The organism is Corallococcus exercitus, from assembly GCF_042231735.1.
Classification (GTDB): Bacteria; Myxococcota; Myxococcia; order Myxococcales; family Myxococcaceae; genus Corallococcus; species Corallococcus exercitus_B.
On record NZ_CP102577.1, the window covers coordinates 1,926,397 to 2,387,769 of the forward strand.

General features: G+C 70.8%; 321 protein-coding genes and 2 tRNA genes (2 of these 323 cut by a window edge). 179 read left to right on the forward strand and 144 right to left on the reverse strand.

Annotation, left to right across the window (positions count from 1 at the left end; genetic code table 11):
* Both NR792_RS07270 and NR792_RS07275 read right to left on the reverse strand, forming a co-directional pair.
* Window positions 1-1,429, reverse strand: partial view of a DEAD/DEAH box helicase gene (locus NR792_RS07270; protein ID WP_375759338.1) — the 5' portion only. 347 nt of this gene lie to the left of the window's left edge; 1,429 of the gene's 1,776 nt are visible here — the first part of the coding sequence; its start codon is at window positions 1,427-1,429; its stop codon lies beyond the left edge, outside the window.
* A gap of 91 nt (window positions 1,430-1,520) precedes the next feature.
* Window positions 1,521-2,291, reverse strand: a complete 771-nt coding sequence (locus NR792_RS07275) for a sporulation protein (protein ID WP_375759339.1) — start codon at window positions 2,289-2,291, stop codon at window positions 1,521-1,523.
* Window positions 2,292-2,445: 154 nt separating this feature from the next.
* Between NR792_RS07275 and NR792_RS07280 the strand changes: the two genes are divergently transcribed.
* The 3 genes from NR792_RS07280 (at window position 2,446) to NR792_RS07290 (ending at window position 5,432) form a co-directional block, all read left to right on the forward strand.
* Window positions 2,446-3,561 (forward strand): Gfo/Idh/MocA family protein, encoded by a 1,116-nt coding sequence (locus NR792_RS07280; protein ID WP_375759340.1) that lies wholly within the window; start codon window positions 2,446-2,448, stop codon window positions 3,559-3,561.
* A 156-nt stretch (window positions 3,562-3,717) separates the two neighbouring features.
* A complete protein-coding gene (locus tag NR792_RS07285; RefSeq protein WP_375759341.1) occupies window positions 3,718-5,001 on the forward strand; it encodes a hypothetical protein in 1,284 nt (427 codons plus the stop codon).
* Between the two features lie 23 nt (window positions 5,002-5,024).
* The gene (locus NR792_RS07290) at window positions 5,025-5,432 is read left to right on the forward strand and encodes a PaaI family thioesterase (protein WP_375759342.1); all 408 of its coding nucleotides are present in this window, start codon (window positions 5,025-5,027) and stop codon (window positions 5,430-5,432) included.
* A 150-nt stretch (window positions 5,433-5,582) separates the two neighbouring features.
* On the opposite strand, the gene NR792_RS07295 is transcribed toward NR792_RS07290, so the two are convergent.
* Window positions 5,583-6,092 (reverse strand): DUF2267 domain-containing protein, encoded by a 510-nt coding sequence (locus NR792_RS07295; protein WP_375759343.1) that lies wholly within the window; start codon window positions 6,090-6,092, stop codon window positions 5,583-5,585.
* Between the two features lie 567 nt (window positions 6,093-6,659).
* Between NR792_RS07295 and NR792_RS07300 the strand changes: the two genes are divergently transcribed.
* From NR792_RS07300 to NR792_RS07310, 3 genes are all read left to right on the forward strand, one after another.
* Complete coding sequence (locus NR792_RS07300) at window positions 6,660-7,814, forward strand: hypothetical protein (protein ID WP_375759344.1); 1,155 nt, start codon at window positions 6,660-6,662, stop codon at window positions 7,812-7,814.
* A 22-nt stretch (window positions 7,815-7,836) separates the two neighbouring features.
* The gene (locus NR792_RS07305; protein ID WP_375759345.1) at window positions 7,837-8,340 is read left to right on the forward strand and encodes a hypothetical protein; all 504 of its coding nucleotides are present in this window, start codon (window positions 7,837-7,839) and stop codon (window positions 8,338-8,340) included.
* A gap of 427 nt (window positions 8,341-8,767) precedes the next feature.
* A protein-coding gene (locus NR792_RS07310) for an IS3 family transposase (protein ID WP_375756402.1) occupies window positions 8,768-10,359 on the forward strand; the annotation gives its coding sequence in 2 pieces (ribosomal slippage) (window positions 8,768-9,256 and window positions 9,259-10,359; 1,590 coding nt in all).
* Window positions 10,360-10,388: 29 nt separating this feature from the next.
* On the opposite strand, the gene NR792_RS07315 is transcribed toward NR792_RS07310, so the two are convergent.
* From NR792_RS07315 to NR792_RS07350, 8 genes are read right to left on the reverse strand one after another with little or no spacing between them, the layout of a single operon-like run.
* Complete coding sequence (locus NR792_RS07315; RefSeq protein WP_375759346.1) at window positions 10,389-11,510, reverse strand: IS701 family transposase; 1,122 nt, start codon at window positions 11,508-11,510, stop codon at window positions 10,389-10,391.
* A gap of 56 nt (window positions 11,511-11,566) precedes the next feature.
* The gene (locus NR792_RS07320) at window positions 11,567-13,741 is read right to left on the reverse strand and encodes a hypothetical protein (RefSeq protein WP_375759347.1); all 2,175 of its coding nucleotides are present in this window, start codon (window positions 13,739-13,741) and stop codon (window positions 11,567-11,569) included.
* A 33-nt stretch (window positions 13,742-13,774) separates the two neighbouring features.
* The gene (locus NR792_RS07325) at window positions 13,775-14,785 is read right to left on the reverse strand and encodes an MlaD family protein (protein WP_375759348.1); all 1,011 of its coding nucleotides are present in this window, start codon (window positions 14,783-14,785) and stop codon (window positions 13,775-13,777) included.
* Window positions 14,778-15,521: an ATP-binding cassette domain-containing protein gene (locus NR792_RS07330; protein ID WP_375759349.1), complete on the reverse strand. Its 744-nt coding sequence runs from the start codon at window positions 15,519-15,521 to the stop codon at window positions 14,778-14,780. The genes NR792_RS07325 and NR792_RS07330 overlap by 8 nt, the downstream gene beginning before the upstream one ends.
* Window positions 15,518-16,264 (reverse strand): MlaE family ABC transporter permease, encoded by a 747-nt coding sequence (locus NR792_RS07335; RefSeq protein ID WP_375759350.1) that lies wholly within the window; start codon window positions 16,262-16,264, stop codon window positions 15,518-15,520. The genes NR792_RS07330 and NR792_RS07335 overlap by 4 nt, the downstream gene beginning before the upstream one ends.
* A complete protein-coding gene (locus NR792_RS07340) occupies window positions 16,261-17,040 on the reverse strand; it encodes an MlaE family ABC transporter permease (protein WP_375759351.1) in 780 nt (259 codons plus the stop codon). The genes NR792_RS07335 and NR792_RS07340 overlap by 4 nt, the downstream gene beginning before the upstream one ends.
* A 19-nt stretch (window positions 17,041-17,059) precedes the next feature.
* A complete protein-coding gene (locus tag NR792_RS07345) occupies window positions 17,060-17,758 on the reverse strand; it encodes an ABC transporter ATP-binding protein (RefSeq protein ID WP_375759352.1) in 699 nt (232 codons plus the stop codon).
* A 9-nt stretch (window positions 17,759-17,767) separates the two neighbouring features.
* On the reverse strand, window positions 17,768-19,648 hold the full coding sequence (locus NR792_RS07350; protein ID WP_375759353.1) for a putative metal-binding motif-containing protein: 1,881 nt from the start codon (window positions 19,646-19,648) through the stop codon (window positions 17,768-17,770).
* 208 nt (window positions 19,649-19,856) lie between these two features.
* Between NR792_RS07350 and NR792_RS07355 the strand changes: the two genes are divergently transcribed.
* The 6 genes from NR792_RS07355 to NR792_RS07380 all read left to right on the forward strand — a co-directional run bounded on the left by NR792_RS07355 (window position 19,857) and on the right by NR792_RS07380 (window position 27,371).
* On the forward strand, window positions 19,857-21,260 hold the full coding sequence (locus NR792_RS07355) for a TolC family protein (protein ID WP_375759354.1): 1,404 nt from the start codon (window positions 19,857-19,859) through the stop codon (window positions 21,258-21,260).
* A gap of 5 nt (window positions 21,261-21,265) precedes the next feature.
* Window positions 21,266-22,447 (forward strand): efflux RND transporter periplasmic adaptor subunit, encoded by a 1,182-nt coding sequence (locus NR792_RS07360; RefSeq protein ID WP_375759355.1) that lies wholly within the window; start codon window positions 21,266-21,268, stop codon window positions 22,445-22,447.
* Window positions 22,444-25,560, forward strand: coding sequence for an efflux RND transporter permease subunit (locus NR792_RS07365; protein ID WP_375759356.1), 3,117 nt, complete (start codon window positions 22,444-22,446; stop codon window positions 25,558-25,560). Before NR792_RS07360 ends, NR792_RS07365 begins: the two co-directional genes overlap by 4 nt.
* A gap of 143 nt (window positions 25,561-25,703) precedes the next feature.
* Window positions 25,704-26,162 carry a DUF2267 domain-containing protein gene (locus tag NR792_RS07370; protein WP_375759357.1) on the forward strand — a complete coding sequence of 153 codons (459 nt, stop codon included), beginning with the start codon at window positions 25,704-25,706 and terminating at the stop codon, window positions 26,160-26,162.
* A gap of 210 nt (window positions 26,163-26,372) precedes the next feature.
* Window positions 26,373-26,891, forward strand: a complete 519-nt coding sequence (locus NR792_RS07375; protein WP_375759358.1) for a hypothetical protein — start codon at window positions 26,373-26,375, stop codon at window positions 26,889-26,891.
* A 3-nt stretch (window positions 26,892-26,894) separates the two neighbouring features.
* On the forward strand, window positions 26,895-27,371 hold the full coding sequence (locus NR792_RS07380) for an SMI1/KNR4 family protein (RefSeq protein WP_375759359.1): 477 nt from the start codon (window positions 26,895-26,897) through the stop codon (window positions 27,369-27,371).
* Between the two features lie 10 nt (window positions 27,372-27,381).
* Here NR792_RS07380 and NR792_RS07385 read toward each other — a convergent pair whose 3' ends face one another.
* Window positions 27,382-28,203, reverse strand: coding sequence for an SDR family NAD(P)-dependent oxidoreductase (locus tag NR792_RS07385; RefSeq protein WP_375759360.1), 822 nt, complete (start codon window positions 28,201-28,203; stop codon window positions 27,382-27,384).
* Window positions 28,196-29,746 carry a flavin-containing monooxygenase gene (locus NR792_RS07390; protein ID WP_375759361.1) on the reverse strand — a complete coding sequence of 517 codons (1,551 nt, stop codon included), beginning with the start codon at window positions 29,744-29,746 and terminating at the stop codon, window positions 28,196-28,198. The genes NR792_RS07385 and NR792_RS07390 overlap by 8 nt, the downstream gene beginning before the upstream one ends.
* A 142-nt stretch (window positions 29,747-29,888) precedes the next feature.
* Here NR792_RS07390 and NR792_RS07395 point away from each other — a divergent pair, with 142 nt between their 5' ends.
* From NR792_RS07395 to NR792_RS07405, 3 genes are all read left to right on the forward strand, one after another.
* Complete coding sequence (locus tag NR792_RS07395; RefSeq protein WP_375759362.1) at window positions 29,889-30,485, forward strand: TetR/AcrR family transcriptional regulator; 597 nt, start codon at window positions 29,889-29,891, stop codon at window positions 30,483-30,485.
* 153 nt (window positions 30,486-30,638) lie between these two features.
* A complete protein-coding gene (locus NR792_RS07400) occupies window positions 30,639-31,511 on the forward strand; it encodes an alpha/beta fold hydrolase (protein WP_375759363.1) in 873 nt (290 codons plus the stop codon).
* 127 nt (window positions 31,512-31,638) lie between these two features.
* The gene (locus NR792_RS07405; RefSeq protein ID WP_375759364.1) at window positions 31,639-31,941 is read left to right on the forward strand and encodes a hypothetical protein; all 303 of its coding nucleotides are present in this window, start codon (window positions 31,639-31,641) and stop codon (window positions 31,939-31,941) included.
* Window positions 31,942-32,002: 61 nt separating this feature from the next.
* Here the strand turns inward: NR792_RS07405 and NR792_RS07410 are convergent, their stop codons facing one another.
* The 4 genes from NR792_RS07410 to nhaA all read right to left on the reverse strand — a co-directional run bounded on the left by NR792_RS07410 (window position 32,003) and on the right by nhaA (window position 37,172).
* Window positions 32,003-33,505, reverse strand: a complete 1,503-nt coding sequence (locus NR792_RS07410; RefSeq protein WP_375759365.1) for a hypothetical protein — start codon at window positions 33,503-33,505, stop codon at window positions 32,003-32,005.
* The gene (locus tag NR792_RS07415; protein WP_375759366.1) at window positions 33,505-33,987 is read right to left on the reverse strand and encodes a hypothetical protein; all 483 of its coding nucleotides are present in this window, start codon (window positions 33,985-33,987) and stop codon (window positions 33,505-33,507) included. Before NR792_RS07415 ends, NR792_RS07410 begins: the two co-directional genes overlap by 1 nt.
* Before the next feature lie 150 nt (window positions 33,988-34,137).
* Complete coding sequence (locus NR792_RS07420; protein WP_375759367.1) at window positions 34,138-35,823, reverse strand: ABC1 kinase family protein; 1,686 nt, start codon at window positions 35,821-35,823, stop codon at window positions 34,138-34,140.
* Window positions 35,820-37,172 (reverse strand): Na+/H+ antiporter NhaA, encoded by a 1,353-nt coding sequence (gene nhaA / locus NR792_RS07425; protein WP_375759368.1) that lies wholly within the window; start codon window positions 37,170-37,172, stop codon window positions 35,820-35,822. The genes NR792_RS07420 and nhaA overlap by 4 nt, the downstream gene beginning before the upstream one ends.
* 151 nt (window positions 37,173-37,323) lie before the next feature.
* Between nhaA and mutS the strand changes: the two genes are divergently transcribed.
* From mutS to NR792_RS07440, 3 genes are all read left to right on the forward strand, one after another.
* Window positions 37,324-40,098 (forward strand): DNA mismatch repair protein MutS, encoded by a 2,775-nt coding sequence (gene mutS / locus NR792_RS07430; protein WP_375759369.1) that lies wholly within the window; start codon window positions 37,324-37,326, stop codon window positions 40,096-40,098.
* A 120-nt stretch (window positions 40,099-40,218) separates the two neighbouring features.
* Window positions 40,219-42,495 carry a hypothetical protein gene (locus NR792_RS07435; RefSeq protein WP_375759370.1) on the forward strand — a complete coding sequence of 759 codons (2,277 nt, stop codon included), beginning with the start codon at window positions 40,219-40,221 and terminating at the stop codon, window positions 42,493-42,495.
* A 108-nt stretch (window positions 42,496-42,603) separates the two neighbouring features.
* Window positions 42,604-43,524 carry a universal stress protein gene (locus tag NR792_RS07440; protein ID WP_375759371.1) on the forward strand — a complete coding sequence of 307 codons (921 nt, stop codon included), beginning with the start codon at window positions 42,604-42,606 and terminating at the stop codon, window positions 43,522-43,524.
* Between the two features lie 33 nt (window positions 43,525-43,557).
* On the opposite strand, the gene NR792_RS07445 is transcribed toward NR792_RS07440, so the two are convergent.
* Entirely contained in the window at window positions 43,558-43,917 is a 360-nt protein-coding gene (locus NR792_RS07445) for a helix-turn-helix transcriptional regulator (RefSeq protein WP_375759372.1), read from the reverse strand.
* A gap of 191 nt (window positions 43,918-44,108) precedes the next feature.
* Between NR792_RS07445 and NR792_RS07450 the strand changes: the two genes are divergently transcribed.
* Both NR792_RS07450 and NR792_RS07455 read left to right on the forward strand, forming a co-directional pair.
* Entirely contained in the window at window positions 44,109-45,929 is a 1,821-nt protein-coding gene (locus tag NR792_RS07450; protein WP_375759373.1) for a protein kinase, read from the forward strand.
* A 24-nt stretch (window positions 45,930-45,953) separates the two neighbouring features.
* Window positions 45,954-46,871, forward strand: a complete 918-nt coding sequence (locus NR792_RS07455) for a DUF2381 family protein (protein ID WP_375759374.1) — start codon at window positions 45,954-45,956, stop codon at window positions 46,869-46,871.
* Window positions 46,872-46,904: 33 nt separating this feature from the next.
* Here the strand turns inward: NR792_RS07455 and NR792_RS07460 are convergent, their stop codons facing one another.
* From NR792_RS07460 to NR792_RS07470, 3 genes are all read right to left on the reverse strand, one after another.
* The gene (locus NR792_RS07460; RefSeq protein ID WP_375759375.1) at window positions 46,905-47,672 is read right to left on the reverse strand and encodes a hypothetical protein; all 768 of its coding nucleotides are present in this window, start codon (window positions 47,670-47,672) and stop codon (window positions 46,905-46,907) included.
* 88 nt (window positions 47,673-47,760) lie between these two features.
* Window positions 47,761-48,111, reverse strand: coding sequence for a DUF2019 domain-containing protein (locus NR792_RS07465; protein WP_375761582.1), 351 nt, complete (start codon window positions 48,109-48,111; stop codon window positions 47,761-47,763).
* Window positions 48,111-49,463: a hypothetical protein gene (locus tag NR792_RS07470; RefSeq protein ID WP_375759376.1), complete on the reverse strand. Its 1,353-nt coding sequence runs from the start codon at window positions 49,461-49,463 to the stop codon at window positions 48,111-48,113. The genes NR792_RS07465 and NR792_RS07470 overlap by 1 nt, the downstream gene beginning before the upstream one ends.
* Window positions 49,464-49,683: 220 nt before the next feature.
* On the opposite strand from NR792_RS07470, the gene NR792_RS07475 reads away from it, so the two are divergent.
* From NR792_RS07475 to NR792_RS07485, 3 genes are all read left to right on the forward strand, one after another.
* Window positions 49,684-50,451 (forward strand): DUF3592 domain-containing protein, encoded by a 768-nt coding sequence (locus NR792_RS07475; RefSeq protein ID WP_375759377.1) that lies wholly within the window; start codon window positions 49,684-49,686, stop codon window positions 50,449-50,451.
* Window positions 50,452-50,535: 84 nt separating this feature from the next.
* Window positions 50,536-52,278 carry an N-acetylmuramoyl-L-alanine amidase gene (locus NR792_RS07480; protein ID WP_375759378.1) on the forward strand — a complete coding sequence of 581 codons (1,743 nt, stop codon included), beginning with the start codon at window positions 50,536-50,538 and terminating at the stop codon, window positions 52,276-52,278.
* Between the two features lie 20 nt (window positions 52,279-52,298).
* Window positions 52,299-55,871 (forward strand): DEAD/DEAH box helicase, encoded by a 3,573-nt coding sequence (locus NR792_RS07485; RefSeq protein WP_375759379.1) that lies wholly within the window; start codon window positions 52,299-52,301, stop codon window positions 55,869-55,871.
* Window positions 55,872-56,218: 347 nt separating this feature from the next.
* On the opposite strand, the gene thiD is transcribed toward NR792_RS07485, so the two are convergent.
* Together thiD and NR792_RS07495 are read right to left on the reverse strand one after the other, a co-directional pair.
* The gene (thiD, locus tag NR792_RS07490) at window positions 56,219-57,028 is read right to left on the reverse strand and encodes a bifunctional hydroxymethylpyrimidine kinase/phosphomethylpyrimidine kinase (protein WP_375759380.1); all 810 of its coding nucleotides are present in this window, start codon (window positions 57,026-57,028) and stop codon (window positions 56,219-56,221) included.
* A gap of 44 nt (window positions 57,029-57,072) precedes the next feature.
* The gene (locus NR792_RS07495) at window positions 57,073-58,095 is read right to left on the reverse strand and encodes a hypothetical protein (RefSeq protein ID WP_375759381.1); all 1,023 of its coding nucleotides are present in this window, start codon (window positions 58,093-58,095) and stop codon (window positions 57,073-57,075) included.
* Window positions 58,096-58,197: 102 nt separating this feature from the next.
* Here NR792_RS07495 and NR792_RS07500 point away from each other — a divergent pair, with 102 nt between their 5' ends.
* Window positions 58,198-58,596 (forward strand): LysR substrate-binding domain-containing protein, encoded by a 399-nt coding sequence (locus NR792_RS07500; protein ID WP_375759382.1) that lies wholly within the window; start codon window positions 58,198-58,200, stop codon window positions 58,594-58,596.
* Here the strand turns inward: NR792_RS07500 and NR792_RS07505 are convergent.
* A complete protein-coding gene (locus NR792_RS07505) occupies window positions 58,583-59,275 on the reverse strand; it encodes a TVP38/TMEM64 family protein (RefSeq protein ID WP_375759383.1) in 693 nt (230 codons plus the stop codon). The genes NR792_RS07500 and NR792_RS07505 overlap by 14 nt on opposite strands.
* 365 nt (window positions 59,276-59,640) lie before the next feature.
* On the opposite strand from NR792_RS07505, the gene NR792_RS07510 reads away from it, so the two are divergent.
* From NR792_RS07510 to NR792_RS07535, 6 genes are read left to right on the forward strand one after another with little or no spacing between them, the layout of a single operon-like run.
* Window positions 59,641-60,087, forward strand: a complete 447-nt coding sequence (locus NR792_RS07510) for a general stress protein (RefSeq protein WP_375759384.1) — start codon at window positions 59,641-59,643, stop codon at window positions 60,085-60,087.
* A 39-nt stretch (window positions 60,088-60,126) separates the two neighbouring features.
* On the forward strand, window positions 60,127-60,462 hold the full coding sequence (locus NR792_RS07515) for a hypothetical protein (protein WP_375759385.1): 336 nt from the start codon (window positions 60,127-60,129) through the stop codon (window positions 60,460-60,462).
* Between the two features lie 35 nt (window positions 60,463-60,497).
* A complete protein-coding gene (locus tag NR792_RS07520) occupies window positions 60,498-61,736 on the forward strand; it encodes a sodium:proton exchanger (protein ID WP_375759386.1) in 1,239 nt (412 codons plus the stop codon).
* Between the two features lie 29 nt (window positions 61,737-61,765).
* A complete protein-coding gene (locus NR792_RS07525) occupies window positions 61,766-63,031 on the forward strand; it encodes a cation:proton antiporter (RefSeq protein ID WP_375761583.1) in 1,266 nt (421 codons plus the stop codon).
* Between the two features lie 49 nt (window positions 63,032-63,080).
* Complete coding sequence (locus NR792_RS07530; protein ID WP_120524187.1) at window positions 63,081-63,701, forward strand: L-threonylcarbamoyladenylate synthase; 621 nt, start codon at window positions 63,081-63,083, stop codon at window positions 63,699-63,701.
* Between the two features lie 44 nt (window positions 63,702-63,745).
* Window positions 63,746-64,711 carry a hypothetical protein gene (locus NR792_RS07535; protein WP_375759387.1) on the forward strand — a complete coding sequence of 322 codons (966 nt, stop codon included), beginning with the start codon at window positions 63,746-63,748 and terminating at the stop codon, window positions 64,709-64,711.
* Window positions 64,712-64,718: 7 nt separating this feature from the next.
* On the opposite strand, the gene NR792_RS07540 is transcribed toward NR792_RS07535, so the two are convergent.
* Entirely contained in the window at window positions 64,719-65,033 is a 315-nt protein-coding gene (locus NR792_RS07540) for a hypothetical protein (RefSeq protein WP_375759388.1), read from the reverse strand.
* A gap of 128 nt (window positions 65,034-65,161) precedes the next feature.
* Between NR792_RS07540 and xerD the strand changes: the two genes are divergently transcribed.
* The 3 genes from xerD to NR792_RS07555 all read left to right on the forward strand — a co-directional run bounded on the left by xerD (window position 65,162) and on the right by NR792_RS07555 (window position 67,532).
* Window positions 65,162-66,097: a site-specific tyrosine recombinase XerD gene (gene xerD / locus NR792_RS07545; protein ID WP_375759389.1), complete on the forward strand. Its 936-nt coding sequence runs from the start codon at window positions 65,162-65,164 to the stop codon at window positions 66,095-66,097.
* A 106-nt stretch (window positions 66,098-66,203) separates the two neighbouring features.
* On the forward strand, window positions 66,204-66,947 hold the full coding sequence (locus NR792_RS07550; protein WP_375759390.1) for a glutathione S-transferase family protein: 744 nt from the start codon (window positions 66,204-66,206) through the stop codon (window positions 66,945-66,947).
* Window positions 66,948-67,088: 141 nt separating this feature from the next.
* The gene (locus tag NR792_RS07555) at window positions 67,089-67,532 is read left to right on the forward strand and encodes a PAS domain-containing protein (protein ID WP_375759391.1); all 444 of its coding nucleotides are present in this window, start codon (window positions 67,089-67,091) and stop codon (window positions 67,530-67,532) included.
* 7 nt (window positions 67,533-67,539) lie between these two features.
* Here NR792_RS07555 and NR792_RS07560 read toward each other — a convergent pair whose 3' ends face one another.
* Window positions 67,540-67,923, reverse strand: coding sequence for a hypothetical protein (locus tag NR792_RS07560; protein WP_375759392.1), 384 nt, complete (start codon window positions 67,921-67,923; stop codon window positions 67,540-67,542).
* A 349-nt stretch (window positions 67,924-68,272) separates the two neighbouring features.
* Here NR792_RS07560 and NR792_RS07565 point away from each other — a divergent pair, with 349 nt between their 5' ends.
* Together NR792_RS07565 and NR792_RS07570 are read left to right on the forward strand one after the other, a co-directional pair.
* The gene (locus NR792_RS07565; RefSeq protein ID WP_375759393.1) at window positions 68,273-69,295 is read left to right on the forward strand and encodes a hypothetical protein; all 1,023 of its coding nucleotides are present in this window, start codon (window positions 68,273-68,275) and stop codon (window positions 69,293-69,295) included.
* Window positions 69,292-69,654, forward strand: coding sequence for a hypothetical protein (locus NR792_RS07570; protein WP_375759394.1), 363 nt, complete (start codon window positions 69,292-69,294; stop codon window positions 69,652-69,654). The genes NR792_RS07565 and NR792_RS07570 overlap by 4 nt, the downstream gene beginning before the upstream one ends.
* Window positions 69,655-69,669: 15 nt before the next feature.
* Here the strand turns inward: NR792_RS07570 and gcvA are convergent, their stop codons facing one another.
* Complete coding sequence (gcvA, locus tag NR792_RS07575; RefSeq protein ID WP_375759395.1) at window positions 69,670-70,581, reverse strand: transcriptional regulator GcvA; 912 nt, start codon at window positions 70,579-70,581, stop codon at window positions 69,670-69,672.
* Window positions 70,582-70,710: 129 nt separating this feature from the next.
* On the opposite strand from gcvA, the gene NR792_RS07580 reads away from it, so the two are divergent.
* From NR792_RS07580 to NR792_RS07600, 5 genes are all read left to right on the forward strand, one after another.
* Window positions 70,711-70,992, forward strand: coding sequence for a hypothetical protein (locus NR792_RS07580; RefSeq protein ID WP_375759396.1), 282 nt, complete (start codon window positions 70,711-70,713; stop codon window positions 70,990-70,992).
* Between the two features lie 21 nt (window positions 70,993-71,013).
* Window positions 71,014-71,796, forward strand: a complete 783-nt coding sequence (locus NR792_RS07585) for an SDR family NAD(P)-dependent oxidoreductase (RefSeq protein WP_375759397.1) — start codon at window positions 71,014-71,016, stop codon at window positions 71,794-71,796.
* Between the two features lie 62 nt (window positions 71,797-71,858).
* Entirely contained in the window at window positions 71,859-72,815 is a 957-nt protein-coding gene (locus NR792_RS07590; protein WP_375759398.1) for a homocysteine S-methyltransferase family protein, read from the forward strand.
* Window positions 72,816-73,089: 274 nt separating this feature from the next.
* Window positions 73,090-74,115: a hypothetical protein gene (locus tag NR792_RS07595; protein ID WP_375759399.1), complete on the forward strand. Its 1,026-nt coding sequence runs from the start codon at window positions 73,090-73,092 to the stop codon at window positions 74,113-74,115.
* Entirely contained in the window at window positions 74,112-74,474 is a 363-nt protein-coding gene (locus tag NR792_RS07600; RefSeq protein ID WP_375759400.1) for a hypothetical protein, read from the forward strand. The genes NR792_RS07595 and NR792_RS07600 overlap by 4 nt, the downstream gene beginning before the upstream one ends.
* Before the next feature lie 3 nt (window positions 74,475-74,477).
* Here the strand turns inward: NR792_RS07600 and NR792_RS07605 are convergent, their stop codons facing one another.
* Window positions 74,478-75,665, reverse strand: a complete 1,188-nt coding sequence (locus NR792_RS07605; RefSeq protein ID WP_375759401.1) for a DUF4388 domain-containing protein — start codon at window positions 75,663-75,665, stop codon at window positions 74,478-74,480.
* Window positions 75,666-75,908: 243 nt separating this feature from the next.
* Between NR792_RS07605 and trpS the strand changes: the two genes are divergently transcribed.
* From trpS to NR792_RS07720, 23 genes are all read left to right on the forward strand, one after another.
* On the forward strand, window positions 75,909-76,922 hold the full coding sequence (gene trpS / locus NR792_RS07610; RefSeq protein WP_375759402.1) for a tryptophan--tRNA ligase: 1,014 nt from the start codon (window positions 75,909-75,911) through the stop codon (window positions 76,920-76,922).
* A 202-nt stretch (window positions 76,923-77,124) separates the two neighbouring features.
* On the forward strand, window positions 77,125-77,937 hold the full coding sequence (locus NR792_RS07615) for a segregation and condensation protein A (protein WP_375761584.1): 813 nt from the start codon (window positions 77,125-77,127) through the stop codon (window positions 77,935-77,937).
* Entirely contained in the window at window positions 77,924-78,925 is a 1,002-nt protein-coding gene (gene scpB, locus NR792_RS07620; RefSeq protein WP_375759403.1) for an SMC-Scp complex subunit ScpB, read from the forward strand. Before NR792_RS07615 ends, scpB begins: the two co-directional genes overlap by 14 nt.
* A gap of 27 nt (window positions 78,926-78,952) precedes the next feature.
* The gene (locus NR792_RS07625) at window positions 78,953-81,499 is read left to right on the forward strand and encodes a pseudouridine synthase (protein WP_375759404.1); all 2,547 of its coding nucleotides are present in this window, start codon (window positions 78,953-78,955) and stop codon (window positions 81,497-81,499) included.
* Between the two features lie 97 nt (window positions 81,500-81,596).
* Entirely contained in the window at window positions 81,597-83,714 is a 2,118-nt protein-coding gene (locus tag NR792_RS07630) for a HEAT repeat domain-containing protein (RefSeq protein ID WP_375759405.1), read from the forward strand.
* Window positions 83,715-85,652 (forward strand): cyclic nucleotide-binding domain-containing protein, encoded by a 1,938-nt coding sequence (locus NR792_RS07635; protein ID WP_375759406.1) that lies wholly within the window; start codon window positions 83,715-83,717, stop codon window positions 85,650-85,652.
* Window positions 85,653-85,812: 160 nt separating this feature from the next.
* On the forward strand, window positions 85,813-86,748 hold the full coding sequence (locus NR792_RS07640) for a hypothetical protein (RefSeq protein ID WP_375759407.1): 936 nt from the start codon (window positions 85,813-85,815) through the stop codon (window positions 86,746-86,748).
* A 6-nt stretch (window positions 86,749-86,754) separates the two neighbouring features.
* A complete protein-coding gene (locus NR792_RS07645; protein WP_375759408.1) occupies window positions 86,755-88,470 on the forward strand; it encodes a long-chain fatty acid--CoA ligase in 1,716 nt (571 codons plus the stop codon).
* A gap of 14 nt (window positions 88,471-88,484) precedes the next feature.
* Window positions 88,485-88,871 carry a DUF4280 domain-containing protein gene (locus NR792_RS07650; RefSeq protein ID WP_375759409.1) on the forward strand — a complete coding sequence of 129 codons (387 nt, stop codon included), beginning with the start codon at window positions 88,485-88,487 and terminating at the stop codon, window positions 88,869-88,871.
* Window positions 88,864-89,946, forward strand: a complete 1,083-nt coding sequence (locus NR792_RS07655) for a type VI secretion system protein IglI family protein (RefSeq protein ID WP_375759410.1) — start codon at window positions 88,864-88,866, stop codon at window positions 89,944-89,946. The genes NR792_RS07650 and NR792_RS07655 overlap by 8 nt, the downstream gene beginning before the upstream one ends.
* Before the next feature lie 5 nt (window positions 89,947-89,951).
* The gene (locus NR792_RS07660) at window positions 89,952-90,848 is read left to right on the forward strand and encodes a hypothetical protein (RefSeq protein WP_375759411.1); all 897 of its coding nucleotides are present in this window, start codon (window positions 89,952-89,954) and stop codon (window positions 90,846-90,848) included.
* Window positions 90,849-90,984: 136 nt separating this feature from the next.
* The gene (gene tssB, locus NR792_RS07665; protein ID WP_375759412.1) at window positions 90,985-91,632 is read left to right on the forward strand and encodes a type VI secretion system contractile sheath small subunit; all 648 of its coding nucleotides are present in this window, start codon (window positions 90,985-90,987) and stop codon (window positions 91,630-91,632) included.
* 43 nt (window positions 91,633-91,675) lie between these two features.
* Complete coding sequence (tssC, locus tag NR792_RS07670) at window positions 91,676-93,163, forward strand: type VI secretion system contractile sheath large subunit (protein WP_375759413.1); 1,488 nt, start codon at window positions 91,676-91,678, stop codon at window positions 93,161-93,163.
* A gap of 56 nt (window positions 93,164-93,219) precedes the next feature.
* Window positions 93,220-93,804, forward strand: coding sequence for a hypothetical protein (locus tag NR792_RS07675; protein WP_375759414.1), 585 nt, complete (start codon window positions 93,220-93,222; stop codon window positions 93,802-93,804).
* An 85-nt stretch (window positions 93,805-93,889) separates the two neighbouring features.
* On the forward strand, window positions 93,890-95,140 hold the full coding sequence (gene tssK, locus NR792_RS07680; RefSeq protein WP_375759415.1) for a type VI secretion system baseplate subunit TssK: 1,251 nt from the start codon (window positions 93,890-93,892) through the stop codon (window positions 95,138-95,140).
* A gap of 5 nt (window positions 95,141-95,145) precedes the next feature.
* A complete protein-coding gene (locus NR792_RS07685; RefSeq protein ID WP_375759416.1) occupies window positions 95,146-95,535 on the forward strand; it encodes a GPW/gp25 family protein in 390 nt (129 codons plus the stop codon).
* Window positions 95,535-97,208, forward strand: coding sequence for a hypothetical protein (locus tag NR792_RS07690; RefSeq protein WP_375759417.1), 1,674 nt, complete (start codon window positions 95,535-95,537; stop codon window positions 97,206-97,208). Before NR792_RS07685 ends, NR792_RS07690 begins: the two co-directional genes overlap by 1 nt.
* Before the next feature lie 13 nt (window positions 97,209-97,221).
* Window positions 97,222-97,824, forward strand: coding sequence for a hypothetical protein (locus tag NR792_RS07695; RefSeq protein WP_375759418.1), 603 nt, complete (start codon window positions 97,222-97,224; stop codon window positions 97,822-97,824).
* A gap of 52 nt (window positions 97,825-97,876) precedes the next feature.
* On the forward strand, window positions 97,877-99,523 hold the full coding sequence (locus tag NR792_RS07700) for a type VI secretion system baseplate subunit TssF (RefSeq protein WP_375759419.1): 1,647 nt from the start codon (window positions 97,877-97,879) through the stop codon (window positions 99,521-99,523).
* Between the two features lie 12 nt (window positions 99,524-99,535).
* Window positions 99,536-100,177 carry a DotU family type IV/VI secretion system protein gene (locus NR792_RS07705; protein ID WP_375759420.1) on the forward strand — a complete coding sequence of 214 codons (642 nt, stop codon included), beginning with the start codon at window positions 99,536-99,538 and terminating at the stop codon, window positions 100,175-100,177.
* Window positions 100,174-100,491 (forward strand): hypothetical protein, encoded by a 318-nt coding sequence (locus tag NR792_RS07710; RefSeq protein WP_375759421.1) that lies wholly within the window; start codon window positions 100,174-100,176, stop codon window positions 100,489-100,491. Before NR792_RS07705 ends, NR792_RS07710 begins: the two co-directional genes overlap by 4 nt.
* 8 nt (window positions 100,492-100,499) lie before the next feature.
* Entirely contained in the window at window positions 100,500-104,315 is a 3,816-nt protein-coding gene (locus NR792_RS07715; protein ID WP_375759422.1) for a type VI secretion protein IcmF/TssM N-terminal domain-containing protein, read from the forward strand.
* The gene (locus tag NR792_RS07720; protein WP_375759423.1) at window positions 104,312-104,821 is read left to right on the forward strand and encodes a hypothetical protein; all 510 of its coding nucleotides are present in this window, start codon (window positions 104,312-104,314) and stop codon (window positions 104,819-104,821) included. The genes NR792_RS07715 and NR792_RS07720 overlap by 4 nt, the downstream gene beginning before the upstream one ends.
* Before the next feature lie 3 nt (window positions 104,822-104,824).
* On the opposite strand, the gene NR792_RS07725 is transcribed toward NR792_RS07720, so the two are convergent.
* From NR792_RS07725 to NR792_RS07735, 3 genes are read right to left on the reverse strand one after another with little or no spacing between them, the layout of a single operon-like run.
* Window positions 104,825-106,948 carry a hypothetical protein gene (locus NR792_RS07725; RefSeq protein ID WP_375759424.1) on the reverse strand — a complete coding sequence of 708 codons (2,124 nt, stop codon included), beginning with the start codon at window positions 106,946-106,948 and terminating at the stop codon, window positions 104,825-104,827.
* Entirely contained in the window at window positions 106,945-108,870 is a 1,926-nt protein-coding gene (locus NR792_RS07730; RefSeq protein WP_375759425.1) for a hypothetical protein, read from the reverse strand. Before NR792_RS07730 ends, NR792_RS07725 begins: the two co-directional genes overlap by 4 nt.
* A gap of 7 nt (window positions 108,871-108,877) precedes the next feature.
* Window positions 108,878-109,564, reverse strand: a complete 687-nt coding sequence (locus tag NR792_RS07735; RefSeq protein ID WP_375759426.1) for a hypothetical protein — start codon at window positions 109,562-109,564, stop codon at window positions 108,878-108,880.
* A gap of 160 nt (window positions 109,565-109,724) precedes the next feature.
* Here NR792_RS07735 and NR792_RS07740 point away from each other — a divergent pair, with 160 nt between their 5' ends.
* The gene (locus NR792_RS07740) at window positions 109,725-110,564 is read left to right on the forward strand and encodes a hypothetical protein (protein WP_375759427.1); all 840 of its coding nucleotides are present in this window, start codon (window positions 109,725-109,727) and stop codon (window positions 110,562-110,564) included.
* A gap of 37 nt (window positions 110,565-110,601) precedes the next feature.
* Here the strand turns inward: NR792_RS07740 and NR792_RS07745 are convergent, their stop codons facing one another.
* Window positions 110,602-111,849, reverse strand: coding sequence for an SLC13 family permease (locus tag NR792_RS07745; RefSeq protein ID WP_375759428.1), 1,248 nt, complete (start codon window positions 111,847-111,849; stop codon window positions 110,602-110,604).
* 184 nt (window positions 111,850-112,033) lie between these two features.
* Between NR792_RS07745 and NR792_RS07750 the strand changes: the two genes are divergently transcribed.
* Complete coding sequence (locus NR792_RS07750; protein ID WP_375759429.1) at window positions 112,034-114,454, forward strand: DEAD/DEAH box helicase; 2,421 nt, start codon at window positions 112,034-112,036, stop codon at window positions 114,452-114,454.
* 16 nt (window positions 114,455-114,470) lie between these two features.
* Complete coding sequence (locus NR792_RS07755) at window positions 114,471-116,120, forward strand: ribonuclease H-like domain-containing protein (protein WP_375759430.1); 1,650 nt, start codon at window positions 114,471-114,473, stop codon at window positions 116,118-116,120.
* Between the two features lie 13 nt (window positions 116,121-116,133).
* On the opposite strand, the gene NR792_RS07760 is transcribed toward NR792_RS07755, so the two are convergent.
* Window positions 116,134-116,793, reverse strand: coding sequence for a biotin/lipoyl-containing protein (locus NR792_RS07760; protein ID WP_375759431.1), 660 nt, complete (start codon window positions 116,791-116,793; stop codon window positions 116,134-116,136).
* Window positions 116,794-117,065: 272 nt separating this feature from the next.
* Here NR792_RS07760 and NR792_RS07765 point away from each other — a divergent pair, with 272 nt between their 5' ends.
* The 3 genes from NR792_RS07765 (at window position 117,066) to NR792_RS07775 (ending at window position 120,976) form a co-directional block, all read left to right on the forward strand.
* Complete coding sequence (locus NR792_RS07765) at window positions 117,066-118,391, forward strand: OmpA family protein (protein ID WP_375759432.1); 1,326 nt, start codon at window positions 117,066-117,068, stop codon at window positions 118,389-118,391.
* Between the two features lie 74 nt (window positions 118,392-118,465).
* Window positions 118,466-119,821: a WGR domain-containing protein gene (locus tag NR792_RS07770; RefSeq protein ID WP_375759433.1), complete on the forward strand. Its 1,356-nt coding sequence runs from the start codon at window positions 118,466-118,468 to the stop codon at window positions 119,819-119,821.
* Between the two features lie 9 nt (window positions 119,822-119,830).
* Complete coding sequence (locus NR792_RS07775; RefSeq protein ID WP_375759434.1) at window positions 119,831-120,976, forward strand: STM4014 family protein; 1,146 nt, start codon at window positions 119,831-119,833, stop codon at window positions 120,974-120,976.
* Here the strand turns inward: NR792_RS07775 and NR792_RS07780 are convergent.
* From NR792_RS07780 to NR792_RS07790, 3 genes are read right to left on the reverse strand one after another with little or no spacing between them, the layout of a single operon-like run.
* The gene (locus tag NR792_RS07780) at window positions 120,943-121,842 is read right to left on the reverse strand and encodes an STM4011 family radical SAM protein (RefSeq protein WP_375759435.1); all 900 of its coding nucleotides are present in this window, start codon (window positions 121,840-121,842) and stop codon (window positions 120,943-120,945) included. The two genes, NR792_RS07775 and NR792_RS07780, sit on opposite strands and share 34 nt — an antisense overlap.
* Window positions 121,839-123,152 carry an STM4012 family radical SAM protein gene (locus NR792_RS07785; protein WP_375759436.1) on the reverse strand — a complete coding sequence of 438 codons (1,314 nt, stop codon included), beginning with the start codon at window positions 123,150-123,152 and terminating at the stop codon, window positions 121,839-121,841. Before NR792_RS07785 ends, NR792_RS07780 begins: the two co-directional genes overlap by 4 nt.
* Window positions 123,149-123,961, reverse strand: coding sequence for an STM4013/SEN3800 family hydrolase (locus NR792_RS07790; protein ID WP_375759437.1), 813 nt, complete (start codon window positions 123,959-123,961; stop codon window positions 123,149-123,151). The genes NR792_RS07785 and NR792_RS07790 overlap by 4 nt, the downstream gene beginning before the upstream one ends.
* A gap of 257 nt (window positions 123,962-124,218) precedes the next feature.
* Between NR792_RS07790 and NR792_RS07795 the strand changes: the two genes are divergently transcribed.
* The gene (locus NR792_RS07795; RefSeq protein WP_375759438.1) at window positions 124,219-126,519 is read left to right on the forward strand and encodes a S8 family serine peptidase; all 2,301 of its coding nucleotides are present in this window, start codon (window positions 124,219-124,221) and stop codon (window positions 126,517-126,519) included.
* 57 nt (window positions 126,520-126,576) lie between these two features.
* Here NR792_RS07795 and NR792_RS07800 read toward each other — a convergent pair whose 3' ends face one another.
* The 3 genes from NR792_RS07800 to NR792_RS07810 all read right to left on the reverse strand — a co-directional run bounded on the left by NR792_RS07800 (window position 126,577) and on the right by NR792_RS07810 (window position 130,243).
* Window positions 126,577-128,049, reverse strand: a complete 1,473-nt coding sequence (locus NR792_RS07800) for a hypothetical protein (protein WP_375759439.1) — start codon at window positions 128,047-128,049, stop codon at window positions 126,577-126,579.
* A 100-nt stretch (window positions 128,050-128,149) separates the two neighbouring features.
* On the reverse strand, window positions 128,150-129,625 hold the full coding sequence (locus NR792_RS07805; protein ID WP_375759440.1) for a hypothetical protein: 1,476 nt from the start codon (window positions 129,623-129,625) through the stop codon (window positions 128,150-128,152).
* Between the two features lie 123 nt (window positions 129,626-129,748).
* Window positions 129,749-130,243, reverse strand: a complete 495-nt coding sequence (locus NR792_RS07810) for a peroxiredoxin (protein ID WP_375759441.1) — start codon at window positions 130,241-130,243, stop codon at window positions 129,749-129,751.
* Between the two features lie 112 nt (window positions 130,244-130,355).
* Here NR792_RS07810 and NR792_RS07815 point away from each other — a divergent pair, with 112 nt between their 5' ends.
* The 3 genes from NR792_RS07815 to NR792_RS07825 are packed head-to-tail and all read left to right on the forward strand — an operon-like array spanning window position 130,356 to window position 135,828.
* Window positions 130,356-132,158 (forward strand): sigma 54-interacting transcriptional regulator, encoded by a 1,803-nt coding sequence (locus tag NR792_RS07815; protein ID WP_375759442.1) that lies wholly within the window; start codon window positions 130,356-130,358, stop codon window positions 132,156-132,158.
* On the forward strand, window positions 132,155-134,941 hold the full coding sequence (locus tag NR792_RS07820; RefSeq protein ID WP_375759443.1) for an SUMF1/EgtB/PvdO family nonheme iron enzyme: 2,787 nt from the start codon (window positions 132,155-132,157) through the stop codon (window positions 134,939-134,941). Before NR792_RS07815 ends, NR792_RS07820 begins: the two co-directional genes overlap by 4 nt.
* A 50-nt stretch (window positions 134,942-134,991) precedes the next feature.
* Window positions 134,992-135,828, forward strand: coding sequence for a KilA-N domain-containing protein (locus NR792_RS07825; protein ID WP_375759444.1), 837 nt, complete (start codon window positions 134,992-134,994; stop codon window positions 135,826-135,828).
* Window positions 135,829-135,899: 71 nt separating this feature from the next.
* On the opposite strand, the gene NR792_RS07830 is transcribed toward NR792_RS07825, so the two are convergent.
* Entirely contained in the window at window positions 135,900-137,483 is a 1,584-nt protein-coding gene (locus NR792_RS07830) for an ADYC domain-containing protein (protein ID WP_375759445.1), read from the reverse strand.
* Window positions 137,484-137,782: 299 nt separating this feature from the next.
* Here NR792_RS07830 and NR792_RS07835 point away from each other — a divergent pair, with 299 nt between their 5' ends.
* Together NR792_RS07835 and rtcA are read left to right on the forward strand one after the other, a co-directional pair.
* Entirely contained in the window at window positions 137,783-139,726 is a 1,944-nt protein-coding gene (locus tag NR792_RS07835) for a CocE/NonD family hydrolase (RefSeq protein ID WP_375759446.1), read from the forward strand.
* Window positions 139,727-139,829: 103 nt separating this feature from the next.
* Complete coding sequence (rtcA, locus tag NR792_RS07840; protein ID WP_375759447.1) at window positions 139,830-140,906, forward strand: RNA 3'-terminal phosphate cyclase; 1,077 nt, start codon at window positions 139,830-139,832, stop codon at window positions 140,904-140,906.
* A 19-nt stretch (window positions 140,907-140,925) separates the two neighbouring features.
* On the opposite strand, the gene NR792_RS07845 is transcribed toward rtcA, so the two are convergent.
* The gene (locus NR792_RS07845) at window positions 140,926-141,279 is read right to left on the reverse strand and encodes a hypothetical protein (protein WP_375759448.1); all 354 of its coding nucleotides are present in this window, start codon (window positions 141,277-141,279) and stop codon (window positions 140,926-140,928) included.
* 79 nt (window positions 141,280-141,358) lie between these two features.
* Here NR792_RS07845 and sppA point away from each other — a divergent pair, with 79 nt between their 5' ends.
* The 6 genes from sppA to NR792_RS07875 all read left to right on the forward strand — a co-directional run bounded on the left by sppA (window position 141,359) and on the right by NR792_RS07875 (window position 146,721).
* A complete protein-coding gene (sppA, locus tag NR792_RS07850; protein WP_375759449.1) occupies window positions 141,359-143,047 on the forward strand; it encodes a signal peptide peptidase SppA in 1,689 nt (562 codons plus the stop codon).
* A 48-nt stretch (window positions 143,048-143,095) separates the two neighbouring features.
* Window positions 143,096-143,839: a zf-TFIIB domain-containing protein gene (locus tag NR792_RS07855; protein WP_375759450.1), complete on the forward strand. Its 744-nt coding sequence runs from the start codon at window positions 143,096-143,098 to the stop codon at window positions 143,837-143,839.
* An 83-nt stretch (window positions 143,840-143,922) separates the two neighbouring features.
* The gene (locus tag NR792_RS07860; RefSeq protein WP_375759451.1) at window positions 143,923-144,525 is read left to right on the forward strand and encodes a hypothetical protein; all 603 of its coding nucleotides are present in this window, start codon (window positions 143,923-143,925) and stop codon (window positions 144,523-144,525) included.
* A 154-nt stretch (window positions 144,526-144,679) separates the two neighbouring features.
* Entirely contained in the window at window positions 144,680-145,762 is a 1,083-nt protein-coding gene (gene apbC / locus NR792_RS07865; RefSeq protein WP_375759452.1) for an iron-sulfur cluster carrier protein ApbC, read from the forward strand.
* 28 nt (window positions 145,763-145,790) lie between these two features.
* The gene (locus NR792_RS07870; RefSeq protein WP_375759453.1) at window positions 145,791-146,303 is read left to right on the forward strand and encodes a hypothetical protein; all 513 of its coding nucleotides are present in this window, start codon (window positions 145,791-145,793) and stop codon (window positions 146,301-146,303) included.
* Window positions 146,304-146,307: 4 nt separating this feature from the next.
* A complete protein-coding gene (locus tag NR792_RS07875) occupies window positions 146,308-146,721 on the forward strand; it encodes a hypothetical protein (protein WP_375759454.1) in 414 nt (137 codons plus the stop codon).
* A 21-nt stretch (window positions 146,722-146,742) separates the two neighbouring features.
* On the opposite strand, the gene NR792_RS07880 is transcribed toward NR792_RS07875, so the two are convergent.
* Window positions 146,743-147,825: a GTP pyrophosphokinase family protein gene (locus tag NR792_RS07880; RefSeq protein ID WP_375759455.1), complete on the reverse strand. Its 1,083-nt coding sequence runs from the start codon at window positions 147,823-147,825 to the stop codon at window positions 146,743-146,745.
* 95 nt (window positions 147,826-147,920) lie between these two features.
* Here NR792_RS07880 and NR792_RS07885 point away from each other — a divergent pair, with 95 nt between their 5' ends.
* From NR792_RS07885 to NR792_RS07970, 18 genes are all read left to right on the forward strand, one after another.
* On the forward strand, window positions 147,921-148,769 hold the full coding sequence (locus NR792_RS07885; protein WP_375759456.1) for a 3-hydroxyacyl-CoA dehydrogenase family protein: 849 nt from the start codon (window positions 147,921-147,923) through the stop codon (window positions 148,767-148,769).
* Between the two features lie 23 nt (window positions 148,770-148,792).
* A complete protein-coding gene (locus tag NR792_RS07890; protein ID WP_375759457.1) occupies window positions 148,793-149,569 on the forward strand; it encodes an enoyl-CoA hydratase-related protein in 777 nt (258 codons plus the stop codon).
* 1 nt (window position 149,570) lies between these two features.
* Window positions 149,571-150,185, forward strand: a complete 615-nt coding sequence (locus tag NR792_RS07895; protein WP_375759458.1) for a hypothetical protein — start codon at window positions 149,571-149,573, stop codon at window positions 150,183-150,185.
* A 35-nt stretch (window positions 150,186-150,220) separates the two neighbouring features.
* Window positions 150,221-151,363 (forward strand): acyl-CoA dehydrogenase, encoded by a 1,143-nt coding sequence (locus NR792_RS07900; protein WP_375759459.1) that lies wholly within the window; start codon window positions 150,221-150,223, stop codon window positions 151,361-151,363.
* Between the two features lie 10 nt (window positions 151,364-151,373).
* On the forward strand, window positions 151,374-151,835 hold the full coding sequence (locus tag NR792_RS07905) for an AgmX/PglI C-terminal domain-containing protein (protein ID WP_375759460.1): 462 nt from the start codon (window positions 151,374-151,376) through the stop codon (window positions 151,833-151,835).
* A 33-nt stretch (window positions 151,836-151,868) separates the two neighbouring features.
* Window positions 151,869-153,014 (forward strand): acyl-CoA dehydrogenase family protein, encoded by a 1,146-nt coding sequence (locus tag NR792_RS07910; RefSeq protein ID WP_375759461.1) that lies wholly within the window; start codon window positions 151,869-151,871, stop codon window positions 153,012-153,014.
* Window positions 153,015-153,286: 272 nt separating this feature from the next.
* Window positions 153,287-154,993: a 30S ribosomal protein S1 gene (locus tag NR792_RS07915; RefSeq protein WP_014397002.1), complete on the forward strand. Its 1,707-nt coding sequence runs from the start codon at window positions 153,287-153,289 to the stop codon at window positions 154,991-154,993.
* A 146-nt stretch (window positions 154,994-155,139) separates the two neighbouring features.
* Complete coding sequence (locus tag NR792_RS07920; protein ID WP_375759462.1) at window positions 155,140-156,321, forward strand: thiolase family protein; 1,182 nt, start codon at window positions 155,140-155,142, stop codon at window positions 156,319-156,321.
* A 13-nt stretch (window positions 156,322-156,334) separates the two neighbouring features.
* A complete protein-coding gene (locus NR792_RS07925) occupies window positions 156,335-157,036 on the forward strand; it encodes a CoA transferase subunit A (protein ID WP_375759463.1) in 702 nt (233 codons plus the stop codon).
* A 3-nt stretch (window positions 157,037-157,039) separates the two neighbouring features.
* On the forward strand, window positions 157,040-157,702 hold the full coding sequence (locus NR792_RS07930; RefSeq protein ID WP_375759464.1) for a CoA transferase subunit B: 663 nt from the start codon (window positions 157,040-157,042) through the stop codon (window positions 157,700-157,702).
* Between the two features lie 87 nt (window positions 157,703-157,789).
* Window positions 157,790-158,182 (forward strand): TIGR02266 family protein, encoded by a 393-nt coding sequence (locus NR792_RS07935; protein ID WP_375759465.1) that lies wholly within the window; start codon window positions 157,790-157,792, stop codon window positions 158,180-158,182.
* 39 nt (window positions 158,183-158,221) lie between these two features.
* Window positions 158,222-159,517: a class I SAM-dependent RNA methyltransferase gene (locus tag NR792_RS07940; protein WP_375759466.1), complete on the forward strand. Its 1,296-nt coding sequence runs from the start codon at window positions 158,222-158,224 to the stop codon at window positions 159,515-159,517.
* A 4-nt stretch (window positions 159,518-159,521) separates the two neighbouring features.
* Window positions 159,522-160,919, forward strand: coding sequence for a VWA domain-containing protein (locus NR792_RS07945; RefSeq protein ID WP_375759467.1), 1,398 nt, complete (start codon window positions 159,522-159,524; stop codon window positions 160,917-160,919).
* 29 nt (window positions 160,920-160,948) lie between these two features.
* Complete coding sequence (locus NR792_RS07950) at window positions 160,949-161,464, forward strand: hypothetical protein (protein ID WP_375759468.1); 516 nt, start codon at window positions 160,949-160,951, stop codon at window positions 161,462-161,464.
* Between the two features lie 73 nt (window positions 161,465-161,537).
* Window positions 161,538-162,923 (forward strand): tRNA (N6-isopentenyl adenosine(37)-C2)-methylthiotransferase MiaB, encoded by a 1,386-nt coding sequence (gene miaB / locus NR792_RS07955; RefSeq protein WP_375759469.1) that lies wholly within the window; start codon window positions 161,538-161,540, stop codon window positions 162,921-162,923.
* Between the two features lie 37 nt (window positions 162,924-162,960).
* The gene (locus NR792_RS07960; protein WP_375759470.1) at window positions 162,961-163,476 is read left to right on the forward strand and encodes a gamma carbonic anhydrase family protein; all 516 of its coding nucleotides are present in this window, start codon (window positions 162,961-162,963) and stop codon (window positions 163,474-163,476) included.
* A 33-nt stretch (window positions 163,477-163,509) separates the two neighbouring features.
* Window positions 163,510-163,980: a cyclic nucleotide-binding domain-containing protein gene (locus NR792_RS07965; RefSeq protein WP_375759471.1), complete on the forward strand. Its 471-nt coding sequence runs from the start codon at window positions 163,510-163,512 to the stop codon at window positions 163,978-163,980.
* Between the two features lie 306 nt (window positions 163,981-164,286).
* The gene (locus tag NR792_RS07970) at window positions 164,287-165,075 is read left to right on the forward strand and encodes a DedA family protein (RefSeq protein ID WP_375759472.1); all 789 of its coding nucleotides are present in this window, start codon (window positions 164,287-164,289) and stop codon (window positions 165,073-165,075) included.
* Between the two features lie 158 nt (window positions 165,076-165,233).
* On the opposite strand, the gene NR792_RS07975 is transcribed toward NR792_RS07970, so the two are convergent.
* The 3 genes from NR792_RS07975 to NR792_RS07985 form a co-directional block, all read right to left on the reverse strand.
* Window positions 165,234-202,385 (reverse strand): non-ribosomal peptide synthase/polyketide synthase, encoded by a 37,152-nt coding sequence (locus NR792_RS07975; RefSeq protein WP_375759473.1) that lies wholly within the window; start codon window positions 202,383-202,385, stop codon window positions 165,234-165,236.
* Between the two features lie 247 nt (window positions 202,386-202,632).
* The gene (locus tag NR792_RS07980; protein ID WP_375759474.1) at window positions 202,633-233,274 is read right to left on the reverse strand and encodes a non-ribosomal peptide synthase/polyketide synthase; all 30,642 of its coding nucleotides are present in this window, start codon (window positions 233,272-233,274) and stop codon (window positions 202,633-202,635) included.
* 111 nt (window positions 233,275-233,385) lie between these two features.
* Complete coding sequence (locus NR792_RS07985; protein WP_375759475.1) at window positions 233,386-235,620, reverse strand: TIGR02266 family protein; 2,235 nt, start codon at window positions 235,618-235,620, stop codon at window positions 233,386-233,388.
* Window positions 235,621-235,784: 164 nt separating this feature from the next.
* On the opposite strand from NR792_RS07985, the gene guaB reads away from it, so the two are divergent.
* Complete coding sequence (gene guaB, locus NR792_RS07990) at window positions 235,785-237,242, forward strand: IMP dehydrogenase (protein ID WP_375759476.1); 1,458 nt, start codon at window positions 235,785-235,787, stop codon at window positions 237,240-237,242.
* Between the two features lie 49 nt (window positions 237,243-237,291).
* Here the strand turns inward: guaB and NR792_RS07995 are convergent, their stop codons facing one another.
* Window positions 237,292-237,876, reverse strand: coding sequence for a hypothetical protein (locus NR792_RS07995; protein WP_375759477.1), 585 nt, complete (start codon window positions 237,874-237,876; stop codon window positions 237,292-237,294).
* A gap of 124 nt (window positions 237,877-238,000) precedes the next feature.
* Between NR792_RS07995 and guaA the strand changes: the two genes are divergently transcribed.
* Entirely contained in the window at window positions 238,001-239,554 is a 1,554-nt protein-coding gene (guaA, locus tag NR792_RS08000) for a glutamine-hydrolyzing GMP synthase (protein ID WP_375759478.1), read from the forward strand.
* Between the two features lie 21 nt (window positions 239,555-239,575).
* Here guaA and NR792_RS08005 read toward each other — a convergent pair whose 3' ends face one another.
* The 3 genes from NR792_RS08005 to NR792_RS08015 form a co-directional block, all read right to left on the reverse strand.
* Window positions 239,576-240,346, reverse strand: coding sequence for a phytanoyl-CoA dioxygenase family protein (locus NR792_RS08005; protein ID WP_375759479.1), 771 nt, complete (start codon window positions 240,344-240,346; stop codon window positions 239,576-239,578).
* 81 nt (window positions 240,347-240,427) lie between these two features.
* Entirely contained in the window at window positions 240,428-242,521 is a 2,094-nt protein-coding gene (locus NR792_RS08010; RefSeq protein WP_375759480.1) for a S46 family peptidase, read from the reverse strand.
* Between the two features lie 199 nt (window positions 242,522-242,720).
* Window positions 242,721-243,497 (reverse strand): helix-turn-helix domain-containing protein, encoded by a 777-nt coding sequence (locus NR792_RS08015; RefSeq protein WP_375759481.1) that lies wholly within the window; start codon window positions 243,495-243,497, stop codon window positions 242,721-242,723.
* A 105-nt stretch (window positions 243,498-243,602) separates the two neighbouring features.
* Here NR792_RS08015 and NR792_RS08020 point away from each other — a divergent pair, with 105 nt between their 5' ends.
* Window positions 243,603-244,430, forward strand: a complete 828-nt coding sequence (locus NR792_RS08020; protein ID WP_375759482.1) for an MBL fold metallo-hydrolase — start codon at window positions 243,603-243,605, stop codon at window positions 244,428-244,430.
* Window positions 244,431-244,455: 25 nt separating this feature from the next.
* A complete protein-coding gene (locus tag NR792_RS08025; protein ID WP_375759483.1) occupies window positions 244,456-245,775 on the forward strand; it encodes an amidohydrolase family protein in 1,320 nt (439 codons plus the stop codon).
* Between the two features lie 564 nt (window positions 245,776-246,339).
* Here the strand turns inward: NR792_RS08025 and NR792_RS08030 are convergent.
* From NR792_RS08030 to NR792_RS08045, 4 genes are read right to left on the reverse strand one after another with little or no spacing between them, the layout of a single operon-like run.
* Entirely contained in the window at window positions 246,340-248,085 is a 1,746-nt protein-coding gene (locus NR792_RS08030) for an acyl-CoA dehydrogenase family protein (RefSeq protein WP_375759484.1), read from the reverse strand.
* Window positions 248,082-248,837 (reverse strand): thioesterase II family protein, encoded by a 756-nt coding sequence (locus tag NR792_RS08035; protein WP_375759485.1) that lies wholly within the window; start codon window positions 248,835-248,837, stop codon window positions 248,082-248,084. The genes NR792_RS08030 and NR792_RS08035 overlap by 4 nt, the downstream gene beginning before the upstream one ends.
* Entirely contained in the window at window positions 248,834-251,833 is a 3,000-nt protein-coding gene (locus NR792_RS08040; RefSeq protein ID WP_375759486.1) for a type I polyketide synthase, read from the reverse strand. The genes NR792_RS08035 and NR792_RS08040 overlap by 4 nt, the downstream gene beginning before the upstream one ends.
* On the reverse strand, window positions 251,830-256,908 hold the full coding sequence (locus NR792_RS08045) for an amino acid adenylation domain-containing protein (RefSeq protein ID WP_375759487.1): 5,079 nt from the start codon (window positions 256,906-256,908) through the stop codon (window positions 251,830-251,832). Before NR792_RS08045 ends, NR792_RS08040 begins: the two co-directional genes overlap by 4 nt.
* 338 nt (window positions 256,909-257,246) lie before the next feature.
* Between NR792_RS08045 and NR792_RS08050 the strand changes: the two genes are divergently transcribed.
* The gene (locus NR792_RS08050) at window positions 257,247-259,607 is read left to right on the forward strand and encodes an Ig-like domain-containing protein (protein ID WP_375759488.1); all 2,361 of its coding nucleotides are present in this window, start codon (window positions 257,247-257,249) and stop codon (window positions 259,605-259,607) included.
* Between the two features lie 57 nt (window positions 259,608-259,664).
* Here NR792_RS08050 and chrA read toward each other — a convergent pair whose 3' ends face one another.
* The 6 genes from chrA to NR792_RS08080 all read right to left on the reverse strand — a co-directional run bounded on the left by chrA (window position 259,665) and on the right by NR792_RS08080 (window position 266,921).
* A complete protein-coding gene (gene chrA, locus NR792_RS08055) occupies window positions 259,665-260,825 on the reverse strand; it encodes a chromate efflux transporter (protein ID WP_375759489.1) in 1,161 nt (386 codons plus the stop codon).
* A 70-nt stretch (window positions 260,826-260,895) separates the two neighbouring features.
* A complete protein-coding gene (locus tag NR792_RS08060) occupies window positions 260,896-262,275 on the reverse strand; it encodes an ABC transporter permease (RefSeq protein ID WP_375759490.1) in 1,380 nt (459 codons plus the stop codon).
* Window positions 262,272-263,708 (reverse strand): ABC transporter permease, encoded by a 1,437-nt coding sequence (locus tag NR792_RS08065; protein WP_375759491.1) that lies wholly within the window; start codon window positions 263,706-263,708, stop codon window positions 262,272-262,274. The genes NR792_RS08060 and NR792_RS08065 overlap by 4 nt, the downstream gene beginning before the upstream one ends.
* A complete protein-coding gene (locus NR792_RS08070) occupies window positions 263,705-264,445 on the reverse strand; it encodes an ABC transporter ATP-binding protein (RefSeq protein ID WP_375759492.1) in 741 nt (246 codons plus the stop codon). Before NR792_RS08070 ends, NR792_RS08065 begins: the two co-directional genes overlap by 4 nt.
* Before the next feature lie 355 nt (window positions 264,446-264,800).
* Window positions 264,801-265,208 (reverse strand): arsenate reductase ArsC, encoded by a 408-nt coding sequence (locus NR792_RS08075; RefSeq protein WP_375759493.1) that lies wholly within the window; start codon window positions 265,206-265,208, stop codon window positions 264,801-264,803.
* 1,329 nt (window positions 265,209-266,537) lie between these two features.
* Window positions 266,538-266,921, reverse strand: a complete 384-nt coding sequence (locus NR792_RS08080) for a DUSAM domain-containing protein (RefSeq protein ID WP_375759494.1) — start codon at window positions 266,919-266,921, stop codon at window positions 266,538-266,540.
* Window positions 266,922-267,292: 371 nt separating this feature from the next.
* On the opposite strand from NR792_RS08080, the gene NR792_RS08085 reads away from it, so the two are divergent.
* Window positions 267,293-267,850: a hypothetical protein gene (locus NR792_RS08085; protein ID WP_375759495.1), complete on the forward strand. Its 558-nt coding sequence runs from the start codon at window positions 267,293-267,295 to the stop codon at window positions 267,848-267,850.
* A 3-nt stretch (window positions 267,851-267,853) separates the two neighbouring features.
* Here NR792_RS08085 and NR792_RS08090 read toward each other — a convergent pair whose 3' ends face one another.
* The 14 genes from NR792_RS08090 to NR792_RS08155 form a co-directional block, all read right to left on the reverse strand.
* Entirely contained in the window at window positions 267,854-268,735 is an 882-nt protein-coding gene (locus NR792_RS08090; RefSeq protein WP_375759496.1) for a DUF3014 domain-containing protein, read from the reverse strand.
* 69 nt (window positions 268,736-268,804) lie between these two features.
* Entirely contained in the window at window positions 268,805-269,857 is a 1,053-nt protein-coding gene (locus NR792_RS08095; RefSeq protein ID WP_375759497.1) for a hypothetical protein, read from the reverse strand.
* A gap of 11 nt (window positions 269,858-269,868) precedes the next feature.
* Window positions 269,869-270,744 (reverse strand): ribonuclease H-like domain-containing protein, encoded by an 876-nt coding sequence (locus NR792_RS08100; RefSeq protein WP_171437932.1) that lies wholly within the window; start codon window positions 270,742-270,744, stop codon window positions 269,869-269,871.
* The gene (locus NR792_RS08105) at window positions 270,744-271,181 is read right to left on the reverse strand and encodes a (deoxy)nucleoside triphosphate pyrophosphohydrolase (protein ID WP_120525487.1); all 438 of its coding nucleotides are present in this window, start codon (window positions 271,179-271,181) and stop codon (window positions 270,744-270,746) included. Before NR792_RS08105 ends, NR792_RS08100 begins: the two co-directional genes overlap by 1 nt.
* Window positions 271,178-272,317: a PQQ-binding-like beta-propeller repeat protein gene (locus tag NR792_RS08110; protein ID WP_375761585.1), complete on the reverse strand. Its 1,140-nt coding sequence runs from the start codon at window positions 272,315-272,317 to the stop codon at window positions 271,178-271,180. The genes NR792_RS08105 and NR792_RS08110 overlap by 4 nt, the downstream gene beginning before the upstream one ends.
* A 46-nt stretch (window positions 272,318-272,363) precedes the next feature.
* Entirely contained in the window at window positions 272,364-273,176 is an 813-nt protein-coding gene (locus tag NR792_RS08115; protein ID WP_375761586.1) for a tol-pal system YbgF family protein, read from the reverse strand.
* Between the two features lie 98 nt (window positions 273,177-273,274).
* Window positions 273,275-274,684: a ribosome biogenesis GTPase Der gene (der, locus tag NR792_RS08120; protein WP_375759498.1), complete on the reverse strand. Its 1,410-nt coding sequence runs from the start codon at window positions 274,682-274,684 to the stop codon at window positions 273,275-273,277.
* A 70-nt stretch (window positions 274,685-274,754) separates the two neighbouring features.
* A complete protein-coding gene (gene era, locus NR792_RS08125; protein ID WP_120530302.1) occupies window positions 274,755-275,708 on the reverse strand; it encodes a GTPase Era in 954 nt (317 codons plus the stop codon).
* Between the two features lie 79 nt (window positions 275,709-275,787).
* Window positions 275,788-276,345, reverse strand: a complete 558-nt coding sequence (locus tag NR792_RS08130) for a peptidylprolyl isomerase (protein ID WP_375759499.1) — start codon at window positions 276,343-276,345, stop codon at window positions 275,788-275,790.
* A complete protein-coding gene (locus NR792_RS08135) occupies window positions 276,342-277,013 on the reverse strand; it encodes a peptidylprolyl isomerase (protein ID WP_375759500.1) in 672 nt (223 codons plus the stop codon). Before NR792_RS08135 ends, NR792_RS08130 begins: the two co-directional genes overlap by 4 nt.
* A gap of 67 nt (window positions 277,014-277,080) precedes the next feature.
* On the reverse strand, window positions 277,081-277,851 hold the full coding sequence (rnc, locus tag NR792_RS08140; protein ID WP_375761587.1) for a ribonuclease III: 771 nt from the start codon (window positions 277,849-277,851) through the stop codon (window positions 277,081-277,083).
* Window positions 277,852-277,865: 14 nt separating this feature from the next.
* Complete coding sequence (locus tag NR792_RS08145) at window positions 277,866-278,729, reverse strand: hypothetical protein (protein ID WP_375759501.1); 864 nt, start codon at window positions 278,727-278,729, stop codon at window positions 277,866-277,868.
* Window positions 278,729-279,874, reverse strand: coding sequence for an acyl-CoA dehydrogenase family protein (locus NR792_RS08150; protein ID WP_375759502.1), 1,146 nt, complete (start codon window positions 279,872-279,874; stop codon window positions 278,729-278,731). The genes NR792_RS08145 and NR792_RS08150 overlap by 1 nt, the downstream gene beginning before the upstream one ends.
* A 43-nt stretch (window positions 279,875-279,917) precedes the next feature.
* On the reverse strand, window positions 279,918-281,447 hold the full coding sequence (locus NR792_RS08155) for an acyl-CoA carboxylase subunit beta (protein WP_375759503.1): 1,530 nt from the start codon (window positions 281,445-281,447) through the stop codon (window positions 279,918-279,920).
* Between the two features lie 224 nt (window positions 281,448-281,671).
* Here NR792_RS08155 and NR792_RS08160 point away from each other — a divergent pair, with 224 nt between their 5' ends.
* Window positions 281,672-282,052, forward strand: a complete 381-nt coding sequence (locus tag NR792_RS08160) for a YtxH domain-containing protein (RefSeq protein ID WP_120527806.1) — start codon at window positions 281,672-281,674, stop codon at window positions 282,050-282,052.
* Between the two features lie 81 nt (window positions 282,053-282,133).
* On the opposite strand, the gene NR792_RS08165 is transcribed toward NR792_RS08160, so the two are convergent.
* The gene (locus NR792_RS08165) at window positions 282,134-282,910 is read right to left on the reverse strand and encodes an enoyl-CoA hydratase-related protein (RefSeq protein WP_375759504.1); all 777 of its coding nucleotides are present in this window, start codon (window positions 282,908-282,910) and stop codon (window positions 282,134-282,136) included.
* 104 nt (window positions 282,911-283,014) lie between these two features.
* On the opposite strand from NR792_RS08165, the gene NR792_RS08170 reads away from it, so the two are divergent.
* On the forward strand, window positions 283,015-284,997 hold the full coding sequence (locus NR792_RS08170; RefSeq protein ID WP_375759505.1) for a TIM44-like domain-containing protein: 1,983 nt from the start codon (window positions 283,015-283,017) through the stop codon (window positions 284,995-284,997).
* A gap of 29 nt (window positions 284,998-285,026) precedes the next feature.
* On the opposite strand, the gene NR792_RS08175 is transcribed toward NR792_RS08170, so the two are convergent.
* The 5 genes from NR792_RS08175 to NR792_RS08195 form a co-directional block, all read right to left on the reverse strand.
* Window positions 285,027-286,001, reverse strand: a complete 975-nt coding sequence (locus NR792_RS08175; protein WP_375759506.1) for a hydroxymethylglutaryl-CoA lyase — start codon at window positions 285,999-286,001, stop codon at window positions 285,027-285,029.
* A 20-nt stretch (window positions 286,002-286,021) separates the two neighbouring features.
* Window positions 286,022-286,741: a class I SAM-dependent methyltransferase gene (locus NR792_RS08180; protein WP_375759507.1), complete on the reverse strand. Its 720-nt coding sequence runs from the start codon at window positions 286,739-286,741 to the stop codon at window positions 286,022-286,024.
* A gap of 6 nt (window positions 286,742-286,747) precedes the next feature.
* Window positions 286,748-287,947 carry an aminotransferase class I/II-fold pyridoxal phosphate-dependent enzyme gene (locus NR792_RS08185; RefSeq protein ID WP_375759508.1) on the reverse strand — a complete coding sequence of 400 codons (1,200 nt, stop codon included), beginning with the start codon at window positions 287,945-287,947 and terminating at the stop codon, window positions 286,748-286,750.
* A 63-nt stretch (window positions 287,948-288,010) separates the two neighbouring features.
* Window positions 288,011-288,991, reverse strand: a complete 981-nt coding sequence (locus NR792_RS08190) for a phosphatase PAP2 family protein (RefSeq protein ID WP_375759509.1) — start codon at window positions 288,989-288,991, stop codon at window positions 288,011-288,013.
* The gene (locus NR792_RS08195) at window positions 288,988-291,456 is read right to left on the reverse strand and encodes an RND family transporter (RefSeq protein ID WP_375761588.1); all 2,469 of its coding nucleotides are present in this window, start codon (window positions 291,454-291,456) and stop codon (window positions 288,988-288,990) included. Before NR792_RS08195 ends, NR792_RS08190 begins: the two co-directional genes overlap by 4 nt.
* 433 nt (window positions 291,457-291,889) lie before the next feature.
* On the opposite strand from NR792_RS08195, the gene NR792_RS08200 reads away from it, so the two are divergent.
* Both NR792_RS08200 and NR792_RS08205 read left to right on the forward strand, forming a co-directional pair.
* The gene (locus NR792_RS08200; protein WP_375759510.1) at window positions 291,890-293,446 is read left to right on the forward strand and encodes an aminotransferase class I/II-fold pyridoxal phosphate-dependent enzyme; all 1,557 of its coding nucleotides are present in this window, start codon (window positions 291,890-291,892) and stop codon (window positions 293,444-293,446) included.
* 9 nt (window positions 293,447-293,455) lie between these two features.
* Window positions 293,456-294,640 carry an N-acetyltransferase gene (locus NR792_RS08205; protein ID WP_375759511.1) on the forward strand — a complete coding sequence of 395 codons (1,185 nt, stop codon included), beginning with the start codon at window positions 293,456-293,458 and terminating at the stop codon, window positions 294,638-294,640.
* Window positions 294,641-294,725: 85 nt separating this feature from the next.
* Here NR792_RS08205 and NR792_RS08210 read toward each other — a convergent pair whose 3' ends face one another.
* Window positions 294,726-295,361: a phospholipid-binding protein MlaC gene (locus tag NR792_RS08210; protein WP_375759512.1), complete on the reverse strand. Its 636-nt coding sequence runs from the start codon at window positions 295,359-295,361 to the stop codon at window positions 294,726-294,728.
* 66 nt (window positions 295,362-295,427) lie between these two features.
* Window positions 295,428-297,227, reverse strand: a complete 1,800-nt coding sequence (locus NR792_RS08215) for a TolC family protein (RefSeq protein ID WP_375759513.1) — start codon at window positions 297,225-297,227, stop codon at window positions 295,428-295,430.
* A 232-nt stretch (window positions 297,228-297,459) separates the two neighbouring features.
* Between NR792_RS08215 and NR792_RS08220 the strand changes: the two genes are divergently transcribed.
* Window positions 297,460-298,383, forward strand: a complete 924-nt coding sequence (locus NR792_RS08220; RefSeq protein WP_375759514.1) for a class I fructose-bisphosphate aldolase — start codon at window positions 297,460-297,462, stop codon at window positions 298,381-298,383.
* A 179-nt stretch (window positions 298,384-298,562) separates the two neighbouring features.
* Entirely contained in the window at window positions 298,563-302,387 is a 3,825-nt protein-coding gene (locus tag NR792_RS08225; RefSeq protein WP_375759515.1) for an ATP-binding protein, read from the forward strand.
* Between the two features lie 88 nt (window positions 302,388-302,475).
* Here NR792_RS08225 and NR792_RS08230 read toward each other — a convergent pair.
* The 5 genes from NR792_RS08230 to NR792_RS08250 all read right to left on the reverse strand — a co-directional run bounded on the left by NR792_RS08230 (window position 302,476) and on the right by NR792_RS08250 (window position 305,310).
* A tRNA-Ala gene (locus NR792_RS08230) sits at window positions 302,476-302,548 on the reverse strand.
* Between the two features lie 65 nt (window positions 302,549-302,613).
* The gene (locus NR792_RS08235) at window positions 302,614-303,012 is read right to left on the reverse strand and encodes a hypothetical protein (RefSeq protein ID WP_375759516.1); all 399 of its coding nucleotides are present in this window, start codon (window positions 303,010-303,012) and stop codon (window positions 302,614-302,616) included.
* Window positions 303,013-303,072: 60 nt separating this feature from the next.
* Entirely contained in the window at window positions 303,073-304,452 is a 1,380-nt protein-coding gene (locus tag NR792_RS08240) for an RsmB/NOP family class I SAM-dependent RNA methyltransferase (protein WP_375759517.1), read from the reverse strand.
* A 15-nt stretch (window positions 304,453-304,467) separates the two neighbouring features.
* Window positions 304,468-305,133 (reverse strand): response regulator, encoded by a 666-nt coding sequence (locus tag NR792_RS08245; protein WP_375759518.1) that lies wholly within the window; start codon window positions 305,131-305,133, stop codon window positions 304,468-304,470.
* 91 nt (window positions 305,134-305,224) lie between these two features.
* Window positions 305,225-305,310, reverse strand: a tRNA-Leu gene (locus NR792_RS08250).
* A gap of 99 nt (window positions 305,311-305,409) precedes the next feature.
* On the opposite strand from NR792_RS08250, the gene NR792_RS08255 reads away from it, so the two are divergent.
* The 4 genes from NR792_RS08255 (at window position 305,410) to NR792_RS08270 (ending at window position 310,799) form a co-directional block, all read left to right on the forward strand.
* Window positions 305,410-306,153: a tetratricopeptide repeat protein gene (locus NR792_RS08255; RefSeq protein ID WP_375759519.1), complete on the forward strand. Its 744-nt coding sequence runs from the start codon at window positions 305,410-305,412 to the stop codon at window positions 306,151-306,153.
* A gap of 545 nt (window positions 306,154-306,698) precedes the next feature.
* Complete coding sequence (locus NR792_RS08260; protein ID WP_375759520.1) at window positions 306,699-307,655, forward strand: diguanylate cyclase; 957 nt, start codon at window positions 306,699-306,701, stop codon at window positions 307,653-307,655.
* A gap of 26 nt (window positions 307,656-307,681) precedes the next feature.
* Entirely contained in the window at window positions 307,682-309,418 is a 1,737-nt protein-coding gene (locus NR792_RS08265) for a two-component system response regulator (protein WP_375759521.1), read from the forward strand.
* A 109-nt stretch (window positions 309,419-309,527) separates the two neighbouring features.
* Window positions 309,528-310,799: a PQQ-dependent sugar dehydrogenase gene (locus NR792_RS08270; protein WP_375759522.1), complete on the forward strand. Its 1,272-nt coding sequence runs from the start codon at window positions 309,528-309,530 to the stop codon at window positions 310,797-310,799.
* A 62-nt stretch (window positions 310,800-310,861) separates the two neighbouring features.
* On the opposite strand, the gene NR792_RS08275 is transcribed toward NR792_RS08270, so the two are convergent.
* The 17 genes from NR792_RS08275 to NR792_RS08355 form a co-directional block, all read right to left on the reverse strand.
* Complete coding sequence (locus tag NR792_RS08275) at window positions 310,862-311,455, reverse strand: HdeD family acid-resistance protein (RefSeq protein ID WP_375759523.1); 594 nt, start codon at window positions 311,453-311,455, stop codon at window positions 310,862-310,864.
* A 178-nt stretch (window positions 311,456-311,633) separates the two neighbouring features.
* Window positions 311,634-312,536, reverse strand: coding sequence for a tRNA (adenosine(37)-N6)-dimethylallyltransferase MiaA (miaA, locus tag NR792_RS08280; RefSeq protein WP_375759524.1), 903 nt, complete (start codon window positions 312,534-312,536; stop codon window positions 311,634-311,636).
* Between the two features lie 51 nt (window positions 312,537-312,587).
* Complete coding sequence (locus NR792_RS08285) at window positions 312,588-313,439, reverse strand: hypothetical protein (RefSeq protein ID WP_375759525.1); 852 nt, start codon at window positions 313,437-313,439, stop codon at window positions 312,588-312,590.
* Complete coding sequence (locus NR792_RS08290) at window positions 313,436-313,561, reverse strand: hypothetical protein (RefSeq protein WP_375759526.1); 126 nt, start codon at window positions 313,559-313,561, stop codon at window positions 313,436-313,438. The genes NR792_RS08285 and NR792_RS08290 overlap by 4 nt, the downstream gene beginning before the upstream one ends.
* A gap of 51 nt (window positions 313,562-313,612) precedes the next feature.
* A complete protein-coding gene (locus NR792_RS08295; protein WP_375759527.1) occupies window positions 313,613-316,639 on the reverse strand; it encodes a PQQ-binding-like beta-propeller repeat protein in 3,027 nt (1,008 codons plus the stop codon).
* A 13-nt stretch (window positions 316,640-316,652) separates the two neighbouring features.
* Window positions 316,653-317,219, reverse strand: coding sequence for a hypothetical protein (locus tag NR792_RS08300; RefSeq protein ID WP_375759528.1), 567 nt, complete (start codon window positions 317,217-317,219; stop codon window positions 316,653-316,655).
* Window positions 317,216-317,530 carry a PqqD family protein gene (locus tag NR792_RS08305; protein ID WP_375759529.1) on the reverse strand — a complete coding sequence of 105 codons (315 nt, stop codon included), beginning with the start codon at window positions 317,528-317,530 and terminating at the stop codon, window positions 317,216-317,218. The genes NR792_RS08300 and NR792_RS08305 overlap by 4 nt, the downstream gene beginning before the upstream one ends.
* Window positions 317,527-317,937: a S24/S26 family peptidase gene (locus NR792_RS08310; protein ID WP_375759530.1), complete on the reverse strand. Its 411-nt coding sequence runs from the start codon at window positions 317,935-317,937 to the stop codon at window positions 317,527-317,529. The genes NR792_RS08305 and NR792_RS08310 overlap by 4 nt, the downstream gene beginning before the upstream one ends.
* A 171-nt stretch (window positions 317,938-318,108) precedes the next feature.
* Complete coding sequence (hisS, locus tag NR792_RS08315; RefSeq protein WP_375761589.1) at window positions 318,109-319,371, reverse strand: histidine--tRNA ligase; 1,263 nt, start codon at window positions 319,369-319,371, stop codon at window positions 318,109-318,111.
* Between the two features lie 26 nt (window positions 319,372-319,397).
* Complete coding sequence (asd, locus tag NR792_RS08320; protein WP_375759531.1) at window positions 319,398-320,240, reverse strand: archaetidylserine decarboxylase; 843 nt, start codon at window positions 320,238-320,240, stop codon at window positions 319,398-319,400.
* Between the two features lie 34 nt (window positions 320,241-320,274).
* Complete coding sequence (locus NR792_RS08325) at window positions 320,275-320,949, reverse strand: hypothetical protein (RefSeq protein WP_375759532.1); 675 nt, start codon at window positions 320,947-320,949, stop codon at window positions 320,275-320,277.
* Between the two features lie 101 nt (window positions 320,950-321,050).
* A complete protein-coding gene (locus tag NR792_RS08330; RefSeq protein ID WP_120526312.1) occupies window positions 321,051-321,782 on the reverse strand; it encodes a metallophosphoesterase in 732 nt (243 codons plus the stop codon).
* Between the two features lie 7 nt (window positions 321,783-321,789).
* Complete coding sequence (locus NR792_RS08335) at window positions 321,790-322,128, reverse strand: TIGR02266 family protein (protein ID WP_375759533.1); 339 nt, start codon at window positions 322,126-322,128, stop codon at window positions 321,790-321,792.
* Between the two features lie 161 nt (window positions 322,129-322,289).
* Complete coding sequence (locus NR792_RS08340) at window positions 322,290-323,222, reverse strand: PfkB family carbohydrate kinase (RefSeq protein ID WP_375759534.1); 933 nt, start codon at window positions 323,220-323,222, stop codon at window positions 322,290-322,292.
* A 127-nt stretch (window positions 323,223-323,349) separates the two neighbouring features.
* On the reverse strand, window positions 323,350-324,879 hold the full coding sequence (locus NR792_RS08345) for an MlaD family protein (protein WP_375759535.1): 1,530 nt from the start codon (window positions 324,877-324,879) through the stop codon (window positions 323,350-323,352).
* A gap of 121 nt (window positions 324,880-325,000) precedes the next feature.
* On the reverse strand, window positions 325,001-325,738 hold the full coding sequence (locus tag NR792_RS08350) for an ABC transporter ATP-binding protein (protein ID WP_375759536.1): 738 nt from the start codon (window positions 325,736-325,738) through the stop codon (window positions 325,001-325,003).
* 47 nt (window positions 325,739-325,785) lie between these two features.
* Complete coding sequence (locus tag NR792_RS08355) at window positions 325,786-326,601, reverse strand: MlaE family ABC transporter permease (RefSeq protein WP_375759537.1); 816 nt, start codon at window positions 326,599-326,601, stop codon at window positions 325,786-325,788.
* Window positions 326,602-326,838: 237 nt separating this feature from the next.
* Between NR792_RS08355 and NR792_RS08360 the strand changes: the two genes are divergently transcribed.
* The 3 genes from NR792_RS08360 to NR792_RS08370 are packed head-to-tail and all read left to right on the forward strand — an operon-like array spanning window position 326,839 to window position 329,684.
* Window positions 326,839-327,396: a hypothetical protein gene (locus tag NR792_RS08360; RefSeq protein WP_375759538.1), complete on the forward strand. Its 558-nt coding sequence runs from the start codon at window positions 326,839-326,841 to the stop codon at window positions 327,394-327,396.
* Window positions 327,397-327,441: 45 nt separating this feature from the next.
* Complete coding sequence (locus tag NR792_RS08365; protein WP_375759539.1) at window positions 327,442-328,854, forward strand: hypothetical protein; 1,413 nt, start codon at window positions 327,442-327,444, stop codon at window positions 328,852-328,854.
* Window positions 328,851-329,684, forward strand: coding sequence for a hypothetical protein (locus NR792_RS08370; RefSeq protein WP_375759540.1), 834 nt, complete (start codon window positions 328,851-328,853; stop codon window positions 329,682-329,684). The genes NR792_RS08365 and NR792_RS08370 overlap by 4 nt, the downstream gene beginning before the upstream one ends.
* A gap of 9 nt (window positions 329,685-329,693) precedes the next feature.
* Here the strand turns inward: NR792_RS08370 and NR792_RS08375 are convergent, their stop codons facing one another.
* From NR792_RS08375 to NR792_RS08400, 6 genes are read right to left on the reverse strand one after another with little or no spacing between them, the layout of a single operon-like run.
* Entirely contained in the window at window positions 329,694-330,395 is a 702-nt protein-coding gene (locus NR792_RS08375; RefSeq protein WP_375759541.1) for an RluA family pseudouridine synthase, read from the reverse strand.
* Window positions 330,392-331,885, reverse strand: coding sequence for a M16 family metallopeptidase (locus NR792_RS08380; RefSeq protein ID WP_375759542.1), 1,494 nt, complete (start codon window positions 331,883-331,885; stop codon window positions 330,392-330,394). Before NR792_RS08380 ends, NR792_RS08375 begins: the two co-directional genes overlap by 4 nt.
* A gap of 4 nt (window positions 331,886-331,889) precedes the next feature.
* Window positions 331,890-333,230: a M16 family metallopeptidase gene (locus NR792_RS08385; RefSeq protein ID WP_375759543.1), complete on the reverse strand. Its 1,341-nt coding sequence runs from the start codon at window positions 333,228-333,230 to the stop codon at window positions 331,890-331,892.
* 27 nt (window positions 333,231-333,257) lie between these two features.
* Window positions 333,258-333,917: a response regulator gene (locus NR792_RS08390; RefSeq protein ID WP_375759544.1), complete on the reverse strand. Its 660-nt coding sequence runs from the start codon at window positions 333,915-333,917 to the stop codon at window positions 333,258-333,260.
* Between the two features lie 5 nt (window positions 333,918-333,922).
* On the reverse strand, window positions 333,923-336,235 hold the full coding sequence (locus tag NR792_RS08395; RefSeq protein WP_375759545.1) for a protein kinase: 2,313 nt from the start codon (window positions 336,233-336,235) through the stop codon (window positions 333,923-333,925).
* Window positions 336,232-336,552 (reverse strand): hypothetical protein, encoded by a 321-nt coding sequence (locus NR792_RS08400; RefSeq protein WP_375759546.1) that lies wholly within the window; start codon window positions 336,550-336,552, stop codon window positions 336,232-336,234. The genes NR792_RS08395 and NR792_RS08400 overlap by 4 nt, the downstream gene beginning before the upstream one ends.
* Window positions 336,553-336,638: 86 nt before the next feature.
* On the opposite strand from NR792_RS08400, the gene NR792_RS08405 reads away from it, so the two are divergent.
* A complete protein-coding gene (locus NR792_RS08405; protein WP_375759547.1) occupies window positions 336,639-338,336 on the forward strand; it encodes an HAD-IG family 5'-nucleotidase in 1,698 nt (565 codons plus the stop codon).
* Window positions 338,337-338,338: 2 nt separating this feature from the next.
* On the opposite strand, the gene NR792_RS08410 is transcribed toward NR792_RS08405, so the two are convergent.
* The 5 genes from NR792_RS08410 to NR792_RS08430 all read right to left on the reverse strand — a co-directional run bounded on the left by NR792_RS08410 (window position 338,339) and on the right by NR792_RS08430 (window position 342,692).
* Window positions 338,339-339,121: a class I SAM-dependent methyltransferase gene (locus NR792_RS08410; protein ID WP_375759548.1), complete on the reverse strand. Its 783-nt coding sequence runs from the start codon at window positions 339,119-339,121 to the stop codon at window positions 338,339-338,341.
* Between the two features lie 13 nt (window positions 339,122-339,134).
* Window positions 339,135-341,297 carry a diguanylate cyclase gene (locus tag NR792_RS08415; protein WP_375759549.1) on the reverse strand — a complete coding sequence of 721 codons (2,163 nt, stop codon included), beginning with the start codon at window positions 341,295-341,297 and terminating at the stop codon, window positions 339,135-339,137.
* A complete protein-coding gene (locus tag NR792_RS08420; protein WP_139917371.1) occupies window positions 341,294-341,575 on the reverse strand; it encodes a septum formation initiator family protein in 282 nt (93 codons plus the stop codon). Before NR792_RS08420 ends, NR792_RS08415 begins: the two co-directional genes overlap by 4 nt.
* A gap of 83 nt (window positions 341,576-341,658) precedes the next feature.
* Complete coding sequence (locus tag NR792_RS08425) at window positions 341,659-342,207, reverse strand: TlpA family protein disulfide reductase (RefSeq protein ID WP_375761590.1); 549 nt, start codon at window positions 342,205-342,207, stop codon at window positions 341,659-341,661.
* Window positions 342,204-342,692: a Fur family transcriptional regulator gene (locus NR792_RS08430; RefSeq protein ID WP_375759550.1), complete on the reverse strand. Its 489-nt coding sequence runs from the start codon at window positions 342,690-342,692 to the stop codon at window positions 342,204-342,206. The genes NR792_RS08425 and NR792_RS08430 overlap by 4 nt, the downstream gene beginning before the upstream one ends.
* A gap of 238 nt (window positions 342,693-342,930) precedes the next feature.
* On the opposite strand from NR792_RS08430, the gene NR792_RS08435 reads away from it, so the two are divergent.
* The 4 genes from NR792_RS08435 to NR792_RS08450 all read left to right on the forward strand — a co-directional run bounded on the left by NR792_RS08435 (window position 342,931) and on the right by NR792_RS08450 (window position 345,590).
* Complete coding sequence (locus NR792_RS08435) at window positions 342,931-344,166, forward strand: hypothetical protein (protein ID WP_375759551.1); 1,236 nt, start codon at window positions 342,931-342,933, stop codon at window positions 344,164-344,166.
* A gap of 25 nt (window positions 344,167-344,191) precedes the next feature.
* The gene (locus NR792_RS08440; RefSeq protein WP_375759552.1) at window positions 344,192-344,512 is read left to right on the forward strand and encodes an FmdB family zinc ribbon protein; all 321 of its coding nucleotides are present in this window, start codon (window positions 344,192-344,194) and stop codon (window positions 344,510-344,512) included.
* Between the two features lie 67 nt (window positions 344,513-344,579).
* Complete coding sequence (locus NR792_RS08445; RefSeq protein WP_120530714.1) at window positions 344,580-344,783, forward strand: hypothetical protein; 204 nt, start codon at window positions 344,580-344,582, stop codon at window positions 344,781-344,783.
* Window positions 344,784-344,837: 54 nt separating this feature from the next.
* Window positions 344,838-345,590 (forward strand): hypothetical protein, encoded by a 753-nt coding sequence (locus tag NR792_RS08450; RefSeq protein ID WP_375759553.1) that lies wholly within the window; start codon window positions 344,838-344,840, stop codon window positions 345,588-345,590.
* A gap of 3 nt (window positions 345,591-345,593) precedes the next feature.
* Here NR792_RS08450 and NR792_RS08455 read toward each other — a convergent pair whose 3' ends face one another.
* Entirely contained in the window at window positions 345,594-346,328 is a 735-nt protein-coding gene (locus tag NR792_RS08455) for a PHP-associated domain-containing protein (protein WP_375759554.1), read from the reverse strand.
* A gap of 58 nt (window positions 346,329-346,386) precedes the next feature.
* Window positions 346,387-346,662, reverse strand: a complete 276-nt coding sequence (locus NR792_RS08460) for a hypothetical protein (RefSeq protein ID WP_043321624.1) — start codon at window positions 346,660-346,662, stop codon at window positions 346,387-346,389.
* A 253-nt stretch (window positions 346,663-346,915) separates the two neighbouring features.
* On the opposite strand from NR792_RS08460, the gene NR792_RS08465 reads away from it, so the two are divergent.
* The 3 genes from NR792_RS08465 to NR792_RS08475 all read left to right on the forward strand — a co-directional run bounded on the left by NR792_RS08465 (window position 346,916) and on the right by NR792_RS08475 (window position 349,220).
* Window positions 346,916-347,110, forward strand: coding sequence for a hypothetical protein (locus NR792_RS08465; RefSeq protein ID WP_014397120.1), 195 nt, complete (start codon window positions 346,916-346,918; stop codon window positions 347,108-347,110).
* Between the two features lie 100 nt (window positions 347,111-347,210).
* Window positions 347,211-348,599 (forward strand): sigma 54-interacting transcriptional regulator, encoded by a 1,389-nt coding sequence (locus tag NR792_RS08470; RefSeq protein ID WP_375759555.1) that lies wholly within the window; start codon window positions 347,211-347,213, stop codon window positions 348,597-348,599.
* A 138-nt stretch (window positions 348,600-348,737) separates the two neighbouring features.
* Window positions 348,738-349,220, forward strand: coding sequence for a hypothetical protein (locus tag NR792_RS08475; RefSeq protein WP_375759556.1), 483 nt, complete (start codon window positions 348,738-348,740; stop codon window positions 349,218-349,220).
* A 16-nt stretch (window positions 349,221-349,236) separates the two neighbouring features.
* Here the strand turns inward: NR792_RS08475 and NR792_RS08480 are convergent, their stop codons facing one another.
* The 8 genes from NR792_RS08480 to NR792_RS08515 all read right to left on the reverse strand — a co-directional run bounded on the left by NR792_RS08480 (window position 349,237) and on the right by NR792_RS08515 (window position 359,360).
* A complete protein-coding gene (locus tag NR792_RS08480; protein WP_375759557.1) occupies window positions 349,237-350,202 on the reverse strand; it encodes a hypothetical protein in 966 nt (321 codons plus the stop codon).
* A gap of 176 nt (window positions 350,203-350,378) precedes the next feature.
* Window positions 350,379-351,068 (reverse strand): hypothetical protein, encoded by a 690-nt coding sequence (locus NR792_RS08485; protein WP_375759558.1) that lies wholly within the window; start codon window positions 351,066-351,068, stop codon window positions 350,379-350,381.
* Window positions 351,069-351,102: 34 nt separating this feature from the next.
* On the reverse strand, window positions 351,103-352,923 hold the full coding sequence (locus NR792_RS08490) for a hypothetical protein (RefSeq protein WP_375759559.1): 1,821 nt from the start codon (window positions 352,921-352,923) through the stop codon (window positions 351,103-351,105).
* Complete coding sequence (locus NR792_RS08495) at window positions 352,899-354,677, reverse strand: GMC oxidoreductase (RefSeq protein WP_375759560.1); 1,779 nt, start codon at window positions 354,675-354,677, stop codon at window positions 352,899-352,901. Before NR792_RS08495 ends, NR792_RS08490 begins: the two co-directional genes overlap by 25 nt.
* A complete protein-coding gene (locus NR792_RS08500; protein WP_375759561.1) occupies window positions 354,661-356,808 on the reverse strand; it encodes a patatin-like phospholipase family protein in 2,148 nt (715 codons plus the stop codon). The genes NR792_RS08495 and NR792_RS08500 overlap by 17 nt, the downstream gene beginning before the upstream one ends.
* Window positions 356,805-357,347: a hypothetical protein gene (locus NR792_RS08505; protein WP_375759562.1), complete on the reverse strand. Its 543-nt coding sequence runs from the start codon at window positions 357,345-357,347 to the stop codon at window positions 356,805-356,807. Before NR792_RS08505 ends, NR792_RS08500 begins: the two co-directional genes overlap by 4 nt.
* Complete coding sequence (locus NR792_RS08510) at window positions 357,344-358,288, reverse strand: acetoacetate decarboxylase family protein (RefSeq protein WP_375759563.1); 945 nt, start codon at window positions 358,286-358,288, stop codon at window positions 357,344-357,346. Before NR792_RS08510 ends, NR792_RS08505 begins: the two co-directional genes overlap by 4 nt.
* A 13-nt stretch (window positions 358,289-358,301) precedes the next feature.
* A complete protein-coding gene (locus NR792_RS08515) occupies window positions 358,302-359,360 on the reverse strand; it encodes an esterase/lipase family protein (protein ID WP_375759564.1) in 1,059 nt (352 codons plus the stop codon).
* Window positions 359,361-359,530: 170 nt separating this feature from the next.
* Here NR792_RS08515 and NR792_RS08520 point away from each other — a divergent pair, with 170 nt between their 5' ends.
* The 4 genes from NR792_RS08520 to NR792_RS08535 all read left to right on the forward strand — a co-directional run bounded on the left by NR792_RS08520 (window position 359,531) and on the right by NR792_RS08535 (window position 363,264).
* Entirely contained in the window at window positions 359,531-359,878 is a 348-nt protein-coding gene (locus NR792_RS08520; RefSeq protein ID WP_375759565.1) for a hypothetical protein, read from the forward strand.
* Between the two features lie 134 nt (window positions 359,879-360,012).
* Window positions 360,013-361,026, forward strand: a complete 1,014-nt coding sequence (locus NR792_RS08525) for a protocatechuate 3,4-dioxygenase (RefSeq protein WP_375759566.1) — start codon at window positions 360,013-360,015, stop codon at window positions 361,024-361,026.
* Between the two features lie 64 nt (window positions 361,027-361,090).
* Entirely contained in the window at window positions 361,091-361,765 is a 675-nt protein-coding gene (locus NR792_RS08530; protein WP_375759567.1) for a response regulator transcription factor, read from the forward strand.
* A complete protein-coding gene (locus NR792_RS08535) occupies window positions 361,762-363,264 on the forward strand; it encodes a sensor histidine kinase (protein WP_375759568.1) in 1,503 nt (500 codons plus the stop codon). Before NR792_RS08530 ends, NR792_RS08535 begins: the two co-directional genes overlap by 4 nt.
* Window positions 363,265-363,316: 52 nt before the next feature.
* On the opposite strand, the gene NR792_RS08540 is transcribed toward NR792_RS08535, so the two are convergent.
* Window positions 363,317-364,075: a hypothetical protein gene (locus NR792_RS08540; protein ID WP_375759569.1), complete on the reverse strand. Its 759-nt coding sequence runs from the start codon at window positions 364,073-364,075 to the stop codon at window positions 363,317-363,319.
* A 316-nt stretch (window positions 364,076-364,391) separates the two neighbouring features.
* On the opposite strand from NR792_RS08540, the gene NR792_RS08545 reads away from it, so the two are divergent.
* Window positions 364,392-365,630, forward strand: a complete 1,239-nt coding sequence (locus tag NR792_RS08545; RefSeq protein ID WP_375759570.1) for a FadR/GntR family transcriptional regulator — start codon at window positions 364,392-364,394, stop codon at window positions 365,628-365,630.
* A 260-nt stretch (window positions 365,631-365,890) separates the two neighbouring features.
* Here NR792_RS08545 and NR792_RS08550 read toward each other — a convergent pair whose 3' ends face one another.
* Both NR792_RS08550 and NR792_RS08555 read right to left on the reverse strand, forming a co-directional pair.
* The gene (locus NR792_RS08550; RefSeq protein WP_375759571.1) at window positions 365,891-366,448 is read right to left on the reverse strand and encodes a hypothetical protein; all 558 of its coding nucleotides are present in this window, start codon (window positions 366,446-366,448) and stop codon (window positions 365,891-365,893) included.
* A gap of 127 nt (window positions 366,449-366,575) precedes the next feature.
* Window positions 366,576-367,181 (reverse strand): sigma-70 family RNA polymerase sigma factor, encoded by a 606-nt coding sequence (locus tag NR792_RS08555; protein ID WP_375759572.1) that lies wholly within the window; start codon window positions 367,179-367,181, stop codon window positions 366,576-366,578.
* A 211-nt stretch (window positions 367,182-367,392) separates the two neighbouring features.
* Between NR792_RS08555 and NR792_RS08560 the strand changes: the two genes are divergently transcribed.
* From NR792_RS08560 to NR792_RS08580, 5 genes are read left to right on the forward strand one after another with little or no spacing between them, the layout of a single operon-like run.
* The gene (locus tag NR792_RS08560; protein WP_375759573.1) at window positions 367,393-369,387 is read left to right on the forward strand and encodes an alpha-1,4-glucan--maltose-1-phosphate maltosyltransferase; all 1,995 of its coding nucleotides are present in this window, start codon (window positions 367,393-367,395) and stop codon (window positions 369,385-369,387) included.
* A gap of 17 nt (window positions 369,388-369,404) precedes the next feature.
* A complete protein-coding gene (gene treS / locus NR792_RS08565) occupies window positions 369,405-371,054 on the forward strand; it encodes a maltose alpha-D-glucosyltransferase (protein ID WP_375759574.1) in 1,650 nt (549 codons plus the stop codon).
* Between the two features lie 6 nt (window positions 371,055-371,060).
* Window positions 371,061-372,395: a phosphotransferase gene (locus NR792_RS08570; protein ID WP_375759575.1), complete on the forward strand. Its 1,335-nt coding sequence runs from the start codon at window positions 371,061-371,063 to the stop codon at window positions 372,393-372,395.
* A complete protein-coding gene (gene glgB, locus NR792_RS08575; protein WP_375759576.1) occupies window positions 372,392-374,596 on the forward strand; it encodes a 1,4-alpha-glucan branching protein GlgB in 2,205 nt (734 codons plus the stop codon). Before NR792_RS08570 ends, glgB begins: the two co-directional genes overlap by 4 nt.
* A gap of 32 nt (window positions 374,597-374,628) precedes the next feature.
* Complete coding sequence (locus NR792_RS08580; protein ID WP_375759577.1) at window positions 374,629-375,582, forward strand: aldo/keto reductase; 954 nt, start codon at window positions 374,629-374,631, stop codon at window positions 375,580-375,582.
* Between the two features lie 57 nt (window positions 375,583-375,639).
* Here NR792_RS08580 and NR792_RS08585 read toward each other — a convergent pair whose 3' ends face one another.
* The 3 genes from NR792_RS08585 to NR792_RS08595 all read right to left on the reverse strand — a co-directional run bounded on the left by NR792_RS08585 (window position 375,640) and on the right by NR792_RS08595 (window position 377,146).
* Complete coding sequence (locus tag NR792_RS08585; protein ID WP_375759578.1) at window positions 375,640-375,990, reverse strand: PilZ domain-containing protein; 351 nt, start codon at window positions 375,988-375,990, stop codon at window positions 375,640-375,642.
* 104 nt (window positions 375,991-376,094) lie between these two features.
* A complete protein-coding gene (locus NR792_RS08590; RefSeq protein WP_375759579.1) occupies window positions 376,095-376,883 on the reverse strand; it encodes a heme oxygenase (biliverdin-producing) in 789 nt (262 codons plus the stop codon).
* The gene (locus NR792_RS08595; RefSeq protein ID WP_375759580.1) at window positions 376,880-377,146 is read right to left on the reverse strand and encodes a hypothetical protein; all 267 of its coding nucleotides are present in this window, start codon (window positions 377,144-377,146) and stop codon (window positions 376,880-376,882) included. The genes NR792_RS08590 and NR792_RS08595 overlap by 4 nt, the downstream gene beginning before the upstream one ends.
* A 403-nt stretch (window positions 377,147-377,549) precedes the next feature.
* Here NR792_RS08595 and NR792_RS08600 point away from each other — a divergent pair, with 403 nt between their 5' ends.
* Window positions 377,550-378,947 (forward strand): PQQ-dependent sugar dehydrogenase, encoded by a 1,398-nt coding sequence (locus NR792_RS08600; RefSeq protein WP_375759581.1) that lies wholly within the window; start codon window positions 377,550-377,552, stop codon window positions 378,945-378,947.
* A 22-nt stretch (window positions 378,948-378,969) separates the two neighbouring features.
* Here NR792_RS08600 and NR792_RS08605 read toward each other — a convergent pair whose 3' ends face one another.
* Genes NR792_RS08605 through NR792_RS08615 form a run of 3 tightly spaced genes read right to left on the reverse strand, consistent with a single transcriptional unit; the run spans window position 378,970 to window position 381,108 of the window.
* Window positions 378,970-379,497 (reverse strand): gamma-glutamylcyclotransferase, encoded by a 528-nt coding sequence (locus tag NR792_RS08605; RefSeq protein ID WP_120527514.1) that lies wholly within the window; start codon window positions 379,495-379,497, stop codon window positions 378,970-378,972.
* Window positions 379,498-379,516: 19 nt separating this feature from the next.
* Window positions 379,517-380,113, reverse strand: coding sequence for a GbsR/MarR family transcriptional regulator (locus tag NR792_RS08610; RefSeq protein ID WP_375759582.1), 597 nt, complete (start codon window positions 380,111-380,113; stop codon window positions 379,517-379,519).
* Complete coding sequence (locus NR792_RS08615; protein WP_375759583.1) at window positions 380,110-381,108, reverse strand: polyprenyl synthetase family protein; 999 nt, start codon at window positions 381,106-381,108, stop codon at window positions 380,110-380,112. The genes NR792_RS08610 and NR792_RS08615 overlap by 4 nt, the downstream gene beginning before the upstream one ends.
* Before the next feature lie 165 nt (window positions 381,109-381,273).
* Between NR792_RS08615 and NR792_RS08620 the strand changes: the two genes are divergently transcribed.
* Window positions 381,274-382,806, forward strand: a complete 1,533-nt coding sequence (locus NR792_RS08620) for an MFS transporter (protein ID WP_375759584.1) — start codon at window positions 381,274-381,276, stop codon at window positions 382,804-382,806.
* Here the strand turns inward: NR792_RS08620 and NR792_RS08625 are convergent.
* The 3 genes from NR792_RS08625 to NR792_RS08635 form a co-directional block, all read right to left on the reverse strand.
* Entirely contained in the window at window positions 382,754-384,286 is a 1,533-nt protein-coding gene (locus NR792_RS08625; protein WP_375759585.1) for a methyl-accepting chemotaxis protein, read from the reverse strand. The two genes, NR792_RS08620 and NR792_RS08625, sit on opposite strands and share 53 nt — an antisense overlap.
* Before the next feature lie 185 nt (window positions 384,287-384,471).
* Window positions 384,472-385,656, reverse strand: coding sequence for an alpha/beta fold hydrolase (locus NR792_RS08630; RefSeq protein ID WP_375759586.1), 1,185 nt, complete (start codon window positions 385,654-385,656; stop codon window positions 384,472-384,474).
* Window positions 385,657-385,856: 200 nt separating this feature from the next.
* Window positions 385,857-387,119, reverse strand: a complete 1,263-nt coding sequence (locus NR792_RS08635; protein WP_375759587.1) for an ATP-binding protein — start codon at window positions 387,117-387,119, stop codon at window positions 385,857-385,859.
* Window positions 387,120-387,333: 214 nt separating this feature from the next.
* On the opposite strand from NR792_RS08635, the gene NR792_RS08640 reads away from it, so the two are divergent.
* The 18 genes from NR792_RS08640 to NR792_RS08725 all read left to right on the forward strand — a co-directional run bounded on the left by NR792_RS08640 (window position 387,334) and on the right by NR792_RS08725 (window position 407,485).
* On the forward strand, window positions 387,334-388,437 hold the full coding sequence (locus tag NR792_RS08640; RefSeq protein ID WP_375759588.1) for an ornithine cyclodeaminase family protein: 1,104 nt from the start codon (window positions 387,334-387,336) through the stop codon (window positions 388,435-388,437).
* A 94-nt stretch (window positions 388,438-388,531) separates the two neighbouring features.
* Window positions 388,532-389,401: an N-acetylmuramoyl-L-alanine amidase gene (locus NR792_RS08645; protein ID WP_375759589.1), complete on the forward strand. Its 870-nt coding sequence runs from the start codon at window positions 388,532-388,534 to the stop codon at window positions 389,399-389,401.
* Window positions 389,402-389,478: 77 nt separating this feature from the next.
* Window positions 389,479-389,796: a hypothetical protein gene (locus tag NR792_RS08650; protein ID WP_375759590.1), complete on the forward strand. Its 318-nt coding sequence runs from the start codon at window positions 389,479-389,481 to the stop codon at window positions 389,794-389,796.
* 108 nt (window positions 389,797-389,904) lie between these two features.
* Entirely contained in the window at window positions 389,905-391,134 is a 1,230-nt protein-coding gene (locus NR792_RS08655) for a TolC family protein (RefSeq protein ID WP_375759591.1), read from the forward strand.
* The gene (locus NR792_RS08660; protein ID WP_375759592.1) at window positions 391,131-392,321 is read left to right on the forward strand and encodes an efflux RND transporter periplasmic adaptor subunit; all 1,191 of its coding nucleotides are present in this window, start codon (window positions 391,131-391,133) and stop codon (window positions 392,319-392,321) included. The genes NR792_RS08655 and NR792_RS08660 overlap by 4 nt, the downstream gene beginning before the upstream one ends.
* Window positions 392,311-395,439: an efflux RND transporter permease subunit gene (locus tag NR792_RS08665; RefSeq protein ID WP_375759593.1), complete on the forward strand. Its 3,129-nt coding sequence runs from the start codon at window positions 392,311-392,313 to the stop codon at window positions 395,437-395,439. Before NR792_RS08660 ends, NR792_RS08665 begins: the two co-directional genes overlap by 11 nt.
* A complete protein-coding gene (locus NR792_RS08670; RefSeq protein ID WP_375759594.1) occupies window positions 395,436-395,981 on the forward strand; it encodes an RNA polymerase sigma factor in 546 nt (181 codons plus the stop codon). Before NR792_RS08665 ends, NR792_RS08670 begins: the two co-directional genes overlap by 4 nt.
* A gap of 68 nt (window positions 395,982-396,049) precedes the next feature.
* Window positions 396,050-396,703 (forward strand): methyltransferase family protein, encoded by a 654-nt coding sequence (locus tag NR792_RS08675; RefSeq protein WP_375759595.1) that lies wholly within the window; start codon window positions 396,050-396,052, stop codon window positions 396,701-396,703.
* 274 nt (window positions 396,704-396,977) lie between these two features.
* Window positions 396,978-398,294, forward strand: a complete 1,317-nt coding sequence (locus NR792_RS08680; RefSeq protein WP_375759596.1) for a TolC family protein — start codon at window positions 396,978-396,980, stop codon at window positions 398,292-398,294.
* A complete protein-coding gene (locus NR792_RS08685) occupies window positions 398,272-399,696 on the forward strand; it encodes a multicopper oxidase family protein (RefSeq protein ID WP_375759597.1) in 1,425 nt (474 codons plus the stop codon). Before NR792_RS08680 ends, NR792_RS08685 begins: the two co-directional genes overlap by 23 nt.
* 195 nt (window positions 399,697-399,891) lie before the next feature.
* Window positions 399,892-401,583 (forward strand): ATP-binding protein, encoded by a 1,692-nt coding sequence (locus tag NR792_RS08690; RefSeq protein ID WP_375759598.1) that lies wholly within the window; start codon window positions 399,892-399,894, stop codon window positions 401,581-401,583.
* Window positions 401,584-401,616: 33 nt separating this feature from the next.
* A complete protein-coding gene (locus NR792_RS08695; RefSeq protein WP_375759599.1) occupies window positions 401,617-402,423 on the forward strand; it encodes an acyl-CoA desaturase in 807 nt (268 codons plus the stop codon).
* A 21-nt stretch (window positions 402,424-402,444) separates the two neighbouring features.
* Window positions 402,445-402,744 carry a PRC-barrel domain containing protein gene (locus NR792_RS08700; protein WP_375759600.1) on the forward strand — a complete coding sequence of 100 codons (300 nt, stop codon included), beginning with the start codon at window positions 402,445-402,447 and terminating at the stop codon, window positions 402,742-402,744.
* 43 nt (window positions 402,745-402,787) lie between these two features.
* Window positions 402,788-403,480, forward strand: a complete 693-nt coding sequence (locus NR792_RS08705; protein WP_375759601.1) for a VOC family protein — start codon at window positions 402,788-402,790, stop codon at window positions 403,478-403,480.
* An 84-nt stretch (window positions 403,481-403,564) separates the two neighbouring features.
* Window positions 403,565-404,050: a PH domain-containing protein gene (locus NR792_RS08710; RefSeq protein WP_375759602.1), complete on the forward strand. Its 486-nt coding sequence runs from the start codon at window positions 403,565-403,567 to the stop codon at window positions 404,048-404,050.
* On the forward strand, window positions 404,040-405,566 hold the full coding sequence (locus NR792_RS08715; protein WP_375759603.1) for a PH domain-containing protein: 1,527 nt from the start codon (window positions 404,040-404,042) through the stop codon (window positions 405,564-405,566). The genes NR792_RS08710 and NR792_RS08715 overlap by 11 nt, the downstream gene beginning before the upstream one ends.
* Before the next feature lie 267 nt (window positions 405,567-405,833).
* On the forward strand, window positions 405,834-407,018 hold the full coding sequence (locus NR792_RS08720; protein ID WP_375759604.1) for a DUF2380 domain-containing protein: 1,185 nt from the start codon (window positions 405,834-405,836) through the stop codon (window positions 407,016-407,018).
* Window positions 407,015-407,485, forward strand: coding sequence for an NUDIX hydrolase (locus tag NR792_RS08725; RefSeq protein ID WP_375759605.1), 471 nt, complete (start codon window positions 407,015-407,017; stop codon window positions 407,483-407,485). Before NR792_RS08720 ends, NR792_RS08725 begins: the two co-directional genes overlap by 4 nt.
* 5 nt (window positions 407,486-407,490) lie before the next feature.
* Here the strand turns inward: NR792_RS08725 and dhaL are convergent, their stop codons facing one another.
* On the reverse strand, window positions 407,491-409,188 hold the full coding sequence (gene dhaL, locus NR792_RS08730; protein WP_375761591.1) for a dihydroxyacetone kinase subunit DhaL: 1,698 nt from the start codon (window positions 409,186-409,188) through the stop codon (window positions 407,491-407,493).
* A 292-nt stretch (window positions 409,189-409,480) separates the two neighbouring features.
* On the opposite strand from dhaL, the gene mxcK reads away from it, so the two are divergent.
* From mxcK to NR792_RS08780, 10 genes are all read left to right on the forward strand, one after another.
* Window positions 409,481-410,704 carry a myxochelin export MFS transporter MxcK gene (mxcK, locus tag NR792_RS08735; RefSeq protein WP_375759606.1) on the forward strand — a complete coding sequence of 408 codons (1,224 nt, stop codon included), beginning with the start codon at window positions 409,481-409,483 and terminating at the stop codon, window positions 410,702-410,704.
* A 31-nt stretch (window positions 410,705-410,735) separates the two neighbouring features.
* On the forward strand, window positions 410,736-412,019 hold the full coding sequence (gene mxcL / locus NR792_RS08740) for a myxochelin B biosynthesis transaminase MxcL (protein WP_375759607.1): 1,284 nt from the start codon (window positions 410,736-410,738) through the stop codon (window positions 412,017-412,019).
* Window positions 412,020-412,174: 155 nt separating this feature from the next.
* A complete protein-coding gene (locus NR792_RS08745; RefSeq protein WP_375759608.1) occupies window positions 412,175-412,948 on the forward strand; it encodes a 2,3-dihydro-2,3-dihydroxybenzoate dehydrogenase in 774 nt (257 codons plus the stop codon).
* 85 nt (window positions 412,949-413,033) lie between these two features.
* The gene (dhbC, locus tag NR792_RS08750; RefSeq protein ID WP_375759609.1) at window positions 413,034-414,323 is read left to right on the forward strand and encodes an isochorismate synthase DhbC; all 1,290 of its coding nucleotides are present in this window, start codon (window positions 413,034-413,036) and stop codon (window positions 414,321-414,323) included.
* Window positions 414,320-415,954 (forward strand): (2,3-dihydroxybenzoyl)adenylate synthase, encoded by a 1,635-nt coding sequence (locus NR792_RS08755; protein ID WP_375759610.1) that lies wholly within the window; start codon window positions 414,320-414,322, stop codon window positions 415,952-415,954. The genes dhbC and NR792_RS08755 overlap by 4 nt, the downstream gene beginning before the upstream one ends.
* A 14-nt stretch (window positions 415,955-415,968) precedes the next feature.
* Entirely contained in the window at window positions 415,969-416,874 is a 906-nt protein-coding gene (locus NR792_RS08760; RefSeq protein WP_375759611.1) for an isochorismatase family protein, read from the forward strand.
* Window positions 416,875-416,920: 46 nt separating this feature from the next.
* Window positions 416,921-421,237, forward strand: coding sequence for a myxochelin non-ribosomal peptide synthetase MxcG (mxcG, locus tag NR792_RS08765; protein ID WP_375759612.1), 4,317 nt, complete (start codon window positions 416,921-416,923; stop codon window positions 421,235-421,237).
* Entirely contained in the window at window positions 421,234-422,514 is a 1,281-nt protein-coding gene (locus tag NR792_RS08770) for a 3-deoxy-7-phosphoheptulonate synthase class II (protein ID WP_375759613.1), read from the forward strand. Before mxcG ends, NR792_RS08770 begins: the two co-directional genes overlap by 4 nt.
* Before the next feature lie 118 nt (window positions 422,515-422,632).
* Window positions 422,633-425,215 carry a TonB-dependent siderophore myxochelin receptor MxcH gene (gene mxcH / locus NR792_RS08775; protein ID WP_375759614.1) on the forward strand — a complete coding sequence of 861 codons (2,583 nt, stop codon included), beginning with the start codon at window positions 422,633-422,635 and terminating at the stop codon, window positions 425,213-425,215.
* Window positions 425,216-425,274: 59 nt separating this feature from the next.
* Complete coding sequence (locus NR792_RS08780) at window positions 425,275-426,528, forward strand: hypothetical protein (RefSeq protein WP_375759615.1); 1,254 nt, start codon at window positions 425,275-425,277, stop codon at window positions 426,526-426,528.
* Window positions 426,529-426,600: 72 nt separating this feature from the next.
* Here the strand turns inward: NR792_RS08780 and NR792_RS08785 are convergent, their stop codons facing one another.
* Complete coding sequence (locus tag NR792_RS08785) at window positions 426,601-428,634, reverse strand: membrane dipeptidase (RefSeq protein WP_375759616.1); 2,034 nt, start codon at window positions 428,632-428,634, stop codon at window positions 426,601-426,603.
* Between the two features lie 153 nt (window positions 428,635-428,787).
* On the opposite strand from NR792_RS08785, the gene NR792_RS08790 reads away from it, so the two are divergent.
* The gene (locus NR792_RS08790; protein WP_375759617.1) at window positions 428,788-429,990 is read left to right on the forward strand and encodes a hypothetical protein; all 1,203 of its coding nucleotides are present in this window, start codon (window positions 428,788-428,790) and stop codon (window positions 429,988-429,990) included.
* Here the strand turns inward: NR792_RS08790 and NR792_RS08795 are convergent.
* The 4 genes from NR792_RS08795 to NR792_RS08810 all read right to left on the reverse strand — a co-directional run bounded on the left by NR792_RS08795 (window position 429,944) and on the right by NR792_RS08810 (window position 438,755).
* Entirely contained in the window at window positions 429,944-432,730 is a 2,787-nt protein-coding gene (locus tag NR792_RS08795; RefSeq protein ID WP_375759618.1) for a hypothetical protein, read from the reverse strand. The genes NR792_RS08790 and NR792_RS08795 overlap by 47 nt on opposite strands.
* The gene (locus NR792_RS08800; RefSeq protein WP_375759619.1) at window positions 432,727-435,384 is read right to left on the reverse strand and encodes a hypothetical protein; all 2,658 of its coding nucleotides are present in this window, start codon (window positions 435,382-435,384) and stop codon (window positions 432,727-432,729) included. The genes NR792_RS08795 and NR792_RS08800 overlap by 4 nt, the downstream gene beginning before the upstream one ends.
* A 95-nt stretch (window positions 435,385-435,479) precedes the next feature.
* Window positions 435,480-437,996: an AAA family ATPase gene (locus NR792_RS08805; RefSeq protein WP_375759620.1), complete on the reverse strand. Its 2,517-nt coding sequence runs from the start codon at window positions 437,994-437,996 to the stop codon at window positions 435,480-435,482.
* 174 nt (window positions 437,997-438,170) lie between these two features.
* Window positions 438,171-438,755, reverse strand: a complete 585-nt coding sequence (locus NR792_RS08810; protein WP_375759621.1) for an imm11 family protein — start codon at window positions 438,753-438,755, stop codon at window positions 438,171-438,173.
* A gap of 141 nt (window positions 438,756-438,896) precedes the next feature.
* Between NR792_RS08810 and NR792_RS08815 the strand changes: the two genes are divergently transcribed.
* Together NR792_RS08815 and NR792_RS08820 are read left to right on the forward strand one after the other, a co-directional pair.
* Window positions 438,897-439,838, forward strand: coding sequence for a DUF2381 family protein (locus NR792_RS08815; RefSeq protein WP_375759622.1), 942 nt, complete (start codon window positions 438,897-438,899; stop codon window positions 439,836-439,838).
* Window positions 439,839-439,849: 11 nt separating this feature from the next.
* A complete protein-coding gene (locus NR792_RS08820) occupies window positions 439,850-440,344 on the forward strand; it encodes a hypothetical protein (RefSeq protein ID WP_375759623.1) in 495 nt (164 codons plus the stop codon).
* A 19-nt stretch (window positions 440,345-440,363) separates the two neighbouring features.
* Here NR792_RS08820 and NR792_RS08825 read toward each other — a convergent pair whose 3' ends face one another.
* On the reverse strand, window positions 440,364-440,726 hold the full coding sequence (locus NR792_RS08825; protein WP_375759624.1) for a YciI family protein: 363 nt from the start codon (window positions 440,724-440,726) through the stop codon (window positions 440,364-440,366).
* Window positions 440,727-440,852: 126 nt separating this feature from the next.
* Here NR792_RS08825 and NR792_RS08830 point away from each other — a divergent pair, with 126 nt between their 5' ends.
* From NR792_RS08830 to NR792_RS08855, 6 genes are read left to right on the forward strand one after another with little or no spacing between them, the layout of a single operon-like run.
* Window positions 440,853-443,294 carry a penicillin acylase family protein gene (locus NR792_RS08830; RefSeq protein ID WP_375759625.1) on the forward strand — a complete coding sequence of 814 codons (2,442 nt, stop codon included), beginning with the start codon at window positions 440,853-440,855 and terminating at the stop codon, window positions 443,292-443,294.
* 56 nt (window positions 443,295-443,350) lie between these two features.
* Window positions 443,351-444,601: a polysaccharide deacetylase family protein gene (locus NR792_RS08835; protein ID WP_375759626.1), complete on the forward strand. Its 1,251-nt coding sequence runs from the start codon at window positions 443,351-443,353 to the stop codon at window positions 444,599-444,601.
* 33 nt (window positions 444,602-444,634) lie between these two features.
* The gene (locus NR792_RS08840) at window positions 444,635-445,870 is read left to right on the forward strand and encodes an efflux RND transporter periplasmic adaptor subunit (protein WP_375759627.1); all 1,236 of its coding nucleotides are present in this window, start codon (window positions 444,635-444,637) and stop codon (window positions 445,868-445,870) included.
* Window positions 445,867-446,562: an ABC transporter ATP-binding protein gene (locus NR792_RS08845; protein ID WP_375759628.1), complete on the forward strand. Its 696-nt coding sequence runs from the start codon at window positions 445,867-445,869 to the stop codon at window positions 446,560-446,562. The genes NR792_RS08840 and NR792_RS08845 overlap by 4 nt, the downstream gene beginning before the upstream one ends.
* Window positions 446,559-447,725, forward strand: a complete 1,167-nt coding sequence (locus NR792_RS08850) for an ABC transporter permease (protein ID WP_375759629.1) — start codon at window positions 446,559-446,561, stop codon at window positions 447,723-447,725. Before NR792_RS08845 ends, NR792_RS08850 begins: the two co-directional genes overlap by 4 nt.
* Window positions 447,726-447,728: 3 nt before the next feature.
* Window positions 447,729-448,886: an ABC transporter permease gene (locus NR792_RS08855; protein ID WP_375759630.1), complete on the forward strand. Its 1,158-nt coding sequence runs from the start codon at window positions 447,729-447,731 to the stop codon at window positions 448,884-448,886.
* A gap of 4 nt (window positions 448,887-448,890) precedes the next feature.
* Here NR792_RS08855 and NR792_RS08860 read toward each other — a convergent pair whose 3' ends face one another.
* Window positions 448,891-449,988: a hypothetical protein gene (locus tag NR792_RS08860; RefSeq protein ID WP_375759631.1), complete on the reverse strand. Its 1,098-nt coding sequence runs from the start codon at window positions 449,986-449,988 to the stop codon at window positions 448,891-448,893.
* Window positions 449,989-450,259: 271 nt separating this feature from the next.
* On the opposite strand from NR792_RS08860, the gene NR792_RS08865 reads away from it, so the two are divergent.
* From NR792_RS08865 to NR792_RS08880, 4 genes are all read left to right on the forward strand, one after another.
* On the forward strand, window positions 450,260-450,967 hold the full coding sequence (locus tag NR792_RS08865; protein ID WP_375759632.1) for a TVP38/TMEM64 family protein: 708 nt from the start codon (window positions 450,260-450,262) through the stop codon (window positions 450,965-450,967).
* A gap of 197 nt (window positions 450,968-451,164) precedes the next feature.
* A complete protein-coding gene (locus NR792_RS08870) occupies window positions 451,165-452,310 on the forward strand; it encodes a CapA family protein (RefSeq protein ID WP_375759633.1) in 1,146 nt (381 codons plus the stop codon).
* Between the two features lie 173 nt (window positions 452,311-452,483).
* Window positions 452,484-454,073, forward strand: coding sequence for an MBL fold metallo-hydrolase (locus tag NR792_RS08875; protein WP_375759634.1), 1,590 nt, complete (start codon window positions 452,484-452,486; stop codon window positions 454,071-454,073).
* 239 nt (window positions 454,074-454,312) lie between these two features.
* Window positions 454,313-461,373, forward strand: partial view of a non-ribosomal peptide synthase/polyketide synthase gene (locus NR792_RS08880; RefSeq protein ID WP_375759635.1) — the 5' portion only. The gene runs 10,798 nt beyond the window's last position; only the first 7,061 of its 17,859 coding nucleotides appear in the window; the start codon lies at window positions 454,313-454,315; its stop codon lies beyond the right edge, outside the window.

Sequence of the window (461,373 nt, forward strand, 5' to 3'; positions counted from 1 at the left end):
CCCGGCCCGGAGGCCCGGAGCGCTCCGGCCGCGGGAACTTCCGCTCCGTCGGCGCCGACACCTGGGGGATGTCCTGCTCGGCGGAGTCCTTGCCCTCGTCCTCCTTCTCCTGGAGGAGCTTGATGGCGGCGGCGGCCACGTCCATGACACTGAACTCGCTGGACAGGTCCTCCGCGATGCCGCGGAACCCATCCAGCTCCCCGGCCACCAGCGTCTCGCGCAGTGACGAGCGGATCATCTCCAGCCGGCGCGCGCGCAGGTCGGACACGGTGGGGACCGCGGTGACCTCGATGCGCTGGCCGGTGAGCCGCTCGATGTTGCGCAGCAGCCGGTGCTCGCGGGGCTCCAGCAGGGTGATGGCCACGCCCTCACGGCCCGCGCGGCCCGTGCGGCCGATGCGGTGCACGTAGGCCTCCGGCGCGTTGGGCACGTCGAAGTTCACCACGTGCGTCAGCCGGGGGATGTCCAGGCCTCGCGCCGCCACGTCGGTGGCGATGAGCAGGTCCGCCGCCTGCGACTTGAACTGCTTGATGACGCGGTCGCGCTGCTCCTGGCTCATGCCGCCGTGCAGCGCGTGCGCGCGCCAGCCCCGGCCGTTGAGGGACGTGGTGAGCTCATCCACCTCCGTGCGCGTGCGGCAGAACACGATGGCGGCGGTGGGGGACTCCAGGTCCAGCACGCGCCCCAGCGTGGCGATCTTGAAGGCACGCGGCACGATGTAGGCCGTCTGCCGGACGCGGGGCATCTCCCCGGCCTCCAGCTTCTCCTTCGCGATGCGCACGCGCACCGGCTCGTGCAGGTGGCGCTCCGCGATGCTGGCGATGCGCGGGGGCAGGGTGGCGGAGAACAGCGCGGTCTGCCGCTGCTCGGGCGTCTCGGAGAGGATGGCCTCCAGGTCGTCCGCGAAGCCCATGTCGAGCATCTCGTCCGCTTCATCCAGGACCACCGTGCGCACCTGGTCCAGCTTCAGCGTCTTGCGGCGCAGGTGATCCAGCGCGCGGCCCGGCGTGGCGACGATGACGTCCACGCCACGCTTGAGCACGCGCAGCTGCCGGCCGATCTCCTGGCCGCCGTAGAGCGGAAGCACGCTCACGCCCAGCTTCTGGCCGTAGCGGTGGATGGCCTCGGACACCTGCATGGCCAGCTCACGCGTGGGCACCAGCACCAGCGCGGAGGTGCTGTGCGGCGCGGCGGCGCCCGGCTTCAGGTGCTGCAGCAGCGGGAGCGAGAACGCGGCCGTCTTGCCGGTGCCCGTGGCCGCGATGCCCAGCAGGTCCTTCTCGGCGAGCAGCGGCGGGAGCGCGGCGGCCTGGATGGGGGTCGGCTCTTCGTAGCCGAGCGACGTCAGCGCCTCGACGAGTTCGGGCTTGAGTCCGAGGGCGTCGAAGGTGGGGGTTTCAGGGGCAGCAGGAGGCGGGGGAGCTTTCACACGGCGGCTTGTACCACTTCCGCGCCCGGGCGGAGGACTTGGGAAGTCAGGTGCGTCCAGGCCTGTACGAAGACCCGGGCCTTCCGGGCTTTCAGGCCCCGCCGCGCAGGTGCGATTTCAACAGTGCCGCAATGGCAGCAGTCCCCCCAGACAGGTCCGTGGAGGACAGGACGAGCCGCTGGCGTCGGCCACCTTCCAATGCCGTGCCCTCCAGGAGGGACGTGAGGCCCCGGGGGCCGCGGTCCAGGTCGAGGATCAGCTCCAGCGCGTCGTCCTGGGGAAACGGCAGGAGGCAGAGCGTGCGCGGCGGGCCTTCCCAGGCCGGGCCCGCGTGGAACTCCATTTCCTGGACGAAGGGCTCCTCGCGTCCCAGCGCGGGGCCGGCCTCGCAGTACGCGTTGCGCCACTGGAAGCCCAGGTGCAGCACGGCGTCGAGCACGGTCTGGAGGAATGGGTGGGGCAGGACGTGGATGCGGTCGCTGTCCTCGGGGTTGAGGGCGTTGTCGATGTCGAGCGCCGTCTTGATCCACACGGGCGTGCCGCGCTCGGTGATGGGGGTGTGGGCGGGGAGGCGCAGGGAGAAGGGGATCTCGCGCTCCTCGCGGGGCTGGAGGGTGAAGGGGTTGGAGATGCGCCAGGTGCGCACGACGGCGTTGAGCGCGCTGCGGCGGTCGTTGTCGCGCTGGAGGTACTGCGCCATCAGGTGCAGGTCGATGCGGTCGATCCGCTGGGGCGTGTGGCCACCCTGGACGTGGACGAGTCCGCGCAGGTCGCCGCCAGCGCGCGCGGTGTCGTGCTCCAGGCGGGTGTCCACGCGCGCGCTGCCAATCCCGAGGCGGGCGAGCATCTTCATGAAGGGCATGGAGTCACGGCATAGGCCGGATGGCGGCTTCGCGAAAGCCCATGTGCCTGGCTGCCTGCCCTTCATGCGTCCCGTGCACCGGAGGGACGGGCGCGGCTTGCGGGGGAGCCCGGCGCGTCACCAGCGTAAAGCCTCACAACGGGAGAGGTGCGCGATGGCCCAGGGGACTTCCAGGCGGGTGCGGTACGCGGTGGTGGGAGCGGGCAACCTCACGCAGGTGGCCATCCTCCCGGCGTTCCAGCACGCGGAGGAGAACTCCGAGCTGGTGGCCATCATCTCCTCCGACAAGGAGAAGCGGGACGTGCTCCAGAAGAAGTACGGCGTGGAGCACGTGGGGAGCTACGACCAGTTCGAACAGGTGCTGCGCGAGTCGAAGGCGGACGCGGTCTACATCGTGTTGCCCAACACGATGCACCGGGCCTTCACGGAGCGTGCGGCGCGCGTCGGGGTGCACGTCCTCTGCGAGAAGCCGATGGCGACGTCGGTGGAGGACTGCGAGGCGATGATCCGCGTCACGAACGAGAACGACGTGAAGCTGATGGTCGCCTACCGGCTGCACTTCGAAGAGGCGAACCTCCGCGCCATCGAGCTGGTGCGCGAAGGGAAGCTGGGGGATCCGCTGGTGTTCACGGGGACGCTGACGCAGCAGGTGCGCGAAGGGGACATCCGGACGCGCGTGGACGTGGGAGGCGGGGCGCTCCTGGACGAGGGGCCGTATCCCATCAACGCCGCGCGCTACCTGTTCCGCGACGAGCCGCGCGAGGTGTTCGCGTTCACGGCCGGCGGCCGGGACGGGCGGTTCCACGGGGTGGACGCGTCGGCGTTCGCGCTGATGCGCTTCCCGAACGGGCGGGTGGCCCAGTTCGCCATCAGCCACGAGGCCTCCGCGGTGTCGAGCTACCGGCTGGTGGGCACGGAAGGGGACCTGCAGGTGCGGCACGGCTTCGGCTACGGCACGGACATCGAGCACGTGCTCACGGTGGGAGGGGAGACGGAGACGCGGACGTTCAAGAACAGCGACCAGTTCGCGCCGGAGCTCGTCTACTTCTCCCAGTGCATCCTGGAGGACCGGGACCCGGAGCCCAACGGCATCGAAGGCCTGGCGGACGTGCGCGTCATCGTCGCGCTCCAGGAGTCCGCGCGCACGAACAAGCCCGTGAAGCTGGCCCCGTTCGAGAAGCCGAAGCGCCCCACGCTGGATCAACTCATCGTCAAGCCCGCGGTGGAGCCGCCAGAGCCAGTGAACGCGCCGGCTCCAGCGGAGGGGTAGTCCCCGCGGCCCGTCGAGCACCCGACAATCATTGCCATCAATTGCTCCGCACCCTGGTTTTGGCTGGGCCCTGTTCCTACCTGCACTCTCAGTCAACCTGTTCAGGTTGAAGGGGCCAGTGCAATGGGATGGAACGCGAGGCGGTGGGTGGTCGGGGTGGGGCTTCTCCTCGGCGGGTTGGGCACGGGCTGCGGCACTTCGGACGCGCGGGGAGTGGCCGCGCCGGAATCCGTCGCTCCGGAGCCGACGGTGGATGACGGGCCTTCCGAGGGAGGCGCGGTCACGGAGGATCCGCCCGAGCAGGCGGACCCGGTGATACCGCCCGAGCAGCCCGTGGAGACCGAACCTCCGCCCGACCCCGGGCCTTCGGCATGCGAGGCCCTCCCGCAGCCCTCTCCGGCAGTCCTTGCGGCCTGGAGGTACACGACCCGGGCGACTCCAACGGATGGCACCTGTCAGGGGGCGGCGGCGGATGCCCGGGGCAACATCATCGTGACCACCGACAACGCGATCTCCTCGCGGATGTACTTCACCGTGCTGCCCTCCCCGAGCAGCTACGGGTGGGATGGATCCATAGACGGGGCGTATCACATGCGCCTGAACGGCCAGCCCCTGGGATTCCTGGGGCACGCCAGGGATCCGTTTACGGGAGGAGCCACCTGGGTGACGTTCCTCGACGTCTCCCAGCGGCGGATCATCCAGCACCCACGGCAGCCGGACGGCGCTCTGCTGCACAGCGCGGTGAACCCAGTGGGGGGAATGCATGAGGTGCTCGCGGATGGGACGCTCAATGCGTACGGCGCGACGGGCGAGCTTCGCTGGAGCCTGTCGGTGGCCTCGCTGCTCAATGGTCCCGTCAGCGCGCTGGGCGTGAACACGGAGGGCCACGCCCTGCTGCTCTCCGCCGGAGCGCAGGCGGAGGGTGCGGTCTCGGTGGAAGGTGTCTGGGTGGACAGCTCGGGCCAGCCCGGCACCCCGTTCCTGGCGCTGACCCTGGAGCAGGCCCCGAACGCCGGGTCCCGCTACGACCTCGCGCCCTTGCTGCAAGGAGGCCTGGTGCTGGGAGTCGAGAACACCTTCGGCAAGAAGTGGGTGGCCGCTTTCGAGGGCCTGCAGGCCGCTTCCAGCCCGCTGCCCTCATGGCTGGACGGCGGGGACGGCCGCCGGTTCGAGCTGCTTCCCGGTGGCAAGGGCTACCTGCGGTGGAGCCAGGTGACCGCCGAGAATCAGGGCTGCCAGCATGAAGCGCAGTTCATCGCGGCCTCTGGCGAGTCCTGCGGCAAGGTGCGCCTGCCGGCCATGGACCCCAAGGAAGGCTGCGGCGTCATCAGCCTGGGCGGTGACGGGACGGTGGTGAATGAGCTGACCCCTCAGTGGTTCCCCGTGGACAAGCCCTACACCCTGTGCCGCGTCCGGTGGTGGCCCGCCCTGTTCCGCTAATCGAAGTCTAGGATGTGAAGGGAATGGACGATCTCCAGGAGTTCGCGCGTCAGGTCTTCGCAGCCCAGCCATTCAGCCAGTTCCTGGGTGCGCAGCTCGCGAGCTGCGGGCCCGGGACCGCGGAGCTGAGAATCCCCGTCACCGACCAACTGAAGCAGCAGCACGGCTTCGTCCATGGAGGCGTGCTCAGCTACCTCGCGGACAACGCGATCACCTTCGCCGGAGGACTGGCGCTGGGCGGCAACGCGCTGACCTCCGAGTACAAGATCAACTACCTGAAGCCCGCCGTGGGCTCGCTGCTCATCGCGCGGGCCCAGTCGAAGGCCGCCGGCAAGCGGCAGGCCGTGTGTCAGTGCGAGATCTTCGCCGTGAAGGACGGTGTTGAGACGCTGTGCGCCCTGGCGCAGGGCACGGTGGTCTCCGCGGCCTGAATGAGCGGAGCGCTGCAGCGGGGACTGGCCCGCGCCGGGCACGAGGCGCGGGCAGGAGCCGGACGCCCACCCGGCCTTCCAGGCGCGAGACGATCCGGCCTTCATGACCTGCCGTCAACGCCACGCGCCATGCAGGCGAGCGCCCTGGCGTCAGGCGGGGCGAGCCCACAGGTCGCGAATGTCCGTTGGCAGCTCTCCGGCGATGTCATCACTCTCCCCGGTGGAGATCTGCGCCTGGAGGGTGCTGAAGACCGCGCGGACGATGGCTTCGGCGTTCTCGGGCTCCACGCCCAGGTCCGTGGCGACCATCGCCAGCATCTCCGCCCGGCCGAACTTGTGGGGCGGCGGTCCGGCCTCGTGGCGATCGCACCGGGTCAGGAGCTCGCGCAGCTTGTGGGGCAGTTGGGCCTCCATGTCATTGTCCTCCTCGCCGAAGAGGCGCTGCTCCAGCACGCACAGCACGGAGACGGCGGCCTCCTGGGCGGCCTGCTCGCTCGGGAATGGGCCCACGTCGCGCAGGTACTTGAGGAAGGCCTTGTAGGTCTGCGACGTGCGGGACTCGTGGCGCATGCGGCGGCGCTCATCAATGGGGATGTCCGCCTTGCGCGGCGTGGGGCTTCCTGCCTGCTGCTCGGAACCAGGGATGTTGGGGTCTGCCATGTCCGTTTCCTCGTTCTCCGGAGTGGGGTCCAACCCCAAAGCTGGAGCGCTCGAGAATCCGGAGGAAGGCACGCGCCGCCCTGCGAGCCGCCCGCTTCCCGTGGGCAGAGGCTGATGGGAAGCGCCTGCTCCCACTTCCGTCCAGAAAGACCCTTGCCCCGGGCCAGACGCATCCGAACCGTTGAGAGAGGGGCCGCATGGCGCGGTCGCCCTCTCAAGTGAGGTTCCGTCATGCGTGAAAGCCTTCGACCCAGGGGAGAGGCGCTGCGCAGCGCAGCCCGCAGGATCGCGGTGCGGAGGGCCGAGGAGCCGGACACGCCGCTGCTTCAGATCATCACGGAGGCAGCCCGCCACTTCGACCTCTCACCGAGTGAAGAGCAGATGCTTCTGTCGGACCTGCTGTCCGGGAGCGATGAGTCGTCTCACGCCCAGGTATAGTGTCGGGCCATGCCGACCTACACCGCGTGGGGCACCCCCATCACGTTCAGCTGGGAGCTCGAGGGGAACACGACCCCGATCCTCGAATGGTTTGCTCCTCCGGGAGTTCAGCCCGGCGCCTGGAAGCAGATGGAACAACAAGCGCGCGTGGCCTACTTCAATGAGCAGGTGCTTCCGCGGTGGCGCATGCGGAGGTCCGACCCGGGCATCTGCTACGACGACTTCGTGAACGTGTCGCCGGTCAACTGGGTCAAGTTGACGCAGGAGGTCTGGTTCCAGACGTGGGAGATGCAATGCACCGCCCCCTTCCCGGACACCCTGGAGGGCCTCTTCGCCCAGCTGGACTTCGTTCGGCAGGCCTTCCCCAGCAACCGGAACGACTTCCAGGTGCACATCGTCTTCGCACTCCCTGAAAGCCTGGAGGACAAGAAGACGTGCAGCGTCCTGTTGACGGGGTTGTTCACCCAGCTCAATGACTACGCGATGGCCAAGCTGTACCGCAAACATCCGGAGATCATCCAGGATCGGTTCTACGGCGCGTCCACCGTGAACCACATCGCCCTGTTCACGTCGCTCGTCCGGGGGGACAAGCTCGAGGTCAACAAGGCCAGCGGCTACAAGTTCAACTTCGTCGGCATGCGCAAGAGCTATGACACGCCCGACAAGATTGGATTGGAGATCCGCGAGGGCTGGAGCACCAATTACGACAAGTTCAAATCCCTGATGACGAGGGTCGTCGAGATGCTCGGCAACCTGTCGAGAGATACGACCTACACCATCAAGGCCTCGAAGCCGGGCAACGCCAGGCCCTTCACGCTCCTCCAGCATCTGGACTTCATGAGGAGCACCCAGCCGGAGAGCATCAGCCTCCCTGAAGAGGAGGGGTACGGAGCGCGTCAACTGCGCTACGAGGATTGCGATGGGCTCCTGTACAAGGAAGCCTGTCGCCTCGTCGAGGTCGCCTCGAATGAAAACCGGGTCAAGAAGATCCCGTTCCCCCAGACCAAGGTGACCCCTGAGGACAAGCTTCAGTGGGTCAATGATCCGCCTGACGTGTTGTACGCACGCTGGCGCAAGGCCCTGCTTCCCTGGGAGCGGCATCCCGTGTTCGAGGAGAACACGTTTGCCCAGCAGGGCATCCTGGTCGCGCGGTTGAGATTGAAGGGCGCGCTGGCGCACTACCTGATGGGGTTGGAGGCTGAGCGCCTCACGCCCGACGACACCTTCGTGCACGAGCAGGTGAAGACCTTCTTCGAGACCACGCAGCTGTTCAAGTACCTCTGAGGTGCGTGGTAGATCGGCCGACATGAACCTCATTCGACTGTCGGCCGTGGGCCTGGGCGTGGCGTTCCTGGTGGCGGGCTGCGGGGGCCGCCGGAGCAACTCCAAGGTGGACTTCTCCCAGATGGGACCGTCCATCAACTCGAAGCGCTATGCGAACCTGGAAAAGATCGCGGCCAGGGATCTCAAGTGCGACGTGGAGCTGACGCCGCAGTACCTGGGTGAGAACCAGTACCAGATGATCGGCTGCAACACCGAAGGTGTCTACGAGCTGCGCTGCGTGATGGGCCAGTGCGCCTGGATTCCCGACGTGAGGCTCCGCGCGGAGTTCGACCTGGGCTGTGCGAAGCCGGAGCTCCAGACGACCAAGCTGGACCGCGTCACCGCGGGTGTCGCGGGCTGCGGGAAGCGCGCGACGTACCGGCTGCTCAGGGCAGGCTACGGCTATTCGTGGGTCCTGAATTCACCCGTGGCGCAGGACGAGGTTCCTGCTCCGGCGCCGGCGGTGCCGGTCCCGACGACGCTTTGAACAGCGGCCTTAGACTTCCTTTCATAACCCCTCTGCGAAGGCTCGGCCCCGAGGGGCGAACGCCACTGTGCCGGGTTGTGAAAGGAGGTCTTAGTACTACTTGATCAGATGCGTGACGGTCCTCGAGGAGGAGCGCGAGCGCCGAGTCTGCGGAGGCACAGCGGACAATGGCCGAGGCGGCGCAGCAGTAGATGTTGAAGCCGCCGGCGCACTTGGGGCAGCGTCCAGGGAATCCTCCTCTGGGGGAAAAGCGCTCGACGGAGCGCGAGGAAACCATGGGCCACCATGCAGAGCGTGGCGTGGTGGTGAAAGCCTCTCCAGGTACGGCCCTCGAAGTGGTCCAGGCCCCCCCTGTGTCAGGGAAGTTGTCGCCTCGGCTGAATGGCCGGGATGACCGCGCCTTGGGGGCGAGAGCAGGCAGGACGCAGTGCCGTACACGGATGCATTCAAGTCTCAGATGGTGAAGCGGATGGTGGGCCCGGGCGCGGTGAGTGCCGCGGCGCTGGCGCGCCAGGTGGGCGTCTCGCAGCCGACGTTGTCGCAGTGGCTGCGGGAGGCGAATAAGTTGGCGGCGATGACGCCCCCGCCCGAGGAGAAGAAGCCTGCCGGTCCGAAGAAGTGGACGCCCGAGGAGAAACTGCGCGTGCTGGCGGAAGCGCACGGGCTGGAGGGCGAGGCGCTGGGAGCACTTCTGCGCCGGGAAGGGCTGCATGAAGAGCAGCTGGGGGAGTGGCGGGCCGCGGCCGCTGGAGCACTTTCCCAAGGCGCGCAGACGGCCTCCTCCGCAGCTCTAACGGCCAGCCAGCGTCGGCGGCTGGCCTCGTCGGAGAAACGGGTGAAGGAGCTCGAGCGCGAGCTGCGCCGCAAGGAGAAGGCGCTGGCGGAGACGGCGGCGCTGCTGGTGCTCGAAAAAAAACTTCAGGCGCTGGGCTGGGACGAGCGGCCCCTGGAAGACGAGGACGACGCAGCGGACGAGAAGAGCGAGAAATGAGGCTCGCCCTCATCGACGAGGCGCTGGAGAAGGGCGTGCGCCTGGAGGCCGTGTGCGAGCGGCTCGGGGTGGCCCCTCGCACCATCCAGCGCTGGAGGAAGCCGGAAACGGCCCAGGACGGGCGGTGCGGCCCACGCACCCAGCCGGCCAACCGCCTCTCCGAGCTGGAGCGGCGCCGCATCCTGGCGGTGGCCAACAGCGAGGAGTTCCGCGACGCCTCGCCCAAGCAGATTGTCCCCAGGTTGGCCGACCGGGGCGAGTACGTGGCCAGCGAGGCAAGCTTCTACCGGGTGCTGCGCGAAGCAGGGCAGCTGGCCCACCGAGGCCACGCCAAGGCCCCCACGCCCAGGCCCCGGGCCGAGCACACCGCCACCGAGCCGAACGGGGTGTGGAGCTGGGACATCACCTACTTGAAGGGCCCGGTGAAGGGAGCCTTCCTCTACCTGTACCTGGTGGTGGACGTCTTCAGCCGGCGCATCATGGGCTTTGAGGTGCACGAGGAGGAGTCGTCCGAGCATGCAGCGGCCCTCATCCGCCGCTGCTGGCAGCAGGCCGGCTGCCCGGAGGGCCTGGTGCTGCACTCGGACAACGGCGGCCCCATGAAGGGCGCCACGATGCTCGCGACGCTGCAATGGCTGGGCGTCACGCCCTCCTTCAGCCGGCCCCGCGTCTCGGACGACAACGCCTTCTCCGAAGCCCTCTTCCGTACGCTGAAGTACCGCCCCTCTTTCCCGCGGCGCCCCTTCGCGTCCGTCGAGGATGCGCGCTCGTGGGTGACGCGCTTCGTGGCCTGGTACAACACCGAGCACCGCCACTCCGCTATTCGCTTCGTCACGCCCGACGACAGGCACTTCTGCCGCGAGCACGCGCTGCTGGCCCGACGCCGCGAGGTGTACCAACGCGCTCGCGACCGTCACCCCGAGCGCTGGAGCCGAGACACGCGCGACTGGACGCCGATGGGCCCCGTCCGTCTCGGCCCCTCTCCGAACCTCACCCCGGCAGTGCAGGAGATGAAGCGCATCGGCTGAACCCTCTCACGCGACAACTACCTTGACGCTCACCGGGCCGACTTCCCCTTCATCTCCTGGTAGTCACGCTCCACGCGCCAGCGCAGCTTCGCCAGGGTGACGAGGCGCTTGAGGGGCGTGTCCTCCGGCAGAGACGAGAGGTAGTACTTCGTTGGCGCGGCCTCGCCCGGCGGCCACTCGCACAAGAGCCACTCGGGGGCGCCCGGCGCCTTGCGCACGACATGGCCTTCAGCGACCTGGATTCGCACCGCGGCGAAAGTGGAGGACTGCATGCCGCGGCTGCCCTCGCGCCAGCTGATGCGGCGGTACTCCTCCTCAGGTAACTGGCGCGCCAATTCTTCAATCGTCCAGGGCTGCACGCCGCTGTCGTCGACGAAGCGAGTCCGAGGGCGCCCGTACGTGCCCGCCTTCTTCACCGGCAGGTGTGGCGTCGCCCCCGGAGGCCACACCTTGTGCTGCCCCGGCACCGCGACGAGGTAGGGCAGGCCCCGTGCCGTGAGTCCTTCGCGAAACTCCCGGCAGTTGCCATACCCCGCATCCGCTAGGACGACGTGCTTGCGCACGCCCCACTTCAGCGCGTCGTCCAGCTGCGACAGCGCCAATTCCCATTTGCGCGTGGCGCCCACCTCCTCGGGGACTCCGGCCGCCTTGCGCCGCGCCTTGTCCGTCACCCACTCCTCGGGCAGGTACAACCGCATGCCAATGCACCCGCTGCCGCGTGCCCCTGCCAGGTGCAGGCTGACGGCCACCTGGCAGTTGTCCGTGCGCCCCAGCGTCCCCGAGTACTGCCGGGCGACTCCCGCCGAGTGCTTCCCCTTCTTCGGAAACCCCGTGTCGTCCACCACCAGCGCTTCCAACTCCGGTAGCCGCAACTCCAGCTTCCGCGCCAGTCGCTCCCGCAGCGACTCGTCGCTCCACGTCCCTTGCGACACGCACTGCTGCAGCCGCTGACGCATTGCCTCGACTTCGCCTGCGTCCTCCACCAGCCGGGCCGCCATCGGCTCAATGCTCTTGCGCTCCCCATCCAGCAGCAGGCCCGTCACGTAGGCCTCCATGGCGCGCCGTCTCTCCAGTCGCCCCATGCCGGCGACCATCTCTTCAAGATAGGCGCCCAGCGCCTCATCCAGCTTCTTGAGCTGCGCGGGTGTCATCCCGGCCGTAGATCATGGTCGCCAGCCGGATTCAAGTGACCGGGCAGCATTAGCAATCAAATATTAGCGCTTGGCATTGAATCCCCATCCAATCTCGCACCTGTCTCTTTCGAATACCGTACCAAGTTAAGAGCAAAATCGCGCCTAGCAACCTCTATGTCCTGAAAGACAAAGTGCCTATCGAAACTGTCGAAGCTTCGCCAGAACTGGCCATACACCTTCCCTGTGTCAGACAGATAGTCATCAAGCTCCACAGATGAAAAGTGATTGCCGTTCCACATGGAAACATCTTGAGGCTTTCCACTGGGTGCCCACGCAGTGGCCGTGCCTGTTTTTATGAAGTTAATTAGCTCTCGAAAATGGCGAACAGGATAGCCACCCATCGTTGCGCCAGAAAAGAGCCTACTACTAAGGACAATGGCGAACTTGTGCTTTTTGTATTTTCGAAGATCGTGCCCAATCTTGGTCGAAACGTAATCAACAAAACGCGTGTTTGACCAGAGGGTGGAGATCTTGTCGAGCTGGCTAATGCCTTTCTCAATCCGTCCGATCGTGGTTTGTTGCTCGTTGGCACTCGCGGGAAGCAGCGTGTTTTTGCATTCAAAAAAATATACTGTGTCGTCGATGGCCGCCAGCACATCGATGTCGCCCTGGGCCTTTTCAAATGTGAACTCCACTGCGGTCGCCGCGACGGACGTTTTTTCTTTTACGGAATTAAATACGGCGAAAGAGATTGGATCATGGGTCCCATCATCATTAAGCCGCTTGCCCTGTGTGATCAGGACGTTTCTAAAGATGTTTGAATTGCAATGCACCGCAAGTGGAACCACAAGCGCCTGGTTTGACAGGAAAAATGGTCGATACTGAAGATCGGCGAACTGCTCCTTGTTTTCTGGATTCCAGGTGAACACATCCACGTACGATCTGGCTTTCTTTTGACTGAGGCCACATGCTGCAAGCAGGCTAGCAAGTCCGTCTTGGGTGGTGCCAATAAGCGCCGAGTTCCAGTATGCAATGGGGTCGCTGCATTGAAGCGACTTGAGCAAATTGAATCTCGCCGAGAGGATAAACCTGAAGACCCGCGATATGGTAAACACATCGAAAAGAGACAGCTCTGGAGTTACCTGGAGCTTTGAGAAGTCCTCCAGTGTTGCATTTAGTTCGTAGCGCATATCCTGGATGAACCTGATTTCTTCCTGGAATAGCGCTGGATGAAGTAAAAGCTCCTGACCAAGAGTCTTGATGTGTTGCTCAGGGAGCGCCACCCTTATGGATGGTAGGCGGTCATTCGTAAGAAAGACGCATGTGTCTCCAAACTTTTCGAGCCACAGGTCGCACGCCTCCTTGAATGATATAGTGTTTTTTGTGTTTTGGCGGGGCTTTTCTATTGTGGAAATCCAGCTGTTTTTTATTAGCCCGAGCGAGATCGACATCCCCAACTGCTCAGACGGAGGCTCGAGCTGGAATTTATTCTTGCCTGACTTTGAAAAGCCATAATTAAGCCTAAAAACCTGCGGCTCCATTTCCTGGAGTTCGGAGAGCTTGTATGACAGCAATAGCAATGATTCGAAAAAATCATTATTCTGGCTTTTTTCCGTAAAGGGGGCCAGTGACCTTCTGGGTAACGCATTCTCCTTGGTCGCGAGTCTTAGCGCGAATGACGCTGCTGCCGAACTCTCCTCTGCCGAGAGATCGTCAATGGACTGAATGATGTGCTGGTGGAACCATCGGGCGGAAGGACGTAGCCCCAGGAATTGTTGTTCGATAAGCACTAAAAGCGCGTGGGCTGAACTTTGTGATGATCTGAGCGCTAACGACAAGAGCGTTCGATCCGCAGTTGTTCGCGCAATAGCTTCGGAGTAGTTGATTATCGAGGAAAGCTTTCGAGATATCTCCGTGTCTCCAAATTTCCGAGTATACAAATCCAATATCCGAGCGAGGCATTTTGTTGATTTCATCAGATATTGAGTGGGGATGTTTGAAGGTCTGAAAATGTCTATAATTTCTGGCAATCTCAGTATCTCTCCGCCGGAGATTTGGATGGAGAGGGCTGTCCAGTTGTATGCTCGGCCGAGGTGGCCCTTTTGGACATGGGCCTCGATATTTTCCTTTATGGTTTTCAGCGCTGACTTCTCAAGTGCCCCGGACGGAATGCGATCAAGGGCACTGGTCCAGTCGGGCTGGCTGAGGCCTGATGCTATTTTTAGAACGTCTGCTGTATTGTATTTCATATCTATCTCCGTGTCGTTTCTCTTGTGGGCGTATTAGTCTTTCCAGAGCATCTTCCAGGGGTGCTTTCGCAGGTCCGTAACGAGCGTCTTCAGCTCGTCGTAGAGGACCGGGTCCTTCAGCAGTGCGCCGCCCGTTCCTTCTCCCGCGTCCAGCTGTCCCAGGATGCGGTCCGCCTTGGTGGCAATCTGTTCCAGCTGGCCGGCCGCCGCCGTGAAGCGCTGGAGGGCGAGCTTCACCTGCTGGCCGTCCTCGGGTGTCAGTGGCCCCGTCACCGCCGCCAGGCCGTCCAGGGTCGTTCCGGCGGACTTCGTCAGGCCGGGGAGGTCCTTTCGCATCACGGCCGCCACGGCGGAGGCGTCCTCCAGGAGGCGGGCTCCCTTGCCTCCGGGCTGCATGGATTCCTTGGCCAGCTGCGCCAGCTGCCTCAGGTCCTTCGACGCAGCCGCCAGCTCCGAGGCCAGGACCTTCACGTCCCCTTTGTTCTCCGTCAGGACCTCGTCCAACGTTCTCGCCAACCTCGACACGTTGGCGGCCAGGCCCGTCACCGCCTCCGGATCCTTCTCCAGCATGTCCGACAGCAGCGTCACGAACTTGGACAGCTGTTCCGACAGCAGGTCCAGGCGCGGCGCGTCCACGCCTCTCAGTGCCTCGGCCTCCGGCAGCGGTGCTTCCGCGTTGCCTGGGTTCAGCTCCAGATAGGGTTCTCCCAACAGGCCCACCGTGCCCACCGTCACCCTGGCGTCCTTGCGCAGGGCGCCCCGGGCCGCGGGCTCCACGGACAGGTCCATGCGGACGGGGAGGGGGAGGCCCTTCGTGTCCCTTCGGTCCGCGAGGAGGTGGATGGTGTCCACCTTGCCCACCTGGACGCCTCCCAGCTTCACCGGGGCTCCCTGCACCACGTTGCCCGTGTGCGCGAAGTCCACCTCCAGCCTGGCGCCCCGGCCCAGCGTCAGCTCTCCCATCAGCCAGAGCAACACCAGCACGCCCACCAGCGTCGCGAGCACCAGCGCCCCCACCTTCAACTCCAGCCGTTGCTCATCCATCCGTCGCGCCCTCCATGAACGGCGCTGTCAGCGTCCGCAGCTCCGGGGCAGGGGACTCCAGGAAACCCTCCGGGCTCCCCAGGTACGCACAGCGCCCCTTCGCCACCACCAACACCCGGTCCGCAATCCCTCGCAACTGCCGGTAGTCGTGGGACACCACCAGCGCCCCCAGGCCCTGTTCCTTCAACGAACCCAACACCGCCTCCACCTGCATCGCCGCCCTCCGGTCCAGCCCCGTCGTCGGCTCGTCCAAGAGCAGGTAGCGCGGCTTGAGCACCAGCGCCCTCGCGATGGCCGCGCGCTTTTTCGCCCCGGGCCCCAGCTCCGGCGGCAGGCGGTCCGCCCACTCCTTCAGGCCCACCTTCTCCAGCGCCGTCTCCACCGCTTCCTCCGGGGCGCTCGGATCCGCGAGGCGCACGTTCTCCCGCAGCGTCCTCCAGTCCAGCAGCGCGGGGCCCTGCACCAGATACGGTGCCCGGCGTCGGAGCGACACCAGCGCCCGCTCCGGCTGGGTGTCCACCCGCTCTCCGAACAGCGTCACCTTGCCGGCTCCGGGCTTGAGCAGCCCCACCGCCAGGCGGCACAGCACGCTCTTGCCGGAACCGCTCGCTCCCGCGATGAACGTCAGCTCGCGTGTGGAGACCTGCGCGCTCAGGCCGTCCAGGACGCGGCGGCCCGGCTCGAAGGCGATCGCCACATCCTCGAAGAGCAGCGTGTCCGGACCGGTGTCATTCACAGGCGCACGAACTGGAACGCAAGCGACACCGTCAGGTCAATCAGCAGACACCCCAGACTGGCGGCGACCACGCCCTCCGTCGTCGCCTCGCCCACCGCCTCCGCGCCGCCCCTGGCGTTCAAGCCCGCCACTGCCGCCGCGAGCGGGATGTACAGCCCGCAGCCCACGACCTTCAGCCCGCCCACCAGCACGTCCCACCCATCCACGTACCTCGCGTCCATGAACGCCCGGCCGTCGATGTTCAACGCCACGCTCGCCACCAGCACCGCCGACGCCGTCGCCGCCACCGTCCCCAGCACGCTCAACAACGGCACCCCGATCAACCCCGCCACCACCCGGGGCGCCACGAGGTCCGCGTAGGGATCCCCCGCCGACATCTCCAGCGCCTCCACCTGCTCGTTCACGCTCATCGTGGCCAGCTCCGCGGAGTGGCTGGCTCCCGCTCGCGACGCCGTCAGCAGCGCGGACACCGCGGGCCCCAGCTCGCGGATCAGCATCTCGAAGTAGGCCGGGCCCAGCACCGCCACGTTGCCAATCAGCTTCTTCGCCTGCGCGTTGGCGATCATCACCAGCACCGCCCCGAAGAAGGCCATGCCCGACATCACCAGCCACACGCTGCGCCCGCCCAGCTCGTGCACCTGCGCCAGGGTCTCCCGCCAGGGGATTCCCTCCCTCGCGCCCGCGCGGACCGTGCGCGCCAGCATCACGCCCGGCGCTCCGAAGAAGGTCAGCACCCGCCTCATGCGAGCACCCTCGACAGGAGCGTCGTCAGCAGGAAGTCCAACAGGAAGATGGCCGCGCAGCCCAGCACCACCGCGCTCGCCGCGGCCTCTCCCACGGCGCGGGCGCCTCCCTTCGCTCGCAGGCCCACCGCCGTGGACACCAGCGAGATGGCCAGCCCGAACGCTCCCGTCTTCACCACACCACCCAGGATGTCGGACGGGCTCAGCATCTGCGCGAACGTCCCGAAGAACACCCGCACCGGCAGGTCCAACGTGAGCTTCGCCGCCACCGCCTCGCAGAGGATGGACACCAGGAACGTGAACGTGCTCAGCGCCAGCATGCTCACCTCCATCGCCACCACCCGGGGCGCCACCAGCAGCGCGAACGGATCCAGGCCAATGCCTCTCAGGCCTTCAATCTGTCCGCCCACCTTCAGCGTGGCCAGCTCCGCCGCGTTCCTCGCGCCGATGCGCGCGGACATGATCAGCCCCAGCAGCAGCGGACCGAACTCCCACAGCACGCCGTAGCCCGCCGCCCAGCCCAGGAACGCCCGCGCCCCGAAGCGCTGGATGTAGAGCGCCGCCTGCACCACCACGATGACGCCCGCCAGCGCCGCTGTCGCCAACGCCAGGGGCAGTGAGCCGTAGCCGAACTGCACCAGCCCCCGCGCCAATTCGCGCCGCTCCAGCCCGCGCAAGGCCCAGGCCGTGCGGCCCGCGACCAGGGCCAGCGCGCCCACGCCGCCCACCGCTCGCATCGCCGAGCGTCCCAGCCAGGCCAGGGCGGTGGTGCTCACGGGTGCTGGAACCGCGGGGTCATGCGAGGGCCTCGTCCGGCGCGCGCTCCAATTCCGGCGCCGGAGCCCCATCGTGCACCAGTCGGCCGCCTCGGAGGTACAACCAGCGGGGCAGGGGAAGGTCCACCGGCGCTTCCGGCGCCGCCACCAGCAGCGTCCCCTTGCCAGCGACCTCCAGGAGCACCCTCGCCACCTGCCGCGCCGTGCCCGGATCCAGGCCCGCGAAGGGATCATCCGCGAGCAGCACCGCCGGCCTTGCCGCGATGGCCCTCGCAAGCCCCGCGCGCTTCTTCATGCCGCCGGACAGACGTTCCGGCAGCGTATCCGCCGCGTCCGCCAGCCCCACCGAGCGCAGCACCGCGTCTGTGCGCTCACGGGCCTCGGCTTCCGGCACGCGCCGGCGCAACAGCGGCTGCATCACGTTCTGCCGCACCGTCAGCGAGTCGAAGAGCGCGTCCGTCTGGAACACGAAGCCGAACGACGCCTGCTGCCTGCGCCGCTCCGGCGCCGTGAGCCCCGCGACGTCCTGTCCGTCCCACGTCACCCGGCCGGAAGTGGGGCGCAGAAGGCCCGCGAAGGCTTTCAGGAGCGTCGTCTTGCCCGAGCCTGAACGCCCCAGCAGCAGCGCCTGCGTGCCGGGCGGGATGTGGCAGTCCGTGGGCTCCAACACGGTCCGTGCGCCGTAGCGGATGCCCAGGGCTTCAGCGCGCAGGTCCATGGGCAAAGGCTACCGCGGGGTCGCCGTGAAAGCCGCAGCCGCGCCAACGTTACCCGCCGTGACGATGAACGTGGGGCGCTTCGCATCCAGCGACTTCAGGGCCCGGAAGGATTTCGCGTCCGTGTAGACCGGGCTCCAGTCGCTGCCATTGAAGAAGAGAACGGCTGCGGCGCCATTGAGCGCGTCAGTGGTCGTCACGTAGACCGCTGTTCTTCCAAATGCCACGACGTCCAGGAGATTGCGCGTTGCGTAAGCCGAGGGGATTGTCTTCATGGCGTTCCACTTGCCGTTGACGCGTTCCAAGGCCATTCCGTTATCGCCCACCGCGTAGGCGTAGTTCGCGTTCACGACGTGGACACCTCGCAGCTCGCCCGAGAGCGGGGTCGGAAGCGTCTCTTCGGTCCAGGTCGAGCTCGCGACGTTGAATCGGAACGCAGCAGGCGTGGAGAGTGCGTTCTTGCTCCCCACCGCCAGGAGGGTGTCCGGGCTGCCCACGCCGCTGATGGCGCGCAGGGCGACTCCAGAGAGGCTGCCCGGGAGCTGCTCCGGGAGGGCGGGCGGAACCCACCGGAAGGTCTGGCCCCCTCCCGTGACGCCGTAGAGGATGGGCGTTCCTCCCGTCTGGCTCTCGATGCCGACCAACCCGTTCAGGGACTGGCTGGCGGGGGGATCCGCCGTTGTGCAGTTAGTTGCACTCGGAGTTGCCCGCGCGAAACGCCCTGCGGATCCCTTCGCTCCCGCGAGGAACACCTCCCCGGAGGCCGCGACCCACGCAGCCCTCCAGTCGCCGTCGCACGTGATGGGCCGGGCTTCCGACGCGTCCATCACGGCCAGCATGTCACCATCCGCCGCGGCCCAGATGTGCCCAGCTCCATCCGTCGCAATGGCATTCCAGTTGATAGCGCCCTGGTCGCTGTACGGCTGCCACGCCAAATCGCACGACAATCCATCGTCGGCCACGTTGCTGCAATCGTTGTCGATCCGGTCGCAGACTTCAGGAGTTCCCACGCCGCGGAAGGGGGAGCTTTCGTCGCAGTCGTCAACCTGCGGCTTGGACCCGGAGGGCGGAGTGCACGAGGTCCCTCCCAGCGTCCCCACCTTTTCATCCCCGTCCTCGTCGACGAAGAAGTCCTTGGGCGTGACATTGCTGAAACAGAGGGTGCCGCCCATCGTGTCGCAGGCCTTCACTCCCGGGCAGTTCTGAACGGGGGTTTCGCAGGTCAAGCCCACCCCGAAGACCTCGTCCTTCATGTCGTTGCAGTTGTCGTCCTGCCCGTCGCAACGGAACTCCTCCTGACCGGGGCGCACGAGGATGTCGCTGTCGTTGCAGTCGCCCGCGTTGCTGACGCTGTTGAACGACGGCGCCGTGCACGCAGTCACCGGAGGCAGGAGGCTGCTGCCGTACTTGTCGCCGTCCGCATCCGTGTACCAGGGCGTGGGGCCCTTCTGGTTCTCATCCCGGTCGTTGCAGTCCGTGCCCTGGTCCTCCGTGCGCACGAACCCGTCTCCATCGAAGTCCGTGGCCCCCAGGGACAAGTCCACCGGCGTGATGCCGTCCTTCGCGAGGCTCGCGTCGGCCTGCGCCGTGGCCACCTGGGCGCCTTCGCACGACTGCTCCTTCGCTACGGCCAGGAGCTCCACGTCGTTGCTCCAGCCCGCCTGGCGGAACACCGCCACGGACAGTGTGCCCGGAGGTGGACCGGCGGGCACGGTCACGTTCGTCGAGACCTGCCGGGACGCGTCCGCCTGATCCGTGGCCGTCAGCGTCACGCACCCCGGCCGAAATCCTTCGTAATGAACCTGGACCTTCAGAGCGGCGGACTTGAGGTCATCCCCCTTGGAGCATCCCGCGAGGACACCAGAGAGCAGGGCGAGCAGGAATAAACGCATGGGACACGCATTCTGGGGCGCGTCCCACACCCGGAGTGGGGCGGACGGCGCCACCGTCGGCATTTCAACCCGAGAGTTTCTTCCCCGACCCTTAGTCCGCCCCGCGAGGCATCGTCCAGACACGCACCGCTCATCAGCCCCGCGATGACGGCTTCCGTGTATAGGGGCCGCTGACCTTTCAACACTGGCCCGCTCCACCGCACGCCTTATGCCCACCGTCCGCCGTGCCCTCCTCGCCGCGCCCCTGGGTGCCTGCCTCTGCGCGCTGGCCCCGGACGCGCTCGCCCAGACGACGCCTCCGGCCGCGTCCCCGGCGCCCTCCGCCGCGTCCCCCGCCAGCGACTTCCCCAAGCCCCCGAAGCCGGACGCCGGCGCCGCTCCGCTGACGCTGGAACGCGCCGTGGAGCTCGCCTCGCAGAAGAACGAGGCCGTGCTCGCCGCCGGACAGACGGCCGAGGCCGCCCAGGCCCGCGTCGCCCGCGCCCGCGCCTTCTTCCTGCCCACCCTCGCGGCCACCGGCACCTACACGCGCCGCCTGCGCGAGTCCACGCGCGAGGTGGGCGGACAGACCGTCGTGCTCCAGAAGTACAACGCGCTGGGCGCCGTCTTCTCCGGCCGGCTCACCCTCTTCGACGCGCGCGGCTTCCCCCTCTACAAGGCCGCGAAGCTGGAGAGTGAAGCCTCCAAGCTGGACGCCCTGGAGACGCGCCGGCAGGTGGCCTTCAGCGCCGCCAACGCCTTCCTCGTCACCCTGGCCAACCAGCAGGTGTACCAGGCCGCCGAGCAGCGGCTGGCCTTCGCGAAGCAGAGCCTGGCGGACGCCCAGGCCCGCGCCAACGCGGGGCTCGCCAGCACCAACGACGTCACCCGCGCGGAGCTGGAGCTGGCCACCGCCGAGTCCAACCTCGCCGCAGCCCTGGGCACCGCGGAGACGAGCCGCCTGGAGCTGGGCTACCTCCTCGTGGAGCCGGTGCAAGGAGAGCTCACTCCGCCGGAGCCGCTGCTCGCGGACGCCGTGCGCCCCGCGCCGTCCCTGGAGCTGCTCACGCAGGGGGCCACGGACCGCCGCCCGGACATCCTCTCCGCGCGCCTGCGCGTGCGCTCGCTGCGGGAGAACGCGAAGGAGCCCCTGGCGCGCCTGCTGCCATCCCTGGGAGCGAGCGCCCAGTACCGCCTCACCAACGAGGCGGGCCTCAACGGCAACGTCGGCGACGGTTTCCTCGCGGTGGACCTCACCTGGACCCTCTTCGACGGTGGCGCGCGCTACGCGGATCGCGATGAGCGCGTGGCCATCGCCAACGCCGCCGAGCTGAACACCCAGGCCGCCACCCGCCGCGTGCCGGTGGACATCGAGCAGGCGCGGGTGAACCTGGAGACGGCCCGGGCCGCGCTCGCGCAGAGCGAGCAGGCGGCGAAGGCGGCGCGCAAGAACGCCGCGGAGACGGGCATCCTCTACCGCCAGGGCCTGTCCACCGCGCTCACCCTGGCGGACGCGTCCTTGCGCCTCTTCGAGGCGGAGGTCGCGCTGGCGCAGAACCGGTATGGACTGGGCGTGGCCCTGCTGGGCCTGCGGGCCGCGGTCGGACTGAATCCACTCGGGAAGGAACCGTGAAGGCAATGCAACGCACTGGAGTGCTGGCCCTGTCGCTGGCCATGCTGGCCCTGGCCCCTGGCTGCAAGAAGGACGCGCCCGCGCAGGGCGGCAAGGGCGCGGGCCGGGGTCCCACCCAGTTCCCCGTGGAGGTCGCGCCCGTGGCGGCGCGCGACGTGGAGTACGCGGTCAGCGCCGTGGGCGCGGTGGAGGCCTTCGAGAGCGTGCAGATCACCGCGCGCGTGCCGGGCGCCCTGGAGCGCGTGAACTTCTCCGAGGGCCAGGTGGTGAAGAAGGGCGACACGCTCGCGGAGATCGAACCCGCGCGCTACGCCATCGCCGTGCGCGCCGCGGAGGCCGCGCTGCAGAAGGCCCAGGCCGCGCTGGTGGAGGCCAAGGCCGGCGCCCAGCGCCGCGCGGAGGTCAACGCGCAGAGCCCGGGCCTCCTGCCCGCCGAACAGCTGGAGACGTACCAGGCCCGCGCCGCCACCGCCCAGGCGGACGTGGCGGCCGCGAAGGCGGCGTTGGACCAGGCGCAGCTCAACCAGCGCGACGCCTTCGTGCGCGCCCCCATGGACGGCGTCCTCCAGACGCGCACCGTGCAGACGGGCCAGTACGTGCAGCCGGGCGTGGTGCTGGCCACGCTCCTGCGCCGCGAGCCGCTGCTGCTGCGCTTCAACGTGCCCGCGGCGGACGTGGCGCGCATCACCCCGGGCATGTCCGCGCGCTTCACGGTGCGCTCGGACGGGGGCACGTACGCGGCGAAGATCACCTACGTGTCCGCGAGCGCGGACGCCCAGAGCCGCATGGTGGCGGTGACCGCGGAGGTGACGGGCGAGGACGCGCGCAAGCTACGGCCCGGCGCGTTCGCCACGGTGAGCGTGCCGGTGGAGTCGCGCGGGGGCAGCCCGGTGATTCCGCAGACGGCCATCCGCCCCAGCGAGCGCGGCTTCCTGGCGTTCGTGGTGACGGACAACAAGGCGCGCGAGCGCATCCTGGAGCTGGGGCTGCGCACGCCGGACGGACAGGTGGAGGTGAAGGAAGGCCTCAAGCCCGGCGAGACGCTGGTGGTGCGCGGCGCGGAGGCCCTGCGCGACGGCGTGGCGGTGCGCGTGGAGCAGGAGCGCCCGAAGCCGAAGGTGGTGGGTGAGCAGCCCGCGCCCGAGGCCCGCGGCGGCACGAACACGGCCACGGAGGCCCGGCCATGAGCATCACCGACGTCTGCATCAAGAAGCCGGTGTTCGCCTGGATGATCATGGCGGCGACCATCATCTTCGGACTGGTGGCGGCCCAGCGCATCGGCATCAGCCAGTTCCCGGACGTGGACTTCCCCACCATCAACATCTCCGTGTCGTGGGAAGGCGCCAACCCGGAGGCGGTGGAGTCGGACGTCGTCGAGTTCATCGAGGAGGCCGTGACGCAGGTGGAGGGCGTCAAGAGCATCACGTCCTCCGCGCGCCAGGGCAGCGCCAACATCACGGTGGAGCTGGACCTGTCGCGCAACGTGGACCTGGCGCTGCAGGACGTGCAGACCAAGGTGAGCCAGGCCCAGCGCCGGCTGCCGCTGGACATCGACCCGCCCGTCGTCTCCAAGTCCAACCCGGAGGACCAGCCCATCATGTGGCTGGGCGTGTCCGGGCCCTTCTCCCAGCAGGTGGTGAGCGACTTCGCCCGCTACCGCGTGAAGGAGCGCCTGCAGACGGTGCCCGGCGTGGGCGAGGTCATCCTGGGCGGCCTGCTGGAGCGCAACGTGCGCATCTGGGTGGACGCGCAGAAGCTGGACGCGCACGCCCTCACCGTCACGGACCTCACCGCCGCGCTCCAGCGCGAGCACGTGGAGTTGCCCGCCGGCCGCATCGAGACGCAGGGGCGCGAGGTGAACGTGCGCTTCATGGGCGAGGCGCTGGACCTGGCGACGCTGGCGAACGTGGTGGTGCGCGAGGAGGGCGGCCGCCCCGTGTACCTGCGCGACGTGGCCATCGTGGAGGACGGCTTCGAGGACGAGCGGCGCCTGGCCCGCGTGAACGGCGAGCCCGCGCAGGCCATGGGCATCAAGAAGCAGCGCGGCGCGAACGCGGTGGCGGTGGCCCAGGCGGTGCGACTCCAGCTCGCGGAGCTCCAGAAGGAGCTGCCGGAGGGCATGAGCGCGACCATCAACTTCGACTCGACGCAGTTCATTGAAGAGAGCGTGCACGAGATCGAGTTCGAGCTGCTGCTCGCGTGCATCCTCACCGCGTTCGTGTGCTGGGTGTTCCTGGGGTCGCTCTCCAGCACGCTCAACGTCGTGCTCGCCATCCCCATGTCGCTGTTGGGAACGGTGGCGGTCATCTACTTCCTGGGCTTCACGCTCAACACGTTCACGTTGTTGGGATTGGCCCTGGCGGTGGGCATCGTGGTGGACGACGCCATCATGGTGCTGGAGAACATCTTCCGGCACGCGGAGGAGGGGAAGGACCGGGTGAGCGCCGCGCGCGAGGGCACCGCCGAAATCACCTTCGCGGCCCTGGCGGCGACGCTGGCGGTGGTGGCCATCTTCCTGCCCGTCGTCTTCATGAAGGGCATCATCGGCCGGTTCTTCCTCCAGTTCGGCGTCACGCTGTGCGTGGCGGTGCTCCTGTCCTACGTGGAGGCCATCACCCTGGCGCCCGCGAGATGCGCGCAGCTGCTCAAGACGTCTCGTGAGCACCGCAGCCGGGTGGGCGTGGTGGTGGACAAGGCCTTCTCCAAGCTGGAGGCGCTGTACGCGCGGGCGCTGGGCTGGGGGCTGGTGCGTCCCTGGCGCGTGCTGCTGCTCGCGGTGGCCATGCTGGTGCTGAGCGCGTTCGCGTTCAAGGCGCTGCCGGGCGAGTTCGTCCCGTCGCAGGACCAGGGCCGCATGTCCGTGCGCCTGCAGACGGCGGTGGGCAGCAGCCTGGAGGAGACCAACCGCCTCTTCAAGCGCGCGGAGGAGTTCGCCGCCAGCCGTCCGGAGGTCACTCGCGTGTTCGTGGTGGTGGGCGGTGGCGGCAGCGGTTCCTCCGTCAACGCAGGCAACATGAACCTGACGCTGGTGCCGCCGGATCAGCGCATGACGCAGGCGGAGTTCGCGCAGGTGCTGCGCAAGGAGCTCAACAGCTACCCGGGCCTGCGCGCGGTGGTGCAGGACCTGTCGCAGGCGGGCTTCACCGCGCAGCGCGGCTTCCCGGTGGAGTTCAGCGTGCGCGGGTCGGACTGGGACAAGCTGGTGGAGGCGAGCCAGTCCTTGCGCGATCAGCTCCAGGCGTCCGGCAAGGTGGTGGACCTGGACACGGACTACCAGCTGGGCCAGCCGGAGCTGCGGATTACGCCAGACCGCGCTCGCGCGGCGGACGTGGGCGTGCCCATCCAGGCGGTGGCGTCCACGGTGAACGCGCTGGTGGGCGGCGTGCGCGTGGGCAAGTACAGCAGCGGCGGGCGCCGCATCGACGTGCGCATGCGGCTGCTCGCGAGTCAGCGCTCGCGGCCGGAGGACCTGTCGCTGCTCAAGGTCCGCACGGCGAACAACACGCTGGTGCCGCTGTCGTCGCTGGTGACGCAGGAGGAGCTGCCCGCGCTCCAGGCCATCACCCGGCGCGACCGTGAGCGCGCCATCAGCCTCTACGCCAACGTGGCGCCGGGGTCCAACCAGGAGGAGGCGCTGGCCACGGTGGAGTCCCTGGGCAAGGACCTGCCCGGCGGCATCCGCGTGGTGGCGGGCGGCGCGAGCGTGGCGTTCCGCGACTCGATGAGCAGCCTCATCTTCGCGCTCTTCCTGGGCATCGCCGTCGCGTACATGGTGCTGGGCGCGCAGTTCAATTCGTTCCTGCACCCGGTGACGGTGCTGACGATTCTGCCCCTGTCGGTGGCGGGCGCGTCGTTCGCGCTGCTCGTCACGGGGAACACGCTGAACATCTTCAGCATGATTGGCCTCCTGCTGCTCATGGGCATCGTGAAGAAGAACTCCATCATCCTGGTGGACTACGCGCTCCAGCAGCGCGAGCAGGGCGCGGACGCGATGCAGGCCATGCTGCGCGCGGGCCCGGTGCGCCTGCGGCCCATCCTGATGACGTCCACCGCGACGATGATGGCCGCGGTGCCGGCGGCGCTGGCGCTGGGCGCGGGCAGCGAGACGCGCGCCCCCATGTCCATCGCGGTGCTGGGCGGCCTGTCCGTGTCCACCGTGCTCAGCCTGCTCGTGGTGCCCGCGTTCTACGTCGTCGCGGACCGCATCAAGACGCGGCTGGGCAACCGGCTGCGCAAGGGGAAGGGCGGGGACGACTCGGACGTCGTCCACGATGAGCCCCGGCCCGTGCCGCACGGGTAGGGCGCAGCGCCGGGGAATCGCAGCGGTGGCCTGATTGGCCGTGCGCCCCCGGCGCCGCTGGACGATGCAGGCGCAGGGGCACATGCGCAGCGTCTTCGGGACCACGGCCCTGTCCAGGGCCCTGAACCTTCGGAGACGCTGCCATGGCCTCGCCTGTTCCTCCCGACACCCACGCCGTGCCCGTCAAGGAGCGCGACGAGTCGCTCGAGCTGCAGCCGTTCCTGGATGAAATCCAGGGCGACGCGGTCATGCACACCCAGGGCCTGGATGCCCGGGAGGCCGCGGGTGCGGTGTTCTGTTCGCTCGCCCGGCGGCTGTCGGATGGCGAGGACGTGAAGCTCTTCCGTGCGCTGAAGGGCGGCATCGGCGACATCCTGGGCGCCTGCTCGGTGCACCGGGGGCCCTCGAGGGCCAAGCGCATCGGCCGCGATGAGTTCATCACCGACGTGGCCGACCACCTGAACATCAAGCCGGACCAGGCCTTCCGCGTCGTCACCGCGGTGTTCACCGCCGTGCGCGACCGCATCCCCGAGGACGAGGTCGCCGCCGTGGCGTCACAGCTGCCCGCCGACCTGGGCGACCTGTTCCGCAGACCTGTCTGACAGTCGGACAGGTTTCACGCGCGCAGCCAGGCATCACTCCTTCGCGGAGGTTAACTTTCACCGCCCGCCGTGCTGACATGTCGCGCGATGCCAGCTTCGCAATCCTTCTCGTGCACCGCATGCGCGGTCGCGGCCCTCGCACTTGCTGGGTGCGGCTCCGCTACCGTCGGCGGTGTGAGCCGGCCCGCTTCGGCGAAGTGGGTCGGCTCGGTGGTCAACACGCCAGACGGCGGGCAACTTCAGACGACCATCTACTACGGCCCCTGGCAGTGCACGGATGCGTTCCTTTCCGAGTGCGGAAGGAAGTGCGCGGCTCAAGGGCGGATGCTCAAGGGCTGCATGTGGCTGGCCGACATCAAGGGCGATTGGAAGGGGCGCTTCCTGCTGCTTCCCGCGGAAGCCGGCGGCCGGCTTGCCATCACCCACTGCTGCTGCGACTACCCGACCATTTCCAATGTGAGTCAGCAACGGCGCATCTGGAATCGAGCGCGTGACCGGTTCCGGGAAACATGGGCGGAGGAGTTCGGAGCGTGGCCCCAGAGCGGCGGTACTCTCTGGGAGGGGCACCACATCTTCGACCTCTGGCACGGTGGACCGCCCATCGCTCCTTCCAACGTGCTGCCTGTCCCACCAGACGTTCATCAGGTGCTCAATCAGCAGTACCCGGCCTGCTACGCCGGGGGCGGCCAATGGAGCATGCCCGGGCCCCTACGGCCCTATATGGATTAGCCCATGCCGCCCCTCATGGAACGCCTGCTGGCCGAGGTCTCACGGCTCCACTTCCCGGAGCCGCCGGCGACGCCAGCGCAGATTGCCGCCTTCGAGGCCCGCATGGGGTGGCGGTTGGATCCGGACCTGCGCGCCTTCTATCTGCACTGCAATGGCGCGTCGCTCTTCCGTCCCCGGCTGACCGCGAACTACCGGTTCCTCTCGCTCGATGAAATCAGGCGCGCGAGGGCAGCCATTCGAGGCAGCGAGCGGGAGGAGGACGGACCCCCCAGCTGGTACACCGTCCTCTATCTCCAGGACGGCGACTACATCATCGTCGACGTCTCGCGCACGCAGGATGGACGCTTCCCGCTCCTCGACGCGTTCCACGAAACGTTTCCCGACCCGGCCGAAACACGCCAGGTGGCTGCGTCCTTCGGGGAGTTCCTGGCGAAGGCGCTCGCCAGTGACGATGACTTCTTCTGGCTGGACGCGGGCTGAGGGACAGGTTTCACGCGCGCAGCCGCGAGGCGAGCAGCTTCCAGTACGACACGGGGAAGAGGCGGGCGAGCAGTCCCAGCGCCACGGCGTCCATGCCGACGAGGATCCGCTGCTCGCGGTTCTCGACGCCCTTCACGATGGTCTCGCCCGCGACCTCGGCCGGCAGGCGCAGCATCTTCTGGAAGGACTTGCGGCGGCGCGTGACCTCCTCGGCCGTCGCGCCAGAGGGGACCCGGGCGCTCGCGGCGATGGACGTCGCGACGCCGCCCGGGTGCACCACGGTGACGCCCACGGGGGTGCCCTCCAGCTCGTGCCGCAGCCCCTCGGAGAAGCCGCGGACGGCGAACTTGCTCGCCGCGTAGGCCACCTGTCCCGGCGGCGCCACCAGGCCGAAGACGCTGGAGAGGTTCACCAGCCGCGCGTCGTCGCTCTTGCGCAAGAGGGGGAGGAAGGCGCGGCTCAGGCGCACCACGCCCCAGAAGTTGATGCCGAACAGCCACTCGAAGTCCTCGGCGCTCACCTGTTCGAAGCTGCCGCCGAGCGCGACGCCCGCGTTGTTGAAGAGCAGGTCGACCCCGGGATGCTCCGCCGTCACCCGCGCCGGGAAGGCCTCCACCGCCTCCTTGTCGGACACGTCCAGCCGGTGCCGGCTGATGAGCACCTCCGGCGCGCGCGCGAGCTCCGCCGTCTCACCAAGCCCGGCCTCGTTCACGTCCGCCAGCGCCAGATGACAGCCCCTGCGGGCCAGGGAGACCGCGATGGCGCGGCCGATGCCGCTCGCCGCGCCGGTGACGACCGCCGTCCTGCCCTGAAGCCGCATGCGCTCAGCCACGCGCCACCTCCGCGCCAGCACCGGTGCTCCCGTCCGGAAGCTGGGCCTGCCGAGGGGTGGCGCTCGCGGACCGCCGGAACTCCATGGCGTCGTCATCCACGCGGCCGTAGCGCATCAGCAGCAGGTCCCGCATGTAGTTCTGGTACAGGCGCCACGGGGCGCGCGTGCCCTGGCGCGGCAGCGAGTCCAGGGCGCGCTGCACGTACCCGGAGCTGAAGTCGAGCACCGGCTCCGGCGTCATGCCCGGGCCGCGCACGCGGGGCACGCATTGCGCGTGGCCGTGCTGCCGCATGTGGTTGAGCAACCGGCAGACGTACTCCGCCACCAGGTCGCACTTCAGCGTCCACGACGCGTTGGTGTACCCGAAGGCCGCGACGAGGTTGGGGACGTCGCTGAACATCATCCCCTTGTACGCCAGGGTCCGAGACAGCTGGACGGGCTCGCCGTCCACGGCCAGCGCGAGGCCGCTCATGATCTTCACGTTCAGCCCCGTGGCGGTGACCACCAGGTCCGCGTCCAGGTGCTTCCCCGAGCGCAGCTGGAGGCCCGTCTCGGTGAAGGACTCGATGTGGTCCGTCACCACGGAGGCGTGTCCCTCGCGGATGGCGCGGAAGAGGTCGCCATCCGGGGCGACGCACAGCCGCTCGTCCCATGGGTTGTAGCGGGGGGCGAAGTGCGTATCGACGTCGAACGTCTTGCCGAGCGCGCGCCGCACGCCCAGGCGCAAGAGCCACTTCATGAGGCCCGGCCGGCTGCGCGCGAGGTTGTAGAAGAACATGCCGCGCAGCACGTTCTTCCAGCGCGCGACCGCGTACGCCGCGCCCCGGGGGAGGACGTGCCCCAGCGCCCGGGCGACGCTGTCCTGGGCCGGCTGGTCCGCGATGTACGTGGGCGAGCGCTGCAGCATGGTGACGTGCGCGGCGCGGCCGGCCATCGCGGGGACCAGCGTCACCGCCGTCGCGCCACTGCCGATGACGACCACGCGCTTGCCGCTGTAGTCCAGGTCCTCCGGCCAGTGCTGCGGGTGCACGATGCGGCCCCCGAAGCGCTCCGTGCCGGGCCACGTGGGCGTGTAGCCGCTCGCGTAGTCGTAGTAGCCGGTGCAGGTGTAGAGGAAGCCGCACGTCAGGCGGACCGGCACGCGCTCCGGCCCCACCTCGGCGTCCACCGTCCAGCGCGCGTGCTCGGAGGACCACTCGGCCCGCGTCACCCGGTGGTGGTAGCGGATCCGCCGGTCGATGCCGTACTCCGCCGCGGTCTCCTCGATGTACTTCTTGATGGACGGCCCATCCGCGATGGCCTTCCCGCCATGCCACGGCCGGAACCGGTACCCGAGCGTGTACATGTCCGAGTCCGAGCGGATGCCCGGGTAGCGGAACAGGTCCCACGTGCCCCCCATGGCCCCGCGCCCCTCCAGGATGGCGTAGCTCAGGGTGGGGCAGCGCGTCTGCAGGTGGTACGCGGCTCCGATGCCCGACAGCCCCGCGCCGATGATCAACACATCCACGTGCGAGGGTGGCTCGGTGGGGGATGGGATCGACATGGGACTCCTCGCGGAAGGTCGTCCGGATACCAGCGGAACCCGGGCGCGTGGTACAGGAAGGTACCCAGCTTATGAGTCGGTTGAAAAGAGGTAGCAGTGACGTCTGGTACCGTCAAGTACCAGTGCCAGGACCAGGAGCCGCATGACCTCCCCATCCGACCAGGCGGGCAAGGCGCCCCGGGAACGGCTCGTCGCGGGTCTGGCGAAGGCCATCATCGAGGTGGGCTACGCCCGGCTGACCATCGCGGACATCGTGCGGCACGCCCGCGTGTCGAAGCGCACGTTCTACGAGCACTTCGAGGACAAGGACGCCTGCCTGCTGGCGCTCTACGCGACGCAGAGCGCGCGGCTGCTGGCGGAGGTCCAGGCCGCCATCCAGCACGCGCCTCCTGGAGAGATGCGGGCCAGCATCGGCGCGGCGGTCTACCTCGCAAGCCTCCAGAGCCGGCCGGGGCTCGTGCGGACGCTGCTCGTGGAGATCCTGCACATCGGCCAGAAGGGCATCGCGCTGCGCCGCCAGGTCATGCGCAGCTTCGCGGAGCTGATGCGGCGGGAGTTCGAGGTGGCGGGCACCGGGACCGCGCTGTCGCCCGCGCTGGCCATGGCGCTCGTCGGCGGCATCAACGAGCTCATCCTAGAGGCCGTGGAGGAGGACCGCGCGGACCGGCTCTCGGAGCTGGCCGGCCCGGTGGCGGCGTTCGTGCGGGGCCTGCTGGAGGCGCGGGGCCCGGCGAAGTGAACGCGGCTCAATCCATGTGGGGAAGGCAGCGCGCGCGCATCCACTACTGAGCGCGTCCAGCCCTCCGTCCAGCGCTTCGCCCCGCGCGGTCTTGCCCGGCCCGGACCCACATGCTAGCCGCTGGGTTTTCATGCGAAGCAACTCCTGAGGGCCATGGCACGCACGACTCCGCACCGCATCCCCTGCGCGGATGGCTTCGAGTTGCATTCCACGCTGCACAGCCCGGAGGGCCCCGTCCGGGGCGTGGTGCTGATGCATCCCGCCACCGCCATGTCCTCGAGCATGTACTTCGCGTTCGCCGCGCGACTGACGGACGACGGCTTCGCCGTGGTGACGTACAACTACCGGGGCGTGCACCCATCGGGCGTGGCGAAGCGGACGCGTGCCGGCTTCCTCACCTGGGCCGACCAGGACGTGGACGCGGTGACCCGCTGGGCGGCGGAGCGCTACCCGGGGCTGCCGCTGCTGGCCGTGGGACACAGCTTCGGGGGCCACGCCATCGGGTTGAGCGCGAGCAGCCAGCGCCTCACCGCGGCGGTGATGGTCGCGTCCCAGGCCGGAAGCCTGCGGTTCATCCGGTCCTGGCGGGAGCGGATGCTGGTCGCGCTGTACCTGAAGTTCATCGGGCCGCTGTGCGCGCGGTTCCTGGGCTACATGCCCTATGCGCGGCTGGGGCTGGGTGAGGACGTGCCCGCCCAGGCGTCACTGGAGTGGAGCCGCTGGGCGTCGCTGCCCCGCTTCTACTTCGATGACCCGCACGTGGACGCCGCGGCCCGCTTGCGCCGGCCCCACATGCCGGTGCTGGCCATCGGCCTGGAGGACGACCCGTGGGCGCCGGCCGAAGCCATCGACCTCGTCTGCGAGCACCTCACCGGCTGCACCGTGGAGCGCCGGCAGTTCTCCCCCGCGGACAGCGCCGGCCAGGGCATCTGCCACCTGGGCTTCTTCCGCGAGCACCACGCCGCCACGCTCTGGCCCACGGTGATTGGCTGGCTGCGCCGCCACGCTCCGACGCGAGTGGACTGACGACTGTCATGAGACAGTCATGAATTGGCAGTCATTCACCCTGCCTGGAGCTTCCGGACACACCGTGTGGCAGGCTTCCGCCGGCTCTGATTTCCCAGGAGCGCGGTCCCACACACACGGAGCATCCATGCGCATGCTGATGAAGTCCCTGTTGACTGTCTCGGCTGTTGTTTCACTCGTGCCCGCGGCTGCCTTTGCCTATCCACCGCAGTGCTTCGAAATCTGTGAGTCCGAGTGGTGCGATGCGGAGTGTGCCATTGGCCCCCGGACGTGGACGACGTGCCGGGAATACGCTCCCTCCTGGTGCCTGGGCGTCACGGCCGGGCCCTCCGAGCCCACCGCCTCGGTGACCGAGGCCGAAGCCCGCCAGGCGGATGACGCTTCGCGGGTGTGCAGCGAGGAGAACCCGGACGCCAGCGCGGAGCGCTGATCCGCCAGCGCCCGGCCACCGGTCCGTGTGTCGCGCACGGACCGGTGGTGCTTCGCGACCGCTAGTAGCGGAAGCCCAGCTGGAGCGACAGGCCGGGGTACTGGTCCACCGCGCCACCGGCGACGTAGGGGTCGCCCGGCTCCGGGTTGAACTTGAAGAAGTAGCGGCGCAGGTCCGCCTTCAGCCGCACGTCCAGGATGCTGTTGAGCCGGTACGCCAGCGTGGCGCTGCCCGTGACGGCGCCCGCGGACATGCGCGGGAACCACGTGTCCGAGGACAGCTCTCCGGAGTCCAGCGGGTGCTGGTAGCCGAGCCGGAAGTTGAAGTCGAACTTCTCCGACAGCGCCGCCCGCAGGCCCAGCCCCAGGCCCGCCGTCTTGTACTCCACGTTGGGCAGATCCAACGGCCGCTCGCCGTCCACCGCGTCGATGCGGAACGTGCTCATCCCGTACGTGCCCGTCACCTCGAAGCCGTAGCGGTCCGCCTGACCGAAGGGCATCACGTAGCGCAGGCCCGCCTGCCACTCGCGCGCCGTGGTGGGATAGGAGACCGCTCCCGTGGAGCCCGTGGACTTCAGGCCGAAGGACTGATCAATCGAGCCCGTGAGGCCCAGCCGCGCCAGCGCTCCCTTCTGGAAGGGCGCGAGCGGATACACCGTCACGTCGCCCGCGAGCTGGGGCGCGCCCGGCAGCGCGAGGCCGCCCACGTCCGTGCCCAGCGTGTACGGCCGCAGCACCCCGAACACGTCGTCCTTGTAGCGCAGCGACCGGCCGAAGAGCTTCAGACCCAGCGCGCCCTCCACGAGCGGCGCGGAAGCGGCACCCGGCTGCGTGACGGAGGGCTCCTCCCCCTTCTCCGGGGCCTTGTCCTCCCTGGGCTTGGGCGCCGCGGCCACCGGCTTGCGGATGGGCTCCGGGTCCGGCGTCTTCGCCGGGGCCGGCGGCGTCTCCGCGATGGGCGTCGCGGGCTTCACCTGCTCCGGCTCCACCGGCGTGGCGGGCTGCGCGGGGGCCACCGGGGCGGCCTCCGGCGCGCGGGACTTCTGCAGGCCGCGCTCCAGCGCCGTCCACTGGCGCTTCACCGCGACGGGCACCAGCTTCGCCGTGGCGGGCTTCGCGGCGGCGGGGGAGGCCAGCGCCTTGCCGTCCCGGCCGTTGCGCACGGTGATGCGCACCTGCTGCTTCCTGCCCACGGTGGCGGTGTCCGCCACCAGCACCGCGCTCAGGCCCAGCTCGCTCGCCACGGCGGCGGCGCCGGCGGACGTCGTGGGATCCACGCCCAGGCGCGAGGCGGCGGAGCGCACCGCGGACTCGGGCACCAATTCGTAGCGGGCCGGACGGCGGGCCAGCTCCGCCTCCAGCACGTCGCGCGCGGCGTCCGCGTGCGGACCGGAGGCGAGCACCGCCACGCGGCGCGCCTCCGTCACCTTCGCGGCCCTGGCCTTCTTCGCCGCGGACTGCGCCGTCTTCGCGGACGCCTTCCTCGGCGCGGCGTCCGCGGCGGGGGCGAGCAGGAGCGCCGCGCCGAGGAAGGCGGCGGCGGTGACATGACGGGTGCGGGTCATCACGGGCTCGGCTTTCCGGCGACGAGCCACTCGGTGAGGCACGCGGTGTCCGCGGCGTTCAGCGACCCGCCCAGCGGCATCTGCCCGCCGCAGCCCGGCGACGGGGTGAGCTTCTTCAGGAAGAAGGACTGGGACGGGTTGGCGCTGTCCGCCAGCGGCTGGCTGTTGCACGCCGCGTTGGTGGTGTAGAGCCGCCCGGGGAGGCCGGCCGCCTGCAGGTCAAAGCCCCCGCCCGCGGCCTTGGACTCCGTGGAGTGGCACGAGAAGCACTGCGCCTGGAGGATGCTCGAGGCGGTGGTGCCGGGAGCGCAGGAGCTGCCCCCGGTGAAGCGCTCGGGTTCATCGAGCCCGCCAGCACAGCCGGCGGTGGTGGCGAGGAGCGCGGCCGCGAACAGCGTGGCCAGCGGGGCGCGGTACGGACGACGGGCGGCGGATGGGTTCGCGAACAAGTCGAGCACGGGGGCAAGAGGGGAGAGCGACAAGCCCCGCAGACTACCCGGCCCGCGCATGACTGTGCACCCCTCAACGGATCCGTTCGCCCCGCGTGACACCCGCTCCCTCCGCCCGCCTGCCCCTCGCCGGGTGTGCCGGTGTCGCACCTGCCTCGCCACAGGGCCGGCGGGGACCGGAGGCTACCTGCGCTTCTTGAGGAAGCGGGTGACGCTGACCTTCCCGAACCGGCCGCCGAACAGGTACCAGGTGAGCACCGCGCCGAAGAGGGCCGCCGCCAGCGCGATGCCCACGATGCCCAGCACCGGCGTGTTCCCGTACATGGGCGGCCGGGGAGCGAAGGCGATGAAGGCGCCCACGATGAAGCCGCACGCGCACAGGCCCAGGAAGGCGATGACGGCCACGCTGCGCAGGTTCTCGTTGAGCTTGTCGAACTGCTCCGCGCGCACCGTGACGCTGAACTTGCCCGTCTCCAGGTCCAGCAGGATCTGGGACAGCTGGGTGGGCAGGTCCTGCGCCATGGACTGGAAGCGCAGGAGCGTGCGCATCAGGCCGCCCTGGAGCTGGGTGGGATCATACCGGCCCGCCATCAGCTCCTTCGCGTACGGCAGCGCGACCTCCAGGATGTTCAGCTCCGGGTAGAGCCCGCGCAGCATGCCCTCCGTGGAGATGGAGGCGCGCGACAGGAGCGCGTACTCCTTGGGGATGCGGATGCGGTACTTCACCGCCAGGTCCAGCAGGTCGCGCAGGAGCGTGCGCGCGTCCACCTGGCCCAGCGTGGTGGGCAGGTGCTGGCCGAGGATGGACTCGATGTCGTTGCGAAAGCCCATCAGGTTGGCTCTCGCGTCCGGCACGCCCACCCGGTAGAGGATGCGCGCCACGGAGTCGCTGTCCTTGAGCGCCACCGCCAGGCACAGCATCACCAGCGTCTCCTGCATGGGGCGGGTGAGCCGGCCCACCACGCCGAAGTCCAGGAGCGCCAGCCGGTTGCCCTCCATGAGGAGCACGTTGCCGGGGTGCGGGTCGCCGTGGAAGAGGCCGTCGTCGAAGAGCTGGCGGAAGCTGGCCTCCAGGATGTGCTGGGCAATCTGCTTGCGGTCCGCTTCCGCCAGCGCGGCGGGGTTGATCTTCTCCCCGCGGATGAACTCCATGGTGAGCACGGTGCGGCTGGAGAGCGCCGCGTGCACGCGCGGAATCTTGAGGTACGGGCGGTCCTTGTGGTTCTCCAGGAACGCGCGGATGTTGGTGGCCTCGTTGATGAAGTCCAGCTCCTCGTGGATGGCCCGGTCGAACTCGTCCACGATGCCGGAGGGCGTGTAGATGCCCGTCTCCTCCACCACGGCCTCCAGGAGGCGCGCCAGCGAGCGCAGCACGCCCAGGTCCGCGTCGATGCGCTGGGCGATGCCGGGGCGCTGCACCTTGATGACGACCTCCTCGCCGTCCAGCGTCACCGCGCGGTGCACCTGGGCGATGGACGCGGCGGCGAGCGGCTCCGGATCCACCTGGGCGAACAGCTCCTGGACCTCCTTGCCCAGCGCTTCGCGGATCTGCGCGTGGACGGCCTCCAGCGGGATGGCCTCCACGTTGTCCTGGAGCGTGGCCAGCTCGTCCACGAACTCCGCGGGCAGGAGGTCCGCGCGCGTGGAGAGCACCTGGCCCAGCTTGATGAACGTGGGGCCCAGCTCCGCCAGGAAGCGGCGGAAGCGGCGCGCGGTGGACTCGCGGCGGGCCTCGTCGGAGACCTCCACCTTCTCCTTGCGCCCTCCGAGCAGGCGCCAGACACCCGCGCGCTCGGTCACCTCACCGAAGCCGTGGCGCGCGGCGATGAGGGCGATCTGCCGGATGCGGTTGAGGTCCTGGAGGTTCATGGCGGTGCTTGGAGGGCAGCCTGGGCCGGGCGGGCCACGTAGCGCAAGAGGACGTAGCCCACGACGGCGGAGAGCAGGGAGCCCGTCAGGATGCCCAGCTTGGCCTCCGCCAGCAGGGCCGGCTGTCCGGCGAAGGCCAGCCCGCCCACGAAGAGGGCCACCGTGAAGCCGATGCCGGCCACCACCGCCACGCCGTGCAGCTGGCCGAAGCTTCCGCCCGCGGGCAGCGGGGACACGCCCGCCTTCACCGCGGCCCAGGTGAACAGGAAGATGCCCAGCTGCTTGCCCACGAAGAGGCCCACGATGATGCCCAGGGGCAGGGGCTTGAGCAGGTCCGAAGGGGACATGCTGGACACGTCCACGCCGGAGTTGGCCAGCGCGAACAGGGGCACGATGCCGTAGGCCACGTACCCGTGCCACAGGTGCACGAAGCGGTTGAGCGGAGGCTCGATGTCCTCCAGCGCCTCCTCGATGTGCAACAGCTGCGCGCCCCGCGCGCTCTCGTCGTCCGGCCGGGAGACGAGGCCGTTGACGTACGCCGCCAGCTCCTCCAGCACCTCGCGCCCCGGACGGCTGGGCAGCGCGGGGATGCAGAGCCCCAGCACCACGCCGGACAGCGTCGCGTGGATGCCGCCGTGGTGCATGGCGTACCAGAGCGCCACGCCGGCCAGCGCGTAGGCCAGGCCGTTGCGCACGTAGAAGCGGTTGAGGCCCCAGAGCACCGCGACCACGCCCGCGGCCACCGCGAGCCACTCGACGTGCAGGCCCGTGCCGTAGAAGAGCGCGATGACGAGGATGCCGCCGATGTCGTCGAAGATGGCGAGCGCGGTGAGGAACACCACCAGCCCGTGGCCCACGCGCGCCTTCACCAGCGTGAGGCAGCCGATGGCGAACGCGATGTCCGTGGCCATGGGGATGGCCCAGCCGCCCTGCGCGGGCGTGCCGTGGGTGAAGGCCAGGTAGAGCCCCGCGGGCACCACCATGCCGCCCAGCGCGGCGATGAGCGGGAGCAGGGCGCGGGAGAAGGTGCGCAGCTCGCCCGAGGACAGCTCGCGCTTGATCTCCATCCCCACGAGGAAGAAGAAGAGCGTCATCAGCCCGTCGTTGATGAGCTCGCGGAAGGTGAAGTGGCCGCCGTGGCCCACCACCTCCAGGCGCAGGGGCGCGTCGAACACGGCGACATAGGAGGCGCCCCAGGGGGAGTTGGCCCACGCGAGCGCGGCCACCGCGCACAGCGCCAGGAGGATGCCGCTGCTGGCCTCCAGGCGGAAGAAGGCCTGCACGGGGGCGAGCGCCACCTGGAACAGGGCGGGGACGGGAGGACGGTTCGTCTTGGGAGAGGTCGCCATGTCGGCGGGCAGCCTGCCGGGGGGCGGAGGGCCTGGAAACCGTTTTCGGAAACGGGCCCGCCGAAATGTCGGACAGCGATGGTAGGCATACGCGGCAGGTAGGGCATCCGGTTCGTTGATCCGGAGGTAAGGTCGTGAGAGAAGGTCGGGGATGGCGGTGACGCAGCAGACCAAGACAGGCAAGGCGGCGGCCGGGGTGCTGCCCGACGAGGACACGACTCCGGAAGTCGGAACGGGTGAGGCGCCCGCGGGAGCGCGGGAGATCGCCTCCCTGACGCCGATGATGCGCCAGTACCTGGAGGTGAAGGCGCTCCATCCGGACACGGTGCTCTTCTTCCGGCTGGGTGACTTCTACGAGATGTTCTTCGAGGACGCGGTGAAGGCCTCGGAGCTCCTGCAGATCACCCTCACGGCCCGGGCCAAGGGCGCGGACAAGATCCCCATGTGCGGGGTGCCGTACCACTCCTCGCGCCGGTACATCGCGAAGCTGGTGGAGCACGGCCTCAAGGTGGCCATCTGCGAGCAGGTGACGGAGCCCGGCGCGGGGCCGGGCATCGTGCAGCGCGAAGTAACGCGGGTCATCACCCCCGGCATGGTGCTGGACGACGAGGTGCTGGAGCCGCAGGCCAGCAACTTCCTCGCGGCCGTGTGCTGGGGCGAGGCGGGCTTCGGCGCGGCGCTGCTGGAGGCGTCCACCGGCGAGTTCTACACCTTCGAGGCGCAAGGGCTGTCGGAGCTGGTGGAGGGCCTGTCGCGCGTGGAGCCGCGCGAGTTGCTGGTGCCCACGGGCATGCGCGACGCGCCGGAGGTGGCGCAGGTGTGCCAGCGGCTGTCGCGCGTGCCGGCCGTGGCGGAAGGGGAGGGCGCGGCCTTCGAGCCCACCCGGGCCTCCGCGTTCCTGCGCTCGCACTTCAACGTGCAGTCGCTGTCCGCGTTCGGGCTGGACGGCTCGCCGCTGGCCACCGGGGCGGCCGGGGCGGCGCTGCGCTACCTCAAGGACACGCAGAAGACGCCCGCGGCGCACGTGGACCGGCTGTCGCGCCAGGAGCGCGCCGGCTGCCTGGTGATGGACGAGTCCTCGCGGGGCAACCTGGAGGTGCTCAAGAGCCTGCGCGACGGCGGACGCAAGGGGTCGCTGCTGGGCGTGCTGGACCGCACGGCCACGGGCCTGGGCGCGCGGAAGCTGGCGCGCTGGCTGTCCGCGCCGCTGTGCTCGCTGCCGGAGATCGAAGCGCGGCTGGACGCGGTGGAGGAGCTGTCCGGCAAGAGCGTGTGGCGCGAGGAGCTGGTGGCCACCCTCAAGGAGGTGGGCGACCTGGAGCGGCTGTGCGGCCGGCTGTCGCTGGGCGCGGGCAACGCGCGCGACCTGCGCGCGCTGGGGCTGTCGCTGTCGCAGCTGCCCAGGCTGGGCGCGGCGCTTTCGCGGTGTGACTCGGCGCTCCTGAAGTCGCTCTCCGGGCCGCTGGGCGCGCTGCCGGAGCTGGCGGACCTGCTGCTGCGCGCGGTGCAGGACGAGCCGCCGGTGGTCATCCGCGAGGGCGGGTTCATCCGGCCGGGCTTCCACGCGGAGCTGGACGACCTGGTGGCGCTGTCCACGTCCGGCAAGGACTACCTGCTCAAGCTGGAGCAGCGGGAGAAGGACCGCACGGGCATCTCCTCGCTGAAGATCCGCTACAACAAGGTGTTTGGCTACTACCTGGAGGTGACGAAGGCGAACCTCCACGCGGTGCCCAAGGACTACATCCGCAAGCAGACCACGGTGGGCGCGGAGCGCTTCGTCACCGAGGAGCTGAAGGAGTACGAGGAGAAGGTCCTCACCGCGGAGGAGCGCCGCGTGGTGCTGGAGCTCCAGCTGTTCGAGGAGCTGCGCACGAAGGTCATCGCCGCGGCGCCGGGCATCCGCTCCGCGGCGGAGGCCGTGGCCACGGCGGACGCGCTGGTGTCCTTCGCGCGGTGCGCGGCGGAGTACGGCTACACGCGGCCCCAGGTGGACTCAGGGGAGGGGCTGACGATTACGGGCGGCCGGCACCCGGTGGTGGAGCGGATGCTGGGCGCGGGCGAGTCCTTCGTCCCCAACGACGTGCGGTTGGATCCGGAGGACGCGCAGCTCCTGGTCATCACCGGCCCGAACATGGCGGGCAAGAGCACGGTGATGCGGCAGGTGGCGCTGACGGCGCTGATGGCGCAGGCGGGCTCGTTCGTCCCGGCGAAGGCGGCGCGCATCGGCCTGTGCGACCGCATCTTCACGCGCGTGGGCGCGGCGGACAACCTGGCGCGCGGGCAGTCCACGTTCATGGTGGAGATGACGGAGACCAGCCACATCCTCCACCACGCCACGAACAAGAGCCTGGTCATCCTGGATGAGATTGGCCGAGGCACGTCCACGTTCGACGGCCTCTCCATCGCGTGGGCGGTGGCGGAGCACCTCCACGACAAGGTGGGCGCGCGGGCCCTCTTCGCCACGCACTACCACGAGCTGGTGGACCTGGCGCGCGAGCGGCCCCGGGTGAAGAACCTGTGCATCGCGGTGAAGGAGCAGGGCGGCAAGGTCATCTTCCTGCGCAAGCTGGTGCCCGGCGGGGCCAGCCGCTCCTACGGCATCGAGGTCGCGAAGCTCGCGGGGCTGCCGCCAGAGGTGGTGTCGCGCGCCCGCGAGCTGCTCCAGAACCTGGAGTCCGGTGAGCTGGACGACGCGGGCCGTCCCCGCGTGGCGGTGCGCGCCCCGAAGCGCGCGGCGACGAACGCGGGGCAGCTGGGGTTGTTTGGTGGCCCGCCGCCGGCTCCGGCCGCCGTGGCCGCGCCGCCCGTGCCTCCCGCGCACGCGGAAGTCCTGGAGATGCTCCGCTCCGCAAGCATCGACCGGATGACCCCGCTGGACGCGCTCAACCTGCTGGCGAAGCTGAAGCAGGAGCTGGGCTCGTCCTGAGGGACAGTGCGGCTGCACGCAATTACTTCCGTCCTGGTTCGATAATGGAATCAGGACGGAAGCGAGGGGGCTGTTTCCACAACGGTGCTTCCGTCCGCTTGCCCTGGGGGAGGGCTGCGTATGAGCACCATTTCGAGTGCAGGGTCGTCGTCTGGCGCGTCACAGGTGAACACGACGTGGGAGCCGGAGCCGTATGTTCCGCCGCCGCCTCCTCCGCCTCCGCCTCCCGCGCCGCCGGATGACTTCGAGCGGGCTCCACCGCGCAAGGGACCGGACCTGCTGGGGTACAGTGCGACGGCTTCCGCCACTTCCACGGCGACGGGTGTCTCGTCCACGCAGGCCGTGGGCGACAGCGCGGCCACGGTGAACGTGGCGGAGGCGTGGTCGCTGCTGACGCAGGGCTATTCGCAGGCGCAAAACCTCACGGGCGCGGCGAACGCGGCGCTGCAGAAGGCGGCGGGCAACCCCGCGCTCCAGGCGAAGCTCATTGATTTGTTGCAGGCCACGCCCGCGCGCACGCTGGAGGACGCGCTGACGAAGGACTTCGCCCACGGCGTGAAGGAGGCGGTGCCCAACCCGCCGCCCCGTCCCCCGGGCATCACCTCCGTGGGCACGCTGCGCGTGGCGGACAGCGCGCTGGAGACGGTGGCGCGGCAGGGGAGCGCCGCGACGATGAAGCCCGCGCTGGAGGCGGCGGCGAAGCGCGGCCACCTGCTGCCCGCGGACCGCGACGTGCTGGTGTCCTGCCTGGGCAGCCCGGCCGTGGACGCGAAGCTGGACTCGGCGGTGGCCGAGGTGCACGCCGCGGAGCTGGCGTACACGGCGGCCCTGGCGGAGCGGGACGCGCTGGAGCAGCGGCTGGCGGGGGACATCGCGTCATTCGGGCCGTTCCTCACCGACACGCAGCAGCGCGCGTACATCGAGGAGTTCCGCAAGCTGCACGGCGGCGACTACGCCCGCTTCGACGGGAAGGCGAAGACGCTGGAGGACGCGCTCACGCGCAACGCGCCCCAGCTGGAGCAGGCCCTGCGGGGGCCGGATGGCTCCGTCCACGCCCGGTCCATCCAGGCCGCGTACACCGCGCTGGCCCAGTCGAAGGGCGCCGCGGAGGCGCTCAAGTGGGCCGCGAAGATGGAGGCGCCCGGCTCCGCGTTCGCGCCCTTCATGGCGTCGCTGCCGCTGGACACCGTGCGGGAGAAGGCCGTCTCCGGCGCGCTGGTGAGCTTCTACGAGAAGTTCCCCAACGCCACGCCCACGCAGGCGGTGGACCACCTCCAGACCGTGTTGACCCTGGGCTACCTGGGGCAGCAGGCCGGGAGCTCGCTCACGGACATCAAGGCGAACTCCGGCAAGCTGACGCAGTCGATGCGGACGGGGCTCGAGGGCCTGCGGGACGTGGCGGCGGGAAGGTCCCAGGCGGGCCTGTCGAAGTTGCAGGCGCTGGAGGCCACCGGCTCCAGGTGGGGCGCCCCCCTCGCGGCGGCGGGCCTGGTGATTGGCATCTTCCAGACGAACCAATCCGCGAAGGCGCAGGACACGCTGGGGAAGCTGTGGGCGGGGACGTTCTCCGCGCAGCAGCTGACCAGCCTCACGAGCACCGCGCTGTCCGCGGCGAACAAGTCCGGCGGCGCGCTGGTGGCCGCGAAGTTCGCGGGCGGCCTGGGCGCCCTCGGGGCCGCGCTGGACCTGGTGGTGCAGGGCAAGGAGATCGCGGACGGGAAGGGCAACGTGGGCACCGGCCTGTCCATCGCCGGGGACACGATGGGGCTCGTGGGCGGGGCGCTCATCGCGCTGGGCTCCACGGGCGTGGGGGCCCCGCTGGCGGCGGCGGGCGCGGCGGTCTACGTCCTTGGTGAGCTGGTCAGCATGGGCATCGTGATGCGGCAGGAATACGAGGCCGCGTCGCAGCTGCGCGCGGAACAGCGCACGCTGCTGAGCCGCTCGGGCGCGGACTCGGAGCAGGTCCTCAACCTGGAGAAGTACTCGTCGCCGGAGCAGGTGGAGTCGCTCGTGAAGTCCACCGGGTGGACGCGCGACCAGGTGCTCGGCCTGGGCAAGACGTTCCCGGAGTTCTTCCCCACCGCCGCGACGACGCTGCCCCAGCTGGACAAGGTGGCCAATGATTTCGGGCTCACCCCGGATCAACGCTACCGGATGCTCCACTCGCTGTCCGACACCGCGCTGACGGGGGGCAAGCCCAGCCTCCGGGACTTGAGCACCTTCGCGTCCATGGTGAAGGACTTCGCCAGCATGGCCCCGACCCTGGGCATGCCGCCGGGGCTGTCGAAGCAGGAGCAGTGGATCCGCTACCTGCGCGAGATGGGCAACCGCCTGGGCAACTTCGAGGGCATCGGGCCCCGCAACGCGGCCAGCTTCCTGGAGCGGGTGAAGCGCTGACGCGGGCGCGGCACTCCACGCCGGTGTGCCGGCGAGCGGAGGGGAGGGCGCCCGAAGGCATGAGAGCGCCCTGGCGCGGCTCGGACAGGGGTGGCCCTATCCTACGGAATGAGCCCCACGCAAAGACCGACGCCGCCGTCCCTCCGGTCGGTGCTCGTTGCCACCGACTTCTCACCCGCCGGAGCGCGCGCCGTGGAGCGGACGGCCCGCCTGCCGCTCGACCCGGGGGCGGCCGTCATCCTGGTGCACGCGCTGCCGGGACGGGCGCCCCGGGAGTTCGTGGAGCAGGCCCGGGAGCGGGCCGCCAGGACGCTGGCCGTCGCCGCGCAGGAGCTCCACGCCTCGCTTCACGCCGAGGGCTCCAGCGCCTCCGTCGAGGCGCGGCTCGTGTTCGGGAAGCCGGCCCCCACCCTCGTGCGCCTGGCCCAGTCGGCTGGCGCGGACCTGGTCGTCCTGGGCCGGCATGGCCGCCGGCCCGTCCGGGACCTGTTCCTGGGTTCCACCGCCGAGCACGTCATCCGGTACGGCCAGCCCCCGGTGCTCGTGGTCCACGGGCTCGTGGAGGACCGCTACCGCCGCCCCCTGGTGGCCGTGGACGCCGAGGAGACGTCGCGGCACGCCGCGGGTTTCCTGCCCGCCCTGCTGGAGCCGCGCGCCTCGCTGCGACTCATCCACGCGTACGAGTCGCCATTGGAGTACATGGTCTTCCCCGGACTGACGCGCGAGGAGCGCGCGCGGTACCGGGCACGGTTCAAGGACGCCGCGCTGCGCGAGCTCCGTCCGCTTCACCGGCACCTGGACACCCTGGGCCTGCGCTACCACCAGGCGCTCGAGCACGGCAGCCCGTACTCCATCATCCTCAAGGAAGCGCGCCGGCACAGGGCGGACCTGCTCGCGCTCGGCACCCAGGCGCGCTCCGGCGTGTCGCGCATCCTGCTCGGGAGCGTGGCGACGGATGTGATTCGAGAGGCCGGCTGCGACGTCCTCGTGGTCCGGCCCCCCGCCATGGATCGCGACGGGGCGCCATGAGCCAGACAGGCCGCTGCCCGTTGGCGGTGGCCGTCAGCGGGTCAGGGCCGTGGCGACGTGGAGGAGTGCTTCGAGCTTCTCCGCGTCCAGCTTGCGCGCGAGGTAGAGCAGGCGGCGCAGCGCGGGGGCCTCGTCCTCACGCGCGCGGGGGCGCTGGCCCTTGCGGCCTCGCACCAGGGCGGTGAGGCCCAGCATGTCCTCCGGGGACACCCTCAGCTCCGTGCAGAGCCGGTAGAGCGTCGGGACGCTGGGCAGCATCTTCCCGCGCTCCAGGCGGCTGTAGACGGTGGAGAGGAGGCCGACGCGAGGGCCCACCTCGGCCTGGGTCAGGCCCTGCTCCTCGCGGGCGACACGGGCCGCTCTGCCGATGGTGATGGCCAGTTCTTCGTTCATGCACCCTATGTACTTGGGAGAGCCAGAACAGTGAATCCATTGGGGCAAGCCCCAGAGGGGGGATTGCGCACGTCCCGCGCGGTGGATTCGCGGGGATGGTTTCCCGGGCTTCTCGTGCTTCTGGTAGCGTGCGCGCCCCCGCTGGGAGGACGTCGCATGCGAGTGGCCCGAAGTCCCCGAGCGAGGACACCATGAAGCCGCCGCCCGCCATCCTGCTGCCCGGGGCCGAGGTGCTGGGCTACACGGTGGAGCGCCAGCTGGGGCAGGGGGGCTTCGGCACGGTGTACCTCGCGCGCAACGCGGGGCAGGCCTTCGCCTTGAAGTTGCTGCACCTGCCGCGCGTGGGCGAGCGGGTGGAGCGCGAAGTCTCCATCCTCTTGAAGCTGCGCCACCCCAACGTCGTGGGCCTCCAGGGCTACGGCCTGTGGCCGACAGGGGCGCCGCGGTTCGCCGTCATCGTCATGGAGTACGTGGACGGGCGCCGGCTGGACACGTGGGCGGACGAGGAGAACCCCACGGCGCGGCAGGTGGCTCGCGGGGTGCTGGACGTGGCGCGGGCGCTGGCGGCTTCGCACGCGGCGGGGGTGCTGCACCGGGACGTGAAGGAGGCCAACGTCATGGTGCGGGCCTCGGACGGCCTGGCCAAGCTGGTGGACTTCGGGATCGGCGACTACGAGGGCGCGCGGGACCTGACGGAGGACATCCTTCCGCCCGGGACGCCGGAGTACCGCGCTCCGGAGGCCTGGAGGTTCTTCCGGCAGCATGCGCGCACACCCGGAGCCCGGTACAGCGCTGGCCCTTCGGACGATTTGTGGGCGCTGGGCCTGGTCCTCTACGGACTGCTGACGGCGCGGAAGCCCTTCGATGGGACCGACGACGCCAGCTTCATCGAGGACGTGATGACCCGCGCTCCAACCCCGCCCCACGAGGAGAATGCACGGGTGCCCCGAGCGCTGAGCGACGTGTGCATGCGCCTCCTGGAGAAGACGCCGGAGACGCGCACGGCGAGCGCCCTGGCCGCCGCGACGGAGCTGGAGCGGGTGCTTGCGGGCGCGGACACGGCGTGGGACGTACCGCTCTGCGATGCCTTCGGCGAGGACACCGCGACGACGGAAGGGGGCAGGGACAGCCTGGACCGGTGGCTGCGTGCGCCGCTGCACCGGCCTCGCCGGGGCAAGCGGGCACCGCCGCCCGCTGCCGAAGCGGAGACGACGGAGCCCGGGCCCCCCGTGAAGCCGGCGCCGAAGCCGCGGAGACGCTCGCGGGCCTGGGCGATGGTGGCGCTGGCCCTGGTGCTGATCGCGGCGGGGGCCACGCTGAGGCTTTGGACGTCGCGAGTCGCACCAGTGGACCCCGTCCGTCAGGAAGTAGCGCCCTCCGGGGAGTCCCCTCAAGCTGACCGCGCCGCAGCTCCCACCGGGCCGGAGGCCACCGCCGCGGCCGTCGCGCTCCCCGCGACGCTCCAGGAGGACTCAGCCACCGTGACGACGCCGCCGAACGAGTCGCAGCCCCTTCAGCTCCCCTCGAAGCCCGCGAAGAAGGGCGTGGGCGTCATGGCGCGTGCGGTGAGCACGGCGGCGGCCTGCACCGCGCTCGCGTGCCCGGGTCCGCAGGTGCGTCCGGCTCCGCCGCCAGAGCCGTGTCCCGTTGGGGCAGTGAAGGCCATGGCGAAGCGGGGCGTGGCCATTAGGGACAAGCAGCCGGCGCGCTTCTCGATGGGAGACTCTCGGATCATTTCCATCGGAGAGGGCCCTGTGGAAATCCACCTCATGGGTGGCTGGAAGGGCCTGCCGGGCGGCTCCGTCTTGTCGGGGCGGAGCATCGTACGTGACCGCGTCTATGTTCGCCTCACCTGGGCGACGACGCCAGAGGGCGACAGCTTCCCTGTATGTTTTGATGCCCATGCCGAAGAGGGACCGCGAGGGATGGCGCGTGAAGCAGGCGATGACTCTCCCTCTCACGCGCGAATCTGGACGATTGCGTATGTGAAGGCAGTCACTGAGTTCGAGTAGCGACTTCCACGGAAAGACTGACGAGTGTCTTCTTCATCGCTTTTCGTTCTGCTGGGGCTGCTTCTCGTTGGGAGTTCGGCTGCTGCACAGCTGGAGGTTTCGTCCTCCGTGCCAGGGGCACGGCGCATCGAACTGAGTCCGGAGGAAGCTGGGCGCGTCAATGAAGTGGTGGTCAGCCCGGGCCTTTCCACGATGCTTCTCTTCGACTCAGAACTGCAGCGCGAGAGCATCGAGTTGGAGAGCCGCCAACGCTTTTCCCTGGTGGATGTGGGGCAGGCCACCCTCAGGCTTGTGCCTTCAGTGAGCGCCACCCCAGGCGAGCGATTCAAGCTGGTGGTGCGCTTCCGGGACGGCGCGGCGCCATCGAGCGCGGTGTTCCTGCTGAAGGTTCATCCAGCGAAAGCGGAGGCCACCATCGAAGTCTACCGGGCACAGCGGACGATAGAGACGTATCAGCAAGAAGTCCGGGATGCGCGCGCGGAGACCTTCCGTTGCCAAGAAGAACTGGCGCGCCTGAAATCCGAGCACAAGGCACCCGGTGGCTTGACGGGCATTCTCTTCAATGGCGGATTGGACCCGCTCGGTGTGGCGGGGCAGGTTCTGACCAAGGCTGTCACGATAACGTCGGCCAATGGGCTGAGGTCCCCCATCGTCAACAGCTATCGCTCCAGCACGCTGGTGGCAGTGGATGCCTGGATTGATGTGAAGACTGGAACGCTGCCCTGGACGGCGGAGGGGGCGACACTTAAAGGCAGGTCTGGCGAGGCGTTGAAGATCCTTCGAGTGTGGCAAGTCACGCCAATATTGCCAGGAAGCCCCGGCGGGCGCGTGATTGTCGAGGCCGAGGCGCCGGCGGCTGCTGTCCACGGGCCCTTCTCGCTCAAGCTCTGGGAAGCCGACGGACCACGGAGCATCACGCTTGGCAACGTGACGTTCCCCTGAGCGCTCTCGTCAGCAGGCGTGCGTCCGCGGCCCTCAGTCGTCGCAGGTGTTGGAGTTGTCCACGAGGGTCCGCTCGCGGACCTGGGGCGACAGCGTGTCGCCGTCGCTGGCGTACTTCACCCGCGTCTCGTAGACGTTCGGCCCCCCCGTGCAGCCGCCCCCGTAGGTGAGGTACGTCACCGTCGGCCCCGCTCCGTCCAGGGTGGGGATGAACGTCAGCTTCCCCGTGAAGTCATCCACGACGGGGGTGCCGCTGCGCTCGTCCAGGCCGAGCAGCCGCCCGTCGGAGGCTCGCAGCATCACGCGCAAGGCCTGGCGGGGCGTCTCGTTCGGCTCCTTCGTCTCTGGAGTCTGCAGGAGCACGGCCGTCAGGGTGCCGTCCTTCTTCTTCCACGACTTCGACTGGACGACACGCCACTCGGGGCCGAGCTGGGGGCACGCCAGGGGCTGCGCCCACGTCACGTCGCGCGCGTACACGGCGGGCTCGAAGGCCTTGAGCGTCTCCAGCACCTTCGGCCCCGCGGCCGGCTCACAGGCTCCGAGCACCACCACCACGAAACCCGGCTTGAGCCCCGGCACGGTGTCGCTCTGGACGATGCGCGGGTAGCCCTCGGCCACCTTCAGCGTCCCGCCCCATTCGTTCTTCTTCGCGCGCTCCTGCCACCGGCCCAGGGACGCCTCGGCTTCGGCGGTGTCCTTGCCGCCACCCCAGATGAGGAGCTGGGCCGGCCGGGGCTCCGCCCCCGCCACGCCCGCCCACGCCAGAACGACCGCCACCAACACGAATCCGCTCGCCTTCATGAATCCCCCCTGTGGGTCCGACCCAACGGTGCGGAATCCTACGCTGAGCGGCTGACGCGCGCCGCTCATGACGCCCCCCCGGCGCGAGCTATTCCGGATCGAGCGCCCACGTCCCTTCTTCCCAGCGCTTCAATGCCTGCTGCGCTCCGAACGGGACCAGCCCCTGTCCCTTGGCGGCTTCTTCCAGGACTGCTTTGGCTTCAGCCGTCCGATAGCGGAGCAGATGTGCGGCAGCCATCACACGCACGTCCATTCGCTCATGCTTGAGCAGCACGGTGAGAGCATCACGTCCCGCATCGCCGTGCGCCAGGAGCTTGTCGACGGCGGCGCCGTACTTCCTGGCATGCTTGTTACCGGTCTTGGCGTCTCCCCGGAAGATGGCCTCGTTCTGCGCGGCTACATGCAGCGCGAACTGCTCGACAAGCTCCTGCAACTTTATCACCAGAGCCCCTTTCCGACGTTCTCAATGGCCAGAAGCCCGAAGTCACGCTGGGCCTCGTAGGACTGCGTGCTCAACCATTGCCGCACGGTCAATGGCGAGCCTGTAATATCGCGTCGAATCGACGAAAAGAACGCGCTGACGTCGGTGTGTAGGGCCTTGTCCAGTGGGATGATGTTCTCGGTGTTGTGCAGGGCAGGGGGACCGAAGCGCTTCACATTGCCCGTGGTTTGCTCGACGACGTGGTGCCACTCCTTGTTGGTGCCCGCCGGGCCCATGGCCTTCTTGAAGCCACTGAATGAGCCCCAGGCCCTGTAGCCCGAGGGCCGCGCCTTGGCGGCGGTGCCGCCACCCGTGCCCCTGGCCGCCATGGCGACCGCGCCGGGCGCGAGCGCGATGGTGACGGTCTCGGCGCTCACGGCAACCGTTTTCACATCGGCGACCGCCGCGAGCCTGATGCCCACTTGCGCTTCGGCCTGCGACGCAGCCTGCATGGCGCCGGGGAGCGTTGGCATCTTCGCGCCCAGTCCCGCTGCCGTGTTTCCAATAACGGCAGTAGCCAACATGGCGAACGCGCGTGCCGCGTTACGCCCCATGACCTTGCCGTAGCGCTCTCCCGCCTCGCGGAGCTCATCAAATGTGGTGGCCTGCTCTGCCTCCTCTACCAGCTGCTTGAAGCCCACGATGAGATTCCAGAATGTATCGACCCCCACGTAGGCAATAAGCGAGGCGGTGATCACGGCGGCCAAGCCCTTCGAGAAGGGCTCGGGCACCGCGAGCAAGATCATGTACGTGGTCCACGTCCAAAGAACCGCCGTCATCATGGCCTGGGGATCGGCCATATCCTTGAAGGCGCCCATCATCTCGTCCAACACGGCGCCTTGGGCCATGGCCATGGCGAAGGCGTAGCGTCCATCTCCGGTGACGGTGGGATGCTCCACCAAGAGGCGCAGGCAATCGCCGGGTTTGTGGGTGCGCTCGCACCAGCGCAGGTAGGCGCGTGTCAACTCCACTTCTGGCGCGGGTTGTTCACCCTCCAGGTGTTCGCCGGGCCCCAGCGGGATGACACGGTGGCCGCGTGGCTCGTAGAGGTACGATCCGCTGCGCGACTCCACCTCGAACAACCGCCGGGCCGTTTCCTGCGGGCGGGTGGATGGCCTCGCGCTCCGGGCCAGCGCTTCTACGGCTTCAACGAAGTTGTCTTCGTCGAGTTCCACCGGCGCAACATCGCCGCTGCGCGGGGTGAGGATGATGGGCCCGCCGTGGCCCGTGTGCAGACGCACGGACTTCGTGGTGCCGCTGCATCCGGCCAGCATCACCACCATGAAGAGAATCAACCAGCGAGGCAGCATCCAGAACCCTCCTGACCCAAGCCCCCCTTTTCGTCGGGAGATCAGTGTCGATGCAAGATCGAGCAATACCAGATAGAGCTGTCGGGCAGTCATCCCGCTCGGCAAGGCACTTCACGGTTGGGTGAGCGCGTTCTGCTTGTCCAAACGCCAATTCACCTGCGCTGTCCGGAGGCACGAATGGAGCGCAAGCGGCGGGCGTGAAGTAGGCTTCGCGCCCGCCATGCAGCTCGCCATTCCCCATGCCCCCCGCCGTGTCCGACTCGCCCAGGTGCCCGGGGCGGTGGCGCGGTTGGTGCGCGGGGTCGTGCTGGGCCTGGCGGTCATCGCCGTGCTGGGCTTTGGCGCCGGCTACGCGGGGCGCTACTTCGTGGAGGAGCAGCGCTTCACGTCCCGCGCGGAGTTGGTGGACGCGCTGGTGGGCGCAAGCCACGCGCCGCCCCCGGACCGGCGCGAGGACGCGGAGGGCACGCTGGACGTCCTCTACACGTTCGCGGGCGAGGAGCACTCCGTGTCGGGGGTGCGCACGGACGCGGACCACGCGGCCTCCCTGGGCCACGGCGCCCGGGTGCAGCTGCTGGTGGACCCGTCCGAGCCAGGGCGTCCGCGCGAGGCGACTCACGCGAGGGCCCGGGCGGCCCGGGTGGGCCTCTTGCCCTGGGGCCTGGGGCTGGGCGCGCTGGTGGCGCTGGCCGGCTTCGCCTGGGAGGTGCGGCGGCTGTGGCGCCGGGAGGTGGTGCCCCTGCGCCTGGGCGCGCTGGTGTGGCTCACCCCGGACGACGGCTACCTCCCGGAAGGGAAGGGCGAGGCGGAGTTCCGCGCGCACTTCTTCCGCCAGGACGTGAAACACGCCGTGCGGGCGCGCTGCCGCCCCCAGCGGGCCCCGGTGCGCAACGGCGGCAAGGTGCTGGCGGCCGTGGTGCCCTCCGAGCCGGGCTGGTGCCGGGTCATCGACGAGGAGCTGGCGCGGACGCTGGGCTGGGTGCGCTGACGGACGGTCAGGTGGGGTTGAAAAGTTGCTGGCCCCCGGAGGCCGTGTGACACACGCCTGTAGCTGCAACGTCCGGAGGCTTCCATGCGCGTACGCTTCTCCCACTTCGTGCTGCCCGTGCTGCTCCTCACGGCCCCGAGCGCCGTCGGAGCCAGCAAGCGCAACGAAGCCGAGGAGGCGTACCAGCAGGCCCGCCGCTCCTACTACGCGCTGAAGGACGACGCGTCCCGCCGCAAGCTGCGCCACCACTGGCTCAACGTGGTGCACCGCTTCGAGGCCGTGGCCACGCGCTTCCCCAAGAGCGACCGCGCCCCCGACGCCCTCTTCACCGCGGGCGACCTGCTCCAGGAGCTGAGCCGCATCTCCTTCGTGGAGGAGGACCTGCAGGCGGCCATCGCGGACTACTCGAAGCTGGTGGAGGCGCACCCGAAGCACCGGCTCGCGGACGACGCGGCGCTGGCGCTGGCGCGCATCCACGTCAACCGCCTGGACAAGCCGGAGGCGGCCCGGAAGATCCTCAACGAGTCGCTGGCCACCAACCCCAAGGGCGACCAGGGCAAGGAGATCAAGGCGCTGCTGGCCTCGCTGCCCCCGTCCAACCGGACGCCGCCCGCGAAGCCCACCGTGAAGCCGCTGCCCCCGGTGGTGAAGTCCACGCCGGACACCGCCGTCGCCGCGAACGCCGGCTCGCCGCTGGTGGATGCGATCAGCAAGATCGCGCGCGAGCCGTCCCCTGCGCTGCCCCGCCTGGATCCGAGCGCCCCTGCCTCCGGCACGGACAGCGCGAAGGACGCGGCGGCGAACATCGTGGACGCGCCCACCGTGGCCGACCGGGCCACGGACGTGAAGGCTCCGGAGGCGGTGGCGTCCTCGCACGGGACGTCGCAGCCCGCGAAGCCGGAGGCCCGCGTGGAGGCCCCGGCCGTGGCGTCGAAGGCGCCCGCGCAGCAGGTGGAGACGGCCCCGTCCTCGAAGCCGGCGCAGCCCGAGGCCGTGGCGTCGAAGCCGCCTCGCTCCGTGCCGGAGGCCCCGCGCCCGGTGACGGCGCCGGTGGACGCGCAGGTGGCGCAGGCGCGGCTCAAGGCGGTGGCGAAGCAGTCGCGCCACGCGGAGCTGACGCTGGCGGAGCAACTGGGGCTGAAGGTGCGGCGCGTGGTCATCGACGCGGGCCACGGCGGCCACGACTCCGGCGCCATCGGCAAGGCGGGGACGAAGGAGAAGGACGTGGCGCTGGCCATCTCCAAGAAGGTCGCGGACGGCCTGCGGGAGAAGGGCCTGGAGGTGGTGCTCACCCGCGACGACGACACGTTCATCCGCCTGGAGGACCGCGCGAAGCTGGCCAACGAGGCGCACGGCGACCTGTTCATCTCGGTGCACTGCAACTCGGCGGCGACGCACAAGCTGCGCGGCATCGAGACGTACACGCTCAACACCTCCGCGGACCGCTACTCCATCCGCCTGGCCGCGCGCGAGAACGCGTCCTCCGAGAAGGGCATCAGCGACCTCCAGTTCATCCTGGCGGACCTGGCCACCAAGGCGAACACGGAGGAGTCGAGCCGGCTGGCGAACGCCGTGCAGCACAACCTGGTGACGGGCCTGTCCGCCAAGTACGACGGCATCAAGGACCTGGGCCACAAGGAGGCGCTGTTCTACGTGCTCCTGGGCGCGAAGATGCCCGCCATCCTGGTGGAGACGTCCTTCCTGTCGCACGCGGAGGACGAGAAGCGCCTGGCGTCCGAGCGCTACCAGGACGAGGTGGCGAAGAACATCGTGCTGGGAGTGGAAGAGTTCCTCGGTGATCGCCGCCGCATGGCCAAGGTAGACTGACGCTTTCGTCGTCAGTCCCCATGGCCGAGCAGTCCCCTCCATCCACCCCCAAGCCCGCGCGGGACCCCCACGCGCCCCCGTTCCAGACGGAGGCGGACCTGCGCGCGTGGCTGAGGGCCGAAGGGCTGGAGCACCTGACGCGCCTGAGCCTGGCGCTGCTCACCCCGCGCGTGGAGGCCGCGTACCTGCCGCAGGTGCGCGCCGTGATTTCGCGCCGCCGGCTGGTGGAGCTGCTGGCCCAGGACACGCTCGACCGCTGGACGGCGGAGGTGTTGCCCACGCCGCGCATGCGGGACCTGCTGCCGAAGCTCGCCTGGCGCTACGTGGAGGACGAGCAGCAGGGCGCCATCGAGGCGCGGGCCTCCGTCGCGGAGCGGCTCGCGCCCCCGTCCGACAAGCGCACGCACGTGGTCCACGGGATGCTGCTCGCGTGGCGTGCTCGCGTGCCTCCGGGCATCGCGCCACGTCCGGAGCGGGCGCTGTCGCGGGAGGCGCTGGTGGAGGAGCCGGACCTGCCGGGCTTCCGCCTCAAGGAGACGCGCATCTCCGAGCTGCCGGTGTCCCCGCCGGGCTCGGGCTTCATCCTGCCGGACGCGCGGCTGACGTTCAGTCCGTCGGGCGTGACGGTGGACTGTTCCTGCGGCGCGACGTTCTGCGTGCACCAGCTGGCGGCGGTGGACACCACGCTGCTGTGGCTGCGGCAGCGCTGGACGGAGGCCTTCGGCGAGACGCTGGAGGAGCTGGTGCGGCCCGCGTGGGCGCGGACGCTGCGCGCGCTGGAGCGGGCGGTGGAGGAGAGCCCGGGCGGTGGCGGAGGCGTGGAGATCTCCTGGCGCCTGGATGTCATCGAAGGGTACGGCGTGGAGGTCGCGCCGTACGTGCACCGGCGCACGAAGAAGGGCCAGCGCACCACGGGCGCGAAGGTCGGCCGGCGCAAGCTGCTCCAGGAGTACGGCTCGCAGCTCAGCCCCGCGGACTCGCGCATCGCGGCGCTGCTCACGGACAGCGCCGCGCCCGCGTCGCGCGCGCTGCTGTTCGAGCTGATTGATCATCCGCGCCTGTCGCTGGAGGGCACGCAGGACATCCCCGTGCGCATCGAGCGCGAGAAGGTGGGCCTGGTCGCCGAGGACCGGGGCGGCACCGTGCTGGTGAACGCGGGCGTGGACGGCACCGTGCTGCCCGCGCCGCTGCTGGAGCGCGTGCGCAAGTCGAAGCCCGAGGACGCGGTGTTCCTCTGGGACGAGGGCGCGCACGTGCTCACCGTGCTGGACGTGAGCCCGGAGGTGCGCGCGCTGGCCACGGTGCTCCAGCGGCATGGCAACGCGTTTCCGCCGGAGAGCCACGGCGCGCTGCTGGAGCAGCTGTCGAAGTTCTCCGTGCGCCTGCCGGTGGCCATGCCCCGCAGCGTGATGGGCGAGTCCGTCGTGCCGCGGCAGCTCCCGGTGCTCCGGCTGGAGGGACAGCCCGGGGGCGCGGTGCGGCTGGAGCTGCGGCTGCGCGCGATGCCGGACAGCCCCTCGTTCCTGCCCGGCGAGGGACCTCGCGACGTGTACGTGCGGCGGGAGACGCGCTCCTTCCACGCGGTGCGCGACTTCGGGCGCGAGCTGACCGCGGCCACGGCGCTCCAGGCCCGGCTGCCCTTGCAGACGGCGGAGCCGCAGGAGCTGCCGTTCTGCTTCCTCTTCCACAGCGCGCAGGGCGGGCTGGCGGTGCTGGCCGCGTGCGCGGAGATGGACCCACGGCCGGAGCTGGAGTGGGTGGGCACGTCCATGCGGCTCGTGCCGAAGCGGGGGGCGGGGGACCTGAAGGTCGTCCTGGAGCGCAAGCGCGAGTGGTTCGGCGTGCTGGGCAGCCTGTCCGTGGAGGGCGAGCGGGTGGAGCTGGCGCGGCTGCTGGACGCGGCCCGCCGCAAGGAGCGCTTCGTCCAGGTGGACGCGCGCACCTGGGTGGAGATCGAAGCGGCGCTGCGCGAGCAGCTGGAGAAGCTGGCGGATCACGCCTACCTGTCGCGCCATGGGCTGGAGGTGGGCCCGTCCGCGGCGGAGGCCCTGGCGGGGCTGGGCACCGCGGGCGCCACCATCGACGCGGACGCGTCATGGAAGACGCTGGTCGAGCGCATCTTCGCGGCGAAGGAGCTGAAGCCCCGGGTGCCCGCGACGCTCAAGACGGAGCTGCGCGACTACCAGCTCGAGGGCTTCCGCTGGCTCACGCGGCTGGCGTCGTGGAACGCGGGTGGGGTGCTGGCGGACGACATGGGCCTGGGAAAGACGGTGCAGGCCCTGGCCGTCCTGCTGGAGCGCGCGAAGCAGGGGCCCGCGCTGGTGCTGGCACCTACGTCCGTGGCCTTCAACTGGCGCGACGAGGCGAAGCGCTTCGCGCCTTCGCTCAAGGTCACCCTCTTCTCCGACGCCGAGGACCGGGGCGGCACGCTGGAGCGGCTGGGGCCTCGCGACGTGCTGGTGCTCAGCTATGGCCTGCTGGTGCGCGACATCGAGCGGTTGGCCGCGCTGCGCTTCTCCACCATCGTCTTCGACGAAGCCCAGCAGCTGAAGAACGCGGCCACGCAGCGCTTCCGCGCGGCGAGGGCGCTCCAGGGCGACTTCAAGTTCGCGCTGTCCGGCACGCCGCTGGAGAACCACCTGGGCGAGCTGTGGGCCCTCTTCGCCGTCGTCTTCCCGGGGCTCCTGGGCAGCCTGGAGGCATTCCGCAACCGCTTCGCCGCGCCGATTGAGAAGCAGGTGGACCCCACGGCCGCGCCCGCGCTGGCCCGGGTGCTCCAGCCCTTCCTCCTGCGCCGCACGAAGTCCCAGGTGGAGGCGCAGCTGCCGCCGCGCACGGACGTGCACGTGCCCGTCGTGCTGTCGCCGCCGGAGTGGACGCTCTACGAGGACGCGCGCCTGGCGGCCCTGTCCGACCTGGAGACGCGCAAGTCGAAGATGAAGGACCAGGAGCGCCGCATCGAGGTGCTGGCGGCGCTGACGCGGCTGCGGCTGCTCGCGTCACACCCCCGGCTGTACGACGAGGCGTCCAAGCTGGAGTCCTCCAAGCTGGAGCGCTTCCTGGAGCTCATCCAGGAGCTGCGCGAGGAGGGCCACCGTGCACTGGTGTTCAGCCAGTTCACGTCCCACCTGGCGCTGGTGCGCGAGGTGCTGGACGCGCAGGGCATCGCGTACGAGTACCTGGATGGGCAGACGCCCGCCGCGGCACGTGCCGACCGCGTGCGCGCCTTCCAGGAGGGCGACGCGCCCCTGTTCCTGATTTCACTCAAGGCGGGCGGCTTCGGGCTCAACCTGACGGCCGCCACCAGCGTCATCCACCTGGACCCCTGGTGGAACCCGGCCGTGGAGGATCAGGCCTCCGATCGCGCCCACCGCATCGGCCAGCAGCGCCCGGTCACGGTCTACCGGCTGGTGGCGCGGGGGACGATCGAGGAGCAGATGCTCTCGCTCCATGAGCAGAAGCGCGCCCTGGTGGCCGGCGTGCTGGAGGGCAAGGACGCCGCCGCGCGCCTGTCCACCCAGGAGCTGCTGGGGCTGCTCGCGCAGCGGCTGCCGGACGTCGACGGGCTGGATTCCGACGCTCCGAAGCACTGAACAGTCTTTCCGTGGTTTCTGGCCGGGCCTTCCGTGCGCCTGAACAGGCACTGAACGGACCTTCAGCCATTTCATTCATGACCCATGCTGAACGGTCGAGCAGTCCTGGGTGCCTGATCGACCATGCCTACATGAAATCCTGATCAGGTGGGAGAGGTGCGCCGTTTGTCGTCGAACATCCAGCGCCGACACCTACGATCATCCACCGATCAGAACCTCCATGCCTACATGCTCATGATTTCAGTGGGTCGCCATCCACCCAAATGAAACATGTATCAATCAAATACATGTTTCATTGCTGTATTCGTCCACAACTGACTGCAATTGATTGCAACAATATCTGTGTTTCACTCATGAATCAGCGGGAAGAAGTGCCCGATCGGGCCGTTCCCGTGACCCACGGCGAGCGGGTAGCGCAGGGCGGAGGTGACGTACTCCTTCGCCAGCCGCACGGCCTCCAGCGGTGCGGCCCCCAGCGCGAGCCGCGCGGCGATCGCGGCGGACAGCGTGCAGCCGGTGCCGTGCGTGTTCGGCGTGTCCACGGGCGCGACGGACAGCGTCTCCATCCGCGTGCCGTCGAACCACACGTCCGTGCCGCGCAGCGCACCCGGCATGCCGCCGCCCTTCACGAGCACCACGCGGGAGCCCAGGGCATGGATGCGCCGGGCCGCCTCGCGCATGTCCTCCAGCGTCTGGATGTCCATGCCCGCGAGCAGCTTCGCCTCGTGGCGGTTGGGCGTGAGGATGGCGGCCAGGGGCAGCATGCGCGTGCGCAGCGCCTCCACCGCCGCGTCGTCGATGAGCCGCGAGCCCGCGCGGGACACCATCACGGGGTCCACCACGATGGGGCCCAGCGACACGCGGCCGAGCTGATCCGCCACGGCCTCGATGAGCTCTCGCTGGGCGAGCATGCCCACCTTGACCGCGTCCACGCGCATGTCCGACACGACGGCGTCCACCTGCGCGGTGACGGACTCAGGAGGCAGCAGATCCACACGCGTCACCCCGCGCGTGTTCTGCGCGGTGATGGCCGTCACGGCGCTGGTGCCGTGGACGCGGTGGAAGGAGAAGGTGCGGAGGTCGGCCTGGATGCCGGCGCCACCGCCGCTGTCCGAGCCGGCGATGGTGAGGGCGGTTGCGACAGGGAAGGGCTTCATGGGCGCGGCATCCTAGCCGCGGCCCGGCGCCACGGGCCCTGGAACTAGAATTGGTTCTGCCGGGCCTGGTCGAAGTCCACGCGGTGCTTCAGGTAGAGCGTGTCCAGCATGTGGTTGCTGATGGGGTTCAGGTTGCCGTCGGTGAAGCGGTGCACCACCGCGCCCTTGCCCGCGTCCTTCAGGAAGGCCAGCGGATCCACGTCGCCGCCCAGGCCCGTGAGCGTGGGCACCGGGTCCGCGTTGTTGACGTAGTGCACGTACTGCGGGCCGTCCGGGTACCTGGTGGACGCGGCGCCGAAGGTCTCCACCTGCAGGTGGCCCAGCTTCGCCTCCACCTGCGCGGGGGACAGCCCGTCCTCCACGCGCAGCCGCTTCGCCACGTCGTTCAACGCGCGCGCCGTGATGAGGCCGCCCTGGCTGTAGCCCACGAGGTGCACGTCGCGGCCGGCCTTCAGCTCCGAGTAGAGCGTGTCCGCCAGCGTGTCCACGGCGGGGTTCTTGCCCTTGTCCAGCTTGTCCGTCACGCACTGGGCCAGGTCCTTCACCAGGCCTTCGGTCGCGTTGTGGATGCCCACCACCTTCGCGCCGGAGCTGTCCGCCAGCGCCTGCATCTCTCCCAGCTGGCCCGCCGTCGGCGTCATGATGCCGTTGACGTAGAGGATCGTCTTGTCCGGGTTCGGGTTGTTCTTCGGCGTGACGCCCGGCACGTCGCCCAGGTTCGTCGTCGCCGGGAGCACCTTGCCGCCCGCGCCCACGAACATGCCGTCCTGCGCGCGGTCCGGCTTCGCGCCGCCGAAGAGGCTGGTGATCTCCCTCACCGTGGTGGCGTTGAAGACGTTCGCGCCCATCTCCACGAAGCGGGGGATGTCCTTGATGCCGCCCACCGCCGCGTCGATGAGACCGCCCAGCAGCCCGTTCTTCTGCGCCTTGGCCGACGGCGCCTGCTCGAAGGAGGACTTCTGGAACGCGGGCGAGTGCGGCGCGGGCTTCTTCGCGAGCGGCTCCGCGGCCGTCTTCGGGGTGGAGGACGGCACGGCGAGAGAACGGGTGCGGTCGATCGTGCTCACGAGAACCTCCAACCACCGGGGGAAGTGGGTCTGGGGAGGTTATCCGCATCCGGCCCGGGAAGTTGCGTCCCCCCGCGTCATGGCCTTTCAGCGCTTCACGACGTGGATGTTGAAGTCGCCGGTGCCCGGCACGGGACGCCGGAGCATCCGTCGCGGCTGGAGCGCCACGCGTGCCTGAAGTTCGTGGATCCGCGCGGCCTCACCCGCGAGTGGCACTTCCGCGAGTCACCCGGCGGCAAGCCCGCGGTGGTGCGCACGCGCGCGGCCATCGACGTGGATCACGGCCCGGCGCTGCTGGACCTGGCGGCCGCCGGGGCAGGGCTCTGCCAGGTGCTGGACTTCATGAGCGACGCCCGGCTGCGCGAGGGCGCCCTGGTGGAGGTGCTGGCGGAAGGGCCGCCGGTCCACGCGCTGTGCCTGCCGGGGCGCCAGTCCGTGCCCCGGGTCCGCGCGCTCCTCCAGCACCTGGTGGAGGAGCTGCGCGCCGTCACGGCGTGGTGAGCGCTTCCTTCGCGCCGGACAGGCCGCGTGCTCCTTCCGCTTCGGGAGCGGGGGCCTCCACTGGCGTCTCGTTGACCTCCTTGTAGAACCGGCGGCCGAAGATGACGCCCAGCACCAGCGACACCACCATGCCCACCGCGGACACGGCGGTCATCACCGTGCGGCCCTGCGCAAGGCCACTGCCGAACTGCGCGGTGAGGAAGGTGCCCGGGATGGTGCCCAGCACGACACCCAGCACGGACGGCCAGAAGCGCGCGCCACTCGCCGCGCCGGCGATCAGCATGATGTCCGTGGGACACAGCGGGTTGAGGCACGCCAGGAACGTGAACTGGAAGTCGTGCCGCCGCGCCGCCTTGGCGATGGCCGGGTACTTGCTGCCACACATCCGCTGCATGGGCCGCGTGCCCAGCTTGCGAGCGACGAAGTAGAGCAGGGTGGCGGACAGGAAGCTGCCCGTTAGTGAATAGAGGGTCGCGGCGAGGGTTCCGAACATCATCCCTCCCACCGCGGTGAGGACCTGACCGGGCAGCAGCGTCAGGGGCCGCACGGCCAGGAAGGCCACGTAGGCCAGGGGGGCGTAGTCGCCGAGGGGGAGCAACAGCTCCCGGATGGTGCGCTGGTCGATGAAGTCCGGCCCCAACAGCCGGAGCATCACCAGACCGCCGATGGAAACGACCATGGGCGCGAGGATCCGCAACCAGGTCTTCAGACCGCTGCCGCTCGCCAAGCAAACCTCCCCCATCGCCCGCGAACCCCATGTGTCAGGCGTTGCGCACAAGGTGGGAACCGAGCAGGGAATCGGCAACGTGAGCTGAATTGTTGTGAACAGCGAGAGCGTCCTGCCGGGCAATCACCCGTCCCGTCCGGATGCCCAGCATCCTTGACAAGCGCGCGAAATCCTTGGGGATTATGCATGCAATGTCAGGAGAGAACGGCTGGCGGTGTACGGAGCTTGCTTGCATCGGGGCGCTTCCGTCCCAAGGTTTCAGGCAAGGGACACCAAGGCGCGGACGGGGTTGGGCAGTCACGAGAGGAGACACGGAAATGTCGGACAAGGACAACAAGGGCAGCATGACGGTGGCCGAGGCGGGGCGTAAGGGCGGCGAGACGGTCCGCAACGAGCGGGGTCGCGAGTTCTACGAGACCATCGGCCGCAAGGGCGGGGCCACGGTGAAGGCCGAGCGCGGTCGCTCCTTCTACGAGGAGATCGGCCGCAAGGGCGGCGAGACCGTGAAGGCCGAGCGCGGCGCCAAGTTCTACGAGGAGATCGGCAAGAAGGGTGGCGACCGCGTCAAGGCCACCCGCGGCCCGAACTTCTATGAGGAGATCGGCCGCAAGGGCGGGCAGAAGGTCAAGAAGCTGATCGAGGAGGGCAAGCGCGCCGCTCGCGCCGCCATGGATGCCCAGGCCGGGACTGCTCCCGCGTCCGAGGGGACCTCCGCTCCGGCCGCCACCCCGGAAGAGCCCGCTCAGCCGGGTGGCAACGAGTAACGGGGGACAGGATGCGCGGTCTTCCGGTATGACGGCCGCGTGTACCTGGTCATCACGTTCCTCGAGCAGGTGGAGACGACCGAGCGGGCGATCCGCCGGCTCCGGGAGTTCGGCATCCCGGAACCGCTGGTCATCCGGGCGCGCAGCGCCGCCGCGGCCCTGTCCGCGGAGGTGCCGGTGTTCGCCGGCCTGCGCAGCCTCGCGCTGGGCGCGGACGAAGACCGCGTCGTGCTCGTGAGCGTGCTGCCTGCCCTCCCTCAGGAGGAGCTGGAGCGCATGCTCCAGCGCGTACAGCTGGAGATGGATGCGGACGACCCGCCCATGGGCCGCCTGGTGGCCCTGCCCGTGATGGCGGCGCCCACGCACCGGCGTTGATGACGCGCGGGGGCGCGCGGGTGTAAGCACGTCGTGTGCAAGCGCTGCTCGTCTTCCTCATCGTCGCGGCGTTGTCGCTGCTCGCGTCCAGCCGGTCGCTCCTGGATCCGGGCCGCTTCCCGGCGCTGGCGCAGCTGGCGGCCAGTGGCCTGTTGTTCCTCGTCTTCGGGGCCCTGCTGGGCCCGTCCGTGCTGGGCGTGCTCACCACGGCCAACCTGGAGTCGCTCCGCCCGCTGGTGGCGATGGGGCTGGGGACGGGCGGCGTGCTCCTGGGGCTCAACCTGGAGCCGCGCCTGCTGCGGCTGCTCCCCCGGCCCGTCTACGCGGCGGCGCTCGCGCACGCGGGCACGGCGTTCCTCTTCGTCGCGCTGCCCTTGTCCGTCCCGCTGCTCTTGTCCATGGGCCTCAGGCCCCTGGTGGCGGTGGGCGCGGCGGCGCTCCTGGGCGCGGCGGCGAGCCTGTCCTCCGGCCACTTCGCGGTGCTGGGCTACCGCAACGGGCGGCTGGAGCGCGCGCGCGGCCTGGGCGTGGCGCTGCTCACGATGATGGACGACGCGGTGGGCCTGGGCGTGCTCGCGCTGGGGCTGGTGCTGGGCGCCACCGGCAACGCGGCCGAAGGGCTGGGCCTGCTGGGGCTGGCGCTGCTGCTGGGCGTGGCGTGCGGCGCGCTGCTGGCGTTCCTCACGTATTCGCTGAAGGACCTGGCGGAGCAGACCACGGTGACGCTGGGCATGGTGGCGCTGGTGGGCGGCGCGGCGGCGTACCTGCGGCTGTCGTCGCTGCTGGCCGGCGTGGCGTGCGGCGCGACGCTGGCGCTCATGGGCGGGCGCACGGCGGAGCGGGTGTCGCGGGCGCTTTCGCGAGTCGAGCGGCCCACGTACCTGGTGCTGGTGTTCCTGGTGGGCAGCCACATCCACGCGCGCGACCTGTCCGCGTGGGCGCTGCTGCCCGCGTTCGTGGGCCTGCGCTTTTTGGGCAAGGTGCTGGGCGGCACGTTCGCGCAGCGGCTCACGCAGGGCGTGTTGGACCTGCCGCCGCGCTTCGGCTACGCGCTCATCTCCCAGGGCGGCCTCGCGCTGTGCCTGGTGGCGGAGTACGTGCTGCTGGTGCCGGGCTCGCTGTCGCAGCGGGTGCTGGACGTGGTGGCGGTGGGCGCGGTCGTCAACGAGATGCTCGCGCACGGGGCCTTCCGGCACGTGCTGGCCGCGGAGCCCCGGCCCACGCCCATGCAGGACACGCCTCCTCCCACCGGTGACGCGGGGGTGGCCGCGTGAAGGGCTCCATCTTCCGGTTGCTGCTGCTCATGGCGCTGCTCGCGGCCATCACCCAGGCCCAGTCGGTGCGCGTGGACTCGGGCACGCCGGTGCTGCTGGCGGCGGGCGCGCTGCTGTTGTGCGGCCTGTTCGCGGGCAAGGTGGCCAAGGGCCTGGGCCTGCCGCGCCTCACCGGCTACCTGCTGGTGGGCGTGGCGGTGGGGCCGTACGCGCTGGGCTTCATCCCGAACGCGGGCGTGAAGGGGCTGGAGCTGGTGAAGGGGCTGGCGGTGAGCCTCATCGCGCTCGTCGCGGGCACGGAGCTGCACCTGGGGCTCATCCGCCGGGTGGGCGCGCGCGTGGCGCTGCTCTGCGCGGCGGTGTGCGGGGTGACGTTCGCGGTGTGCTTCGGGGCCACGTTCGCGCTCAAGCCCGTGCTGCCGTTCCTCACCCCCATGACGGTGCCGCAGGCGCTGGCGGTGAGCGCGCTCCTGTCCACGGTGGTGGTGTCGTTCTCCCCCACGGTGACCATCGCCATCGTCCAGGAGACGTCCGCGCGCGGCCCGTTCACGGAGTTCCTGATGGCGCTGGTCATCATCGGGGACCTGTTCGTGATGGTGGCCTTCGGCCTGGCGGCGGGCATCACCCGCGCGACGTTCGGCGACGGCCTGGACGTGCCCGCGCTGGTGGGCGGGGTGGGGTGGGAGCTGTTCGGCTCCGTGGCGGTGGGGTGCCTGCTGGCGCTGGCGATGCTCCTGTACATGCGCGGCGTCAACCGCGAGCTGCCGCTGTTCCTCGTGGGGTTGTCCTTCGCGGCGGCGGAGGGCGGGGCGCGGCTGCACCTGTCGCCGCTGCTGGTGTCGCTGGCGGCCGGGGCGCTCATCGCCAACCTGGACGAGCGCGAGGGCCGGCGCATCCACCACGCCATCAACCAGGCAGGCCTGCCGGTGTTCGCGCTCTTCTTCGCCGCGGCGGGGGCCGGGCTGAAGCTGGACGCGCTGGTGACGGTGGGGCCGGCCGCGCTGCTGCTCGTGGCGCTGCGCGGCCTGGCCATCTGGGGCGCATGCCGCAAGTTTGCGCCCGCGGAGGACCCGCGCCTCAAGCGCTACCTGTGGATGGGCCTCATCTCCCAGGCGGGCGTGACGTTCGGCCTGGCGGCGCTGGTGTCGCGCACCTTCCCGTCCTTCGGGCCGCAGGTGGAGGTGCTCATCGTCGCGATGATCACCGCGCACGAGCTGGTGGGGCCGGTGCTCACGCGGCGCGCCCTGCTGGGCAGTGGCGAAATCCGTGCGGAAGAGGCGGGCGGCGGCGCATAGTGGGGGCAACACCCCTCACGGGGTGGCCTCTCCCCAGGAGCTCCCCGTCATGCCCGCCGCCGCCGCTCCCATCCTCGAGGTGGACGTGGATCATCCCTCGCCCCGCCAGGTCGCACGGGCGGTGGAGGTGCTGGAGAAGGGCGGCGTCATCGCCTATCCCACGGACACGTACTACGGGCTCGGCTGTGATTTGAATTCCAAGAAAGCGATTGAGCGGCTCTACCAGCTCAAGGGCCGCGACAAGAAGAAGCCCCTGTCGCTCTTGTGCCCGGACCTGTCGGACGTGGCCCGCTACGCGCACGTGAGCAACTTCGCCTACCGCGCCATGAAGGGGCTCACCCCCGGCGCCTTCACCTTCATCCTGGAGGCCACGCGCCTGGTGCCGGAGGTGATGATGACGAAGCAGAAGCAGGTGGGCCTGCGCGTGCCGGACGCCGCCCTGCCCAGGGAGCTGGCGAAGGCGCTCGGCCGCCCGCTCATCACCACGTCCGCGACCCACACCGACGGTACGGTCCTCTCGGACGCACGGGATATCAAGACGGCGCTGGGGCATGGCCTGGACCTGATTCTCGACGGCGGCGTGACATTGAACGAGCCGTCCACGGTGGTTTCACTGATAGGCGATACGCTTGAAATCCTGAGGCAGGGCAAGGGTAGTCTGGAGTCCTGAAATCCTTTCCAGAGGGGGAAGTCTTGGCCGAGGGCGACCCATCCGTGAAGCCTGTCGTCGACTCACCGGAGCGGGTGCCGGGCGCGCTGGCGCTGCTCGGCCTCCTGGTGTTCCGTCCCATTGATCTGCACTACCGGCTGCGCGAGGCGGGCATCCGTTCGCCGGCGGGCCGCATCGGGCAGCTGTGGCGGGAGCAGGCTGAAGGGGGCCGCGCCGCGGGGGCCTTCGTGGCGCGGATGCTGCTCCTGCTCGTCGTGCTGTCGCCGAGCCTCACGGTGCTCATGGGGCTGGGGCTGCGGCTCGCGGGCGTGCCGATGCGCGGCGTGTACCTGGTCTCCGCGGCGCTGTGCAGCGCGGTGGGGCTGGTGGTGGCGCTGGTGTCGGGGCTCGCGTCGGGGGTGTTGCTGGGCTCGCTGGCGAGCGTGTCGATGCTGGCGGGGCTGCACGCCACGGCGGGCGGCGCCTTCGGTCCGGAGTCCGGGGGCGCGGCGGCGGTGACGGTGGGGCTGTGCCTGGGCATCGTGTCCGGCCTGTCCGCGGGGAGCATCGGCGGCCTCGCGAGCGGGCGCGGTCCGTCCGTGCGCAACGTGCAGGTGGCGGCCATCGCGACGAGCCTCGTCCCCATGCTGGTGTGGAGCAGCGCCTCGACGGTGTCCTTCGCGGGCGCGGTGGCGGCGAGCGCGCTGGTGGCCTTCCTGATGTGCGCGTTCCGGCTGCCGTTCTACGCGCTGGAGGTGCTGGCGCAGGCGGTGGCGTACGCGGTGGAGCGCTTCACCGGGAAGCCCACGCTGCGCTGGGTGCCGGTGCGGCACCACAACCTGAGCTACCTGCCGCACCCGTTCCTCGGCCGGCACCTGGCGCTGGCGGTGCGCTCGCGGCCGGCGGAGGTGCTGGCGGTGGCGGACGCGTGCCTGCGCTCGCCGGGCAACATCCTGGTGGGCTGGCCCTGGGTGGTGGAGGCGCTGGAGCGCGCGCACGCGCAGGAGGCCTCCGCCGAACCCCACGCGTGACGCGCGGCTAGCGCTTCTCCACGTTCACGACGACCTTCGCGCCCACCTCGTTGGGGGCGTAGGTCAGCTTCACGGAGTCCCCGGCCTTGAGGCCCCGCAGGGCCTGCTGGAGCTGGGGCTTCGACGTGTCCACCACGTAGGTGAGCGGCGGGGCGGACGCGGTGGCGCCCTCCAGCTGGAGGCTGGAAGGGCTGACGCTCTTCACCTTGCCCTCGCGGGTCTTTGGCGCCGTCGCCGTGGGCGCGGGCTGCTGCGCCTGCGCTGTCGCCCCCACGCTGCCCAGCGTGAGGACCGCCATCCACATCCATGCCTGTGCACGCATCTTCACCGCTCCTTGTCCGGGTGACCTGGACAGAGGGTGGCCCTGGTCTCCGGTGGAAGGCAACGCCGTGATGGGTGGGCCCGTCAGGGAGTTGCCCCGGGGGGCGCGTCCGGTACCCTCCGGGGACCATGGAAGGACTGCTCGACGCGTTCATCGCCTTCATCCGCGCGGAGCGGGGCCTGTCCGGCAAGACGGTGGACGCCTACGCGGCGGACCTCACCGTGTACTTCGAGGACCTGCGCTCGCGCGGCAAGGAGGACGTGGCGCGCGTCACCCAGGAGGACGTGCTCGCGCACCTGGTGACGCTGGGCAAGCAGGGCCTGGGGCGCCGCAGCCAGGCGCGGCACCTGGCCGCCATCCGCGTCTTCCACCGCTTCCTCGTCGCGGAGCGGCTGGCGGACAAGGACCCCTCGGAGGACGTGGACACGCCCAGGTCGCCCCGCAAGCTGCCCGTGTTCCTCACGCTGGAGGAGGTGGAGCAGCTGCTCGCCGCGCCCGACGAGCGCACCGTCACGGGCCTGCGCGACAAGGCCATGCTGGAGGTGCTCTATGCCACCGGCCTGCGCGTGACGGAGCTGTGCACGCTGGAGCTCAACAACGTGCAGCTGACGTCCGGCTACCTCGTCACCAAGGGCAAGGGCTCCAAGGAGCGCATCGTCCCGCTGGGGCGCGTGGCGATTGAGAAGGTCCAGGAGTACCTGTCGCGGTCGCGGCCGGAGATGCTGGGCAGGCGCGAGGCGAAGGCGCTGTTCGTCACGCCGCGCGGCGAGGGCTTCACGCGGCAGGGCTTCTGGAAGCTGCTCAAGCGCTACGCGCTGAAGGCCGGCATCCTGAAGCCGCTGTCGCCGCACAAGCTGCGGCACTCGTTCGCCACGCACCTGGTGGAGCGCGGCGCGGACCTGCGCGCGGTGCAGCAGATGCTGGGCCACGCGGACCTGGCGACGACACAGATCTACACGCACGTCAACAGCGCGCGGCTGCGCAAGGTGTACGACGAGTTCCACCCGCGCAGCGACGCCTTCAAGCCGAAGCCCCCCGCGCGCAAGCGCCCGCCCGCGCCGTGACGCCGGGACCAGCAGGCCGCTGGCGCGGGGGGGGGGCGGTGCATCGCCCCCTCGCGCTCCACTATCCTGACAGAAGGCTGTCACAAGCCGGGCGCACCGTGGCGTCATGACCACGAACGCCCTGCCGCCCCTGACCCTGCTGGAGCTCGCCGACCCGGGCCTGCCCGGCCTGGAGAGCTACTCTCCCTTCTGCCTCAAGGCCCACCGCGCCCTGAAGTACGCGGGGCTGCCCTACGCGCGCGGCTGCGCGGACAACCCGGCCACTCACCGTGCGCACAACCCCACCGGACAGGTGCCGGTGCTGCTGGTGGGGGCGGAGGCGGTGCCTGACTCCACGGCCATCCTCGCCCGCCTCCAGCAGCTGGCGCCGGGCCGCATCGACGCCTCGCCGGAGGCGCTGCTCTGGGAGGAGCTGGCGGACACGTCCCTCAACGGCTTCCTCGTCGCGGCCCGGTGGGCGGATGACCGCAACTGGCCCCGGACCCGCGCCGCGTTCTTCCACTTCATGCCGGCGCCGGTGCGCGCGGTGGTGCCGACGCTCATCCGCCGCAAGCAGGTGGAGCGGCTGGTGGCGCGCGACGTCTGGCGCGCGGGCCCGGAGGCGTGCTGGCGCCGGTTCGGGGCGCTGTTGGATCAGCTGGATGCGCGGGCCCCGGAGCACGGCTTCTGGCTGTCCGGTGCGCTCAGCGTGGCGGACCTGGCCCTGTTCGCGCAGCTGCACAGCCTGCGGACGCCGCTCACGCCCTGGCAGGGCGGAGAGGTGGAGAAGCGCAAGCGGCTGAGCGCGTGGCTTGGGCGGGTGGATGGGGCGACCCGCACCGCGGGCGTGCCCCTGCGCGCCGCGAGCTGAGGAGGGCAGGGGGCTGCCGTCCAATGCTTCCGTCCGAAAGCGGAGGGTTGCGTGCGCATGGACGCACACCACCCAACGATCAAACGTTGGACATCTCCATCGCCTGGATGTGCCGGTCGGGACCTCTTCTACCGTGGCCGCATGAACCCGACCCCGCACACGCCCCCCACTGGTGAACCCGTTCCCCTTCAAGCGACCTCGCTGGAGTCGCTCGATGCCCTCATCCAGCGGGTCGACAACATGTCGGAGGTGGAACTGGATCACCTCCCCCTGGGGATGATCCAGCTCGACGGGCAGGGCCGGATCCTCAAGTTCAACCGGACCGAGGCGTCGCTGGCGCGCATCCAGGCGCGCGAGCAGATCGGCAAGAACTTCTTCTACGACGTGGCGCCGTGCACCCGCGTGCGGCAGTTCTTCGGCCTGTTCCAGGAGGGCGTGCGGGCGAAGAAGCTCTACCAGACGTTCGGCTTCGTCTTCCGCTTCGCGCACGGCGCGCGCCACGTGGCCATCACGCTGTTCTACAGCGACAAGACGGACTCGGTCTGGGTGCTGGTGTCCGACAAGAAGATGCCCGGCGAGCGCTGAGCCTCTTTCAGCGCACGAAGCCCGCCACGGGGCTTTCGAAGACCTTGCTCACGACGTTCATCGTCCGGAGCCAGGCCTGCGCCTCCTCGCCCAGCCGCCCGTAGACGCGCACGTCCACGGGCCTCGCGACGCCGAGGAGGGCCTTGAACTCCGGCCAGCCGGAGATCATCCGGATGTGCTCCATCACGCGGCGCGAGTCCGCGAACGTGATGACCGCGCCGACCTCCGTGTCCTCCGGCCGGGCGTGGAACTGGATGCTGAGCAGGCTGCTCACGCCCTCTGTCTCCAGCCGCCGCACCGCCGCCTGGATGGTGGAAGTGAAGACGTCGTAGGGCGCTGTCCGTTCGAGCACCTCCACCAGGGTGATCCGCTCACGGGCTGCCTGTTCCATCCGCGCACTCCTGTCCCGTTCTGGATACCCATGGCCTGCGGTTTGGGAAACCGCCGCCCCGACCAATGGTCCTGTCGCCTGGCTTCCCCTTGCCTCAAGCCGCGCGCTAGGGAGGGGGCTCATGGCCTTTCGGGTTCATTTCGCGGTTCTGCTCCTCGCCTTGCTGAGTGCGTGCGCTGCCCCAAGGGGCAGGGTGCGGCTGGATACCGGCGAAGGGCCTCCCGTCGAGTACCGCCCGCCTTCTCCGCTCCGGGCCGTGGCGGTAGGAGCGGGGGCATTCGAGGAGGCACTGACCGAACTGGTTCTGAGTGCGCCCCTGCGTCTCCGGGCTTCGCGGCCAGGCAGTTGGGTGCGCGCTTCCTATTCCACGAGCGATACGGACCGTGCCTTTGGGGGCTTCTGCGAGCCGGGACTCCGTAGAGGCGACTGCATCTCGCTGCTCGAAGACGTGATGGGGCTGAGTGACTGGGACAAGTTCGGTGTGGCGCTGGCCCTGTCCCTTGACCCTCTCAAGGCGAGCATCGCCAGGGCAGTAGAAGACACGCTGGCGCCACAGCTCTTCTATTCGGTCATCGCCACGGGCCTCGTGACCTGGGCGGCGCTGGCCGCCAACCCCGAGCCCGCCTTCACCAAGGGCGCTGCGCTCGTGTCAGCCCTGCTCCTGGTCTACCTGGGAGCGGAAACGTTCCTGGAGCTGATTGACGCGAGTCAGGACCTGAAGCTCGCCACGGATGGGGCCACCACCTGGAAGGAACTGGATGCGTCCGGTCAGCGCTTCGCGGCCAGGGTAGGTCCATCCATCGCGCGGGTTCTGGTCCTTGCGACCACGGTCGCCGTGAGCCATGGCATGACCGGGGGCGCATCGTTGCTGGCAGCCCGGCTCTCGACACTGCCGAACTTCCCGGGCGGGGCAGCAGGAGCCGCACGCGTCGGCGTCCACGTCACGAGCCTTGAGCAGGTACGGGCGGTATCCATCTCGGGAGGCGTCATCACACTCTCCCTTCCGGCCACGGCCGTTGCCATGGTGGCCAAGGGAAGTGGAGCACCTCCGACCAGCGGCGTCCGTTCCTGGAACTCGTTCAGCGCGCTCAAACGGGCGCGCGGCCCCGCAGGACCAGGCAAGCAGTGGCACCACATCGTCGAGCAGACGGACGGCAACGTTCAGCGGTTCGGTCCCCAGGCCTTGCACAACACCGAGAACGTGATCGCCATCGACGAAGCTATTCATCAACGGATCAGCGGGTACTATTCATCGAAAATCAGCTCCTTCACGGGAGCCCAGACCGTACGGCAATGGTTGAGCAGCCAGTCCTTCCAGGCCCAACGAGACTTCGGCATGAAGACCCTCATTCGCTTTGGAGCCAGTCCTTGAGCACCCGGAAGTTCCAGAAGGCCAGCATCGAAGAGCTCATCCAGTGGTACGCGGAGGGAGCGGTCGCAGCCGGACGAGCGCTGAATGCCGGAGACTCGCGGTCCGCCAATCGCGCAGCCGACAAAATCGCGGGGGCATATCGAGAACTTCGGAGCCGTGGTGCGACGTCTCAGCTCCTCCCCCTGCTCCAGAGCCAGGACGAAACCATACGTTCCCACGTCGCGGCTCACGCGCTGGAATTCGCTCCGGAACTCGGCGAGCCAGTATTGCTCTGGATCGCGAAACGGCCGGGACTCAATGGGCTCGCCGCGGAATACGCGCTCAAGGCCTGGCGCGAGGGCACGCTCAAGTTCCCCTGAGCACCCCTCCATCTCCTAGTGGGATGCCTCGCGAATCAGCCAGTCACGAAACGCCACCACCTTCGGGAGCGTGGCGCACTCGGGCCGGTAGACGACGTAGTAGGCGAGCACGGAAGCGAACTCGACCGCCGGGAACAGACGCACCAGCCGTCCGGCCGCGAGGTCGTCACGCGCCATGATGCTGCGGGCCAGCGCCACGCCCTGTCCGTCGATGGCCGCCTGCAGCACCGCCGCGGAGTTGTTGATGCGCAGGCCTCGCTTCGTCTCGACGTCGCTTGCGCCCGCCTTCTCGAGCCAGACCTCCCACGTGGCGAAGCCCGAGCGGGCATCCACGGACCGGTCGTGGATGAGCCGGAGCCCGTCCAGGTCCGAGGGCCTGCGCATCCGGCGACTCTGACGCAGGAGCGCAGGGGAGCAGACAGGGAAGACCTCCTCGTCCAGGAGCTTCTCGGCGGTCAGCCCGGGCCAGCCCCCTGCGCCATAGCGCACGCCGATATCGATGCCGCGCGCGGCGAAGTCGAGCAACTCGGTGGACGCATCAAGCCGCACGTCCAGCTCCGGCCACGCAGCCTGGAACCGTTCGAGCCGCGGCAGGAGCCACTTGGCCGCGAAGGCGGAGCTGACGGTCACGGTCAGCACGCCCGTCGACGAGGCCTCCTTCAGCCGTGCGACGCCGGCGCTCAGTCGCTCGAACCCCGCGCGGATGTCCGGCAGCGCCCGCTGGGCCGCCTCGGTGAGGACGAGCCGTTTGTGCCCGCTCGCCCCCCGGTGGAACAACGGCGTGCCGAGCGACTCCTCGAGGCTCCGCACGAGCTGTCCGACCGCCGCCGGGGTCACGTGGAGTTCGGCGGCCGCGGCGGAGAAGCTCTCGTGCCTGGCCGCTGCCTCGAAGGCACGCAGGGCGTTGAGGTGTTCGGGTGCGCTCATGGGCGATCAAGATTTCCTTTACCGCAGGCCAAGAAACTCCCGTTTGCGAAGGCGGGCGTTCGGGACGATGAATCTCGCGTGGGATAGCTGAACTTTCACATACCACAGTCCCAATGACGGAGGACCCCCATGGTCTACCTGCAGATCACCCTGAAGATTTCTCCCGCCAACCGCCCTGATGCCGCCGGGGTGTACCAGCGCTACAAGGCGCCCTTCCTCGAGACGATCGCCGGCGCGAAGTCGAAGGAGCTCCTCGTCCGCGACGAGGACGTGCAGGTGCTGCACGGATTCGAGACGGCGCAGCAGGCCAGCGCCTACCTCAAGACCGACCTGTTCAACTCCGACGTCGTGACCGCGCTGAAGCCGCTCCTCGACGCCGCGCCGGACGTCCGCATCTATCAGGCCGCCTGAGGCCTTCCGTTGGGAGCTTCCATGCATCAGCGATTCACGAATCAGAAGGTCATCGTCGTCGGCGGCACGAGCGGCATGGGGAAGGCCGTGGCCCGGATCGTCCTCGAAGAGGGAGGAAGGGCGGTCGTCATCGGACATCGAGACGACAAGCTCCAGGCCGCGGTCGCGGAGCTGGCCGCGGTCGGGCCCGTGGACGGCCTGCGCGCGGACATCACCTCCGGCCCGGAGAGACAGGCCCTGTTGGCCCGCCTTCAGAGGGACCACGCGGACGCGACGCTGCTGGTCAACGCGGCGGGGGTCTTCCTGCCGAAGCCCTTCCTGGAGCACGACGAAGGTGATTACGACCTGTATCTCGACCTCAACAAGGCCGTCTTCTTCATCACGCAGGCCGTCGCCAGGTCCATGGTCGCGCTGCGCAAGGGGGGCGCGATCGTCAACATCGGATCGATGTGGGCCCGGCAGGCCATCGAGGCCACTCCCTCCTCGGCCTATTCGATGGCCAAGGCAGGACTGCACTCGCTGACCCAGCACCTGGCGATGGAGCTGTCCGGCCACGGCATCCGCGTCAACGCGGTTTCGCCAGCGGTCGTCGAGACCCCGATCTACGAAGGCTTCATCCCGAAGGAGCAGGTCCACGGCGCGCTCCAGGGGTTCAACGGCTTCCATCCGATTGGCCGCGTGGGTCGCGCGGAGGATGTCGCACGGACCATCGCCCACCTGCTGTCGAATGACACTTCGTGGGTCACCGGCGCCATCTGGGATGTCGACGGTGGTGTCATGGCGGGACGCAACAAGTACAACTGAGCGGCCACCGGGTTCTGGTCCGAGCCGCGGCCAGACCCGGACCGCATGAGAGGAGCGCACTGATGGGAGTCCTGGCGAGATACGCACCCTTCCTTCGTGTCCTGCACGAGGCGCCGCTGCTGCTCGCGGAAGGTTCCGTGGTCGAGCGCCTGCGCCGCCTCCCCGCGGGACTGCTGGACCCGCACGTGGCCAACGCGGGACTCCTCTTCAGGCCGGAGGGGCGCGAGGCGCTCGCTGGCATCTACCGCGACTACCGCGACATCGGCCTGCGCCACGGCCTGCCCACCGTCCTCCTCACGCCCACCTGGCGTGCGAACGCGGAGCGGCTCGAGCGCGCGGGACTCGCCGGCCGGGACGTCTTCGGCGAGGCGGTGGGGCTGCTGGCGGGCCTGCGCGACGAGGTCGGCGGCCGGGGTTCAGACGTCTTCATCGGCGGGCTCGTCGGGTGTCGCGGGGATGCGTACCAGCCCTCGGAGGCCCTGCCGCGCGAGGACGCGGCGGCGTTCCATGCGCCGCACGTGGAGGCGCTCGCGCGCGCGGGGGTGGACTTCCTCGTGGCCCAGGCGCTGCCGGCGCTCTCGGAGGCAGAGGGCCTGGCGCTCGCGATGGCGCGCACGGGGGCGCCGTTCCTCTTGAGCTTCGTCTTGCGTCCCACCGGGGCGCTGCTCGACGGCACCTCGCTGGGTGAGGCCGTGGCGCGTATCGACGCCCTGCCCGGAGCGCGCCCGACGGCGTACATGGTGAACTGCGTCCATCCCGCCGTCTTTCGCGAGGGGATGGCGCGCCAACTGGGGACCTGGCCCTCGCTCGGAGAGCGCGTGGTGGGCTTGCAGGCCAATACCTCCCGCCTCTCACCCGAGGAGCTCGATGGACGGGCGGAGCTCGACAGCGAGCCTCCGGACGCCTTCGCGCGGGAGATGGCCCGCGTGCACGCGGAGCTCGGCACGCGCCTGCTCGGCGGGTGCTGCGGCACCGATGAGCGGCATATCGCCGCGCTCGCGGGAGTCGTGACGGGTTGATGCCGGTGTGAGGGTGGACCTGGGGCAAAGGCGGGTAAGGAGCCTCATGGCCTTTCGGGTTCATTTCGCGGTCCTGCTCGTCGTCTTGCTAAGTGCGTGCGCTGCCCCAAGGGGCAGGGTGCGGCTGGATACCGGCGAAGGGCCTCCCGTCGAGTACCGCCCGCCTTCTCCCGTCCGGGCCGTGGCGGTAGGGGCGGGGGCATTCGAGAAGGCGTTGGCCGAGCTGGTTCTGAGAGCGCCCCTGCGCCTCCGGGCTTCGCGGCCAGGCAGTTGGGTGCGCGCTTCCTATTCCACGAGCGATACGGACCGTGCCTTTGGGGGCTTCTGCGAGCCGGGACTCCGTAGAGGCGACTGCATCTCGCTGCTCGAAGACGTGATGGGACTGAGTGACTGGGACAGGTTCGGCGTGGCACTGGCCCTGTCCCTCAACCCACTCAAGGCGAGCATCGCCAGGTCCGTGGAGGACACCCTGGCGCCACAGCTTTTCTATTCGGTCATCGCCACGGGCCTCGTGACCTGGGCGGCGCTGGCCGCCAACCCCGAGCCCGCCTTCACCAAGGGCGCTGCGCTCGTGTCAGCCCTGCTCCTGGTCTACCTGGGAGCGGAAACGTTCCTGGAGCTGATTGACGCGAGTCAGGACCTGAAGCTCGCCACGGATGGGGCCACCACCTGGAAGGAACTGGATGCGTCCGGTCAGCGCTTCGCGGCCAGGGTAGGTCCGTCCATCGCGCGAGTTCTGGTCCTCGCGGTCACGGTCGCCGTGAGCCATGGCATGACCGGTGGCGCGTCGCTGCTCGCGGCCCGGCTCTCGACGCTGCCGAACTTCCCGGGCGGGGCAGCAGGGGCCGCACGCGTCGGCGTCCAGGCCACGAGCCTCGATCAAGTGCGGGCCGTTTCCGTTTCGGGAGGCGTCATCACGCTCTCCCTTCCATCCACGGCCGTCGCCATGGCGGCGCAGGGGAGGGGACCACCTCCAGGTAGCGGTGTCCGTTCCTGGAACTCCTTCAGCGCGCTCAAGCGGGCACGGGGCCCGGCCGGGCCAGGAAAGCAGTGGCACCACATCGTCGAGCAGACAGACGGAAACGTTCAGCGGTTCGGTCCCCAGGCCGTGCACAACACCGAGAACGTGATCGCCATCGACGAAGCCATCCATCAGCAAATCAGCAGGTACTATTCGTCGAAGGACCTCGTCACAACGGGAGGACAAATGACCGTGAGGCAATGGATGAGAGGTCAGTCCTTCCAGGCCCAACGTGACTTCGGAATGAGGATCCTCATGCGCTATGGAGTCACTCCATGAGTGCCCGCAAGTTTCAGAAGGCCAGCATTGAAGAGCTCGTCCAGTGGTACGCGGAAGGGTCGGTCGCGTACGGACGGGCACTGGATGCCGCCGACTCACGGTCAGCCAATCGCGCCAACGACAAGATCGTGGGGGCCTACCAGGAGCTTCGGAGCCGGGGGGCAACGTCGCAGCTCATCCCCCTGCTCAAGAGCGAGGACGAAACCCTCCGGCTACACGCTGCCTTCCATGTCCTGGAGTTCGCTCCCGAACTAGGCGAGCCAACGTTGCTTTGGCTCGCGAAGCGTCCTGGATTCGTGGGATTCCGTGCAGAGCACACCCTCAAGATCTGGCGTGAGGGCACGCTCAAGTTCTCCTGAGCGCTAGCTCCCGCCCAGCTCCGCCAGGTTCAACCCGTACGGATCCGTCGTCGTCCGCCTCGGCGCGGGCTCCACCGCCCCCGGTGCCAGTGGCGCCACGCGGATCAACCCCGCGGCCCTCAGCCGTTCCACCGAACGGGACGCGGCCAGCTCTCCCATGGCCGCCGTGCGCAGTGCCTGACGGATGCTCCGGCTGCCTCGCAGCTTCGAATACAGATACAGGTCGTCCGCCGTCAGGTCCGGCGGGGCAGGGCGGGGGATGGGCTCGAACACCAGCCTCCCATCCAACGCGAACAGCGCGTCACTCAACGCCAGCGTCAGCCCCACCTCCGCCTCGCGGTACAGCGCGTGCGCCTCCGGCACCGGCCCCCGCTCCAGCACCTGCGCCGCCAACGCCACCGCCAGGTCGTACTTGCGCGACGACAGGAACGCTCGCACCAGCGCCAACAGCTCCGTGAACTCCGTGGACTCGCCCACGGTCAGCCCCGTCGTCCGGTGCGGCGCCAGCGCTCCGCGCCGGTACAGGTGCAGCACCCAGCGCGCCGCGAACAGCGGGGCCTCGCGCGCGCTCGCCAGCAGTTCTCCCAGCGTCGCGCCTCCGGCCGCCAGGTCCAGGAGCACGTCCTCCTCCTCGGAGAAGGTCTCCACCGCGAACTCGCGGAACACCCGGAACGTCGTGTCCAGGCGCGGGAAGATGTCCCGGAACTGCGCCCACTCCTGCACTCGCGCCACCGCGTCCCGGTGCAGCGTGCTCAACGGCAGCCGCAACCCCACCGCGCGCCCCGACAACAGCAGCCCCGGTGTGAACTCCACCTCGCCCGACTCCCACGCGTAGCAGTCGAACAGCGCCTCGCGCGCCTTGTGCTCCATGGCCTCCGTGAGCTGCGACAGTTCCACGAAGCAGCGCTGCACCAGGAACGTGCCGTAGGGCAGGTTCGCCCCTTCCGCCGCCTCGAACGCCGCCGCCGCCCGGGGCGCGTCCAGGATGCGCAGGTTCACCAACACCTGCGCCAGGTGCTCCCTCGGGTCCGTGGAGGCCACCCCCACCAGGTGCCCGTCCCGCAGGTAGAACTCCCGGCGCACCGCGCCCCGCTCCACCCGCAGCGTCCCCTCCACCCCGGACGTCGTGAACAGCGGAGGCAACACCAGCTGGAGCCGGTAGCTGGCCAGGTTTCCCGTGAACGCTTCCATCCGTTGGCGCCCTCCAAGGCGGGCCACGTGCTGCGCTGGCCGCCAGGGTACCGGGAGACTTGAGACCCCTCAACCCCTCGGAACTCCTGGGCTTTTCCCGCCAGGGCGAAATGTTCCAGGAGGGCAGGGCGCGCGAATGTCAGGCATTGAAAGGGCCCACCTGTCCCAACGGAAGGTTGCAGCATGACGGCGGGTGTGCGAACGAGCCGTGTCCTCCACCCGTCATTCGGAGCGCGAATCGCGATGCGGATTCTCTCAGGCGTCCAGTCGTCCGGAAGGCTGCACATCGGCAACTATTACGGGGCGATGCGGCAGTTCGTGCAGCTCCAGGATCAGGGCGAGGCCTTCTACTTCATCGCCAACTACCACGCGCTCACCACCGTGCGGGACCCCAAGCTCGCCCTGGAGCTGACGCGCGACGCGGCCCTCACGTACCTGTCGCTGGGCCTGGATCCGAAGCGGGCCGTCCTCTTCCGCCAGAGCGACGTGAAGGAAGTCCTGGAGCTCAACTGGATCCTCGGCACCGTGGTGCCCCAGGCGCACCTGGAGCGCGCGCACAGCTACAAGGACAAGATCGCCCGGGGCATCAGCCCGGACTTCGGCCTCTACGCGTACCCCGTGCTGATGTCCGCGGACATCCTGCTCTACAGCGCGGACCAGGTGCCGGTGGGCAAGGACCAGATCCAGCACATCGAGTTCGCGCGCGACTGGGCCGTGAAGTTCAACACCCAGTACGTCCCCGGCTACGACCCGGCGGATCCGGAAGGCAAGGAGCGGGGCCATGCCCCCGGCATCCTCAAGCTGCCTTCCGCCTTCGTGCAGGAGAACGCCGCCACGGTGCCCGGCATCGACGGCCAGAAGATGTCCAAGTCCTACGGCAACACGCTGGAGCTCTTCGGCGAGGAGAAGGACATCAAGAAGCGCATCATGTCCATCAAGACGGACTCCACGCCGGTGGACGCGCCCAAGCCCACCACGGACGCGCCGCTCTACGACCTGCTCAAGCTGATGCTCCCGCCCGGCGAGTTCTCCGACGTGGACGCGTCCTGGAAGGCCGGCGGCAAGGGCTACGGCGACTACAAGAAGAAGCTGCTGGAGGCCTTCCACGTCACCTTCGGCCCCGCCCGCCAGCGCCGGCAGGAGCTGCTCAACGACCCCGGTGAGCTGGAGCGCATCCTCCAGGACGGCGCCCAGCGCGCCCGGGCGGAAGCCACCCGCCTGATGGACCAGGTGAGACGGGCTGTGGGAATCCCCTGAACGCCCGTTCCTGTTCAAATGTTTGACCCACCTGGGAGGCATTGCTAAGGAGGTCTGTCCCCCCGGCGCGCGCTAAAGGCCGGAAATTCGGACCCTTTCGCATGACGAAGTTCCCATCCCCCCAGAAGGACGCCGGCCGGTGAGCGAAGGTCGCAAGCCCCCACCGCCCGACGACCTCCCGCCGGACCCCGACGGGGAGGGATTGCCGCGCACGCCCGGAGACGCGTTCCGGGTGGCGCTGCCCAACTTCGAGGGTCCTCTCGACCTGCTGCTCCATCTCATCAAGGAGCACCGGGTCGACATCTTCGACATTCCGCTGGCACTCATCACCGCCAAGTACCTCGAGTACCTGGAGCGGATGCGGGAGCTGAACCTGGACATCGCCGGCGAGTTCCTGGTGATGGCCTCCACGCTCGCCCACTTGAAGAGCCGCATGCTCCTGCCCCGGCAGGACGCGGCCCAGGTGCCGGAAGGGGCGGACGTCCTCGCGGCGGTGGAGGAGGCGCAGGACCCCCGAGCGGAGCTGGTGCGCAGGCTTCTGGAGTACCAGAAGTACAAGGAGGCCGCGGAGCACCTGGCCATGCAGGACATCCTGGACCGGGACGTGTTCGCTCGGAAGGTGCCCGTGGAGGCGGTCCCCATCCCCGAGGATGAGGTCGGGCTCCAGGAAATCAGCGTGCTGAAGCTGGTCGAGGCGCTCGACCGGGTGCTTGAGCGGCTGACGCCCAAGGTGCAGCACGAGGTGGTGCTGGAGCGCGTGAGCCTCTCCGAGGCCATCCTCCGGCTGGCCGAGCGGGTGAAGAAGGACGGGCAGGTGGTGTTCGAGGCGCTGTTCACGGAGGCGGCCACGCGCCAGGAGGTGGTCATCACCTTCATCGCCATGCTGGAGATGGTGAAGCGCCGCCTCATCAAGGTCTTCCAGGAGGAGCCCCTGGGCCCCATCCAGGTGACGCCCAACGGGGACGCGCTGGAGAAGCTCGTCCCCACGGAGGTCGACGAGAGTGACTACCGGTAACGGTCCCGACGACGGTGACGAGACGCCCGCCCCCGGCACGCCCGGCGGCCCCGGACAGTTCTCCGAGGAGGAGATCGCCTCCGTCACCGGCCCCGGCCCCGACGACGCGGAGCTGGACGGTGTGGAGGCGGCCGCCATCGAGGAGGGCTCGGACGACGACGACAACGTCCCGGACCTCCAGTCCTCCTTCGAGAAGCTGGTCGCCAAGAGCCGCAACCTCTCCCCGGACCGCATCCGCACGGTGCTGGAGAGCGTGCTCTTCGTCGCCGAGCGCCCCCTGTCCGTGGACGAGCTGTACCAGGCCACCGGCATCCCGAGGGACCCCATCCTCCAGGCGCTGGATCAGCTCTCCGGCATCCACCGCGAGGGCATCAGCGGCGTGGTGCTCTACGAGGTGGCGGGCGGGTGGCAGTTCCGCACGGACCCCCACTCGGCGGAGTACGTCCGGCGCTACCTGCGGGTGAAGCCGCAGCGGCTCACCCGGGCGGCGGTGGAGACGCTGGCCATCATCGCGTACCGGCAGCCCGTCACCCGGCCGGAGCTGGAGGACATCCGCGGCGTGGACTGCGGCGCGGTGCTCAAGGCGCTGATGGACCGCAAGCTGGTGAAAATCCTGGGCAAGCGGGAAGAAGTCGGCCGCCCCATTCTTTATGGAACCACGCGCGAGTTCCTGGAGTTCTTCGCGCTGAAGGACCTGTCCGCGCTGCCCACGCTCCGGGAATTCCACGAATTGACCCAGGAGCACCGGGACATCGTGGAGAAGGAGGCGGCGCCTCCGGCTCCGAAGGCGGAGGGGACGGTGGCGGCGCTGTCGGACCCGAACTTCACGAAGCGGATGGAGAGGAACGAGGCGGCCAGCGAGGCCGCTTTGGAGGAGCTGGAGGAGGCCATGGCCGCCGCGGAGCGGAGCCAGAAGGTCAGTGCCAGCATCCTGGAAAGCCCCCCTTCGCCCGAGAAGGGTGATAGCGAGGGGCCCAAGCCCGAGTGACGGGCGGCAACTGGAAGAAGGCAAGGCATGGCGGCGGAACGTTTGCAGAAGTACCTGGCTCGCGCGGGAGTGGCTTCGCGCCGGCACGCGGAAGAACTCATCACCTCCGGTCGCGTCGGAGTGAACAACGAGACGGTGACGGAGCTGGGCAGCCGGGTGGAGCCCGGAGTGGACCTGGTGACCGTGGATGGGAAGCTCGTCACGCCGCCGGAAGAATCGTCGTACTACCTGCTCTACAAGCCCGTGGGCGTCGTGACGACGCTGTCGGATCCGCAGGGCCGGCCCACGGTGGCCAGCTACGTGGAGGAGACGGGCCGCCGCCTGTTCCCCGTGGGCCGTCTGGACTACGACGCCGAAGGGGCGCTGCTCTTCACGGATGACGGCGCGCTGGCGCACAAGCTCACGCACCCCAGCTTCCAGGTGCCGCGCTCGTACCTGGCGAAGGTGAAGGGCGTGCCGGACATGCCCACGCTGGAGAAGCTGCGCGGGGGCGTGCGGCTGGAAGACGGCATGGCCACGCCGGTGTCGGTGGACATCTTCGAGAAGGCCGAGCGCAACACCTGGCTGAAGATCGTCGTCGCGGAAGGCCGTCCGCACCTCATCAAGCGCCTGTGCGCGGCGGTGGGGCACCCGGTGGTGCGCCTGTTCCGTCCGAACTACGCGGGCGTGGGCGTGGAGGGGCTGCGCCCCGGCGAGCTGCGGCCGCTGAAGGTCTCCGAGGTGCACCAGCTCACGGAGGTGGCGGAAGGGCGCGCGCAGCCGAACCCCTCGGAGCTGAAGCTGCCGCCGCGCCGCCACGGCCGTTCCGCGCCGGGCTTCAACGGGCCGGATGACGACGACGTCGAGCTGTCCATGGACGACGACGCCCCGGTCGCGCCGCGCAAGACGGAGCGCGCGGAGAAGAAGGCCCCGACGGGTCCGAAGACCCGCGAGGCGCGTCCGGAGCGCAAGGAGTGGAAGGGCGTGCAGGACGGGGGCACGCGTCCGCCGAAGTTCGCGAAGCGCGGGGCGACGCTGGAGACGGACGGCGACGAGGACGCGGACGTGGACCTGGAGGGCGTGCCGTCGTTCGATGACGACGGTGAGGAAGTGACGGAGTCCGACGCCGCCGAGGGCGCCACCTACGGCAAGGCCGCGCGAGGCGCGGGCCGTACCGGCAAGCCCGAGGGTGAGCGTGCGCCCCGGGGCGCCGCGAAGTTCGGCAAGCCGGCCGGTGCCGGTCGTTCCGAGGGCGGTGGTCGTTTCGGCAAGCCGGCGGGCGGTGGTCGCGGCGGTGAGGATGCGCCGCGCGGGCGTTTCGGTAAGCCGACGGGCCGTGGTGGCGACGAGGGTGGTGCGCCGCGCGCGGGTGGCCGTTTCGGCAAGCCGGCCGGTCGCTTCGGTGATGAGGGTGGCGCGCCTCGCGGCCGCGGCTTCGGCAAGCCGGCCGGTGCGGGGCGTTCCGAAGGCGGAGCTTCGCGGGGTGCTGGCCGCTTCGGCAGCGAAGAGGGGAGTGCCCCTCGTGGCGCTGGCCGCTTCGGCAAGCCGGCCGGTCGCTTCGGTGACGAAGGCGGCGCGCCGCGCGGTGGCGGTCGGTTCGGCAAGCCGGCCGGTGCGGGGCGTGGCGGTGATGAAGCTCCGCGCGGCCGCGGCTTCGGCAAGCCGGCAGGCCGCTTCGGTGACGAGGGTGGTGCTCCTCGCGGCCGCGGCTTCGGCAAGCCGGCAGGCCGCTTCGGTGACGAAGGTGGTGCTCCTCGCGGCCGCGGCTTCGGCAAGCCGGCCGGCCGCTTCGGTGACGAGGGTGGTGCTCCGCGCGGCCGCGGCTTCGGCAAGCCGGCCGGTGCCGGTCGTTCCGAGGGCGGTGCTTCGCGCGGTGGCAGCCGCTTCGGCGGCGAAGAGGGGGGTGCTCCTCGCGGCCGCGGCTTCGGCAAGCCCGCCGGTCGTTTCGGTGATGAGGGTGGCGCTCCTCGCGGCCGCGGCTTCGGCAAGCCGGCTGGTGCGGGCCGTGGCGGTGACGAACGCGCCCCTCGGGGTCGCTCCTTCGGAGACGAAGGTGGTGCTCCTCGCGGCCGCGGCTTCGGCAAGCCTGCCGGTGGCAGCCGTTTCGGTGGCGAAGAGGGCGGCGCGCCTCGTGGTGGCCGCAGCTTCGGTAAGCCCGCCGGTGGTGCGGGTCGTTCCGAGGGTGGCGCCCGCTTCGGCAAGCCCGCCGGCCGCTTCGGTGCGGAGGGCGGTGCCCCTCGCGGTGGCAGCCGCTTCGGCAAGCCCGCCGGTGCCGGTGGTGCCCCTCGCGGCGACCGTCCGGAGCGTCGTGAATGGAAGCCGCGCGGTGAGTCCGCGGGCCGTCCCGAGCGCCGGGACTTCAAGCCCCGCGGCGAGGGCGCAGGCGGCCGGTCGCGCGGCGGTGAGTCCGCGCCCAGCGGCTCCGGCGAGCGCATCGTCCGCGCGGGCGTGAAGAAGGCGCCCCCGGGTGAGCGCGGCGGCGGCTACCAGGACTTCAAGGAGCGCAAGACGCGCGACTCCGAGCCGCGCTGGAGCAGCAAGGCGCCTCGGGGAGGGGCAGGCCGTCCGCCTCCTCGCGGTGGCCGCTCCCGCTAGAACATCCGTCCTCCTGGGTCGCTCCGGCGGTGGGCGGCCCGGGAGGGCGTTGATATAAGCACCGCCTACCTCCACCGTCCGCCGCTCCGGGAGAACGATGCGAATCCGCGTGCGACCCCTCTTCCTCGCCCTGACCCTGCTCGTCGGGTGCAACGGCAACCGGGATCAGCTCCTCGCGGAGATCCAGGACCCCCGTCCTGAAATCCGCGCCGCCGCCGTGAAGAAGCTGGCCTCGCAGAACAACGCGGACGACCTGGTCCTCTTCACCCGCGCCGCCAAGGACCTCTCCGCCATCGTCCGGGGCGAGGCCGCTGGCGCGCTCGGGGAGAGCCAGGATCCTCGCGTCGTGGATCTGCTCGGGGAGCTCCTGGAGGATCCGGACGAGGCCGTACAGGGCCAGGCCGCCCTGGCGCTCGCCAAGGTGAAGAACGACAAGGCCAAGGCGTACCTCACGCTCCAGTACGGACGGCGGGGCCGCGCCACGCGCCGGGTCATCGTCCAGGCCCTCAAGAGCGCCAACGTCCCTGGCGCCATGGCCACCGTCGTCGCCGCCGAATCCAAGGGCCTCTGGGACCGCAACCTCCTGGCCCTCACCGAGGGCGCGCTCCCCGAACGCGTGGGCGCCGCCGAGGAATTGGGCAAGAGCGGCCGCGCGGAGGCCGTGAACCGGCTGCTGCCCATGGTGCGCGACAGCCAGGTCATCCTCGCCGCCGCCGCCGTGCGCGGGCTGGGGGACGCGGGCGACACCCGCGCGGTGGCACCCATCGCGCTGCTCCTCGACGAGAGCTTCCCGGAGCTGCGCGAGTCCGCCATCGGCGCGCTGATGAAGCTGCAGGACCCGACGGCCGCGACGAAGCTCCAGGCGGTGGCGGTGGAGAAGAGCGCGGTGAGCCCGCTGGCCATCGAAGCCATCCTGACCTTCCCGCGCACGCCCACGACGGACGCCGCGCTGTGCGCCATCGCGCTCGACGGCGCCCGCGACGAGGCCCTGGACGCCGGCCGCGCCATGCGTTCGCGAGGCGGCTGCCCGGCGGATCCCATCGCGGAGCGGCTCTCGCGCCCGGCCTCCGCTGCCTCGGGGCTCCAGGCAGTGGCGGGCCTGGGCCCGGCGGCGCAGGCGCTGCTGCCCAAGGTGACGCCGTGGCTCAACCAGCCGGACGTGGGGCTGCGCACGCTCGCGGTGGAGGCGGTGACCCACGTGCGCGACGCCTCCGTGGTGCCCGTCATCCAGAAGCTCTACGAGCAGGAGGTCGCCGGGCTCACGGCGCTGCGCGCGGACTGGGTGACACAGGCGCTGCCCCAGAAGTACAGCGCGGACCTGGATCCGTCCGCGCCGCGCCCGGCGGCGGGGAGGGGGCAGGACGACAACCGCTCCGCCAAGCACACGCAGCTCTTCGAGCGGCTCCAGGCGCTGAACGCGGCCCGCGCGAAGGAGGCCGGGCGCGTGGTGGTCCAGCCGCGAGTCCCCTCGGAGCTGAGCGACGACGTGGAGCCCGCGAAGCTGCGGCCGCTGGCCACGCTGCTGACCGCGCTGGGCACGCTCAAGGCGCCCGGGGCGCTGGAGGTACTCAAGGGCTACGCGGAGGACACAAGCCCGGTGCTGCGCGCGGCGGCGCTGGTGGGGCTCACGTCCGTGGGGCCCGAAGGCATCGAGGTGGTCCGCGCGGCGCTGCTGGAGCCCGACCGCGAGCTGCAGAAGACGCTGGCGCTGGCGCTGGCGGAGCAGGGTGAGGCGGGGCAGCTGGCGCTGGTGGCGTCGCTGCCGAAGATGGGCAGCGAGAAGCTGGTGGTGCTGGACGCGCTGAAGCGCGTGGGCGCGCCGCCCGCGTCCGCGTCGGAGGCGCTGCAGGGCGTGGTGAAGGAGGGCGGGGCGGAGGCGGCGCTCGCGGCACAGCTGTTGGGGCGGATGGGCGCGAAGGACGCGGTGTCCACGCTGCTCAAGGCGCTGGACGACTCCAACAGCGTGGCCCGGCGCGACGTGCTGCTGGCGCTGGGGGCCATTGGCGACACGAAGTCGGCGGAGGTGGTGGGGCGGGACCTGTACCACGACCTGCCGGAGATCCGCGCCGCGGCGGCCACGGCGCTGCGCAAGATGAACACGGGCCCAGAGGCCGAGCCGCTGGACGCGCTGAAGAGCGACTACTTCCGGGAGGTCCGCGTCGCGGCGGGGGCCTCGCCGACGAAGGAAGGCACGGCGGCCGGCGGGGCGCGGTGAATGGAGCTGCGCGCGCTCAAGGACAAGGCGACGGAGGCCTTCAGCAAGGGCCGCTTCGCCAAGGCCGCGGAGCTGTACGCGGACTACTGCCAGGCGGATCCGAAGGACCACCAGAGCCGGCTGCGCATGGGCGACGCGTGGGCCAAGGCCGGGCAGCGTGACCGCGCCGTCTCCGCGTACCAGTCCGCGGCGGAGGGCTTCGCGAAGGAGGGCTTCCTGCCGCGCGCCATCGCCGCGAGCAAGCTGATCCTCGAGCTGGATCCCTCCCACCAGGGCGTGCAGCAGATGCTCGCGGATCTGTACGCGCGAAAGGGCACGCCGGCCACGTCCAGGGCGAAGCCGAAGGACGCCGCGCCCCAGCAGACCTCCGCGCCCCTGATCACCCAGCGCGAAGCCCCACCCGCCGCGACGCCCGCGAGCGCCCCCAGCCCCGCTGCGGACGACACCGAAGTGGTCATCTCCGTCGAGGTGCAGGTCGAGCCCACGCAGGACGAACCCGCCTGGGACCTGACTCCTGAAGCGTCTGATCAACCAGAAGCCGTCACCACAGCGGCGGCGACTTCGCCCCCAGCGCCCGTCGCGAGCAACGCGCTCCCGGCGCCAACCCTTCCTCCTCCGCCTTCCGCCTCACAGGCCGCAGCCGCTCCGCCGGGCCAGTCCGTCCGTGTCGCGCCGCCGCGCCCCCCGCAGTCCCCATCCTCCATGCCCGAGCTTCCCCAGACCCGGACACCCAGCGGACGCTGGCAGGCCCTCGCGCCGCCCATCACGGGTCCCGACCTCGCCCCGGCCCCCACCGAGCCGAAGGCCCCCATCCAGGCCGCGCCCCCGGGCCTGCGCCCCCGCCGCGCCGATGCGCCCTCCAGGCCCACGGTCACACCCGCCGCCGGCGCCTCCGTGGTGTCCACCACCGCCGGAGCCCCGGAGCCCTGGCGCGCGTCCCTGCGCGTCTCCAGCTTCACGGAGTTGGAGATTGAAGCGGACTCACTGCTGCACGCGGTGGAGCTCGCGGCCCAGCGGGGACTGTCCGAGCACGCGGCGGAGGAGGAGCCCGTCTACGAGCTGACCGAGGAGGCCGAGCCCGCCCCCGGCACCTGGGACGCGCTGCCGTCCATCCCGCTCTTCTCCGACCTGCCGCGCGACGCGTTCATCCAGCTCTTCGAGCGCTGCCCGCTGCGCCGCTTCGGCCCCGGTGAGCGCATCCTCGCGCAGGGCACGCACGGCGACGCCTTCTACGTCATCTGCGAGGGCAGCGTGCGCGTCTTCCGCGAGGAGGACGGCCGCCGCCAGGACCTGGCCACGCTGGAGGACGGAGCTTTCTTCGGCGAGATGGCGCTCCTGTCCGGAGCCCCGCGCGCCGCCTCCGTGGAGTCCGTCTCCGACGACACGCAGGTGCTCGAGATCTCCGCCTCCGTGCTCGCCACGCTGTCGCGCAGCCACCCGCCCGTGGCGAAGGCCCTCAAGAAGTTCTGCCGCGAGCGCCTCCTCACGAACGTGATGAACAGCTCCGCGCTGTTCCGCCCGTTCAACCGCCAGGACCGGCGCGGACTCGTGGAGCGCTTCCGGGCCCGCGACGTGGAGCGCGGCGACGTCATCATCCGCGAAGGCGACGCCACCGACGGCCTCTACGTCGTCCTCTCCGGCGAGGTGGAGGTCCACAAGAACGGGCAGCCGCTTTCGCGCCTGAAGGAAGGGGACCTCTTCGGAGAGATCTCCCTCCTGCAGAAGACCCCGGCCACCGCCACCGTGGAGGCCACGCGCCACACCACGCTGCTGCGCCTGCCGCGCGAGGACTTCGACTCGCTCATCTCCAGCCACCCGCAGGTGCTGATGCTCGTCTCGGACCTGAGCGACGAACGCCTGCGCCGCACGCAGCACGTGCTGGGCACCGAAGCGGACGCCGCGCCGGACACCGACGAGGACGACCTCATCCTCGTCTGAGGGCAGCACCCTCACGGGTCCCACGGCCCGCGCCCCACCCGCGAAGTCACCTGACGCATCCGGCCGGCGCGCCGCGCATCCCCGCCGGTCGGCCTCACCCCGGACGACCCATCAAGCCCGTGGGAAAGCAGGGCAGGGCGCCAGGTTGTGACACCTGGAGGTGCCCGCTATCCTCCCCGGCATGGCTGGAGGCCAGCACGCGACAGCGGGATTGGGGCCCGACGACATCGCCGAGCTGGAAGCCCTTGGCTCCGAGCCCGGCTATGACGCGTTCCTTGCCCCCGCGCGTGCCCTCGAAGGCGCCGTGGAGGAGTGCCGCTCCAACATCGCGCTCGCCTTCCACAACACGAAGCGCGGCGTGGACAGCGTGCTGGCCCGCGAGGCGGAGGTCGCCACGCTCCCGGGCGTGAACGTGGCCGAGCTGCGCGACCTGCCGCTCCTCGCCCAGGGCCTGGCCTTCGCCGCGCTGCGCGTCCAGCGCGACATGCGGGCCAGCTCTTTCGGAAGCCTCTTCGACCGTGCCCAGCAGCTGCGCCGCAAGCTGCTGAAGACGGCGGAGGCGCTCGCGGAGGCCTCCTTCCTCACCGCGGGCGACGTGTCGGCCGCCCACGGAGAGGGCCACCGCGACGTGGTGGGGGACTGCCTGGGACTCGTCACGCTGTTCCGCCAGCACGAGGCGAAGCTCGCCGGCCGCTCGCCCGTCACGCCCGAGGACGTGAACGAGGTGGAGCGCGTCGCGGAGCAGCTGCGCGCCCTGCTCGCGGCCCCCGGCGAGGCCCGCGACACCGGGAGCTCGCCGCTGCTCTTCGAGGCCACGGAGACGCGAGACCGCTTCTGGACGCTGCTCACCCGGCGCCACGACGTCCTCTGGCGCTGCGGCGCGTGGCTCTTCGGCCGCGACGTGGACATGCACGTGCCGCCGCTCCAGGCCCGCCATCCCCTGGTGCGCGCCGTCGCCCCCACGTCCATTGAACGCGCGTCGCAGCAGGCGCCGAAGCGCGGCGCGACCCCGATGCCGGCCCACGCCCCGGACAGCAACGTGCGCTCCAAGGTCCGCTTCATGGTGAAGGTCGGCTTCGACTTTCCCTCCCGCTAGACACCCATGCCTTTCGACGTGAAGGACATCCTCCGGCAGCTGGAAGCCGGCTTCGCCCCGGAGTCCGGGGCCCCGAAGTGGTGGCAGGAGAGCTGGGAGGATCCGGACGGGTTCGCCGTCGCGCTCGCGGAGGCCCACGCGGGCCGGGGCGTCCCGCCGCCCAAGAGCCGCCCGGGCCAGCAGTACGACTTCTTCCACGACCTCATCGTGCGCCACGTCGCGCTGGAGCGCCCCGCGTTCCGCACGCACGCGCGCATCCAGGGCTGGCAGGCCCTGGGCTACCGCACGCTGCACGACCTGGCCTCGCGCCGCGCCAGTGAGTGGGCGGATCAGGGCGTCGAGCCGGGCATGAAGGTCTGCCTGGTCCACGGCGTGGGGCAGGAGCTGCTCGTGTCGCTCCTGGCCACGCTGAAGCTGGGGGGCTGCTTCACGCTCCTGCCGCCCATGGGCCCGCGCGCCATGGCCACCCGGCTGGACTCGTTGAAGCCGGACTTCATCGCCGCGGAGCCCCACCAGCTCCCGCTCCTCAAGGGCCACGAACAGCTGCTGCTCAAGAGCCAGGGCAGGGGAGCGCCGGGCTTCACGTCGCACACGTACAAGCCCACGGACGTGGTGGGGCTGCTCTTCTCGCCGCTGGTGGATCCGCCGCACACGCCCGTGCCCCTCACCGCGGAGAACGCGTGGAAGGGCGCCATCGGCGACGGGATGCTCACCTTCGGCCTCGCGCCGGGGGACCTCCTCGCGGCGCCGGACTTCCCGGTGCTCCAGCACCTGCCCGCGCTCCTCTTCGCCACGCTGCTGCGCGGCGCCACCTACCTGCACCTGGAGATGGCGGACCTGGCGCTCAACCCGGCCCCGCTGCTGGAGCACCCGCTGCGCGCCCTGGGCGTCACGCCGAAGCTGCGCGACCTGCTGCTGCGTCACCGCGCCTCCTTGCGCAACGTGCAGCACTGGTTCCGCAACCCGGAGGAGCCCTACGACGCCCAGGCGTGGCGCACGTGGGTGAAGCAGTGCGGCCTCCAGTCCGTGCCGTCCTCCAACATCCTCATCGACGCTTCGGCCGGCGGCGCGGTGCTGATGTCTTCGCGCGGCGTGACGGAGCCGACCACGGACGTGCACACGGACGTCTTTCCCGTGCCGGGCCGCGCGTGGACGCTGAAGGATCCGAACGAGAGCGGGCAGGGCGCTCCCACGGACGTGGGCGTCTTCACGCTCCTGCCGGACAAGGACCGCCCGCCGGGCCACGTCCTGCTCGCGCGGATCCGCCAGCGCTACCACTACGGGGGCACGCAGGGCTTCCGGCACGACGGCCGCACCTACTCCGCGAAGGAGGTCACCGCCGCGCTGGAGGACGTGCCGTTCCTCGTGGGCACCAGCGTGGTGCCGGTGTCCACCGGCGGCCTCGCCAGCCACTCCCGCTTCATCCTCCTGGCCTTCACGGGGGCCACGCCTGCCTCCCCGTCCAGCGAGCAGGAGCTCAACCGGCGCATCGAAATGCTCCTGGGCGGGGATTTCCTGCCCGACCGCATCGAGTTCTTTCCGCTCTTTCCACACCGGGTGAAGGGCGCGGTCGACGACGCGTGGTGCGCCTCGCAGTTCTTCACCGGCGCGCTGCACCGCAAGGCGAAGGACCCGATGTTCCAGGCCCTCACCGCGCTGCGGGGACGGCTGCTGGAAAGCGCTGGGACTTCGGGTGAAGATGGCCCGTCGCCAGCGCGCTGAAAAAGGAGCGGCACATGGGTGTCCAGGTCGTGATGGGAGCGATGCTCCAATGCAGCTTCGGGGCGGCGCCCTCGTCGCTGATGGTCCTGCCCGTGAACCGCGTGATGGCCACGACGCCCGCGGCGAACATCATGGACAACAAGCCGTTCGTGAACATCCTGCCCTTCGCCATGTGCAACTCGCTGGCGAACCCCATGGTGGCGGCGGCCACCGCGGCGGCCTTCGGCGTCCTCACCCCCATGCCCTGCATCCCCGCCACCGCCGCTCCCTGGGTGCCCGGGTGCCCCAAGGTGCTCATCGGCAACATGCCGGCGCTGGAGAGCAACTCCAAGTGCATGTGCAGCTACGGCGGCGTCATCCAGGTCGTCTCCCCCGGACAGATGGTGGCCATCGATGGGTAGCCCGGCGCTGGTGGTGGAAGCCGTCGACTTCACGCTGCTCGACACGCAGTTCACCAGCGCCCCCGTGCCGCTGGATGAATCCGAGGGTCCGGATCCGCGCCTGGAGGCCATCACCGGCCTCGTCGCCAAGAGCGAGTACGCGGACGCCGCCCGCGCCGCCGCGGTGCTCCTGCGCGAGGGCGTGCGCGACGTGCGCCTCGTGGGGCCGTACCTCTTCGGCCACTTCTTCGCGGACGGCATGAAGGCGCTGCCCGTCCTGTTCCGCTCCCTCAAGCGGACGCTGACGGAGAACTGGGACTTCTTCGGCCCGGTGGAGAAGAAGCTCGTCTTCGCGGACACCGGCCTGCGCTGGCTGCTCAAGATGATGGGCAAGCACCTGGAGCACCACTCGCGCCTCAAGGACGCGCAGTGGCAGGCCTGGAACGCGCCCGGCAACCGCGAGCCCATGGAAGAGGCCCTGGCCCTGGGCGATCCGCTCATCGCCGCCCTCGCCATCCTGCAGAAGAGCGCGTGCATGGACGCCATGCGCACGCTGCTCGGCGCGCTGCGCTCCCACGCCCAGGGCGTGCCCTTCCTGCCCCCGCCGGAGGAGCCCAAGCCCGCCGCGCCCGAGCTCGCCGCCGCGGCTCCGGACGAGGACGACGAAGAAGAGGAGGACGACGACGAAGGGGAGGAGGAAGAGGCCCGCCCCGCGCCCAGGAAGAAGGCCGCGCGCGCCGAGTCCCCCGACGCCGGCCCGAGCGTGCCCATGTCGCCCGCGCTCGCGCAGCTGGTGCGCAAGCTGTCTGCCTTTGAAGCGCTGGTGGAGCGCGAGGACTACGCCAAGGCGAGCGTCATCGCCGTGGACGTGCTCGCCACCGTGGAGCGGTTCGACCCGCGCGTGTACCTGCCGCAGCTCTTCTCCGGCTTCTTCAACGGCCTCGCGCAGCACGCGGATGCCATTGAGCCCATGCTGCACAACACGGAGACGCTGTCCTTCCGCGCCATGGATCAGCTCTACCGCGTGGACCTGGACGCGTTCCTCGTCGCCCAGCAGCGCCAGTCCCAGCGCGGCGGCTCCGAGTACGACGAATAGCCCCCATGGCACTGGAGCGCGAACAGCCGGGCCGCAAGCTCACCGTCGAGGAGCGCATCACCGAGCGCATCCGCAGCTTCGACGTGCCGGCCCTCCTGGACCTGCTCGCCAAGGAGGGCTACGGCGAGGCGGAGGTGGAGTTCCGCAGCCACCGCAGCACCGTGCACCAGCCGCACCTGGTGCATGCCATTGAATTCACCCGTCAGCCGCGCAAGCGCGTGGTCATCACCGTCAACCTGGGCCTGCTCAGCGTGCAGACGCCGCTGCCGTCCTTCCTCTTCCAGGCCATGGACCGCCTGGAGCAGGACACGATGGCGGACTTCCTGGGTTACTTCGACCACCTGCTGCTGCGGACGCGCTTCGCGGGGCAGTTCCCGGACCGCGACGAATCCCTGCTCCCCGGCTGGGAGCACAACACCTCGCACCGGCTGCGCCTCTTGCGCCTCGCGTGCCCCAGCAGCCTGCACTGGCTCTTCGCGAAGGTCTTTCCCGAGGCGGAGGTGCTGGTGCGCCGCGAGACGCGCCGCCAGCGCATCGAAGCCAAGGGCATCCGCCTGGGCGCCGCCGCGCTCGGGGATGGCAGCGCGGTGGGCGGCTTCGCCACCGTTCCCACGGGCGGGGTGGAGGTGCGGCTGTTCCTCAACGAGCCGCACTCCGGCACCGGCGTCCCCTGGGCCGTGGAGGCCCGCCGGCGCCTCAACACCCGCATCCTCCCGAGCCTCGCGGAGACGCCGCTCGCGCTCACCGTCGTGCTGTGCCTGCGTGATCAGAGCAGCTACGCGAAGCTCCAGGACGGCAGCCATCTGGGTTACGAGCCTCTGGTAGGAGGCCCGGAACAGACCCAGGAGGTCCTCCTGTTCACGGGGGACACCGCACAATTGCGATCATCAGAACCCCGCTAGACCTGACATGTCGGCTGGTTGACGGGAATTCCTGATCGCGCCTAGGCTGTAAATGTTCACTCGGCAGCGCGTACTCCCGGGGCGGCTCCAGCAGGACGGGGGGAAGAAAACGCACTGCGATTGTCAGGGAGTCACCGTGGCCATTCAGGATCAGTTGCCCAAATCCCGCATCACCCTCACGTACCGCACCACCATCAACGGCGAGCAGGAGACGGTGAACCTGCCGCTGCGTCTGCTGGTGATGGGCGACTATTCGCTGGGCACCTCCGAGGATCGCAAGACGGACCTGGAGACGCGCAAGCTGCGCTCCGTGGACGGCCGCAACCTGGACGAGTTGATGAAGGACATGAAGATGTCCGCCAACTTCCAGGTCGCCAACCGCATCAACCCGGACGTGGAGGAGGAGCTGAACGTCACGCTCCCCATCGACCGGATGAAGTCCTTCCACCCGGATGAGATCGTCAAGCACGTGCCGAAGCTCAAGGCGCTGCTGCTCCTGAAGACGCTCCTCGTGGAGATGCAGTCGAACATCGACAACCGCAAGGACCTGCGCCGCGAGCTCTACGAGCTGTTCTCCAAGCCGGACGCGCTCAAGGAGCTGCTCAACGAGCTGAAGGGCTACGAGACCATGCGCCTGCCCTCCGGTGAGACCGCGAAGACGGACGCTCCCGCCGCCGGCGCCGCCCCCGCCGCTGGCAAGCCCGCCGCCGGTGGTGCCGCCGCCGCCACGGCCGCTGTCGCCGCCACCGTCGCCGCCGGGGCCAAGCCGCCCGCCGCGTCCTGATCCGCCTTCCATCCTCTTTTTCCGAACTTAAAAGGACTCCGCCATGGCTGAGACCACCTACCTGAAGCGCCTGTTCAGCAGCGTCCGGCTCGATCCGCCCCAGGAATCGGCGCCGATGATCACCACCAACTTCGCGCCCGCCGTCGACGAGCAGCAGGTCACCCTGGAGAGCCGCTTCCTCTCCAGCGTCGCCGCGCTGCTGCAGAACGTCGCCCCCGTGGAGGGCCCGGACAACACCGCCCGCTTCGACAAGGGCCAGGTGCTGGACGTCATCAGCCGCATCGATCGCATGATCGACGCGCAGATGAACGAGATCCTCCACAACGAGACCTTCCAGAAGCTGGAGTCCACGTGGCGCGGCCTGGATGACCTGGTCAGCCACACCAACTTCAAGGCCAACATCGCCATCGACATCCTGGACGTCGCCAAGGATGAGCTGGCGGAGGACTTCGAGAACAACTCCAGCAACATCTTCGCCGGAGCGCTGTTCGACAAGGTCTACATCCAGGAGTACGACCAGTACGGCGGCCGCCCCTTCGGCGCCATCGTGGGCCTGTACGACTTCTCCTCCACGCCCGCGGACCTCACCTGGCTGCAGCGCATGGCCAAGGTCTCCAACGCCGCGCACGCGCCGTTCATCTCCGCCGTGAACCACAAGTTCTTCGGCTGCGAGACCATTGAAGAGATGGAGGCCATCAAGAACCTGGAGGGCGTGCTGGCCCACCCGCGGTTCGGCCGCTGGAACGCGTTCCGCGACACGGAGGAGGCCGCGTACGTGGGCCTGACCTTCCCGCGCTACGTGCTGCGCCTGCCCTGGCACCCGGACAAGAACCCCTGCGACGTCCTCAACTTCACCGAGACGGCGCGCGGCGACTCCGACAAGTACCTGTGGGGCAACTCCGCCATCCTGCTCGCGCGCAACATGGTGAAGGCGTTCGAGATCAGCGGCTGGTGCCAGTCCATCCGCGGCCCCAAGGGCGGCGGCCTCATCACCGGCCTGCCCGTGGACACCTTCTCCCTGCGCGGCCAGGAGGAGATCAAGGCCCCGGTGGAGATCGCCATCCCGGACTACCGCGAGTACGAGTTCGCGCGCTCCGGTTTCATCCCGCTCGTGTACCGCAAGGGCTCCAGCGACGCGACGTTCTTCAGCACCCAGTCCGCCAAGGTCGCCAAGACGTTCAAGGACCCCAAGGACTCGGAGAACTCGCAGCTCGTCACGAACCTGGCCTACACGTTCTCCATCACGCGGCTGGCGCACTACGTGAAGTGCATCATGCGCGACAACATCGGCAACACGGCGGACGCGCCCTACATCCAGCGGCAGCTGGACTCGTGGCTGTCCAACTACGTCACGACCGTGGCCAACCCGGACGACCTCACCGTGCGCCGCTTCCCGTTCAAGGCGAGCAGCGTGACCGTCTTCCCGCGCCCCGGTGAGATCGGCTGGTACGACTGCAAGCTGGCCGTGCTCCCGCACATCCAGTTCGAAGGCCTCAACGTGGAGCTGATGCTCGAGTCGCGGCTCGGTTAGGCCGCATCCCCACTCGGGGTAGGTGAGAGCCTGCCCCGCTTACCCTGGAGTGACAGATGCCCCAGTTTTCGCGCAACCTGGACGTGTATCAGGGCTTCAACTTCAAGAAGGACAAGCAGAGCCCCGTGGGCTACATCACCGCCATCACCATCGGCGGAGAGGCGCTGGCGGCGGACCAGGAGACCATCAAGGATCCTGAGAACCCGGACGCGGCCATCGCGGACAAGGTCGTCGCGGTGCTCAACCACTACCTGTGGGAGACGGGCGTGACGGACGCCATGTACTTCTCCGGCCAGGTGTCGGTGGCGAACAAGCAGAAGATCGCGGAGATGCTGCTGGGCAACTTCAGCAACATCGAAGTCAACTTCAAGTACGTCATCTACGAGTACGACCCCATCGGGAAGAAGTACTTCAAGTCCAACTTCCTCGACGCGGAGATGAAGGGCCTGCTCGAGAAGAACGGCGACGACCTGAACATGTCCGTCGCGGACAACGAGTCGCGTGAAGTGCAGTCGCCCAAGAACTTCACGTTCCAGATCGGCATCAAGCCGCAGGCGGCCGAGCAGTCGCTGAACCTGGCCACCTCGTCGACGAAGAAGATCGCGAAGAAGTGGGGCATCACCGAAGCGGCCGCCAAGTAGCGTTGGCCGCGGTCTGCGCCTAAACCGGGCCGGGAGCAGGACTCGCTCCCGGCCTGGAAGGGCGGGTGGAAGGAAAGAACGGCGCATGCAGCGGTACAAGCTCGCACGGGTCCGCTGGCACGTAGGCCAGACGCTTCTTCCGGAGCATTTCGTCGCGCAGGAGGACGCGCTGGACGCGGAGATCCGCCTCCACTCCACGCTGTCCGGCCTGCCGTCCTACGGCGTCGCGAACATGGCCTGGAACGAGTCGCTCCTGCAGAGCGGCAGCCTGTCCATCTCCGCGCTCACCGTCGTCACCAAGTCCGGGGACCTGCTGGACGTCCCGGGCAACGCCGTCATCGCGCCGCTGTCGCTGGAGGCCGTGGGCAAGACGGAGTTCATCGTCTACCTGCACGTGCTCAAGGAGACCGTCAGCGCGGAGGGCATCCGCCTGTACGCGGATGATCCGCCGGTGCTCCAGCGCGTGCTGCACAAGCTGCAGCTGTCCACGGAGCCGGTGCTGGACGGCACCGTCGCGTCCCTGGGGCTGGCCGCCGTGTCCCAGGACGAGGACGGCGCGTGGCACACGTCCCCGGACTGGGTGCCCGCGCTCTTGCTCGTGGGGCCCAACCCCTTCCTGGAGCGGCTGCTCACCACGCTGGACGACCTGATGGACCAGGTGCGCCAGCAGCTGCTCACGAACATCTCAGACACGTACCTGCGCACGGACCGGCTCACCAACGCGCGCCGGGCCCTGTTCGAGGTGCAGCGGCTCATCGCGCTGCGCCGGGACATGTTCCGGCAGGTGTACGTGCACCCGTACCACCTGTTCGACGCCTTGCGCCGGCTGTACTTCGAGGCGTGCTGCTACCTGGAGATGCTCCCGGACGACCAGATGCCGGTGTACCAGCACGAGGGGCTGAACGAGTCCCTGGGCGGGTGGATCCGCCTGCTGCAGCGCAGCTTCCAGCCGGAGGCCACGCGCTCCACGCACAAGGCCTTCCAGGCGAAGGAAGGGCAGTTCCAGCTCACGCCGCTGCCGCCGGAGATCCGCTCCGCCAGCGAAACGTACCTGCTGGTGCAGCGCACCCAGCCCGGGGAGCGCACGCCGCTGGACGGCGTGAAGCTGGCCAGCCCCTCGCGGCTGCCGCTGGTGCGCCGGCAGGCCCTGAAGGGCGTGCCGTTCAAGCACGTGCCGTATCCGTCGTTCCCGCACGCGCTGGGCCCTGAGATTGACTGGTACCTGCTGAGCAACGGCGAGGAGTGGCAGCACGCGCTGCGCGAGGACGGCCTGGCCTTCTACGTGACGCCCGCGCTCCGGGGCGCCCAGACGTCGCTGTTCTGGCGGAGGAGCTAGACGCCATGGCGCGCGCACCGTTCCTGGACAAGTTCGCGGGCCGCGCGGAGCGCTCCAACACGCGCGACAGCCTGGAGCACGTGATGCGCAACATCGAGGCCGTGCTCAACACGAAGAAGGGCTACGGCTTCTTCATGCACGACTTCGGGCTGGGCGGGTACACGGAGAAGCTGGGCACGCGCGAGCTGGTGGAGGCGCTCACCGCCGAAATCCAGCAGGAGGTGACGCAGCACGAGCCCCGGCTGGTGGACCCGGAGGTGAAGCTGCGCGGCCGCGACAGCGCGCTGTGGCTGTACTTCGACTGCAAGGGCACCTTCGACGGGCAGCCGTGCCACCTGCGGCTGATGTTCCACTCCACCACCGGCCGGGTGCGCGTGCAGGCGGAGGACACCTGATGGCCTTCGCCGACCGCCTGGACCTGGGCCTCACGCTCACCATCGGCGGGACGGCGCACGCCATCCCCTCGTCGGACGTGCTCGCCTTCGAGCTGGACCTGCACGGCTGGGGGCACGAGGGGCGGGTGGAGTTCCGCGTCCTCGACGAGACGGCGCACGGCGGCCAGAAGCAGGACAAGCTGCTGGCGGACTTCCTCAAGCCGGACCTGGTGGAGGTGGCGCTGGAGCTGAAGGCCGTGCACTCCGACACGGCGACGAAGCCCACCTTCACGTCGCTGAAGGTGAAGGGGCTGGGGCTGGACAAGTCCCTCACGGAGGAGGGCGTCGCCCAGGTGAAGGGCGCGGGCATCACCTACCGGCACTACACCGTGCGCTTCGTGGACCCGGCGCGGCTGCTCTGGTCGCAGCACCACCCGTGCGTGCTCTACACGCAGAAGACGCTGCAGGACGTGCTGGACGCGCACAAGGGCGACAAGATTGCCCTGGCCAACGACTGGGCCGCGCAGCTGGACGCCACGCTGCCGCTCATCTTCCTGGGCCTGACCCCGGAGTCCGGCGCCAGCTTCTACGACTTCGTCGTCTGGTTCGTGCACACGCGCAACGGCGTGCTGGCGTACGACTACACGGCCCAGGGCTACCAGCTGCGCGCGGCGAAGGACGCCACCGGCACGCCGCTCACGCTGCGCGCGGCGGACGTGGACAGCGTGACGGTGGTGTTCCCGGAGGTGGCGCGCCACGACGTGGCCATCCTCAACGCCGCCGCGGAGAGCCCCAAGAACCAGGCCATCACCAACGCCCAGGCCGTCACCGGCATCCGCCAGGACGTGCTGCTGCGCACGGACATCGCCAACGACGTGCAGGCCCGCGTGACGCTGGAGACCGCGCGCCTCAAGGTGCGCGGCCTGGAGGTGGAGCTGGACTGGAACCGCTTCCCGCCGGTGGCCTTCGCCCCGGGCGCGCTGGTGAAGCTGCCGGACACGGCCGGGTGGAAGGCGGCGGGCGTGCCGTCCACGCAGGACTTCCGGGTGCGCCGGATGAGCCTGCGCGCGGAGCCGCTGCCTCCGGAGGGCGACGAGCCGGGCGCGGACGGGGAAGGGGAGGAGGGCGCACGGCGGCCCAAGCCGGAGAGCCGCTACCTCATCTCCTTCACCACGCGGCTGGAGAAGAAGGACGAGAAGCACGTGGACCTGCCGCCCTTCACGGCGCCCGTGTATCCGCGCTTCGTGGAGGGGCTCATCGTCAGCGAGGTGGGCGAGAAGAAGGACGAGACCTGGCAGGCGTACACGGACGACGCCACCTCGCTGGACAGCTACAAGGTCAAGCTGCCGCTCTTCGCGAACCAGATCATCCAGGTGCCCTTCAACGCGAACCTGCAGCCGGGGCACTTCTACTTCCCGGCCTACAAGGGCGCCCGGGTGCTGGTGGCGCTGGACTTCCTGCGCGCGTGGCTCAAGCGCCACCTGGACTGGCGGGCGGGCGCGCGGCTGCCCTCGGACGGGCAGGGCGTGCACCTGCTCGTCGGCAAGACCACGACGAGCGGCACGTCCATGCGGCACTTCTACGAGGACAACAAGCCGCTGTGGCGCCTCCAGCGCACGAACGAGAGCGACACGGAGAAGATCGAGCTCAAGGAAGGCAACCTGCTCATCCTGGTGAAGGAAGAGTCCGCGTAAGGCGGGAGGGACGATGGGCACGCTGGTTTGCAAGATCGAGCTGGACAAGGTGAAGGGCATCACCGTCCAGGTCGACAACGCGGATGATCAGATCACCCAGACCGTCGTGATGGACGGCACCAGCATCACCATCACGGTGAAGGGCCAGCAGGAGACGAGCACCATCGTGCAGAAGCAGGACAGCATCGTCGTGACGGTGAAGGACCTCACCTTCGACACCCAGACGATCACGATGAAGTCCAAGGGCGTCTCCAAGTGGACCAGCCAGGACACGCTCACGGTGGAGAGCACCAAGGACATGACGCTCACGTCGAGCGCCAAGCTCACCCAGACGGCCACCAGCGACGCGAAGCTGGCCTCCAGCGCCAACGTGAACATCGAGGCCACGTCCAAGCTGGCCATGAAGGGCAACATGGGCGCGGAGATGGTGACGTCCGGCGGCGAGGCCAAGGTGGACGGCGTGACGCTGAAGCTGGCCGGCAAGTCCCAGGCGGAGATGTCCGGCGCGATGACCAAGGTGTCCGGAACCGGGAAGCTCGACCTGGAGAGCTCCGGCATGGCGAACCTGAAGGGCTCCATCACCAGCGTGGGCGGCACGCTGGTGAAGCTCGGCTGAAGACGGCTGACTCACACATGGCAATGACAGACGGACGGCGGGAGAGCGGGCGGTGAAGGACTTCTCCGAGAAGATCTACCTGGACTTCCTGTCGGAGCTGGACGGGCTGGAGCGCTTCCGGCAGCGCTTCCAGGAGCGGCACCCGGCGGCCCCGCTGGACCGCGAGGACCCGGACGTGCGCCGCCTCATCGAGGCGATGGCGTTCTTCTCCGTTCAGACGCGGCACGCCACGCTGCACAACCTGCGCTCCACCTGGCGCCGGCTGTTCGCGGGCTTCTTCGACTTCCTCCTGGAGCCCGTGCCCGCCGCCGCCATGGCGCAGGCCGTGCCCACGGAGAAGATGGTGGAGCCGGTGCTCCTCACCCGGGGCACGGAGCTGCGCCTGACGCCCGCCGAAGGGGTGGCCGGATCCTTCCGCCTCCAGCGCGACCTGCGCGTGCTGCCCATCTTCCTCAAGGGCACGGACGTGGTGCCGCAGGTGCGGAGCGGCCACCGGCTCATCCTGCGCTTCGAGTCCCGCTTCGCGCGCAAGGACGCCATCGACGTGCTCAGCCTGCACGTGCGGCACCTGGACGAGTACCGCTCGTCGCTGGCGGTGTTCCACGCGCTGCGCAAGCACCTGAAGCAGGTGAGCGTCGTCTACGACGAACAGGCGGACGAGCACTCCGTGGGCAGCCCCTGCGAGGTGTCCTTCAACCGGGACCCGCCCGCGCCGGACGACGGCGGCCTCTACGCGCACCCGTTCCAGCGCCTGCGCGCGTTCTTCCAGTTCCCGGAGCAGCAGCTCTTCGTGCACGTGAAGGTGCCGCCGCCGCGCGGCAGCTCCTGGATGCGCTTCTGCCTCTGCCTGGACCTGGACAAGGACTGGACGGTGGGCCGCTCGCTGCACCCGGACTTCTTCCAGCTCTTCACCGTGCCGGTGGTGAACCTGAAGGCGGAGCCCGCGCAGGTGGTGGTGGCGGACGGCACGCGAGCGGAGCACCCCATCCTCAGCATGAGCGCGGGGCGCGAGTTCAGCCTGCACTCGGTGACGGGCGTCTTTGAAATGACCAAGGCGGGCCTGTCCCCGCTGCGGCCCGCGTTCCTGCCCGGCAAGGGCCCCAGCTACGAGGTGGACGAGACCTTCGACGAGAAGCTCACGTCCCGGCAGAGCCTCATCGTGCGCATGCCGGAGGCGTTCACGGCGCCGCGCAAGATTGTCCTGGAGGCGCTGTGGCACCAGCCGCAGTTCTCCGCGCAGGCGGCGGGCAGGGTGGAGGTGTCCGTGCCGGGCCGCCACATCGAGGGCCTGAAGTGGCAGACCGTGGGCAGCCTCCAGCCCCACCGCGACAGCGTGCTACGGGATGATGTCGAGGCGTTGACGCAATTCCTCGCATGGAAGGCGAAGCCCACGCTGGGCCGGGATGAGGTGGTCGCCCTGCTGGGTCACCTGGGGACCCCCGCGGAGAGCCCGTTCCGCCGCGTCCTTCCGTGGCTCAAGGAGTTGAAGTTCAGTGTGGTGCCCGACAGCGCGCTGAAGGGGTCGGGGATCCGCCACGCCTACGAAGCCGTGATGGAGCCCTTCGACCAGAGCTTCGAGCCTGTCGTCATCTGCTTTCTTGAGCAGTTGAGGGACCTGCTTGATGCTTGGAACAACGAGGCGACCGTCGAGCTCAAGGCCTCGGTGGCGGGGCTGGGGCCGCTACAGCTTCCAACATAGTCAGACACATCCATGAAACTGGAGCATTGGAACGCACTCCTGGTCACGCAGCGTCGCGTGCGCCAGCTCCTCGACCGGGCCCTGCCCGCCGAGCCGGCCCCGGGTGCGCGCCGTCCGCAGGGCAGGGTGGGGCAGGAGGCCCTGGGCCACCTGGAGCACGCACTGCTCCAGGAGCTGGAGCGCCTGCGCGCCGCGTTCGGCGAGGACATGACCCCGGACGAGGTGGAGGATCTGATCCGTCCCTTCGTCTTCTTCCTGGATGAGTGGGTGCTGCGGCGGCTGTCGGACGCGGAGCAACATCTCTGGCCGCTCCTGCAGCAGAACCTGTTCCAGGTCGACTCCGGTGGCGACCTCTTCTACGACTTCGTGGAAGAGAAGTTGCGTCGCAATGACACCCCCACCATCGTCTTCGAGATGATCCGCTTCTGCCTGGCCGCGGGCTTCACCGGCCGCCTCGTGGGGCAGCCGGAGCGCATCCGCGATGTGTCGAAACGCCTCTCCGAGCGCATCCCGCAGCCGGCCGCCCTGGCGCCGCCCGCGCCGGTGGTGCCGCCCTCGGTGCCCACCGTCTACGACTTCCCGGTGCACTACTACGCCGTGACGGCCGCCATCGTCCTGGGGCTGCCGGTCTTCCTGTGGTGGGTCTCCAATTGAGGCCCTTCCCGACACGCGACGGCCGTCCTCCCGCGCCGGCGCCCAAGGCTCCGTCCAAGGCGCTCGTGCTGCTGGACGCGCTGGAGCAGCAGGTGGGCGCGGAGCTGGGCTCCCTGCGCGAGGGCGTGCAGCCGCTGCTGGACTCCGTGCGTGAGGGGCTGGTGGCGTTGGATCCGCCCGGGGACGGGATGCTGCCGTCGCCTCCGGAGCAGGAGAAGCTGCGCGCGAAGCTCACCGCCACGCTGGAAGAGGCGGAGGACGTGCTGGAAGCGCTGCAGCTCGCCGTGAAGCCGGCCGGAAGGGGCGGCGGCTGACCGTGGGCGTGATCCAGTCCATCCTGGCCGCGCTGAAGGCCCACTGGGTGCTCGTGCTGGGCATCGTGGTGGTGCTCGCGGCCATTGGCGTGGGCGTGACGCTCTGGTGGCGCAAGCGGCGGCAGGGAGGTCCGGCGCTCGCGGGCGAGCAGAAGCCGCTGGCGTCGGGACAGCTGCTGGCCGTCCGCAAGCAGTTCCTGGCGAAGCTGCCGTGGCGCTTCCGCGCGTCCGTGCGGGACTTCCCCACGCTGGTGGTGCTGGGCCCCGCGGGCAGCGGCAAGTCGGACCTCATCGAAGCGGAGGTGGACTGGGAGCGGCAGAAGCGCCAGTTCATGCCCAGCTTCACGGACGACCCGCTCCTGAAGATCTTCCTGGGGCCGGAGGTCGTGGTGCAGGAGTTGGCCGCGCCCGTGCTGGAGGACGACTCGCACCACGCACGGCGCGCGCTGCGCCGGCTGTGGAAGGCCACCTTCGGGCGCCAGCACGTGGGCCGGGCCGTCATCGTCCTGAAGGTGAACTGGCTGCTGGAGACCTCGCCGGACGAGGTGAAGCGCGTCACCCAGCTCTTGCGCGGCAAGCTCAACCTCCTGTCGGAGGTGTGCCAGGCGCCCGTGGAGACGCGGCTGGTCCTCACGCACATGGACACGCTGGACGGCTACGCGGACTTCGCGCAGCTCTTGCGCGCGAACGGCGTACCGCTCCAACTGGCGGTGCCGCCGGCCGGCAGGGAAGGGGAGCTGGCGAACGCGCTCCAGCCCATGGAGAAGTACCTGGCGCTGGGGCTCACCTCCCTGGCGCCGGACGCGTTCGAGCGGCTGGCGTCCTTCTACTCGCGCGGCGGCGAGGCGTTCGCGGTGCTGGGGCGCTTCGTGTCCACGCTGGTGGAGAGCGGCTCGCTGGCGTACCCGCTGAACCTCCAGAGCATCTACCTGACGTCGAAGGAGAAGGACGCGCAGCCCACCGGGGCGCTGGCGGTGCAGGCGGCTCAACCGGTGGAGCGGCTGGTCCAGGACTACCGCTGGACACACCTGCGCCGGTGCGCGGCCATCGTCGCGGTGGGGTGCCTGCCGGTGCTGCTGGCCTACGCGCACTTCTACCGGCTGCTCCTGCGCGCGCAGGACAAGCTGGACGCGTTCCAGGTGACGGTGCAGCGGCTGGAGGAGCGCAACCAGAGCGTGTCCGGCTCCGTGGTGGAGTCCCAGACGAACGAAGCGGTGCGCGCGATGGAGGACCTCTGGGGCGCCACGCGCTACTGGCCGCCCCTGGCCCACAGCTTCACCGACGAGTGGGAGGAGCTGCGGGCCCGGCTCGCGCGCAGCATCCGGATGTCCTACCTGAAGCCGATGCTGGAGAAGTGCCAGGACCAGTGCCGGCGCTGCCCCGGCCAGATTCCCGGCTGCCAGCCCGCGCCCGCGTTCGCCAGCCGGGGCACGCGCGCCACGCCGCTGACGCAAGCGCCCTCCGCTGATGACGGCTGCCACCTGGAGACGCTGTGCCGGCCGGAGCAGGTGCTCTACACGCTGGGCGTGCTCTACGCCTCGCGCAACGAGGACCTGGGCCAGTTCGTGCTGCGCAGCATCCGCGGGGCGCACAAGAAGCAGCTGGGGTGGACGACGGAGGCCTTCGGGTTGAGCCTGGCGAGCACCGACCAGGAGCACAACTGGCTGGAGGCGATGGGCCTCGCCGAGCCGATGATCGCCAACTACGTCATCGCCAGCGACAAGCCCTTCGAGGAGAACGTGCCCTGGACGCGCTGGCCCTTCGCCTACCTGACGATGGACGGCCTGCTGGGGCCGTGGCGCGAGCACTTCACGCAGCTGCAGGACGTGCTGGCCGCGAAGGAGCTGGACCTGGCCCGGTGGCGCGCGCTGAGCGACGGGCGCGAGCACTTGCGCGCCTCGCTGGCGGAGACGGCGCCGTACAGCTCCGCCCGGAAGGTGATGGACCTCATCAACGCGTCGGACGCGGAGCCGGACGCCAGCCAGCTCAAGGGCGTGGGCAGCCTGCTGGACTCGCTGGACTGGCTGCGCCAGAACCGCCAGACGCTGGAGGCCATCCTGCGCATGGAGGACGAGGCGGACACCGCCCTGCGCGCCGCCGCCCGCATGACGCCCGCGGAGCTGCTCACCCGCGCGGACGGCCTCTTCGCCCCCAGCGACGGCGACGCGCGCTACACCGTGGAGGTGCTCCGGCGCGACTACGAGTTCCGCCCGGTGGACGTGTCGCGGCAGCTCTTGGACAAGGTGCTGCGCGCGCTGAAGGAGACAGGCCGCTCGCCGTTCGACGGCAACGCGTTCAACCCTCGCACGGGTGAGACGCCGTCCGAGGTCGCCAACGAAGGGGCAGGGGACGACGACACGGAGTTCACCAGCGGGCAGGCGCCGGTGATGGGCAGCGTGCTGGGCAAGGCCGCCTTCGACGCGCAGCTGAGCCCGCTGGTGGACGAGTTCTCCGAGCGGCTCGCCAAGTCGCGCCTGTCGCGCGAGGAGGCCGTGGAGCGCGCCACCTTCGTGCAGGGCAAGGTGCAGACGTTCGCGAAGCGCTACGGCCAGGACCTCTACGCGAGCTACCGGGGCTACCGCTTCCGCACCACGCCGCGAGGCTCGCTGTCCAGCGACCTGTCCGTGCTGCTGCAGCCGTCGTCCCCGCTGGAGGCCATGCTGCGCGACGTGGCGACCCGCGCCAGCGTGGGCCCCTTGGAGAGCGAGTACTACGCGCCGATGCGCGAGGCCGTGGCGCCCTTCAAGCCGGTGGTGCAGCTGATGACGCCGGACAAGGCCGGCGCGCTCGCGGAGCTGGCGGCCTACACCACGCTGGTGTCGCAGCTTCAGCAGGAGCTGTCCGGGGTGAAGCCCGCGCCGGTGAAGCCCGCCGCGCCCAAGGACCCCGCGGCGCCCGCTGGCGCGACGGCGTCCTCGGCGGGCTCGCAGCTGGCGGAGATGCTGTCGCCGGTGGGGCGGGTGGCGCTGAGCATGCTGCTGGAGGAGGAGGACTCGTACCTGCGCCGGGTGGACGCGTGGCTGGATCAGCACGGCCTGGTGGGCGAGTTCCGGCTGCCGTTCCGCCAGCCCTTCGTCGTCGTGCGCAACCGGGGCCGCGCGGAGCTGGAGCGCGTCATCGCGGAGCAGTGGACGTACCAGGCCCGCCGCACGCTGGATCCGCTCATCAAGCGCTATCCATTCAACCCCAGCGCGTCGCAGGAAGTGGACCCGGTGGAGCTGGAGGTGCTGCGCCGCAAGGACGGGGCCTTCTGGCAGTTCGTCACCCAGGTGCTGTCGCCGGTGGTGGAGGAGCGCGGGACGGACTGGTCGCTGCGCTACCCGCTGAAGTCGCGCATGCTCCTGCCGCCGCGCATGCTCTCCGCGCTGGGCCAGCTGGGCCGCCTGTCGAAGCTGCTGTGGGATGACGAAGGCAAGCCCCGGCCCATCGCGATGCAGGTGCGTCCGCTGCCGCTGCCGGCGGCGCCCACGCCGGACAGCTTCGTGACGCTGTCGTACCTGAAGTGCGGCGGGGCGGCGTCGTTCGGGTTCAACCAGCGGCCGGCGTGGGGTGAGTTCCCGCTGAGCTGGTGGAGCCCGCAGCCGTCGTCCATTGGCGTGGAGCTGCGCTCGCCGTCGCGGGACGGGAAGCGCTACCGCTCCATGGAGATGTCCGAGTCGTCATGGAACTGCTTCCGCCTGCTGGAGTCCGCGACGCTGACGGACCAGTCGAACGTGGTGTGGGTGCTGCCGGGGCGCGGGCTGGCGGCGAACGAGAAGGTGCTGGAGATCAGCTTCGGGTTGCGCGGCGAGCCTTGGGCGCCATTCCGTGGGGTGGTGCCATGAAGGGCAGGGGCGTGAGGCTGGCGGCGGGACTGGTGACGGCGGTGGTGGCGGGCAGCTGCGCGGCGCCCAGCCTGACGGTGAACGTCAAGGCGCCGGCGGGCACCAACCAGGGACGGCCGCTGTACATGCTGGTCCGCACAGTGTCGAAGACGACGATGACGGAGGGCTACGCGGACGTCGCGGCCAAGGTCATCAGCCCGGACGAGTCCGTGCTCCAGACGGTGGTCATCTACCCGAGCCGCACGAAGCAGGTGAAGATTCCCCTTCCGCCGGAGCAGGCGGTGGCGGTGAGCTTCCTCTTCACCACGCCCAACGGCGCGTGGCAGGCGCTGCTGGACGTGCCGGTGCCCAGGTCGGTGGACATCGAGCTGCAGGAGAGCCGCATCCGCACGGACCTGCCCAAGAGCGTGCCGGCCCAGGAGTCCGCGCCGGCCCCTGCCGGGCCTCCCAAGGCCCCCGAAGCGCCCAAGGCTGAGCCGCCGGTGTCCCTGGCCTCGCCCAAGTAGGCGCTACGACGCGAGCGCGTCCAGCTTGGGGCCCAGCGCGTTCAGCGCGGACGTCACCCGGCCGTTCGCCGCCGTCACCGGCTTCGCGAAGGCGCCGCCCTGGAGCTGGGCGCCAATCGCGTCGAGAGGGGAGAGGAGCTGCGGCTTCTGCGTCGCGGCCTGGGTGGAGACGGAGTCCACCTGCGTCTGGGCGCCCGACTTCAGGCCCTCCGCGCGCTGCTTGAAGGCCGCGAGCGCCTGATCCGCCTGGGAGGTGAGCGACGTCTCCGCACTCCCGCGGGCCTGCTCCAGCGACGTCAGCCCGCCCGTCACGGACGTGTTGGTGGTGCCCAGGTGCGAGTCCAGCCGGCCCTTGGCGGACGTCACCTGGCCCTCCGCCGAGTCCCGCGCCGTCTGCATGGCCTGCACCGCCGCGTCGATGCCGGAGCCCACCTGCGCGTCCAGGGCCTCCAGGCGCTGCGGCACCTGTGTGTCCAGCGGCGTCACCCGCGCGGCCACCTGCTGCTTCATGGCCTGGATCTGCTGCACGCCCTGGTCCTTCACGGTGCCGATCTGCGTGACGGCCGCGGCGATGAGCTGCCCCACCTGCGCGGTGGCCTGCTCGATGCCCTGGAGGATGGAGTCCGTGAGCGTGCCCATCTGCGTCACGGCCTGGGTCGTGGCCGTGTCGATCTGCGTCTGCGCCTGGGTCTGCACCGTCTCCACCTGCGAGACGATGGTCTTCTGCACCGCCTGGAGCTGCGTGCCCACCTGGGAGGAAATGGTTCCCAGTTGCGTGGTGATCTGCGTCACCACCTGCGTGATGCCCTGCACCGCGGGGCTCACCAGCGGCTTGGGCAGGTCCGCGGCCGGGATGGCGTCCAGGAGGCCCATGGCGCGCTCCAGCAGCGCCTCCAGCGAGCCGACGATCTGCTGGAAGAGGGTCTGAAGCTGCTCCAGCTTCTGGGGCAATACTTCAAAGAGCGCCATCACCTGCTGCTTGAGGGCGCTCACCGTCGCGACCAGTGAGTCCAGCGTGGTGAACGCCGCGTCCAGCGTCGCCTTCAGCGGTGCCTTGAGGGTCTCCACCGCCGTGAGCGCTCCCTGCACCAGGCCGTCGATGGTGCCGCTCACCGTGGTGATGGCGGTCTCCACCTGCTTCTGCACCTGGTCGATGAGCTTCTCCACCGCCGTGAGCTGCGCGGTGACGCTGGCCACCTGTCCGGCAATGGTCTTGCCCAGCGTGTCCAGCGCCCCGTCCGCCTGCGTCTTGCCCGCCGTCAGCGACGGGGCCACCTGGGTGTCCAGCGGGTCCACGATGGCGGCGGCCGCGGCGGCGGCGGCCATCAGCTGATCCACCAGCGACTTGCGCTGCGTCTCCAGCGCGGACTGCTGCTGCTGGTGGGCGTCCTTCGTCGTCTTGCCCGCGTTGACGATCTCCTGGTGCAGCGCCGCCAGCGCGCTCACGGGGTCCTTCACCGCGCCGTCCAGGGTGGAGGTGAGCTGCGTGCTCCGGCCCGTCGCCGTGTCGCGGGACGTGGCCAGCCGCACCAGCACCGCCGCCAGCGCCGCCGCGATCGTCGACCCCACGCCCGTGAGGTCCTGCGTGAGCTGCGAGCGTGTCTGCTCAATCAGCGCATGGCCCTGCGCGCGGCGGGCCTCCGTCTCCTCCTTGGAGCCCTTGCGCTTCGCGAGCTTCGCATCGAAGGACTTCTTGTCCGCGTCGCACTTCTGGGCCACCTGCTGCTGGAGCGCGGTGAGCTGGCCCTGTGAGGACTCGGCGGAGGACTTCGCCTGTGCCTCCAGCCCCTGGCTCTTCGCCGTCGCCTCCTGGCCCAGCGACTCCGCCTTCGTGCGCGCCGTCGTGCTGGAGGCGGTCAGCGTCTGCTGGTGCCCCTGCACCTCCGTGGCCAGCGCGTCGAAGCGGGGGGAGGGGTCCGCCAGCGTCACGTTGGCCGCGTTCACCTGCGCGAGCAGCGCCCCCAACGACCCGGAGATGGACGGGCGCAGCGCGGCGACCTGCTCCACGACGCCCTGGGCCAGGGTCTCCACCTCGCCCTTCGCGGTGGCGAGGCGCGGCGTGATGCCGGAGCCGAAGCCCTCCACGGTCGACTTGTGCTTCGCCACCGTCGCGCGCAGCTCGTTCATTTCAGCCCCGCGAGCGCGGCCTTGGCATCCGCGGCGGCGCCGGCGAGGGCGCCCGTCTGTCCGTCCATGCCGTTGAGCGCGCCGGTCAGCTTCGCGCGGGACTCGGCGGCCTTGCCCTTCACCTGGGCCTCCGCGGCGGCGAGGGCCGCGCCCGTCTCCTCCGTCGCCGCGTTCAGCTTCGCGTTCACCGCCGCCGTGGATTCCTTGTAGGCCGCCGTCGCGTTGCTCACCGCGCCGTCCACGCCCGCGGTGAGGTCGCCCTTCGCCGTCTCCACCTGCGGCGTCACGTCATAGGTGGGCGTGGTGGCGGCGGCGCCGGGGTTCTCCTTCGTCTGGATGAGGAGGTGGCCTTCCGACAGGCGGATGACCTCCGTGTCGTTGGAGTTCACCCGCCCCAGGTTCCACACCGGCTTGTTGTCCTGGAAGTCGTGCGTCAGCGCCGTCTGATTCTCGCCGTTCTTGCCGAAGAGGATCTGATCGCCCTGGCTGTCCTGGGGCATGCGCACGCCTTCGCCCCAGTCCAGGAAGCGGTGCAGCTCCGCGTGGTCGAAGTGCAGCGCCACCAGCGCCCGCTCGTTCTTGTACGGGGGGAAGTAGAACGTCCCCGGGAACTGATTGGGCTCCGCCGGCACGCTCACCGTCTTGTTCCACAGCGGGATGGTCACCCGGTAGTTCGTCACGGACGTCTTCGGATCATCCACCTGGAGGTAGATGCGGTCCGTGGCCTCGCCGCCGGGGCTGTGCACCTTGCCCTCGACGTAGATGGGGTAGCGGGGCGGCCGGTACGCGGGGAGCTCCGGCACCGGATCCGACTTCTGCTCCAGCAGCACGGACAGCGTGACCGAGTAGCCCTCCATCGCCTCCTGCTGCCCGTCGTGCGGACCGGCCTGGAGCCCCGCGCCGTCGAAGGCCAGCTCCGCCACGCGCAGGTCCTCCCCCACGCCCACGAGGCCCGGGCTCCACCGCGCGCCATCCAGCTTGATCAACGCACCCGGTTGCAGCGCGATGGGCGGCACGTCGAGGAACGTCAGCCGCAGGCGCCGCTTGCGCACGCGCAGGCGCTCCTTCTCCAGCGACTGGCGCTGCTCCGCCTCCGCCGCGATGGGCGTGCGCACCAGCACGTCGTGCTGGATGCCCGGCACCGCCTGGGACTGCTCCAGCGCCACCGTGGTTGCGCCCGCGCCGAAGCCGTTGAGCACCCGCGCGCTGTGGCGGATGACCGGCGGCATCTCCACGTCCACGAGCGCCACGTGCTTGCGGCTGAGCCCGGTGACGGTGCCCACCGCCGGCTTCTTCGCGGAGAAGGTGTACGTGTCCTTGGGGCTGTCGTACGTGAGCACGCCGCCGCGCGTGTCCACGAACCAGAGGACGAAGTCGTAGAAGCTGGCGGCCGGGTGGTCGTCGCCAATGCCCAGGCACACCATCGCGTGCTTCTCTTCCAGCGCGTCCCAGTCGTAGGTGAGCAGCAGGCCGCCGGGCTTGTGCGCGTCCAGCAGCTCCGACAGCTTCTTCGCCGTGTGCAGCTCCACCGGGCGGTGCTGCGTCCAGAGCACCCGCGCGGGGTCCTCGAAGGTCACCGTGTACTGGCGGAAGGCCACCGCCACGCTGTCCTTGTTGCCGTGCGCGGTGCCGCTGACGCGCTTCTCCGTGACGATGCCCTGCACCACCAGCGGCGTGGGCGGCGGGTCGAGCACGGCGGACAGCGCCAGCCGCACCCGCACCAGGTCCGGCTTGCTGAACGCGGTGAACAGCGCCGCGTCCGCCTTCTCCAGCGCCGTCCAGAACGTCAGCGTGCAGCGGAAGCCCGTGGGCGTCATCCGCAGCGAGAAGTCCTTCACCTGTCCGCCGGGGATGGCGTAGGGCTGCTCGCCTGCGGTGACGGTCAGCTCCAGCTTCAGCTTTTCGGAGAAGGGGAGCGCCATGCCGTGGTCACCGGGCCTTCGCCTGGACCTCCTCGCGGGTCAGCGCGCCCCGGGCCTCCAGCGCGTCCATCATCGCGCGCATCACGCGGGCCTGCTGCGCCACCATGCGCTCCAGGTCCGCCACCTGCTGCGTGAGCGCCTCCACCTTCGACGCCAGCTCCGCGTCGCGCACCACGGGCGGCGGCGTGGGGGCGCGCGGGGGCGGGGCGCTCTCGGACTGCGGCGGGGCCAGCTCGAAGGTGGCCTCGTCCATGCCGAAGCTCAGCGGCGTGGCGGCCGTGGAGGTGATCTCGCCGTGGTAGTGGTGCCGGATGGCGCGCTCGATGGAGGACGCGGTCGCCACCACCACCTGGAGCTTCTGGCCGGAGTGGAAGGCCAGCTCCTGGAGCGACTCCACGTTGGTCGGATCCGACGTGGCCACGGTGAGCGTCTTGGTGCCGGGCTCGTAGGCAACGGGGAAGACGGTGTAGCGCTCGGCGATGTCCACGCGCAGCGCCTGGAGCGCGGACGGGACGGGGACGTGCGTGTCCAGGTCCACCGTGGGGATGGCCAGCTGCCGCGACAGGGCGTGCACCATGGAGCTTTCGTCCACGACGCCCATCTGCACCAGCGTGAGGCCCAGCCGGCCGCCCCACTTGCGCTGCTCGGCGAGCGCGCTGCGGAGCTGGGTTTCGGTGAGCAGGCCGGCGTCCATCAGGATCTCCCCAAGCCGCCGCTTGCGGTTGGGGCCCGGGCCGGGGGGAACAGAAGGGGGAGGATTCACGGCCGGGCAGCATAGCAGCGACGGACGGCCCCCTGGTTTTCGGTGGGTCGCAAACAGGCCAGGGGGGCGGGGATGGGTTAGCCTGGGCCCCATGGTGCGAAGCCGAAGCCTCCTTTTCGCGGCAGTCCTCGTCGCCTTCACCGCCGGGTGCGCCTCCCAACGTCTCTCCGGCGCGGACCTGGACCGGGTCCAGCGGCCCGCCTTCATCTCCCGCATCGAGGACGGCGCGGGGCCCAAGAGCCGGGTGTTCCAGGAGGACAGCGCGTACTCGGACAAGCTCAAGAAGCTGGAGCCCAAGGAGGCGGACCGGCGGCTCACCGTGAAGCTGCAGCAGGCCGTGACGCGCTTCGAGCTCTCCGAACGCCTGCGCGTCACCACCCTGTCGCGCCTGCCGGAAGAGGCCCCGTGGACGGACACGGTGGATCCCGCCCGGGTGGCCTCCGCGCTGGAGAGCTTCCTCGTGGAGGAGGTGCCCGCCAACGCGCCGGACTATGACCTGATGGCCCCGCTGGGCGCGGACACCGTCGTGGAGTTCGTCATCCAGGACTTCGGCATGCGCAGCGAGGACGGCCACGCGGGGGCCTACCTCAAGGGTTACGGGCGCATGTTCCGGCTGGACGGGCGCTCGGAGCTGTGGCGCCGGCCGTTCGACCTGGACGCGGTGGAGCAGAAGGCGCCGCACCTGGATCCGTTCAAGGTCGGCAAGGAGCCGGAGCTGTTCCGCCTGGCCATGACCGCGCTGCTGGACAAGGTCGCGGACATGTTCGTGAAGGACCTGACGCCCACGAACCGCAAGGGCGCGGCCCCCACGGGCAACACCGCGCCGGACACCGTGCCCTCCGCCGTCACCCCGGAACCGGCGCCTGCTCCCGCGCCCACTCCGCCCGAGCGCCAGCTGCCCCCGGGCGAGCTGCCGGATCCGGACCCCTGAGCCGCGAACCTGTCCGACAGTCGGACAGGTCTGGAGTTCAGAAGAGGGCGTGCTCGGCCAGGAGCACGCCCAGCCCCACGGCGAAGCTGATCAACGTCACGGGCACGCCGACGCGCAGGTAGTCCATGAAGCCCATCCGGACCTTGCCGCGCGCGGCCTCGAAGACGATGAGGTTCGCCACGCTGCCCACCAGCGTGAGGTTGCCCGCCAGCGTGGAGCCCAGCGCCAGCACGTGCCACGCCAGCTCCGGCTCCTGCATGGCCGGCACCCACGCGCGCGCGAGCATCACGAAGGGCACGTTGCTGAAGAGGTTGGAGGCCACGAGCGTGAGGCCCGCGAAGCCCAGCGTCTCGCGCCACGGCGGCCCGGCCATCAGCGGGGAGAACAGCTGGCGGATCTCCTCCGCCCAGCCCGCCTTGTGCACCCCGTGCACGACGATGAAGAGGCTGGCGAAGAAGAGCAGCAGCACCCAGTCCACGCGCTCCAGCGCCTCGCGCGATTCGTGCCCGGACAGCGACATCACCAGCACGCCGCCCGCGAGCGCGCTCCAGCTCATGGGCAGGCCCGCGAAGAACGCCACCACCACGCCCAAGAGGCTTCCCAGCCCCAGCGCGAGCAGCCGGCGGTCCACCTCCAGCGGGGGAGGGTGCGTGTCGAAGCGCGCGGCCGGCAGCTCCTTGCGGAAGAGGTAGAGCAGCGCCACGGTGACGATGGCGGTGGACAGCACCGCGGGCAGGGCCATGTACGCGGCGAACCGCGCGTAGCCCAGGCCGGACGCGCCCTGGATCAGCATGTTCTGCGGGTTGCCGGTGAAGGTGGCCACGGAGCCGCTGTTGCTGCCCATGCACACCGCCAGCAGGTACGGCACGGGCGGCAGGCGCGCGTCCTCCACCACCACCAGCACCAGCGGCGTGAGGAACAGGCACACGGTGTCGTTGACGAGGAACGCGGACAGGAACGCGCTCACGAACGTCACGGCCACCAGCAGCAGCCGGGGCGTGTGCGCGACCTTGAGGGCTTTCGCTCCGGCGGCGCGGAAGAAGTTCGCCTGCGCCAGGTACACGGCCAGCAGCATCATCCCGAGGAGCAGGACGATGGTGTCCATGTCGATGGCCTGCTGGCCCCGGTCCGAGCTGTGGCCGAAGACCTCCGCGGGCGTGACGACCCCGGCGACGACCATCAGCGTGGCGCCCAGCAGGGCGCCTCCAGGACGGTCCAGCTTGACGAAGGGCAGCCTCGCCCCGGCGATGAAGATGTACGTGAAGAGGAAGATCGCGAGCGCCACGGGCGCGGGACACTAGGGTCCGCGCCAGACGCCCGTCGAGGTCCCCTGGAGCCGCCTGCCCAGGAGGGAATCGGGCCGGCTACTGCCCGGTCGGAATGTGGGTGATGGGCCCCCAAAAGACCGACGCGAGGGGTCCTGACGCGCGTTGTCCTTCCGGGTACACGTCTGTACAGTGGCCGGCCCTATGAAGCCCGAGAAGGAAACCGAGGCCTTCTCCGGCCCGCGCCGCACGCCGTGGTCGGGCGCTCGCGGGCTGGACGCCGTCCTCCAGGGATGGCGGACGGACCGGCAGGTGTGGCCGAACATCGTCCACGACGCCGTGACGCCAGCCCGCGCCGGGGTGTTCGCGCCGCTGCCGGAGGACCTGTCCCCCCAGGTCCGGGACGCGCTCAAGCGCCGTGGTGTCGAGCAGCTCTTCTCCCACCAGGCGGAGGCCTTCGCACGGGCCCGCGACGGGGAGAGCCTGGTCATCGCCACGCCCACCGCGTCCGGCAAGAGCCTCTGCTACAACCTGCCGCTGCTGGATCGCTTCGCGCGCGAGCCGGAAGCGCGGGCGCTCTACCTGTTCCCCACGAAGGCCCTGTCGCGCGACCAGGAAGAGTCGCTGCGCGCGTTCATGCGCGAGGCGGGCCTGGGCCACGGCGCCATCACCTTCGACGGCGACACGCCGGGGGATGCACGCCGGGCGGCCCGGGAGCGCGCGGGCGTGGTGCTCACCAACCCGGACATGCTGCACACGGGCATCCTGCCGCACCACGCGAACTGGGCGCGGCTGTTCTCGAACCTGCGCTACGTCGTCATCGACGAGCTGCACACGTACCGGGGCGTCTTCGGTTCGCACCTGGCGAACGTGCTGCGCCGGCTGCAGCGGGTGGCGCGGTTCCACGGCGCGTCCCCCACGTTCATCCTGGCGTCGGCGACCATCGGCAACCCGAAGGCGCACGCGGAGCGGATGCTGGGGCGCGAGGTGGCGCTCGTGTCGGAGAGCGGGGCGCCGTCCGGCGAGCGCCGGGTGATGGTCTACAACCCGCCCGTGGTGAACGCGGAGCTGGGCATCCGCGCCAGCTATCTCAAGAGCGCGGTGCGGCTCACCTCGGACCTGGTGCGTGCGGGGGTGTCCACGCTGTTGTTCGGCCAGTCGCGCAACAACGTGGAGGTGATGCTCAAGTACCTCCGCGACCGGTTCGTGGAGGAGAAGCTGGATCCGTCGCTCATCCAGGGCTACCGCGGCGGCTACCTGCCGGGCACCCGGCGCGCGACGGAGGCCGCGATGCGCGCGGGCGAGGTCCGCTGCGTGGTGGCCACCAACGCGCTGGAATTGGGCATCGACATCGGGTCGCTGGATGCCGTCGTGTGCGCGGGCTACCCGGGCTCCGTGGCGGCGCTGGCGCAGCGCTTCGGCCGCGCGGGCCGGCGCGGCATGGGGAGCCTGGCGCTGCTGGTGACGTCGAGCGCGCCGCTGGATCAGTACTTCGCGGCGGATCCGCGCGCGCTCACGGGCGCTCCGGTGGAGCACGCGCGCATTGATCCGGACAACGTGGAGATATTGGTCCAGCACCTGAAGTGCGCCGCGTTCGAGCTGCCCTTCGAGGAAGGGGACTCGTTCGGCGACGTGCCGGTGGAGAACACCACGGAGGCGCTGGACTTCCTCACGCAGCACCAGGTGGTGCACCCGTCCCAGGCGCCCGAGGGCGGGCGGCGGATGTTCCACTGGTCATCGGACGCGTACCCGGCGCACCACGTGTCCTTGCGCAGCGTGGGCTGGGACAACGTGGTGGTCATCGAGCGCGGCACGGACAAGACGCTGGCGGAGATGGACTTCCGCTCCGCGCACACGCAGCTGCACGAGCAGGCCATCTACCAGCACGACTCCGAGCAGTACCAGGTGGAGCAGCTGGACCTGGAGAACCACAAGGCCTTCGTGCGCAAGGTGGCGCCGGACTACTTCACGGACGCGATGACGAACGTGCGCGTGAGCGTCATCCAGGAGGACCAGGGCGCGCCGCTGGGGCCGTCGCTGCACGCGGGGCTGGGCGAGGTGTCCGTCATCGAGAAGGTGGTGGGCTACAAGAAGATCAAGTTCCACACGCACGAGAACGTGGGCTACGGCGACGTGCGGCTGCCGGAGATGCAGATGCACACGTCGGCGCTGTGGCTGACGGTGCCGGAGGCGGTGGTGCGCTCGATGGACGCTCCGAGGCCCGCGGTCATCGACGCGCTGCGGGGCCTGGGCTCCGCGCTGCGCACGGTGGCGTGCGTGGGGTTGATGAGCGACCCGCGCGACCTGGGACGGACGCTGGGCAGCAAGGACGAGCCGGACGGTCCGCCGCGCAAGGAGGGAGGCGTGGGATTCGATCCGACGCTGTTCCTCTACGACAACGTGCCCGGCGGCGTGGGGCTGGCGGCGCGGCTGTACGACCAGCGCGAGGAGCTGCTGCTGCGAGGGCGCAAGCTGCTGGAGTCGTGTCCGTGCGAGGACGGGTGCCCGGCGTGCATCGGGCCGGCGGCGGGTGGCCAGCCGGGAAGCGCGCCGTCGGGATCGCATCCGCGCAAGCGGCTGGCGTTGGACCTGCTGGCGGCGCTCGGCGTCGCCGGGGTGCAGTGAGGAGCGCGGGCGCGGCATGGACCTGAAGCGCAAGCTGTCCCGACTCAGCAGCGCGGGCCCCGGCAGCCAGGCCCGGGCGCCCGTGAACACCGTGGCGGTGGCTCCGGCGGTGGAGCCACCGGCGGTGGAGGCGCGCGCGCTGGATGAGGCGGTGCCTCGGGTTCCGCCCGTGGAAGAGGCGGGGACGACCACCATCGCGGAGGTGCTGGTGCAGGCGCTGCGCAAGCGCCTGGCGATGGACGGGGAGAGTGAGGCCGCGCACGACGTCGGGGGCGGGGCAGGGGCCACGGAGGAGGCGCGGGTAAGCGAGTCCGGGCTCGCGGATGAAGGCGCGCAAGCCCGTGACGCGAGGCTCGTGGATGAAGGCGCAGGGGCCCGCACCGATGGGCTCGTGGATCTGCGCGAGGAAGCGCGGCGGCGGTTCGCGGCGAAGCGGGGCGGCGCAGCGGAGCCCGGTGCGCCGGATCCCCGGGTGGAAGCGCTGCGCCAGATGCTGTCGTTCTGGGCGGAGCGTCAGGGTACGGCGTCGGCTCGCAAGGCGGTGGAGCCGCTCCCTGAACCCAGGGCGTTGCCGGTGGAGGCACGGTCGACGCCGCATGGCACGGTGCACGTGGCCGAGCAGTTGTACCCGCCGGAGCACCGCCACGGTATTGCGCCAGTAGCGGCGGCGCTCGATGTGGAGGCGCGGCTGGTGGCGGGGCTCGCGCTGCATCCAGAGCTGGAGTCGGTGGACTTCACGCGGATGCTGATGCTGGACACGGAGACGACGGGGCTCGCGGGAGGCACGGGCACGGTGCCGTTCCTGGTGGGCCTGGGCTGGTTCGAGGGCCGCTCCCTGCGCGTGCAGCAGCTCTTCCTCAGGCGCATGGGGGAAGAGGCGCCCATGCTGCGCCTGCTGGCCGAGCGCATGGCGTCGTCGTCCTGCCTCGTCACGTACAACGGCAAGAGCTTCGACTGGCCGCTGTTGCGCACGCGCTTCGTGCTCAACCGGGTGCCGGTGCCGAAGGAGCTGCCGCACCTGGACCTGCTGCACTGCGCGCGGCGCGTGTTCAAGCACCGGGGCGAGGGCGCGCGGCTCGTGCACCTGGAGTCGAAGGTGCTGGGGCATCACCGGGTGGGGGACGTGGACGGTTCGTTGATCCCGGAGCTGTACTTCCGCTTCCTGCGAGGCACGGACGGCTCGGAGCTGGTGCCGGTGCTGGAGCACAACCAGAAGGACCTGTTGCTCCTGGCGGCGCTGCTGGGCGACCTGGTGCGCCGCTTCCAGTCGGAAGGCACGGAGCGTCAGGACCCGAGGGATCTGCTCGGCTTCGCGCAGGTGGCGGAGCGGGCAGGGGACGCGGAGCGGGCGCTGACCTTCGCGAAGGCCGCCGCGGAGAGCGGCGGCCCGGTGGGAATCGAAGCGCTGGTGCTGGCCTCGCGCCTCTGCCGCCGCTCGGGAGACTGCGAGACGGCGGTGGCGCACCTTCAGCGAGCGCTCACGTTCGCGAAGCCCGGCCAGGGCGCGGTGCTGCACCTGTCCCTGACGAAGCTCTACGAGCACTCCCTCAAGGACCTGCCCCGTGCCCTGCACCACGCCAGGCTCGCCGCCCCCGTGGAGCTGCCTGCCGACCACCAGCTCCGGTTGGAACGACTGGAGCGGCGGCTGTCGCGTCAGGGCGCCTGAGCGTCAGGCGCGCTCACGGCAGCGCATCACGCAGGCCCGGGAACCACGCGACGATGAGCCGCTGGGTGCCCAGCTTCACCCGGGCCCGGCCCTTCATGCCGTCCTTGTAGATGCGCTGCTTGCCGTCCCGTTCGTAGTTGCGGGACGGCACGTGCGCCTGGACCAGCACCGCCCCCTGCTCGAACGCGTCGCTGCCCGGCAGCTGCGCCTTCGCGTACTGGAGCGAGGCCTCCGGGTTCTCCACCTTCTCGATGACCGCCTCGAAGGGGACCGGCATCCCCGCCAGCTGGTACTCGAGCGTCATCCCCGGGGCCAGCTCCGGCCGGTACTCCCCCGGGAACACCGCGTGGAGCGAGGGCAGCGTGTCCTCATTCACCAGCGCCGCCACCGGCTGCCCCGCCGCCACCCGCGCCCCCTTCGTCACCGGCAGCCGGCCCACCATCGCCGACAGGGGCGCCACCACCTCCGCGCTCCCCGCCGCCGTCTCCAGCCGCACCACCACCTGCCCGGCCTGGACCTTCTGGCTCAGCCCCACGTCCACCGACATCACGCGCCCCGCGGCCGGCGCCGGGACGTCCACCCACTCGCCCAGTTCCAGCATCACCGAGCCTCGCGCCGAGCGGTCCACCCGCACCATCCCCGCCAGCACCCCCAGCGTCACCACCGCTCCCACCGCGCTCCAGGCCCATGCCCGCCGTGAAAAGCGGGGGGGCACCCTGGGAGAGGAGGGGACAGGCGTCAGAGGGGTGTCAGGCCGCGGATCCATGCGCCCGCCAGGATGATCCATCCCCGCCTCCCCATGCCAGGACTGGTTGGAACGGGGGATTCACCGCGAAGCCGTCAACCAGCCCACGCATACAGGCCCGTCGCGCCCGCCTGCTCCCTCTACAGCGCTGTATCCCTGCATCGTCCCGGGGCGCCTTGTGCCATGCTGCGTGGCGCCTCGTGGATTCCTCCTTCCTCAAGATCGGGTCACTGGTCCTCGCCGGACTCCTGGCCCCGGGTGCGCTCGCGGCCGAACCGACGCGCGAGGAACAGGTGCGCGCGGAGCTGGAACGCCAGCTGCGCGACATGGTCCCCGAGTCCCCCTCCGAAGTGCAGGTCCTCTTCGCTGGCTTCAAGCCCGAGGACGGCTACCGGCTCGTGGAGACCGACTTCCTCCTGGATGGCGAACCGCTCGCCGTCCCATCGCTGGAGGAGCTCAACGCGCCCGGCGTGCACCGGCTCGCGAACCTGAAGGTCGAACCCGGCGAGCACACCCTCGTCTCGCGCGTCACGTACACCAACGGCTCCTGGAGCCTGTTCAGCGAGACCAACGGCTTCCTCTGGAAGATCACCGCGTCCGTCGGCTTCCAGACCCAGCGCGGCCTGCGCGTCGTGGTGAAGGCGTCCCCCGCCGTCGTGCCCAACGCGCCGGATCCGCGCCTCAAGCTCAAGCTCACCCACGCCGTCACCGCGGAGATGATCCAGCCGCTGAAGGACGAGCCCACCGTCGCCACCGCGCCTCCGCCCGTGAAGCCGTCCCCGGTGGATGCCGGCGCCCCGGTGAAGGTCGCCCAGCCCACGGCCGCGCCGGACGCGGGCGTGAAGCCCACGACGACCGTCGTCTCCGTGACGCCGCCCGTGGAGCGCACGCCCGTCGCCCCCAGCCGCCTGCGCCTGGAGGTGACGTCCAAGAAGCCCACCAAGGCCACCGCCTTCGTGCGCGGCAACGGCGAGCCCCTGAAGCTCACGGTCGCCGCGGCCAAGGGCCGCAAGCCGCAGGACGTGCCGCTGTCCGCGGGCGCGTACACCGTGGACCTCATCGCCGACGGGTTCCTCGCCCAGACGCGCCAGGTGGAGCTGAGCGCCGGTGCGGAGGCGTCGCTGGCCTTCGCGCTGGTGCCCGCGCCCAAGGCCGCCAAGGCCGCCAAGGTGCAGGAGGGCCGCATCGAGCTGCCCGAGCCCCTGAGCTTCGATGAGAAGAAGCCCGTGCCCACCAAGGCCGCGCTCGCGGGCCTGGACCTGCTGGTGGACCTGCTCGTGCGCGACCCGAAGGCGCGCCTGCGCATCGAGGGCCACACCGACTCGAAGGAAGTCCCCGAGCCCGCGCGTCAGAGCCTCTCCGACGCCCGCGCCCGCGCCGTGGCCGACATGCTGATCCGCGCCGGCGTGGCCCCGTCCCGCGTGGAGGCCGTGGGCCTGGGCGACAACAGCCCCAAGGCGCCGAACCTGATTCCCCGGGGCCGGGAGCTCAACCGCCGCGTGGAGCTGGTGCTGCTGCGCCCCTGAGCCGCCCCGCGCGGCTTGAGGTTGCCGGAGGGCTCCTCTAGCGTCCCGGGCGTTCTTCGCCAAAGGGCCGCGCGATGCCTCGCTACGAGTTCACCGAAGGCAGCTCCAGCAAGTTCTGGGAGATCACCCTGGAGGGCACCACGCTGACCAAGCGCTGGGGCCGCATCGGCACCGACGGCCAGGAGAAGGTCGAGGAGTTCGACTCCAAGGCCGAGGCGAAGAAGGCCTACGAGGCGCAGATCCACGAGAAGGAGCGCAAGGGCTACACGCTCGCCGAAGGTGGAGACGGTGACGGCGGAGAGGCCACGGGCGAGTCCGCCGTCAACCCGGAGCTGGAGGCCGCCATCCTCGCGAAGCCCGACGACGTGAAGGGCTACCTCGCGTACGCCGCATGGCTCGAGGGCGAGGGAGATCCGCGCGCCGAGTTCATCCGGCTCCAGCACTCCGCGCTGGATGCCCCCGCGGCCAAGGCCACGGCCGTGCACAAGCAGGCCGCGAAGTTCGTGGAGGACCACGCGGGCGAGCTGCTGGGCGAGTCGCTGGCGGAGGCCGTCTCCGACGAGTCCCTCAAGCTCGAGTGGCACCTGGGCTTCATCCGCTCGGCCCGCCTGGGACAGGTGGACTACGACTCGGTCGCGGACGTCCCGGAGCTGCTGGGCGAGCTGCTGGCCCACCCGTCCGCGCGCTTCCTGCGGAGCCTGACCATCGGCATGGCCAGCTTCGACGGCGAGAACGAATACGACGACACGCTGGAGGCGCTCGCGAAGGCGAAGCCCGCGCCGCCGCTGCGCTCGCTCTTCATCGGCGACTTCGAGTTCCCGGACGAGACGGAGATCTCCTGGACGCACGTGGGTGACCTCAAGCCGCTCTACAAAATCTACCCCCAGCTCCAGGAGCTGCGCGTGCGGGGCGGCGAGGTGGACTTCGGGAAGATCGACCTGCCGGAGCTGCGCTCGTTCACCGTGGAGACGGGCGGCCTCCACCAGGGCGCGGTGAAGGACATCGTGAAGGCGAAGTGGCCGAAGCTGGAGGCGCTGGAGATCTGGTTCGGCCAGGAGAACTACGGCGCGAGCGGTGGGGTGAAGGACCTGAAGCCCCTGCTGGACGGGGAGGGCGTGCCCGCCCTGCGCAAGCTGGGGCTGCGCAACTCCGAGTTCACGGACGAGCTGTGCGCGGCGCTGCCCAAGGCGAAGATCCTGGCCCAGTTGGAGGCGCTGGACCTGTCCATGGGCACGATGTCCGACGCGGGCGCGCAGACGCTGGCGGAGAACGCCAAGGCCTTCGGGCACCTCAAGTCCCTGGACGTCACCCGGAACTTCCTCACGAAGGCGGGGCAGAAGACCGTGGCGACCGTGGCCAGGAGCGTGGCGAGCGGCAACCAGCGCACGCCCTACGACGAGGAGTCGCGCTACGCCGCCGTGGGCGAGTAGCCCGTCCCCATGCCGTCCGCCGCGCCGCCGTTCCTGATCATCGGCAACCCCGGGAACCGGCGCGTCACGCTCTTCCAGGAGGCCCTGGGCCGCGCCGGGCTTCCTCCCGCGCACGTGGTGGCATGGGAGCAGGTGGCCCGCGCCCCGGATATCCTCCTGGAGCTGCCCGACACGAAGCGACTCGTCCGCATCGACGCGGCGGGGGAGGACGCGGCCGTGGAGCGGGCCTTCCTCCAGCGCGGCTACACGGACGCGCTCGGCACCGGCTGCGACACCGTGACGCCCGAGGCGCTGGACGCGCTGCCGGATGAGCACGGCCGCGTGCTGTGTCCCCGCCAGCACCACCTGGGGTTCCTGCGCGTGCTGGAGGACCTGTCCGCCCGGTTCGCGCTGCGCCCCCGCTGGCGCGTGCTGTCCGCGCCGGGTGCCATCTCGGACCTGTTCGACAAGCGGATCACCTCGCGCCGGTACGCGAGCCTGGGCATCCCCGTGCCGCCGTTCCTGGACCTGCCTCCGGGCGCCACGCCGGAAGCCCTGCGGCAGGCCCTGCGCGAGGCGGGCTTCCGCGAGGCGTTCGTGAAGCTGTCCTGCGGCTCCTCCGCGTCCTGCCTCGCGGTGTACCGGCCGGGCAGGGCGGAGGGCGCTGGAGGCTCGCTGCTCACCAGCCTGCACCGGGGCGCCACCGGCTGGTTCAACTCCCTCAAGGTGCGCCGCGTGACGGACGCGCGGGAGGTGGACGCGGTGCTGGCCTTCCTCCTGCGCGAGGGCTCGCAGGTGGAGGAGTCCCGGCCCAAGGCGCGGCTGGGCGGGGACGTGTTCGACTGCCGCGTCCTCACCGTGCGCGGCGAGCCCGCCTTCACCGTCGTGCGCCAGAGCCGCCTGCCCATCACCAACCTGCACCTGGGCGGCTACCGGGGAGACCTGGACGCATTCCACGCGGCCGTGCCGCCCCGCGAGCTGGAGGCCGCGATGGAGAGCTGCCGCGCCGTGGCCCGCGCGCATGACTGCCTGCACGTGGGCATCGACCTGATGTTCGAGGACTTCTTCCACGGCCACCGCGTGCTGGAGGCGAACGCCTTCGGGGACCTGCTCCCCGGCCTCACGCGCGACGGCCTGTCCGTCTACGACTGGGAGCTCCGCGAAGCGCTGCGCTGAAGCCCGCCCGTCCACAGCCGCGTCGCCGGCACGCGCTCCAGCAGCCCGGAGCCGAACACGCGGTCCAGCTCCAGGTACTCCAGGTGCACGTAGCCGATGTGGCAGCCGCACGTGTCCTTCGAGCACGGGCGCGGCTTGAGCGCCGCGTCGAAGTCCGGCGCGTAGAGGTTGCCCAGCGGCTCCTTGATGAAGTGGCACCGGTACGCGGTGCCGTCACCGTCCACGGACAGCACGGACTCGCCGCCACGGCAGGCCCGGCCCCGGCTGGGGTGGCGCGTGTTGTTCACCGGGAACAGCGGGTCGATGCGCGTGAAGCGCTCCACGTCCTCGGGCGTGTACGCGTCCAGGCCGTCCTTCACGGCGTTGATCCACAGGTACGTGTCCTCGGGGAGCTCGCGGCGCAGGGCCTCCGCCTCGTCCGCGAAGCGCCGGAAGCCCACCATGCCCGCGCTGTGCCGCACGCCGTGCGCCGACAGGTGCTCGCACTGCGCCAGGAAGCGTGAGCGCTTCATCCACTCCGGATGGTACGTGGCCCAGATGCCCAGCTTCTCCGTGCGGCAGTCGGCGAGCCAGTCCAGCCGGCAGGAGAGGTTCGTCTGCACCGCCGCGCGCTCCACGTGGGGCAGGTGCGTCAGCCGCGCCAGGGCCTGCTGGTACCAGGGCCAGATGAGCGCCTCGCCCCACGGCGTGAAGAACACGGACACGGTGTCGTGCGTGCGCGACTCCACCCACTGGAGGAACCGCTCCAGGTCCGCGCGGTCCTTCGTGAGCTCCTCCTCGCTCTGCTTCCACTTGCCGAAGGGGCAGTACTCGCAGCCGTAGTTGCAGCCGGACAGCGGGCCCCGGTAGAGCACGGTGAGCTTCATCGCCAGGCGTACTCCTGCATCCGTGCGCGCACGGCCTCGGAGTCCAGCCACGGGCCGATGAGGTCCGAGCGCTCCACGCCCGCCGGAGTGAGCTGGAACACGCCGTCCACGTCGCGCGCCAGCCCGTGCGCCTCCAGCTCCGCGAGCATCGGGAAGTCCGCCTTCGCCTCCGTGCCGAAGCGCTGGCGGTACACGCCCGGGTCCACGCCCTCCGCGAGCAGCGACAGCACCAGGTGCCGGTGCCGCTGCTCGGCCGCGTCCAGCACGAAGCCGTAGCGCACCTCGCCGAACGAGGCCGCGTCCCGCTCGACGTACGCCTGGATGATGCCGCGCACCTCGCGCGAGGCCACGGCGTACTCCGACGAGTAGTGCACCGCGCCCGCGTAGGAGCGCGCCCCCACGCCCAGGCCCACCATGCCGTCCTCCTGGCAGCGGTACACCGCGCCGCGAGCGGCCGGTGCATGTGCCGAGCGGAACATCCGCATGGACACCTGCGTGTAGCCGCGCGACAGGAGGAAGTCCCGGCCGGCCCGGTAGAGCGACAGCCGCAGGTCGTCCCACGCTCGCGACTTCTTGCCCAGGAAGGTGAGGGGTCGCACGTAGAGCGGGTAGAGGTACAGCTCCTCCGGCGCGTACCGCAGCGCGGACTCCAGCGAGTGCTGGAACGTCTCCACCGTCTGGCCCTCGATGCCGTAGATGAGGTCCAGGTTGAGAGTGGGGAAGCCCGCGCTCCGCAGCAGGTCCAGCGTGGCCTCCACCTGCGCCGTCTTCTGCGGCCGCTTCACCGCGGCGACCTCCGCCTCCAGGAAGCTCTGCACGCCCATGCTCACCCGGTCCACGCCCCGGGCCTTCAAGAGCGCGACCTTGTCCGCGTCCACCGTCTCCGGCGACACCTCCACGGACATGGGCACGTCGCGCGGGTCGACGCCCAGCTCCGTCGCCAGGTCGAACACCGTCTCCAGCCCCGCGACGTCCAGCAGGGTGGGGGTGCCACCGCCGATGGCGGCGCGCGCGAACGTGGACGGCCCCAGCGCATCCTTCACCCGGCGGGCCTCCCGCTTCAGCGCGCCAAGCCACGCGGCGACGACGTCCTCCTTCGGGCCCGCGGCGGTGAAGAGGTTGCAGAACCCGCAGCGCATCTCGCAGAAGGGCACGTGCAGGTAGAGGAACAGCGCGTCCCGCCGCTCCTTCGCCCAGACGTCCTCCAGCGGCAGCGCGGGCGTCAGCGGACGGTAGGCCGTCTTGTGAGGGTAGCCGTAGAGGTACGCCACGTACGGCGTCCCTTCGAGCATCGACTCCAGGCGCGTCATGGCGCGGAGTCTACCGGCAGCACGAACTCGCCATAGGGCACCGTCCACACCACCGGGTGCCCCAGCCGGTGCCCCGTGTAGCCGTCCTCGCCGTACGCCGTGCCGTGGTCCGAGCACACGATGCAGAACGCCGGGCCGCGCCGTCGCAGCGCCTGGAACAGGGGCGGAAGCTGGCCGTCCACGTACGCCAGGGCCGCCGCCTGCGTCGCCTTCGAGTCCTCCGTCGCCCCGGGCACGTAGTGCCGGTTGGGCTGGTGCAGCGCGGAGACGTTGATGAACAGGAACACCCGCTGCTCCCTGGGCAGCGCACCCAGGATTTTCACCGCGAGTGATGCCTGATTTTCCGTGGATCGGGGGTCGGTGACGCCCAGCTCCGGGGCCCAGTGCGCCTCGGAGAAGAGGCCCGGGAGCACGCGGCCCAGGGGGTTCCTCTGGTTGAAGAAGCCCGTCCCGCCAATGCACACCGTGTGATAGCCGCGCCCGGCGAAGCCCGTGACGAGGTCCGGCGCGTCCAGCACGCAGGTGCCGGGGCCCGTCGTCTCGCTGCCCTCGAAGCGCAGGGCGAAGGGGCGCGGGTGGCGGCCCGGGGTGACGGGGGTGGGGAGGAAGCCCGCGAAGAAGGCCTGGTGCGCGGCGTAGGTGAAGCTCGCCGGGCTGTGGCGCTCCTCCCACCGGCCTCCGGGCAGCAGCGCGGCCAGGGTGGGGGTGCGGCCTGCTTCCAACGCCTCACAGGCCACGTCGTAGCGGAGCGTGTCCAGCGTGAGGAGGAGCAGGTCGTGCGTGCCGACCAGCGCGTTCAGGTCATGCATGCGGACCGGCGGGGCGGGGAGGGGACCTCATCGACGGGAGGTCCCCATACCCCGTCCGGGACGGCGGGACCAAGGAGCGCGGGCCGACAGCGCCTGCGTCCGTGACGCACTTCTGCCTCTCCCGAACCACCCGGGCCTACCCGGAGTGGACACCCACGCCGCAAAAAGCACGCCCTGTTGCAACTGAGTGGCAAGGACTTGAAATACGGCAGTAATGCGTATTACAGATTATTCTCACTTTGAAGGGAGTGCCCGAAATGCAGAACATGCGGAAGCGGTTCTCGACGTCTCGTGGTGGCTGGCGGCCGGTGACGGCGCTCGTGCTGGGCTGCACCCTCGCGGTTCCGGCCGGGGCGCTCGCGGTGGAGCGCACCCCTTCAGCGGCCACGCGGGCTCCGGCGGCGCCGGGCGCGGCGGTGGCGACGGCGCTCCAGGCGGGCGGCACGACCCTGGCGACGCCTGCGGGGCTGTTGTTCCACCAGACGGCGCGGCCGGTCAGCGCCCTGCGCACCCTGGACGTGGTGCAGGGCACCGGCGTGCAGCTGCACGTCTGGCGTGAGCGCCAGGCGGACGGCACGGAGCGCGCCTTCTCCGCGTACACGCGCGGCGGCACGGAGCTGCTGGGCCGCGTGCAGCAGGAGGAGTACCTCATCCGGCTGGCGGAGGCGTCGTTCGACCCGCTGGCTCGCACGGCGCCGCTGCTGGGCAACGCGCTGGTGGCGGACCGGGACAACACGCTGTCGCTGGTGCAGTTCCACGCCACGCCGCTGCCGGAGTATCGCGAGACCATCGAGAACGCGGGCGGCAAGGTGCTGCGCTTCCTGTCGGACCACACGTACCTGGTGGAGATGCCGTCGGAGGTCCGCGAGCGCGTGACCCAGCTCCCCGCGGTGCGCTGGGTGGGGGACTACCACCCGGAATGGCGCCTGGAGCCGGTGCTGCGGGACGCGCTGCTCGGACGCGCGGCGGCGCTCGCGCCCCAGCGCTACTCCATCATGCTGGGCGAGCGCGGCGCCGCGCGGCAGGCCCGCGTGACGGCGCTGGTGGAGCGGCTGGGCGGCAAGGTGGACCTGGTGGAGCCGGGCGGCCTGCGCGTGGAGGCCACGCTCAGCCAGGAGCAGCTGGCCTCGCTCGCGCGCGCCAACGAGGTGCAGTTCATCGACCGCTGGGGTGGCCCCGGCGAGGTGGACATGGACATCGTGCGTGAGACGGGCGGCGCCAACTACATCCAGGGGCTCAAGGGCTGGAGCGGGCAGGGCGTGCGCGGTGAGATCTTCGACACCGAGCTGCGCACCACCCACCGCGAGTGGCCCACCGCGCCCATCATCCACAGCGTGGGCACGTCCTCCGGTTCGCTGCACGGGACGAGCTGCTACAGCCACAACTTCGCCCGGGGCGTGGATCCGCTGGCCAAGGGCCTGCTGCCGGCCGGGCAGGGCATCTTCTTCCTCTACTCGGAGTCCACGCAGTTCGGCGGCACCAAGTCCCGCTACACGGCGAACCAGGAGCTGATCAACCCGAGCGGCCCCTACCGCGCGGTGTTCCAGACCTCCAGCGTGGGCAGCGCGCTGACGACGTCGTACACGACCATCTCCGCGGAGGTGGACGACTACCTCTTCAAGGCGCCGCTCCTGAGCACGCAGTCGCAGAGCAACAGCGGCACGCGCAACTCGCGTCCGCAGGCGTGGGCGAAGAACATCGTCTCCGTGGGCGGCATCCGGCACTACAACACGCAGACCCGCACGGATGACCGCTGGTCCTCGGGCGCGAGCATCGGCCCGGCGGCGGACGGCCGCATCAAGCCGGACCTGGCCTTCTACTACGACAGCATCCGGGGCGCGTCCGGCTCCTCCGACAGCAGCTACACGGAGTTCAGCGGCACCAGCTCCGCGACGCCCCAGACGGCCGGCCACTTCGGCCTCCTGCACCAGATGTGGCACGAGGGCGTGTGGGCCGGCCACGGCAAGAAGGCGGACGTCTTCACCAGCCGCCCGCAGATGGCCACCGCCAAGGCGCTGATGATCAACGGCGCGGCCAAGTACAACTGGCTCGCGGGCGGCGCCAACGCGGACATCGACCGCAACAAGCAGGGCTGGGGAACGTCCGACCTGAGGCGCCTGTACGACCGCGCCGCGAAGACGTTCGTCGTCAACGAGACGGACGTCCTCACGCCGCTCGCCGTCAAGACGTACGCCTTCGTCGTGGCCACCGGCGAGCCGGAGCTCAACGTCACGATGGTCTACACGGATCCCATGGGCACGGTGGGCGCGGCCCGGGCGCGCATCAATGACTTGTCCCTGCGTGTGACGGCGCCCAACGGCACCGTGTACTGGGGCAACAACGGCCTGACGGCGGGCAACGTGTCCACGGCCGGCGGCGTGTCCAACAAGGTCGACACCGTGGAGAACGTCTTCCTCGCGAACCCCGCCGCGGGCACGTGGAAGGTGGAGGTCCTGGCCGACGAGCTGGTCCAGGACGCTCGCACGGAGACGACGGCGGTGGACGCCGACTACGGCCTGGTGGTGAGCGGCGTGCAGCTCAACGCGAAGGCGCCGTAGTTCCGTCCGGCGCACCGTGCGCGGGCTCCGGTTCGTCCGGGGCCCGCGCCGTCACCGTCAGGGCGCGGGGGCCGAGGGCTTCGCGGCGCCCGGCTGTTGCTGGGCCACGGGCTTCGCGGTGCGCTGGAGGACGGGCAGGGACGGGCTCAGCGTGCCCAGGTAGAGCCGGCCGTGGAAGCCCGTCTCGCCCGGCGCGTCGAAGAGGGCCACCTTGCGCGGCGTGTCCGGCTCCTGGCGCGCGTCCGCCGCCGGGTTGATGCCGTGCACGTCGCAGTCCACCTGCTGCCAGACGTTGAAGCGGCAGGCGTAGTGGGCCCCGCGCGCGAAGCCCACGTCCAGCGCCTTCACTGGCGAGGAGGGCAGGGCGGCCGCCAGCCGGTGGCCCATGGGTTCGAACTTCGAGTCCCAGCCCACGCCGCCGGTGCGCACGTGCACGTCGCCCGCGAGCACCAGCATCCACGCGTCCGGGTGTTCCTGCCGGAAGGCGAGCAGGTTCGCCGCCATCTCCGCCTCGCGCGCGTTGCCCGCCGCCCCCTTCGAGTCGAACGCCACCACGGACACGGCATGGCCCTGGGCGCGCAGGCGACGCGCGGCCTCCAGCAGGTGGATGGTGCCCGCGCTGCTGCGGCCGTCCTGATCCACGCGGCGGAAGAAGTCGCTCAGCACCAGCAGCCGCTCCAGGTCCGCGTCGGTGCCGGCGCTCGTCACGTACTCATCCAGCGCGGCTTGATCCACGGAGGGCACGGACAGGGCCAGGGCCACCGGCAGCTTCTTCGCCGTGGCGTCGCAGAGCATCCGCGCGGCGGCGTCCGGCAGCTCGCGCGTGCCCATGGGGTCCGCCACCAGCACGGTGCCGCCGGAGGTGAGCAGCGGGTCCACGCCCTCCACGGGGTCCCCGCAGCGGGGCGCCGCGTCGGGCGTCTCGGCGGTCCAGCCCGCGACCTTCACGTCGCGCACGGGGATGGACGCCTTGCCGCCCACGAGCTCCAGCGAGGGCACCATCTCCAGGCGCATCAGCAGCTTGCGCTCCTGGGGCAGGTCGCGGAAGCCGCGGCGCAGCTTGAAGCCCTCCATTTGCGGGACGGCCTCGAAGGTCTCGTGGGCGAACACCTCGCGGAAGTGGTTGTAGTAGTGGTCGTTCCGCTTCTGGCTGCCCGGCTCGGGCACCTGCTCCTCGACGGCGTCATCGGCCTCGCGGTACTGGAGCCGGAAGATGCGCACGATGGACTGTCGCGGGCCCACGGCTTCGGGGCGCACCAGGTAGCGTTCGAAGGTGCGGTTGCCGCGCACGTTCACGCCGATCTCCCAGGATTGGGAGTACAGCTCGTGCGTGGTGTTGTTCTCGAAGATGTCCAGGCGCTGCTCTTCGAGCAGGCGGCGCGCGACGAACATCGCCTCGTCCAGCGGCACCAGGTAGACACGCTCCACGGTAGGGATGGGCTCCGTGTCCAGCGGATCCCCGTCCAGCCCGCGCGAGAGGCTCGCGCACCCTGACAAGCACAGAAGTCCCAGCGTCCAGTGCCACCGCATGGTCCTGCCCCCTTTCGTGGACGGGGACAGCCCAAGGCACGCACCATCCCCGGACGTCTGAGTCTAGCACTCCGGGTGAAAGGATTGCGCCCCCCAGTGCTCAGTTCTCCGCGTCCGCGGGCTTCGCGGCGCCCGGCTGCTGCTGGGCCACGGGCGGGACGGCGCGCTGGATGACCGGCGGTGAGGCGTTGAGCGTCCCCACCCAGAGCCGGCCGTGGAAGCCCTTGTCGCTGGGCGCGTCGAACATCGCCACCTTGCGCGGCGTGCCCGGCTCCTGGCGCAGCTCCGGGGTGGGGCTCAGCGCGAAGACGTTGCAGTCCACCTGCTCCCAGACGTTGAAGCGGCAGGAGAACTGCGAGCCTCGCGCGAAGCCCACCTCCAGCGCCTTCACCGGCGAGGAGGGCAGGGCCTTCGTCAGCCGCGAGCCCAGCGGCTCGAAGTCCTTGTTCCAGCTCACCGGCTTCGTGCGCACGTGCACGTCGCCCGCGAGCGCCAGCAGCCACGTGTCCGGGTGCTCCTGCCGGTAGGCGATGAGGTTCTTCGCCATCTCCTCCTCGCGCGCGTTGCCGGAGGCGCTGTTGGAGTCGAACGCCAGCACCGTGACGCTGTGCCCCTGCGCGCGCAGCCGGCGCGCCTGCTCGATGAGGCGCAGCAGGGCGCCGCTGCTGCGGCCGTCCTGGTACACGCGGCGCCAGAAGGAGCTGACCACCAACAGCCGCTCCAGGTCCGGGCCGTGGCCCTCGCTGGCCAGGTAGTCATCCAGCGCGCCCTGGTCCTCCGACGGCATGGACAGCGCCAACGCCACCGGCAGCTTCTTCTCCACCGCGTCGCAGAGCATCCGCGTGGCCACCTCCGGCACCTCGCGCGTGCCCAGCGGATCGCCCACCAGCACCGTGTGCCCGGTGGCCAGCAGCGGCTCCACGCCCTGCAGCGGCTCCCCGCACTTCACCGGCGGCGGCTGGGCCGTGTCGTCCTCCCAGCCCTCCACCTTCACGGAGCGCACGGGCGCGGTCGTCCTTCCGCCCACCAGCTCCAGTGACGGCACCATCTCCAGCTTCGTCAGCAGCTTGCGCTCCAGCGGCAGGTCGCGCGTGCCGCGCACCATCTTGAAGCCCTCCATGTCCGGCACGCCGTCGAAGGTGAAGCGCTCGAACGTCTTCCGGGCGAGGTACTTCTCCTCGTCCTCGATGCGCTCATTGAGCCACTTGGGCTTCACCTCGATGTTGGTGTCCTGCTCGTGGTAGCGCAGGCGGAAGACGCGGATGACGGACTGGCGCGGGCCCAGCGCCGCGCCCTTCACGAAGTAGCGCTCGAAAGAGCGGTTGCCGGGGCGGTTCACGCCGGGCTCGTGCGCGGACGTGTAGAGCTCGTGGTGGTCCGCGCGCTCGAAGACGTCGTAGCGCTGCTCCTCGAAGACGCGCCGCATGGTGAAGAGGGCTTCGTCCAGCGGGACGAGGTACACCGTCTCCTCCGTGGGCACCTCCTGGTCCCCCAGGCCATCGTCATGGAGGTCCTTCGTCAGGCTCGCGCAGCCACCGACGCACAACGACAGTCCCAGCAACCAGTGAAACCGCATGACATGGCCTCCGGCCCACCCGAGGTGTCCCATTGTTGCTCGTGACGGGGGTGCGACGTCCTGGCTCCCACCGCCGGGACGTCGTGAATCAGTCTACCGGGAAACGCGGGGCAAACGCGTGTGTCAGGCAGGACGGGTGGGTGCGGCTCCCTGGCCCGTAAGCGACCGGACGACATCCAGCGCCAGCTCCGCGTGCTTCTTCACCTGGATCTGCGAGTCGAACGCGTAGCGGATGGTGCCGCCCTTGTCCGCGACGAACGTCACCCGCCCGGGCAGCAGCCCCAGGAAGTTGGTGCCCACGCCAAAGGCCTTGCGCGCCGCGCCATCCGGGTCGCTGAGGAGGCGGAAGGGGAGCCGGTACCGGGCGACGAACTTCTCGTGGGACTCGGCGGAGTCGCTGCTGATGCCCACCACGTCCGCGCCCGCGTCCGTGAAGTCCTGGTACTGGTCCCTCAGGCTGCAGGCCTGGACCGTACATCCCGGGGAGTCATCCCGAGGATAGAAGTAGATGACCATCGCCTTGTCACCCAGGAGGTCGCGCAGGCGCACCGGCACGTCGCCCGGCCCCCGCAGTGTGACGTCCGGAACCGAATCCCCTTCTTTCAGCATCTTGGCCATGAAAGTCCCTCTCCTCCCGGGTGGGAGCATGGACCGCGCATGGCCTGACTCGCAAATCAATCGGGACTGGCGTGTTGCCCGGAATTCAAGGGCCTGGGCATTCTTTCGGGGAATGCCGCCACGCGACCTGATGGACACCGAGGACTCCCGCAGGGGGGCCTCCCGCGCCGCCCCGGCGGACCGGCTGTACCTGCTGCTGTTGCAGGGGAACACCTCCACGCTGGTGCCGCTGCCCCGGGAGGGGTCGGTGGTGATTGGCCGCGCGGCGGGGGCGGACATCCTGGTGGAGGACGCGTCGGTGAGCCGCCAGCACGCGAAGGTGGGCGTGGCGGAGGGCGAGGCGTTCATCGCGGACCTGGGCAGCCACAACGGCGTGCGGGTCAACGGCGAGCGGGTGCAGGGCACGCGGCCGCTGGACGGCGGCGACGTGGTGACGCTGGGCAACGTGACGCTGGTGTTCCACCGGGGCGAGCGGCCCCTGCCGGAGCGGCGGGCGCTGGAAGCGGAAGGGCTGCGGGCGCGGCTCTCCGAGGAGCTGGACCGGGTGCGCAGCTCGGGCCTGGCGGTGAGCGTGCTCGCGCTGGAGGTGGAGTCCGCGCGCGTGCCGCAGGTGGAGCTGGTGCGCGCGCTGCATGGCGCACTGCGGTTGATGGACGGGGTGGGGCAGGTGGGCGGCACGCTGATGGTGCTGCTGCCGGACCTGTCTGGCGAGGAAGCGGAAGCGGCGGCGGCGCACCTGGTGTCGGTGCTCACGCCGCTGGCCGGGCGGGTGCGGGCGGGGCTGGCGGCGGCGCCGGGGGACGGGATGCAGGGGGATGCGCTGCTGGGCGCGGCGAAGGCGGCGGCGCTGGCGGCGGCTCCGGGAGAGACGCGGGTCAGCGGACCGTCCATGTACCGGCTGGCGCTGGGTGAGCGGTCGGTGGTGGTGGCGGACGCGGCGCTGATGCGGCTGTTCGAGTTGCTGCGCCGGCTGGCGGCGAGCCCGCTGCCGGTGCTCATCCACGGCGAGACGGGGGCGGGGAAGGAGAACGCGGCGTGGGCGGTGCATCACTGGTCGCAGCGCTCGGCGCAGCCTTTCGTGCCGCTCAACTGCGCGGCGCTGCCGGAGAGCCTGGTGGAAGGGGAGCTGTTCGGCCACGAGCGGGGCGCGTTCTCCGGCGCGGACCGGGCGCGGGCGGGCCTGCTGGAGCGGGCGAGCGGCGGCACGCTGTTCCTGGATGAAGTGGCGGAGCTGTCGCTGCCCATCCAGGCCAAGCTGTTGCGCGCGTTGGATCAGCAGGTCATCACCCGGCTGGGAGATTCGCGCGAGCGGCCCGTGGACCTGCGCGTGGTGGCGGCCACGCACCGGGTGCTGGCGGACGAGGTGAAGGCGGGGCGCTTCCGGCAGGACCTGTTCTTCCGCCTGTCCGCGGCGGTGGTGGTGTTGCCGCCGTTGCGAGACAGGCCCCGGGAGCTGCCGCTGCTGGCGCGGGCGTTCCTGGAGGACGCGTGCGCGAGGGCAGGGCGTCCGCCGCTGCACCTGTCCGCCGCGACCATGGAGGTGCTGGGAGCGCACGCGTGGCCGGGGAACGTGCGAGAGCTGAAGAACACGGTGGAGTACGCGGTGGCCACGTCGCCGGGACCGGTGGTGGAGCCGTCGCACCTGCCGGAGTCGCTGCGCTCGGGGATGGACGCGCCGCCGGAGCCGGAGGCGGTGCGGACAGAGGGCGGCACGGAGACGCCGAAGGTGTTCCAGAACCTGGCGGAGGAGCTGCGGACGCTGGAGCGGCAGCGGATGCAGGAGGCGCTGGAGGCGACGGGTGGGGTGCAGACGCGGGCGGCGCAGCTCATCGGGATGCCGCTGCGCACGTTCGCGTTCAAGCTGAAGCAACACCGCATCGCGCCCTCGCGAGGCCGGGGCCCGGCGGGTGAATGAGGAGCGAGCCGCTTCCAGCGTGGCAGCCACCCGCGACGTTCGGGGAGTACCGCCTGCTGCAGCCGCTGGGACGCGGCGCGATGGGCGAGGTGTACCTCGCGCACGACACGGTGCTGGACCGGCTGGTGGCGGTGAAGTTCATCGCGGGCGTCGCACCGGATGAGGTGCAGCGCGAGCGCTTCCGCACGGAGGCGCGAGCGATTGCCCGCGTGCAGCATCCGAACGTGGTGGGCATCCACCGCGTCGGTGAGGTGAAGGACCGGCCCTATCTCGTCTCCGAGTTCCTGCGAGGCGACAGCCTGGACCGGTTGGCCCGGCCGGTGCCGTGGACGCGCGTGCTGGAGATTGGCATTGGACTGGCGAAGGGGCTCGCGGCGGCGCACCGGCAGGGTGTGCTGCACCGGGACCTCAAGCCCGCGAACGCGCTGCTGACCGAGGACGGGCAGGTGAAGCTGCTCGACTTCGGGGTGGCGAAGCTGCTCGACGTGGCGATGGCGCCCGTCGGACCCGCGCGCTTGCCGGAGGCGCCCCGAGCCGTGCCCGCGCAAGGGGAGGCGACGGTGGACGTGCCGGGCACGGCGGATCCCCTGCGCACCGCGACGGTGGACGTGCCGAGGCATCCCGCGCGGCCCCGCCGCTCCGACGGTGGCACCTCACCGCACGCCGTGGACCTCGCGACCGTCGACGTGCCGAACGGCGATCGGGCGGAGAGCACTGGCGCGTCACCGGGAGCCGTGCTCACGGGGCGCTCGGATGCGGATCATCCCGCCAGCACGAACCGGACTGGCGCTGGCGCTTCGCCGCACTCCGTGGACCTCGCGAACACGGGCGCGGCGCAGCGGACCGCAACGTCGACACCGCTTCCGCCCGAACGACTCCTGGGCCCCGCGGACCCGCTGTCCACGGGCCGCATCGGGACGCCGCTCTACATGGCGCCCGAGGTCTGGCGGGGGGAACCGGCCACGGTCCGCAGCGATCTCTTCTCGCTGGGCGTGCTCCTCTACGAGCTGTGCGGAGGCCCCACGCCCGGGCCGCTCGCGGAGGCCCCGCTGCGGCCCCGGACCTTCGAACCGCTGGACGTCGCCGTCCCCGGCGTCGATGCCATCTTCGCCGCGATCCTCACGCGTTGCCTCGCGCATGATCCGTTCGCGCGCTTCGAATCCGCGGACGCCCTGCGCGAAGCGCTGGAGTCCATCGCCTCGCGCAACGCGGCCCCGGCCATCGCACCGCGTCCACGCTGGCTCCGCGTCACCCGCGTGCTCGCGCTCCCGGGGCTCGCGGTGGCCATCCTCCTCGGCGGCGGCTGGTGGGGCGAGCGCTCCCGGCGCCTCGACGCGGAGCAGGCGATGGCCTCCGCGGCCTCCCTCGTCGACGAAGGCCGCGCCCTGGGCGCCCGTATCGAAACCCTCCGCACGGAGGCCTTCACCGCGTTCGACACGGACCGCTCCGCCGAAGCGGAGGCCACCTGGGCCCAGGCCCTGGACCTGGGCGCGAAGCAGGCCCGCCGCTACGAGGACGCCAGCGCCCTCCTCGAAGCCGCGCAGACGCGCGTGGGCCGGGGCTCGAACAAGGCCCTGGACGAGCGCGTCAACGAGGTCCTCCTCCAGCGCATCCTCGTCGCGGAGCGGGACCGCGAGCCCGGAGTCCAGACCGCCCTGACCCAGCACCTGGAGGAACTGGACACGAGCGCCGCCACCCGCCGGAAGCTGACCGCCCCCGTCCGGATGGAGCTGGAAAGCGACCCGCCCGGCGCCGTCATCCACGTCGAGACCTTCGAGCCCACCCCCGGCGGCCCGCCGCGCTGGTCCGAGCCCAGGGCCTTCGACAAGACGCCCATGACCGCCGGGCTCACGCTGGATCCCGGCTCGCACCGCCTGACGTTCACGCTCCCGGGCCGTCCGCCCGTCCGCTACCCCGTGCTGCTCACGCGCGGAGAGACCTTTCGGGCGAAGGTCCCCATCCCCGAGCACGTCCCGGACGGCTACGTCCACGTGCCCGCCGGCCGCTTCCTCTACGGCAGCGGTGACGACGAGACCATCCGCCTCACCGTCATCCGCACGCGCCCGATGCACCGGCTCACCACCGGCGCCTTCCTCATCGCGCGCCACGAAGTCACCTACGCGGACTGGCTCACCTGGCTGCGCGAGCTGCCCGCCTCCGAGCGCGCCGCGCGCAGGCCCCGGGGCACCAACTACTTCGGCACCATCGAGCTGCGCCCGGCCAGCGACGGCACCTGGACCTTCCACCTGGAGCGCGAAGGCGTCACGTACCAGGCGAGGGAAGGGGAGCCGCTGCGCTACCAGGACCGCGCCCTGCGCGCCGAACAGGACTGGCGCCGCTTCCCCGTGTCCGGCATCTCCTGGGAGGACGCTCGCGCGTACACCGCCTGGCTGGATGTCACCGGACGGCTGCCCGGCGCGCGCCTGTGCACCGAGCGCGAATGGGAGCGCGCGGCCCGGGGCGCGGACGGCAGGAGCTATCCGCATGGCCCGGTGCTCGCGCCGGATGACGCCAACTTCGACGCCACGTACGGACGCAAGGCGCGCGCCTTCGGGCCGGACGCGGTGGGCTCGCATCCCGCGTCGGACAGTCCCTTCGGCGTGGCGGACCTGTCCGGCAACGTGTGGGAGTGGCTGGTGACGGTCCCTCACGGCAAGCCCGCGTACGGCGGCGGTTCGTTCTACCAGGACGCGCTCACCGCCCTGTCCTACAACCACGGCGACGGCGAACCGCGCACACGCTTCCCCTTCATCGGGATGCGCGTGTGCGCGTCCGTGCCCTGACTCCAACGGTTGCCGACCGCTTCCGAGGTAACCTTGGCCGGGGGAGCGTCATGACGGACAGCAAGAAGAGCCGCAGCATCGTGGTGCAGGGTACGGTCGTCTCCATCACGAGCCGCGGTGAGAAGGACTACATCTCGCTCACCGACATGGTGAAGCGGTTTGGTGACGAGACGGTGCTTTACGCCTGGTTGCGCAACCGCAACACCGTGGAATTCCTGGGGATCTGGGAGCAGATCCACAACCAGGACTTCAACCCCCTCGAATTCGAGAGGTTTAGGTCCGAGGCCGGACTGAACAGCTTCTCGCTGTCGCCGAGCAAGTGGGTGCAGGCCACCGGCGCCATCGGCATCTACTCGAAGGCCGGGCGCGGCGGCGGCACCTACGCCCACCGCGATATCGCCTTCGAGTTCGGCTCGTGGCTCAGCCCCGAGTTCAAGCTGTACCTCATCAAGGAATTCCAGCGCCTCAAGGACGACGAGGCCGAGCAGCTGTCGCGAGAATGGAGCTTCCAGCGGACGCTCGCGAAGGTGAACTACCGCATCCACACCGACGCGATCCAAGAGCACCTCATCCCGCCCACGCTGACGAAGGCGCAGATCCAGTTCGTCTACGCCTCCGAGGCAGACCTCCTGAACGTGGCGCTCTTCGGCAAGACGGCCGCCGAGTGGCGCAAGGAGAACCCGAAGCTCGCGGGCAACATGCGCGACCACGCGCCTCTCGAACAACTCGTGGTGCTCTCGAACCTCGAGAGCCTGAACTCCGTCTTGATCCACCAGGGGTTGCCAGCCTCCGAGCGGCTTCGACAACTCAACGCGATCGCCATCGTGCAGGTGCGCTCACTGCTCTCGTCGACGGCCGTGAAGCGCCTGACGCCGGGAAAGAAGTGATCCACGGCGACGGCGAACCGCGCACACGCTTCCCCTTCATCGGGATGCGCGTGTGCGCGTCCGTGCCCTGATCAGAGATCGCGCCCCGGCAGCTGCCCCACCGCCGGCAGGTAGCCCAGCTCCCGGACGAAGCTGAACCCGGGCGGGGCCTGCGTGGACGTGGCGTACACGCCCGCCGTCGTCAGGGACCGCCACAGCTTCAGCGGCCGGCGCTGGCCCGTGCTGGTGACGTCCACGGAGCTGTACACGAAGCCCTCGATGGCCTGGTCCCCGTTGATCACCTTGAGGAAGAAGCCGGGGAGCCCGTCACACGTCGACTTGTCCGTGAGCAGGTAGCGCCCATTGCCGTCCACGCACCGGTACAGCGGCTTGATGAAGCTGCTCATGCGCGCGCGGATGTTGGCGGGCAGCTTCGGGGAGAGGATGGGCCCCTCCTTGCGCTGCGCGGTGAACGACGTCGCATCCGCCATCCCGTTCGCATCCATGTCCAGGAGGACGCCGGTCACCTTGGAGCCGCCTTCGATGGTCGCCTGATCCACCGTCACCGCGGTGGTCGTCACGTAGGTGTTGTTCGCGTCCTTGAACATCACCAGCGACCGGTCGATGAAGAGCGAATAGGACACCAGCAGCGTCGAGTTGGCATAGGCCGCCAGGTTCATGGAGTCGCAGGGCCGCGTCGCGCGCGGGGCGATCAGGAGCGACTTGTTCACGCACGTGGCCTCCAGGGGCAGCGTGTCCCAGCGCTTCTTGCCCAGGCACAGCGGCCGCACGTCGCCACAGTCATCCACCTTCCACACGGCCTCCAGCGAGTAGCCCTCCACCGTGGGCGGCAGGCCCCCCGCGTTCAGCAGGATGGCGTCCTGCGCCCCCATGAACTTCAGCGGCGTCCCGTCCAGCGTGTTGCTGCGCCCCTCGCCGCAGTAGTCCGCCATGGCCATGCGCGTGCACAGCTGGTGGTACTCCATCGCCACGTTCACCGGGTAGCTCGTCGCCCAGGGCGGATAGCCCCAGTCGATGCACTTGGCGACGACACCGCCGCCCACGAAGAACGGCAGGCTCGCGGTGCCCTCGTTCTTCGCCGCGCAGGCGAAGGTGAAGTACTCGGGGTTCGGGAGCAGCTCACCGCCCGCGGACCAGGCGTGGGGCGCCGCGAGCGCGAAGCCGCTGCCCGTGGGACACAGCGGCTGGGAAACGGTGTCCTCCGTGGCCGCCGTCACCCGGTACTCCCAGAACGCCTTGCCGTCCGCCAGGTTCTGCGTCGTGCACGCGAAGACGGGCCCCGTGATGCTCGCGTGACAGCGCACCTCCTCGATGGTGAGCTTCACGGAGCGCCCCTCGAAGGGCGCGCGGAAGGTCGTGCCCACGAGGCTGGCCCCCTCCAGGATTGAAATCGGCGGGTTGGCGCCCGAGCAGGACTGGAGGCCCACCAGCCGCCCGCCCACCATCAGCGCGGACTTCGTGCACGTGAACCCCGCGGGCGCGGTCGCGGTCTCGAAGGAGTCCAGCGGGATGTTGACGGTCTCGAAGCGCTCCGAGCCGTGCAGCAGGGTTCCCTGCGCGCTGTTCACCGGAGGCGGATCCGCCTCCGCGCCCAGGGCCGTCAGCATCCCCACCGCCAGGCACCATCGCCGCAACATCGTGAAGCTCGCCTTCATGTGTCCGTCTCCCTCGGGCCTTCGAATCCGTGGGACGCACCCTCGCGTCCCTGCTGCCAGAGGAACGAAGGACGCGGCTGTTATTGACAACGCGTGTCTGATTTGTCCCGAGTGTGCAAACCTTGCCGTGGATGCAATGGCTGCATGGCCACGCACGCGGGGAGGCTGTGCAAACCTTGCACGCCTGGCGCGCGGCGCGATGCGGCGGGCGTTCCAGCTTCCTTGCCCCGGCGGCTTCCCCCAAGATGCATTTTCCGCCGGATTTCCCCCGCATTTTCTTCCGCAAAGAGAAGGGGAGCATGACCTTCCACCACCGTGGCCTCGTGGCCGCGCTCGCGCTGTTCTCCCTGGCCGGTCCCGCCTTCGCGCAGGCCCAGGCCACGCCCCCCAAGCCTCCCGCGGAGCCGGACGCCGAGCGCGTCGCGTACCTCCGGTCGCACTACACGAAGTACGAGGTCCGCATCCCCATGCGCGACGGCGTGAAGCTCTTCACGGCCTTCTACGTCCCCAACGACGCGAGCCCCCAGAAGCGCTACCCCGTGCTGCTCACGCGCACGCCGTACTCGGTGGGGCCGTATGGCGCCGGCCGCTACCCGCGCGGCATGGCCACGCAGGCCTTCGAGAAGGACGGCTTCATCTTCGCCTTCCAGGACGTGCGCGGCCGCTACCTGTCCGAGGGCGAGTTCGTCAACGTGCGCCCGCACCGCGACGGCAAGCGCGGCAAGGACGTGGACGAGAGCAGCGACACGTACGACACCATCGACTGGCTGGTGAAGCGCGTGCCGAACAACAACGGCAAGGTGGGCCTCTGGGGCATCTCCTATCCGGGCTTCTACTCGTCCGCGGGCGCCATCGACTCGCACCCCGCGCTCAAGGCGGTGTCGCCGCAGGCGCCCATCGCGGACTGGTTCTGGGACGACATGCACCGGCATGGCGCCCTCAACCTGCAGCTGGCCTTCAGCTTCTTCGCCAGCTTCGGCCGGCCGCGCCCCACGCCCACCGACGACACGGAGTGGAAGCCCTACGACTTCGGCACCCCGGACGCCTACCAGTTCTTCCTGGACCTGGGCCCGGTGGCCAACGTGGAGCCCAAGCACTTCAAGGGCGACGTCGCCTTCTGGAAGGACATCGTCGCGCACCCCAACTACGACGCCTTCTGGCAGGCGCGGAACCTGCTGCCGCACCTGAGGAACATCAAGGCGGCGGTGATGGTGGTGGGCGGCTGGTACGACACGGAGGACCTCTACGGGCCGCTGCGCACGTACGCCGCCATCGAGAAGCAGAACCCCGGCATCTCCAACACGCTGGTGATGGGCCCCTGGCCCCACGGCGGCTGGATGCGCGGGGAGAGCACGTCGCTGGGGGACGCGGAGTTCGGCTTCCCCACCAACACCGCGTACCAGGACCTGGTGCTGGCCTTCTTCAAGCAGCACCTGAAGGGCGGCCCGGACGCGGCCGTGCCGGAGGCGCTCGTCTTCGAGGGCGGCGCCAACCGCTGGCGCCAGCTGGACGCGTGGCCGCCCAAGGGCACGAAGGAGCGGCGCCTGTACTTCCAGCCCCAGGGCGCGCTGACGTTCCAGGCGCCCACGGCGGCGCAGGCGTCGCAGGCTTTCTTCGACGAGTACGTGAGCGACCCGGCCAGGCCCGTGCCGTACACGCAGGACCTGAGCCCCGGCTGGTCCAAGACGTACATGACGGAGGATCAGCGCTTCGCCTCGCGCCGGCCGGACGTGCTCACCTACCAGACGGCGCCGCTGGAGAAGGACCTCACGCTCGCGGGCCCGCTGGAGGCGGAGCTGTGGGTGTCCACCACCGGCAGCGACGCGGACTGGGTGGTGAAGGTGGTGGACGTGAACCCCGGGAAGCTGCCCGGCTGGACGAAGGAGCAGGAGCGGGCCGGCGAGCTCAACCGGGGCGCGCAGCAGACGCTGGTGCGCGGCGAGCCGTTCCGCGGCCGCTTCCGCGACAGCTACTCCCAGCCCAAACCGTTCACGCCCAACGAGGTGACGAAGGTGAAGTTCGTCATCAACGACGTGTTCCACACCTTCCAGCGCGGCCACCGGCTGATGGTGCAGGTGCAGTCGAGCTGGTTCCCGTTCATCGACCGCAACCCGCAGACCTTCGTGCCCAGCATCTACGAGGCGAAGCCCACGGACTTCGTGCGCGCGATGCACCGGCTGCACCACACGGCGGCCTGGCCCAGCGCGCTGAAGGTGAACGTCCTGCCCGCCCTGGACGAGTAGTTCCCCGGTCCCCCCGCGCGCGGTCTGCTAGGCTGCGCGCCCGCCACCACCGCGGGCGGCCCTTGCCAGGCCGCGCGCCACGCCAGCCCATGACGGGAGGGACATGACCGGTCACGACCGGCCCGACGCCGGGCGGGTGCTGCTCGACGGAAGCCTGGGGGAGGGGGGCGGCCACGTCCTCCGCTCGGCGCTGTCCCTGTCGCTCATCACCGGCCGTCCCTTCCAGCTCACCGGACTGCGCGAGCACCGCGAGCCCGCGGGCCTGCGTCCCCAGCACCTGGCCTACGTGCGCGGCGCGGAGGCGCTGTGCGCCGGCACCAGCGAGGGCGCCGTCGTGGGCGCCACCGCGCTGGGCTTCACCCCCGGACCCGTGCGCGCGGGGGACTACCTGCTGGAGGCCGGCGCGTCCGGCAGCACTCCCCGGCTCTTCCAGTGCCTGGTGTATCCGCTGGCGCTCGCGGGCGGCGGACGGCTCACGCTGCGCGGGGGCACGCACCTGCGGGGCGGGCCCAGCTTCCACGCGCTCGTCGGGGCGTGGCTGCCGGTGGCGCGCGCGTACGGGCTGCCCGTGCAGCTGTCGCTCACCCACGCGGGCTTCCACCCGGAGGGCGCGGGCGAGTTCACCGCGGAGGTGGGCGCCCCGGTGGAGCCGCCCGTGCGCGTGGACCTGCCCGCGCGAGGCGTGCTGCGCGAGGTGCGGGTGATGTCCTTCGTGGGCGGGCTGCCCTTCGCGGTGGCGGAGCGTCAGTCCCGCGCCGCGGTGGCCGCGCTGCGCGAGCGGGGCATCCTGGCGGAGGCCGACAACCGGCCGCTGGCGGTGACGCGCTCGCAGGGCTCCGCGACGTTCGTGCTGGCGCAGTTCGAGCACACCGTGGCGGCCTTCACGTCGCTGGGCGAGCGGGGCGTGGACGCCGAAGGGGTGGGGCGCGAGGCGGCGGAGGCGCTGACGCGCTTCATGGAGACGGGCGGCGCGCTCGACGAACACCTGGCGGAGCAGCTGCTGCTGCCGGCGGCGCTCCTGGCGTCAGGAAGGCTGGGGGCGGTGACGCCGGGCACCACGCGCTTCACCGCCGCTCGCATCACCGGCGAGCTGACGGTCCAGGCGGAGGTGCTGCGGCGCTTCCTGCCGGTGCACATCCAGGTGGAGCCGGGCGGAAGCGTGGAGGTCCGTCCGGCGTGAGGCGAAGGGCGGGGCTTGCCTAGGCCTCGTCCTCGGTCGCGCTGCCGCGGGCGCCGAAGGTGTTGCTGTCCGCCATCTCCTTCACGGTGCCGCGGTAGGCGCGGATGGCGAAGGGCGTGGCGACGAGGAAGACGATGCCCACGAGGCCAATGGCCATCCAGGGGATGGGCGTCTCCTTGATCTGCACGTCCTTGCCGTAGCCGTTGAGGTTGTTGCCCATGGCGCGCGCCTTGGCGGCGTCCTTCTCTGCCTGGGTCAACTCCTTGCGTTCCTGGAACTCCTGGGGCTGCCGGCGCTGGGGCTGCGCCAGGACAGCGCCGCCCCAGACGAGGGCGAGGACGAGAACAAGCCGGGGGAGGGAGGGGGAGGGCATGGGCCTTGAGCCTAACAGAGCCTCCCGGGGCGGGTGAACAGGGGTTGCTTCGCCCGGCGCGGGGCGTTAGGCGCGCGGGATGCTCCGGCTCCCCATCCTCCTGCTGGTGAACCTCCTTCTGGGGGTGCGGTTGCTCCTGGGCCTGCCCTTCCGTCTGATGGCGGCGCGCAAGCGGCCCACGTGGATCCGCTTCCGGCTCGCGGGCAACCTGCCGTACCGCCCGCGCCCCGTGCCGCGCTTCCGCCTGGGCGGCCCCCCGGTGGAGCCCGCCACGGTGACCTCACTGGAAGCGCTGGGCCGCGCACTCAAAGTGCTGGCCGCGGATCCGAAGGTGGAGGGCGTCCTCTTGGAGATGGAAGGCCTGGGCGTCCCGGACGCCCGGCGGGAGGCCCTGCGCGGCCTGCTGTCGGACTTCCAGGCCGCCGGCAAGCGGGTGGTGGCCTGGGCGGTGATGGTGGACACGAACGCCTACCCCGTGCTGGGCGCGGCGGACGAGGTGCTGCTCGCCCCCATGGGCCGGGTGGAGCTGGTGGGCTACGCCGCCGAGGCGACGGCGCTGGGCGAGGCCTTCGGCCGGGTGGGCATCCACGCGCACTTCGCCCGGCGCGGCGACTACAAGACGGCGCCGGAGCTCTTCACGGACGGCAGGGTGTCCGACATCCAGCGACAGACGCTGGAGTCGTTCCTGGATGAACGCTACGCCGCCCTGGTGGAGGCCCTCTCCAGCGACCGGGGCAAGACGCTGGAGGAGGCGCGGGCGCTCGTCGACGCGGGGCCCTACAGCGCGAAGCGGGCGCTGGAGGCGGGGCTGGTGGACGGGCTGGTCCACGAGGCGGACCTGGGCGCGCACCTGGGCCTGGAGGCGAAGAAGGACGAGGAGCCACCGGTGCCCACGTATGCCGCGTACCTGGCGACGCTCGCGTTCCCGCCGGTGAAGTGGCGCCGGCTGCGCCGCAAGCCCCGGCTGGCGGTGGTGGACGTGGAGGGCATCATCATCCCGGGCAGCGGCGGCGCGGGCCGGTTCGCGGCGGCGGACACGGTGGTGAAGGCGCTGCGGCGGGCGGGCAGGGACAAGCGCGCGAAGGCGGTGGTGCTGGCGGTGGCGAGCCCCGGCGGATCCGCGCTCGCGTCCGAGCAGATATTGGAGGCGGTGAAGCGCGTGGCGAAGCAGAAGCCCGTCATCGCGTACGTGGATCAGGTCTGCGCGAGCGGCGGCTACATGGCGGCCATCGGCGCGAAGGAGATCTGGTCCGCGCCCCATGCCGTCGTGGGCTCCATCGGCATCTTCGTGGGCAAGTTCGAGTACGGCGAGCTGCTGGAGAAGCTGGGCATCCACCGCACCACGCTGACGCGGGGCGAGAACGCGGCCTTCTTCTCCTCGTCGCGGGGTTTCACGCCGCACGAGCGCGCCGCGCTGGAGCGCGAGGTGGAGGAGGGCTACCAGTCCTTCCTGGAGCTGGTGGCCCAGGCGCGCGGCCGGACGAAGGAGGAGATCCACCAGCGGGCGGAGGGGCGCGTCTATTCAGGGCTGCGCGCGAAGGACGCGGGGCTGGTGGACCGCATCGGCGGCTTCGAGGAGGTCTGCCGCCACGCGCTGGACGAGGCGCGCGTCCCGTCGGACGACTTCGACATCGTCCGCTACGGCGGCCCACGCGCGAAGCTGTCGCTGCTCAAGCTGCTGATGGGCGCGGCGCACCCGGCCACGTATGCCTTCTGCACCGCGGCCTGGAGCCTCCAGCGCTCCGGTTCGTCCACGCGCATCGAGTAGGCGCCGCTCCCTTTTCTCCAGACGGAGCGGCGCCTTAGCATGCGCCGCATGGCCCGCTCCTGTCCCGTCTGCCCCAGTCAGCCCATGAACGTCGTCCAGGCCTCCGACGTGGAGGTGGACGTCTGTCCTCGCTGCAACGGCATGTACTTCGACCGGGGGGAGCTGGAGCGCTTCCCGGACCGGCCTTCGCTCAAGCCGCTGGTGAACGCGGCGAAGCAGGCCGCGTCGCGCTGCCGCAAGGGCGGGCACCTGATTCCGCGCGCCATGGCCCGCTGTGCCACCTGCGACGGCGAGCCCGTGGGCTGTCCCGGCTGCGGCGCGCGGCTGGCGCTGGTCAACGCGCGCGTCTGCAACGTGGACCTGTGCACGCACTGCGGCGGCACCTGGCTGGACGCGGGCAAGTTCGAGGCCCTGGAGAACGCCACCGTGACGCCTCCCAAGGCCGCGCCCGTGTCCAAGGGCTGGGAGGTCGCCCCCGCGACGGATGGGGGCGCGGATCCGTGGAAGGCGCCGGGCGCCACGGCCCCGCTGCCGCCGTCGGACTCACCCACGGGCGGCCTGGGCGTGCGCTCCCCCCTGGCCTGCGTCCAGTGCGGCATCCAGGTCTCCGTGGTCCATGCCCATGCGTTCAACGGCGACCTCTACTGCGGCGAGCACCGTCCGAAGGGCGCCGTGTCGGGTGACAGCCTGCCCAAGAGCCGCGACCCGAGCACCCTGCCCAACTTCGACGCGTCGGACGGCATCGACCTGGCGGACCTGGTGATCGGGCTGTTCCGCCTGCTGCGCCGCTGACACACCGCCCGCTCGCCTGGAGCCCGGCGCACCGCGGGGAGATTGCCCGCCCCGGGGCCGGGGTCTACCCTGCCGCGCCAGTGATGACCCGCCTCGCACCCCTGAGCCTCCTGTTGTTGGGCACCGCCTGCGCCACCGCGTCGCGCGAACCGGCCTCGGTGGCGGAGGCGTACGCCAAGGCGCTGGAGGAGAACCGGCTGTCGGACGCCTACCGCCTGACGACCGGCGGCCCGGAGGGCGAGGGGGCCTTCCTGGAGGACTACTCCGACGAGGCCGCCCGGAAGGAGCGCGCTGCCGCCGTCCGCACGGGCGCGGGCGTGCTGGAGGCCCGGGCCCCGTCCGTCACGCTGGCCCGCCAGGGCGAGGACTGGCGCGTGGTGGAGTCCCGCCCCGCGGACGTGCCCCGGGCCGCGCTGAAGAAGTTCCTGGACGAGGTGGAGTCCCGCGACTGGAAGGGCGCCTGGGGCCTGCTCGCCTCGCCGCTGAGGGCCCGCTACACGCCGGAGCGCCTGCGTGACGACTTCGACCGCGAGCCCCTGGCGAAGGAGCGCCTGCGCCGCGCCCGGCTGGCCCTCAACACCCACGTGCGCGTGGCGGCGGGCGAGGCCCTCTTCCCCCTGGGCGGCGAGCGCGCGGTCCGGCTGGTGCTGGAAGACGGCGAGTACCGCGTGGCGGCCATCGAATGACGGCCAGAAGCCGCGCGCGCTCCGGGCAGGGCGGAAGGCCGGGCGGCCTCTGGAGATGTGCGTTAAACGACGTTGACAGCCCCCGGAGTGCTGGCAATCTCCGCCCCCCTTCAAGCGTGCAAACGCCTGTTTTCAAAAGGTTTCAGGTGTCCCGATGAGCGTGTCCCAGGCCGATGTGATGACGGCCATGTCGAAGGTGATCGACCCCGAGTTGCACGTCGACCTGGTGAAGGCCGGGATGGTGAAGGACGTGCGCGTCACCGGTGACACGGTGAAGCTGAAGATCGAACTGACCACGCCCGCGTGTCCCATGAAGGGGAAGATCCAGGCGGACGCGGAGGCCGCGCTCAAGGCGGTGCCGGGCCTGAAGTCCTTCGACATCGAGTGGGGCGCCCAGGTGCGCGGCGTCGCGGGCGGCTCCGGTGGGGCCCTGCTGCCGGGCGTGAAGAACATCCTGCTCGTGGGCGCCGGCAAGGGCGGCGTGGGCAAGAGCACGGTGGCGGTGAACCTGGCCACGTCGCTCGCGCAGCACGGCGCCAAGGTGGGCCTGCTGGACGCGGACTTCTACGGCCCCTCCGTGCCGCTGATGACGGGCACCGCGGACAAGCGCCCGGTGAGCCCCAACGGCAAGACGCTGGATCCGCTGGTTGCCCACGGCCTGAAGATCATGTCCATCGGCTTCCTGGTGGAGGCGGATCAGGCGCTCATCTGGCGCGGCCCCATGCTCCACGGCGCCCTCATGCAGCTGGTGCGCGACGTGAACTGGGGGGAGCTGGACTACCTCATCCTGGACCTGCCCCCGGGCACGGGCGACGTGGCGCTGACGCTGTCGCAGTCCGTGCGGGCCGCGGGCGCGGTGCTGGTGACGACGCCCCAGGACGTGGCGCTGGCGGACGTGGTGCGCGCCAAGCAGATGTTCGACAAGGTGCACATCCCCGTGCTGGGCATCGTGGAGAACATGAGCCAGTTCATCTGCCCGCACTGCTCCAAGAGCACGCCCATCTTCAACCACGGCGGCGGGCACAAGGCGGCGGAGATGTTCGGCATCCCATTCCTGGGGGAGATCCCGCTCGACCTCAAGGTGCGCGAGGCGGGAGACTCCGGCGTGCCGGTGGTGGTGGGGCACAAGGACAGCCCGGAGGCGAAGGCCTTCCAGGACGTCGCCCGTGCCGTGGCGGGGCGCGTGTCCACGCAGTCCATGAAGAGCGTGCCCCTGCCGGTGATGCAGGCCCGGTAGGGCTCAACTGAAGTGAAGGAGACCCCGCATGGCCCCGGCCGGCAACGACGACCTCCCGCCTGATCCGCTGTTCGACGACGACTCGGAGCAGCAGTCCGGGCGGGAGAGCCGCTCGGGCGGCTTCGTGCCGGACTTCGTGCGGCGCATGGCGGTGGCCGGCATGGGCGCGGTCTTCATGGGCGAGGAGGGCATCCGTGCCCTCGCCGGCCAGCTGAAGCTCCCCAAGGAGGCGCTGGGCTTCATCCTCTCCCAGGCGGAGAAGACGAAGGACGACATCAGCCGCGTCGTCACGGAGGAGCTGCGCCGCTTCATGCAGTCGGAGAAGCTGCGCGACGAGTTCCTCAAGCTGCTCTCCGGCATGACGGTGGAGGTCAAGGCGCAGATCCGCCTGGTGCCGTCGGAGAAGTCGGAAGAAGCGCCCGCGCCGGAGCCGCACAGCACCAAGGCCAGCAAGAAGGCCGCGGAGGCGCCCACCGCGCGCGTGGTCATCACCGACGTGAACGCGCGCCGGCCGGCCTCCAAGCGCTCGAAGCGGGAGTAGGGACGTGGCGGAGGAAGCACCGCGTCGCGGCTGGCGCACCCATCCCCTGATCAAGCGGCTGGCGCTCATCGCCATCGTGGCGGTGGGGCTGTGGCTGTGGAAGGCCACGGACCTGCCGGAGCGGCAGATCATCTTCCAGCTCACCGGAGACGGCTGGAGCAGCGCGCGCGCCCTGGATCTCCAGGTGCTGGACGACGAGGAGCACATCCTCAAGCGCGAGGAGCGCTTCTTCGCGAACGGCCCGCCCCCGGAGGTGACGTTCAAGATGCGCCTGCCGGAGGGCACCTTCCGCGCGCTCCTGTTCGTGAAGGTGGAGGGGCGCGAACCGCGCGTGCGCGTGGAGGAGCGGCTCACGGTGGGCGAAGGTGAGGCCATCGTCCGCCAGTTGCGACTGCCCAAACCTGCGTCCAGGCCTTGACGTTACGCCGATTGCTACGCGCTACGACGCAGGTTTGCTCAATCCAAGAAAACGACTGATTCGCAAAAGATGTGTCTCGCGGGAACGCGCATGGATCTCCATGTCTTCCAGCTTCTTCTTAACTTCATCCATGCTGCCAATCCGGCTAATCCTAAGTAGCGAGACGATCAAGAGCGAAATGCCTTCATGAAAGTGTGTACCTTCGAGCTGTCCAGTCGCAAATTTGATGATGTCATTGCGATTGGAAACGTACTCCTTTTCTAGTTGGTCCATGTTCATGAGGCCTGAGCCCTGAATGTATGTGGCCCAGATACCAAAAACTTCGCCAGCATCGTGCGGCGGAACTGGATACAAGTTCGCGCCCAACTTATTGGCAATTTCCTTTTCCGCATTTCGAAGTTCCAGACTTCTCTCTGCAAATTGCTGCAGTGTGATTGCGTCAATGCCTACCTTCTGCGGGGCAGTCTGAACCTCAATTTTCGATTTTTGCTCATACGCCGACATCTCAGACTTAATTCGCGAGAACTCAGTGTCCGCAGACTCCAGCAGGGCCGCCAATATGAAGAAGCGCCTCTGAATCGGCTCTGGGACACCCCCATGTCGCTTGTATCCCAGGTCGTGTTGTATTTCAGCCCAGGTGTGTTGCAGAATCGATCGAATCTGGATTTCGCACGTAAGCCCTTGGAAAGAAGAATACTCAGGGAAATGCAGCCGAGTATTCGAGAGCCTGCAAACCCGATGAAGAGAGCTGTATCCGAATGAGTTCACGGCCATCGACCTGCGCTTGTCGATGGACTGGGGTTGAACGTCGAACTCTCTGTCAATTAGCTCTGCGATGCGGTCAACATCCTCAGCGAAGTGAGTGATGATTCTTATTCCGACTAGATCAGTAATATCCTCGAGCTTGCTGTAGTCCTTGCCGGGTCTGGCTATTTTCTCTCGAAGGCTTTCTTTGGTTTTAACTCGGAAGCCGATCGAGTGGACACCAATCGGGCTGGCCTCGATTATTTCGGCGATTAGGGAGTTCGTCTTCTTTGCAAACCGCTCGTAAAGACGTTGTCCCAAAACAAAAGCTGCCAACATCTCTTCGTGGGACTGAACCATCGATGGCGACCTTTCTCCATCACGCGTCATCTCATGCTTGACGGGGCAGATGGCCCTGCTTATGCCCGCATTTCGCAGGGAAAGGATAGGCTCAATTGGCCATTGAACACATCGTCGTCGTCGGGGCAGGGCAGATGGGCGCGGGCATCGCGCAGGTGGCGCTCCAGGCGGGCCTCCGCGTGTCGCTGGTGGACGTCAACAAGGACGGACTCGCCAAGGGCGCGGACCGCATCAAGGCCGGCCTGAAGAAGCTGGTGGAGAAGGGCAAGCTGGACGCGGCGAAGCAGCAGGCCGCCGAAGCGAACCTCGCCACCTTCACGAGCGCCCGTGAAGCCAAGGACGTGGACGTCGCCATCGAGGCCGTCACGGAGAACGAGGACCTCAAGCGCCGCATCTTCCTGGAGCTGGACGAAGTGGTGCGCCCCGGCGGCATCCTCGCCACCAACACGTCCTCCATCCCCATCACCCGCATCGCCGCGGCCACGAAGCGCCCCGAAGCCGTCATCGGGATGCACTTCATGAACCCGGTGCCGGTGATGCAGCTCGTGGAGCTGATCCGCGGCGCGGCCACCAGCGATGAGACCTACGCCACCATCCGCGCGATGGCCGAGCGCATGGGCAAGACGACGGTGGTGTCCAAGGACTACCCGGGCTTCATCGTCAACCGCATCCTCATCCCCATGCTCAACGAGGCCTGCTTCGCGCTGATGGAAGGCCTGGGCACCGCGGAGGACATCGACACCGCGATGAAGCTGGGCACCAACCAGCCCATGGGCCCGCTGCAGCTGGCGGACTTCATCGGCCTGGACACGGTGCTCTACATCGCCGAGGTGCTGCACAAGGGCCTGGGTGACTCCAAGTACCGCCCGTGCCCGCTGCTGCGTCAGTACGTGGACGCCGGCTGGTACGGCAAGAAGAGCGGCCGCGGCTTCTACAAGTACTAGCCCCCTCCGGAGACACCACGCACATGGACTACCAGAACATCAAGTTCGAGAAGGACGGCGCCATCGCCATCCTCACCGTGGACAGGCCCAAGGCGCTCAACGCGCTCAACAGCGCCACGTTCCACGAGATGGACCACGCGCTGCGCTCGCTGAAGGACGACACGCGCGCGCTCATCGTCACCGGCGGCGGGGACAAGTCCTTCGTCGCGGGCGCGGACATCGCGGAGATGTCCACCATCAGCGCCTCGCAGGCCCGGGAGTTCTCCGCGCTGGGGCACCACGTCTTCGCGTCCCTGGAGAACCTGCCCATCCCCACCATCGCGGCCGTGAACGGCTTCGCGCTGGGCGGTGGCCTGGAGCTGGCCCTGGGCTGCGACCTCATCTACGCGTCGGAGAAGGCCAAGCTGGGCGTGCCGGAAGTCACCCTGGGCGTCATCCCCGGCTTCGGCGGCACGCAGCGCCTCACGCGCCTCCTGGGCCGCGCCCGCGCCAAGGAGCTGCTCTTCACCGCGGACCGCATCGACGCGGCGAAGGCGAAGGAGATCGGCCTGGTGCTGGAGGTGCTGCCCGCGGACAAGCTGATGGAGCACTGCAAGGCGGTGGCCGCCAAGATTCTGAAGAACGGCCCGCTCGCGGTGGCCCAGGCCAAGCGCGTGGTGGAGTACGGCGCGGATCAGGACCTGCGCGCCGCCAACGAGCTGGAGCGCCAGGGCTTCGCGGTCCTCTTCGGTTCGGAGGACCAGCGCGAGGGCATGGCCGCGTTCCTGGCCAAGCGTCCGGCCAACTTCCAGGGCAAGTGACGTGAAGCACGCGGTCGCGGCCGGGAGCCTGCTGTGCTTCCTGGCCGCGCCGCCGGCCCGGGCCGAGGAGCGTGAGCCCCGCGCCCCGGCCCTGGTGTCCTGGAAGCGCACGCTGTGTCTCTACACGCTGTGCTTCCTGGAGCCCGCCATCCCGGACCTGCGCCGCGAGTGGGGCGACGGCGCCCACTGGGTGCTCTCCTGGCCCATCCACCCGTGGGCCACGCCGCCCCTGGACGTACCCGGCGTATTGGGCCCCACGCTCATCCTGTCGCCCTTCGTGGAGCCCCAGCTGCGGCTGCGGCCGTCCACCTTCCGGCTGCTCGCCGGGGCCCGCGCGTATGCGTTCCCGGATGCGTACCGCTTCGGCGTGCTGGCCGAGGGTGCGGGCGTGTGGGGCGGGGACGGGAAGGGCGGGGTGGCCGGCGTGGGGCTCACCTACGACCTGATTGAACGGCACCGGGACACCCAACCCTGGACGGTGTCGGTGGTGGTGCGCAGGGCGTGGACGGACGCGGGGGCTCGCACGGACGTGTCCTTCGACGTGACGGTGCCGCTCGCGATGTTCTTTGGGACCCGGATTCCTCCTCCCGGGGACGGGGGGACGTCTTCGGAGTAGCCCCGGGGCGGACCCCGTACTATGGGAGGTCCACCATGAACTTCGAGCTGACCGACATCCAGCGCGAGATCCAGCGGCTGTGCCGCGAGTTCGCCGCCAAGGAGCTCATCCCCAACGCCCGCAAGTGGGACGAACAGCACGCGTGGCCCACGGACGCGGTGAAGAAGCTGGCGGAGCTGTCGCTCCTGGGCATCGCGGTGCCGGAGGAGTGGGGCGGCGCGGGCCTGGACAACGTCTGCTACGCCATCGCCATGGAGGAGATTTCGCGCGGCTGCGCCTCCACCGGCGTCATCATGAGCGTGAACAACTCGCTCTACTGCGACCCGGTGTCCAAGTTCGGCACCCCCGAGCAGAAGGAGCAGTTCCTCAAGCCCTTCGCCAGCGGCCAGAAGATCGGCTGCTTCGGCCTGACGGAGCCGGAGGCCGGCAGCGACGCCGCCGCCCAGAAGACCATCGCCGTGAAGCGCGGCGACGAGTACATCATCAACGGCTCCAAGAACTGGATCACCAACGGCCCCAAGGCCGACGCCATCGTCCTCATCACGATGACGAACAAGGAAGCGGGCAACAAGGGCATCACCGCGTTCCTGGTCCCCACCGACACGCCGGGATTCACCCGCGCGGAGCCCGACAAGAAGATGGGCATCAGCGCCGCCTGGTCCTGCTCCATGTTCTTCGAGGACATGCGCGTGCCGGAGAAGTACCGCCTGGGCAAGGAGGGCGAGGGCTTCAAGGTCGCCATGTCCACCCTGGACGGCGGCCGCATCGGCATCGCGTCCCAGGCGCTGGGCATCGCGCGCGCGGCCTTCGAGGAGGCGGTGCGCTACTCCGGTGAGCGCAAGACGTTCGGCAAGCCCATCCGCGACCACCAGGCCATCCAGTTCATGATCGCCGACATGGCCATGGAGATCGACGCGGCCCGCCTGCTCGTGTGGCGCGCGGCGCTGATGAAGGACAAGGGCATGCGCCACAGCCCGGAGAGCGCCATGGCCAAGCTCTACGCCAGCGAGATGGCCAGCCGCGTGGCCAACAAGGCCCTGCAGATCCACGGCGGCATGGGCTACAGCAAGGAGATGGACGCCGAGCGCCACGTGCGCGACGCGCGCATCACCGAAATCTACGAGGGGACGAGCGAGATCCAGCGCATCGTCATCTCCGCCAACCTGCTCAAGGAGTAGTCACCCGGCCATGAAGCGCGCGCTCCTCCCCGTGCTGTTCCTGTCCCTGGGCCTTGGCGCCCCGCTGGCGCTCGCCCAGGGCACGTCGAAGAAGAAGGCCCCGGCCCAGACGGCCCCCGCCACGACGCCCGCGCCCAAGAAGGACGACGGGCTGGACGTGAGCAAGCTGCCCTTCACCCCGGACTCCATCCGCCAGGTGATGGCCCACCACATGCCTCGCATCCAGGAGTGCTACGAGGACACCATGGTGGAGAAGGACAAGAAGGTGGAGGGCAAGCTGCTCACCACCTTCACCATCACCGCCGAGGGCACCGTGCGCAGCGCCAAGGTGGACAAGTACGGCAGCACGCTGAAGGACGCGGGCCTCAACGACTGCGTGGTGGCGGTGCTGTCGTCCATGGACTTCCCCAAGCCCCCGGACGGCCGCGACCACCCCATCGAGTACCCGTTCAACCTCAAGGCCATCGAGTAGGGCTGCCCAGCCCCCAACAGGACGCCCGCGCCCGTGAACTTCGACCTCACCGAGACCCAGACGCTCATCCGCGACACCGCGCGCAAGTTCGCCCGCGAGCGCGTGGCCCCGCACGCCCGCGCCGCGGACCGCGAGGAGCGCTTCGACCCGGAAGTCTTCAAGGCCCTGGCCGAGGTGGGCCTGCTGGGCGTGAACCTGCCGGGGAAGTACGGCGGCGCGGAAGCGGGCGTCGTGTCCTACGCGCTGGCCATGATGGAGATGGCCGCCGCGGACGCCTCCGTGGCCGTGGCCATGGCCGTCACCAACATGTGCGGGGAGCTCATCCACGCGGCCGGCAACGACGCGCAGCGGGAGAAGTACGTCCCGCGCATCACGTCGGGTGAGGCCATCGTCGGCGCGTTCGCGCTGAGCGAGCCGCACGCGGGCTCCGACCCCGGCGCCATGCGCACCACCGCCGTGAAGCGCGGCGACGTGTACGTGCTCAACGGCAGCAAGCAGTGGATCACCTCCGGCGCCTACGCGGGCGTCATCGTCGTCTGGGCCCGCACGGGCCAGGCCGGCAACAAGGGCCTGTCCTGCTTCATCGTGGAGGGCGGCGCCAAGGGCCTCCACGTGGGCAAGCACGAGGACAAGATGGGCCTGCGCGCGTCCAACACCGTGGGGCTCACCTTCGAGGACTGCGAAGTGCCGGCGGCCAACCTCCTGGGCAAGGAGGGCGACGGGTTCCGCCTGGCCATGATGGCGCTGGACGGCGGGCGCATCGGCATCGCGGCGCAGGCGTGCGGCACCGGCCGCGCGGCGCTGGAGGCGGCCGTCGCCTACACCAAGGACCGCAAGGCCTTTGGGCAGGCCGTGGCGGACCTGCAGGCCCCGCGCTTCATGATGGCGGACATGCGCACACAGCTGGACGCGGCGGAGCTGCTCACCCTGCGCGCCGCCGCCCTCAAGGAGGCCGGCCAGCCGTTCACCCGCGAGGCCTCCATGGCGAAGCTGTTCGCCAGCGAGATGAGCAACAAGGTCGCGGACAAGGCCGTGCAGCTGCACGGCGGCTACGGCTACATCGACGAGTTCCCCGTCGAGCGTTACTTCCGGGACGCCCGCGTGCAGACCATCTACGAGGGCACCAGCGAGGTGCAGCGGATGGTCATCGCCCGGGAGACATTCCGGCGCGAAGGGTAGCGCTCCGCCTGTCCCACACGGGGCGAGCGGGCAGGGGGCGGCGGCAGGGTAGGACAGATGCGGACCCGGCTGGCCGTTCATAGAACACGGATCACCACCCTGGTGCCGCGCTGCTCTTGACTCCCGGAAACTCCGGTGTCTAGGGTGCGCGGCTTCCAACCAGCCTTGCGTCCCTGTTCGAGGGACAATCGCGGTTTCCCGTCGCTCCCCGCAGGCGGCCGCGCACCCATCTCAACAGGGGGCAGTTGTACCGTTCCAAGGACTTCCACTTCATGCAGCAGAACGTGAACCAGCAGATCGACGGCGGTGACGAAGACTTCGCGGCGATGTTCGAGGCCTCGCTCAAGGAGCGTGGCGGCGACGGAATCCTGAAGGAAGGCGAGATCGTCAAGGGCACGGTCGTGCAGGTGACGAAGGATTTCGCGATCGTGGACATCGGCTACAAGTCCGAGGGTCAGGTCCCGATCTCCGAGTTCACCAATCCCCGCGGGGAAGTCACCGTCAAGTCCGGTGACCCCGTCGAGGTCCTCCTGGAGAGCCGCGAGAACGACACCGGCATGGTCGTCCTCTCCAAGGAGAAGGCCGACAAGATGCGCATCTGGGACGAGATCTCCGCCGCGTGCGAGCGTGATGAGATCGTCAAGGGCACCATCGTCGGACGCGTGAAGGGCGGCCTCTCCGTCGACATCGGCGTGAAGGCGTTCCTCCCCGGCTCCCAGGTCGACATCCGCCCTGTGCGCAACCTTGACCAGTACATCTCGAAGGAATTCGAGTTCAAGGTCATCAAGTTCAACAAGAAGCGCGGCAACATCGTCCTCTCTCGCCGCGTGCTGCTGGAGAAGCAGCGCGAGGAGATGAAGAAGGAGACCCTCAAGAACCTCAAGGAGGGTGCGGTCCTCAAGGGCGTGGTCAAGAATCTCACGGACTACGGCGCCTTCATCGACCTCGGCGGCATCGACGGCCTGCTCCACATCACCGACATGTCCTGGGGCCGCATCGGTCACCCCAGCGAGATGTTCAACGTCGGTGACGAAGTGCGCGTCGTCGTCCTCAAGTTCGACCCCGCGCAGGAGCGCGTCAGCCTGGGCCTCAAGCAGATCCAGGAGGACCCGTGGCACCGCGCCGACGAGAAGTACCCCGTCGGGACCCGCGTCGCCGGCAAGGTCGTGTCCATCACGGACTACGGCGCGTTCATCGAGATCGAGCAGGGCGTGGAGGGCCTGGTGCACGTGTCCGAGATGTCCTGGACCAAGCGCCTCAAGCACCCGTCCAAGATCCTGGAGGTCGGCCAGACGGTGGAGGCCGTCGTCCTCGACATCGATCCGAAGGCCAAGCGCATCGCGCTGGGCATGAAGCAGATCGAGCAGAACCCCTGGACGCTGCTCGAGGACAAGTACCCGATCGGCTCCGTCATCAAGGGCCAGATCCGCAACGTCACCGACTTCGGCGTGTTCGTCGGCGTCGAGGAGGGCGTGGACGGCCTGGTGCACGTGTCCGACATCTCCTGGACCCAGCGCATCAAGCACCCGGGCGAGATGTTCAAGAAGGGCGACGAGGTCGAGGCGGTGGTCCTCAACATCGACGTCGAGAACGAGCGCTTCAGCCTGGGCATCAAGCAGCTCCAGCCGGACCCCTGGGAGACCCTCTCCGAGCGCCTGCCGGTGGGCAGCCGCGTGAAGGGCAAGGTCACCAAGGTCACCGACTTCGGCGCGTTCGTGGAGATCGAGCCGGGCATCGAGGGCCTCGTCCACGTCTCCGAGCTGAAGGAAGAGCGCGTGGAGAACCCCCGCGACGTGGTGCAGGAGGGCCAGGAGGTCGAGGTCAAGCTCATCGACATCAACACCCCGGACCGCAAGGTCGCCCTGTCCATCAAGGCGCTCATCGGCGAGGGCGAGGACTACCGCGAGTACCTGCGCAAGCAGGCCGAAGGGTCCAAGGCCCGCCTGGGCGACGTCATGGCCTCCAAGCTGAAGAAGTAATCAGCCCAACGTCTTGACGTGAATAGCGGCCGGGTTCCCAAGCGGGAGCCCGGCCGTTTCCATTTGATTCGCCCGAAACCGCCCGTGATAAGTCGCATCCAATCTTTCCCTGCGGTTCCCGGTTCCCCTCTCAAGGAGACAGTTCCATGGCTCGTGAAGTCGTCATCGTGGGCGCGGCCCGTACCCCCATCGGCTCCTTCCAGGGAGCGCTGTCCAAGCTCACCGCCCCCCAGCTGGGCGCCATCGCCATCAAGGCGGCGCTGGAGCGCGCGGGCGTGAAGCCGGAGGCCGTGCAGGAGGTCATCATGGGCAACGTCCTCCAGGCCGGCGTGGGCCAGGCGCCTGCCCGTCAGGCCGCCATCTTCGCGGGCATCCCGGAGTCCGTGCCGGCCGTCACCCTCAACAAGGTCTGTGGCTCCGGCCTCAAGACGGTCATCGCCGCGGCGCAGTCCATCGCCCTGGGTGACGCGGACGTCGTCGTCGCGGGTGGCATGGAGTCCATGTCCAACGCGCCCTACATCAGCCACACCATGCGCGGCGGCTCGCGCATGGGGAACGTGGAGTTCAAGGACGCGATGATCCACGACGGCCTCTGGGACGTGTACGACAACGTCCACATGGGCATCTGCGCGGAGGCCTGTGCCACCACGCAGGACATCAGCCGCGCGCAGCAGGACGAGTTCGCGCTGGAGTCCACGCGCCGCGCCATCCAGGCCCAGAAGGAAGGCCTGTTCGCCGCGGAGATCGTCCCCGTGCAGATCCCGGGCAAGAAGCCGGATGAGTTCACCACCGTCTCCGAGGACGAGGGCCCCAAGAACGCCAAGCCGGACAAGATCCCGGGCCTCAAGCCGGTGTTCAAGAAGGACGGCACGGTGACGGCCGCCAACGCGTCCTCCATCAACGACGGCGCCGCGGCCGTGGTGCTGATGAGCGAGGAGCGGGCGAAGGCGGAAGGCCGCACCATCCTGGGCCGCATCAAGGGCTACGCGCAGGCCGCCCGCAAGCCGGTGGAGTTCACCATCGCGCCGGCGGACGCCATCAACGCGCTGCTCAAGAAGCAGAACATCACCGCCAAGGACGTGGACCTCTGGGAGATCAACGAGGCCTTCTCCGTGGTGTCCATCGCCAACAACCGCATCCTCGGCCTGGAGCCCTCCAAGGTGAACGTGCGCGGCGGCGCGGTGGTGCTGGGCCACCCGATTGGCGCGTCCGGCACGCGCGTGCTCGTCACGCTGCTCCAGACGATGAAGGACCAGGACAAGAAGCGCGGCGTGGCGTCGCTCTGCATTGGCGGCGGCGAAGGCATCGCGCTGATGGTCGAGCGCTAAGGACACCGCCCGCATGAACAAGGTCTACGCGAGCGCGGATGAGGCGGTCGCCGACATCCCGGACAACATCACCCTCATGAGTGGTGGGTTCGGGCTGTGCGGCAACCCCGAGAACCTCATCACGGCCCTGCACAAGAAGAACGTGCGGGGCCTCACCATCATCTCCAACAACTGCGGCACCACGGAGCTGGGGCTGGGCATCCTCCTGCAGAACAAGCAGGTGAAGAAGATGGTCGCCAGCTACGTGGGGGAGAACAAGGAGTTCGAGCGGCAGTTCCTCTCCGGTGAGCTGGAGGTGGAGCTCAACCCGCAGGGCACGCTCGCCGAGCGCATCCGCGCTGGCGGCTGCGGCATCGGCGGGTTCTTCACGCCGACGGGCGCGGGCACCCAGGTGGCGGAGGGCAAGGAGTCGCGCATGATCGACGGGCGGCTCCACGTCCTGGAGACGCCGCTGAAGGCCGACTTCGCCATCGTCCACGCGTGGAAGGCGGACACCTGGGGCAACCTGGTGTTCCACAAGACGGCCCGGAACTTCTCTCCCATGATGTGCATGGCCGCCAAGGTCACCATCGTGGAGGCGGAGCACATCGTGCAGCCGGGAGAGCTGGACCCGGATCAGGTGCACATCCCGAGCATCTTCGTGCACCGCATCGTGCAGGCGCAGAACCTCCAGAAGTGGATCGAGCGGCGGACCGTCCGCAAGAAGGCGTCCTGAGCCATGCCCCTGACTCGTGAACAGATCGCGCAGCGCATCGCCCAGGAGCTCAAGGACGGCTTCTACGTCAACCTGGGCATCGGCATCCCCACGCTCGTCCCCAACTACATCCCGCCCGGGGTGGAGGTGGTGCTCCAGTCGGAGAACGGCCTGCTCGGCATCGGGCCGTATCCGGAGGAGGGGAGCGAGGACCCGGACCTCATCAACGCGGGCAAGGAGACGGTGACGGTGATGAAGGGCTCCGCCTTCTTCGACTCCGCGCTGTCCTTCGGGATGATCCGCGGCGGCCACATCGACCTGGCCGTGCTGGGCGCCATGGAGGTCAGCGAAGAGGGTGACCTGGCCAACTGGATGATCCCCGGCAAGATGGTGAAGGGCATGGGCGGCGCCATGGACCTGGCCGTGGGTGCCAAGCGCATCTACGTGGCCATGGAGCACGCCAACAAGGACGGGCAGCCCAAGATTTTGAAGAAGTGCTCGCTGCCGCTGACCGGCCTCAAGTGCGTGCACCACATCGTCACGGACCACGCGTTCATCGACGTGACGCCGGAGGGCCTGGTCCTCCGGGAGCTGGCGCCCGGACTGACGGTGGAACGGGTGCAGCAGCTCACCGAGCCGAAGCTGAAGATCGCGCCCGACCTGCGCGAGATGAAGTTTCCCGCCTGACGTAGGGTGCTAGGGTGCGCTTCCGTCTCCCCGCCAATTCTTGGAGGCGGACGGAAGCCACCTTCCCCGCGGGGAACGGAGCACCTCATGGCCGACACTTCGGAGAAGCCCGTCCCCGCGCCCCGCGCGCACCGCATCGACCACGAGCTGCCCGTGGCGTACCGCACGGTGGCGGGCTTCGTGACGGACTGGGCGGTGAACCTGTCGCGCGGCGGGCTCTACATCAACACGCAGCAGCCGCTGCCGGTGGGCACGGTGGTGCGCCTGCTGGTGTCGCTGCCGGGGGCCAGCTTCCCGGTGGACCTGTCGGGGAAGGTGACCCGCACCAACGCCCAGGGGACACCGGGCTCCGAGGTGCCGGGGATGGCGGTGGAGTTCCTGGACGTTGACGACGAGAAGCGGTCGCGCATCGAAGCGTTCGTGGAGCGCCTGCGGGAAGCCCTGCCGGCGGACGAGCGTGGCAGTGCGACCCGGAAGTAGGGCGGCCCCACCCAGGCGGCCCCCACGAGTGCGCCTGCGATGACGACGCTGCCCGAAGCCCCCATTGAACTGACGATTGAACGGCTGGGACAGCTCGGGGAGGGCGTGGCCCAGTGGGAGGGGCGCACCGTCTTCGTTCCCGGCGCGTTCCCCGGCGACACCGTGCGCGTCCACCTGGAGGCCCAGGGGAAGGTGCTGCGCGGCCAGCTGCGGCAGGTGCTGACGGACGGGGCGGAGCGCGTGGCGTCGCGCTGCGTGTACTCCGACGCGTGCGGCGGCTGCGACTGGCTGGAGCTGGCGGTGCCGGCGCAGCGGTCGGCGAAGCAGGAGATCGTCCTCTCCACCCTGGAGCACCTGGGCCACCTGAAGCGAACGGCCTTCACCGTGCGGCCGCTGATGGTGGCGCCTCGCGACTGGGGCTACCGCCGCCGCGCGGTGCTGCACGGGGCGGGGAAGGGGGCGCTCGGCTACTTCGGCCGGCGCACCCATGAGCGCATCCCCATCGACGTCTGCCCCGCGCTCACGCCGGTGCTCTCCGCGCTGCCCGGGAAGCTGGCCCCGCTGCTCAAGCCGCTGGCCAAGGACACCGAGGAGGTGCTGCTGCTCGCCGAGGGCGACAAGGCTGCGTTCGCGGTGAACCTGGGCGGCCCGGTGACGGCGCGGCACCTGGAGGCGGCGGAGGCCGCGGTGCGGGCGCTGCGGCTGGAGGGCGCGGTGCTGGTGCCGAAGGAGGGCTCTGCGCGGCTCATTGGCCGGCCGGTGCTACGCTCGCTGTCTCCGCTGCGCCCCGAGGTGCCGGTGTACCTGCGGCCGGATGCGTTCGCCCAGGCGCACGCGGAGGCCAACGTGGGGCTCGTCACCGCGGCCCTGTACGAGCTGGGCGCGAAGGAGACGGACTCCGTGCTGGAGCTGTACTCCGGCAACGGCAACTTCACCTTCCCGCTGGCCGGCACGGCCGGGTCGGTGCTGGGCGTGGAGTCGTCCCCGGTGGGCGTGGAGCTGGCGCAGCGGAGTGCTCGCGAGGGCAGCGTGGCCAACGTGCGCTTCGTCCAGGGCGACGCGCGCAAGGTGTGCGACGGGCTGGTGGCGGAGGGCCGTTCGTTCGACCTGTGCCTCGCGGATCCGCCTCGGGCGGGGGCGCCGGGGCTGGCGAAGTGGATGCGCGCGCTGAACGTGCGCCGGGTCGTGTACGTGGCGTGCGACCCGGCCTCGCTGGCGCGTGACGCGGCGGGGCTGGTGGAGGCCGGTTACAAGCCCGTGGCGCTCCAGGTGGTGGACATGTTCCCGCAGACGCACCACGTGGAAGCGGTGATGTCCTTCGAACGGGAGGCCTGACGCCATGGACGCGCGCATCGTCGAGTTCGCGGAGGTGCTTCGCCAGAACGGCGTCCGCGTCAGCACGTCCGAGGTGCAGGACGCCCTGCGAGCCACCGCCGAGGTGGGCGTCACGGACCGCGCGCTGTTCCGCTCCGTCCTGCGCACCACGCTGGTGAAGCGCGAGCTGGACGTGGAGACCTTCCGCCGCGCGTTCGACTTCTTCTTCTCCGGCGCGGCCCGCACGTTCGAGGCCATCGACAAGTCGCTGGCGAAGCAGCTGGAGGAAGAGGGCTATCTCGAAGGCGACCTCTTGAAGATGGTCATCTACCAGATGAACCTGCTGGCTCCGGAGATGTCCCCGCTGGCCCAGGCCATCCTCGCGGGCGACCGCGCGCGGCTGGCGCAGATCTTCCGCCAGGCGTCGCTCCAGCTGGACCTGGGACAGCTGGAGAGCCCGCTGCAGACGGGGTTCTTCACGCGGCGGATGCTCGCGGGTGCGGGCATGGAGCGCGCGCGCTCTGACTTGAAGTCGCTGGAGGACGAGCTGAAGGCTCGCGGGCTCCATGCGGAAGGGGTGGAGATCGTCTCGCGCCACGTGGCCGCGGCGATGCGCAAGATTGAAGACGCCGCTCGCGCGGAGGTGAAGCGCCAGTCCGAGGCTCGCATCCGCCGCCGCACGGACACCGTCACGGAGAAGCCGCTGCACCTGCTCACGCAGGCGGAGGTGGACCAGATGGAGGCCGCCGTCCGCACGCTGGCGGAGAAGCTCAAGAGCCGGATGATCCGCAAGCAGCGCTCGCACCGGCGCGGGTCGCTCAACGTGCAGCGCACGCTGCGCCGGAACATGCCGTGGGACGGTGTGCCCATGGTGCCCATGTTCCGCACCCGCCGGCCGGAGCGCCCGGAGCTGGTGGTGCTCTGCGACGTGTCCGACTCCGTGCGCAACGCGTCCCGGATGATGCTGCTGTTCATGCACACGCTGCAGTCGCTGTTCGTGCGCGTGCGCTCGTTCGTCTTCGTGTCCGACGTGGGTGAAGTCACCCAGTTCTTCAAGGACCTGGACGTGAGCGAGGCCATTGACGCGGCGACCGCCGGGCGCACCGTGTCCATGAGCGCGAACTCCAACTACGGCCGTGCGCTGGCGGACTTCACGCGCGACCACCTGGGCAGCATCACGCGCCGCACCACCGTGATGATCATTGGCGACGGCCGCAACAACTACAACGCGAGCAACGCCTGGGCCCTGAAGGACCTGAAGCGCAAGGCCAAGCGCGTGCTGTGGATCTGCCCCGAGGACCGGGGCAACTGGGGCATCGGCGACAGCGAGATGCTCACCTACGAGAAGCACTGCACCCAGGCCGTCGTCGTCACCTCCGTGTCGGACCTGGCCCGCATCGCGGAACAGCTCGTCCCCGTCTGAAAACCCTTTCGCACCCGAGGAGCGCCCCCATGGCCCCGTCCTTCTTCGACGACTACCAGGACGTCCCCAACGTGGAGACCGGTCCGGACTTCGACGCCGCCGACGACCGCACGCTGCGCATGGCGTCCCGCCCGGTGGACAAGGCGCTGCTCGACCAGCTGGTCCGCTACCAGGAGACCTTCCTGGCGCACGTGGAGGCGGACGCAAGCCCGGAGGCCATGGCCGGCGCGGCGAAGGCGGCGCTGGAGACGAGCGGCCTGGACGTGAAGGCGGCGGAGTGGGGGAGCGCCGTCCTCCGGGCCTTTGGCGGCCGGCGGTGGACCGTGCAGCGGCTGCGCTCGAAGCTGACGGAGCTGGAGTCCCGCTCCGGGCCGGAGGTGGACGAGGTGAAGAAGCGCGTCCAGGACGAGCTGGTGAAGCAGGAGCGGGAGACGGACGCCCTGGGCCGCCGGTACGGGGTGGAGACGGTGGCCCTGCTCCGGGAGCGCGAGCCGGAGCTGCTGGCCCTGCACACCCGGCTCACGAAGGTGCTCAGCCGGGGATGACCCCGCGTGTCCGCCCGGTTGCATTCCGCGTCCGGGCGTTCCATAACGGCCCGTTTTCCTTCAAGGCCCACCCATGAAGCGCTACTTCATCCACACCTTCGGCTGCCAGATGAACGTCAACGACTCGCTCCGCATGAGCGAGGCGTTGTCGAAGATGTCCTACGTCCCCACGCCCGAGGCGGACAACGCGGACCTCATCATCCTCAACACCTGCTCCATCCGGGAGAAGGCCGAGGACAAGATGCTGTCCGCGCTGGGGCGCTACCGCGCCGTGAAGGCCAGCCGCGGCGCCATCCTGGGCGTGGGCGGCTGCGTGGCCCAGCAGGAGAAGGACAAGCTGCTGAAGAAGGTCCCGTACCTGGACTTCGTCTTCGGCCCGGACAACATCGCGAAGCTGCCGGAGGTCATCGCCCGCGTGCAGGACGCCCGCGAGCGCGTGGTGGAGACGGCCTTCGTGGACTCCGAGGAGTACGTCTTCCCGCGCGCCGACGCGGAGACGTCCCGCGGCAAGGTGTCCGAGTTCGTCACGGTGATGAAGGGCTGCGACAACGTCTGCTCGTTCTGCATCGTCCCGCACACCCGTGGCCGTGAAGTCAGCCGCAACTTCCCGGAGGTCCTCAACGAGGTGGCGGACCTGGCGGGCGTGGGCGTGCGCGAAGTCACGCTCATCGGCCAGAACGTCAACTCGTACCAGGGCGGCATCAGCTTCGCGCAGCTGCTGCTGCGCACCGCGGAGGTGCCGGGCATCGAGCGCGTGCGCTTCACGACGAGCCACCCGCACGACCTGTCGGACGAGCTCATCGAAGCCTTCCGCGTGCAGCCGAAGATCGCCCCGCACTTCCACCTGCCGGTGCAGTGCGGCAGCGACCGCATCCTGAAGATGATGCGCCGCGACTACACCGTCGAGCAGTACATGGAGCGGCTGGAGAAGCTGCGCGCCGCGCGGCCCGGCATCGCCATCACCACGGACATCATCGTGGGCTTCCCCGGTGAGACCGAGGAAGAGTTCGAGATGACGATGCAGCTCACCGAGCGGGTGAAGTACGACAACCAGTTCTCCTTCGTGTACAGCCCGCGCCCCAAGACGGGCGCCGCGCTGCGCGAGAAGGACTGGGGCCCCATCCCGCACGAGGTGAAGGTGGCCCGGCTGGAGCGGCTGCAGAAGCTGCAGCGGCGCATCAGCGGCGAGTACACCCAGGCGCAGGTGGGGCTGGACGTGGAGGTGCTCGTCGAGGGCCGCTCGCGCTACGACGCCACCAAGCGCTTCGGCCGCACGCCGGAGAACCGCACCGTGAACTTCGAGGGCGACGCTCCGGCGGGCTCCATCGTGAAGGTGCACGTGGAGCGCGCCACGCCCAACCAGCTCGCGGGCAAGCAGGTGGCGATGCTCCAGGCGCCCACCGTGACGCCGCCGCCGGTGGAGCTGCCCGTGCCGCTGCATGTGCCGGCGGAGGCCTGACACTTTCCGCCGCTGTCCCGCCGTCGGAGGTACTCCCATGCCGTTGAAGCCGTTTCGCGGGGTGTCTCCCCGCGTCCACCCGAGCTGCTTCATCGAGGACTCCGCCCAGGTGGTGGGCGACGTGGAGCTGGGCGAGGACTCGTCCATCTGGTTCAACTCCGTGCTGCGCGGAGACGTGAACTCCATCCGCATTGGCAAGCGCACCAACATCCAGGACCTCACCATGGTGCACGTCACCAGCCAGGGTGACTCCACGACGGTGGGCGACGACTGCACGGTGGGCCACCGGGTCATCCTCCACGGGTGCGTCGTGGGCCACCGGGTGCTGGTGGGCATGGGCGCCATCCTGATGGACGGCGTGGAGGTGGGGGACGACTGCATCATCGGCGCCGGCACGCTGCTGACGCCCGGGACGAAGATTCCCCCGGGCACGCTGGTGGTGGGCTCGCCCGGCAAGGTGAAGCGCCCCCTCCACGACGGCGAGCGCGAGTTCCTGATCCAGTCCGCCCTCCACTACGTGCACACCGCCGCCGAACACCGCGCCAGCCGCTGACGCGGCCGCGTTGTGCGTGTTAGGAACACCCCCATGGCTCTCGTGCCCGAGACGACCCTGAAGGCCTGTCCGCTCTTCAAGGGCTTCACCGACACCGGCATCTCCATCTTCGCGGGGGCCGCCGTGTCGCGCGCCTTCCCCAAGGGGACGGCGCTGTTCACCGAGGGCAAGCCGGGGGACTCGCTCCTCATCGTCGGCGAGGGCACCGTGCGGCTGAGCGCCCGGAGCCCGTCGGGCGAGGACATCCCGCTGGGGGAGGTCACCGTCGGCGAGCCCCTGGGGGAGCTGGCGCTGGTGCAGAAGGGTGAGCGGCTGTGCTCCGCCACCGCGCAGACGGACGTGCTGGCGCTGGAGATCCGCGCTGCGGACTTCCAGAAGCTGCTCGCGGCGAAGCCGCAGGCCTGCATCAAGCTGCTGATGGGCATTGTCAGCCACTTCGGCGCGAAGGCCCGGGACAACCGGGACATGCTGCGCACGCTCGTGGCGCGGGCCCCGGGAACCTGACCGGCTGTCGGACAGGTGGCTCCGGGCTCCTGCCGGGAGGCCGGAAAGCACCCAAGACCCTGCCACCCGCACCGGAGGTGGTTACTGTGCTTGCCTGGAGCCCCCCCGGGCTCCCAGGCTGTCGCACACTGTGGGTGGGGATAGACATACGCCCCAGGGCTTTCGTGATGGGGCTCGGGCGCTTGAGGTGGGAAGCTGGGCGGCCGGAGTTTTCAACTGCCGCACCCGGTTGATGGCTGGGTGATGGACGGGCTGGCCCGGGTGGTTGCCGAGCGGCCCTTCGGACGTGATTGGACGGAACGACGCGTGGAAGAACTGCTTACCAACCTGCTCGGTGACTCCCAGGGCCTCTTCGCCTACCTGACGGTGTTCTCCATCCTGGTGGCGTGCGGCTTGGGCGTGCCGCTGCCGGAGGATATCTCGCTCATCCTCGGTGGGTTCCTGGCGCACAAGGGCGCGGCGAACCTGCCGGTGATGATGGCGGTGGGGTTCTTCGGCATCCTGGTGGGTGACAGCCTCATCTACCTGGCGGGGCGCCGGCTGGGCACGCGGCTGGGGCGCGACCCGGGGGCGAAGAGCGGAGGGTTCTTCTCCAAGATCGTCACGCCGGAGAAGCGGGCGAAGGTGGAATCACTCTTCATCACGCACGGCCAGAAGATCGTGATGATTGCCCGCTTCATGCCGGGCGTGCGCGCGGTGACGTACTTCACCGCGGGCTCCGTCCACATGTCCTACTGGCGCTTCATCTTCTGGGACGGCCTGGCGGCGCTCCTGTCCGCGCCGGTGTTCGTGTGGCTCGGGTTCCACTTCGGTGGCGAGCTGGACATGGTCATCCGCAAGCTGAAGGACGGCCAGGTCGTGGTGATGGGCTCGCTGGCGGTGCTGGCGGTGGGCTACTTCCTGTACCGCCGCCGCAAGAACGCGAAGCTCGCGGCCGAGGCCGCAGCCAAGGCGCAGGTGACGCAGGTGGCCCTGCCGTCCGTGCCGGAGACGCTGGAGAACAGCGTGTCGCGTCCGGCCAGCCCCAGCGCCTTCTTCGACGTGCCCGCCGACAAGGCGCCCGCGTCCGAGGCGGACCGGAACGCGCACAAGTAGCCGCCGCGCCGCTGACGTGGTTCACGGACCCCGCCCCCTCGAAGGAGGGAGCGGGGTTCTTCGTTGCGGGGCGCTCGCGCGGAAGGCTCCGCCGCCAGGTCCAGCGGCACGCGAGCCTGACGCCCCAGGTGCCTGAGGGCGCCAGACCCGCGCTCACGTCACTCCTGGCCCGGGGCTCGGAGGGCCTTCGCCAGCAGCTCCGCCACGGCCTGCACTCCCGGCTCGCGCAGCAGCGTGTAGTGGGTGCCCGGCAGGCGGTGCGACTCCAGCCGGTCCCCCACGAGCGCCGTCCAGCCGCCGTCTCCCGTGCCCGTGTCGTCCACGAGCTCCTCCGCCTGGATGCGCACCACGCGCTGCTCCATCGCGGGAGGGTGGTAGCGCCGGGCCGCTTCGAGGTTGGCCTCGAAGACCTGGAACAGCCCCGTGGAGCTCCCAGCGTCCACTCCTGGCGGCAGTGCGCCGGTCCGGGCCGCGGCCTCCAGCACCTTCGCGAGCGCCGCTTCGGGCTCCAGCGTCGCCAGCTCCGCCGTGTCCACATCCAGATCCGCCAGCGACACGCCCATCGAGTCCTGCGCGAACAGGCCCACCGCCAGCGTGCGGTCCAGGTCAGGCTCCGAGTCCGGCACCGGCTGTGGCACGTACGAGTCGATCATCGCCACCAGCTCCACGGCTTCACCCGCTTCGCGCAGCTGGTACGCCATCTCGTAGGCGATGACGCCGCCCAGCGACCAGCCGCCCAGGTGGTACGGGCCCGTGGGCTGGACCTCTCGCAGCGCCCGCACGTAGCTGGCGGCCAGGGCCTCCACGGTGTCCAGCGGTTGGCTCGTACCGTCCAGGCCCCGGGCCTGGAGACCGTAGAAGGGCTGATCCGGTCCCAGCCGCCGCGCCAGCTCCGCGTAGGCCAGCACGTTGCCGCCCACCGGGTGCACGCAGAAGAACGGCGGCGCGCTGCCCGTGCCTTCCTTCGTGAAGGGCACCAGCGGCGTGAAGGGCTTCGGCTCCGCCGCCACGCTCTCGCCCAGCAGCACCGCGAACCGCTCCACGCTGGGGGCCTGGAAGAGCGCCGACAGCGGGAGCTTCTGGCCCGTCTCCCGGTTCACCGCCGCCATGAGCCGCACCGCGAGGAGCGAGTGCCCGCCCAGCTCGAAGAAGCTGGTGCGCACGTCCACCGCGGCCACGCCCAGGGCTTCGGCCCAGAGGCTCGCGAGCATGGCTTCCCGCTCGTCCCTGGGGCCCACGCGCGCTTCGGGGTTCGCGGCTTCGTCCACCGGGGCCGGGAGCGCAGCACGGTCCACCTTGCCGTTGGGCGTCAGCGGGAGCACCGGCAGCGCGACGTAGGCGGCCGGCACCATGTAGTCCGGCAGCGAGCGCTGGAGGTGGCTTCGGAGCGGAGCGGTGTCCACCTCCGGCGCCACGTACGCCACCAGCCGCTGCACTCCCGGCACGTCCTCGCGCACCAGCACCATCGCCTCCCGGATGCCCGGGTGCGTGCGCAGCGCGGCCTCGATTTCACCGGGCTCGATGCGGTAGCCGCGCAGCTTCACCTGGAAGTCCACGCGCCCCATGAAGTCGAGCGTGCCGTCCTGCTTCCAGCGAACCCGGTCGCCCGTGCGGTACATGCGGGCCCCGGGCTCCGTGCTGAACGGGTGGGGGATGAAGCGCTCCGCGGTGAGGTCCGCCCGGTTGCGGTAGCCGCGCGCCAGGCCTTCGCCCGCGATGAACAGCTCGCCGGGGACGCCCACGGACACGGGGTTCAGGTTCGCATCCAGGACGTACACGCCCACGTTGAGCATGGGCCGGCCGATGACGGGCGTGGGCTGCCGGGTGCCCTGGATGCGCTCCGTGGTCGACGCCACGGTGCCCTCGGTGGGGCCATAGGCGTTGTAGGCGCGCGTGCGGTCCGTCGCCGCGAGCGCGCGCCACGTCACCTCGTCCATCGCCTCACCGCCGATGAAGCAGATGGACGGCACGTGCGGCCGCTCCAGGAAGCCCGCGTCCAGCAGCAGCTTGAACAGCGACGGCGTGCAGTCCAGCGCGTCGATGCGCTGCTGCTCCAGCCACGCGAGCATCGCCTCCGGATCCTGCCGCGTCGCCTCCGGGACGATGCACAGGCAGTGGCCGTCTCCCATCAACAGCAACTGGGTCACGGACGCGTCGAAGTAGAACGGTCCGTTGAGGCTCACGCGCATCACCGGAGGCGCCTGCGTGTAGCACGCGTCCTTCAGCGAGCGCTGCAGGTGCGCCAGCGAGCGGTGCTGGATCATCACGCCCTTGGGCATGCCCGTGGAGCCCGACGTGTAGATGACGTACGCCAGGTGCTCCGGCCGCACGCCCGAGCGTGGGTTGACCGGCGAGGACGACTCGATGCGCCGCGCGTCCGCGTCCAGCCGCACCACGTGCCGCACCGCCGGCTGCCACGCCTCCACCTGTGCTTGCGTGGTCAGCAGCACGGCCGCGCCGCTGTTCTCCAGGACGAAGGCCTTGCGCGCTTCGGGGGCCGCCGGGTCGAGCGGCACGTACGCGCCGCCCGCCTTCATGATGCCCAGGATGGCGACGATGGCCTCCGGCGAGCGCTCCAGGCAGAACGCCACCGGAACGTCCGGGCCCACGCCCAGCGACCGCAGGTAGTGCGCCAGCTGGTTCGCGCGCACGTTGAGCTGATGGAACGACACGGACGTGTCGCCCATCACCACGGCCGGGGCCTTGGGCGTGCGCGTCACCTGCTGCTCGAAGCGCGTGTGGAAGGGCAGGTCGCCCTCGAAGTCGGCGGTCTCGCCGCTCCACTCCTCCAGCACCCACTGGCGCTCCTCGGCCGTCAGCAGGGGCAGGGTGTCCACCGCGGCGTCCGGCTTCGCGACGGCGCCCTCCAGCAGCTGGACCAGGTGCTCCGACAGCCGGCGCGCGGTGGCGGGCTCGAAGAGGTCCGTGGCGTAGGACAGGACGCCCTCGAAGCCGCGCTCCGTGCGGCCGAGCGTCAGGTCCAGGTCGAACTTCGTCGTGGGCAGGTCCACCTCCACCGGGCGCAGCGTCAGCTCCGGCAGGCGCACCTCGGAGTCCGGCACGTTCTGGAGCGCGAAGAGGGCCTGGATGAGCGGCGTGCGTGACAGGTCGCGCGTGGGCTGTACGGCCTCCACCAGCCGCTCGAAGGGGATGTCCTGGTGCTCGTATGCGCCCAACGTGGTGGTGCGCACCTGCGCGAGCAGCTTGCGGAACGACGGGCGGCCGTCGAACCGCGCGCGCAGCACCAGCGTGTTGACGAAGAAGCCGATGAGGCCCTCCGTCTCCGCATGGCGCCGGCCCGCGATGGACGTGCCGACGAGCAGGTCCTCCTGACCGGAGTACCGGTGCAGCAGCGTCTGGAAGGCCGCGAGCAGCACCATGAAGGGCGTGGCCCCCTCACGCTGCGCCAGCGCCTCCACCGCCTCACTCAACGTCGATGACAGACGCACCGGGAAGGTGGCGCCCCTCGCCGAACGCTGCGGCGGACGCGGCTTGTCCGTGGGCAGCGCCAGCGCCTGCGGGGCTCCGGCCAGTTGCTGCGTCCACCACGCGAGCTGCGCGTCCAGCACCTCGCCCTGGAGCCAGCCGCGCTGCCAGACGGCGAAGTCCGGGTACTGCACCGGCAACGGGGCCAGCGGCGAGGGCTGGCCCTTCCGGAAGGCCTCGTAGAGCGCGGTGACCTCACGCACCAGGATGCTCATGGACCAGCCATCACCGATGGCGTGGTGCAGGCACAGGAGCAGCACGTGCTCCTCTTCGCCCAGCTTCAAGAGCGTGAGGCGCGCCAGCGGACCCACGGCGAGGTCGAAGGGCGTCAGCGCGTCCTCGCTCGCGAGCCGCAGGGCCTCCGCCTCGCGTGCGTCGTCGGAGAGCCCCGTCAGGTCCACCACCGACAGGACTCCGGTGGCGGCGGGGTGCACGTGCTGGCGGGGTTCGCCGTCGTACGCTTCGAACGTGGTGCGCAGCGCTTCGTGGCGCTGCACCAGGGCGTCGAAGGCCTGCTGGAGCGCGGGCACGTCCACCGCGCCGGAGAGGCGCAGCGCCGTGGGCATGTTGTAGAGCGCGCTGCCCGGGTCGAGCTGGTCGATGAACCACAGCCGCTGCTGCGCGAACGACAGCGGATGCGGGCCGGATGTCGCGGCGGGCCGCAGCGGCGGCAGGGCGCTGGCCTCCGGTGCGTCCGGCAGCCGCTGGGCGAGCGCCGCCACGGTGGGCGACTCGAACAGCGCCCGGACGCCCACGTCCACGCCGAAGCGGGCGCGGATGCGGGAGACCAGCTGCGTGGCCAGCAACGAGTGGCCGCCCAGCTCGAAGAAGTGGTCGTTGCGCCCCACGACGGGGACGTTCAACAGCTCCTCCCACAGCGAGGCCAGGGCCACCTCCGCGGGCGTCGCCGGGGCCTCGTACGAGCGCGCGGCGCGCAGCTGCGCCTCCGGCGAGGGCAGGGCCTTGCGGTCCACTTTGCCGTTGGGCGTCAGCGGCAGGGCGGGCAGGGTGACCAGAGCGGACGGCACCATGTACTCCGGCAGGTGCCGGCGCAGGTGCTCGCGCAGCGACTCCGTGTCGGCGTCCGTCACCACGTAGCCCACGAGCCGCGCGTCGCCCGGGACGTCCTCGCGGACCAGCGCCACCGCGTCGCGGACGGCGACGTGCGTGCGCAGCGTGGCTTCGATTTCGCCTGGCTCGATGCGGTAGCCGCGCAGCTTCACCTGGAAGTCCAGGCGGCCCATGAACTCCAGCGTGCCGTCCTGCCGCCAGCGGGCCTTGTCGCCCGTGCGGTAGAGCCGCGCGCCGGGCTCCGCGCTGAACGGATCCGGCAGGAAGCGCTCGGCCGTCAGGTCCGGGCGGCCCAGGTAGCCGCGCGTGATGCCTTCGCCGGAGAAGCAAAGCTCGCCCGGCGTTCCGAAGGGCACCAGCCGCTGCCGCGCGTCGAGCACGTACGCGTTCAGGTTCGCCAGCGGACGGCCGATGACGGGCTCCGTCCTGGGGCTGCCCTGGATGGGCGCGGTCGTCGTGCCGACGGTGCACTCCGTGGGGCCGTACGCGTTGAAGGCGCGCGTGCGGTCCGTCGCGGCCAGCTTGCGCCACGACTCGGAGTCCAGTGCGTCGCCGCCCAGCACGATGTGGGGCGGCACCCAGGCGCGCTCCAGCAGCCCGGCCGCCAGCAGCGGCTTGAGCTGCGCGGGCGTGCAGTCCAGCGAGTCGATGCGGTGCTGCTCCAGCCACGCGAGCATCGCCTCCGGATCCAGGCGCAGCGAGTCCGGGACGACGTACAGGCAGTGGCCGTCGATGAGCCGGATGACCCGCTCCATCACCGCGTCGAAGTACAGCGGCGCGGTGACGGTGACGCGCTGGCCCCGGGGCTGACCCGCGTAGAGCGCGCGGCCCATGGCCCGGTGCAGGTTGAGCACGGAGCGGTGCTGCGCCATCACGCCCTTGGGCGTGCCCGTGGAGCCGGACGTGTAGAGGACGTACGCCAGGTGCTCCGGGCCCGTCAGCGCGGGCAGGGGCTCATGCGAGAGGGCCCCCAGGCCGGCCTGCTCCACGTCCAGCCACAGCTCCTGGGCGCCATAGGGGCTCCAGTCGCCGCACGCGGCCTCCGTCGTGACGAGCACGGCCGCGCCGCTGTCGCGCAGCACGAAGTCCTTGCGCGCGGAGGGAGCTCCCGGATCCAACGGCACGAAGGCGCCGCCGGCCTTGAGCACCGCGAGCAGCGCGATGATGGCCTCCACGGAGCGCTCCAGGCACAGGGCGACCCGCACCTCCGGGCCCACCCCCATGGAGCGCAGCCGCCACGCGAGCTGGTTCGCCCGCGTGTCGAGCTGCCGGTACGTCAGCGCCGTGTCCTCGAACACGACGGCCGGGGCGTCCGGGGTGCGCGCCACCTGCCGCTCGATGAGGCCGTGCAGCGTGGCGTCGCGCTCGAAGTCCACCCACTCACCGCTGCCCGTGCGCACCAGCCGCACCAGCTCCTCCGGCGAGACGAGCGACACGTCCGCCAGCGGCAGGTCCGGGGCATCGCAGACGACCTCCAGCAGCCGGCGCAGGTGGGCGACGAACCGCTCGATGGTGTTCGCGTCGAAGAGGTCCGCGGCGTAGCGGAAGCCGCCCTCGTAGCCGTCGCCGGTCCGGTGCAGGTCCAGCGCCAGCTCGAACTGGGACAGCGACTCGCCCTCGACGAGGGCCGGGGTCACGGAGAGGCCGGGCACCGACAGCTCCGACACGGGCGCGTTCTGGAGCGCGAACATCGCCTGGAACAGCGGCGTGCGGCCCAGGTCGCGCTCGGGCTGGAGCGCTTCCACCAGGTGCTCGAAGGGGATGTCCTGGTGCTCGTACGCGCCCAGCGTGGTGGCGCGCACCTGGGCCAGCAGCTCACGGAACGTCGTCCGTGCGCCGATGCGGCCGCGCAGCACCAGCATGTTCACGAAGAAGCCGATGAGGCCCTCCGTCTCCGCGTGACGGCGGTTCGCGATGGGCGAGCCCACCAGCACGTCGTCCTGCCCGGACATGCGCGACAGCACGGCCTGGAACGCCGCCAGCAGCGCCATGAACGGCGTGGCGCCCTCCGCCTGCGCCAGCGCATCCACGCGCTCGGCGAGGGAGCGCGGCAGCGCCACCCGGATGAGTCCGCCGCGCTGTGAGGCGGTGGCGGTCCTCGGCCGGTCGGTGGGCACGTCCAGCACGAACGACGCGCCGGAGAGCTGGTGCTTCCACCACTCCACCTGCGCCTGGAGCACGCCGCCCTGGAGCCAGCCGCGCTGCCAGATGGCGAAGTCCGCGTACTGCACCGGCAGCTCCGGCAGGGCAGGGGGACGCCCGGCGCGCCGGGCCTCGTAGAGCGAGGTGACCTCCCGCACGAGGATGCCCAGCGACCAGCCGTCGGACACGATGTGGTGCAGGTGCAGCACCAGCAGGTGCTCGCGCGCGTCCAGCTTCAGCAGCAGGGCGCGGATGACTGGTCCGCGCTTCAGGTCGAACGGGCGCAGCGTCTCCGCGTGGCCCAGGCGCTGGGCCTCGGCCTGCTTCGCGGCGCGGCTGCCCAGGCCCGTCAGGTCCACGAGCTCCAGGGGGACGCGGCCCTCCGGATGGATGTCCTGCACCGGCTTTCCGGCCTCCATGCGGAACGTCGTGCGCAGGGACTCATGGCGCGCCATCAGCGCGTCCAGGCTGGCGCGCAGCGCGTCCACGTCCAGGTCGCCGGCGAGGTTCAGCGCCAGGGGCATGTTGTAGAGCGGGCTGCCCGACTCCAGCTGGTCGATGAACCACAGCCGCTGCTGCGCGAACGACAGCGGCGGCGGGGACGTCCTCTCGGCGCGGACCAGCGGCGGGGCCTGGGTGCGGCGCGCGTCCACCAGCCGCTCCGCCAGCGACGCCACCGTGGGAGCGCGGAACAGCTCGCCCAGCGGCAGCTCCACGCCCAGCGACGCGCGGATGCGCGACACCACCTGCGTGGCCAGCAGCGAGTGCCCACCCAGCTCGAAGAAGTCGCCGTGGATATCCACGGTCTCCAGGTGAAGCACCTCCGCCCAGATGTCCGCGAGCGCCTTCTCCAGCGCGCTGCGGGGGGCGGCGGACGCGGCCGGATCCGCGGCGCGGGCCTGCGGCGCGGGCAGGGCCTTGCGGTCCACCTTGCCGTTGGGGCTCAGCGGCAGCTTCGGCAGGACGACGATGGCCGACGGCACCATGTACTCCGGCAGCTGCTTCTGCACGGAGGTCCGCAGCGCGCCCGTGTCGACGCTGTCGTCCTCGCCGGACACGACGTAGGCCACGAGGCGCCGGTCGCCCGGCACGTCCTCGCGCACCACGACCACCGCCTCCTGGACCTCCGGCGCCTGGCGCAGCACGGCTTCAATCTCACCCGGCTCCACGCGGAAGCCGCGCAGCTTCACCTGGAAGTCGGTGCGGCCCAGGAACTCCAGCGTCCCGTCGCGCAGCCAGCGCACGCGGTCGCCAGTGTCGTAGAGGCGCGCTCCGGGCTGCGTGGCGAAGGGGTGGGGGATGAAGCGTTCAGCGGTCAGGTCCGGGCGCTGGAGGTAGCCCCAGGCCAGGCCGTCTCCGCCGACGTACAGCGTGCCCGGCACGCCCGGCGGCACGGGCTGGAGCGCTGCGTCCAGCACCCACACCGTGGAGTTCGTCAGCGGCCGGCCGATGGGCACCGAGCGGCCCACGGCATCCCCTGCGCGCAGCGTGTGCGTGGCGGAGAACGTGGTGTTCTCCGTGGGGCCGTAGCCGTTGACCAGCACCGCATCCGCGGGCAGCCGCTTCAGGTGTTCGCGCACGCGCTCCACGGGCAGCACGTCGCCACCCGCCAGCACCTGCTTCACGCGGGCCAGCGCGTCGCCCTGGTGGAGCACCATCTGCTCGAAGAGGGCGGCGGTGAGCCACAGCGTGGTGATGCCCTCGCGCCGCAGCAGCGCGCCCGTCTCCTCCAGCGACAGCGCCTTGGGCGGCGCCAGCACCAGCGTCGCGCCGTTGAGCAGCGCGCCCCAGAGCTCCAGCGTGGACGCGTCGAACGCGACGGGCGCCAGCTGGAGGAACACTTCTTCGGGTCCGAAGTGGATGAAGTCCGCGCCGCGCACCAGGCGGGTGATGCCCCGGTGCGGCACGCTGACGCCCTTGGGCCGGCCGGTGCTGCCCGACGTGAACATCACGTAGGCCAAGGCCTCCGAGGACACCACCACGTCCAGCGCCGTCTCCGGCTGACGTGCAATCTGCGCGGCGTCTCCGTCCAGCAGGACCTGGAGGTCCGTCACCTGGGGCAGCTCGTCCGCCAGGGCCTCCTGCGTGACGAGCACGCTGACGCTGGCCGCCTGGAGCATCCAGGTGATGCGCTCCGCGGGGGCCTTCACGTCCACCGGCACGTACGCCGCGCCGGCCTTGAGGATGCCCAGCAGAGCGGTGACGAGCTCGAAGGAGCGATCCAGGCACACGCCCACCCGGTGGCCGGGCCGCACGCCCTGGCGCCGCAGGTGGTGCGCGAGCTGGTTCGACGCCCGGTCCAGCGCCGCGTACGTGAGCGTCTCCGCGCCGGCCTTCAGCGCGATGGCGTCCGGCGTGCGCGCGGCCTGCTCGGCGAAGAGGGCGGCCACGGACGCGTCGCGCGGGTAGTCCCGGGCGGTGTCGTTCCACCCGACGAGCAGCCGCTGACGCTCCGCCTCCGTGAGCCACGGCAGCTGCGACAGCCGCGTGTCCGGCGCGCGGACGGCGGCCTCCAGCAGCACGCGCAGGTGCTCCGCCATGCCGGCCGCGGTGGCCGGCTCGAACAGGTCCTGGTTGAAGACGAGCGCGCCGTCGAAGCCGTCCGGCGTGCGCATCAGGATGCACTGGAGGTCGAAGAGGATGGCCTCCGGGTTGGCCTCCCGGGGACGCAGCGTCAGGCCGGGCAGGGACAGCTCCGGCATGGGCGCGTTCTGGAGCGTGAAGGTCACCTGGAACAGCGGCGTGCGGCCCAGGTCGCGCTCCGGGTGGAGCACCTCCACCAGCTTCTCGAACGGCAGGTCCTGGTGCTCGTACGCGCCCAGCGTGGTGGCGCGGACTTCGTCCAGCAGCTCGCGGAAGCGGAGCGTGTCGCGGACCCGCGTGCGCAGCACCACCGTGTTCGCGAAGTAGCCGATGAGATCCTCGGCCTCCGCGTGACGGCGGCCCGCGATGGGCGAGCCCACGAGCACGTCCTCCTGGCCCGCGTACCGGTGCAGCAGCGTTTGGAACGCCGCGAGCAGCACCATGAAGGGGGTGGAGGCCGTCTGCTTCGCCAGGGACTCCAGCGCGTCGCTCAGGTCGCGCGGCAGCGTCAGGGGCTGCACGCCCGCGCGGAAGGACTGGCGCGCCGGACGCGGGTGGTCCGTGGGCAGCTCCAGGTACGGCGCGGCGCCTTCCAGCTGCCCGCGCCAGTACGCCACCTGCGACTCCAGCACGTCACCCTGGAGCCAGCCGCGCTGCCACAGGGCGTGGTCGGCGGCCTGCACCGGCAGCTCCGGCAGCGGCGAGGGCTGCTCCGCCGCGAACGCCGCGTAGAGCGCGCCCATCTCCCGCACCAGCACGCCCGTGGACCAGCCGTCGGAGATGATGTGGTGCGTGTTGAGCAGCAGCAGGTGCTTCGTGGGCTGAAGCTTGATGAGGAGCCCGCGGAACAGCGGGCCCTGCTCCAGGTCGAACGGGGTGCGCGTCTCCTCCAGCGCCAGCCGCGACGCCTCCGCCTCGCGCTCCTCCGCCGTCGGCAGCGCGGACAGGTCCACGTTGCGCAGCGGCATGGGGAAGGGCGGGTGGATGACCTGCGACGGCGTGCCCTCGTGCGAGCGGAACGTGGTGCGCAGCGCTTCGTGGCGGCGCACCAGCTCGTCGAACGCGGCCAGCATCACGATGATGTCCAGCGTGCCGTCCAGCTCCAGCAGGCTCGGGAGGCTGTAGGCATTGCCCGCCGTGCCCAGCTGCTCGATGAACCACAGCCGGTGCTGCGCGAACGACAGGGGCAGCACGTCCGGCCGCTCCGCGCGGACCAGCGCGGGCAGGGCGGACGTGGCGGACGCCGCGGCCTCGGGGGCCTGCGGCTGGGACCGCCGGAGCGCGTCGATGCGCTCGGCCAGCGCCGCGACCGTCGGGCCCTCCAGGAGCGCGCGCAGGGGCAGCTCCACGCCGAAGTGCGTGCGCATGCGCGACACCAGCTGCGTGGCCAGCAGCGAGTGTCCGCCCAACTCGAAGAAGCCGTCGTGGCGACCCACGGCGGGGACGCGCAGCACCTCCGCCCACAGGGGAACGAGCGCCGCTTCCGTCGGCGTCGCGGGCGGTTCGATGACGCGCTCGGTGACCGGCGCGGCGTCCGGGGTGGGCAGCGCCTTGCGGTCCACCTTGCCGTTGGGCGTCAGGGGCAGGGCGTCCAGCGCCACGAACGCGGCGGGCACCATGTACTCCGGCAGGTGGCGGCGCACGTGCTCGCCCAGGTGGGACGTGTCCACCTGGGGCGCGACCCAGGCGACGAGCCGGTCGCCGAGGACCTGCGCCACCGCGTCCCGGATGCCCGGGTGTGCGCGCAGCGTGGCCTCGATTTCGCCCAGCTCGATGCGGTAGCCGCGCAGCTTCACCTGGAAGTCCAGGCGGCCCATGAACTCCAGCGTGCCGTCCTCGCGCCAGCGGGCCTTGTCGCCCGTGCGGTAGAGGCGCGCGCCGGGGGCGTCGCTGAACGGATCCGGCAGGAAGCGCTCCGCCGTGAGCGCGGGCTGGCCCAGGTAGCCGCGCGTGACGCCTTCACCGGAGAAGCACAGCTCGCCCGGCGTGCCGATGGGCGCCAGGTGCAGGTTCGCGTCGAGCACGTAGGCGCGCAGGTTGTCCACCGGCCGCCCGATGACGGGCACCGGCTGCGGCGCGTCCTGGAGTGCCCAGGTCGTCGCGTCCACGGTGACCTCCGTGGGGCCGTAGCCGTTGAAGGTGCGCGTGCGCTTCGTCGCGGCGAGCTGCCGCCACGTCACCTCGTCCAGCGCCTCGCCGCCCACGGAGAGCAGGGCGGGGACGTGGGCGCGCTCCAGCAACCCGGCGGACAGCAGGAGCTTGAGCTGTGACGGCGTGCAGTCCAGCGCGTCGATGCGCTGACGCTCCAACCACGCGAGCATGGCATCCGGATCCACGCGCACGTCCTCCGGGACGATGCACAGGCAGTGGCCGTCCAGCAGCTGGAGCACCTGTTCGATGGACGCGTCGAAGTACAGCGGCGCGTTCACGGTGATGCGCTGGCCGCGCGGCAGCCCCGCGTAGATGCTCCGCGTCAGCGCACCGTGCAGGTTGAGCACGGAGCGGTGCTGCACCATCACGCCCTTGGGCGCGCCGGTGGAGCCGGACGTGTAGATGACGTAGGCGAGGTTCCCCGCCCCGGCCGACGCCGGCGGACTCTCCAACCTGTCCGACAGTCGGACAGGTTCGGCGCCGTCCAGCCGCACCACGTGGGGCACGTCCGGGCGCCACGCCTCTTCCAGGGCCTGCGTCGTCACGAGCACGGACGCGCCAGAGTCCTTGAGCAGGAACGACTTGCGCGCGGAGGGCGCGGAAGGGTCCAGCGGCACGAAGGCGCCACCGGCCTTGAGCACCGCCAGCAGCGCGACGATGGCCTCCGCCGAGCGCTCCAGGCACAGGCCCACCGTGACCTCGGGGCCCACGCCCAGCGAGCGCAGGTGCCACGCGAGCTGGTTGGCCCGCGCGTCGAGCTGCCGGTAGCTGAGGGTCGTCTCCCCGAACACCACGGCATCCGCGTCCGGCGTCGCGGCGGCCTGACGCTCGAAGCGCGCATGCACGGTGGATTCGCGCTCGAAGTCCACGGCGTCACCGGTGCCGGTGCGCAAGAGCCACGCGCGGTCCTCGACCGGCAGGAGGGACACGTCGGACAGCCGGGCCTCGGGCTGGATGAGGGTTTCCAGCGCCTGATTCCACTGGCCCAGCACCCGCTGCACGGACTCCGCGTCGAAGCGGTTCTCGTCGTAGGCCAGGTGCATCTGGAGCTCGCGGCCGGGGAGCACCGTGGCCGCCAGCGGGTAGTTGATGCTCTCGCCCATCTGCAGGTCGCGCAGGTCCAGCGCGGTGGAGCGGCGCAGCAGCGATTCGTCGAAGGGGAAGTTCTCGAAGACGAGCAGCGACTGGAAGAGGGGCACGCCCCGGGGGATGTCGCTCCACCCGTGCGCGGTGACGAGCGGCGTGTGCTGATGCTGCTGGATGCCCAGCAGCTTCGCCTGGATGGCCTGGAGCCAGGGCAGCACGGGCGCGCTGTCGTCCGGCAGCGCGATGCGCACCGGCAGCGTGGTGATGAGCAGGCCCAGCATGGCCTCCGAGCCCGCGAGCTCCGGCGGACGTCCCGCCAGCGTGGTGCCAAAGAGCACGTCGCGCGTGTCCGCGTGGCGCGCCAGCACCAGCGCCCAGGCCGCCTGGGCCAGGGTGTTGAGCGTGAGCTGGTGCCGCCGGGCGAAGGCCTCCAGCGCCGCGCTGCGCGCCTCCGGAATCGTCACCCCGAGGATGGGCTGGTTCACGGTGCCCGTGGCGACCGTGGCCACGGGACGCATGGCGGGCACGGGCGTGGGCACCGTCAGGCCCTGGAGCTGGTTGCGCCAGAAGCGCTCGTCCTCGACGAGGTCGCGCTGTCCCAGCCACGCGATGTAGTCGCGGTACGGCGGCCGGCCGGCGGGAGGCAGCGGCGTCCCGGCGCGCAGGGCGTCGTAGATGGCGAAGACCTCCTGGAAGAACAGCCCCAGGCTCCAGCCGTCGAACAGCAGGTGGTGGTGGCTCCAGATGAAGCGCCACTGCGCGTCCGCCAGCCGCACCGCGGTCATCCGGCTCAGCGGCGCGCGCGACACGTCGAAGCCGCGCGCGCGGTCCACGACGATGAGCCGCTCCAGCCCGGCCTTCCGCGCGTCCTCCGGCAGGTGGCGCCAGTCATGGACCTCGAAGGGCAGCGCCACGTGCGAGTGCACCGCCTGCAGCGGCGACGCCAGGTCCTGGGACACGAAGGCCGTGCGCAGGATGGGGTTGCGGTCCACCGCCGTCTGCCACGTCCGCTGGAACAGCGAGATGTCCACGTCCGAGTGGATGGACCACGCGGTGTGCTCGAAGTAGTAGCCCGCGTGCGGGTCCTGGAGGGCGTGGAAGAGCATGCCCTCCTGCAGCGCGGAGAGCGGGAAGAGGTCCTCCACCGTGGGCCCCTGCGCCGCCAGCACCGCGTCCAGCGCGGCCTGGGAGAGGCGTGCCAGCGGGAAGTCGCTCGGCGTCCGCCGGCGCGAGTCCTCCGAGTGGCGCTGGGAGATGAGCTCGCGCAGCGCGGACAGGAAGCGCTGGGACACCGCCCGCACGGTCTCTTCGTGGTGCAGCAGGGAGCTATAGCCGAAGTTCAGGCGCAGCTGTCCGCCGGACACCGCGCCCTCCACCGTCAGCACATGCGGGTGCACCGCCTGGGGCGCCACGTTGGGCCCCACGGGCTCGTCGCTCAGGGCGAAGAGGGTGCTGGCGCCGGTCGCGCCGTCCAGCTGCCCCAGGTAGTTGAAGGACACCTGCGCCCGAGGCAGCGCGGCCAGCGCGGCCCGTGCCTCCGGCGGCCCCAGGTGGCGCAAGAGCCCGAAGCCGATGCCCTTGCTCGGCCACGCGCTCAGCGTGTCGCGCACGGCGCGCAGCCGGTCCCCCAGCGTGCCCTTCGCCGGCAGCCGCAGCAGGGCCGGGGTGAGGGACGTGAACCAGCCCACGGTGCGGGACACGTCCGCGTCCGCGAACAGCTCCTCGCGGCCGTGGCCCTCCAGGTCGATGAGGACTTCCGGCGTCCCCGTCCACTCGCCAAGCGCCTGCGCGAGCGCCGTCAGCAGCACGTCGTCGATGCGCGCGCGCCACGCGATGGGCGTCTCCTGGAGCAGGAGCCGCGTCTCCTCCGCGTCCAGCTCCGCGACCACCGCGCGGTGCGAGGCGTAGGTGTGCGGGCCCGGACCGTCCGTGGGCAGCGGGGCCACGTCGCCGCGCACCGACTCCCGCCAGAAGGCCAGCTCCGCCCCCAGCACGTCCGTCAGGGCGTGCGTCTCCAGGCGGCGGGCCCAGGACAGGAAGGACGTCGTCTTCGCCGGCAGCGCGGGGACCTGGCCGGACTGGACCTGGCGGTAGACGGCCTCCAGGTCCTCGATGAGGATCCGCCACGACACGGTGTCCACCACCAGGTGGTGGATGACGAGCAGCAGGCGCTGCTCCTGGCCCGGCCCGAAGTGGAAGAGCACGGGACGCACGAGCGGCGGTGAGGCCAGGTCGAAGGTCTCCTGGACGCGCGTGGCCTCCTGCTCCATCGCGGCGAGGCGCGCCTCGGGCGGCAGCACGGAGAGGTCCACCTGGCGCAGCGTGAGCGGGGCCTCGTTGGGGCTCGCGTCGCGCTGGCGCCACGCGCCGTCCGTGCTCCGGACGTACTTCAGGCGCAGGGCGTCGTGGTGGACGGCGAGCGCCTGGAGGGCCTGCTCCAGGTGCGCCGGCACCAGCGGCTGGCGCGCCCGCAGCAGCAGGGCGTGGTTGAAGTGGTGCGCGTGCGTCGGCTCGCGCTCCAGGAAGTCCGCCTGGATGGCGGTGAGCGGCACGTCACCCACCACCGGGCCCTGCTCCGCGAGGCTGGTCGCGCTCTCGCGGGCCACGGCCGCCAGCGCGCCCAGGGTGGGGTGCTGGAAGAGGTCCTTCACCAGCAGCTGCACGCCGGCCTGCCGCGCCTTCGCGACGACCTGGAGGCTGATGATGGAGTCACCGCCCAGCTCGAAGAAGTTGTCGTCCAGGCCCACGCGCTCCACGCGCAGCACCTGGCCCAGCACCTCCGCCAGCGTCCGCTCCAGCCGCGTGCGCGGCGCGGCGTACTCCTTGCGGGACGCGCGCTGGCCTCCGGGGGCGGGCAGGGCCTTGCGGTCCACCTTCGCGTTCGACGTCAGCGGCAGCGCCGCCAGCGCGACGAACGCGGACGGCAGCATGTACTCCGGCAGCCGCTGGCGCAGGAAGTCGCGCAGCGCCCCCGGGCCCGGCTCGGCGCCGTGCGGGACGACGTAGGCGACCAGCCGCTTGTCGCCGGGCGCGTCCTCGCGCACCACGACCACGGCCTCGCGCACGTCCGGGTGGGCGCGCAGCGCGGCCTCCACCTCCGGCAGCTCGATGCGGAAGCCGCGCACCTTCACCTGGTTGTCGGCGCGGCCCAGGAAGTCCATCACGCCATCGCGCCGCCACCGCGCGAGGTCACCCGTGCGGTACAGGCGCTCACCGGGCCGGGAGGAGAAGGGGTGCGGGACGAAGCGCTCCGCGGTGAGGTCCGGCCGGGAGATGTAGCCGCGCGCGAGGCCGTCACCGCCGATGAACAGCTCGCCGGGGACGCCCGCGGGCACCGGCTGCCCATGCCTGTCCAGCACGTAGAGCTGCGTCTGGGCGATGGGCCGGCCAATGGGCATCGTGCCCCCCACCGACTTCGCGTCCGGCACGGGGTACGTGGAGGCGAAGAGGGTGGACTCCGTCGGGCCGTAGCAGGCGACGACGGCGGTGCCCAGGTCCGACTCCAGCACGCGGCGCACGTGCGTGGGCGACACGACGTCGCCGCCCACCAGCACCCGCCGCACGCCGCGCAGGGCCTCCAGCTTCACGTCCACCACCTGCGTGAAGAGGCCCGACGTGAGCAGCAGCGTGGTGACGCCGTGGCGCTGGATGACCTGGGCCAGCAGGTCCACGTCCGACGGCGACGTGGGCGGGAACACGGCCAGCTTGCCGCCGTGCGCCAGCGGGCCCCAGATCTCCAGCGTGGTCGGGTCGAAGGAGATGGGCGCGACGAGCAGGAAGGTCTCCTCCGGCCCCAGGTGCCCGAACCTCGGGTGATGCAGCAGGCGCATCACGGAGCGGTGCTCCACCGCGACGCCCTTGGGGCGACCGGTGCTGCCGGACGTGAAGTCCACGTACGCCAGGTGGCGCGAGTGCGTCCCCGCCACCACGGGCGTCGTGGGCAGGTGGGCGACGGGCGCCTCCTCCACGAAGAGGGACGGCAGCTCCGCCGGCAGGGGCAACGACGCGCGCGTCGCCCGCGTGATGAGCAGCAGCTTCGCGGGTGCGTCCTCCAGCATCGCGGTCAGGCGCGACGCCGGGTACGACGCATCCAGCGGCAGGTAGGCACCGCCCGCCTTGAGGATGCCCAGCAGGGAGACGATGAGCTCCACCGAGCGGTCCATGCAGACCGCCACCAGCACGTCCGGGCCCACGCCGTGCTCGCGCAGCAGGTGCGCCCACTGGTTCGTGCGCGCGTCCAGCTGCGCGTACGTCAGGCGCTCCTCGCCGAACGCCAGCGCCACCGCGTCCGGGCGCAGCGCGACCTGACGGGCGAAGAGGTCCTGGATGCAGGCGTCGTGCGGGTAGTCGCGGAACGTGTCGTTCCAGGCGCCCAACACCTGGTGCCGCTCGGCGTCACCCAGCAGCGGCAGCAGCGCGACGGGCGTCTGGGGGCTGGCGACAATCTCGCGCGCCAGGCCCACCAGGTGCTCCGCCAGACGCTCGATGGTGGCCGCGTCGAAGAGGGCGGTGGAGTACTCCAGGCGGCAGGTGAAGCCGTCGCGGCCCTCCAGCACCTCCAGGCCCAGGTCGAACTTGGACGTGTCGGAGGGCACGTCCACGCCGCTCAGCTCCAGCCCGGCGGGGCGCGCCTTGGCCTCCGGCGTGTTGACCACGTTGATGCTCACCTGGAACAGCGGCGAGCGGCTCAGGTCGCGCGGCAGCTGGAGCACGTCCAGCACGCGCTCGAACGGAGCGTCCTGGCGCGCGTAGGCCTCCAGGGCCTGGGCGCGCACGCGGCCCAGGAGCTCCACGAAGGACGGCAGGCCGGACAGCTTCGAGCGGAAGGGCAGGGTGTTGATGAAGCAGCCCATCAGCCACTCGACCTCCGGACGCGTGCGGCCCGCGATGGGCGTGCCCACCACGAAGTCCTCCTGGCCGGAGTAGCGCGACAGCACCGTCTGGAAGAGCGCCATCATCACCATGAACGTCGTGGCGCCGTTGCGGCGGCCCAGCGCGAGCAGCGGCGTGGCGACCTCCGGCGGCAGCGTGAAGCGGTGCCGCGCGCCCGCGAAGGAGACGACGGCGGGACGCGGCCGGTCCGTGGGCAGCTCCAGGTTGGGCGCCCCGGAGAGCTGCTGCTTCCACCAGGCGAGCTGTGCCTCCAGCTCGCCGCCGTCCAGCCACGCGCGCTGCCACACGGCGTAGTCCGCGTACTGCACCGGCAGCTCCGGCAGGGGCGACGGCTGGCCCGCGAGGAACGCCGCGTAGTTCGCGGTCAGGTCATGCGCGATGACCATGTTGCACCACGCGTCGGACACCGCGTGGTGGAAGACGAGCGCCAGCACGTGCACCTGGGGCTCCAGGCGCAGCAGCGTCGCGCGCAGCACGCCCTGCTCCAGGTCGAAGGGCAGCAGCGCGTACGCCTTGCAGAAGCGCTGCATCTCCGCTTCGCGGGCCTCGGGCGTCTCGCCCGCGACATCCCGGAGCTGGAGCGGCAGGCCGCGCGGCGGGTGGATGACCTGCACCGCGCGGTCACCCTCCAGGGTGTACGTGCTGCGCAGCACCTCATGCCGGGCCAGCAGCGCGTCCATCGCGGCCTGGAGCGCGTCCACGTCCAGCGCTCCGACGAGGCGGAAGAGGGACGGGTTGTTGTACGTGCCGCTGCCGGGCTCCAGCTGCTGGAGGTACCAGAGGCGCTGCTGCGCGAAGGACAGGGGCAGCGGCCGGTCGCGGCCCACGCGCGGGATGGGCGGCGGGCCCTCGTTCACGACCGGGGCGGCGGGACGCGTGGCGACGGGCGCCACCGGGCGCGGCGCCTCCACGACGGCGGGACGCGCCACGGGCGGAGGCGGGAGGCGGGACGGCGTAGCCACGGGCTCCACGCGGCCATCCGCGCGCAGGCGGGCGTGACGGCCGGTGCGGTACAGGCGGGCCGCGGCCTCGCGCGGGTGCGGCACCAGGCGGCGGTGCTCTTCATCCCCCGCGCGCCACAGCGCGGTGGGGAGCCCCGCGCCCGCGAGGGCCAGCTCGCCCACCACGCCCGTGGGGACGGGTTGGCCCGCCGCGTCCAGCACCCACGTCTGGAGGTTCGCGGGGATGCGCTCGCGCGGCGTGCGCGGCAGGAGCGCGCCCTCCTGGGCGTCACCGGACAGCCACACCTCCACGCCCGCGGCCCGGTGCAGCGCCGCGCCCAGCTCCACCGACGCGCCCTCCACCACCAGGGCGCCCACGTGGGCCAGGGACTCCCGGGCACCGGACAGCTCGCTCAGCGTGCGCGCCAGGCGGGCCGACGTGTGCACCAGCACCGCGCCGGACGCACGCGCCAGCTCCAGCAGGCCTTCCACGCCGGCTTCCGCCTCCACCAGCACCTGCTCCTGCCGGACGGCGGCCTCCGCGTCCATCCGCTCGCGCACCACGGCCAGCCGGCGCAGGCCCTCCAGCACCACCGGCGTCTCGAGCCCGAAGTCGATGAGGGCCGCCACCTCGTCCACGTCCGCCGCGCGCACGTCGCGCAGCCGCTTCACGGCGCCTTCCACCGTGCCCACGAGGCCGGTCGTCTTGGCGTGGTTCTCGAAGGTGTGCTCCAGCAGCGCGTCGATGTCCTCCGCGGAAAGCTTCTGGATTTCGCCCTGGTAGCCCTGGGTGAGCAGCAGGGACGTGACGATGTCCACCGAGCTGCGGAAGTACGCGAGCAGCGGCTTGCGCACGAGGCGCAGCACCTCCTGGTCGTCGTCGCCCAGGTACGTGTGCAGCATGCAGGTGATGTGGCCGCGCCCCGGGTGGCCGTTGCGGCGCCACGCCTCGCGGTACAGGGCGATCTTCGGCTTCAGCTCCTCCAGCGAGTGCGACAGCAGGCCCGTGAGCACGCCCGCGCCCAGCTCGCCCGCCATGCGGAAGGTCTCCGGGTTGGACGTGGCGGTGAGCCACACCGGCAGCTCCTTCTGCACGGGCTTGGGCCGCAGCACCGCTTCCATGGTGGTGCCCGCGCCGCCAGGACGCTTGAAGCGCTCGCCGCGCCACAGCGCGCGCAGCGTGGCCAGCTTCTCCAGGAGGATCTCCCGGCGCCGCTCGAAGTTGGCCGGCGCGAAGGTGAAGTCCTGCGTGTGCCAGCCCGTGGCCACCGACAGGCCCACCCGGCCCTGCGACACGTTGTCCACCACGGACCACTGCTCCGCGATGATCAGCGGATCATGCAGCGGCAGCACCACGCTGCCGGAGCGCAGGTGCAGGTGCTTCGTCACGGCCGCGAGCGCGGCGGAGATCACCGCGGGCTGCGGATACAGACCGCCGAACGAGTGGAAGTGCCGCTCCGGCGTCCACACCGCGGAGAAGCCGTGCGCGTCCGCGAACTTCGCGCCCTCCATCAGCAGCTCGTACTTCGGCCCCTGGAGCGTGTCCTCGTCGTTGGCGAAGTAGATGAGGCTCAGGTCCATCGCCTTCGCGCGAGGCCCGCCGCCGTGCAGGTTCACCAGGCGCGCGGTGATGCGCTCCGGCGGGTACACCACGCGCAGCCCGCGCGTGAGCGCCCACAGGGCCTCCAGCTCCGGCCGGTCCGCGGACGCCTCGCTCGCGGACAGCCACGCGCCGCCATCCGGCGGGGACAGCCGCGTGTCCAGGCCGGTGAAGAACTCCGACAGCTCGTGGTGGCCCAGCGCCCACGCTGGCTGGCCGGAGCCCGTGGGCAGCAGCCACGCCAGCGCGTGCGCGTCCCAGGCGTTGGAGGACGACGCACCCGGCGCGTCCACGTCCTCCACGTACACGACGCGCGAAGCCTCCACGCGCACGGAGGCCACCAGCGCGCGCGTGGTGACGAGCACCGGCACGCGGGCGCCTTCCGGCGCGTACACGGGCAGCTGCCCCAGGTCCGCGGGCCCCAGCGCGATGCCCGCGCCCCCGGCGGCCAGCACGCCCCACAGCGCGGCCAGCTTCTCCGGCGACGAGCGCAGGCACACGGCCACCGGCGTCCCGGCCGTCACGCCCAGGGCCTTCAGCCGCGAGGCCAGCGCATCCGCGCGAGCGCCCAGCTCCGCCCAGGTCCAGTGCGTGTCCCCGCGCGAGACGGCGGTCGCGTCCGCGTGCCGCGCGCGCCGCTCCGCGAGGAGGGCGGGCACGGAGGTGAAGCCCGGCGAGGCACGGGGCGAGGGCCAGGCGCGGCGCTCGGCCTCCGTGGCCAGGGGCAGGTGGGAGACGGGCGTCTCGGGCCGGGCGAGCGCTGCGCCGAGCAGCACCTGGAAGTGCTCCACGAGCCGCGCCACGGTGGCTGCGTCGAACAGCTCCGTCGCGTACTCCAGGGCGCCGTGGACGCGGCCGGGGGCCTCGGAGAGCACGAGTGTGAGGTCCGCCAGCGTGGCACCCCATTGCACGGGCGTGCCCGGCACCTCCACCAGCGAGCCGCGCATGCCGGTGAGCTCCAGCGTCGCGGCACCCGCGCCCGCGCCCGTGTGGTAGACGAACACGGAGTCCGTCATCCGGCCGCGGCCGATGTCCTTGCCCGGGATGAGGGCTTCCACCAGGTACTCGAAGGGAACGTCGGGGCGGTTCTGCGCGTCGGCCACTTCATCGCGCACCTGGGCGAGCAGGTCGCGGAAGGTGAGCCCGTCCGTGAAGCGCGTGCGAAACGCCGCCGAGTGCGCCACGTAGCCGATGAGCGGCAGCAGCTCCGGCCGCGTGCGGTTGGCGATGGGCGTGCCGACGACGACGTCCGTCTGCCCGCTGTAGCGGTGCAGCAGCGTCTGCCACGCGGCGAGCACCGTCATGTAGCCGGTGAAGCCCTCGCGGCGCGTGAAGGCCGTGAGTTCGCGGGCGAGCGCGGGCGGGAAGTCCACCGTCATGCGCGCGGAGGTGAGCGGGCTCTCCGCGGGGCGCGGGCGGTCCGTGGGCAGGTCGAGCTTGCGCGGCATGCCGGCCAGCCGCTGCCGCCAGCCCTGGTCCTGTTCGGGCAGGCGGTTGCCCGCGATGCTGTGGCGCTGCCACGCGCCGAAGTCCGCGTACTGCACGGGCAGCGGGGGCAGGGGAGACGGACGGCCCTGGAGGAAGGCGTCGTAGAGGTGGCCCAGCTCCTGGACGAAGAGGGCGATGGAGAGCGTGTCGCTGACGATGTGGTGGATGCCGCCCAGCAGCAGGTGCAGCCGCGTGTCCAGCCGGACCAGGGTGGTGCGCACGACGGGACCATGGACGAGGTCGTACGGCTTCGCGGCGTCCTCGCGCGCGAGCCGCATGGCCTCGGGCTCGCGGGTCTCCATGGGACCGCGCAGCTCCACGCGGGTGAGCGGGACGTGCATGTGCGCGTGGAAGCGCTGCACGGGGCGGCCGTCCACGACGTCGTAGGTGGTGCGCAGCGCTTCGTGGCGCTGGACGATCTCCTGGATGCCGCGCTCCAGCACGTCGGCGTTCACGTCGCCTTCGAGGCGCAGGACGAACGGGATGTTGTACGCGGACTGGCCGGGCAGGTGCTGCTCCAGGCGCCAGACGCGCTCCTGCACGAAGGACAGGGGCAGCTCGCCGGTGCGCGGCAGCGGCACCAGGGGGAGCTCCACGGACACGGGGGCCTGCGGGGCCTGGCGCAGCAGGGGCACCAGGCGCTCCGCGATGCCCGCGACGGTGGGGGCTTCGAAGAGGGCCGCGAGCGGCAGGTTCACGCCGAAGGTGTCGCGCACCTGGTTGAGGAGCTGGGCGGCCGTCAGCGAGTTGCCGCCGATCTCCAGGAAGTCGTCGTGGCGGCCCACGAACTCCAGGCCCAGGCGCTCGCGCCACAGCGCGGCCACGCGTTCCTCCACCTCACCGCGAGGCGCGTCGTCACGGACGGGCTGCGAGGAGGCCGGGGCCGCGGTGACAGGCTCGTCGAGGTCCGCGGCGTCGGTGAGCGTGGGCATCTGCGACCTGTCGGGGAATGCGGCGTCGGTCCGCGGCTGGGACGGGGTGAAGACGGCTGCGTCGGTGGAAGTCGTCGACGGAGGTCCGTCGAAGGAAGGGGCCTCGGTCAGCGTCGCCACGCGACCGGTCCCGGCGAACGCGGTCGCCGTCTGGGTCGCGGCGTGGGTGTTCCCGAAGGACGAGGACGCAGCACCGATGGGCGAAGACGGCCCTGCCATGCGGTTGTCGGTGGGCGGTGCCACCCGGCCGGTCCCGCTCAGGTGCGCGGTCCCGGACAGCCCGTCGGTTCCTCCGAGCGCCGCGTGATTCGACCGTGCGGCTTCAGCGCCGTTCACCTGCGCCGGAGACCGCGCCCCCGTGGTGATGCGGCCGGACGCCGGGCCTTGCGCCTTCGGCTCCACCCAGACCGTCTTCTCCTGGAAGACGTACGTGGGCAGGTGCATCCGCAGGCGCTGCTCGTGCGCGTAGAACGCGCTCCAGTCCACCGCGATGCCCGCGCTCCACAGCTCTCCCACCGCCTGGAGCCAGCCCATCTGCTCCGTCGTCGTCCCGCCCACGCGCAGCGACGCCAGCCCCTGGACGCGGCCGCGGCCCCCGTTCTCCTCCCGCGTCAGGTTCGCGCGCACCAGCGGCGTCACGTCCTGACCGGGGCCCACCTCCAGCAATACCGCGCAGCCTTCCTCCTGGAGCGTCTCCACCGCGCGGGTGAAGAGCACCGGCCTGCGCATCTGCTCCGTCCAGTAGCGCGGATCCGCGAGCTGCCCCGGCTGCGCCACCGTCCCCGTGAGGCTGGACACGTACCGCACCGTCGGCTCGGACCGGCGCAGCGTCCCCACCACCCGCGCCAGCTCCGCCATCACCGGCTCCACGTCCACCGAGTGGAACGCGTGCGGCGCGGGCATCCGCACCGCCCCGGCCTTGCGGCCCTTCAGCTCCGCCTCCAGCCGCTCCACTTCCTCCACGGGACCGGACACCACGCAGCGGTCCGGAGCGTTCACCGCCGCCAGCTCCAGCCGGCCCGACAGCAGTGGCTGGACCTGCGCGGCAGGCAGCGCCACCGCGAGCATCGCCCCCGGCGGCATGCGGTGCATCAGCTCCCCGCGCGCCACCGTGAGGCGCATCGCGTCCTCCAGGGACAGCACGCCCGCGACACACGCCGCCGCGTACTCCCCGAAGCTGTGCCCCATCACGGCGTAGGGCGTCACCCCCAGGTCCTGCCACAGCCGCGCCAGCGACACCTGCACGCTGAACAGCGCGGGCAGCGCGACGCGCGTGTCCGCCAGGGCCGCCGTGGTCTCGGCTTCCGCGCCGGCCTCGGGTGACAGCAGCTTCGACACCCGCGCCCGCAGCGGCGCCTCCAGCAGCGCGAGGCACGCTTCCAGGTGCGCGCGGAACCGGGGCGACGCCTCCGCCAGCTCGCGCCCCATCGCGACCCGCTGCGCGCCCTGGCCGGAGAACACGAACGCCACGCGCGGCGCGCGCTTCTCGCCCTTCACCGCGACCACCGGCTTGCGCAGCTGCCGCGCCAGGTCCTCCGCGTCCTTCGCCACGAACGCCTTGCGGTACTCGAACGCCTTGCGGCCCACGGCGTGCGTGAACGCCAGGTCCGCCAGCGCCTGCGCGTCCACGCCCTCCGCCACGTGCGCGTCGAGCTGCAACGCCGCCGCCTGCAACGCTTCCTGCGAGCGCGCGGACAGCACGACGAGCTGGTGGGACCGCGTGGTGGAACCACTCTGCCGCATGGGGGCTTCCTCGAGGACCGCGTGGGCATTGGTGCCGCCAATGCCGAAGGAGCTGACCGCGGCGAAGCGAGGCGTCTCGCCCCGGGGCCACGACCGCAAGGTGGTGTTGACGAAGAACGGCCCCGCGTCGAAGTCGATCTGCGGGTTGGGCCGCTCGAAGTGGAGGCTGGGGGGAATCTCCCCATGGTGCAGCGACAGCGCGGCCTTCATGAGCCCCGCGAGGCCCGCGACCGTGTCCAGGTGGCCCACGTTCGTCTTCAGCGACGCCAGCGCGATGCGGCCCCGGTGCTCGGCGCCCAGGCCGTACGCGCGCGTGAGGGCCGCCACTTCAATGGGGTCCCCCAGCGGCGTCGCGGTGCCGTGGGCCTCCACGTAGCCCACGGCCTCCGGAGAGACGCCCGCGTTGGCCAGCGCCTGGGACACAACGGCGGCCTGCCCCTGCACGCTGGGCGCGGTGAAGCCGGACTTGTTCCGGCCGTCGTTGTTGAGCGCCGAGCCCCGGATGACGGCGTAGATGGAGTCTCCATCCCGCACCGCGTCCTCCAGGCGCTTGAGCACCACCGCGCCCACGCCGTTGCCGGACAGCGTGCCGCCCGCCTTCGCGTCGAACGCGCGGCAGTGGCCATCCGGGGAGAAGATGAGCCCTTCCTGGTGCACGTAGCCCGTGCGCTGCGGCACCATCAGGCGCGTCGCGCCCGCGAGCGCCACGTCGGACTGGCCCACGCGGAGGCTCTGGCAGGCCAGGTGCACCGCCACCAGGCCCGTGGAGCACGCGGTGTAGAGCAGCGTGCTCTCACCCGTGAGCCCCAGCTTGAAGGACGTCTTCGTCGCCAGGCTCTCGTGCGTGGCGGTGCCGTGCAGCTCCATGAACGACGCCGCGTCCAGCGGCATCGCCTGGCGCACGGCGTCCGTGTACCCGGAGCCCGTGGCCCCCGCGTACAGCGAGATGGCGCCCGGGAAGCGGTCCGGATCGATGCCCGCGTCCTCCAGCGCGGCCCACGCCGTCTGGAGGAAGAGCCGCTGCTGCGGATCCGTGAACTGCGCCTCGCGCAGGGACATGTCGAAGAAGGCGTGGTCGAACTTGTCCACGCCGTGGATGACGCCCGCGGCCGGAACGAAGGCCGGGTGGTGCCACAGCTCCACCCCCTCCGGCAGGCCGGGCATGTGCTCCAGTTCCTCCGGCGAGAAGCGCGAGATGGACTCCACGCCCCCACGCAGGTTGCGCCAGAACTCCGCCACCGTCATCGCGCCGGGGAAGCGGCCCGCCATGCCGATGATGGCGATGGAGCCGGACGCGCCCGGCTTCGACGCCTCGCGTGGACGGTGGCCCGGAGCCGGGGACGCGGGCGGGGCGATGCCCGGACCCTGGGACTCGCGCTCCAGGCGCTGGACGAGGCCTTCGAGCGTGGGGTGCTCGAACAGCCAGACGACGGGCACCTCGCGTTGGAGCTCTTCGCGCAGGCGCGCGGCCAGCCGCACCACGGTCAGGGACGTGGCGCCCAGGTCCTCGAAGAGGTGGTCCTGCGCGCCTACCTTGTCCGTGCCCAGCTCGCGGGCGAAGACAGGCGCCAGCCGCTGCTCCAGCGGGTGCGAGGGCTCCACGAAGCGGCCCTGACGTCCGGTGGACGCGGCGTCCGGCGCGGGCAGCGCCTTGCGGTCCACCTTGCCGCTGGGGTTGAGGGGCAGGGTGGCCAGCGTCACGAACACCGACGGCACCATGTACTCCGGCAGCCGCTGCCGCAGCGCCGCGCGCATCGCCGAGGCCTCCAGCACGTGCCCCGCGCGGGGCATCGCGTAGGCGACGAGCCGCTTGTCCCCGGGCACGTCCTCGCGCACCACCACCGCGGCCTCCTGCACCGCGGGCAGGTCGCGCAGGGCGGCCTCCACCTCCGCCAGCTCGATGCGGAAGCCGCGCACCTTCACCTGGTGGTCGGCGCGGCCCAGGAACTCCAGCGTTCCGTCCGGGCGCCAGCGGACCAGGTCCCCGGTGCGGTACAGCCGCGCGCCCGGAGTCGCACCGTGCGCGTCCGGAACGAAGCGCTCCGCCGTGAGGTCCGGCCGCGACACGTAGCCGCGCGCCACGCCGTCACCGCCGAGGAACAGCTCGCCCGGAACGCCCACCGGCACCGGGTGCAGCCGCGCGTCCAGCACGTACACCGACGTGTTGGCGAGCGGTGCGCCGATGGGCACCGACAGCGCCACCTGCTCCGGCCGCGCCACCGTGAAGGTGGTGGCGACCACGGAGCACTCGGTGGGGCCGTACGCGTTGGTGAAGGGGATGCCCAGCGACTCCACGGCCTTGCGCACGTGCGGCGCGGAGACGATGTCGCCGCCCGCGTGCAGCTCCCGCAGCCGCCCGAGGATGTCCGGCCGGTGCTCCATCAACTGCGAGAAGAGGCCGGCGGGCAGGTGGACGAACGTGACGCCGTGGCGCTCCACCACGCGGGCCAGCGTGTCCATGTCCCCCGCGGGCACGTTGCCCGGGAAGACGACGAGCCGTCCGCCGTGCAGCAGCGGCGTCCACAGCTCCAGCACGGAGCCGTCGAAGGACACGGGCGCGAAGAGCAGCCCCGTGTCGCGAGCGCCATAGCGCGTGTACGGCGCCGAGTGCATCAGGCGCAGCAGGCCGCGCTGCTCGATGCCCACGCCCTTGGGACGTCCACCGCTGCCGGAGGTGAAGATGACGTAGGCCAGGTGGCGCGGCCCCACGCCGGTCTCCGGCGCGGTGACGGGCTGCTCCGCCAGCGACAGCTCCTCCAGGAACAGGCAGGGCAGGGACGCATCCGGCAGGTGCAGCCGTCCGCGCAGCTCACGCGTGGTGACGAGCAGGTGCGGCCGGGCATCCTCCAGCATGAAGCTCAGCCGCTGCGCGGGATACGACGCATCCAGCGGCACGTACGCGCCGCCCGCCTTGAGGATGCCGAGCACCGTGACGACGAAGCCCACGGAGCGCTCCAGGCACAGCGCCACCGGCACGTCCGGTCCCACGCCCCGCGCCCGCAGGACATGCGCCAGCCGGTTGGCCCGGGCGTCGAGCTGCGAGTACGTCAGCCGCTCATCCCCGTCCTCCACCGCGATGGCGTCCGGCTGCCGCGCGACCTGCATCGCGAAGCGCGCCGCGACGGTGCTGTCGGAGGGATAGGGAAGGGCGGTGTCGTTCCACGCGACGAGCACCTGCTGGCGCTCCTCCGGCGTGAGCCACGGCAGCCGGGAGAGCGGCGCGTCCGGTCCGGCGACGGCGGCCTCCATCAGCACGCGCAGGTGGCCGGCGATCCGGGCCACGGTGTCGCGCTCGAAGAGGTCGGTGCTGTACTCGATGGAGCCGCGCAGGCCGTCCGGCGTCTCCGTGAGCAGCAGGCCCAGGTCGAAGTGCGCCGTGCCCGCGTCCACCTCCAGCAGCTCCATCCGCAGCCCGGGCGCTTCGAGCACCCCGGCCGGGGCGTTCTGGAGCGCGAAGACGGCCTGCACCAGCGGCGTGCGGCCCAGGTCGCGAGGCACCTGGAGCTCCTCCACCAGCTTCTCGAACGGGAGGTCCTGGTGCTCATAGGCCGCGAGCGTCGTGTCCCGCACCTGTCCCAGCAGCGCGCGGAAGGACGCCTCCGGACGGACGCGCGCACGCAGCACCAGCGTGTTGACGAAGAAGCCGACCAGCCCCTCCACGTCGCCGTGGGTGCGGCCCGCGATGGGAGCACCGACGAGCAGGTCCTCCTGCCGGCTGTAGCGCGACAGCAGCACCTGCCACACGGCGAGCAGCGCCATGAACGGCGTGGCGCCCTCGTGCCGGGCGAGCCCCGCCAGCCGGTCCGCCAGGTCGTCAGGCACGTGCACGGGCAGCAGCGCGCCGTGCGGGGAGCGCGTCGTGGGGCGCGGCTTGTCGGTGGGCAGGTCCAGGACCCGCGGCGCACCGGCGAGCTGTTCCTTCCACCACGCCACCTCGTCCGCGAGCACTTCGCCCTGGAGCCAGCCGCGCTGCCACGCGGCGAAGTCGGCGTACTGGATGGGCAGGGCGGGCAGGGCCGGGGCCGCGCCGGAAGCGAAGGCCGCGTAGGCCGTGGCCACCTCGCGCACCATCACTCCCAGGGACCAGCCGTCGGAGACGACGTGGTGCATGCCCAGGAGCAGCACGTGATGCGACGGGGTCAACCGCAAGAGCCGCGTGCGCAGCAGCGGTCCCGTGCCCAGGTCGAAGGGCCGGCCCGCCTCCTCCCGCGCCAGCCGCTGCACCGCCGCCTCGCGGTCCGTGGCCGGCAGGTCGCCCAGGTCCGTCACGGGCAGCGTCCAGGCCGGCGTGGGATGGATGAACTGAACAGGCTCGCGGCCCTTCAGGCCGAACGTGGTGCGGAGCGCTTCGTGGCGTTCGACGAGCACCTCCAGCGCGCGGCGCAGGGCTTCGGCGTCCAGCGCCCCCTCCAGGCGCACCGCGCCCAGCAGGACGTAGGACGTGGCGCCGGGCTGGAGCTGCTCCATCACCCACAGCCGCTGCTGCGCGAAGGACAGGGGCAGCTCACCGTCGCGAGCCACCTTGCGGATGGCCGGCACGCGCGGGAGGTCCGTGCGCGTGAGGAGCTGGGCCTCCACCTGCTCGGTGACGTCGGCGACGGTGGCGCCGTCGAAGAGGCCTCGGAGGGGCAGCTCCACCTGGAACGTGGAGCGCACGCGGGACAGCAGCCGCGTGGCCAGCAGTGAGTGGCCGCCCAGCGCGAAGAAGTCATCGTGCACGCCCACCTGCGGCACGCGCAGCACGTCGCGGAACAGGTCCGCGATCCGCTGCTGGAAGGGCGTCATCCGCTGCGGCTTCGAAGGCACCGCCACGGCGACCGAGCGCGCATCCGGAGCGGGCAGCGCCTTGCGGTCCACCTTGCCCACGGGCGTGAGCGGCAGCGCGTCCAGCGCCACGAACGCGGAGGGCACCAGCGGCGCGGGCAGCCGTTCGGACACGAAGGCGCGCAGCACCGCCGCCTCCAGCGGAACACCGGGCACGTACCACGCCACGAGGCGCGGATCGCCCGCGCCATCGTCGAGCACTCCCGCCACGGCGGCCTTCACCGACGGGTGCTGACGGAGGATGGCTTCCACCTCGCTCAATTCGATGCGGAAGCCGCGCAGCTTCACCTGCGTGTCCATGCGGCCCAGGAAGTCCAACGTCCCGTCCGCCAGCCAGCGCACGCGGTCGCCCGTGCGGTACAGCCGGGCACCGGGCACGTCACCGAACGGGGAAGGCACGAAGCGCTCCGCCGTCAGCTCGGGGCGTCCCAGGTAGCCGCGGGCCAGTCCGTCACCGCCCAGGTACAGCTCGCCCGGGACGTTCACGGGCACGGGCTGCCCGTACGCATCCAGCACGTACGTCTGGACGCGCGTCATCGGCCGGCCGATGGGCACCGACGTCGCGTGCTCCGGCAGGTCCACGATGTCGTGCGTGGTGACGCCCACGGTGCACTCCGTGGGGCCATACAGGTTCACCAGCCGGCCCGGAGGCCCCGCGCGCAGCACCGCGCGAGCCGCATCCGCGTTCGCGGCCTCCCCCGCGTAGATGACCACACGCATCGTGGCGAACGCGTCCGGCACCTCGCGCGCCACGGTGTGGAACAGCGCCGTGGCGAACAGCGCCGTGGTGGCGCCCACCTCGCGCAGCGTGCGCGCCAGCTCCGCCGGCGCCAGTGTCACCTCGCGCGGAAGGATGACGAGCCGGGCGCCGTTGAGCAGCGCGCCCCAGACCTCGAAGGTGGCCAGGTCGAACGAGGGCGTCCCCGCCTGCACCATGCAGTCGTCCGGCCCCAGCTGGACGTAGTTCGTGTCCCGCACCAGGTGCACGATGGAGTGGTGCGTGATGCCCACGCCCTTGGGCTTGCCCGTGGAGCCCGACGTGTAGAGCACATACGCCAGCTGCGCCTGCGGCACCCGCACGTCCGGGGAGGACGCGTCGTAGCGCGCGAGCACGTCCTGTTCGGACTCCAGGCTCACCGTGGGCCAGGACTGCCCCTGGAGGGCGGCGGGCAGGGAGCGCTCCGTCACCACCAGGGACAGGCCCGCGTCCTGGAACATGAACGTCAGCCGCGCGGCAGGGTAGGACGGGTCCAGCGGCACGTAGCAGCCGCCGGCCTTGAGCACGCCGAGCATGCCGACGATGAGGTCCAGGCCCCGCTCCAGGCACAGGCCCACGCGGCCTTCTGGAGTCAGGCCCCGCGCCAGCAGGTGACGCGCCAGCTGGTTCGCGCGCGCATCCAGGGCCGCGTAGGTGAGCGTGCGGTCCTCGTGCTCCACGGCCACGGCGTCAGGGGCGCGCCGGACCTGGGCGTCGAAGCACTCCAGGAGGGCCGGCTCCCGCAACGGCCGAGCCGCTGGCGCACTGAAGGCCCCGAGCATCCGCGCGCGTTCCTCCTCGTCCATCAGCGGCAGCAGGTGCACGGGCGTCGCGGCATCGCGAGCCACGGCCTCCAGCAGCACCCGGAAGTGGGCAGCGAACCGCTCCGCCGCGTAGGCGGTGAAGAGGTCCCGGTTGTATTCGAGCGTTCCCCACAGCCCGCCGTCGCTCGAGGTGAGCGACAGGAGGAGGTCGAAGCGCGCGGTCTCCGTCGAGGTGTGCAGCCGCTTCACCTGGATGCCGGGCAGGGCCGGCGCGGCCAGCGGCGCGTTCTGCAGCACGAACATCACCTGGAACAGCGAGGCGCGCTCACCCCCGCGCGCCGGGGCCACGGCCTCCACGAGCTGCTCATAGGGCACGTCCTGATGCGCGAACGCGGCCAGGGAGGACTCGCGCACGCGCTCCAGGAGCTCGGTGAAGCGGGGCGCTCCGTCCAGGCGCGCGCGCAGCACCAGCGTGTTGAGGAACACGCCGATGAGGGGCTCCAGCTCCGGCCGGGTGCGGTGGGCCACGGGCGTGCCCACGGCGAAGTCGTCCTGCCCGGAGTAGCGCGACAGCACGGCCTGGTACCCGGCCATCAACACCATGAACAGCGTGGCATCGCGTTCGCGGCCCACCTGTTCCAGCGAGCGCACCAGGGACGCGGGCAGCCTGAAGACGTAGCTGTCCCCACGCGTGGACCGGGTCCCGGGCAGACCCTGCTCCGCGGGCAGGGTGAGCACGGGCACGTCCCTCAACGACTCCTGAAGCGCGTCCAGGTGGGCTCGCGTCGTCTCGGAGTCTCCCTGCTGGCGCTGCCATGCGGCGAAGTCCGCGGCCTGCACCTCCAGCGCTGGCAGCGGCGACGGCTGCCCCGCCGCGAGCGCCGCGTAGAGGCTGCCCACCTCGTGCACGAGCACGCCCATGGACCAGCCATCCGTGACGATGTGGTGCATGCACAGCAGCAGCACGTGTTCGTCCGGAGCCAGCCGGAGCAGCCGCGTGCGCAGCAGCGGTCCCGTGCCCAGGTCGAAGGGCCACGTCGCGTCCTCGCGCATGCGCTGGCGCAGGGTGGCCTCGCGCGCGTCGCCTTCGGGGAGGGTTTCCACCGGGAGGGGCCACTCCGAGGGCGCGGCGTGGATGCGCTGGAGCGGCTGGCCATCGCGCTCCTCGAACGTGGTGCGCAGCGGTTCATGCCGGCGGACGATCTCCGCGAAGGTGCGGCGCAGCACCTCCACGTCCAGGGGACCGGAGAGCCGCAGGGCCAGGGGGATGTTGTAGAGGGCCTGGCCGGGCTCCAGCCGGTCCAGGAACCACATGCGCTGCTGCGCGAACGACAGCGGCAGCGCCCCGTCCCGGGACACGGTGGGGATGGGCTCGGCGGGATGCCGCGAGGGAAGCGCCTCGATGCGCTCCGCGAGCCGCGCCACGGTGGGCGCGTCGAACAACGCGCGCACGGGCAGGTCCACGCCGAAGCGGGCCCCCACGCGGGTGATGAGCTGGGTGGCCAGCAGCGAATGCCCACCGAGCGCGAAGAAGTCATCGTGCGCGCCCACGCGCTCCACGTGCAGCACGTCCTGGAACAGCGCGGCCAGCCGCTCCTGGAGCGGCGTCAGGGGGCCGGCATCCCCGGTGGTGGGAAGGGCCGTGGGGGCGGGCAGGGCGCGGCGATCCACCTTGCCGTTGGGCGTGAGGGGCAGGGCGCCCAGGCCAACGAAGGCCGCGGGCACCATGTACCCGGGGAGGCGGGAGCGCAGGTGTTCGCGCAGGGCGTCCGCGTCCACGGAGGCGGGGACGACGTAGGCCACGAGGCGCTGCTCGCCGGGCACGTCCTCGCGCACGGCGACCACGGCCTCGCGGACCTCGGGGTGCGTGCGAAGCGCGGCGTCGATTTCACCGGGTTCGATGCGGAAGCCGCGCAGCTTCACCTGGTGGTCAATGCGGCCCAGGAACTCCAGCGTCCCATCCGGCAGCCAGCGTGCACGGTCGCCCGTGCGGTACATCCGCGTGCCCGGCTCGTCGCGGAACGCGTCCGGCACGAAGCGCTCGGCCGTCAGGTCCGGCCGGCCCAGGTAGCCGCGCACCACGCCGTCACCGCCGATGAACAGCTCTCCAGGGACACCGACCGGCACCGGCTGCAGCCGGGCGTCCAGGATGTAGAGCCCGGTGTTCGCGAGCGGCCGTCCCAGCGACACCGTTCCGGTCGTGGCCGCCTCGACGCGATGCATGGACGACCACACCGTCGTCTCGGTGGGGCCGTACATGTTGAGCAGGGCCGGGACGTGAGCCCACAGCAGTGTGGCAAGGCCGCCCGGGAGCGCTTCTCCGCCCACGAGCAGCTGCCGCAGACCGCCCAGCGCGTGCAGTGCGCGAGGCTCTTCCACGAGGGCGCGCGCGTAGGACGGCGTGCACTGGAAGTGGGTGACGGCGTGATGCTCCAGCGCCTCCGCGAGCGCGGCGGGCTCCAGGCCTGTCGGCGCGAGCACCACCTGGAAGCCGCGCGTCCAGGACCAGAGCAGCTCCAGCACGGAGATGTCGAAGGAGATGCTCGTCATCGCCAGCCACGTGCCCGGGCACGGCGAGACGTGCGCATCCATCGCGCGGAAGAAGTTCATCACCGTCCGGTGCGGCACGCCCACGCCCTTGGGCCGCCCCGTCGAACCGGACGTGTAGAGCACGTACGCGAGCGTCCGCGCGTCACTCGCGGACCGCACGAAGTCCGCACCCACCGAGGGGTCCACGTCGTCGAGGAAGAGCCGGCGCTCGGCCGGCACCGCGACCACGTCCTCCAGGTGCCGGGGGCTCACGAGGACCTTCGCCCCGGAGTCCTCCCACATCGCGGCGAGCCGCTGCGCCGGGTACGCCGGATCCAGCGGCAGGTAGGCCGCGCCCGCCTCCAGGATGCCGAGCAGCCCCACGGCCAGCTCCGCCGTGCGGTCCACGCAGAGCCCCACGACGGACTCCGGCCCCACGCCACGCTGCCTCAGCGTGTGCGCCAAAGCCCGGGCCCGCGCGCGCAGCTCCCGGTACGTCAGCCGGGTCTCCCCGGCGACGAGCGCCACGGCGTCAGGAGTGCGGGCCACCTGCGCCGCGAAGCGCGCGGAGATGGTGGCGTCCGACGGGAACTCGATGTCGGGTCCGCGAGACAGCGCGCGCAGGTGCTCCGACTCCGAGGCGTCCAGCCACGGCAGCGCGTCCACGTTGCGCGAAGGGTCCGCGACCGCGGCCTCCAGCAGCACGCGCAGGTGGCCAGCGAGGCGGGCCACGGTGTCCGCGTCGAAGAGGTCGGTGGCGTACTCCAGCCAGCCTTCGAAGCCCCGGGCGGATTCGGAGAGCGAGAGCGTCAGGTCGAACATCGCCGTGCCGGGGTGCACGTCCACCAGTCGCGACTGGAGGCCCGGCAGCACGGGGGCCCCCACCTGCGCGCCCTGGAGGATGAATATGACCTGGAAGAGGGGCGTGTGCCCGCGCTCGCGCGTGGGCTGCAGCGCTTCCACCAGCTTCTCGAAGGGCACGTCCTGGTGCGCGTACGCGCCCATCGCCGTCGTGCGCACCCGGCCCAGCAGTTCGCGGAAGGTGGGCGCGCCGGACAGCCGCGTGCGCATCACCAGCGTGTTGACGAAGAAGCCCACCAGCCCCTGGAGCTCCGCGCGGCTCCGGCCCGCGATGGCAGTGCCCACGCTGACGTCGTCCTGTCCCGCGCGACGTGCGAGCACCGCCTGGAAGCCCGCGAGCAGCACCATGAAGGGCGTGACGCCTTCACGCACCGCCAGCTTGCGCACCGCCTCGGCCAGCCGCGAGTCCAGCACCACCGGCACCCGGGCGCCCGCCGTCCCACGCTCGGCGGGACGCGGCCGGTCCGTGGCCAGCTCCAGCAGCCGGGGTGCACCCGAGAGCTGCTTGCGCCAGTAGTCCAGCTGCGGAGTCAGCGCGGCTCCGTCCAGCCACTCCCGCTGCCACTCCGCGTAGTCCGCGTAGCCCAGCGGCAACGCGGGCAGCGGAGACGGCCGGCCCTCGCGCAGTGCCGCGTAGAGGGCGGACACCTCACGCACCAGCACCGCCATGGACGTGCCGTCCGACACGGCGTGGTGCATGACGAGCACCAGCACATGCGTGCGTTCATCCAGCGTCAGCAGCGTGGCACGCACCAGCGGCCCCTGCGCCAGGTTGAACGGGCGGCGGGCCTCTTCGTGAGCAAGGCGGGTGGCTTCGGCCTCGCGGGCTTCGACCGGCAGGGACTCCAGCGATACGCGCGCCAGAGGCAACTCCGCCTCCTTCGCGATGAGCTGGAGGGGCCGTCCGTCCTGACTGCCGAAGGAAGTCCTCAGCGCATCGTGGCGCGCCGCGAGCGCCTGGAGGCTTCCCTCCAGCGCGGCCACGTCCAGCTCGCCTTCCAGCCGCACCGCCGCGGGCAGGTTGTACGCCACGTCACCCGGTGCGTACTTGTCCAGGAACCACAACCGGGCCTGCGCGAAGGACACGGCCCGGGCACCCTCGACGTCCCGGCGACGCAGCGTGCTCGACGCCGGACCCGTTGACGCCCGAAGCGTGAGCAGTTGCCGTGCGAGGGACGTGATGCTCGGCCCCTGGAGCAACCACTCCATGGGCACCGTCAGGCCCGTGCCCGTGCCCACCTCATGCGCCAGCTCCACCGCGCCCAACGAGTCCAGCCCGTAGCGCGTGACCGGAGCCTCGACGTCGATCTCCTCACGGCGCATGCGCGCGTGCCGGGCCACGAGGTCGCGCAGCCACGCCACCAGCGCGTCCGCGTCAGGCTTCGCGGCAAGGTCCACCGCATCCCGCCCGGATACGGGCTCGCGTGCTCCGGAGCCCGCGCCAGTCGCGGATGGGCTGAGGGTTCCAGGAATGTCGGCCCGCCCGGTGGAAGCCTGGGGCCCGGAGGCACCGGAGTCCGGCACCGCGGTGGACCCTGCGATGCTGGAGCCCGAGAGTGCGGCGGAAGATGCGGAGGCTCCAGAACCGACGACCTCAGCGGCGGCGCCGCTGGGAGCGGTCACCCCCGTCACACCGAAAGCCATGCTGGAACCGGAGGGGAGGGGAGCCTCGGACGACGACGAAGCCGCTCCACCGAGGGGTTCCGCCCGCCACGCCGTCACCTCCTGCAACGTCCCCGCGAGGAAGGCCGCGCGGCACGCATGCCGCTGCACCTTGCCACTGGACGTCTTGGGCAGGCTGCCCGGCTCAATCAACACCACCGCGTGCGCCTGCACCTCGTGCGACTCCGCCAGCCGCTGACGGATGACTCCCACCGCCGCGTCCGCCGCCGCCAACTGCTCACGCAGCCCACCCAACCGCCGCACGTCGATTTCCTGCACGACGACCGCGCGCTCCTCGCCCCCCACCTCCACCGAGAACACCGCGCCGCCACCCGGCCGCAGCGTCGGGTGCGCCCCCTCCACCGTCGCCTCCAGGTCCTGCGGGTAGTGGTTGCGCCCTCGCAGGATGAGGAGGTCCTTGCGCCGCCCCGTGACGTACAGCTCACCCTCCGGCCGCAGGAAGCCCAGGTCCCCCGTGCGCAGGTACGGCCCGCCGTCCTCCCCCGCGATGCGCGCCTGGAACGTCTCCCGCGTCGCCTCCTCACGGCCCCAGTACCCCTGCGCCACGCTCGGCCCCGACACCCAGACTTCGCCCACCTCACCCGGGGCGCGCCGCTCCAGCGTCTCCGGCTCCACGATGGCGATTCGCTGCTCCGCCAGCGTCCGGCCACACCCCACCAGCGTCCGCGCTCCGGGCTCCGCCGCGCCCACTTCCTCCGCGCGGTTCCGCTCCAGCGCTCCACCCGAAATCGTCACCGACACCGGCGGCGCCGACTTCTCGCCTCCGGAGACGATGAGCGTGCCTTCCGCCAGGCCGTAGCACGGGTAGAAGGCCTCGCGCCGGAAGCCACTGGGGCCGAACGCCTCCACGAAGCGCTCCAGCGTCTCCGGGCGGATGGGCTCCGCGCCGCAGAAGGCCACTTCCCACCGGCTCAAATCCAGGGCCTGGCGCTGCTCCGGCGTGCTCTTGCGCACGCACAAATCAAACGCGAAGTTGGGCCCGCCGCTGATGGTGCCCCCGAAGCGCGACACCGCCTCCAGCCACGCCATGGGCCGCTTGAGGAACGCCATGGGCGACATCAGCGTCACCGGGAACCCGCCGTACAGCGGCTCCAGGATGCCTCCGATGAGGCCCATGTCGTGGTACGGCGGCAGCCAGATGACACCCACGCTGTCCGCCCGTGCCCCGAAGGCGCCGTGGATGAGCGACAGGTTGTGCAGCAGGTTGCCGTGCGTGAGCATCACGCCCTTGGGCGTGCCCGTGCTCCCGGACGTGTACTGCAGGAACGCGAGCGACTCCGCCCCCATGCCCTCGGGCGCCACCCAGTCCCTCTCGCCGCCCTCCGGTAGCGAGTCCGTCGCCATCCAGTGCAGCGCGCGGAAGTCCGGTGCCTGCTCGAAGACGAAGTCCGACAGCTCCAGGATGCCCGACGTGGTGAGCACCACCGACGCCCTCGCGTCCTGGATGATGGCGCGCAGGCGGGGCAGGGTGCGCTCCAGCCGCATCGGGTCCGGCGGATACGCGGGCACCGCCACCGCGCCCGCGTACAGACAGCCGAAGAAGCCCGCGATGTAGTCCAGCCCCGGCGGGTACAGCAGCAGCACGCGCTCGCCCTGCGCGCCTCGCTCACGCAGCGCGGAAGCAATCCTCCGCGCGCGCACGTCCAGGTCGAACGCGCTCCAGACCGTCTCTTCGCCGTCGCTCTCTCCCAGGAAGGTGTAGAGCGGGGTGTGGGCGGAAGGCCCTTGGGCAAGCTTCAGCAGGACGCCAGGAAGGGTTCGCGAGAAGTCGGGCACGGGGGGCCGTCCATGTGTCAAAACCGCGGACACTTAATAGCAGCCCTGGTGCGCTTTCCCGTAGGCACTCGCGGTGATGAACCCCTCGCGAAGGCCCCCGCCGCCAGCCCACTCGGCGAGCGGGGGCTCGCCGCGTCATCGAGCGCGGCGAGCAGCCCCCTTCAACCATCCCATGAGACACCTTTCTGCCTGGACACGGCGGATTCTCCCGGTCCCACTCCCGGCGTGTGCCGGGAGGTGAGCTTCGTTACGGCTTGCTCGGGCCACGAAGCGCCTTCGCCAACAGCTCCGCGACCGACCGCACCACCGGCTCGCGCAGCAGCGTGTAGTGGGTGCCCGGCAGGCGGTGCGACTCCAACCGGTCCCCCACGAGCGCCGCCCAGCCGCCGTCTCCCGTGCCCGCGTCGTCCACGAGTTCCTCCGCCTGGATGCGCAGCACGCGCTGCTCCATCGCGGGCGGGTGGTAGCGCCGAGCCGCTTCGAGGTTGGCCTCGAAGACCTGGAAGAGGGCCGTGGAGCTCCCAGCGTCCACTCCTGACGGCAGTGCGCCGGTCCGGGCCGCAGCCTCCAGCACCTTCGCGAGCGCCGCTTCGGGCTCCAGCGTCGCCAGTTCCGCCGTGTCCACATCCAGGTCCGCCAGCGACACGCCCATCAGGTCCTGCGCGAACAGGCCCACCGCCAGCGTGCGGTCCAGGTTCGGCTCCGAGTCCGGCACCGTCTCCGGGACGTACGAGTCGATGAGCGCCACCAGCTCCACCGCTTCGCCCGCCTCGCGCAGCTGGTACGCCATCTCGTAGGCGATGACGCCGCCCAGGGACCAGCCGCCCAGGTGGTACGGGCCCGTGGGCTGGACCTCTCGCAGCGCCCGCACGTAGCTGGCGGCCAGGGCCTCCACGGTGTCCAGCGGTTGGCTCGTACCGTCCAGGCCCCGGGCCTGGAGGCCGTAGAAGGGCTGATCCGGTCCCAACCTCCGCGCCAGCTCCGCGTAGGCCAGCACGTTGCCGCCCACCGGGTGCACGCAGAAGAACGGCGGCGCGCTGCCCGTGCCTTCCTTCGTGAAGGGCACCAGCGGCGTGAAGGGCTTCGACGCGTCCCCGGCCGCCAGCAACTCCGCGAACCGCTCCACGCTGGGAGCCTGGAAGAGCGCCGACAGCGGGAGCTTCTGGCCCGTCTCCCGGTTCACCGCCGCCATGAGCCGCACCGCGAGGAGCGAGTGCCCGCCCAGCTCGAAGAAGCTGGTGCGCACGTCCACCGAGGCCACGCCCAATGACTCCGCCCAGAGCGCCGCGAGCCGGGCCTCGCCTTCGTTCCGAGGGCCCACGTGGGTTTCGATGCTCACCGGGCCGTCCACGGGGACGGGGAGCGCCTTGCGGTCCACCTTGCCGTTCGGCGTCAGCGGCAAGACGGGCAGGGCGACCCAGGCGGCCGGTACCATGTACTCCGGCAGCGAGCGCTGGAGGTGGCTTCGGAGCGAAGCGGTGTCCACCTCCGGCGTCACGTAGGCCACCAGTCGCGGGAGGCCGGGGACGTCCTCGCGCAACAACACCGTCGCGTCGCGCACGCCCGGAGACGCACGCAGCGCGGCCTCGATTTCGCCCAGCTCAATGCGGTAGCCGCGCAGCTTCACCTGGAAGTCCAACCGGCCCAGGTACTCCAGCGTGCCGTCCGGCAACCAGCGGACCCGGTCGCCCGTGCGGTACATGCGGGCCCCGGGCTCCGTGCTGAACGGGTGGGGGATGAAGCGCTCCGCGGTGAGGTCAGGCCGGTTGCGGTAGCCGCGCGCCAGGCCCTCGCCACCGATGTACAGCTCGCCGGGGACGCCCATGGACACGGGGTTCAGGTTCGGATCCAGGACGTACGCGCCCAGGTTCAGCAGCGGGCGCCCGATGACGGGCGTAGGCGTGGGGCTGCCCTGGATGGCGGCGATGGTCGCGTTCACGGTGGTCTCGGTGGGGCCATAGGCGTTGAAGGCCCAGGTCCGCTGCGTCGCCGTGAGCGTGCGCCAGGTCACGTCGGCCATCGCCTCGCCGCCGATGGAGCAGAGGCTCGGCACGTGCTCCTGCTCCAGCAGGCCCGCCTCCAGCAGCAGCTGGTACTGCGACGGCGTGCAATCGAGCATGTCGATGCGATACCGCTCCACCCACGCGAGCAGCGCCTCCGGATCCCGCCGCACGGCCTCCGGGACGAGGAACAGGCAGTGGCCATCCAGCAGCAGCGACAGCTGCTGCACCGACGCGTCGAAGAAGTAGGGCGAGTTGAGGCTCGCCCGCATCGGCTGAGGGGCCCGGTTGAAGCAGGTCTCGTTCATCGCGTGCCGCAGGTGTGCCAGCGAGCGGTGCTGGATCATCACGCCCTTGGGCATGCCCGTGGAGCCCGACGTGTAGATGACGTACGCCAGGTGCTCCGGCAACACGCCCGAGCGCGGGTTGACCGGCGAGGACGACTCGATGCGCCGCGCGTCCGCGTCCAGCCGCACGACGTGCCGCACCGGCGGCTGCCATGTCTGCACCTGTGCTTGCGTGGTCAGCAGCACGGCCGCGCCGCTGTTCTCCAGGATGAAGGCCTTGCGCGCTTCAGGGGCCGCCGGGTCGAGCGGCACGTACGCACTGCCCGCCTTCATGATGCCCAGGATGGCGACGATGGCCTCCGGCGAGCGCTCCAGGCAGAACGCCACCGGCACGTCCGGGCCCGCGCCCAGCGACCGCAGGTAGTGCGCCAGCTGGTTCGCGCGCACGTTGAGCTGGTGGAACGACACGGACGTGTCGCCCATCACCACGGCGGGCGCCTTGGGCGTGCGCGTCACCTGCTGCTCGAAGCGCGTGTGGAAGGGCAGGTCCCCTTCGAAGGGGGCCGTCTCGCCGCTCCACTCCTCCAGCACCCACTGGCGCTCCTCGGCCGTCAGCAGGGGCAGGGTCTCCACCGCGGCGTCCGGCTTCGCGACGGCGCCCTCCAGCAGCTGGACCAGGTGCTCCGACAGCCGGCGGGCCGTCGCGGGCTCGAAGAGGTCCGTGCTGTAGGAGAGCACGCCCTCGAAGCCGCGCTCCGTGCGACCCAGGCTCAGGTCCAGGTCGAACTTCGTCGTGGCCAGGTCCACCTCCACCGGGCGCAGCGTCAGCTCCGGCAGACGCACCTCCGCGTCTGGCAGGTTCTGGAGCGTGAAGAGGGCCTGGATGAGCGGCGTGCGCGACAGGTCGCGCGTGGGCTGCACCGCCTCCACCAACCGCTCGAAGGGGATGTCCTGATGCTCGTACGCGCCCAGCGTGGTGGCACGCACCCGCGACAGGAGTTCCCGGAACGACGGGCGTCCGTCGAACCGCGTGCGCAGCACCAGCGTGTTGACGAAGAAGCCGATAAGGCCCTCCGTCTCCGCATGGCGCCGGCCCGCGATGGGTGACCCCACCAGCAGATCCTCCTGCCCGGAGTACCGGTGCAGCAGCGTCTGGAAGGCCGCGAGCAGCACCATGAAGGGCGTGGCGCCCTCCGCGTGAGCCAACGTCTCCACCGCCTCACTCAGGGCTGGCGACAGACGCACCGGGAACGTCGCACCGCGAGCGGAACGCTGCGGCGGGCGCGGCTTGTCCGTGGGCAGCGCCAGGGCCCGCGGGGCTCCAGCCAGCTGCTGCGTCCACCACGCGAGCTGCGCGTCCAGCACTTCCCCCTGGAGCCAGCCGCGCTGCCAGACCGCGAAGTCCGGGTACTGCACCGGCAGCGGGGCCAGCGGCGAGGGCTGCCCCTTCCGGAAAGCCTCGTAGAGCGCAGTGACTTCACGCACCAGGATGCTCATGGACCATCCGTCGCCGATGGCGTGGTGCAGGCACAGGAGCAGCACGTGCTCCTCTTCGCCCAGCTTCAAGAGCGTGAGGCGCGCCAGCGGACCCACGGCGAGGTCGAAGGACGTCAGCGCGTCCTCGCTCGCGAGCCGCAGGGCCTCCGCCTCACGCGCGTCGTCGGAGAGCCCCGTCAGGTCCACCACCGACAGGACTCCGGTGGGGGCGGGGTGCACGTGCTGACGGGGTTCGCCGTCGTGCGCTTCGAACGTGGTGCGCAGCGCTTCGTGCCGCTGCACCAGGGCGTCGAAGGCCTGCTGGAGCGCGGGCACGTCCACCGCGCCGGTGAGGCGCAGCGCGGTGGGCATGTTGTACAGCGCGCTGCCCGGGTCGAGCTGATCGATGAACCACAGCCGCTGCTGCGCGAACGACAGCGGGTGCGGCCCGGGTGTCGCGGCGGGCCGCAGCGGCGGCAGGGCGTTGGCCTCCGGTGCGTCCGGCAGCCGCTGGGCGAGCGCCGCCACGGTGGGGGACTCGAACAGCGCCCGGACGCCCACGTCCACTCCGAAGCGGGCGCGGATGCGGGAGACCAGCTGCGTGGCCAGCAGTGAGTGGCCGCCCAGCTCGAAGAAGTGATCATCGCGCCCGACGACGGGCACCCCGAGCAGCTCCTCCCACATCGAGGCCAGGGCCACCTCGGCGGGTGTCGCCGGGGCGGTATAGGTGCGCGATGCGCGCGGCAGCGCGTCCGGCAAGGGCAGGGCCTTGCGGTCCACCTTGCCGTTGGGTGTCAGCGGCAGGGCGGGCAGGGCGACCCAGGCCGCCGGCACCATGTACTCCGGCAGGTGCCTCCGCAGGTGGTCGCGCAGCACTTCCGTGTCGCCGCTCGTCACCACGTAGGCCACGAGCCGCGCGTTGCCTGGCGAGTCCTCACGCAGCAGCACCGTCGCGTCCCGAAGGTCCGGATGCGCTCGCAGCGTGGCCTCGATTTCGCCTGGCTCGATGCGGTAGCCGCGCAGCTTCACCTGGAAGTCCAACCGGCCCAGGAGCTCCAGGGTGCCGTCCTGCCGCCAGCGGGCCTTGTCCCCCGTGCGGTAGAGGCGCGCGCCGGGCTCCGCGCTGAACGGATCCGGCAGGAAGCGCTCGGCCGTCAGGTCCGGCCGGCCCAGGTAGCCGCGCGTGACGCCTTCACCGGAAAGGCACAGCTCTCCCGGCGTTCCGAAGGGCACCAGCCGCTGCCGCGCGTCGAGCACGTAAGCGTTCAGGTTCGCCAGCGGCCGGCCGATGACGGGCGTCTCCTGCGCCGCGTCCTGGATGCGCCAGTCCACCGCGTCCACCGTGCATTCCGTGGGGCCGTACTCGTTGAACGCCCGTGCGCGCTTCGATGCGCGCAGCTGGCGCCACGTCACTTCATCCAGCGCCTCGCCGCCCACGGAGATGACTCCGGGCACGTGGGCGCGCTCCAGCAGCCCCGCGGTCAGCATCAACCGCAGCTGCGACGGCGTGCAGTCCAGCACGTCGATGCGCTGGTCCTCCAGCCACGCCACCATCGCCTCCGCGTCCTGCCGCACGGTCTCCGGGACGAGGTGCAGGCAGTGGCCCGCCAGCAGCTGGATCACCTGCGCGATGGAGGCATCGAAGTGCAGCGGCGCGTTGACGGTGACGCGCTGGCCCTGCGGCAGGCCCGCGTGAAGGCTCCGGGTCAGCGCCTGATGCAAATTGAGGACCGAGCGGTGCTGCACCATCACGCCCTTGGGCGTGCCGGTGGAGCCCGACGTGTAGATGACGTAGGCCAGGTTGCGCGCGTCGGCCGACGGCGGCGGGGGCTCCGCGAACCTGTCGGACAGTCGGACAGGTTCGCTGCCTCCCATCCCCGGACCGGTCTCCCCAAACCTGTCGGACAGTCGGACAGGTTTATCGTCCAGCCGCACCAGGTGGGGCACCTCTGGGTGCCATGCTTCTTGCACGGCCCGTGTCGTCACCAGCACCGATGCGCCGCAATCCTTGAGGACGAACGACTTGCGCGCGGCGGGCGCCGTCGGGTCCAGCGGAACGAAGGCCCCCCCGGCCTTGAGCACCGCGAGGAGCGCCACGATGGCCTCCACCGAACGCTCCAGGCACAGCGCCACCTTCACCTCCGGCCCGACGCCCAGCGACCGCAGGTGCCATGCGAGGTGGTTCGCCCGCGTGTCGAGCTGCCGGTACGTCAGCGCCGTGTCTCCGAACACGACTGCCGGGGCATCCGGGGTGCGCGCCACCTGCTGCTCGATGAGACCGTGGAGGGTGGCGTCACGCTCGAAGGCCATGAAGTCACCGCCGCCCACGCGCACCAGCCGCGCCAGCTCCTCCGGCGACACGAGCGACACGTCCGCCAGCGGCAGGTCCGGTGCGTCGCACACGGTCTCCAGCAGCCGCCGCAGCTGGGCGGTGAGCCGCTCGATGGTGGCCGTGTCGTACAGGTCCGCCGCGTAGTGCAGGTGGCCCGCGTAGCCTTCCGTGCCGCGGCTCAGGTCCAGGGCCAGCTCGAACTGCGACGGGGCGTCGCCGTCCAGGAGGGCCGGAGCCACGGTGAGGCCGGGCACCGCCAGCTCCGGCACCGGGGCGTTCTGAAGCGCGAACGTCGCCTGGAACAGCGGCGCGCGGCCCAGGTCGCGCTGGGGCTGGAGCGCTTCCACCAGGTGCTCGAAGGGGAGGTCCTGGTGCTCATACGCGCCCAGCGTGGTGTCACGCACCTGCGCCAGCAGCTCGCGGAACGTCGTCCTCGCGCCGAAGCGCCCGCGCAGCACCAGCATGTTCACGAAGAAGCCGATCAGGCCCTCCGTCTCCGCCTCCCGGCGGTTCGCGATGGGCGACCCCACCAGCACGTCGTCCTGCCCGGACGCGCGGTGCAGCAACGTCTGGAACGCCGCCAGCAGCACCATGAAGGGCGTGGCGCCTTCCCCCTGCGCCAGTGCCTCCACGCGCTCGCTCAGGGCGCGCGGCAGCGTCACCCGGAGCAGGCCTCCGCGCCGCGAAGTGCCGGCCGTCCTCGGCCGGTCCGTGGGCAGGTCCAGCACGAAGGGGGCTCCGGACAGCTGCTGCTTCCACCAGTCCACCTGCGCCTGGAGCACGCCGCCCTGGAGCCAGCCGCGCTGCCAGACCGCGAAGTCCGCGTACTGCACCGGCAGCTCCGGCAGCGTCACGGCCTGGCCTGAGCGCCGGGCCGCGTAGAGGGCGGTGAGCTCGCGCACGAGGACCCCCAGCGACCAGCCGTCGGACACGATGTGGTGCAGGTGCAGCACCAGCAGGTGTTCCCGCTCCTCCAGCTTCATCAGCAGCGCGCGAATGACCGGACCGCGTGTCAGGTCGAACGGGCGGAGCGCTTCGGCGTGGCCCCGGCGCCGGGCCTCGGCCTGCCGCGCCGCGCGGCCTCCCAGGTCCGTCAGGTCCACGAACTCCAGGGGGACGTGGCCCTCCGCGTGGATGGCCTGCACCGGCCGGCCGGACTCCAGGCGGAACGTCGTGCGCAGGGACTCATGCCGCGCCATCAGCGCGTCCAGGCTTCCTCGCAGCGCGTCCACGTCCAGGTCGCCCGTGAGGCTCAGCGCCAGCGGCATGTTGTAGAGCGGGCTGCCCGGCTCCAACTGGTCGATGAACCACAGCCGCTGCTGCGCGAACGACAGCGGCGGCGCGGACGTGCGCTCCACGCGGACCAGCGGCGGTGCCTGGGTGCGGCGGGCCTCCGCCAGCTTCTGCGCCAGCGAGGCCACCGTGGGCGAACGGAACAGCTCGCCCAGCGGCACCTCCAGTCCCAGCGTGGACCGGATGCGCGCCACCACCTGCGTGGCCAGCAGCGAGTGGCCCCCCAGCTCGAAGAAGTCCGCGTGGATGTCCACCGCGCCCAGGTTCAGCACCTGGGCCCAGATGTCCGCGAGCGCCTTCTCCAGGGGATTGCGGTGCGGGGTGCTGCTCGGGGCCGCGGCCCGGACCTTCGGCGCGGGCAGGGCCTTGCGGTCCACCTTGCCGTTGGAGTTCAGCGGCAGCGCGGGCAGTACCACAATGGCCGACGGCACCATGTACTCCGGCAGCTGCTTCTGCACGGCCGCGCGCAGCGCGCCCGTGTCGATGGCCTCCTCGCTGGACACGACGTAGGCCACCAGGCGCTTGTCGCCGGGGACGTCCTCGCGCACCACGACCACCGCCTCCTGGACCTCCGGCGACTGGCGCAGCACGGCTTCGATCTCGCCCGGCTCGATGCGGAAGCCGCGCAGCTTCACCTGGAAGTCGGCGCGGCCCAGGAACTCCAGCGTGCCGTCCCGCAGCCAGCGCACGCGGTCGCCGGTGTCATAGAGGCGCGCTCCGGGCTGCGTGGCGAAGGGGTGGGGGATGAAGCGTTCCGCGGTCAGGTCCGGGCGCTGGAGGTAGCCCCAGGCCAGGCCGTCTCCGCCCACGTACAACGTGCCCGGCACTCCGGCCGGCACGGGCTGGAGCGCCGCGTCCAGCACCCACACCGTGGAGTTCACCAGCGGCCGGCCGATGGGCACCGAGCGGCCCACGGCATCCCCTGCGCGCAGCGTGTGCGTGGCGGAGAACGTGGTGTTCTCCGTGGGGCCGTAGCCGTTGACCAGCACCGCGCCCGGGGCCATCCGCCCCAGGTGCTCGCGCACGCGCTCGACGGGCAGCACGTCGCCACCCGCCAGCACCTGCCGCACGCGGGCCAGCGCGTCGCCCTGGTGGAGCACCATCTGCTCGAAGAGGGCGGCGGTGAGCCACAGCGTGGTGATGCCCTCGCGCCGCAGCAGCGCGCCCGTCTCCCCGAGCGACAGCGCGCCCGCAGGAGCCACCACCAGCGTCGCGCCGTTGAGCAGCGCGCCCCAGATTTCCAGCGTGGACGCGTCGAACGCGATGGGCGCCAGGTGGAGGAACACTTCCTCGGGCCCGAAGTGGATGAAGTCCGCGCCGCGCACCAGGCGGGTGATGCCCCGGTGCGGCACGCTGACGCCCTTGGGCCGGCCGGTGCTGCCCGACGTGAACATCACGTAGGCCAGCGCGTCGGCGGGCACCGTCAGGTCCAGCGCCGTCTCCGGCTGACGTGCAATCCGCGCGGCGTCTCCGTCCAGCAGGACCTGCAGGTCCGTCATGGCGGGCAGCTCGTCGGCGACAGCCCCCTCCGTCACGAGCAGGCTGACGCCCGCCTCGCGCAGCACCCACGCGATGCGCTCCGCCGGAGTCTGGGGATCCACCGGCACGTAGGCCGCGCCGGCCTTCAGGATGCCGAGCAGCGCGGTGATGCTCCCGAACGAGCGCTCCACGCACAGGCCCACCCGGTGGCCGGGCCGCACGCCCTGACGCCGCAGGTGGTGCGCGAGCTGGTTCGACGCGCGGTCCAGCGCCGCGTAGGACATCCGCCGCTCCCCGGCCTTCAGCGCCGTGGCGTCCGGCGTGCGCGCGGCCTGCTCGGCGAAGAGCGCGGCCACGGACGCGTCCCGTGGGAAGTCGCGGGTGGTGCCGCTCCAGTCGGAGAGCAGCCGCTGACGCTCCGTCCGCGTGAGCCACGGCAGCTGGGGCAGCCGCGCGTCCGGCGAGCGGAGCGCGGACTCCAGCAGCACCCGCAGGTGCTCCACCATGCCGGCCACCGTGTCCGCGTCGAAGAGGTCCTGGTTGAAGCCCAGCACGCCCTCGAAGCCGCCCGGTCCCCGGGCCAGCACGCATTGCAGGTCGAAGAGGGTGGACTCCTTCAGGTCCTCACGGGCCTTGAGCTTCAGCCCCGGCAGGGACAGCTCCGGCATGGGCGCGTTCTGGAGCGTGAACGTCACCTGGAAGAGCGGCGTGCGGCCCAGGTCGCGCTGGGGCTGGAGCACCTCCACCAGCTTCTCGAAGGGGAGATCCTGATGTTCGTACGCACCCAGCGTGGTGGTGCGCACCGCGTCCAGCAGCTCGCGGAAGCGCAGCGTGTCTCGGATCCGGGTGCGCAGCACGACCGTGTTCGCGAAGTAGCCGATCAACGACTCCGACTCGGCGTGGCGACGGCCCGCGATGGGCGAGCCCACGAGCACGTCCTCCTGTCCGGAGTACCGGTGCAGCAGCAGCTGGAAGGCCGCGAGCAGCACCATGAACGGCGTGGCGGACGCCTGCCGTGCGTACGCCTCCACCGCCTCGCTCAGCTCGCGCGAGAGCACGAACGCCTGGGAGCTGGCGCGCGAGGCCCCCTGAACGGCCACACGCGGGTGGTCCGTGGGCAGTTCCAGGGAGGGGGCGGCACCGGCCAGCTGGTCGCGCCAATACGCGACCTGCGACTCCAGCACCTCGCCCTGGAACCAGGCGCGCTGCCAGAGGGCGTGGTCCGCGAACTGCACCGTCAGCTCCGGCAACGGCGACGGCTGCTCCGCCGCGAACGCCGCGTAGAGCGCGCCCATCTCCCGCACCAGCACGCCAATGGACCAGCCATCCGTGATGATGTGGTGCGTGTTGAGCAGCAGCACGTGCTTCGTGGCCCCGAGCTTCATCAGGAGCCCCCGGAACAGCGGGCCCTGCTCCAGGTCGAACGGGGTGGCGGACTCCTCCCGGGCCAGCCGCGACACCTCCGCCTCCCGAGCCTCGTGCGTCGGGAGCGCGGACAGGTCCACGTGCCGCAGGGACATGGGGAAGGGCGGGTGGATGACCTGCGACGGCGTGCCCTCGTGCGAGCGGAACGTGGTGCGCAGCGCTTCGTGGCGGCGCACCAGCTCGTCGAACGCGGCCAGCAGGACGATGACGTCCAGCGAGCCGTCCAGGTCCAGCAGGTGCGGGAGGCTGTAGGCGGTCCCCGAGGTGCCCAGCTGCTCGGCGAACCACATGCGCTGCTGCGCGAACGACAGCGGCAGCACGTCCGGCCGCTCCACGCGGACCAGCGAGGGCAGCGCGGACGGTCCCTGCCGTGGCGACCGCGGGAGCGCGTCGATGCGGCGCGCCAGCTCCGCCACGGTGGGGCCCTCCAGCAGGGCCCGCAGGGGCAGCTCCATGCCGAAGCGCGCGCGCACCCGCGACACCAGCTGCGTGGCCAGCAGCGAGTGGCCTCCCAATTCGAAGAAGCCGTCATGGCGGCCCACCGCCGGGACGCGGAGCACTTCGCTCCACAGCGCGGCCAGCGTCACCTCCGTGGGCGTCGAGGGCGGCTCGATGACGCGCTCGGAGGCCGGGGCGGCCTCTGGCGCGAGCAGGGCGTCGCGGTCCACCTTGCCGTTGGGCGTCTGGGGCAGGGCGTCCAGCGCCACGAACGCGGTGGGCACCATGTACTCCGGCAGGGTCCGCCGGAGGTGCTGACGCAGGGGCGCCGTGTCCGCCCGAGGCGCGACCCAGGCGATGAGCCGGTCCTCGCGCGCCAGCACCACCGCGTCCCGGACGTCCGGGTGCGAGCGCAGCGCGGCTTCAATCTCCCCCAGCTCGATGCGGTAGCCGCGCAGCTTCACCTGGAAGTCCAACCGGCCCAGGTACTCCAGCGTGCCGTCCTCGCGCCAGCGGGCCTTGTCACCCGTGCGGTAGAGCCGCGCGCCGGGCTCCGTGCTGAACGGATCCGGCACGAAGCGCTCGGCCGTCAGGTCCGGGCGGCCCAGGTAGCCGCGCGTGACGCCTTCGCCGGAGAGGCACAGCTCCCCCGGCGTTCCCACGGGCACCCACCGCTGGTGCGCATCCAGCACGGACGCGTTCAGGTTGGCCAGCGGCCGGCCGATGACGGGCGTGGCGTGTGCCGAGCCGGAGATGCGCTCCCAGGTCGCATACACCGTCACCTCCGTCGGGCCGTAGAGGTTGAAGGCCTGCGTGCGCCGCGTCGCCGCGAGCGTGCGCCACGTCACTTCATCCACCGCCTCACCGGCGAGGAGGACGTACGCGGGCACGTGCGCCTGCTCCAGGAAGCCGGCCTCCAGCAGCGGCTTGAACTGCGACGGCGTGCAGTCCAGGACGTCCACCCGCTGCCGCTCCAGCCACGCGAGCATCGCCTCCGGATCCTGCCGCACGTCCTCCGGAACGACGCACAGGCAGTGGCCCTCCAGCATCAGCACCCACTGCCCCACCGACACGTCGAAGGAGTAGGGCGCGTTGAGGGCCACCCGCATTCCCGGGGACGCCTCGGTGAAGCACGCCGCGTTCAGCGCGCGCCGCAGGTGCGCCACGGAGCGGTGCCGCACCATCACGCCCTTGGGCCTGCCCGTGGAGCCCGACGTGTAGATGACGTACGCCAGGTTCGCCGGGCCCGCCGCCGGCGGAGGGTTCTCCGCAAACCTGTCCGACTGTCCGACAGGTTCGGCGCCCCCGGCTCCCGGTTCGGTCTCCCAGAACCTGTCCGACTGTCCGACAGGTTTGGCGTCCAGCCGCACCAGGTGGGGCACTTCCGGGTGCCATGCTTCTTGCAACGCCCGAGTGGTCACCAGCACGCTCGCGCCACAATCCTTGAGGACGAACGACTTGCGAGCCGAGGGCGCGGCAGGGTCCACCGGCACATAGGCGCCGCCGGCCTTGAGCACCGCCAGCATCGCGATGACGGTCTCCGCCGACCGCTCCAGGCACAGCGCCACCGTCGCCTCGGGGCCCACGCCCAGCGACCGCAGGTGCCACGCGAGCTGGTTGGCCCGCGTGTTGAGCTGCCGGAAGGACAGCGTCGTCCCGCCGGACACCAGCGCGTCCGCATCCGGCGTCGCGGCGGCCTGCCGTTCGAAGCTCGCGTGCAGGGTGGCCTCGCGCTCGAAGTCCACGGCGCCGCCGGTCCCGGTGCGCAGCAGCCAGTCCCGGTCCCCGGCGGACAGCAGCGAGACGTCCTCGAGCCGGGCGTCCGGCTGGAGCAGTCCCTCCAGCGCCTGCCGCCACTGGCCCAGCACCCGCCGCACGGCGTCCGCGTCGAAGCGGCCCGCGTCGTAGGCCAGGTTGAGCTGGAGCTCCTCGCGCGGCACTACGGTGGCGGACAGCGGGTAGTTCGTGCTGTCGCCGAACTCCAGGTCGCGCAGGTCCATCGCGGTGAAGCGGCGCAACACCGACGCGTCGAACGGGTAGTTCTCGAAGACGAACAGCGACTGGAAGAGCGGCTGTCCGCGGGGGATGTCGCTCCAGCCATGCGTGGAGACCAGCGGCGTGTACTGGTGCTGATGGATACCCAGCAACTTCGCCTGGAGGGACTGGAGCCACGGCAGCACCGGCTCGCCGTCACCGGGCAGCGTGATGCGCACCGGCTGCGTGGTGATGAGCAGGCCCAGCATGGCCTCCGCGCCCGGCAGCTCCGGCGGACGGCCCGCGAGCGTGGTGCCGAAGAGCACGTCCCGCGTGTTCGCGTGGCGCGCCAGCACCAGCGCCCAGGCCGCCTGCGTCAGCGTGTTGAGCGTGAGCTGATGCCGCCGTGCGAAGGCCTCCAGCGCGGTGGTGACCGGCGCCGGCAGCGTCACCCTCACGTCGGGCCGCTTGTCGGAGGTGGTGGGCCGCGCCAGGGACGCAGGCCGAGCCAGGGGCAGGGGCGTGGGCGCGGACAGGCCCGCCAGCTGGTCGCGCCAGAAGCGCTCGTCCTCCACCGGGTCGCGGCGGTCCAGCCATGCGATGTAGTCGCGGAACGGGGGCCGGTTCGCGGGAGGCGGCGGCGTTCCGGCGTGCACGGCGTCGTAGAGGGCGAAGACCTCCTGGAAGAACAGGCCCATGCTCCAGCCGTCCATCAGCAGGTGGTGGTGGCTCCAGAGGAAGCGCCAGCGCGCCTCTCCCAGACGCACCACCGTCATCCGCGACAGCGGCGCCCGCGACACGTCGAAGCCGCGCGCGCGGTCCTCCGCCGTGAGCTTCGCCAGCGCGGCCGGCTGCTCCGCCTCCGGCAGGTGGCGCCAGTCATGGACGGTGAAGGGCAGCGTGGCGTGCGAGTGCACCGCCTGGAGCGGGGACTCCAGGCCCTCCCACACGAACGCGGTGCGCAGGATGGGGTTGCGGTCCACGGCCGTCTGCCACGTCCGCTGGAGCAGCGCGATGTCCACTTCCGAGTGGCTCGACCACGCGGCCTGCTCGAAGTAGTAGGCCGCCTCCGGAGCATTCAGGGCATGGAAGAGCATGCCCTCCTGGAGCGGGGACAGCGGGAACAGGTCTTCCACCGTGGGGCCCTGCGCCGCGAGCACCGCGTCCAGCCCGGCCTGGGGCAGGCGGGCCAGCGGGAAGTCGCCGGGCGTGCGCCGCCGCGCGTCCTCCGAATGGCGCTGGGCGATGAGCTGACGCAGCACCTCCAGGAAGCGCTCCGCCAGCGTCCGCACCGTCGCCTCGTGGTGCTGCTGGTGGCTGTAGCCGAACGTCATCCGCAGCCGGCCCTGGAACACCGAGCCGTCCACGGCGAGCGCATGCGGCTGCACGGCCCGGGGTTCCACGATGGGACCCACGGGTTCGTCGCTCATGGCGAAGAGGGTGCTGGCGGCGGCCGTGCCGTCCAGCTGGCCCAGGTAGTTGAACGCCACCTGCGCCCGGGGCAGCGCGGCCAGCCGGGCCCGCGTCTCTGGCGGCCCCAGGTGGCGCAGCAGGTTGAAGCCGATGCCGCGGCCGGGCCACGCCTTCAGCGAGTCCCGCACGGCGCGCAGGCCGTCACCCAGCGAGCCGCCCCTGGGCAGCCGCAGCAGGGCCGGCGCCACGGACGTGAACCAGCCCACGGTGCGCGACACGTCCACGTCCGCGAACAGCTCCTCGCGGCCGTGGCCCTCCAGGTCGATCAGGACGTCCGGCTTCCCCGTCCATTCGCCCAGCGTCCGCGCGAGCGCCGTCAGCAGCACGTCGTCGATGCGCGCCCGCCACGCGGTGGGCGTCTCCTGGAGCAGCTGCCGCGTCTCCTCCGCGTCCAGCTCCACGGCGACGGCGGCGCGCGACGCGTACGTGTACGGACCCGGGCCGTCCACGGGCAGCGGGGCCACGTCACCGCGCAGCGCCTCCTGCCAGAAGGCCTCCTGCGCGCCCAGCACGTCCGACACGGCGTGCTGCTCCAGCCGTTGCGCCCATGACAGGAACGACGTCGTCTTCGCGGGCAGCACCGGGGCGTGGGCGGCCTGGAGCTGGAGGTACACCGTCTCCAGGTCCTCCACCAGGATGCGCCACGACACCGCGTCCACCACGAGGTGGTGGATGATGAGCAGCACGCGCTGCGGCGCTCCGGGGCCGAAGTGGAACAGCGCCACACGCACCAGCGGCGGCGTCGCCAGGTCGAAGTCCGCCTGGAGGCGCGCAGCCTCCCGCTCCATCGCGGCGAGCCGGGCCTCCGGGGGCAGCATGGACAGGTCCACCTGGACGAGCTCCGGCGGCGCGTCCCCGGGCGACACACCCTCCTGGCGCCACGTGCCGCCCTCGGCCCGGACGTAGCGCAGGCGCAGGGCGTCGTGGTGCGTGACGAGCACCTGGAGCGCCCGCTCCAACAGCTCGGGCTTCAGCGGCTGACGGGCCTTCAGCAGCAGGGCGTGGTTGAAGTGGTGCGGGTACGTCGGCTCCCGCTCGAACAGGTCCACCTGGATGGGCGTGAGGGGCACGTCGCCCACCACCGGACCCTGCTCCGCGAGGATGGCGTCACCGTCCTTCGCGACGGCCGCCAGCGCGCCCAGGGTGGGGTGCTGGAACAGGTCCTTCACCTGCAACCGCACGCCGGCCTGCCGCGCCTTCGCCACCACCTGGAGGCTGATGATGGAGTCGCCGCCCAGCGTGAAGAAGTTGTCGTCCAGGCCCACGCGATCCACGCGCAGCACCTGCGCCAGCACCTGCGCCAGCGCCTGCTCCTTCCGCGTGCGCGGCGCGACGAACTCGCGGCGCGAATCACGCTGGCCCTTCGGCGCGGGCAGGGCCCTGCGGTCCACCTTGTCCTGCGCCGTCAGCGGCAGGGACTCCAGCGGGACGAAGACCGACGGCAGCATGTAGTCCGGCACCCGCTGGCGCATGAACTCGCGCAGGACCTCGGGCCCGGGGACGGACGCGGGGACGACGTAGGCGACGAGCCGCTTGTCGCCGGGCACGTCCTCGCGCACCACGGCCACGGCCTCGCGCACGTCCGGATGCGCGGACAGGGCGGCCTCCACCTCCGCCAGCTCGACGCGGAAGCCGCGCACCTTCACCTGGTGGTCGGTGCGGCCCAGGAAGTCCAGCACCCCGTCCGGCCGCCAGCGCGCCAGGTCGCCCGTGCGGTAGAGGCGCTCACCGGGATTGGAGGCGAAGGGGTGGGGGACGAAGCGCTCCGCGGTGAGGTCCGGCCGGGAGATGTAGCCGCGCGCCAGACCCTCGCCGCCGATGAACAGCTCGCCCGGGACGCCCGGGGGCACCGGCTGCCCGTGCGCGTCCAGGACGTACAGCTCCGTGCAGGTGATGGGCCGGCCCAGGGGCACGGGCGCCTCCACCCGCGCGGGGTCGGACAGTTCGTGCACGGCGGCGATCACCGTCGCCTCGGTGGGGCCGTAGCAGGCCAGGAACGTGAGGCCCGGATGCGCCTCCAGCACCTTGCGCGAGTGCACGGGCGGGATGACGTCGCCGCCCGAGATGAGCCTGCGCACGCCTCGCAGCGCGTCCGGCTTCAGGTCCACCACCTGCGTGAAGAGGCCCGCCGTGAGCATCATCGACGTGACGCCGTGGCGCTGGATGACCTGCGCCAGCACCTCCAGGTCCGACGGCGACGTGGGAGGGAACACCACCAGCCGCCCGCCGTGGAGCAGCGGCCCCCAGATTTCGAGCGTCGCCGGATCGAACGAGATGGGCGCGACGTGGAGGAACGTCTCGCCCGCGCTCATCTCCACGAAGGCCGGGTGGTGCAACAGGCGCATCACCGCGCGGTGCTCCACCGCGACGCCCTTGGGACGCCCGGTGCTGCCGGATGTGAAGTCCACGTACGCCAGGTGGCGCGAGCGCACCCCCGACACCACCGGCGCCGAGGGCAGGTCCGCGGCGCCAGGCTCCTCCACGAAGACGGCTTCAATCCCCTGTGGCAGGGGCACCGCCGCGCGCATCGAGCGCGTGGTGAGCACCCACTTCGCGGGCGCGTCCTCCAGCATCGCGGCCAGGCGCGGCGCCGGGTAGCTGGGGTCGAGCGGCACGTACGCGCCCCCCGCCTTGAGGATGGCGAGCAGGGAGACGATGAGCTCCAGCGAGCGCTCCAGGCACACCGCCACCAGGACGTCCGGGCCCACGCCGCGCGCACGCAGCAGGTGCGCCCACTGGTTCGTGCGTGCGTCCAGCTGCGCGTACGTCAGGTGCGCGTCCCCGAACTCCACCGCCACCGCGTCCGGCCTCAGCGCGGCCTGACGGGCGAAGAGGTCCGGCAGGACGGCCTCTCGCGGGAGGTCCTGGAAGGTGTCGTTCCAGGAGCGCAGCACCCGCTGGCGCTCCGCCTCATCCATGAGGGGCAGCAGGGCGACGGGCGTGCGGGGCTGGGCCACCACCTCGCGCGCCAGGGTCACCATGTGCCCGGCCAGGCGCTCCATGGTGGCCGCGTCGAAGAGGGCGGTGGCGTACTCCAGGCTGCAGCTGAAGCCGGCGCGGCCCTCCACCACCTCCATGCCCAGGTCGAACTTGGACGTGCCGGTCGGCACCGCCACCGGGGTCAGCTCCAGCCCCGCCGGGCGGGCCTTGGCCTCCGGCGTGTTCACCAGGTTGATGCTCGCCTGGAACAGCGGGGTGCGGCTGAGGTCGCGCGGCAGCTCCATCGCGTCCAGCACGCGCTCGAACGGGGCGTCCTGGTGCGCGAAGGCCTCCAGGGTCTGCGTGCGCACGCGGCCCAAGAGCTCCACGAAGGACGGCAGGCCGGACAGCCGTGAGCGGAAGGGCAGGGTGTTGATGAAGCACCCCATCAGCCACTCGAGCTCCGGACGCGTGCGGCCCGCGATGGGCGTGCCCACCACGAAGTCCTCCTGGCCGGAGTAGCGCGACAGCACCGTCTGGAAGAGCGCCATCAACACCATGAACGTCGTGGCGCCATGCTTGCGGCCCAGCGCGAGCAGCGGCGCGGACACCTCCGACGGCAGGAGGAACGTGTACCGCGCGCCCGCGAAGGACATGACCGCCGGACGCGGCCGGTCCGTGGGCAGCTCCAGCGCAGGCGCGCCGGTCAGGTGGTCCTTCCACCAGGCCACCTGCTTCTCCATCACGCCGCCTTCCAGCCACGCGCGCTGCCACACGGCGTAGTCCGCGTATTGCACCGGCAGCTCCGGCAGGGGCGACGGCTGGCCCGCGCGGAACGCGGTGTAGTTCTCCGTCAGCTCATGCGCGATGACCATGGTGCACCACGCGTCGGACACCGCGTGGTGGAAGGTGACGAGCAGCACGTGCTCTTGCGCGCCCATGCGCAGCAGCGCCCCGCGCACGACCTCCTTCTCCAGGTCGAACGGCTGGCGCACGGCCTCCTGGAAGAAGCGGCGCATGGCGGCTTCGCGCGCCTCCGGCGTGTCGCCGGGCACGTCCCAGTGCTGGAGCGGCAGGCCCCGGGGCGGGTGGATGACCTGCACCGCGTGGTCACCCTCCAGGGCGTAGGTGGTGCGCAGCACCTCGTGGCGGATCACCATCGCGTCCAGCGCGCGCTGGAGCGCGGCCCCGTCCAGCTCGCCCGTGAGCCGGAAGATGGCCGGGTTGTTGTACGCGCTGCTCGTGGGCTCCAGCTGCTGGAGGTACCAGAGGCGCTGCTGCGCGAAGGACAGGGGCAGCGGCCGGTCGCGGCCCACGCGCGGGATGGGCGGCGGGCCCACGTCCACCAACGCCGGGGCGACGGCGGGCGCCACGGGGCGAGGGGCCTCCGCGGCGGGACGCGCCACGGGCGGAGGGGGGAGCCGCGACGGTGAAGCCACCGGCTCCAGCCGGCCGTCCGCGCGCAGGCGGGCGTGACGGCCGGTGCGGAACAGCTTCGCGGAGGCCTCGCGGGGGTGCGGCACCAGGCGGCGGTGCTCTTCCTCCCCCGCGCGCCACAGGGCGGAAGGGAGCCCCGCGCCCGCGAGGGCCAGCTCGCCCACCACGCCCGCGGGCACGGGCTGGCCCGCCGCGTCCAGCACCCAGGCCTGGAGGTTTCCGGGGATGCGCTCCGCCAACGTGCGCGGCAGCAGCGCGCCTTCCTGTGCATCACCGGACAGCCACACCTCCACGCCCGCGGCCCGGTGCAGCGCCACGCCCAGTTCCACCGACGCGCCTTCCAACACCAGCGCGCCCACGCGGGACAGGGACTCCCGAGCACCGGGCAGCTCGCTCAGCGAACGCGCCAGGCGGGCCGACGTGTGCAGCAGCACCGCGCCGGACTGACGGGCCAGCTCCAGCAGGCCCTCCACGCCGGCTTCCGCCTCCACCAGCACCTGCTCCTGGCGGGCGGCGGCCTCCGCGTCCATGCGCTCGCGCACCACGGCCAGCCGGCGCAGGCCCTCCAGCACCACCGGGGTGTCCAGGCCGAAGTCGATGAGGGCCGCCACCTCGTCCACGTCCGCCGCGCGCACGTCGCGCAGCCGCTTGAGCGCGCTGTCCACCGTGCCCAGCAGGCCGGTGTTCTTCGCGTGGTTCTCGAAGGTGCGCTCCAGCACCGCGTTGATGTCGTCCGGGGACAGCTTCTGGACGTCGGTGATGCCCTGCGCCTGGAGCAGCGACGTGCTGATGTCCACCGAGCTGCGGAAGTAGCCGAGCAGCGGCTGGCGCACCGTGCGCAGCACCTCCTGCTCCTCGTCGCCCAGGTACGTGTGCAGCATGCAGGTGATGTGGCCACGGCCCGGGTGGCCGTTGCGGCGCCACGCCTCGCGGTACAGCGCCACCTTCGGCTTCAGCTCCTCCAGCGAGTGCGACAGCAGGCCCGTGAGCACGCCCGCGCCCAGCTCGCCCGCCATGCGGAACGTCTCCGGGTTGCCCGTGGCGGTGAGCCACACCGGCAGCTCCTTCTGCACGGGCTTCGGGCGCAGGCCGACCTCCGCCGTGCTGCCGGCGCCCGCGGGACGCTTGAAGCGCTCGCCGCGCCACAGCGCGCGCAGCGTGGACAGCTTCTCCAGGAGGATGTCGCGGCGCTTCTCGTAGTTGCCCGGCGCGAAGGTGAAGTCCTGCGTGTGCCAGCCTGTGGCCACGGACAGGCCCACGCGGCCCTGGGACAGGTTGTCCACCACGGACCACTGCTCCGCGATGAGCAGCGGATCATGCAGCGGCAGCACCACGCTGCCGGAGCGCAGGCGCAGGTGCTTCGTCACGGTGGCCAGGCCCGCCGCCACCACCGCGGGCTGCGGGTACAGACCGCCGAACGAGTGGAAGTGCCGCTCCGGCGTCCACACCGCGGAGAAGCCGTTCGCGTCCGCGAACTTCGCGCCCTCCAGCAGCAGCTCGTACTTGGGGCCCTGGAGCGTGTCCTCGTCGTTGGCGAAGTAGATGAGGCTCACGTCCATGGCCTTCGAGCGAGGGCCGCCGCCGTGCAGGTTCACCAGCCGCGCGGTGACCTGCTCCGGCGGGAACACGACGCGCAGACCGCGCGTGAGCGCCCACAGCGCCTCCAGCTCCGGACGGTCGGGGGACGGCTCGCTCGCGGACAGCCACGCGCCGCCGTCCGGGGGAGACAGCCGCGTGTCCAGGCCGGTGAAGAACTCCGCCAGCTCCCGGTGCCCCAGCGCCCACGCGGGCTGGCCCCGGCCCGTGGGCAGCAGCCACGCCAGGGCGTGCGGCTCCACGTGCGCGGCGGTGACGGAGGCCCCGGTCGCAGCCGGGACGTCCTCCACGTAGACGACGCGCGCCGCGTCCACGCGCACGGAAGCCGTCAGGGCGCGCGTGGTGACGAGCACCGGCACCGGGGCGCCTTCGGGCGCGTACACCGGCAGGTGTCCCAGGTCGGACGGGCCCAGGGCGACGCACGCGCCCCCCACGCCCAGCACGGCCCACAGCGCGGCCAGCTTCTCCGGCGACGTGCGCAGGCACACGGCCACCGGGGTCCCGGCCTTCACGCCCAGGGCCTGGAGCCGGGAGGACAGGGCCTCCGCGCGAGCCCCCAGCTGCGCCCAGGTCCAGTGCGTCTCCCCCTGGGACAGGGCGGTGGCGTCAGCCTGGCGCGCGCGCCGCTCCGCGAGCAGGGTGGGCACGGGGACCAGCCCCTGCGTGGCGCGAGGCGTGGGCCACGCACGGCGGTCGTCGTCGGTGGCCAGGGGCAGGTGCGCCACCTGCACGTCGGGGTTCGCGAGCGCGGCACCGAGCAGCACCTGGAAGTGCTCCACGAGCCGCGCCGTGGTGGCGGCGTCGAACAGCTCCGCCGCGTACTCCAGCGCGCCATGGACGCGGGTGGGGGACTCGAAGAGGACCAGGGTGAGGTCGCTGAGGGTGGAGCCCCACTGCACGGGCGTGCCCGGCACCTCCACCAGCGAGCCGCGCAGGCCGATGAGCTCCAGCGCCTCCGCGGAGCTCGCGCCCGTGTGGTAGACGAACACGGAGTCCGTCATGCGCCCCCGGCCGATGTCGTGGCCCGGGATGAGCGCCTCCACCAGGTATTCGAAGGGCACGTCCGGGCGCGTCTGCGCGTCGGCGACCTCGCCGCGCACCTGGGCCAGCAGCTCGCGGAACGTGAGCCCGTCCGTGAAGCGCGAGCGGAACGCCGCCGAGTGCGCCACGTAGCCGATGAGCGGCAGCAGCTCCGGCCGCGTGCGGTTGGCGATGGGCGTGCCGACGACGACGTCCGTCTGCCCGCTGTAGCGGTGCAGCAGCGTCTGCCACGCGGCGAGCACCGTCATGTAGCCGGTGAAGCCCTCGCGGCGCGTGAAGGCCAACAGCTCACGGGCGAGCGCGGGCGGGAAGTCCACCGTCATGCGCGCGGAGGAGAGGCGAGGCTCGCCGGAGCGGGGCCGGTCGGTGGGCAGCTCCAACCGGCGCGGCATGCCGGCCAGCCGCTGCCGCCAGCCCTGATCCTGTTCGGTCAGGTGGCCGTTCGCGAGGCTGCGGCGCTGCCACGCCCCGAAGTCCGCGTACTGGAGGGGCAGCGGCTTCAGCGGCGAGGGACGGCCCTGGAGGAAGGCGTCGTAGAGCTGGCCCAGCTCCTGGACGAGCAGGGCAATGGACATCGTGTCGCTGACGATGTGGTGGATGCTCGCGACCAGCAGGTGCAGCTTCACGTCCAGGCGGATCAGCGTGGTGCGCAGGACGGGGCCGTGGATCAGGTCGAACGGCCGGGCGGCGTCCTCGCGGGCGAGGCGCAGCGCCTCCGGTTCGCGCGTCTCCATGGGGCCGCGCAGCTCCACGCGGGTGAGGGGCACGCGCATGCGCGGGTGGAAGCGCTGCACGGGGCGGCCGTCCACGGTGTCATAGGTGGTGCGCAGGGCTTCGTGGCGCTGGACGACCTCCTGGATGCCGCGCTCCATCACGTCCGCGTCCAGGTCCCCTTCGAGCCGGAGGACGAACGGGAGGTTGTACGCGGACAGGCCGGGGTGGTGCTGCTCCAGGCGCCAGACGCGCTCCTGCACGAAGGACAGCGGCAGCTCGCCGCCATCGCGAGGCAGCGGCACCAGCGGGAGCTCCGTGGAGACAGGGGCCTTCGGTGCCTGGCGCAGCAGGGGCTCCAGGCGTCCGGCGATGCCGGCCACGGTGGGCGCCTCGAAGAGGGCGGCCAGGGGCAGGTTGACGCCAAAGGCCTCACGGAGCTGGTTGAGGAGCTGCGCGGCCGTCAGCGAGTTGCCGCCGAGCTCCAGGAAGTCGTCATGGCGGCCCACGAACTCCAGGCCCAGACGGTCGCGCCACAGCGCGGCCACACGCTCCTCGATGTCGCCTTGAGGCGCGTCCTCGCGGCCGGGAGGAGGAGGGGCGGAGGACGGAGAGAGGGCCGGGGCCGAGGGCACGACCGACCCGTGCGAGGACACCCCCGCCTCCGGAGCCGTGGCGAGTGCCACCTCGGAGATCACGTCGGGCGCACGTTCAGCGGGCGCTGCCGCGGCCCAGGGTTCAGGTGCGCGATCAGCGGGCGCGACCGGTGTCCAGGGTTCAGCCGCGCGATCAGCGGGCGCGACCGGAGTCCGCGGCGCCCGGACGGAGCCTCCCGCCGGCGGCGCGAACGGAGACGTCGTGGTGCGTGCTCTCGGCTGCACCCAGACCGGCTTGGTCTGGAACGCGTACGTGGGCAGGTGCAGCCGCAGGCGCTGCTCATGCGCGTAGAACGCGTCCCAGTCCACGGCCACGCCCGCGGTCCACAGCTCGCCCACGGCCTGGAGCCAGCCTGGCTGCTCCGTCGTCTTCCCGCCCACCCGCAGCGACGCCAGCGCGAGGACGGAGGAACCCCCGCCCTCGGGCCGGACCAGGTTCGCGCGCACCAGCGGCGTCACGTCCTGACCGGGGCCCACCTCCAGCAGCACCGTGCAGCCTTCCGCCTGGAGCGCCTCCACCGCGCGGGTGAAGCGCACCGGCTGGCGCATCTGCTCCGTCCAGTAGTCCGGCGCCGCGAGCTGCCCGGGCTGCGCCACCATCCCCGTGAGGCTGGACACGTACCGCACCGCCGGCTCCGACCAGCGCAGCGTGCCCACCACGCGCGCCAGCTCCGGCATCAGCAGCTCCACGTCCGCGGAATGGAACGCGTGCGGCGCGGACATGCGCACCGCCCCGGCCTTCTGGGCCTTCAGCTCGGCCTCCAGCCGCGCCACTTCCTCCACCGGCCCGGACACCACGCAGCGGTCCGGAGCGTTCACCGCCGCCACCGACAGCCGACCCGACAGCAACGGCTGCACCCGCTCCACGGGCAGGGCCACCGCGAGCATCGCGCCCGGCGGCATCCGGTGCATCAGCTCCCCGCGAGCCACCGCGAGGCGCATCCCGTCCTCCAGCGGCAGCGCTCCCGCGACGCACGCCGCCGCGTACTCGCCGAAGCTGTGTCCCATCACCGCGGAGGGCGTGACGCCCAGGTCCCGCCACAGACGCGCCAGCGACACCTGCACGCTGAACAGCGCGGGCAGCGCCACGCGCGTGTCGGAGAGGTCCTCCGAAGAAGCCTCGGCCTCGGGCGCGAGCACGGCCGACACCTTCGCCCGCAGCGGCGCGTCCAGCAGCGCGAGGCACGCGTCCAGGTGCGCGCGGAACAGGGGCGACGCCTCCGCCAGCTCGCGCCCCATGGCCAGCCGCTGCGACCCCTGCCCGGAGAACACGAACGCCACGCGCGGCGCCTTGCCCAGGCTCTTCGCCGGCGTCACCGGCTTCTGGAGCTGCCTCGACAGGTCCTCCGCGTCCTTCACCACCACCGCGCGGCGGTACTCGAAGGCCTTGCGGCCCACGGCGTGCGTGAACGCCAGGTCCGCCAGCGCCAGGTCCCCGACGCCCTTCGCCTCCAACCGCCGCGCCGCCGCCTCCAGCGCCTCCGGCGAGCGCGCGGACAGCACGACGAGCTGGTGGGACCGCGTGGTGGAACCACTCTGCCGCATGGGGGCTTCCTCGAGGATGGCGTGGGCATTGGTGCCACCAATGCCGAAGGAGCTGACCGCGGCGAAGCGAGGCGTCTCGCTCCGGGGCCACGACCGCAAGGTGGTGTTGACGAAGAACGGCCCCGCGTCGAAGTCGATCTGCGGGTTGGGCTGCTCGTAGTGGAGGCTGGGGGGAATCTCCCCGTGGTGCAGCGACAGCGCGGCCTTCATCAGGCCCGCCAGTCCCGCGGCCGTGTCCAGGTGGCCCACGTTCGTCTTCAGCGACGCCAGCGCGATGCGCCCCCGGTGCTCCGAGCCCAGGCCATACGCGCGAGTCAGCGCCGCCACTTCAATCGGGTCCCCCAGCGGCGTCGCGGTGCCATGGGCCTCCACGTAGCCCACGGCTTCCGGGGAGACGCCCGCGTTGGCCAGCGCCTGCGACACCACCGCCGCCTGACCCTGCACGCTGGGCGCGGTGAAGCCGGACTTGTTCCGGCCGTCGTTGTTGAGCGCCGAGCCCCGGATGACGGCGTAGATGGAGTCTCCATCCCGCACCGCGTCCTCCAGACGCTTGAGCACCACCGCGCCCACGCCGTTGCCGGGCAGCGTCCCCTGGGCCCGGGCGTCGAACGCACGGCAGTGGCCGTCCGGGGAGAAGATGAGCCCTTCCTGGTGCACGTAGCCCGTGCGCTGCGGCAGCGACAGCCGCGAGGCCCCCGCGAGCGCCACGTCGGACTGGCCCATCAGCAGGCTCTGGCAGGCCAGGTGCACGGCCACCAGGCCCGTGGAGCACGCGGTGTAGAGCAGCGCGCTCTCACCCGTGAGCCCCAGCTTGAAGGACGCCTTGGTCGGCAGGCTCTCGTGCGTGGCGGTGCCGTTCAGCTCGAAGAAGGACGCCGCATCCAGCGGCATCGCCTGCCGCACGGCCTCCGCGTATCCGGAGGCCGCGGCGCCCGCGTACAGCGAGATGGCGCCGGGGTAGCGCTCCGGATTGACGCCCGCGTCCTCCAGCGCGGCCCACGCGGTCTGGAGGAAGAGGCGCTGCTGCGGATCCGTGAACTGCGCCTCGCGCAGGGACATGTCGAAGAACGCGTGGTCGAACCCCTCCACGTCCTCCAGGACCCCGGCGGCCGGAACGAACGCCGGGTGGTACCAGAGCTCGAACCCCTCTGGCAGGGAGGGCAGGTGCTCCAGCTCCTCCGGTGAGAAACGCGAGATGGACTCCACGCCCTCGCGCAGGTTCCGCCAGAACGCCTCCACCGTCCCCGCGCCGGGGAAGCGGCCCGCCATGCCGATGATGGCGATGGAGCCGGACGCGTCAGGCCTCGACGCCTCGCGCGGGCGGTGGCCGGGCGCGGTGGGCGACGGCGCGGGGGCTCCCGGTGATCGCGACTCGTGCTCCAGCCGCTGGGCGAGCGACTCCACCGTGGGGTGCTCGAACAACCAGACCACGGGCACGTCGCGGCCCAGCGTCTCCTTCAAGCGCGAGGCGAGCCGCATCACGGACAGCGACGTGCCGCCCAGGTCGTTGAACAGGTGGTCCTGCGCGCCCACGCGGTCAGCCCCCAGCTCGCGGGCCCACGTGGAGGCGATCTGCTGCTCCAGGGGCGTGGACGGCGCCACGTAGCGCTCGCGCCGCCCGGTGGAGTCGGCGTCCGGGGCGGGCAGGGCCTTGCGGTCCACCTTGCCGCTGGGGTTCAGGGGCAGGGTGGGGAGCGCCACGAACACGGACGGCACCATGTAGTCGGGGAGCTTGCGGCGCAGGGCCTCGCGCAGCGCCGTGGGCTCCAGCACCTGGCCCGGGCGCGGCATCGCGTAGGCGACCAACCGCTTGTCGCCGGGCACGTCCTCGCGCACCACCGCCGCGGCCTCGTGCACCTCGGGCAGCTCGCGCAGGGCGGCTTCCACTTCCGGAAGCTCGATGCGGAAGCCGCGCACCTTCACCTGGTGGTCCGTGCGGCCCAGGAAGTCCAGCGTCCCGTCCGCGCGCCAGCGGACCCGGTCGCCCGTGCGGTACAGCCGCGCGCTGGGCTCCGCGCCCCAGGCATCCGGCACGAAGCGCTCCGCCGTCAGGTCCGGCCGCGACACGTAGCCCCGGACCACGCCATCACCGCCGAGGAACAGCTCCCCCGGCACGCCTGGCGGCACCGGCTGGAGCCGCGCGTCCAGCACATACGCCGTGGTGTTCGCGAGCGGCCCGCCGATGGGCACCGTCGCGCCCACCTGCTCCGGCCGCTCCACCGTGAAGAAGGAAGCGGCCACGGAGCATTCGCTGGGGCCGTAGGCGTTGATGACGGGCCGGCCCAGGCGCTCCACCACCCGGCGCACATGCGGGGCGGAGATGACGTCGCCTCCCACGTGCACGTCGCGCAGCCGCCCGAGGATGTCCGGCCGGTGCTCCACCAGCTGCGAGAAGAGCCCCGCCGGCAGGTGGACGAAGCTGACCGCGTAGCGCTCCACCACGCGCGCGAGCGTGTCCATGTCTCCGGCGGGGACCTTGCCGGGGAAGATGACCAGCCGTCCGCCGTGCAGCAGCATCGTCCACAGCTCCATCACGGAGCCGTCGAAGGACAACGGCGCGAAGAGCATGCCCGTCTCGCGCGCACCGAGGCGCGAGTAGGGCTCGGCGTGCACGAGGCGCAGCACGCCGCGCTGCTCGGCGGCCACCCCCTTGGGACGCCCGGAGCTGCCGGAGGTGAAGATGACGTAGGCCAGGTTGCGAGGCCCCACGTTGACGGCGGGCGCGGTGACGGGCTGGCCTTCGAGCGCCAGCGCGTCCACGAAGAAGCAGGGCAGGGTCGCGTCGGGCACCCGCAGCCGCTCACGCAGCGCTCGCGTGGTGAGCAGCATCCGGGGCCGGGCGTCCTCCATCATGAACGCCAGCCGCTGCGCGGGGTAGGACGCGTCCAGCGGGACGTAGGCGCCGCCCGCCTTGAGGATGGCGAGCACCGTGACGACGAAGTCCACGGAGCGCTCCATGCACACCGCCACCGGCACGTCCGGGCCCACGCCCCGGGCGCGGAGGAAGTGCGCGAGCGGATTGGCCCGCGCCTCCAGCTGCGCGTACGTCAGGCGGAGGTCCCCGTCCTCCACGGCGATGGCCTCCGGAGTCCGGGCGACCTGGAGCGCGAACTGCTCGGGGAGGGTGCTGTCGGAGGGATAGGCGCGGGCCGTGGCGTTCCACGCGGTGAGCACCTGGTGGCGCTCCGCGGCCGTCATCCAGGGCAGCTCGTGGATGGGCGTCTGGGGGGCCGCGATGGCGGCCTCCAGCAGCACGCGGAAGTGGCCGGCCAGCCGCGCCACGGTGTCCGCGTCGAACAGCTCCGTGGCGTACTCCAGCCAGCCCTCGAAGCCCTGGGGGGACTCCGCCAGGGACAGCGTGAGGTCGAACATGGACGTGCCGGTGTGCACGTCCAGGAGCCGGGACTGGAGCCCCCGCAGGACGGGCGCGTCCACGCGGGCGCCCTGGAGGTTGAACATCACCTGGAACAGCGGCGTGTGCCCCAGCTCGCGAGGAGGCCGGAGCGCCTCCACCACCCGCTCGAAGGGCACGTCCTGGTGCGCGTACGCGCCCAGCGCCGTCTCCCGCACGCGGCCCAGCAGCTCCCGGAACGAAGGCGCGCCCGACAGGCGCGTGCGCAGGACCAGCGAGTTGACGAAGAGGCCGACGAGCCCCTGGAACTCCGCGCGCTGACGGCCCGCGATGGCCGTGCCCACGCTGACGTCGTCCTGGCCCGAGCGGCGGGCGAGCACGGTCTGGAAGGCCGCGAGCAGGACCATGAACGGCGTGACGCCTTCACGCTCCGCCAGCTTCCGGACCAGGTCCGCGAGGCCGGCTTCCAGCACCACCGGGACCCGCGCGCCCGCGGATCCACGCCGCGAGGGACGCGGCCGGTCCGTGGCCAGCTCCAGCAGCTGAGGGGCACCGGCGAGCTGCGTCCGCCAGTACTCCAGCCGCGACTCCAGCGCGGCGCCGTCCAGCGCATCCCGCTGCCAGTCGGCGGCGTCGGCGTAGTCGAGGGGCAGGGCGGGCAGGGGCGACGGGCGGCCCTCGCGCAGCGCCGAGTAGAGGGCGGAGACCTCGCGCACCAGCACCGCCATGGACGTGGCGTCCGACACGGCATGGTGCATGACGAGCACCAGCACGTGCGTCCGCGCATCCAGCGTGAGGAGCGCGGCGCGCACCAGCGGCCCGCGCTCCAGGTCGAACGGGCGGCGGGCCTCTTCGTGGGCCAGGCGGAGCGCCTCGGCTTCGCGGGTGTTGGCGGGCAGGGACTCCAGCGACACGCGAGCCAGCGGCAGGGACGCGTCCGCGGCGATGACCTGCCGGGGCTGACCGGGGGCCTCGCGGAAGGAGGTCCGCAGGCCTTCATGCCGGGCCGCGAGCGCCACGAGGCTGCCCTCCAGCGCGGCCACATCCAGCTCGCCCTCCAGGCGCACGGCGGCGGGCAGGTTGTAGGACACGTCGCCGGAGGCGTATCGGGACAGGAAGAACAAGCGGGCCTGCGACGAGGACGCTTCACGGTCGCCGCCCACGCTCCTGCGGCGGGGCGCGGGGCCCGCAGCGTCACGGAGGGAGGCCAGCCTGTGCGCCAGGGACGTGATGCTCGGTCCCTGGAGGAGCCATTCCATGGGCACCGTCAGCCCTGTGCCGACGCCCACTTCGTGCGCCAGTTCCACCGCGCCCAACGAGTCCAGTCCGTAGCGAGTCACCGGAGCATCGACGTCGATGTCCTCACGGAGCATGCGCACGTGCCGGGCCACGACATCGCGCAACCACGCGACCAGTGCCGCCGCGTCCGGCTTCGCGGCCAGGGACACCGCATCCCGCCCAGCCACCATCTCGCGTGCGCCAGAACCCGCCCCAGTCGCGGATGGGCTGAGGGTTCCAGGAATGTCGGCCCGCCCGGTGGAAGCCTGGGGCCCAGAGGCACCGGAGTCCGGCACGGCCGTGGCCCCAGCGATGCCGGAACCCGAGAGTGCGGCGGAAGATGCGGAGGCTCCAGAACCGCCGACCTCAGCGGCGGTGGGGCGGGAAGCCTCGGACGACGACGAAGCCGCTCCACCAAGTGGTTCCGCCCGCCACGCCGTCACCTCCTGCAACGTCCCCGCGAGGAAGGCCGCGCGGCACGCATGCCGCTGCACCTTGCCGCTGGACGTCTTGGGCAGACTCCCCGGCTCAATCAGCACCACCGCGTGCGCCTGCACCTCGTGCGACTCCGCCAGCCGCTGACGGATGACTCCCACCGCCGCGTCCGCCGCCGCCAACTGCTCACGCAGCCCACCCAACCGCCGCACGTCGATTTCCTGCACGACGACCGCGCGCTCCTCGCCTCCCACCTCCACCGAGAACACCGCGCCGCCACCCGGCCGCAGCGTCGGGTGCGCCCCCTCCACCGTCGCCTCCAGGTCCTGCGGGTAGTGGTTGCGCCCTCGCAGGATGAGGAGGTCCTTGCGCCGCCCCGTGACGTACAGCTCGCCCTCCGGCCGCAGGAAACCCAGGTCCCCCGTGCGCAGGTACGGCCCGCCGTCCTCCCCCGCGATGCGCGCCTGGAACGTCTCCCGCGTCGCCTCCTCACGGCCCCAGTACCCCTGCGCCACGCTCGGCCCCGACACCCAGACTTCGCCCACCTCACCGGGCGCGCGCCGCTCCAGCGTCTCCGGCTCCACGATGGCGATTCGCTGCTCCGCCAGCGTCCGGCCACACCCCACCAGCGTCCGAGCCCCAGGCTCCGCCGCGCCCACTTCCTCCGCGCGGTTCCGCTCCAGCGCTCCACCCGAAATCGTCACCGACACCGGCGGCGCCGACTTCTCGCCTCCGGAGACGATGAGCGTGCCTTCCGCCAGCCCGTAGCACGGGTAGAAGGCCTCGCGCCGGAAGCCGCTCGGGCCGAACGCCTCCACGAAGCGCTCCAGCGTCTCCGGGCGGATGGGCTCCGCGCCGCAGAAGGCCACTTCCCACCGGCTCAAATCCAGCGCCTGGCGCTGCTCCGGCGTGCTCTTGCGTACGCACAAGTCGAACGCGAAGTTGGGCCCGCCGCTGATGGTGCCCCCGAAGCGCGACACCGCCTCCAGCCACGCCATGGGGCGCTTGAGGAACGCCATGGGCGACATCAGCGTCACCGGGAACCCGCCGTACAGCGGCTCCAGGATGCCGCCGATGAGGCCCATGTCGTGGTACGGCGGCAGCCAGATGACACCCACGCTGTCCGCCCGTGCCCCGAAGGCGCCGTGGATGAGCGACAGGTTGTGCAGCAGGTTGCCGTGCGTGAGCATCACGCCCTTGGGCGTGCCCGTGCTCCCGGACGTGTACTGCAGGAACGCGAGCGACTCCGCCCCCATGCCCTCGGGCGCCACCCAGTCCCGCTCGCCGCCCTCCGGCAGCGCATCCGTCGCCATCCAGTGCAGCGCGCGGAAGTCCGGTGCCTGCTCGAAGACGAAGTCCGACAGCTCCAGGATGCCCGACGTGGTGAGCACCACCGACGCCCTCGCGTCCTGGATGATGGCGCGCAGGCGGGGCAGGGTGCGCTCCAGCCGCATCGGGTCCGGCGGATACGCGGGCACCGCCACCGCGCCCGCGTACAGACAGCCGAAGAAGCCCGCGATGTAGTCCAGCCCCGGCGGGTACAGCAGCAGCACGCGCTCGCCCTGCGCGCCTCGCTCACGCAGCGCGGAAGCAATCCTCCGCGCGCGCACGTCCAGGTCGAACGCGCTCCAGACGAGCTCCTCTCCGTCATCTCCCAGGAATGTGTAGAGGGGCGCCCGGGCGGACGGATTTTGGGCAAGCTTCAGCAGGATGCCAGGAAGGCATTGGGAGAGGTCGGTCACGGGGGGGGCCGTCCAAGTGTCGAAAAATTTCGACACTTCATAGCAGCCCGACTGCTCAACCCCGTAGGCACCCCCAGCAATGAATCACGGAGGGCCCTCGACGCCACGCCCTCAAGCGCGGCCGAACAGCCCCTTCAACCACCCCATGAAACCTTTCTGCCTGGACACGACCGCGACGTCCGCGGGTGCCTCCTCGACGACCGGAGGGGACGCCGCCGCGGGGTTGCGCGCCGCCGGAGCCGCGGTCCCCGCAGCCACGACCGGCGGTACCGGTGCCGCCGCGGACTCCTGCTGGGCCAGCCGCGCCTTCACCACCTCCGGCGTGTCGCGGGTGGTGAACGTGCTGACCACCTCACGCCCCGAGGTGCCCTCCCGCGCGGTCACCTTCAGCAGGGACTCGTTGTTCACCTCGAAGGTCACCTGCACCTGCACCGCGCCGCGCGGCTTCTTCGGCAGGCCCGCGAGCCGCAGCGTGCCCAGGTACTCGTTGTCCTGCGCGCGCTCGGAGTCCCCCTGGAAGACGGTGAGCTCCAGCTCCGTCTGGTCGTCCCGGTGCGTGGAGAGCGTGTAGCTCTTGGCGGCCGGCAGCGACACGTTGCGCTCCAGCACCGGCTTGAAGCGCCCACCCGGCAGCCCCACGCCAATGGCCATGGGCAGCACGTCGATGAGCACCACGCCTTCCAGCTGTCCCAGGCTGTGCGCCAGGAGCGCCGCGCCCAGCGCCACGGCCTCGTCCGGGTGCACGCCCTTGCTGGGCGGCCGGCCGAAGAACTTCGTGATCTTCTCGTGCACCAGCGGGAAGCGGCTCTGGCCACCCACGAGGATGACCTCGTCGATGTCCTGCGGCTTCAGCCCCTTGGCCTGGAGGACCTCCTCGCAGACCTGGACCGTGCGGTCCACCAGCCCCTCCGTCAGGGCGATCAACTTCTGCCGCGTGAGCGTGACGTCCAGGTCGTACGGCTTGTTGTCGATCATCGTGATGAAGGCCACGTGCACGCGCATCTCCGAGCGCTCGGAGAGGGCGCACTTGGCCCGCTCCGCCGCGTCGTTGATGCGCTGCAGGGCCACCCGGTCCCCCTGGAAGGCGCGGCCCGTCTGCCGCTGGAACTCCTCCAGGAGGTACTCCACGATGGCGTTGTCGAAGTCGATGCCGCCCAGGAACGTGTCGCCGCCGGTGGAGATCACCTCGTAGACGGTGTCGTGCAGCTCCAGCACCGACGCGTCGAACGTGCCGCCGCCCAGGTCGTACACCAGCACGCGCTGGTTGAGCTTCTTGCCGTAGCCGTACGCCAGCGCCGCCGCCGTGGGCTCGTTGAGGATGCGCTCCACGTACAGGCCCGCGAGCTTGCCCGCTTCGCGCACCGCGTGCCGCTGGTTGTCGTTGTAGTAGGCGGGCACCGTGATGACCGCCCGGGAGATGGGCTGGCCCAGCTGGTTCTGCGCCACCTCGCGCACCTCGCGGAGGATCAGCGCGGAGATCTGCTGGAGCGAATAGATGCGGTCGCCCAGGCGCACCGCCGCCTCACCGCTCTGGCCCGCGGCGATCTCGTAGTGGAAGCGGCCTTTTATCTGCCCCACGATGGGGGACGCGTAGGGCCGGCCCACCAGCCGCTTGGCGCCGTACACCGTCTGGCGCGGGTTGGTGAGCATCTGCCCCTTCGCGGGGTGGCCCACCACCAGCTTGCCGCGCTGGTTGAACGCGAGGATGGAGGGCACCGTGTTGTGGCCCTCGCGGCTGGGCAGCACCCCGGGCTTCGCGCCACGCACGAACGCGGCGCACGAGTTCGTCGTCCCCAGGTCGATGCCGATCACGGGCCCTGTCCGGGGCGGCTCGTCGGTGTTCAGCCCCAGCGAGGCGTCCGTCACCATCTCCAGCGCGGGCGCGGCGGGGGCGTCCATCCGGGGGGCGGCGACGGCTTCCGCGGCCACGGTCGGGGGCAGGGCAGGGGCCGCCACGGGGGCGGGGACGGTGTAGTCCGCGGGGCCCACGCCATGGGGCACGGGCGGCAGGTCGGACTGGGCATGCGGCAGGATGGCGACCGCGGCGTCCAGGAACCGGCGGGTCGGTGGGTCCGCCTCCCCGAACTTCAGGCCCATGCCAGAGATGCCCTGGCCCTGCTGCCCGGTGACGAAGTGGACGATGGCCGCCGTGTAGAGGAGCCGGTCGCCGCCTGCCAGGCGGAGGTCCAGGGTAACGGCCGTGCCAGGAGGGCGCACGGCCTTGGCGCGCAAATAGATGCCGCCCCGGGTGATGTTGCCCCCGTATTTCGCGAGGAACTCCTCGGGGGTGGCGAAGGGCAGCTTGACCACCAGCCCGACCGCCCCCGCTTGATTCAATTCCGCCAAGGCCCGGTCCAAGTCCCAAGAAATGTTGGTGGGACGCCGAGTATCACCCGAAGTCCCTGGGAACGGGCGGCAAAAAACCTTCTTCCGTTGCGCGGCAGCCGCGCAAACCGTATGGACACGCACCCGCCGGGCGCTGGTGCCCCGCGGGGCCTCCGGGAGCCCCCATGTTGAACCCCGATATCCGGCTGGCCCTCACCTTCGACGACGTGCTCCTGCTGCCCGGTGAGAGCGCCGTCACCCCGCGTGATGCCGACCTCTCCACCCGCCTGACGCGCAACATCCGGCTGAACGTGCCCCTGCTGTCCGCGGCCATGGACACCGTGACGGAGGCGCGCACCGCCATCGCCATGGCGCAGGAGGGCGGCATCGGCGTCATCCACAAGAACATGACGCCCGAGCAGCAGGCCCTGGAGGTCCTCAAGGTCAAGAAGTTCGAGAGCGGCATGGTGGTGGACCCCATCACCATTGAGCCCAAAGCACCGCTCGCCCGCGCCCTGGAGCTGATGAAGATGCACGGCGTGTCCGGCGTGCCCGTGGTGCAGGGCAAGCGCCTGGTGGGCATCCTCACCAGCCGCGACGTGCGCTTCGAGAAGAACTTCTCCCAGAAGGTCGAGGACGTGATGACGACGAAGCTCGTCACCGGCCGCGAGGGCATCTCCCAGGACGACGCCCAGAAGCTCCTCCACGAGCACCGCATCGAGAAGCTCCTCGTCGTGAACGAGGCCTACGAGCTCAAGGGCCTCATCACCATCAAGGACATCGAGAAGCGCCGCACCCACCCCAACGCCGCCAAGGACGCCAAGGGCCGCCTGCTCTGCGCCGCCGCCGTGGGCGTGTCCGCGGACCGCGAGGCCCGCATCGACGCGCTGGTGAAGGCGGGCGTGGACGTCATCGTCGTGGACACCGCGCACGGCCACTCGAAGGGCGTGATTGAGGGCGTGCGCGACACGCGCAAGAACTTCAAGGGCTTCGACCTCATCGCCGGCAACGTGGCCACCGCCGAAGGGACGCGCGCCCTGATTGAGGCGGGCGTGGACGCGGTGAAGGTGGGCATCGGCCCGGGCTCCATCTGCACCACCCGCGTGGTGGCCGGCGTGGGCGTGCCCCAGGTGACGGCGGTGGATGACTGCGCCCGCGAGGCGGACAAGCACGGCATCCCCATCATCTCCGACGGCGGCATCAAGTACTCGGGCGACATCGTGAAGGCGCTCGCCGCGGGCGCCAGCTCCGTGATGATCGGCTCGCTGTTCGCCGGCACCGAGGAGTCCCCCGGCGACGTCATCCTGTACCAGGGCCGCAGCTACAAGAGCTACCGCGGCATGGGCAGCCTGGGCGCCATGAAGCAGGGTGCCAAGGACCGCTACTTCCAGTCCGACGTGGAGGCGGTGAAGCTGGTGCCGGAGGGCATCGAGGGCCGCGTCCCGTACAAGGGCAGCCTCTCCATGAACGTGCACCAGATGCTGGGCGGCATCCGCAGCGGCATGGGCTACGTGGGCTGCGCCACCATCGAGGAGCTGCGCACGAAGGCCACCTTCACGCGCATCACGTCCGCCGGGCTCAAGGAGAGCCACGTGCACGACGTCATCATCACCGAGGAAGCGCCCAACTACCGGATGGAGTAGGGCAGGGGAGCCTCCCCCGGACAGGGCGCCGGGGGAGGGACTTCAGGGACTACTTGCCGCGACGCTTGCCGCCGCCGGACGCATCCTCGGCGGGGGCGGCCGTGGTGGACACGCGCTTCTCCGCCGCGTTGACGCGCTGGAGGAGCGACTCGCGGTCGTCCGGGTCCAGCGTCTCAATGGCCTTCTTCAGGGTGCCGAAGTCCAGGCGGGCCACCGTGACGGTGTTGCCGCCCTTGATCTCCTGCACGGTGGGGACCTCCACCAGCTCGCGCAGGTAGGTCTCGAACTCCACCCGGACGTCCGCGGTCTGCTGGATGCAGGTGTCCTTGGCGTTGACCAGGTTCTGGCTGCCCTCGCGGTAGCTCAGGTCCGGGTTGCGGGCCATGGCCTCCTCGAAGGTGTGGGTGCGGTCCTTCAGGGACGAGTACAGATTGACGTAGTCCACCAGCCGGTCCGACTCCGGCCGGTTCACGTCCCGCGCCTTGTTGAGGGGCGCGGAGGTGTCGTCACAGGTGAGCTTGGACAGCTCGCTGACCCCGGGCGAGTCCTTCACCGCGACGCTGCGGGTGTCTCGCTCCAGGCGTTCGTCGGAGGTGATCTCCTTCACGCACCCCGAAGCGGACAGGAGGAGCATGGCTGCTGCAGTGGAAGCGGACAGGCGGCGCACGAACAATTGACGGCCTTTCAGCGTTGATTTCCCGAAGTTTGTAGCGATAAGGGCCCCCACCCGTCAACGACGCCCCCTGGGAGAATCGCCGGTGGACCTGCACTCCGAGAAGATCCTGATCCTTGATTTCGGGAGCCAGTACACCCAGCTCATCGCCCGCAGGGTGCGCGAGCTGGGCGTCTACTGCGAGATCCACCGCCCGGACCTCCCCGCCGCCGACATCCGCCAGTTCGCGCCGCGCGGCATCATCCTCTCCGGCGGGCCGGCGTCCGTGGAAGCGCCCGGCTCCCCGCGCTGCGACCCCTACGTCTTCGAGGCCGGCGTCCCCGTGCTGGGCATCTGCTACGGCCTCCAGCTCATCTCCAAGCTCCTGGGCGGCCGCATCGACCGGGGAGCCCACCGCGAGTTCGGCAGCGCGGCGGTGGAGGTCCTCTCCGCGCGGGGCCCCTTCGCGGAGTTCCGCCCGGGTGACCAGGTCCAGGTGTGGATGAGCCACGGCGACCGGGTGGACGAGCTGCCGCCCGGCTTCGAGGCCATCGGCCGCAGCGGCAACTCGCCCTTCGCGGCGGCGGCCCACAAGACGAACCCCTGGTACGGCTTCCAGTTCCACCCGGAGGTCGTCCACACGCCGCAGGGCAAGGCCATGCTGCGCGCCTTCCTCTTCACGGACTGCAAGGTCACCGGCTCCTGGACGATGAAGGGCTTCATCGACGAGGCGGTGGAGACCATCCGCAAGCAGGTGGGCGAAGAGGGCCGCGTCATCTGCGGGCTGTCCGGCGGCGTGGACAGCTCCGTGGCGGCGCTGCTCCTGCACCGGGCCATCGGCCCCCGGCTCCAGTGCATCTTCGTGGACAACGGCGTCCTGCGTCAGGGCGAGCGCGCGCAGGTGGAGGCGCTCTTCGTGGACCGCTTCCACGTGCCGCTCAAGACGGTGGACGCGCGCGAGCGCTTCCTGTCGAAGCTGGCCGGCGTGACGGATCCGGAGCAGAAGCGGAAGATCATCGGCCGCGAGTTCATCGCCGTCTTCGAGGAGGCCTCGCGCGACGTGCAGGACGCGGGCTTCCTGGCGCAGGGCACGCTGTACCCGGACGTCATCGAGTCCGTGTCCTGGAAGGGCCCGTCCGTCACCATCAAGAGCCACCACAACGTGGGCGGCCTGCCGGAGACGATGAAGCTCAAGCTGGTGGAGCCCCTGCGCGAGCTCTTCAAGGACGAGGTCCGCGCGCTGGGCCGCGAGCTGGGCCTGCCGGACGAGATGGTTTCCCGCCAGCCCTTCCCGGGCCCGGGCCTGGCCATCCGCGTGCTGGGCGAGGTGAACGAGAAGCGCCTGGACCTGGTGCGCCGCGCGGACGCCATCGTGCAGGAGGAGATCCACAAGGCCGGCCTGTACAAGGAAGTCTGGCAGGCCTTCGCCGTGCTGCTGCCGGTGCAGAGCGTGGGCGTGATGGGCGACGAGCGCACCTACGAGTCCACCTGCGTGCTGCGCGCCGTCACCAGCGTGGACGGCATGACGGCGGACTGGGCGCGCATCCCGTTCCCCATCCTGGAGAAGATCTCCTCGCGCATCACCAACGAGGTGCGCGGCATCAACCGCGTCGTCTACGACATTTCCTCCAAGCCGCCCGCCACCATCGAGTGGGAGTGAGGCGGTAGCAGGGCAGGGGCCTCAGGTCACCGCGCGCCGGATGGCCTCCTCCACCGGCGATGTGTCCTCCGGGAGCCGCGCCAGGCTCAACGGCTCCCGGGGCAGGAGCGGCGGCTGCGCCATGAAGCGCGGCCGCGTGCCCCGGTGGGGCTGTGCGGAGTGCACGAGGAAGGGGTGGCACAGGTAGACGGTGCCCGCCTCGCCCGTGGCCAGCACCTCCCGCCGGTGGGCGGACTCTGAAAAGCCGTTGGCCGCGAGCTGCCGGAGCGTCAGGCCCGCCTCGCCCGCCGGGCCCAGCAGCCGGGCGATGTCCTGGTGCGAGCCCACCCGGATGCGCGTGGGCGCGTCGTCCTCGCCCACGTCGGAGAAGAGGAAGAGCATCAGCAGCGCCCGGCCCTTCGAGGCGACGTTGGCGCGCCAGTCCATGAAGTCCGGCTTGTCGAAGTCGAAGCTCACGTCGATGTGCCACCCCGCGTCGCCCGGATCATCCGGGGAGGGGAAGCGCACGGGGAACGTGCCCATGGCCCGGCACGGCAGCCAGCGGCCAGGGCCCACCAGCGCGTCGAAAGCCGCGTGCAGCACGGACGTGTTCGCGGCGTCCACGAAGGGCTTCTGCGTGTACATGCCCAGGCGGATGACGGGCCGGGTCCAGGTGGCGGGCCGGTCCGGGTCGCAGCCCGTGTCCTTCCAGAGAATGGCCCGGGCCTCGTCCGCGAGCTCGCGGGGGAAGGCCCCGTCGATGCGGAGGAACCCGTCCCGCATGAACTGCTCACTTCGGGCGTCGTGCGACATGGGGCGCACGTTACCAGGAAGAAGAGGCTGCCCGGTTCGCACCGGACAGCCTCTGGGGACTTCAGGACGCGGTGGGAAGGACTACCCCGCCGGGTTCGCCTTCACCGGCGGCACCTTGGTGCTGCCGGGGCGCAGCTCTTCCAGGACGCGGTTGGCGCCGTAGATCTTCTGGAGCGCCTCGATGATGGCGTCCGAGTGCACGGACACGGTGCGGTTGACGGACTCGTCGAAGCCGTACTCACCGCCCAGCGACTGGATGTTGCCGTCGAACACCAGGCCGACGATCTCGTGGTTCTTGTTCACCACGGGCGAGCCGGAGTTGCCGCCGATGATGTCGTTGGTGGTGACGAAGTTCATCGGCGTGGTGCCGGTGATGACCTTCTCCGACTTCACCCACGACTTGGGCAGGGCGTACGGATCCTGGCCCGTGGCGTGCTCGAAGGCGCCGGCCATCTGCGTGATGGGGGCGACCTGCTGGCCGTCCTCCGTGTAGCCCTTCACCGAGCCGAACGACACGCGCGGGGAGAAGGTCGCGTCCGGGTACTGGCTGGTGCCGTAGATGTCGAACTTCGCCTTGGCGACGAGCTCGCTGTTCTTCTTGATGACGGACTCCACCTCCTCCTCGAACTTCTTGCGGATGGCGCGCGCGTCCGGGTCCACCAGCAGGGCCAGCTGGATCATCGGGTCCTTGGACGCGTCCACGGCCTTCTTGCCGCCGTCGAAGAGCGCCTGGCGCGTCTTCACGTCCGCCAGCTTGGAGCCCTTCACCACGCGGGTGGCGACCTGCGCCGGGGACTCCTTGCCCAGCACCTTCTTCACGAACGGGTGCTTGCCGCCCAGCTCCTCACGCAGCTTGGTGAGGCTGAACGTCAGGCGGGCAATCTCCAGCTCCGGGTAGATGGGCGCGGGGCTGAACAGCTGCGCCTTGAGCGCGGGCTGGTTGGCGTCGTTGAACTCACGCAGCCGCTGGCCGTTGTCCTTGGGCAGCTCGTCGCCGGCGCGCACCAGCGTCTTGGCGATGCTGAACAGGGTGGAGGAGATGCCCTGGCCCTGCTCGATGAAGTTCAGGTCCTTGCGCAGGTTGACGAGCTGCGCCTCGGCCTTGGCGATCTCATCCCACGCCGCGCCGTACTTCTTCTTCATCTCCGGGTTCGCGTCGACCTTCTTGCGCAGCTCCTGCTCCGCGGCGACCTTGGAGGCGAAGAACTTCTTGTCGAGCAGCGCCTCGTGGCGGCCCTTGGACGCCTTGAGGCTGTTCTCCACGCCGAACAGCAGGTTGTTGGCGATGCGCTTCTGCTCGGGGCCGCGCTTCTGGAACTCGGTGACCATGCCGCGCAGCTCGGACAGGTACATGAGCGTCTTGGGCATGGACACGTCGCGGATGTACTCCAGCTCCGCGATGGTCAGCGCGCGCGACGTGCGGCCCGGGTTGCCGGCCACGAACGTGAGCTCGCCTTCCTTCGCGCCGTGCTCGGACCACTTGAAGTAGTCCGGCGTCTTCACCGGCTGCTTGTCCTGGTAGACGCGCACGAAGGTCACGTCCAGGTCGTAGCGGGGGAACTCGAAGTTGTCCGGGTCACCGCCGAAGAAGGCGATGGCGTGCTCCGGGGCGAACACCAGGCGCACGTCCTGGAAGCGGCGGTACTTGTAGAGGTTGTACTTGCCGCCCTGGTACAGCGTGACGACGTCACAGCGCACCTTGTCGTCGCCGTTGGCGCAGGCCTTCTCCACCTTGGCCATCTCCGCCTTCAGCGTGTCCGAGTACTGCTTGCCGGTCATCGACTGGGTGGCCTTGTTGAGCTGATCCGTCACGTCGGTGATCTCGACGAGCTGGTTCACCTCCATCGCCGGGCACTGCTTCTCCTCGGCCTGCGTCTTCGCGTAGAAGCCGTTGGCTAGGTAGTCCTGCTTCGCGCTGGACAGCTGCTCGATGCAGCCGCGCGCGCAGTGGTGATTCGTCATCACCAGGCCATCCGGCGACACGAAGCTGGCGGAGCAGCCGCCGGCCAGGCGCACCGCGCCCAGGCGCAGCTTGTCCAGCCACTGCTGATCCGGCTGGAAGCCGTACTTCTCCTTCACCTTGGCGGCGGGGAAGTTGTTGAACGTCCACATGCCTTCATCGGCGAGCGCCGGGGCGGCACCCACGAGGGCGGCGATGACGACCAATCGCTTCATGAGTTGGGATCCTTTCGGGCCGCGGGACGGAGACCCGCGGGGACGGGGCGTTTGTGAGGGATGCCCCAGCGGCGGTCAAGCTGGGAAAACGCCCGCGCCAGCAGCACAACGTCCGGGCGCCCGAAGGATTCCCTGGGACCCCTGGCAGGCAGGCGGATTTCCCACCCGCCGCGTCCCGACGCACCGCGTCCGAGCTGGCTCAGGCCGCCCGGGCCCGCATCCACGCGCCCGGCGTGGTGCCCAGCACGGCCCGGAAGTCCGCGATGAGGTGGGCCTGATCATAGTAGCCCGCACCGGCGGCGATGCTTCCCCAGTCCGGCCGTGCGCCCTGGACGGTGGAGGCCTGGAGTGCGCGCTGGAAGCGCACCAGCCGGGCATAGGACTTGGGTCCCATGCCGAGCACGTCATCGAAGGCGCGGCGCAGGTGCCGCTCGCTCACGCCCAGGGTGCGGGCCAGGTCCGCGACGCGGGGGATCTCCACGGCGCCGGTGAGCAGGCGGATGCCACGCCGCACGAGGTACGCGGCGGCCGGTTCGAAGACGTCGTCGCGGTGGAGCCGGTCCACGAGCGCGGCCTCCAGGGTGCGCAGGCGGGCCTGGGAGGTGGGGGCCTCCGCGAGCGCGGCGCGGAGCCGGGCGCCGTCCGCCTTGCCCCAGAGCGTGTCGATGGAGAGCGAGCGGTGGGCCAGCTCCGACATGGGCAGGCCGAAGAAGGGGTAGGCGCCGCCGGGCTTGAACTGGATGCCAAGGGTGTCCGGCGGCACCTCCGAGGGCGCCTTGCGCAGCACCTGCTCCCGGGGCCCCAGGGCGTGCACGTCGCAGGTCGTGGGGGTGACGCGGACCACCAGCTCCACGGTGCCGTCCGGCACGCGGACGTAGTCGCCCGGGGAGGGACCGCGCCAGAGCACGCGCACCCGCTGGATGAAGCGGGACAGGTCGGCCCGGGGGGCCAGCGCGGTGTCGGGCGGAGCGGCCATCACCGGGGAGCATGGGGCGGCCGGGCCGGGGCTTTCAAGCCGCGCCGGGGCGCATGGCCGATTCCTCCAATCGGGCACCGGGGCCCGGTTCGTACCTTGCCGGGCATGCGAATCCACCACCTCAACTGCGGAACCCTGTGTCCCGCCAGCGCCCGGTTCGTCACGGGCTCGGGCGGGCTGTTCGAGCGGGCCCGGATGGTCTGCCACTGCCTGCTCTTGGAGACGTCGCGGGGGCTCGTCCTCGTGGACACGGGCCTTGGCACCCGGGACGTGCGGGACGCGAAGGGCCGGCTGGGACAGCGCTTCGTGAGGCGGAACACGCCCCGGTTGGATCCGGCGGAGACGGCGCTGGCCCAGGTGGAGCGCCTGGGCTTCCAGCGCGAGGACGTCCGGCACATCGTGCCCACGCACCTGGACCTGGACCACGTCGGGGGGCTGGCGGACTTCCCGGACGCCCAGGTCCACGTCTTCGGGGACGAGCACGCCGCGGCCGTGGTGCCCCCGGTGGCGGGCGCGAGGCACGGGTACAAGCCGGTGCAGTGGGCCCACGGGCCGAAGTGGAGCCGGTACGCGGTGGACGGGGAGCGCTGGTTCGGCTTCGAGGCGGTGCGGGTGATTCCGGGCCTGGACGCGGAGGTGCTGCTGGTGCCGCTGACGGGCCACTCGGCGGGCCACTGCGGCGTCGCGGTGAAGGGCCCCGGAGGCTGGGTGCTGCACGCGGGGGACGCGTACTTCAACCACCAGGAAGTGGATCCGGTGGCGCCGCGAAGCCCGTGGGGCGTGGCGCTGTTCCAGCGGTTGTACTCCGCGGACAACGCCGTGCGGCTCCAGAACCAGGAGCGGCTGCGCGGCCTGGTGCGTGCACACGGACACGAAGTGAAGGTGTTCTCCGCGCACTGCGCGGTGGAGTTCGACCGGCTGCGCGCGGGATGAACCAAGCCGGTAGCATGGCGGGACCTTGCGACGCGCTCTGCTCTTCGGGTCCCTCCTGCTGTCGTTGTCCTCCAACGCCGCCGCACCCGCGCGGGTCCAGGTCCTGAAGGCCGCGCGCCTCTTCGATGCGAAGGCGGGGAAGGTCGTCACGCCGGGCGTGGTGGTGGTGTCGGAGGGAAGGGTGGTGGGCGTGGGACCGAAGGCGCCCGTGCTCGAGGGCGCGAGCGTCGTGGATCTGGGCGACGCCACGCTGCTGCCGGGCTTCATGGACGCGCACACGCACCTGACCGTGGAGCCCGGGCCGGACTGGCGCAAGGACCTGGTCGACAGCTTCCAGCGCACCATCCCCGAGCAGACGCTGGACACGCTGCCGTGGGCTCGAGCGACGCTGATGGCGGGCTTCACCACCGTGCGCAACCTGGGCGCGGAGGACTTCATCGACGTGGGCCTGCGCAACGCCATCGCGCGAGGCAACGTGGTGGGGCCGCGCATCCTCGCGGCGACGTCCAGCCTCAGCTCCACGGGTGGGCACTGCGACTACGGCAACTCCTTCCGCAAGGGCCTGCTCGCCCACGACGCCAGCCCCGGCGTGGCGGACGGTCCGGACGCGCTGCGAGCCAAGGTGCGCGAGAACCTCAAGTACGGCGCGGACCTCATCAAGGTCTGCGCCACGGGAGGCGTGATGAGCCTCAACGCGGACCCGGACGCGCCGCAGCTCACCCAGGCGGAGCTGGACGCGGTGGTGGATGAAGCGCACGCGCACCGGCGCAAGGTGGCCGCGCACGCGCATGGCGCGGAAGGGGCGAAGCGCGCCATCCGCGCGGGCGTGGACTCCATCGAGCACGGCACGCTGATGGACGACGAGGGCGTGGCGCTGATGAAGCAGAAGGGCACCTGGTACGTGCCCACGGCCTTTGCATTCTTCGGAATCAAGGAGCTGGCGGATCAGGGCAAGCTCCCCCCGGACACGGTCGCCAAGCTGCGCGCCGTGGACAAGCGGCGGGAGCACGTGCTGCGCAAGGCGATCTCCATGGGCGTGCGCATCGCCTTCGGCACGGACGCGGGCGTGTTCGCGCACGGCCGCAACGCCCAGGAGTTCGCGCTGCTGGTGGAGGCAGGCCTGCCGCCCGCTGAGGCGCTGCGCACCGCCACTGTGAACGCGGCGGAGCTGCTGGGCGTGGCGGACAAGCTGGGGACACTGGAGCCCGGGAAGCTGGCGGACGTCGTCGCAGTGCCGGGCGATCCGTTGAAGGACATCCGTGTCACGCAGAAGGTCTTCTTCGTGATGAAGGACGGCGTCATCCATCGCGATGACACGGCGGCCTGTTCACGCACCGCGCCATAAGGTTCGCGAACACCTCGACGCCGGGCCAGACCATCCTCGTCACGCGCCAGGCCAGCGAGGCCCCGGGCCGCGGGCACCGCGAACCTGTCCGACTGTCGGACAGCTTTTCACTGCGTACCGGGACGGCGCGGCCTCGGGCCCCGGGCACCGCGAACCTGTCCGACTGTCGGACAGCTTTTCACCGCGTACCGGGACGGCGCGGCCTCGGGCCTCGGGCACCGCGAACCTGTCCGACTGTCGGACAGCTTTTCACCGCGTACCGGGACGGCTCGGCCCCGGGCCTCGGGCGGCGCCAACCTGTCCGACTGTCGGACAGCTTTTCACTGCTTACCGGGACGGCGGGGCCCGGGCCTCGGGCACCACGAACCTGTCCGACTGTCGGACAGCTTTTTCACCGCGTGCCGGGACGGCGCGGCTTCGGGCCTCGGGCGGCGCCAACCTGTCCGACAGTCGGACAGGTTTTGTGCACGGCGCTCCTGGCGGGCGGCGCGGCCCGTATGGGGTCAAAGAAGCTTGTCCTCCACAAAGACGGCGCGGGGCCGTTTGCGCGATGCGCCATGCGGATCATTTCCGGAGGAGCACGTCGGACAGCAGGAAGTCGAGCGTGTCCCCGGACAGCCAGCGCTCGCTCACGCCCGCGAAGTCAGGCTCCGTGTCGGCGTCGGCCTGGCGCCAGAGGTCCTCCAGCCGGAAGCGCGCGGCGGTGCAGTAGACGTCCGCCAATGCATCGGCGTGGGGCTGTCCCCGTGAAGCCAGGGCCGACGCGTGGGCCAGCGTGATGGACATGGTGAACAGCTCGTTGCAGAGCTGGTTCATCAGGATGAGCGTCCGCTGGCGCGCGTGCAGGACTCCCGCTTCCGGATGGCGGCGCGACAGGTCCAGGCTTCGCTTCGCGAGCCGGTGCACCTCACGGGCCGTGTGCTGGAGGTGCTCGCGGTTGCGCGGGGACAGGTGCTCCTCCACCGGCAGGGGGGCCGGGGGCGACTCCAGCTCCGCCGCGTGCGAGGCCGACGGGTAGTAGAGGGAGAACAGCCCTTCGCGCGCGGCCTTGTGGTCCACGAGGAAGTCCACGCCGCCCGCGACCCGGAAGGCCCGGGCATCGCGCAGCGTGCGCTCCAGCGGAACCGGGGTCGCGCCACGGGCGGCCTTGCTCTCGGAGGTCTCGTAGCCTTCCGCGGCGAGCAGCGACATCGTCCGGTCCGTGATGCGCGCGCACGTCAGGGACGCGATGTTCTTGGCCGCCACCTGTTCGAACCAACGCAGGGGCAGCGTGTCCGCCGTCACGCCCGTGAGGCTCCAGCGGGCCACGCTCTCCATGGCGAAGACCTCCGCCGCGGTGGCGGACACCTGACGCTGGATCTCATCGAAGTCCCCCAGCCTGCGCCCCTGCGCGAGGCGCCGGTGGAGGAAGTCGCGCGACCACTGGAGGCACTTCTTGGAGAGCGCCAGCGACGCCGCCACGATGATGTACATGCGGCCCAGGGCGCTGAGCGGCTCCAGCAGCGGCGTGTTCCGCCAGTGCTCCTGCGCCATCGCGAGCATCCGCTCCTTTGGCACGCGCACGTTCTCGAAGCCCAGCGCGGCGATGGGCAGGCCGCGCAGGCCCATCAGCCCGTGCTCGGCGCGGACGTGGAAGCCGGGGCTGGAGGTCTCCACGAAGAAGAGGCTGATCTGCTCGCGGCCGTCCTCCTGGAGCGTCGCGGTGACGTTCAGCAGGTCCGCGATGGACCCGTTCCCGATGAAGACCTTCTCGCCGTTGAGCACATAGGCCGTCCCGTCCTCCGTGGGCACGGCGGTGGTGGACGCGCGCCGAACGGAGGCGCCGATGGGCTCGGTGTCGGCCCAGCCGGAGATGACCCCATCGGCGACCCGGCCCCGGACGTAGTCCTTGAGGGGACCGTCCTGCACGGCTTCGATGATGGCGCCCGCGCCCAGGCCACTGTGGATGGCCAGCGTGTAGCCGACGGGCAGGCACACGCTCATCACGGCTTCGATGACGCGGAAGGTGTTCAGCATGGAGAGGCCCCGGCCTCCCAGCTCCCGCTCCACCTGGAGCTTGTAGTAGCCGCGCGAGCGCAGGGCCTCTCGCAGCTCCGGCGGGATGCGTCCCGTGCGCTCAATCTCGGCCGGGTCCACGTGCGCCTGGAGGAACTGCTCGACCTCGGCGATGACGGCGTCTCCCTGCCGGCGCTCCTCGGGGTCCTGATCAGGGAACGCGCGGACGAGGTCCCAGCGGAGCTTCCCCGCGAAGAGCTGGCCCAGGAAGCCCTCGCGGCTGCGGGTGGCGGGGTGCAGCGGCTCATGGCTCATGGGTTCGGGTTCCTTGGGGAGAGGGGCTCCGCGATGAGGCGCAGGAGGGTGGACTTCGGTTCCGGATCCCGGAGGTAGAAGTGGCCACCGGGGAGCAGGTGGAGCGCGAAGGGCCCGGTGGCGTGGACACGCCATGGCTCCAGCTCCGCGCGGGTCAGGTCGTCCTGGGTGCCGCCCGTGACGGTCATCGAACAGGGAAGAGGCGCGCGGTCTTCATGCCGGTGGGACTCCACGAGGAGCAGGTCCGCGCGCAGGCCCGGGAGGATGAGCTCGCGCAGCTCTTCGTCCTCGCGCAGCTCGTGGATCAGCTCGCCGTAGGTGGGCTCCAGGGCGGCGAGGAGTCCGTCCTCGTCCAGGTGGCTCGCGGGGATGCCGCGCGGGGGGAGCTGGGGGGCCGGGGCCGCGGAGAGGAACAGCGCGTCGGGGATTGCCCGGCCCAGGTCGCGCAGGCGGCGCGCGGTCTCGAAAGCCACGAGCGCCCCCAGGCTGTGACCGAAGAACGCGAAGGACGTTCCGAAGTCCACCTCGCGCACCAGTGCGTCCACCAGGTCGTGCAGCCGCGTGAACGGCGCTTCTTCCGCCCGAGCCCCCCGGCCCGGAAGCTGGATGCCCCAGACCTCGATGTCCGGGAGCAGGTCCGCCCAGCGGACGTACTCGCCCACGGAGCCGCCGCTGTGCGGGAAGCAGAAGAGGCGCAGGGAGGCCTCCGGACGCCGGATGCGGCACGCGAGCCAGGGAGAGGGGGGAGTCATGACTGCGCGGACTCCTCGATGAAGCGGGTCAGTCGGGCCACGGTGGGCGCGCGGAAGATGGCCTTCACCTTGAGCGGCGCGGAGACATGCGGACGCAGCCGGGCAATGAGCTGCGCCGCCATCAACGAGTCGCCTCCCAGCGCGAAGAAGTTGTCATGGATCCCGACCCGGGCCAGCCCCAGGACCTCCGCGAACGCGGTGGCGACCCGGCGCACGACTTCGTCCTCGGGCAGCTCCGGCGCCTCGCTGGTGCCCATGGGCTCAGCGTCGGCCCGCATGGGCACGTCCGTGGCGATGACGACAGCGGGCTTCGTCACCGTCGCGGACGTGCCCGGCGCTTCGACTTCCACGAGGTAGCGCTGCCGTTCAAACGGGTACGTGGGCAGCGGCACCCGGCGGCGGCGGGCGCCCCCGTGCAGTCCCTGCCAGGAGAGCGGGACGCCCGCGCTCCACAGGCGTCCGGCGGCGGTGAGCGCGCTGACCGCATCGGACGTGTTGTCCGCGGGATGGGGGAGGGTGGCCACCGTGAGGTGGGGGCCCACGCCGGGGTGCTGACGAGCCAGCGTCGCCAGCGTTCGTCCGGGTCCGACCTCCAGGAAGATGCTCGCCGGGCCGGCGAACAACGTGTTCAGCGCATCGCCAAAGCGCACGGTGTGGCGCAGGTGCGCGGCCCAGTACGCCGGGTCCACGGCCTCTTCCGCCGTCACGGCCACGCCGGTCCGATCGGAGATCCACGGGAGCTGCGGAGGATGCCGCTCGACGCGTTGGACGCAGGCGGTGAACGCGGTCAGTGACGGCTCGACGAGCGGTGAATGTCCCGCGCCTGGAATGCGCAGCAGCTTCGGCTCCACACCGCGCGCAGTGAGCCCCGCTTGGAGCGCTTCAATCTCCGCCACCGGGCCGGACACCGCGCACTGCGCGGGCCCGTTCACGGCCGCCAGTGCGAGCCCTCCGTGAAGCAGGGGCGCCAGCTCCGACTCGGGCAATGGCACGGCCAGCATCGCGCCCGAGGGCAGACTCGCGAGGATGCGCGAGCGCTCCAGGACCAACCGCAGCGCGTCCTCCAGCCGGAACACCCCGGCCACCGTGGCCGCGGCATAGGCCCCCAGGCTGTGCCCTACCACCGCGGCGGGCTGCACGCCCCAGCGCTTCCACAGTCGCGCCACCGCGTACTCGATGACGAAGACGGAGAGCTGGCCGGTGACGAACTCGCGCATCCGGACAGCCGCCTGCTCCATCGCGACGGCGTCCGAGGGATCCGGATGGAGCACCGTCCCCAGGTCGAACCCGAGGAGCGGCGTCAGGTGCGCACGGCACGCGTCCACGGCCTCACGGAACGCCGGCTGCGAATCGTACAGCTCCCGGCCCATGCCCACGTGCTGTCCACCGTGCCCGGGGAACATGAACACCACCTGGCGCTCACCGGCCTCCTGCCGCGAGGAGTCCTCCTGTTCCGTCAGTGCACGGAGCGCATCGGCGGGGTCCTGGCCCACGGCGAATGCGCGGTGCTTGTGCGCGCCACGTCCCACCTGGAGCGTCCAGGCGACGTCCCCCAGGTCCACCTCCGGATGCGCGCGCAGGTGCCCGCCCAGTCGGTCCACGGCGTGGGCCAACGCCGCGGGGCCATGGGCCGACAGCACCAGCAGTTGCGGGGAGCGCGACCGTTCGGAGCCGGGCAGGGCGGGCGCTTCTTCCAGCACGGCGTGCGCGTTGGTGCCGCCAATGCCCAGGGAGCTGACACCGGCCCGCCGGGGATGCCCCCCGGTGTCCCAGTCCCGCAGCGCCGTGTTCACGCGGAAGGGGCCGTGCGCGAAGTCGATCTCCGGGTTGGGCTGCTCGAAGTTCAGGCTGGGTGGCAGCTTCCGGTGCTCCAGCGCGAGCACCGCCTTGATGAAGCCCGCCACGCCCGCCGCCGCATCCGTGTGGCCGATGTTCGTCTTCACCGACCCCAGCCAGCAGGGCTGACCCTCGCGAGCACCGAAGGCCTTGGTCAGCGCGGCGACCTCGATGGGATCTCCCAGTCGCGTGCCGGTGCCATGCGCTTCGAGGTAGCTGATGCTCGCGGGCTCCACACCGGCGACATGCAGGGCGGTCTCGATGACGCGGGACTGGCCTTCGACGCTCGGCGCGGTGAAGCCGATCTTCCCGGCGGCATCGTTGTTGACGGCGGTACCCCGGAGCACGGCACGGATGGTGTCCCCATCCTCCAGCGCATCCGCGAGCCGCTTGAGCACCACGATACCCGCGCCATTGCTGCCCACCGTGCCCTGCGCCCGAGCGTCGAACGCGCGGCATCGGCCGTCCGGAGACAGCGGCCCGCCCTCACTGTAGTGGCCGAACCGGGGCGGCACGTGCACCGACGCGCCTCCCGCCAGCGCGATGTCACAGTCACCCGCGAGCAGCGCCTGCGCGGCCAGGTGGATCGCGACCAGGGACGTGGAGCACGCGGTCTGCACGGTGACGGCCGGCCCGCGAAGTCCCAGCTTGTAGGCCACGCGGCTGGTGAGGAAGTCCACGCCCGTGGCCAGCCGGAGCTGCCAGTCACTCGCACCCGCGAGCAGGTCCCTCCGGGCGCGCAGCGTGGACAGATAGTCCGTCTCGCTCCCGCCCGCGAAGACGCCAATGGCGCCCCGGTAGCGAGCCGGATCATACCCGGCGTCCTCCAGCGCCTCCCGCGCGCACTCCAGGAACACGCGGTGCTGCGGATCCAGCATCAGCGCTTCCTGCGGCGAGATGCCGAAGGCCGCCGCATCGAACCGGTCCGCGTCGGCGACGAGACCGAAGGCGGGCACCGCCTCGCCGACAGCGCGCTCGGTGGGAGGTTCGGCGCAGGGCCGTCCGTCCGGACCGAAGAACGTGATGGATTCGACGCCGCCAACGAGGTTGGACCAGAACTCCGCCGCGTTGGCCGCACCGGGGAGCCGGCACGCCAGGCCCACCACCGCGAGGTGCGCGGAGCGATCCTCTTCCTCCATCAGGTCGAGTGACGCGCTCATTCCACTTCCTCCCGGGAGCGGTCCGACGTCAGCCGGCCCTGACGGCCCAGCAGGCGCGCACGCCCACTGCGCCGTTGCTCCTGGCGCTGCTCCTGCGCGGCCGCGGCCTCGCCACCATCGTCCCGGCCCTGGAGATGTCCGGCGAGCGCACGGACGGTGGGGAACTCGAACAGCGTCACCATGGGCACGTCGTGGCCCATGCGCTGTTTCAAGAGGTGCTGCACCTGGGCCAGCAGCAACGAGTGGCCACCGAGGTCGAAGAAGTTGTCCTCCGCGCCCACGCGCTCCAGGCGAAGCGTCTCGCACCAGATGCCGGCGATCCGCCGCTCCTGTTCGTTCGCGAGCGGGACCTGGGGCGCCTGGGTTCCAGGCGTGGGCTCGGGCAGCGCCCGCTCATCCACCTTGCCGCCGTGGGTGAGCGGCAGCGCCTTCAGCTCCACGTAGGCGGAGGGGATCATGTACGCGGGCAGCTCGCGGGCGAGGTGCTCACGCAGCCGCGCCGGCGTGGGCACGGCCTGCCCGGCACGAGGCACGAGGTAGCCGACCAGCTGAGGCACTCCACCTGGAGGGCTCCACGCGCGAACGTGCGCCTCGGAGAGTCCCGGATGCGTGCGCAGCCGCACGGAGACCTCCGCGGGCTCCACGCGGAAGCCACGGACCTTGAGCTGCGCATCCATGCGGCCCAGGAACTCGAGCGCCCCGTCCGGCCGGCACAGGACCCGGTCACCCGTGCGGTACATGCGCGCGCCCGGGTGCGCGGCATACGGGTCAGGGAGGAAGCTCGCGGCGCTGAGGTCCGGGCGGTTCAGGTAGCCGCGCGCCACGCCGGCCCCTCCCAGGTACAGCTCACCCGCGACACCTGGAGGGACCGGCTGCAGCTCCGCATCCAGGACATAGGCCGAGGTCCCGTCGATGGGCTGGCCGATGGCGGGCAGTGCTTCCTCCGGCCCCGCTGGCAGCACCTCGCCGGAGGTGGCCGTCACGGTGGTCTCGGTGGGGCCGTACTGGTTGAACAGCCGCCACGGGAGTCCGGGCGCCGGACGCGCGTGGAGCCGGTCTCCGCCCGCGAGCACCGTGCGCAGCTCGCACGCCGCCGGCCATGGCAGGGCCAGCAGACGTTCCGCGAGCGCGGTGGGCAGGTCCGTGAAGGTGATGCGTTCAGAGAGGAGCCACGCCTGAAGCCGCTCCGGGGACAGGCGCACGTCCTGAACAGGCACGTGCAGCGTCGCGCCCGCGGTGAGTGCGGGCCAGACCTCCGCGACGGACGGATCGAACGCGGGCGAGTACAGCAGCGTGGTGCGGCTGTTCGCATTCAACCCGAACGCGCGTCGATGCCAGCCGACAAGGTGGGCCAGCGCGCCGTGCTCCACGACCACGCCCTTGGGGACGCCAGTAGAGCCGGAGGTGTACATGACGTAGGCACGCTGACCGGGACGCACCTCCGTGGGCAGCTCGCCCCGAGGCGTGCCGGGCGCACGGAAGTCCTCGATGCGCACGCGCTCCAGCGTGGCGGGAAGTCGATCCGCGAGGGGTCCGGTGGTGACCACCTGCCGGACACCAGCATCCCCGAGGATGAGCGCGATCCGCTCAGCCGGGTGCTCCGGATCCAGCGGAAGGAAGGCGGCTCCGGACAGCATCACGCCCAGCTCGGCCGTGACGAGGTCCGCACCACGAGGCGTGCAGACGCCGACGACCGACTCCACATCCGCGCCCTGCTGACGGAGCTGCGCGGCGAGCAGCGTCGCGCGCCGGACCAGCTCCGAGTAGGTGAGGGGGCCTGCCTCGTCGCGCACGGCCACCGCGTCAGGGGTCCGCAGGGCCTGCGCCAGGACCTGCTGATGCACTGGCGGCTCGGCATTGGCGGAGGTCGCGGAGCCGTTGCCCAGGAGGACCTGTCGCTCCGCGTCCGAGAGCATCGGCAGGCGCGACACCGACGTGCCGGGACTGGCCACCGCTGCTTCGAGCAACCGGAGGAAGTGCGCGGCCATCCGCTCCATCGTCGAGCGGTCGAAGAGGTCCCGGTTGAACTCCCAGATGAGTGAGATGCGCGCGTCGCCGCGCTCCTTGTCGCCCAGGTATCGGCCCGCATGCGGAATGGCCACGACGTCCAGGTCCACCTTCGAGGAGCCATTGCCGCGCTCGAAGATGGTGCACGAGGCCTCGCCCAGCCGGGGACTCCGCACGGCGGAATCGTGGAAGCTGAACATGGCCTGCACGAGCGGATTCCGGCTGGGGTCGCGCTTCACGCCCAGGGCTTCAATCAGCTTGAGGAACGGATACGTCTGGTGCTCCGCCGCCTCCACGGTGAGGTCCCGCACCTGGCGGACCAGCTCCCGGAACGACGGCGCGCCGGAGACGTCACACCGGAGGACGACGGCGTTGACGAACATGCCGATGACGTTCTCGATGTTCCGCACGCCCGCCCGGGCCGCGAACGCCGAACCGATGCACAGGTCCTGCTCGCCGGTGTAGCGATGCAGCAGCGTGGCGAAGGCGGCGAAGAGGGCGTTGAAGAGGGTGACACCCTCCGCCTGACAGAAGGCGCGCAGGGCACCGGGCAGGGCGGGAGGCAGCTCCAACCGGAGCAGGTCGCCGTTGAAGGTCTGCACGCGGGGACGCGGATGGTCGGTGCGCAGCGGCAGCACCTCGGGAGCACCGGCCAGCCGCTTCCGCCAGAAGTCGAGCTGGGCCTTCATGGCCGGACCCTCGAGCGCCTCGCGCTGCCACGACGCGAAGTCGCGGTACTGCACCGGAAGCTCTGGCAGCGGCGACGGCTCTCCTCGCAGATAGGCGTTGTAGAGCGCGTCCAGCTCCCGCATCAGCACGGAGAAGGACACGCCGTCGTGGACGACGTGGTGCTCCACGAGGACCAGCTCGTGATCATCCGGAGTCAGTCGGATGAGGGTCCAGCGCGCGAGCGGCGGCTCGAAGAGCGACAACGGCCGGCGCAGCTCCTGGCGAAGTGACTCTTCCCGCCGGTGCTCGCGCTCGTCCGAGGGCAGCCCGGACAGGTCGATCAGCGGGACCTGGACCGGCGTCACGGGGAGGACGCGCTGCCATGGCCGGCCGTCGACTTCCTCGTAGGTCGTCCGCAGCAGTTCGTGGCGCCGGGTGATCTCCGTCACGGCGCGTTCGAGCACCACCAGGTCCAGTCCGCCCAGCACTCGGACGGTCGTCTGCGCCTGGTAGGAGATGCTTCCGGGGGACAGCTTCTGGAGGAACCAGACCTGTTCCTGCTGCACGGAGAGCGGCGCCCGTTCGGGGTCGGCGACGCGGACCACGGGCGGCAGCGCGGCCTTCACGGGCACGGCCCGCCGCGACTCCAGCACGTTCGCCAGTTGGGAGATGCGGCGGTGGGCGAAGAGCTCCGTCAGCGACAGCGGGAGGCCCAGCACGTCCTCGACCCGAGCGGTGATCCGCGTGGCCAACAGGGAGTGCCCGCCCAGCTCGAAGAAGTCGTCCTCGATGCCGATGGCGTCGAGGTGCAGCTCCTCCTGCCACACCCGGACGAGCCCATGCTCCAGCTCCGTGCGGGGCGCGACGTACGCGCTGCTTCGGGTCGCGTGGGCTTCAGGCGTGGGGAGCGCCTGGACGTCGACCTTGCCGGTGGGACCCAGGGGGAGGGCGTCCACGACGACGAAGGTCCGGGGGAGCATGGCCTCGGGGAGCCAGGCGCGGAGGTGCTCGCGGAGCTGCTCCGTCCCGGGGACAGCCCGAGCGTCCTTCGGCGCGAACCACGCCACGAAGGAGACGTCGTGGCCTTCGGACCCGGCGGTGCTCCGCGCCATGACGTGCGCGGCTCCGACGTGCGGATGGGTCAGCAACGCGGCGGTGATCTCCGCGGGCTCGATGCGGATGCCGCGGACCTTCACCTGACGGTCCGAACGGCCGTGGAACTCCAGCGAGCCATCCGGCAACCGGCGGCCCAGGTCCCCCGTGCGATACAGCCGTTCGCCGCCGAAGCGGGAGAACGGATCCGGAATGAAGCGGTCGGCGGTCAGGTCCGGCGTGCCCACGTAGCCACGAGCCAGACCGGGGCCGCCGATGAACAGCTCTCCGGTCTCGCCCTCCGCCACGGGCCGCAGCTCCGGACCGAGGAGGTGGACCTCGACGCCGTCGATGGGCCGGCCGATGGACGGCAGCTGATCCTCAGGCGAGGTGTCACCGGGAGGGACGATCCCGGACGTGCTGTAGATGGTGCACTCCGCGGGGCCGTAGCCGTTCACGAGCTGGAACGGCAGCCCGGGCCTGGGGCGCAGGTGCAGCCGGTCACCGCCGGTGAGCACGAGGCGAAGGGCGCAGGACTCGGGCCAGGACAGCGGGAGGACGCGCTCGGCCAGGGGCGTGGGCAGGAAGACGCAGGTGATGTCCCGGGCCAGCAGCCAGTCCTGAAGCTTCTGGGGCGACAGGCGGGTCTCCTCGTCGGGAGGAAGCTCCAGGCGAGCGCCAGCGGCCAGCGAAGGCAGGAGGGCCATGACCAACGCATCGAAGCCCGGCGAGGCAATCACGCCGATGCGATCCGCTGGAGAGAGGCCGAACGTGCCGCAGTGGTACTCGGTGAAGGCGGACAGGGCCCGGTGGCTGATCATCACGCCCTTGGGCAACCCCGTGGAGCCCGAGGTGTGGATCACGTAGGCGAGGTGATCCGGCTGGACGGTGACGCCCGGGTTCACGTCCGGGAACGCATCAAGCCCCAGGGCTCCCGGGGCCAGGACCTGGAGGCCGTCCGCCGCGAGCCGCTCCACGGCCGGCCCAGAGCCGATGACGAACCGGGCTCCCGCCGAGACGGCCATGTACCGCAGGCGCTCAGGAGGGGCGGACGGGTCCAGCGGAAGCCAGGCCGCGCCGGCCTTGAGAACCCCCAGGACGGACGCCACCAGCTCCACGCCGCGTGGAAGGCAGACGCCGACGAGGACGTCCGGCCCGGCGCCCCGGGCCATCAGCGCATGGGCCAGCCGGTTCGCCTGCGCATTCAGCGCGGCATGGGTGAGGGAGCGGGCCCGGGAAGCGACAGCGATCTGGGAGGAGAGTTCGGTCGCTCGTCGCTCGACGAGCTGGTGGACGGGGGGCAGCAAGAATCCTCCAACTGGCGCCGCACCACGTCCGAACAAAATCAAGCGCTTAGCGGATTTAGGCCGTTTTCAGGATTTTACATGACCCGGTGACACACCGTGAGACACGCCTGTCTCACGGCCTGTCGCAAGGGAGTGCGGATCCACCCTGCTGGGTAGCCATCGAGAGGGAAGGGCATGGCGAGTCCCGAGGGACTTCCGTGGCGTGGGGCCGACTCAGAGGCGAAGGCGCGAGGACTACTCGTAAAGTCCCGCCCCCCTCCGCCGGGGCCTGCTGGAAGCGTGCTGCAAGGCCGAGCGCCCTTCGGGGGACTTCACTGTCCCAAGTGCTGGAGAAGTTCATGGAACGAAGACGTCAAAGCGGGCTGGCGGTGCTGGCCCTGGGCCTGGTGCTGGCACTGACCGGGTGTAGCGGCCAGCAGCAAGTCACGGAGGGCAGCGCGCAGGCAGTGGTGACGCTGCCGCAGGCCCTGAGCGCCAGCGACGTGGCCCGCGTGGAGCTCACGGTGAGCGGCGCGGGCATGACGACGCGCACGGACGCGCTGGTGAAGACGGGCGGGCAGTGGGGCGGGGTGCTGGGGCAGCTGCCCGTCGGCACCGGGCGCACCTTCAGCGCGCAGGCCTTCGACGCTTCCAACACCGTGCGGTACGCGGGCCAGGTGGCCAACGTCGCCATCCAAGCCAACCAGACGACGGCCGTCACGTTGCTGCTGCAGGAGGTGAATGCGCCTGCGCCCTTCGACAACGCGGCGCCGCGGATTCTCTCCCTGGTGGCCAGTCCCGGCACCGTGTCGCCGGGCGGGCAGGTGGCCCTGCAGGCCACCGCGGACGACCCCAACGCGGAGGATTCGCTCACGTATGCGTGGACGGCACCGTCTGGCAGCTTCAGCGCGCCCTCCAGCCTCACCACCGCGTGGACGGCGCTGGCCTCGGCAGGCCAGGTGGTGCTGACCCTGACGGTGACGGACTCCAAGGGTGCCAGCGATTCCCTCAGCGTCATCATCACGGTGAGCACCGGCAACGGCAGTGCCGCCGTCAACGTCGCCTTCAACACCTGGCCCCAGGTGACCCGGGTGACGGCCCTGCCTTCCTCCATCACCGTCGGTCAGACCACCCAGGTGACGGCCTTTGCCAGCGACTCGGATGGGGACGGCCTCAGCTACCAGTGGACGGCCAACTGCGCGGGCTCGTGGACGAATGCCGCTTCCGCCAGCGCCAGCTTCACGCCCTCGGACCAGCCCTCCAGTGGCACCTGCAAGCTGACGGTGCTGGTGCAGGATGGCCGGGGCGGGCAGGGCACGGGCAGTCTCACGCTCTCCGTCTCGACGTCGCCCACCACCGGGCAGTTCCCGCCCGAGGTGGTGGAGACGTTCCAGTCCGTTGCCTCGGTGCCCGCGGGCGGCGGCACCGTTGTCTTCCGGGTGAAGGCGAAGGACGCGCAGGGCAGCGCACTGAGCTTCACCTGGGCCACCAGTGCGGGCTCGCTGGGCACGGCCAGCAGCACCGCCACCACCAGCGAAGTCCTCTGGACGGCGCCTTCCTGCCTGCCCTCGGGAACCTCGCCCACCGTGACGGCTACCGTCACCAACGCCCTGGGCCTCTCCGCCTCCTATGTCTTCTCCCTCCAGGGAGGGAGCGCCTGCGCCACGGGCTTCGGAGCCCGTCTCGCCGCTGGCGACCACCACACGCTCGCCTTGAAGCAGGACGGCACCGTCTGGGCCTGGGGTTCCAACGTCTCCGGCCAGCTCGGCGACGGGGCGGCGACGAGCCGCCTCACGCCCGTGCAAGTGCCGGGCTTGGCGAGCGTCGCGGCCCTCACTGCTGGCGGCGCCCACACGCTCGCCTTGAAGCAGGACGGCACCGTCTGGGCCTGGGGTTCCAATGGCTCCGGCCAGCTCGGCGACGGGACGACGACGAACCGCCTCACGCCGGTGCAGGTGCAGGGTTTGACGGGTGTCGCGGCACTCAGCGCTGGCGCGTACCACACGCTCGCCTTGAAGCAGGACGGCACCGTCTGGGCCTGGGGTTCCAATGGCTACGGTCAGCTCGGCAACGGGACGACGGCGGACCAACCCACGCCGGTGCAGGTGCCGGGCCTCACCGGGGTGGTCGCCGTCGCCGTGGGTCACTCCCACGCCCAGGTGCTGAAGTCAGACGGCACCGCCTGGGCCTGGGGCGCAAACCACTGGGGCCAGCTCGGCGACGGGACGACGACGAGCCGCCTCACGCCGGTGCAAGTGCAGGGATTGACGGGCGTCGCGGCCCTCACCGCGGGCTGGGGTCAGACGTTTGCGTTGAAGCATGACGGCACCGTCTGGGCCTGGGGCTATAACGGCAATGGTCGGCTCGGCGACGGGACGGGCAATGACCGCCTCGCGCCCGTGCAGGTGCAGGGATTGACGGGCGTCGCGACCGTCACCGCTGGCGGCGCCCACACGTTCGCCTTGAAGAAAGACGGCACCGTCTGGGTCTGGGGCTACAACGCCTACGGCCAGCTCGGCGACGGGACGCAGACCGATCGCTACACGCCAGTGCAGGTGCCGGGCTTGACGGGCGTCGCGGTCCTTGCCGCTGGCCTCTACCATTCGCTCCTTTTGAGGCAGGACGGCACCGTCTGGGCCTGGGGCTGGAATGACTACGGCCAGCTCGGCGACGGAACACAGACGGTCCGCCTCACGCCCATGCAGTTGCTGAATCCCTGACGAGGCGCTGGGCGCCTGCGTTTGGCAGGCGCCCTTGGGCGGCTGAGATGCCTGTTGTCACCAGGGCCGCAGCAGCCCGGCGGCGGCACCGCCCAGCACCAGCCACGCCGAGTTGATCCGCCAGCGCAGGAGCAACAGCGCTCCGAGCGCGGCCAGAGCCACCGTCCACGCATCCACCAGGGCCGCACGTCCCAGCTGCCATGTCACCACGGCCATGAGGGCCAGCGAGGCCGCGTTGACGCCGTCGAGCACCGCGCCCGCGGTTCGAGATCGACGAAGCCGGGGCACCAGGGGGCCGCTGAGGGCCACGAAGACGAACGCGGGCAGGAAGATGCCCAGCGTCGCGAGTCCGGCACCGGGAGCACCGCCCACGAGGTACCCAATGAACGTCGCGGTGGTGAAGACAGGGCCCGGGGTGAACTGGCCCACGGCCACCGCGTCCAGGAGCTGGGCTTCCGTGAGCCAGCCCCAGTGTTCGACAAGGTCCGCACGCAAGAAGGCCAGCAGCACATAGCCACTGCCGAACAGCACGCTGCCGACCTTGAGGAAGAACAGGAAGAGGCCCCCCAGGCTGAACGGCACGGAGGCCGTGGCCGTCACGGCTGCCGCCCCTTGCAGGGCGAACGGCGCCAGTGCGAGCGTCGAACCGGGAGCGGATGCCGACCGCATCCGGAGCCAGGCCGCCAGGGCAGCGCCGGACACGGCCAGGATGAGCAGCTCGTTGATTCCAAACGCGCTCGCCACGGTCGCGCCGATGGCCACGGCGATCCGGGGGCGCGTCGTGAGGGCCGTCTTTCCGAGCCCCCACAAGGCCTGGAGCACCACGGCCAGGATGACGGGTTTGACGCCGTACAGGAGGGCGCCGGCTTGGGGCAGGGTGCCGAAACGCACGTAGGCCCAGGCGGCCGCGAGCGTCAGGAGCATCGCCGGGACGATGAAGCACACGCCGGCCACGACGAGCCCGGGCCAGCCCGCACGCCGGTGGCCCAGGTGGATGGCCAGCTCGGTGGAGTTCGGGCCCGGGATGAGGTGGGTGGCGCCCAGCAGGTCAAGGAACTCCTCGCGCGGCAGCCACCGGCGCCGCCGCACGAGCTCGTCTTCCATCATCGCGATGTGAGCAGCGGGCCCTCCGAAGGACGTCAGTCCCAGCCGGAGGAAGACCCGCGCGACCTCGCCGAGCGAGCCCGGCGGGACGTTGGAGGAGGGCGTGGAGTCCATGCGTGGCGGGCACCGGCAACCGACGAGAGCGGCCCGATGTTGCCAGATGGCGGGCAGGGGAGGTCGGCCCTCAGGACGTTCCAGGCGCCGCAGACAGCGACAGGGACCGCACGGCGGTGACGGCGGCGCCGGAGACGAGCGCCACCAGCACCAGCAGCCCGAGCAGCGACGGGACCGGAAGAGAGGCACTCGAGGGTCTGGGCGCGTAGCGGGGCACCTGCTCGAAGTCGGCCTTCTGGAACGGCCGCTCCTGGAACAGGTACGGGTAGTAGAAGTCACGAAGCCCGGTGTGGAACCGTTCGACGTCGTGCTGGTACGCCAGATGTGCCAGCAGGTCGCTGTCCGCGGTCCGGTGGAGGAGCGTCTGCACGGCGACCGCGGGCAGGAGCCAACCGAGCCGGGCCGTCCACACCTCGCGGGCCGTCAGGCTCCGGCGGTATTCAGCGACCTCGGCGGAGACCCCGTCGTCGCCCACCTCGTGCATGGCGTAGTACCACTTCCAGTGGAAGCGGCCGAGCACCGGAGGCGTGTCCTTCCACTCCGGATGCTTGACGAAGAAGGGTTGGAAGGTCTCCTGCTTGGGAATGTCCCAGGCGCGGTGCACCCGCTCCCGCTGGGCCAAAGTCAGGTCGATGCCCTTGGCCACGGGGAGGGCGCGGGAGATGACGGCGTTGGCCAGCGCGGGCGCCAACAGGGTCAGCACGATCCAACAGCCCATCAGCACGGCGCCATTGGCCGCCGAGCTCCGGCCCCGAGCGGCGACCCACAGCGCCAGCCCCAACCAGAACAGCACATAGAGCGCCGCCGCCAGGGCGACAGCGAAGCTCCCTCCCACCGGAGCCCCGGCAATCACCGCGCCCACCCCGAACGGCCCGAGCAGGGCCCCGAGGACCAGCAGGTAGCGCAGCGCGCTGCGACGCGCCCACACCCCGCGACCGGACACCGGCAAGGAGACCAGGAGCCGCAGCCGCCCGGCCTCACGTTCGCCCGACACCAGGTCGTACATCAGGGCGATGATGACCAGCGGAGCCAGGTAGATGAGCACGAAGGCGAAGTCGAAGGCGCCTGGCAGCGCGAGCTCCGGGTTCAAGGTCTCGGACTCGTAGAGCTGCGATTGGAGGCCCAGCAGCCGCACCCGCAGGACATAGGGCTGCACGTCCCGCTGTCCGAGCGCCGCGAAGGTCAGGGGCGACGGCGGATCCGTGGTGAGGTGGAAGGTGTAGTAGGCGGCGGAGCCCGCGTCTCCGTCGGGCTTGCCGTACTCCTGGACCACCGAGGCCCGGTCCAACCGCTGGGCGGCTTCCACCCGGCCGATGACAGCCCGCTGCCGGGCCGTCGCGGCAAGGCCCGCCGCGACCGACAGGGCGGACAGCAGCAACAACAACAGCAGCGCGCCCGCGCTCAACGGCGCCCGGAACAGCAACCTCACCTCCGCCTTCCAGGCACTCATCGCGCGACCTCCCCCAGACGACGGGCAGCCCAGGCACACCCCGCGAGCAAAGCCACCAACCAGCAGAGCAGGATCCCGAGGTTGGACCGGATCCGGTCGCCCGCCAGCTGGAGCATCTCCGGCGCCTGGTAGGTGAAGCCCGGCAGCGTCTTCCAATGCTCGGCGGCGATCCTTGGGTCCTCGCCAGCGTGCTGGTTCGGGATCTTCGTCACCTGCAGGTGGTTGAGCGCCTGGACGAAGCGATAGCGGTGCCGCTCCACCTGCTCGAGGAAGTCCTGGTGGCTCTCGATATCGGTGGAGGCCAGGCTCATGGACAGCTGACGCAGGGCGATGAGAGGGCTGAGGCTCCCGAACCGGCGTACGAGCTGGTTCTGCTCGGCTTCCCTGGCGAAGGACTCTCTCGCGTGGCGGTCGAACAGCTCGCTCGTCAGGCGCTCGCCCTCCATGCCCACCAGGCCCGCCCACTGGACCGGCAGCTCCTCGACCTTGGCGACCCCGTATCGGGCGAGGGTCTTCGCCTTGAAGCTCGCGAAGTACGGGTCGTCCGGATTGTGGCTGTCGCCGATCTGCTTGAGCTCACGATGGACCGCCACGTCCGTCTCGATGCGCGTCGGCGTCGGGATTCGCGCCACCGCGAGCTCGGGCAGGAGCCGGGGAACGAGGATGACCCCGCCCATCCAGAGCGCGACCAGGAGAATCAATGCGTCCTGGGCGCGCCGCACCCGCAGCGACACGAGCAGGGCCGCGACCGCCCAGATGAGGAGGTAGACGAGATAGCCGGACAGCATCAGCGCGCTCGGGACCGGCGGCACCCAGCCGGCGAGCGCCGCGACCGCGAGCACCCCCAGCGCGGGCGCGGCGACCAGGGCCACCACGCCGACGTAGGCCAACAGCTTGCCCGCGGCGAGCTCGGCCGGCCGCAGCCCCTGGGCCAGGAGCAGCCGCAGCGTTCCCTGCTCACGCTCCCGCGCGACGGCGCCAAAGGCGAGGAAGACGATGAGCAACGGAGCCAGCGTCTGCAGCACGAAGGCCGGCGTCAGCTGGCCGAACCGCAGCAGCAGCGAGGACTGCCGCGCTTCGCTGAAGTTGGCGCTGTTCTGCCGGTGACCTTCCAGGAACACCGTGGTGCCCGTGAAGCCGTCCACCCCCGGATCGAAGAACGCCAGCGCAGACAGGGGCCGGAAGACGAACTGGCCGTAATGCACCATGCGGTGCGGATGGCGGTCCGGCTGGGCGTCGAACGCCTCGTCCGACGCGGCCTGGTAGCGAGCCCGGGCCGCCTCCGTGGCGTTGCGCTGTTGCAGCCCCAGCAGGGCGGAGGTGACGGTCAGGGCCACGAGGATGAGGCTGGCGATCATCGCCACCCGGTTGCGCACCAGGGCGCGCCACTCCTCGGCGGCCACCCTCAGCACCTTCGTAGGTCGCGGGCTCATGCGGGCTCCCCGGCGCGCGCATAGCGCTGATGCAGGGCCCTGACGTCGAACCGCTCCTGGCCGGTGGCGGCCAGCTCCTCCTCGAGGCGGCCGCGCGCGAGGAAGCCAATCCGGTCGGCGATCTCCGCGGCGCTCAGCAGGTCGTGCGTCACCATCAACGTGGCCACGCCACGCCCACGGGCCGTGTCCAGCAGCCGGTTGAAGTCGCCGGTCGCCCTCGGGTCCAGGCCGGAGGTCGGTTCGTCCAGCAAGAGCACCGGCACGCGCCGGGCGATGGCGAGCGCGATCGCCACCTTCTGGCGCATTCCCTTGGAGAAGCCGCCCACGCGCTTCTCCCAGGCTTCGCGCGCCAGTCCGACCGCGTCCAGTGACGCGTCGATGTTCGCGGGGGAGCGCTGCGCGCTTCCGGCGATGGCCAGGAAGTAGTCGATGTTCTCTCTCGCGCTGAGGTGCTCGTAGAGGGCCACGTTCTCGGGGACATAGGCCAGGCGCGAGCGCGCGGCCCGAGGATCGACCGTCACGTCGTGGCCACACACCCGGGCCTGTCCCGCCGTGGGGCGAACCAATCCCAGAAAGACGCTGAGCGTCGTCGACTTGCCCGCGCCGTTGCCGCCGAGCAGGGCGTAGATCTGGCCCGGCTTCACGGTGAAGCTCAGCCCCCGAAGAACCGACTTCGCCCCGAAGTGGTGCTCGAGTCCGACCGCTTCCAGCGCGCCAGGAGTCACGATGTCCGACATGCGTCCCTCACTTCGAATCCACTGCGACCCCTCGCGACATCCGCCGCTCGGCCTCAGGATGTAGATGCAATCCAGTGGCATTTACAAGTGGATTGTCGATTCTGGACGACGTCCTCGCATGGCACGGAATGGGGCTCCTAATGGCCCCCGCACTCAGCGCATCAGCAAGCGGCACGAGCCGAACCAAACGGGCAGGGCGATGCAGAGACGCGCCGGAACCGGAGACCACCGTTGACTGGCCAATCCATCCGCGCGGCGCCGAGTCCCGCGTCCCTCGCCTCGTGAGGAGCGCTTCCGTCCGCGCTTTATAGGTGCGGATCGCGCGGCCTGGAGAGTTGACACCGACGTCCATCCATCAGCGCGCCAGGAGCCAGTGCTGGCGCGTCAGCAGACCGACCACGCGGGCCCGGACTTCATCGCGGATCTCACGCACACGGTGCATCGGCTGGCCCTTGGGGTCGTCCAGGGGCCAGTCGTCACGTTTCAGTCCCGGGATGACCGGACACGCGTCGCCACAGCCCATGGTGATGAGCCATCCGGCATTCCGGGCCAGTTCGTCCGTGAGGCGCTGAGGCAGGATGCCGGACAGGTCAATGCCGACTTCGGCCATGACGGCCTGGACCTCTGGGTGGATGCGCGCACCGGGCTGCGTCCCGGCGGAGAGGGCACGCGCTCGGGTTGGATCCGCGAGCGCGTTGAAGAACGCCGCCGCCATCTGCGAGCGGCCTGCGTTGTGGACACAGGCGAAGACGACCGTTTCCATCGCGCGGATTTCAGCAGAGGGGGTGAGAAGAGGCAGTGCCTTCGGCAGTCGTGGGCCGGGCGCCCGGCCCACGCGATTCAGAGGCGTGAGGGGAGTGCAACCCCATCCCTCCGGGTAGCCCCAACGGCGACGGATGGTGTGAGTGGGCTGTCCCTACTCGCACTTCCATTCAGTACGAGTCGTACCACTGGCAAAGAAGCAAGTAGAGCCCACTGGACTGCAATCTTGACCGTCCGGATTAACGGGGGGCCAGCATTCATTGGGAGGGCACGACGTGGTGCAATAACCGACTCGCTGCCAGATCCCCTCAGCGTCAAAGGAGCTGTAAGCGCGCGCATTCGTGGCAGGGTGCCGATCGACTGACGCAGAAGCGCTCTCATCGGCTCCACACCCCGAGGTGATGAGAGAAACCGACAACGCAAGGAGGAGCGGAAGCATGGCGTGGGTTGTTCTTTTCTGCATGGCGCTCTCACTTTCAAATTCAAAGGTGAATCGTTTACGCGAGACGGTCCGTTTTATTAGGCTTTGTGTTTGAGTGCACCGTCTTTGCGAGGTCGGGCGTGAGTGTAATGTCTGCGGACGCCCTATGGTTCCGTGACCCGGCACCCCCGAACCAAGCCTCTACCGCGCCCCTTGCGTGCATTTGACCGTTAACCGGTCAATCCGCCCGCTGGCAGCATGAGTCAAGGAAGAACAGGAAGAGGCCGCCGAGGCTGACCGGAACGGGGCCGTGGCAGCCATGGCCGTAACGCCGTTGAGAGCGAACGTCGCCAGAACGAGCGCCGGTCTGGAAGCGGGGGCCGGCCGGACGTGGAGCCAGGGCGCCACCGGCCACGGCCAGGATGAGCAGTTCGTTGGCACCCAGCGCGCTCGCCAGGGCCAAACCGGCGGCCACGGCGGCCCGGGGCCGGGTCGTCAGGGCCGTCTTGCTACAGGAGGGCGCCAGCTGGCCCCCGAAGGCCGTCAGTCCCAGCCGGAGGAAGACCCGCGCGACCTCGCCAAGCGAGCCCCGGGTGACGTCGCGGGAATGCGTTGAGCCCACGCGCCGTAGGAGCCCCGGGATGAACCGAAACCGGCGGAATCGCGGCGAATGGCGCCACGGTGCCGGGCAGGGAACGGGCCCCAACGAACCCCCATCAGGACTCCAGAGGCTTAGTTTACATAACGCTTCTTATCAGACGTTTCGACTAGGCGTTCCCCAAGGATTCCAGGCGCTTCCCCGGGCCACCCCAGGCCTCCATGGCCGTCCCCGCAACCGGTCTGGTGAGCCTCCCGGACCTCGGGTTGCTTCCCTCCGTTCTCACCAAGGCCCTCGCGCAGTGCCGACAACTACGTGTCGTCGGGGTCGTCTACGTGGTCCAGGTACGCCTGGAGCTGCGCTCGATAAAGCGGCACCACCTCCGCCGCCATCGCGTCCTCAAGCACCTTCCGCGCCCCGGCCCTATCCCCGTTCTCCTTGAGCGCATCCGACGCTCCGAACGCGCGTCCGAGGCGATATGAACCCTCACGCGTCCGTCGGTGAATCTCCCTTACGAGCGCGGCTGTTTCCGGCACGCTGCCGAGGGCTGCATCGGCGTCCGCACGGGTCATCCCCACCTGTGGTGCCATCCTACGCAGGAGCGCTGGTAGCTCAGGGTCTTGCGGCGGCAGTTCCGCTCCGTTCGCGAGCGCAAGCCCCAGGTCAATGACCTTCCGCCAGTCATCGGATGTCACCGCGCCACCCCAGGTCCACACATGTCGAACGGCCATTGCCGCTGCCCTTTGCAGCGCTCCATGCATGAACCGCAAGGACCGCCCCAATGCGGCTTCTTCGTGGACTGGCACCGCGCATACATGTCGATGCAGTGTTGCCGCCAGCCATCGTCCGCGTCTTCACTGGCGACCGTGCTGGTGGCCTTCTCGAACTCGCGAGCCCCCTGGTTGAGCATCCCAAGGTTGCTGCCAGGCAAAGCCCAACCGCCATCCAGCGAATCGCGTTCATCGAGCGAAACCTGATAGCACACCGTCGACCACCCACCTCCGGCCCACAGGCTCTGGAATTGGGTGCTTCCCGAGCCCGGTTCCGGAACGTACCTTGCCGGCCCATGCGCCTCTTCCGACGAACCGGACTCGCCGCGCTGTGCGGCCTCACTGCGGCCCTGCTGACGGGCTGTCCCGACAAGACGCCCCAGGGCCCCGTGGACGGCGGCGCCACCGGCGCCACGGCGACCCCGGATGCGGCTCCCGAGGCCGTGGTCTTCACGCTCCAGTACCAGTCACCGGACGCCGGCATGGCGCTCATCCCCCTGGCCATGGAAGAAAAACCGCTCGTGGAGCCCACCTCCGACCTGGAGCTGCGCAGCACCCTGGGGCTCAAGAACTACCGCGTCCGGCTGATGGACGAAGCCGACCGGGCCATGGTTTCCGACGACTCCGTGTCCGAGGCCGATGACGGCCTCGTGTACCGCATCCACCTGCCGCAGCCGCTCAAGACCGGCTACTCGTACACCCTGGTCGTGGACGCCCAGACGGGCTCGGCGTTCCAGGACTCGCGCGGCCGCGACGTGGAGGACCTCCGGGCCTCGTTCCAGATCATCGGCGAAAAGGAAAAGCCCAAGCCGCCTCCGCCGCCCGCCAAGGGCGGCAAGAAGAAGCACAAGTAGCCGTCATTCCTGCGTTTCGGACTGCCCCGGCGCCTGATCCGGCAGCGGCTCCGGCGTCGACGGCGCCGGGGTCGGCAGGTTCAGCGCCGTGCGGAGCTCCCGCAGCTTCGCCTGGATGAGCCGCATGTTCCCCGGGCCCATCCGTAGCAGGTGCTTCTGGGCCTTGCTCAGCCCCTCCAGCTCCGGCGACGCGTAGACGTACAGCGCGCCCTTGGGCAGCACCTCCACCGGCCCCTGCGGCACCGGCACCGCCAGCAGGTGCTGGATGGCCCGGCCGAACGCCGTCTCGAAGCCCTGATCCGGCGGCGCGATCTCCCGGTACGCCTGGTCGATGAGCGGCTTCAGCTCCCGGTACACCATCGCCGCGCCGGACGCGTCCAGCGAGCCCAACACCCGGGCCACCACGTCGTAGCGCGCGTAGCTCAGCGGCGCGATCTCCGAGCGCCCACCCGCCCCGGCCGCGCCCACCTGGAACGCCCCCGCGGGCGCCATGAACAACAGCGAGGCCCGGGGGCTCTCACCGTCGGCGATGTTGCTCACGGACGCGGTGAACCGGCGCGCCAGGTCGCGCTCCTGGAGCCACCGCGCCAGCTCCGGGTCCACCGACAGCTTGCCCACCAGGTCGCGGATCCGCCCGTCGCTCTCCGGCAACGACACCTCCGGGGGCGCTTGCGCCACGCCCGCGTCCACCACCGGGGGCGCCGTCACCACGGGCGCCTGCTCGCTCTGGCGCCGCATGCCGAAGTACGAACCCACCACCCCCAGGACAATCAGCGCGATCAGGATGCCCAGGACCTTGCCCCGCGACGGAGCCTTGGGCGGCTCGGCCTCCGGCGGCGGTGGATTTCCTCCTGGAACCGGGTTCACGAAGTTCGGGTCGCTCATGGTCCCGGACCTTACAGACAGGCCTCCGAGCCATTCCACGCGGGCGTGAACAAACCGCGCGGCCGGTGTTCACCGCGCACAGAGGACCTCGTCCGGCAGCCGCCAGAGCTGGCCGTCCTCGGGCGACAGGACGAAGCCGCCGGGCAGCAGGTGCACCGACGTGACGGCCTCCGTGGACAGCGGCAGCTCCCACGCACACACGGGTCGCAGCGAGCCGGGGTCCAGTTGAAGCAGGTACCACTCCCCCGCCTCCAACAGGTCCTCCACCGCCACCAGCACCGCCCCCGCCGTCACCAGCCCGGTGTACCCCGTGGCGAGCGTGCCCTGTTCCGGCAGCAGGAACTCCGCCGCCATCCGGGCCTCCGGATACGTCCAGCGCCGCACCCACGTGCCGCCCACGCCAATGAAGCCCGAGCCGTCCGGGAAGAAGCCCGCTGGATAGAACGGCGCATCCACCGACGCCACCGCCGCGCCACGCACGAGCCCCGCGGCGCCACGCTCCACGAACGTGAGCCACGTGCCCTCCTGGCCCTGGCTCACCGCCACTCCCATCACCGGCAGGCGCGGGTGCGGCATCCATTCGTGCAGTCCGTCCAGGTCGTCCTCGCCCACGGGCGGCGTGTCCAGCTCGAGCCCGGCCTCCGTCCCCGCGACGTCTGATAACGTTCGGGTATCCAGGACGTGCACGGCCGCCCGGCCATCCCGAGCGCCGCTCGTCCACAGCCCCTGGCCGGTGGCGTCGAACCCCAGCGCCTGCGTGGGCCGCGTCCAGGCCCGCGCGGGCGTCTCCACCGGACCGCCGTCCGGCGACTGGCCCACCATTTCAATCCGCCCGGGCCCGAGCACCGCCGCGCCCCGCAGCGACGGATGCAGCGCCACGAGCTGCGCCGTCCGGGGCAGCTCCAGCGCACGCGCGGGCGGCCAGGCTTCGCGAGCCCCCAGCACCGAGACGCGCCGCGCGCCCACGGCCAGCCCCACCGCGTCCCCCGAAGGCGTCAGGAGGAAGCCGTCCCCCGCCCACTCCGCGTCCGTCAGCGGCAGGCTCGTGAGCCGGGTGAGCGCCACGCGGCGGCTGGGAATGCCCCAGAGGGTGCCGGGCCGCGGCCGGCCGACCCAAGGCACGACCTGGCCGCTCAGGAATCCTGCTCCATGGCCCGCACGCGCGCGAGCGTGTCCAGGTCGCGTTCGGTGGGGCCCAGCTCCAGCAGCAGCCGGCTCACGTCGTAGAGCAGGTCCCCGCGCTCGAACACCTTCAGCCGGGGGACGTCCAGGTTCAGGTCGTCCGCGCCCTTGTTGTACGCGAGGTCCATCAGCGACCGGAGCTGGAACGAGTCGTAGAGGTTGTACTCCACCAGGTAGCGCAGGGCCTCCACGTCGCCGCGCCGCAGGTACGCGCGCCACAGCAGCACCGCGTCGTAGCCGTTGACGCCCTTGAGGTGCGGCGGCCGGCCCACGCCCAGCTTGTCTTCAATCTCCTTCAGCCCGCCGCCCATCCCCAGCCGCCGCGTGACGAAGCGCAAATCAATGTGCGCCTCCGGCACCGGGAAGTTCTTCGCGCCGAAGTACTCCTTGAGCACCGGCACGTCGAAGCACGAGCCGTTGAACGTCACCCACAGCCGCCGCGTCGCCATGGCCTCCGGCAGCGCGTCCATGTTCCGGCCCTGGATGAAGACGTGCAGCCCGGCGGCGTCGAACAGGCTCACCACCGTGGGCACCTGCGTCTGGCTGCCGTCCGTCTCGATGTCGAAGTAGACGGCGTCGTCCTGGAACTCGGGGAACAGGCGCCAGTGCTCGCGCGGCGGCACCATGCGGGCCAGCTCCTTCAGGTCCTTCCGGGCCAGGGCCTCGCGCGCCTCCGCGATGCGCTGGCGGGCCACCGTGTCCGCCTTGCGGCTGATGACGATGCCGCCGTCCGGGAAGTCATCCCAGGTCCGGATGCCCTTGGACCACAGGTCCTTCTCGCGCCACGGCCCCACGCCGGGGATGTGCTGGAACGTGTGCAGCAGCATCAATCGAGCGCACCCAACCTTCCCGCCAGGAGGTCGTCCAGGAGCGGCACGTCCGCCTCGCAGAACGGCAGCGCCTGCATCTCCGTGGGCGTGTGGAACGCCAGCTGGTGCGCGCCCAGCGGCTTCGGCTCTCCGGACACCAGCGTGGCCGCGTACACCGCGAGCTCCACCGTGAGGTCCGGGTACGTGTGCCGGCCCTCCCACAGGCGGCGGCCCACGGACAGCTCCACGTCCAGCTCCTCGCGGCACTCGCGCGCGAGGGCGGCCTCGTCCGTCTCGCCCGCCTCCACCTTGCCGCCGGGGAACTCCCAGAGCAGCGCGCGGCTGCCTCCGGGAAGGCGCTGCTGGACCAGGTACCGCGGCCCGCCGTCTTCCGGGCCGGGCCGGGGAATCAGCGCGGCCACCACCCGCACCGTCCGGGGCACGGCGCGCGTCACCCGCGCGGCCCCTTCTTCACGTTGTTCATGTCCAGCGAGTACAGGTACGCGTTGTTGGACAGCACGTACACCCGCGAGCCCACGACGAACGGCGGCGCGGAGATGCCCACGCCCGGGTTCCACGACAGGCGCGTCTTGCCCGTCGTCGGGTCCACGAACAGCAGCGCACGCTCGTTGGGCACCAGAAGCATTCCCCGGGCCAACACCGGAGCGAGCGCCGTCCTATCCTTGAGGGGGAGCGACCAGATGAGCTTCCCCGTCTCCCCCAGGTAGGCGTCCACGCGGCCGTCGCCGGTGGCGAACACCACCTCGCCCCGGGACAGCAGCGACGTCAGGCCGCCCACGCTGGTGTTCCAGATGACGGCGCCGGTGTCCGCCTCCAGGGCGTACAGGCCGTTCTTGTACGACGCGACGTAGAGCCGCCCCGCCGAGTCGATGGCCGGCGTGGTGTCCACGTCCAGGAACTCCGTGCCCGCGCCGGACAGGGACTTCTCCCAGATGACGCCGCCGTCCTCCAGCTTGAGGGCGACGAGGAAGCCGTCGGAGAAGCCGACGTACGCGGTGCCCTGGTCCACCTTCGGCGCGGAGGCGCCGCGGATGGTGAAGCCGGACGGCGGGTCGCGCCGGTACTGCCACACCCACGTGCCGTCCGTCGCCTTCACCGCGAACACCGTGTCGGTGTCCGTGGCCACCAGCACCAGGCCGTCCGCGAGCACCGGCACCGTGGCCAGCGACTCGTTGGTGGCGTACTTCCACTTCACCGCGCCGGTGCGGCCGTCGAGCGCGTACAGCACGCCGTCACCGCCCGGCATGTAGACGACGCCCTCGCTGGCGAGGCCGCCCGCGAGCGCCCGGGCCCCCGTGCGGAAGGACCAGGCCACCTGCCCGTCCAGGCCCACCGCGCGGATGTAGCCGTCACGCGTCTGGGCGACGACGTTCCGGCTCTCCGGGTCGTACACCGGGGAGGCGGGCTCGCGCGGCGAGTACTCCAGCAGCGGGACCTTGTCGACCAGCCCCTTCCACCAGTCCACCTGGAAGTAATCCACCGGCGGCTGACGGGGCGCCGCGGGCAGCTCCGGGTTGCCGTACAGCGGCGCCCGGGCACACCCGGCCAGGAGCCCCACCCCGGCCACCATTCCCACCCACCGCTTCCACCGAGCGAGCCGCATGGTCATGTGCGCGCTACGGCTGCCCCGCGTCCGTGCCCGTCGCGGCGGGCGGCGGCGCCGGGGTGGGCACCTTCACGCCCTCCGCGGCCAGCACCGCCATGCGCTCGGTGGCCTGACGGGCCGCGGCGCTGCCCGGGTGGTTCGTCGGGATCTTCGACAGCTCCTGCGCGGCCTCGTCCTTCTTGCCCTGCAGGATGAGCATGCGGGCCTTGTGGTACGCGCCCATGCCGGCCAGGTACTCGCCGGTGTCCGCCTTCTCCATCGCCTCGAAGGAGCTGATGGCCTTGGCGTAGTCGCCCTTGGCCTCGTAGGCGTAGCCCTGGCCTTCCAGGGCGCTCGCGCGCAGGGCGTCGTTCTCCGGGGCGCCCTTGAGGAAGACGTCCAGGGACGCCAGGGCGTCGTCGTTCTTGCCCAGCCGGAACTCGGCCTTCGCCTGCGCCAGGGCGGCCGTCGTCGCGGAGCGCGTGCCCTCGTGCTCCTTGCGGAAGGCGGACAGCTGCTTCACGACCTCCTCGTCACGGGCCTGCACCGTCGCGAACGGGGGCTCCGTGGCCGTGGGGTCCGCCGGGTCCACGCCCGTCACGGGGCGGTCCAGGACGGTGAGGGCCTGGCCCAGGGCCATGGAGGCCGTCTCTTCACCGCGCTTGGACACTTCGCTGGCGATGGCCACACCCACCGCGCCCAGCACCAGCACGCCCGCGCCGATGGCGAGGAACTTCTGGCGCTGCATCAGCCAGTCGCGCGCGTCCGCCCCCGCCTTCTGGAAGGCGTCCGGCTGACGAAGCTGCTGCTGGCGAATCTTCTCGGTCTTCTGCTGGGCCACGATGAGGGGACCTCTCTCCGGCTCGACGGTGCTCTTCGCTCTGCTGGGAAAGCGGCGCACTGTAAAGAGCGCCCGCTGGGAGTGTCAACGCGTGAGCGCGGTCAGTCGCGCCCCGCGCGCTTCCCACCCTTGCCACCCTTGCCCGCCAGGTGCGGCTTCTTGCGCGCCTCGCGCTTGGCCTTGCCTGGACGCTCGCGGAAGAGCAGGCGGATGGGGACCCGCAAGTCGAACGTCTTGCGGAGCTGGTTGGTGATGTACCGCTTGTACATGTCCGGCACGCCCTGCGGCTCGTTGCACGTGAGGGCGAACGTGGGCGGCGCCGCCGCCACCTGGGCGATGTAGTACAGGCGCAGCGGCTTGCCCTTCACGATGGGCGCCGGGTTGTTGTCCACCATGTAGTCCAGCAGCTTGTTGAGCTGCGGGGTGGGCGCCCGGAAGCGGAACTGCCTGGCCAGCTCCACCGCCACGTCCACCACCTTCTCCACCTTGGTGCCGTTCAGGGCGGACGTGAAGATGACGGGCGCGTAGCCCACGAACTTCAGCGCGAGCTTGAGGTCGTCGCGGAAGGACTCCTGGCGGCGCTTGTCCTCCGCGATGAGGTCCCACTTGTTCACCACGATGACCAGCGCGCGGCCCCGGTCCATGGACAGGCCCGCCAGCTTCGCGTCCTGATCCACCGCCGGCTCCGTGGCGTCCATCAGCAGCACCGCCACGTCGCTGCGCTCCAGCACCTTGAGCGCCGCGATGACGGAGTACTGCTCCACCTGGTGCGCGATGGTCTTCTTGCGCCGGATGCCCGCGGTGTCCGTGAGGATGAGCTGGTTGCCCTTGTACGTGACCTCCGAGTCGATGGGGTCGCGCGTGGTGCCGGCGACCTCGCTGGTGACGACGCGCTTCTCTTTGAGGATGGCGTTGACCAGCGTGCTCTTGCCCACGTTGGGCCGGCCGATGATGGCCACGCGGATCTTCCCGTCGTCCGGCGGCGCCTCCGCGTCCTCGCCCTCCACCTTCTCCGGGAGCTTGGACACCACGGAGTCCATCAGGCTGCCCATGCCCAGGTTGTGCTCGGCGGACATGGCGTTCACGTCACCCAGGCCCAGGCGGAAGAACTCGCCGGCCAGCGACTGCATCTGCCCGGACTCGTTGTCCAGCTTGTTGGCCGCGACGACGACGGGCTTGCCCGCCTTGCGCAGGTAGTTGGCGACGGCCTCGTCCGCGGTGGTCATGCCCGCGCGGGCATCCACCACGAAGATGATGACGTCGCACTCCTCCACCGCGAACTGCGCTTGCTCGCGCACCTGCTTGAGCAGCGTGTCCTTCTCACCGGGGACGAAGCCGCCCGTGTCGATGAGGGTGAAGGCGCGGCCCTCCCACTCCGCGTCGGCGTAGTGCCGGTCGCGGGTGACGCCCGGCTCGTCCTCCACGAGCGCGATCCTCCGGCCCACCAGGCGGTTGAACAGCGTGCTCTTGCCCACGTTGGGGCGACCGACAATGGCGACCAGCGGCTTCATGGAGTCTCTTTCGACAGCGACGACGACTTCTGCGGCAACGACGTCAGCGGCACGGACTTCAGCGGCGACATCACTCGTAACCCAGCTTCCTCAAGCCCGCGGCGCGTTCACTCCAGCGGGCCTCCACTCGCACGCGCAGGTCCAGGTACACGTGCGCGCCCAGCAGGCGCTGCACCGACTTGCGCGCGTCCGTGCCGATGAGCTTCAGCATCTGCCCCTGCTTGCCAATCAGGATGGCCTTCTGGCTGTCGCGCTCCACGTAGATGGACGCCGCGATGCGGATGAGGCCGCCCAGCTGGCCGGGGGGCGTGCCCGGGCGCGGCTCGCGCTCGGATTCGTCGAACACGTCCACCAGCACCGCGGTGGAGTACGGGATCTCCTGGCGGCAGTGCCTGAGCACCTGCTCGCGGATGTACTCCGCCACCAGCACGCGCTCCTGCTGGTCCGTGAGCATGTCCTCCGCGAAGATGGGCTCGCCCTCCGGCAGGTGGCCGAGCACCACCTCGAACAGGTGCTCCACGCCGTCCTTCTCCCGCGCGGAGATGGGCACGACCTCCGCGAAGGGGAACTCCTGGCCATAGAGGGCGATGAGCGGCAGCAGCTTCGCCTTGGGGATGGAGTCGATCTTGTTGATGACCAGGAAGGTGGGCTTGCCCACCTTCTGCAGCCGCTCGAGGATGGCGCGGTTGCCCGGCGTCACATCCAGCGTCTCGCCCTGGGGCGGCTCGATGAGGAAGAGGACCAGGTCCACCTCCTCGGCCGCGGAGATGGCGGCCTCCACCATGTAGCGGTTGAGCTCTCCCTTGGCCTGGTGGATGCCGGGCGTGTCGATGAACGCCACCTGCCCTTCCGGACGGGTCACCACGCCCAGGATGCGGTTGCGGGTGGTCTGCGGCTTGGGCGAGACGATGGCGATCTTCTCGCCCGTGAGCGCGTTGAGCAGCGTGCTCTTGCCCACGTTGGGCCGGCCGATGAGCGCGGCGAAGCCAGCGCGAGGGGTCTTCTTCTGGGACTGAGAGGCCATACTTCCGGAGATGATCAGTGGGCCTTCCGACTGCTGCACGGGAAGGCCCCGGGGGAACGGCTATGAACGGCGGACGGCTTTACGACGGCCGCGCCGTGGAGATGGTCAACGTCTGGATGCGCACGTCCCGGCGGGGACGGTCGTTTGAATCCTTGGGAAGCTCGTTGGCGATGCGGTCCACCACGTCCTGCCCCTCCACCACCTCGCCAAAGATGGTGTAGCGGTTGTCCAGGTGGGGCTGCGGCGCGGCGGTGATGAAGAACTGACTGCCGTTGGTGTTGGGGCCGGTGTTGCCCATGGCCAGCAGGCCCTTCCTGTCGAAACGCCGGCCACTCTGGAACTCATCCTCGAAACGGAAGCCCGGCCCACCGTTTCCCCGGCTGGTCGGGTCCCCGCCCTGAATCATGAAGTCCTTGATGCAGCGGAAGAAGAGCGTCCCGTCGTAGAGCGGGCGGCCGTGCTGCACCTGGAACGTCACCGGATCCGTCCAGTCCTTCTCCCCGGTGGCCAGCCCCACGAAGTTCTCCACCGTCCGCGGCGAGTCCTTGGAGAACAGGCGCACCACGATGCGCCCCTCCGTCGTGGTGAAGGTCCCGAACAGCTCCGTGCCCGCGCGGGCCTGCTCCATGAAGCTCATCGCGGGGCGCTCTTGGTGGCGGGAGCCGGCTTCGGCGCGGCCGGCTTCTTGGGCGCCTTCTCACTCAGCGTAATCGTCTCCAGGACCACGGGTGTCTGCGGGCGGTCCTGTGCGCTGCGCGGCACGGTGCCGATCTTCTCCACCACGTCGTAGCCCGTGACGACCTCGCCGAAGATGGTGTGGCGGCCGGTGAGGTGCGCGGGCGTGGCGGTGGTGATGAAGAACTGGCTGCCGTTGGTGTTGGGGCCCGCGTTGGCCATGGCCAGGAGGCCCGGCTTGTCGAAGCTCCGGCCGCTCTGGAACTCGTCCGCGAAGCGGTAGCCCGGGTCGCCCATGCCGGTGCCGGTGGGGTCGCCGCCCTGGATCATGAAGCCCGGGATGACGCGGTGGAACACGGTGCCCGCGTAGAGCGGCTTGCCCTTCACCTGCTCGCCCGTCTTCGGGTCCGTCCAGGCCTTCTCCCCGGTGGCCAGGCCGACGAAGTTCTCCACCGTCTTGGGCGCGTCCTTGGAGAAGAGCTTCAGGGTGATGACGCCCTGGCTCGTCTTCAGGGTCGCGTAGAGGTCCTTGCCGGCCTGGACCTTCTTCGTCCAGGGGCCCGCGGCGGGCTCGGCGGCCAGGGCCGCGAAGGCGGCAAGCGCCACGGTGATACCGAGAAGACGGTGCATACGGGACGGCCTCCAGGGCAGGAAGGCGCGGACCCTACCCCCCACCCCCCTCCCCCTCCAAGGGCTTTCACGCCGGAGGGTCGTCCGGTGAAGGACCTCCCGGGACGGGTGCCACCACGGCCGGGGGCGCCACGGCGGCCTCCGCCTTGAGGCGCTCCAGGGTGGTGCGAGCGGCCGCCTGCTCGGCCTCCTTCTTGTTCCGGCCGGTGGCCCGGGCGTACACGGTCTCCCCGATGCACACCTCCACCTCGAACATCTTGGAGTGCTCCGGGCCCGTCTCCGACACCACCCGGTAGCGCGGCGACAGCTTGAGCTTCTCGTGGGACAGCTCCTGGAGGAGCGTCTTGTAGTCCAGGCGGCCGGCGCCGGAGGCCACCTCCTCCACCAGCTCCCCGAAGCAGCGGTCCACCAGCGCCAGTGCCGGCTCCAGGCCGCCGCTGAGGTAGACGGCGCCCAGCACCGCCTCCAGCGCGTCCGCCAGCAGCGAGTTCTTGTCGCGGCCGCCGGACTGGGACTCGCCCCGGCCCAAGAGGAGCAGCTCGCCCAGGCGCAGGCCCCGGGCCACGCGGGCCAGGCCCTCCTCGTGGACGATGCGGGCGCGCATCTTGGTGAGCTCGCCCTCGGGGACGCCGGGGCAGCGGTCCATCAGCCGGTGGCTCACGGCCAGGTCCACGACGGCGTCGCCCAGGAACTCCAGGCGCTGGTTGTCCTTGAGGTTCTGGTCGCGGTTCTCGTTGACGTACGTCTTGTGCGTGAGCGCTTCCAGGGCCAGGTCGCGCTTGGAGAACTGCACGCCCAGGCGTGCCTCCAGGGCCTGCACCCGCTCGGCCAGGGTCATCTTCTCCACGCGGCTCACTCCTGGGGGGCGTCCGGGCCCACGAGGCGCACGGCCTCGGGAGCGACCTTCAACAGGTCCGCCACCATCCGCACCACGCCGGGGAACTCATCCAGTTCGAAGCGGCCCGCCCACACCTTGCCCTGGGTGCCCGCCAGCAGGCCCCGGAAGGTGCGCCCGGCGATGCGCGCGGCGGCGAAGCGGTAGGCCTTGCCGTCCACCTGCAGCTGCGCCAGCAGCTCCAGGCTGCTGCGCGGCGGCACCAGCGCCTGCGGGCCGAACTTCTCCACCACCTCCACGAAGCGCACCGGCTCCGGGCCGGCCGCCGCCTGGGGCGCGCGCGGCATCGGCTCGCCGAGCAGCGCGGACAGGTAGCCCGTCAGCGCGGCCCGCTCGCGGAACTCCGACAGCTCGATGACGTGGCCCGCGGCGGTGGCCAGCTCCTCCCCGCCCCGGATGGCCTGCGCGATGCGGAAGTTGCCCTGCCGGTCCGACACCAGCTTCACCGCGAGCGCGCCCTCGTGCACCGACGTGGACAGCTCCAGCGACTGCGGATCCACGTCCGCCGGCAGGCCCAGGAGCTGCAGCTCCTCCGAGCGGCGCTGCAGGTGGAAGACGTGGTCGCTGAAGGTGTCCAGCAGGAGCGCCTGCATCTCCTCCGCCGCGTCGATGGCGGACAGCAGGATGGGCGTCATGCCCACCACCGCCGGCGGCGCGATGGGGATGAGCCGGTCACCCATCACCTGGAAGGTGATGTCGGTGATGAAGTCCTTGGTGATGGGGTTCACCAGGGACGCGGCCTCCAGGTCCAGCATCACCTCGACGCCGGACGGCTCCTCACGGACCTGGAGCCCCAGCTCACGCAGCCGAGCGGTATCCATCAGGCCCCTTTGAAGGTCTCGCGGGCGATGATGGTGCGCTGGATCTCGCTCGTGCCCTCGCCAATCTCGCAGAGCTTGGCGTCGCGCAGGTAGCGCTCCACGGGGAACTCGCGCGTGTAGCCGTAGCCGCCGTGGATCTGCACCGCCTTGTTGCAGCCGCGCATGGCCGCCTCGGAAGCGAAGAGCTTCGCCATGGAGGCCTCCTCCGAGTACGGCTGCCCCGCGTCCGCGAGCCGCGCCGCGCGGTGCACCAGGAGGCGCGCCGCCTCCAGCTCCGTCTTCATGTCCGCCATCATCCAGCGCAGGCCCTGGAACTCGCCGATGGGCTGGCCGAACGCGGTGCGGTCCTTGGAGTACGCCACCGACTCCTCCAGCGCCCCGCGCAGGAGGCCCACCGACAGCGCGCCGATGGTGATGCGGCCCTTGTCGAGGATCTTCAGCGTGTCGATGAAGCCGCGGTCGACCTCGCCCACGATGGCGTCGTCACCGACCTCCACGTTCTCCAGGATGAGCTCGGCCGTGTCCGACGAGCGCATGCCCAGCTTGCCGTGGATGGCGCGCTGGCTGAAGCCGGGGAGGCCCTTCTCCAGCACGAAGGCGGTGATGCCCTTCTGGCGCTTCTCCGGCGACGTGAGCGCCAGCACCACGAACACGTCACCCACCGTGCCCTGGGTGATGAACATCTTCGCGCCGTTGAGCACCCACTTGTTGCTCTTCTTCACGGCGGTGGTGCGCATGCCGGACGCGTCCGAACCGGATCCCGGCTCGGTGAGGCCCCACGCGCCCAGCCACTCGCCGGAGGCGAGCTTGGGCAGGTAGCGCTGGTGCTGCGCCTTGTTGCCGAAGACGCGCACGTGGCTGGTGCCCAGGCCGTTGTGGCTGGCCACCGTGAGGGCGAGCGAACCGTCGTAGCGGGCGATCTCCTCCACGGCCACCGCCACGGCGAGCGAGTCCATGGCCGCTCCGCCGTACTCCTCGGAGACGAGCATGCCCAGCACGCCCAGCTGGCCCAGCTCCTTCACCACCTCCATGGGGAACTTCTCGTCCTTGTCCCATTCCCGCGCGTACGGCTTCACGCGGCGTTCGCAGAATTCACGGAGGGAGGCCTGGAGGGCGCGGTGGCTTTCAGGAAGTTCGAAGTCCATGGTCGGGTGCGGAATCTAGAGCGTGAATGACGGGTGGGGAACTTCAGACGGGGTGGACGCCGTGCTTCTTCTCCGCACGGGGCTGGAACCGGTCCGCATAAAGCGAATAACGCTGCAGCAATTCCCCGCGCAGGGAGTCGCCGGGGACGACGGCGTCGATGACGAGCTCGCTGGCCAGCTTGAAGAGGTCCACGTCCTGCTTGTACTCGTCGCGCAGCTTCTGGACGTAGGCCGGCCGCTCGGCCTCCGGCAGCTCTTGAATCTTGTTGAAGTAGACGGCGTTCACCGCCGCCTCCGGGCCCATCACGGCGATCATCGCCTGGGGCAGCGCCAGCGTGGCCTCCGGGGCGAAGCCGGGGCCGCTCATGGCGTAGAGGCCGGCGCCGTAGGCCTTGCGCACCACCACGCAGATGCGCGGCACGCTGGCCTCCGACACCGCGGAGATCATCTTCGCGCCCGCGCGGATGATGCCCGCGCGCTCCACCTTGGTGCCGATCATGAAGCCCGGCACGTCCGCCAGGTACAAGAGCGGGATGTTGAACGCGTCACACAGCCAGATGAACCGGGCCGCCTTGTCCGCGCTGTCCACGAACAGCACGCCGCCCTTGTACTTGGGCTGGTTCGCCACGATGCCCACCGGCCGCCCGCCGATGCGCGCGAGGCCGGTGATGATCTCCTGCGCGAAGAGCTTCTTCACCTCGAACCAGCTGCCCTCGTCGATGAGCTCCGTGATGAGGGCGTGCATGTCGAACGGCTTGTTCTGATCCGGCGGGACGATCTCGTCCACGCGCTTGCCGCTGTGCTTGGGCGCCTTCACCGGCACCTGGGGCGGAGCCTTGGCGAAGTTCTCCGGGAAGAAGGCCAGGTACTGCTTCGCCGCGGCGATGGCGTCCTGCTCCGTCTTCACCAGCACGTCGCCCACGCCAGACACGGAGCAGTGCATCTTCGCGCCGCCCATCTCCTCCAGCGTGACCTTCTCACCAATGACCATCTCCGCCATGCGCGGGCTGCCCAGGTACATGGAGGCGTTGCCCTCCACCATGATGACCAGGTCGCAGAACGCGGGGATGTACGCGCCGCCCGCGGCGGACGGACCGAAGAGCAGGCAGATCTGCGGGACGAAGCCCGACAGGTGGACCTCGTTGTAGAAGATGCGGCCCGCGCCCCGGCGGCCGGGGAACATCTCCACCTGATCCGTGATGCGCGCGCCCGCGCTGTCCACCAGGTACAGCAGGGGGCAGCGCTGCGCCTTCGCCGTCTCCTGGATGCGGAGGATCTTCTCCACCGTGCGCGCGCCCCAGCTGCCCGCCTTCACCGTGGAGTCGTTGGCCATGATGGCCACCGCCCTCCCGTCGATGCGCGCCATGCCGGTGATGACGCCGTCGGAGGGCAGCTCCGGGTCCAGGTTGTTGGCGAGCTTTCCGTCCTCCACGAAGGAGTCCGCATCCACGAGCAGCCGGATGCGCTCGCGCGCGAAGAGCTTGCCGGTCTCCGCGTTCTTCGCGTGGTACTTGGGCGCGCCGCCCTTCTCCACCTGGGCAATCTTCTCGAGCAGTGTCTGGTCTGAGGACATGGCCGCCGTCCCATACCAAGAAACCCCTGGCCTGGCTGCCTTCTTGCCAGCCGAAGCACCAGCCGTGCCGTCCAGCGGACGACGCAAGGGGCTACGACAGAGCGCTTCGGGGGATGGCGCCAGGGGCCTCCCTGCCTACCTTGATGTCGCACGGGGGGTGTGCACCCAGGCGGGCCACGAACCGCCCCGTGAACGGCATCCGGACTTCGGACCAGGAGGGACCCATGTTCAGAGCGAAGAAGGCGACGTGGCAGGCGAAGGCTTTGGCCAAGAGCAAGCTGTACCGCCAGTTCCTGGCGCACCAGCTGCTCGACCAGCTCCCCGAGTACGCGGACAAGGCGGGCAAGGTCGCCCGGAAGTCCTGGGACAACTTCGACCCGGACGACGCGCTGCGCTATGTGGGATTGACGACGTACAAGCCGGCGCGCTCGGGGATGGGCGGCCTGGGGGCGTTCCTGCTGGGCGCCGCCGCGGGCAGCATCGTGGCCCTGCTGATGGCCCCCAGCCGCGGCACGGAGCTGCGCACCACCGTCAAGGACAAGGCGATGGGCTACATCAACAAGCAGGGCGTGAACATCGGCGGCGAGAAGACCGCGAGCGCCTGAAGTTGAGGTGACGGACGCAAGCAGGGGCAGCACGGTCCGCGAGCAACCGCGGGCCTGCCGCCCCTGTCGCTTTCGAAGGGCCTAGCGGCCTTTATAGACAGGGGGACGCTTCTCCGCGAAGGCGCGGAGCCCTTCCAGCCGGTCCTCCGTCTTGAGCACCTCCTCGTACTTCTTGAGCTCCAGCGCCAGCGCGTCATCCAGCTCCAGGCCGGTGCCCTCGTCGATGGCGTGCTTCGCGGTGGCCACGGCCACGGGCGCGGTCTCCACGACGGCCTCCGCGAGCTGGAAGGCGACCTCCAGCAGGTGCCCTTCCGGGGCCAGCCGGTTCACCAGGCCGATGCTGAAGGCCTCCGCCGCGTTCACGCGCCGGGCGGTGAGGATGAGGTCCTTGGCGCGCCCGGGGCCGATGAGCCGCGAGAGCCGCTGCGTGCCGCCGCCGCCGGGGATGATTCCCAGCTTCACCTCCGTGAGCCCCATCTCCGTGGCGGGCGAGGCGACGCGCAGGTCGCACGCCAGGGCCAGCTCCGTGCCGCCGCCGAAGGCCGCGCCGTTGATGGCGGCGATGAAGACGCAGTCGCTCTTCTCGATGGAGCGCAGGGTGACGCGCAGGCCGTTGAGGAAGGCGCGCACCTCGTCCTCGGACATGGTGATGCGCTCCTTCAGGTCCGCACCCGCGCAGAAGGCCTTGTCGCCCGCGCCGGTGAGGATGACGGCGCGCACCGCGCGGCTGGAGGACACGCGCGCCACGAGCGCGTCCAGCTCCTGGTGCATCGCGCGGCTGATGGCGTTACGGCGGCTCTCCCCGTCGATGGTCCAGATCTCGATGGCCCCTCGGGCATCGACCTTGAACTCCGGCATCTTCGCTCCCCGTGACAGGCCGCGGTGGACGGCCCGCGTGAATGGCGCGCAGCCTGAAACCTGTTCCCCAGTCTGGCAAGCCGTAAACGGATAGGATTTCGCCCATGTCTTCGTGCCCAACGACGAACCGCCCGTGGCGGTGGCTGCCCGGACTGCTCACCGTCTCCACCCTGCTCGTGCTCGCCCTGCCCCTCGTGGCCCTGGCACGCGGCGGCGGCGGCGAGCACTACACGTCCAGCCGCGACCGCGGTGGAGGCGGCGGCGGCGGTGACGGCCTGCCCCTCTGGCTGCTCTTCGACCTCATCCGGATCCTCTTCCTGTATCCGAAGGTGACCATTCCGCTGCTCGTCATCGGCGGCGGGCTCTACTGGCTGTACAAGCGCAACCTGCACCCGGACGCCACCACCCGGCGCGCGTTGGACCAGCGCGAGGCGGAGGCGCGCACGGAGGTGTCCGGCCGCGACGTGCAGGGCTGGGTGAACGCGCTGAAGCTCAAGGACCCGTCCTTCGAGCTGGAGCCCACGCTGCAGAAGGTGCGCTGGCTCTTCATCGAGCTGCAGAAGTCCTGGTTCCGGCGGGACATGACGCCGGTGCGCCCCTTCCTGTCGGACGCGACGTGGCAGCGCTTCAACGTGCAGCTGGCGCTGATGCAGGCGCAGGGCGTGCGGGACGCGCTGGCGGACATGAAGGTGCTGGACGTGCAGCTCATCGGCCTGCACCAGACGCAGTGGTACGACAGCATCCACGTGCGCGTGCGCGCCAGCATCCGCGACACGGACGTGCCCGCGAACCAGACGGACGCGCAGGCCATGGCCGCCGCCAGCAAGGTGGCCCCGGAGACGTTCACGGAGGTGTGGACCTTCGTGCGCAAGCCCGGCGCGCAGACGCGCATTGGCGAGGACCTGTTCCAGGGCAAGTGCCCCAACTGCGGCGCGCCCTACAAGGGCGGCGCGTCCAACACCTGCGAGTTCTGCAACGCGGTGGTGAACTCCGGCAACTACGACTGGACGCTCTCTGAAATCACCCAGGGCGTGGAGCACGTGCGCCACCACAAGCAGGTGGACGGCCTGATGCAGGCGCGCGAGGCCGACCCGGCGCTCAACCTGGAGATGCTGGAGGACCGCGCGTCGCTCTTGTTCTGGAAGTGGATCGACGCGCAGAGCCGCAACGAGACGCAGCGCCTGTCCAAGGTCGCCAACGCGGACGCACTCACGAAGCTGGACGCGGAGCTGGGCCAGCTGGCGAAGCAGGGCCGCCGGCGCGTCTTCCTGGAGTGCGCGGTGGGCGCGGTGGACGTGCGCGCGCTGGAGGTGCACCCGGAGTCCTTCGACGAGGCGCAGGTCGAAATCCGCTGGAGCGCCCGCATGGGCATCGGCCCCGTGAACCAGAAGCCGCCCAGCCTGCCCACGGTGCCCCAGCGCTGGGTCTTCACGCTGCTGCGCCGCCACGGCGCGAAGACGAACACGGACACCGGTATGTCCACGGACCGCTGCCCGCAGTGCAACGCGCCCACCACCAACAGCGCGGCCAACACCTGCGAGTTCTGCGGCACGGTGCTGGGCAACGGCGAGCGTGACTGGGTGCTCGCGTCCGCCCTCCCCTTCGAGTCCTGGAACGTGCACCACGCCAGGCAGGTGACCGCGCAGGCGGAGCGCTACCAGCAGCGGCGCCAGGCCGAGCGCGGCACCGTCGCGCCCCCGCCCATGGACAGCCACGGCGACGGCTCCGGCGACGGCGACCGGGTGGTGACGGACGTGAAGGAGCGCGAGCGGCTGCTCTACATGATGGCGTCCATCGCAGCCTCCGACGGCGAGGTCTCGAACGCCGAGCGCCGCCTGCTCAAGCTGTGCGCGGAGCGCTGGAGCGTGTCGTGGCCCAACGTGGAGATGGCGCTCAACGCCGGGCCCCAGCTCTTCGAGCGGCTGGTGCCGCGCGGCAGCCCGGAGGCGGAGGTGTTCCTGCGCCACATCGTGGACATGGCGCTGGTGGACGGCCGCATCGACCGCAAGGAGCGGCGGATGCTGCAGATCGCCGCCCAGCACCTGGGACTGGAGGAGCAGCTGACGGTGATGCTCGGGGACCGCTAGTCACACGCGGTCCCCGGCGGGGGGCCTCTTCAGGTCTGCGCGCGGCGGGAGGCCTTCTTGTCCCGCTCGCCGAGCGCGGCCTGGAGGTACTTGCCCGCGAGCTTCCGGCCGATGAGCTCCTGGGCGATCTCCCCGGCCTCCACCAGCTTGTCCAGGTTGATGCCGGTGTCCACGCCCATGCCGTGCAGCATGAACACCGCGTCCTCCGACGCCAGGTTGCCCGCGGCGCCCGGCGCATAGGGGCAGCCGCCCAGCCCGCCGATGCTCGCGTCGAACGTGGTGACGCCCGCGGACAGGCCCACCAGGGCGTTGGCCAGCGCGGTGCCGCGCGTGTCGTGCAGGTGCAGCGCCAGCGTGTCCACCGGCATGTGCTGGAGCAGCGCGGCCAGGATTTCCTCCGTCTGCCGGGGCGTGCCCACGCCAATGGTGTCGCCCAGGCTCAGCTGGTAGATGCCCGCGTCCACCAGCTGACGGCAGATGTCCACCACGCGCTCCACCGGGACGTGGCCCTCGTAGGGGCAGCCCCACACGGTGGACAGGTAGCCGCGCACGCGCATGCCGGCCTTGCGGGCGGCGGCCGTCACTTCCTTCGCGCCGGCCAGGGCCTCCGCGATGGTCTTGTTGATGTTCTTCTTGGAGTGGGCCTCCGACGCGGAGATGAACACCGCGGCCTCCTCCAGACCCGCCGCCTGCGCGCGCTCCAACCCCTTCAGGTTGGGCACCAGCGCGGAGAAGACGACGCCGGGGCGGCGGCCCACCTGCTTGAGCAGCTCCTCCGCGTCCGCCAGCTGGGGGATCCACTTGGGTGACACGAACGACGTCACCTCGATGCGCTTCTCCCCCGCGGCGACCAGGGCGTTGATGAGGCGCGCCTTGTCGCGGGTGGGCAGCGTGCGGAGCTCGTTCTGCAGGCCGTCGCGGGGGCCGACCTCGTACACGTCGACCCGGCGGGGCAGTTGCCCCAGCAGGCCGACCCGCGTTCGCGATGTCTCTTTCGGATCCACTGGACGTGTCCCGGGCTCCGTCACCGGCGCCCGGCTCCCACGATGAGGTCGGTCGACTCGGGTGTCATCGGCCCGGAATCCAGGCCGCCGTGCACCCACTCCACCGAAAAGCCCGTGCTTTCCAACAGCCGTTTCAGTTCCGCAAGAGGATAGTAACGAAGCGCGTACGCCGCTCGCAGGACGCGACCGTCCGGCAAGGTGAGCTGACGCTGGCCGACATCGCGGCCACGCGTCGCGTCGAAGCGGCTCTCCTCCTCCAGGAGACTCCCATCCGGTAACCGCTCGCGGAACGACGCGCCCGGACTTCCGGCCAGCCGCTCGTAGGGAACCGTCTGGAACACCAACCGTCCGCCGGGCTTGAGCGCCCGCGCCACCTCGCGCAGCACCTGGACGTGCTCCGCGTCGCTGAAGGCGAAGAGTGTCGAATACCAGGCGTAGGCGCCCCCCAGGGACGCGTCCTGGAAGGGCAGCGCCCGCAGGTCACCCCGCACCACGGGAAAGCCTGGGCGGCGCAGGCGCAGGGACAGCGGATCCAGCTCCAGGCCCACCACCCGCCCGGCGAGCGCGCCTTCTGTGTTGAGCCGCGCCGCGTGCCGGCCGTGGCCGCAGCCCAGGTCCGCCACCGGCCCCTCCACGTCCGCGAACGCCCGGGACAGGTACTCCACTTCCCGGGCCGTCACCGCCTCGGAGAGGTACGGCAGCGTGCTGCGCAGGTACAGCTCTCCGAAGAAGTCGCTCACGGCCCGTCAGCGCTTGAGGGCGGGCAGCTTCTCGCGCAGGCGGCGCACGGCTTCATCCAGCACGCCGTCCGACTTGCAGAAGGCGAAGCGCGCGAAGCGCTGCCCCAGGTGCCGGTGCTCCGGGCCGTAGAAGACGCTGGGCGGGATGCCCGCCACGCCCACCTCCGTCACCAGGTGGCGGCAGAAGGCCACGTCGTCCGCGAAGCCGTAGCCGGTGACGTCCGCGAGGATGAAGTAGCTGCCCTCCGGGGAGAACGCCTGGAGCCCCGCCGCGCGCAGGCCCGTGAGCAGCCGCTCCCGCTTGGCGGTGTAGAGCGCCGTCAGCTCCTGGAAGTAGCTGTCCGGCAGCCGCAGCGCCACGGCCATGGCGGCCTGGAACGGCGACGCGGTGGCGAAGGTGACGAACTGGTGCGCGCGCTGCACCGCATCCCGCAGCGGCGGCGGCGCGATGATCCAGCCAATCTTCCACCCCGTCAGGCTGAAGGACTTGCCCGCGCTGCTCACCGTCACCGTGCGGTCCGCGAGCACCGGCACCGTGGCGGCGCGGAGGTGCTTCGCGGGGGCGAAGACGATGTGCTCGTAGACTTCGTCCGCCAGGACCTTCACGTCGTGCTCGGCGCAGAGGTTGCCCAGGAACTCCAGCTCCTCGCGCGTGAAGACCTTGCCCGTGGGGTTGTGCGGCGAGTTGAGGATGAGCAGCCGCGTCTTCGGACCGAAGGCGGCGCGCACTTCATCGCGGTCGAACCACCACGTGGGGTGCTCCGCGTCCGGCGGGCGCAGGGGCACGTAGCGCGGCGTGGCGCCCACGAAGGCGATGTTGGCGTCGTAGGAGTCGTAGAACGGCTCGAAGGCCACCACCTCGTCGCCGGGGTCCACCAGGCCCAGGATGACGTCGAGGATGGCCTCCGTCGCGCCGCTGGTGACGGTGACCATGGTGTCCGGATCCACGGCGTGGCCGTAGAAGCGCTGCGCGTGCTCCGCGATGGCGTTGCGCAGGTCCTTCGCGCCCACGCCGGGGGCGTACTGGTTGACGCCGCCCTGGATGGCCTTCCAGGCGGCCTCCTTGATGGCGTCCGGCCCGTCGAAGTCCGGGAAGCCCTGCCCCAGGTTCACGGCCTGGTGCTTCAGCGCGAGCGCGCTGAACTCGGAGAAGACGGTGGTGCCGAAGCGGGAGACGCGTTGCGCGAGCACGGGCCGGGGGGACATGGGTCAGGCCTTGGATGGCCAGCGCACGTCCTCCCGGAAACCCCGGGGCGACCGGCTGGCGGTTCAGGGCCGGACGATAGCGTCCACGGGCACGGAACGCGCGCCTTGTTCCACCGCGCGTTGCCGGGCGGCCCGGGACAGGGCCAGCGCCAACCCCGTCACCACCATCACCAGGGGCACCGCGCACACCAGGTCGATGGTGTAGTGGAACCGCCCCGCCAGGGTCGCGAAGATGAGCCCCATGCCCGGGAAGAGCATCACCCAGAAGAAGCGCCGGGCGAACCGGAACGCGTAGAAGAGCACCACCAGCATCACCCCGGTGTGCCCGGACGGGAAGCAGTCCCGGGTGTACACCGGCGTGCGCATCATGGACTCCAGCAGCGGCGTGAGGATCCACCCCTGGGTGGCCGGCCCGTCGAACGCGCCGATGAGGAAGTACCGGGGCCCCACCGCGGGCACCAGCGAGTACGCCGCGTAGTTGAAGCCCAGGAGCAGCCCCAGCCCCAGCAGGTACTCGTCGAAGCCGGCCGTGGCTCCCCTGCCCCGGGCGTACAGGTAGATGCCCAGCAGCAGCGGCCACATGAAGTGCCCGTAGTAGCAGAGCATCAGCACGTCGTTGGCCCAGGGCGGAATCACGTGCGCCAGCGCCACCGCGGCCTGGAAGCCGAACAGCTTCTGATCCACCGCGATGAGCTGGGCGTCCTTCACCAGCGGGTTCATCCAGTCCACGATGGGGCCCAGCCACCCGTGGGCCAGCGCCGACACCGGCAGGAGCCAGAAGTCCGCCACGATGGCGAGCAGCGGCTGACGCGGGAAGCGCGCCTCCAGCATGCGCACGGCCGGCAGGCCCAGCGCGAAGAGGAGGAAGAGGAGCGCACTGCGCCCGGAATCGGGCGCCCAGCGGGCCGGACCCACGCACACCAGGGCGGCCACCGAGCAGGCCGCCATCAGGACGAGGTCCACCTGCCGGAAGCGCACGAGCCCTTCGTCCGACGACGCCATGACGGGCCGCACACGGCCTTCGCTGAATGACCAGATGCTCACGCCGATTTGCGCTCCCCCGGCGACTCGACCGGCAGCTCGCCGGCCCCCCCGAGATTGAGGCTCCGAACCACCGCCCCCGACTCCGCCGCCACCGCGGACCGCCGCCCCTTCCACCGCTCCAACAACGCCAGCATGGCCGGGAAGAACACCGTCGTCCCCAGGAAGGTGCTCACAACCCCTAGTAGCGCAATCTGCCCGATGCTGCGCAAGCCCTGATGGTTCGCCACGAGGAGCGCTCCGTAGCCCGCCGCGTTGGACAGGGTGGCCACCACCGCCGCGAAGCCGGTGTTGCGCACGACCCGGCCCAGCGAGCCGGGGCCCTCCTCCTCGTACCGGTGGAACAGGTGCACCGAGTTGTCCACCGCGATGGCCAGCAGGTTGGGCAGCACCACCGCGTTGATGAAGTTGAGCTGGACGTCGAAGAGGTACATGCCGCCCGCCAGGCACGTCATGCCCAGGAACAGCGGGCCCGCCACCAGCAGCGCACGCTTGAAGCTGCGCAGGCTGGCCAGGATGACCAGGAACACCACCGCCGCCGCGGACCAGAGGATGAACGGCCCGTCCCCGCGCACCAGCGCGAAGATGCGCGCCGCGATGCGGTTGCTGTCCAGCACCGCCAGGTCGATGCCCTTCGCCTTCGCCCCGGCCACCACCTCGTCCAGCTGCGTCGCCCAGCGGTTCAGGTCCTGCGTGTCGTAGTTGGACACCGACGGGAACAGCAGGAGGAACATGCCCTTGCCGTCCAGCGCCTCGAAGCGGCGGCGCGCCTCCACGGGCAGCTCTTCCAGCCCGTAGGGCTTCGCGTCCACCATCTCCCGCAGGTCCTTCACGCGCGGGTCCTCCTGGGCGGACTTCGGCAGGCCGTCCAGCAGCGTCCGGATGCGGCCCAGCTCCGCCGCGTGGCCCGCCACGTCCGAGGGCACCAGGTCGCTCAGCGACGCGGTGCGCAGGAACACGGAGTTGGCGCCGTTCCTCGCCTTCACCTGGGCGATGACGGCCTCCACCTCGCGGACCTGCTCCAGCGAGTCCACGGAGAGGATGGCGGGGTTGAGCGGCGCGCCGATCTGCGCCGTGATGTGGTCATCCAGCCGCGACGCCGGGGAGTCGCCCTTCAGGTTGCGCAGGTTGGTCTCGAAGCCCAGCCGGGGCGCGATGCCCACCGAGTACGCCGCGAAGCCCACCACCGACAGCGCCACCGCGACGATGACGCCCGTGGGCCAGCGCCGCCACTCCTTCGCCGGAGCGGGAGCCGGCGCCGCCACCGGCGCGGAAGCCGTGGCACCGGCCCCGGCGTCACGGCGGTACGGGCGGATGCGCTCCGCGATGGCGAGCAGCGACGGGCCCAGCGCGTACGCGGACAGCACCGCCATCAGCACGCCGATGCCCGCGAGCAGGCCGAACTGCTGGAAGGCGTGGAACTGCGCCAGCACCAGCACGAAGAACGCCGCCGCGTTGGTGACGGCGGACGTGAGCGCCCCGCTGAAGGTGCCGCGCACCGCCGCCGTCAGCGCCTCCTTCACGCCGTGCTGCTCGCGCTCCTCCCAGTAGCGCATCGCCAGGTGGACGCCGTACTCGATGCCCAGGCCGATGAGGATGGCGACGAGGAAGCCCGTCACGATGTTGAGGTGGCCGATGGCGCCCTGCGCGAACGCGAACGTCAGCACCAGCCCCACCACCACCGGCACGCCCACCACCGCCAGCGCGGAGATGCGCCGGGTGGCCAGCAGGATGAGCCCTATTGCGATGAGCGCGGACAGCATGCCCGCGTTGGACAGGTCGCGGCGCATCACCGCGTCCTCTTCGATGCGGTTCTGGAAGTTGCCCGTCGCCTCCAGCGTCACGCCCGGGTACTTCTCCGCCGCGAGCTTGCGGCCGGTGTCGAACACCGCGGCCACGAAGTTCCGCGCGAACTCCAGGTCCCCCGCCGTCCCCGACGGCTTGATCATCAGGTAGACCTCGGTGCCCTCCTTGTTCGCCAGCGTCTCCGGCAGCGCCGTGTCCGGGGTGTGCTTCTTCGCGATCTCCTCGAAGGTGGGCGGCGCCTCCTCCGTGCCCAGGTCCACGAAGAGGGGGCTGGCGCGCTCCTTCTCGTAGCGGACGCGGGCCTCCAGGTCCCCCCTCAAGGAGGCGACCTCCGCCGTGGGCAGGAGCAGCAACCCGTGGCGGCGGAAGAACGCCACGTCATAGTGGTGCTCGACGTAGCGGACCGTCGGCAGGGCCTCCAGGCGCTTCTGGAACTCCGTGGCGTAGGTCTTGAGGGCCTCCGGCGTCCCGCCCTTGGCCATGATGACGAGGTACCCGTCACCACCGGCCTTCTCTGACACGCGTGTCAGGTCCCGGACCTCGGGGGCACCCTCCGGGAGGAGCTCCACGAAGGAGCCGCGGAACTCCAGGCGCGAGGCGAAGAAGCCCGCGGCGGCTGTCACCAGGGCGACAGCGAGCAGCACCTGCCAGGGCCGCGACATGGCTGCCTGGATGAAGCCCTCGAACCACCGCTGCCGTCGTGCTTGGGACACCGTCTGCTCCTCTGATGCTGACCGGCGAAGCAATAAGCCGGCCATGATCCAGGCCCCCGGAACAGACGGCCCCTCCAAACCCATTCCCCATGTGAACCCGTGTGTGCCCCGGGTGCGGAAGCATCCACTGGCGAACGCGGGCTCGGGGGCGCGGCGTGCCATCAATGAGGCATGACTGTCAAGGCGCGCCCTGACACGGATGCCCCACATGGGATGCGATGGAACCGTCCCCGCCTTGACAGTGCGGATTTCCCTCTTTATTGACCCCCTCGCGTCGTCGTCCCCCTGGGTGTTCACGCGGCCGGGCAATCCGAACCTGGAACGCGCCCTGCACATGGAAAGCGGCTCGGATCACACCCCCCGACGCGTAAGAAAGACCACCATGAGCGACGTGTTCGACAAGTGCCGTACCTGGAAGGACTACCGCATCGCCAAGGCCACGGGGTTGTACCCGTACTTCCGGGCCATCGAGGCGTCGCACGGCGCCACGGAGGTGGAGATCGAGGGGCGGCGGGTCATCATGGTGGGCTCGAACAACTACCTGGGCCTGTCCGCGGATCCGCGCGTGAAGGAAGCGGCCATCAAGGCCACGGAGAAGTTCGGCACCACCTGCTCCGGTTCGCGCCTGCTCAACGGCACGCTGGCGCTGCACGAGGAGCTGGAGGCGCGGCTGGCGAAGTTCCTCAACCGCGAGTCGGCCATCGTCATCTCCACCGGCTTCCAGACGAACCTGGCGCTGGCGTCCATCCTGGGCCGTCACGACATCGTGTTCAGCGACCGCGCGAACCACGCGTCGCTGGTGGACGGCGTGCGCCTGTCGTTCGCGACGGAGCGCAAGTTCCGCCACAACGACATGGATCACCTGGAGCAGCTGCTGGCCGCGGCGGAGCCGGGCGCCGGGAAGATCATCGTCACGGACGGCGTGTTCTCCATGGAGGGCGACGTCTGCAACCTGCCCCGCATCGTGGAGCTGTCCAAGCAGTACAACGCCCGCGTGATGACGGATGACGCCCACGCCATGGGCGTGCTGGGCGAAATGGGCCGGGGCACGTCGGAGTACTTCGGCCTGGAGAAGGACGTGGACCTGGTGATGGGCACGTTCTCCAAGAGCTTCGCGTCGCTGGGCGGCGTGCTCGCGGGTCCGTTCGACGTCATCAACTACATCCGCCACAAGGCCCGCTCGGTCATCTTCTCCGCGTCCATGACGCCCGCGTCCATCGCGGCGGCGCTCAAGGCGACGGAGATCATCGAGGCGGAGCCGCAGCGCCGCGCGCGCCTGCTGGACATCGCGGAGAAGATGCACAACGGCTTCCGCGCCATGGGCTTCGACACGGGCGTGTCGGTGACGCCGGTGGTGCCGGTGCACATCGGTGACCAGGTGAAGTGCTTCCGCTTCTGGCGCGCGCTGCACGAGGCGGGCGTGTTCGCCAACCCCGTGATTCCGCCGGCGGTGGAGGCGGGCCACGCGCTCATCCGCACCAGCTACATGGCCACGCACACGGACGCGCAGCTGGACCAGGTGCTGGACACGTTCGAGAAGATCGGCCGCAAGCTCAACGTCATCCCGGAGACGCGCCCCACGGTGTACGAGCCGGTGAAGATCGCCCGGCCGGGCAGCGCGGTGCGCAGCAACAAGGCGAGCGAGACGTGGGCGGCGGGCAGCGCGGGCCTGCTCGCGGACAAGGGCTTCTCCCTGGATCAGCTGTCGCGGATGTCGTCGCGGGAGATGGCCGGGAAGTTCTTCGACGCGGTGGAGCAGCTCACCTGGCGCGCGGCGAACCTGCAGCCGGAGGACCTGCGGCGGCTGGGCGGCGCGCCCAAGAAGCTGTGGGAGAAGCGCAGCGAGCTGGGCGGCGTGCTCCTGGAGAAGGGCGCGCAGCTCTTCATGCGCAACGGCGGCGACGGCTCCGACGGCGGCAACCAGGCCGAAAGGAACTGAGCCCTCCTCATGGCCCGCCCCGCCAAGAACGAAGACGCTGCTTCCTCCCCGACCCCCACCATGCCCTCCGACGTGCAGGTGACTCCCGTGCGCGGCGCGGCGGACCGGACGGCGTTCATCCGGCTGCCGTACTCGCTCTACCGTGAGGATCCGAACTGGGTCCCGCCGCTGGAGATGGAGCGCCGCGACTTCCTGGATCCGAAGAAGAACCCCTTCTTCGACTACGCGGAGGTGGAGCTGTTCCTCGCCCGGCGCGGGCAGGACGTGGTGGGCCGGGTGGCGGCCATCAAGAACCCGCGCCACATGGAGTTCCACGGCACGAAGGAGGGCTTCTTCGGCCTCTTCGAGTGCGTGAACGACGCGGGCGTGGCGCGGGGCCTGCTGGACGCGGCCAGCGCGTGGCTGAAGGCGCGCGGCATCGACACCGTGCTGGGGCCGGCCAACTTCTCCTCCAACCAGGACTGGGGCCTGCTCGTGGAGGGCCACGAGAGCCCTCCCGCGCTGATGATGCCCTACAACCCGGCGTACTACGCGGGCCTGCTGGAGACGTGCGGCTTCACCAAGGCGAAGGACCTGTGGGCGTGGGAGCTGTCGTCGTCCACGCCTCCGCCGGAGAAGGTGGCGCGCATCGCGGAGAAGATCCGCCAGCGCGAGGGCGTCACCGTGCGCGCGGTGAACCTGAAGGAGTTCCCCGCCGAGGTCGCCCGCATCAAGGAGATCTACAACGCGGCCTGGGAGAAGAACTGGGGCTTCATCCCCTTCACGGACCGCGAGTTCGACCACATGGCCAAGGAGATGAAGGCCATCGTGCGTCCGGAGCTGCTGCTCATCGCGGAGGTGAAGGGCGAGCCCGTCGCCTTCTCCATGACGCTGCCGGACGCCAACCCGGCGTTCAAGGCGGCCAACGGGCGGCTCACGACGTTCGGCCTGCCCATGGGCCTGGTGAAGCTGGTGCTGGCGTCGCGGAAGCTCAAGCGGCTGCGCCTGCTCACGCTGGGCATCAAGGAGGGCTACCGGCGCCGCGGCCTGGACGCCATCCTCTACCTGGACACCCTGCGCACCGCGAAGGAGCTGGGGTACACGGGCGGGGAGATCTCCTGGACGCTGGAGGACAACCACCTGGTCAACCGCGCCATCGAGTCCATGGGCGGCCAGCGCTCCAAGACGTACCGCGTGTTCCAGCGGCCCGCCTGACGTCCTGAAACACTTCCGCCCGGGCGCTGGTGGCACCCGGGCGGGAGGTGAAGCGCGAAGCGGTCAGGCGCCCTGCCCTGCTCCGCTACCTGGCCTGCGGCGCGGCGCCCGTGGCACCGGCGGCGGACTCGTTCACGGAGGCCGCGCTGGTGTTGGCGGTCTCCTTCTCCAGCTGGGCGCGCTTGGACTTGAGCGTCGTCAGCAGGCCGTCAAAGCCCTTGGTGGAGAGGATCTTCTTGAACTGGCCGCTGTACGTCTCCACGAGGGACACCTCGTCCGTGATGACGTCGTAGATGCGCCAGTCGGCCTTGGCCGACGCCTTGTAGAGCTTGTAGTTCACCGGCACCTGGTCCGTCTTCACGGTGAGCTGCGTGTCGACCGTGGCCTCGGTCCCCTGCACGCTCTCCTTGCCGTACTTCACGTCCGCCTTCGCCTGGCCGATGGCCTTCTGGGCGTACGAGGCGCGCAGCAGGCCCGTCATGGTGTCGGTGAACTCCTTGCGCTGGGCGGCGCTGAGGCCCGCCCAGGCCTTCTCACCCAGGGCGCGCTTGGCCAGCTCCTCGAAGTCCACGAAGGACTCCACGACGGTGGCCAGGGACTGCACGGTGGCGCCAGGGGCATTGGCCGCCTTCTGCACGGCGGCGTTGCCGTTCTTCACCACGTTGAGCGGGCTCACGGGAGCGGCGGCGAGCAGCGTGGCGGCAAGCAGGGAAGCAATCATAGGGATGAAGCTCCGGGTTGAAGGTCAGGTGTGACGACACCTGTTCGGACTGGCAGCCTGGAAGGGTTATTCATCCGTCGCGGGGACGGCACCGGTGACGCGGGCAAGTGACGCCAACCCGACGCGCACGTCGTGCCAGCTCTTGCCCCGCTCCGCGGAGGCCTGGGCCAGCGCGGTGAAGGCGTCCACCAGCTCCCGGGTGTCGCCGGTGCCCAGGTCGAAGGCGGCATAGGCGGCGGTGGCCCAGCGCTTCGCGTTCTTCTCCGCCTCCGAGAAGGACTTCGCGCGCGCGTAGGCCGCGGCGAGCTGGCTCTGCACCTGCGTCACCTCCAGCCGGATGCCCGCCTTGAGCGTCTGTTCCTGAGCGTGCATCTTGTCCAGCTCCGCGCGGGCCTGCTCCAGCTGCGCGTCCTTGATGGGGATGTCGAAGGTGCCGCGGATCACCAGGCCCAGGCCCGCGGTGCGGTCGTTGAAGGGGTCATAGGCGAAGGGGCTGCGCTGGCGCGTGGCGCTGCTCGTCCAGCGGATGTCGTAGTAGCCCGCGAGCCCCAGGTCCGGGTAGTAGCTGCGCTCGCGGATGAGGACCTCCTGCTCGCGAGCGATGATGCCCGCGGCGATGGCCTTCAGCTCCGGGCGGCGCTCGTTGGCCAGCTTCAGCGAGCTCTCCAGGTCGGGCACGTTCACGTCGCCCTGGAGCGGCAGGTCCTCCTCCACCACCTCCACCTGCTCGTCCGGGCCCGCGCTGGCGAGGAGCCGGATGGCGGTGAGCGCGAACTGCTCGCCCTGCATGGCGGTGGCGCGCTGCGACTCCACGAGCTGACGGAAGTACCCCAGCTTGTACGTGTCCAGCTTCGACACCTGATCCGAGTCCTCCTTGAGGAGCGCGTCGATCTTGTCGCCCGCGTCCTTGAGGCGCTTGGACACGTCCTCCAGCTGCTTCAGGCCGGCCCGCGCCAGCTGGTAGCCGTAGTACGCCTGCGCGGCCTGGAAGCCCGCTTCCGCGCGCGCTCGCTCGCGCAGCGCCGCGCCCACGATGGGGCCCTGCGAGCCCGCCTTCTCCAGCGCGGAGAGCTTGCCGAAGGTGTAGAGCGGCAGCACCGCGTTGCCGGTGGAGAACACCGTCACGCCCACCTTGCCGAAGTTCCAGTCGCCCTCCAGCGACGCCTCCGTGGTGGGCGGGCCTCCCAGGCCGTCGTTGCGCGCCTCGGGGACCGGGCCGCCCGCGCCCAGGGTGATCTCGAAGCGGGGGAACCAGGCCCAGCGGGCCTGATCATGGAGCGCCTGGAACTTGCGCAGCTCCGCGGTGGCCTCCGCCACGCGCGCGTCCTGCGTGCGCGCCCGCGCCACCAGCTGGGCCAGGGTGATGGGCCCCTTGGGGGCCTTCGTGCCCTCGGCGGCGCCCGGGGCCCGGGCCTCCTCCGGGGCGCCCCGGGGGGCACCGGGAGTGAGGTCGCCCCGCGCGCCGTCGCCCGAGCCGGGGGCGATGGGTGACGTGCCCAGGTCCTGTGCGCCCGGGGTGGCGGCGGCCGGCCTGGGCGTGCCGGTGGTGGCGCGCTGGGCGGCGTTGCCCGGCTCGGCGGCCGGGCCGGGGTTCACGGTGGAGGGGCCCGGCAGCGGCGCGCGCGTACCAGGGGTGGGGTTGGCGGCGGAGGACCCGGTGCCGGAGGGGCCAGGGGCCGGGGTGGTGCCGGGCGAGGGGGTGGGCACGGTGGCCGGAGACAGGCTGCCAGGCGACGGGGACGCGGTCCCCGGTGCCCCCGTCCCCGGAGCGTTCGAGGGAGCCGGCGTGGGCGAGATCTGCGCGCCCGCCGCGCCACCGGTGAGCATCATTGCCACTGCGACGACCCTACCGACTTCTCTGCCCATGCTGTGGTCCGCCTCGTGTCCGGCGGGCATATCCGGAAGCCCGCGACGACGCAGCATTTCTGTGCACCCTTCCTCCCCACCGGATGTCGCCTTCCATCCAGTCGGCTCGCGCGTGAAGGCGCGTAGAGGGCGTGACAGTCGCCGACATTCGGTACAGACAAAGCTTGGTGGGCGCGGACAAGGACCGCAGAATCCCGCGCCGGTTTCGACGCCTTCCTTCAAGGAAAACCCCATGGCCTACACCAACCGCGTCAAGCAGATCCTCTCCTGGTATCCCTCCGACAACCCCGGCACGCTGACGAACCTGGCGCGCCTGTTGAACCACGGCACGCTCGCTGGCACGGGCAAGCTGGTCATCCTCCCGGTGGATCAGGGCTTCGAGCACGGCCCCGCGCGCTCCTTCGGTCCGAACCCCGCCGGGTATGATCCGGACTACCACGCGCAGCTGGCCATCGAGTCCGGCTGCAACGCGTACGCGGCGCCGCTGGGCTTCCTGGAGGCCATCGCGGGCAAGCTCGCGGGTGAGATTCCCCTCATCCTGAAGGTGAACAACTCCGACTCGCTGGCCAAGACGGCCGCGCCCATGTCCGCGGTGACGTCGTCCGTGAAGGACGCGGTGCGCCTGGGCTGCGCGGCGGTGGGCTACACCATCTACCCGGGCTCCGCGGCCCGCAACGAGCAGTACGAGGACCTGCGCGACATCATCGCGGAGGCCAAGTCCTACGGCCTGCCCACGGTGCTCTGGGCCTACCCGCGCGGCGCCCTGTCCAAGGAGGGTGAGACGGCCATCGACGTGGTGGCGTACGCGGCGCAGATCAGCGCGCAGATGGGCGCGCACATCATCAAGGTGAAGCCGCCCTCGGACTTCCTGGAGCAGGCGGAGGCGAAGAAGGCCTTCGAGAAGGCGAACATCCCCACCAAGACGCTCGCGGACCGCGTGCGCGAGGTGGTGCGCTCCGCGTTCAACGGCAAGCGCATCGTCATCTTCTCCGGCGGCGAGGCGAAGGAGACGGGCGCCCTCATGGAGGACATCCGGCAGATCCACCAGGGTGGCGGCTTCGGCTCCATCATGGGCCGCAACGCCTTCCAGCGCCCGCACGACGAGTCCATCAAGCTGCTCAAGGACGTGATGCACGTCTTCGCGGGCGGCGAGTAGGCTCGAGCGCGCCGTCATCCGTGGCGTGGCGCCCTCCCCGGCCCGGCTCTTCGCCGGACGGGCGCCACGCGCGCGGGAGCGTTCCGCCGTCAACGCTGGCGGGCGGCCGGGTCCTGGACCGGCCACTCTCCCGAGGCCCTACCCTGGCCTCCATGCCGGGCCTGGATTACGGAACAGGCATGAGCCAGGGATCCAGAAGGCCCGGTGATGGGGGCGCGGAAGCCTCCGCCTTGGGGCCGGACGTCGCCGACCCCGCGGCCCGGGAGGTCCTGGCCGGGGGCGGAGAGATGGGCGCCCTGATGCGGTCCACGGACTGGTCGAAGACGCCGCTGGGTCCGGTGTCGTCCTGGCCGCAGTCCCTGCGCACCATCGCCAGCACCGTCCTCCACTCGGGCTTCCCCATGATGCTGTTCTGGGGACCGGAGGCGGTGAAGCTCTACAACGACGCCTACCAGCCCCTCCTTGGGGGCAAGCATCCCTTCGCCATGGGGCGGCCTGGACGCGAGGTCTGGGCGGAGATCTGGGACGAGATCGGTCCGTGGGTCGAGCGGGTCCGCCGCGAGGCCCGCACCCTCATGGCGCAGAACCAGCGCATCTTCATGGAGCGCAACGGCTACCTGGAGGAGACCTACTTCACCTTCGCCTACAGCCCCGTCCGCGACGAGTCCGGGGCCGTCAGCGGCGTGCTCGACACGGTGGTGGAGACCACCAGCCAGGTGCTGGACGCGCGCCGCCTCCGGACGCTCCAGGAGGTGGCCACGCGCGCGGGTGGAAGCCTCCGCGTCCATGACGCATGCACGCAGGCCTTGGAGGCGCTCGCCACCAACCCCGCGGACCTTCCGTTCGCGTTGCTCTACCGCATCAGCGAGGACGGCACCCGGGCCCGGCTGGAGGGGCGCATGGGCCTGGAGGGGGACTGCGCCTTCTGCCCCGGCGAGGTGGGCCTGGAGCCGGGCGCGGCCTCCCCCTGGCCGCTGGGTCAGGTGATCCGCTCCGGACGCGCGGAGCGGGTCCAGGGGCTCGAGGCCCGCTTCGGCCCCCTCCCCCTGCGCGACGGCGTGCCGCGCCCGGACTCCGCCCTCGTCCTGCCCATGGCCCGCTCCGGCGAGTCGAGCCCGATGGGCCTGCTCGTGCTGGGCATGTCCCCCCGGCTGCCGGCGGACGCCTCGTACCTGTCGTTCCTGGAGCTCGTCTCCGGGGGGCTGGGCGCGGCCATCGCCGGGGCCCGCGCGTACGAGGACGCCCGGCGGCAGGCGGAGGCCCTGGCGGAGCTGGACCGGGCGAAGACGGCCTTCTTCTCCAACGTCAGCCACGAGTTCCGCACGCCGCTGACGCTGATGCTGGGGCCGCTGGGTGACCTGCTCACGGATCCGGAGCACCCGCTGGAGCGCTGGCAGCGGGAGCGGCTGGCGCTCGTGCAGCGCAACAGCCACCGGCTGCTCAAGCTGGTCAACAGCCTGCTCGACTTCAGCCGCCTGGAGGCGGGCCGCATGCGGGCCACCTTCGAGCCCACGGACCTGGGGCCGCTCACCGCGGGGCTCGCGGGCGCGTTCGACTCGCTGGTGACGAGGGCGGGGCTGCGGCTCCAGGTGGACTGCCCTTCCCTGTCCCGCCCCGTCTGGGTGGACCGCGATCTCTGGGAGAAGGTCGTCCTCAACCTGCTCTCCAACGCCTTCAAGTTCACCTTCGAGGGCACCCTCACCGTCCGGCTGCGCGAGCGCGGCGACCGGGTGGAGCTGACCGTCAGCGACACGGGCACGGGCATCCCCGCGCACGAGCTGCCCCGCGTCTTCGACCGCTTCCACCGGGTGGAGGGCGTGCGGGGCCGCAGCCATGAAGGCAGCGGCATTGGACTGGCGCTGGTGCGCGAGCTGGTGGAGCTGCACGGCGGCCACGTCTCCGCACAGAGCACCGTGGATCAGGGCAGCACCTTCACGGTGTCCCTGCCCACCGGCACGGCGCACCTGCCGCCCGAGCAGCTGCGCGCCCCGGCACAGGAGCGCATCCACGCCCCGAACCCGGAGGTCTTCGTCCAGGAGGCGGCGCAGTGGCTGGCGGACGCGGCGGACGACACGCCCATGGCCGTGCCCGTGCCGGAGGCGCCCCCGGGCGTCACGCGGGGCCACGTGCTCCTGGCGGACGACAACGCGGACATGCGCGACTACGTGCGGCGGTCGCTGGAGGGCCGCTTCACGGTGACGGCCGTGGCGGATGGCCGCTCCGCGCTGGCCCTGGCGCGGGAGCGTCCGCCGGACGTGGTGCTTTCAGACGTGATGATGCCGGGGCTGGACGGCTTCGCGCTCCTGCGGGAGCTGAAGGCGGATCCGCGCACGGCCCACGTCCCCGTCATCCTCCTGTCCGCGCGCGCGGGCGAGGAGGCGAAGGTGGAGGGCCTCAACGCCGGCGCGGACGACTACCTGGTGAAGCCCTTCGGCGCGCGGGAGCTGGTGGCCCGCCTGGAGGCAACGGTGAGCGGCGCGCAGGCCCGCGCCCAGCGCGAGGAGCTGCTCCATGCGCTCAAGCTGTCGGAGACGCGCTACCGGCTGGCCACCCGGGCCACCAAGGCCGCCGTCTGGGACCTGGACCTGGGCACCCAGCTCCTGACCTGGAGCGAGGGCATCCACACGCTCTTCGGCTACGCGGTGGGCACGGTGCCCTCCGCGCTGGAGTGGTGGGCGGACGCCGTCCACCCGGAGGACCGCGAGCAGGCCGTCCAGAGCCTCCACGCCATCGCGGAGGCGCCCGCTGGCAGCGACTGGCGCGCCGAGTACCGCTTCCGCCGGCCGGACGGCACCTATGCCCAGGTGGAGGACCGGGGCTGGGTGGTGCGCGACGCCGCCGGCAGGGCCATCCGCATGGTGGGAGCCATGCAGGACGTCACGGAGCGCAAGGCCGCGGAGGACGCCCTGCGCCGCAGCGAGGAGGAGTTCCGCACGCTCGCGGAGGCGCTGCCGGAGGCCGTCTTCGTCACCACCCCGGATGGCGCCATCACCTACGTGAACGCCGTGCTGCCGGAGGAGACCGGCATGAGCGCGGAGGAGCTGCTGGACCGGGGCTACCGGTGCATCGTCCACCCCGACGACATGGCCTCCACCGGCAGGGCCTGGGCGGAGGGGCTGGCGCGCGGCGATCGCTTCCAGGCGGAGCACCGGGTGCGCTACCGGGACGGCCAGTACCGCTGGCACCTGGTGCGCGCCCTGTCCGTGAAGGACGCGGAGGGCCGGGTGCTCAAGTGGGTGGGCACCTCCATGGACGTCCACGAGCTGCGCCAGGCCCAGGCCCAGCAGCAGCAGCGCGCGGACTTCGAACAGCAGCTCATCGGCATCGTCAGCCACGACCTGCGCAACCCCGTGAGCGCCATCCTCCTGGGCGCCGCCAGCCTGATGCGCCGCGAGGAGCTGGACGAGCGCAGCACCAAGGCCGTCAGCCGGATCCAGTCCGCCGCGGAGCGGGCCCACCGGATGATCCGCGACCTGCTCGACTTCACCCAGGCGCGCCTGGGGGGCGGGCTGCGCATCCAGCGCCGCGCGTCGGACCTGCACGAAATCATCGACGGCGTGCTGGAGGAGATTGAAGCCACGCACCCGGACCGGGAGATCCACCGGCGCCGCGGCGGCAGCGGCCTGGGCGAGTGGGATCCAGACCGGCTGGGGCAGATGGCCCAGAACCTGGTGACCAACGCGCTGAAGTACAGCCCCCGGGACACCGCCGTCCTCGTGGAGACCCTCGGCTCGGACGACGCCGTGACGCTGTCCATCCACAACGCGGGAGCGCCCATCCCCCCGGAGCGGCTGGGCCTGCTCTTCCAGCCGCTGCAGCGCGCCAGCGGCGAGGTGGACCACGGCAGCCGGAGCATCGGGCTGGGGCTCTACATCGTGAAGCAGCTGGTGGAGGCCCACGGCGGCACCGTCACCGTGACGTCCACCGCCGAAGCGGGCACCACCTTCACCGTGCGGCTGCCCCGCCACGTCCCAGCGGCGGTCGAAGTCCCGGCGAGCCCGTAGCGAGGGCCCCGGGCAGCCCCCGGCGGGCCACGCCCCAAAAAGCGAGAGGCCCGCGAGATTTCTCTCGCGGGCCTCTCTCAATTCAGTGTGGAGCTAACCGGGATCGAACCGGTGACCTCTTGAATGCCATTCAAGCGCTCTCCCAGCTGAGCTATAGCCCCTTCTTTTGCTGCGTGCTGCCCGGGCCGCCGTGGGGGGCGGTCCGTGCCGTGAGGCGGCGCGACTTCTACGGCTTCTTCGTCCCCGACGCCACAACTTTTTGCGGCTTCGCGACGGTTTTTACCTTCAAACGGTCCGCCACTTCTTCTCCTTCCCGGAGCAGGTCGGTGAGGGACGCGGCGTGGTCCGCCGCCGCCTTCTCCGCCGCCGCGATGTTCTGGAGCAGCCGGGAGAAGTTCGCGGGCAGCTCCAGCCGGCCTGCCTGGACGGCCTGCCAGACGGCCTCGCCCAGCTCGCGGTGGGTCTGCTCCTTCTTGTCCTTGAGGAAGGCCGCCTTGCCGTTGGCCCGCGCCAGCTCCGTGTTGCGTTCAACGGCCTCCCGCAGCCTGGCCAGCTTGGCCTCGGCCGCCTGGAAGGCCTCGTTGATCTGCCGCATCACTTCGGTCTGCTTCGGATCTGCCGCCACGGCTGTCACCCTCGGGAGAGGAGAAGGTCGTTCGTGCGTAACGTGGCCGCTCGGCGACTGTCAACCCGCCTTGCGGACCAGCCGGGCGGCGAAGAAGCCCCCGCCGGGGACCCGGGGTGGCAGGGCGCGCAGGTAGGGGCCGTCCACCCCCACCTGGAGCTCCGCGGGCCACCCCTCCCCCACCGGCTCCAGGGCGAAGCCCGGGTGCTTCTGGAGGAAGCCCTCCACCACCGCGTCGTTCTCCTCCGGCAGCACGGAGCACGTGGCGTAGACGATGCGCGCCCCGGGCTTCACCTGCGCGGCCACCTCCGCGAGCAGCGTGGACTGGGTGGCCTGGAACTCCGTGATGGCCTTGGCGGACAGCTTCCACTTCTGATCCGGCTCGCGCGCCAGGGACCCCGTGCCGCTGCACGGCGCGTCCACCAGCACCACGTCCACCGCGTCCAGCGGCACCGGATGCGGGAACGCCACCTGCTTCAGGCCGAACTCGCGCACCCGGTCGCGCGCGTCCGAGAGCCGCCGCTTGGAGCGGTCCCCCGCGAGCACCTTCCCCTTCGCGCCCACCAGGTCCGCGAGCCCCAGCGTCTTGCCGCCGGCCCCCGCGCACACGTCCGCCACGGTGAGCCCCGCCAGGGTCGCCCCGGGCGGCAGGCACGCCAGGACGATGAGCTGGCTGCCCACGTCCTGCACCTGGAGCCGCCGGGCCTTCATCGTCTTCGACTCGAAGATGCGGTGGCTGGCGTCCGCGACGCGCAGCGCGTCCGGCGCGCAGGGCACGGCCTCCGCCGCCACGCCCTCTTCCGTCAGCGCCGCGAGCACCGCGTCCCGCGTCCCCGGAGGCCGCGCGCGGAAGTGCAGCGACGGCTCCTCGTCCAGCGACGCCATCAGCCCCGCGAGCGTCCCTTCCGGATACACCTGCGCCAGCCGCTGCGTGAGCCACCCCGGGAACGAGTACCGGGTGGCCAGCCGCTCGACGACGGCCTCCGCACCCTCCACCGCAGGAGGCTCCGCGAGGGGCTTCGTCACCAGCCCCTCCAGCACCGCGTCATGCAGCGTGCGCGGCCGCACCGGCCCCGGCAGCTTCACCTCCGGCCCGACGCGCGCCCAGCCCTCGCCACAGAAGAGCCTGCGCCAGAGCGTGTAGCGCACCAGCGCCTGGTCCTCCGTGAGCACGTGCTTCCCGGGCGAGTGCCCCAGCTGCCGCGCCGCCAGGTCCAGCAGGCGCTGGTGCCGGGACAGCTCGCGCGCGGCCAGGGCCACGAAGCGCCGCTCCTGTCCGCCCAGCCCCTCCGCCTCCCGCAGCGCGGTGGCGAGCGCGGCCTTCAGCGGCTCGCCCTTGAGGACGGCGATGTGCGTCTCCAGCGCCGCGGTGGCCGCGCGCCGGGACGGACGCCCCAGGCGTGACGGCTCATGCGGCGTGGGCCAGAGGGGGATGTCCAAGGGTGACCTCGTCGCCTAACCGCGCAGCGGCACGCACACGGCCAGCGCACCGGCCCGCGTCTTCAGCCGGGGCGACGCGCCCAGGGACAGGAAGAGGTAGCACGGCGCGGCATAGCGCTCCCCGTCCAGCTCCAGGTCGCCCTCCACCAGGAGGACGCCGTGGGCGGACTGGGGGCGGTGCCAGGAGAAGGTGGCGTCGGGCGAGAGCCGCAGCCACATCCGGGCGCTGTCCGGCGTCGAACCCGCGCACCGCACCCCGGGCGAAAGCTCCGTCCAGTCCGGCGCGTCCCCCGGCAGGGGCTCTCCGGCCGCGGCGACCACCTGGCGCTTGAGCTCCAGGAAGCGCTCCACCAGCCCCATGATGTCGTCCACCTGGAAGGGCTTGATCAGCAGCGCGTCCGGCTCCGAGGGGTGCAGGACCTGGGCGACCTCGTCCGGACCGGCGGCGCTGACGATGGCCACCGGATGGCGCTGGCGGCGCGCGGCCATCAGGACGCCCCGGCCGTCCGTGTGCCCGCCGGCGATGCGCATGTCGGTCATCACCAGCTCGAAGCGGTCCGCCGCCAGGGCGCGCAGCGCTTCGTCGAGGGTGCCCACCGCCTGCACGTCCGCCAGCTCGGAGACCAGCTCCCCCATTCCTTCGCGGAGGCTCGGATCATCCTCGACGAGCAGGACCTTCATCGCGTCTTCCAGCGCGGCGGACAGGGGAGCGCTTTCACGTTCGGGCGGCCCGGAAGGACGGCATGGTGGGCGCCGGGTCTGCGTTTGAGGATGGCCCTCCCCGGACTCGAACCGGGACGCGGGGTCAGCCGCAGCGGATTTTGAGTCCGCCTCGTCTACCAATTTCGACAGAGGGCCCCTTGGGTGTGAGCGAGGCGGCCGAACGTATATCGCGCCTTCGGTTCGTGTGCATCCGAAGATTGCGGCTGTCCACGCACACCGCTAAAGGGGCAGCGCATGTACAACCTCCTCATCTCCCTGGCCATCGGGCTGGCGGTCGGCGTGCTGGTGAAGTTCGCCGGCGGCTTCTCCTGGTGGGCCGGCATCGTGCCCGGCGTCATCGTCTTCTTCGCTGCCTACATCGTGCTCGCCCGCCGGGTCTCCACCCGGGTCCAGGCGCTGATGACGACGGTGCAGAATGATCTCCAGGGCCAGCCCGCCAACCAGAAGGAAGCCCAGGGGCGCGTGGACCGGGCGGTCAAGACGCTGGAGCAGGGCCTGGTCTGGGACAAGTGGCAGTTCCTCATCGGGCCGGAGATCCACGCGCAGATCGGCATGCTGAAGTACATGGTGAAGGATTTGGACGGCGCGAAGCCCCACCTGGAGAAGGCCAGCGGCCGCAACTACATGGCCAAGGCCATGGAGGGCGCCCTGCACTTCCGCCGCAACGACGCGGCCGCCATGAAGACCGCCTTCGAGGCCGCGGTGAAGAGCGGCAAGAAGGAGTCCATCGTCTGGGCCGTGTACGCGTGGTGCCTCCTGCAGCTGAAGGACAAGGACGGGGCCCAGCGCGTGCTCGCGCGCGGCGTGGAGCTGAACCCCTCCGACGAGAAGCTCAAGGGCAGCCTCGCCCAGCTGCAGAACGACAAGCGCCTGAAGATGAAGCCCTACGAGCCGCTCTGGTGGCAGTTCGGCCTGGAGGCCCCGCCGGTGATGCCGCCCATGGGCGGGCGCCGCGTGCAGTTCACCCACCGGCGCTGAAAGTCCCGGTGGGAAGTGCGGATCCGGCGCCACCGCAATGGCGCCCGGGTCCTCATTCGCGGCCCTGCCGCGATCCCGTCGATGGCGCCGCTTCGTGCGCGTGCTTCCGGGGAGTTCTCAACGGATCAGCCGCTCCACCCCACCCCGGGGTGCCACTTCCGGAGCGGCCCGCGTCCGGCAATTCCTACCGTGCGCGCCGCCCCCACGCTGCAACGTCTTCCGATTGCCTTGTTGGCTGTCGCGCTGCCCCCCATGCAACCCCCTGAAAAGAGGCCGGCCGCCGCGTGAGGCGCGGGGCACAGGGCTTGCTCTCGGCAAGGGCACGCGGGCGACCGGGGCGGATGGTTCCCAAAGCCCCCGCGGAGGCGGACGGGCTTGGCAGCCGGAGGTCTCGGGTGAAGGTTGGATGGGTGGGTGGGTGCTTGCAAGACGGGGCGGCGGCGGGTGCGCGTGGGGCGCAAGGGCGTGGGGAGCACCTGGAAGGGCGTGGCGCCCGAGACTTTCGGCCTGCCATTTCGGGTCAGGCGAGCGGAGCGAACCAGTTCATGGAACGGCACGGCCGCAGCAGTGAGCGCGCGCTCCTGCTCATCATCGAGGACGACACCGCCGTGCGCGAAGGTCTGATGGACCTGCTCGCCCCGCGCTTCGACGTGCTGGCCGCGCCGGACGCGGACGCGGGCGTGGACCTGGCGCGCGAGCACCGCCCGGACCTGGTGCTGCTGGATCGCTTCCTGCCCTCCGGGGATGGGCTGGCGGTCCTGGAGACGCTCCAGAACGACGTGCGCACGGAGACGGTGCCGGTCATCTTCCTCACGGGGGACGCGGACGAGGCGACCCTGGAGCGATGCCTGGAGATGGGCGCCGTGGACTTCATCCACAAGCCGGCGAGCTCGCGCGAGCTGCTCGCCCGCATCGACCGCGCGGTGCGCCAGAGCGAGCAGCAGCGCAAGCTCCAGGTGCTGGCGCAGACGGACGCGCTCACCGGGCTGGCGAACTTCCGGGCGCTGTCCGTGCGGCTGGAGGACGAGTTCAAGCGCGCCCAGCGCTACGGCTACGCGCTGAGCGTGGTGGTCATCGACCTGGATCACCTGAAGGCCATCAACGACGGCATGGGCCACGACGTGGGCAACCGCGCCATCCTGGCCCTGGCCACCCTGATGCAGGGCAACCTGCGCGAGTCCGACTTCGCGGCGCGCTTCGGCGGCGACGAGTTCGTCGTGCTCCTGCCGCACCAGACGTCGCTGGAGGCCGCGGTGTTCGCGGAGCGCCTGCGCTCGGAGCTGCGCGGCGTGAACGTGCAGCGCGGTGACGGGCGGCCGGCGCCCTTCGGGTTGAGCATCAGCGTGGGCGTGGCGGACCACACGGCCGACTCCCCGCGCGAGAGCACGGAAGCCTTGCTGAAGGCGGCGGACGCCGCGCTCTACGAGGCCAAGCGGGAGGGGCGTGACCGGGTGGTGGTGTACGGCCAGTCGCTCCACGCCCCCGCGGCGCAGCGGCACTGACGGCGGGAAGGGAACGAGGGCGCGCGATGAGCGGGACCAGCAAGCTTACGAGTGGTTCAAGGGTGGCGATCGTCGGCGGAGGCATCGCCGGGGCGGGGCTCGCGGCCTCCCTGCTCTTCAACGGCCGCGCGCGGGGCGTGGCCCTGGACGTGCGCGTCTACGCGGGGGGCACCGAGGAGCGCACCGCGCCCCCTGCCCTGCTCACGCCGGAGTGCCGCTCGCGCCTCGCCGCGCTGGGCTGCCGGATTCCGCCGGAGTGGCGCGCGCACGAGCTGCGCGGCGTGGAGGTGATCTCCCAGGGCGAGCGCGAGCTCCTGCCGTGCGCCGCGGGTGGCCTCTGGGTGGTGGATGGCTGGCCCCGGGGTGAAGGCGGCCTGGACATGGTGCGCCACGTGCTGTCCACGGCGGCCAGCGCGCAGGGCGCCCGGTTCGTGGACCGCCACGTGGAGCGCGTGGAGCGGCAGGCGCCCGCACCGGACGCTCCCACGGCGGTGCGCAACGCGGGCCCCCTGGTCGTCCGCGCGCAGGGCAGCGGCGAGCGCTTCCACGCGGTGGCGCTGGCCGCGGGCGCGGGGCCGCTCATGGGTGACAACTTCTTCAAGGGCTTCCGTCCCGCGCCGTCCATGCCGGCGGTGCAGGCGCGGCTCCAGGGCGCGATGACGGGCCGGGACCTGGCGCCGGTGGCGCGCCTGTGGATTTCCCCGCTGCCCTCCGTGGATGCGCTGTTCCTCATCCCGGGCGCGTCGTCCGTGTACGCGCTGGCCTTTGGCGCGGCGGTGACGCCGGCGGACCTGTGCCAGGTGCTGATGATGGCCGCGCGCGACGGCCTCCTGGAGGAGGGCTTCGAGGTCGCCGCGCTGGAGACGACGCGCCTGCCCTTCGGCCCCGGCCGCACGCTGGTGGCGCCCGGGCAGCTGGCGGTGGGCCCCGCGGCCTTCGGCCACCCGCTGCAGGTGGGGCTGTCGGAGACGCTGGCGTCGTGCAGCCGCGCCGCGGTGGCGCTGCTGGATGGCGGGCTGGACGCGCCGTCGCTGGAGCGCAGGTACGTGCGCGACGGGCTGGGCGAGCTGATGGAGGACGCGGCGGCCGGTGCGCGCTCCCTGTCCTGGCTGCGCCGCGCGGGCAGGCGGGCCCCGGCGGCGTTCGTCGCGGCGCGCGCGAAGCATGCGACGGGCGGCGTGTACGGCGGCGGCGTGCTGGGCCTGAGCTCCCCCACCCCGCTGGGGCTGCTGTCCGCGGCGCGCTGGTCGGGCGTGCGGGAGGTGGTGGGCTCGTGGCTGCGCACGCCGATGGAGCCCGTGCCGACGTTCGTGCCGGAGGTGGAGCCGGACCTGTACTACGTGGTGGACGACGACGCGGACACGCGCGAGGCGCTCACGCTGCTCCTGGAGAGCACCGGCGCGCGCGTGGTGTCCTTCGCGGACGAGCTGGCGCTGTTCTGCGCCGTGGCCCGCCGCCCGCCCACCGCCATCCTCCTGGACGTGGTGCTGCACTGGGTGGACGGCCTGCGCCTGTGTGAAGGACTCAAGCAGCACCCGCTCACCCGCGACACGCGCGTGCTGGTGATGAGCGGCCTCAACCGTCCGCACGTGCGGCAGCGCGCGCTCGACGCGGGCGCGGAGGCCTTCCTGCCCAAGCCGGTGAACCCGGACCGCCTCCTCTGCCAGCTCACCGGCCGCGTGCCGGACCCGCTCGCCGCGCCGCGTGAAGTGCCGCGCCCCGCCGTCGTGGAGAGTTTCGGCGAAGACCGTTTTGCCTCCTGACCGAGAGAGGCCGACGACGTAGGCCGCGCGACAGGGAGTGTTGAACAGGGCCGTGGGCCACACGGCCGGAGTTGTGGGCTGCGAATCCAGTGCACAGGGTGCGCAGCCCATGACCTCTTCCCGCCTCTTCGCAGGTGCCGTGCTGTGCCTCTCGCTGGCGTGCACGGACAAGACGACGTCCAACAACGGTGATCCAACGCCGTTGGAGGCCGCGATCCCCACGCCCCAGGTGCCTCCGAAAGAGGACGCGGTGCGCGCGGTGTCCGTGCCCAACAACCTGGTGAAGCCCGCGAAGCAGCCCTTCGGAGCGGAGCGGCTGGCGCAGCTGCGCGTCCCCACCGGCTTCCAGGTGGGCGTCTTCGCGCAGGGGCTCACGAACCCGCGCAGGCTCGCGGTGCGCCCCAACGGCGCCGTCTACGTCACCGAGCGCGAGGCTGGCCGCGTCACCCTGCTGCGCGACACGAACGGCGACGGCGCCGCGGACACGCGCGTCGTCGTGGCGAGCGGGCTGGGCACGAAGAACTCGGGCGTGCACGGGCTGGCGCTCCAGGGCGACCGGCTCTTCATGATCAGCGACCGGCAGGTGTGGGTCGCCGCGGTGAACCCGGATGACACGCTGGGGGCCCCTGCCCTCTTCATCGACCGGCTGCCGGACGCGGGGCAGCACCCCAACCGGACGCTTGCCTTCGGACCGGACGGCAAGCTGTACGTGTCCGTGGGCAGCACGTGCAACGCGTGCGCGGACGCCAACCCGGAGAACGCCACGCTGCTGCGCTTCGAGCCGGACGGCACGGGCCGCGCCGTGTTCGCGAAGGGGCTGCGCAACACCATCGGGTTCGCGTGGCACCCGGTGTCCGGTCAGCTCTGGGGCATGGACCACGGCTCGGACTCGCGCGGGGACGACTACCCACCGGAGGAGCTCAACCGCATCCAGCAGGACGCGGACTACGGCTGGCCCTACTGCCTGGGCAAGCAGGAGCCGGACGCGTTCCTCAGCCAGGAGCCGCCGGACATGCAGTCGCGCCCGGAGTACTGCGCGAAGACGCAGCCGCCAGTGCTGGAGTACCAGGCGCACTCGGCGCCCATGAGCCTGACCTTCTACACGGGCACCCTCTTCCCCGAGGAGTTCCGCAACAACGCCTTCGTGGCGATGCGCGGCTCCTGGAACCGCAACCCGCCCACCGGCTACAAGGTCGTCCGCGTGCGCTTCGACGCCCAGGGCACGCCGACGGCGTTCGAGGACTTCGCGTCGGGCTGGCTCGGCGCGGACGGCACCGCGCAGTTCGCCCGGCTGGCGGACACGGCGGTGGCCGCCGACGGGGCGCTGCTCGTCACGGACGATGCGAACGGCGTCATCTACCGCATCGGCTACTCGGGCTGAGCTTCACTCACTGATATCCCTCATTCACCGCGAGTGAAGTGGCGCCAGCACCTCCCTGGCGCTCAGGCATGCACGTGCCGGATACCCCGTCGCAGCATGAGCGAGCCGGACATCATCGAGATGCCTCGGAAGAAGACGGCGAGCCCGACGAGGGTGCCCACGAGCCACACGGAGGACGCGGGCCACCGGGCCATGATGCTGATGCCCAGGACCAGGGAGATGAGGCCGTAGGCCAGGTCCCATCCCCACTGGAAGTAGCGGTCCATGACGGAGGTGATGACGTGGAAGAGGCCGCTGGCGAAGAAGTAGCCGGCGATCAGCAGCGTCAGTGAGGCGAGCCCCGCGGCCGGGTACATGACCGTGAGGATGCCGACGACGGTGGTGAGCACGCCGCCGAGCATGAAGGACCAGAAGGTGCCCCGGGCTTCGCCGCGGGAGCGGACGGCCGCGGCAATCTCCAGGACGCCGCCAATCACCAGCATCATGCCCACGAAGAAGACGGTGACCATGCTGGTGAAGAAAGTGGCGCCCAGCAGCACGACGCCCGCGATCGACGTCAGCAGGCCCAGGAGGAAGGGGGCGCCCCACATCGCCGAGGCCCCCCGGGAAGGACGGTCCGGCCGGGTGTCCGGCGCGCGTTCGACGTTCGTTCGCATGGCGATCTCCACGGTGATGGCTGCCCGCCTCGGGCCCTCGGCCGCCTGTCGGTCCGGGAGTGGACGTGGGGGAAGCGTTTCCTGGTGGAAGATGGGAGCGGCGCCGGGTGCGAACAATCCATGCCCCCCGACGAAGTGAGGCGGAGCGGCGAGCAGGGGCCGGGGTGGCCCGCTCCGCTCAAGGGGTGGGGCGGGCGTACGGAGGCGGGAGGAACACCGCGCCGGGCTCCTTGCGGAACCAGGTGAGTTGCCGCTTGGCGTAGCGCCGGGTTTCCTGCGCGGTGTCGGCGATGGCCTCTTCGCGCGTCATCCGGCCCTCCACCACGGCGCGGGCCTGCACGTAGCCGACGCTGCGCATGGGGGCCGCGTCCGCGTAGCCCTGGGCCAGCAGGGCCTGTGTCTCCTCCACGAGGCCGCGTGAGAACAGCGCCTCCGTGCGCGCGTTGATGGCCGCGTAGAGGGCCTCGCGCGGCGGGTCGAGCACGTACAGCTGGAAGGGATAGCGGTCCGGCGCGAAGGCATGGGCGCGGCGGAACTCCGAGGCGGGGACGCCCGTCTGCGCATGGATCTCCAGCGCGCGGACGACGCGCACCAGGTCCTGGGTGGGCAGCTTCGCCGCGGTTTCTGGATCCACCTCGGCCAGCCGGCGGTGCACGGCCTCCCTCCCCTGCTCCGCCGCGAGCGCCTCCAGCTCCGCGCGCAGCGAAGGCAGGGCACCGGGTGCGTCCACCACGCCGTGCAGCAGGACGCGCAGGTACAGGCCGGTGCCGCCGACGACGAACACCGGCCGGCCCCGGGACGCGATGTCCGTGATGGCCGCGTCCGCGCGGCGCTGGTATTCGGCGGCGGAGAAGGTCTCCAGTGGATCCACGCAGGAGACCAGGTGGTGCGGCACGGCGGCCAGCTCCTCGGCGGAAGGCTTGGCGGTGCCGATGTCGAAGGCGCGGTACACCTGCTGCGAGTCCGCGCTGACGATCTCCCCGCCCGAGGCGCGAGCCCAGGCAATGGCCAGCGCCGTCTTCCCCGACGCCGTGGGCCCAGCGATCACCGTCAAAGGCACCCGCGTCTCAGCCACCGTCATCCGCCTCCCACGTCCGCTGTAACGCAGACGCGAGGCAAGCGCGAGCCCCCGCTACGGACGCCCCGCCGCGTCCAGCCGCGCCCGCACCACCTCGGCCGCGCTGGCATCGCGCGAGAACACGAGCCGCGCCGTCTCCACGGACGACAGCACGCGCCCCGCCGCGCCCACCAGCGCGCCCCGCCCCGACGCCGTGGGCTCAGGCAGCATCGCGTTGAGCAGCAGCACGCGGGCCACCTCCCCCGCGCCCTGCGCTTCCCACCGCGAAGCCGCGTCCCAGCCCAGCGTGCCCACCGCGACGAGCGTCGCCTCGGTGGCCCGGGTCGGCACGTTCCAGGGCGTCCCCGCGGCCCGCCACCCTCCCCCCTCCATGGGCCACACCGCCACCAGCTCGTCCGCGAGCACTGTCCCGCCCGCGTCGCGCCACAGCCCGCCCAGGGTGCTCTTGCCCGCGCCGGAGTGCCCCACGAACAGCGCGGCCCGGCCCTCGTGCACCAGCCCCACGCCGTGGATGAGCAGCCCGCCGCGCTTCGCCAGCGCGGACGCGAGCATCACCTTGATCACGTTCTCCACGGGGTAGCGGCCGGATCCGATGACGTCCGCGTGGCTCCGGTCCTGGGAGAGCACCGCGGAGTACCCGGCGCCCTCCACGCGCAGCGTCCCGGAACCACCAGGCTCCAGCCGGGGCAGCTCCTGCACGGTGGGCGGAGCGCTCGGGCGGGCGGGAGTCCGCATCACCAGCCGGGCATCTTCGGCCACGGCCTCTGGCGCGAGGAACGCGCCGAACACGCGCCGGAGCGGACTGGCGAGCGCTGCCTCCTCCACCTCCAGTGCCACCGTCCACCCGGCCAGGGTGATGCGGAGCGCGCCTTCACGGGGACCCGCCAGGGGGTCCCCGCCGTTCACGGCACGCACTCCGATTCGCCGGGGATGGTGCACGTGGACAGCTGCGCCAGCGCGACGAAGGGCTGCTCCCACAGGATGGCGGGAGGCACGTACACGGCGGGCGTGGCCGGCGACTTCGGCACGGAGGGACCTGCGGAAGGCTGTGAAGGTCGTTGGCTCACGTGATGGCCCACCTAGAAGGGCACCGGGAAGGCACAGATTCGACCATCCGAGGAACCGACATGCAACCGGCTTACGGTGTGATCGATGGTCGGCGTGCCGATGGCCTGCGCCGGGCCCACCGTCACCTGCCCGGAGTCGACGCCCGTCTCCAGCTCCAGCTGGTGCACCTTGCCATCCGAGCTGCCGACGTAGATGCGCGCCACGCCGTTCTGGTTGAGGGTGAAGGAACCGGCCGGGCCCGCGATGCCCGTCGACCACAACCGCACCGGCACGTTGGTCGCGTCCATCTCATAGCGCTCCACCCTGCCGTCCGCCGTGCTCACCACGAAGCCCCGGCCCAGGGGCCGCGCGAAGTGGGTGAACGCCCGCGCCGTGGCGGGCCGCACGGTGACCATCCAGGCCGTCGCGTACGTGGCCGGATTCACGCCGTACACCCGGCCGTCGTTGGCGGTGACCAGGATCTGGTTGCTCGTCGCGTTGCGGACCACGCCGAACTCCAGGTCGCCCAGCGCCAGCCGCGCGACCTCCGCGCCCGTGAGGCTGTTGAGCACGCGCAGCGTGGCCGCGTTCACGCCCGACTTCGTCGCCACGTAGAGCCGGTTCGTCGTGTAGTCCACCAGCATGCCGCCGCTCACCATGCCCAGGTCCCCGGGCTGGTAGCGCCAGATGAGCGCACCCGTGGCCGCGTTCAGCGCGACCACCTGGTTCTGCGCGGACGCATTGCGCGTCGCGAAGATCGCCAGGTCCACGTTCGAGAACGTCGTCCGGTACTCCGGGTTCGCGTAGTCGAGCAGCTGCGTCACCGGGAACGAGCTGATGTTCCCCAGGCCCAGCGTCGTGTTGCGCCACAGGAACTCACCCGTGGCCGCGTTGAGCACCCCCGGCACGCCGGCCTGGTCACCCACGACAATCCACTGCTGCCCGGGCCGGCCCAAGAGCGGCACCACCGGGAAGCGGCTGCCAATCAGGCCCGTCATCTTCACCGGCCGGAAGCGCTCCGCGCCGTCCTCGGACGGGTTCACGGTGTTCGTGAGCGTGCCCACCACGGAGTCGTTGTACGAGCTGAAGATGCCCACGCCCAGCTCGGTGACGGGCTGCAGGAGCGAGGACAGGCCCACCGAGTAGCACCACAGCGGGTTGCCCGCCACGCGCGCCCGGGGCGTGGCCAGCAGGCCCTGCGAGGTGGGCTGGTTGCCCGGGCCATACCGGAACTGATCATCCGCGTTGAACACGCGGTAGACGTACGTGGTGCCGTTCGTCACCCCCGTGTCCGTGAAGGACGACGCGGAGCTGAACTCATCCGAGTACGCCACCGTCGCGTTGCCCAGCGTGTCCCCCACCGCGTAGCGCACGCCGCTGGTCGGCGCGGTGTTCGGCGTCGCCCCCTCCGCGCGCAGCACCAGGGTGCCGCCGTGGTTGAAGGGGTTGTCCCAGGTGAGCGTCACGCTGCCGTCGCGGGCCACGCCGGTGAGGCGCGCCACGTCCGGGGACGCGGTCACCGCGAGCAGCGTCATCGTCGCTTCCACGCGGATGCGCGCATCGTTCCAGCCCTGGTTCAGCTCCATGCGGTGACGGAACGCCGTGTCCTCGGGGACGGCGGTGAAGCCCGAGTACGTGATGCGGAAGGTGGCCTCGCCGCCCACCGGGATGCCTGTATCCGACGCCCAAATGTAGCCGTTCGCTTCCGGGTAGACGCTCCAGTCCCCGAACGGCTGCGGGCCCGATGCGGCGATCGCGAAGTAGTTCACCGCGGGCTTGAACAGCTTCACCTCGATGATGGGCAGCGTGCCCCGGTTCTGCACCGTGTACGCCACCGTCACGGCCGTGGCCGCGGTGGACACCGTCTCCTGGCTCAGCCGCACGCGGTGCTCCACGATGCGTCCCTTGCGCGCGGTGACCAGGTCCCCCGCCACCGCCGAGCCGTTGAGCGTCGCGTCCACCTGAGCCTGGAACTGGTAGCTGGCGCCGGGCGTGCCCGACACCTGGTAGCGCCACGTGAACTGCGCGGAGGCCCCGGGCGCGAGCTGCGCCACGCTCTCCGGCGTCGGTCCGGACACGAGCGTCGCCGTCGCGTTGCCCAGCCGCACCGGCGCGCGCGGGCGCACCTGCGTGTACGAGTTCGCGGTGGACGCGTTGAACACCGTCATGCGCAGCGTCACCTGATCGCCGCTGAACGCGTCCACGACGTCCATGTCCGCCGTCGCGACCAGGTTGCCCACGTCCGCCATGGGCGAGTCCACCAGCGGCGCGTTCGAGGCGCCGTTGGTCGAGCGCGCCCGGACACGCGCGGCCACGGCGCCGGCGGCGGTGGGCCTCAGGGTGACCGCGAAGACGCCCGCGGACTGCAGCGCCACGACCCTGCTGGTGGTGGGGTCCTTGCTCACGGTGGTGAGGGGCACGCTGGTCGTGGAGGTGGGGTTGTCCACGGTCACGGTGGCCGAGCCCGTGCCGCGGTTCTCCACCACGACGCGAGCCACGGTGGTGCCGTTGACCGCCAGCACGCGCGGCGCCAGCGTCACGTTCGTGGCCAGGATGGCGCGCGTCCACGGGGGCATGTTGCCGACGTTGTAGGTGTAGTTCGTGCCGTCGCACTGGTCGCGGGCGTACGTGCCCGCCGCGAGGCGCTCGGCGGCGCTGTCGGTGGCGCGGTTCGACGGGCCCACCACGCTCAGCACGAAGCGCGCGGTCTGGTTGCGCGCCAGGCCGCGCCCGTTGTCCACGCAGCCCAGCGTGGACTGGAACGTGATGCGCCGCTCGTTGGCGTCGATGTACTCGACCTTCCAGTTCGGGTTCTCCTCCGCCGGAAGGCCGCCCAGGAGCTGATACCCGTTGGGGAGGACGAACGACACCTCCGACAGACGGGCGTCGAGCGAGGCCGCGGCCGTGTTGGTCACCTCCACGACGAGGTCGGACGCCTCGTCCATCACCACGCGCGCGACCGTCTCTCCGGCGGCGGGGACGGGACGCACGGTCCAGGTCTGGGAGAAGCCCACCGCGGGCAGCAGCACGGCGGCGAGCGCGAGGATGCGGACGTTCATGGCGTGCCTCACGTCACGGCTCCAGGGTGAAGGACGTGGCGGCCAGCTGCGCCCCATCCAGGAAGAAGCGCACCTGCCAGGTGCCCGTCATGCGCGCCATGGACACCGGCGTGCCCGCCACCGGCAGCGAGTAGCGCAGCGTGCGCGTCTCCTCCGGCGGAGCCTCCACCGTCGCGCTCCGCTTCTCGTACGGACGCCCGCCCGGCGCGATGAACTCCACGTCCACCAGGCCCTTGTTCCGCACGCCGCTCACCACGAAGTCCACGTCCACCTGCTGCACCTCGGACAGGGCCGTGGGCTCCGAGCCCGCGCCCACCACCACCGCGCTCCCGGAAGGAGGCGGCAGCGGCGCCGGAGGCGGCTCCTCGTCCGGGGGCGGCTCCTCGTCCACGGAAGCCTGGGGCGGCGGACGCGCCACGCTCCCGCCACCGGCGAGCACGTCCGTCGGATCCACGGGGGTGACGGAGCCACTGCCCGGCCCCGGCTTCACGGCCGACGGCGGCGGCAGGGGGGACACCCCTTCCGAGCACGCCGACAGCACCACCGCACCCGCCAGCACCGCCACGAGCGCCCGCATCATGTCTCCTCCAGAGGCGCGGCACCAGCCGGCGCGCGCACTTCGTCCAACAGCCCCCGCCGCTGAAGCTCCGCCAGGAAGCGCAGCGTGTCGGTCAGCACCGGACCGACGTCGGTCGAAAACTCGGCAGCCACCTGCTCCGCCACCGCCCGGGCCGTGCGCTGTCCGTCGCACAGGGCCCAGATGCGCGCCGCCGTCGGGTTGAGCCCCCGCAGCGTGCGTCCCTCCGCGTCCAGCACCAGGAAGTCCGCGCCAAAGCCCTCCCCCGAGGTCCCCGCACGCCGCCGGGGAACGCTGCCTTCCTGGAAGCTCATGCGCGGCCCGTCCTTCCCAGCCACGCGGCCACCTGGCGCTTCACCGTCGCGCGCCAGCGGCCCACGAGGCGCGGCCCCACGTCCCAGCGCTCCACGTCCAGCAGCGCGCCGCCCCGGCGCACACGCCGCGCCCGCCCCAGGATACGGAAGAGGGGCAGCGGTGGATCTTCCACGCCGCCATTGTCCCCGCGAAGCGCGCAGACGCTGCCGTCGCACCAGCGCACCCGGTGCAGCACCAGCGAGGACTCGAAGCGCGCCAGCACCACCTCCCCCGGGCGCGGCGCCTCCAGCAGCGGCTCCACCTCCGCCACGTCCCCCGCGCGCAACGACGGCCACATGCTGTCCCCGGCCACGGGGATCCAACGCGGGCCATCGATCACGGAGGCGGGCTGGGGAGCGCTCGACATGGACAAAGGAATGTACCCCGACGTCTCAATGTCCGCGAATCTGCAAGCCTTCAATCCCCCAGCGATTCCCAGGACTTACGATGCTTAACACCTTTACTCCCGGGTTTTCAGGGAAGACAGGCCGCCCCCCTCCCCTCCGGCCGGGCGCGTCATGCCGGAGGGGCGGGTGGATCAGGAAGCCGGAGCGGCGGCCGGGGCTTCCGGCTGCGCGCGCACGGTGGCGGCCACGCTGTCCAGGGACACCGGGACGGGCTCGCCGCCCGCCATGGGCTTGAGCTTCGCCTGGCCGCTCTGGCGCTCCTGCTCGCCCAGCACCAGGGTGAAGCGGGCGCCGGACTTGTCCGCGCGCTTCATCTGGCTCTTGAGGCTGCCGCCGCGCGTGTCGAAGTCCACCTTCAGGCCCTCGCGGCGCAGGCGGCTGGCCAGCGCCAGGCCCGCGTCCTGCGAGCCCTCGTCCGCCACGGCGATGAACAGGTCCGGCCGCTGGGTGAACGTCTTGCCGCCCTCTTTCAGGAGCAGCACCAGCCGGTCCAGGCCCATGGCGTAGCCCACCGCGGGCACGTCCGGCCCGCCCAGGCCCTTCATCATCTTGTCGTAGCGCCCGCCGCCGCCCACGGTGCTGGCGGTGCCCAGCGCGGGGTGCGAGGCGATGAACTCGAAGACGGTGCGCGTGTAGTAGTCCAGGCCGCGCACCAGCCGGTGGTTCACCACGTACTTGATGCCCAGCACGCCCAGCTTGCGCTGCAGGTCCGTGAAGTGCGCGCGGCACGGCTCGCACAGGAACTCGAGCACGTTGGGGCCGGCCGCGGCCACGCCCTGGCACTTCTCGTTCTTGCAGTCCAGGACGCGCAGCGGGTTGCGCTCCAGCCGCTGCTGGCAGTCCGCGCACAGCTCTTCGCGGTGCGCGTTGAGGTACTCCACCAGCTTGGCGTGGTACGCGGGCCGGCAGTTGTCGTCGCCCAGCGAGTTGATGTTCAGGGTGACGTCCGTGAGGCCCAGGGCCTCCAGGAACTGCACCACCACGTCCATCAGCTCCGCGTCCTGCGCGGGCTCCTTCGCGCCGTAGGCCTCCGCGCCAATCTGGGAGAACTGGCGGTAGCGGCCCGTCTTCATCCGCTCGTAGCGGAACATGGGCCCCATGTAGAACCAGCGCGACACCGGCTCCTGGTTGTTCACCGAGTGCTCGATGTACGCGCGCGCCGCGGGCGCGGTGCCCTCCGGACGCAGGGACAGGCTGCGGCCGCCCTTGTCCTCGAAGGTGTACATCTCCTTGCCGACGATGTCCGTCTCCTCGCCCACGCTGCGCACGAAGAGGGCCGTGTCCTCCACCATCGGCGTGCGCACCTCGCCGTAGCCGAAGCGGCCGAACAGCGTGCGCGCGGTGGACTCCACGAACTGCCAGACCTCAATCTCGCCCGGCAGAAGGTCGTTCATCCCCTTCACGCCGTTGATCTTCTGGCTCACTTGATCTCTCCGATGCGCGTGCCCATGCGCACCACCGCTTCCGGCTGGAGGCTGTCGTCCCAGCGCACGCGCCCGGGCTCGAAGCAGAGGATGACGGTGGAGCCCATCTCGAAGCGGCCCAGCTCGCCGCCCTTCTCCACCGGGATGCCCGCGCCGTAGCGGTGCACCTTGCCCGGCTGGCCCAGGTGCGTGGTGATGTCCTCGTAGGCCGCCTTGATGCGCGACACGCAGGTGGCGCCCACCTTCACCACCGCCACCTTGCCGGCCACGGTGTCCAGGTACGTCACCAGGCGCTCGTTCACGCAGAACAGCGACTGCTTGTTCTTCACGGACGCGGGGTTCACCGGCCAGAACTCACCCGGGATGTACGCGTACCCGGTGATGGTGCCGCCCAGCGGCGCGTGGATGCGGTGGTAGTCGCGCGGCGACAGGTACAGCGTCGTCCAGGCGCCGCCGTGGAAGGGCTTCGCGGCCTGCGAGTCCCCCAGCAGCTCATCCACCGTGTACTCGATGCCCTTCGCCTGGAGGCAGCGGCCGTTGTCCGAGTAGCCCACCTGGGACACGCGGCCGTCCACCGGCGACACGACGACCTTCTCACCGCCGTCCACCGGGCGCAGGCCCGGCTTGAGGCCGCGGGTGAAGAACTGGGCGAAGGTCGGGTACTTCTCGAAGGTGTGCTCCGCCTCCTCCATGTCCACGTTGTACGCCTTGGCGAAGGCGCGCATGGCCCAGTGGTGCACCGGCGCGGGCGCGGGCAGGCGCGTGGCCAGGCCCACCACGGAGGACACCGCCGACTTGGGCAGCACGCGCATCAACTTCATGAAGGTCTGTTCGTTCATCGAAGGTCGTCAGCTCGTCAGGAGAAAGAGGGGTTCACCGGCCGCCATCATTCGAGGGCACCGTGCCGCCGTCCTCATAACGGCGCACGGTCCGCATGGCGCTCTTGGGTAACAGCGCCAGCACGCGGCCGTCTTCAATCACCAGCGACGTGTCGCGGTGGCTGGGGTACTCCAGCTGGCAGGACGCCCGGTCGCTCAGCTGCCAGGTGTCCCGCATTCCCCGCCCCTCCACCGTGACGGGCACGGAGCGGGTGAAGCAGCCCTGGAAGCCCGCCACCAGCTCGGAGGCCGGGGTGCCCATCTGGGGCCCGGCAATCACGCCGGCGTCCCCCGGGCCGGCGTCCGCCGGCTCCGCCGCCTCGGGCTCGGGCCGGCGCGGGATGTTCGTCTGGGAGGGGTCCTGGGTGGGGAGCGTGCGGGCGTTGGCCACCGCGCGGCGCTTCTCCTCCTGGGCCGCCTGCATGCGGGAGCGGCCCTCCTGGATGCGCTGGAGCAGGGACTGGGACGCGGCGGCGTCCACGCTGTCCGCGGGCACGCGCTGCAGCTGCGCTTCAATCTCCCCGATGGAGGGGTCCAGGTACGCCGCGTCCAGCTTCTGGGCGTAGAGCGCCGTCCACCGGCGGCTGGCCTGCTCGAACTCGGGCGAGGGCGGCGCGGGGGCGCGACTGCACCCGGAGACGAACAGGAGGGCTGCGAGGCCAAGGCCCATGAAGGGCCGCTTCGGACGGGGGACCTGGGGGCGCACGGCCCCGGTTTATGCCACCTTCCGTCCGGCCGCGCGCCTTTTCCGCACGGCGCGCGCCCTTCTGCCTACACGCCCAGGAACAGCCGCTTGCCGAAGTTGAGCGCCAGGTCCGCGTCGAAGATCTTCTGCGCGGAGGTCTCGATGTCGTACTCCACGCGCAGGTACTCCACCGTGCGCGCGTCCGTGTCGCAGATGACGAAGCAGGCCCGGTTGTCGTAGTCGCGCGGCTGGCCCACGCTGCCCACGGACACGATGTACTTGTAGCCCTTGCGCAGCACGAACTTCTGCGCCACCACGTCGTTCACCTCGCCGTTGCCAATGGCGAACGCGCGGCACAGGTGGCTGTGGCCAATGAAGGTCACCTCCGGCAGCTCCGCCACGTACGGCGTCAGCTCCCGCGCCTGCTCCAGCGCGAAGATGTACTCGTACGCCTTCGGGTCGATGGGCGAGCCGTGGCAGAAGCCCACCTCGCCGATGCGGTACGTGTACGGGAGGCTGCGCAGCCAGGCCAGGTTCTCGTCGGAGATGACGTTGGCGCTCCAGTCGAGCGCGTGCCGGGCGGCGTCGTAGTAGTACGAGTAGTCCATCCGCCCCGCCACCGCGGCGTCGTGGTTGCCCAGCAAGGTGATTTCGGCCACCGAGCGCACCAGGTCGCAGCACGGGTTGGGGGACGCCCCGTAACCGACGATGTCCCCCAGCGACACGAAGCGGTCCACCTTCTGGTGCTCCGCCACCCTCAGCACCTCCGTGAGGGCCTCGATGTTGGAGTGGATGTCGGAGATGACGGCGATGCGCATGGGAACCCTAGGGGTGGGCTTGCTGCTGGGAGATGATGCGCCGCAGACTCGTCAGTGCGTCCGCGTCCAACGCTTCGAATCTCAGGCCCATGCCCGGGGGCCGGCCGGCCGGCTGCTCTTCCTGCCGCAACCAGACGACCGTGGCCTGCGCCTGCAACTGCGTGTCCGTCGCCTGCTGGGTGAGCCGCACCTGCGTCCGCGTCCCCGCCGCCAGCGGGGTGCTCGTCCTGAGGAAGAGGCCTCCCTCGCTCAGGTTGGCGATGCGTGCATACAGGGTCACGTTCTCACCCTCGCACCAGCAGCGCAGGAGGGTGCCGACCCGCGCGTGCTTTCGATTTTCGCTCAACCGGGGGGGACCTCCCGACGCGGAACCTTCTCGTCCACGTCGGCGCTGAAAAAGGACGTCCGCACCGGATTAATTCATCCACTGCGTCCGGTCGAGCCTAGGGAGGGTGGGTGCGGCCCGTCAAGTTCCACACCGGGCCGCCACGCCGCCGCTGAACTCCCCTACCCGCCCAGCGGGCCCAGGTCGTCGAAGTGGGTGAGCTTCTTGAACTCGGCGAAGCGGGCGTGGATCTCCGGGCGCTGCACCTCGCGCAGGCGCTCCAGGCTGAACTTCTCCACGGTGAAGGAGGCCATCACGCTGCCCATGACCATGGCCTTGCGCAGGAGCTGCTGATCCACCTTGCCGGAAGCGCCGGAGCTGGCCAGGGTGCCCATGAAGCCGCCCGCGAAGGTGTCACCCGCGCCGGTGGGGTCGAACACCTCCGACAGGGGGAACGCCGGGCAGGCGAAGATGTGGTCCTGGTCGAAGAGGAGCGCGCCGTGCTCGCCGCGCTTGATGACCACGCGGGACGGGCCCATGGCCAGGATGGCGCGGGCGGCCTTCACCACGTTGTGCTCGCCGGACAGCTGGCGGGCCTCCGCGTCGTTGATGAAGAGCAGGTTCACGCGCTGGAGCGTCTTGAGCAGCGCGGGGCGGCTGCCCTGGATCCAGAAGTTCATCGTGTCCGCGGCCACCAGCTTGGGCGACTTCACCTGGTCCAGCACGCGCGACTGGAGCTCCGGGTGGATGTTGCCCAGGAAGACGTAGGGCGTCTCGCGGTAGGCGGCGGGCAGGTTGGGAGAGAAGGACTCGAAGACGTTGAGCTGGGTGTCCAGCGTCTGCGCCTCGTTGAGCTCCCAGCCGTACTTGCCCTTCCAGCGGAAGGTGCGGCCGGCCTCGCGGGTGAGCCCCTCCAGGTCGATGCCGCGGCCGCGCAGGAACTGGAGGTGCGACTCCGGGAAGTCCTCGCCAATCACCGCCACCAGCTGCACGGGGCCGAAGAAGGACGCGGTGGTGGAGAAGTAGGTGGCCGAGCCACCCAGCACGTCCTCCTTCTTACCGAAGGGCGTTTCCAGCGAGTCCAGCGCGATTGAACCGACGACGAGAAGAGACATGGAGGCGTCTTCCTGGGGGTGACCCGGCGCGCGGACGGCATCGCGTCAGGGCACGGCGCATTCCAGGGGAAACCCCGTGCCCGTGCCGGGTACGACACCTTCCCGGCAACGTCAAGGACTACACACCCTACAACGCGGGGACGCCCGTGGTGGCGATGAGGGCCTTCAGGTCGTCGTCGGTGAAGAAGAAGCCCGCGCCGAAGAAGAAGTCGCGGCCGGCGATGAGTCGCCGGGTGGCCGCGTCGCGCTGCCGGGCGTTGAGGATGTCGTCCATGCCCGCCACGACGAACAGGTGGTCGAACGCCTGGGCGCGCAGCGTGGCGCGCAGGCGCGGGTAGCGCAGCTCGTCCGCGGTGAAGTTGAACGCGTCCATCTTCAGGGTGAGCGCGTCGTCGAAGAGGTGCAGGTCCGCGCCCAGGCCGCCCGTGGACTCGATGAGGCCCACGCGCAGGGTGGTGAAGTAGTAGCGCTTGGCGAACTGGAGGCTGACCTTGAAGGACTCCTTGGTCACCTTCTGCGTCTGGATGACCGGGTCCCCGTCCGACGGCGGGTTGGTCTGCACCACCTGCGTGCTGACGGAGCCGCGCGGGTCGTCGATGATCTCCAGCAGGTAGTACTTGTCCGGCTTGGGGATGAGCCGCAGCGACAGGCCGTTCTTCGACGCGCCCTGGGACACCAGGTAGGTGCTGAAGAGGCCCACCTCCGTCTGGAGGGTGGAGAGGCGGGTGGCGAACTCGCTGACGTCGGTGACGGCCTCGCTGAGGCGCTGGCCCAGCTGCTCGTCGGTGAGCAGCGCGCCCGCGGCGCCCTCGCCGTCCTTCACCTTGCGGGTGATGTCCTCCAGGTTGGCCAGGGTGTTGTCCAGCCGTCCCAGCGTCTGCTTGAGGCTGGAGACGCTCTCCTTGAGCTCCCCTTCCCCGCTGCCCACGATGTTCTTGACGGTGCCCAGCACCTCGCGGACGTCCTGGGTGATGCGCTCCACGTTGGTGACGATGCGCGTCACCTCCGCGCCGTTGCCCTGGGTGATGGCGCGCACGTCGGAGGACACGCCCTCCACGTTCGCCATGATGGTGTCCAGGCGGTCCGTGTTGCGGCGCACCGTCGCGTCCACCGAGTCCGACAGGCGGACCAGGTTCTCCACGATGCGCTCCAGGCTGCCCGCGCCCTTCTCACCGCCCAGCACCTCGCGCAGCGCCCCCGTCACCTGCTGGATGTCGGAGGTGATCTGCGACAGGGACTCGAAGACGGCCTCCACGCCCTGGGTGTCGATGACGCGGCGGATCTGCCCGCCGTCCTCCAGCTCCGGGGCCTGCTCCGTGCCGGGGTTCAGGTCCAGCAGGTAGTCGCCCAGCAGCGACTCCGAGCGCTTGGTGACGGCGGCGTCCTGGCGCAGGTCCACGCCCTTGCGGATCTTCAGCCAGATCTTCGCGCGGGTGCCCTCCAGGCTGATGTCGCTGATCTCCCCCACGGGGATGCCGGCGATCTGCACCCGGCCGCGCACCGCGAGGCCGGACGCGTCCCGGAAGTAGGCCCACACCTGGGTGGATTCACGGTCGCTCAGTCCGCCCTTCTTGGCGAACAGCACGAACGTGATGAGGAAGCCCCCGGCGGCGAGGACCAGCAGGCCAACACGGAAGGGCGTGACGAGCTTCTTCACCTGATGTGACTCCGAGCGCTACCACCGGCCGCGCGCGACTCTAACGATTTGCATGCCGGGTGCCAGCTTTTCATGAAGGACTGGAATCCTTGGGGGACCGCCTTCCCCACCCGGTGTCCTATTAGTTCTTGCCGAACCACGTCTGGAGGAAGACCTGGACGGCCGGGTGCTGGGACTCCCGCAGCTGCTCCGGCGGGCCGTGCTCCACGATGACGCCCTTGGACAGGAAGGCGATCTGGTTGGCCACGTTGAAGGCGGACGCGATGTCGTGGCTGATGACCACGCTGGTGACGCCCAGCTCCTTCTGCGCGGTGAGGATCATGTCGTCCACGGAGTCCGTGGTGATGGGATCCAGGCCGGTGGTGGGCTCGTCGTAGAGGACGACCTTGGGGTCCAGCACCACGGCGCGTGCCAGGCCCACGCGCTTGCGCATGCCGCCGGACAGGTCCGCGGGGAAGCGGTCCTCCACCGCCCGCTTGAGGCCCATGAGGTCCAGGCGCTTGCGCACCTGCACGTGGATCTCGTCCTCGGACAGCTTCGTGTGCTGGCGCAGCGGGAAGGCGACGTTCTCGAACACCGTCATGGAGTCGAAGAGCGCGGCGGCCTGGAACACCATGCCGAAGCTGCGGCGGACCTGCTGCAGCGCCTCCACGCTCATGGGGACGATGTCCTGCCCGTCGATGATGACCTGGCCGCTGTCCGGCTTGAGCAGGCCGATCATGTGCTTCATCAGCACCGTCTTGCCGGAGCCGGAGCCCCCCAGGATGACGCAGGTGCTGCCCGCGGGCACGGTGAGGTTGATGCCGGTGAGGACCTTGTTCCCCGCGAACGTCTTGTGCAGGTCCACGATGTCGATCATGGCCCTTGCGGCTCCGGAGACCGAGCCGGGCGGAGTCGGAGCGCCCATCAGTGCATCAACATGCCGACGATGAAGTCGAGGATGAAGATGGACAGCGCGCTCGCCACCATCGCCTCCGTGGTGGCCTGGCCCACGCCCTTGGCGCCGCCGGACGCGTTGTAGCCCTTGTAACAACAGATGAGGGCCACGGAGAGGCCGAAGATGGCGCCCTTGATCAGGCCCTCGTAGACGTCCGCCGGGGCCATCCACTGCTGGGTGCGTGACAGGAACGTGCCGGGGGAGATGCCCAGGCCGAACACGGCGACGACGTAGGCGCCCGTCATGCCCGTGGTGTTGAAGAGCATGGTGAGCGCGGGGACCATGAACAGGCCCGCGAGCACCCGGGGCACCAGCAGGTACTGCACAGGGTTGACGGCCATGGTCTCCAGCGCGTCCACCTGCTCGGTGACGCGCATGGTGCCCAGCTCCGTGCACATGGCGGAGCCGGCGCGCATGGTGACCATCAGCGCGGCGAACACGGAGGCCAATTCGCGCGTGAGCGTCAGCGCCACGGTGGGGCCCACCAGGCTCTCCGCGTCGAACAGGGCGAAGGCGGTGGACGTCTGGAGCGCGAACACCATGCCCGTGAACGTGCCGGTGAGCCCCACGATGAAGATGGAGCCCACGCCCACGAAGTCCAGCTGGGTGAAGAGGTTGTGCGGCCGGAACGGGCGGCGCACGCTCCAGCGGAAGACGTCCAGGCCCAGGGCCACCACGCCGCCAATGCTGCTGACGACGTCGATGATGCCCTTGCCGAGGCCCTCCACCGACTGAGTGAAGGCGCCGGTGAACCGGTTGGGTTTGCTGGGGGTCTCGGTGGTCATGCGCTCGGCGGGCGACTCTACGTGCTCCGGACGGCGGCACAAGGGAACTGAGCGCCGCCCCAATCCCACCCCTACCTCCATCGGCTGGTCGCCAGGGGGGCTCCCACGCGCCGCGAAGGTGGGATGCGATGGGGCTTCCTCCGCCTGGGGTCGGCCGTTATGTTCCGCGGCCCTCTTTACTTTCCACGCCCGGCGCGCCCCTTTGGGGGAGTTGCCGGGCCAGAGCGACACGACAGCATGGCTACTCTGAAGGTCGGCGGCGAGGTGGATGCCCAGTGCACCCGCTGCAAGATGAATCTGGCGCACACCATCCTGGCGATGGTGGGTCCGAAGATCGTGCGCGTCCGCTGCAATACCTGCGGCGGTGATCACGCGTTCCGGGGCGCGGCGGGCGTCACGGACCGCCCCAAGGCCGCCTCGACCCGCGCCCCGCGCGCCGCGTCCAGCACGCCCCGCGCGGAGAAGGTGGTCATCTCCTTCGACGAGCAGCTGGCGGGCAAGGACATCGCGAGCGCTCCCAAGTACAGCCCCAAGGACACCTACAAGGTGGATCAGGTGATCCACCACCCGACGTTCGGCGTGGGCCTGGTGACCGCGGTGCGCGGCGACAAGGTGGACCTCACCTTCCGCTCGGACACCAAGACGCTGGTGCACGGCCGCGGCGGGGCCCCTGCGGACAAGCCCGCCTTCAGCCCGCCCGCGACCCGTCAGGCCGGGCCCGCGGACAAGCCCATGGCCGAGCTTCCTCCGGAGGAGGAAGCGGCGGCTGAGACTTCCCTGCCTTCCGGGGATTGACCCGGAGGCCGGAGCGGCGGTCAACTGGGACGCTGGGTTTCCCGTATGCGTCCGCCGCTCCCCTTCGCTCTCTGCCTCCTGATGCTGGGTGCCGCCGTGGCACGGGCGGAACCGCCGGAGGTGGAGGCGACGCCCGGGCGTGTGGTGCTCGGGCAGGACAAGGCCGTGGAGGTGCGGGTGCGGGTGCCCAAGGGCGCCGGCCCGGTGCGCGCGGCGGCGTCTTCCGGCACCTGGGCGCAAGAGCGGCTGGAGGGCGGCGCCGAGCGCGTCTTCCGCTGGACGCCTCCGCCGGTGCGCTACCCGCTGTGGGCGGTGCTCGCGTTCTGGGTGGAGGACGGCCGCGCGCCGGAGGTCACCACCGTGGTGCTGCCGCTCCTGGGGCGCACCACGCTGGACGTGTCCACCGCGCCGGGCGCGGAGGTGGTGGTCGCGGTGGGCGACGCGCGCTTCGGCCCGGTGAAGGCGGACGGACGCGGACGGGCGCAGGTGCCCGTGGAGGTGCCTCCGGAGGCGACGGAGGCGCGCGTGCTCGCGACCCGGGGCACGCTCACCACGGATCGCAGCGCGCCGCTGGAGGTCCCCGCCGGGCGCCCGCTCATCGCCGCGCTCACGCCGGATCCGCTGCCCGTGGAGGGCGGCGGCTGGCTGATTATCGCGGGCACGGAGGAGCGGATCCCTTCGTCGGCGCTGGACGTCCAGGCGGAGGGCGTCACGGTGAAGCCGGTGTCCCCGGAGCGGGCGCGCTACACGGTGCAGCCCGACGTGAAGGCCACGAACGCGTCCGTCACCGTGCGCTGGCGTGATGCACCGGGCGAGGACGCGGTGAGGGTCCAGGCCGGAGTGAAGCCCGCCGCGGACAGGCCGGCGGAGCGGGTGAAGGTCACCGCGCCCACCTCCCCTGCCCCCTCGCCCGTGGCGCCCCTCATGCGCGCGACCGCGGGGCGGACCTCGCTGTTCCTCCTGGGCGGCGCCGCGTTCGCGAGCGGCGCCAACGGGGGACCGCTGCTGGGGTTGGGCGTGTCCGTGCCGCTGCCGATGTGGCGCCACCGCGTGGCGGCGGAGGCGGAGGTGGGCCTGCGTCACGCGAGCCTGGATGGACGCCAGGGCGCCACGGACGTGCACTCGCGGGTGTGGGGAGTCCCCCTGCTTCTGTCCGCGCGGGTCACCCTTTTTCAACGGGGTTCCTTCCAGCTGGACGGCCGTGCAGGCGGAGGCGTGCTGGCGTTGAGTCATCGACTGTCGACTGAGGCGGTTGAGACCGGGGACGTCTTTCCTGACGCCGTGGATGAGCGCAAAGTGCGCGCCATGGGATTCCTGGCCGCGCAGGGCGCATATCGGTTGGGCCGCTGGAGCCTCCTCACGGAAGTGCGTGGGGCCCTGGCGCCCGTGGAGACGCCGTCGCTTCGCGCCGAGCTGGGCGGCGTGTCCGTGTCCGCGGGGCTGAGGTTCGTTCCATGAGGCGCGCGGGCCTGGGCCTGGTGGGAATGGCGCTGCTGGCGTGGGCCTGCACGGGCGGCCCGGAGTCACTGCCTCCGCCCACCATCGTCGGCGTGGAGCCCGCGACGCTGCCGGTGAACTCGAAGGACGACGACGTCACCATCCGGTTCGACGCGCGCTACGCCATGGCCGTGGACTACGGCGCGGAGAAGGTGGATGCGCGCATGGGTTCGGGCCGCGTCTGGGTGGACGACAAGGAAGCGACGGTGACGCGCTTCGACCCGGCCGGCGTCGCCATCGCCACGGTGCCCCGGGGCCTGGGCGCGGGCGCGCACGCGGTGCGGCTGCGGCTGGATGACGGCCGCGAGGCGGTGGCCGAAGAGGCCCTCACCCTGCGCCCTCCGGGGCAGGAGATCGTGGATCCCCTCGAGGACGGCGGCATACTGGTCGCCACCGACGGGGGGCCCTTCGACAGGTGCTTCGATGCCGGGGTCGACACCGGAGACGGCGGCGAGCCCCAGGACGCGGGGCCCGGACCGGATGATCCGATGCGCGAGGGTGACATCACGGCCTACGCCTTCGACGCCATCGAGGGCACGCGCATGAGCCGGACGTCCTTCGCCATCACGGTGCGCGCCCAGGGGCCGCGGGCCGGGCACTTCAAGGGCTCCGTGGAGTTGATCGCCTCGCGCGGCACCGTGACGCCGGCCAAGATCGGCCCCTGCGACAGCGGCGTGTGCAACGCGACCATCGTCATGGACGCGCCCGCCGGCAACGTGCACCTCAACGCCGTGGACAGCTTCGGTGTGACGGGCGAGTCCAACACGTTCCGCCTGGAGCCCTACAAGTAGCGCGTGGGTTCACCCCGCCGCGCGCAGCAGCTCCAGCGCGCGCAGCATGTCCGGAGGCAGCGGCGCATCCACGCCGCGCGCCGGCACTCCGGGCAGCGCGGGCCACTCCACGCGCGCGGCGTGCAGCGGCGTCCGGGTCAGCACCTCCTGGGTCCCCTGCCCTCCCAGGTCGCCCTCCGTGAGCGGCGCCTCGCGGCCGTACTGGTGGTCCACGAGCAGCGGGTGCCCCAGCGACAGCAGGTGCACGCGGATCTGATGCGTGCGGCCCGTCAGCGGCTCCGCCTCCACCAGGGACGCGCGCGCGAAGGTCTCCACCGGGCGCACCCGCGTGCGCGACGGCTTCGCGTCCGGCTCCTCCGGCCTCGCCACGCGCATGCGCCCCTTGCGGCCGGCCACCAGCGGCGCGTCCACCATCCGGGGCGCCTCCAGCCGGCCCTCCACCAGGGCGCGGTAGCGCTTGCGCACCTTGCCCGTCTCGAAGGCCTGGGACAGCGCGCGGTGCACGTCCGCGTCCAGCGCGAACACCAGGGCCCCGGACGTGTCCCGGTCCAGCCGGTGCACCACGTACACCTTGCGGCCCAGGTGCGCTTCCAGCGTGTCGCGCAGGGACGGGCCGCCCTCGCGGCCAGGGATGACGAGCACCCCGGCCGGCTTGTCCACCACCATCACGCCCGCGCCCTCGAAGAGGACGCGGGGAACGCCGCCGCTCATTCGTAGTCCGAAGCCGGCACGACGGTGATGGGGCCCAGCCCTTCCAGCAGCGGCTTCACCTCCGACGCCTTGCCCAGCACCACGATGACGGGCCGGTCCGCGAACGCGTACTTCTTCGCCGCGGCGGCCACGTCCTTCGGCGTCACCGCGCGCAGCCGGTCGCGGAACTTCTCCACCCAGTCGTCGCCCAGGCCGTGGATGCGCATGTCCGCGATGACGGAGGCCACGGACTCGTTGGTCTCCGTGCGCAGCGGATAGAGGCCCGCCAGGTAGCTCTGTGCGTCCTTCAGTTCGCGGGGCTTGAGCCCGCTGTCGCGCACGCCGTGGATCTCCTTCAGCGCCACGTCGATGATCTCCCGCGTGGACGCCGTCTTCGTGAACGTGGACAGCGCGAAGATGCCGCCCGAGCTCATCGTGTCGAAGTAGGAGCTGACGCCGTAGGTGAGGCCGCGGTTGACGCGGATCTCGTTCATCAGCCGCGACGTGAAGCCGCCGCCCAGCGCGATGTTCATGGCCGTGGCGGGGAAGTAGTCCTCGTGGCCCAGCCAGAAGCCCGGGCCGCCCAGGCGCACCTGGGACTGCGTCTGGTCCGGCTTGTCCACCAGCAGCACCGTGCCGGCCTTCGCCAGCGGCTCCTGCTTGCGCGGCAGCATCGGCTCGGCGTCGGGGCCGCCCGTCCAGCCGGCGAAGGCGCGCTCCGCCTCCGCGGCCACCGTCTCCGGGGCGATGGCGCCCACCACCGTGAGCATGGAGATTCTGGGCCCCATGCACTCCGCGTGGAAGCGGACCACGTCGTCGCGGGTGAAGGTGGACACGGTGCGCTTGTTGCCGCCCAGGTCGCGCCCGTACGGATGGTCCCCCCACACGGCGCGCGTGAAGGCGCGGTCCGCGATGGAGGACGGATCATCCAGGTCGTTGGCGAACTGCGCCAGCGCGCGCTCCCGGGCGTCCACGACCTCCTGCTCCGGGAACGTGGGCTCGCGCATCACCTGCCCCAGCACGTCGAGCATCGCGGAGAAGTGCTCCGCGGGCGTGGTGAGGTAGACGGACAGCACGTCCTCGTTGACGCCCGCGTAGAGGCTGGCGCCCACGAACTCGATGGCCTCGCTGATGCCATCCGCGTCCATGCGCTTCGTGCCCCGGCGCAGCAGCCGCGCGGTGAAGTCCGCCAGGCCGTCCTTGCCCGGCGGGTCCCACACGCCGCCCGCGCGCATCACCAGCCGCACGGACACGAGCGGCAGCGGCCCGCGCTCGGCGGCGATGACCTTCAGGCCCGTGGACGTGGTGCTCTCATGCAGCGCGGGCAGCTTCAGCTCGCCGGTGGCGGCGGGCTTCGGCGCGGGCACGGCCTTCAGCAGCTTCTTCGCGCGGGCCGGGACGGCCTTCTTCGCCTGCGCGACCTTCTTGCGCGCGGCGGTGGCCTGCTTGCGCACGGCCTTGGCGGCCTTGCGGACGGTGTTCTTCACTTTGGCGATCTTTCGGGAGGCCATGGGTTCAAGCCTCCGCCGCTTCGTCACCGGCTTCGTTGGCGCCGGCTTCGGGATGGAGGGTGACCACCGAGCGGCGCTCGGGGGCGAAGTACTTCGCGGCCACGGCCTTCACCTGCTCCGCCGTGACGGACGCGTAGAACGTCGGCAGGGACAGGCCCTCGCGCCAGTCGCCCAGCAGGGCCTCGTAGTGGCCCAGGGCGTGGCCCCGGCCGCTGTTGGTGGACAGCTCCCGCAGGTGGTCCGCGCGCAGGTTGTTCTTCGCCTTCTGCAGCTCCTTGTCGGTGACGCCCTCGCGCGCAAGCTTCTCCAGCTCCGCGTACAGCAGGGCCTCCACCTTCGCGGGGTCCGAGTCCGGCTTGAGCTCCAGGTAGAAGAGGACGGTCCCCGGGTCGATGCGCCAGCTCCAGTCGAGCATCACCGACACGGCGGCCTTCTGGTCGTAGACGAGGGACTTCACCAGCCGGCTGCCCTCGCCCTTGGTGAGGACGTACTGGACGACGTCCAGCACCAGCGTGTCCTCGTCGCTGGCGGCGGGGCCCCGGAAGCCGATCATCACCGACGGCGACTGCGCGGGGTGGCGCACCACGGCGCGGCGCTCGCCCTTCTGCTCCGGCTCCGCGTTGAGCACCGGCGCGGGCGTGGGGCCGCGCGGGATGTTCCCGTAGTACTTGCGCACCAGCGCGAGCGTCTTCTTCGGGTCGATGTCCCCGACGATGTAGAGCACCGCGTTGTTGGGCGCGTAGTACGTGCGGAAGTACTCCTGGCAGTCCTCGCGGGTGATGTTCTCGATGTCCGCCATCCAGCCGATGACGGGCCAACGGTACGCGTGCGCCTTGTAGACGAGCGTGCCCAGCTCCTCGTCCATCATGCCGGGGATTTCATTGTCCACGCGGACGCGGCGCTCCTCCATCACGACCTGGCGCTCGCTGGCCAGCGTCTGGTCGGAGATGCGCAAGGAGCGCATCCGGTCCGACTCCAGGTCGAGCACCGTCTCCAGCGCGTCCGCGCTGAAGTCGTCGTAGTACACCGTCATGTCGTTGGACGTGTACGCGTTCGAGCGGCCGCCGTTGGACTCCAGCGTCTTGTCGAACATCTTGGGGCCGTACTTCTTCGCCCCGTTGAACATCATGTGTTCGAACAGGTGGCTGATGCCGGTGATGCCGGGCCGCTCGTTGCGGCTGCCCACCTGGAAGAAGGTGTAGAGGCTGACCACCGGGGCCTGGTGGTTCGCCAGCAGGCGGACCTTGAGGCCGTTGGGCAGCGTTGCCTCGTGAACGTCGAAGAGGGCGGCGAGGGTGGGGTCCACCGCGCGCACGGCGGTGGACCGCGGGGATGCCTTGGACATAGGTGCCTCACCGTAACCACGGCGGGGCTAGAGATCCACGACACCTTCACGCAGGGCCATCACCACCGCGTCCACGTGGGAGTTGACGCCCATCTTCCGGTAGATATGCGACAGGTGCGTGCGCACCGTGCGCCGCTCCAGCGTCATCACCCGCCCCACCTCCGCGTTGGACAGGCCCTTGGCCACGTAGCGCAGGACGTCCAGCTCCAGGGCCGTCAGCCCCCAGGGCAGCTCGGCGGGCTTCTGGGCGGGCTTCGCCTGGACGGACTGGAAGTAGTTCCAGAAGCGCCGCGCGATGATGGGCTCCAGCACGGTGCCCCCGTCCATGACCTCCTGGATGCCGGAGCGGATCTTCTCCGGCCCCACCCGCTTCACCAGGTAGCCGGACGCGCCCGCCTGGATGGCCTCGTAGACCTTCTGCTCGTCCTCGAAGGACGTGAGGATGAGGATCTCCACCTCCGGGGCCCGGCGCTTGACCTTCTGGGTCACCTGGATGCCGTTGAGGCTGGGGAGTTCCAGGTCCAGCAGGACGAGCTGCGGGCGCTCGCGGACGATGTCGTCCACCGCCTGCTCGCCATCCTGGGAGGTGCCCACGACCTCCAGCTCCGGAAAGGTGCCCAGCACCTTGACCAGGTTCTTCAGGAGCTGGGGCTGGTCCTCGACGACGAAGATGCGCGTGCGCTCCACGGAACTCACCGCCTGGTGGGGGGAGGCTGGAACTGTTCGTCCAGCTTCTGGTGCTGGCCCCGCGAGAAGCGGAGCTGGAAGTCCTTCTGCTCGCCGGTGGAGATGGCCACCACGCGGATGTCGCGCGTGCCCACGCGGACCGGGTAGTTCACCAGCGGCGTCGCGCGGCGCACCCGGGCCCCGTCGATGAAGACGTTCGCCGGGAGGTTCGTGCGCAGCGTGAGGAACGCGCGCTGGTTCTTGGGGGGCACGCCCGGCTCCGGGGTGTCCTCTTCCGCGTCCTCGTCCTCGATGTCCCGCGCCGCCGGGTTGGGTGTGGGCGCGGGCGGTGGGGGCGTGATGGGCTTGAGCGCGGACGGGTTCGCGGGCTGCGCCGGGGCGCCGTTCGCCACGGGCGCGTTCGGGTCGTAGCGGGGCAGCTCCGGTTCCTGCACCGGCTCCAGGCCCAGCCGCCACGTGGCGACGGCGAACATGAACAGGCCCACCAGGGCGATGCCGCCCGCGATGAAGAGCAGGCGCTTGCGGCGGGTCCCCGCGTCCACCGCGTCCATGCGCGGCGTCTCCACCGTGTCGAAGCGCTGGTGCACGGGCAGGTGCCGGTCCGACGGCGCGGGCTCGGCCATGTCGCTGCGCGCGCGGCCTTCCGCCTTGGGAGGAGCCGCACGGCGCTCCGAGCGGGGCTCCGCGGGAAGGGCCTCGGTGGGCTCGGCGCGGCCCCGGCGCTCCTGGCGGGGCATGGCCGGCTCGGGGGCCTTGGGGGGTGTGGAGGGCGCTCCTCCGCCCGCGGGGAGGATCGCGGTCTCCTGGCCGGGGGCCCTGCCGCCGGCACCGTGCGCGGGGCGCAGGGCCGGGCGCTTCGTGGAGGGCGGAGGCGCGTCGTCCGAGCCCAGGGGCGGTCCGGGACGCAGGGCCGGACGGCGGCCAGAGGGTGGGACGGGCTCGTCCCCTCCCAGGGGTACCCCGGGGCGCATGGCGGCGCGGCGGCCGGTGGGCACGGGCGGTTCGTCCTCGCCCAGGGGCGGCCCGGAGAAGTCCTCGACCACCTTCACGCGAGGGTTGCGCCCGGCGCGCGAGGAGGCCTGCCCCTCCGGTCCACCCTGCGGGCCGGCCTGACGGCGGGACTTCTGCGCGAGGACGCCGGGCGGCGCGTCCCAGCCCTGCTCCAGCGGCCCCGCGTGGGAAGGGTCGGTGCTCCGCGCTTCGTTCGCGGGCTCGGGCTCGTCGTCCGCGGGTGCGTCCGGCGCGTAGTCCTCGGGACGGAACGCCTCGAAGCCGGGCGCGGCCTCCTGCGTGTCCGCGGAGGCCTCGTGCTCCGTGGGCGCGCGGCTGTACGGGGCGCGCTGGACGATGGACGCCTCGTGCTCCTCGGCGTGCAGGTCCTCCATCTCCGCGCCGGAGACGGGCTCCAGCTGGAAGGGCTCCACGAAGGGCACGGGCCCGGGGGCCGCGAGGCTCACCTCGTTGGGGAACAGCTCCGACACGAAGCGCCCCACCTCCTCCGGGCCGGGCAGGCCGCCGCCCGCGGAGAGGAAGTTGCGCAGGGCCTGGGCGAACTCGCCACACGAGCGGAAGCGCCGCTGCGGTGCGGGATCCAGCGCGCGCATCACCGCCGGATCCAGCCGCGAGTTGATCCGCCGGTCCAACCGGCTGGGCGGAGGCAGCGTCTCGCGGCGGGTGCTGACACCGCTGCCGGGCACCACGGCCTCGCGCAGCGTGAGCAGTTCGTAGGCGATGGCGCCCAGCGAGTACACGTCGGACGCCTCCGTGGGCGTCTCACCGCGAGCGACCTCCGGCGCGCGGTACGCGCTGCGGCCCCGGTGCGCGAACGTGCGCTTGAGCTGGGGCACGGACAGGAGCGCCTGGAGCGCGCCGAAGTCGCAGATGGCCGGAAAGCCCTCGCGGGACAGCAGCACGTTGCCGGGGGTGATGGCCCCGTGGACGACGCCCGCGTCGTGCGCGAGCTGCACGGTCTCCAACAACTGGATGACGATGGAGAGCGCCACCGTGGGCGGCAGCAGGACTTCCTTCGTGTTGAGGCGCTGGAGCGCGATGCCCAGCGTGAAGCCGTCCACGTCCTCGCGCACCACGGCGAGCCGCTGCCGCACGAAGCCCACGTCCACGACGTGGAGGAGGCCCGGGTGGCGCACGGGCTGGAGCCGCCGCACCGTCTCCGCCAGCTCGCGGGCATAGGCGGGGTCGGAGGTGCGCGGCAGGAAGAGCTTCACCGCGACGGGGATGGAGGGCAGCAGCAGGGCCTCGTACAGCTCCGCCAGGTCCCCTGCCTCCGTGCGGCCGGTGAGCCGGTACGTCCCGCTCATCGGGGCTTCCGGGGCGTCTTGGGCCCGTTGGCGCGGCGGGCCACGGCGGCGAACATGAAGCCGCACCAGACGCACGACTCACCGCGCCGTCCGCGGGGCAGCTCCAGGGTGCAGCCGGGGCAGCGCGGCCGGGGCCGGGCGGTGCGGACGGTGGCGGCGGAGACGCTGGCGCGGGTGCGGACGGGGGGTGGCTTGCGAGCCTCCAGGGCGAGCCGGGCCTCCAGCCGGCGCACCCGGTCCTCCAGCGCGGTGATTCGAGCGGCCAGGCGCGCGTGGAGGTCCTCGGCGGAGGCCGGGGATGGACGTGGGGTGCGCATCGTTGGACGGAAGCGTGCCAGCCCCGTGCGAAGCCCGCAAGGACGCGGGCGAAGGGCGAGCGGCGCGTGTTATGTCTTGAGGTCCCGTGGCGCCCTACCTCTCCCCTTACCATCCCATCCCGGGCGGACCCTCCGTGGATCCGCTGCACGGGAGCTTTCGCTCCTCCATCCGCCGCGAGCACGCCGACGACGCGGCCCGCCGCGCGAGGGACCTGCTCACCGACGACGTGCTCGGCCGGCTGCTCACCACGCCGCGCGAGCCCACCGCCCAGGTGCCGCATTCGCGGGACGTGTTCGTCAACCGCAACCTGCGCATGGACCACGTCGAGCTCATCGGCTTCGACATGGACTACACGCTGGCCATCTACCACATGCGCCGGCTGGAGCAGCTGTCGTTCGACATGACGCTCGCGAAGCTGATCAGCGAGTACGGCTACCCGCCGTTCGTGGGCGGCCTGCTCTACGACCACCACTTCGTGATGCGCGGGCTGGCGGTGGACCGGGTCAACGGCAACGTCCTGAAGATGGACCGCTTCGGTCACGTGGGGCGCGCGTACCACGGCCTGCGGCCGCTCAAGCGCGACGCGTGGAAGGAGCTGTACCGCAACAAGCGCGTGCGGCTGCGCAACCCGCAGTTCGCGTGGAACGACACGCTCTTCGCGCTGCCGGAGACGTGCCTGTACTCGGGCATCATCGAGCTGATGGAGTCGCTGGGGCACACCGTGAACTACGGCAAGCTCTACGACGACATCCGGGAAGCCATCGACACGGTGCACCGGGACAACTCCCTCAAGCGGGAGATCCGCAAGGACCTGGCGCGCTACGTGTTCCTGGATCCGGAGCTGGGGCCGGCGTTGCACAAGCTGCGCTCGGGCGGGAAGCGGCTGTTCCTGCTGACGAACTCCGCGTGGGACTACACGAACGCGGTGATGCGCTACCTCCTGGACGGGCAGCTGCCGGAGTACCCCAGCTGGCGCAACTACTTCGACTTCACGGTGACGGCGGCGGGCAAGCCGGCGTTCTTCACGGAGAACCGGCCGTTCCTGGAGCTGGACTCGTCCACGGAGGCCGGCAAGGTCGTGGGCGAGGCGAAGTCGCTGGAGCGCGGCACGGTGTACTCCGGAGGCAACCTGGCCCAGTTCGAGGAGTTCACGGGCTACCGGGGCGAGCACGTCCTCTACGTGGGCGACCACATCTACGGCGACATCCTGAAGTCGAAGAAGTCGTCGCTGTGGCGCACGTGCATGATCGTCCAGGAGATCGAGGACGAGATCACGTACACGGACGCGCGGCGAGAGGAGATCGTCACGCTGTCGGAGGTGGAGCTGACGCGAGCGCGGCTGGACGACGAGGTGAACCACCGCAAGACGGTGTTGAACACCTTGGAGCGCAGGCTGGAGCGCGAGGAGCTTCCGGCGCCGGAGCGGCAGGAGGTGGAGGAACTGCGCAAGAAGACGAAGGCGGAGCTGGAGAAGCTGCGCCGGTCGTTGAAGGAGACCAACGGCATCGCGGACACGCTGGAGCGCGACGTCGAGGAGGGCTTCAACCCGTACTGGGGGCTGCTGTTCAAGGAAGGCAACGAGAACAGCCGCTTCGGCTACCAGGTGGAGCAGTACGCGTGTCTCTACACGAGCCGCGTGTCGAACTTCCTGCACCACTCGCCGATGCAGTACTACCGCTCGCCGCGCGACCTGATGGCGCACGAGCAGGCCGGCGCGCTGTCGAGCAAGCTGTCCCCGATGGGGAGCGAAGGCCCGCCGAAGGGGTCGTTGGAGAAGGAGTAGCGTCAGGGTGTCGCGGGCAGCCGGCCCCAGATGACGTCACTGAAGCGCGACGTGGGCGCCGGCTCGATGCCCAGTTTCTTCAAGTCATCGGTGTGGCGGGCGCCCTTCACGACGACCCAGCGCCGGGCGACGCGCCTCCCCTCCTCCACTGCTTCAGGTGTGAGGGGGGCGTGCTCCGCGAAGCGGCGCAGGACGTCGAAGGCGGGCTGGGCCTTCTTCGGCTTGGCGAACATCGGGTCGAAGAAGACGACGTCGAAGGACTTCGCGGGCAGCGTCTTCAGGTACGCATGCGCGTCCGCGTGGAGGACTTCGATGGCGCAGGAGTCCGCGCCTCGGTCGTAGCGCTGAAGTCCCTCCGCTGCGACGATGCACAGGGGCAGGCTCTTCTCCAGACCGACGACCCGGCCCGTGGGTCCCACGGCAAGCGACGCCACCAGCGCGTCCTGAGCCAGCCCCAGGGTGCAGTCGAGCACGGCGTCCCCCGGGACAATCTCCGCGACCTTGAGGAACGCATCATCGCGCTGCCCCTGTCGAAGGCGCATGCGCCGCAGGTGCGCCATGCCAGCGTGGAAGCCGAACGAGCCCTGCGGTTCCCACAGCGTCACGCCATCACCGCCGACGACGAGCAGCGCCTCCACCTTGGTGCCCAGCCAGGGTGCGATGCCCTCACTGGAGCGGCGCGGAAGGAACGGCAGGTTCCACCGCTGCGCCACGGCCCGCGCCTCGCGCACCGTGGCCACGTCCGTCTTCGTGCTGGTGGTGACGGCGAGGGGAAGCGGCGGCATCGATACCGCCGCCCTACTCCGCGACCGCCGCCAGCTTCCGGCCACCCTGCATCTGCGCCACGGTCACGGACTGGTTCCGGCCGTTGCGCTTCGAGTGGTACAGGCACTGGTCCGCCAGGTCGATCATCTGCTGCTTCTCCATGGCGTTGTCCGGGAACGTCGCGATGCCCAGCGACATCGTGATGCGCAGCGGGCCCATCTCCGTCTGGAACACCTCCGCCATCACCGCCTCGCGGATGCGCTCCGCGATGATCTTCGCGCCCTGCACGTCCGTCTCCGGCATCACCATCACGAACTCCTCGCCGCCGTAGCGCGCGACGACGTCCGTGTCCCGCGCCAGCGTCTTGATGATGCGCGCCACGCCCTTGAGCACCTGGTCGCCCGTCGGGTGCCCGTACGTGTCGTTCACGCTCTTGAAGTGGTCCACGTCCGTCAACATGATGGAGCACTTGCGGTTGTACCGCCGCGCCTGCGCCAGGATTTCGTCCGCGCGCGACTGGAACGTGCGGTGGTTGAGCAGCCCCGTGAGGCCGTCCGTCGTCGCCATCCGCTCCATCTGCTCGTAGAGCTGCGCGCGCAACACCGCCTGCGCCGCCTGGATGGCGATGACTTCAATCATCCGCAGCACGTCCTGCTCGAACGCCGTCTTCTTGCGCGACCCCGCCACCAGCGTGCCCAGAATCCGGTCCCCCGCCACCAGCGGGAAGATCTTCAGCGCGCCCAGGCCGCGCACCTGCGTCTCCTCGTCGAAGATGACCTGGCGGTCCATCGCCTTGATGTCCCGCCCCGGCAGCGGCGCCCCGTAGCGCACCACGTTCGCGACCAGGCCGTTGTTGTCCTGGAACGTGCGCCCCTCCAGCGCCTTGCCCTGCGCCGTGACGCCCGTCATCCGCATCACGCGGTGCACCCGCTTGCCCTCCTGCTCCGACACCAGCGTCACCGCGCAGAAGTCCAGCCCCGCCAGCTGCCGCGTCGCCTCCAGCACCGCCACGAACACCTGGTCCGGGCTGCCCGCGCGGTTCAGCTCCTCGATGGCCCGGAAGAACCGGTCCTTCTCGTCGCGCGTCTTGCGGATGTAGCTCATCACCCGCTCTACCTCGATGGAGCGCAGCACCTCTCCGGCGATGGTGGTCAGCATCTTCTCGTCCTGGTCCGTGAACGGCTCGTTCTTGAGCTTGTCCGCCACCAGCACGCCGCGCACCAGCCCGCTGCCCTCCAGGATGGGCACCGCCAGGAGCGCCTGCACCGTGGGGCCGCCGCCCTCGTAATACGTGACGCCCTTGAGCCCCTGCGGCGAGTTCATCCGCACCGGCGCGCGGCGCTTCAGCACCCCGCCGATGATGCCCTCGCCCGCGTTGAACTTCTCACGCTGCACCCGCTCCGACGCGGACCGGCAGTCGTACAGCTTCAGGCTCCGGTCGTCCGACGTGAGCAGGAACGCCGCGCAGGTGTCCGTGCGCAGGCCCGTCTCGGCAATCTCCAGCGCCGCGTGCACCGCGCCCTCAATCTCCTTCACCGACGCGACCAGCCACTTCTCGTCGGAGTTCATCCCGCTGAAGCTGTCCTGCGTGCCGGAGGACACCAGCCGGAAGGTGCGCGCGCGCTCCTCCACCTCGCGGATGCGCTTCTGCACCGCGTCCGACTCCGCCCGCTTCGCCACCGCCATCCGCGCGGACAGCACCAGGTGGTACAGCCCCGCGAACAGCGCCAGGAACAGCGTGTGCGTCAGAAAACCCGTGACGTTCACCACCGGCCCGCCCAGCGTCACCAGGCCGTCGTACACCAGCGCCACGCCCAGCAGCGTCATGCCCGCGTTGCGCGGCAGGAACGCCACCAGGAACGCCATCAAGAGATACACGATGGGGAACAGCTCCCCGCCGCCGATGGCCACCACGATGAAGGCCGCGGAGATGAGCCCGCCGCCCAGCTCCAGGTCGTCGCGCAGGTCGATGACCGCGCCCACCGAGGAGCGCATCGCCCGGCGCCACGCCGCCATGCCAATGCCGACGAGCAGCCCGACCACCAGCCCCGCTTCCGTCCACCCCAGCGTGTGCAGGCCGCGGAAGCCGCCCTGCGCCAGGTGCACGAAGGTGGCCAGCGCCACCGCCGCGGGGATGGCGCGGAAGAAGGCGCGCACGAGCTTCGCGGGAGAGGGCACCACGGACAGCGAGGTCATGGCGACTCCAGATGGAAGACGATTTCGCCCGGCTTCACGTAGCCGAGCTCCTCACGCACCGACTGCTCCAGCGTCGCCGGGTCCTTGCGCAGCGCCGCGATCTCCTTGCGAAGCGCGTCGTTCTGCGCGGCCAGCGAGCGGTTGCGCTCGTCGAGCGCCTCCACGTCCTGCCGCAGGCGCAGGTAACGACGGAAGCCCTTGGCGTCCGCCACCGAAGCGAGGCTCAGGGCCACCGCCACCACCGCCGCCACCATCAGGAGCTTTCGCCGGGACGTCATGAGCGCCGGCGAAGGTACCAGCGGCCCCCCTGCCCGCAAGAATTCCGCTCCAGCCCTGTAGCACTCCCCCGCCGGGCCGGAAGTCAGTCCGCTTTCAGCAGCTTTTCAATGGCCTTCGCCACGTCCGACTGGCCCTCGATGCCCTGCCACGCGGCCACCGCGCGGCCGTGCTTGTCCAGCAGCACCGTGCTGGGCAGCGCCCGGATGCGGCCGAAGGCGCTCCCGCCGGCGCGCATCCGCTCATCCGACAGCAGCACGGGGTACGGAAAGGCGTAGTGGTCCGCGAACGGCCCCAGCACCCGGCCCTCGTCGATGTCCATGCCCACCGCGACGACCTGGAAGCCCTGGGGGCCGTACGTCTCCTGCAGCTGCTTCAGCGTGGGCAGGTCCGCCAGGCACGGAAAGCACCAGGTGGCCATGAAGGACACCAGCACCACCTTGCCCGGGAGCTGCCGGGGGTCGTAGCGCGTGGGCCCCACCGACGGCAGCCACAGCGCCCGGTAGAACGCGGGCCCGGCGTCCACCGGCCCGCTGTTCCGGTGACAGCCGGCCCCCAGGCCCGTCAGGCCGAGCATGCCCAGCGCCACCGCGCACGCGAGCGCGCGTCGTCGCACCGGGCCCACGCGGCTCAGGCCTCCGTCTCCGGAGGGCCGCCGCGGAGCTGGCACTCACGGCACAGGCCGTAGAGCTCCATCTTGTGCGACGTCACCGTGAAGCCGTGCTTGCGCGCCACCGCGTCCTGGAGCGTCTCGATGCGGTCGTTCTCGAACTCCACGATGGTGCCGCAGCTCGTGCAGATGAGGTGGTCGTGGTGCTCGCGCCCCGCCGCCGCCTCGTAGCGCGTCTGCCCGTCACCGAAGTTGCGCGCGTGCGCCAGCCCGCACTCGTTGAGCAGCTTCATGGTCCGGTAGACGGTGGCCACGGACACCTTGGTGTCCTGCTCGCGCACCTTGTTCCACAGCTCCTCCACGGACAGGTGGCCGCCCACCTCGAAGAACGTGTCGATGATGAGGCTGCGCTGGCGCGTGCTCTTCAGGCCGTGCTGGGCCATGTAGCGGGCCAGCACCTCGTCCTTGTCTTTCTCGGAATGGGAGTGGCTGTGGTGATGGGTCGTCATCTGCAATCTCTGGAGCACCCCATGTGTTGAGGTGGGAATGCCTGCTCCCGCAAGACAATTTCGCCAACCGGCCCCGGCAAGCGCCTGCTTCCCCGCTGACTACCACGGACTCGGGCGCCTTCGACTTGCGCCGCGCGTGAGCTGTTTACATTGAGGCCGGACTGGCTCATTGACACCTGTCTGGCCGCGAAGATAGAGGCATCCGCCCTCGTAAACGAGCAATTTTCCGAACCTTTCCATGATCAGTCCCTGGCAGAGAAGACGGCAGCCCGATGACGTACCCACCCCGGTGGCGGTGGCGGTGTCGGACTTCTGCCGACGCGCGAAGGCTCCGGCCCCCGCACAGCAGGTCCGCGAGGCGCTCGCGCTCCTCACCGAGGAGGAGGACTTCCGGGTCCGGGCCCTCACGGACGGTGAACCGGAGACGTCCCCCCTGGGGCCCTTCGCGGTGGTGGACATCCTGCGCGGCGTGACGCCGTCGCTCGCGGCCCAGCGCCAGGAGTGCGGCTACTACGACGTGGTCCAGGAGCTGGCCCAGGTGCGCGAGGAGAAGACGCCGCCCCCCGCGCCTGCTCCCTCCACGCCCGTCTTCGCCCTCCCCTCCTCCCCCGTGGAGGAAGCGGACGCCAAGACAGGCCGCCGCAAGAGCGCCAAGGCGGAGGCCGCCGCCGTCCAGGAGCGCATCGCCCCGAAGAAGCGCACCACCGACGCGGACGACGCCGACGCCCAGGCCACTCCGGCCCCGCAAGCTCCGGACGAAGAGGAGGCCCCGCGCTTCCTCAAGCGCGAGCTGCCCCGCCCCCGCGGCCGCTTCACCCGCGTGGAGGCCCAGCGACTGTCGTTCTTTGAACTGACGCGCGCGGAGGGCAAGGAGACGCTGGAGGCGGCCATCGAGGCCACGGAGCACCGCTACTCGCTGCTGCGCACGCTGGAGCACCGCTACAACGGGCCGCGCGGCGAGCTGACCCAGGTGGACATGGAGAACGTGCTGCGCCAGCACGGCATCATGGAGACGCTGGAGGCCCGCGAGCGCCACAACATCCAGACGGCCTACGCCTCGCAGCGCGGCGCCACCGGCCGCGTGGGCTGGGCGCTGGGCCTGTCCCCCAGCGAGCTGCAGCGGCTGGTGCACGCGCTCAAGCTCGAGGAAGAGGTGGAGGCCCTGCGCGAGCGCTTCCGCAACGAGGTGCTGGCGACGGGCCACCTCACCCACCGGCTGGATCTGCTCGGCCGGGACAAGTACCTGGTGGACCTGGGCATCCAGAAGCGCTTCACCGACGCGCTCCGCAAGGAGCTGGAGCGGCTGGCGAAGGATGCCCTGCCGGACGCCACGGATCTGCACTCGCTGGCCAACGTCGTGGGGCGCAAGCACGGCGCGCCCGCGGAGCTGGTCACCCGCGCCTTCGAACGCCTGAACCTGACGGAGGGCCTGCGCAAGCAGCTCTCCGCCCAGGCCCAATCCCCTTCGCACTGACTCATCGACACGAGGTACCCACCCCATGCCCATCTACGAGTACGGCTGCTCGGCCTGTGGAAAGACCATCGACGTCCTGCAGAAGATGTCCGACCCGACGCCTCCCGCGTGCACCGCGTGCGGCGCCCAGGGCACGCTGAGCAAGCAGGTCAGCCGCTCCAGCTTCCACCTCAAGGGTGGCGGCTGGTATTCGGACCTGTACGGCTCCACGAAGAAGGACGGCGGCGGTTCGTCATCATCGTCCTCCTCGTCGTCGTCCTCGTCCGCCGCGTCGTCGACGAGCAGCGCGCCGGCCGCCGCCGCTCCCGCGGCCGCGCCTGCCCCTGCGTCCAGCGACAAGTCGTAGCGCGCTTCGTCCCACCGCCCCCGGCTGAAAATTCGCTGGGGGCGCGGGGAGGCCGCACACTTGACGCGTGCCCTTTCCTCCCTCGAAGCGTCCCCCCCGTCACTGCGCGCTGTGCGGCCACCCGGAGCTGACGGATGCGCGGGGGCAGGGGCGATTCCTCCTGGTCGCGGACCCGCATGGCCGTGGCCCCGTGTGCCCTCCGCAGCGCGGCTGCCGCAACGGCAAGCTCGCGGCGACGGACACGCCGGCGCTGACGCAGGCCATCCGCTAGGCTAAGCAGGCACCTTGAAGTGCGCGCGTTCCATCCCGCGCGCCTCCAGGTGCCATGCCGCGTTCCTTCCGCTCGCTGTCGTCCCTGTTCCTGGTGCCGCTGCTGGCTGCCGTGTCCGCCGGCTGCGCGTCCGCCACCCGCATGTCCCCCGAGGATCGCGCCTCGCTGGACCGGACCCTCACCGGCCCGGACGCGGAGCAGTACCTGCGCGTCTCCGCCTACCTGACGCCCTTCTTCGGGGACGCGTCCAAGCGGCTGCTCACGCCCTACCCGCCGGAGGACGTGCGGCTGGTGGACGACACCCAGGGCAAGCCCATCAACCCCGGCCCCATCCAGGCCACCCTCCCCGCCGGCTCGCGCGTGCGGATCAACAAGGTGGAGTTCCCCACCGCGTGGGTCGTCACCGAGCGCGTCCTCTACTCCCCGCGCACCTGGCCGTGGGTGTACGTGACGGTGGAGGGCGCGCCCGCGGGCGAGCAGGTGGTGATGGTGCTGCCGCCCAACCTCGACCGGCCGGACGCGTTCCGCGTGGAGCTGGAGAAGACGCTGTCGCCCCACCCGCTGACGGAGCAGCTCAACGGCTTCAGCGCGGCGGTGAAGGAGGCCGTGCGCGCCAAGACGCTGGTGGCGGACATGCCCGCGGACGCGGTGCGCATGGCCTGGGGGCCTCCGGAGTCCGTGCGCCGCACGCTGGAGGGCACCGCGAAGAACGAGGAGTGGCGCTACGCCGGGGAGCGCCGCAAGGCGTTCCTCACCGACGGGAAGCTGGTGCGCGCGGAAGAGGCGGGCAAGCCCGTGTTGCCGTAGCGCCTAGCGCCGGCCGCCGCGGCGGTGCTGCTTCTTGCCGCCGCCGCCACCGCCCTTGCGCTGGGCCTGGGCCTCGCCCGGCCGGGTGAGGCGGGGCAGCTCTCCGGCCATCACCGGCCAGTAGTCGCCCTTGAAGAGCTCCTCCACCAGCTGCGCCTGGGTGAGCACGTCGCGCTTGAAGAAGGTGGCGCCGCGGCCCATCTCGTCCAGGGAGCCGCGCGCGTCGCTGCCGCCCACGCAGGGCAGCTTGAGCACGTCCGCGGCCTCCACGGCCAGGTCGTTCGCGGTCTGCTTCACCTTGGCGTTGTAGCCCTCCACCGCGCACAGCACGCCCGACAGCGAGCGCACGTAGTCCATGGCGGGGTTGGGCACGTCGCGGTCGAAGGGGCGGGCCGCGACGATGGCCGCACCCAGCGCCTTCACCTTGGGCAGGCACTCGGCGGCGCTCCAGGGCTTCTCCCGGTTGCTGCCCCACATCTGCACGGGCTCCGGCGCCAGCTCCGGCTTCGGGAAGAAGCAGAGGTACTGGCCCCGGTCCGTCACCAGCTCCAGGCCCACGAAGACCTTCACCTTGGACTTCGCGCCGATCTCGAAGAGCTCGTCGCAGCCGTCCTGCGTGTTGGTCTCCGTGAACGCCACCGCGTCCAGGCCGAACATCGCCGCCCGCTCCAGCACGGCGCGCGGCTCCAGTTCGCACCCCTTGGACAGATGGGAATGGGCGTGTAGGTCGATGAGCATGGGCGACGCGTGCCTAACAGGCCTCCCGGGGCCTGTCGAGCCCGCGCGCACGCACCGCTCAGGCGTACGCGTAGGACTGGAAGTTGCCCTGCTTGGCCTGGCTGTTCTTCTCCTCGTACGTGCGGATGAGGTAGCCCATCAGCATCAGCGAGGAGGTGTTCTCCAGCACCCGCGAAGGGTCCTTGGAGATGAGGTTCGCGCTGTAGTTCAGGAAGAACTGCGCCAGCTCCTCGCCCGCCTCCTTCACGATGAGGGCGTTGAGCGCACTCGGTTCCATGGTGCGGATGGTGTTGATGAAATCGACCGCCAGGTCCTTCTTCGTCTTCATGTCCACGGTCCTGCCCCCTCTTTCCGCCCTGGCCCTGAAGCCGGAAATGGCTCCGGGCCCCCGCCCCAATCCAAGAACCGGGTGCGACCGGGTGAACCTATGCATGCCGCCGGACCTGCAAACCCCCACCCCGGCCACGCTCCCCCGCTCCCTCATGGATCACGACTTTTGGACCGCAGCATTTTTGACACCCTGAAAAGGCGTGTGCGATAACCCCCGGTCAAGCCTTTTCTCACCACCGCACAAGGAGTGGCAGGCGATGTTCACGGGCGTGAAGGTCTTCTCCGCGACGAAGGCCAAGGAGCGGGAAGAGTTGGGTGAGAACGTCACCCGTTGGATCAAGAGCAACGCGGACCTGGAGATCGTGGACCGGGTCGTGTGTCAGTCCTCCGACAACGAGTTCCACTGCTACACGCTGGTGCTGTTCTACAAGCACGCGAAGCCGCCGGCCTGACGGCCGCGCAGCCCCTGGCCGCATCCCGGGCCCGACCTCTTCCGTCCACGCTCTTTTCCGGAGCGTGCGGGGAGGCCGGGCCTTTCCATTTCCCTATGTTATGGTCCGCGCCGTGGCGCGCTTCGGGGACGACAGCGGGGAGGAGGACCGGCAGCTTCGCACGGACGCCCTGCCGGCGATGCGCTCGGCGCGGGTGCGGGTGCGGCTGCTGGTGCTGTCCGGCCCGGACGCGGGCCAGAGCTACCCGCTGGCCCCCGGCCGCTACCGGGTGGGCGCGGATCCCGGCTCGGACGTCATCATCGCGGACCGGGCGGTGTCGCGCAGCCACCTGCTCCTGGACGTGCGCGAGGACAGCATCCAGGCGGTGGACGTGGGCTCGCGCAACGGCTCGTTCTGCGAGGGCATGCGCTTCACCACGTTGGAGGTGCGCCCCGGCGCGGTGCTCACGCTGGGCACCACGGAGCTGAAGCTCGTTCCGGAGGGAGAGAAGGCGCACGCCCTGCCCCTGTCCAACCGGGAACGGTTCGGCAACCTGGTGGGCCAGAGCCGGCGGATGCGCGAGGTGTTCACCCTGCTGGAGCGCGTGGCCCAGGGCGAGTCCGACGTGCTCATCCAGGGGGAGACGGGCACCGGCAAGGAGCTGTGCGCGGAGGCGCTGCACACGCACGGCGTGCGCTCCAAGGGGCCCTTCGTCATCGTGGACCTGGCGGGCGTGGCGCCGCAGCTGCTGGAGTCGGAGCTGTTCGGCCACGTGAAGGGCGCCTTCACGGGCGCGCAGGCGGACCGGGCGGGCGCCTTCGAGCGCGCGCACGGCGGCACCCTCTTCCTGGATGAAGTGGGAGAGCTGCCCCTGGAGGTGCAGCCCCGGCTCTTGCGCGCGCTGGAGCGCCGGCAGGTGAAGCGGGTGGGCGCCAACGACTACCGCTCGGTGAACGTGCGGGTGGTGGCGGCCACGCACCAGGACCTGGAGGGCGCGGTGAAGGCGGGCCGCTTCCGCGGCGACCTGTTCCACCGGCTCGCGGTGCTGCGCGCGACGCTGCCGCCCCTGCGCGAGCGGCCGGAGGACATCCCGCTGCTCATCGACACCGTGCTGGAGCGCATGGGCAAGCCGCCCAGCGCCCTGTCGGACCAGACGCGCGCCCTGCTCGCCCAGTACCCGTGGCCGGGCAACGTGCGCGAGCTGCGCAACGTGGTGGACCGGGTGGTGAGCCTGGGCGAGTCCGCGCTGCCGGACCTGCCGGACACGCCGCGCCCGCGCCCTGCCCTGGCGCCGGACCTGGGCCCGGAGGACACGCTGTCGCTGGCCCTGGAGCTGCCCTTCAAGGAAGCGAAGGAGCGCCTCATCGAGGGCTTCGAGCGCGACTACCTGCGCACGCTGCTGGAGCGGTGCGGCGGCAACGTCTCCAAGGCCTCGCGCGAGGCGGGCATCGACCGCGTCTACCTGCGGAAGCTCCTGCGCAAGCACGGGCTGGTGTCCGGTCCGGACTGACAGAGGCCCTTCGCCCCCACCCGGAGTCACGGCCGCCGTGGCCCGGGTGACACTGGAGTGGACCTCCCTGCCGGGGGTGGTTGTCGGACCGGGTTTCCGCCCCATCTTGGGAGCACCAACGCACGCGAGGTGGGTGCCATGCGCCAGGGATGGGGGAGGTGGCTGTTCGCCGGAGGGCTGATGGGAGGGCTCGCGCTGGGGGTCGGCGCGTGCCAGTCCCGGGACGGGATGGCCGTCGCGGAGAGCGGCATGGTGCCGGCGCTCGCGGCGTTCCAGCCCCGCTCGGAGGCGCTGGCGGACGAAGGCACCGGCGGAGGTGGGAGCGCGGGTGAGGCGGTGGCCGAGGACGCGCCGGACTTCTACGGCACGGTGACCCTCTCCGGCACGCGGAGCTTCACGGTGCGCGACGACGACGGCGTGGAGCGGCCGTTCGAGGTGGCGCCGTCCACGCGCATCCTCCTCGACGGCAAGCGCGTGGCCCGGGCCCAGCTGCGCCCGGGCGTGCTGGTGCACACGACCTACGGCGAGCGGCTGGGGACGTGGGTGGCCACCGACGTGGAGATCTACTCCGGCACGCCGTCGCGGGATTTGACCGCGGCGGCGCCACCGGTGAAGCGCTGACGGACGCGGCGGTCCGTCAGTAGACGGCGAGCGCCTGCGGCAGGTGGTAGCTGACGATGGTGAGCACGGGGATCTTCGGGCCCTCGTCCTCGTCGTCGGTGGTCATGCCGGAGGTGACGCGCAGGCCGTCGAAGCGCGCGAGGATGACGTAGTCGCGGCGGGTCTCCAGGAAGGGATCCGGCGCGGCCAGGCGGCCCAGGGCCTCGCGGCCGGTCTCCTCGGAGAGGTTGTCGTAGGTGCGCTCGGAGGCGGACTGGGTGGTGCTCTCGCGCGTGAAGATGGAGCCGCCCACGCGGCCCTCGCCGGTGAGCGCGGTGCGTCCGCCCAGGTCGCCGGAGGTCTCCGTCACGGTGTCGGTGTTGTAGGCGACGCCGACCTCGCGGCGGGAGCCCACGGACTGGAGGCCCTGCTCCACCAGCCACAGCGTGGGACGCTCCCCTTCCGAGCGCTGGTCGGCCACCTGCGCGCGCAGGAGGACGTAGCGGCCCCGGTAGGTGTCCGGCTGGGCGATGGCGGACGCGAGCGAGAAGATGGGCACCTTGCGCGCGTGGAGCAGGCGCAGCTCACCGTCCACGCTGCCGCCGCGCTGGGCCACCACGCGGGCGATGAGGTTGGCGGCGTCCGGACGCACGCGCAGGTCCTCCGCCCACGCGCTGCCCAGCACGGCGCCCAGCTGGGTGAAGCCGGGGGCCTCCGCGCAGACCTTCAGGGCCAGCCACGCGTCGTCGCGCGAGGACGCCTGGAGCTTGCGGGCGGCGCCCTCGCAGGCGGCGGGCGTGGGGAAGCGGGCCAGGAACGCGCGGGCGTCATGCGGGGACGGGGGCGGTTCCTCCGCGGCGACGGAGCGCCGGGCGGCCGGCGGAGGCGTCTGGGGAGGCGCTGCGTCCGTGAGGGCGCGATCCTCCAGGGCGACGTGGGAGTGCGAGGCACCGCAGCCGGTGGCGAGCGCACCCACGAGGGTCAGCAACGGAAGACGGGGCATGGCGCGAGGCTCCTTGAAGTGCGACGGCGCGGCGGGGCCGGGACTGCGAAGGCTCCGCGCGATTCGACGTGGCGCGGGGCGTGCTGGATGACGGACAGGCTTGAAGCAACGGCTCCTGCGACCGGCTTGCTCGCGCGAGGGCTGAACGCGCGGGCTCAGGAGCGACGGCCGGCGCGCTACAGCGCGGCGGAGTCGGTGTGCTGCTGGCTCGCGCGGGACGGCGCCTGGCGCGGGATGGAGGCGGACGGGGGCAGCATCATGGAGCAGGCGTCGTGGCAGCGGTCGTCCATGCACGCGAGCATGGTGGGGCCGGCCTGCTGCCGCGACACGGCCGCGTAGCAGCTCTCCCCGGTGCCGGGGCACTGGCTGCGCGCGGCGCACTCACAGCAGCTGGAGGCCACGGAGGCCATCAGCTGCACGTCCTGGAGCACCGTGGACAGCGCGCGGTAGCAGGCGCGGGCCACGGGCGCGAAGCGGCCCTTGGCGTCCACCACCGGCGAGTTGCCGTCGATGCCGCAGCGGCCCACGACGTCCGCGTACTTGCGCTCGCAGACGGCGACGAGCTTCGGATCCGGCGTGCCGTCCCGCGCGTTGCTCACCGCCTCCGAACAGAGGGCGCGCGACGCGTCCTTCAGCAGCTTCACGTTGGAGGCCTCCTGGTCCGCGTTCGCGGCACCGGGAGGCGGCAGCTCCGCCTCGAACACGCACTCCTTGCCCGCGCGCAGCGTGTCGATGGTGCACGCCCACGCGGTGGGAGACGCATCCACGAGCGGGGGCGCCCCCAGCGCTTCGGGAGGCAGGGACGACGGCGCGGGGCCCGACGGCGCGGCGCCGAGAATGAGCAGGGACAGGAGCATCGCCTTCATGGGTCCAGCAGCGTAGGCCCTCTGCCCCCGCCGCTCAAACGGCTCCGCCGGGAGGGTGTTCGTCCACCATCACGCCCATGGGTCCGGGCGGACCGGCCTCCGGCCTCACCGGAAGCGCCTTCGTACGGCCGATGACGATGGGCCGCTCGATGAGCCGGGGCGGTGTCGCCCGGGTGTCCGCCGGGTCCGGCACCCACACCGGCTCCTCCTTTCCGCTCCCCCGCTTCCACTTGCGCGGCACCCGCCGGAAGCCCACCGGGTACACCGTGAGCACGCCCTCCCTGCTGATGTGGAGCCGCAGGAAGTTCTTCCAGTCCGGAATGGACAGCGAGGAGAACGCCTCGTTGGGATGACAGGAGAACACGTTGAGCGACAGCAGCAGGTACACGCCCACCACCAGGGGCCCCACCAGCGCGCCGCCGCCCAGGAGCAGCAGCCCGCTGAAGAGGTCGCGCCGGAGGCTCCACTGAAGCCCCTCCGCCAGCGACGCGGCGACAGCGGACACGCCCCACGTGAGCAGCAGCGCCACGGCCAGGTGCGCCAGCCCATGCAGGGCGCCGGCGGTCTTCTTCCAGCGCGGTCCCCGTCGGCCGTCCGCGAACGCGACCGCGCCCGCCACCATCCCGGCCCCCAGCACCAGCGAGCCCGTGCTCTGCAACGCCGCGTTGACGACCTCCTGGAACGAAGGAGCCCCCAGGGTGCTCTCGTTGAGGTTCGCGGCCACGCCCCAGCCCAGCAGCGTGTAGACAACGCCCATGAGCGCGCTGAACCACGGGTTGAGCCCGGTGAACAGCAGGTTGCGCCAGGTCATCCGCTGGGACGTCTGCTTCGGCGGGAAGCACTCCTTCAGCTCGAAGCCGCCCGGCCGCTGGTCCACCTTCGGCAGGTGCGTGGGGTGCAGGAAGGCCCCTCCCCCACCCGCGACGATCTTCTGCCGCCCCTCCGCGTCCTCGTGCCGGCGGTAGTGGTGCAGGTCTCCCGCGAGGAAGACGCTCACGGACTTGCCCAGCACCTTCTGCTCCAGGAAGTCGATGTTGTGGTCCAGGAAGCCGCGGCCCGCGTGGGGCGTCACCTGCTGTTTGATCCACCCCGGCTCCGCGTTGCAGAGGATGACGCGATCCGTGGGCTTCATGCGCCCTGCCACCTTCTGGAAGAACCGCACCTGCGGCGCGTCCAGGTCGGATTCCAGCTGCATGTCCGTGCCCAGCAGCCACCAGCCGTGCGGCAGCTTCAGCGCGAAGTAGCTGCGCCGCTGCCGCGTATGCCAGCCCTTGGAGTGCCGGCCCTGGCAGAACAGGCGCGTGAAGGACACCAGCCCGTCGTACCAGTCATGGTTGCCGGGCACCGCGAACAGGTGCGGCCGGGGACGCCGCCGGTTCAAGGCGTCCTCGTAGGGCACCACCGTACGCGCCTGGTACTCCTCCACGCTGGCGGTCGGATAGACCTCATCCCCTCCGAACACGAGCACGTCACCGCCCTCCGTGGGGTGCGTCCTCCCGGAGCCGTCCGTCAGCACGAGCTTCGGCGCCATCACCGCGGAGGCCACCGCGTAGGTGGAGTCCCAGCCGTCGCCCAGGTCCGACACATAGTCCAGCCACAGCTCGTCGCGCGGGTGCTCCTTGTTGCTCTCCGAGTAGTCGAAGCACAACGGCTGGGGCTGCGACACCGCGTCCAGGAGCCGCCGGTCCGCATGCTGTCCGAACGTCCCCGACAGCAGCGCCTTCACGCCGGACTTCGCGAGCACGGCCGGGTCGAACCAGGACACCATCGGCTTGCCCGGAGGCGCCCGCGGCAGGGGCGCGGGCTCCGTGCGACGGCCCGGCATGCGGCTCACATCGGAGGCGCGGACGGCCATGGCCCCTCCTCCGGTGGTGCCCGCCACGAACGACCCTGCGTGTCCCGGCGGTGCGCGTCGATGAGCGCCTCCGCGAAGCGGTCCGCGAGCGCGGCGATGGTGAGGCTCGGGTTGGGGCCGGTGGGGCCCGGCATCATCGCGCCGTCGGCCACGTACAGGCCCGGGTGGCCGAAGGCCTCGCCCGTCGCGTCCACCACGCCCGTCTCCGGCCCGCGTCCCATGGGACAGCCGCCCAGCGGGTGCACGGTGATGACCCGGCTCACGTAGCTGAGCGGGTTCTGCACCAGCTTTCCTTCCAGCGTGCGAGCGATGTCCGCCATCGACTGGCGCAGCTCCTCGAAGTACTCGCGCGAGCCGCCCACCCGCCAGTCGATGTCCAGCATCCCGTCCTTCGTCAGCCGCATGTGGCCGTTGGGGAGGTCGCGCCCCATGCCCAGCAGCGGCAGCGACGTCGCGGAGCCCAGGCAGTCGCCCAGCAGCTCGGCGATCTCCTCGCTCACGTCGGAGTCGCTCGTGTGCCCCGTCCATCCGCGGATGAGGCGCCACGCCAGCCGCAGGCCGCGCTTCATCAGCGGCACCTGGTGCGCCCCCTCGTAGAGCCAGTTGACGAACTCCGGGTAGCCCGCGTCCTCGATGTAGTAGCCCCGGCCCGCGCCGCCCTCCTCCCTGCCCCGGAAGTGCAGCGCGCTGGTGATGACCGGCCCGTGCCCGCCCTCCAGGATGCGGGGCAGCTGCTTGCCGGTGCTCGAGTCGTGGCACTGGTGCATGAAGCCCAGCAGGTCGCCGTTGCCGCAGAAGCGCGTGCCCAGCTGTGCGCTCAGCCCCGGGAAGCTCCGCCGGTTCTTCAGGAGCAGGAACGTGGTGCCGAACGTGCCCGCGGCCAGCACCAGCCGGTCCGCCGTCACCGTGGTGCGCGGCTGCAGGGACTGGGGGCCTTCACGCGGCACGTCCTCCGGCGTGTCCGTGTGGTCCAGGTACCGCACCACGTAGCCGCCGCCTTCCGAGGGCCACAGCTCCGTCACCTCCGCGCGCGTGCGCAGCTCCGCCCCGGCGCGCTTCGCCGCGGACAGGTACGTGTAATCGAGCGTGTTCTTGCTGCCCGTGTTGCAGCCGATGTCGCACTCCCCGCACAGGTGACAGGTGGTGCGCGTGCGGCCGTGGAGGTTGGGATGCTCCTCGCGGATGGGCTCGCCCGGGACGGGCGCCTCGCCCGGGTTGCCGAACGTCACCGCCAGCGGCGGCAGCTGCCAGTCCCCCGCGCGGCCCAGGCGCTCGGCCGCGAGCTTCATGGCCAGCGTCTTCGCGGTGGACGCGTACGGCGGGTGCTCCAGCGGGTAGCGCTGCACGTGCATCATCCGCTCCACGGCGTCGTAGTGCGTCTCTAAATCCGCGCGGGTGACGGGCCAGTCCTCGTAGCCGCCGCCGTGGAGGTCCTCGTGGATGAAGGTCTTCTCGTCCTTGCGCAGGAGCACGTTGGCGTAGATGAGCGACCCGCCGCCCAGCCCCGCGGACACCACGCCGCCCAGCCCCTGGAAGGACCAGAGGTTGAACAGGCCGTGCATCCCCTTGCGCGGGTCCCAGAAGTTGCGGCGCATGTCATGCGGGCTGCGAGGGAAGGAACCCGGCGGATACGCCTTGCCGCGCTCCAGCACGCACACCCGCAGGCCCGCGTCCGCCAGCCGCCACGCCATCACCGAACCGCCGAAGCCCGAGCCCACGATGACGACGTCGAAGTGCTCACCCCTCGTGGCCATGCGCGGCCTCCCCTTCGCGCTCGCGCACCGGTGCCTCCGGCGCGTAGAGGTCCCAGAGCGCTCCCAGGAACAGGTGGCCGAAGCGGGCCACCATGCCCGCGCCCTCCACGCCCCCTCGCGACGAGCGCATGCTGGAGACCAGGTGGAGCAGCTCCCGCATGCCCAGCACCAGCACGCCCGCGCCCACCACCGGGCCTCTCGCGTCCGGGCCCTCATGCAGGTAGCTGTAGAGCCGCGTGGTGTCTCGCCAGAGGTCGGGGCCCGGGTCGTCGCGCAGCGTCTTCGTGCCGTCCAGGTAGTAGTCCTGGCCGTTGGCCTGGAAGCGCAGGCCGTAGGTCATGATCTTCGTGCGCGGATCATCCGTGGAGCGGAAGAGGTTGAAGCGCCCCTCGCGCACGGGCAGGTCCATGCCCAGCGGCTTGTACTGCACGTGCGCCACCAGCCGGGCCGCGTGGTCGGCGTCGCGGATGAACGCCTCCATGTCGTCGATGGTGATGGTGCAGTGCATGGTGAAGGGCGTGGAGCGCCCGTCATGGGCGCCGGCCTCGGGGTCGGTGGTGCCCATCGCGAGGGGGCCGGACATGGTCTCGCGGAAGCTCAGGTCATAGGCGGGTTCGGTCATCTGGGTGATCTCCGGAGTGAGGGGCAGGCCCTGGGCGCCCGCCACCGACAGGTAGCGCCAGGCGTCCGAGTAGCCCTGGTCGATGAGGGTCGCCGCCGTGACGTGGCCCGCGTAGAAGTCCGGATCCAGCGGCAGCGGGTGCTCCGGCTTGATGAGGTGCACGGTGATGGGCCGCGCGTGGCCCGGCACGTGCTCGCCCGCGAGGATGCGCGCGTTGAGCTCGCGCACCTGCTCCAGCTCCGCGAAGAGCGCGCCGTTCGCGCTCAGCTCGATCATGTGGACGTACTGGTGGAAGAAGCCGTCCTGGTACCGGGGCGTGTTGCCGATGCACCAGACGACCCACACCTCGTCCGCGCCCCGGCGCACGGCCTCCATCACGTTGGCGTCCTGGATCCACACCGAGTCCAGGTACAGGTGGCCGTCCCTCGCCACGGGGGGCATGAAGAGCGGCAGGGAGATGCCCGCCACCAGCAGGTCGCGGTCCACCTCCGTGTGCGGGATGACCTCGTTCGTCTTCCGGGCGAAGTCACAGACGTTGAAGGTGCCCGAGCGGTCCCGGTTCGCGCGGATGGCGTCCACGTCCACGCCCAGGTGCGGGAAGATGTGCTGGATGATTCCGTCCGCGTCCCCCAGTGCGTGGAGCTTCCAGGGCCGCGCGTAGTCGTCCAGCGGCATCAGCGACACGAAGTCCTTCACGTCCAGCGTCCGCCACCGCTCGCACATCTCCGCGGGGGACTGGCCGGACAGCCACATCGCCAGGGTGATGATGCCGCCCGACGTGCCGTCCGCGTGGGCGAAGGACAGCCGCGCGTCCGTCAGCGCGCGCAGCACACCCGCCTGCCACGCGACGCGCATGCCGCCCCCCGCGAGCACGAGCGAGCGCCGGGGCGCCTCCGCCGGCGACGCCTGGACTCCCGAGCCCTCCCCGAGCACCCGCAGGGGCTGCCCCAACGGCTTGGGCTCGCGGGTCGCGTCCGCCACGCGCAGCGTGCTGACGGACGGGCTGATGGGCTCCCTGGCAGGCTCCCTGGTGGGCTCCGGAGCCGCCTCCTCCGTCCGCTGGGGCTTGAGCACGGAGATGATCTGCTCGCGCTGGCGCAGCGACGCGTAGAACCCCAGCACCAGCACGGCGCACACCCCGTCGAACGCCGCCACCGCCAGCGCCAGCGGCGACAGCAGGTCGCGCCCCACACCGATCGCCACCATCACGCAGGCCCCCACCTTCTGGAGGCCCGTCCACAGGAAGGCGGCCGGGTTCGCACGGGGCTCATGCAGGCCGTGCAGGAGCAGGCCGCCGAACAGCACCATGAACATCCCCACGATGCGGAAGAAGTGCGCGGGCGCGGCGGACGCATCCGCGTGCAGCAGGCGCAGCTCCACCCCCGGCAGGAGCATCTGCACCGCGCCGGTCACCAGGGTGATCCACCCGATGGCCGCGAGCGTCCAGCGCCAGGGGCGCCCGTTGACGCGGGCCTGGCGCTCCAGCCATCGCGACGAGGCCGGGCTCATGCGTGGGCCTCCCGCCGTGGCGGCACGGACAGCCCGTAGCGCACGCGCGTCCTCGCGGGTTGCTCCGCGCGCAGCACCCGGTGCACGAAGTAGCCCAGCGTCAACAGCCACTGCACCGTCCACAGCCCCACGCGGATGCGGTTCATCCGCATCCACGCGCCCAGCACCTCGGTCAGCCGCTCAGGCGACGTGATGCCGGCCGCCATCTCGTCGTTGTACGGGAAGATGTAGATGCGCGTGAGCAGCGTGGCCACCACCACCGCCAGCAGCACGCCCAGCGGATACCAGCGCAGGGCCGTCTTGCGCTCGCGCCACGCCAGCACCCCGGCCGACAGCAGCATCACCGCCGTCATCCAGGTGAAGAACCGCGTGGCCGCCTGCACCTGCGGCACGAACTGCAGGTAGTAGTTGTCCACCGTGAGCTGGGGCGCGATGGGGAACGTGAAGAGGATGAGCGACCAGCCCGTGCCCAGGTACATGGACGTGCACAGGAACAGCAGGCACGCGTTCGCCAGGTCGAAGTGGCCGCCGCGCTTCATGACCGCGCTTCCTCACGCGAACGCACTTCATCATGGAGCGGCACCACGTCCTGGAGCACCCTCGGTGGCGCCCCATCCGCCTCCGGAGGCGGCATGGGCGTCTGGTCCTGGCCCAGGTCCACCACGCTCTCCAGCCCCTCCGGGTACGTGGCCTCGGGGAGGGTGGGCTGGGTGAGGAACCACGCCTCGAAGTGGTCATCCAGCACGCCGCTGGACGACGGGAAGAACCCGGTGAAGAAGGCGCGGGGGGAAATGCTCAGGTCCCGCAGCGCCTGGATGCGCGGATGGTCCCCCAGCTCCAACGTCCCCCACGCGTGCTTGCCCAACCGGAAGCCGAACCGGCCCCGGAAGTAGATGGTGGACTTCATCAACATGCCCCGGAAGGCGCAGTAGTTCACCGCCGCCATCCGCAGCGGCAGCCACGGGAACCTCGGGCGCTCGATGCGCACGCGCACCGCCTGCTGGCCGCCCTCCTCGTAGCGGCTGCTCACGGAGCCGTCCTCCATCCGGAAGTCCAGCCGGGCCAGGTGCTTGGGCATGCCCCAGATGCCCTTGCCGCCCTTCACGGACACCTCCGTGTTCACCGGCAGGTCCACCACGTACTGCCCCACGCCGAAGTGCTTCTGGAACAGCAGCGGCAACAGCGGCGGCGCGGGCCTGCGCCCGTGCGTGCACGCCAGCGCGATGCTGAACTCGATGTACGCGCCAATGTCCGTCTGCTTGTAGTCGATGACGGAGATGAGCAGCACCGCCCGGTCGCGCGACACGCGCAGCGGGTGCAGCTCGTTGCCGGGCAGCAGGCTGGCCGCGCGGCGCGCGTCCACCGTGAAGGCGGCCATCAGCGCCGGGGCGCCTTTCGAATCCACCGGCAGCGCGTACGGGATGCCGTCCACCCGCGAGTAGCGGCCGGACTGTCTCTGGATGCGTCGGGGGAGGAACATGGCGGGCCTTTCGTCAGTGGGTCACACGGCGGTCGAGCTCGGAGAGCATGAGGGGGAAGACGTCGTGGGACGCGCGCTTGCCCATGAAGACGTCCAGGTGTCCGTAGCCGGGCAGCAGGTGCAGCGCGTGATGGCCCGGGTGGAAGCGCTCCAGGTGTTCGAAGGTGCGGCGCTGGCTCTCCGCGAGGAAGCAGCGGTTCTCCTCGCCCGCGAAGAAGACGAAGCGCGCGTCCGTCTGGGGCTCGCGCTCGCCCAGGTCCTCCGGCAGCGCGCGGAAGCCCTCCACCGGCACCAGGTGGCCCGCGCGCACGCACTCCTCCATCTGGCGGAAGAACGTGAAGGGCACCGGGCCGAACTCGTGCTGGAGCCAGTCGTGCGTCTGGGCGTTGAGGTTCTCGTGCCGCCACAGCACCGGGAAGCCCGTGCCGTAGGTGAAGCTCGTCCAGCGGCAGACCAGGTTCTCGCACTCGTGATGCGTCGCCTTCACCACGCGCGTCAGCATGCGCGCCGTGCGCGTGGGGCCGCCGTAGGCCCACTGCGGATCCAGGTACGGCGTGAAGCTCGCGACCAGCGGGACGGCGTAGCGCAGCTTCAGCTTCGCGGTCGGCGGCACCACCGGGTGCAGGGACACGGCGTTGGTGAGGATGAGGTCCACCTGGGGCAGCAGCCCCGCCACCGCGGCCATGGTGAAGCTGGTGGAACCCTGGCAGTGGATGATGGCCTTGACCTTGTCCGCTCCCGTCTTCTCCACGACGGTGCGGATGGCGGGCGGGTGGTCCAGGACGGCGGCCTGGTCCAACGTCCACTCGCCCGGCTCCACGTCGATGCTGGCGCGCCAGTTCTCCAGCCACACGTCGTAGCCATCTTCAATCAGTGCATCCACCAGCGTCTGGCGCACCGGCGCGCGGAAGATGTTCCCGCGCACGCCGGCCCCATGCACCAGCACCACCGGCCCCTTGTCCGCCTTCTCGACACCGCGCAGGTGCACCAGGTGCAGCGCGCGGCCGTCGCCCGCGAGGAAGGGCACGATCTCCTCGGAGTAACGCGGCTCATGGATGGTTTCCGTGGACATGACAACGCCCCCCACACCGCGAAACGTGGGTCGGTGCGGAAGGGGCGACAACCGGCGTGCAACCCCGCGCGGGGCGCGGCCCGCCCCGCCTGACAGGGGCAGCGGGCAACGGCGCTGCGCCTCCCTGTCACTCCGCCCGCGTCGGCCCCGGGGGTGCTATGCGTGAGGGCATGCACGCGGACACGGGCTGGAGCGACTACGAGGGCGGCGCGACGCTCGGGGGCATGGGCAGCCAGGGCGGCACCATCGTGCGGGACGAGGGCTTCCGCGACCTCTTGCGCCTCACCTACGAAGCGGACGACTCGCGCTCCTTCCACGTCGTCACCTGCGGCGTGGCTGGCTGGCTGTCGCACCCGCGCTTCTTCGACAACGCGGCGGACGCGCTCCACGCCTTCGAGTCCATGAAGCCCTCGCTGGAGGAGCTGGGCGCGGCGCTGCCGGAGGGCGGGCCGAGGTCCACCGCGGACGGCCGGGCAGCGGGTCCACTGCTCGCCGCCTTCCGCGTGCGGTTTTCCTGAGGCGCGGCGCTCGCGCGCAAGGATTGCTTAAGGTTCGCCCGCGATAACCCGGTTCACCGTCCGGTCAGCCCCGGGCGGTCCCGCGAGCGGCACCCCCGCCGCTCCTGGCTCCCGAGCTCCCGGAGGAACCCCGGATGAAGAGCGAATCCCCCCAGGCCCCTTCCCCCAAGGTCATCACGCGCCGGAGCATCCTGCGCGGCATGGGCCTGTCGCTGGCCGCGGTTCCCGTGGCGAAGCTGCTCGTCGCCTGCGGTGGCGATGACACAACTGGCGGCGCCCCCAACATCGACGCAGGCACGGACACAGGCGCCGACTCCGGCGTGGTGGACCCGGGCGTCTGGGCCACGGGCGGCACCGCGGCGATGACGGCCGCCGCCACGTACCCGGACCCGTTCGCCTCCGGCCTGGGCACCGTGTGCAACCTCGCCTGCGAGGCCACGCTGGGCCCCTGCTACGCGACCACGGTGGACCGCAAGGACATCAGCGAGGGCCATGACGGCCTGCCGGTGCGCCTGGCCTTCCTCGTCGTGGACGAGACGTGCACGCCCATCCAGAACGCCACGGTGGACATCTGGCACGCGGCGCCGGAAGGCCTGTACTCCGGCGAGGACGCGAGCGACTTCTGCACCTCCGGTGACGCGACGGCGCGCGCGGCGCGGTGGTTCCGAGGCGTGCAGACCACGGATGCCAACGGGCGCGTGGACTTCGACACCTGCTTCCCCGGTTGGTACAGCAGCCGCACCATCCACATCCACTTCACCGTGCGCGTGAACGGCCAGGAGTTCGTCACGTCCCAGCTGTTCTTCGACGACTCGACGAGCGACGACATCGTCACGAACCAGCCGCTCTACAACACGCGCGGAGCACGTGACACGACCAACCAGAACGACACGGTGGTCTCCGGGGACGCGGTGGGCGACTACCTCTTCGCCACGCAGCGCATGTCGGACGGCGCGATGCTGGCATCCAAGACGCTGGTCATCCGCTCCTCGCTGAACAACGCGTCCTGCGCCATGCCGGGAGGCAGCGGCGGTGGCGGTGGACCCGGCGGTCCCCCGCCGGGTGGCGACGGTGGCATGGGTCCCCCGCCTGGCTGGGATGGCGGCATGGGGCCTCCGCCGCCGGGCTTCGACGGCGGCATGCCCTGAACTAGGGTGGCACGGGTCCCCCTGGAGTCCTCCGGGGTGGCGTGTCCGAAGGGAGGCATGGCGCATGGGCGACCGCATCCTGCTGGTGGAGGATGACGACCCGCTCGGGTCCCAGATTGTCGGGCACCTGCGGGGCGCGGGCTTCGAGCCCGTGTGGTGGCGCGAGGGCCGCCTGCTGGTGGCCGGAGACCTGCCGGACGTGAGCCTCGTGGTGTTGGACCTGATGCTGCCCGGCACCTATGGCCTGGACATGCTCAAGGCGCTGCGGACCTTCTCCGAGGTCCCGGTGCTCATCCTGAGCGCGCGCAACGACACGCTGGACAAGGTCCGCGCGCTGAAGCTGGGCGCGGACGACTACATGACCAAGCCCTTCTGGCCGGAGGAGCTGGTGGAGCGCGTGCGCGCGCGCCTGCGCCGCCCCACCCTGCAGAAGGAGCAGGTGGTGGTGGAGGTGGGCCCGCTGCGCATCGACCTGCAGGGGCACACCGTGCAGGTGCAGGGGCGGCCCGTGGAACTCACGCGGGTGGAGTTCGAGCTGCTCGCGGCGCTGGCGCGCAGGCCCCAGGAGGCGGTGACGCGGCAGTGGCTGGTGGAGCACGTGTTGGATCCGGAGCGTGAGGGCACGGAGCGCACGCTGGACGTCCACGTGTCGCGGCTGCGGCGCAAGCTGGGTCCGGTGAAGTGCGTGGAGACGGTCTGGGGCGTTGGCTACCGGCTGGTGCCCGGGGAGGATGCGTGAAGCTGCGGTTGCGCCTGGCGCTCACGGCGGTGGCGGTGACGGTGCCCGCGGTGTTCGCGCTGGTGCAGGTGGAGCACTCGGTGCGCCGCCGCACGACGGACGAAGTCATCATCGCGTCCACGCTGTCGCAGATGCAGTCCGGGGGCCGCGAGCGCTGCGAGGCCGCGCCAGAGACCTGGATGGTCCGCTCCCGCGCGCAGCGTCCGCCCTGGGAGCGGGAGGGCCTGCCCGACGACAGTGGCGGTCCACCCTCGGGGGGCCCACGGCCTGGAGATGAAGGCCCGCCCCGGATGGGAGTCAGGGGCCCCCTGGGCCGGCGGCTGCCGCCGGTGAACCTCTATCCGTTCGACGGGCAGTTCGTTTCGCGCAACCCGCAGGCCCCCGCGGTGGACGACGAGCTGCGCCAGGGCGTCCAGGACGACGGCGTGGGCGTGCGCCGCTACTCCAAGGAGGACGGCGCGCTGGTGCAGGACCTGCTGTTGCGCATGCCCTGGGATGGAGGGCCGTGCGAATACGTGCTCGCGCGCCGCGTGGAGCCCCCGGGGTCGCCGGAGGTGGGCCTGCCGCCCCTGTACGTCTGGGGAGTGCCCACGCTGATCCTCCTGTCCGCGATGGTGGTGGCGCTGGGGCCGGTGGTGCAGCGCCTGCGCCGGCTGACGGAAGAGGTCCGAGCGTCATCAGGCAGCCGCTACGAGCAGCCCGTCACGGTGAACGGCAGCGACGAAATCGCCGAACTGGCCAGGGCCTTCCAGCAGGCGCGAGCGGAGATTCAAGCGCAGATGGCGCACCAGGAGGCGCGCGAGCAGACGCTGCGGGACTTCCTGGCGAACACGACGCACGACGTGATGACGCCGCTCACGGTGTTGCAGGGCCACCTGGCCGCGATGCAGCAGCGGATGCGCGCGGGGGAGCCGCTGGAGTCGGGCCTGATGTTGTCCGCGATGAGCGAAGCGCACTACATGGCCTCGCTGGTGCACAACCTGGGAGCGGCCGCGAGACTGGAGGCAGGAGCGCCGCAGGTGCAGCACGCGCCCGTGGACCTGAACGCGCTGGTGTCACGGGTGCTGAGCCGGCACCAACCCATCGCGAGGCCGCGGCGCATTGCACTGGAGAGCGGAGTCCCGGCGACGCCCACCTGGGTGATGGGCGACGAGACATTGCTGGAACAGGCAGTAAGCAACGTGGTGCTCAACGGCATCCGCTACGGGCGCGAGGACGGCCACGTGGCGGTGGTGCTGGAGACGACGCGCCAGCAGTCCTTCATCCTGCGAGTCATCGACGACGGGCCCGGCATCTCCGAGGAAGAGCGTTCCAGGATCCTGGAGCGCCGCTTCCGGGGCAACGCGGCGCGAACCCGGGAGCCGCAGGGCCAGGGCCTGGGCCTGCACATCGTGCACAACGTGGTGGAGCTGCACGGCTGGAAGATGGCCCTGGCCCCGTCGGAATACGGAGGCCTGGAGGTCGCCTTCACCGGCCCGCTGATGTCGCCACCCGGGTGACGGCTCCTGCGAGAGGATTCCGAAGCCAGACGACGGGCCTCGGATCGCCAACTCAGCGCGACCGCTTCACCACGTAGTCCACGAGCTCCGGCCATGCGGCCTGGAGCGAGTCCTGTGAGGCCTCCCCGAACAGGGCGATGGCATCCACCGGCCGTGCTTCTCCGGTGAGCTGCTCGACGCACCAGGCCTCCAGGACATCCCGGAGGCCGCGCAATGGCCCGGTGAGCTTCTCCAACCCGGCATCCCGCAGCAGCGTGCGTGCCTCCGTCCAGCGCCCCTCACGGCACGCCACCACCGCCGACGCGAGCGGTGCGAACAGCAATGGAAAATCCACCCTGGATTTCGCCTCGGCCAGACGGGGCTCCACCCGCGACAGCCGCCCTTCGAGCGCGTCCACCAGCGCGATGGCCGCGGACAAGATCGCGCGGAACTGCGGCGTGAGGTCCTTGCGTGCATCCACACTCGACAGCTCCTGTCCCGCCACAGGGAGTTGCCAGAGCTGAAGCCGGCTGATGCCGATGTTGTACGTCGGGATGACCTGGACCTTGGCCAGGGGACGCGATGCCTCGAACCGTTCGAGCGCCGCGACCACCCGCCCCTCCGACAGCAACTGGATCCCCTCGTCCGTGAGCTGCTGGCTCCTGCGGTAGCGCGGCAGGAAGTAAAGGGCCACTGGCACCAGCAGGACGAACAGGACGACAGGCAACATCATCAGCGCCTGCTGCCGGTCTGGAATGAAGTGATTCAGCGCCCTCGGCACTCCGATGAGCACCAGTAGCGCCACCACCGCGTATGGCCACGTCTTCCGCATGGACGTCTTCTAAGCAGGTCATCAGGAGTTCGTGAACCCATCCCGTGACCCGCGAAGTCCGCCGTGAGGATGCGCGCCCAGCGCAGCGCGGTGATGGGCCGCGATGGTGGGACTGCGTGAACACCCAAGGTGGGTCCACGAACAGAGGCGCCCGCCGGGAGCGCTTTCGCCAAACCTGTCCGACAGTCAGACAGGTTCGTGCCGCCTGGGGCCCAGGCCGCCCCGTCCCGGCAACCAACGAGGACGGTGGACCCGCGCGTCCATGTCAGACCCCTCTGGTTGGATGGGCGAAGGTAGGGCGAGGAGGAGGACGGTGATGGTGAGGGTGGGACTCGTGGCGTACGTGGAGGAGCAACTCGAGCGAGAGATTTCGCTCGGGAGGCTGCCGAGGAACGGCCAGATTGGCTCGGAGCAGGTGCTGGCGCGTCGCTACGGGGTGAGCCGGAGCACCGTGCGAGAGGCGCTGCGGCGGCTGGCGGCGCGGGGACTGGTGGTGCAGCACCCCGGGCGTGTGACGCGTGCGGTGGCTCTGGATGAGTCACTGACGCTGGAGAACCTGGGCCTGGCGCTGCATGACAAGCGCTCCGAGGAATGCCGGAGGCTCCTGGAGGGCTTCTTCAGCCTCAAGCGGCAGGTGCTGGTGGAGCTGCTGGCCGACTGCTGCACGAGTGCCTCCGAGAGGGATGTTCGCCAACTGGAGAACCTCTGCTACGCCCTCGGGGACGCGGCGCACTGGCATCCTGGGGAGCGCTGCGCGCAGCTGGAATTCGAGTTGCTGAGGCTGGCGGCCCAGGCGGCGGCCCGTCCCGGGCACCTGCTCCTCATTCAGTCACTGCAACGGGCCCTGAGAGGCAACGCGGCCCGGCTGCTGTCCTTCATGGGGGGCGAGTCCCTGCGCCAGTGGGCCCTGGGCGCGATGCACGCCCTGAGTGACCGCGACGCGCAGGCACTTCAGCACCAGCTGCCGGCGCTGCTGAAGGCGTGCGATGAGCGCGTGCTGGACGCCTTTGCTCCTGCCCCGCGGGAGCACGAGTCCCCCGAGGCCCACCACGACCAGGAGTGCCTCCTCGAAGTCCCCGCGTCAGCCCCTGAGCAGGACGATGCACTGAAGGCCCACTCATGCGTGGAGGAGCGCACCCTTGGGGCCTCCGCGTCAGTCACGGCTCAGGACGATGCGCTTGAGTCATACCCCTGCGTTGAGGAGCGTGGCCTATGCGTCCCCGCGTCAGCCAGCGAGCAGGACGAGTCGCTCCGGACATGCCCCCGCGTTGAGGAGAACGGCCCTGGAGGCCCCGCGGCAGCCACCACGCAGGACCCTGTGCTTCACGGTGGGAAGGGCGCCGGAAGCGACGGGATGGCCGGGTCCCTGGGCAACCCGTCCGATTGTCGGACAGGTTGGAACGCTTCGTCTCCAGAACAACTCCACATGTCGGTGCTCAATGAGAACGGGCTGCCTCACGGCGCCCGAGTTCCCCTCCCAACCACCCTCGGGCCGGTGGACTGCGCGCCGCTGGATTCTCCTGGGCACACGCCCCGGGATCCCCCTGCTTCTTGAGGGGCGACGGCCCTTCTCATCCTCTGTCGCCCCTGAAGCTCCGCGCGCCTTCTGCCAAGGCTGAGCGCCTGTGTCGATTGACCTCGGGCGCATCCGTCCGGGCCTTGCTTCCGTGACGGATGGGGCAACGAACTTCTGTCAATCGACTCAAGACAATCCCCACCGTGCCCGCCCCGAAGCGGGGCGGACGCGGTCCAGCTCCCCTCCCCCTCGCCGGGCCACGAGCTGGACGCGACCCGGCTTCCTTCCTCCGAAAAGCGCTACCGCATCGCGGCCCGGCGCGTCGGCGTCCGCGCCTTCGCGGTCCGGTGCGGCGCCTGCCTCTTCATGCCCGGCATGCGACGGGGCTTGTGCGTCCGCGCCTTCACCGGCCCCCGGCGCGCATAGCCCGCGGGCCGCATCGCCTTCTTCGCCGTCGCCGCCTTCTTGCGCGGCGCCGTGGCGCGGGCCGCCGGGCGCATCGCCTTCTTCGCCGTGGGACGCTTGCGCATCGCGGGCCTCGCCTTGCGCGCCGGCGCCTTCTCCATCCGGCCCAGCTGAGATTCAAAGCGCGTCAGCGCCGCGCGGAACAGCGCCGCCTTGCGCCGCGTGTTCATGCTCCCGCCAATCATGCGGTTCCCCATGGGGACGCGCATGGCTTCACGGCGCAGCCGGTGTGCCAGCTTTTCGTACTGGACCACCATGCCACGCGCGCGCCGCACCATCCCCATCAGCTCGCGCCGCGACAGCTCCATCAGGTTGCGCGGCGCACTGGCCAGCACCAGCCGCATCTCCCCCGCGTTCATCAAAGCCGTCCCTGTCTCCCGCATCTTGCGCATGTCCGCCCCCTCCCTCGGGTTCGCCAAACAGTCGCAAGGTTTGGGTCCCACCCAGTGACGGCAAGGCGGCCGCGGGCCGGGCCTGCTCCACCGCCCGTCCCCGCGGAACAGGGCTACTGTCGTGCACTCAGCCGGACGCGCTCGCGGGCCGCGCTTCCAGCAGCACCGCCAGCTTCTCCAACGCCAGCCGCGCGCGCGTCTTCACCGTGCCCAGCGGCTGGCCCATCTTCCGCGCGATCTCACTCTGGGACAGCCCATCGAAGTACGCGAGCAGCACCACCTCGCGCTGCTCCTGTGGCAGCTGCGCCATCGCCGCGCGCACCCGCGCCTGGTCCTGCGCCGCGGACGCGGAGTCGTCCGGCGATGGCGGCGTCGCGCTCACCGGCGGCGGCTGCTGGGCCACCCCCTCCACCATCCGAGACACCGTGCCCAACGAACGCAGCCGGTCGATGGCCCGCGTGCGCGCGATGGTCGTGACCCACGTCTCCAGCCCACCGCGCGCCGGGTCGAACTCGCGCGCGCGCCGCCACACTTCCAGGAAGGTCTCCTGCAGCACCTCTTCCGCGTCCGCGCGCGTGGGCAACAGCCGCACCGTGATGGCGAACGCCCGCGCTGAACACCGCGCGTAGACGCCCCGCATGGCCGCCGCGCTGCCAAGCGCCACCTGCTTCAGCAGGTCGCGGTCGGCCGACAGGTCACTCGCTTGCTGAGCAGCGGAGTCGGTAGGCGCCATGTTCGTCCCGGATACCGCAACCCGAGGGGCGGATCCCAGCTTCAACCATCGGAAGCCGTCCACCCAGCACCTCGGGGTGGGCGAGCGCTCCCTCCGTTCCTAACGTTGACAGGCCAACGCGACCGGGCGGCCGCCATCTTCAATCCACCACACCCGCACATTGCCGCCTGGAGCCACTGACTCAGAGTCCTATAAGGGGCCGCCAGCCGATATGACCGAACGACTCGGAAGCGTGTTCATCGAGAACGTCCAGCCGGAGCTGGACGCGGGGCGCTACGCCATCAAGCGCGTCGCCGGAGAGAGCCTCACCGTCCGGGCGGACATCTTCAAGGAGGGCCACGACGTCCTCGTGGCCGTCGCCCGCTGGCGGCAGGTCACCCCCGCCGCCCAGAAGACGGAGTGGGCCGAGGTCCCCCTCACCTTCAAGAACAACGACGCCTGGGAAGGCTCCATCCCCCTGGCGAACAACGGCCGCTACGAATTCACGATTGAAGCCTGGCCGGATCTCTTCCGCACCTGGGCGCACGAGCTGAAGCGCAAGGTGGACGCCGGCCGCGACGTGAAGAGCGAGCTGCTGGAAGGCGCCGCGCTGCTGGAGGGCGCCGCCGCGCGCGCCAAGGGCAAATCCGCGGAGGACCACCGGGTGCTCGCCGAGGCGGGGGCCCGCCTGCGCACGCCGCCCACGCCGGACCATCTCCTCGTCGCGCTGTCCCCCGACCTGGCGGACGCCGCGTCACGCCATCCGGACCGCTCGCTCGCTTGCAAGTACGACAAAGTGCTGGAGGTGTTCGCGGACCGGGAGAAGGCGCGCAACGCCGCCTGGTACGAGTTCTTCCCGCGCTCGGCGAAGCGCGACGGCAAGACGCACGGCACCTTCAAGGACGCGCAGGGCTGGCTGCCCTACGTGCAGAAGCTCGGGTTCGACACCGTCTACCTCCCGCCCATCCACCCCATTGGCCGCACCGCGCGCAAGGGCAAGAACAACAGCCTGCGCGCGGAGCCCGGTGACGTGGGCAGCCCGTGGGCCATTGGCGCCGCGGAGGGCGGCCACAAGGCCGTGCACCCGGAGCTGGGCACGCTGCAGGACTTCCGCGCGTTCGTGGACGCGGCGAAGGCGCACGGCATCGAGGTGGCGCTGGACCTGGCCTTCCAGTGCTCTCCGGACCACCCGTACGTGAAGGAGCATCCGGAGTGGTTCCAGCACCGCCCGGACGGCACCATCAAGACGGCGGAGAACCCGCCCAAGCGCTACGAGGACATCGTCAACTTCGACTGGATGGGCCCCGCGCGCGACGCCCTCTGGAAGGAATTGAGGTCCGTCGTCCTGCACTGGGTGGACAACGGCGTGCGGACCTTCCGCGTGGACAACCCGCACACCAAGCCCATGCAGTTCTGGCACTGGCTCATCCGCGAGGTGCAGGACCTGCACCCGGACGTGCTCTTCCTGTCGGAGGCCTTCACCCGTCCCAAGGTGATGAAGGCCCTGGCCAAGGTGGGCTTCACCCAGTCGTACACGTACTTCACCTGGCGCCTCTTCAAGGACGAGCTGCGCACGTACCTGGAGGAGATCACCAGCCCGCCCGTGTCGGACTACTTCCGCGGCAACCTCTGGCCCAACACGCCGGACATCCTCCCGGAGAACCTCCAGAACGCGGGCCCCGGTGCCTTCCGCCTGCGCGTGGCGCTGGCCTCCACGCTGTCGTCGGTGTGGGGCATGTACTCCGGCTACGAGCTGTGCGAGGGCCGCCCGGTGCCAGGCAAGGAGGAGTACCTGGACTCGGAGAAGTACCAGCTCGTCGCGTGGGACTGGGACCGGCCGGGCAACATCTCCGAGTGGATTGCCAGGCTCAACGCCGTCCGCAAGGCGCACCCCGCGCTCCAGCAGTACCAGGGCCTGCGCTTCTTCGAGTCCGACAACGACCGCGTCGTCTTCTACGGCAAGCGTTCGCCGGACGGCCTCAGCACGGTGCTGGTGGCGGTGAGCCTGGATCCGTACGCGCCGCAGGAGGCGCTGCTCCACGTGCCCATGGCGTGGCTGGGCGTCAACGCGGAGGAGACCTACCAGGTGCATGAGCTGATGGCCGACCAGCGCTCGCTGTGGCAGGGCCCGGACGTGCAGGTGCGCCTGACGCCTGAACAGCCCGCGGCCATCTGGGCCGTCTACCGCTACCGCCGCACCGAACACGCGTTCGACTACTTCGAGTGACCCCTTCCGAGAGGCGTATGGACCTGGATCCGCTTTGGTACAAAAAAGCGCTCATCTACGAGCTGCACATCCGCGCATTCCATGACTCCAACGGGGATGGCCATGGGGACATCCCCGGCCTGATTGAGAAGCTGCCGTATCTCCAGGACCTGGGCGTGGACTGCCTGTGGCTCTTGCCGCACTACCCGTCGCCGCTGCGCGACGACGGCTACGACATCGCGGACTACTACGGCATCCACCCGGACTACGGCACGCTGGCGGACTTCCAGCGGCTGGTGGAAGAGGCGCACAAGCGCGGCCTGCGCATCATCATCGAGCTGGTCGTCAACCACACCAGCGACCAGCACCCCTGGTTCCAGGAGGCGCGAAGGGATCCGAAGAGTCCCAAGCGCAACTGGTACGTCTGGAGCGACACGGACGAGTCCTACAAGGGCGCGCGCATCATCTTCACGGACACGGAGCGCTCCAACTGGACGTGGGACCCGGTGGCCAAGCAGTACTTCTGGCACCGCTTCTTCAGCCACCAGCCGGACTTGAACTACGACAACCCCGAAGTGCAGGAAGCCATGCTGGACGTCATGCGCTTCTGGCTCAACATGGGCGTGGACGGGTTCCGCTGCGACGCCGTGCCCTACCTCTTCGAGCGCGAGGGCACCAACTGCGAGAACCTCCCGGAGACGCACGCGTTCCTGAAGCGCCTGCGAAAGACGATCGACTCCGAGTACCAGGGCAAGGTGCTGCTCGCGGAGGCGAACCAGTGGCCCGCCGACGTGCGCGTGTACTTCGGCGAGGGCGACGAGTTCCACATGGGCTTCCACTTCCCGGTGATGCCCCGCCTCTTCATGGCGGTGCGCCGCGAGGACCGCACGCCCATCGTGGAAATCATGCAGCAGACGCCGGACATCCCGGAGTCCTGCCAGTGGGCCATCTTCCTGCGCAACCACGACGAGCTGACGCTGGAGATGGTGACGGACGAGGACCGGGACTACATGTACCGGGAGTACGCCACCGACCCGCGCATGCGCATCAACCTGGGCATCCGCCGCCGGCTGGCGCCGCTCATGGACAACGGCCGGCGGCGCATCGAGCTGATGCACAGCCTGCTGTTCACCCTGCCCGGCACGCCGGTCCTCTACTACGGGGACGAGATTGGCATGGGCGACAACATCTACCTGGGCGACCGCAACGGCGTGCGCACGCCCATGCAGTGGACCGGTGACCGCAACGCGGGCTTCAGCCGCGCGGACTACGCGCGCCTCTTCGCGCCCGTCATCGCGGACCCCGTCTACGGCTACCAGTCCATCAACGTGGAGGCCCAGGAGCGGCAGAAGTCCAGCCTGCTCCAGTGGGTGAAGCGGATGATTGGCATCCGCCAGCGCTACCCCGTGTTCGCCATGGGCACCCTGCGCTTCCTCGCCACGGAGAACCGCAAGGTGCTGGCCTTCGTGCGCGAGTGGGAAGGCCAGACGGTGCTCGTCGTGTGCAACCTGTCGCGCTTCGCGCAGCCGGGCGTGCTGGACCTGCGCGAGTTCAACGGCAGCATCCCCGTGGAGTTGATTGGAGAGACCGCGTTCCCCCGCATCAGCGACCTGCCCTATCAGCTGTCGATGGGGCCCTACATGTTCCTGTGGTTCCGGTTGGACAAGCCGGTGCAGGCGAAGGAGTAACCCCGCGTGACGCCCCTGGACCTGACCAAGCTGCCTGACTTCCTCAAGAACCAGCGCTGGTTCGCTGGCAAGGCCTGGCCCATCAAGAGCGTCAGCGTGGCGGACCACGTGACCATGGAGCTGGGCACGTGTTCCTTCACCCTGGCCATCATCGAAGTCGTCTACGAGCTGGGGCAGCCGGAGCGCTACCAGCTCCAGGCCCGGCAGACGCCGGACGGACTGGTCAGCGCCCTGGAGGACGACGACTGCGTGCGCGCCGTCTTCAACCTGGCCCGCGAGGGCCGGGTGGTGTCGTCCGGCTCCGGCCGCGTCGTGGGGGAGTGGATCGCCTCCACCGACAGCGGCGTGGCGCTGCCGGATCCGCTCAGCGTGCGCCGGCTCAACGTGGAGCAGAGCAACACGTCGCTGGTGCTGGGCGAGCGGGTCATCATCAAGGTCATCCGCAAGCTCGAGGCCGGCGTGAACCCCGAGTACGAGGTGGGCCGCTTCCTCGCGACGAAGACGAACTTCCGCGCGACGCCGCAGCTGGTGGGCGCGCTGAACCTGGAGGGGCCCGCGGGCGCGACGCTCGCGGTGGCGCACCGCTTCGTGCCGGACGCCGTGGACGGCTGGAAGTACACGCTGGAGCGGCTGCGCCAGGAGAAGGCGCTCTCCGAGCGCTTCCTCGGGGAGATGCGGGAGCTGGGCGCGCGCCTGGGGGAGCTGCACAAGGCGTTCGCCTCCGCGGGGCCGGAGGACCTGGCCTTCTCCCCGGAGCCGCTGCTCCAGGAGGACCTGCAGCGCTGGAGCGCGTCCATCGTGGGCGAATTGGGCGTGACGCTGGCGGACGCCGGGCGGCTGCACGCGGACCTGGAGGGCCGGCGCGAGGGGCTCATCGCGTACGCGAAGAAGCTGGCGCACGTGGCGCCCTCCGGCCAGAAGATCCGCATCCACGGCGACCTGCACCTGGGCCAGGTGCTGCGCTCGCAGGACCAGTGGCTCTTCTTCGACTTCGAGGGTGAGCCGTCCCGCTCCTTCACCGCGCGCCGGGAGAAGTACAGCGCGCTGCGCGACGTGGCGGGGATGATCCGCTCCTTTGACTACGCGGAGGCCACGGTGTCGCTGGAAGGCGGCCAGCCGCGCGGGCGCGTGGGCCCCACCCGCGAAGCGTTCCTGGAGGGCTACCGACAGGCGACGCGCGGGGCGACCTTCCTGCCCGAAACCGATGAAGCCTTCGACGTGATGTTGCGCGCCTTCGAGCTGGAGAAGCTGTTGTACGAAGTGCGCTACGAACTCGCCAACCGGCCGGACTGGGTGCGCATCCCCGTCGAGGCCCTGTTGCGGATGGAGGATGCCCAGTGAGGAAGCCGGCGGACAGAGCACAGGTGGACGCGGAGCTGCAACGCGTGGTGGAGCTGCGCCATCCGGAACCCCACTCCATGCTGGGCGTCCATCCGGACGGCGACGCGGTGGTGGTGCGTGCCTACCGCCCGGAGGCCGTGGCCATCCACGTCCTGCCGGAGTTCGGGGGCAAGGTGCCCATGGTGCACCGCACCGGCGGCGTCTTCGAGGCGCGCATCAACGGCCGCACGGAGCCCTTCGGCTACCTGCTGGAGGTGGAGTACCCGGGCAAGAAGGTCTTCACGCTGCGCGACCCGTACAGCTTCCTGCCCACCATCGGTGAGATGGACCTGTACTTCGCCGGCGAGGGCCGCCACGAGCGGCTCTGGGAGCGCATGGGCGCGCACCTCATCCACCACAACGGCGTGAAGGGCACGTCGTTCGCCGTCTGGGCCCCCACCGCCCGGGGCGTGTCCGTGGTGGGCGACTTCAACGGCTGGGACGGGCGCCTGCACGCCATGCGGCGCATGGGCTCGTCCGGCATCTGGGAGCTGTTCGTCCCGGAGGTTGGCGAGGGCACCCGCTACAAGTTCGAAATCAGACCCGGCCACGGCGGGGGCGCGCTGCTCAAGGCGGACCCCTTCGCCTTCCGCACGGAGACGCCGCCCGCCACCGCGTCCGTGGTGCATGACCTGCAGCGCTACGCGTGGGGCGACAGCGCATGGCTGGAGGCGCGCGGCAAGCACGTGGACGCGGCCCACCACCCGTGGAGCGTCTACGAGGTGCACCTGGGCAGCTGGCGCCGCGTGGTGGAGGACGGCGACCGGCCCATGACCTACCGCGAGCTGGCGCCGGAGCTGTCGCGCTACGTGAAGGAGACGGGCTTCACGCACGTGGAGCTGTTGCCCGTGTCGGAGCACCCCTACGGCGGCTCCTGGGGCTACCAGGTGGGCGGCTACTACGCGCCCACGTCGCGCTTCGGCCACCCGGACGACTTCCGCTACCTGGTGGACTACCTGCACCAGGAGGGCATCGGCATCATCGTGGACTGGGTGCCGGGCCACTTCCCGCGCGACAGCCACGCGCTGGGCAACTTCGACGGCACGTCCCTCTACGAGCACGCGGACCCGCGCAAGGGCGCGCAGCCGGACTGGGGCACGCTCGTCTTCAACTTCGGCCGCAACGAGGTGCGCAACTTCCTCATCGCCAACGCGCTGTTCTGGCTGGAGGAGTACCACATCGACGGGCTGCGCGTGGACGCGGTGGCCTCCATGCTCTACCTGGACTACAGCCGCAAGCAGGGCGAGTGGATCCCCAACCGCTGGGGCGGCCGCGAGAACGAGGAGGCCATCCAGTTCCTGCGCGAGCTCAACGACACCATCCGCCGCAAGCACCCGGGCGTGGTGGTCATCGCGGAGGAGTCCACCGCGTGGCCCAAGGTGAGCCAGCCCGTCAGCGAGGGCGGCCTGGGCTTCCACTTCAAGTGGAACATGGGCTGGATGCACGACACGCTGTCGTACTTCTCAAAGGACGCCGTCTACCGGCAGTACCACCACAACCAGCTCACCTTCGGCCTGCTGTACGCGTTCAGCGAGCACTTCATGCTGCCGCTCAGCCACGACGAGGTGGTGCACGGCAAGGGCAGCCTCTACGGCCGCATGCCGGGTGACGAGTGGCAGAAGCGCGCCAACCTGCGCGCGCTGTTCGCGTGGATGTGGGCCCACCCGGGCAAGAAGCTGCTCTTCATGGGCGGTGAGTTCGGCCAGCCGGCGGAGTGGAACCACGACAGGAGCCTGGACTGGCACCTGCTCCACGACCCGGGCCACAAGGGCATCCAGAAGCTGGTGGGCGACCTGAACCGCATCTACCGCGACCTGCCCGCGCTCTACGACTCCGACAGCGAGCCGGTGGGCTTCCAGTGGCTGCAGCCGGACGCCTCCGCGGCGAACGTGCTGGCCTTCGTGCGCCGCTCGCGCACGCCCGGACGTCACGTCGTGTGCGTGGCCAACCTGTCGCCGGTGCCGCGCGAGGATTATCGCGTGGGCTTCCCGCTCCACGGCCGTTACGTGGAGCTGGTCAACACCGACGCCGGGGAGTACGGCGGCAGCGGCCTGGGCAACCGGGGCCAGGTGCACACGGAAGCGACGGGCTGGGACGGCCAGCCGGCGTCCGCGGCGCTCACCCTGCCCCCGCTGTCGGTGGTGTGGTTCACGCCGGGGTAGAGCCCCCCGGCCTCACCGGAAGGACCTGAGGCATGGCGGCGAAGCGGAAGCTGGGAGCGACGGGCCTGGAGGTGTTCCCGCTGTGTCTGGGCGGGAACGTCTTCGGCTGGACGGCGGACGAGGCGACCTCGTTCGCCGTGCTCGATGCCTTCGTCGAGGGCGGCGGCGACTTCGTGGACACCGCGGACGTGTACTCGCGGTGGATCCCCGGCCACGTGGGCGGCGAGTCCGAGACGGTGCTGGGCAGGTGGATCGCCTCGCGCAAGGCGAAGGACCGCCTGGTGGTGGCCACGAAGGTCGGCGCGGAGACGGCGCTGGGCAAGGGCCTCACGCGCGAGCACATCGAGAAGAGCGTGGACGCGTCCCTGCGCCGGCTGGGCGTGGAGCGCATCGACCTGTACTACTCGCACTACGACGACCCCAACACGCCCCTGGAGGAGACGCTCCGCGCCTTCGACGCGCTGGTGAAGGCGGGCAAGGTGAAGGCGCTGGGCCTGAGCAACCACTCGGCGGAGCGCGCCCAGGAAGCGCTGGACACGCAGAAGCGGCTGGGGCTTACGCGCTACCAGGTGATTCAGCCGGAGTACAACCTGGTGGAGCGCCCGAAGTTCGAGGGGGCGCTTCAGCAGGTGAGTGAGAAGGAGGGCCTCGCCGTGGCGCCCTACTTCGGACTGGCCGCGGGCTTCCTCACCGGCAAGTACCAGGAGGGGCAGCCGGCGCCGGCCTCGCCGCGCGCGGGCAACGTGCTCAAGAAGTACGGCAACGCGAAGGGCTGGGGCGTCGTCGCCGCGCTGAAGAAGGTGGCGGAGCGCCGGGGGGCCACGCCGTCGCAGGTGGCGCTCGCGTGGCTTGCGACACGGCCCACGGTGGTGGCGCCCATCGCCAGCGCCACGTCCGTGCCGCAGGTGAAGGAGCTGCTCGGGGCCTTCTCCCTGAAGATGGAAGCCGAAGACCTGCGCGAGCTGGACAGCGCGTCGTCGCGGTAGCGCGGGTTGTTTCAATGCAAGACGGGCCCTGGCGCCGGGTGACCGCGTCAGGGTCGTCTATGTTTCATCCGTGACGAGCACCGTCTTCAGGCGCGCCAGGACGGCTTCCGGCACGTCGATGAAGGACAGGCCGACCTCGAAGCGGGCCACGGCGTCCTTGGGCAGCTTGATGGCCCAGACGATGCGCGCCGTACATTCCACCGAGCTGCCGTCCGGCAGGAACAACTCCAGATCCAACCGCGAGCCCACGTCCTGGGGATCATCGGAGTAGATGCGCGCGCCTCCAAGGCTGACGTCGAGCACCTGCTTCTTCTCGCCGACCTTCATTCGCGCAGGACGCGAATAGAGGGGCGCGTGGATGCGGGGGAAGGCGCGGCGATCGATATTGGAGGTCATCTGGAGTGTCACGATCTGCCATCCTAGCTTGCCTGTCACGAAACGACATATCGCCCTCCCAGCCGAGGAGGTGACCCGTGGGGTCGGCCCCCCTCCACCGTGGGTTCAGGTCCACCCTACCCGGGGCTGCCGCCCAGCACCTCGAGCCCCGGTGCATCCCGCGCCAGCTCGTCGCAGATGAGCGCCTGGATGCGGAAGGCCAGCCGTGCTTCCTGGACCACCTCCTGCGCCTCGCCCTCCGTCAGCGCCACCGCGTCCAGGCGGGCCGTCAGCCGGGCCTGGAAGGCGAGCAGCTCCGCGGCGGACACCGCGTTGTAGAAGGCCGTGCCCCGGCCGTTCTCCAGCTCGAACGCGCGAGCGATGAGCGCCGAGCGCTGGGGCGCGGTGAAGAGGTCCTGCACGCAGCGCGCCCAGGCATGGGCGATGAGCAGGTGCGGGGCCTCCGCCGCCACCTCGTGGATGCGCTCGGCGTGCAGCCGCGTCTCCGCGCAGGCGAAGGGCTTCGTGCGCGTGTCGCCGCAGAACCAGTCCAGGTCCGCCGCCAGCGCGGAGGCCCGCCGAAGCTCCGGCAGCCGCAGCACCCGCGTGAGCGGGCCGTCCTTCAGCGCCGGCAGCACGGACTCCAGCGCCTCGTAGACGACGTGCAGCTGGCGCAGGTGGTTCACGTAGTGGCGGGCCCGCACGAACTGGCCATAGACGCCGCCGTTCCACGAGCCATGGAAGAGCGCCTCCAGGAAGGGGGACTGCTCCGCCTGGCGCCGCGCCATGCCCGTCCCCTCCTCCAGCCGCAGCGACAGCCGCTGCGTGGACGGAGGGTCCACGGAGGCCGTGGCCGCGGACGGCAGGCGCCGGTCCCTCGCGGAGCGCTCGAAGCCGCCCCAGCGGAGCGTGCCCCGGAGGCTCACTGCTTCCACCCGCCGGTGGGCGCCCCGTGGGCGGCGGCGGGGGCCTGCGGCTCGGACGCCTCGGCCGGGTGCGCGGGCGCGTGCGGCACCTCCAGCTGCTGGATGGCCTCCACCAGGGTGTGGCCCAGCGCGCGCAGGACGTCCTCCTCCAGGCGAAGGGTCACGGGCCCCACCGCCAGGTGGATGTGCCCACAGCTGCACCGCGTCACCTCCGCGCACGGGCCTCGCGCCAGCACCTCCCTGCAGCATCCCTGACCGAGCATCGCGACCTCCAGTTGATTTTGATTATCGAAATCAAAGTCATGAGGCCACAACGCCCTGCCGCCGTCAAGCCCGGTCCGCGCCGTTCTGATCCGGAGGCCAGCAGCCAACACATGAAACACAGACATGAAACACCAAGACAAAGACAATCAATGACATTCATTGTCAATATATGTATTTGATTGTCTCAATGTTTCATGCATGGGCCGGCCACTGCCATTCCGTTCATGTAGGCATGGCCCTTTGTCGGCGCGGCGAAAATGGCTGAAGATTTGTTCAGGTCCGTTCAGGGGCGCTCGGGGCCGCGGAAAAACTGGCTGAAGGTTTGTTCAGGTTCCGTTCAGTGGAGGGAGGGCCGGTATCCGGCCGCCTTCCCTCCGAACCCCCGGCTGGGAAAATGGGACCATGCGGCTACCACTCGTGCTGACGACCTTCCTGGGGTTGGCGTCCTTGCAGTCGGGCTGCCGCTCCAACGCTCCCGAGCCCTCCCCCTCGACCCAGGACCCGGGCGTGGTGGACGCGGGCGTCACCGACGCGGGCGTGTCCCCGGACGCGGGCCCGCCTCCCGGATGGACGCTCCAGGGCACGGAGGTCCAGGTTCCGGAGGGCATGCGGGGCGCGCCGTTCAACGTGCCGCGCTCCCTGAACATCCCATCAGGCATGTCCGTGTCGGTCTGGGCGCGGGTGCCGGGCGCGCGCTTCATCGCGTTCTCGCCGGAGGGCACCCTGCTCGTCTCCGTGCCCGGCCAGGGCCAGGTGATGCAGGTGCGTCCCCGCGCGGGCCAGGCGCCGGAGGTGACGCAGTGGGCGGGCGGCCTGGGCCGGCCCCACGACATCGTCTTCCATGAGCGCGACGGGCAGGTGTGGGTCTTCCTGGCGGAGAAGGACCGCGTCACGCGCTCGCGCTGGACGGCCGGGGAGACGACGCGCGGCGCGGTGGAGGCGGTCGTCTCCGGGCTGCCGGACGCGTCCCTGCCGGAGCTGCACGGCGCCTACGGCCACGAGCTCAAGAACCTCGCGGTGGACTCCCAGCACCGCGTGTACGTGGCCATCGCGTCCACCTGCAACGTGTGCCTGAGCGACACCACCAGCGACCCGCTGCGCGGCGCCATCTACCGGTGGGACTGGAGCGGCGGCTCGCGCGAGCTGTTCGCGCGGGGCCTGCGCAACGCGGAAGGGCTGGCGTGGGAGCCGGGCACGGACACGCTGTGGGTGACGGTCAACAACCGCGACAACACGCCCTACCCGTTCGACGACGGCACCGGCCAGTACGGCCAGGTGATTCCCGAGTACGTGGACAACCACCCGCCGGAGGCCCTCACCTCCGTGCGCCAGGGGGGCCACTACGGCTGGCCCTTCTGCAACTCCAACCCGGACACGGCCAGCGGCCTGAAGCACATGCCCCTGGACCGCGACTACGACATGAACCGGGACGGCTCCCAGGCGGACTGCGCGGCGTTGGACCGGACGGACCAGGGCATCCAGGCGCACTCGGCGCCCCTGGGCCTGACGTTCTTCGACAACGGGGAGCTCAACCCGGCCTGGAAGCGCGGCGCGCTCGTCGCCTACCACGGCTCGTGGAACCGCACGGTGCGGACCGGCTACAAGGTCACCGTCTTCCCGTGGGACCTGGCCACCCACCAGCCCACGGGCGAGGTGGACGTCGTCACCGGCTTCATCCACCCGGACCAGAGCGTCTGGGGCCGGCCGGTGGACGTGGCCCTGGCGCCGGGCGGGGGCTTCATCGTCAGCGACGACCAGGCCGGGGCGCTCTACCGCGTCGCGCCCCTCACCCTGCCTTGAGTCCGGCGGCGCGGCGGGGCCGTCAGCGCGTCTCGCCGCGCGCCAGCTTCTCCACGTAGTCCGCGGGCAGCCCGGCGCTCCTGGCGCCACGCACCAGCGCCTCCACGAAGCGCGGGCTCACCGGCCCGTCCGACGACGCGCGGCGCGGGTTGGTCACGAACGCGGTGGCCTCCACCTCCTGGCCGTCCACGCGCACGCGCACCGTGCGCTCCACGCACATGCTGGTGACGAAGCCCTCCTTGTGCTGGACGATGGGCCAGTCCTTGCCCGGAATCTCGAAGAGCCGGCCGTACACCCGCGCGCCCGGCGCGTCCGTGAGGCCCGCCACCCGGCCGCCCCACCAGCGCGAGGGGAAGTCGTAGACGAGGTCCACGTCCAGCGCCTCGGCGAGCCGGCCTTCCGGCAGCTCGAAGAAGCCGTAGCTGTGCTGGTGCTTCCACTCGTCGAAGGCGGCCCGGTCCAGGATGGTCGAGTACGCGAAGTAGCGCCGGGGGGCGTTCGCGTCCGCCTGCTCGCGCGCCTTCATCACCTGGTCGTAGTGCGAATCCATGCGTGTGCCCTCGTCTTGCCTACCGCTCGCCCTTGCGTGCGAGGGCGCCGTCGCGGAACGCGCCGAGCACCCCTCCCACGTCCAGGCGGGACGTCTTGATGAACAGCCGCAGCGCGCGCTCCACGTGCTCGGCCAGGACGGCCATGCGCTCCAGCCGCCGCAGCTTCTCCGGCTGCACGCCGCCCGCGACCTCCGCCAGCCGGCGCGCCTCGGACAGGTCCGCGCGGATGCGGGTGACGAAGGCCGCCTCGCGCTCCTCCACCACGTGCGTCACCATCCGCACCAGGTCCGTCTCCGCCGCGTAGCGCCACACCGTGTCCTGCGGCACGCGCACCCGCTGGACGACACCCCAGTGCTCCAGGTCGCGCAGCAGCATGGACACGCCGCCCTTGGACAGCTCCAGCTCGCGCTCAATCTCACCGGCGGTCAGCGGCTCGCCGCGCAGGTACAGCAGGCCCCACACCCGGCCCTGGTTGCGCTTGAAGCCCCAGAACTCGATGACGTTGCCCACCGCCTCCACCGCGATGGCCTCCCAGGGCGCCAGCCGGCCGTGCTCCGGCGGCGCGAGGGTCTTCTGGCTCCCGGGATCCCCCCCCGTCCACAGGTAGCCCTTCACGCAGCGCGCCCTTTCACCTGCTGCGCGATGCCCTCCGACAGCCGGTGCGCCCAGCTCATCAGCTCCGCGCCCGCGGCGTCGTTGGCGAAGGGCCCCAGCTTGTCGAGCGCCGCGCCGATTTCAGCGTTCATCATCTCCATGGACGCCTCCACCGCGCCGGTGGCCTCGATGGCGGCGCCAATCTCCCGGGTGCGCTCCGGGGTGATGACGGAGAACGCCCACGCGTCCTTGAGCTTGCGGCGCAGGGACTCGTCCCGCGACACCGCCAGCAGGATGGGCAGCGACGGCGTGCGCGAGTGCACGTCCGCGTACCGGGGCTTGCCCACGTCCGTGCCCAGGATGTCGCGGATGTCGTCGGCGATCTGGAACGCCACGCCCAGGTGCCGGCCGAAGGCGTCGAAGCGCGCCTGCGCCTCCGGCTGGTCCGCCAGCGTCGCGGCCGCCTTGCCGCACCAGCCGAACAGCGACCCCGTCTTGCCCTCGGCGATGTAGCGCAGCCGCGTGAGCGGCAGGTTCAGGTCGCCTCGCGCCTCCACCTCCGCGATGGCCGCGCGGGTCATCTCCGTGACGATGGCCAGGCCGCTCTGCACCAGGCGCGCGTCCAGCATGGACAGCCGCGAGAGCGCCGTGGACAGGATGAGGTCGCCGCTCATCACCGCGACGATGTTGCCCCAGCGCGCGTTCACCGTCGGGCGGCCGCGGCGGAACATACCCGCGTCCACCACGTCGTCATGCAGCAGGCTGGCCGAGTGGATCATCTCCGCCGCCACGCCCACGTCCACCAGCCGCGCGGCCGGCACCCCCACGACGCCGCCGAACAGGCGGACGAGCATGGGACGCGCCCGCTTGCCTCCGGCACCCAGGCACAGGTGGCGCGCCGCATCCATCAGCGTGTCGCCCTTCACGTCCGGCCCGACGTCGCCATCCGCGAGCAATTCGGTCAGACGCTGCTCCACCTGCCCCAGAAACTCCGTCAGCTCGTGAGCGACATCCATGTGCGCGGTCTCCTTCCGGGCCGTTCATATAGTTCAAGACCGCGTGAACTGCACCTGAATCCCTCTTGCTCTCCAAGCGGACGGACAGCGGGTGGAAAGCGATGGATAAGCCCGGTTGGTGTCCGGCCGGCCCTGACGGACGCTTTGGGGTCCGATTGAGAGGGAATGCACGGCCATGGGAAACGAACCCCAGTGTCCGCCGCCCTCCGTCGCCGCCTCGTCCAGAGCTTCGCCTCCCTCGCCACCGGCGTCCCCCTCTTCCGCCCTGGCGCCTCGCTGCCCGGCTCGTCCGCGCCCCTCCTGGGAGCCCCCCCTCCCCCGGACGGCCACCGGAGCCTGCCCCTGCACCGGCGGCTGCGCGCGTCCCTGCGGGTGTCCGTCGTGGAGGGGATGTTCGCGGAGGTCTTCACCGCGTGCGCGGGCCCCACGGTGCTCACCGCGTGGGCCATCGCGCTGAAGCTGGGGCCCTTCCTGGTGGGCGTGATGACGGCGCTGCCGTTCTTCGCGCAATTCGTGCAGTTCCCCGCCGCGTGGCTCACCCTCTGCTTCGGCCACCGGCGGGTGGCGCTGACGGCGGTGTGCCTGTCCCGGCTCGCGCTCCTGCCCATGGCGTTGATTCCGTGGCTGGGCCTGTCCCTGGAGGGGCAGCAGCACCTGCTGCTCGCCGTGGCGGGGGCCTCCGCGGTGCTGGCCGTGGTGGGCAACAACGCCTGGGTGGCGTGGATGGGGGAGCTGGTCCCCAGCGCCGTGCGGGGCCGCTTCTTCGGCAAGCGCACCGCGCTCACCACGCTGATGGGCACCGCCGCGTCCCTCACCGCGGGCCTGCTGATGGACCGGCTCAAGGGGCTGGAAGGGGTGGGCATGGCGCTGCCGCTGCTGGCGCTCGCCGCGTGCGTCATGGGCGTCGTCACCACGCTGATGATGGCCGCGCAGCATGACCCCGCGCCCCCGGGCACCGCGCCGAAGCTGGAGCTCAAGGCGGCGCTCCTGCCCTGGAAGGACGACGGCGCGCGCCGCGTGCTGCTGTACCAGGTGGCGTGGAACGCGGCGGTGGGCGTGTCCGCGCCCTTCTTCGCGCTGCACAGCCTGCAGAACCTCAAGATGACCTTCGTCATCATGGCGCTGCACGCGGCGGCGGTGGCCGGGGTGCGCGTGCTGACGGCGCCCCTGTGGGGCCGCGCCATCGACCGGCTGGGCGCACAGCCCGTGCTGATGTGCTGCTCGCTGGGCATCAGCGCCATCCCCATGCTGTGGCTGTTGCCCACGGCGGGGACGCTCTGGCCGCTCTTGTTCGACGTGCTCCTGGCGGGCTCGCTGTGGAGCGGCCACGGCCTGGCCATCTTCGCGCTGCCCCTCACGGTGGCGCCGCGCCGGGGCCGGCCCTTCTACCTGGCGGCGTTCGCCACCGCGGGCGGGCTGGCCTACGCGGCGGCGGCGGCCCTGGGTGGGGCGCTGGCGGCCCAGGTGCCCCAGCAGTTCATGCTGGGCGGCCACCTGTGGGTGAACCTGCACGTCCTCTTCGTCGTGTCGTCCGTGGCCCGGCTGGGCGCCGCCTTCCTCGCGGCCCGGGTGAACGAACCCGGCGCCGCCACCACGCGCACCGTGGCCCAGGTGGTGGAGCGGTTCCTGCCCCGCCTCCGCCCGGCTACAGCCGGTAGTCGCGCACCATCGCCGCCACGCGCTCCGACAGGAGCTTGAGCGACACGGCGGACTCACTGGTGGTGGAGATGCGCTTCACCGTGTCGCCCATCACCGTGTTGAGCTCGTTCACGGCGGTGAAGATCTGCTCGATGCCGGTGGCCTGCTGGTTCACCGTATTGGAGATCTGACGGGCGGACACCACGCTGTCGCGCACGATGGAGGACAGCTGGCGCAGCGTGTCCCCGGACGTGCGCACCTGCGCGAGGCCCGTCTCCATGCGCTGCGTGCCCGCCGCCGTGATTTCCACCGTGGCGAAGATGGCGGTGCTGATGTCCGCCAGGATGCTGCGCACCTGGTTCGTGGCGCGGATGGACTGGTCCGCCAGGCCGCGGATCTCCCGGGCCACCACCGCGAAGCCCTTGCCGTGCTCCCCGGAGCGCGCCGCCTCGATGGCCGCGTTCACCGCCAGCAGGTGGGACTGGTCCGCCAGGTCCTTCACCGTCTCCGTGATGCCGGAGATCTGCTCGGTGCGCTCGCCCAGCGCCATGATGCGCTCGGCGATCTGCTCCACCTGGGCGCGCAGGGCCACCATGCCCTCGATGCTCTCCGTGATGGCGATCTCGCCCGTCTTGCCCAGCACCTCCGCGCGCTCCGCCACGTCGATGACCGTCTCCGCCGCGCGCGACGCCACCACCGACGTCTGGCGGATCTCCTGCGCCGTCACCTGCGTCTCCTGCAGCGCGGCGGCGTGGCGGGACACCATCTCGTTCTGCCGGCCCGCGGAGTCGTTCAGGTGGTCCACCGAGCCGCGCAGGAGGTCCGACGACGCCTGCAGCTGCTGCAGCAGGTCCTTCACCTTCGCCGTCATCATCGAGAAGGCCTTCGCCAGCTGGGCCACCTCGTCCGTGCCCTCCACGCGCACCGTCTCACGCAGGTCGCCGTGCTCCGCGATGCGCTGGGCGGCCTCCGTCAGCTGCACCAGCGGCGCCGCCACCCGGCGCGCCAGCACGATGCCCACCACCACGAACGCCACGAGCGCCAGCAGCATCACCACGCTCACCCCCGTGGTGATGGCCTTCACCTGCGCGCGCGCCGCCGAGCGGTTGAAGCCCACGTGCACGCTGCCCGCCCCGTTCGCGAAGCGCGAGCTCACGTCCAGGAGCTCCGCGTCCCGCACGTAGAACGTGGCCTCACCCTGCGCGCGGCCCAGCCGGTCGCGCAGCTCGCGCATCGCCGGGGCGTACTCGCCCGCCACCGCGCGCAGCTGCCCGGACCCGTCGAAGACGGCCAGGTAGGCCACCTGGTGGTGGCGCGCCACCTGCTCCAGCACCGCCTGGAGCGACTCCGTCTGGCCCCCCGGCATCGCCGCCGGCAGCGTGGCCGCCAGCGCCGCGGGCAGCGCCCCCCCGACGTCCCGGCCCTGCGCCTCGAAGGCGGCGCTGACGCGCGGGATGAGGTAGCCGAAGAAGAGGGCCGTGAAGAACAGCGCCACCAGCAGCGGCGCCAACGTGAGCTTCTGGGACAGGGAGAGTCGCATCCGGGAGCGGCGCCAAATCCAGAGGAAGTCTGGGAAACGAAGCCCCCCTGGACCATCCAGTGAGGTGGCGCATTGTGGACATTCCGGCGGAGCCGGCGCAATGGCTCCGCGTGTCCCAGCGCGTGAAAGTCAGACACCGCGCCCCTGGGTAGCCACGACCCCGGGGCGCGGGCGTCACCCCGGCGTCAGCCGGCCTTGAGGTTGGAGGGGGCGCTCTCGTCCCACTTCTCCATCAGGGTGTTGGACGGGAGGGTCTCATCCAGCAGCTTGCGCGCGGCCTCGCCGCCGGTGACGGGCAGGCCCTTGCGGTCGATGAGGCCCAGCTGCACCAGCACCGACGCCTGATCCCAGTAGATGTGCTCGTGGTAGAGCTTGTCGCCGCGGAAGTTCACCACCGCCACGAAGGCCGCCTCCACGTACTTCCCGGTGGGCGGGATGCCCGGGAGCATCCAGTCCATCTCGATGTCGTGGGTGAAGCTGAAGATGAACTCGTCCACCACGCGGTCCGCACCCACGGTGCGTGACAGCAGGGTCATCTTCGTGTCCTTGGGGTTCGCGTGGACGAAGTGGTTCGCGTAGAAGCGGTGCAGGTACTCCGCGCCCACGCCGCCCGTCATCACCGGCACGCTGTTGACGTACGGGTGCGACACCATGGTCTTCATGGTCGCGTCCGCGTCCCGCGCGGCGAACTCCAGCTCCGTGTGCTTGTCCCACAGCGCGGCCAGGTCGTAGCGCGGCCCCATCACCCGCTTGAGCAGCGCGAGGGTGCGCGTGTGCGCCGTCATCAGCGAGGGCCGGTTGTAGGCCGGGGACCCCTCGCGGAAGAAGCCGTGGCGCACGCCCTGGTACACGTACAGCTCCACGTCGATGCCGACGTGCTGCTTCACCCGCGCCACCGCGGCCGGCGGCACGAAGCCGTCCCACTCCGCGTAGTGGAGCACCACGGGGGCCGCGTTCTCACCGCCCTGCGAGAGCACGTCCTCCATCCCCGGCGCGCAGTAGGCCACCGCGCAGTCCACGTGCGCGTGCACCGCCAGCTGCGCGGCCAGCGTCCCGCCCAGGCCGTAGCCCAGCGCGCCCACCTGCTTCTTGCCCCGCAGGCCCACCACCTCCGGCAGCGCGCGCGTCCAGGCCACCACCGGCTTCAGGTCCATCTCCTCCGGCTCTCCGCGCGAGGCGAGGTCCGGCACCACCACCACGTAGCCCTCTTCACTGAACCGCTCGGCCATCAGCTTCAGGTGCGCGTTCCCCTCGAACGCCTCCACCATCAGCAGCAGCAGGCCCGGACCCGTCCCAGAGGCGGGGCGTCGCACCCACGCACGAATCGGGTCGCTTCCATCCACGGGAATCCACGTCGAGTTGTCGTTCATTGTCGCGCACCCTCCCCAAAGCGGACACTATTTGAGTCCGGACGGATCGCCTCCCGGACGTCTGGCATTGTAGCAAACCCTCCACATATCTGCCTCATGTATTGAGAGGTTTTGATGTGGACGGATTGTTGTATGGCTTTCAGGTGGAGGAATCAGCCATCACTGCAATGCATTGTCCGTGACGCGACCGGCCTTGTGTTTCAGGCCGTCATCGGTGCAGCGAAACTCGCACAGGGAGAATGCGCGCGCCCGTCCGCCAAAGCCTGACGTGGCAGGCAGAGGGAGAAAACCGTACCCACCTCTGGGGTTGATTCCACCCGGAGGGTGCCGCCGTGGGCCTCCACGATGCTGCGCGCGATGTAGAGCCCCAGGCCCAGGCTTTCACGCTGCCCCGGACCGTCTCCGCGGCGGAAGGGCTGGAAGAGCGTGGGCAGCACGTGCGCGGGGATGGGGGCCCCGGCGTTCTGGACCTCCAGGTAGACGGTGTCCACGCCCTGCTCGTAGGTGCGCAGGCGCACGGGGGTGTCTCGCGGGCTGTACTTGAGCGCGTTGTCCAGGAGGTTGGCCACCACCTGCGCCAGCCGGTCCAGGTCCCACACGCCCGGGAGGCTGTCGTGGGCGAAGTCGCAGTGGATGGCGCGCTCGGGCCTCGCGGCGCGCAGCTCGTCCGTGACCTTGCGGCACAGCTCGTTGAGGTCTCCGGCGCCCGGCACCACCGGGATGCCTCCGCCCACGCGCGCGCGGGTGAAGTCCAGCAGCTGGTCCACGATGCGCTGGATGCGCTCGCCGCCGCGGGCCACGCGCTCGAACGCCTTGCGCTGGGCGTCCGGCAGCGGCTCGCGGGACAGCTGGGCCTGGGCGGTGGTGAGGATGGCCGCCAGCGGCGTGCGGATGTCGTGTCCCACGATTCCCACCAGCTGCTGCTCCAGCTCCGTCGCGCGCTGCAGCTCCTCCTCCACGCGCCGGCGCTCCGCCAGCTCCAGCGCCTGCCGCCGCAGCTTCTCCCCGCGCAGGTACAGCTCCACGAACACCGACACCTTGGCGCGCAGGATGTCCGGGTCCACGGGCTTGAGCAGGTAGTCCACCGCGCCGTACTCGTAGCCCCGGGTGACGTAGGCCGCCTCGCGGCTGAGCGCGGTGATGAAGAGGATGGGCAGGTGCTTCGTGCGCTCGCGGGTGCGGATGAGCCGCGCCGTCTCCAGGCCGTCCAGCCCCGGCATCTGCACGTCCATCAGCACGCACGCGTACTCGTCCAAGAGCAGCGCCTTCAGCGCCTCGTCGCCGGAGCGCACGGACACCAGGTGCTGGCCGAGCGGCTCCAGGATGCCCTCCAGGGCGAGCAGGTTCGCGGGGACGTCATCCACCAGCAGGACCCGGGCGCGGGGCTCGTCGGCGACGGGAGGGTGGCGGGGCTCGTCGGACACGGCGGTGAGCACGGGCGTCCTGGCAACGGAGGGCTTCAAGGCGGCGTTCACTCGGGCGTTGGGGTGGAGCGGCTCGAGCGGCGGGCAGGCAGCCGGGGCTTCGCCGGTCCGCCGGTCGTTGAGCGCCTGCTTCCAACACCGCCCCCGCTTCGCGTTGTTCCCTGCACCTGTATTCAAAAGGCACAGCGAGACAGGAATTCCTGTTCAAAACTGACCCATTGCAATTCCTGTCAGGGGCGTAGACTCCGCACACATGACTCACCCGGCTCCTCGCACCCTCCTGCTCGGCCCTCCTGACCTGCGCGCGCTCGTGGAGGGCGTGGGGCTGGACGTCCTGATGGACGAACTCATCCAGGCGCTCACCGTGGCGCTGCGGGAGCTGGACGAATCCGTCCTGCAGGTCCCCAAGCGGGAGGGCTTCCAGGTGGTGAGCCAGCCGCGCCCGTCCGGGGTGATTGGCTGGATGCCGGCCCTGCGGCGCGGGGACAGCCTGACGGTGCGGGTGGCGTCCTCCCTCCCCAGCAACCGGGGGGACGCGGGGCTGCCCACGCTGGTCGCGACCCACAGCGTCTACGACGTGAAGACGGGCCACCTGGCGGCGGTGATGGACGGCGTGTTCGCCACGGCGCTGCGCACCGGGGCCGCGTCGGCGGTGGCCAGCCGCTACCTGGCGTCTGCGGACAGCCGGGTGCTGGGGCTGGTGGGCTGCGGCGCGCAGGCCGTCTCGCAGCTGCACGCGCTCAGCCGCGTGTTCCGGCTGGAGCAGGTGCTGGTGCACGACACCGACGCGGACGCGGCGCGCTCCTTCGTGCGGCGCGTGGCGTTCCTGGGGCTGGACGTGCGGCCCACGCTCCTGCCGGACCTGGAGACGCGCGCGGACATCCTCTGCACCGCCACCACCGTCGCCCCGGGCGCCGGGCCCGTCATCTCCGGCCACGCGCTGCAGCCGCACGCGCACGTCAACGCGGTGGGCTCGGATCAACCGGGCAAGGCGGAGCTGCCCCTGGCGCTGCTGCGCCGCAGCCTCGTCGTGCCGGACTTCCCCGCCCAGGCGCGCCTGGAGGGCGAGTGCCAGCAGCTCCACCCGGATCAGATTGGCCCGGACCTGGCCACCGTGGTGCAGCAGCCGGAGGAGTTCCAGGGCTGGCGCGAGCGCAACACGGTGTTCGACTCCACCGGCCATGCGCTGGAGGACCACGTGGTGACGCGCCTGTTGCTGGAGCACGCGCGGCGCATGGGCCTGGGCACCCTGGTGGCGCTGGAGTCGCTGGGCGGGGATCCGCTGGACCCGTACGGCCTGGTGCGCGGGGAAGCGAGCGGCCGCACCGAGTCGCCGCGCCGCGCCACGGGGTCCTGACGCGACGACGATTCCCCCCGGCACACAACTTCCGGGCCCCCAGGCCGATAATCGCGGAAGCGATTGCTGTCCATTCTTCCCGGGATTTTCCGCCATGACTGTCCGCACCACGGCCCCCCGCGCCCCCACCTCCGCGCCCGCGAGCACCGGCACGGCCCCTCGCGCCAACGCCGTCGCCCCGCGCGCGGCGGCCGCGTCCACCGCCCTCACGGCGCCGCCGGCGGGCCTGGGCAAGGGTGACTCGGGGGCGAAGGTGAAGCAGCTGCAGCAGGGGCTGGTGAAGCTGGGCTACCTGACGCAGGCGCAGATGAACACGGGCACGGGCTCGTTCGGGCCGGCGACCGAGGCGGCGGTGAAGAAGTTCCAGGGCGACCACAAGGTGCCCACCACCGGCTACTACGGGGAGCAGACGGCGGCGGCGCTGAAGAAGGCGCTCGCGAAGACGACGACGCCCCCGCCCACGCAGCCGGGGAAGTTCACCAAGCCCGCGGTCATCAGCGCGCCCTCGCCCAACAGCGACTCGCGCAACGGCGCGGACATCGACGCCATCGTGCTGCACCACACGGGCACCAACAAGGGCTCCGCGGACATGGCGTGGATGCGCAACCCGGACAGCAAGGTGTCCGCGCACTACATGCTGGACCGCGACGGGAAGATCTACCAGCTCGTGGGTGACTCGAAGCGCGCCTGGCACGCGGGCAAGGGCGAGCTGCACGGCGTGCCCACGGACGTGAACGCGCGCTCCATCGGCATCGAGATCGTCAACGACGGCAGCGGCAAGACGGCCTTCACCGACGCGCAGTACAAGTCGCTGACGCAGCTCGTGGGCTACCTGAAGCAGGAGTACAAGGTGCCGGCGAACAACATCGTCGGGCACAAGGACGTGGCCGTGCCCAAGGGCCGCAAGGACGACCCGGCGGCCAACTTCGACTGGGCCCGGCTGCGCAAGGGCATTGGCGGCTGAGCAGCGCTCCTCGCGCCGCTCGCCCTGCCCTTCCTGACGTATGGACTTCCGCCGGGGCGTGCTAGAAGACCGCCCCGGTGCTCCGACTCTGGCTCTTCATCTGCCTGATGCTGCTCGCTCCCGTGGGGGGCGGACTCGCGCATGCCCTCGGGCCGGCGCAGCAGGCGGAGACGTGCCTCACCGGCTGCGCGGATGACGACGCGCAAGGCCAGTGCGCCCCCACCTGCGTGGACTGCGCCTGCTGCACGCACGTGAGGCCCCTGGCCGTCGCCGTGCCGCTGCCGGGCCTCGTGGCCTCCGCGTTCCGGGAGCCCCCCATCCCGCTCGACGACACCGAGCCGTCGTCCGCCGACGCGGATGACATCCTGCACCCCCCCATAGTTCCTCTCGTCTAGGCCCGCGTCCGCCGTCGTTCGCACGCGCCCCGCCACCGGTGTGCCCTGGCTGCTTGTCCAGGTGCATGGGTGCGCGCGGCCCGCCTTCTTCCGAAGAGGTCTTCCTCCGTGTCCATCCGTTCCGCGACGGCCGCCCTCGGGTTGGCCGCCGCCCTGCTCTGTCCGCGCCCAGGCGCCGCGGATCCCTCCCGCATCACCCTCCAGGACGCCTTCGCCCTGGCACGCCAGCACGCCCCGGCGCTGGTGGAGGCCCGGGCGCGCGTGAAGGCCGCCCAGGGGCCCGTGGCGAGCGCCGCGCCGCTGCTGCGCGAGAACCCCCAGTTCGACTTCCAGGTCGGGCCGCGCCGGCTGGCCAGTGGCGACTCCGGGCTGGACGTCGCGGTGGGGCTGGCGCAGCCCTTCGAGCTCGGAGGCAAGCAGGGGCTGCGACGGGAGGCGGCGCGCGCCGGCCTGTCCATGGAAGAGGCCCGCCTGCGCGACGCGGAACGGCGGGTGCTGGGGGACGTGGCCGCGGCGTACCTGCGCCTGCTGGAGGCCCGGGAGCACCTGAAGCTGGTGAACGCCGCGACGGAAGCGACGGCGCGCACGGTCCAGGCCACGGAGCGGCGCTACGAGGCCGGCGACGTGCCGGCGGTGGACGTCAACGTGGCGAAGGTGGCGCATGCCCGGGCCCGCGCGGCGGCCCGGGTCGCGCAGGGCGAGCTCTCCGCGCTGCGGGCGGAGCTGGAGGGGCGCCTGGGCCAACGCGCGGGGAGCTCCGTCACCTACGACGATGACCTGCGGAGCCTCGCGCGGGCGGCGCCTCGCACGGCGCCGGAGGGCGTTGGAGCGCGCGCGGACCTGGTGGCCCTGGAGCAGGAGCAGGCTCGGGCGAAGGCCGCCGCGACGCTGGGCCGGCGGCAGGTGCTGCCGGACGTGGCGCTGGGCGTGCGCTACCAGAAGGAGGCGGACGAGACGGTGTTCCTGGGAACGCTCAGCGTGCCCCTGCCCCTCTTCGCCCGAGGACAGGAAGCGCGCCTCGTGGGCGAAGCGGACGCCAGCCGCGCGGAGGGAGAGCTCCGCGCCGCGCGCGTCGTCGTGCCCGCCCAGGTCCAGGCCGCGACCGACCGCTACCGCGCGAGCCGCGACGCCCTCGCGGCCCTGGAAGAAGTCCTGCCGCTGCTGGACGACAACGAAGCGCTGGCGCAGCGCTCCTACGACGCCGGCGAGATGGACCTCGCCGCCTTCCTCCTCATCCGTCGCGACACGCTGGAGGCGCGGGCCGCGTGGCTCGACGGCCTCCTGCGCGTGGCGCTCGCCCGAGTGCAGCTCGAAGTGGAAACCGGAGTCCTGCCATGAAGCCCACCCTGCTGCTGCTCGCCGCCCTCGTGGGCCTCACCGCCTGCAAGTCCTCCAAGGGGGAACATGAAGATGCCCATGAACACGGGCACGAGGAGGGAGCCCCGGAGAAGCTCCACGTCGAGTCCGGGGACGTCATCCACGTGCACGTCCCGCAGGAGATGCTCCGCGACCTGCGCGTCACCACCGCGAAGGTGGAGGCCCGCCCGGGTGGAGAGAGCGTCACCGCGCTGGGAGAGCTGACCTTCAGCGAGGACGCCTACGCGGAGGTGTCCTCGCCCGTCTCCGCGCGCGTGGCCTCCGTCGCCGTGACGACGGGCCAGGCGGTGAAGCAGGGCCAGCGGCTGGCGGAGCTCCAGAGCCCGGAGCTGGGCCGGGCCCGCGCGGACCTCCAGGCCACGCAGGCCCGCGCCACCGCCGCCCGGCAGGCCGCGGACCGCAAGCGCTCGCTGGCCGAGGAGCGCATCGTCGCGCGCAAGGACGTGCAGGCCGCCGAAGCGGACGCCGCCGCGGCGGAGGCGGAGGTCGCCGCCGCGAAGGCCGCGCTGACGGCCCTGGGCGCGGGCGGCGCCGCGGGCGAGGGCACGTCGGGCTTCGTGCTCAAGGCGCCCATCGCCGGCACCGTCGTGGAGCGCACCGCGCGGCTGGGGCAGATGGCGGATCCGTCGCAGGCGCTCTTCCGCATCGGGGACCTGTCGTCGCTGTGGCTCGTCGTCCACGCGTTCGAGCGGGACGCCGTGCGGCTGAAGCCCGGGGCGGAGGCGCGCGTCACCTTCGCCGCGTTCCCGGGCCAGGAGTTCAGCGCGAAGGTGGGCCACGTGGGCCAGGGGGTGGATCCGCGCAGCCGGACCATCCCCGTGCGCCTGGAGCTGGACAACGGCAAGGGGCTCTTGCGGCCGGGCATGTCCGCGTCCGCCTCCATCCCCCTGGGAGATCCGGGCGCCACGCTCACCGCGGTGCCGGCGGCGGCGCTCCAGCGGCTGGAGAACGGCTGGGTGGTGTTCCTCCCCACGGCGGAGGCCGGCGTCTTCGAGCAGCGCGAGGTGGGCCGGGGCCGCAGCCTGGGCACGCAGGTGGAGGTGCTCTCGGGGCTCGTCGTGGGCGACGAGGTGGTGGTGGAGGGCGCGTTCCTGCTCAAGGCCGAGGTGGAGAAGTCCGAGGGCGGAGGCGACGAACATGGCCACTGAGCCGCGCGTGTCGCTGCCGGGGCGCATCCTCCGCGCGTCCTTCGCCCGGCCCGGGCTGACGGTGCTCGTCGTCCTGGCGCTGGCGGCCTTCGGCGCGGTGGCGCTCCGCAACCTGCGCCAGGACGTGTTCCCGGACCTGTCCGCGCCCATCTTCAACGTCATCGTGCAGAACCCGGCCATGGGCGCCGAGGAGCTGGAGACGGCGGTGGCCATCCCCATGGAGGTGGCGCTCGCGGGCCTGCCCCAGGTGCGCCGCATCCGCTCCACCTCGCAGCTGGGCGTCACGCAGGTGACGGTGGAGTTCGAACCGGACGCGGACTACTTCCGCAGCCGCCAGTACGTGGCGGAGCACGTGGCGCAGGTGGAGGGCGAGCTGCCGCCCGGCACCGACGCGCCGCTCGTGTCCAGCCTCACCGGCCGGCTCAATGAAGTCTTCGAGTTCACGCTGGAGGCGGACCCCGGCAGCGCGGACCTGATGGCGCTGCGCGACCTGGCGGAGTTCGACATCAAGAACCGGCTGCTCGCGGTGCCCGGCGTCGCGGGCGTGGAGCGGCTGGGCGGCTACCTGCGCCAGTTCCAGGTGCTGCTGGATCCGGATCAACTGGTGGCGCGAGGCATCACCCTGGACGAGGTCCAACACGGCCTGGAGGGCGCCAGCGTCAACGCGTCCGGAGGCTTCGTCACACAAGGGCCCATGGAGTGGGCCGTGCGCGCGGTGGGCCGGGCGGAGACGGTGGAGGACCTGAACAACACCGTGGTCGCGCTTCGGGACGGGACGCCGGTGCTGCTGGGGGACGTGGCGGACGTGCGCGAGGCCCCCGCGCCGCGCCGGGGCATGGCGCACCGGCTCCAGGGCGAGGTGGTGAGCTGCCGCGTGAGCAAGCAGTTCGGCGCGGACACCGTGCGGGTGGCGGAAGGCGTGCGCGCGGCCATCGAGGAGCTGCGCCGCTCGCTGCCGCCGGGCGTGAAGCTGCGCGTCGTCTACGACCAGTCGGAGCTGGTGGGCTCCGCGCTGGGAGGCGTGGGCCGGGCCATCCTGCTGGGGGCGTTCCTGGTGGTGGGCGTGCTCTTCCTGCTGCTGGGGGACTGGCGCGCGGCGCTCATCGTCACGCTCACCCTGCCCCTGTCGCTGGCGCTGGCGGGCCTCTTGCTGAAGGCCGCCGGCATCGGGTTGAACACGATGACGCTGGGCGGGCTGGCCATCGCGGTGGGCCTGCTGGTGGACGCGGCCATCATCGTCGTGGAGAACGTCATCCACGACCTGCGCGAGGGCAAGGGCCGCCGCTCGGTGCGCGACGAGGCGCTGGCGGCGGCGCTGGAGGTGGGCCGCCCCATCGCCTTCGCCACGCTCATCGTCGTCGCGGTGTTCATCCCGCTGTTCTCGATGACGGGCATCGAGGGCCGCATGTACCAGCCGCTCGCGGCGGCGGTGGTGGCGTGCCTGGCCGCGTCGCTGGCGCTGGCGCTCACGCTGGTGCCGGTGGTGTCGGGGCTCCTCTTGCGCGCGCCGCGCGAGGACTCGCCGGAGGACGTGTGGCTCATCCGCAAGGTGAAGGCCGCGTACGCGCCGCTCCTGGACACGTGCATGCGTCACGCGGGGCGGGTGCGCGTGGTGGCGCTGGCCATCACCGTGCCCGCGCTGGGCCTGGCCTTCATGGTGGGCAGCGACTTCATGCCCCGGCTGGACGAAGGCGCGTTCCTGCTCCAGACGGTGCTGCCGCCGGAGGCGTCGCTTGATGAAGTGGACCGCCTCAACCACCGCGTGGAGGACGTGCTGCGCGAGTTCCCGGAGGTGGAGGACGTGGTGCGCCGCACCGGCCGCGCCGAGCGCACCGAGGACCCCATGCCCCACACGCTGTCGGACGTGCTGGTGGTCCTGAAGAAGAACTCGATTGGCGGTCGCGAGGCGCTGGAGTCGCGGATGCGCGAGGCGGTGGAGAAGGTGCCCGGCGTGTCGGTGCTCTTCACCACGCCGCTGGGCATGCGCATCGACGAGGGGCTGGGAGGCAGCCCCGCGGATCTCTCCGTGCGCATCTTCGGGCCGGACCTGGACACGCTGGCGGAGCTCGCGGAGCGCACGCGCGTGTTGATGGCGAAGGTGGACGGCGTGGAGGACCTGCGGGCGGAGCGGCTGAGCGGCCTGCCCCAGCTGCGCATCGCGGTGAACCGCGCGGCGGTGGCGCGCGTGGGCCTGACGCCCGGGGACGTCATCCGGGCCGTCCGCGTGGGGCTGGTGGGTGACGAGGCCGCGCAGATCTGGAAGGGCCAGCGCCGCTACGACCTGGTGCTCCGGCTGGCGGACCACCGCCGGGGCGACGTGAACGCCCTGCGCAACCTGCTGGTGGACGGGCACGACGGCACGCGCATCCCCCTGAGCCAGCTGGCCACCATCGAGGAGACCTCCGGCGCGGGCAGCGTGCGCCGCGAGGCGGGCAGCCGGCGCATCGCGGTGGAGGCGGGCGTGTCCGGCCGCGACCTGGGCAGTACCGCGGCGGAGGTGCGGGAGGTGCTGGCCACGCAGTTGAAGCTGCCCACGGGCTACTTCGTGGACGTGGGCGGCAAGGTGGAGAGCCAGGAGCGCGCGGCGCAGGCGCTGACGGTGGCCATCGCCGTGGCGCTGCTCGCGGTGTTCGTCCTGCTCTACCTCGCGCTGGACTCGGTGGCGGAGGCGCTGGTCATCCTGGCCACCTTGCCGGACGCGTTCGTGGGCGGCATCCTCGCGCTGTTGCTCGCGGGAGAGACGTGGAACGTGTCCAGCCTGGTGGGGCTCATCGGTCTGTTCGGCATCGCGGTGCAGAACGGCCTGGTGCTCGTGGCGCAGACGAAGGACCTGATGGGCCGGGGCAAGCCCTTCGCGGAGGCCGTGCGCGAGGCGAGCCTCGGCCGCGTGCGCCCCAAGCTGATGACCGCGGCCACGGCCATCCTCGGCCTGCTGCCGCTGCTGGTGCTGCCGCTGCACGGGACGGAGATTGAACGGCCGCTGGCGGTGGTGATGGTGGGCGGGCTCGTCACGTCCACCCTGTTCACGCTGCTGGCCCTGCCCACGTTCTACGCGCTGGTGCATGGCTTCCAGGAGCGCCTCGCCGCGCGCAGGGCACAGCGGAAGGCCCCGGCATGAGCCTGTCACCGGAGGCGCTCGACACGCTGCTGCGCCATCACCATGCGTTCCTCGCGTTCCTCACGCCGCGTGTGGGAAGCCAGGAGGCCGCGCGCGAGGTGCTCCAGGCCGCCTTCGTGAAGGGCATGGAGCAGGGCGAGTCCCTGCGCGAGGACCAGAGCGCGGTGGCCTGGTTCTACCGGCTCCTGCGCAACGCGCTGGTGGACCGCCACCGCCGGGGCCAGCGTGAGGTCACCGCGCTGGAGTCGCTGGCCCACGAACAGCCGCTGTCCACGGCGGACGCCTCGGGGTTGGAGGCGACGGTGTGCGGCTGCGTGGCGGGGCTCGCGGGGACGCTCAAGCCCGAGTACGCGGAGGCCGTGCGCCGCGTGGACCTGGAGGGCCTGACCGTGGCCGGGTACGCGAAGGAGGCGGGCATCTCCGCCAACAACGCCGCCGTGCGGCTGCACCGCGCGCGGCAGGCCCTGGGCCGGCGGCTGGTGGAGCTGTGCGGCCACTGCTGCGCGCAGGGCTGCGTGGACTGCGCCTGCGCGCCCGCTTGAAAATGCGGGTGTAAGAGCGCGCGGCTCCGGGCGTCAGCGTGGGGGAACGCAGCTGGAGGTCTCCCCATATGGACGTCGCCACCTTCACCCGGCCGGCCCTGCCCGCCGCCACCCTCGCCTTCCTCCTCTTCGCCATGGTGTTGCCGTCGGTGCGCCTGCGCCGCCGCACGGGCCGCCCCGCGCTGGTGCTGCATCGCTCGGGACCGCCGCTCCAGCGGGTCATCGGCGTGGGCATGGCGCTGTTCATGGGGGCCATCGTGCTGTGGAGCGCGGCGCACCTGGCCTTCGGTGAGCCGGCGCTGGGCGTGTGGCACGTCCCGGAGGCGCTCCGGTGGAGCGGCTGGGCCCTGGTCGCCGTCGGGTTCGCCGTCACGGTGCGGGCCCAGGTGGAGATGGGCGCGTCGTGGCGCATCGGCATCGACTCGGAGCGGACGGAGCTGGTGACGGGCGGCCTCTTCGGCGTCGTGCGCAACCCCATCTTCAGCGGAATGCTCATCGTGGTGACGGGCATCACGCTCGCGACGCCGAGCGCGTGGACGGTGATGGGCTGGCTCGACTACCTGCTCCTGGTGTCGCTCCAGGTGCGGCTGGAGGAGGACCACCTGCTCCGCCTGCACGGCGCCACGTATCAGCGCTACGCGGCGCGCGTGGGCCGCTTCATCCCGGGCGTGGGTCGGCTCGAGCCCGCGGGCATGGACGCCGCCGCGCGCATCACAGTGTGACGTTGGCGGTCACACCCCACCCGAAGTGCCCATGGGAACGTGCTCCGCTGGACGCCGTCATTCCATGGGGTTGCGGTACCGGACGTCATGGCCCGGGCCTTGCTCGACAGCCGCCGGTGTCCTGGCTGCCGTACGGGCACGCCCATTTTCGAGGTCTCGTGTGCACTGGAAATCTCCCTGGCTCCTCTCGGTTCTGCTGCTCGGTGGCTGCGCCTCCATCCAGAAGGAGCGCGGCCATCTGGAAGTGGCGGCACTCGTGGAGGAGCGGACAGGCTTGAAGACGCGTTGGAACCAGGGGACGCCCGAGGACGCCCAGGTACAGCAACACCTGGATGCCCTGCTGGCCGGCGACCTCACGTCGGACCACGCGGTGGAGGTGGCGCTGCTCAACAACCCCGCGCTCCAGGGGACGTACGAGGAGCTGGGCGTGTCCCAGGCGGACATGGTGCAGGCCGGGCTGCTCACCAATCCGTCCTTCGACGGGAGCATCGGCTTCCCGCTGTCCTCGGACGGCGGCATCGAGCACGAGTTCTCCATCGTCCAGAGCTTCGTGGACCTCTTCACGCTGCCCCTGCGCAAGCGCGTGGCGAAGGAGCAGTTCCTGGCGGACACGCTGCGCGTCACGCACGAGGCGCTGGTCACCACGGCGGAGGTGCGCCAGACGTTCACGGAGGTGCAGGCCCGGCAGCAGCTGGTCGCGCTGCGCCGCGAGGTGCTCCAGGCCGCGGACGCGGCGGCGGACCTGTCCGGCAAGCAGCGCACCGCGGGCAACATCACGGAGCTGGCCCTGGCCACTGAACAGGCCGCGCTGGAGCAGGCGCGGCTGGAGCTGGCGCAGGACGAGCTGGCGCTGGTCGAAGCGCGCGAACACCTCAACCGCCTGATGGGCCTGCACGGTCCCAGGGTCCAGTGGACGCTGTCGCGGAAGCTGCCCGAGGTCCCCGTCACCGAGGCGTCGTTGGAGCGCCTGGAGACGCTGGCCATCCGGCAGCGGCTGGACATCGACGCGGCCCGCAAGCAGGCCTCGCTGTTGTGGAACGCGCTGGAGCTGGCGCGCAGCACGCGCTTCTTCGGCCGCGTGGAGGTGGGCGTACACACGCACCGCGACGCGAACGGGCCGCGCCTCCTGGGCCCCACGCTGTCGCTGGAGCTGCCCATCTTCGACCAGCGTCAGGCACTCATCGCGAAGCTGGAAGCGCAGCACCGTCAGGGCGAGGCCCGGCTGACGGAGCTGGCCGTCAACGCCCGCTCGGAGGTGCGCGCCGCGAGGGCGAAGCTGGTGACGCTGCGGAACATGGCGGAGCGCTACCAGAAGGTCGTGCTCCCGCTGCGCACCACCATCGTCGCGGAGTCACAACGCCAGTACAACGCCATGCAGATCGGCCTTCCCGCCCTCCTCATCGCGCGACGCGAGCAGGTGGAGGCCTGGAGGGCCTACCTGGAGACGGTCCGCGACTACTGGATGGCGCGGGCCGACCTGGAGCGCCTCGTGGGCGGACGCCTGCCCCTGCCCACCGCGCCCATTCCCTCTCCCTCTCCCTCCCCTGCTCCTTCGCCTGAGTCCACCCATGAGCACCATGAAGCCCACTGACGAAACCCAAGGGCCCGCCGAGGACACGCGGCCCGACACCTCCTCCGCGCTCACGCGCCGCAGCCTGCTCGCGCGCACCGGCGCCACGCTGGCGACGGGCGCCCTGCTGATGCAAGGCCGCGCCGCCCAGGCTCAATCCAGCGTGCCCGGCGCGCACGGCCCGCGCGAAGGCTCGGCCGCGGACACGGGCGGCAAGGTCGCGCGGCAGTCGCACCTGCCGCCCGGAAAGCCAGGCCGCGACTACCGGCCCGTCGTCGTGCCCAACGGCGCGAAGCTGCCGTGGAAGGACGTGGGCGGCGTGAAGGTGTTCCACATGGTGGCCGAGGAGGTCGAGCACGAGTTCGCGCCCGGCCTCAAGGCCCTGTGCTGGGGCTACAACGGCCACGTGCACGGGCCCACCATCGAGGTGGTGGAGGGCGACCGCGTGCGCTTCTACGTGACGAACCGGCTTCCCGCGTCCACCACGGTGCACTGGCACGGCATCCTGCTCCCCAGCGGCATGGACGGCGTGGGCGGGCTGAACCAGAAGGCCATCGCGCCGGGGGAGACGTTCCGCTACGAGTTCACGGTGCGCCAGTCAGGGACGGGGATGTATCACTCGCACCACGACGAGATGACGCAGATGGCGATGGGCATGGTGGGCCTGTTCATCATCCACCCGCGCAAACAGGTGGGGCCGCGCGTGGACCGGGACTTCGCCATCATGCTGCACGAGTGGCGCATCGACCCGGGCACGCGGCGTCCGGACCCCAACGAGATGACGGACTTCAACGTGCTGACGATGAACGCGAAGGCGTTCCCCGGCACGGAGCCGCTCGTCGTGCGCAAGGGCGAGCGGGTGCGGATCCGCTTCGGCAACCTGAGCGCGATGGACCACCACCCCATCCACCTGCACGGCTACCAGTTCCGCATCACGGAGACGGACGGAGGCCGCATCGCGGAGAGCGCGCAGTGGCCGGAGACGACGGTGCTGGTGCCCACGGGCAGCACGCGCACCATCGAGTTCGTGGCGGACGAGCCCGGCGACTGGGCCATGCACTGCCACATGACCCACCACGTGATGAACCAGATGGGCCACGACCTGCCGAACATGATCGGCGTGAAGCCCGGGGGCCTGGACGCCAAGGTGCGGCCCCTGCTGCCCGGCTACATGACCATGGGACAGACCGGCATGGGGGACATGGCGGGCATGCACCACATGCCCATGCCCGCGAACTCCATCCCCATGGTGGGCGGCAAGGGCCCCTACGACGAAATCACCATGGGAGGCATGTTCACGATCCTCAAGGTGCGCGACCGTCTGGACGGCGAAGGGGACCCGGGCTGGTACACCCCGCCGCCGGGAACGCAGGCGCAGCTCGCCAACGCGGACGAGCTGCGCCGGGACGGCATCGACGTGTGAGCAGCCCCCGGTGGAAGCACGGCTGCCTGCACGCCGAGGAAGGACGTCTTCCCGTCCGGTCCAGGCATTGCGCTTGGGGCCGATGACAACCACCTTTCATCTCTGTTCATCACCACTCGCCAGCTGCCGTGCTCTCTTCTCGAGTCCGACAGGGATTGCGTGGCTCCAGGAGATTCTGGTGACAGGGGAAGGGCCATGGCGAGCATCGCGGAGATCATCCGGACCAACCACGCGGAGATCATGCGGTGCTGGATGGAGGAGGCAACCCAGGCCGCGTCGGCCCGAGGCCTGGACAAGCCCGAGTTCAGGAACATCATGCCCGTCTATCTCGCGTCCCTCGCGGAAGCACGGGCCTCGGGCGGAGAGGGCGATGACAGGCAGCGGCAGCACGTTGAAAGCCATGTATCCGCACGGCTTCGCCAGGGCTTCCATGTCGCGGAGGTGGTCGAGGAGTTCGCCATCCTGGGACGGTGCATCACCCAGATGTGGGCCAATACACCTCCCGACCAGCAGCCCGACGGCCATGACGTCGAGCGGCTCTACGCCGAGCTGCACGTCGCCATGGAGAGCGTCACGGACCTCTTCGGCAAGCACCTGCTGGAGGAAGAACAGACGGAGAAGCGCTACCTGCGGCTCCTCCAGAAGGTGGCCAGCGAAGCCCTCAGGCTGGACGGGCCGGGGAGCCGGAACCAGCTGAAGGAGCTGCTCGAGGTCATCCTGGAGGCCATGGGCGCCCAGAGCGCTGCCCTGTTGCTCTACGAGCCGGAGGACGAGCGCCTGGTGACCGCAGCCTCCGCGGGAGCCGCCAACGAGCAGCTGGAGCAATACGCGACCTCCCTGGATCCGAAGACCTTTCCCGGGAGCATCGTGGCGGCGGGCGAGGAGACCTACTCCCTCTGGGATGCCACGACCACGACGCTCGAGGTGAGCGACACGCTCCGGCAAGGAGGGATCCACTCCCTGCTTGGAGTCCGGCTGCCCGCCCACCGGGCCCTGATGGGCGTGCTCTACGTAGGACTGACCGACACCCGTGGGTTCACCGGCCGGGAGAAGCAGCGGCTTCAGACCCTGGGACAACACCTGAGCATCCACCTGGAGAACGCCCAACTGTACGCGAACCTCCAGGAGAAGGTCGAAGCGCTCCAGGCCGAGCGGGGCCTCCGCGAGCAGTTCGTCACCATCCTGGCCCATGACCTGCGCGGACCCTTGTCCTCGGCGAAGATGGGGGCCCACGCGCTCATCCGGGCGCCGGAGAAGCTGGAGGCGCGGCGCGACCTGGCGCTGAGGATCGACCGGAACATTGAACGGGCGGACCAGATGGTGCGGGACCTGCTCGACACCAACCGCATCCAGGCGGGCCAACGGTTGCCGCTCCGGCTCGACACGTGCGACCTGGGAGGAATCGCCCGCGACGTCGTCGAGGAGCTGACGATGCTCCATGGAGACCGCTTCGTGCTCGAGGCGCAGGAGCGCGTCCGGGGCATCTGGAGCGCCGAGGAGCTGCGCCGCGCCTTGTGGAACCTGGGCACCAACGCCCTCAAGTACGGAGCGGCCGACCTTCCCATCACCTTCACCGTCACGTCGACGGCCATGGGAGCGCGAGCCTCCGTGCACAACCAGGGACCGGTGATTGCTCGCGCCGACCAGGAGACCATCTTCAAGCCCTTCATCCGGACCCGCTCCGCGCAGACGGGGAGGTCGAAGGGTTGGGGGCTGGGACTGACGCTGGTGTGGGGGTGCGCCCAGGCGCACGGCGGAACGGTCGAGCTGACGAGCGACGCCGACACCGGGACGACCTTCAGCCTGGTGCTGCCCTGGGACGCCCGCCCGTTCCAGGCGGCCCCGAAGGAGTCGGAGCAGCTCGCGCGGGTTTCGAGCGGCGCCTGACAGGAGGCTGACACGGCGGGGGGTTCCTTTCACATGGTCCCCTTCGTCTTCGCCTCCCATTGGTCCCTGAGCGTCCTCTTCCAGAGCCTCTTCCAGCACCGCTACGCCGCGCACCGCATGTTCACGATGGGGCCTCGCACCGAGCGGGCGCTCCACCTGTCGACGGCGCTGGTGCAGGGCTCGAGCTACCTCGATCCGCGCGCCTACGCCATCCTCCACCGCGAGCACCACGCGTACGCGGACACGGAACGCGATCCGCACTCCCCCGCGCACCAGAAGAACCCCCTGCGCATGATGCTCCACACGGCGCGCCGCTACGCGGGCCTGCTGACCCGGAGCCTCTCCGCCGAGCCGCGCTTCCTCGGGGGCTATCCGGAGTGGCCCGCGGTGGACCGCCTCTTCAGCCGCTGGCCCACGCGCATCGCCTTCGGTGCGCTCTACGCGCTGTTCTACCGGCGGTTCGCGACGCGGCCGTGGCACTGGGCGCTGCTGCCCATGCACTTCGTGATGGGGCCGGTGCATGGCGCCATCGTCAACTGGTGCGGACACCGCTACGGCTACCGCAACTTCGCGAGCCGAGATGAATCGCGGAACACCCTCCCTGTCGACGTGCTGTGCATGGGCGAGCTCTTCCAGAACAACCACCACGCCCGGCCGGCGAGCCCTGACTTCGCCGCCCGGCGCTTCGAGCTGGATCCCACGTGGCAGGTGATGCGGTTGCTCGCCCGGATGAAGCTCATCCGGCTCACGCCTGCTTCGAAAGGCGAGCATGCGAAGCACCGTCCGGCGCATGCGCAGGTGAATCGCGGCACTTTGCCCGCGGCATCCCCATCTTTGTGAGCGAACGGAGGATCATCCCCCATGCAATTCGCGGAAAGCGTCGTCCAAGGTCGCATGGTCGTCGCGGCGGGAGGACAGGCGCTCGGGAACGTGGAGACCCTGTCCATCGACAGCGAGACCTGGAAGATCGACTCCATCCAGGTGAAGTTGTCCTCGGAGGCGGCCGAGCTGTTTGGCGTGTACTGGAACTACTTCCACGCGGGGCGCATCTACGTGCCGACGCGGCTGGTGCATTCGGTGAGTGACACCGTGCTCCTCTCCGTCACCGTCGACGAACTCCGTGAGGTGCTCGCCCAGGACTCCGCCAGCGCCACCACCTGAGCGAGGCTTTACTCCTCCGAGCCCGTCCACTACGAGAAGCCGGATGACGAACGGCTTCTGCTGGTACGAGCTCAGGACCTCCCGGCCCGACGAGGCGCGGCGCTTCTATTCGAACGTGCTGGGAACGCCCTCCGTGGGTGAAGTCACCCTCCTGCCGGAAGCCGCCGCGGCCCGGGGTGCTCCCAGCCATTGGCTGGGCCACATCGACGTTCCCGACCTGGAGTCCTCCGTGCAGCGCTTCCTCGCGCAGGGCGCCGAGCGGCTGGGACCGCCGCGCAGGTCCGCGGAGGGCGTTCCGTCCACCGTGCTGAGGGATCCGTTCGGTGCCGTGGTCGCGTTGACGTCACGGACCGGGCATCCGACGCACCCAGCGCTGGCGTGGCATGAGCTGCACACGAGCGACCAGGAGCGCGCCTTCGCGCTCTACAGCAGCGTGTTCGGCTGGCGCCCCACGGAAGCACTCCAGCTGTCCCCCGAGGTCGGGACGTATCAGCAGTTCACGTGGCGCGAGGACGCGCGCAGCGTGGGCGCGGCCTGTAGCACCGCGCGCCTCCCCCACATCCATCCGCACTGGCTCTTCTACTTCGCGGTCGACGACCTGGACCGCGCGCTCGCGGCGGTCGTCGAGGGCGGTGGGCTCGTGGCCAGCAGTCCGCACGTCATGCCGGACGGAACCCGCGTGGCCCCCTGCGAGGATTCGCAGCGGGCCGCGTTCGGCCTGCGTCAGCGCCCGTAGCAACGCATCCCGAGCATCCCCAGGGCGGGGATCCAGCGGAATGGACGAATGGGGTAGATTCGCGTTTTCCCCGGAGGACCTCCCATGACCGCCCCTCTGCCGACGCTGGAACGCCTTCCTCGCGGAGCGCTCACGTTGTTCCGCATCCGCGCGCTCCTGCGCATGGGCATCTTCGGGGCGATCACGTTCGCCGTGGCGCTGGGCTTGAGCTTCGCGGGCAACGAGCACTGGCCGTTCCTGCTGCCGTGCGCGGTGGTGCTGGGGCTGAGCGTGTTGACGGCATGGTATCCGCAGCGGGCGCACGAGCGCTGGGGCTGGGCGCTGCGCGAGCACGACCTGGTCATCTCCCATGGCGTGCTCCTGCACGAGGTGGTGTCCATCCCGGCGGGGCGCATCCAGCACGTGGACGTCCACCAGGGCCCCATCGAGCGGTCGCTGGGACTGGCGCGCCTGCAGATCTACACGGCCGCGGGCAGCGGCGCGGACGGTGAGATTCCCGGCCTGACGCGCGAGACCGCGGATGCCCTGCGCGAGCGGCTGGTGCGGCGCGAGGCCGACGATGTCGTCTGAGCCGGTGGCGCTGGCCCCTCCGGAGGAGGTCCCGTGGAAGCGGCTGAGCGGGAAGGCTCCGCTCGCGGCGCTGCTGCCCCTGTCGGCCACGATTGGCCGCATGTTCCTGGGCGTGCTCTTGCCCGCGTACTTCGCGGGTGAGTACGGCGTGCCGGTGGTCCTCTGGGTGCTCGTCCTGTGCGTGGCGGTGCTGCTGCTCGCCGCCGGGCTCTATGAAGTGGCTACGACGAGCTACCGCGTGGTGGGCGCCCAGCTGGAGATCCGCTCCGGCATCTTCACGCGCACCTCGCGCTTCATCGAAGCCGCGCGCGTGCAGAACACGGAGGTGGTGCAGCCCTTCGTGTCGAAGCTGCTGGGGCTGGTGGAGGTGAAGGTGGAGACGGCCTCCGGAGGCAAGGCGGACGGCCACCTGCGCGGGCTGACGCCGGAGGATGCGCAGGCGCTGATCCACGCACTTCAGGCGATACGCGGCGAAGGCACGCAGGCGGTGCTCCTGCCCGGCGAGGCCGCGCCGCAGGAGCGCGTGCTCTCCGAGGCCCACCTGGGCGGCCTGCTGCTCTACGGCGCGACCGCCCTGGGCCTGGGCGTGCTCGCGGTGGCGATGGGCGCGATGCATGAGATCGCCGAGACGTTCCACAAGCTGTTGCTGCCGTGGATGGAGGCGCACTGGGAGGCGCTGGCCGCACCGGGCATGGGGTGGCTGGCCGCGACAGTGGCGGCGCTCGCGGGACTGTTCGGCCTGTGGCTGGTGAGTGGCGCGCGGGCGGTGTTGCAGTTCCATGGCTTCCGGCTGGTGGACACGGGCACGCACCTGCGAGCGGTGGGCGGGCTCTTCACGCACCGGCAGGTGACGGTGCGGCGGGCGCGCATCCAGCAGGTGGTGCTGGACGAACCGCTCCTGCGCCGGACGTTGGGTTTCGGTTCAGTGGAGGTGGAGACGGCGGGCGTTCGCACGGGCAGGCAGTCCGAGGACCGGGCGGAGCTGCTGGTGCCGGTGGTGCCCACGGCGCGCATGCCGGAGCTGTTGAAGGAGTTCGTCCCGGAGCTGCCCGACGCCCTGTCCTTCCAGGGTGCGCATCCCAAGGCGCTCCTGCGGGCACGGATCCGCGCGGTGGGCCTGAGCGTGCTGGTGGCCGTGCCCGCGACCTGGTTCTGGGGAGCCTGGGGAGCGGCGGCGTGGCTCCTGCTGCCCGCGCAGCTGCTGGGCGCCTGGTTCGACTGGCGCTTCCAGGGATGGCTGGCCACGGACTCGTTGGTGGTGGTGCGCCAGGGCTTCTGGCGAAGGCGCACGACGGTGGTGCAGCGCTCCCGCATCCAGTCCGTCCGAGCGAGGCAGGGTCCCCTGGAGCGCGGCTACGGCATCGGGCACGTGCGAATCGACGTGGCGGGTTCGTACGTCATCCTGCCCAGCGTGGGCTGGGCAGAGGCCCAGTCGCTCATCGACATGCTCCCAGCGCGACGTCCCGCACGTCGTGCGCCGCCCGCGGCTCTGCCGGATGTACGGCTTCCCGGATAGCAGCTCCTGCTGGCCAGGATGACAATGCACCCAGGTGTCGTGGCGCTGTGCGCGGTCCTGATGGTTTCAGGATGCGCGGGTGTGGAACCGCGGCCCTATCGGAGCGGTGCAGGGGTCCTCCGTCAGGGAACGGCGTTCACGCCCGAGGACGCGCAGGAGCATCGACGGTTCCCGGCCACGAAGGAGAGGTCTCGGCAAACCGGGAACCTGAGCGCCCCGCTGACCCGTCAGGCGATCGACGCGACTCTTGGGGACGTGAAGGGCACGGTGGATGGCATCAAGAGGGCACTTCCAAAGCTCGCGGAGAACACGCGGGGCCTGGGAGGTTCTGACGGCGTCTTCACGCGATACACGGACTACGGCTCCAGCCAGTCGACATGGCTCCGGGGCGCGATTGTTCGCACGACTTCGCTCACGGATGCCGCGAGGACCATCGAGGACCCGGACATGCAGTTGGCGGTCCTCCGGATGACAGGCCCTCGTCTCCAGGCGGCGATGTCCGGTGCGATGCTTCTCGCAACATGGATCGACTTCCTGCGGCTCGCGGAGGTCGTGAGACAGGAGTGTCCCTTCTACGGAGTCGAGCGGCTGTTCGTGGACCTGGACCGGGTGCAGAAGCGGATCGATCCCGCCATGACGGCGCTCGCATCCATGAACCCTGCCGAAGTGGAGGACACGGCGACGGCAATGCCCGAGCTGATGGGTCAACTCACCCGGGAGTTTCAATCCATCCAGGAAGGTGCACGCGTCGCAATGGAGCGTGGCGGGCGGGTCGTCGCTGCGGCCCAGTTCCTCGAAATGGTCACGCTGGTTTCAGCACTGAAGGCGACCCTCCCCAGGCCACCACCGGCCGCCCCCATGACGCTCGGGGTGGGACTCGTGATGGGCACGGGAGGCGTGATGATGGGCTCACGCGTCGTCGTTACCGCGGAGTGGGTCGAGCGGATGCGCGGGCTCGTGCAGGCGGGCGTCATCTCCGCGCCCGTTGTCAGCGCGGCGGTCCGCATCCACGCAGGTCAAGTGCTGATGTCGCAGGCGAAGCAGGACCTGCCCAAGGGCGTGCGCGATGCATTGGGAGACAGTCCCGAGGTTCGCGCCATGCGAGAGACCGGCAGGGCCGGAGCCGGAATGTCCAGCGCACCCAGGCACCACGTCCTCCCGCAGGAACACCGCGAGTGGTTCGAGCAACGCGGGTTCAAGGGCGAGATGGACATCGACCAGTTCTGCGTCCGGCTGGAGCAGTCACACCACGAGGCGATTCACGGCGGCGGCGACTGGCGCCTTGGGCGCACATGGCCCCGTGAGTGGAACCAATGGATCATGCGCCTCCTGAAGACGTCCGAGAGAGAAGCAGGTCGCACGTTGACGCGAAATGAAATCCTGAACACCGTCGCGGAAAACATGCAGTTCTATGGCATTCCGATGCGCTTCACAGCAGGGAGGAACCGATGACTGACGGGCGTGCCTGGCAGGGCAACTGGAAAGCCCGCCTGTACGAGAGAGTCCGTGAGCGTGGCTACGATTCCCTCACCGCCTTTGCTGATGCACGTCCTGCGGTACCACTGGTGGCATTGGCAGAAGAATTAGGCCAGGACGACGTCGCTGGCGTGCAGTTGTTGAGCGGATTGCTCGCCGAGGCGGAGCAGCGCAAGCAGGTCACACGTTTCGTGCGGGATGCACTGGCGCGTCTGCTGTCGCAGAGTCTCCCCAACGGCTGGCCAGCTGTCGTGGACGACGCGACTCGCTTCCAAATCGCCAAGGCCCTCGGCTCATGGTCCGTCTACATTCCTGATGCGTATCAGGAGCGTGCGGATCAGGTCATGGCGACCCTGCGCGCCCAGCCCCCTCCGGCCGGTTGGCGCCCGCTGGGTCCCGACGACGAACTCCTCCTCACGCTCCTGCCCGACCACGAAGCCTGACCGCTTCAGCCCACACGGCCAGCCAGTGCCTTCATCCAGATGACGACCGCCACGGCACCCGCGTCCGGAATCCCCTTCGCGCGCTCGCCCAGGTAGCTGGCCCGGCCCAGTCGCGGCGACATGCCCGCCGTCGCCTCCGCGCCCTGCTCCGCCGCGCGTGTCGCCTCTGTCCATCCCTCCGCCAGCGACCGCCCTTCACGAACGGCGCGCGTGAACGCCACCGCCGCCGGGTGCAGCGCGTCCACCATGGTCCGGTCTCCCGGTCGCGCGCCGCCCAGCTCCGACACCGCTTCGACGCCCACCTCGAACGCCTTCGCCCAGGCCGCCGCGTCCACCGGCATGTTCGCCAGGTAGCGCGCCGCCCGGAGCAACGCCGTCGCATAGAACGGTCCGGAGCTGCCCCCGATGTTCCGGCGCAGCGCCTGCCCCAACTCCGTCAACGCGCCCGCCGGTGTAGCCCACGCCCGCTCCGGCAACGCACGGATGGCCGCCGCGCCTCGCGCCAGGCTCAAACCCAGGTCGCCGTCCCCCGCCTGGCTGTCCAGCTCCGTCAGCCGCGCCTCGGCCGCGTCCCATGCGTCCGCCACCGCCAGCGCCGCCGCGCGCACCTGCGCCATCACCGGCTGCGGCTTCGGATGGCCCTCCACCGTCGGGAGCGCGCCGCGCGCCGCCACCACCTTCCGCTGCAGGACCACCTGCCCACGCCCCGGCCACGCCGGCGCCTCCGTGGGCGCATCCAGCCTCGCGAGCCGCGCGTCATCCACCTTCAACAACGTCAGCGAACACCCCGGCATCTCCAGCGCCGACAGGAACGTGCCCTGCCACGCGCGCTCCACCTTCACGCCCCGCTCCTCCAGGAACGCCAGCGCCCGCCGCGTCACGATGGCCAGCTCCATGGGCGGCGTGCCTCCCAGCCCGTTGACCATCAACGCCACCCGGTCGCCCCGGCCCACCTTCCGGTCCTCCACGATGGCCGACAACAACGTGTCCACCAGCGCGTCCGCGGGCTGCATCGCCACGCGGCGCACGCCCTGCTCACCGTGGATGCCCAGCCCCAGCTCCACCTCGCCCTCCCCCAACGTGAAGCCCGGCCGGCCCGCCGCCGGCACCGTGCACGGCCCCAGCGCCACGCCCATGCTGCCCAGCACCGCCGCCGCCTCCGTCGCCTCGCGCGCCACCTCCGCCAGCGACGCACCCGCCGCCGCCGCGGCCCCCGCCACCTTGTGCACCAGCACCACGCCCGCGATGCCCCGGCGGCGCTCGGGCGCCACCGTGTCCCGCAGCGCCACGTCGTCCGCCACCACCACCACTTCCGTGGGGATCCCCTCCGCCCGCGCCAGCTCCGCCGCGAGCCCGAAGTTGAGCCTGTCGCCCGTGTAGTTCTTCACGATGAGCAGCGCCCCCGCCGTCCCCGCCACCGCGCGGATCGCCGCCAGCACCGCGTCCGCGCTGGGTGACGTGAACACGTCCCCCGCCACCGCCGCGTGCAGCATCCCCGTCCCCACGTAGCCCGCGTGCGCCGGCTCGTGCCCGCTGCCACCGCCCGACAGCACCGCCACCTTCCGCGCCCCCAGCGCCGCCGGCACGTCCGCGCGCACCACCACCGTCTCCCCCTCCAGCAACGCCTGCCCCGGAGCGAGCGCCACGAACCCCTCCAGCATCTCCTGGACCACTGCGCGCGGCGCGTTGACGAGCTTCTTCACCATCGACTCCTGGGCGGAAGGGAACGGGGGACGGAAAACGGTGCTCCGCGCCCACCCTTCCGCCCCGCATCCACCCCGTCAAGCCAGACGAATGCTGCAAGCCCTCCGCCAGACGATTCCGTGACGGAACCCGCTTTCCCATTGACTCCGGGAGTTTTCTGAAGATGATTCTCATTATCATTCGCTGAGCAGCAACAAATCACGGCGGTCCGGCGCGAAGCGTGCCCGGGCCTGGCCGAGCCCTGTCTGGCATTGCCGGGCCGGGTCAGGGCCGACGTGTGTCTGGATTCAGGTGATTGTCTTGAGTGCTCCATCCCCCGCCGCGCGAGAGCGCACGCTGCTGTGGCTCCTCGCGGCGGTGCAGTTCACCCACGTCGTCGACTTCATGATGCTGATGCCGCTGGGCCCGCTGCTGATGCAGCGGCTCTCGCTGTCGGCGACGCGGTTCGGAGCGCTGGTGTCCGCGTACACGCTCGCGTCCGCGGCCATGGGCGTGCTGGGCGTGTTCTGGCTGGACCGGCTGGAGCGCAAGCGCACGCTGCTCATGCTCTACGCGGGGTTCATCGCCTCCACGCTCCTGTGCGGCGCGGCCACCGGGGCCACGGGCCTGCTCATCGCGCGCACCGTGGCCGGCGCCTGCGCGGGGCTGATGGGCGCGGTCGTCATCGCCATCGTCAGCGACGTGGTGCCGGCGGAGCGCCGGGGCCAGGCCATTGGCACCGTGATGACGGCCTACGCGCTGTCCGCCGTGGCGGGCGTGCCGCTGGGCCTGGGGCTCGCGAACCTGGGCGGCTGGCGCTCGCCGTTCATCGTCCTGGCGGGGCTCGCGGGCATCGTGTGGCTGCTGCTCCTGCGCTTCCTTCCGCGCGTGGACGGGCACCTGGCCCAGACGTCCGGCGCCTCGTCCACCGCGGGCTTCACGCCCCGGCTGGCCCTGGGCTGGGGGCTCACCTTCACGGTGGTGTTCGCCAGCTTCCTGCTCATCCCCTACCTGGGCGCCTTCATGGTGGGCAACGTGGGCCTGACGCTCACGGACCTCCCGTGGGTGTACCTGGTGGGCGGCGCGGCCACGTTCGTGAGCTCGCACTGGATTGGCCGGCTGGCGGACCGGCTGGGGCCCGCGCGCGCGCTGGCGCTCCTGCTGGTCGCCACCATGGTGCCGCACCTGCTCTTCACGCACCTGCCGCCGTCCCCGCTGCCGATGGTGACCGTGGTGTTCGTGCTCTTCATGACGCTCACCTCCGGCCGCGCCATCCCCACCATGGCGCTGGTCGCTTCGCAGGTGCCGCCGTCGCTGCGGGGCCGCTACCTCGCGGTCAACATGGCCGCCAGTGACGGCGCCTCCGGACTCGCCGCGTGGATGGGGGGCCTCGTGCTCACCACCGCGCCGGACGGCACGCTCATTGGCTTCGCGCAGCTGGGCTGGCTGGCGGTGGGCATCTCCGCGCTCGCGCTCGGCCTCTTGTGGACCTTCGCGGGCCGCGCCGTGCGGCTGGACGCCACGCCCGCGCCCTGACTCCCTCTTAAACCCCTCACCAGGACCCGCCATGTCCCAGACAGCACCGCGTCATCCGTCCCTGCCCCGCCCCATCGTGGGTGACATCAAGCTGGAGCGCTCCAACCAGCTGCTCGCCGAGGCCCGCAAGTGGGTCCCCGGCGTCACCCAGACGATGATGAAGAAGCCGGACCACTTCGCCCCCGGCGCCTTCCCCGTGTTCCTCGCGAAGGGCCATGGCGCGCTGGTGGAGGACGCGGACGGCCAGGAGTACATCGACTTCATCCAGGCGCTGGGCGCCAACATGCTGGGCCACAACCACCCGGCCGTCGCGGAGACCATCCGCAAGCACCTGGCGGAAGGCATCATCCACTCGCTGCCCACGCCGGTGGAGGTGTCGTCCGTGAAGGCGCTGGTGGAGGTGATTCCGGGCGCGGAGATGGCCCGCTTCTTCAAGACGGGCGCGGACGCGACCTCCGCCGCCGTGCGCCTGTCGCGCCACCTCACCGGCCGCGAGCACATCGTCACCGTGGGCTACAACGGCTGGCACGACCACTTCATGTATGACACCCCGGGCGTGCCCCCGACGGTGGCGAAGCTCACCACCCGGCTGCCCCTCTTCACCCCCCCGGACGAGCCCGCGCTCCTCGAGCACATCGAGAAGCACGGCGCCCAGCTGGCCTGCGTGCTGCTGGCCATCCCGTACAACCGCACCGTCACCCGCGAGTTCCTCCTCCAGGTGAAGCAGGCGTGCGCGAAGCACGGCGTGATGTTCGTCCTGGATGAGGTCGTCACCGGCTTCCGCCTGGCCCTGGGCGGCGCGCAGCAGTACTTCGACGTGCAGGCGGACTTCGTCACCCTGTCCAAGGGCATCGCCGCGGGCATGCCCCTGTCCGCCATCGCGGGCCCGGAGAAGTACCTCTCCCGCCTGAGCGAGCTGCAGGTGTCCACCACCTTCGGCGGCGAGATGCTCTCCCTGGCCGTGTGCGAGGCCGTCATCCACGAGTACCGCCGCACGAACTACATCGAGCACATCGCCAACCTGGGCCGCCGCCTGCGCGACGGCGTCAACGCGCACGCTCGGGAGACGGGCTCCAGCCTGGAGGTCATCGGCTACGACGCCGTGCCCTTCTTCCGCTTCAGCAAGGTCATCCCCGAGCACATCGAGAAGATGATCCCCTTCCAGGCCGGCATGGCCCGCCGGGGCGTCCTCCTCCGCCGCGACCTCAACTTCATCAGCGCCGTGCACACCGTGGAGCAGATCGAGCACACCATCGCCGCCGCCGGCGAGGTGCTCCGCGAGCAGGCCGCGCGCGCCAAGGCCAGCGCCGCCTGAGCCTGAAACATCCGCTCGCCCACCACCGCTGAAGCCAGACACCAGGCGGTTCCGCGTTTGAGCCTTCTTGACAGGAATTCATGACCATGGCACTTCCAGGCCCTGAAAATGAGAATGGTTCTCATTTTCATTCAAACAATCCGGGCGAGCGGGTGATGTCTTCGACGACGGGACACGCGGTGGTGACAGGCGCGGCGCAGGGCATTGGCGCCGCGGTGGCGCGCAAGCTGGCGCGCACGATGCCGGTCGCGGTGTTCGACCAGAACGCCGCCGGGCTGGAGCTGCTGGTGGCGGAGCTGCGCCAGCAGGGCCTGAAGGCCACGGCGTTCCCGGTGGACGTGCGGGACAAGGACGGCGTCGAGGACGCCATCGGGAACATCGAGTCCAAGCTGGGCCCCATCCAGGTGCTGGCCAACGTGGCGGGCATCCTGCGCATGGGCTCGGTGCTCACGCAGAGCGATGCGGACTGGATGTCCACCTTCGCGGTCAACACCCACGGCGTGTTCCATGTCTCGCGCGCGGTGGCGAAGCACATGGTGCCCCGCCGCTCCGGCGTCATCGTGACGGTGGGCTCCAACGCGGCCGGCGTGCCGCGCATGCAGATGGCGGCCTACGCGGCGTCCAAGGCCGCCTCCACCATGTTCACCAAATGCCTGGGGCTGGAGCTGGCCCAGCACGGCATCCGCTGCAACGTCGTGTCCCCCGGCTCCACCGACACCGCCATGCAGCGGGGCATGTGGACGGATGACTCGGGCCGCGAGGCCGTCATCGCGGGCTCGCTGGACACCTTCCGCACGGGCATCCCGCTGCGCCGCATCGCCACGCCGGACGACATCGCGGACGCGGTGGTGTTCCTCGCGTCCGACCAGGCCCGGCACATCACGATGCACGACCTGTGTATCGACGGCGGCGCCACGCTGGGCGTCTAGCGCGCCCGCGACGCCACCCCCTCCCCACCCGCCTTCCCTCCCGGGACGGCCCTCGTTTCCCCCCCAGCATCGCCCCGAGTTGAGAATGATTCCTGATACCAAAATCGTTGGACGGCAGCAGGACGCGCGGACGGTGGACGGCGTGGTGGGCGCGCCGGCCGTGGCGCGGGAGCCGGAGCAGGAGGCGCTGTCGGCGCGGCTCCTGCGCGACTACGACGCGGGCGCGTTCTTCTTCGCGTCCCCCAGGCGCACGATGCTGGCGCGCGGCGTGTTCGCCACGGTGCCGGACGCGGGCGGGACGAACTCGCTGGACGGCCTGCCGGAGCGCGTGGCCGCGGTGCTGACCGCCTCGCGCGAGGCGGCGCACGACATCCCGGTGGCGGTGGGCGCGGTGCCCTTCGACGGCAAGGTGGCGGCGCAGCTGGTGGTGCCCATGACCATCCAGCGCGCGGGGCCCATGGTGTTCGACGGGGCCCATGTCGCGCGGTCGCCGCTGGCCGGGCAGTACACGCTGCGGCCGGTGCCGGAGCCCTCCGCGTACAAGGACGGCGTGGCGGCGGCGCTGAAGCTCATGCAGGAGGGCCCGCTGCGCAAGGTGGTGCTGTCGCGGTCGCTGCACGTGGACACGGCGGCGCCCGTGGACCTGCGGCAGCTGCTGCACAACCTGGCCCGGCGCAACCCGCATGGGTACACCTTCGCGGTGGACCTGCCGCAGCACGCGGACGCGGCCCCCGGCGCGGGACGGCGCACGCTCATCGGCGCGAGCCCGGAGCTGCTGGTGGCGCGCTCGGGCCTCCAGGTCCTGGCGAATCCGCTGGCGGGCTCCGCCGCGCGCAGCCTGGATCCGGTGGAGGACCAGGCGCGGGCCACGCGGCTGATGTCGTCGCCCAAGGACCTGCACGAGCACGCGGTCGTCATCGACGCGGTGGCGGAGGCGCTGCGGCCCTTCTGCAAGACGCTGGACGTGCCGGCCGCCCCGTCGCTCGTGAGCACGCAGACGATGTGGCACCTGTCCAGCCGCATCACCGGCGAGCTGAAGGACCCGTCCATCACGTCGCTGACGCTGGCGCTGGCCATGCACCCCACCCCGGCGGTGTGCGGCCACCCGACGGCGCTGGCGCACACGGCCATCGGGAACATCGAGCCGTTCCACCGCGGCTACTACACGGGCACCGTGGGCTGGTGCGACGCGAACGGCGACGGTCAGTGGGCCGTCACCATCCGCTGCGCGGAGGCCGACGAGCGCACCCTGCGGCTGTTCGCGGGCGCGGGCATCGTCGTGGGCTCCACGCCGGAGGCGGAGCTCGCGGAGACCGAGGCCAAGTTCCGCACCATGCTCCAGGCCATGGGCCTTGGGCTCGAGGTGCAGCCGTGAGCACCGCGCGCGAGCACCTGCCCGGCTGCCCCACCTGGCCGGAGGACTTCGCCCGGCGCTACCGCGAGGCCGGCTACTGGCGGGGAGAGACCTTCGGCCAGTTCCTGCGTGACCGCGCCCGGGACTTCGGGGCGCGCGTGGCGCTGGTGGGCGGCGCGCACCGCTGGACGTACGCGGAATTGGACGCGCGCGTGGACCGCCTGGCCGCGGGCTTCCACGCGCTGGGCATCCGCTCGCGCGACCGCGTGGTGGTGCAGCTGCCCAACGTGCCGGAGTTCTACGAGGTCATCTTCGCGCTGTTCCGCATGGGCGCGCTGCCGGTGTTCGCGCTGCCGGCGCACCGCGCGTCGGAGATCGGCTACTTCTGCGCCTTCACGGAAGCCGTCGCCTACGTCATTCCGGACCGCTTCGGCGGCTTCGACTACCGGGGGCTCGCGGAGCAGGTGAAGGCCGCCACGCCCACGCTCAAGCACGTGCTGGTGCTGGGGGATGCCGGGAGCCACACCGCGCTGATGTCCGTGCCCGCGGAGCCCGTGACGCTGGAGGGACCGTCGCCGTCGGACGTGGCGTTCTTCCAGCTGTCCGGTGGCAGCACCGGCGTGCCCAAGCTCATCCCGCGCACGCACGACGACTACATCTACAGCCTGCGCGCCAGCGTGGACGTGTGCCGGTTCACCCAGGAGACGGTGTACCTGTGCGCGCTGCCCGCGGCGCACAACTTCCCCATGTCCTCGCCCGGCGTGCTGGGCACCTTCTACGCCGGCGGCACGGCGGTGATGGCGCTGAGCCCCAGCCCGGACGTGGCCTTCCCGCTCATCGAGCGCGAGCGTGTCACCGTCACCGCGCTGGTGCCGCCGCTGACCATGGTGTGGCTGGACTCGACGCTGGCGAAGAAGCACGACCTGTCCAGCCTGAAGGTCCTCCAGGTGGGCGGCGCCCGGCTGAGCGACGAGGCCGCGGCGCGCGTGCGCCCCACCCTGGGCTGCGGACTCCAGCAGGTCTTCGGCATGGCCGAGGGCCTGGTGAACTACACGCGCCTGGACGACCCGGAGACGCGCATCGTCACCACGCAGGGCCGCCCCATGTCGGACGCGGACGAACTGCGCGTGGTGGACGACGACGACGTGCCCGTGGCGCCCGGCGAGACGGGGCACCTGCTCACGCGCGGGCCGTACACCATCCGCGGCTACTACAAGGCGGAGTCACACAACGCCAAGGCCTTCACGACGGACGGCTTCTACCGCACGGGCGACCTGGTGCGCCTGACGCCCGAGGGCGACCTCGTGGTGGAGGGCCGCGCGAAGGATCAGATCAACCGGGGCGGCGACAAGGTCGCGGCGGAGGAGGTGGAGAATCATCTTCTCGCGCACCCTTCCGTGAGCGACGCCGCGGTGGTGGCCATCCCGGACAAGTTCCTGGGCGAGCGCACCTGCGCCGTCGTCATCCCTCGCGGCGAGGCCCCCGCCCCCTCCGCGCTCAACGCCTTCCTGCGCCAGCGCGGCCTGGCGTCGTTCAAGATTCCCGACCGCATCGAGTTCGTCGCGGCCTTCCCGCAGACGGGCGTCGGCAAGGTCAGCAAGAAGGCGCTGCGCGACAGCCTGCGCCAGTCCCTCTCCACTCCTTCTCCCTGAAACAGGAGCCCTCCATGGCACTGCCTGCCATTGCCCCCTATTCCATGCCCGGCGCGGCGGAGCTGCCCCGGAACAAGCTTGCCTGGACGCCGGAGCCCAAGCGCTGCGTCCTGCTCATCCACGACATGCAGCGCTACTTCGTGGATGCCTTCACGCAGGGCCAGTCCCCGGTGACGGAGCTGGTGGCCAACATCCAGCGCCTGCGCGAGCACGCGGTGAAGCTGGGCATCCCCGTCGTCTACTCGGCGCAGCCGGGAGACCAGACGCCCGAGCAGCGCGGCCTCCAGCTGGAGTTCTGGGGCCCCGGCGTCCGCGCCGGCCCGAAGCAGCAGATCATCGAAGCGCTCACCCCGGCCGAGGGCGACACCGTCCTCACCAAGTGGCGCTACAGCGCGTTCCGCAACACGCGCCTGATGGACCTGATGCGCGAGCAGGGCCGCGACCAGCTCATCATCTGCGGCATCTACGCGCACATCGGCTGCCTCCAGACGGCCAGCGACGGCTCCATGAGCGAGATCCGTCCCTTCCTCGTCGCGGACGCGGTGGCGGACTTCTCGCTGGAGAAGCACCGGATGGCGTTGGACTACGCCTCGCAGCTCGTGGCGTTCGTCACCACCACGCAGCAGCTCATGGATGCGATGCCGGTGGAGGCGGCCGCTCCGGCGGTGGACCGCGAGCAGCTTCGCGCGGACGTGGCGGAGCTGCTGATGGAGTCCGCGTCGGCGATTGGCGAGGACGACAACCTGCTGGAGCGCGGCATGGACTCCATCCGCCTGATGAGCCTGGTGGAGCGCTGGCGGCAGGGCGGCACGGAGGTGTCCTTCGTGGAGCTCGCGGAGAAGCCCACGCTCACTGACTGGTACGCGCTGCTCGCCGCGAAGCAGCCGGTCGCGCTGGCCCCTGGCGCTCGCGCCTCCTGACCCGCCTTTGGGGCGGCCCCCTCTTCCCCCTCGGAGTTCCCCCGTCATGCTTCCCCCATCCCAGGAAAACCGCCCGCTGACCGCGGCCCAGCACGGCATCTGGGTGGGGCAACAGCTCGACCCGCGCAGCCCCGTCTACAACGCCGGGGAGTGCATCGAGTTCCGGGGCGCGGTGGATCCGGTGCGCTTCGAGTCCGCCCTTCGCAAGGCGGTGGCGGACGCGGACGCGCTGCACTCGCGCTTCGTCGCGGGCGCGGAAGGCCCGGCCCAGAGCATCGACGCGGGGACGGACTGGACGCTCCAGCGCGTGGACCTGAGCGGTGAGGCGGACCCCTGGGCCGCCGCGCAGGAGTGGATGTGGAAGGACCTGGGCCGCACGGTGGACCTGGCGACGGGGCCGCTGTTCGCGCAGGCGCTGCTCACCGTGGGGCCGGAGCGGTCCTTCTGGTTCCAGCGCATCCACCACATCGCCATGGACGGCTATGGCTTCTCGCTGCTCGCGCGGCGCGTGGCGGAGCTGTACACGGCGGAGGTGACGGGCAAGGCCGCGCCGGCGGGGTTCAGCCGGCTGGGGCCCGTGCTGGACGAGGACGTCGCGTACCGCAGCGGTCCCCAGCTCCAGAACGACCGCGACTTCTGGGTGGGACGCTTCGAGGACGCGCCGGAGCCCCCGCTGCTCGCGGAGGCGGCGCCCATGTCGTCGCGCTTCCTGCGGCGCTCGGAGCACCTGCGGCCGGAGTTGATGGCGGCGCTGCAGGCGGGCGCGAAGCAGGCGGGCGTGAGCTGGTCCGACCTGGTGCTGGCGGTGACGGCCAGCTACCTCCACCAGCGCACGGGCGCGGCGGAGGCCGTGCTGGGCCTGCCGGTGATGGGCCGGCTGGGTTCGGCGTCGCTGCGCGTGCCGTGCATGGCCATGAACATCGTGCCGCTGCGCATCGCCGTGCGGCCGGACGCGAGGCTGTACGCGCTGGCCCGCGACGTGGCGGCGGAGATGAAGGCCGCGCGTCCGCACCTGCGCTACCGCTATGAGCAGCTGCGCCGCGACCTGCGCCTCGTGGGTGGGCAGCGCAAGCTGTTCGGCCCCGTCGTCAACATCATGCCATTCGACTACGCCCTGGACTTCGCGGGCGTGCCGGGCACGGCGCACAACATCTCCGCGGGTCCGGTGGAGGACCTGTCGTTCGGCTTCCATGCGCGGTCAGGTGGGACGGGCCTGCGCGTGGACCTGGACGCGAACCCGGCCTGCTACACGGAGGCCACGCTCGCGGAGCACCAGCGTGGGTTCCTCCAGCTGCTGGAGTCGTTGCTCGCCCAGCCCGAGCAGCCGGTGCGGCGGTCCGCGTCGGGCGCGGTGGGCTCCGTGCTGGACGGCGGGCCCGTTCCTCCGGTGCGTCCCGTGCTGGAGCTGCTGAAGGCCCAGGCCCAGGTCCGGCCGGACGCGATCGCGCTGGAGCACGGCCGTTGGCGGATGACCTACCGCGAGCTGCTGACGGCGTCCCAGGCCCTGGCGTCGCGCCTGACCGAAGCGGGCGTGCGGCCCGACACGGCGGTGGCGGTGAAGGTCCCCCGGGGCATCGACGCCATCGTGTCCAGCCTGGGCATCCTGTTCGCGGGCGCGGGTTACCTGCCCATCGACCCGGCCGGCCCGGCCACGCGCAACGCGGCCATCCTGCAGGACGCGCGCCCCGCCGTGATGGTGATGTCCGAGCGCCCCTCGCCCGACACGGATCCGACCGCGCCGGGAGTCCTCGTCGTGCAGCGGCTGGAGTCGCGTGACAGCGCGGAGCCCGCGTCAAGCGCCGAGGCCCGGCTCGCGTACGTCATCTACACGTCCGGCTCCACGGGGCAGCCCAACGGCGTGCAGATCACGCACGGGGCCCTGGCCCACTTCGTCGCGGGCGCTACGCAGCGGTACGCCGTCGGCCCCGAGGACCGGGTGCTCCAGTTCGCTCCGCTCCACTTCGATGCCAGCGTGGAGGAGATCTTCGTCACGCTGTGCGCGGGCGCGCGGCTGGTGCTGCGCACGGACGAGATGCTCCAGTCGGTGCCGCGCCTCATGGAGGCGTGCGCGGAGGCCGGCATCACCCTGCTCGACCTGCCCACCGCCTTCTGGCACGAGCTGGCCTACAGCCTGTCCACTGGCGCCGCCCGTCTGCCCGATGCCCTCCGCACCGTCATCATCGGCGGAGAAGCGGCGCTGCCGGAGCGCATCGCCCGCTGGCGGGACGTCGCCGGCGACCGCGTTCACCTGCTCAACACCTACGGCCCCACCGAGGCCACCGTCGTCGCCACCGTGGCCGCGCTCGCGGGGCCTGATGCCCTGCCGTCCGGTGACGAGGTCCCCATCGGCCGCCCGCTTCCCGGCGTCGTCGCCGCGGTCGTCACGCCGCAGGGCCGGCTGGCCGCTCCCGGCAAGGAGGGCGAGTTGTGCCTGATGGGCGGTGCGCTCGCTCGCGGCTACCTGGGCCGCCCGGAGCTGGATGCCGCTCGCTTCACCCGGCTGGAGGCGGTGGAGGGAACGCCCCGCGCCTACCGCACCGGCGACAAGGTGCGCGTGCGCGACGACGGGCAGCTTGTGTTCGTGGGCCGTGTGGACGACGAGTTCAAGATCAGCGGGCACCGCATCGACCCGGGCGAAGTCGAAACCGTGTTGCTGAAGTACCCCGGTGTCCGTGAGGCCGCCGTCGTCGGCCAGCTGCTTCCGGGCGGATCGCGCCGGCTGTGCGCGCACCTGGTGGCCTCGCCCGAGCCTTCGCCCGCGGAGCTGCGCAAGCACCTGCTCGCGGCGCTCCCCGCCCCCATGGTGCCCGGTGCCTTCGCCTTCGCGGAGCGGCTGCCGCGCACCAGCACCGGGAAGATCGACCGCAACGCGCTCAAGAACGCGATGCCCTCGGATGAGAGCGCCGCGCTGCTCGCCTCCGCGACGCCCATGGAGCGCACGGTGCTGGAGGTCTGGGAGCAGGTGCTGGGCCGCGCCGCCACGTCGCTCCAGGACGACTTCTTCGAGCTGGGCGGCCAGTCCCTCCAGAGCATCCAGGTGGCCAACCGGCTGGGCATCGCCGTGGGCCGCGAAGTCCCCGTGGCCACCGTCTTCAAGCACCCCACCGTCTCCGGCCTCGCGCAGGCGCTCCAGGGCGGAAGCACGGGCGGCGCGGAGCCCGGCGGTCTCACGCCCGCGATGCTCGCGGACGCGGAGCTGGGCGAGGACGTCGTCCCCTCCACCACCGCCGAGGCCTGGGCGCGCGAGCTGCCGCGCCGGGGCCAGGGCTTCCGCCAGGTCCTCCTCACGGGCGCCACCGGCTTCGTCGGCGCGCACCTGCTCCACCAACTCCTGGCCCGGACGGACGCGCGCATCATCTGCCCCGTGCGCGCGAAGGACGAGGCGCAGGGAATGGAGCGGCTGCGCTCGGCGCTGGCTGGACAGAAGCTGCCCACGGACGGCATCGAGTCGCGGGTGCTCGCGCTGCCGGCGGACCTCTCCCAGCCCCTGCTGGGCCTGGACGCCGCGCGCTTCCGCGGGCTCGCCGCCGAGTGCGACGCCGTCATCCACAATGCCGCCGTGGTCAGCGTGGTGCGCGAGTACGGCAGCCTCCAGGGCGTCAACGTGCGCGGCACGCGCGAGCTGCTGAAGCTGGCCGCCGCCGTCCGCCCCAAGCCCTTCCACTACGTGTCCACCCTCGCGGTGGCGCCCCAGGCGAACCTGTCCCCGGACGTGCCGGAGGCCTTCGTCCCCGCGCACCCCGGCCTGCGCGACGGCTACCAGCAGAGCAAGTGGATCGCGGAGCGGCTGGTGCAACAGGCGTCCGAGCGCGGCCTGCCCGCGACGGTGTACCGCCTGGGCCGCGTGGTGGGCGCGCCGGACACCGCGCTCGTCAACACGCAGGACCTGGTGTGGCGCATCGTGCTCGCGGGACTCCCGGTCCGCGCCCTGCCTCTCTTGGACGTGGGCGAGGTGTGGACGCCGGTGGACTTCGTCGCCAGCGCCATCGTCCAGCTCGCGCGCGCGTCGCATCCGGGCGCGGTGTTCAACGTGACGCCCGCGGCGGAGGTGCGCCTGTCGGAGCTGTTCGGCTGGGTGCGCGACTACGGCTACCCGCTGGACCTGTGTCCCGTGCCGGAATGGCGTGACCGCGTCGCGAAGGGCGCTGGCGGCCACGACGCCACGCTCGCGTTCTTTGACCTGCGCAGCGGGGACTCCACGCCGGCCTTCGGCCTGGGCCCCATCCGCTGCGAACGGCTGCTGGCCGCGCTGGAGGGCACCGACGTCCGCTGCCCTCCCACCGACCGGACGCTCCTCCACCGCTACCTCGACTCCTGCGTCGCGCAGGGAATCCTGCCCCCGAAAGTGACGGCGCTTCCGTGACGAACTCCACCTGGTCCCCCTCCTCCTGGCGCGCGAAGCCGGTCCGCTACATCCCCGACGACTACCCCGACCCCGCCGCCCTCGCGCGCGTGGAGGCGGAGCTGGCGCGGCTGCCGCCCCTGGTGCACGCCGAGGAGACCCGCCGCCTGCGTGAAGCCCTGGGCCAGGTCGCCGAGGGCAAGGCCTTCTTGCTCCAGGGCGGCGACTGCGCGGAGAGCTTCAAGGAGTTCTCCGCGCAGAACGTGCGCGGCACCTTCCAGCTCCTGCTCCAGATGGCGGGCGTGCTCACGTTCGCGGGCGGCTGCCCGGTGGTGAAGGTGGGCCGCATCGCGGGCCAGTTCGCCAAGCCGCGCTCCAACGCCACGGAGACCGTGAACGGCGTCACCCTGCCCAGCTACCGCGGCGACATCATCAACGGCATGGACTTCGACGCCCGCGAGCGCACGCCGGACCCCCAGCGCCTCCTGCGCGCGTACCACCAGTCCGCGGAGACGCTGCAATTGGTGCGGGCCTTCGCGCGCGAGGGCTACACGGACCTGACCCGGCTGCTGGGCCACCGTCCGGAGGCCGAGGGCGCCGTGCGCCCCGTGGACTTCTTCACCAGCCACGAGGCCCTGCTCCTCAACGTCGAGCAGGCCATGACCCGCGCCGACGAGGCGACGGGAGGCTGGTACGACACGTCCGCGCACATGCTCTGGATTGGTGAGCGCACCCGCCAGCTGGACGGCGGTCACGTGGAGTTCATGCGCGGCATCCAGAACCCCATCGGGCTCAAGTGCGGTCCCACGCTGGAGCCGGACGACCTGGTGCGCCTCATCGACACGCTCAACCCCCAGGGCATCCCGGGGAAGCTCACGCTCATCGGGCGCTTCGGTTCGGAGCAGGTCGCCGCGCGCCTGCCCCGGCTGATGGCCGCCACCCGGCGCCATGGCAGCCCCGTGGTGTGGTCCATCGACCCGATGCACGGCAACACGCACAAGGCCAGCAACGGCTACAAGACGCGCTCGCTGGAGCGGATCCTCGCGGAGGTCATGGGCTTCCTCCAGGTCGCCGCCGCCGAGGGCGTCCACCCAGGAGGACTCCACCTGGAGATGACCGGCCAGGACGTCACCGAGTGCCTGGGCGGACCGCTGGACGTGTCCGAGGACGACCTCTCCGACCGCTACCACACGCACTGCGATCCCCGCCTCAACGCGGACCAGGCGCTCCAGCTCGCGTTCCGCGTCGCGGACGGCCTGCACACCACCGTGCGCACTCCCCAGGACCGCGCGGCCTGACTTGCCATGCAGCCTTGACAGCCCGGATATCGAGCGGCTAAACGTCGCGCCGTTGAAAATGATAACCATTTTCATAATCGCGATCGAGGCGAAGCGGCGGTGGCGGTCCCGGGTGGGCGTGGCGCTGCTGTCCTCCGTCTGTTTCGGTGGCATCGCGCACGCGGGCACGGCTCAGACGGAGGGCACGGGAGCGACGCCTCCGGCGACGGAGGCACCTGCCGCCACGCCGCCCGCGGCTTCGCCCACGGAGACGCCGGCGCAGGCGCCCGCTGCCACCGCGCCGGCCGAGCCCGTCATCGAGTTGCCGAAGCTGATCCACACCGTGGAAGCGGCCTACCCCGAGGAGGCGGAGCGCGCGCGGCTGGAGGCGAACGTCCGCCTGCGCCTGCGCGTGGACACGCAGGGTGTGGTGACCCAGGCGGAGGTGATGGAGCCCGTGGGCCACGGCTTCGACGAGGCCGCGCGCACCGCCGCGCTCCAGTTCCGCTTCACGCCCGCGAAGCGCAACGGCGTCGTGGCCCCCGCGCGCGTCACGTACACCTACGTCTTCCAGCTGCCCGGCCGCGCGAAGGCCGTCACCACGACGCCCCCCCCCGCCCTGTCCAGCGCGCCCCGGGCCGCGGCGTCCCAGGACGAGGCCCCGACGGAGTACCAGGAGGACGTCGAGGTCACCGCCGTGGGCGAGACGCGCGCCGAGCGCCGCCGCAAGTCCGCGGAGGCCGTGCAGGTCATCGAGCTGGAGCAGGCCGGCATGGAGTCCGCCGACCTGGGCACCGCGCTGTCGCGCACCGAGGGCGTGGACGTGCGCCGCACGGGCGGCCTGGGCAGCACCGCGCGCATCTCCATCGCGGGCCTGTCGGATGACCAGGTGCGCTTCTTCATCGACGGCGTCCCACTGGAGTTCGCGGGCTACGGCCCGGGCCTGGCGAACGTGCCGGTGAACCTGGTGCAGCAGATGGAGGTCTACACCGGCGTGGTGCCCATCCGCTTCGGCGCGGACGTGCTGGGCGGCGCGGTGGAGCTCGTCACCGACCAGGACGTGCGCGGTACGGCCGTGTCGGGCTCCTACGAGCTGGCCTCCTTCGACACGCACCGCTTCACCGCGAGCGCCCGCCACCTCCAGGAGTCCACGGGCCTGCTGGTGCGCGTGCACGGCTTCTACGACGACGCGCGCAACAACTATCCCGTCAACGTGGAGGTGCCCAACGACCTGGGCAAGCTCGCACCCGTGGAGGTGCGCCGCTTCCACGACGGCTACCGCGCGGGCGGCGCGAGCGTCGAGGCCGGCTTCGTGGACCAGCCCTGGGCCCGGCGCCTGCTGCTGCGCGGCTTCATCAACGCGGCCGGCCGGGACATCCAGAACGACGTCAACATGGAGTCCCCCTACGGCGAGGTGACCACCGCCGAGGGCTCCGCGGGCGCCACGCTGCGCTTCGCGCGGAGCTACGAGCCGGGCCTCACCGTGGACGCGGTGGGCGGGTACACCTTCCGCCGCAACCGGTTCCTGGACATCGGCACGTGCGCCTACGACTGGTACGGCCGCTGCTTCACCACCCTGCCCCAGCCGGGGGAGATCACCGAAGGCGGCGCGGAGCGCTACGTCAACCAGCACGTCGCCTTCGCGCGCCTCCAGGCGTCCTGGACGCCCGTGCCCGACGGGGCCCACACGCTGCGGCTCGCGCTCGCCCCCACCTACGTGGCTCGCACGGGCGAGGACCGCCGGCTCCAGGCGAACAACCAGCCGGATCCGCTCAACGGGGACCGGGGCGTGACGTCGCTGGTGACGGGCCTGGAGTACCAGCTCGAGGCCTTCGACGGGCGGCTGCAGAACATCGCCTTCGGGAAGGACTACCTCCAGGACGTGCGGGCGGAGAAGCTGCTGGCCAGCGCGGAGTTCCTGGACGTGGGCCGCACCGCGCACGAGCTGGGCGTGGGCGACAGCCTGCGCTTCCGCATCACCCCCGAGCTCAGCGCCAAGGCGTCCTACGAGTGGGCGACGCGGCTGCCCCGCCCGGACGAGCTCTTCGGCGACGGCCTGCTCGTCGACGACAACCTGGAGCTCCAGCCGGAGACCAGCCACAACTTCAACCTGGGCCTGGGCTACGCGTCCGAGCCTGGCCGCGCCGGCAGCTTCCGCGCCAGCGTGGGCGGCTTCGCCCGCATGGCGGATCAGCTCATCGTGCTCATCGGCAACGGTAGCTCCTTCACCTACCAGAACGTCTTCGCGTCCCGCTCACTGGGCGCGCTGGGCGCGCTGGGCTGGACGTCGCCGGGCCGCTACCTGAGCCTGGACGCCAACGCCACGTATCAGGACCTGCGCAACACCTCCTCCGAAGGCAACTACGCCGAGTTCGAGGGACAGCGCATCCCCAACCGCCCCTACCTGACGGCCAACGGCAGCGCCCAGGCGCGGGTGACCGACCTGCTGCGCTTCCAGGACGAGCTGCTCGTCACCTGGCGCACGCGCTACGTGGACGACTTCCTCCTCTCCTGGGAGGAGCTGGGCAGCGACGAGTCGAAGCTGCGCGTCGACTCCCAGCTCACGCACTCGCTGGCGCTCACGTACGTCATCCGCGACATGACGACGCGGCTGAGCTGGACGCTGGACTTCCAGAACCTCACCAACGCCCGGACCTTCGACTTCTACGGGGTCCAGCGCCCCGGGCGGATCATCGCCGCCAAGTTCACGCTGGAGCGCTGAGCACCGCGCCCTTGCCGCCTTTCGCAGCACCTCCAACACCCCACTGAAAGGGAAGTCCCTTGAAGCCTTCACCCTTCTTCCGCACCTCCGCGCGCCTGTTGGTGACGCTCGCCCTCGCCTTCACCGCGGCGGCCTGCAGCGACGACGGCGACGGCAACACCCCGGATGCCGGCACGTCCGTCGACGCTGGCACGACGACGCCGATGTACGCGTTCGTCGCGCAGGTGAACGTGGACAGCGTCTCCACGAGCTACATCGTCCTGACGGAGACGCTGGATCCGGCCACGCCGCTGTCCCTGACCAACGCCACGCAGATCAACGGCCGCGCGCTGGGCTCCGGCGTGTCGAAGTCCGGCGCCATCTTCGTCTCCAGCAACGCCAACGGCACCGTCACCCGCTACAACCTGACGGCCAACAACACGCTGGAGAAGGCCGGCGAGGTCAGCTTCGCGGGCAAGGGCATCACCTCCATCGGCGAGTACCAGAACCAGTTCCAGTACGTCTCCGAGACCAAGGCCTACTACTTCGACGGCCGCAACTCGCAGGTCATCGTCTGGAACCCGAAGGACATGACGCTGACGAACAGCATCTCGCTGCCGGAGATGACCATTGCCGGGAGCACGACGACCTTCGCCTCCAACCCGCTGCGCGTGGGCACCAAGGTGCTGATGCCGCTGGGCTGGCGCGCGGGCGCCGCCGTCACCAAGCAGGCGGGCATCATCGTGGTGGACACCACGAACGACAGCGCGGTGGTGGTGAAGGACGACCGCTGCGGCTACGTGCGTGACGGCATCGTGGGCAGCGACAACCAGGTGTACCTGGCGACGGAGGCGTACGGCGCCGCGGAGAAGCGCGTGTCCGGCAGCAACCCCACCGTGCCCACCCCCTGCCTCCTGAAGTTCGACCCGGCGACGAACAAGTACGACGAGGCCTTCTTCAAGGAGCTGGGCACGCTGACGAACGGCGGCGCCACGGGTTCGCTGCTCGCCGGCCCCAACGGCACGGGCTACCTGCGCGTGCTGGATGAGACCCTGTACCCGGTCCAGGCGGACACGGTCGCGCGCACCCTGGCGAGCGCCGTGGCCTGGAAGTGGTGGAAGTTCGACCCGGCCGCCGGCACCAACGCGACGCTGGTGGACACGCTGCCGGCCAGCACGGGCAGCTCCTTCCTGTACGAGATGAACGGCCGCACGGTGTTCAGCGAGTTCACCAACAACAGCGGCACCACGAACTACCGCGAACTGACGGACCTGAGCGGCAACCTGGTGGCGACGCACCAGGGCCTGTCGTTCTCGTTCCTGCAGCTGCGCTAGCCCCCCAAGCCGCATGAAGCCACCGGCCCCCGGGATCCCCAGGATCCCGGGGGCCGTTTCATCGCGGGTGGATCAGGTGCACATCAGCCACGAGCACTTGCCGGACTGACACTCGCGGCCGGAAGAGCACAGCGAACCCTTGGGGCGCTTGTTCACGCACTTGCCGTCGTTGGTGCCCCAGCCGCAGAACTGGTTCGAGGCGCAGTGCGAGTCCGAGGAGCAGGTGCAGACGCCCGGGATGTCACCGCAGCTGTCCATGGCGCTGCACAGGCTGGACTTGCACTCCTGATCGAACCGGCACGTCTCCGACACCAGCTTGGTGCTGGGGGCGTAGGCCTTGCCGCAGATCTTCGGGTACGCCGCTTCGCGGTTGGCCTTGGGGACGTAGGCCGCGACGCCGCCCGTGTCGATGTCATTGGCCGCGTCCGCCATGCCGGTGCGGGTGCTGTTGGCGCGCTCCCACATCCGGATGAAGTTCTCCGAGGAGCCCTCCAGGCCCGTGGTGTTGACGCCCAGCTGCTTCAGGTCCTTCACCACGTCCGGCAAGAGGCCCACGTGGGCCAGGCCGTACACGTCGAAGTCGGTGCCCAGCGGCGGCGGGCCGGAGTTGCGCTGCTGCTCCTCCTGCGCGTCGGCCTCCGCGCGGAAGCCCGCCGAGCACGCGCCGAAGTCACCGAAGCGCGGGCGCGTCTGCTGGATGAAGCCGTTCAGGTCCGCGCCGAAGCCCATGTTGACCTTGAGGCCCTGGCGGCCGAACTCGTACGCCTGCGCGAGCGAGCGCGTGGAGCCCTGGCAGGTGTTGGCCACCGTCGTGCGGGTGTAGGCGCGCGTCTCGTCGTGCGCGGTGCGCAGGCCGAACATGCCGCCCGTCTGACGCACGTAGCGCACCACCCACGCCGGCGTCGTCTTCTCGTTGGCGGCGAGGTCCGGGTTCATCACCTCGCGGAAGTGGCCGTGGGAGATGTACAGCGGGTAGTACGTCCGCCCCTGGGACAGGGCATAGGCGTCCTGGACGCTCTTCTCGGACATGTGCGCCAGGTCGATGAGCATTCCCTTGTTCATCATCTCCTGGACCAGCGCCTTGCCGTCCGCGGTGAGGCCCTTGGTGTTCTTGCAGTTGGCGTCCACGTCGAAGCCGAGCGTGAAGCCGTTGCCGGTGAGGCCGCAGTCCGTGTCGATGTGACAGTTCTCCAGGAACTGGGCCACCTGGAAGATGGCGTTGTGCGGGGCCGCGCCGCCAAAGCGGTTGTCCAGCTGGTGCACGGGCTGCAGCGAGCGCACGCCCAGCGAGTGGACGCGGTTCAGCTCCGCGCGCCAGTCCTTGGTGCCGAACAGCTTGCTGGACTCGATGGAGAGCACCATGGCCAGCTTGCCCTGGGAGATGATCTGCCGGGCGTGCGCGGGCGACAGGGCAATCTCCGCCCAGTCCGTGCGCGCGTCGAAGTCGCGGGCCATCTGGAGCTGGACGTCCACGTCCATCATCTCGTCACAGGGCCGCTTGAGGTTCTGGTACGGCAGCGCCTTGCAGAGGAACTCGTTGCTGACCAGCGACACCATGACCAGGGACATGCCGCCCTGGCGGGCCTTGTTGAGCCAGCCCTCCCACGCCTGCTGATGCGCGATGGTGTCCCAGCGCGGCCACTGGGTGGGCGTCTCCATGCGGCCCAGGTGCAGGCCGGTGTCGCCCTCGGTGCCCTCCACCTGGCCAATCACCTCCGACGCCACCGCGCCGCCCACGCCGAAGACGTCCGACAGGATGGGGATGCCGCCCAGGTTCACGCTGCCGGAGTTGGGACAGATGTTGAGCATGTCGCGCAGGTCCATGCGGACGCGCGCATGGTCGCTCTCCGGCATGCCGCCGTCACAGCTCGCGAGCGTGCCGGTGTGGCCACCGTGGAACCACCCGCCGCCAAACGCCTCCTCCGCGAACATGTGGTGATGCATCTCCGCGAAGCCGCTCACCGCGAGCGGCTGGGCCGCCTGGGCGGGCGCCTCCGCGGGCGCGGGAGGTTCGTCCGCGACGGGCCCGCAGGCCAGCGTGAGCGACGTGGCCGCGAGCAGCGGTGAGAACAAGAATCTTGAGACAATTCGGGAGCGACGCGACATGCGATGCACCTTTCCGGATGGAGGTGCACCGGGCGTAGCAGCACCCGTTCCGGCTAATCAAATCTCACGGCCTAAGCGCGGTGACGCATGACATTGACGCACTGCGCGGCACGGTGGGTTGTCACCTGCTCGCGCCGTGGCCATGTGTCCTCCATGGCGGCCACCGACACGCTTCCCAACCATCCGCTGCCGGAGATGCTGAAGCGCGTGGGCTTCCAGCGGAAGCGGCGGGGATTTGGCTCGGCCACCCAGTTGCTCTGGAACAGGGTGGGGAGCAACGCCTCGCTCCTCGAGCTCTGCAAGCGCGACAAGGACCGCAGTCCCGAGAACGAGGCCATCCTGAAGCAGTGCGAGGAGAAGCTGGAGGCCGCCCTGTGGTGCCTGGACAAGCCCCTGGGCCGCTGGTCCTTCTCCTTCTGGGAGCTCATCCACGACATGGACGGGCTGCTGCTCCTCGTGATGCCGGAGGACATGCTGTTGCCCCGGGCGCTGGAGATCCAACAGCAGTTCGAGCGACGGGTGAAGGACTCCGGGCGGAGCCAGCTCTGGCTCGGTGAGGACAAGACGAGCGGCCCCCTGCCCCGGTGCGTGCGGAAGCTGATTCAAGCGGGGGAACCCGGGAGCGGAGCCGACGCCTCCCGGTCCCCCGACAAGGAGCAGCTGCGCTATTGCCGCAACGTGCTTCGCGGCGCGCTCGACACCGTCAACCAGCAGGTGGACAAGACCTTCTGGCAGCTCTCCATCAACGTCTCACTGCAGGTCTTCAGCACGCTCCTGCTGCTCGCGGTCTTCCTCGTCTCCTTCTTGTTCCTCTCCTCGGCGCTGATCGAGAGCTGGCCCCGGGACCTGGTGCCCAGGGGGCTGCTCCTGGTGGGCCTGGCGGGGGCCTCCGGAGCCATCGTCTCCAACATGCTGTCGAAGGAGCGCTTCGTCGTCGCCACGGGTGCGACGAGCCGCTTCTTCGCCTACCACCTGCTGGTGAAGCCCGTCATCGGCGCGTTCGCGGCGCTGATGCTCCTCTTCCTGGAGCAGTCCCGCCTGCTGCTGTCGGTGGACACGCGGGGCGGAAGCACCGGAGTGGACGCCAGCCCCACCATCTTCCACATCGTCGTGAGCGACAGACGGGCCGTGTTCTTCACGCTGATGGCGCTGGCGGTCGTCGCGGGCTGGTCCGCGGACAAGCTCCTGAGCTCCGTCATGGACAAGGTGCTGGGCCGGCTCATCGGCCAGTCGGAGAAGGTGCTGCCTCCGTCCAGACCCGTGAGCACGGCGACGTCGCGCGCCCAAGGGGACGGCGCCGCCGCGCCGCTCACGCAGGGGCAGGAGCCTCGTGCCGGCGCGCCGCCCTCCGCGTGAAGCGGGCCAGCGCGCCCAGCAGCTCGTCCGCCATGTGCTGGGCGCTCGGCCGCCACGAGGCGGTGAAGCGCGCGTCCATGCTCGTCTGGCGGATGGTGGACAGCCACTCGTGCACCACCCGCTCGGAATAGCCCGCGCTGCGCGCCGCCTCGTGCAGCAGGGAGTACTCGCGCAGGAGGAAGGTGGAGAAGGTGACGGGGTCATCCGCGCCCACGGCGATGGGCACCGGCGGCGGCGCGCCGTCCTCCGCGCGCGGGGGATTGAGCCGCAGGATGGGATGGTTGCGCAGGTCCAGCAGGTTGCCGATGAGCAGGTTGCTGGACGGGTTCACCTCCACCACCGTGCCTCGCGCGCCCACGTGCCGGCGCATCGCGTCCTGCACCGAGCGCAGCGCCGCCACCTCCGACGCATCCAGCGGGATGTCCACCAGCTGCTGCCCGCGCCGGAACACGCGCTCGTCCTCCCGGTAGGCCACGAGGAGGCTCCGGACGTGCTCGGCGTTGAGCACCCGGCTCCAGTTCAGCCGGTGGAAGGTGCGGCTGAACGCATCCAGCCCCACCCCGCCCTCCTCGCGCGCCAGCGGCGGGCACCAGAGGTTGTGCAGCACGTGGTGCGCTTCGGCCAGCACGTGCGGCGCGACGCAATCTCCAAAGACGGACTCGGACAGCTCGCGCAGCTGGTTCTCCACCCGCTGCGGCCGTCCGGGTGGTGCCTCCGCGGCCAGCGCCGCCGGCAGCCGGTAGTCGCTGTACAGCCGCCACTCGAAGACCAGGTCCCACAGCCGTTCCTCGGCCGGCATCATCACCGCGCCCACGGACTCGGCCCACATCCCGGGCTCCACGCCGAGCGCGGTGGCGTGGCCCAGCCGTCCTCCCGTGCGGTCCAGCAGGTAGTGCGTGCTTTCGTAGATGCGGCGCAGGCCCTCCATGAGGTGCCGGTAGTCCTCGCCCACGTGCGAGGTCAGCCGGAGCGGCGGAGCACCCCGGGCCTCCTTGCGGGTCGCGGCGCGCGCGGCGCCCCACCGCACGTAGCGGTACAGCGGCGCCAGCACCCACGTGGGCACGCTGAGCTCGTCCGACGCCACGTCCAGCCCGCGCACCAGCCAGAGCGACAGCGGCACCGCGCGGAACAGGTCCACCAGCGCCTCCACCTGCACCGACTGCGCGGCGAAGTAGTCCGAGAACCGTCCGCCCAGCCGCACCCGTCCCTCGGGCACCGGCTCCGCGTACGTCCCCATGCCGTGCGCGGGCGGCTGGCCCTCCGCCCAGTGCCGGCCCGGGTCCCTGGCCTTGATGAGGTGCATCACCACGCCGAACTCCGGCGAGCGCCCACCGACGGCGCGCTCCCCCGTGCGGCCCAGCACGCTCCGCCACGACCGCATGAGCGACACCAGCTCCTCCGCGATGTGGATGGGATCGTTCGCGAGGCTCGTGCGGACCTCCAGCGCGGCGATGAATTGGTCCCCGCCCGCCACCGCGTAGGACACCTCCGCGCGCACGGCGCGCAGGGGACGCTTCATCGCGCCTGGGCGCCCATAGAAGCGGATGAACCACTGGAGGCCCGCGGTGAGGGGCCGCTGCACGTAGGCGCGGTAGCTGATGCACCGCACGCGCTGGACCTGCCAGAAGAGGCGGTCGAAGTGCACGTCGTGGAGGCCCGCCCGCTCCTGGCTCCCCAGGTGCTTCAGGCCCGCGCGCACCAGCCAGCGCTCCCCGCCGTTGGGGGTGGTCAACCGCAGCCGCAGCGCGACGGGGTCGCACCGCCGCCACACCTCGTCGAGCGTGCCGGGAGGGTCGGACACGTTGCGTACCGCCAGCGGATGCAGGTCCTCGTAGAGGCCGCGCAGCTCATCCAGCGCGGGGAGGATTTCGCGGCGGCCACGGGAGAGCGCCTCCAGCGTCCGTGAGAGCACGCGCCGCCGCTGCGGCAACCAGGCCGACGACTCCGAGAGCTCCCGCACGAACTCCAGGAGCGGAGGCGTCTCGCGGCGCAGGAGGACCTCCGCGAGGACACAGCGGGTCACCGCGGTCGCCAGCAGCCAGCGCAGCATCGCCTCGCCTTCGTCGAAGGGCAGCCCGGGCCCCGTCAGCGTGCGCGGATCCAGGCCCGGGTCTCCCACGGCGGACAGCAGCGAGGCCCACAGGAGCGGGAAGTCCATGCCCGCGCCGACGTGGTGGTGGACCTCCGCCACGCCGCGGTCCAGCAGGTGCCGGACCAGCAGGGGCGGCTCGATGTCCACCCGCGTGGGAGGCGGCTCCACCGGCACGGCCGCCAGCAGCAGGTCCTCCGGCATCGCGAAGGTGAGCCAGCGGTAGTGCGTCAGCGCTTCGACCGACTCCGCGCCGCTGCCCTGGTAGATGACGGTGACGCCGGGCCTGCGCTCCAGGTGGGTGTCCGCCAGGTGCCGCAGGTAGTGGAACATCGACACGCCCTGCTTGGGGGCCCGCCGGTGACTGATGTGCCCGCGCGATGGGAACCAGAAGGCGTCGCGCACGGCGATGATCCGATCCAGCGACCAGCCGCTGGCGTGCTCCGACAGGGTCTTCTCGCACTCGCGCCAGAGCGCCCGCGTGGGCCCGCCGGCCTCCGCGTCCAGCGACGGAACCAGCTCCGTCACCGCCGAGCGGAAGGCCCCGAGGCTCGTCAGCGGGAAGCTGGCCACCTCCGCGCGCACGTAGGCCTCCGGAACGCGGCGCGGGGCCAGGTTGCCCGGCGGTGGGCGTGGGCCGTCGTGGCTCATGTGTGCTCTTCGGTGGACGCGGCGTCAAGGCGCGGCGTCATGCCCAGCAACACCTCCGTCAGCGGATCATCGTCGCGGTCCACCACGGTGAACCAGGCCTCCACCACGGTGTCGAGCCAATCGTAGTACGTGTCCGACGCACGCCCGCCGCCCGAGCCGAGCGCCTGACGCAGCGACTCGGCCGCGCTGGAGCGGTTGACCGCTTCGCGCACCCGCTGCTGCCGGAAGGCCCTCAGCCGGGGCGCCTGGGTGCGACAGGCCTTCGCCAAGGTGTCCCAGCCTCCGCCCGCGCGGGCCCGTCCTGGCGGCTGGCGCAGCAGCCCTCGCGCATCGGGAGCGAGCGCGAACTCCGGCAGCACCTGAAGCAGCAGCGTGTCGCGCAGCCAGGTCTGCGCCGTCCACATCCGGTCATACCCGGCGCCGTGCTCGCGGATCCGCGTGACGAGCTCCGCCACCGTGTCGCGCACCTGCTGCTCATAGGACTCCAGCGCGGCATCCAGCCGCGGAGCCTGTAGCGCGCGGACGGCTCCCTGCTGCGCGTTTCCCCAGTCCCACCGGCCCATGGCCAGCCCCGCCACGGAGCAGATGTTCTCCACCCACGCTGCCTGGATGAAGCGCGCACGCAGCGCGGGGTCCGGCCCGTCGCTGACGGTGAGGAATCCCTTGGAGAACCGCACGAGGAACGCGCGCCACTGCGCGGTGAGGATGGCGAACTCGATGAAGGTGCTCCACGAGGGGAGCGTCCACCAGAAGTCGGCCTGGATGAAGGGTTCCCCGCGAGCCTGGTCCGCCCGGAGCTCGTGCACGGTCACGACCAGCTCCGGGCTCATCTCCAAGGGCGTCACGTCCGCGCTCAGCACGCGCGGCCGTTCGAACAGCATCAGCACGTCATGCAGGATCATGAACCAGCCGGCGACGTTCCCGGGCAGGGACACCTCGCGGCCGGAGCCCTCCAGGTCCGTCAGCATCAGCACCACCTCATGGAAGCGGCGCAGGTGCACCTCCGTGCCCAGCACCCAGGCGTGCGCGCCCTTCCCGTTCCCTCCCGAGTCGCGGGGCGGCCCCTGCAGGACGCCGTGAAGGCTGGTGCGCTTGGAGCGGCGGATGGGCTTGCCCGTCAGGTCCATGCAGACGCGGCCCTGATCGTCATGCCGGAGGATCCGGTGGTGCATCTGCTCGCTCGCCCAGGCCGGCAGATCGCTTTCGTCGATGGCGTTGCGCAGCATCTCCATGGCCACGCGGACCGCGGCCTCGCCCTCCTCGGGAGCGGTGGAGGACCCGGCACCCGGCGCGGGCGCGGCGGAGGTCAGGACCTCCCGCCGGACGGAGTGCCACAGGTCCTGCAGGGTGCGCGCGGGTAGCGTGAGGGCAAGCCTTCCGACGTGGTGGAGGAGCGGCCCGTCCGGGTGCGGCGCGGCTTCCCGGGCCTCCTCGCCGTCGGTGCGGAGGGCTTCGCGGTAGCAGCGAGCCACGTGGGGGGTGAGCCGGCCCTCCAGGTCGAAGAGGTCCGCGAAGGAGTCCAGCACCTGCGACTCCGTCCGCCTGCCGCGAGGCAGCTTCATGCGCCCCAGGAGTTTTCCCAGCGGCTCTCCCTGCCCGTCCACGGGGAAGTGCCAGGCCTCATCCGGCCCCACCGGATCCAGCGCGATGCGGTAGCTGGGAGGCAACGCGCGGCGCAGCGTGGTGGCGGCCTGGCGCCGGGCAATGGCGAGCGTCTCCTCCTGGCCGAGAGAGCCGATGCCGGCCTGTCCGGAGACGATGAGCTCCTTCTGGAAGGAGCGCTCCATGAAGCGCTGGAACTCCTGGTGGCCGGCGGCCAGGACGAACCAGAGGTGGGGGCTGGCCACCATGCGCGTGAGCTTCACGATGTTGTAGAGGTGCTCGATGCTGCGGTCCACGTTGTCGATGGGCAGCACGAGCAGCACCTGGTCGCCGCCGGACGCGCCGAAGCGCGGCATGGACAGCGTCCGGGCCACGTCGTCCATGGCGTCGGCGAAGCGCGGCTGGAAGTTGGCGTAGATCTCCGACGCGCGGATCTGCTGCTCCGCGCGCACGCGGGCATCGGTGGTGGACGGGATGTCCTCCCACATGAACGACGCGTCGCGGATGAGGTGATCCAGCTTCCCCCACGTCTCCTCCGCGCCCTCCTCCAGGATGGAAGAGGCCCACCGCGAGGACTCCCCGCGCGCGCCCTTCGCATGGCGGGGGTGGTCCAGCGCGGCCCGCACGCGGACCAGCAGGGTGGCCAGCAGGTTGGCCTGGGAAGGGACGGGCTCCAGGTCGAGCGGCTCCAGCCAGAGGATGCGCCGTTCAAGCCGCTCGAGCGTCTGGGACAGCGCGGCCACCTCCGGACCGCCCGGCCCGCTGACGAAGCGCTTCCAGTCCTGCAGGGCCTGCACGGCGCTGAGCAGGAGGGTGGTCTTCCCGGAGCCCCGGGCCCCGGAGACGAGCAGGCTGGTGGAGAGGTGTTCGGCGCTGGAGCCCGCCGCGTGCGCGCCGTCCTCGCAGGCCGCTTCCAGCCAGGAGAACAGCTCCCGGAGGCCCCGGCGGGTGGGCGTCAGCAGCTCCGCCCACGAGAAGGCCCGCGCCTCCGGAAGCGGAGTGGGCAGGTACGCCGGGACCGCCTCCGGGACATCGTTCGGTGTCGTGGCCATGGCCCCGGAGGATGGGCAGGCGACACCGCCGTGCGAATCACCCTGGAGTCAGGCGGGGTGTCACAAGGTGGAAGCGGGACGGGCGCGGCGCCGTCTCAGGAAGCCTGTTCGGTCGCCTCGAAGCGTTTCGCAAGGATGTCCGCGAGCCCAGCGCCACAATGGCGCTGGGTCTCCTTGAGGAAGCGGCGGATGGAGTGGGCCGAAACAGATCGCGGGCCTCCCTCCAGCGCCGAGGCCAGCACTTCACGAGTCAGGTGCACGGTGGCTTCCATCTGCTCCGGCATCAGTGCCTCCAGAGAGGCATCTTGCTGCGCGCAGCGAAGATAGGACTCCGTGACAGCGGCCTCCAGGTCCGAGCCCGAGAAGAAGCGCTGATTCACCCGGTTCTCCAGGAACAACGGAGCCAGGATGTCACTCAGCTCAGCATCGCTGGGAACGGAGATCCGCTGACCACCGCGCCCCAGGCGCTTCAGATAGTAGGAGACTATCTCGACGGACTCCTCGAGGTCCGGAGGTGGCACGGGGACGTAGCGTCCGAACCTGCCACTGCGAATGACTGCCTCATCAAGCGCGCCCAGGAAGTTGGTCGTGCCCACGATGATCCTGCGGAGCCGGCCGGCCCGATCCAGTTGGACGAGGAGTTCATTTACATCCGCCTTCTCGTCGCTATGCATCTGACCGTTACGCCGGGAGCGCGCCACCGCGTCCAATTCGTCGAGCACGAGCATCCGCTTCTCCTGCTCCACGACCCAATCGAACTGTTCGCGGATCATCAGGCTCCCCCAACCAACGTAGGGCCCCCGCAGGTCCGACGGAGAGAGCAACCGCACCTCCTGCTCGAGTTCACCCGCGATGGCGCGGGCAAGCAGCGACTTGCCGCAGCCAGGGGGCCCGAAGAAGAGGATCCCCGATGCCCTTGAGACATTGCGCAACAATGCGCCCCGACGCTCCGGCCAGATGATGTCGCGCTGGATCCGTTGCTTGACAGCGGTGTAGCCCGCGACGTCATCCAGGCCTGGCAGGCGATCCACATCGCGCTCCACCTTTTCGATGGTGGACTCACGCCGGGCCTCCCCCGGGTCCTTTACCTCCGAAGCGCTCTCGGTGAGCGGCCGTGGTTCGAGCTTCGCGAAGGTGGCCCCTGCCGCAGGCACGAGGACCGCTCCTTCCTCACCCAGGTGATGGGCGATGTCCGCCAGGAAAGGCCCTGCCCAGAGCAGGGCTTCGCTGGGAACGACGAGCGAGAATGCTTCCCCCGCCTTGCGTCGCGAGAAGATCTTCCGATGGTAGAAAGACTCCATCGGGCCGCTTCCCGCCAGCGTCTCGACTTCGAAGTTCCCCAGCCCTTCCACATGCAGGTCGGTCCGGGTCACCTCCTGTGTGGCTCCCTCCTCGTCCACGACCTCCATCCGGCTATGTTCGAACTCAAGTTCCGCATCCGGACTCCGCAGGCCCACCCACTGTGCCAGGCGAGCCTTCAATGACAGGGCCGTAGCGCTCTCGTTGCTGCCCTTGAACCGGGAAAGCGGAGTGCGCTTGAGCGTTTCTCCCCAGGAGTTCATCGCCTGCGCTGCGCCATGGGCGCAGGCCTCCCGGCCCCACAGCACCAGCTTCAGCGGGGACAGTTCCGCCACGACAGCATCCGTGGACTTCTCTGGCTTGCCTCCCACCATCAACATGAGCCGCGAGACGGGCGCGCCGTCACTGGCGATCGCTGTGGCGTCAAACTCGAAGACAGGGCCCGGCCAGGCGGAAAGCAGGCGTTGGAGGTCCACAGGGGCGTCCGCATCGCGCCGGAGCGCGACGAGGTTGAGCGTGCGCGACTTGTCCTGGAGCCGGGGTCCATCCGACGCCAGCACGGACGGCCTGAGATATCCGTGCAACAGCGTTGGAGGACCGCGGACTACGTCAGGTGCCTGGGGCTCACCGCTGCCAGTGCGGATGAAGCGTTGGGCTGCGCGATACGCCCAGCCCATCACGCCTTCCCAGGTGGCCTGGAGCCAGTCCGTAGCGCCGCGACTGTCGGGAAGGTAGAGGAGCGCGAGGATGGGTTCGGGCGCGGTCAAGGCGCGAAGGAACGCGACCTCCTGGTCCTGCGACAGGCCCAGCGCGCTGGGCCAGAACGGTTGGGGCAGCGCGAAGCTTGAGGGCAGTCCCAGTTCCGGTTCCTCCGCCTCATTGACCTCGTCTTCCTCAATGTTCGAGGGATCAATCAGGGCATCCTTCAGCCCCAGGACAAACGGCGCGTAACGGTCCCAGTTGCCCGTCGTGGGTTTGACCTCCAGGCCTGCCCGCTCCAGTTGGCGCACGACATTGCCCAGCGATGAGCGCTGCATCTTGACATCCGACGCATAGCCAAATGCCTTGACCAGTTCCGCGAGCGACGACTGGCCAGCCAGACTCAGTGAGTTACTGAACTTCGCCTGGCGCCTACGCGCATCCGCCATCCACAGCGCCAGTGGGTCCACGTCAGACCGGGACACGCGTTCCAGCGTGTTGCCCTGCAGCGGCAATCGGACCGTGAGCGTGTTGCCGTTGCGCCGGGTCACGATCCCGATGGGGTTGCCCGTCTGCTGCTTGAGGACGACGGTATCTCCAATCAGGACCTTCATGACGTTCCCCCCTCGTTCTGAGAGATGGGCCTGCGGTGGGCGTGCCTTTGAGGCCGCGCATCACACCCCACAAAGGGGGATTCAGACCATCCCTCCCATGGGTGATTGGCAACCATTCAGGGATGGTGTTGAGGCCCCCGTCGCACACGGGCATAGGGCAGCCAGCATCGACCATCAGGGAGACTCGGGCGCTCCGGTCACGCGGTCGAACGACAGCCCCAGGTTCCCAACCCGCTCGAGTGCGTTCTTGATGTCCTCCGACACGATGAACGCGGTCTTGAACTTCTTCAGCCGGAAGACCTGCGCGCCTTCGGTCTTCGATGGGTCGATTCGCAGTCCATAGATCCAGCGGTACTCGCCTGCGAATTCGGGGAAGGAGCCCGGGGGGTAGTGCTGCACCTCCAGGCAGCGCTCTTCGTCGATGCAATCCATCAGCTTGATGGCATTGACGACGAAGTACCGTTCGGACTCCCCAGCTATCGACACGGGAAAGAGCTGCACGTCGCCGAGCGCGAACTCCCGGAAGACGTTCGCGACGGCTTCGCTGCCGATGGGCGTTTCCTCCACCCCCGCGAGTACGAACGAGCGCCTCTCGCCAGGATACGAAATCTGGGAGTCGATGGGTCCAGGGTCTGGAAGGACGCGCCCCACCGTGAACATCCAGGGTTCGTCAAACGACTCACCCGAATCCCTGGTCGGCGACTCAAGAAGCCATTGCGGCACGCCAGCAAGCATCACCCAGTAGAAATGACGCTCCACTTCATCCCTCCCCTTTCACAATGAGCCGCCGCAACGGAGAGTCCGGCGTCAACAGCGCATTGCGATCTTCGCCAGCGCCTCATGAAATAGACAGAGCTTGGGTTGGCTTCACGCCTCCCCTCCTGGTAGGTTGCCTGAGTCATGAGACTCGGCCAACTCGCAGGGCCTATTCTGCTCGCCGTATTTCTGGCTGCGTCAATCGCGCAGGCCAGCGACAAGTGCGACCGCCCCAAGCAACGGTCCATCATGCTCTCCGAGCACCCTTCTGACGGCACCCACACCGTCTACGTGAAGGGGCAGACCCTCACAACGCTGCGATTCGAGCAGCCTGTGGACCCGAGCAAGACGAAGCTGATCGGGTGGGAAGGTCGGCTCGAACCGCTCACGGTGGCCCGCAACAAGGTCATCCTGGAACCCATCCGAGACCTCAACCGAGATGAAGGGCTCCCGCTGGTCGTGACGCTGATGGACGGTACGGAAGTCCCGTTCCTCGTGAGACCGCATTGGTCGAAGAAGGACAATGATTGGGCACCCATCCCTGACCAGCAGATCGACGTGTTCAAGAGCCGGAACAGTCATGCGTCGATGCACTCGGCGCTGGTTGATGCCCTCGCGCGGAATGACGTGCTGACCGAAGAGAACGAGCGCTACCGCAAGGAGGAGACGTCGGAGGACCACGCCCTGGCCGCCCTGCTCGCATCGGGTGCTGTGGCCCAGACGCCGTTCACGGTCGAGGACCACATTTCAGGCAAAGACCCGGAGACCGAAATGGACGCGACGGTGTTCAAAGGCAAGGGCAAGGCGGCTGTGATCTTCAGGGTCAAGAACCTCGCTTCGGAGCAATCTTGGAGCGTGCAGCGGGTTCGGCTTGTGACCATGCACAGCGGGCGAGACCGGGCTGCGGCCGTTCGCGCAACAGTCCGAGAAATCACGCCCGGAGGGTCTGGTGTGCTGGCCGTTGTCGCGGACGGGAGTGCCTTCGTGGACGACGGCGTGCTGACGAGTCTCTGGCTGGAGATCTATCGACAGGACGGCCTGCGACAAGCGTTCGTCCAGCTAGATCCTGCCCTCATTGCGCGGTAAGAGCGGGCGGCATGGCCTCCAAGAAGCTCGCCCTCCTGGGTTGTGCTGTTCTACTCACCACGGCCTCCGGCTGCCCGGCAACCGGCGGGGTAGCCCTTCGTTCTGACGGCAGCCCCAGAGCCCAGGAATGCCCCGAGAAGGCCCGCGAGGCGATGAACTACCTTCGGATGTTCGTGGGGGAAGCCGCGTGGGTGCAGCTCGACGCGAACCAGACCCGGGCGCGACCCATTACCCTGTACGACGGGAACATCGAGAGCGTGCTCGAGGAGAACATCGGGCTCCTTGAAGCACCAGCGCGGCTCTACGGCCGGGTCTGGACCGATGGGCCCCAAGTCGTCATCCGGTACTACGCTGCCCAGCCAGTGAAGGGTGGGGATCAAGTGCCCATCTGTGCGGTGGCGCGTCTTGGTCAAGGGCAACTGCGGAAACGACCGGAGTCCAAGCCCGGGACAGCCATCCTCGATTCGCCCCGGGCAGGGGTCTACATCGTCAACGAGTTCCGGTGAGGGGGATTGCGTCGGCCGCTCACGGGTCGTAGCAGGGACCGCTCTGGCGGACCTCGACGGTGGACCACTCCGCCGCGGGGCACTGCGTGGCCAGCTCCAGCGCTTCCTCGCGCGTCTTCACGTCGATGAGGAAGAAGCCGCCGATGATCTCCTTGGACTCGGTGAACGGCCCGTCGCTGAAGCTGAGCTTCCCGTCGCGCCGCTCCACCCGGATGCCCTCCGCGTCCGAGCGCAGCGAGTCCGCGGCCTGGAGGATGCCTCGCGCCTGGAGCGCCGCTCCGAAGCCCTGCATCCGCGCCATCCGGTCCGCCGCGACGCGCTTCTCCTCCGCCGTCTGGGGCTTCCCGCCCCCGGTCTGCATCACCACCAGCATGTACGACATGGCCCGCTCCTTGTTGGGGCGCAGCCTATGCCATCGGTCTGACGAGACCACCACTACCCACCAGGCCATGAATACCGGGCTTAGAAAGAATATCCTTGTCAGCCCTGCTTGCGAGGCTGACGACCCATGCGCACATCGCCCCTCTCCCTTTCCCTGCTGCTGACCCTGACGGCGTTCAGCGGCTGCCGGAACGACGACCCACCAGGGCCCTCCCCGCTCAAGGCCACCCTCCACCGCACCGCCTACGGCGTTCCCCACATCCAGGCCGACGGGTATCGAAGCCTGGGCGCCGGCATCGGCTACGCGCAGGCGCAGGACGCGGTCTGCATCCTCGCGGATCAGTTCCTCAAGGTCCGTGGCGAGCGCGCGCGCTACCTGGGCCGGGGCCCCCAGGACGCCCTCCTCGAGAGCGACTTCATCTATCGCGGGCTCGCGCTGCGCACCCGCGCGGAGGCCACCTTCGCGGAGCAGTCAGAGGAGCTGCGGGAGCTCGTGCAGGGCTATGCCGCGGGCTACAACCAGTACCTCTCGGACGTGCCCGCGGATAAGCGTCCCGCTCCCTGCCGTGGCGCGGCCTGGGTGAAGCCCATCAGCGCGTACGACCTGCTGGCGTACCACCTGGACCTGTCGCTGTTCGACACGCTGGTGCCGCTGCTCGGCTACGTGGGGAACGCCCAGCCGCCGGGCCTGAAGGCGGGAGGCCAGCGACTCCAGTCGCGTCCGCTCGCGCTGCCGCCGCGCAAGGACGCACTGGGCAGCAACGGCTGGGCGCTGGGCCGGGAGAAGACCGCCAGCGGCCGGGGCATGCTCGTCGCCAACCCGCACTTCCCCTGGGAGGGCAGCCTCCGCTTCCACGAGAGCCACCAGACCATCCCCGGCAAGCTCGACGTGTACGGCGTGTCCCTGCTGGGCGTGCCCGCCATCAACATCGGCTTCAACCGGGACCTTGCGTGGACGCACACCGTGACCGCGTCCAGCCACATGACGCTGTACCGGCTCAAGCTCGTGCCGGGCGACCCCACGGCCTATGTCTATGACGGCACGGTCCGCCGCATGACGTCTCGGACGGTCACCGTCGACGTGCGCGGAGACGACGGCGGCCTGACGAAGGAGACGCGCACGTTCTGGCGCAGCCACTACGGCCCCATGCTCGCGGGCCCTGGCGCGGAATGGACGGGCGAGATCGCGTACACGACGCGCGACGCCACGGAGAACAACCCCCGGTTCGCGGAACACTGGCTGCGCCTGAACAAGGCCCGGAGCCTCGACGAGGCCGCGGACGTGGAGCGCACGGTGCGCGGCGCGCCCTGGGTGAACACGCTCCTGACCAGCCCGGATGGCGACACGCGCTACGTGGACGCGTCCCGGGTCCCCTACCTGAGCCCCGCCACCGTCGCGGCCTACCGCGACTCGCTCGAGTCCACCCCGGACGCGCCGGTGTTCGCGTCGCTGGGGCTCATCCTCCTGGATGGCAGCACGTCGCGCGACGAATGGGTGGGCCTGGATGGCGAGTCGCAAGGCCTGGTACCGACCACCGTCATGCCGCAGCTCACCCGGACGGACTTCGTGATGAACGCGAATGATCCGGCGACGTTCACGAACCCCGCCCAGCCCCTGCTCAACCTCCCCTTCCTCTACGAAATCTTCGGGACGCGAGGCCGCATGAGCACGCGCTCGCACATGAACCTCACCCTGATCACCGAGCAGGGAGAGAGCGCCGCGTCCGGGAGCGACGGGCGCTTCACGCGCGAGGAGGCGGAACAGGCCATCCTGAGCAACCGGACCTGGGTGGCGGAGCAGCTGCGCACGGCCGTGGTGCAGCGCTGCCAGGGCGCGAAGCCCATCGTCGTCGACGGCGCGCCCGTGGACATCACGCAGGCGTGCCAGCTCATCGCGGCGTGGGACGGCCGCCTGGAGCTGGACCGTCAGGGCGCGATCGTCTGGCGCGAGTTCCTGAACGGATTCAGCCGCTCCGACCTCGTGGACCAGGGCGCACTCTTCGCGCAGCCCTTCGATCCGGCCCGCGCGGCGGTGACGCCGGCCGGACTGGTGCCTGCTCCGGCGACCGGCGTGGATCCGGTGAACCAGAAGCTGGCGGAGGCCGTGGTGCTCCTGGGCAAGGCGGGCATCGCGGTGGGGACGAAGCTGGGGGACGTGCAGTTCGCGTGGAAGGCAGACCGCAAGGTGCCGCTGCATGGGGGCGCGGCCTTCGAGGGTGTCACCAACGTCGTCGGCTATTCCGGAGCGAACGCGACGCTGCTACCGCAGTCCCAGCCGCAGGGTCCGCTGCTCTCCCCAGGCACGGGGCTCACACCGGAGGGCTACCTGGTCGACTTCGGGACCAGCTTCCTGATGGTGATGGAGTTCACGCAGGAGGGCCCGCGCGCGAACGCGGTCCTCTCCTACGCGCAGTCCGCCGACCCGGCGTCCCCACACTTCACGGACCAGGCGGACCTCTTCTCCGGCAAGCACTTCCGTCCCGTGCTCTTCAACAAAGCGGACATCCTCGCGGACCCGGCCCTCACGACGACGGAGCTGACCATCGACGCCACGTCGAAGCTTGAATAGCGGAGCGTGCACAGGTTGTGGGTGAACCCTTCGTGCACAAGGGGGGAGCACCCGCCATGGAACCCACGACCCGAGCCATCGCACTCCTGCCCGGTCAGGTGGTCGTCTCGCTGAACTTCGACGACTGCCTGGCCTCGCAGCTCATCGGGGCCTCCGCGATGGAGGCCCGTGGGATGCGAGGCACGTTCTTCATCAACAGCAGCAGGCTGGGGCAGTCCGGCCGGCTCACGCTCGCCCAGGTGCGCGCGCTCCGGGACAAGGGCCATGAGATTGGAGGTCACACGCTGACCCATCCGCATCTCACGGAGCTTTCGCCCGACGAGCAGCGCCGGGAGATCTTCAACGACCGGGTCGCCCTGCTGAACGCGGGCTTCCGCATCACGTCGTTCGCCTATCCCTTCGGCGACAAGGATGCGACCACGCGGCAGATCGTCATCGACGGCAACTACAACTCCGCGAGGGAGAGCGGCGGACTGAGAACTCCGTCCGGCAGCTCCAGCAACCCCTACGCGGAGCCCGTGCCCCCCGCGGACAAGTACGCCATCCGGACCCACGGTTCAGTGCAGGCCACCACCACGCTCACGGACCTGAAGAACTACGTGCTGCGCGCCGAGGAGTCCGGTGGCGGCTGGGTGCCCATCGTCTTCCACCACGTCTGCGGGCCGTGCGATCCGCCGCAGACCTATTCCATCTCACCCGCCAACCTGACGGCGTTCATCGACTGGCTGGCCACCCGCGCGTCGCGAGGCACCACCGTCGCCACGATGGACGCCATCATCGGCGGAGTGCTCAAGCCCCCGGTGAGCTGGCCCCCCTCGCAGCTCTTGAAGAACCCGTCGCTCGAAGCGGACAGCAACGGCGACGGGACGCCGGACTGCTGGCAGCGCGGCGGCTTCGGCGACAACACCTTCACGTGGACGCGGACGTCGGATGCGCACGGAGGCAGCTGGGCCCAGCGGGTGAGCATCACGCGCATCTCCGACGGAGACCGGAAGCTCATCACCCGGCAGGACGACAGCAGCTGCACGCCCACGCCGGTGACGGGGCATCACTACCGCATCACCGCCTGGTACAAGGCCACGACGCAGGTGCGCTTCAAGGCGTACTACCGCAACAGCTCGGGCGCCTGGACGTACTGGTCCCAGGGGCCGCTGCTGCCCGCGCGGAGCAGCTACACCTTCGCGGAGTGGACCACGCCCGCGGCGCCCTCCGCGGCGAAGGCCCTCAGCGTGGGCCTGTCCATCGATCAAGTGGGCACGCTGACGATGGATGACTTCGCGCTCTCCGACATGGAGGCGAGCCCCTGAGCGGAGGTGGCGCATGAAGCCAGGGGAGGAGCCGTGACCGACGCACAACCCCAGTCCGCGCTGAGTGCCCTGCACATCGACCGCTCCGCCCCCATGAAGCGCCGGCGCCGGCCGCGCTGGCTGCTCGCCGCGGCGCTCCTCGCCGCGGTGCTCGTCCTGGTGGTGGCGTCGGCGGCACGCCGCGCGCCCACCGTGCGCGTGGCGGAGGTGCGCGAGCCGCTTCCCGGCGAGCAGCAGACGGAGCTGTCCGCCTCCGGCTACGTCGACTCGCGGCGCCGCTCGGTCATCGCGCCGATGATCGCGGGCCAGCTCGTGAAGGTCGACGTGGAGGAAGGCGAGGCCGTGCGACAGGGCCAGGTGATTGCCCGGCTGGATGACCGGGACGCCCGCGTGGTGCTGGAGCGCGCCGAGGCCAGTGTCCAGGCCTCCGAAGCCCAGCTCGCCGCCTCCGAGGCCCAGGCCCTCAACGCGGAGCGCACCACGCGGCGCACGCGCAACCTCGCCAGGCAGGGCGTCATCCCCCACGCCCAGCTGCTCGACGTGGAGACCGCGGGCCGCGCCACGCGCGAGTCCCTCCACCTGGCCCAGGCGCAGCTCGCCGTCGCCCACCGGGCCCGCGAGGCGGCCCGCCTCCAGCTCTCGCACACCGTGGTGCGCGCGCCGTTCGACGGCACCGTGTCGAAGAAGCTCGCGAACGAGGGCGCGGTGCTCGCGCCGGCCGCCCTCACCGGCACCAACCTGGGCGGCATCGTCGAGTTGGTGGACCTCCACGCCCTGGAGGTCGAGGCCGAGGTCAGCGAGGAGCAGCTCTCGCGCATCCGCATCGGGCAGCCCGCCCTCATCTTCCTGGACGCCCTGCCGGAGCGCGCCTTCCCCGGCCAGGTGGCCACGGTGCGCCCCGCCATCGACCGCTCCAAGGCCACCGCCACGGTGCTGGTGCGCTTCCAGTCCGTCCCCCAGGGCGCGCTGCCGGACATGGGCTCCAAGGTGTCCTTCCTCCGCCAGCCGCTGCCTCCCGAGGCACTGGACGCGCGGGGACAGCCTCCTCGCGTGCCCGCGAGCGCGGTGGTGCGCGACAAGGAAGGCGACGCCGTGTGGAGGGTGGAGGACGGACGGCTCGCGCGCCAGCCGGTGCGCGTGGGCGAGCGCGTGGGGGACGAGGTGTCGCTCACGCAGGGCCCCGGCGCGGGGACGCAGGTGGTGGTGGCCCCGGACCCGAAGCGCCTTCGCGACGGCCAGCGCGTGAAGGTGGAGACGGGGGGCGGATGAGCGCGGACGCGCGGCCAGCCCCGGCCCCCATGGTGCGCCTGAAGGGCGTGTCCAAGACGTACCGGCGCGGCACGGTGGAGGTGCCCGTGCTGGCCGGAGTGGACCTGACCATCGGCACCGGCGCCTTCGAGGCCTTCATGGGCCCGTCCGGCTCCGGCAAGTCCACGCTGCTCAACCTCGTCTCCGGGCTGGACCAGCCCACCCGCGGACACGTCGAGGTGGCCGGCCGCGACCTGGCGGAGCTGGACGACCGGGAGCTGAGCGACTGGCGCGCGGCCCACGTGGGGTTCGTCTTCCAGCTCTACAACCTCATCCCCGTGCTCACCGCGGCGGAGAACGTGGAGCTGCCGCTGCTGCTCGCGCCGCTGACGCGCGGGGAGCGGCGCCGGCACGTGGCCGCCGCGCTGGAGCTCGTGGGCCTGACCCACCGCGTGAGCCACCGCCCGCCGCAGCTGTCCGGCGGCGAGCAGCAGCGCGTGGCCATTGCCCGCGCCATCGTCTCCGACCCGGACCTCATCATCGCGGACGAGCCCACCGGGGACCTGGACCGCAAGGCGGCGGAGGCCGTGCTGGACCTCTTCGGCGTGCTCCACCGGGAGCTGCACAAGACGCTCGTCATGGTGACGCACGACCCGCACGCCGCGGAGCGCGCCGGGCGCGTGCACCACCTGGACAAGGGGGTGCTCCAGTGAACTACCTGGGACTGGCGGGGAGGGATCTGCTGCGCAACCCGCTGCGCCTGACGCTGACCATCCTCGCGGGCGCGGTGGGCGTGACGGCCTTCATCTTCCTGAGCACCGTCGTGGACATCTTCTATTACAACGCGCGGGCCGCGCAGGTGGACCGGCTCATCGTCCGCAACAAGGTGTCCTTCACCCAGCCCCTGCCCCTGTCCTATTCCGCGCGCATCGCCGCGCTGCCGGGCGTCACCGCCGTCACGCACCAGGAGTGGTTCGGCGGCACGCTGGGCGACACGCAGAAGGACTTCTTCGCCAACTTCTCCATCGACCCCCACACCTTCCTGGAGGTCTTCCCCGAGTTCGTCGTCCCGCCCCAGCAGTTCACCGCCTTCCGCGGCGACCCGTGCGGCGCGCTCGCGGGGGAGCAGCTGGCGCGGCGCTTCGGCTGGAAGTCAGGGGACCGGGTGACGCTCAAGGGGCAGATCCACCCCGGCGACTGGACGTTCACCGTGCACGGCATCTACACCGGCGCGCGCCCCGGGGTGGACACCACCGCGCTGCTGTTCGGCTACCGCTGCATCAACGAGAGCGACCGGCTGGCCCCGGGCATGAAGGACATGGTGGGCATCTACGCGGTGCGCGTGGATGATCCATCGCGCTCGGCCGAGGTGGCGGCGGCCATCGACCGGCTGTTCGACAACAGCCCCTACCCGACGAAGACGGAGAGCGAGAAGGCGTTCCAGCTGGGCTTCGTGGCCATGTCCTCGGCCATCGTCACCGCGGTGCGGGTGGTGTCCTCCGTCATCCTGCTCATCATCCTGCTTGTCATCGGCAACACGCTGGCCATGGGCGTGCGCGAGCGCACCCGTGACATCGCCACCCTGCGCGCCATGGGCTTCCGCTCGCGCACCGTGGTGGCGCTGGTGCTGGCCGAGTCCTCCGTCATCGGCCTGTGCTCCGCGGCGCTGGGCGTGACGGCGGCGCCGGTGCTGGTGGGCGTCTTCGGAAGGCTCATCGCCGGGCGGTTCGGCCCGATGCCGGATCACCTCATGCGCGGGCAGACGCTCTGGGTCTCCGCGCTGGCGGCTGTGGCGGTGGCCCTGCTGGCGGGCGTGGGGCCGGCCGTGCGCGCGGTGCGGCTGCCGGTGGCGGAAGGCCTGCGGAAGGTAGCCTGAGCCATGGTGCCGCTCTTCTACAACGCGCGCAGCCTGTGGGCGCGCCGGCTGTCCACGGGCCTCACGGTGGTGGGCCTGGGGCTCGTCGTCTTCGTCTTCTCCGCGGTGCTGATGCTGGCCAATGGCATCGAGTCCGCGCTGGCCTCCGGCGGGGACCCGTCCAACGTCGTCGTGCTGCGCAAGGGGGCCACCAGCGAGCTGGTCAGCGGCGTGGAGCGGGACGCGGTGCGCATCCTCTCCACGGACCCGCGGGTGGCGTCCGGGCCGGACGGACGGCCGCTGGTGGCCGGGGAGCGGGTGGTGCTGTTGACGCTGCCCAGCGGCGGCACGCAGGCGATGAACACCACGGCGCGCGGCATCAGCCAGGAGAGCTTCGAGGCGCGGCCGGAGGTGCGGCTCATCTCCGGGCGCAGGCCCCGGCCGGGCACCAACGAGGTGGCGCTGGGGAGCGCGCTCGTGGGCACGTCCCCCGAGGCCACGCTGGGCGGAGCGCTGAGGTTCGCCCAGCAGCGCTGGCCGGTGGTGGGCGTCTTCGCCGCCCGGGGCGGCGCCTTCGAGTCCGAGGTGTGGGCGGACGCCATGCGCCTGGGCACGGCCTTCGGGCGCGATGCCTTCAGCACCGCGCTGGTGCGGCTGCGCTCGCCCGCGGAGGTGGACGCGTTCGTGAAGGGCGTGGCGGCCGACCCGCGCTTCACGCTGGAGGGCAAGCCGGAGCCGGCGTACTGGGCGGATCAGGCCAGCGGCCTGGCCACCTTCATCCGCGTGCTGGGCCTCTTCGTGTCCTTCGTCTTCAGCCTGGGCGCGGTGCTGGGCGCGATGATCACCATGTACGCCCAGGTGGCGACGCGTGTCGCGGAGCTGGGCATGCTGCGCGCGGTGGGCTTCCGGCGGCGCAGCGTGCTGGCCAGCGTGGTGGTGGAGTCCGCGATGCTGGGCGCCGCGGGCGGGGTGCTGGGCGCCCTGGGCGCGCTGGCCACGCGGTTCATCCACATCCGCACGCTCAACTTCCAGACCTTCGCGGCCGTGAGCTTCGGCTTCTCCCCCACCCCGGCCATCCTGCTGGGGGCGCTGCTGTTCGGCACGGCGATGGGGCTGCTGGGCGGACTGCTGCCCGCGCTGCGCGCCGCGCGCCTGTCCATCCTGGACGCGCTGCGCGCCTGAGCGCTCAGCCCTCCAACTGGTCCGGCGTGAGGCAGGCCGCCTCGAGGTCCAGGTCCTCCAGCGGGATGCGCTGGATGTGCTCGCGGGGCTCGTCCACGTTGTCGCGGTACTTGTGCGAGCCGCTCTCGTAGGTGACCCACAGCTCGCCGTCGATGACGTTGACGCCCTGGGCATAGGGGTCGATGAGCCCGTTGCCGATGTCCGCCCGCTTGTCGATGTCCGCGGAGAAGGTGTCCTCGGTGGACGTGAACGGCTGGTAGATGAGCTTCTTGTCGCCCGTGGTGAAGAGGATGCCTCCGTCGACGATGGTCATCCCCTGCGCGCGGTCCGGCGCGCGGATGGGGCCCTCGCGCGAGTCCTCCATGAGGGCGCCGGTCTTCTCGTCGAGCTTGTACCGCCAGACGGCGCCCGCCTTGCCGTCGCCATCCGGGCTGTAGCCACCGACGTAGGCATAGCCGTCCTTGATGGTCATGTAGCTGCCGGACGACACGAGCCCGATGCCCGTGGCCGGATCCGTCAAGCCCTCGGGCTTCGGGACATCCATCACCTGCGAGGGCATCGCCTCGCGGCACTCGTTCTGGGCCGCTTCGATCTCCTCGCGCGTGTAGACGTAGACGTGGTCGGTGTCGGACACGTAGACGTGGTCGCCGTCCGTGGAGACGCCGCCTCCGTGGCTGGGAGGGCCCGCGGGCGGCGGTCCCCCGAGCACAGCCTGGTGCGTCTCCTTCCCCGAGTCCTTGTCCTGCACGGACAGGAGCACGCGGTGGTCGTCGTTGTAGTAGGTCGTGAGCACTTCATCGCGCCCGGCGTCGTAGCCCTGGCCCTGCGGTGTCCACCCGGCATCCAGGTGGAGGAGCTCCGGGCCGACCTTCTCCCCGCTGCTGGCCTTCGTCAGGGGCGAGTCCACGCTCGCGGCGGCCGTGGCCGACGACGCGCTCCCGTAGCCGCTGAGGTTCACGGGGCTGGCCTTCGCCGCGTCCAGCCCGTCCTGGAAGTAGGGCGCGGCGGTGGGCGGCGGCGCGGGCGGAGCTGGGGCCACCGGCGGCTTCGCGATCGCCGTCTGGACCGTGGTGACGACCTGGCGGATGAGGGAGCTGATCAAGGGCCTGTCTCCGGCTGGATGCGAAGGGGGTGCGAAGCATACACCAAGGCCTGGCGGCACCTCTCCCGGGCTGTTCGCCAGCCGAAGCTTCCCCGCGCCCAGGCACCGCTTGTGGGGCCGGGCGCCCGCCCCAGATTCCCGCCCGGGTCTTCAAGGCACGTGTCGTGGCCACCTTGTCCGGAGTGGACGCGTGCTCACGCGCGGGCTGGGTGCGCTCCTCCACCGGCGAGGTCGGACCTTCCGGCCCCACGCCTCCCGAGGGCCAGCGCCCATGAACCCGAACGCCCAGCCAGGGGACGAGACGCGAGGGCTGCCGTCCATGTGGGGCCGGGCGCTCCTGCTGGGGCTGCTGCTCGCCGGCCTCGCGCTGCTCGCGTCCTCGGAGGCGTTCCAGTCCCTCCTCCGCCGGGTCCTCGCGGCGGTCGCGCCCGTCATCTCCGCGCATCCCGTCTGGGGCGCGGTGCTCTTCGTCCTCCTCTCCGCCCTGTCGGCGATGCTGGCCTTCTTCTCCAGCGCGCTGCTGCTGCCGGTGGCGCTCCAGGCCTGGGGCAAGGCGGTCTGCGTGCTGCTGCTCTGGGTGGGCTGGCTGCTGGGCGGCGCGTTCGCCTACGGCATCGCCCGCGCCTGGGGCAGGCCCCTCATCCGCAGGCTCACCTCCGCCAGGCAGCTGGCCCATTTCGAGGAGCGCATCTCCCGGCGCACGCCCTTCGGCGTGGTGCTGCTCTTCCAGCTCGCCGTCCCCTCGGAGATTCCAGGCTACGTGCTCGGCCTCGCGCGCTATGGCCTGCGCCGCTACCTGGCTGTCCTCGCCCTGGCGGAGCTTCCCTACGCGGTGGGCACCGTCTACCTGGGCGAAAGCTTCCTGGAGCAGCACACCGCCATGCTGCTGGGCCTGGGCGCGGCCGGCATCCTCGCCGGCCTGTGGGCCTTCCACCTGCTGCGAGAGCGCCTTGGCACGCGACCGCCGTCCTCCGGCTGACGGCGGCGGCGGCCCGGCGGGTGGATGAGGCCTCGTGACCTGCCACCCGCCGGCAGTGGTCCCATCCTGTCCTGGCGAGGGCACACCATGCACTTCGAGGACCGTGTGGATGCGGGCCGGCGGCTCGCGCGAAGGCGGCTTGAGCCCGGGTACACGGGCGAGGACACCTTCGTGCTTGCCCAGGGCAGAGGACCGGGATGACCACCGGCCGCCAGGGCGCGGCGCCAGGACGGGCCCTCTCCCTCTTCCTGTGCGGCGACGTGATGACTGGAAGGGGCGTGGACCAGGTGCTGCCCCACCCCGCGCCGCCCGGCCTCCATGAGTCCTACCTGCGGGATGCCCGGGCCTACGTCGCGCTGGCCGAGGAGCGCAACGGCCCCATCCGCAAGCCCGTGGGCTTCAGTGAAATCTGGGGGGAAGCGCTCGCCGCGCTGGAGCAGGCCGCGCCCGACGTGCGGCTCATCAACCTGGAGACGAGCCTCACCACGAGCGAGCAGTGGTGGCCAGACAAGGGCATCCACTACCGCATGCACCCCCGGAACGCCGCGTGCCTCACGGCGGCCCGCATCGACTGCTGCGCGCTGGGGAACAACCATGTGCTGGACTGGGGCTACCCGGGACTGACGGAGACGCTGTCCACGCTCCGCCGGCTGGGAATCGCCACCGCGGGGCTGGGGGAGGATCTCGAAGAAGCCCAGCGGCCCGCCATCCTGGAGGTCAAGGGCGGGAGACGGGCCGTCGTGTTCTCGTGCGGAGACGTCAGCAGCGGCATTCCGCCGGCATGGGCGGCGGGGAGGGACAGGCCGGGCGTGGACCTGTTGCCCGACCTGTCCCCCGCCACGGCGCGACGCCTGGGCGCGCGCGTGGCGTCCATCAAGCGCGAGGGCGACGTCGTCATCGTCTCCATCCACTGGGGCGGGAACTGGGGCTACGAGGTGCCGGCCGCGCAGCGGGCCTTCGCCCATGCGCTCATCGAAGAAGCCAGCGTGGACGTCGTCCACGGCCACTCCTCGCACCACCCGCGCGCCCTCGAGGTCCACCACGGCCGGCTCATCCTCCATGGCTGCGGCGACTTCCTGAACGACTACGAGGGCATTTCCGGCCACGAGGACCGCCGGCCGGACCTGGCCCTGATGTACCTGGCGTCGGTGGACGCGGTGAGCGGCCGGCTCGCCCGCCTGCGCATGCTCCCCATGCAGCTGCGCCAGCTCCGGCCCCACCGGGCCTCGCGCCGGGACGCGGAGTGGTTGTGCGGCATCCTGGACCGCGAGGCACGCCGGCTGGATCCCCGGACGCGGGTGGAGCTGGGAGATGACGGAGCCCTGGTCCTCCAATGGGCGTGAGCCCCGTCGGTGAGACGGCCCGGGTCATGGGCGGCAATGCCTTTCATCCTCGGGGGGGCGGGACAATCGCTTCCACGGGATTGCGGTCTGTGCCGGGCTTGTAATCCTGGTTCGAATCACTCAAATTCAGTGGTTCTCCTGTTACACGCCTTCTTCCGCCAATGACCCAACCTTTGTATCGACTCGCGGACGCCACCCTCGTCGAGCCCCTCGTCCAGGACTTCCAGGCATGGTGGATGACGGTGGCGCCCATGCCCGCGAGCCTGCACCTGCAGGCGTACCTGGTGCCGCTGCTGAAGGCCTATCTGCAGACGCCGGACTTCCACGCGAAGGCGGCGAAGGACCCCATGCTCAGCGGCAGCTCGTTCGTCGGGGTGCCGGCGGAGCGAGCGGACGAGGTGCGCGCGCTGCTGCAGCGGATCACCTCGCAGCAGGAGGGCCGGCTGAAGCTGGCGGAGGCGTTCGACGAGTTCCAGAACCAGCTGCTGGCGGAGGCCAAGGGACAGTCCCTGGAGCCGCTGTATTCGCGGCTGCCGGACGTGCTCAAGGGCAAGGTGGAGCTGGTCTACGACTACGTGAACCGCCCGTCGATGCGCGTGCACGAGGGCCTGCTGTACCGCGGGCCCCATCACCAGACGGACATCCAGTCCCTGCGGCTGCGCCGGCTCAAGGCGGACGCGGAGCGCGACTCGCTGCTCACCACCCCGCGCCTTCGCGGCCCCGGGCAGGTGGACTGGAAGGTGCCCTTCCACGACGAGCGGCTGGACCGCCTCTTCAGCCTGGACATCGAGCCCCGGCCGCTCGCGTGGATCCGCGACGTGCTGGGTGACGCGGTGGCGTCCGACGCGGAGCTGCTGCCGCTGTTGAGCGAGGCCCCCCAGGCCCTGCCGGAGACCTGGACCGGCTCCACCCCGCGCGTGCGCTACGTGGGGCACGCCTGCGTGCTGGTGGAGTGGAAGGGCAAGTCGGTCCTCATCGACGCGGTGGTGCCCGTGCGTCCGGAGGAGCAGGGCCCGCTGCCGCGCATCTCCTTCGCGGAGCTGCCCCGCCGCATCGACTACGTCCTCATCACCCACAGCCATCCGGACCACCTGGACATCGAGACGCTCCTGCGGCTGCGTCAGCGCATTGGCACGCTGGTGGTGCCGCGCGCCAGCGGGGCGCTGGCGGGGGACTACTCGCCCCGGCTGCTGGCGCGCTCGCTGGGGTTCCGCGACGTGCTGGAGCCCTACTTCTACGAATCCCTGCCCCTGCCGGACGGGGAGATCATCGCCGCGCCCTTCATGGGCGAGCACGGCGACGTGGCCCACGCGAAGACCGCCTGGATCGTCCGCACCGGCCCGGAGCGCCTGTTCTTCGCCGCTGACTCCATGTGCGTGGACGAGACGACCTACCGTGACCTGCGCGCCACGGTGGGCGACCTGCACACGGTCTTCATGAACACGGAGATCGAAGGCGCCCCGCACACCTGGATGATGGAGGGCTTCTTCCCCAAGAAGCGCGACCGCAAGCTGGAGAAGAACCGCCGCTGCCGCGGCAGCAACTGTGCCGAGGGGCTGCGCCTGCTGGAGCTCGTGGGTGCCCGGCGCCTGTTCAACTACGCCATGGGCCTGGAGCCCTGGATGGAGCACATCATCGGGCCCGCCGCCACCCCGGAGACGCCTCGCATGAAGGAGTCCGAGCGGCTCCTCGCAGCGGCTCGCGAGCGCGGCCTCCAGGCGGAGCGGCTCCAGGGCGCGCAGGAAGTCCACCTGCGCGCCTGAGGTGACGCGGGCTGCCCGTGCCCTAACGGTCCCGCGCTCCCCGTGGCGCGGTGGGCCGAGCCATGCGCGCGTAGCGGGTGAGTCACGATTAACCTGCGTCTTGCAAAATCAAAGAAAATGCAGGTAGTCAGGTGAAAGCATTTTATCAGCCCAGCGCGTGATGTCCGGGACACGCCGGTCCGGATGTCGGCCTGGCGCACCTGCTGGTCCATCCTGAGTTTTTCTTCCGAGTTCCCCCCATGAAGACCGCGCCCCTCTCCTCTTCCACGCTCGTGGACCTGCTCGACGAGCGCGCAGCGTCCAACGGTGGGCGACCGCTCTTCTTCTTCGAGGAGGACGTGGAGGGAGAGCGCTCCGTTCTCAGCTACTCCGGCTTGCAGCAGCGGGCGCGGCGCATCGCCGCGATGCTCCAGGAGGTCTCCGCGCCGGGAGAGCGCGCCGTGCTGCTCTACCCTCCGGGGCTCGAGTACGTCAGCGGCTTCTTCGGCTGTCTGGCGGCGGGCGTGGTCACCGTGCCGGCCTACCCACCGGACCCGTCCCGCCTGGAGCGCACCCTGCCGCGCCTGCGCGCCATCATCCAGGACGCCCAGGCCACGGTGGTCCTCACCAACTCCTTCATCCTTTCCATGGCCGAGGCCCTCTTCGAGCTGGCCCCGGACCTGAGACACCTGCGCTGGGTGGCCACCGACGACCTGCCCGAGGGCGGTGAGAGCGCCTGGCGCCGGCCCGAGCTGCACGCGGGCTCGCGGGCCTTCCTCCAGTACACCTCCGGCTCCACCGGCATGCCCAAGGGCGTGGAGCTCACCCACGCGAACCTGCTGCACAACCTGCGCCTCATCCACGACGCGTTCGGCATGCACACCGGGAGCGCCGGCGTCATCTGGCTGCCGCCCTACCACGACATGGGGCTCATCGGCGGCATCCTGGGCACCCTCCACGGGGGTTTCAGCACCACGCTGATGTCGCCGCTGAGCTTCCTGCGCAAGCCCCTGCGCTGGCTGGAGACGCTGTCGCGCACCCGGGGGACCATCAGCGGCGGCCCCAACTTCGCCTTCGACCTGTGCGTGCGCAAGACGACCGAGGCCGAGCGCGCGGCGCTGGACCTGAGCGCGTGGGACGTGGCGTTCTGCGGCGCCGAGCCCATCCGCCCGGAGACGCTGGAGCGCTTCGTCCAGGCCTTCGCGCCCAGCGGCTTCCGCCGCGAGGCCCTCTATCCGTGCTACGGCCTGGCGGAGGGCTCCCTCATCGTCTCCGGCGTGCAGCGGGGCACCGTCCCGCTGCTGCGCGAGGTGGCGTCGAAAGCGCTGCGGCTGGGGCGGGCCCAGGCCCCCGAGGCGGGCGCGCCCTCGCAGACGCTCGTCGGCTGTGGGAGCACGCTCCAGGAGCAGGAGGTGCTCGTCGTCGATCCCCGGACGGGCGAGCCGCGCGCGCCCGGCGAGGTGGGCGAGGTCTGGGTGAAGGGCGAAAGCGTGGCCCAGGGCTACTGGCGCCAGCCCGAGCTGAGCGAGCGGACCTTCCGCGCCCACACGCGCGACGGCGCGGGGCCCTTCCTGCGCACGGGCGACCAGGGCTTCCTCCAGGACGGACAGCTCTTCGTCGTCGGCCGGATCAAGGACCTGATCATCGTCCGCGGTCGCAACCACCACCCCCAGGACATCGAGGTGACCGCGGAGCAGGCCAGCTCCGCGCTGCGCCCCGGCTGCGGCGCCGCCTTCTCCGTGGAGCGCGACGGTGAGGAGCGGCTGGTGCTGGTGTACGAGGCGGACACGCGGCGGGCGATGCCGCCGGTGGAGGACGTGGCGCGCGACATCGCCGGGCACGTGGCCCAGGCGCACGAGCTGCGGTTGGATCAGCTCCTCCTCATCGAGCCGGGCAGCCTGCCCAAGACCTCCAGCGGCAAGGTGCAGCGGCATGCGTGCCGCGATGGGTGGTTGAACCAGGACCTGCGGACCGTGGCGTCCTGGCAGGCGTCGCCGGACGGTACGGCGCTCACGCCAGCGGACGTCGCCGCGCCCGTCGAAGCCGAAGCGCCCCCGCGAAGCGTCGCGGAGCTGGAGCCGTGGCTCCGGCTGAACCTGGCGCGGCGGCTGGGCGTGGATCCCCAGTCGGTGGACGTCCATGAACCGCTGACCCGGTACGGACTGGATTCGCTGGGCGCCGTCGAGCTGGCGCACACCGTGGAGAAGGGCCTGGGGGTGGCCCTGCCCATGGAGGTGCTGCTGGGTGGCCCGTCCGTGGCGGAGCTGGCGCGACGGCTCGCCGCGCCGGTGGACGGAGCGCCCGGCACGCCGCTGGGCCGCGTCTCGCGCGAGGAGCCCCTGCCCCTGTCCTTCGCGCAGCAGCGGCTGTGGTTCCTGGATCGGCTGGAGCCGGGTAATCCGGCCTACAACCTCTGCGCGGCGGTGCGCCTGGAAGGCACGCTGGACGCGATGGCGCTGGAGCGCGCCTTCAGCGAGGTGGTGCGCCGCCACGAGCCGCTGCGCACGACGTTCGACGCGGACGCGGAGGGCCACGCCCTCCAGCACATCCATCCCCCCGCGCCCCTGGTGCTCGCGCGGGTGGACGTGTCGACGCTGCCGCCGGAGGTCCGCGACTCCGAGGTCCAACGGCTGGCGCTCGAGGCTTCGCGCCGTCCCTTCGATTTGTCGGCCGGCCCGCTGCTGCGCGTCACCCTGGCGCGCCTCTCGGACAGCCGTCACGTCCTGGTGCTGTGCATGCACCACATCGTCTCCGACGGGTGGTCCATGGGCGTCCTCGTGCGCGAGGTCGGCGCCCTGTACGAGGCGTTCCGCCAGGGCCACCCGTCGCCGCTTCCGGCGCTGGCCGTGCAGTACGTCGACCACGCCGCGTGGCAGCGGCACGGGTTCCAGCGCGAGGAGATGGCCCGCCAGCTGGAGTGGTGGCGGAAGCAGCTCTCCGGGCTGCCTCCGCACCTGGAGCTGCCCACGGACTCGCCCCGCTCCGCGGTCCAGCGGTTCGACGGCGGCAGCCAGCCGGTCCACCTTCCGCGCGCGGCCTGGGAGCCACTCAAGGCCCTGGCCCGGAGCGAGGACGCCACGCCGTTCATGGTGCTGCTCGCGGCCTTCCAGGTGTTGCTGCACCGCTACAGCGGGCAGGACGACCTCTGCGTCGGCTCGCCCATCTCCGGCCGCTCGAAGGGCGAGACGGAAGGCCTGATCGGCTTCTTCGTCAACACCCTGGTGCTGCGCTCCCGGCACTCCGCGGGCCGCTCCTTCCGGCAGCTGCTGGCCCAGGTCCGGGAGACGACGCTGGGGGCCTATGCCCACCAGGACGTCCCCTTCGAGATGCTGGTGGACTCGCTGCGCCCGGTCCGTGAGCTGGGCCGAACTCCGCTCTTCCAGGTCCAGCTGGTGATGCAGCCGGATCCGCTGCCTCGGCTGACGCTGCCCGGGCTGACGCTGGAGCGCCTTCCCCTGGAGAACGCGGCGGCGAAGTTCGACCTGTCGCTGGCGCTCACCGAGACCGCGCACGGGTTGAGCGGGAGCCTGGAGTACGCGACCGCGCTGTTCACGCCCGCCACGGCGGCGCGCATGGTGGAGCACCTGCTCACGCTGCTCCAGGCGGCCGTGGCCGCGCCGGACACTGTCGTGGAAGCGCTGCCCCTCGCCGACGCCGCCGAGCGTCAGCGGCTGCTGAAGGACTGGGCGACGTCCGCGGCACCGTTCGCGCCGCGCGCGTCGGTGCTCTCGCTGATCGAGGAGCAGGCCACCCTCCGCCCCCAGGCTCCCGCCGTGGCCTGCGAGGAGCAGGTGCTGACGTACGCGCAGCTCGAAGCGCGGGCCAATCAGCTCGCGTGGCACCTGCGCTCCCTGGGCGTGGGGCCCGGCTCGTGCGTCGCCTTGTGCCTGGAGCGCTCCACCCAGCTCGTCGTCGCGCTGCTGGGCGTCTGGAAGGCCGGCGCGGGCTACGTGCCGGTGGAGCCGGACCTGCCCGCTTCGCGGCGGGAGGCGATGGTGCGCGCGGTGAACGCCGCCGCGGTCATCACCCACGCGGTCCACGAGGAGGCCGGGGCGCACGCCCGGGTCCCCATCGTGGCGCTGGACACCCAGGCCGAGGTGCTGGCGGGCCTCCCCACGACGCGGCCTCCCGCGACGCTGGCGCCCGAGCACGTCGCCTACGTGCTCTTCACCTCCGGCTCCACGGGTGAGCCCAAGGGCGTCGCCGTCACCCAGGGACAGCTGCTCAACTACGTCCAGGCCGCCACGCAGCGGCTGGGGCTGGAGTCCTGCGCGAGCTTCGCCCTGGTCTCCACGTTCTCCGCCGACCTGGGCAACACGGTGCTCTTCCCTGCCCTGTGCACGGGCGGGCTGCTGCACGTGCTCACCCGCGAGCGAGCCACCCAGCCCGCGGACGTCGCCGCCTACTTCCAGCGCCACCCGGTGGACTGCATGAAGATCGTGCCGTCGCACCTGTCCGCGCTGATGACCGCCCCGGAGCCCCGGTGGGTGCTGCCGCGCAAGCGGCTGGTGTTGGGCGGCGAGGGGGCCTCGTGGCAGTTGCTGGAATCCGTGCACGCGCTGGCGCCGGACTGCGAGGTGCACAATCACTACGGCCCCACGGAGACGACGGTGGGCGTGCTGGCCGGGCGCGTGGCACTTCCTTCCGCGCGGCCGCTGCCCGCCAGTGTCCCCCTGGGCCGGCCCATGGCGAACACGCGGGTGTACGTGCTGGACGCGAACCTGGGGCTCGCGCCGCAGGGGGTCCCGGGAGAGCTGTACGTGGGCGGCGAGCAGGTCACGCGCGGCTACGTCGGACAGCCCGGGCTCACGGCGGAGCGCTACCTTCCGGATCCCTTCAGTCCCGAAGCCGGCGCGCGCATGTACCGCACGGGCGACCGGGCGCGGTGGCTCGCGGACGGGCAGCTCGCGTTCCTGGGCCGCGCCGACTTCCAGGTGAAGCTGCGCGGCTTCCGCATCGAGCTGGGGGAAGTGGAGAAGGCGCTGGAGCAGTCCCCCGGAGTGCGGCAGGCGGTGGTGGTGCTGCGCGAGGACTCGCCGGGCGTGAAGCGGCTGGTCGCCTACGTCGTCCCGCGTGAGGGCCAGGAGGTGGACGCCGCGTCGCTGCGCTCGCACCTGCAGGCGAAGCTGCCCGAGTACATGGTGCCCTCCGCCTTCGTCGCACTGGAGGCCCTGCCCCTCAACGCCAACGGTAAGCTCGACCGCCACGCGCTGCCCCTTCCCGAGGCCTCCGCCCTGGCCTCCTTCGTCGCTCCGCGCACGCCCGTCGAAATCCAGCTGGCCCACATCTGGGCCCAGGTGCTGGGCCTGCCTCGCGTCGGCGTGCACGACAACTTCTTCGAGCTGGGCGGCGACTCCATCATCAGCCTCCAGGTGGTGGCCCGCGCCCGCCTCGTCGGCCTCTCGCTGGCCACCCGCGACCTCTTCCAGCACCAGACGCTCGAAGCCCTCGCCCGCGTCGCCCGTGCTTCCTCCGACGCCCCGTCCGCCGAGCAGGGCCCCGCCTCCGGCCCCGTGCCGCTGACGCCCATCCAGCACCACCTGCTGCACCACGACGCCTCGCACGCGCACCACTTCAACCAGGCCCTGCTGCTAGCCAGCCGTCAGCCTCTGCAGCCTGCGCACCTGGAAGCCGCCCTGCGCCGACTGCTTTCGCACCACGACGCCTTGCGCCTGCGCTTCTCGCGCGACGCCTCCGTCGCCCGGGCTCAGCATGGCGTGCCTTCCGATGAGGCCGACGACGTCCTGGCCCAGGTGGACCGCACCTCGCTGCCCGCCTCCGGAGCCTGGGCCTCGCATGGCGTGCCTTCCGACGAGGCCGACGACGTCGTGGTCCAGGGGGACCGCTCCTCGCGGCCCGCCTCCGGCGCCTGGGCCTCGCATGGCGTGCCTCCCGAGGAAGCCGACTTCTTCCTGGCCCAGGTGGACCTCTCCTCCCTGCCCGCCTCCGAGCAGCCCCGCGCCCTGGAGGCTGAGGCTTCCCGCCTTCAGGCGTCCTTCGTCCTCTCCCAGCCGCCGCTCTTGCGCGCCTGCCTCTTCCATCTGGGCGAGGGTGCCCAGCGCCTGCTGCTGGTGGCCCACCACCTCGTCGTCGACGCCGTCTCCTGGCGCGTCCTCATTGAGGACCTGGAGACCTGTTACGCGGCCTTCGCCGAGGGGCACGCTCCAGCGCTGCCTCCCAAGTCCACTTCCTTCCAGACGTGGGCACGTCGTCTGGAGGCCCACGCGGCTTCCACCGCGCTGGCGCGAGAAGCCTCCCTCTGGCACGAGGCCCTTCGCTCCACCCCGGCTCCGCTGCCCACCGACGCCTCCGGCCCCAACACCCACGCCTCCGAGCGCCGCCTCGCCCTGGCCTTCGACGCTGACGAGACGCGCCTGTTGCTCCAGGAGGTGCCTACGGCCTGGCGCGCCTCCATCGACGACGTACTGCTGACGGCCCTCTCCCTGGCGCTGCGCGAGTGGACGGGCCAGGCGCTGGCGCGCATCCACCTGGAAGGCCACGGCCGCGAAGCCCTCTTCGCCGACGTGGACCTCTCTCGCACGGTGGGCTGGTTCACCTCGCTGGTGCCCCTGCAGGTGGAGCTGCCCGCCCATGGCTCCGCGGGAGATGCGCTGCGCACGGTGCGCGACGCTCGCCGCCGCCTGCCCCACCACGGCATCGGCTTCGGTCTGCTGCGCTGGCTGGCGCCGCATGACACCGCCGCCTCCCTGCGTGACGACACGTCCTTGCCCGAGGTGACCTTCAACTACCTCGGCCAGTTCGACGCGAACCTCGCATCCACTCGCTTCTTCTCGCTGACGTCCGAGCCCCTGGGCGCGGTCGCCTCTCCCTCCGGCATACGGCTGCGCCAGCTGGAGATCATCGGCTCGGTGATGGGCGGCCGGTTGCAGCTCACCTTCGGCTACAGCGCGCACCGCCACCACGAGGCCACCATCGCGACGCTGGCCTCGCGCTTCCAGCACCACGTGCGCGCGCTCGTTGCCCAGCGCCACTCCGACGATGCCCGCCGCTTCTCGCCGGGCGACTTCCCCCTCGCCTCGCTCTCCCAGCCGGCCCTGGACGCCCTGCTGCGACAGGCGCCGGGCCGTATCGAGGACCTCTACCCGCTGTCGCCCACCCAGCAGGGCATGCTCTTCCATGCGCTGGTCACCCCCGGGTCGGACGTCTACCTGCTGCAGAACTCCTGGGCGGTCCACTCCGCGCTCGATCTGGAGGCCCTGTCACGCGCGTGGCACGCGACCTTCCAGCGGCATCCCGCGCTGCGCTCCTCCTTCCACTGGAAGGAGCTGGACGCTCCCGTGCAGCTCGTCCACGCCCAGGT

Bases quoted from the DNA above. Each gene is read 5' to 3' on its own strand.
- NR792_RS08760 (WP_375759611.1), top strand. From the start codon at position 415,969: ATGGCACTGCCTGCCATTGCCCCCTATTCCATGCCCGGCGCGGCGGAG.
- NR792_RS07505 (WP_375759383.1), bottom strand. From the start codon at position 59,275: ATGGTCGTTTCCATCGGCGGTCTGGTGATGCTCCGGCTGTTGGGGCCG.
- NR792_RS07740 (WP_375759427.1), top strand. From the start codon at position 109,725: ATGGTGCGAAGCCGAAGCCTCCTTTTCGCGGCAGTCCTCGTCGCCTTC.
- NR792_RS08130 (WP_375759499.1), bottom strand. From the start codon at position 276,345: ATGAGCTTCATGGAGCAGGCCCGCGCGGGCACGGAGCTGTTCGGGACC.
- NR792_RS07370 (WP_375759357.1), top strand. From the start codon at position 25,704: ATGGCCTCGCCTGTTCCTCCCGACACCCACGCCGTGCCCGTCAAGGAG.
- NR792_RS08165 (WP_375759504.1), bottom strand. From the start codon at position 282,910: ATGCCGGAGTTCAAGGTCGATGCCCGAGGGGCCATCGAGATCTGGACC.
- NR792_RS07435 (WP_375759370.1), top strand. From the start codon at position 40,219: ATGAGCACCATTTCGAGTGCAGGGTCGTCGTCTGGCGCGTCACAGGTG.
- NR792_RS07550 (WP_375759390.1), top strand. From the start codon at position 66,204: ATGACCACGAACGCCCTGCCGCCCCTGACCCTGCTGGAGCTCGCCGAC.
- NR792_RS08415 (WP_375759549.1), bottom strand. From the start codon at position 341,297: ATGACCTCGCTGTCCGTGGTGCCCTCTCCCGCGAAGCTCGTGCGCGCC.
- NR792_RS07315 (WP_375759346.1), bottom strand. From the start codon at position 11,510: ATGACACCCGCGCAGCTCAAGAAGCTGGATGAGGCGCTGGGCGCCTAT.
- NR792_RS08430 (WP_375759550.1), bottom strand. From the start codon at position 342,692: ATGACGACCCATCACCACAGCCACTCCCATTCCGAGAAAGACAAGGAC.
- NR792_RS08265 (WP_375759521.1), top strand. From the start codon at position 307,682: ATGAGCGGGACCAGCAAGCTTACGAGTGGTTCAAGGGTGGCGATCGTC.
- NR792_RS07590 (WP_375759398.1), top strand. From the start codon at position 71,859: ATGGGAGTCCTGGCGAGATACGCACCCTTCCTTCGTGTCCTGCACGAG.
- NR792_RS08325 (WP_375759532.1), bottom strand. From the start codon at position 320,949: ATGGGCCTTGGCCTCGCAGCCCTCCTGTTCGTCTCCGGGTGCAGTCGC.
- NR792_RS07945 (WP_375759467.1), top strand. From the start codon at position 159,522: ATGGACGCGCGCATCGTCGAGTTCGCGGAGGTGCTTCGCCAGAACGGC.
- NR792_RS07825 (WP_375759444.1), top strand. From the start codon at position 134,992: ATGACGGACAGCAAGAAGAGCCGCAGCATCGTGGTGCAGGGTACGGTC.
- NR792_RS07295 (WP_375759343.1), bottom strand. From the start codon at position 6,092: ATGGCAGACCCCAACATCCCTGGTTCCGAGCAGCAGGCAGGAAGCCCC.
- NR792_RS07365 (WP_375759356.1), top strand. From the start codon at position 22,444: ATGAGCATCACCGACGTCTGCATCAAGAAGCCGGTGTTCGCCTGGATG.
- NR792_RS08330 (WP_120526312.1), bottom strand. From the start codon at position 321,782: ATGCGCATCGCCGTCATCTCCGACATCCACTCCAACATCGAGGCCCTC.
- NR792_RS08620 (WP_375759584.1), top strand. From the start codon at position 381,274: ATGCACGGCCATGGGAAACGAACCCCAGTGTCCGCCGCCCTCCGTCGC.
- NR792_RS07835 (WP_375759446.1), top strand. From the start codon at position 137,783: ATGACCTTCCACCACCGTGGCCTCGTGGCCGCGCTCGCGCTGTTCTCC.
- NR792_RS07325 (WP_375759348.1), bottom strand. From the start codon at position 14,785: ATGGATGAGCAACGGCTGGAGTTGAAGGTGGGGGCGCTGGTGCTCGCG.
- NR792_RS07445 (WP_375759372.1), bottom strand. From the start codon at position 43,917: ATGAACGAAGAACTGGCCATCACCATCGGCAGAGCGGCCCGTGTCGCC.
- tssC (WP_375759413.1), top strand. From the start codon at position 91,676: ATGGCTGAGACCACCTACCTGAAGCGCCTGTTCAGCAGCGTCCGGCTC.
- NR792_RS08815 (WP_375759622.1), top strand. From the start codon at position 438,897: ATGAGACTCGGCCAACTCGCAGGGCCTATTCTGCTCGCCGTATTTCTG.
- NR792_RS08540 (WP_375759569.1), bottom strand. From the start codon at position 364,075: ATGCGGAAGACGTGGCCATACGCGGTGGTGGCGCTACTGGTGCTCATC.
- NR792_RS08060 (WP_375759490.1), bottom strand. From the start codon at position 262,275: ATGAGTGCCTGGAAGGCGGAGGTGAGGTTGCTGTTCCGGGCGCCGTTG.
- NR792_RS08820 (WP_375759623.1), top strand. From the start codon at position 439,850: ATGGCCTCCAAGAAGCTCGCCCTCCTGGGTTGTGCTGTTCTACTCACC.
- NR792_RS07735 (WP_375759426.1), bottom strand. From the start codon at position 109,564: ATGGACGCCGGCCTGCTCACCGAAACCCAGCTCCGCAGCGCGCTCGCC.
- NR792_RS07650 (WP_375759409.1), top strand. From the start codon at position 88,485: ATGGGTGTCCAGGTCGTGATGGGAGCGATGCTCCAATGCAGCTTCGGG.
- NR792_RS08465 (WP_014397120.1), top strand. From the start codon at position 346,916: ATGTTCACGGGCGTGAAGGTCTTCTCCGCGACGAAGGCCAAGGAGCGG.
- NR792_RS08745 (WP_375759608.1), top strand. From the start codon at position 412,175: ATGTCTTCGACGACGGGACACGCGGTGGTGACAGGCGCGGCGCAGGGC.
- NR792_RS08830 (WP_375759625.1), top strand. From the start codon at position 440,853: ATGCGCACATCGCCCCTCTCCCTTTCCCTGCTGCTGACCCTGACGGCG.
- NR792_RS07950 (WP_375759468.1), top strand. From the start codon at position 160,949: ATGGCCCCGTCCTTCTTCGACGACTACCAGGACGTCCCCAACGTGGAG.
- NR792_RS08270 (WP_375759522.1), top strand. From the start codon at position 309,528: ATGACCTCTTCCCGCCTCTTCGCAGGTGCCGTGCTGTGCCTCTCGCTG.
- NR792_RS07905 (WP_375759460.1), top strand. From the start codon at position 151,374: ATGAAGCGCGCGCTCCTCCCCGTGCTGTTCCTGTCCCTGGGCCTTGGC.
- NR792_RS08675 (WP_375759595.1), top strand. From the start codon at position 396,050: ATGGACGTCGCCACCTTCACCCGGCCGGCCCTGCCCGCCGCCACCCTC.
- NR792_RS08485 (WP_375759558.1), bottom strand. From the start codon at position 351,068: ATGAAGGCGATGCTCCTGTCCCTGCTCATTCTCGGCGCCGCGCCGTCG.
- miaA (WP_375759524.1), bottom strand. From the start codon at position 312,536: ATGACGGTGGCTGAGACGCGGGTGCCTTTGACGGTGATCGCTGGGCCC.
- NR792_RS07770 (WP_375759433.1), top strand. From the start codon at position 118,466: ATGCCTCGCTACGAGTTCACCGAAGGCAGCTCCAGCAAGTTCTGGGAG.
- NR792_RS08365 (WP_375759539.1), top strand. From the start codon at position 327,442: ATGCGTCCGCCGCTCCCCTTCGCTCTCTGCCTCCTGATGCTGGGTGCC.
- NR792_RS07705 (WP_375759420.1), top strand. From the start codon at position 99,536: ATGAAACTGGAGCATTGGAACGCACTCCTGGTCACGCAGCGTCGCGTG.
- NR792_RS07900 (WP_375759459.1), top strand. From the start codon at position 150,221: ATGAACTTCGAGCTGACCGACATCCAGCGCGAGATCCAGCGGCTGTGC.
- NR792_RS08785 (WP_375759616.1), bottom strand. From the start codon at position 428,634: ATGTCGCGTCGCTCCCGAATTGTCTCAAGATTCTTGTTCTCACCGCTG.
- era (WP_120530302.1), bottom strand. From the start codon at position 275,708: ATGGCCTCTCAGTCCCAGAAGAAGACCCCTCGCGCTGGCTTCGCCGCG.
- NR792_RS07890 (WP_375759457.1), top strand. From the start codon at position 148,793: ATGGACTACCAGAACATCAAGTTCGAGAAGGACGGCGCCATCGCCATC.
- NR792_RS08595 (WP_375759580.1), bottom strand. From the start codon at position 377,146: ATGCTCGGTCAGGGATGCTGCAGGGAGGTGCTGGCGCGAGGCCCGTGC.
- NR792_RS07855 (WP_375759450.1), top strand. From the start codon at position 143,096: ATGGCCCGCTCCTGTCCCGTCTGCCCCAGTCAGCCCATGAACGTCGTC.
- NR792_RS08475 (WP_375759556.1), top strand. From the start codon at position 348,738: ATGCGCCAGGGATGGGGGAGGTGGCTGTTCGCCGGAGGGCTGATGGGA.
- hisS (WP_375761589.1), bottom strand. From the start codon at position 319,371: ATGAACGACCTTCTGCCGGGCGAGATTGAGGTCTGGCAGTTCGTGGAG.
- NR792_RS07830 (WP_375759445.1), bottom strand. From the start codon at position 137,483: ATGAAGGCGAGCTTCACGATGTTGCGGCGATGGTGCCTGGCGGTGGGG.
- NR792_RS08370 (WP_375759540.1), top strand. From the start codon at position 328,851: ATGAGGCGCGCGGGCCTGGGCCTGGTGGGAATGGCGCTGCTGGCGTGG.
- NR792_RS07695 (WP_375759418.1), top strand. From the start codon at position 97,222: ATGGGCACGCTGGTTTGCAAGATCGAGCTGGACAAGGTGAAGGGCATC.
- NR792_RS07280 (WP_375759340.1), top strand. From the start codon at position 2,446: ATGGCCCAGGGGACTTCCAGGCGGGTGCGGTACGCGGTGGTGGGAGCG.
- NR792_RS08645 (WP_375759589.1), top strand. From the start codon at position 388,532: ATGACTGTCCGCACCACGGCCCCCCGCGCCCCCACCTCCGCGCCCGCG.
- NR792_RS08010 (WP_375759480.1), bottom strand. From the start codon at position 242,521: ATGAAGCGATTGGTCGTCATCGCCGCCCTCGTGGGTGCCGCCCCGGCG.
- nhaA (WP_375759368.1), bottom strand. From the start codon at position 37,172: ATGGCGACCTCTCCCAAGACGAACCGTCCTCCCGTCCCCGCCCTGTTC.
- NR792_RS08110 (WP_375761585.1), bottom strand. From the start codon at position 272,317: ATGGTGGCCGGGGTGGGGCTCCTGGCCGGGTGTGCCCGGGCGCCGCTG.
- NR792_RS08580 (WP_375759577.1), top strand. From the start codon at position 374,629: ATGGCGGCGAAGCGGAAGCTGGGAGCGACGGGCCTGGAGGTGTTCCCG.
- NR792_RS08205 (WP_375759511.1), top strand. From the start codon at position 293,456: ATGGCCCGCCCCGCCAAGAACGAAGACGCTGCTTCCTCCCCGACCCCC.
- NR792_RS08550 (WP_375759571.1), bottom strand. From the start codon at position 366,448: ATGCGCAAGATGCGGGAGACAGGGACGGCTTTGATGAACGCGGGGGAG.
- NR792_RS08355 (WP_375759537.1), bottom strand. From the start codon at position 326,601: ATGACCACCGAGACCCCCAGCAAACCCAACCGGTTCACCGGCGCCTTC.
- NR792_RS07510 (WP_375759384.1), top strand. From the start codon at position 59,641: ATGTCGGACAAGGACAACAAGGGCAGCATGACGGTGGCCGAGGCGGGG.
- NR792_RS08360 (WP_375759538.1), top strand. From the start codon at position 326,839: ATGGCTACTCTGAAGGTCGGCGGCGAGGTGGATGCCCAGTGCACCCGC.
- NR792_RS08395 (WP_375759545.1), bottom strand. From the start codon at position 336,235: ATGAGCGGGACGTACCGGCTCACCGGCCGCACGGAGGCAGGGGACCTG.
- NR792_RS07660 (WP_375759411.1), top strand. From the start codon at position 89,952: ATGGCACTGGAGCGCGAACAGCCGGGCCGCAAGCTCACCGTCGAGGAG.
- NR792_RS07410 (WP_375759365.1), bottom strand. From the start codon at position 33,505: ATGACCCGCACCCGTCATGTCACCGCCGCCGCCTTCCTCGGCGCGGCG.
- NR792_RS07395 (WP_375759362.1), top strand. From the start codon at position 29,889: ATGACCTCCCCATCCGACCAGGCGGGCAAGGCGCCCCGGGAACGGCTC.
- NR792_RS08545 (WP_375759570.1), top strand. From the start codon at position 364,392: ATGGTGAGGGTGGGACTCGTGGCGTACGTGGAGGAGCAACTCGAGCGA.
- NR792_RS08075 (WP_375759493.1), bottom strand. From the start codon at position 265,208: ATGGAAACGGTCGTCTTCGCCTGTGTCCACAACGCAGGCCGCTCGCAG.
- NR792_RS08855 (WP_375759630.1), top strand. From the start codon at position 447,729: ATGGTGCCGCTCTTCTACAACGCGCGCAGCCTGTGGGCGCGCCGGCTG.
- NR792_RS08795 (WP_375759618.1), bottom strand. From the start codon at position 432,730: ATGAGCCACGACGGCCCACGCCCACCGCCGGGCAACCTGGCCCCGCGC.
- NR792_RS07915 (WP_014397002.1), top strand. From the start codon at position 153,287: ATGCAGCAGAACGTGAACCAGCAGATCGACGGCGGTGACGAAGACTTC.
- NR792_RS07720 (WP_375759423.1), top strand. From the start codon at position 104,312: ATGAAGGGCAGGGGCGTGAGGCTGGCGGCGGGACTGGTGACGGCGGTG.
- NR792_RS07600 (WP_375759400.1), top strand. From the start codon at position 74,112: ATGAGTGCCCGCAAGTTTCAGAAGGCCAGCATTGAAGAGCTCGTCCAG.
- NR792_RS07405 (WP_375759364.1), top strand. From the start codon at position 31,639: ATGCGCATGCTGATGAAGTCCCTGTTGACTGTCTCGGCTGTTGTTTCA.
- NR792_RS08530 (WP_375759567.1), top strand. From the start codon at position 361,091: ATGGGCGACCGCATCCTGCTGGTGGAGGATGACGACCCGCTCGGGTCC.
- NR792_RS07845 (WP_375759448.1), bottom strand. From the start codon at position 141,279: ATGCCCTCCCCCTCCCTCCCCCGGCTTGTTCTCGTCCTCGCCCTCGTC.
- NR792_RS08710 (WP_375759602.1), top strand. From the start codon at position 403,565: ATGACCGCCCCTCTGCCGACGCTGGAACGCCTTCCTCGCGGAGCGCTC.
- NR792_RS08625 (WP_375759585.1), bottom strand. From the start codon at position 384,286: ATGCGACTCTCCCTGTCCCAGAAGCTCACGTTGGCGCCGCTGCTGGTG.
- NR792_RS07775 (WP_375759434.1), top strand. From the start codon at position 119,831: ATGCCGTCCGCCGCGCCGCCGTTCCTGATCATCGGCAACCCCGGGAAC.
- NR792_RS08660 (WP_375759592.1), top strand. From the start codon at position 391,131: ATGAAGCCCACCCTGCTGCTGCTCGCCGCCCTCGTGGGCCTCACCGCC.
- NR792_RS08605 (WP_120527514.1), bottom strand. From the start codon at position 379,497: ATGGATTCGCACTACGACCAGGTGATGAAGGCGCGCGAGCAGGCGGAC.
- NR792_RS08070 (WP_375759492.1), bottom strand. From the start codon at position 264,445: ATGTCGGACATCGTGACTCCTGGCGCGCTGGAAGCGGTCGGACTCGAG.
- NR792_RS08040 (WP_375759486.1), bottom strand. From the start codon at position 251,833: ATGAGCGCGTCACTCGACCTGATGGAGGAAGAGGATCGCTCCGCGCAC.
- chrA (WP_375759489.1), bottom strand. From the start codon at position 260,825: ATGGACTCCACGCCCTCCTCCAACGTCCCGCCGGGCTCGCTCGGCGAG.
- NR792_RS08700 (WP_375759600.1), top strand. From the start codon at position 402,445: ATGCAATTCGCGGAAAGCGTCGTCCAAGGTCGCATGGTCGTCGCGGCG.
- NR792_RS08825 (WP_375759624.1), bottom strand. From the start codon at position 440,726: ATGTCGTACATGCTGGTGGTGATGCAGACCGGGGGCGGGAAGCCCCAG.
- guaB (WP_375759476.1), top strand. From the start codon at position 235,785: ATGTTGAACCCCGATATCCGGCTGGCCCTCACCTTCGACGACGTGCTC.
- NR792_RS08715 (WP_375759603.1), top strand. From the start codon at position 404,040: ATGTCGTCTGAGCCGGTGGCGCTGGCCCCTCCGGAGGAGGTCCCGTGG.
- NR792_RS07805 (WP_375759440.1), bottom strand. From the start codon at position 129,625: ATGCGGTTTCACTGGTTGCTGGGACTGTCGTTGTGCGTCGGTGGCTGC.
- treS (WP_375759574.1), top strand. From the start codon at position 369,405: ATGGACCTGGATCCGCTTTGGTACAAAAAAGCGCTCATCTACGAGCTG.
- NR792_RS08350 (WP_375759536.1), bottom strand. From the start codon at position 325,738: ATGATCGACATCGTGGACCTGCACAAGACGTTCGCGGGGAACAAGGTC.
- NR792_RS08245 (WP_375759518.1), bottom strand. From the start codon at position 305,133: ATGAAGGTCCTGCTCGTCGAGGATGATCCGAGCCTCCGCGAAGGAATG.
- NR792_RS07605 (WP_375759401.1), bottom strand. From the start codon at position 75,665: ATGGAAGCGTTCACGGGAAACCTGGCCAGCTACCGGCTCCAGCTGGTG.
- NR792_RS08800 (WP_375759619.1), bottom strand. From the start codon at position 435,384: ATGGCCACGACACCGAACGATGTCCCGGAGGCGGTCCCGGCGTACCTG.
- NR792_RS07400 (WP_375759363.1), top strand. From the start codon at position 30,639: ATGGCACGCACGACTCCGCACCGCATCCCCTGCGCGGATGGCTTCGAG.
- xerD (WP_375759389.1), top strand. From the start codon at position 65,162: ATGGAAGGACTGCTCGACGCGTTCATCGCCTTCATCCGCGCGGAGCGG.
- NR792_RS08665 (WP_375759593.1), top strand. From the start codon at position 392,311: ATGGCCACTGAGCCGCGCGTGTCGCTGCCGGGGCGCATCCTCCGCGCG.
- NR792_RS08525 (WP_375759566.1), top strand. From the start codon at position 360,013: ATGAAGAGCGAATCCCCCCAGGCCCCTTCCCCCAAGGTCATCACGCGC.
- NR792_RS08385 (WP_375759543.1), bottom strand. From the start codon at position 333,230: ATGTCCAAGGCATCCCCGCGGTCCACCGCCGTGCGCGCGGTGGACCCC.
- NR792_RS07390 (WP_375759361.1), bottom strand. From the start codon at position 29,746: ATGTCGATCCCATCCCCCACCGAGCCACCCTCGCACGTGGATGTGTTG.
- NR792_RS08225 (WP_375759515.1), top strand. From the start codon at position 298,563: ATGAGCCAGGGATCCAGAAGGCCCGGTGATGGGGGCGCGGAAGCCTCC.
- NR792_RS07555 (WP_375759391.1), top strand. From the start codon at position 67,089: ATGAACCCGACCCCGCACACGCCCCCCACTGGTGAACCCGTTCCCCTT.
- NR792_RS08275 (WP_375759523.1), bottom strand. From the start codon at position 311,455: ATGCGAACGAACGTCGAACGCGCGCCGGACACCCGGCCGGACCGTCCT.
- NR792_RS08255 (WP_375759519.1), top strand. From the start codon at position 305,410: ATGTACAACCTCCTCATCTCCCTGGCCATCGGGCTGGCGGTCGGCGTG.
- NR792_RS08420 (WP_139917371.1), bottom strand. From the start codon at position 341,575: ATGACGTCCCGGCGAAAGCTCCTGATGGTGGCGGCGGTGGTGGCGGTG.
- NR792_RS08500 (WP_375759561.1), bottom strand. From the start codon at position 356,808: ATGAGCCCGGCCTCGTCGCGATGGCTGGAGCGCCAGGCCCGCGTCAAC.
- dhbC (WP_375759609.1), top strand. From the start codon at position 413,034: ATGATTCCTGATACCAAAATCGTTGGACGGCAGCAGGACGCGCGGACG.
- NR792_RS08690 (WP_375759598.1), top strand. From the start codon at position 399,892: ATGGCGAGCATCGCGGAGATCATCCGGACCAACCACGCGGAGATCATG.
- NR792_RS07420 (WP_375759367.1), bottom strand. From the start codon at position 35,823: ATGAACCTCCAGGACCTCAACCGCATCCGGCAGATCGCCCTCATCGCC.
- NR792_RS07880 (WP_375759455.1), bottom strand. From the start codon at position 147,825: ATGGTTCAGTCCCACGAAGAGATGTTGGCAGCTTTTGTTTTGGGACAA.
- NR792_RS08300 (WP_375759528.1), bottom strand. From the start codon at position 317,219: ATGATGCGGGCGCTCGTGGCGGTGCTGGCGGGTGCGGTGGTGCTGTCG.
- NR792_RS07645 (WP_375759408.1), top strand. From the start codon at position 86,755: ATGCCTTTCGACGTGAAGGACATCCTCCGGCAGCTGGAAGCCGGCTTC.
- NR792_RS07925 (WP_375759463.1), top strand. From the start codon at position 156,335: ATGAACAAGGTCTACGCGAGCGCGGATGAGGCGGTCGCCGACATCCCG.
- NR792_RS08085 (WP_375759495.1), top strand. From the start codon at position 267,293: ATGCGCCTCTTCCGACGAACCGGACTCGCCGCGCTGTGCGGCCTCACT.
- NR792_RS08865 (WP_375759632.1), top strand. From the start codon at position 450,260: ATGAACCCGAACGCCCAGCCAGGGGACGAGACGCGAGGGCTGCCGTCC.
- NR792_RS07470 (WP_375759376.1), bottom strand. From the start codon at position 49,463: ATGCTGCCTCGCTGGTTGATTCTCTTCATGGTGGTGATGCTGGCCGGA.
- NR792_RS08195 (WP_375761588.1), bottom strand. From the start codon at position 291,456: ATGTCGCGGCCCTGGCAGGTGCTGCTCGCTGTCGCCCTGGTGACAGCC.
- trpS (WP_375759402.1), top strand. From the start codon at position 75,909: ATGCGGATTCTCTCAGGCGTCCAGTCGTCCGGAAGGCTGCACATCGGC.
- NR792_RS08510 (WP_375759563.1), bottom strand. From the start codon at position 358,288: ATGTTCCTCCCCCGACGCATCCAGAGACAGTCCGGCCGCTACTCGCGG.
- NR792_RS07815 (WP_375759442.1), top strand. From the start codon at position 130,356: ATGCCGCCACGCGACCTGATGGACACCGAGGACTCCCGCAGGGGGGCC.
- NR792_RS08135 (WP_375759500.1), bottom strand. From the start codon at position 277,013: ATGCACCGTCTTCTCGGTATCACCGTGGCGCTTGCCGCCTTCGCGGCC.
- NR792_RS08555 (WP_375759572.1), bottom strand. From the start codon at position 367,181: ATGGCGCCTACCGACTCCGCTGCTCAGCAAGCGAGTGACCTGTCGGCC.
- NR792_RS07345 (WP_375759352.1), bottom strand. From the start codon at position 17,758: ATGGACCTGCGCGCTGAAGCCCTGGGCATCCGCTACGGCGCACGGACC.
- NR792_RS07360 (WP_375759355.1), top strand. From the start codon at position 21,266: ATGCAACGCACTGGAGTGCTGGCCCTGTCGCTGGCCATGCTGGCCCTG.
- NR792_RS08410 (WP_375759548.1), bottom strand. From the start codon at position 339,121: ATGCCGCCGCTTCCCCTCGCCGTCACCACCAGCACGAAGACGGACGTG.
- NR792_RS08035 (WP_375759485.1), bottom strand. From the start codon at position 248,837: ATGACTCCCCCCTCTCCCTGGCTCGCGTGCCGCATCCGGCGTCCGGAG.
- NR792_RS08200 (WP_375759510.1), top strand. From the start codon at position 291,890: ATGAGCGACGTGTTCGACAAGTGCCGTACCTGGAAGGACTACCGCATC.
- gcvA (WP_375759395.1), bottom strand. From the start codon at position 70,581: ATGAGCGCACCCGAACACCTCAACGCCCTGCGTGCCTTCGAGGCAGCG.
- NR792_RS07995 (WP_375759477.1), bottom strand. From the start codon at position 237,876: ATGCTCCTCCTGTCCGCTTCGGGGTGCGTGAAGGAGATCACCTCCGAC.
- NR792_RS08490 (WP_375759559.1), bottom strand. From the start codon at position 352,923: ATGGCCGTCCGCGCCTCCGATGTGAGCCGCATGCCGGGCCGTCGCACG.
- NR792_RS07530 (WP_120524187.1), top strand. From the start codon at position 63,081: ATGCCCGCCGCCGCCGCTCCCATCCTCGAGGTGGACGTGGATCATCCC.
- NR792_RS07870 (WP_375759453.1), top strand. From the start codon at position 145,791: ATGGCCCCGGCCGGCAACGACGACCTCCCGCCTGATCCGCTGTTCGAC.
- NR792_RS07580 (WP_375759396.1), top strand. From the start codon at position 70,711: ATGGTCTACCTGCAGATCACCCTGAAGATTTCTCCCGCCAACCGCCCT.
- NR792_RS07290 (WP_375759342.1), top strand. From the start codon at position 5,025: ATGGACGATCTCCAGGAGTTCGCGCGTCAGGTCTTCGCAGCCCAGCCA.
- NR792_RS07860 (WP_375759451.1), top strand. From the start codon at position 143,923: ATGACCCGCCTCGCACCCCTGAGCCTCCTGTTGTTGGGCACCGCCTGC.
- der (WP_375759498.1), bottom strand. From the start codon at position 274,684: ATGAAGCCGCTGGTCGCCATTGTCGGTCGCCCCAACGTGGGCAAGAGC.
- NR792_RS08185 (WP_375759508.1), bottom strand. From the start codon at position 287,947: ATGTCCCCCCGGCCCGTGCTCGCGCAACGCGTCTCCCGCTTCGGCACC.
- NR792_RS07450 (WP_375759373.1), top strand. From the start codon at position 44,109: ATGAAGCCGCCGCCCGCCATCCTGCTGCCCGGGGCCGAGGTGCTGGGC.
- NR792_RS08495 (WP_375759560.1), bottom strand. From the start codon at position 354,677: ATGGCCACGAGGGGTGAGCACTTCGACGTCGTCATCGTGGGCTCGGGC.
- NR792_RS08845 (WP_375759628.1), top strand. From the start codon at position 445,867: ATGAGCGCGGACGCGCGGCCAGCCCCGGCCCCCATGGTGCGCCTGAAG.
- NR792_RS08020 (WP_375759482.1), top strand. From the start codon at position 243,603: ATGCGAATCCACCACCTCAACTGCGGAACCCTGTGTCCCGCCAGCGCC.
- NR792_RS08630 (WP_375759586.1), bottom strand. From the start codon at position 385,656: ATGAACGACAACTCGACGTGGATTCCCGTGGATGGAAGCGACCCGATT.
- NR792_RS08065 (WP_375759491.1), bottom strand. From the start codon at position 263,708: ATGAGCCCGCGACCTACGAAGGTGCTGAGGGTGGCCGCCGAGGAGTGG.
- NR792_RS07460 (WP_375759375.1), bottom strand. From the start codon at position 47,672: ATGAAGGCGAGCGGATTCGTGTTGGTGGCGGTCGTTCTGGCGTGGGCG.
- NR792_RS08440 (WP_375759552.1), top strand. From the start codon at position 344,192: ATGCCCATCTACGAGTACGGCTGCTCGGCCTGTGGAAAGACCATCGAC.
- NR792_RS07655 (WP_375759410.1), top strand. From the start codon at position 88,864: ATGGGTAGCCCGGCGCTGGTGGTGGAAGCCGTCGACTTCACGCTGCTC.
- NR792_RS08520 (WP_375759565.1), top strand. From the start codon at position 359,531: ATGCACGCGGACACGGGCTGGAGCGACTACGAGGGCGGCGCGACGCTC.
- NR792_RS07730 (WP_375759425.1), bottom strand. From the start codon at position 108,870: ATGGCGCTCCCCTTCTCCGAAAAGCTGAAGCTGGAGCTGACCGTCACC.
- NR792_RS07800 (WP_375759439.1), bottom strand. From the start codon at position 128,049: ATGCGGTGGCACTGGACGCTGGGACTTCTGTGCTTGTCAGGGTGCGCG.
- NR792_RS07475 (WP_375759377.1), top strand. From the start codon at position 49,684: ATGCAGCTCGCCATTCCCCATGCCCCCCGCCGTGTCCGACTCGCCCAG.
- NR792_RS08215 (WP_375759513.1), bottom strand. From the start codon at position 297,227: ATGGGCAGAGAAGTCGGTAGGGTCGTCGCAGTGGCAATGATGCTCACC.
- NR792_RS08695 (WP_375759599.1), top strand. From the start codon at position 401,617: ATGGTCCCCTTCGTCTTCGCCTCCCATTGGTCCCTGAGCGTCCTCTTC.
- mxcL (WP_375759607.1), top strand. From the start codon at position 410,736: ATGTCCCAGACAGCACCGCGTCATCCGTCCCTGCCCCGCCCCATCGTG.
- NR792_RS07675 (WP_375759414.1), top strand. From the start codon at position 93,220: ATGCCCCAGTTTTCGCGCAACCTGGACGTGTATCAGGGCTTCAACTTC.
- NR792_RS08145 (WP_375759501.1), bottom strand. From the start codon at position 278,729: ATGGATACCGCTCGGCTGCGTGAGCTGGGGCTCCAGGTCCGTGAGGAG.
- NR792_RS07635 (WP_375759406.1), top strand. From the start codon at position 83,715: ATGGAGCTGCGCGCGCTCAAGGACAAGGCGACGGAGGCCTTCAGCAAG.
- NR792_RS07750 (WP_375759429.1), top strand. From the start codon at position 112,034: ATGAAGCCCGAGAAGGAAACCGAGGCCTTCTCCGGCCCGCGCCGCACG.
- tssK (WP_375759415.1), top strand. From the start codon at position 93,890: ATGCAGCGGTACAAGCTCGCACGGGTCCGCTGGCACGTAGGCCAGACG.
- NR792_RS08470 (WP_375759555.1), top strand. From the start codon at position 347,211: ATGGTCCGCGCCGTGGCGCGCTTCGGGGACGACAGCGGGGAGGAGGAC.
- asd (WP_375759531.1), bottom strand. From the start codon at position 320,240: ATGAACGAACAGACCTTCATGAAGTTGATGCGCGTGCTGCCCAAGTCG.
- NR792_RS08560 (WP_375759573.1), top strand. From the start codon at position 367,393: ATGACCGAACGACTCGGAAGCGTGTTCATCGAGAACGTCCAGCCGGAG.
- thiD (WP_375759380.1), bottom strand. From the start codon at position 57,028: ATGAAGCCCTTCCCTGTCGCAACCGCCCTCACCATCGCCGGCTCGGAC.
- NR792_RS08050 (WP_375759488.1), top strand. From the start codon at position 257,247: ATGGAACGAAGACGTCAAAGCGGGCTGGCGGTGCTGGCCCTGGGCCTG.
- mutS (WP_375759369.1), top strand. From the start codon at position 37,324: ATGGCGGTGACGCAGCAGACCAAGACAGGCAAGGCGGCGGCCGGGGTG.
- NR792_RS08505 (WP_375759562.1), bottom strand. From the start codon at position 357,347: ATGAAGCGCGGCGGCCACTTCGACCTGGCGAACGCGTGCCTGCTGTTC.
- NR792_RS07300 (WP_375759344.1), top strand. From the start codon at position 6,660: ATGGAACAACAAGCGCGCGTGGCCTACTTCAATGAGCAGGTGCTTCCG.
- NR792_RS08835 (WP_375759626.1), top strand. From the start codon at position 443,351: ATGGAACCCACGACCCGAGCCATCGCACTCCTGCCCGGTCAGGTGGTC.
- NR792_RS07940 (WP_375759466.1), top strand. From the start codon at position 158,222: ATGACGACGCTGCCCGAAGCCCCCATTGAACTGACGATTGAACGGCTG.
- NR792_RS08380 (WP_375759542.1), bottom strand. From the start codon at position 331,885: ATGGCCTCCCGAAAGATCGCCAAAGTGAAGAACACCGTCCGCAAGGCC.
- NR792_RS07685 (WP_375759416.1), top strand. From the start codon at position 95,146: ATGGCGCGCGCACCGTTCCTGGACAAGTTCGCGGGCCGCGCGGAGCGC.
- NR792_RS08670 (WP_375759594.1), top strand. From the start codon at position 395,436: ATGAGCCTGTCACCGGAGGCGCTCGACACGCTGCTGCGCCATCACCAT.
- NR792_RS07785 (WP_375759436.1), bottom strand. From the start codon at position 123,152: ATGACGCGCCTGGAGTCGATGCTCGAAGGGACGCCGTACGTGGCGTAC.
- apbC (WP_375759452.1), top strand. From the start codon at position 144,680: ATGAGCGTGTCCCAGGCCGATGTGATGACGGCCATGTCGAAGGTGATC.
- NR792_RS07485 (WP_375759379.1), top strand. From the start codon at position 52,299: ATGGCCGAGCAGTCCCCTCCATCCACCCCCAAGCCCGCGCGGGACCCC.
- NR792_RS08220 (WP_375759514.1), top strand. From the start codon at position 297,460: ATGGCCTACACCAACCGCGTCAAGCAGATCCTCTCCTGGTATCCCTCC.
- NR792_RS07355 (WP_375759354.1), top strand. From the start codon at position 19,857: ATGCCCACCGTCCGCCGTGCCCTCCTCGCCGCGCCCCTGGGTGCCTGC.
- NR792_RS08150 (WP_375759502.1), bottom strand. From the start codon at position 279,874: ATGGACTTCGAACTTCCTGAAAGCCACCGCGCCCTCCAGGCCTCCCTC.
- mxcG (WP_375759612.1), top strand. From the start codon at position 416,921: ATGCTTCCCCCATCCCAGGAAAACCGCCCGCTGACCGCGGCCCAGCAC.
- NR792_RS07625 (WP_375759404.1), top strand. From the start codon at position 78,953: ATGGCGGCGGAACGTTTGCAGAAGTACCTGGCTCGCGCGGGAGTGGCT.
- NR792_RS07725 (WP_375759424.1), bottom strand. From the start codon at position 106,948: ATGAACGAGCTGCGCGCGACGGTGGCGAAGCACAAGTCGACCGTGGAG.
- NR792_RS07525 (WP_375761583.1), top strand. From the start codon at position 61,766: ATGGCGCTGCTCGCGGCCATCACCCAGGCCCAGTCGGTGCGCGTGGAC.
- NR792_RS08400 (WP_375759546.1), bottom strand. From the start codon at position 336,552: ATGCGCACCCCACGTCCATCCCCGGCCTCCGCCGAGGACCTCCACGCG.
- NR792_RS08170 (WP_375759505.1), top strand. From the start codon at position 283,015: ATGTCTTCGTGCCCAACGACGAACCGCCCGTGGCGGTGGCTGCCCGGA.
- NR792_RS07480 (WP_375759378.1), top strand. From the start codon at position 50,536: ATGCGCGTACGCTTCTCCCACTTCGTGCTGCCCGTGCTGCTCCTCACG.
- NR792_RS08640 (WP_375759588.1), top strand. From the start codon at position 387,334: ATGACTCACCCGGCTCCTCGCACCCTCCTGCTCGGCCCTCCTGACCTG.
- NR792_RS08030 (WP_375759484.1), bottom strand. From the start codon at position 248,085: ATGAGCCATGAGCCGCTGCACCCCGCCACCCGCAGCCGCGAGGGCTTC.
- NR792_RS08210 (WP_375759512.1), bottom strand. From the start codon at position 295,361: ATGATTGCTTCCCTGCTTGCCGCCACGCTGCTCGCCGCCGCTCCCGTG.
- NR792_RS08090 (WP_375759496.1), bottom strand. From the start codon at position 268,735: ATGAGCGACCCGAACTTCGTGAACCCGGTTCCAGGAGGAAATCCACCG.
- NR792_RS08705 (WP_375759601.1), top strand. From the start codon at position 402,788: ATGACGAACGGCTTCTGCTGGTACGAGCTCAGGACCTCCCGGCCCGAC.
- NR792_RS08100 (WP_171437932.1), bottom strand. From the start codon at position 270,744: ATGCTGCTGCACACGTTCCAGCACATCCCCGGCGTGGGGCCGTGGCGC.
- NR792_RS07350 (WP_375759353.1), bottom strand. From the start codon at position 19,648: ATGCGTTTATTCCTGCTCGCCCTGCTCTCTGGTGTCCTCGCGGGATGC.
- NR792_RS08160 (WP_120527806.1), top strand. From the start codon at position 281,672: ATGTTCAGAGCGAAGAAGGCGACGTGGCAGGCGAAGGCTTTGGCCAAG.
- NR792_RS08515 (WP_375759564.1), bottom strand. From the start codon at position 359,360: ATGTCCACGGAAACCATCCATGAGCCGCGTTACTCCGAGGAGATCGTG.
- sppA (WP_375759449.1), top strand. From the start codon at position 141,359: ATGCTCCGGCTCCCCATCCTCCTGCTGGTGAACCTCCTTCTGGGGGTG.
- NR792_RS07780 (WP_375759435.1), bottom strand. From the start codon at position 121,842: ATGAAGCTCACCGTGCTCTACCGGGGCCCGCTGTCCGGCTGCAACTAC.
- NR792_RS08600 (WP_375759581.1), top strand. From the start codon at position 377,550: ATGCGGCTACCACTCGTGCTGACGACCTTCCTGGGGTTGGCGTCCTTG.
- NR792_RS07630 (WP_375759405.1), top strand. From the start codon at position 81,597: ATGCGAATCCGCGTGCGACCCCTCTTCCTCGCCCTGACCCTGCTCGTC.
- NR792_RS07930 (WP_375759464.1), top strand. From the start codon at position 157,040: ATGCCCCTGACTCGTGAACAGATCGCGCAGCGCATCGCCCAGGAGCTC.
- rtcA (WP_375759447.1), top strand. From the start codon at position 139,830: ATGACCGGTCACGACCGGCCCGACGCCGGGCGGGTGCTGCTCGACGGA.
- NR792_RS07795 (WP_375759438.1), top strand. From the start codon at position 124,219: ATGCAGAACATGCGGAAGCGGTTCTCGACGTCTCGTGGTGGCTGGCGG.
- NR792_RS08015 (WP_375759481.1), bottom strand. From the start codon at position 243,497: ATGGCCGCTCCGCCCGACACCGCGCTGGCCCCCCGGGCCGACCTGTCC.
- NR792_RS07790 (WP_375759437.1), bottom strand. From the start codon at position 123,961: ATGCATGACCTGAACGCGCTGGTCGGCACGCACGACCTGCTCCTCCTC.
- NR792_RS07320 (WP_375759347.1), bottom strand. From the start codon at position 13,741: ATGAAATACAATACAGCAGACGTTCTAAAAATAGCATCAGGCCTCAGC.
- NR792_RS08260 (WP_375759520.1), top strand. From the start codon at position 306,699: ATGGAACGGCACGGCCGCAGCAGTGAGCGCGCGCTCCTGCTCATCATC.
- NR792_RS07560 (WP_375759392.1), bottom strand. From the start codon at position 67,923: ATGGAACAGGCAGCCCGTGAGCGGATCACCCTGGTGGAGGTGCTCGAA.
- NR792_RS08155 (WP_375759503.1), bottom strand. From the start codon at position 281,447: ATGTCCTCAGACCAGACACTGCTCGAGAAGATTGCCCAGGTGGAGAAG.
- NR792_RS08725 (WP_375759605.1), top strand. From the start codon at position 407,015: ATGACTGACGGGCGTGCCTGGCAGGGCAACTGGAAAGCCCGCCTGTAC.
- NR792_RS07810 (WP_375759441.1), bottom strand. From the start codon at position 130,243: ATGGCCAAGATGCTGAAAGAAGGGGATTCGGTTCCGGACGTCACACTG.
- NR792_RS07440 (WP_375759371.1), top strand. From the start codon at position 42,604: ATGAGCCCCACGCAAAGACCGACGCCGCCGTCCCTCCGGTCGGTGCTC.
- rnc (WP_375761587.1), bottom strand. From the start codon at position 277,851: ATGACCCTGGCCGAGCGGGTGCAGGCCCTGGAGGCACGCCTGGGCGTG.
- NR792_RS07965 (WP_375759471.1), top strand. From the start codon at position 163,510: ATGGCTCTCGTGCCCGAGACGACCCTGAAGGCCTGTCCGCTCTTCAAG.
- NR792_RS07920 (WP_375759462.1), top strand. From the start codon at position 155,140: ATGGCTCGTGAAGTCGTCATCGTGGGCGCGGCCCGTACCCCCATCGGC.
- NR792_RS07540 (WP_375759388.1), bottom strand. From the start codon at position 65,033: ATGCGTGCACAGGCATGGATGTGGATGGCGGTCCTCACGCTGGGCAGC.
- NR792_RS08305 (WP_375759529.1), bottom strand. From the start codon at position 317,530: ATGAGCTTCCAGGAAGGCAGCGTTCCCCGGCGGCGTGCGGGGACCTCG.
- NR792_RS08805 (WP_375759620.1), bottom strand. From the start codon at position 437,996: ATGAAGGTCCTGATTGGAGATACCGTCGTCCTCAAGCAGCAGACGGGC.
- NR792_RS08455 (WP_375759554.1), bottom strand. From the start codon at position 346,328: ATGCTCATCGACCTACACGCCCATTCCCATCTGTCCAAGGGGTGCGAA.
- NR792_RS08435 (WP_375759551.1), top strand. From the start codon at position 342,931: ATGATCAGTCCCTGGCAGAGAAGACGGCAGCCCGATGACGTACCCACC.
- NR792_RS08005 (WP_375759479.1), bottom strand. From the start codon at position 240,346: ATGTCGCACGACGCCCGAAGTGAGCAGTTCATGCGGGACGGGTTCCTC.
- NR792_RS08615 (WP_375759583.1), bottom strand. From the start codon at position 381,108: ATGGATGTCGCTCACGAGCTGACGGAGTTTCTGGGGCAGGTGGAGCAG.
- NR792_RS08790 (WP_375759617.1), top strand. From the start codon at position 428,788: ATGGCGGCCACCGACACGCTTCCCAACCATCCGCTGCCGGAGATGCTG.
- miaB (WP_375759469.1), top strand. From the start codon at position 161,538: ATGAAGCGCTACTTCATCCACACCTTCGGCTGCCAGATGAACGTCAAC.
- NR792_RS08450 (WP_375759553.1), top strand. From the start codon at position 344,838: ATGCCGCGTTCCTTCCGCTCGCTGTCGTCCCTGTTCCTGGTGCCGCTG.
- NR792_RS07380 (WP_375759359.1), top strand. From the start codon at position 26,895: ATGCCGCCCCTCATGGAACGCCTGCTGGCCGAGGTCTCACGGCTCCAC.
- NR792_RS07275 (WP_375759339.1), bottom strand. From the start codon at position 2,291: ATGCCCTTCATGAAGATGCTCGCCCGCCTCGGGATTGGCAGCGCGCGC.
- NR792_RS08870 (WP_375759633.1), top strand. From the start codon at position 451,165: ATGACCACCGGCCGCCAGGGCGCGGCGCCAGGACGGGCCCTCTCCCTC.
- NR792_RS07755 (WP_375759430.1), top strand. From the start codon at position 114,471: ATGGACCTGAAGCGCAAGCTGTCCCGACTCAGCAGCGCGGGCCCCGGC.
- NR792_RS07305 (WP_375759345.1), top strand. From the start codon at position 7,837: ATGAACCTCATTCGACTGTCGGCCGTGGGCCTGGGCGTGGCGTTCCTG.
- NR792_RS08310 (WP_375759530.1), bottom strand. From the start codon at position 317,937: ATGTCGAGCGCTCCCCAGCCCGCCTCCGTGATCGATGGCCCGCGTTGG.
- NR792_RS07960 (WP_375759470.1), top strand. From the start codon at position 162,961: ATGCCGTTGAAGCCGTTTCGCGGGGTGTCTCCCCGCGTCCACCCGAGC.
- NR792_RS07820 (WP_375759443.1), top strand. From the start codon at position 132,155: ATGAGGAGCGAGCCGCTTCCAGCGTGGCAGCCACCCGCGACGTTCGGG.
- NR792_RS08685 (WP_375759597.1), top strand. From the start codon at position 398,272: ATGAGCACCATGAAGCCCACTGACGAAACCCAAGGGCCCGCCGAGGAC.
- NR792_RS07935 (WP_375759465.1), top strand. From the start codon at position 157,790: ATGGCCGACACTTCGGAGAAGCCCGTCCCCGCGCCCCGCGCGCACCGC.
- NR792_RS07335 (WP_375759350.1), bottom strand. From the start codon at position 16,264: ATGAGGCGGGTGCTGACCTTCTTCGGAGCGCCGGGCGTGATGCTGGCG.
- NR792_RS07585 (WP_375759397.1), top strand. From the start codon at position 71,014: ATGCATCAGCGATTCACGAATCAGAAGGTCATCGTCGTCGGCGGCACG.
- NR792_RS08340 (WP_375759534.1), bottom strand. From the start codon at position 323,222: ATGTCTCTTCTCGTCGTCGGTTCAATCGCGCTGGACTCGCTGGAAACG.
- NR792_RS08295 (WP_375759527.1), bottom strand. From the start codon at position 316,639: ATGAACGTCCGCATCCTCGCGCTCGCCGCCGTGCTGCTGCCCGCGGTG.
- NR792_RS08375 (WP_375759541.1), bottom strand. From the start codon at position 330,395: ATGAGCGGCGGCGTTCCCCGCGTCCTCTTCGAGGGCGCGGGCGTGATG.
- NR792_RS07690 (WP_375759417.1), top strand. From the start codon at position 95,535: ATGGCCTTCGCCGACCGCCTGGACCTGGGCCTCACGCTCACCATCGGC.
- NR792_RS08480 (WP_375759557.1), bottom strand. From the start codon at position 350,202: ATGCCCCGTCTTCCGTTGCTGACCCTCGTGGGTGCGCTCGCCACCGGC.